413 protein-coding genes, 1 tRNA gene, 23 pseudogenes and 1 riboswitch (2 of these 438 cut by a window edge) are annotated in these 455,451 nt (G+C 70.5%); of the genes and pseudogenes, 232 read left to right on the top strand and 205 right to left on the bottom strand.

Annotated elements, in window-relative coordinates:
- From OHT74_RS02785 to OHT74_RS02765, 5 genes are all read right to left on the bottom strand, one after another.
- On the bottom strand, positions 1-983 hold the 5' portion of the coding sequence (locus OHT74_RS02785; protein WP_328619183.1) for a glycoside hydrolase family 18 protein. The gene continues 514 nt to the left of window position 1, outside the view; the window shows 983 of its 1,497 coding nt (coding positions 1-983); it begins with the start codon at positions 981-983; its stop codon lies off the left edge, out of view.
- 147 nt (positions 984-1,130) lie between these two features.
- On the bottom strand, positions 1,131-1,775 hold the full coding sequence (locus OHT74_RS02780) for a response regulator transcription factor (protein WP_328619182.1): 645 nt from the start codon (positions 1,773-1,775) through the stop codon (positions 1,131-1,133).
- Positions 1,739-3,010 carry a sensor histidine kinase gene (locus OHT74_RS02775; protein WP_328619181.1) on the bottom strand — a complete coding sequence of 424 codons (1,272 nt, stop codon included), beginning with the start codon at positions 3,008-3,010 and terminating at the stop codon, positions 1,739-1,741. The genes OHT74_RS02780 and OHT74_RS02775 overlap by 37 nt, the downstream gene beginning before the upstream one ends.
- A gap of 11 nt (positions 3,011-3,021) precedes the next feature.
- Positions 3,022-3,846 carry a CPBP family intramembrane glutamic endopeptidase gene (locus OHT74_RS02770; protein ID WP_328619180.1) on the bottom strand — a complete coding sequence of 275 codons (825 nt, stop codon included), beginning with the start codon at positions 3,844-3,846 and terminating at the stop codon, positions 3,022-3,024.
- 138 nt (positions 3,847-3,984) lie between these two features.
- The gene (locus OHT74_RS02765) at positions 3,985-4,527 is read right to left on the bottom strand and encodes a hypothetical protein (RefSeq protein WP_266999105.1); all 543 of its coding nucleotides are present in this window, start codon (positions 4,525-4,527) and stop codon (positions 3,985-3,987) included.
- A gap of 220 nt (positions 4,528-4,747) precedes the next feature.
- Here OHT74_RS02765 and OHT74_RS02760 point away from each other — a divergent pair, with 220 nt between their 5' ends.
- On the top strand, positions 4,748-5,341 hold the full coding sequence (locus OHT74_RS02760; protein WP_328619179.1) for a DM13 domain-containing protein: 594 nt from the start codon (positions 4,748-4,750) through the stop codon (positions 5,339-5,341).
- Between the two features lie 24 nt (positions 5,342-5,365).
- Here OHT74_RS02760 and OHT74_RS02755 read toward each other — a convergent pair whose 3' ends face one another.
- The 3 genes and pseudogenes from OHT74_RS02755 to OHT74_RS02745 all read right to left on the bottom strand — a co-directional run.
- Positions 5,366-6,139, bottom strand: coding sequence for an MBL fold metallo-hydrolase (locus tag OHT74_RS02755; RefSeq protein ID WP_266999107.1), 774 nt, complete (start codon positions 6,137-6,139; stop codon positions 5,366-5,368).
- Positions 6,140-6,226: 87 nt separating this feature from the next.
- The gene (locus OHT74_RS02750; protein ID WP_328619178.1) at positions 6,227-7,264 is read right to left on the bottom strand and encodes a GlxA family transcriptional regulator; all 1,038 of its coding nucleotides are present in this window, start codon (positions 7,262-7,264) and stop codon (positions 6,227-6,229) included.
- Positions 7,265-7,327: 63 nt separating this feature from the next.
- Positions 7,328-7,735 (bottom strand): annotated as a pseudogene (locus OHT74_RS02745) (SRPBCC family protein); the annotation flags it as partial.
- 38 nt (positions 7,736-7,773) lie between these two features.
- On the opposite strand from OHT74_RS02745, the gene OHT74_RS02740 reads away from it, so the two are divergent.
- The 4 genes from OHT74_RS02740 to OHT74_RS02725 all read left to right on the top strand — a co-directional run bounded on the left by OHT74_RS02740 (position 7,774) and on the right by OHT74_RS02725 (position 9,918).
- Positions 7,774-7,950, top strand: a complete 177-nt coding sequence (locus OHT74_RS02740) for a hypothetical protein (protein WP_328619177.1) — start codon at positions 7,774-7,776, stop codon at positions 7,948-7,950.
- Positions 7,947-8,441: an SRPBCC family protein gene (locus OHT74_RS02735; RefSeq protein WP_328619176.1), complete on the top strand. Its 495-nt coding sequence runs from the start codon at positions 7,947-7,949 to the stop codon at positions 8,439-8,441. The genes OHT74_RS02740 and OHT74_RS02735 overlap by 4 nt, the downstream gene beginning before the upstream one ends.
- A gap of 85 nt (positions 8,442-8,526) precedes the next feature.
- The gene (locus OHT74_RS02730) at positions 8,527-9,213 is read left to right on the top strand and encodes a DUF6882 domain-containing protein (protein WP_328623241.1); all 687 of its coding nucleotides are present in this window, start codon (positions 8,527-8,529) and stop codon (positions 9,211-9,213) included.
- A gap of 417 nt (positions 9,214-9,630) precedes the next feature.
- Positions 9,631-9,918 (top strand): hypothetical protein, encoded by a 288-nt coding sequence (locus tag OHT74_RS02725; RefSeq protein WP_328619175.1) that lies wholly within the window; start codon positions 9,631-9,633, stop codon positions 9,916-9,918.
- A gap of 53 nt (positions 9,919-9,971) precedes the next feature.
- Here OHT74_RS02725 and OHT74_RS02720 read toward each other — a convergent pair whose 3' ends face one another.
- Complete coding sequence (locus tag OHT74_RS02720; protein ID WP_328619174.1) at positions 9,972-10,550, bottom strand: hypothetical protein; 579 nt, start codon at positions 10,548-10,550, stop codon at positions 9,972-9,974.
- 59 nt (positions 10,551-10,609) lie between these two features.
- On the opposite strand from OHT74_RS02720, the gene OHT74_RS02715 reads away from it, so the two are divergent.
- Positions 10,610-11,071, top strand: coding sequence for a hypothetical protein (locus OHT74_RS02715; protein ID WP_266660231.1), 462 nt, complete (start codon positions 10,610-10,612; stop codon positions 11,069-11,071).
- A gap of 33 nt (positions 11,072-11,104) precedes the next feature.
- Here the strand turns inward: OHT74_RS02715 and OHT74_RS02710 are convergent, their stop codons facing one another.
- On the bottom strand, positions 11,105-11,638 hold the full coding sequence (locus OHT74_RS02710) for a DoxX family protein (RefSeq protein WP_328619173.1): 534 nt from the start codon (positions 11,636-11,638) through the stop codon (positions 11,105-11,107).
- A 151-nt stretch (positions 11,639-11,789) separates the two neighbouring features.
- On the opposite strand from OHT74_RS02710, the gene OHT74_RS02705 reads away from it, so the two are divergent.
- The gene (locus tag OHT74_RS02705; RefSeq protein ID WP_266660227.1) at positions 11,790-12,257 is read left to right on the top strand and encodes a Rieske (2Fe-2S) protein; all 468 of its coding nucleotides are present in this window, start codon (positions 11,790-11,792) and stop codon (positions 12,255-12,257) included.
- A gap of 75 nt (positions 12,258-12,332) precedes the next feature.
- Here OHT74_RS02705 and OHT74_RS02700 read toward each other — a convergent pair whose 3' ends face one another.
- Together OHT74_RS02700 and OHT74_RS02695 are read right to left on the bottom strand one after the other, a co-directional pair.
- Positions 12,333-12,953, bottom strand: a complete 621-nt coding sequence (locus tag OHT74_RS02700; protein WP_328619172.1) for a putative glycolipid-binding domain-containing protein — start codon at positions 12,951-12,953, stop codon at positions 12,333-12,335.
- Between the two features lie 75 nt (positions 12,954-13,028).
- Positions 13,029-13,502 carry a response regulator transcription factor gene (locus OHT74_RS02695; RefSeq protein WP_328619171.1) on the bottom strand — a complete coding sequence of 158 codons (474 nt, stop codon included), beginning with the start codon at positions 13,500-13,502 and terminating at the stop codon, positions 13,029-13,031.
- A gap of 213 nt (positions 13,503-13,715) precedes the next feature.
- On the opposite strand from OHT74_RS02695, the gene OHT74_RS02690 reads away from it, so the two are divergent.
- From OHT74_RS02690 to OHT74_RS02675, 4 genes are all read left to right on the top strand, one after another.
- Positions 13,716-14,372 (top strand): LysE family transporter, encoded by a 657-nt coding sequence (locus OHT74_RS02690; RefSeq protein WP_328619170.1) that lies wholly within the window; start codon positions 13,716-13,718, stop codon positions 14,370-14,372.
- A gap of 96 nt (positions 14,373-14,468) precedes the next feature.
- A complete protein-coding gene (locus OHT74_RS02685) occupies positions 14,469-15,929 on the top strand; it encodes a DUF7824 domain-containing protein (protein WP_328619169.1) in 1,461 nt (486 codons plus the stop codon).
- Between the two features lie 35 nt (positions 15,930-15,964).
- Positions 15,965-16,855 (top strand): hypothetical protein, encoded by an 891-nt coding sequence (locus OHT74_RS02680; protein WP_328619168.1) that lies wholly within the window; start codon positions 15,965-15,967, stop codon positions 16,853-16,855.
- A gap of 109 nt (positions 16,856-16,964) precedes the next feature.
- Positions 16,965-17,345, top strand: a complete 381-nt coding sequence (locus tag OHT74_RS02675) for a VOC family protein (protein ID WP_266660217.1) — start codon at positions 16,965-16,967, stop codon at positions 17,343-17,345.
- An 11-nt stretch (positions 17,346-17,356) separates the two neighbouring features.
- Here the strand turns inward: OHT74_RS02675 and OHT74_RS02670 are convergent, their stop codons facing one another.
- Complete coding sequence (locus tag OHT74_RS02670; protein ID WP_266660215.1) at positions 17,357-17,785, bottom strand: universal stress protein; 429 nt, start codon at positions 17,783-17,785, stop codon at positions 17,357-17,359.
- A 33-nt stretch (positions 17,786-17,818) separates the two neighbouring features.
- Entirely contained in the window at positions 17,819-19,327 is a 1,509-nt protein-coding gene (locus OHT74_RS02665) for an APC family permease (RefSeq protein WP_328619167.1), read from the bottom strand.
- Positions 19,328-19,650: 323 nt separating this feature from the next.
- On the opposite strand from OHT74_RS02665, the gene OHT74_RS02660 reads away from it, so the two are divergent.
- Entirely contained in the window at positions 19,651-20,928 is a 1,278-nt protein-coding gene (locus tag OHT74_RS02660; protein ID WP_266660211.1) for an Nramp family divalent metal transporter, read from the top strand.
- Positions 20,929-20,961: 33 nt separating this feature from the next.
- Here the strand turns inward: OHT74_RS02660 and OHT74_RS02655 are convergent, their stop codons facing one another.
- Positions 20,962-21,945 carry an ArsR/SmtB family transcription factor gene (locus tag OHT74_RS02655; RefSeq protein ID WP_266999125.1) on the bottom strand — a complete coding sequence of 328 codons (984 nt, stop codon included), beginning with the start codon at positions 21,943-21,945 and terminating at the stop codon, positions 20,962-20,964.
- Between the two features lie 129 nt (positions 21,946-22,074).
- Between OHT74_RS02655 and OHT74_RS02650 the strand changes: the two genes are divergently transcribed.
- The 6 genes from OHT74_RS02650 to OHT74_RS02620 all read left to right on the top strand — a co-directional run bounded on the left by OHT74_RS02650 (position 22,075) and on the right by OHT74_RS02620 (position 29,245).
- Complete coding sequence (locus tag OHT74_RS02650) at positions 22,075-23,346, top strand: MFS transporter (protein WP_328619166.1); 1,272 nt, start codon at positions 22,075-22,077, stop codon at positions 23,344-23,346.
- A 421-nt stretch (positions 23,347-23,767) separates the two neighbouring features.
- Positions 23,768-24,562: a hypothetical protein gene (locus OHT74_RS02640; RefSeq protein WP_328619165.1), complete on the top strand. Its 795-nt coding sequence runs from the start codon at positions 23,768-23,770 to the stop codon at positions 24,560-24,562.
- Positions 24,559-25,455, top strand: a complete 897-nt coding sequence (locus OHT74_RS02635) for a homocysteine S-methyltransferase family protein (protein WP_328619164.1) — start codon at positions 24,559-24,561, stop codon at positions 25,453-25,455. The genes OHT74_RS02640 and OHT74_RS02635 overlap by 4 nt, the downstream gene beginning before the upstream one ends.
- A gap of 124 nt (positions 25,456-25,579) precedes the next feature.
- Positions 25,580-26,722, top strand: coding sequence for a peptidogalycan biosysnthesis protein (locus OHT74_RS02630; RefSeq protein WP_328619163.1), 1,143 nt, complete (start codon positions 25,580-25,582; stop codon positions 26,720-26,722).
- 58 nt (positions 26,723-26,780) lie between these two features.
- Positions 26,781-28,010: an ATP-grasp domain-containing protein gene (locus tag OHT74_RS02625; protein WP_328619162.1), complete on the top strand. Its 1,230-nt coding sequence runs from the start codon at positions 26,781-26,783 to the stop codon at positions 28,008-28,010.
- On the top strand, positions 28,007-29,245 hold the full coding sequence (locus OHT74_RS02620) for an MFS transporter (RefSeq protein ID WP_328619161.1): 1,239 nt from the start codon (positions 28,007-28,009) through the stop codon (positions 29,243-29,245). The genes OHT74_RS02625 and OHT74_RS02620 overlap by 4 nt, the downstream gene beginning before the upstream one ends.
- A 112-nt stretch (positions 29,246-29,357) precedes the next feature.
- Here OHT74_RS02620 and OHT74_RS02615 read toward each other — a convergent pair whose 3' ends face one another.
- Together OHT74_RS02615 and katG are read right to left on the bottom strand one after the other, a co-directional pair.
- Positions 29,358-30,992, bottom strand: a complete 1,635-nt coding sequence (locus OHT74_RS02615) for a hypothetical protein (RefSeq protein WP_328619160.1) — start codon at positions 30,990-30,992, stop codon at positions 29,358-29,360.
- 53 nt (positions 30,993-31,045) lie between these two features.
- Positions 31,046-33,250 (bottom strand): catalase/peroxidase HPI, encoded by a 2,205-nt coding sequence (gene katG, locus OHT74_RS02610; protein WP_328619159.1) that lies wholly within the window; start codon positions 33,248-33,250, stop codon positions 31,046-31,048.
- A gap of 217 nt (positions 33,251-33,467) precedes the next feature.
- Here katG and OHT74_RS02605 point away from each other — a divergent pair, with 217 nt between their 5' ends.
- Positions 33,468-33,878, top strand: a complete 411-nt coding sequence (locus OHT74_RS02605) for a Fur family transcriptional regulator (RefSeq protein WP_133895739.1) — start codon at positions 33,468-33,470, stop codon at positions 33,876-33,878.
- 146 nt (positions 33,879-34,024) lie between these two features.
- On the opposite strand, the gene OHT74_RS02600 is transcribed toward OHT74_RS02605, so the two are convergent.
- On the bottom strand, positions 34,025-34,681 hold the full coding sequence (locus tag OHT74_RS02600) for a class I SAM-dependent methyltransferase (RefSeq protein ID WP_328619158.1): 657 nt from the start codon (positions 34,679-34,681) through the stop codon (positions 34,025-34,027).
- 88 nt (positions 34,682-34,769) lie between these two features.
- On the opposite strand from OHT74_RS02600, the gene OHT74_RS02595 reads away from it, so the two are divergent.
- Positions 34,770-35,678 (top strand): aminoglycoside phosphotransferase family protein, encoded by a 909-nt coding sequence (locus OHT74_RS02595; RefSeq protein ID WP_328619157.1) that lies wholly within the window; start codon positions 34,770-34,772, stop codon positions 35,676-35,678.
- Positions 35,679-35,694: 16 nt separating this feature from the next.
- Here the strand turns inward: OHT74_RS02595 and OHT74_RS02590 are convergent, their stop codons facing one another.
- The 3 genes from OHT74_RS02590 to OHT74_RS02580 are packed head-to-tail and all read right to left on the bottom strand — an operon-like array spanning position 35,695 to position 39,321.
- Complete coding sequence (locus tag OHT74_RS02590) at positions 35,695-37,161, bottom strand: pyridine nucleotide-disulfide oxidoreductase (protein ID WP_328619156.1); 1,467 nt, start codon at positions 37,159-37,161, stop codon at positions 35,695-35,697.
- The gene (locus tag OHT74_RS02585) at positions 37,158-38,366 is read right to left on the bottom strand and encodes an MAB_1171c family putative transporter (protein ID WP_328619155.1); all 1,209 of its coding nucleotides are present in this window, start codon (positions 38,364-38,366) and stop codon (positions 37,158-37,160) included. The genes OHT74_RS02590 and OHT74_RS02585 overlap by 4 nt, the downstream gene beginning before the upstream one ends.
- 10 nt (positions 38,367-38,376) lie before the next feature.
- Entirely contained in the window at positions 38,377-39,321 is a 945-nt protein-coding gene (locus OHT74_RS02580; protein WP_328619154.1) for a GDSL-type esterase/lipase family protein, read from the bottom strand.
- Between the two features lie 163 nt (positions 39,322-39,484).
- On the opposite strand from OHT74_RS02580, the gene OHT74_RS02575 reads away from it, so the two are divergent.
- A complete protein-coding gene (locus OHT74_RS02575) occupies positions 39,485-39,850 on the top strand; it encodes a hypothetical protein (RefSeq protein WP_266660168.1) in 366 nt (121 codons plus the stop codon).
- A 7-nt stretch (positions 39,851-39,857) separates the two neighbouring features.
- On the opposite strand, the gene OHT74_RS02570 is transcribed toward OHT74_RS02575, so the two are convergent.
- A complete protein-coding gene (locus OHT74_RS02570; RefSeq protein WP_328619153.1) occupies positions 39,858-40,220 on the bottom strand; it encodes a hypothetical protein in 363 nt (120 codons plus the stop codon).
- Between the two features lie 170 nt (positions 40,221-40,390).
- Between OHT74_RS02570 and OHT74_RS02565 the strand changes: the two genes are divergently transcribed.
- A complete protein-coding gene (locus tag OHT74_RS02565) occupies positions 40,391-42,130 on the top strand; it encodes a serine/threonine-protein kinase (RefSeq protein WP_328619152.1) in 1,740 nt (579 codons plus the stop codon).
- A 226-nt stretch (positions 42,131-42,356) separates the two neighbouring features.
- Positions 42,357-42,893, top strand: coding sequence for a CAP domain-containing protein (locus tag OHT74_RS02560; protein ID WP_328619151.1), 537 nt, complete (start codon positions 42,357-42,359; stop codon positions 42,891-42,893).
- Between the two features lies 1 nt (position 42,894).
- Here the strand turns inward: OHT74_RS02560 and OHT74_RS02555 are convergent, their stop codons facing one another.
- Both OHT74_RS02555 and OHT74_RS02550 read right to left on the bottom strand, forming a co-directional pair.
- On the bottom strand, positions 42,895-44,508 hold the full coding sequence (locus OHT74_RS02555) for an FAD-dependent monooxygenase (RefSeq protein ID WP_328619150.1): 1,614 nt from the start codon (positions 44,506-44,508) through the stop codon (positions 42,895-42,897).
- 49 nt (positions 44,509-44,557) lie between these two features.
- Positions 44,558-44,992, bottom strand: a complete 435-nt coding sequence (locus OHT74_RS02550; RefSeq protein WP_443047252.1) for a DUF7144 family membrane protein — start codon at positions 44,990-44,992, stop codon at positions 44,558-44,560.
- A 256-nt stretch (positions 44,993-45,248) separates the two neighbouring features.
- On the opposite strand from OHT74_RS02550, the gene OHT74_RS02545 reads away from it, so the two are divergent.
- The 4 genes from OHT74_RS02545 (at position 45,249) to OHT74_RS02530 (ending at position 48,016) form a co-directional block, all read left to right on the top strand.
- Positions 45,249-45,677 carry a hypothetical protein gene (locus tag OHT74_RS02545; RefSeq protein ID WP_328619149.1) on the top strand — a complete coding sequence of 143 codons (429 nt, stop codon included), beginning with the start codon at positions 45,249-45,251 and terminating at the stop codon, positions 45,675-45,677.
- Positions 45,671-45,925 (top strand): helix-turn-helix transcriptional regulator, encoded by a 255-nt coding sequence (locus tag OHT74_RS02540; RefSeq protein ID WP_399249126.1) that lies wholly within the window; start codon positions 45,671-45,673, stop codon positions 45,923-45,925. The genes OHT74_RS02545 and OHT74_RS02540 overlap by 7 nt, the downstream gene beginning before the upstream one ends.
- A complete protein-coding gene (locus tag OHT74_RS02535) occupies positions 45,922-46,977 on the top strand; it encodes an NAD(P)-dependent alcohol dehydrogenase (RefSeq protein ID WP_328619148.1) in 1,056 nt (351 codons plus the stop codon). Before OHT74_RS02540 ends, OHT74_RS02535 begins: the two co-directional genes overlap by 4 nt.
- 196 nt (positions 46,978-47,173) lie before the next feature.
- On the top strand, positions 47,174-48,016 hold the full coding sequence (locus OHT74_RS02530) for a helix-turn-helix transcriptional regulator (protein WP_328619147.1): 843 nt from the start codon (positions 47,174-47,176) through the stop codon (positions 48,014-48,016).
- Here the strand turns inward: OHT74_RS02530 and OHT74_RS02525 are convergent.
- On the bottom strand, positions 47,999-48,589 hold the full coding sequence (locus tag OHT74_RS02525) for a TetR/AcrR family transcriptional regulator (protein ID WP_328619146.1): 591 nt from the start codon (positions 48,587-48,589) through the stop codon (positions 47,999-48,001). The two genes, OHT74_RS02530 and OHT74_RS02525, sit on opposite strands and share 18 nt — an antisense overlap.
- Before the next feature lie 297 nt (positions 48,590-48,886).
- Here OHT74_RS02525 and OHT74_RS02520 point away from each other — a divergent pair, with 297 nt between their 5' ends.
- The 7 genes from OHT74_RS02520 to OHT74_RS02490 all read left to right on the top strand — a co-directional run bounded on the left by OHT74_RS02520 (position 48,887) and on the right by OHT74_RS02490 (position 55,808).
- Positions 48,887-50,278: an amidohydrolase family protein gene (locus OHT74_RS02520; RefSeq protein WP_328619145.1), complete on the top strand. Its 1,392-nt coding sequence runs from the start codon at positions 48,887-48,889 to the stop codon at positions 50,276-50,278.
- A gap of 148 nt (positions 50,279-50,426) precedes the next feature.
- Positions 50,427-51,689 (top strand): NAD(P)/FAD-dependent oxidoreductase, encoded by a 1,263-nt coding sequence (locus tag OHT74_RS02515; protein WP_328619144.1) that lies wholly within the window; start codon positions 50,427-50,429, stop codon positions 51,687-51,689.
- Entirely contained in the window at positions 51,625-52,047 is a 423-nt protein-coding gene (locus tag OHT74_RS02510; RefSeq protein ID WP_328619143.1) for an NAD(P)/FAD-dependent oxidoreductase, read from the top strand. Before OHT74_RS02515 ends, OHT74_RS02510 begins: the two co-directional genes overlap by 65 nt.
- A 133-nt stretch (positions 52,048-52,180) precedes the next feature.
- A complete protein-coding gene (locus tag OHT74_RS02505; RefSeq protein WP_328619142.1) occupies positions 52,181-53,044 on the top strand; it encodes a peptidoglycan DD-metalloendopeptidase family protein in 864 nt (287 codons plus the stop codon).
- A gap of 76 nt (positions 53,045-53,120) precedes the next feature.
- A complete protein-coding gene (locus OHT74_RS02500; RefSeq protein WP_266660147.1) occupies positions 53,121-53,867 on the top strand; it encodes an FHA domain-containing protein in 747 nt (248 codons plus the stop codon).
- Positions 53,864-55,234, top strand: coding sequence for a serine/threonine-protein kinase (locus OHT74_RS02495; RefSeq protein WP_328623240.1), 1,371 nt, complete (start codon positions 53,864-53,866; stop codon positions 55,232-55,234). The genes OHT74_RS02500 and OHT74_RS02495 overlap by 4 nt, the downstream gene beginning before the upstream one ends.
- An 82-nt stretch (positions 55,235-55,316) precedes the next feature.
- Positions 55,317-55,808, top strand: coding sequence for a hypothetical protein (locus OHT74_RS02490; protein ID WP_328619141.1), 492 nt, complete (start codon positions 55,317-55,319; stop codon positions 55,806-55,808).
- 73 nt (positions 55,809-55,881) lie between these two features.
- Here the strand turns inward: OHT74_RS02490 and OHT74_RS02485 are convergent, their stop codons facing one another.
- The 5 genes from OHT74_RS02485 to OHT74_RS02465 form a co-directional block, all read right to left on the bottom strand.
- Entirely contained in the window at positions 55,882-56,238 is a 357-nt protein-coding gene (locus OHT74_RS02485) for a hypothetical protein (RefSeq protein WP_266660143.1), read from the bottom strand.
- 139 nt (positions 56,239-56,377) lie between these two features.
- On the bottom strand, positions 56,378-56,983 hold the full coding sequence (locus OHT74_RS02480) for a GPP34 family phosphoprotein (protein WP_328619140.1): 606 nt from the start codon (positions 56,981-56,983) through the stop codon (positions 56,378-56,380).
- A 170-nt stretch (positions 56,984-57,153) separates the two neighbouring features.
- The gene (locus OHT74_RS02475; RefSeq protein WP_266660139.1) at positions 57,154-57,396 is read right to left on the bottom strand and encodes a type B 50S ribosomal protein L31; all 243 of its coding nucleotides are present in this window, start codon (positions 57,394-57,396) and stop codon (positions 57,154-57,156) included.
- Between the two features lie 65 nt (positions 57,397-57,461).
- Positions 57,462-57,626 (bottom strand): 50S ribosomal protein L33, encoded by a 165-nt coding sequence (gene rpmG, locus OHT74_RS02470; protein ID WP_266999161.1) that lies wholly within the window; start codon positions 57,624-57,626, stop codon positions 57,462-57,464.
- A gap of 151 nt (positions 57,627-57,777) precedes the next feature.
- Entirely contained in the window at positions 57,778-58,278 is a 501-nt protein-coding gene (locus OHT74_RS02465) for a pyridoxamine 5'-phosphate oxidase family protein (protein ID WP_266660135.1), read from the bottom strand.
- 235 nt (positions 58,279-58,513) lie between these two features.
- Here OHT74_RS02465 and OHT74_RS02460 point away from each other — a divergent pair, with 235 nt between their 5' ends.
- Both OHT74_RS02460 and OHT74_RS02455 read left to right on the top strand, forming a co-directional pair.
- Complete coding sequence (locus OHT74_RS02460; protein ID WP_328619139.1) at positions 58,514-59,587, top strand: DUF5954 family protein; 1,074 nt, start codon at positions 58,514-58,516, stop codon at positions 59,585-59,587.
- 141 nt (positions 59,588-59,728) lie between these two features.
- Positions 59,729-60,964 carry a serine hydrolase domain-containing protein gene (locus tag OHT74_RS02455; RefSeq protein WP_328619138.1) on the top strand — a complete coding sequence of 412 codons (1,236 nt, stop codon included), beginning with the start codon at positions 59,729-59,731 and terminating at the stop codon, positions 60,962-60,964.
- Positions 60,965-60,998: 34 nt separating this feature from the next.
- On the opposite strand, the gene OHT74_RS02450 is transcribed toward OHT74_RS02455, so the two are convergent.
- A complete protein-coding gene (locus OHT74_RS02450) occupies positions 60,999-61,406 on the bottom strand; it encodes a RidA family protein (protein WP_266999165.1) in 408 nt (135 codons plus the stop codon).
- 114 nt (positions 61,407-61,520) lie between these two features.
- On the opposite strand from OHT74_RS02450, the gene OHT74_RS02445 reads away from it, so the two are divergent.
- Positions 61,521-61,901: a winged helix-turn-helix transcriptional regulator gene (locus OHT74_RS02445; RefSeq protein WP_266660127.1), complete on the top strand. Its 381-nt coding sequence runs from the start codon at positions 61,521-61,523 to the stop codon at positions 61,899-61,901.
- Here the strand turns inward: OHT74_RS02445 and OHT74_RS02440 are convergent.
- The 6 genes and pseudogenes from OHT74_RS02440 to OHT74_RS02415 all read right to left on the bottom strand — a co-directional run.
- Positions 61,885-62,131, bottom strand: a pseudogene (locus OHT74_RS02440) (DUF6596 domain-containing protein); the annotation flags it as partial. The gene OHT74_RS02445 and the pseudogene OHT74_RS02440 sit on opposite strands and share 17 nt — an antisense overlap.
- 122 nt (positions 62,132-62,253) lie before the next feature.
- A complete protein-coding gene (locus OHT74_RS02435) occupies positions 62,254-62,652 on the bottom strand; it encodes a nuclear transport factor 2 family protein (RefSeq protein WP_328619137.1) in 399 nt (132 codons plus the stop codon).
- An 18-nt stretch (positions 62,653-62,670) separates the two neighbouring features.
- Positions 62,671-64,173, bottom strand: a complete 1,503-nt coding sequence (locus tag OHT74_RS02430) for a SulP family inorganic anion transporter (RefSeq protein WP_328619136.1) — start codon at positions 64,171-64,173, stop codon at positions 62,671-62,673.
- A 179-nt stretch (positions 64,174-64,352) separates the two neighbouring features.
- Positions 64,353-65,579, bottom strand: coding sequence for a hypothetical protein (locus OHT74_RS02425; protein ID WP_328619135.1), 1,227 nt, complete (start codon positions 65,577-65,579; stop codon positions 64,353-64,355).
- Entirely contained in the window at positions 65,576-65,863 is a 288-nt protein-coding gene (locus OHT74_RS02420) for a hypothetical protein (protein WP_328619134.1), read from the bottom strand. Before OHT74_RS02420 ends, OHT74_RS02425 begins: the two co-directional genes overlap by 4 nt.
- Positions 65,864-65,892: 29 nt before the next feature.
- Positions 65,893-67,257 carry a pyridoxal phosphate-dependent decarboxylase family protein gene (locus tag OHT74_RS02415; protein WP_328619133.1) on the bottom strand — a complete coding sequence of 455 codons (1,365 nt, stop codon included), beginning with the start codon at positions 67,255-67,257 and terminating at the stop codon, positions 65,893-65,895.
- Between the two features lie 160 nt (positions 67,258-67,417).
- Here OHT74_RS02415 and OHT74_RS02410 point away from each other — a divergent pair, with 160 nt between their 5' ends.
- Entirely contained in the window at positions 67,418-69,022 is a 1,605-nt protein-coding gene (locus tag OHT74_RS02410) for a phospholipase D family protein (RefSeq protein ID WP_328619132.1), read from the top strand.
- Between the two features lie 24 nt (positions 69,023-69,046).
- Here OHT74_RS02410 and OHT74_RS02405 read toward each other — a convergent pair whose 3' ends face one another.
- From OHT74_RS02405 to OHT74_RS02385, 5 genes are all read right to left on the bottom strand, one after another.
- Entirely contained in the window at positions 69,047-70,087 is a 1,041-nt protein-coding gene (locus tag OHT74_RS02405; RefSeq protein ID WP_328619131.1) for an AraC family transcriptional regulator ligand-binding domain-containing protein, read from the bottom strand.
- Positions 70,088-70,374: 287 nt separating this feature from the next.
- Positions 70,375-70,716: a hypothetical protein gene (locus tag OHT74_RS02400; protein ID WP_328619130.1), complete on the bottom strand. Its 342-nt coding sequence runs from the start codon at positions 70,714-70,716 to the stop codon at positions 70,375-70,377.
- 124 nt (positions 70,717-70,840) lie between these two features.
- Positions 70,841-71,695, bottom strand: a complete 855-nt coding sequence (locus OHT74_RS02395) for a DUF5995 family protein (protein WP_328619129.1) — start codon at positions 71,693-71,695, stop codon at positions 70,841-70,843.
- Positions 71,692-72,267 carry a hypothetical protein gene (locus OHT74_RS02390; protein WP_328619128.1) on the bottom strand — a complete coding sequence of 192 codons (576 nt, stop codon included), beginning with the start codon at positions 72,265-72,267 and terminating at the stop codon, positions 71,692-71,694. The genes OHT74_RS02395 and OHT74_RS02390 overlap by 4 nt, the downstream gene beginning before the upstream one ends.
- A gap of 62 nt (positions 72,268-72,329) precedes the next feature.
- Positions 72,330-73,319: a GlxA family transcriptional regulator gene (locus tag OHT74_RS02385; RefSeq protein ID WP_266660105.1), complete on the bottom strand. Its 990-nt coding sequence runs from the start codon at positions 73,317-73,319 to the stop codon at positions 72,330-72,332.
- A gap of 84 nt (positions 73,320-73,403) precedes the next feature.
- Between OHT74_RS02385 and OHT74_RS02380 the strand changes: the two genes are divergently transcribed.
- Complete coding sequence (locus OHT74_RS02380; protein ID WP_328619127.1) at positions 73,404-74,255, top strand: dienelactone hydrolase family protein; 852 nt, start codon at positions 73,404-73,406, stop codon at positions 74,253-74,255.
- 97 nt (positions 74,256-74,352) lie between these two features.
- On the opposite strand, the gene OHT74_RS02375 is transcribed toward OHT74_RS02380, so the two are convergent.
- Positions 74,353-75,114 (bottom strand): maleylpyruvate isomerase family mycothiol-dependent enzyme, encoded by a 762-nt coding sequence (locus OHT74_RS02375; protein WP_328619126.1) that lies wholly within the window; start codon positions 75,112-75,114, stop codon positions 74,353-74,355.
- A gap of 146 nt (positions 75,115-75,260) precedes the next feature.
- On the opposite strand from OHT74_RS02375, the gene OHT74_RS02370 reads away from it, so the two are divergent.
- Positions 75,261-75,653, top strand: a complete 393-nt coding sequence (locus OHT74_RS02370; RefSeq protein ID WP_328619125.1) for a hypothetical protein — start codon at positions 75,261-75,263, stop codon at positions 75,651-75,653.
- Between the two features lie 85 nt (positions 75,654-75,738).
- Positions 75,739-75,963 (top strand): hypothetical protein, encoded by a 225-nt coding sequence (locus OHT74_RS02365; protein WP_266660097.1) that lies wholly within the window; start codon positions 75,739-75,741, stop codon positions 75,961-75,963.
- A gap of 35 nt (positions 75,964-75,998) precedes the next feature.
- On the opposite strand, the gene OHT74_RS02360 is transcribed toward OHT74_RS02365, so the two are convergent.
- Entirely contained in the window at positions 75,999-76,943 is a 945-nt protein-coding gene (locus tag OHT74_RS02360; protein ID WP_328619124.1) for a nucleoside hydrolase, read from the bottom strand.
- A 179-nt stretch (positions 76,944-77,122) separates the two neighbouring features.
- Here OHT74_RS02360 and OHT74_RS02355 point away from each other — a divergent pair, with 179 nt between their 5' ends.
- The 3 genes from OHT74_RS02355 to OHT74_RS02345 all read left to right on the top strand — a co-directional run bounded on the left by OHT74_RS02355 (position 77,123) and on the right by OHT74_RS02345 (position 79,725).
- Entirely contained in the window at positions 77,123-77,824 is a 702-nt protein-coding gene (locus OHT74_RS02355; protein ID WP_328619123.1) for a ribonuclease H family protein, read from the top strand.
- Positions 77,825-78,053: 229 nt separating this feature from the next.
- Complete coding sequence (locus tag OHT74_RS02350; protein ID WP_328619122.1) at positions 78,054-79,427, top strand: ferredoxin reductase family protein; 1,374 nt, start codon at positions 78,054-78,056, stop codon at positions 79,425-79,427.
- 67 nt (positions 79,428-79,494) lie between these two features.
- Positions 79,495-79,725 (top strand): hypothetical protein, encoded by a 231-nt coding sequence (locus OHT74_RS02345; RefSeq protein ID WP_328619121.1) that lies wholly within the window; start codon positions 79,495-79,497, stop codon positions 79,723-79,725.
- 22 nt (positions 79,726-79,747) lie between these two features.
- Here the strand turns inward: OHT74_RS02345 and OHT74_RS02340 are convergent, their stop codons facing one another.
- Complete coding sequence (locus tag OHT74_RS02340) at positions 79,748-80,869, bottom strand: PI-PLC domain-containing protein (protein ID WP_328619120.1); 1,122 nt, start codon at positions 80,867-80,869, stop codon at positions 79,748-79,750.
- 208 nt (positions 80,870-81,077) lie between these two features.
- Here OHT74_RS02340 and OHT74_RS02335 point away from each other — a divergent pair, with 208 nt between their 5' ends.
- Both OHT74_RS02335 and OHT74_RS02330 read left to right on the top strand, forming a co-directional pair.
- Positions 81,078-82,319 carry an MFS transporter gene (locus tag OHT74_RS02335; RefSeq protein ID WP_328619119.1) on the top strand — a complete coding sequence of 414 codons (1,242 nt, stop codon included), beginning with the start codon at positions 81,078-81,080 and terminating at the stop codon, positions 82,317-82,319.
- 77 nt (positions 82,320-82,396) lie between these two features.
- Positions 82,397-82,951 carry a hemerythrin domain-containing protein gene (locus OHT74_RS02330; protein WP_266660083.1) on the top strand — a complete coding sequence of 185 codons (555 nt, stop codon included), beginning with the start codon at positions 82,397-82,399 and terminating at the stop codon, positions 82,949-82,951.
- 57 nt (positions 82,952-83,008) lie between these two features.
- On the opposite strand, the gene OHT74_RS02325 is transcribed toward OHT74_RS02330, so the two are convergent.
- Positions 83,009-84,568, bottom strand: a complete 1,560-nt coding sequence (locus OHT74_RS02325) for a DUF4139 domain-containing protein (protein WP_328619118.1) — start codon at positions 84,566-84,568, stop codon at positions 83,009-83,011.
- A gap of 6 nt (positions 84,569-84,574) precedes the next feature.
- A complete protein-coding gene (locus OHT74_RS02320) occupies positions 84,575-86,716 on the bottom strand; it encodes a DUF4139 domain-containing protein (protein WP_328619117.1) in 2,142 nt (713 codons plus the stop codon).
- A 469-nt stretch (positions 86,717-87,185) separates the two neighbouring features.
- Between OHT74_RS02320 and OHT74_RS02315 the strand changes: the two genes are divergently transcribed.
- Entirely contained in the window at positions 87,186-87,866 is a 681-nt protein-coding gene (locus OHT74_RS02315; protein WP_328619116.1) for a hypothetical protein, read from the top strand.
- Positions 87,867-88,034: 168 nt separating this feature from the next.
- Here OHT74_RS02315 and OHT74_RS02310 read toward each other — a convergent pair whose 3' ends face one another.
- Positions 88,035-88,703: a DNA alkylation repair protein gene (locus OHT74_RS02310; protein ID WP_328623239.1), complete on the bottom strand. Its 669-nt coding sequence runs from the start codon at positions 88,701-88,703 to the stop codon at positions 88,035-88,037.
- Positions 88,704-88,980: 277 nt separating this feature from the next.
- Positions 88,981-89,886 (bottom strand): hypothetical protein, encoded by a 906-nt coding sequence (locus OHT74_RS02305; protein ID WP_328619115.1) that lies wholly within the window; start codon positions 89,884-89,886, stop codon positions 88,981-88,983.
- A gap of 350 nt (positions 89,887-90,236) precedes the next feature.
- Between OHT74_RS02305 and OHT74_RS02300 the strand changes: the two genes are divergently transcribed.
- A complete protein-coding gene (locus tag OHT74_RS02300) occupies positions 90,237-91,163 on the top strand; it encodes a hypothetical protein (protein WP_328619114.1) in 927 nt (308 codons plus the stop codon).
- 87 nt (positions 91,164-91,250) lie between these two features.
- Here OHT74_RS02300 and OHT74_RS02295 read toward each other — a convergent pair whose 3' ends face one another.
- On the bottom strand, positions 91,251-93,131 hold the full coding sequence (locus tag OHT74_RS02295) for an ABC transporter ATP-binding protein (protein WP_328619113.1): 1,881 nt from the start codon (positions 93,129-93,131) through the stop codon (positions 91,251-91,253).
- Positions 93,132-93,486: 355 nt separating this feature from the next.
- Complete coding sequence (locus tag OHT74_RS02290) at positions 93,487-94,242, bottom strand: SDR family oxidoreductase (protein WP_328619112.1); 756 nt, start codon at positions 94,240-94,242, stop codon at positions 93,487-93,489.
- Between the two features lie 113 nt (positions 94,243-94,355).
- On the opposite strand from OHT74_RS02290, the gene OHT74_RS02285 reads away from it, so the two are divergent.
- From OHT74_RS02285 to OHT74_RS02270, 4 genes are all read left to right on the top strand, one after another.
- A complete protein-coding gene (locus tag OHT74_RS02285) occupies positions 94,356-94,850 on the top strand; it encodes an RrF2 family transcriptional regulator (protein ID WP_328619111.1) in 495 nt (164 codons plus the stop codon).
- Between the two features lie 51 nt (positions 94,851-94,901).
- A complete protein-coding gene (locus OHT74_RS02280; protein WP_266660065.1) occupies positions 94,902-95,195 on the top strand; it encodes an ArsR/SmtB family transcription factor in 294 nt (97 codons plus the stop codon).
- A complete protein-coding gene (locus tag OHT74_RS02275) occupies positions 95,192-95,578 on the top strand; it encodes a VOC family protein (RefSeq protein ID WP_266660063.1) in 387 nt (128 codons plus the stop codon). The genes OHT74_RS02280 and OHT74_RS02275 overlap by 4 nt, the downstream gene beginning before the upstream one ends.
- Positions 95,579-95,740: 162 nt before the next feature.
- Positions 95,741-96,517, top strand: a complete 777-nt coding sequence (locus OHT74_RS02270) for a polysaccharide deacetylase family protein (protein WP_328619110.1) — start codon at positions 95,741-95,743, stop codon at positions 96,515-96,517.
- Positions 96,518-96,569: 52 nt separating this feature from the next.
- Here OHT74_RS02270 and OHT74_RS02265 read toward each other — a convergent pair whose 3' ends face one another.
- Positions 96,570-97,193 carry a TetR/AcrR family transcriptional regulator gene (locus tag OHT74_RS02265; protein ID WP_266660059.1) on the bottom strand — a complete coding sequence of 208 codons (624 nt, stop codon included), beginning with the start codon at positions 97,191-97,193 and terminating at the stop codon, positions 96,570-96,572.
- A 100-nt stretch (positions 97,194-97,293) separates the two neighbouring features.
- Here OHT74_RS02265 and OHT74_RS02260 point away from each other — a divergent pair, with 100 nt between their 5' ends.
- Positions 97,294-98,355, top strand: a complete 1,062-nt coding sequence (locus OHT74_RS02260) for an aldo/keto reductase (protein WP_328619109.1) — start codon at positions 97,294-97,296, stop codon at positions 98,353-98,355.
- Here the strand turns inward: OHT74_RS02260 and OHT74_RS02255 are convergent.
- Together OHT74_RS02255 and OHT74_RS02250 are read right to left on the bottom strand one after the other, a co-directional pair.
- Positions 98,348-98,725 carry a hypothetical protein gene (locus tag OHT74_RS02255; RefSeq protein WP_328619108.1) on the bottom strand — a complete coding sequence of 126 codons (378 nt, stop codon included), beginning with the start codon at positions 98,723-98,725 and terminating at the stop codon, positions 98,348-98,350. The genes OHT74_RS02260 and OHT74_RS02255 overlap by 8 nt on opposite strands.
- 437 nt (positions 98,726-99,162) lie before the next feature.
- A complete protein-coding gene (locus tag OHT74_RS02250) occupies positions 99,163-100,431 on the bottom strand; it encodes a YhgE/Pip domain-containing protein (RefSeq protein ID WP_266660053.1) in 1,269 nt (422 codons plus the stop codon).
- 254 nt (positions 100,432-100,685) lie between these two features.
- Here OHT74_RS02250 and OHT74_RS02245 point away from each other — a divergent pair, with 254 nt between their 5' ends.
- Both OHT74_RS02245 and OHT74_RS02240 read left to right on the top strand, forming a co-directional pair.
- Entirely contained in the window at positions 100,686-101,303 is a 618-nt protein-coding gene (locus tag OHT74_RS02245; protein ID WP_328619107.1) for a TOPRIM nucleotidyl transferase/hydrolase domain-containing protein, read from the top strand.
- Positions 101,304-101,522: 219 nt separating this feature from the next.
- The gene (locus OHT74_RS02240) at positions 101,523-102,308 is read left to right on the top strand and encodes a DUF4190 domain-containing protein (RefSeq protein ID WP_266660049.1); all 786 of its coding nucleotides are present in this window, start codon (positions 101,523-101,525) and stop codon (positions 102,306-102,308) included.
- A gap of 20 nt (positions 102,309-102,328) precedes the next feature.
- Here the strand turns inward: OHT74_RS02240 and OHT74_RS02235 are convergent, their stop codons facing one another.
- From OHT74_RS02235 to OHT74_RS02220, 4 genes are all read right to left on the bottom strand, one after another.
- Entirely contained in the window at positions 102,329-103,843 is a 1,515-nt protein-coding gene (locus OHT74_RS02235) for a class I adenylate-forming enzyme family protein (protein WP_328619106.1), read from the bottom strand.
- Positions 103,844-103,932: 89 nt separating this feature from the next.
- Positions 103,933-104,568 (bottom strand): alpha/beta hydrolase, encoded by a 636-nt coding sequence (locus OHT74_RS02230; RefSeq protein ID WP_328619105.1) that lies wholly within the window; start codon positions 104,566-104,568, stop codon positions 103,933-103,935.
- Positions 104,569-104,677: 109 nt separating this feature from the next.
- Positions 104,678-105,310 (bottom strand): hypothetical protein, encoded by a 633-nt coding sequence (locus OHT74_RS02225; protein WP_328619104.1) that lies wholly within the window; start codon positions 105,308-105,310, stop codon positions 104,678-104,680.
- Between the two features lie 112 nt (positions 105,311-105,422).
- Positions 105,423-105,995: a TetR/AcrR family transcriptional regulator gene (locus OHT74_RS02220; protein WP_266660047.1), complete on the bottom strand. Its 573-nt coding sequence runs from the start codon at positions 105,993-105,995 to the stop codon at positions 105,423-105,425.
- 123 nt (positions 105,996-106,118) lie between these two features.
- Between OHT74_RS02220 and OHT74_RS02215 the strand changes: the two genes are divergently transcribed.
- Positions 106,119-106,568, top strand: coding sequence for a nuclear transport factor 2 family protein (locus tag OHT74_RS02215; protein ID WP_328619103.1), 450 nt, complete (start codon positions 106,119-106,121; stop codon positions 106,566-106,568).
- A 143-nt stretch (positions 106,569-106,711) separates the two neighbouring features.
- Complete coding sequence (locus OHT74_RS02210) at positions 106,712-107,548, top strand: hypothetical protein (protein WP_328619102.1); 837 nt, start codon at positions 106,712-106,714, stop codon at positions 107,546-107,548.
- Positions 107,549-107,754: 206 nt separating this feature from the next.
- Here OHT74_RS02210 and OHT74_RS02205 read toward each other — a convergent pair whose 3' ends face one another.
- Positions 107,755-109,386, bottom strand: a complete 1,632-nt coding sequence (locus tag OHT74_RS02205) for a carboxylesterase/lipase family protein (protein ID WP_328619101.1) — start codon at positions 109,384-109,386, stop codon at positions 107,755-107,757.
- A gap of 240 nt (positions 109,387-109,626) precedes the next feature.
- Here OHT74_RS02205 and OHT74_RS02200 point away from each other — a divergent pair, with 240 nt between their 5' ends.
- From OHT74_RS02200 to OHT74_RS02180, 5 genes are read left to right on the top strand one after another with little or no spacing between them, the layout of a single operon-like run.
- Positions 109,627-110,802, top strand: coding sequence for an ABC transporter substrate-binding protein (locus OHT74_RS02200; protein WP_266660043.1), 1,176 nt, complete (start codon positions 109,627-109,629; stop codon positions 110,800-110,802).
- 1 nt (position 110,803) lies between these two features.
- Positions 110,804-111,682 (top strand): branched-chain amino acid ABC transporter permease, encoded by an 879-nt coding sequence (locus tag OHT74_RS02195; RefSeq protein ID WP_328619100.1) that lies wholly within the window; start codon positions 110,804-110,806, stop codon positions 111,680-111,682.
- Positions 111,679-112,656 carry a branched-chain amino acid ABC transporter permease gene (locus OHT74_RS02190; protein ID WP_328619099.1) on the top strand — a complete coding sequence of 326 codons (978 nt, stop codon included), beginning with the start codon at positions 111,679-111,681 and terminating at the stop codon, positions 112,654-112,656. The genes OHT74_RS02195 and OHT74_RS02190 overlap by 4 nt, the downstream gene beginning before the upstream one ends.
- Positions 112,653-113,426, top strand: coding sequence for an ABC transporter ATP-binding protein (locus tag OHT74_RS02185; RefSeq protein ID WP_266660040.1), 774 nt, complete (start codon positions 112,653-112,655; stop codon positions 113,424-113,426). Before OHT74_RS02190 ends, OHT74_RS02185 begins: the two co-directional genes overlap by 4 nt.
- Positions 113,423-114,130 (top strand): ABC transporter ATP-binding protein, encoded by a 708-nt coding sequence (locus OHT74_RS02180; RefSeq protein ID WP_328619098.1) that lies wholly within the window; start codon positions 113,423-113,425, stop codon positions 114,128-114,130. Before OHT74_RS02185 ends, OHT74_RS02180 begins: the two co-directional genes overlap by 4 nt.
- Before the next feature lie 93 nt (positions 114,131-114,223).
- On the opposite strand, the gene OHT74_RS02175 is transcribed toward OHT74_RS02180, so the two are convergent.
- Positions 114,224-114,742, bottom strand: a complete 519-nt coding sequence (locus OHT74_RS02175) for a GNAT family N-acetyltransferase (protein WP_328619097.1) — start codon at positions 114,740-114,742, stop codon at positions 114,224-114,226.
- Here OHT74_RS02175 and OHT74_RS02170 point away from each other — a divergent pair.
- Positions 114,741-115,334 carry a helix-turn-helix domain-containing protein gene (locus OHT74_RS02170; RefSeq protein WP_328619096.1) on the top strand — a complete coding sequence of 198 codons (594 nt, stop codon included), beginning with the start codon at positions 114,741-114,743 and terminating at the stop codon, positions 115,332-115,334. The two genes, OHT74_RS02175 and OHT74_RS02170, sit on opposite strands and share 2 nt — an antisense overlap.
- A gap of 138 nt (positions 115,335-115,472) precedes the next feature.
- Here the strand turns inward: OHT74_RS02170 and OHT74_RS02165 are convergent, their stop codons facing one another.
- On the bottom strand, positions 115,473-115,862 hold the full coding sequence (locus OHT74_RS02165) for a hypothetical protein (RefSeq protein ID WP_328619095.1): 390 nt from the start codon (positions 115,860-115,862) through the stop codon (positions 115,473-115,475).
- A gap of 35 nt (positions 115,863-115,897) precedes the next feature.
- Here OHT74_RS02165 and OHT74_RS02160 point away from each other — a divergent pair, with 35 nt between their 5' ends.
- From OHT74_RS02160 to OHT74_RS02150, 3 genes are all read left to right on the top strand, one after another.
- Entirely contained in the window at positions 115,898-116,620 is a 723-nt protein-coding gene (locus OHT74_RS02160) for a PP2C family protein-serine/threonine phosphatase (RefSeq protein ID WP_328619094.1), read from the top strand.
- A gap of 201 nt (positions 116,621-116,821) precedes the next feature.
- The gene (locus OHT74_RS02155; protein WP_266999212.1) at positions 116,822-117,652 is read left to right on the top strand and encodes a helix-turn-helix domain-containing protein; all 831 of its coding nucleotides are present in this window, start codon (positions 116,822-116,824) and stop codon (positions 117,650-117,652) included.
- Positions 117,653-118,054: 402 nt separating this feature from the next.
- A complete protein-coding gene (locus OHT74_RS02150) occupies positions 118,055-119,026 on the top strand; it encodes an RICIN domain-containing protein (protein ID WP_328619093.1) in 972 nt (323 codons plus the stop codon).
- A 122-nt stretch (positions 119,027-119,148) separates the two neighbouring features.
- Here OHT74_RS02150 and OHT74_RS02145 read toward each other — a convergent pair whose 3' ends face one another.
- Positions 119,149-119,727 (bottom strand): CHAP domain-containing protein, encoded by a 579-nt coding sequence (locus tag OHT74_RS02145; protein WP_328619092.1) that lies wholly within the window; start codon positions 119,725-119,727, stop codon positions 119,149-119,151.
- Positions 119,728-119,964: 237 nt separating this feature from the next.
- Here OHT74_RS02145 and OHT74_RS02140 point away from each other — a divergent pair, with 237 nt between their 5' ends.
- Positions 119,965-120,345: a VOC family protein gene (locus tag OHT74_RS02140; RefSeq protein WP_266660027.1), complete on the top strand. Its 381-nt coding sequence runs from the start codon at positions 119,965-119,967 to the stop codon at positions 120,343-120,345.
- A gap of 35 nt (positions 120,346-120,380) precedes the next feature.
- On the opposite strand, the pseudogene OHT74_RS02135 reads toward OHT74_RS02140, so the two are convergent.
- Positions 120,381-120,835 (bottom strand): annotated as a pseudogene (locus tag OHT74_RS02135) (maleylpyruvate isomerase N-terminal domain-containing protein); the annotation flags it as partial.
- A 77-nt stretch (positions 120,836-120,912) separates the two neighbouring features.
- Positions 120,913-122,121, bottom strand: a complete 1,209-nt coding sequence (locus OHT74_RS02130; protein WP_266660025.1) for an MFS transporter — start codon at positions 122,119-122,121, stop codon at positions 120,913-120,915.
- 340 nt (positions 122,122-122,461) lie between these two features.
- Between OHT74_RS02130 and OHT74_RS02125 the strand changes: the two genes are divergently transcribed.
- Together OHT74_RS02125 and OHT74_RS02120 are read left to right on the top strand one after the other, a co-directional pair.
- Positions 122,462-123,604 (top strand): serine hydrolase domain-containing protein, encoded by a 1,143-nt coding sequence (locus OHT74_RS02125; RefSeq protein ID WP_328619091.1) that lies wholly within the window; start codon positions 122,462-122,464, stop codon positions 123,602-123,604.
- A gap of 181 nt (positions 123,605-123,785) precedes the next feature.
- Positions 123,786-125,105 carry an NAD(P)/FAD-dependent oxidoreductase gene (locus tag OHT74_RS02120; RefSeq protein WP_443047248.1) on the top strand — a complete coding sequence of 440 codons (1,320 nt, stop codon included), beginning with the start codon at positions 123,786-123,788 and terminating at the stop codon, positions 125,103-125,105.
- Positions 125,106-125,287: 182 nt separating this feature from the next.
- On the opposite strand, the gene OHT74_RS02115 is transcribed toward OHT74_RS02120, so the two are convergent.
- The gene (locus tag OHT74_RS02115) at positions 125,288-126,130 is read right to left on the bottom strand and encodes a class I SAM-dependent methyltransferase (RefSeq protein WP_328619089.1); all 843 of its coding nucleotides are present in this window, start codon (positions 126,128-126,130) and stop codon (positions 125,288-125,290) included.
- Between the two features lie 452 nt (positions 126,131-126,582).
- On the opposite strand from OHT74_RS02115, the gene OHT74_RS02110 reads away from it, so the two are divergent.
- The 8 genes and pseudogenes from OHT74_RS02110 (at position 126,583) to OHT74_RS02085 (ending at position 133,209) form a co-directional block, all read left to right on the top strand.
- A complete protein-coding gene (locus OHT74_RS02110) occupies positions 126,583-127,251 on the top strand; it encodes a HEAT repeat domain-containing protein (protein WP_328619088.1) in 669 nt (222 codons plus the stop codon).
- A gap of 3 nt (positions 127,252-127,254) precedes the next feature.
- Complete coding sequence (locus tag OHT74_RS02105; protein ID WP_328619087.1) at positions 127,255-128,259, top strand: HEAT repeat domain-containing protein; 1,005 nt, start codon at positions 127,255-127,257, stop codon at positions 128,257-128,259.
- 244 nt (positions 128,260-128,503) lie between these two features.
- Positions 128,504-129,892, top strand: coding sequence for a hypothetical protein (locus tag OHT74_RS02100; RefSeq protein WP_328619086.1), 1,389 nt, complete (start codon positions 128,504-128,506; stop codon positions 129,890-129,892).
- Between the two features lie 25 nt (positions 129,893-129,917).
- The gene (locus OHT74_RS02095; protein ID WP_266660011.1) at positions 129,918-130,142 is read left to right on the top strand and encodes a hypothetical protein; all 225 of its coding nucleotides are present in this window, start codon (positions 129,918-129,920) and stop codon (positions 130,140-130,142) included.
- A 316-nt stretch (positions 130,143-130,458) separates the two neighbouring features.
- Positions 130,459-130,716, top strand: a pseudogene (locus OHT74_RS42065) (hypothetical protein); the annotation flags it as partial.
- 6 nt (positions 130,717-130,722) lie between these two features.
- Positions 130,723-131,043, top strand: a pseudogene (locus OHT74_RS42060) (hypothetical protein); the annotation flags it as partial.
- Complete coding sequence (locus tag OHT74_RS02090) at positions 131,017-131,703, top strand: hypothetical protein (protein ID WP_443047683.1); 687 nt, start codon at positions 131,017-131,019, stop codon at positions 131,701-131,703. The pseudogene OHT74_RS42060 and the gene OHT74_RS02090, both read left to right, overlap by 27 nt.
- 222 nt (positions 131,704-131,925) lie before the next feature.
- Positions 131,926-133,209 (top strand): NAD(P)/FAD-dependent oxidoreductase, encoded by a 1,284-nt coding sequence (locus OHT74_RS02085; protein ID WP_328619085.1) that lies wholly within the window; start codon positions 131,926-131,928, stop codon positions 133,207-133,209.
- Here OHT74_RS02085 and OHT74_RS02080 read toward each other — a convergent pair.
- From OHT74_RS02080 to OHT74_RS02055, 6 genes are all read right to left on the bottom strand, one after another.
- A complete protein-coding gene (locus OHT74_RS02080; protein ID WP_328619084.1) occupies positions 133,204-134,973 on the bottom strand; it encodes a thiopeptide-type bacteriocin biosynthesis protein in 1,770 nt (589 codons plus the stop codon). The two genes, OHT74_RS02085 and OHT74_RS02080, sit on opposite strands and share 6 nt — an antisense overlap.
- 10 nt (positions 134,974-134,983) lie before the next feature.
- Complete coding sequence (locus tag OHT74_RS02075; protein WP_328619083.1) at positions 134,984-136,921, bottom strand: TOMM precursor leader peptide-binding protein; 1,938 nt, start codon at positions 136,919-136,921, stop codon at positions 134,984-134,986.
- Positions 136,918-138,711, bottom strand: coding sequence for a hypothetical protein (locus OHT74_RS02070; RefSeq protein WP_328619082.1), 1,794 nt, complete (start codon positions 138,709-138,711; stop codon positions 136,918-136,920). Before OHT74_RS02070 ends, OHT74_RS02075 begins: the two co-directional genes overlap by 4 nt.
- Complete coding sequence (locus OHT74_RS02065) at positions 138,708-139,883, bottom strand: lantibiotic dehydratase C-terminal domain-containing protein (RefSeq protein WP_328619081.1); 1,176 nt, start codon at positions 139,881-139,883, stop codon at positions 138,708-138,710. Before OHT74_RS02065 ends, OHT74_RS02070 begins: the two co-directional genes overlap by 4 nt.
- Positions 139,884-139,970: 87 nt before the next feature.
- Entirely contained in the window at positions 139,971-142,640 is a 2,670-nt protein-coding gene (locus OHT74_RS02060; protein ID WP_328619080.1) for a lantibiotic dehydratase, read from the bottom strand.
- A gap of 157 nt (positions 142,641-142,797) precedes the next feature.
- Positions 142,798-142,989, bottom strand: a complete 192-nt coding sequence (locus OHT74_RS02055; RefSeq protein ID WP_266659992.1) for a thiazolylpeptide-type bacteriocin — start codon at positions 142,987-142,989, stop codon at positions 142,798-142,800.
- Positions 142,990-143,261: 272 nt separating this feature from the next.
- On the opposite strand from OHT74_RS02055, the gene OHT74_RS02050 reads away from it, so the two are divergent.
- From OHT74_RS02050 to OHT74_RS02040, 3 genes are all read left to right on the top strand, one after another.
- Entirely contained in the window at positions 143,262-143,816 is a 555-nt protein-coding gene (locus OHT74_RS02050; protein WP_328619079.1) for a YbaK/EbsC family protein, read from the top strand.
- 165 nt (positions 143,817-143,981) lie between these two features.
- The gene (locus tag OHT74_RS02045) at positions 143,982-144,920 is read left to right on the top strand and encodes an ion transporter (protein WP_266659988.1); all 939 of its coding nucleotides are present in this window, start codon (positions 143,982-143,984) and stop codon (positions 144,918-144,920) included.
- 260 nt (positions 144,921-145,180) lie between these two features.
- Positions 145,181-145,918, top strand: a complete 738-nt coding sequence (locus OHT74_RS02040; RefSeq protein WP_328619078.1) for an MIP/aquaporin family protein — start codon at positions 145,181-145,183, stop codon at positions 145,916-145,918.
- A 318-nt stretch (positions 145,919-146,236) separates the two neighbouring features.
- Here the strand turns inward: OHT74_RS02040 and OHT74_RS02035 are convergent, their stop codons facing one another.
- Positions 146,237-146,593 (bottom strand): carboxymuconolactone decarboxylase, encoded by a 357-nt coding sequence (locus OHT74_RS02035; protein WP_266659984.1) that lies wholly within the window; start codon positions 146,591-146,593, stop codon positions 146,237-146,239.
- 571 nt (positions 146,594-147,164) lie between these two features.
- On the opposite strand from OHT74_RS02035, the gene OHT74_RS02030 reads away from it, so the two are divergent.
- The 7 genes from OHT74_RS02030 (at position 147,165) to OHT74_RS02000 (ending at position 152,656) form a co-directional block, all read left to right on the top strand.
- Positions 147,165-147,641 carry an SHOCT domain-containing protein gene (locus tag OHT74_RS02030; protein WP_266659982.1) on the top strand — a complete coding sequence of 159 codons (477 nt, stop codon included), beginning with the start codon at positions 147,165-147,167 and terminating at the stop codon, positions 147,639-147,641.
- A gap of 22 nt (positions 147,642-147,663) precedes the next feature.
- Positions 147,664-148,308 carry a dihydrofolate reductase family protein gene (locus OHT74_RS02025; protein ID WP_328623237.1) on the top strand — a complete coding sequence of 215 codons (645 nt, stop codon included), beginning with the start codon at positions 147,664-147,666 and terminating at the stop codon, positions 148,306-148,308.
- 905 nt (positions 148,309-149,213) lie between these two features.
- The gene (locus tag OHT74_RS02020) at positions 149,214-149,657 is read left to right on the top strand and encodes a transglycosylase SLT domain-containing protein (RefSeq protein WP_328619077.1); all 444 of its coding nucleotides are present in this window, start codon (positions 149,214-149,216) and stop codon (positions 149,655-149,657) included.
- A gap of 293 nt (positions 149,658-149,950) precedes the next feature.
- The gene (locus OHT74_RS02015) at positions 149,951-150,250 is read left to right on the top strand and encodes a hypothetical protein (protein WP_328619076.1); all 300 of its coding nucleotides are present in this window, start codon (positions 149,951-149,953) and stop codon (positions 150,248-150,250) included.
- Between the two features lie 36 nt (positions 150,251-150,286).
- Positions 150,287-150,508 (top strand): hypothetical protein, encoded by a 222-nt coding sequence (locus OHT74_RS02010; RefSeq protein ID WP_328619075.1) that lies wholly within the window; start codon positions 150,287-150,289, stop codon positions 150,506-150,508.
- A complete protein-coding gene (locus OHT74_RS02005; protein WP_328619074.1) occupies positions 150,505-152,079 on the top strand; it encodes a hypothetical protein in 1,575 nt (524 codons plus the stop codon). The genes OHT74_RS02010 and OHT74_RS02005 overlap by 4 nt, the downstream gene beginning before the upstream one ends.
- 142 nt (positions 152,080-152,221) lie before the next feature.
- The gene (locus tag OHT74_RS02000) at positions 152,222-152,656 is read left to right on the top strand and encodes a hypothetical protein (RefSeq protein WP_328619073.1); all 435 of its coding nucleotides are present in this window, start codon (positions 152,222-152,224) and stop codon (positions 152,654-152,656) included.
- A gap of 67 nt (positions 152,657-152,723) precedes the next feature.
- Here the strand turns inward: OHT74_RS02000 and OHT74_RS01995 are convergent, their stop codons facing one another.
- The 6 genes from OHT74_RS01995 to OHT74_RS01970 form a co-directional block, all read right to left on the bottom strand.
- Positions 152,724-153,983, bottom strand: a complete 1,260-nt coding sequence (locus OHT74_RS01995; protein WP_328619072.1) for an MFS transporter — start codon at positions 153,981-153,983, stop codon at positions 152,724-152,726.
- Between the two features lie 50 nt (positions 153,984-154,033).
- Positions 154,034-154,792, bottom strand: coding sequence for a GntR family transcriptional regulator (locus OHT74_RS01990; protein ID WP_328619071.1), 759 nt, complete (start codon positions 154,790-154,792; stop codon positions 154,034-154,036).
- A 314-nt stretch (positions 154,793-155,106) separates the two neighbouring features.
- Complete coding sequence (locus OHT74_RS01985; RefSeq protein ID WP_328619070.1) at positions 155,107-155,367, bottom strand: DUF6191 domain-containing protein; 261 nt, start codon at positions 155,365-155,367, stop codon at positions 155,107-155,109.
- Between the two features lie 97 nt (positions 155,368-155,464).
- Positions 155,465-155,917: a hypothetical protein gene (locus OHT74_RS01980; protein ID WP_266999237.1), complete on the bottom strand. Its 453-nt coding sequence runs from the start codon at positions 155,915-155,917 to the stop codon at positions 155,465-155,467.
- Complete coding sequence (locus OHT74_RS01975) at positions 155,910-156,356, bottom strand: Ohr family peroxiredoxin (RefSeq protein ID WP_266659945.1); 447 nt, start codon at positions 156,354-156,356, stop codon at positions 155,910-155,912. Before OHT74_RS01975 ends, OHT74_RS01980 begins: the two co-directional genes overlap by 8 nt.
- An 80-nt stretch (positions 156,357-156,436) precedes the next feature.
- Positions 156,437-156,499, bottom strand: a riboswitch (guanidine-III (ykkC-III) riboswitch).
- Between the two features lie 74 nt (positions 156,500-156,573).
- A complete protein-coding gene (locus OHT74_RS01970; protein ID WP_328619069.1) occupies positions 156,574-158,103 on the bottom strand; it encodes a serine/threonine-protein kinase in 1,530 nt (509 codons plus the stop codon).
- A gap of 92 nt (positions 158,104-158,195) precedes the next feature.
- Here OHT74_RS01970 and OHT74_RS01965 point away from each other — a divergent pair, with 92 nt between their 5' ends.
- From OHT74_RS01965 to OHT74_RS01955, 3 genes are all read left to right on the top strand, one after another.
- Positions 158,196-158,378: a hypothetical protein gene (locus tag OHT74_RS01965; protein WP_328619068.1), complete on the top strand. Its 183-nt coding sequence runs from the start codon at positions 158,196-158,198 to the stop codon at positions 158,376-158,378.
- A 152-nt stretch (positions 158,379-158,530) separates the two neighbouring features.
- Entirely contained in the window at positions 158,531-159,067 is a 537-nt protein-coding gene (locus tag OHT74_RS01960; RefSeq protein ID WP_328619067.1) for a hypothetical protein, read from the top strand.
- A gap of 31 nt (positions 159,068-159,098) precedes the next feature.
- Positions 159,099-159,266, top strand: a complete 168-nt coding sequence (locus OHT74_RS01955) for a hypothetical protein (RefSeq protein ID WP_328619066.1) — start codon at positions 159,099-159,101, stop codon at positions 159,264-159,266.
- 174 nt (positions 159,267-159,440) lie between these two features.
- Here the strand turns inward: OHT74_RS01955 and OHT74_RS01950 are convergent, their stop codons facing one another.
- Both OHT74_RS01950 and OHT74_RS01945 read right to left on the bottom strand, forming a co-directional pair.
- Entirely contained in the window at positions 159,441-160,916 is a 1,476-nt protein-coding gene (locus OHT74_RS01950; RefSeq protein WP_328619065.1) for an RNB domain-containing ribonuclease, read from the bottom strand.
- Positions 160,917-161,154: 238 nt separating this feature from the next.
- Positions 161,155-164,463 (bottom strand): S8 family peptidase, encoded by a 3,309-nt coding sequence (locus OHT74_RS01945; protein WP_328623236.1) that lies wholly within the window; start codon positions 164,461-164,463, stop codon positions 161,155-161,157.
- 630 nt (positions 164,464-165,093) lie between these two features.
- Here OHT74_RS01945 and OHT74_RS01940 point away from each other — a divergent pair.
- Complete coding sequence (locus OHT74_RS01940; RefSeq protein ID WP_328619064.1) at positions 165,094-166,449, top strand: lipase family protein; 1,356 nt, start codon at positions 165,094-165,096, stop codon at positions 166,447-166,449.
- Between the two features lie 134 nt (positions 166,450-166,583).
- Here the strand turns inward: OHT74_RS01940 and OHT74_RS01935 are convergent, their stop codons facing one another.
- From OHT74_RS01935 to OHT74_RS01925, 3 genes are all read right to left on the bottom strand, one after another.
- Positions 166,584-166,889, bottom strand: coding sequence for a protealysin inhibitor emfourin (locus OHT74_RS01935; RefSeq protein ID WP_328619063.1), 306 nt, complete (start codon positions 166,887-166,889; stop codon positions 166,584-166,586).
- Positions 166,890-166,905: 16 nt separating this feature from the next.
- Positions 166,906-168,120, bottom strand: coding sequence for a M4 family metallopeptidase (locus OHT74_RS01930; RefSeq protein ID WP_328619062.1), 1,215 nt, complete (start codon positions 168,118-168,120; stop codon positions 166,906-166,908).
- Between the two features lie 582 nt (positions 168,121-168,702).
- Positions 168,703-169,203 carry a VOC family protein gene (locus OHT74_RS01925; RefSeq protein ID WP_328619061.1) on the bottom strand — a complete coding sequence of 167 codons (501 nt, stop codon included), beginning with the start codon at positions 169,201-169,203 and terminating at the stop codon, positions 168,703-168,705.
- Between the two features lie 449 nt (positions 169,204-169,652).
- On the opposite strand from OHT74_RS01925, the gene OHT74_RS01920 reads away from it, so the two are divergent.
- Positions 169,653-170,507, top strand: a complete 855-nt coding sequence (locus OHT74_RS01920) for an alpha/beta fold hydrolase (protein WP_328619060.1) — start codon at positions 169,653-169,655, stop codon at positions 170,505-170,507.
- Positions 170,508-170,771: 264 nt separating this feature from the next.
- On the opposite strand, the gene OHT74_RS01915 is transcribed toward OHT74_RS01920, so the two are convergent.
- Positions 170,772-171,767 (bottom strand): glycerophosphodiester phosphodiesterase family protein, encoded by a 996-nt coding sequence (locus tag OHT74_RS01915; protein WP_328619059.1) that lies wholly within the window; start codon positions 171,765-171,767, stop codon positions 170,772-170,774.
- Positions 171,768-172,051: 284 nt separating this feature from the next.
- Between OHT74_RS01915 and lanKC the strand changes: the two genes are divergently transcribed.
- The 4 genes from lanKC (at position 172,052) to OHT74_RS01895 (ending at position 178,495) form a co-directional block, all read left to right on the top strand.
- A complete protein-coding gene (lanKC, locus tag OHT74_RS01910) occupies positions 172,052-174,685 on the top strand; it encodes a class III lanthionine synthetase LanKC (RefSeq protein WP_328619058.1) in 2,634 nt (877 codons plus the stop codon).
- Positions 174,682-174,828, top strand: a complete 147-nt coding sequence (locus OHT74_RS01905; RefSeq protein WP_266659907.1) for a SapB/AmfS family lanthipeptide — start codon at positions 174,682-174,684, stop codon at positions 174,826-174,828. The genes lanKC and OHT74_RS01905 overlap by 4 nt, the downstream gene beginning before the upstream one ends.
- A 68-nt stretch (positions 174,829-174,896) precedes the next feature.
- A complete protein-coding gene (locus OHT74_RS01900; RefSeq protein WP_328619057.1) occupies positions 174,897-176,708 on the top strand; it encodes an ABC transporter ATP-binding protein in 1,812 nt (603 codons plus the stop codon).
- Positions 176,705-178,495: an ABC transporter ATP-binding protein gene (locus OHT74_RS01895; RefSeq protein ID WP_328619056.1), complete on the top strand. Its 1,791-nt coding sequence runs from the start codon at positions 176,705-176,707 to the stop codon at positions 178,493-178,495. Before OHT74_RS01900 ends, OHT74_RS01895 begins: the two co-directional genes overlap by 4 nt.
- Before the next feature lie 34 nt (positions 178,496-178,529).
- On the opposite strand, the gene OHT74_RS01890 is transcribed toward OHT74_RS01895, so the two are convergent.
- Positions 178,530-179,138 carry a response regulator transcription factor gene (locus tag OHT74_RS01890; RefSeq protein ID WP_266659901.1) on the bottom strand — a complete coding sequence of 203 codons (609 nt, stop codon included), beginning with the start codon at positions 179,136-179,138 and terminating at the stop codon, positions 178,530-178,532.
- Positions 179,139-179,429: 291 nt separating this feature from the next.
- On the opposite strand from OHT74_RS01890, the gene OHT74_RS01885 reads away from it, so the two are divergent.
- Positions 179,430-180,263: a class I SAM-dependent methyltransferase gene (locus OHT74_RS01885; protein ID WP_266659899.1), complete on the top strand. Its 834-nt coding sequence runs from the start codon at positions 179,430-179,432 to the stop codon at positions 180,261-180,263.
- Positions 180,264-180,322: 59 nt separating this feature from the next.
- On the opposite strand, the gene OHT74_RS01880 is transcribed toward OHT74_RS01885, so the two are convergent.
- Complete coding sequence (locus tag OHT74_RS01880) at positions 180,323-181,003, bottom strand: TetR/AcrR family transcriptional regulator (RefSeq protein ID WP_266659896.1); 681 nt, start codon at positions 181,001-181,003, stop codon at positions 180,323-180,325.
- 61 nt (positions 181,004-181,064) lie between these two features.
- Here OHT74_RS01880 and OHT74_RS01875 point away from each other — a divergent pair, with 61 nt between their 5' ends.
- On the top strand, positions 181,065-182,705 hold the full coding sequence (locus tag OHT74_RS01875; protein ID WP_328619055.1) for an FAD-binding oxidoreductase: 1,641 nt from the start codon (positions 181,065-181,067) through the stop codon (positions 182,703-182,705).
- Positions 182,706-182,860: 155 nt separating this feature from the next.
- On the opposite strand, the gene OHT74_RS01870 is transcribed toward OHT74_RS01875, so the two are convergent.
- Both OHT74_RS01870 and OHT74_RS01865 read right to left on the bottom strand, forming a co-directional pair.
- The gene (locus OHT74_RS01870; RefSeq protein ID WP_422071005.1) at positions 182,861-183,340 is read right to left on the bottom strand and encodes a hypothetical protein; all 480 of its coding nucleotides are present in this window, start codon (positions 183,338-183,340) and stop codon (positions 182,861-182,863) included.
- Positions 183,341-183,650: 310 nt separating this feature from the next.
- The gene (locus tag OHT74_RS01865; RefSeq protein WP_328619054.1) at positions 183,651-184,745 is read right to left on the bottom strand and encodes an alpha/beta hydrolase; all 1,095 of its coding nucleotides are present in this window, start codon (positions 184,743-184,745) and stop codon (positions 183,651-183,653) included.
- Between the two features lie 419 nt (positions 184,746-185,164).
- Here OHT74_RS01865 and OHT74_RS01860 point away from each other — a divergent pair, with 419 nt between their 5' ends.
- The 8 genes from OHT74_RS01860 to OHT74_RS01825 all read left to right on the top strand — a co-directional run bounded on the left by OHT74_RS01860 (position 185,165) and on the right by OHT74_RS01825 (position 196,623).
- The gene (locus OHT74_RS01860; protein ID WP_328619053.1) at positions 185,165-186,232 is read left to right on the top strand and encodes a 3-oxoacyl-ACP synthase III family protein; all 1,068 of its coding nucleotides are present in this window, start codon (positions 185,165-185,167) and stop codon (positions 186,230-186,232) included.
- A 3-nt stretch (positions 186,233-186,235) separates the two neighbouring features.
- Positions 186,236-187,120, top strand: coding sequence for a hypothetical protein (locus OHT74_RS01855; protein WP_328619052.1), 885 nt, complete (start codon positions 186,236-186,238; stop codon positions 187,118-187,120).
- Between the two features lie 9 nt (positions 187,121-187,129).
- On the top strand, positions 187,130-189,088 hold the full coding sequence (locus OHT74_RS01850; protein WP_328619051.1) for a fatty acid CoA ligase family protein: 1,959 nt from the start codon (positions 187,130-187,132) through the stop codon (positions 189,086-189,088).
- On the top strand, positions 189,085-190,185 hold the full coding sequence (locus OHT74_RS01845) for an NAD-dependent epimerase/dehydratase family protein (RefSeq protein WP_328619050.1): 1,101 nt from the start codon (positions 189,085-189,087) through the stop codon (positions 190,183-190,185). Before OHT74_RS01850 ends, OHT74_RS01845 begins: the two co-directional genes overlap by 4 nt.
- The gene (locus OHT74_RS01840) at positions 190,182-193,364 is read left to right on the top strand and encodes a non-ribosomal peptide synthetase (RefSeq protein ID WP_328619049.1); all 3,183 of its coding nucleotides are present in this window, start codon (positions 190,182-190,184) and stop codon (positions 193,362-193,364) included. Before OHT74_RS01845 ends, OHT74_RS01840 begins: the two co-directional genes overlap by 4 nt.
- A complete protein-coding gene (locus tag OHT74_RS01835; RefSeq protein ID WP_328619048.1) occupies positions 193,361-194,053 on the top strand; it encodes a formyltransferase family protein in 693 nt (230 codons plus the stop codon). The genes OHT74_RS01840 and OHT74_RS01835 overlap by 4 nt, the downstream gene beginning before the upstream one ends.
- 263 nt (positions 194,054-194,316) lie before the next feature.
- Positions 194,317-194,856: an EF-hand domain-containing protein gene (locus OHT74_RS01830; RefSeq protein WP_266659879.1), complete on the top strand. Its 540-nt coding sequence runs from the start codon at positions 194,317-194,319 to the stop codon at positions 194,854-194,856.
- Positions 194,857-195,018: 162 nt separating this feature from the next.
- A complete protein-coding gene (locus tag OHT74_RS01825) occupies positions 195,019-196,623 on the top strand; it encodes an NAD(P)/FAD-dependent oxidoreductase (RefSeq protein ID WP_328619047.1) in 1,605 nt (534 codons plus the stop codon).
- Between the two features lie 123 nt (positions 196,624-196,746).
- Here OHT74_RS01825 and OHT74_RS01820 read toward each other — a convergent pair whose 3' ends face one another.
- From OHT74_RS01820 to OHT74_RS01805, 4 genes are all read right to left on the bottom strand, one after another.
- Positions 196,747-196,971: a hypothetical protein gene (locus OHT74_RS01820; RefSeq protein WP_266659875.1), complete on the bottom strand. Its 225-nt coding sequence runs from the start codon at positions 196,969-196,971 to the stop codon at positions 196,747-196,749.
- Between the two features lie 337 nt (positions 196,972-197,308).
- Positions 197,309-197,530 carry a helix-turn-helix domain-containing protein gene (locus OHT74_RS01815; protein WP_266999265.1) on the bottom strand — a complete coding sequence of 74 codons (222 nt, stop codon included), beginning with the start codon at positions 197,528-197,530 and terminating at the stop codon, positions 197,309-197,311.
- On the bottom strand, positions 197,530-198,021 hold the full coding sequence (locus tag OHT74_RS01810; RefSeq protein ID WP_328619046.1) for a DUF2975 domain-containing protein: 492 nt from the start codon (positions 198,019-198,021) through the stop codon (positions 197,530-197,532). The genes OHT74_RS01815 and OHT74_RS01810 overlap by 1 nt, the downstream gene beginning before the upstream one ends.
- A 112-nt stretch (positions 198,022-198,133) precedes the next feature.
- Positions 198,134-199,252, bottom strand: coding sequence for a serine hydrolase domain-containing protein (locus tag OHT74_RS01805; RefSeq protein WP_328619045.1), 1,119 nt, complete (start codon positions 199,250-199,252; stop codon positions 198,134-198,136).
- 182 nt (positions 199,253-199,434) lie between these two features.
- On the opposite strand from OHT74_RS01805, the gene OHT74_RS01800 reads away from it, so the two are divergent.
- On the top strand, positions 199,435-200,094 hold the full coding sequence (locus tag OHT74_RS01800) for a TetR/AcrR family transcriptional regulator (RefSeq protein WP_266659867.1): 660 nt from the start codon (positions 199,435-199,437) through the stop codon (positions 200,092-200,094).
- Between the two features lie 89 nt (positions 200,095-200,183).
- Positions 200,184-200,344 (top strand): annotated as a pseudogene (locus tag OHT74_RS42055) (IS30 family transposase); the annotation flags it as partial.
- A gap of 118 nt (positions 200,345-200,462) precedes the next feature.
- On the opposite strand, the gene OHT74_RS01795 reads toward OHT74_RS42055, so the two are convergent.
- Together OHT74_RS01795 and OHT74_RS01790 are read right to left on the bottom strand one after the other, a co-directional pair.
- Complete coding sequence (locus OHT74_RS01795; RefSeq protein ID WP_328619044.1) at positions 200,463-200,702, bottom strand: hypothetical protein; 240 nt, start codon at positions 200,700-200,702, stop codon at positions 200,463-200,465.
- 193 nt (positions 200,703-200,895) lie between these two features.
- Entirely contained in the window at positions 200,896-201,120 is a 225-nt protein-coding gene (locus OHT74_RS01790; protein ID WP_328619043.1) for a hypothetical protein, read from the bottom strand.
- Positions 201,121-201,350: 230 nt separating this feature from the next.
- On the opposite strand from OHT74_RS01790, the gene OHT74_RS01785 reads away from it, so the two are divergent.
- Both OHT74_RS01785 and OHT74_RS01780 read left to right on the top strand, forming a co-directional pair.
- On the top strand, positions 201,351-202,823 hold the full coding sequence (locus tag OHT74_RS01785; RefSeq protein WP_328619042.1) for a sialidase family protein: 1,473 nt from the start codon (positions 201,351-201,353) through the stop codon (positions 202,821-202,823).
- A gap of 419 nt (positions 202,824-203,242) precedes the next feature.
- The gene (locus OHT74_RS01780) at positions 203,243-203,746 is read left to right on the top strand and encodes a hypothetical protein (protein ID WP_328619041.1); all 504 of its coding nucleotides are present in this window, start codon (positions 203,243-203,245) and stop codon (positions 203,744-203,746) included.
- A 30-nt stretch (positions 203,747-203,776) separates the two neighbouring features.
- Here the strand turns inward: OHT74_RS01780 and OHT74_RS42050 are convergent.
- From OHT74_RS42050 to OHT74_RS01745, 6 genes and pseudogenes are all read right to left on the bottom strand, one after another.
- Positions 203,777-204,213 (bottom strand): annotated as a pseudogene (locus OHT74_RS42050) (IS701 family transposase); the annotation flags it as partial.
- 32 nt (positions 204,214-204,245) lie between these two features.
- Complete coding sequence (locus OHT74_RS01765) at positions 204,246-205,460, bottom strand: hypothetical protein (RefSeq protein WP_328619040.1); 1,215 nt, start codon at positions 205,458-205,460, stop codon at positions 204,246-204,248.
- Between the two features lie 188 nt (positions 205,461-205,648).
- Positions 205,649-206,248, bottom strand: a complete 600-nt coding sequence (locus tag OHT74_RS01760; RefSeq protein WP_328619039.1) for a GTP-binding protein — start codon at positions 206,246-206,248, stop codon at positions 205,649-205,651.
- A complete protein-coding gene (locus tag OHT74_RS01755) occupies positions 206,235-206,609 on the bottom strand; it encodes a DUF742 domain-containing protein (RefSeq protein ID WP_266672409.1) in 375 nt (124 codons plus the stop codon). Before OHT74_RS01755 ends, OHT74_RS01760 begins: the two co-directional genes overlap by 14 nt.
- Complete coding sequence (locus OHT74_RS01750) at positions 206,609-207,031, bottom strand: roadblock/LC7 domain-containing protein (protein WP_030303364.1); 423 nt, start codon at positions 207,029-207,031, stop codon at positions 206,609-206,611. Before OHT74_RS01750 ends, OHT74_RS01755 begins: the two co-directional genes overlap by 1 nt.
- Positions 207,028-209,298: a nitrate- and nitrite sensing domain-containing protein gene (locus OHT74_RS01745; protein ID WP_328619038.1), complete on the bottom strand. Its 2,271-nt coding sequence runs from the start codon at positions 209,296-209,298 to the stop codon at positions 207,028-207,030. The genes OHT74_RS01750 and OHT74_RS01745 overlap by 4 nt, the downstream gene beginning before the upstream one ends.
- 679 nt (positions 209,299-209,977) lie before the next feature.
- Here OHT74_RS01745 and OHT74_RS01735 point away from each other — a divergent pair.
- Positions 209,978-210,361 carry a hypothetical protein gene (locus OHT74_RS01735; protein ID WP_328619037.1) on the top strand — a complete coding sequence of 128 codons (384 nt, stop codon included), beginning with the start codon at positions 209,978-209,980 and terminating at the stop codon, positions 210,359-210,361.
- A 75-nt stretch (positions 210,362-210,436) separates the two neighbouring features.
- On the opposite strand, the gene OHT74_RS01730 is transcribed toward OHT74_RS01735, so the two are convergent.
- Positions 210,437-210,910, bottom strand: coding sequence for a CAP domain-containing protein (locus OHT74_RS01730; protein WP_266659852.1), 474 nt, complete (start codon positions 210,908-210,910; stop codon positions 210,437-210,439).
- A 547-nt stretch (positions 210,911-211,457) separates the two neighbouring features.
- Between OHT74_RS01730 and OHT74_RS01725 the strand changes: the two genes are divergently transcribed.
- Both OHT74_RS01725 and OHT74_RS01720 read left to right on the top strand, forming a co-directional pair.
- Positions 211,458-212,147 carry a M4 family metallopeptidase gene (locus OHT74_RS01725; protein ID WP_328619036.1) on the top strand — a complete coding sequence of 230 codons (690 nt, stop codon included), beginning with the start codon at positions 211,458-211,460 and terminating at the stop codon, positions 212,145-212,147.
- 217 nt (positions 212,148-212,364) lie between these two features.
- Positions 212,365-213,831 (top strand): multicopper oxidase family protein, encoded by a 1,467-nt coding sequence (locus OHT74_RS01720; protein ID WP_328619035.1) that lies wholly within the window; start codon positions 212,365-212,367, stop codon positions 213,829-213,831.
- Positions 213,832-213,861: 30 nt separating this feature from the next.
- Here the strand turns inward: OHT74_RS01720 and OHT74_RS01715 are convergent, their stop codons facing one another.
- Positions 213,862-214,404: an EF-hand domain-containing protein gene (locus OHT74_RS01715; RefSeq protein ID WP_328619034.1), complete on the bottom strand. Its 543-nt coding sequence runs from the start codon at positions 214,402-214,404 to the stop codon at positions 213,862-213,864.
- A gap of 282 nt (positions 214,405-214,686) precedes the next feature.
- Here OHT74_RS01715 and OHT74_RS01710 point away from each other — a divergent pair, with 282 nt between their 5' ends.
- The 4 genes from OHT74_RS01710 (at position 214,687) to OHT74_RS01695 (ending at position 221,574) form a co-directional block, all read left to right on the top strand.
- Positions 214,687-216,573, top strand: coding sequence for a hypothetical protein (locus OHT74_RS01710; RefSeq protein WP_328619033.1), 1,887 nt, complete (start codon positions 214,687-214,689; stop codon positions 216,571-216,573).
- A gap of 547 nt (positions 216,574-217,120) precedes the next feature.
- Positions 217,121-217,438 (top strand): hypothetical protein, encoded by a 318-nt coding sequence (locus tag OHT74_RS01705; protein WP_328619032.1) that lies wholly within the window; start codon positions 217,121-217,123, stop codon positions 217,436-217,438.
- Positions 217,439-217,443: 5 nt separating this feature from the next.
- Complete coding sequence (locus OHT74_RS01700) at positions 217,444-218,928, top strand: PrsW family glutamic-type intramembrane protease (RefSeq protein ID WP_328623235.1); 1,485 nt, start codon at positions 217,444-217,446, stop codon at positions 218,926-218,928.
- Positions 218,929-219,525: 597 nt separating this feature from the next.
- Entirely contained in the window at positions 219,526-221,574 is a 2,049-nt protein-coding gene (locus tag OHT74_RS01695; protein ID WP_328619031.1) for a hypothetical protein, read from the top strand.
- Positions 221,575-221,764: 190 nt separating this feature from the next.
- Here OHT74_RS01695 and OHT74_RS01690 read toward each other — a convergent pair whose 3' ends face one another.
- Both OHT74_RS01690 and OHT74_RS01685 read right to left on the bottom strand, forming a co-directional pair.
- Complete coding sequence (locus OHT74_RS01690; RefSeq protein WP_328619030.1) at positions 221,765-223,396, bottom strand: sigma-70 family RNA polymerase sigma factor; 1,632 nt, start codon at positions 223,394-223,396, stop codon at positions 221,765-221,767.
- A gap of 616 nt (positions 223,397-224,012) precedes the next feature.
- On the bottom strand, positions 224,013-224,951 hold the full coding sequence (locus OHT74_RS01685) for a hypothetical protein (protein WP_328619029.1): 939 nt from the start codon (positions 224,949-224,951) through the stop codon (positions 224,013-224,015).
- A gap of 465 nt (positions 224,952-225,416) precedes the next feature.
- Between OHT74_RS01685 and OHT74_RS01680 the strand changes: the two genes are divergently transcribed.
- From OHT74_RS01680 to OHT74_RS01665, 4 genes are all read left to right on the top strand, one after another.
- Positions 225,417-226,766: a discoidin domain-containing protein gene (locus OHT74_RS01680; RefSeq protein WP_328619028.1), complete on the top strand. Its 1,350-nt coding sequence runs from the start codon at positions 225,417-225,419 to the stop codon at positions 226,764-226,766.
- A complete protein-coding gene (locus tag OHT74_RS01675) occupies positions 226,766-228,010 on the top strand; it encodes an MFS transporter (protein WP_328619027.1) in 1,245 nt (414 codons plus the stop codon). Before OHT74_RS01680 ends, OHT74_RS01675 begins: the two co-directional genes overlap by 1 nt.
- Positions 228,007-228,993, top strand: a complete 987-nt coding sequence (locus OHT74_RS01670; protein WP_328619026.1) for a TolB family protein — start codon at positions 228,007-228,009, stop codon at positions 228,991-228,993. The genes OHT74_RS01675 and OHT74_RS01670 overlap by 4 nt, the downstream gene beginning before the upstream one ends.
- A gap of 570 nt (positions 228,994-229,563) precedes the next feature.
- Complete coding sequence (locus OHT74_RS01665) at positions 229,564-230,175, top strand: ricin-type beta-trefoil lectin domain protein (RefSeq protein WP_328619025.1); 612 nt, start codon at positions 229,564-229,566, stop codon at positions 230,173-230,175.
- Between the two features lie 70 nt (positions 230,176-230,245).
- Here the strand turns inward: OHT74_RS01665 and OHT74_RS01660 are convergent, their stop codons facing one another.
- Both OHT74_RS01660 and OHT74_RS01655 read right to left on the bottom strand, forming a co-directional pair.
- Positions 230,246-231,151: a hypothetical protein gene (locus OHT74_RS01660; RefSeq protein WP_328619024.1), complete on the bottom strand. Its 906-nt coding sequence runs from the start codon at positions 231,149-231,151 to the stop codon at positions 230,246-230,248.
- 336 nt (positions 231,152-231,487) lie between these two features.
- A complete protein-coding gene (locus tag OHT74_RS01655; RefSeq protein WP_328619023.1) occupies positions 231,488-232,786 on the bottom strand; it encodes a DUF2079 domain-containing protein in 1,299 nt (432 codons plus the stop codon).
- Between the two features lie 1,122 nt (positions 232,787-233,908).
- On the opposite strand from OHT74_RS01655, the gene OHT74_RS01650 reads away from it, so the two are divergent.
- Positions 233,909-234,964, top strand: coding sequence for a hypothetical protein (locus tag OHT74_RS01650; protein ID WP_328619022.1), 1,056 nt, complete (start codon positions 233,909-233,911; stop codon positions 234,962-234,964).
- A gap of 180 nt (positions 234,965-235,144) precedes the next feature.
- On the opposite strand, the gene OHT74_RS01645 is transcribed toward OHT74_RS01650, so the two are convergent.
- The gene (locus tag OHT74_RS01645) at positions 235,145-238,405 is read right to left on the bottom strand and encodes a cytochrome P450 (RefSeq protein ID WP_328619021.1); all 3,261 of its coding nucleotides are present in this window, start codon (positions 238,403-238,405) and stop codon (positions 235,145-235,147) included.
- Between the two features lie 186 nt (positions 238,406-238,591).
- Between OHT74_RS01645 and OHT74_RS01640 the strand changes: the two genes are divergently transcribed.
- On the top strand, positions 238,592-239,263 hold the full coding sequence (locus tag OHT74_RS01640; RefSeq protein ID WP_266659818.1) for a PAS domain-containing protein: 672 nt from the start codon (positions 238,592-238,594) through the stop codon (positions 239,261-239,263).
- A gap of 29 nt (positions 239,264-239,292) precedes the next feature.
- Here the strand turns inward: OHT74_RS01640 and OHT74_RS01635 are convergent, their stop codons facing one another.
- From OHT74_RS01635 to OHT74_RS01615, 5 genes are all read right to left on the bottom strand, one after another.
- The gene (locus OHT74_RS01635; RefSeq protein WP_328619020.1) at positions 239,293-241,695 is read right to left on the bottom strand and encodes a glycoside hydrolase family 65 protein; all 2,403 of its coding nucleotides are present in this window, start codon (positions 241,693-241,695) and stop codon (positions 239,293-239,295) included.
- Positions 241,692-242,435 carry a beta-phosphoglucomutase family hydrolase gene (locus OHT74_RS01630; protein WP_328619019.1) on the bottom strand — a complete coding sequence of 248 codons (744 nt, stop codon included), beginning with the start codon at positions 242,433-242,435 and terminating at the stop codon, positions 241,692-241,694. The genes OHT74_RS01635 and OHT74_RS01630 overlap by 4 nt, the downstream gene beginning before the upstream one ends.
- Before the next feature lie 8 nt (positions 242,436-242,443).
- A complete protein-coding gene (zwf, locus tag OHT74_RS01625; protein ID WP_328619018.1) occupies positions 242,444-243,916 on the bottom strand; it encodes a glucose-6-phosphate dehydrogenase in 1,473 nt (490 codons plus the stop codon).
- An 11-nt stretch (positions 243,917-243,927) separates the two neighbouring features.
- Positions 243,928-244,971, bottom strand: coding sequence for a phosphogluconate dehydrogenase (NAD(+)-dependent, decarboxylating) (gene gnd, locus OHT74_RS01620; RefSeq protein WP_443047245.1), 1,044 nt, complete (start codon positions 244,969-244,971; stop codon positions 243,928-243,930).
- A gap of 208 nt (positions 244,972-245,179) precedes the next feature.
- Positions 245,180-246,409 (bottom strand): cytochrome P450, encoded by a 1,230-nt coding sequence (locus OHT74_RS01615; protein WP_328619017.1) that lies wholly within the window; start codon positions 246,407-246,409, stop codon positions 245,180-245,182.
- Between the two features lie 649 nt (positions 246,410-247,058).
- On the opposite strand from OHT74_RS01615, the gene OHT74_RS01610 reads away from it, so the two are divergent.
- From OHT74_RS01610 to OHT74_RS01600, 3 genes are all read left to right on the top strand, one after another.
- The gene (locus OHT74_RS01610) at positions 247,059-248,846 is read left to right on the top strand and encodes an N-acetylglutaminylglutamine amidotransferase (RefSeq protein ID WP_328619016.1); all 1,788 of its coding nucleotides are present in this window, start codon (positions 247,059-247,061) and stop codon (positions 248,844-248,846) included.
- Positions 248,847-248,908: 62 nt separating this feature from the next.
- On the top strand, positions 248,909-251,092 hold the full coding sequence (locus OHT74_RS01605) for a prolyl oligopeptidase family serine peptidase (protein ID WP_328619015.1): 2,184 nt from the start codon (positions 248,909-248,911) through the stop codon (positions 251,090-251,092).
- A gap of 229 nt (positions 251,093-251,321) precedes the next feature.
- Positions 251,322-252,662 carry an SMI1/KNR4 family protein gene (locus OHT74_RS01600; protein WP_443047244.1) on the top strand — a complete coding sequence of 447 codons (1,341 nt, stop codon included), beginning with the start codon at positions 251,322-251,324 and terminating at the stop codon, positions 252,660-252,662.
- Between the two features lie 275 nt (positions 252,663-252,937).
- Here the strand turns inward: OHT74_RS01600 and OHT74_RS42045 are convergent, their stop codons facing one another.
- Positions 252,938-253,441, bottom strand: coding sequence for a DUF6193 family natural product biosynthesis protein (locus OHT74_RS42045; RefSeq protein WP_422071004.1), 504 nt, complete (start codon positions 253,439-253,441; stop codon positions 252,938-252,940).
- Between the two features lie 196 nt (positions 253,442-253,637).
- On the opposite strand from OHT74_RS42045, the gene OHT74_RS01595 reads away from it, so the two are divergent.
- Together OHT74_RS01595 and OHT74_RS01590 are read left to right on the top strand one after the other, a co-directional pair.
- Positions 253,638-254,165 carry an HIT family protein gene (locus OHT74_RS01595; protein ID WP_328623233.1) on the top strand — a complete coding sequence of 176 codons (528 nt, stop codon included), beginning with the start codon at positions 253,638-253,640 and terminating at the stop codon, positions 254,163-254,165.
- A 480-nt stretch (positions 254,166-254,645) separates the two neighbouring features.
- Positions 254,646-255,251 carry a hypothetical protein gene (locus OHT74_RS01590; protein ID WP_328619013.1) on the top strand — a complete coding sequence of 202 codons (606 nt, stop codon included), beginning with the start codon at positions 254,646-254,648 and terminating at the stop codon, positions 255,249-255,251.
- Between the two features lie 74 nt (positions 255,252-255,325).
- Here OHT74_RS01590 and OHT74_RS01585 read toward each other — a convergent pair whose 3' ends face one another.
- Both OHT74_RS01585 and OHT74_RS01580 read right to left on the bottom strand, forming a co-directional pair.
- The gene (locus OHT74_RS01585) at positions 255,326-255,553 is read right to left on the bottom strand and encodes a hypothetical protein (RefSeq protein WP_328619012.1); all 228 of its coding nucleotides are present in this window, start codon (positions 255,551-255,553) and stop codon (positions 255,326-255,328) included.
- Positions 255,554-255,815: 262 nt separating this feature from the next.
- A complete protein-coding gene (locus OHT74_RS01580; RefSeq protein ID WP_328619011.1) occupies positions 255,816-255,995 on the bottom strand; it encodes a hypothetical protein in 180 nt (59 codons plus the stop codon).
- Between OHT74_RS01580 and OHT74_RS01575 the strand changes: the two genes are divergently transcribed.
- The gene (locus OHT74_RS01575; protein WP_328619010.1) at positions 255,994-256,797 is read left to right on the top strand and encodes a hypothetical protein; all 804 of its coding nucleotides are present in this window, start codon (positions 255,994-255,996) and stop codon (positions 256,795-256,797) included. The genes OHT74_RS01580 and OHT74_RS01575 overlap by 2 nt on opposite strands.
- Positions 256,798-257,415: 618 nt before the next feature.
- Here OHT74_RS01575 and OHT74_RS01570 read toward each other — a convergent pair.
- Positions 257,416-258,678 (bottom strand): ricin-type beta-trefoil lectin domain protein, encoded by a 1,263-nt coding sequence (locus tag OHT74_RS01570; RefSeq protein WP_328619009.1) that lies wholly within the window; start codon positions 258,676-258,678, stop codon positions 257,416-257,418.
- A gap of 782 nt (positions 258,679-259,460) precedes the next feature.
- Here OHT74_RS01570 and OHT74_RS01565 point away from each other — a divergent pair.
- Positions 259,461-259,883 carry a hypothetical protein gene (locus OHT74_RS01565; RefSeq protein WP_328619008.1) on the top strand — a complete coding sequence of 141 codons (423 nt, stop codon included), beginning with the start codon at positions 259,461-259,463 and terminating at the stop codon, positions 259,881-259,883.
- 109 nt (positions 259,884-259,992) lie between these two features.
- On the opposite strand, the gene OHT74_RS01560 is transcribed toward OHT74_RS01565, so the two are convergent.
- Complete coding sequence (locus OHT74_RS01560) at positions 259,993-260,268, bottom strand: hypothetical protein (protein ID WP_328619007.1); 276 nt, start codon at positions 260,266-260,268, stop codon at positions 259,993-259,995.
- A gap of 359 nt (positions 260,269-260,627) precedes the next feature.
- Positions 260,628-260,933, bottom strand: coding sequence for a hypothetical protein (locus tag OHT74_RS01555; RefSeq protein WP_266659791.1), 306 nt, complete (start codon positions 260,931-260,933; stop codon positions 260,628-260,630).
- A 310-nt stretch (positions 260,934-261,243) separates the two neighbouring features.
- Here OHT74_RS01555 and OHT74_RS01550 point away from each other — a divergent pair, with 310 nt between their 5' ends.
- Together OHT74_RS01550 and OHT74_RS01545 are read left to right on the top strand one after the other, a co-directional pair.
- The gene (locus OHT74_RS01550) at positions 261,244-261,462 is read left to right on the top strand and encodes a hypothetical protein (RefSeq protein WP_266659789.1); all 219 of its coding nucleotides are present in this window, start codon (positions 261,244-261,246) and stop codon (positions 261,460-261,462) included.
- 32 nt (positions 261,463-261,494) lie between these two features.
- A complete protein-coding gene (locus OHT74_RS01545) occupies positions 261,495-263,570 on the top strand; it encodes an HAD-IIB family hydrolase (protein ID WP_328619006.1) in 2,076 nt (691 codons plus the stop codon).
- A gap of 288 nt (positions 263,571-263,858) precedes the next feature.
- Here OHT74_RS01545 and OHT74_RS01540 read toward each other — a convergent pair whose 3' ends face one another.
- On the bottom strand, positions 263,859-264,125 hold the full coding sequence (locus OHT74_RS01540; RefSeq protein WP_328619005.1) for a hypothetical protein: 267 nt from the start codon (positions 264,123-264,125) through the stop codon (positions 263,859-263,861).
- 774 nt (positions 264,126-264,899) lie between these two features.
- On the opposite strand from OHT74_RS01540, the gene OHT74_RS01535 reads away from it, so the two are divergent.
- On the top strand, positions 264,900-265,127 hold the full coding sequence (locus OHT74_RS01535; RefSeq protein WP_328619004.1) for a hypothetical protein: 228 nt from the start codon (positions 264,900-264,902) through the stop codon (positions 265,125-265,127).
- Between the two features lie 558 nt (positions 265,128-265,685).
- Here the strand turns inward: OHT74_RS01535 and OHT74_RS01530 are convergent.
- Both OHT74_RS01530 and OHT74_RS01525 read right to left on the bottom strand, forming a co-directional pair.
- Complete coding sequence (locus OHT74_RS01530) at positions 265,686-267,446, bottom strand: SMI1/KNR4 family protein (protein ID WP_328619003.1); 1,761 nt, start codon at positions 267,444-267,446, stop codon at positions 265,686-265,688.
- A gap of 140 nt (positions 267,447-267,586) precedes the next feature.
- On the bottom strand, positions 267,587-269,164 hold the full coding sequence (locus OHT74_RS01525) for a hypothetical protein (RefSeq protein ID WP_328619002.1): 1,578 nt from the start codon (positions 269,162-269,164) through the stop codon (positions 267,587-267,589).
- 296 nt (positions 269,165-269,460) lie between these two features.
- On the opposite strand from OHT74_RS01525, the gene OHT74_RS01520 reads away from it, so the two are divergent.
- Positions 269,461-269,835 carry a hypothetical protein gene (locus OHT74_RS01520; protein ID WP_328619001.1) on the top strand — a complete coding sequence of 125 codons (375 nt, stop codon included), beginning with the start codon at positions 269,461-269,463 and terminating at the stop codon, positions 269,833-269,835.
- Positions 269,832-270,365: a YrhB domain-containing protein gene (locus OHT74_RS01515; protein WP_328619000.1), complete on the top strand. Its 534-nt coding sequence runs from the start codon at positions 269,832-269,834 to the stop codon at positions 270,363-270,365. The genes OHT74_RS01520 and OHT74_RS01515 overlap by 4 nt, the downstream gene beginning before the upstream one ends.
- A 257-nt stretch (positions 270,366-270,622) precedes the next feature.
- On the opposite strand, the gene OHT74_RS01510 is transcribed toward OHT74_RS01515, so the two are convergent.
- Positions 270,623-271,156, bottom strand: a complete 534-nt coding sequence (locus tag OHT74_RS01510; protein WP_328618999.1) for a GNAT family N-acetyltransferase — start codon at positions 271,154-271,156, stop codon at positions 270,623-270,625.
- 61 nt (positions 271,157-271,217) lie between these two features.
- On the opposite strand from OHT74_RS01510, the gene OHT74_RS01505 reads away from it, so the two are divergent.
- Positions 271,218-271,481 (top strand): hypothetical protein, encoded by a 264-nt coding sequence (locus tag OHT74_RS01505; RefSeq protein WP_328618998.1) that lies wholly within the window; start codon positions 271,218-271,220, stop codon positions 271,479-271,481.
- Positions 271,482-271,696: 215 nt separating this feature from the next.
- Here OHT74_RS01505 and OHT74_RS01500 read toward each other — a convergent pair whose 3' ends face one another.
- Positions 271,697-272,095, bottom strand: a complete 399-nt coding sequence (locus OHT74_RS01500) for a VOC family protein (RefSeq protein WP_328618997.1) — start codon at positions 272,093-272,095, stop codon at positions 271,697-271,699.
- Between the two features lie 93 nt (positions 272,096-272,188).
- Between OHT74_RS01500 and OHT74_RS01495 the strand changes: the two genes are divergently transcribed.
- The 5 genes from OHT74_RS01495 to OHT74_RS01475 all read left to right on the top strand — a co-directional run bounded on the left by OHT74_RS01495 (position 272,189) and on the right by OHT74_RS01475 (position 277,685).
- The gene (locus tag OHT74_RS01495) at positions 272,189-273,190 is read left to right on the top strand and encodes a helix-turn-helix transcriptional regulator (protein ID WP_328618996.1); all 1,002 of its coding nucleotides are present in this window, start codon (positions 272,189-272,191) and stop codon (positions 273,188-273,190) included.
- Between the two features lie 603 nt (positions 273,191-273,793).
- Positions 273,794-274,438 carry a helix-turn-helix transcriptional regulator gene (locus tag OHT74_RS01490; RefSeq protein WP_328618995.1) on the top strand — a complete coding sequence of 215 codons (645 nt, stop codon included), beginning with the start codon at positions 273,794-273,796 and terminating at the stop codon, positions 274,436-274,438.
- A 2-nt stretch (positions 274,439-274,440) separates the two neighbouring features.
- Complete coding sequence (locus OHT74_RS01485; protein WP_328618994.1) at positions 274,441-275,574, top strand: pyridoxal phosphate-dependent aminotransferase; 1,134 nt, start codon at positions 274,441-274,443, stop codon at positions 275,572-275,574.
- A complete protein-coding gene (locus OHT74_RS01480) occupies positions 275,571-276,521 on the top strand; it encodes an ornithine cyclodeaminase family protein (RefSeq protein ID WP_328618993.1) in 951 nt (316 codons plus the stop codon). The genes OHT74_RS01485 and OHT74_RS01480 overlap by 4 nt, the downstream gene beginning before the upstream one ends.
- Before the next feature lie 720 nt (positions 276,522-277,241).
- Positions 277,242-277,685, top strand: a complete 444-nt coding sequence (locus OHT74_RS01475; protein WP_266659762.1) for an RICIN domain-containing protein — start codon at positions 277,242-277,244, stop codon at positions 277,683-277,685.
- A gap of 107 nt (positions 277,686-277,792) precedes the next feature.
- Here OHT74_RS01475 and OHT74_RS01470 read toward each other — a convergent pair whose 3' ends face one another.
- A complete protein-coding gene (locus OHT74_RS01470; protein ID WP_328618992.1) occupies positions 277,793-278,281 on the bottom strand; it encodes a LodA/GoxA family CTQ-dependent oxidase in 489 nt (162 codons plus the stop codon).
- A gap of 677 nt (positions 278,282-278,958) precedes the next feature.
- On the opposite strand from OHT74_RS01470, the gene OHT74_RS01465 reads away from it, so the two are divergent.
- Positions 278,959-279,174: a hypothetical protein gene (locus OHT74_RS01465; protein WP_328618991.1), complete on the top strand. Its 216-nt coding sequence runs from the start codon at positions 278,959-278,961 to the stop codon at positions 279,172-279,174.
- A gap of 77 nt (positions 279,175-279,251) precedes the next feature.
- On the opposite strand, the gene OHT74_RS01460 is transcribed toward OHT74_RS01465, so the two are convergent.
- Entirely contained in the window at positions 279,252-279,659 is a 408-nt protein-coding gene (locus OHT74_RS01460) for an STAS domain-containing protein (protein ID WP_266659758.1), read from the bottom strand.
- Positions 279,660-280,745: 1,086 nt separating this feature from the next.
- Between OHT74_RS01460 and OHT74_RS01455 the strand changes: the two genes are divergently transcribed.
- Together OHT74_RS01455 and OHT74_RS01450 are read left to right on the top strand one after the other, a co-directional pair.
- Complete coding sequence (locus OHT74_RS01455) at positions 280,746-281,576, top strand: hypothetical protein (RefSeq protein WP_328618990.1); 831 nt, start codon at positions 280,746-280,748, stop codon at positions 281,574-281,576.
- Positions 281,573-282,175 carry a SixA phosphatase family protein gene (locus OHT74_RS01450; protein ID WP_328618989.1) on the top strand — a complete coding sequence of 201 codons (603 nt, stop codon included), beginning with the start codon at positions 281,573-281,575 and terminating at the stop codon, positions 282,173-282,175. The genes OHT74_RS01455 and OHT74_RS01450 overlap by 4 nt, the downstream gene beginning before the upstream one ends.
- A gap of 264 nt (positions 282,176-282,439) precedes the next feature.
- Here OHT74_RS01450 and OHT74_RS01445 read toward each other — a convergent pair whose 3' ends face one another.
- On the bottom strand, positions 282,440-282,655 hold the full coding sequence (locus OHT74_RS01445) for a DUF6243 family protein (RefSeq protein WP_266659753.1): 216 nt from the start codon (positions 282,653-282,655) through the stop codon (positions 282,440-282,442).
- 368 nt (positions 282,656-283,023) lie between these two features.
- On the opposite strand from OHT74_RS01445, the pseudogene OHT74_RS01440 reads away from it, so the two are divergent.
- A pseudogene (locus tag OHT74_RS01440) lies at positions 283,024-283,268 on the top strand (IS5 family transposase); the annotation flags it as partial.
- A gap of 21 nt (positions 283,269-283,289) precedes the next feature.
- Here the strand turns inward: OHT74_RS01440 and OHT74_RS01435 are convergent.
- The 3 genes from OHT74_RS01435 to OHT74_RS01425 are packed head-to-tail and all read right to left on the bottom strand — an operon-like array spanning position 283,290 to position 284,981.
- Positions 283,290-283,715 (bottom strand): hypothetical protein, encoded by a 426-nt coding sequence (locus OHT74_RS01435; protein ID WP_328618988.1) that lies wholly within the window; start codon positions 283,713-283,715, stop codon positions 283,290-283,292.
- A gap of 55 nt (positions 283,716-283,770) precedes the next feature.
- On the bottom strand, positions 283,771-284,646 hold the full coding sequence (locus OHT74_RS01430) for a hypothetical protein (protein ID WP_328618987.1): 876 nt from the start codon (positions 284,644-284,646) through the stop codon (positions 283,771-283,773).
- Complete coding sequence (locus OHT74_RS01425; RefSeq protein WP_266999334.1) at positions 284,643-284,981, bottom strand: PadR family transcriptional regulator; 339 nt, start codon at positions 284,979-284,981, stop codon at positions 284,643-284,645. Before OHT74_RS01425 ends, OHT74_RS01430 begins: the two co-directional genes overlap by 4 nt.
- Before the next feature lie 576 nt (positions 284,982-285,557).
- Between OHT74_RS01425 and OHT74_RS01420 the strand changes: the two genes are divergently transcribed.
- The gene (locus tag OHT74_RS01420) at positions 285,558-285,761 is read left to right on the top strand and encodes a hypothetical protein (RefSeq protein ID WP_266659747.1); all 204 of its coding nucleotides are present in this window, start codon (positions 285,558-285,560) and stop codon (positions 285,759-285,761) included.
- Positions 285,762-285,945: 184 nt separating this feature from the next.
- Here OHT74_RS01420 and OHT74_RS01415 read toward each other — a convergent pair whose 3' ends face one another.
- A complete protein-coding gene (locus OHT74_RS01415; protein ID WP_328618986.1) occupies positions 285,946-286,308 on the bottom strand; it encodes a hypothetical protein in 363 nt (120 codons plus the stop codon).
- 659 nt (positions 286,309-286,967) lie between these two features.
- Between OHT74_RS01415 and OHT74_RS01410 the strand changes: the two genes are divergently transcribed.
- From OHT74_RS01410 to OHT74_RS01385, 6 genes and pseudogenes are all read left to right on the top strand, one after another.
- The gene (locus OHT74_RS01410) at positions 286,968-288,203 is read left to right on the top strand and encodes an aminotransferase class I/II-fold pyridoxal phosphate-dependent enzyme (RefSeq protein ID WP_266659743.1); all 1,236 of its coding nucleotides are present in this window, start codon (positions 286,968-286,970) and stop codon (positions 288,201-288,203) included.
- A gap of 17 nt (positions 288,204-288,220) precedes the next feature.
- Positions 288,221-289,333: a GNAT family N-acetyltransferase gene (locus OHT74_RS01405; protein ID WP_328618985.1), complete on the top strand. Its 1,113-nt coding sequence runs from the start codon at positions 288,221-288,223 to the stop codon at positions 289,331-289,333.
- A complete protein-coding gene (locus OHT74_RS01400; RefSeq protein WP_328618984.1) occupies positions 289,330-290,250 on the top strand; it encodes an NAD-dependent epimerase/dehydratase family protein in 921 nt (306 codons plus the stop codon). Before OHT74_RS01405 ends, OHT74_RS01400 begins: the two co-directional genes overlap by 4 nt.
- Positions 290,247-291,494 carry a condensation domain-containing protein gene (locus OHT74_RS01395; RefSeq protein WP_328618983.1) on the top strand — a complete coding sequence of 416 codons (1,248 nt, stop codon included), beginning with the start codon at positions 290,247-290,249 and terminating at the stop codon, positions 291,492-291,494. Before OHT74_RS01400 ends, OHT74_RS01395 begins: the two co-directional genes overlap by 4 nt.
- 369 nt (positions 291,495-291,863) lie before the next feature.
- A pseudogene (locus OHT74_RS01390) lies at positions 291,864-292,847 on the top strand (IS110 family transposase); the annotation flags it as partial.
- A 1,062-nt stretch (positions 292,848-293,909) separates the two neighbouring features.
- The gene (locus OHT74_RS01385; RefSeq protein WP_328618982.1) at positions 293,910-295,001 is read left to right on the top strand and encodes a hypothetical protein; all 1,092 of its coding nucleotides are present in this window, start codon (positions 293,910-293,912) and stop codon (positions 294,999-295,001) included.
- A 515-nt stretch (positions 295,002-295,516) separates the two neighbouring features.
- On the opposite strand, the gene OHT74_RS01380 is transcribed toward OHT74_RS01385, so the two are convergent.
- The gene (locus OHT74_RS01380; protein ID WP_328618981.1) at positions 295,517-296,455 is read right to left on the bottom strand and encodes an NADP-dependent oxidoreductase; all 939 of its coding nucleotides are present in this window, start codon (positions 296,453-296,455) and stop codon (positions 295,517-295,519) included.
- A 100-nt stretch (positions 296,456-296,555) separates the two neighbouring features.
- On the opposite strand from OHT74_RS01380, the pseudogene OHT74_RS42040 reads away from it, so the two are divergent.
- Positions 296,556-296,678 (top strand): annotated as a pseudogene (locus OHT74_RS42040) (transposase); the annotation flags it as partial.
- 79 nt (positions 296,679-296,757) lie between these two features.
- Here OHT74_RS42040 and OHT74_RS01370 read toward each other — a convergent pair.
- The 3 genes from OHT74_RS01370 to OHT74_RS01360 form a co-directional block, all read right to left on the bottom strand.
- Positions 296,758-297,027 carry a hypothetical protein gene (locus OHT74_RS01370; RefSeq protein ID WP_328618979.1) on the bottom strand — a complete coding sequence of 90 codons (270 nt, stop codon included), beginning with the start codon at positions 297,025-297,027 and terminating at the stop codon, positions 296,758-296,760.
- On the bottom strand, positions 297,024-297,305 hold the full coding sequence (locus OHT74_RS01365) for a hypothetical protein (protein WP_328618978.1): 282 nt from the start codon (positions 297,303-297,305) through the stop codon (positions 297,024-297,026). The genes OHT74_RS01370 and OHT74_RS01365 overlap by 4 nt, the downstream gene beginning before the upstream one ends.
- Positions 297,306-297,420: 115 nt before the next feature.
- Positions 297,421-298,281: an MBL fold metallo-hydrolase gene (locus OHT74_RS01360; RefSeq protein WP_328618977.1), complete on the bottom strand. Its 861-nt coding sequence runs from the start codon at positions 298,279-298,281 to the stop codon at positions 297,421-297,423.
- A 324-nt stretch (positions 298,282-298,605) separates the two neighbouring features.
- Here OHT74_RS01360 and OHT74_RS01355 point away from each other — a divergent pair, with 324 nt between their 5' ends.
- From OHT74_RS01355 to OHT74_RS01345, 3 genes are all read left to right on the top strand, one after another.
- Positions 298,606-300,051 carry an alpha/beta hydrolase gene (locus tag OHT74_RS01355; RefSeq protein ID WP_328618976.1) on the top strand — a complete coding sequence of 482 codons (1,446 nt, stop codon included), beginning with the start codon at positions 298,606-298,608 and terminating at the stop codon, positions 300,049-300,051.
- Between the two features lie 485 nt (positions 300,052-300,536).
- Positions 300,537-301,427, top strand: a complete 891-nt coding sequence (locus OHT74_RS01350; RefSeq protein WP_328618975.1) for a thermonuclease family protein — start codon at positions 300,537-300,539, stop codon at positions 301,425-301,427.
- Positions 301,428-301,444: 17 nt separating this feature from the next.
- Entirely contained in the window at positions 301,445-301,591 is a 147-nt protein-coding gene (locus OHT74_RS01345) for a hypothetical protein (protein ID WP_266659720.1), read from the top strand.
- A gap of 144 nt (positions 301,592-301,735) precedes the next feature.
- On the opposite strand, the gene OHT74_RS01340 is transcribed toward OHT74_RS01345, so the two are convergent.
- Entirely contained in the window at positions 301,736-303,037 is a 1,302-nt protein-coding gene (locus OHT74_RS01340; RefSeq protein WP_328618974.1) for an MFS transporter, read from the bottom strand.
- Entirely contained in the window at positions 303,034-304,173 is a 1,140-nt protein-coding gene (locus tag OHT74_RS01335) for a PLP-dependent cysteine synthase family protein (protein WP_328618973.1), read from the bottom strand. The genes OHT74_RS01340 and OHT74_RS01335 overlap by 4 nt, the downstream gene beginning before the upstream one ends.
- Before the next feature lie 2,095 nt (positions 304,174-306,268).
- Between OHT74_RS01335 and OHT74_RS01330 the strand changes: the two genes are divergently transcribed.
- Positions 306,269-306,394 carry a hypothetical protein gene (locus tag OHT74_RS01330; RefSeq protein ID WP_328618972.1) on the top strand — a complete coding sequence of 42 codons (126 nt, stop codon included), beginning with the start codon at positions 306,269-306,271 and terminating at the stop codon, positions 306,392-306,394.
- A 354-nt stretch (positions 306,395-306,748) separates the two neighbouring features.
- Here the strand turns inward: OHT74_RS01330 and OHT74_RS01325 are convergent, their stop codons facing one another.
- The 3 genes from OHT74_RS01325 to OHT74_RS01315 are packed head-to-tail and all read right to left on the bottom strand — an operon-like array spanning position 306,749 to position 307,538.
- Entirely contained in the window at positions 306,749-306,985 is a 237-nt protein-coding gene (locus OHT74_RS01325) for a hypothetical protein (protein ID WP_266659712.1), read from the bottom strand.
- Positions 306,986-307,029: 44 nt separating this feature from the next.
- Positions 307,030-307,239, bottom strand: coding sequence for a hypothetical protein (locus tag OHT74_RS01320; protein ID WP_266659710.1), 210 nt, complete (start codon positions 307,237-307,239; stop codon positions 307,030-307,032).
- Positions 307,240-307,262: 23 nt separating this feature from the next.
- The gene (locus OHT74_RS01315; protein WP_266659709.1) at positions 307,263-307,538 is read right to left on the bottom strand and encodes a DUF6233 domain-containing protein; all 276 of its coding nucleotides are present in this window, start codon (positions 307,536-307,538) and stop codon (positions 307,263-307,265) included.
- 416 nt (positions 307,539-307,954) lie between these two features.
- On the opposite strand from OHT74_RS01315, the gene OHT74_RS01310 reads away from it, so the two are divergent.
- The gene (locus tag OHT74_RS01310) at positions 307,955-308,218 is read left to right on the top strand and encodes a hypothetical protein (RefSeq protein WP_328618971.1); all 264 of its coding nucleotides are present in this window, start codon (positions 307,955-307,957) and stop codon (positions 308,216-308,218) included.
- Positions 308,219-309,088: 870 nt separating this feature from the next.
- Here the strand turns inward: OHT74_RS01310 and OHT74_RS01305 are convergent.
- Positions 309,089-309,430: a HopJ type III effector protein gene (locus tag OHT74_RS01305; RefSeq protein ID WP_328618970.1), complete on the bottom strand. Its 342-nt coding sequence runs from the start codon at positions 309,428-309,430 to the stop codon at positions 309,089-309,091.
- A 305-nt stretch (positions 309,431-309,735) separates the two neighbouring features.
- Between OHT74_RS01305 and ligA the strand changes: the two genes are divergently transcribed.
- From ligA to OHT74_RS01285, 4 genes are all read left to right on the top strand, one after another.
- Entirely contained in the window at positions 309,736-311,775 is a 2,040-nt protein-coding gene (ligA, locus tag OHT74_RS01300) for an NAD-dependent DNA ligase LigA (RefSeq protein WP_328618969.1), read from the top strand.
- A gap of 128 nt (positions 311,776-311,903) precedes the next feature.
- Positions 311,904-312,104, top strand: a complete 201-nt coding sequence (locus OHT74_RS01295; protein WP_328618968.1) for a hypothetical protein — start codon at positions 311,904-311,906, stop codon at positions 312,102-312,104.
- The gene (locus tag OHT74_RS01290) at positions 312,080-312,235 is read left to right on the top strand and encodes a hypothetical protein (protein WP_328618967.1); all 156 of its coding nucleotides are present in this window, start codon (positions 312,080-312,082) and stop codon (positions 312,233-312,235) included. Before OHT74_RS01295 ends, OHT74_RS01290 begins: the two co-directional genes overlap by 25 nt.
- A 272-nt stretch (positions 312,236-312,507) precedes the next feature.
- Positions 312,508-313,830 carry a cation:proton antiporter domain-containing protein gene (locus tag OHT74_RS01285; RefSeq protein WP_328618966.1) on the top strand — a complete coding sequence of 441 codons (1,323 nt, stop codon included), beginning with the start codon at positions 312,508-312,510 and terminating at the stop codon, positions 313,828-313,830.
- A 55-nt stretch (positions 313,831-313,885) separates the two neighbouring features.
- Here the strand turns inward: OHT74_RS01285 and OHT74_RS01280 are convergent, their stop codons facing one another.
- The 3 genes from OHT74_RS01280 to OHT74_RS01270 all read right to left on the bottom strand — a co-directional run bounded on the left by OHT74_RS01280 (position 313,886) and on the right by OHT74_RS01270 (position 316,089).
- Positions 313,886-314,206, bottom strand: a complete 321-nt coding sequence (locus tag OHT74_RS01280; RefSeq protein WP_443047241.1) for an alpha/beta fold hydrolase — start codon at positions 314,204-314,206, stop codon at positions 313,886-313,888.
- 76 nt (positions 314,207-314,282) lie between these two features.
- On the bottom strand, positions 314,283-315,713 hold the full coding sequence (locus OHT74_RS01275; RefSeq protein WP_266659702.1) for a DUF2252 domain-containing protein: 1,431 nt from the start codon (positions 315,711-315,713) through the stop codon (positions 314,283-314,285).
- A gap of 88 nt (positions 315,714-315,801) precedes the next feature.
- On the bottom strand, positions 315,802-316,089 hold the full coding sequence (locus tag OHT74_RS01270; RefSeq protein WP_328618965.1) for a carboxymuconolactone decarboxylase: 288 nt from the start codon (positions 316,087-316,089) through the stop codon (positions 315,802-315,804).
- 467 nt (positions 316,090-316,556) lie between these two features.
- Here OHT74_RS01270 and OHT74_RS01265 point away from each other — a divergent pair, with 467 nt between their 5' ends.
- The 3 genes from OHT74_RS01265 (at position 316,557) to OHT74_RS01250 (ending at position 319,012) form a co-directional block, all read left to right on the top strand.
- Positions 316,557-316,853 (top strand): amphi-Trp domain-containing protein, encoded by a 297-nt coding sequence (locus OHT74_RS01265; protein ID WP_266999361.1) that lies wholly within the window; start codon positions 316,557-316,559, stop codon positions 316,851-316,853.
- 25 nt (positions 316,854-316,878) lie between these two features.
- Complete coding sequence (locus OHT74_RS01260; RefSeq protein WP_328618964.1) at positions 316,879-317,427, top strand: hypothetical protein; 549 nt, start codon at positions 316,879-316,881, stop codon at positions 317,425-317,427.
- 922 nt (positions 317,428-318,349) lie between these two features.
- On the top strand, positions 318,350-319,012 hold the full coding sequence (locus OHT74_RS01250; RefSeq protein WP_328618963.1) for a transposase family protein: 663 nt from the start codon (positions 318,350-318,352) through the stop codon (positions 319,010-319,012).
- Between the two features lie 47 nt (positions 319,013-319,059).
- Here the strand turns inward: OHT74_RS01250 and OHT74_RS01245 are convergent, their stop codons facing one another.
- Complete coding sequence (locus OHT74_RS01245; RefSeq protein WP_328618962.1) at positions 319,060-320,007, bottom strand: AraC family transcriptional regulator; 948 nt, start codon at positions 320,005-320,007, stop codon at positions 319,060-319,062.
- A gap of 96 nt (positions 320,008-320,103) precedes the next feature.
- Between OHT74_RS01245 and OHT74_RS01240 the strand changes: the two genes are divergently transcribed.
- On the top strand, positions 320,104-320,826 hold the full coding sequence (locus OHT74_RS01240) for an SDR family oxidoreductase (protein ID WP_328618961.1): 723 nt from the start codon (positions 320,104-320,106) through the stop codon (positions 320,824-320,826).
- Between the two features lie 416 nt (positions 320,827-321,242).
- Here OHT74_RS01240 and OHT74_RS01235 read toward each other — a convergent pair whose 3' ends face one another.
- Positions 321,243-321,605 (bottom strand): hypothetical protein, encoded by a 363-nt coding sequence (locus OHT74_RS01235; protein ID WP_328618960.1) that lies wholly within the window; start codon positions 321,603-321,605, stop codon positions 321,243-321,245.
- Positions 321,606-321,802: 197 nt separating this feature from the next.
- Complete coding sequence (locus tag OHT74_RS01230; protein ID WP_328618959.1) at positions 321,803-322,015, bottom strand: hypothetical protein; 213 nt, start codon at positions 322,013-322,015, stop codon at positions 321,803-321,805.
- Between the two features lie 19 nt (positions 322,016-322,034).
- Between OHT74_RS01230 and OHT74_RS01225 the strand changes: the two genes are divergently transcribed.
- From OHT74_RS01225 to OHT74_RS01205, 5 genes are all read left to right on the top strand, one after another.
- Entirely contained in the window at positions 322,035-322,265 is a 231-nt protein-coding gene (locus tag OHT74_RS01225) for a hypothetical protein (protein ID WP_328618958.1), read from the top strand.
- Entirely contained in the window at positions 322,265-322,522 is a 258-nt protein-coding gene (locus OHT74_RS01220) for a hypothetical protein (protein WP_328618957.1), read from the top strand. The genes OHT74_RS01225 and OHT74_RS01220 overlap by 1 nt, the downstream gene beginning before the upstream one ends.
- Before the next feature lie 268 nt (positions 322,523-322,790).
- A complete protein-coding gene (locus tag OHT74_RS01215) occupies positions 322,791-322,988 on the top strand; it encodes a DUF1918 domain-containing protein (RefSeq protein WP_266659691.1) in 198 nt (65 codons plus the stop codon).
- A 389-nt stretch (positions 322,989-323,377) separates the two neighbouring features.
- A complete protein-coding gene (locus OHT74_RS01210; protein ID WP_328618956.1) occupies positions 323,378-324,619 on the top strand; it encodes a PP2C family protein-serine/threonine phosphatase in 1,242 nt (413 codons plus the stop codon).
- A gap of 262 nt (positions 324,620-324,881) precedes the next feature.
- On the top strand, positions 324,882-325,031 hold the full coding sequence (locus tag OHT74_RS01205) for a hypothetical protein (RefSeq protein WP_328618955.1): 150 nt from the start codon (positions 324,882-324,884) through the stop codon (positions 325,029-325,031).
- A gap of 367 nt (positions 325,032-325,398) precedes the next feature.
- Here OHT74_RS01205 and OHT74_RS01200 read toward each other — a convergent pair whose 3' ends face one another.
- On the bottom strand, positions 325,399-325,836 hold the full coding sequence (locus tag OHT74_RS01200; protein ID WP_328618954.1) for a hypothetical protein: 438 nt from the start codon (positions 325,834-325,836) through the stop codon (positions 325,399-325,401).
- A gap of 491 nt (positions 325,837-326,327) precedes the next feature.
- Between OHT74_RS01200 and OHT74_RS01195 the strand changes: the two genes are divergently transcribed.
- Entirely contained in the window at positions 326,328-326,603 is a 276-nt protein-coding gene (locus tag OHT74_RS01195; protein WP_328618953.1) for an isoamylase early set domain-containing protein, read from the top strand.
- Between the two features lie 191 nt (positions 326,604-326,794).
- Here the strand turns inward: OHT74_RS01195 and OHT74_RS01190 are convergent, their stop codons facing one another.
- Positions 326,795-327,469: a hypothetical protein gene (locus OHT74_RS01190; protein ID WP_328618952.1), complete on the bottom strand. Its 675-nt coding sequence runs from the start codon at positions 327,467-327,469 to the stop codon at positions 326,795-326,797.
- 612 nt (positions 327,470-328,081) lie between these two features.
- On the opposite strand from OHT74_RS01190, the pseudogene OHT74_RS01185 reads away from it, so the two are divergent.
- The 4 genes and pseudogenes from OHT74_RS01185 to OHT74_RS01170 all read left to right on the top strand — a co-directional run.
- Positions 328,082-328,207, top strand: a pseudogene (locus OHT74_RS01185) (excalibur calcium-binding domain-containing protein); the annotation flags it as partial.
- 198 nt (positions 328,208-328,405) lie between these two features.
- Positions 328,406-328,603 carry a hypothetical protein gene (locus OHT74_RS01180; RefSeq protein WP_328618951.1) on the top strand — a complete coding sequence of 66 codons (198 nt, stop codon included), beginning with the start codon at positions 328,406-328,408 and terminating at the stop codon, positions 328,601-328,603.
- Between the two features lie 762 nt (positions 328,604-329,365).
- Positions 329,366-329,878 (top strand): hypothetical protein, encoded by a 513-nt coding sequence (locus OHT74_RS01175; protein WP_266659677.1) that lies wholly within the window; start codon positions 329,366-329,368, stop codon positions 329,876-329,878.
- Between the two features lie 340 nt (positions 329,879-330,218).
- Positions 330,219-330,584: a hypothetical protein gene (locus OHT74_RS01170; RefSeq protein WP_328618950.1), complete on the top strand. Its 366-nt coding sequence runs from the start codon at positions 330,219-330,221 to the stop codon at positions 330,582-330,584.
- A 210-nt stretch (positions 330,585-330,794) separates the two neighbouring features.
- Here the strand turns inward: OHT74_RS01170 and OHT74_RS01165 are convergent, their stop codons facing one another.
- Complete coding sequence (locus OHT74_RS01165) at positions 330,795-331,898, bottom strand: right-handed parallel beta-helix repeat-containing protein (protein ID WP_328618949.1); 1,104 nt, start codon at positions 331,896-331,898, stop codon at positions 330,795-330,797.
- A 750-nt stretch (positions 331,899-332,648) separates the two neighbouring features.
- On the opposite strand from OHT74_RS01165, the gene OHT74_RS01160 reads away from it, so the two are divergent.
- Complete coding sequence (locus OHT74_RS01160; RefSeq protein WP_266659669.1) at positions 332,649-332,852, top strand: cold-shock protein; 204 nt, start codon at positions 332,649-332,651, stop codon at positions 332,850-332,852.
- Between the two features lie 196 nt (positions 332,853-333,048).
- Positions 333,049-333,213 carry a hypothetical protein gene (locus OHT74_RS01155; RefSeq protein ID WP_328618948.1) on the top strand — a complete coding sequence of 55 codons (165 nt, stop codon included), beginning with the start codon at positions 333,049-333,051 and terminating at the stop codon, positions 333,211-333,213.
- Between the two features lie 1,208 nt (positions 333,214-334,421).
- Here OHT74_RS01155 and OHT74_RS01150 read toward each other — a convergent pair.
- Together OHT74_RS01150 and OHT74_RS01145 are read right to left on the bottom strand one after the other, a co-directional pair.
- A complete protein-coding gene (locus OHT74_RS01150) occupies positions 334,422-334,922 on the bottom strand; it encodes a hypothetical protein (protein ID WP_328618947.1) in 501 nt (166 codons plus the stop codon).
- Between the two features lie 60 nt (positions 334,923-334,982).
- Positions 334,983-336,084 (bottom strand): annotated as a pseudogene (locus OHT74_RS01145) (IS256 family transposase).
- 159 nt (positions 336,085-336,243) lie between these two features.
- On the opposite strand from OHT74_RS01145, the gene OHT74_RS01140 reads away from it, so the two are divergent.
- Both OHT74_RS01140 and OHT74_RS01135 read left to right on the top strand, forming a co-directional pair.
- Positions 336,244-336,807: an EF-hand domain-containing protein gene (locus tag OHT74_RS01140; RefSeq protein ID WP_328618946.1), complete on the top strand. Its 564-nt coding sequence runs from the start codon at positions 336,244-336,246 to the stop codon at positions 336,805-336,807.
- A gap of 473 nt (positions 336,808-337,280) precedes the next feature.
- Entirely contained in the window at positions 337,281-337,874 is a 594-nt protein-coding gene (locus OHT74_RS01135) for an isochorismatase family protein (RefSeq protein WP_328618945.1), read from the top strand.
- A gap of 171 nt (positions 337,875-338,045) precedes the next feature.
- Here the strand turns inward: OHT74_RS01135 and OHT74_RS01130 are convergent, their stop codons facing one another.
- A complete protein-coding gene (locus tag OHT74_RS01130; protein ID WP_328618944.1) occupies positions 338,046-338,360 on the bottom strand; it encodes a hypothetical protein in 315 nt (104 codons plus the stop codon).
- A 656-nt stretch (positions 338,361-339,016) separates the two neighbouring features.
- On the opposite strand from OHT74_RS01130, the gene OHT74_RS01125 reads away from it, so the two are divergent.
- The 4 genes and pseudogenes from OHT74_RS01125 (at position 339,017) to OHT74_RS01110 (ending at position 341,444) form a co-directional block, all read left to right on the top strand.
- Complete coding sequence (locus tag OHT74_RS01125) at positions 339,017-340,210, top strand: IS110 family transposase (RefSeq protein ID WP_328618943.1); 1,194 nt, start codon at positions 339,017-339,019, stop codon at positions 340,208-340,210.
- Between the two features lie 64 nt (positions 340,211-340,274).
- Positions 340,275-340,628 carry a ferrous iron transport protein A gene (locus OHT74_RS01120; protein ID WP_266659653.1) on the top strand — a complete coding sequence of 118 codons (354 nt, stop codon included), beginning with the start codon at positions 340,275-340,277 and terminating at the stop codon, positions 340,626-340,628.
- Between the two features lie 110 nt (positions 340,629-340,738).
- Positions 340,739-341,053 (top strand): annotated as a pseudogene (locus OHT74_RS01115) (transposase); the annotation flags it as partial.
- Positions 341,054-341,183: 130 nt separating this feature from the next.
- Complete coding sequence (locus tag OHT74_RS01110) at positions 341,184-341,444, top strand: hypothetical protein (RefSeq protein ID WP_328623500.1); 261 nt, start codon at positions 341,184-341,186, stop codon at positions 341,442-341,444.
- 568 nt (positions 341,445-342,012) lie between these two features.
- Here the strand turns inward: OHT74_RS01110 and OHT74_RS01105 are convergent.
- The 3 genes from OHT74_RS01105 to OHT74_RS01095 form a co-directional block, all read right to left on the bottom strand.
- Positions 342,013-342,141 (bottom strand): hypothetical protein, encoded by a 129-nt coding sequence (locus OHT74_RS01105; protein ID WP_328618942.1) that lies wholly within the window; start codon positions 342,139-342,141, stop codon positions 342,013-342,015.
- Between the two features lie 446 nt (positions 342,142-342,587).
- Positions 342,588-343,658: an NAD-dependent epimerase/dehydratase family protein gene (locus OHT74_RS01100; protein WP_328618941.1), complete on the bottom strand. Its 1,071-nt coding sequence runs from the start codon at positions 343,656-343,658 to the stop codon at positions 342,588-342,590.
- Between the two features lie 781 nt (positions 343,659-344,439).
- On the bottom strand, positions 344,440-344,880 hold the full coding sequence (locus OHT74_RS01095) for a hypothetical protein (RefSeq protein ID WP_266659640.1): 441 nt from the start codon (positions 344,878-344,880) through the stop codon (positions 344,440-344,442).
- 565 nt (positions 344,881-345,445) lie between these two features.
- Here OHT74_RS01095 and OHT74_RS01090 point away from each other — a divergent pair.
- The 3 genes from OHT74_RS01090 to OHT74_RS01080 all read left to right on the top strand — a co-directional run bounded on the left by OHT74_RS01090 (position 345,446) and on the right by OHT74_RS01080 (position 348,470).
- Complete coding sequence (locus tag OHT74_RS01090) at positions 345,446-346,351, top strand: hypothetical protein (protein ID WP_328618940.1); 906 nt, start codon at positions 345,446-345,448, stop codon at positions 346,349-346,351.
- 62 nt (positions 346,352-346,413) lie between these two features.
- Positions 346,414-348,129, top strand: a complete 1,716-nt coding sequence (locus OHT74_RS01085; protein ID WP_328618939.1) for a transposase — start codon at positions 346,414-346,416, stop codon at positions 348,127-348,129.
- Positions 348,126-348,470 carry a hypothetical protein gene (locus OHT74_RS01080; RefSeq protein WP_328618938.1) on the top strand — a complete coding sequence of 115 codons (345 nt, stop codon included), beginning with the start codon at positions 348,126-348,128 and terminating at the stop codon, positions 348,468-348,470. The genes OHT74_RS01085 and OHT74_RS01080 overlap by 4 nt, the downstream gene beginning before the upstream one ends.
- 11 nt (positions 348,471-348,481) lie before the next feature.
- Here OHT74_RS01080 and OHT74_RS01075 read toward each other — a convergent pair whose 3' ends face one another.
- Entirely contained in the window at positions 348,482-349,384 is a 903-nt protein-coding gene (locus OHT74_RS01075) for a LysR family transcriptional regulator (RefSeq protein ID WP_328618937.1), read from the bottom strand.
- 206 nt (positions 349,385-349,590) lie between these two features.
- Here OHT74_RS01075 and OHT74_RS01070 point away from each other — a divergent pair, with 206 nt between their 5' ends.
- Together OHT74_RS01070 and OHT74_RS01065 are read left to right on the top strand one after the other, a co-directional pair.
- On the top strand, positions 349,591-349,737 hold the full coding sequence (locus tag OHT74_RS01070; RefSeq protein WP_327286445.1) for a hypothetical protein: 147 nt from the start codon (positions 349,591-349,593) through the stop codon (positions 349,735-349,737).
- Between the two features lie 78 nt (positions 349,738-349,815).
- Entirely contained in the window at positions 349,816-350,127 is a 312-nt protein-coding gene (locus tag OHT74_RS01065) for an EthD family reductase (protein ID WP_060905596.1), read from the top strand.
- An 89-nt stretch (positions 350,128-350,216) separates the two neighbouring features.
- Here OHT74_RS01065 and OHT74_RS01060 read toward each other — a convergent pair whose 3' ends face one another.
- The 3 genes from OHT74_RS01060 to OHT74_RS01050 all read right to left on the bottom strand — a co-directional run bounded on the left by OHT74_RS01060 (position 350,217) and on the right by OHT74_RS01050 (position 351,894).
- On the bottom strand, positions 350,217-350,390 hold the full coding sequence (locus OHT74_RS01060; RefSeq protein WP_328618936.1) for a hypothetical protein: 174 nt from the start codon (positions 350,388-350,390) through the stop codon (positions 350,217-350,219).
- A gap of 185 nt (positions 350,391-350,575) precedes the next feature.
- Complete coding sequence (locus OHT74_RS01055; RefSeq protein WP_328618935.1) at positions 350,576-351,487, bottom strand: ADP-ribosylglycohydrolase family protein; 912 nt, start codon at positions 351,485-351,487, stop codon at positions 350,576-350,578.
- Positions 351,488-351,681: 194 nt separating this feature from the next.
- Positions 351,682-351,894, bottom strand: a complete 213-nt coding sequence (locus OHT74_RS01050; protein WP_266659624.1) for a hypothetical protein — start codon at positions 351,892-351,894, stop codon at positions 351,682-351,684.
- A gap of 1,081 nt (positions 351,895-352,975) precedes the next feature.
- On the opposite strand from OHT74_RS01050, the gene OHT74_RS01045 reads away from it, so the two are divergent.
- Positions 352,976-353,269, top strand: a complete 294-nt coding sequence (locus OHT74_RS01045; RefSeq protein WP_266659622.1) for a hypothetical protein — start codon at positions 352,976-352,978, stop codon at positions 353,267-353,269.
- Between the two features lie 129 nt (positions 353,270-353,398).
- Here the strand turns inward: OHT74_RS01045 and OHT74_RS01040 are convergent, their stop codons facing one another.
- The 4 genes from OHT74_RS01040 to OHT74_RS42035 form a co-directional block, all read right to left on the bottom strand.
- On the bottom strand, positions 353,399-353,773 hold the full coding sequence (locus tag OHT74_RS01040) for a hypothetical protein (RefSeq protein ID WP_266659620.1): 375 nt from the start codon (positions 353,771-353,773) through the stop codon (positions 353,399-353,401).
- A gap of 493 nt (positions 353,774-354,266) precedes the next feature.
- Positions 354,267-354,340 (bottom strand) — tRNA-Met (locus OHT74_RS01035).
- A 692-nt stretch (positions 354,341-355,032) separates the two neighbouring features.
- Positions 355,033-355,173 (bottom strand): hypothetical protein, encoded by a 141-nt coding sequence (locus OHT74_RS01030; RefSeq protein ID WP_328618934.1) that lies wholly within the window; start codon positions 355,171-355,173, stop codon positions 355,033-355,035.
- Positions 355,174-356,169: 996 nt separating this feature from the next.
- Complete coding sequence (locus OHT74_RS42035) at positions 356,170-357,207, bottom strand: serine/threonine-protein kinase (protein WP_443047240.1); 1,038 nt, start codon at positions 357,205-357,207, stop codon at positions 356,170-356,172.
- 1,014 nt (positions 357,208-358,221) lie between these two features.
- Here OHT74_RS42035 and OHT74_RS01025 point away from each other — a divergent pair.
- A complete protein-coding gene (locus tag OHT74_RS01025; protein ID WP_266659616.1) occupies positions 358,222-358,788 on the top strand; it encodes a dihydrofolate reductase family protein in 567 nt (188 codons plus the stop codon).
- Positions 358,789-358,804: 16 nt separating this feature from the next.
- Here the strand turns inward: OHT74_RS01025 and OHT74_RS01020 are convergent, their stop codons facing one another.
- From OHT74_RS01020 to OHT74_RS01000, 5 genes and pseudogenes are all read right to left on the bottom strand, one after another.
- Positions 358,805-359,035 (bottom strand): LysR family transcriptional regulator, encoded by a 231-nt coding sequence (locus OHT74_RS01020; protein ID WP_443047682.1) that lies wholly within the window; start codon positions 359,033-359,035, stop codon positions 358,805-358,807.
- Between the two features lie 365 nt (positions 359,036-359,400).
- A complete protein-coding gene (locus tag OHT74_RS01015) occupies positions 359,401-359,793 on the bottom strand; it encodes a hypothetical protein (protein ID WP_328618933.1) in 393 nt (130 codons plus the stop codon).
- Between the two features lie 39 nt (positions 359,794-359,832).
- Positions 359,833-360,135: pseudogene (locus OHT74_RS01010) on the bottom strand (hypothetical protein).
- A 39-nt stretch (positions 360,136-360,174) separates the two neighbouring features.
- Positions 360,175-360,798, bottom strand: a complete 624-nt coding sequence (locus OHT74_RS01005; protein WP_328618932.1) for a hypothetical protein — start codon at positions 360,796-360,798, stop codon at positions 360,175-360,177.
- Positions 360,799-361,261: 463 nt separating this feature from the next.
- Positions 361,262-361,858, bottom strand: a complete 597-nt coding sequence (locus OHT74_RS01000) for a hypothetical protein (RefSeq protein WP_328618931.1) — start codon at positions 361,856-361,858, stop codon at positions 361,262-361,264.
- 264 nt (positions 361,859-362,122) lie between these two features.
- On the opposite strand from OHT74_RS01000, the gene OHT74_RS00995 reads away from it, so the two are divergent.
- From OHT74_RS00995 to OHT74_RS00980, 4 genes are all read left to right on the top strand, one after another.
- Entirely contained in the window at positions 362,123-363,661 is a 1,539-nt protein-coding gene (locus tag OHT74_RS00995) for a flavin-containing monooxygenase (RefSeq protein WP_328618930.1), read from the top strand.
- A 325-nt stretch (positions 363,662-363,986) separates the two neighbouring features.
- Entirely contained in the window at positions 363,987-364,196 is a 210-nt protein-coding gene (locus OHT74_RS00990; protein ID WP_328618929.1) for a hypothetical protein, read from the top strand.
- Complete coding sequence (locus tag OHT74_RS00985) at positions 364,190-364,699, top strand: hypothetical protein (protein ID WP_328618928.1); 510 nt, start codon at positions 364,190-364,192, stop codon at positions 364,697-364,699. Before OHT74_RS00990 ends, OHT74_RS00985 begins: the two co-directional genes overlap by 7 nt.
- A 333-nt stretch (positions 364,700-365,032) precedes the next feature.
- Positions 365,033-365,473: a hypothetical protein gene (locus tag OHT74_RS00980; RefSeq protein ID WP_051762938.1), complete on the top strand. Its 441-nt coding sequence runs from the start codon at positions 365,033-365,035 to the stop codon at positions 365,471-365,473.
- A 618-nt stretch (positions 365,474-366,091) separates the two neighbouring features.
- Here OHT74_RS00980 and OHT74_RS00975 read toward each other — a convergent pair.
- The 3 genes and pseudogenes from OHT74_RS00975 to OHT74_RS00960 all read right to left on the bottom strand — a co-directional run.
- Positions 366,092-366,376, bottom strand: a pseudogene (locus tag OHT74_RS00975) (transposase); the annotation flags it as partial.
- A gap of 17 nt (positions 366,377-366,393) precedes the next feature.
- Positions 366,394-367,470: an IS110 family transposase gene (locus OHT74_RS00970; protein ID WP_443047681.1), complete on the bottom strand. Its 1,077-nt coding sequence runs from the start codon at positions 367,468-367,470 to the stop codon at positions 366,394-366,396.
- A 229-nt stretch (positions 367,471-367,699) separates the two neighbouring features.
- Positions 367,700-368,511: pseudogene (locus OHT74_RS00960) on the bottom strand (winged helix-turn-helix domain-containing protein); the annotation flags it as partial.
- Positions 368,512-368,691: 180 nt separating this feature from the next.
- On the opposite strand from OHT74_RS00960, the gene OHT74_RS00955 reads away from it, so the two are divergent.
- Complete coding sequence (locus OHT74_RS00955; RefSeq protein ID WP_328618926.1) at positions 368,692-369,096, top strand: hypothetical protein; 405 nt, start codon at positions 368,692-368,694, stop codon at positions 369,094-369,096.
- Between the two features lie 180 nt (positions 369,097-369,276).
- Here OHT74_RS00955 and OHT74_RS00950 read toward each other — a convergent pair whose 3' ends face one another.
- Positions 369,277-371,643: a non-reducing end alpha-L-arabinofuranosidase family hydrolase gene (locus tag OHT74_RS00950; RefSeq protein ID WP_328618925.1), complete on the bottom strand. Its 2,367-nt coding sequence runs from the start codon at positions 371,641-371,643 to the stop codon at positions 369,277-369,279.
- A gap of 512 nt (positions 371,644-372,155) precedes the next feature.
- Here OHT74_RS00950 and OHT74_RS00945 point away from each other — a divergent pair.
- A pseudogene (locus OHT74_RS00945) lies at positions 372,156-372,909 on the top strand (transposase family protein).
- A 73-nt stretch (positions 372,910-372,982) separates the two neighbouring features.
- On the opposite strand, the gene OHT74_RS00940 reads toward OHT74_RS00945, so the two are convergent.
- Positions 372,983-374,128: an SMI1/KNR4 family protein gene (locus tag OHT74_RS00940; protein WP_328618924.1), complete on the bottom strand. Its 1,146-nt coding sequence runs from the start codon at positions 374,126-374,128 to the stop codon at positions 372,983-372,985.
- A 402-nt stretch (positions 374,129-374,530) separates the two neighbouring features.
- The gene (locus OHT74_RS00935; RefSeq protein WP_266659602.1) at positions 374,531-376,090 is read right to left on the bottom strand and encodes a sigma-70 family RNA polymerase sigma factor; all 1,560 of its coding nucleotides are present in this window, start codon (positions 376,088-376,090) and stop codon (positions 374,531-374,533) included.
- Between the two features lie 615 nt (positions 376,091-376,705).
- Between OHT74_RS00935 and OHT74_RS00930 the strand changes: the two genes are divergently transcribed.
- Complete coding sequence (locus OHT74_RS00930; protein ID WP_328623231.1) at positions 376,706-379,252, top strand: RICIN domain-containing protein; 2,547 nt, start codon at positions 376,706-376,708, stop codon at positions 379,250-379,252.
- Positions 379,253-379,367: 115 nt separating this feature from the next.
- On the opposite strand, the gene OHT74_RS00925 is transcribed toward OHT74_RS00930, so the two are convergent.
- The 3 genes from OHT74_RS00925 to OHT74_RS00915 all read right to left on the bottom strand — a co-directional run bounded on the left by OHT74_RS00925 (position 379,368) and on the right by OHT74_RS00915 (position 381,749).
- Positions 379,368-380,192 carry a hypothetical protein gene (locus OHT74_RS00925; protein ID WP_328618923.1) on the bottom strand — a complete coding sequence of 275 codons (825 nt, stop codon included), beginning with the start codon at positions 380,190-380,192 and terminating at the stop codon, positions 379,368-379,370.
- Entirely contained in the window at positions 380,189-380,722 is a 534-nt protein-coding gene (locus OHT74_RS00920) for a SigE family RNA polymerase sigma factor (protein ID WP_328618922.1), read from the bottom strand. Before OHT74_RS00920 ends, OHT74_RS00925 begins: the two co-directional genes overlap by 4 nt.
- A 124-nt stretch (positions 380,723-380,846) precedes the next feature.
- A complete protein-coding gene (locus tag OHT74_RS00915) occupies positions 380,847-381,749 on the bottom strand; it encodes an expansin EXLX1 family cellulose-binding protein (RefSeq protein ID WP_328618921.1) in 903 nt (300 codons plus the stop codon).
- 963 nt (positions 381,750-382,712) lie between these two features.
- Here OHT74_RS00915 and OHT74_RS00910 point away from each other — a divergent pair.
- Positions 382,713-382,934 (top strand): annotated as a pseudogene (locus OHT74_RS00910) (hypothetical protein); the annotation flags it as partial.
- 49 nt (positions 382,935-382,983) lie between these two features.
- Here the strand turns inward: OHT74_RS00910 and mmsB are convergent.
- The 3 genes from mmsB to chvE all read right to left on the bottom strand — a co-directional run bounded on the left by mmsB (position 382,984) and on the right by chvE (position 386,985).
- Positions 382,984-384,219, bottom strand: a complete 1,236-nt coding sequence (gene mmsB / locus OHT74_RS00905; protein ID WP_328618920.1) for a multiple monosaccharide ABC transporter permease — start codon at positions 384,217-384,219, stop codon at positions 382,984-382,986.
- 3 nt (positions 384,220-384,222) lie between these two features.
- Positions 384,223-385,788, bottom strand: coding sequence for a multiple monosaccharide ABC transporter ATP-binding protein (mmsA, locus tag OHT74_RS00900; RefSeq protein ID WP_328618919.1), 1,566 nt, complete (start codon positions 385,786-385,788; stop codon positions 384,223-384,225).
- Between the two features lie 102 nt (positions 385,789-385,890).
- Positions 385,891-386,985, bottom strand: coding sequence for a multiple monosaccharide ABC transporter substrate-binding protein (gene chvE, locus OHT74_RS00895; RefSeq protein ID WP_328618918.1), 1,095 nt, complete (start codon positions 386,983-386,985; stop codon positions 385,891-385,893).
- Positions 386,986-387,244: 259 nt separating this feature from the next.
- Between chvE and OHT74_RS00890 the strand changes: the two genes are divergently transcribed.
- Complete coding sequence (locus OHT74_RS00890) at positions 387,245-387,481, top strand: substrate-binding domain-containing protein (protein ID WP_328618917.1); 237 nt, start codon at positions 387,245-387,247, stop codon at positions 387,479-387,481.
- 655 nt (positions 387,482-388,136) lie between these two features.
- On the opposite strand, the gene xylA is transcribed toward OHT74_RS00890, so the two are convergent.
- Entirely contained in the window at positions 388,137-389,309 is a 1,173-nt protein-coding gene (gene xylA / locus OHT74_RS00885) for a xylose isomerase (protein ID WP_328618916.1), read from the bottom strand.
- A gap of 92 nt (positions 389,310-389,401) precedes the next feature.
- Here xylA and xylB point away from each other — a divergent pair, with 92 nt between their 5' ends.
- On the top strand, positions 389,402-390,832 hold the full coding sequence (gene xylB / locus OHT74_RS00880) for a xylulokinase (protein ID WP_328618915.1): 1,431 nt from the start codon (positions 389,402-389,404) through the stop codon (positions 390,830-390,832).
- Positions 390,833-390,845: 13 nt separating this feature from the next.
- A complete protein-coding gene (locus tag OHT74_RS00875; RefSeq protein ID WP_328618914.1) occupies positions 390,846-392,057 on the top strand; it encodes an ROK family protein in 1,212 nt (403 codons plus the stop codon).
- 39 nt (positions 392,058-392,096) lie between these two features.
- On the opposite strand, the gene OHT74_RS00870 is transcribed toward OHT74_RS00875, so the two are convergent.
- A complete protein-coding gene (locus OHT74_RS00870) occupies positions 392,097-392,588 on the bottom strand; it encodes a FadR/GntR family transcriptional regulator (protein ID WP_328618913.1) in 492 nt (163 codons plus the stop codon).
- On the opposite strand from OHT74_RS00870, the pseudogene OHT74_RS00865 reads away from it, so the two are divergent.
- Both OHT74_RS00865 and OHT74_RS00860 read left to right on the top strand, forming a co-directional pair.
- Positions 392,544-392,918 (top strand): annotated as a pseudogene (locus OHT74_RS00865) (GH12 family glycosyl hydrolase domain-containing protein); the annotation flags it as partial. The gene OHT74_RS00870 and the pseudogene OHT74_RS00865 overlap by 45 nt on opposite strands.
- 68 nt (positions 392,919-392,986) lie before the next feature.
- On the top strand, positions 392,987-393,253 hold the full coding sequence (locus OHT74_RS00860; RefSeq protein WP_328618912.1) for a beta-galactosidase trimerization domain-containing protein: 267 nt from the start codon (positions 392,987-392,989) through the stop codon (positions 393,251-393,253).
- A 31-nt stretch (positions 393,254-393,284) separates the two neighbouring features.
- On the opposite strand, the pseudogene OHT74_RS00855 reads toward OHT74_RS00860, so the two are convergent.
- The 5 genes and pseudogenes from OHT74_RS00855 to OHT74_RS00835 all read right to left on the bottom strand — a co-directional run.
- Positions 393,285-393,494, bottom strand: a pseudogene (locus tag OHT74_RS00855) (beta-galactosidase trimerization domain-containing protein); the annotation flags it as partial.
- Between the two features lie 62 nt (positions 393,495-393,556).
- A complete protein-coding gene (locus OHT74_RS00850; RefSeq protein ID WP_267002816.1) occupies positions 393,557-394,999 on the bottom strand; it encodes a GH1 family beta-glucosidase in 1,443 nt (480 codons plus the stop codon).
- 138 nt (positions 395,000-395,137) lie between these two features.
- On the bottom strand, positions 395,138-396,034 hold the full coding sequence (locus tag OHT74_RS00845) for a carbohydrate ABC transporter permease (protein ID WP_328618911.1): 897 nt from the start codon (positions 396,032-396,034) through the stop codon (positions 395,138-395,140).
- Positions 396,035-396,038: 4 nt separating this feature from the next.
- Positions 396,039-397,097, bottom strand: coding sequence for a carbohydrate ABC transporter permease (locus OHT74_RS00840; protein WP_327364237.1), 1,059 nt, complete (start codon positions 397,095-397,097; stop codon positions 396,039-396,041).
- 129 nt (positions 397,098-397,226) lie between these two features.
- Entirely contained in the window at positions 397,227-398,588 is a 1,362-nt protein-coding gene (locus OHT74_RS00835; protein ID WP_328618910.1) for an ABC transporter substrate-binding protein, read from the bottom strand.
- 402 nt (positions 398,589-398,990) lie between these two features.
- On the opposite strand from OHT74_RS00835, the gene OHT74_RS00830 reads away from it, so the two are divergent.
- Positions 398,991-400,088, top strand: coding sequence for a LacI family DNA-binding transcriptional regulator (locus OHT74_RS00830; RefSeq protein ID WP_443047239.1), 1,098 nt, complete (start codon positions 398,991-398,993; stop codon positions 400,086-400,088).
- Positions 400,089-400,193: 105 nt separating this feature from the next.
- Here the strand turns inward: OHT74_RS00830 and OHT74_RS00825 are convergent, their stop codons facing one another.
- Complete coding sequence (locus OHT74_RS00825; protein ID WP_328618908.1) at positions 400,194-401,939, bottom strand: glycoside hydrolase family 6 protein; 1,746 nt, start codon at positions 401,937-401,939, stop codon at positions 400,194-400,196.
- A gap of 675 nt (positions 401,940-402,614) precedes the next feature.
- Here OHT74_RS00825 and OHT74_RS00820 point away from each other — a divergent pair.
- On the top strand, positions 402,615-405,539 hold the full coding sequence (locus OHT74_RS00820; protein WP_328618907.1) for a glycoside hydrolase family 48 protein: 2,925 nt from the start codon (positions 402,615-402,617) through the stop codon (positions 405,537-405,539).
- 104 nt (positions 405,540-405,643) lie between these two features.
- On the opposite strand, the gene araA is transcribed toward OHT74_RS00820, so the two are convergent.
- Together araA and araB are read right to left on the bottom strand one after the other, a co-directional pair.
- A complete protein-coding gene (araA, locus tag OHT74_RS00815) occupies positions 405,644-407,155 on the bottom strand; it encodes an L-arabinose isomerase (RefSeq protein WP_328618906.1) in 1,512 nt (503 codons plus the stop codon).
- Between the two features lie 127 nt (positions 407,156-407,282).
- The gene (araB, locus tag OHT74_RS00810) at positions 407,283-408,977 is read right to left on the bottom strand and encodes a ribulokinase (protein WP_328618905.1); all 1,695 of its coding nucleotides are present in this window, start codon (positions 408,975-408,977) and stop codon (positions 407,283-407,285) included.
- Positions 408,978-409,497: 520 nt separating this feature from the next.
- On the opposite strand from araB, the gene OHT74_RS00805 reads away from it, so the two are divergent.
- The 5 genes from OHT74_RS00805 (at position 409,498) to OHT74_RS00785 (ending at position 415,551) form a co-directional block, all read left to right on the top strand.
- The gene (locus OHT74_RS00805; protein ID WP_266659540.1) at positions 409,498-410,493 is read left to right on the top strand and encodes an ABC transporter substrate-binding protein; all 996 of its coding nucleotides are present in this window, start codon (positions 409,498-409,500) and stop codon (positions 410,491-410,493) included.
- A gap of 161 nt (positions 410,494-410,654) precedes the next feature.
- A complete protein-coding gene (locus OHT74_RS00800) occupies positions 410,655-412,217 on the top strand; it encodes a sugar ABC transporter ATP-binding protein (protein ID WP_328618904.1) in 1,563 nt (520 codons plus the stop codon).
- Positions 412,214-413,314, top strand: a complete 1,101-nt coding sequence (locus OHT74_RS00795; protein ID WP_328618903.1) for an ABC transporter permease — start codon at positions 412,214-412,216, stop codon at positions 413,312-413,314. Before OHT74_RS00800 ends, OHT74_RS00795 begins: the two co-directional genes overlap by 4 nt.
- A complete protein-coding gene (gene yjfF / locus OHT74_RS00790) occupies positions 413,311-414,333 on the top strand; it encodes a galactofuranose ABC transporter, permease protein YjfF (RefSeq protein ID WP_328618902.1) in 1,023 nt (340 codons plus the stop codon). The genes OHT74_RS00795 and yjfF overlap by 4 nt, the downstream gene beginning before the upstream one ends.
- A 93-nt stretch (positions 414,334-414,426) precedes the next feature.
- Complete coding sequence (locus OHT74_RS00785) at positions 414,427-415,551, top strand: aldose epimerase family protein (protein WP_328618901.1); 1,125 nt, start codon at positions 414,427-414,429, stop codon at positions 415,549-415,551.
- 162 nt (positions 415,552-415,713) lie between these two features.
- On the opposite strand, the gene OHT74_RS00780 is transcribed toward OHT74_RS00785, so the two are convergent.
- Positions 415,714-416,790: a LacI family DNA-binding transcriptional regulator gene (locus OHT74_RS00780; RefSeq protein WP_331746741.1), complete on the bottom strand. Its 1,077-nt coding sequence runs from the start codon at positions 416,788-416,790 to the stop codon at positions 415,714-415,716.
- A gap of 334 nt (positions 416,791-417,124) precedes the next feature.
- Between OHT74_RS00780 and araD the strand changes: the two genes are divergently transcribed.
- On the top strand, positions 417,125-417,862 hold the full coding sequence (gene araD / locus OHT74_RS00775) for an L-ribulose-5-phosphate 4-epimerase AraD (protein ID WP_266659528.1): 738 nt from the start codon (positions 417,125-417,127) through the stop codon (positions 417,860-417,862).
- A gap of 1,077 nt (positions 417,863-418,939) precedes the next feature.
- Entirely contained in the window at positions 418,940-421,411 is a 2,472-nt protein-coding gene (locus OHT74_RS00770) for a glycoside hydrolase family 9 protein (RefSeq protein ID WP_328618900.1), read from the top strand.
- Between the two features lie 380 nt (positions 421,412-421,791).
- Here OHT74_RS00770 and OHT74_RS00765 read toward each other — a convergent pair whose 3' ends face one another.
- The 4 genes from OHT74_RS00765 to OHT74_RS00750 all read right to left on the bottom strand — a co-directional run bounded on the left by OHT74_RS00765 (position 421,792) and on the right by OHT74_RS00750 (position 427,403).
- Positions 421,792-423,084, bottom strand: coding sequence for an RICIN domain-containing protein (locus OHT74_RS00765; RefSeq protein ID WP_328623230.1), 1,293 nt, complete (start codon positions 423,082-423,084; stop codon positions 421,792-421,794).
- Between the two features lie 106 nt (positions 423,085-423,190).
- Complete coding sequence (locus tag OHT74_RS00760; protein ID WP_328618899.1) at positions 423,191-424,633, bottom strand: endo-1,4-beta-xylanase; 1,443 nt, start codon at positions 424,631-424,633, stop codon at positions 423,191-423,193.
- A gap of 408 nt (positions 424,634-425,041) precedes the next feature.
- The gene (locus OHT74_RS00755) at positions 425,042-426,322 is read right to left on the bottom strand and encodes a glycoside hydrolase family 6 protein (RefSeq protein WP_328618898.1); all 1,281 of its coding nucleotides are present in this window, start codon (positions 426,320-426,322) and stop codon (positions 425,042-425,044) included.
- A gap of 109 nt (positions 426,323-426,431) precedes the next feature.
- Positions 426,432-427,403 (bottom strand): glycoside hydrolase family 6 protein, encoded by a 972-nt coding sequence (locus tag OHT74_RS00750; protein WP_328618897.1) that lies wholly within the window; start codon positions 427,401-427,403, stop codon positions 426,432-426,434.
- 283 nt (positions 427,404-427,686) lie between these two features.
- Between OHT74_RS00750 and OHT74_RS00745 the strand changes: the two genes are divergently transcribed.
- Positions 427,687-428,718, top strand: a complete 1,032-nt coding sequence (locus OHT74_RS00745; RefSeq protein ID WP_266659518.1) for a LacI family DNA-binding transcriptional regulator — start codon at positions 427,687-427,689, stop codon at positions 428,716-428,718.
- A 124-nt stretch (positions 428,719-428,842) separates the two neighbouring features.
- On the opposite strand, the gene OHT74_RS00740 is transcribed toward OHT74_RS00745, so the two are convergent.
- The 4 genes from OHT74_RS00740 to OHT74_RS00725 form a co-directional block, all read right to left on the bottom strand.
- Complete coding sequence (locus OHT74_RS00740) at positions 428,843-431,569, bottom strand: beta-L-arabinofuranosidase domain-containing protein (protein ID WP_331746728.1); 2,727 nt, start codon at positions 431,567-431,569, stop codon at positions 428,843-428,845.
- Between the two features lie 324 nt (positions 431,570-431,893).
- Complete coding sequence (locus OHT74_RS00735; RefSeq protein WP_328618895.1) at positions 431,894-433,411, bottom strand: glycoside hydrolase family 43 protein; 1,518 nt, start codon at positions 433,409-433,411, stop codon at positions 431,894-431,896.
- A complete protein-coding gene (locus OHT74_RS00730) occupies positions 433,408-435,627 on the bottom strand; it encodes a beta-glucosidase (protein ID WP_443047237.1) in 2,220 nt (739 codons plus the stop codon). The genes OHT74_RS00735 and OHT74_RS00730 overlap by 4 nt, the downstream gene beginning before the upstream one ends.
- Positions 435,628-435,670: 43 nt before the next feature.
- Positions 435,671-436,684, bottom strand: a complete 1,014-nt coding sequence (locus OHT74_RS00725; RefSeq protein WP_266659515.1) for a LacI family DNA-binding transcriptional regulator — start codon at positions 436,682-436,684, stop codon at positions 435,671-435,673.
- A gap of 229 nt (positions 436,685-436,913) precedes the next feature.
- Here OHT74_RS00725 and OHT74_RS00720 point away from each other — a divergent pair, with 229 nt between their 5' ends.
- The 9 genes from OHT74_RS00720 (at position 436,914) to OHT74_RS00680 (ending at position 446,658) form a co-directional block, all read left to right on the top strand.
- Positions 436,914-438,206: an extracellular solute-binding protein gene (locus OHT74_RS00720; protein ID WP_266659513.1), complete on the top strand. Its 1,293-nt coding sequence runs from the start codon at positions 436,914-436,916 to the stop codon at positions 438,204-438,206.
- Between the two features lie 4 nt (positions 438,207-438,210).
- Entirely contained in the window at positions 438,211-439,191 is a 981-nt protein-coding gene (locus tag OHT74_RS00715; protein ID WP_405705747.1) for a carbohydrate ABC transporter permease, read from the top strand.
- The gene (locus OHT74_RS00710; protein WP_267002855.1) at positions 439,188-440,018 is read left to right on the top strand and encodes a carbohydrate ABC transporter permease; all 831 of its coding nucleotides are present in this window, start codon (positions 439,188-439,190) and stop codon (positions 440,016-440,018) included. Before OHT74_RS00715 ends, OHT74_RS00710 begins: the two co-directional genes overlap by 4 nt.
- Positions 440,019-440,207: 189 nt before the next feature.
- Positions 440,208-441,455, top strand: coding sequence for a glycoside hydrolase family 30 protein (locus tag OHT74_RS00705; protein ID WP_443047236.1), 1,248 nt, complete (start codon positions 440,208-440,210; stop codon positions 441,453-441,455).
- 29 nt (positions 441,456-441,484) lie between these two features.
- Complete coding sequence (locus OHT74_RS00700; protein WP_266659507.1) at positions 441,485-442,543, top strand: endo-1,4-beta-xylanase; 1,059 nt, start codon at positions 441,485-441,487, stop codon at positions 442,541-442,543.
- Entirely contained in the window at positions 442,540-443,586 is a 1,047-nt protein-coding gene (locus OHT74_RS00695; RefSeq protein WP_328618892.1) for a Gfo/Idh/MocA family protein, read from the top strand. The genes OHT74_RS00700 and OHT74_RS00695 overlap by 4 nt, the downstream gene beginning before the upstream one ends.
- Complete coding sequence (locus OHT74_RS00690) at positions 443,583-444,443, top strand: PmoA family protein (protein WP_328618891.1); 861 nt, start codon at positions 443,583-443,585, stop codon at positions 444,441-444,443. The genes OHT74_RS00695 and OHT74_RS00690 overlap by 4 nt, the downstream gene beginning before the upstream one ends.
- Positions 444,440-445,183, top strand: a complete 744-nt coding sequence (locus OHT74_RS00685; RefSeq protein WP_328623229.1) for a cupin domain-containing protein — start codon at positions 444,440-444,442, stop codon at positions 445,181-445,183. Before OHT74_RS00690 ends, OHT74_RS00685 begins: the two co-directional genes overlap by 4 nt.
- Positions 445,183-446,658 carry a non-reducing end alpha-L-arabinofuranosidase family hydrolase gene (locus tag OHT74_RS00680; protein ID WP_266659501.1) on the top strand — a complete coding sequence of 492 codons (1,476 nt, stop codon included), beginning with the start codon at positions 445,183-445,185 and terminating at the stop codon, positions 446,656-446,658. Before OHT74_RS00685 ends, OHT74_RS00680 begins: the two co-directional genes overlap by 1 nt.
- Positions 446,659-447,615: 957 nt before the next feature.
- Here OHT74_RS00680 and OHT74_RS00670 read toward each other — a convergent pair.
- Positions 447,616-448,284, bottom strand: coding sequence for a hypothetical protein (locus OHT74_RS00670; RefSeq protein ID WP_328618890.1), 669 nt, complete (start codon positions 448,282-448,284; stop codon positions 447,616-447,618).
- A gap of 601 nt (positions 448,285-448,885) precedes the next feature.
- Between OHT74_RS00670 and OHT74_RS00665 the strand changes: the two genes are divergently transcribed.
- The 3 genes and pseudogenes from OHT74_RS00665 (at position 448,886) to OHT74_RS00655 (ending at position 450,501) form a co-directional block, all read left to right on the top strand.
- A complete protein-coding gene (locus OHT74_RS00665; RefSeq protein ID WP_266659492.1) occupies positions 448,886-449,143 on the top strand; it encodes a hypothetical protein in 258 nt (85 codons plus the stop codon).
- 437 nt (positions 449,144-449,580) lie between these two features.
- Positions 449,581-449,721: pseudogene (locus tag OHT74_RS00660) on the top strand (beta-N-acetylglucosaminidase); the annotation flags it as partial.
- A gap of 165 nt (positions 449,722-449,886) precedes the next feature.
- Positions 449,887-450,501, top strand: coding sequence for a hypothetical protein (locus OHT74_RS00655; protein WP_266659490.1), 615 nt, complete (start codon positions 449,887-449,889; stop codon positions 450,499-450,501).
- A 22-nt stretch (positions 450,502-450,523) separates the two neighbouring features.
- Here OHT74_RS00655 and OHT74_RS00650 read toward each other — a convergent pair.
- Positions 450,524-450,953: pseudogene (locus tag OHT74_RS00650) on the bottom strand (endonuclease I family protein); the annotation flags it as partial.
- 168 nt (positions 450,954-451,121) lie between these two features.
- On the opposite strand from OHT74_RS00650, the gene OHT74_RS00645 reads away from it, so the two are divergent.
- Both OHT74_RS00645 and OHT74_RS00640 read left to right on the top strand, forming a co-directional pair.
- Positions 451,122-451,637, top strand: a complete 516-nt coding sequence (locus OHT74_RS00645; protein WP_328618889.1) for a hypothetical protein — start codon at positions 451,122-451,124, stop codon at positions 451,635-451,637.
- Entirely contained in the window at positions 451,634-451,831 is a 198-nt protein-coding gene (locus OHT74_RS00640; RefSeq protein ID WP_328623499.1) for a hypothetical protein, read from the top strand. The genes OHT74_RS00645 and OHT74_RS00640 overlap by 4 nt, the downstream gene beginning before the upstream one ends.
- 33 nt (positions 451,832-451,864) lie before the next feature.
- Here OHT74_RS00640 and OHT74_RS00635 read toward each other — a convergent pair whose 3' ends face one another.
- The 3 genes from OHT74_RS00635 to OHT74_RS00625 form a co-directional block, all read right to left on the bottom strand.
- Positions 451,865-452,035 (bottom strand): hypothetical protein, encoded by a 171-nt coding sequence (locus tag OHT74_RS00635; protein ID WP_266659486.1) that lies wholly within the window; start codon positions 452,033-452,035, stop codon positions 451,865-451,867.
- A 37-nt stretch (positions 452,036-452,072) separates the two neighbouring features.
- Positions 452,073-452,429, bottom strand: a complete 357-nt coding sequence (locus OHT74_RS00630; protein ID WP_266659484.1) for a PRC-barrel domain-containing protein — start codon at positions 452,427-452,429, stop codon at positions 452,073-452,075.
- A gap of 182 nt (positions 452,430-452,611) precedes the next feature.
- Positions 452,612-452,926 (bottom strand): hypothetical protein, encoded by a 315-nt coding sequence (locus tag OHT74_RS00625; RefSeq protein ID WP_266659482.1) that lies wholly within the window; start codon positions 452,924-452,926, stop codon positions 452,612-452,614.
- Between the two features lie 69 nt (positions 452,927-452,995).
- Between OHT74_RS00625 and OHT74_RS00620 the strand changes: the two are divergent.
- The 3 genes and pseudogenes from OHT74_RS00620 to OHT74_RS00610 form a co-directional block, all read left to right on the top strand.
- A pseudogene (locus OHT74_RS00620) lies at positions 452,996-453,103 on the top strand (HAD family phosphatase); the annotation flags it as partial.
- Positions 453,104-454,014: 911 nt separating this feature from the next.
- On the top strand, positions 454,015-454,353 hold the full coding sequence (locus tag OHT74_RS00615; RefSeq protein WP_266659480.1) for a MerR family transcriptional regulator: 339 nt from the start codon (positions 454,015-454,017) through the stop codon (positions 454,351-454,353).
- A gap of 237 nt (positions 454,354-454,590) precedes the next feature.
- The gene (locus OHT74_RS00610; protein ID WP_030303412.1) at positions 454,591-454,794 is read left to right on the top strand and encodes a cold-shock protein; all 204 of its coding nucleotides are present in this window, start codon (positions 454,591-454,593) and stop codon (positions 454,792-454,794) included.
- Between the two features lie 224 nt (positions 454,795-455,018).
- On the opposite strand, the gene OHT74_RS00605 is transcribed toward OHT74_RS00610, so the two are convergent.
- Positions 455,019-455,222 (bottom strand): hypothetical protein, encoded by a 204-nt coding sequence (locus OHT74_RS00605; RefSeq protein WP_328618888.1) that lies wholly within the window; start codon positions 455,220-455,222, stop codon positions 455,019-455,021.
- Positions 455,223-455,266: 44 nt separating this feature from the next.
- Between OHT74_RS00605 and OHT74_RS00600 the strand changes: the two genes are divergently transcribed.
- Positions 455,267-455,451, top strand: partial view of a hypothetical protein gene (locus OHT74_RS00600; protein WP_328618887.1) — the 5' portion only. 169 nt of this gene lie beyond the right edge of the window; 185 of the gene's 354 nt are visible here — the first part of the coding sequence; it begins with the start codon at positions 455,267-455,269; its stop codon lies beyond the right edge, outside the window.

The raw sequence follows: 455,451 nt of genomic DNA, 5'->3' as shown, positions 1-455,451 counted from the left end.
CGCCGGGTGTTCGCCGCCGTGTCGGGCAGGGCCGCGCCCTCGATGTCGAAGTCCACCTTGGTCAGCTTGTAGGTGTCCACCACCTTGCCGTACGCGGCGGCGAGGTCGCCGGGGGAGGTGCACACCAGGCCCAGCTCGGAGCCGGCCGCACCGCCGAACGACACCCGGACGTCCCCGCCCTTGGCACGCAGCGCGGCGATCTGCGAGGCGACCCGGTCGTCTCCGAGAGCCGTGACACCGCCCCAGAGCGGGGAGCAGCCGCCGCCGGAGGTGATGAAGGCGAGGTTGAACTCCTTCACTCCGGTCTTGGCCGCCGTGTCCAGGAGGTCGAAGGCCGGGTAGAGCGAGGTGTCCACGTACGGTGCGAACCCGGCCGACGTGGTGCCGCCTCCCGGGGGCACGGTCGGGGTCGGCTTGGCAGTGGCCGTCGCCGTCGCCGTGGCCGTGGCCGTCGCGGTGGGAGCGGTCGTCGGCTTGGAGCTGGGCGAGGCGGAGGCCGTCGGCGCGGTGGTGGGGCGGCCGCTGGGGCTGGGCGTCGGCCCGGTGGCCGGGGAGCACTTCTCCTTGTTGATCAGGCACCCCGTCGGGCTGCCCGGGTTCCCGCCCGCGCTGGTCACGAACCCGACGGTGACCGAGCCGCCGGCGGTGAGACCGGCCGTGTCCCACCGGGGCGGCTTGACCGTCACATGCTGCCCGTTGACGGTGTGTTCACCGTTCCAGAGGGAGGAGAGTGCCGTGCCGGCCGGCAGGTCGAACTCGAGGGTCCAGTCCTTGAGCGTCCCGCCGCTGCGGTTGGTGATGACGTACTGGCCGGTGTAGCCGGTGTTCCAGCTGCTCGCCTTGGTGAAGGTCGCGCCGACCGACGCTGCCTGTGCGGTTCCGGTCAGCACCAGGGCGGTGCCCCCGACGGCCGCCGCGACGGCGACTGCCGCGGCCGCCTTCGCCTTGGCGCTCGTCGTACGGCGATGGGATGTGCCAGCCATGAGGACCTGCCTCTGTGTGGGGATGAGGTTCGAGCAGCACGCTAGCGACCGGAAAACGGACAAACGTGCGGTTCGGGCCCCACTCCCGTGTTCTTGAGGCCGGCTTAAGGAACGGATCGGGGAGGGTTAATGACCGCCTCGCCGTGCTCAGCGTTTCAGGTGGGCCAGCACGGCCAGCACCCGGCGGTTGTCGTCGGGCGACGGCGGGATGCGGAGCTTCGCGAAGATGCCGGCCGTGTGCTTGGCCACGGCGCTCTCGCTGATGTGCAGCCCGCCGGCTATCGCCGCGTTCGACCGGCCCTCGGCCATCAGCTCCAGGACGGCGTGCTCCCGCGCCGTCAGCCCGTCCGTCAGCCCGCGGGCGTCACTGCGTGCGAGCAGCTTCGCGATGACCTGCGGGTCCATGGCCGTACCGCCGGCGGCGACGCGGCGGACCGCGTCGACGAACTGTCCGGTGTCGGTCACCCGGTCCTTCAGCAGATAGCCGATGCCCCCGGCGCCGTCCGCCAGCAGCTCGTTGGCGTAGAGCTGCTCGACGTACTGGGACAGCACGAGGACGGGCAGGCCCGGGCGCCGCCGCCGCGCTTCCAGTGCAGCTTGCAGACCCTCGTCGGTGAACGTCGGTGGCAGCCGTACGTCGACCACCGCGACGTCCGGCGCCTCGGCCAGCAATGCCCGCAGCAGGGCAGGGCCGTTGTCCACCGCCGCCACCACCTCGCAACCGTGGTCCTGGAGCGTGCGTACCAGCCCGTCCCTCAGCAGGAAGAGGTCTTCGGCGAGGACAACACGCATGGAATCTCCATCGTCACGGTGGTCGGGCCGCCCTGCGGGCTGTGCAGGACGAGGATGCCGTCGAACGTACCCAACCGGCGGCGGACACCGCGCAGTCCGGTGCCACCGGCGCGGTCGTCCGCGCCGCCACGGCCGTCGTCGACGACCGCAATGCGCAGCAGTGCATCCTCGTGGTGCTCCAGGAGCACGCTGACGCGCCGGGCGCCGGAGTGCTTCGCCGCGTTGGCCAGCAGCTCGTTCACCGCGAAGTACGCGGCGGACTCGACCGGCGCCGGCGGTCGGCCCGGCAGCCGGTTGTCCACGTGCACGTCGAGGAAGCTGTCGAGCGCCAGCGACCGCACGGCGTCACCGAGACCGCGGTCGGCCAGCACCGGCGGATGGATGCCGCGCACCAGCTCCCGCAGATCCTGCAGGGCCCTGGCGGAGGTCTCCCGGCCGTCCGTCAACAGGCGGCGGGCGGCGGCCGGATCGGTGTCGATGAGCTGGGCAGCCCGGTCCAGTGCCATACCCAGCGCGACGAGGCGGGCCTGGGCGCCGTCGTGCAGGTCTCGCTCGATGCGCCGCAGCTCCGCCGCCTGGATGTCCAGTGCCTCCGTACGCGTATCGGTCAACTGCTCGACCCGCCGCGTGAGTTCGGTCGTACGTGGTGCGGACAGCTGCAACCGGCTCCAGCGCGCGTGGAGCCGGAGCACCGCGGGTGCGCACAACACGCCGGCGGCGATGAACGCGAGGCCGAGCACCAGCGCGGCGAGCATCGTCGGGGTGCTGTGCACCGGAATGAACGCATACCAGTTGCCGTCACCGAGCCGTCGCCACACCAGCGGCTGCACCAGCGCGCCGAACGCCCCGTACTCGACGAGCGCGAGGGGAACGGCCACGAGCAGCCCGCCGACCAGCGGCTCCAGCCAGGCCCAGGCGAGGTCGCGCCAGAACCCCTCGTTCCCGAGGACCGCCGCGACCCTCGCACGGTGGGACGCGGTGCGGTCCGCGGTCAACGGCTCGGGCGGGCTGATCCGGATGCCGCTCCACCCGGTGGCCCACCGGCGGGAGCGGTCCGAGAGGGCGCGCAGTGCCTTCGCGGCGGGCGGCAGCAGCGGGAATCCGGCTCCGACCGGCAGGAGCAGCAGGGCGACCACCGCGAGCCCGCCGGCGCAGGACACGGCGAGGGCGAGCAGGCTCAGCAGCTGGCAGCGCACGACGGCGGCCCAGGGCCGTGTGCCGGGCCGCGCCCTCACCGTGTCCTGTGTCAACGCGCCGGGCCCGCAGCTCGCTTGGCCCCCAGGGCCCATATGACGGCCGGCGTCAGACAGGCCAGAGCAAACAGCACCATCGGGAGAACAGCTCCTGATTCCTCGTCCATGAACAGCAACAGGCCCAAGTTGATCAGCATATGAAATCCTCCGGCGAGCAGCAGCCGCGACCCGCGCACCCGCTCCAGGGCCGACCCCAGCACCACCGACAGGGACACGGTCGCGAGGAGGAACGCCCCCGTGTACGCCGGGTCCTGCGCGAAGACCTGAACGTGCCAGACGCCCCACAGCAGACCCACCGTGACCGACGACGCGAGCGGACCGCAGCGCGTACGGAGCAGAGGCTGGAGCAGACAGCGCCAGCCGAGCTCCTCGCCGCACGCACCGATGAACTGCGCCACCACGATCACGACGAGCGGGTTGCCCAGCGAGCTCGGGCCCGTGAACCGGACGTCCCCGGTGACGACGCCGTACCCCGTCGCACAGAGGGCGACGATCAGGGGCGCAGTGGCGAGCAGCAGGACGCCGCGACTGCCGAAGCGTGCGCCGCCGCGCAGTGCCCCGGCGAGCAGGCTCCGGATCTCGCCCCGCCAGAGCAGGGCAACCACCGCGACGCCGAGAGCCGGTCCGAACTGCGTCAGCTGGACGACCTCGGTGGGGATCGGCGTACCCGCCTGAGCGGCGCCGAGCGCTCCGGCCGCCAGGAAGGCGACGGCGAGGAACACCGCCGCCTTTGCCGTGACGCGGCCGCCCGGCCCGGCGACGCGTGGCGCTCCTTCCGCGTCCGGTCTCGCGAGGGTCTGTCCATCGGCGTTCCCCATGTCCTCAGCCTCCGTCAGGGGTCGAACTGGTACGCCGTCGACGATGCCGTCTGCCGAGGCCGCAGCCACTGCACCTGGTTGCCGGGTGGGGTGTACCCAGGTACACCCCACCCGGCGGGGCAAGGGGGAGGAGGGAGGCTACTGCTTGTTCTTGGCGAGGTCTTCCTGGAAGGCCTTCGCGCACGTCGGACCGTTGTCCGTGGCGATGAACGAGACGACCAGCAGGGCGCCCGCCTTGCCCTGGTGGCTCGCCTTCACGCTCCAGCCGCTCTTGTCCAGCGCCTTGATGACCGCGGCCGGCTGATCGACGGTCCGGGTCTCCTTCCAGCCGCCCTTGGCCAGGGTCGCGACCGTGGCGTCGTAGGACTTCCTGGAGTCCGAAACCTTCTTGCTGTCCGCGGTCCAGGAGACCATGCAGGACTTCAGGTTCGCCGGTACGTCGTCACCGGGCTTCTCGGCGAAACCGGCCGCCGTGGCCGCGGACTCGATCTCCTTCTTCACCGCGGCGGCGTCCAGGGCGCCGGAACCGCCCGAACCCGCCCCCGCGCCGGCCGCCGGGGCCGAGGAACCGGACGCGGGCGCCTCGCCGCCCTTGCCCTTGTCCGTACCGCCCTCGCTGCCGCAACCGGCGACCAACAGCACCACACCAGCAGCCGCGGCCGCCCACTTCGCCTTGCGCACTACTCTTCCAATTCACCGTGCGCGGGCGCCCGGTGCCCCCGCGATCAAGGAAGCAGTCTGTCATGCGGCGCACCGGGCGCCCGGATCGACGGACATCGGATCGCCTTTGAGCCGCCCGGCCTGCGGCGGACGTAAGACTTTCGTCATCAGGAGATCCTGGCGCCCGGATCTCCCGCCCGCGTTGAATGACGAAGGAACGCATCGACGAAGAGGGGCTGTCATGACGAGGACGGGTGCCGGGACCGCAACGGGGACGGTGACGGTGACGGGGACGCGCCGGCGGCGCGGCCGGCTGCTGGCCTGGGTGCTGGTCGCGGCCACGCTGGTGCTGGGCGCCGGGCTGTACTGGGCCCAGCCGTGGAAGCTCTGGCAGAACTCCACGGTCAACGAGGCGCTGCCCACTGCCTCCACCGCCCCGGGGCCCGGCTCTTCACGGCCGAGGGCCGCCCCGGCGCCGGGTCCGCAGACCGTTGCCCAGGGTTCCCTGATCAGCCACGAGCACAGCACCACCGGCACGGTGAAGCTCATCAAGCTGCCCGACGGCTCGCGTACGCTCCGGCTCGAGAACCTCGACACCAGCAGCGGCCCCGACCTGCGCGTGTGGCTGACCGACGCGCCGGTGAAGGAGGGATCGGACGGCTGGTTCGTCTTCGACGACGGCAAGTACGTGAGCCTGGGCAAGCTCAAGGGCAACAAGGGCGATCAGAACTACGAGATCCCGGCCGATGTGAACCTCGCCGACTACTCGAGCGTCACCATCTGGTGCGACCGTTTCAACGTGTCCTTCGGCGCCGCGGCCCTCCAGGCCGCCTGAACCGGCCGGCCTCCTGCGCCCGCCTCAGCCGAGGGTTTCCCGAGCGCCGGGCGTGAGCCAGCGGAGGCGGTCACCGACGTCGGCCGCGGCGAAGGCGGCGGTGATCCCGGCGCGGTCCTCGCTGAAGTGCTCCCACGACGCGTAGTGCACGGGGACGGCCGTACGGGCGCCCAGCGAGCGGGTCAGGGCCGCGCCCTGGGCGGCGTCCATGGTGATGAGCCGGCCGTCACCGAAGGCGGCGATCCGGGCCGCGCCGAGGTGGAGGAAGGCGGTGCCGATGCTGAACCGGTCGGCGATCCGGTCGAGTTCGTCGATGTAGACGGTGTCGCCGGAGAGGTACACGGCCTCGCCCTCGCCGTGGCCCTCCTCGTCACCCTCGGCCGCCTCGATGACGAAGCCGATGACGTCGCCGACCGGCCCGTGGACGCCGGGGGTGGCGGTGATGCGCAGGGTCGTGCCGCGCACGGTGAGCTCGTACGTGGCCCATGGCGCCAGGCCGACGGCCTGGTCGCCGAGGCGGCCCGCGCCGCTCTGCGTGGTCAGGACGGGCCGTCCGGCGAGCAGGGTGCGGCCGGCGGCGTCCAGGTTGTCGGGGTGGTCGTCGTGGCTGAGGAGCACGGCGTCGATCGGCGGCAGGTCCGCGAGGGCGACCGCCGGGCCGGCCGTGCTGCGCAGGACGACCGGATCGTGGCGGTACTCGGCGGGCGCGGGGTCGAACACCGGGTCGGTCAGCAGGCGCAGACCTGCGATCTCCAGCAGGACCGTGGCGGTGCCGATGTGGGTGGCGGAGAACTTCACGGTGGTGGCTCCAAGGTGGGTGAGGGCGTGCGGGATCGCCGCCACACCCGGTATGCCCGGGCGCGGCGTGGTTTCGGGGTCGGGGGTTCAGGCGGCGGTGCGGAACCGGCTGCGGTACTCGCCGGGAGAGGTGTCCAGCCGGTCCCGGAAGACCCGGTGCAGGGATTCGACCGAGCCGAAGCCGCAGGCGCGGGCGATGTCCGGCGCGAGCCGTGAGGTGCGTTCCAGGAGCCGGCGGGCCGCCTCCAGCCGCATCCTCTCGACGTAGGCGCCGGGCGTGCTCCCGGTCTCGGCCCGGAAGACCCGGGCGAAATGCCGCTCGCTCATGGACATCCGCGCGGCGAGCGCGGGCACCGACAGGTCGGCGTCCAGGTGCTCGCCGATCCACCGCCGCAGCTCGCGCAGATCGTCGCGGCTGCCGGCCGGGTGGGCCAGGGGCACGCTGAACTGGCTCTGGCCGCCCGGCCGCTGGAGGTACATGACCATGATGCGGGCGACTTCGAGGGCGACTTCGTCACCGTGGTCCTCGGCCACCAGGGCCAGGGCGAGATCCATGGACGAGGTGATGCCGGCGCTGGTCCACATCCGGCCGGAGCGGACGAAGATGGGATCGGGGTCGACCTTGACGGCGGGGTGGTCCGCGGCGAACCGTTCGGCGGTGGCCCAGTGGGTGGTCGCCCGGTGGCCGTCGAGCAGACCGGCGGCGGCGGTCACCTGCGCGCCCACGCACACCGAAGCGACCCGGCCGGCGGCCGGTCCGGCCTCGCGGAGCCAGGCCACCACGGCGGGATCGACATGCGGCTCGGGGCCGTCGGCGCCAATCCGGATCCGGCCCGGCACCACCAGCGTGTCGATCGTTCCCTGCTCGGAGAACAGTTCCTCCACGTGCAGGCGTACTCCGGCGGAGGTCTCCACCGGGCCGAGCTGCTCACCAGCCAGGTGCACCTCGTAGCCGCTGCCCCGGCCGCCGCCGTGGCCCGGGTGCCCGGTCTCGGCCCCCAGCACGAGGTTCGTCATGGCGAAGACCTCGGCCGGCCCCGTCACGTCGAGCGCGTCGATCCCGGGGAACATCGCGAACACGACCACGTGGGGGCCGGAGAGGGGGGAGTGCGAGCGGGAGTTCATGACCCCCAATATCCGGCCCCGGCCCATGCGTCTGCAATGACGGGCATCTGCAGGATCCGGACATCACTCCGAGGTGGCGGCCTGCCGCTCGAGGAGGGTCTTGAGCCGCGCCAGGTCCTTTCCCTGAGCGCGGCGCATGGCAGCCGCCGGCACGCGCCCGGCGACGGACGCGAAGCCGCTCGGCTCGCCCCGGTTGCGCAGGGTCATACGGGTGTGGTCGCCGACTTCCCCGTACAGCGCCCAGGTGTACGTGGTCTCCATGGGGAAGGGGCCCTCGCTCGTCCGCATCACCAGCAGGCGCCCGGGCACGTACGCGGTGATCTCGTACGTGCAGGACAGGCGCCGGCCGAGGAAGCGGGCGGTGAAAGCGATCCGGGAGCCGACCGCGGCGGGCGGTGGGGTCTGCCAGGCGACGGACACGATGTTCTCGTACCACTCCGGCGCGTGCGAGGGGTCGGCCGCATAGGCGGCGACCCGGTCGCGCGGGGGCCGTCTCCCAGCACCTCAAGGTGCTGCGGGACACCGGGCTGGTCACGCTGCGCAAGGACGGGACCAAGCGGTCCTACCGGGCCGACCGGGAGGCGCTGGGCCCGCTCGCCGACTACCTCCAGGCCATGTGGGCCACGAAGCTCGACACCCTGGCCCGGCTCGCCGAAGAGGTTGAACGGAACGGGAATCCCTCATGACGACGCCCTCGACGCCCTCGATGCCCTCGTCGCCCACGGACACGGTCACCCTCGAACGGCACATCGCGGCCCGCCCCGAGACCGTCTTCGGATTCTTTACGGAACGCGAGAAATGGCTGTCCTGGATGGGCGCCGACGGGGTGTTCTCGTTCGAGCCCGGCGGCTCGTACCGCACCCGCGTGACCGGCGAGAACGTCGCCTCCGGCCGGTTCCTCACCATCGACCCGCCCAAGAGGCTCGTCTTCACCTGGGGCTGGGAGGAGGGCGGCATGCCGGTGCCTGCCGGCTCGAGCACCGTGGAGATCACGCTCGAGGCCGCCCCGGACGGCACCCTGCTGCGGCTGGTGCACGGCGGACTGCCCTACGCCGAGGCCTGCGCCGCGCACGAGGAGGGCTGGCAGCACTACGTCGGACGGCTCGCGGTCCGCGCCGAAGGCGGCGACCCGGGGCCGGACGCCTGGATGCAGCAGGCCGAGGCGCCGGAGGCCTGACCTCCGGCATCGGGTCGGCGCCGGCGTCGGCTCCGGCGGCGACCCTCGCGGTGGTTCGGGGGAGGGGCATCGTATTGTCGTGATCATGGTGAATGGATTCAGTGATGCGTTCCTGCTGGAGGCCGAGCGGCACGCGGCGTGGGGCGCCGCTCAGCTCGAGACCCTGACGGCTTTCCTCCCCGAGGGTCCCTGGACTGCGGATCTGCCGTCCTGTGTGTACCGGCAGGGTGGGCTCGAGCTGCGGGTCGCCGTGCTCGGGACCTACGACATGGACGAGCAGTCCTGGATGTGGGGGTGGGCCAACCCGGGCCTGCGCGGTACCGAGGTGGTGGCGCTCACCGGCGCGATCGAGGGGTACGGCAGGGCCCACGGCATCACCGAGTTCACCGAAGAGGCCCTCGACCTGTCCGGCTTCGCCGATCCCCGGCATGCGGCGGAGATGCTGGCCTTCGCCGGGATGGGCGTGGCCGAAGCCCCCGGATACATCGGTGTCCCCGCCGGCCCCGGCACCCAGGTGTATTTCCTGCCCGACGACCCGCAGGTGCCCCGCGCGGCCCTCGACCCCGTGGCCCTGCCGCGGACCCTGGTCACCGGCGCCGGACTGATCGGCCGTTCGGCCCGGCATGTCGTCACCGGGTACTTCGACCACCACGGAGTGCCCCGGCGCGAGGACGGGGACCGGATCACCGCCGATCTCCCGGACGGCAGCCCGGCCGAGATCGACTTCGACTCGGCCGGACGCATCTCCGGTATTCGGCTGACGGCCGGCTGATCCGGCGTCACGCCCCGCGGGCGAAGCGGGTCAGGGCTGTGGCGTACTCCTGGGGATGCGTCATCCTGCATGTCCTTCGGCGGTTTGTCCCGCATGCCGGGCCCCGGCGCAACCTCCTCCACGAACAGCCGGGCCCCCGGCCCGTCCTCTCGCCACCACGTCGAAGCTCGCCTTCAGGTCCGCCTCGATCGCGTCGCACCGTCGGCCCGCACCTGTGCCACGTCGTGACTCCTCGGAGCGTCATTTCCCGTCATGGGGTGTCCTGGCAGGGGCAGGTGCCGCTCCTGCCGCTGCCGCGCCGGACGGCGGTCCGGCGCCGGGGCGGAAGTGACGATCCGGTCTCGGATGCGGTGATCGCCGTTGCTTCCGCGGCAGGCGGTCCGTTTGGCGGTCATGGAAGCTTCTACGCGTCCAGTCGTGTCCCCCGATGTTTCTTTCGCAGAGCTCAACGGCGCGTACTGGATCGACTCCGACTCGTCCCTCCACGGTACGGAGGAGTGCAGCCAGTGCGCCCTCCTACGCGAAGCCGACGCCACCGTGCGCCCGGCGGCGGGTGCTGACGGCCCGGCCTTACCGGAGGACCCGGCATCGGACACCGCCGGATGCCGCGGTATCGGGTGGGTGCTGACCACCGGGCGGCCGTTACTGCTGACCTGCGCGGCGATCACCGTCACCGCGGCGCTGGTCGCCGTGACGCTGGGCTGAGCAGCCGGCCGGCCCGTGCGCGTGGTCGCCCGGCAGTGCCCGCCCCATCGGCGTCAGTGCCTGGCGGACACCGGCCCCGCCCCGCTCCGTCGTGAGCAGGCCCGCGGTGCGCAGGACCGTGGCGTGGTGGCTCGCCGTGGCGGCGAGGTCCGCGTACGGCGCGCCAGTTCGGCCGTGCCGGCCGGGCTCGCGGCGGCGTACAGGGTGTGTGCGCGGGTGGCGCCCAGCAGTGCGGCGAGGGCGCCGTCCGGCTCGGCCGGAGCGGTCGCCGACCAGACGGCCCGGCAGGCGGCCAGGTCGTGGGCGATGGGATAGCGCAGGACGAGTGGCCGTTCGGGTTCCGCGTTGTCGCACAGCACAAGGGGGCCGGGCCAGAAGAAAGTCGGGACGAGCACCACCTCACGGCCCTCCAGCTTCAGGTCCGTGGTGGCGGCGCAGGGCACGGTCAGCACCGGCGCCTCCCAGCGGATCTCCGGGTGCAGCGAGCCGAGCAGCCTGCCGACCCCGGTGTCGGCGGCGGCCAGCGCCCGCCGGGTGCGGTCGGTGTGCGCGGAGGGGAGGGTGGCCGTGGCGGCGTGCATGAACGCTTCCGGTACGTACTCCCCGGCGCCGCCCGGCGCGCCGCCGTCCACCAACCCCTCCGGCCCTGCGGGCCTTTCGGAGAGTCCGTCCGTGCGCGTAGCGTGTTCGCATGACTACGACACCGGCTGAGGCGGGCGGGTCGAACGTGCCGCCGGACCGAGCCCGCCCGCGGATGGAGATCCGCAACCGGCAGACCGCCGGGCTGACGTTCCGCGCGGACCCGTGGGCCGCGAGGAAAGCCGGTGCCCAGGCGACTGCCACGGTCAGGGCCTGGGGATACGCGCACCTCGACGAGCCGGACCTCGAAACCGCCGTACGGCGTCTCGTCGACGCGGCGGTCGCCGACGGCGGCAAACGGATCAGCGTCCACCTCGCCGACCAGGACCACCGCATCCTCGCCGTCGCCCTCAGCCACGTCGCCGGTGCCGCGCCCGACGAGGGCGCCGTCCTCACCGAACTCGCAGCCCTGCGCACCGTGGTCAGCTGCGGCAGTGACGTCGGGCCCGACGGGCGCCGCGTGTGGGCCCTGCTCGACGCCGCGCCGCCGCGCCGCCACGGACAAGGGACCTGACGCAGTCTCACCTGCCTCATGATCCCCGGCGGTTCAGGACGGGACGGCGGTGGCTGCCGGGTTCGGCCCGGACCTCGCGTGCGCCGACGCCGGCCGGCGCCGGCGGCGGTGCAGCAGCGCGTCGAGCGAGAGCGCAGGGGCACCCGCGAGGACCAGCGGGATCCAGGCCATCAGGTACACCAGGTCGTTGCCGTAGTAGTACGGGGTCGTCGGCCAGCTGATGGTCAGCCACAGGCTCAGCGAGATCAGGGCGCCGCCGAGGGCCGCGAGCCGGGTCAGCAGCCCCACCAGGGCGCCCAGCCCGACGGCCAGTTCACCGAGGGCCATCGCGATGCCGAAGCCCACCGGGTTCTGCGAGGAGAGTTCGATCAGCCCGGGGAGGGCGGCCGAGTCCCGTACGGCTTCCATCTGCTGTCCGATCGAGCCGTCACCGCCCGCGGACAGGAATGCCGCGTCGGTCAGCTTGTCCAGGCCGGCGTAGACGAAGGTGATGCCGAGGAAGAGGCGCAGCGGCAGGAGTGCGTACTCGGCCGCTCGGGTGCGCAGGTCGGGGGATGTCGTAGTCACACCCTGGACACGCAGGAACCCGCGCTCCGGTTCGGCCGAAATTCCGCGAAGGACGCGTTGAACCGCCCGCCGCTTCCCTGCGTGTTCCTGCTGAGGCTGGAGTGGCAAGGGATGCTCCGGTCCGCTTCCGGTACGAGAAGGAGATACGGCCATGGGTGACACCACGCGTCGGCGCACGGTTCTCGCGGCGGGCGCCGCCACGCTGGCAGGCACCGTCCTGAGCGGCTGCGGCAGCGACGGCGGGTCGGACGCGGCAGCCGACAACGCGCCTGCCGCGCCCTCGGCGGGCGGTGGCAGTGGCAGTGGCGGTTCCGGCGGCGGCGCCGGTGGCGGGCAGGCGCTCGCGCAGACGTCGGAGATCCCGGTCGGTGGCGGCAAGGTGTTCAAGGACCAGAAGGTGGTGGTCACCCAGCCGATGGCGGGGCAGTTCAAGGCCTTCTCGGCGACGTGTACGCATCAGGGCTGCTCGGTCGCGACGGTGAAGGACGGGAACATCGTCTGCCCCTGCCACCAGAGCCTCTTCAAGATCGCGGACGGTACGGTCGCCGGAGGCCCCGCCACCCGTCCGCTGGCTGCGGCGAAGATAGCCGTGGAGGGCGACAAGATCACCCTCGCCTGAACCCGTCCGCCGCCGGACTTGCCGAGCCCGCCTGACTGGGCCGGGCCCGGCGGCGGACGCCCGCACCGCTCGGCGTCAGCTGTCGCTGTCGTCGTAAGCGCTGCCGTTGCCGTAAGCGGTGTCGTCGCCCAGGTGGGTGGTGGCCAGCCCCGGGTAGTCGAGGACGAGTCCGGTGCTGTCGAACTCCACGTCACTGCGGAAGCCGTCGGAGGAGTACCGCACCCGGTGGCCGCCGAGCGGGGTGTACGTCTGCGCGGACGGTGTCACGGTCAGTTCCGGTACGGCCACCCAGGCCATCAGGAACTGCTGCTCGGGGCCCTGTTCGCGGGCGAGGTGGAGCCCGTGGCGGCGTACGGGCATGGTGTTGGTCAGCGGGCAGAGCCCGAGGTCGCAGTCGAGGGCGCCGTCGAACTCGGCACGCGCCTGCCCGTCGACCGTCCACCGCCCGTCGTCGCCGCGGCACAGCGCGAGTTCGCGCCTCGCGTGGCCCGGCCCCTCCACGCTGACGTGCAGCGAACGGGTGACGAAGCGCGGCCCGGTCTCGAGCCGGTAGGCGACCCAGTACGGGCCATCCTCGAGGGCGAGTGCCCGGCCCCGCGCGTGGAGCCGGTCTCCCTCGAACTCCCCCCATGCGGTGTCGTATCCCTTGCCGGCCGAGACGTGCCAAGTGCGGGTGAAGCGTACGAAATCGTCCATGAAACGATCTTCGCGCACGATGACGGCGGCGGGGGCTCGGAGGGGGCTCGGCGGGGCGCCGGACCGCGGGGTACGTCAGCCGGCGATGCGGTATCCCACCCCCGGTGTCGTCGTGATGACCTGTGGACACCCGAGGTTGCGGCGCAGACGGCTGATCGTCACCGCCACGGTGTTGGTGAAGGGGTCGGCGTGTTCGTCCCACACCCGTTCCAGCAGGTCCTCCGCGCTCAGGAAGGCCGGGCCGGCGTCCGGCAGCGCCTCGAGCAGGGAGAACTCCCTGGCCGACAGGTCTACGGGCAGGCCCTCGCGGGTGACCGTGCGCCGTACCGGGTCGAGTTCGACGCCGGCTGCCTGCAAGGTGCGGGGGCGGGCCTGCGGCCGGCGGCGGGCCAGTGCGCGGACGCGCAGCACGAGTTCGGGACTCGCGTCGAGTTCGGCCGCGGCCTCCAGCCCGTCGAAAGCGATGTCCACCGCCATGCCCTGATCGCGCAGGCCTTCCGCCACGACCTCGGCCAGGGCCCGCGCATCTTCGACCACCAGCACCCTCATGCCTCGGCGTCCTCGCGGGATGGCCGGCGGCGGCCCTGCTCGCCGGCGGTGTGCTGCTGCACCGGCGCGACGCATGACCGACGACGAGGCACTGCCGTGGCGGGGTCACTCGTCCGTGTGGTCCCGAGCAGGCCCTCGCCCGGATCCACCGGGCGTTGGGGTTGTCGGCCGCCGTCGGCGTACCCGTCCCGCGGGCATCATCACCGTCAATCGATGGTGGATGAGGGGCGGGTGGGGAGCGTGGGAGAGCTGGCGCTGGGCCTGGCCCTGGGGTTCAGCGCCGGGGTCAGCCCGGGGCCGCTGCTCGCCCTGGTGCTGTCCGGGACCCTGCGCGGCGGGCTCGGGGCCGGCCTGCGGATCGCAGCCGTCCCCCTGATGACCGACCTGCCGGTCATCCTGCTGTCGGTGGCGGTCCTGAGCGTGCTGCCCTCGCGGTTCGTTGCCGCCGGGGGCGTCGTGGGCGGGGCGTTCCTGCTGTGGCTGGCCGTCTCCACGCTGCGTGAGGCCCGTACCGCGACGCCGCCCACCGCGGCCGATCCCGTTACGGCACGGGCGCAGGGCCGGCGGGTGCTGCGCCAAGGGGCCGTGGCCAATCTGCTCAGCCCGCATCCGTGGACGTTCTGGCTGACCACCGGAGCCCCGGTCCTGGTGGCGGCCTGGCGGCACGGACCGCCTGCCGCAGGCGGGTTCCTGCTCGGCTTCTACACCCTGCTCGTCGGCAGCAAGGCGGTGCTCGCCCTCGCAGTGGCCCGGGCCCGGCACCGCATCGGGACGCGCGCGTACCGCCTCCTGCTGGCCGCCACCGGCCTCCTGCTGCTGGTCGCGTCCGCGCTGCTGTTCACCGAGTTCGGCACGGCCCTGCTCAACTGATCCACCACCGGCCTGCCGCCGGGCAACCGGACGCGGTGAGCGCTTGTTATCCTCGCGCGCCGCCCGAGTACCGGGCGGACAGGGGAGGGGGAACAGATGGGGCACGTGGCCGAGGAAGCCGTACCCGCGCCGCTCGCCGTGGTGGCGCGAACGGCCGCGGAGCTGATCGACGCGGACGGCGGAAGCGTGACGGCGTACGAAGCGCTGCTCGACGCCGTGGTCCGGTGGGCCGGACGGGATCGAGAGGCGCTCGCCGAGGCGCTGCGCCCGGTCGCGGAGCGCTGGGGCGGTGTCCACCAGCCGCGGGTGCTCGCCGCCGCGCGGCTGCTGGCCGTCGTACGGTGCGCCGCAGGGCCGGTCGAGGAGGGGGCGGAAGCGGACCGGGGCGAGGCCCGCCCGTGGCTCGAGACCTGCCGGCACGCGGCGGTCCAGTACGTGATCGGCGCACGGATCGCGGAGATCTGCGGCCGGCTGCGGTACGGGGAGAGGGTGCCGATGCTGCTGGCCACGCCGAGCCGGGCCGACGGCACCGTGGACCCGTTCGACCTGGTCATGCGGCTCACCGAGTACGAGCAGGCAGGCGCCCGGCCCGGACCCGCCGACCTGGGGCAGGCGTTGCTGCGCTGCGGCGGCGGACCCGCCGACGAGGACGTCGTACGCGCGGCGGCCGAGCTGGCGCTGCCCGAGGGCCCGCGCATCGCCGCATGGCTGCGCCGGGGCGGTCTGCCGCAGCCGCGTGCGGCCGTGGTGCGGGAGCCCGGGGAGCCGGAGCGGCCGAGCCGTCGGTACGGGGCCCGGGTGGGGCGCCGGGTCCTCGTCGGTACCGAACCCCTGGACGGGCGAGGTGACTTCCCCCGGCCCTTCTGGTCGCTGTTCCGCGCTTTCGAGCCGCTGATCGGCTGCAATCACCTGCTGCTGGGGCACCGGGAGCGGCATGCCGTCGTCGCGCTGCCGTGGCACCCCGAGATCGTGGCTGCCCTGCTGCTGACGGAGGTCGCGGCCACGGCCGACCAGGACGGGGCGGGCAGCCCCGGGTTCCTGCCCGCGCTGGCGCAGAGCCCGGGCCCGGCCGGGCCGGCCGTGCATCTGGCCCTGGCGTACGGGCTCGGTGCCCGCCCGGACACCGACCGGGAGGCGGCCGTCGAGGCCTTGCTGATCCTGGCCGCGCAGGGCCGCCTGCACGGTGCGCTGCTGGGCGGTGAGCTGGCCCGGCTGGTGCTGCTGGGAACCCTGCGGCTGCCGGTGGTGACGGAGTCGCTGGGCCGGGCCGCCGGTGCCGGTGCCGGTGCCGGTGAGGGCGCCCGTACGGCCGGCGGCGCCGGCGCGGTGTGGCCGGTACTGGCCGCGATGCTGCCCGGTCTGCTGGCGGCGGTGCAATCGGGAGCCGTGTCCAGGCCGCACGTGCCGCTGCTGACGTTGGCCGCTGACTGCGCGCAGGGCTGCGACGCGCGCGGCACCGTCACCGAGGTCGATGCCCTTGCGGCGCGGCCGGGCTCGGCGCAGTCGGTACGGGAGGCCCGCCGGCTGCGCGACGTGCTGGCAGGGCGGCGCCCGTAACGCCGCAGGACCTGGTGTGCGTCATGGTGGATGTCGTGGACGTCGATGCTGATGTGGATGCGGTTGCCGACGAGCTGTACGGACTGGTCCCGGGCCGGTTCACCGCGGCCCGGGACGAGCGGGCGGCCAGGGCCCGGAAGGCCGGACAGGCGCAGGCGGCCAGGGCCATCGCAGGACTGCGGCGCCCCACACGGGCGGCGTTCGCTTCGAACCTGCTGGTGCGGCGGCGCCCGAAGGAGGTCGCCGCCTTCCTCGAACTCGGCGAAGCGCTGCGCCAAGCCCACCGGTCACTGGACGGCGCCCAGCTGAAAGACCTGTCCCACCAACGGCATGTGGTGGTCGCCGCACTGGCGCGTACCGCCCGGCAACTGGCCGAGGAAGAGGGCCAGGCGGTCAGCGAGAGCGTCGCGCACGAGGTGGAGCAGACCCTCCACGCCGCCCTCGCCCACCCGGAGGCCGCCGAGCAGTGGTCGAGCGGACGCCTGACCACAGCGCTCACCCCGCCGGTCGGTTTCACGGGCCTCCCCGACACCGCTCCCGTACGCCCGCAGCCCGCTGTCACCCGGGCCGACGCCCCGGCGAAGCCGAAGCCGTCTCGCAAGGCGGAGCAGCGCCGAGCCCGGCACGAACAGGCGCGCCGCACGGCCGAGGAGACCGGCGTCGAGGCCACGGCACGGGAGGCGGAACGGCGCGAGGCCAAGCAGGAGCAACGCGACCACGACCAGGCGCTGGCCGAAGCCGATGCGCGTGTCGCCGAGGTGGAGCGGCAGCTGCGCGAGGCGCAGACCGGGCAGGTCGAAGCGCGGCGCGCCCTGGCCGAAGCCACCGGCCGGGTCCGGGACGCCGCCCGCGCGGCGGGTGCGGCGCGCCGCAAGGCCGATGCGGCCGCCGACCGGCTGGCGGAGCTGACGGGGGCGGAGGAGTAAGCGGAGCGGCCCCTGTCGCCCGGCTGCCGGGCGACAGGGGGCGATCGGAGGGACACTGAAGCCAGGGGGCCGATGCCGGATGAGCTGCGGCGAACGGAGGGCAACCACCATGCTGGGAGACAGCAAGGGATTCAGCGGCTACTCGGTGGACAACATCGAGGGCGCCAAGGGTTTCTACGGCGAGACGCTCGGACTGCGGGTGTCCGAGGAGAACGGTCTCCTGACCCTGCACCTTGCGGGGAACACCGACGTCATGCTGTACCCGAAGGAGAATCACGAGGCCGCGACCTTCACCGTTCTGAACTTCCCCGTGGACGACATCGACCGGGCCGTCGACGAACTGGCCGCACGCGGCGTGGCGTTCGAGCGGTATGAGGCATTCGACCAGGACGCGAAGGGAATTGCCCGGGAGACGCCCGGCCCCGCGATCGCATGGTTCAAGGACCCGGCCGGGAACATCCTCTCCGTGCTCCAGCCGAACGGGATGTAGGTCGGATGTACCTACTCCGCGGTGTCGCCCCGCGTCGGGACGCACAGCACCGGGACCGGCGACAGGTGCAGCAGTTTGTGCGGGGTGGAGCCCAGCAGGGCGCCGCGGATCGGGCTGTCCCCCCAGCTGCCGACGATGATGACCCGGGCCCGGTGCCGTTCCGCGGCGTCGAGCAGGGCCTGGGCCGGTTTCTCGTCGACCACCTCGACGGTCGACGGGACGCCCGCCTCGTCGGCGGCCTCGACGGCCCGCGCGAGGGCGCTGCGTCCCGCCTGCCGCACGGCTTCCCGGTGCGCCACGTACTCCTCCCCGGCAGCGCCGGGCGCGGCGGCACCGTAGACGAGGACGAGCGGTTCGCCGAAGGCGGTGGCGACCTCGAGCGCCACTTGCAGGGCCCGTTCCGCGCCGGGTGACTCGTCGTACCCGAGGACCACAGACATCAGGGACTCCTTCCGGACGCCGGGCTCGCCGGGCTACCGCTTCCTGCCGTGGACGAGCTCCGGATCGACGACGCCCCGCCGCTCCCGCCAGAACCTGCCGTCCCGTACCCGCCAGAAGCACATGATCAGTACGCCGACCACGGTGATCCCGATCCCGATCACCAGCGGTGGGCCGAGACCGAACCACGAGACCCCGCTGGCCGAGTTCTCCGGATTCGACATGTCGTTGACCGACTCCTCCAGCAGCCAGGCCAGCAGGCCCGCGCCGATGAGCGGCCCGAGGCCGATGAGCAGGAAGTTGTGCAGGTTCTCCAGCAGGTGGCGGCGGTAGTAGACGGCACAGGCGACTCCGGTCAGCGCGTAGTAGAAGGCGATGAGCAGGGAGAGCGCCGTCAGCGAGTCAAGGAGGGCGTTCTCGCTGATCTGGTTGACGATGAGGTACCAGGCGATGGCGATGGCGGCGACCCACCACGTGCTCACGTCCGGGGTCCGGAACCGCGGGTGGATGTGCGCCAGCGGATGCGGCAGCGCGTGCCGCCGGGCCATCGACAGGGCCGTCCGGGAGGCCGGGATGATCGTGGTCTGGGTGGAGGCGAGCGCGGAGGTGCAGACGGCCAGGAGCACCACCCAGTCCCAGCCGCCCATCACCTCGTGCGCGAGCACGGCGAAGATGGCCTCCTCCTCGCCCGCGTTCTCGGCGAGGAAGGCGGTTCCGGCGTAGCCGACGATGGCGAAGCCCACGGACAGGTACGTCACCAGCAGCACCACGGTCGACCAGATCCCGGCCTTGCCGGGCGCCGTGGCGGAGTTCTCCACCTCCTCGGTGAGGTTCACCGCGGACTCCCAGCCCCAGTAGATGAACACGCCGAGCAGCAGCCCGCCCGTGAGGGCGGCGCCGCCCGCGCCGAAGGGGTTGAGCCAGGTGAGGGACGGCTCGATGGAGTCGAGGGTGCTGGTGCCGGCGTAGATCCGGTAGATGGCGACCACCGCGAAGGCCAGGAGGCAGAAGACCTGGGCGAGGATCAGGATGTCCTGGAGGTGGGCCGACAGCTCGGTGCCGATGACGCAGATGGCGGTCATGGCGAGGATCACCACGACGGCGAGGGTCTGCCGGATCACCGGGTTCGCGGCCCAGCTGTCGAGGCCGACGGCGAGCAGGCCGAAGTTGACGGCGACGTCGGCCAGCGAGCCGATGACCAGGACGCCGGTCATCGTGATCGCCCAGCCGCCGAGCCAGCCCGCCCAAGGGCCCATGGCCCGCGTCACCCAGGAGAACGTGGTCCCGCAGTCCTGGTCGACCATGTTGAGGTAGTAGAAGGCGGCGGCGATCAGCAGCATCGGAACGAACGACGCCAGCATCACGCCCGGCGCGTAGATCCCGGCCAGCGCCACGATCGGCCCGATGACGGCGGCCAGTGAGTAGGCGGGCGAGGTGGAGTTCAGGCCGATGACGAGCGCGTCGAGGAAGCCGATCGCGTTGTGTTTGAGCTCCGCGTCCGGGATCTCTGCACCCGCTGCGCCGCCGGCACTGTCCTGGGCCATACCGGCATCGTCACGCACCCGGCGGCACTGCGCGAGGCGCGTGCGCTGTCCGGGGGTCCGCGGCCGGGCGACGCAGGGCGAGCATGCCTCCGATGCCCGGGACCAGCGCGATGCGCGGCCCCGACCTCGCGCTCCAGCAGGTACTGGGCGCGGTCGAGACCGTTTCCGGCGGATTACCGGCATCAGCCCCCACGCCTGCCGTCGCGCCTTCCGGGGCCAGGCCGCCGCCGTGCAGTGACCAGGGAGGGCCTCTTGCGCGTCCGCCGCGGAGCCGGTTTGGTGACCGGGTCCACCGCAGCTGAGAACGGGAAGGCGGCAGACGCATGGCGGAGACCCTCCAGGCCGGCACGGGGGAGAGCGAGAACAGCGCCCCGCGCAAGGCAAGTTGGCGCTACATCGGCCCCGGCATCGTCGTCGCCGCGACCGGCGTGGGTGCCGGCGACCTCGTGGCCACACTCATCGCGGGCAGCAAGTTCGGCTACACGCTGCTGTGGGCGGCGGTGATCGGCTGCCTGGTCAAGATCTCCCTCGCGGAGGCCGCCGGCCGCTGGCATCTCGCCACCGGCCGCACGCTGTTCGACGGCTGGCGCAGCCTCGGATCCTGGACCACGGTGTACTTCGCCGGGTACGTCGTCGTCTGGGGCTTCGTCTACGGTGCCGCGGCGATGTCCTCCAGCGCCCTCCCGCTCGCCGCGCTCTTCCCGGACACCATGGACCTGAAGGCCTGGGCCGTCCTGTGCGGCCTGGTGGGCCTGGTGTTCGTCTGGTTCAACCGGTACGCCGTCTTCGAGAAGGTCATGACGGTGCTGGTCGGCGTCATGTTCCTCGTCACCGTATATCTCGCGATCCGTGTCACGCCGCACCTCGGCGCCGCTTTCGCCGGCCTCGCGCCCGTCCTTCCGGACGGTTCGCTGATCTACACGCTCGGCCTCATCGGCGGTGTCGGCGGCACGATCACCCTGGCCGCGTACGGCTACTGGGTCAACGCCAAGGGCTGGACCAACGCGGGCTGGATGAAGGTGATGCGCCTGGACAACCGGGTCGCCTACGTCACCACCGGCATCTTCGTCGTGGCCATGCTCTTCGTCGGTGCCGAGCTCCTGCACTCCTCCGGTGTGGCGATCGCGAAGGGTGACCGGGGGCTGCTCGACCTCACCGACATCCTCGCGGACCGCTACGGAACACCGACCGCCAAGCTCTTCCTGGTCGGCTTCTTCGCGACGTCCTTCACCTCGCTGATCGGCGTGTGGCACGGCGTGAGCCTGATGTTCGCCGACTTCGTGACGAAGTACCGCCCGTCCCTCGTCCCGGACGGGACGAGTCGCGAGAAGTCCCTGCCGTTCCGGGCCTACCTGTTCTGGCTGACCTTCCCGCCCATCAGCCTGCTCTTCCTCGACCAGCCGTTCGGGCTCGTCATCGTGTACGGGGTCATCGGCGCGTTCTTCATGCCGTTCCTGGCCCTCACCCTGCTGTGGCTGCTCAACAGCTCACGCACACCGGCCGGTTGGCGCAACGGCCTGCTGAGCAACGTGATGCTGGCGGCCGCCGGCCTGCTGTTCGTGCTGCTGTGCGTACAGCAGGTACGGGAACTGCCCTGGTAGCGGCCGCCGCGGGGGCGGAGCCTGCAGGCGCGATCAGGAATGCGGGCCGGCCAACTGGTCGCCCAGCGGGCTGCGCCGGTACAGCACCTGCCGTCCGTCACGGGCCCGGGAGACCAGGCCCGTGGCGTGCAGGACGCGCAGGTGCTGGGACACGGCGCTCGGGGTGACCCGGAAACGGCGCGCGATCTCGATCGTCGGCAGCGGCTCGGTGAGGAGGCCGAGCAGCCGGGCTCTGGGCGCGCCCAGCAGCGCCACGACAGCAGACGCGTCGGCCGTCGGCGCCGGGGCCCACATCGTCGCGACCCCACGGCTCGGGTACATCAGCAGCGGTGGCTCCTCGGGGCTGACCGGGGGTGCGGGCTTGTGGGCGAACACGGACGGCACGAGCAGCAGCCCCCGACCCGATGCGGCGACCCGGTGCGCGCTGATCATCTTGTCGATGTGCAGCACGCCGTCCTGCCAGCGCAGGTTCGGATGCATTCCGGCGAACAGCAGGCGGGCGCCGCCCATGGCCAACTGCCGGGCCCGGTAGGTCATGTCGGCCTCGAGCAGCAGCCGCATCTGCGGCCACATCGGCTTGACGGCGACCTCCCAGTACCGCTGCAGGAGGTCACAGATCGCATCGCGGAGTCCGAGGACCGGCGCATCGTCCGTCGCGGCGGCATCGCGCAGGGCCTCGGGCAGCGGATCCGGTGCGTGGGCGGCCGACAGGTCGCGGCGCACCAGGTCCGGGGAGGCCTCGCGGACGACGGCCAGTTCCTCTTCGAAGGCGGGGGAGAAGCTCGTCGGCCGCGGCGTCAGGAAGTCGGGAAGGGTGAGCCGCTGCGCCACCAGGGACATCAGCAGGTCGGTGTCGAGCGCGTCGAGCCGGCCGAGGACGGACCTGCGCCACGGGAGGTGCACCGCGGACAAGCCCGGGTCGCGCAGCACCCGCAGGCTGAAGACGGTTTCGCTCAGGGGCGAGACCGCGAACCGGGTGTCCGCGAGGTCCTCGACGCCGAGCACGAAGCTGATCATTAAGCGCTACGCTACATCAATTGGCAGCGGGACGCGGGTGCCGTGGACTTCCGCACATGACACACACAACTCCTGCGCGGTGCACAGCCACGCCCGACGACGGGCCGGTGGACTGACATGAGCCGCCGGATGGTTCTGATCCTTTCCGTGACCTGCGCCGTCGCCGTCGGCAACCTCTACTTCCCGCAGGCGATCGTCCCGCTGATCGGCGCAGGACTGCACACCTCTCCCGACGCCGCCTCCATGGTGGTCACCGCCACTCAAGTCGGCTACACGGCAGGGATCTTCCTGCTGGTTCCGCTGGCCGACCGGCTCGCGCACCGCCCGTTCCTCGTCACCCTGCTCGTCCTCACCGGCCTGGGTCTTCTCGCCGCGGGTTGCGCACCGACCCTGACGCTCCTCGTCGTCGCCAGTGGTCTCATCGGGGTCACCACCGTGGCCGCGCAGATCATCGCCCCGCTGGCAGCCGGGCTCGTGGCCGCGGACCGCCGCGGCGCGGTGATGGGCACGTTGCTGAGCGGGTCCATCGGCGGAATGCTGCTGGCCCGCACGTTCAGCGGGACACTCGGCGAATGGCTGGGGTGGCGGGTCCCCTACCTGGTGGCCGGCATGGTCGTCCTGCTCCTGGCGACCGTCCTGAGCTGCACGGTGCCGGCCACGGCCGGGCCCTCGCGCGAGCCGTACCGGACACTGCTGAGCGAGCCGCTGCGCCTGCTGCGCGCCGAGCCGGAGCTGCGCCGCTCCTGCATCTACCAGGCTTCGGTCTTCGCCGGGTTCTCCGCCGTGTGGACCTGCCTGGCGCTCCTTCTCACCGGCCCGGCCTACGGCTTGGGCAGCCCGGCGGTCGGGATGCTCGCCCTGGTCGGCGCGGCCACCATGCTCTGCACCCCGCTCGCCGGACGCCTGGTGGACCGCAGGGGGTCCGACGTGGTGAACCTCGTCTGCCTGCTCGGGGTGCTCCTCTCCGCCGTGGTGCTGGCCGCCGGTGCCTCGGGCGGCGTGGCGGGGCTGACCGCCCTGACGATCGGCACGCTCCTGCTCGACCTTGCGATGCAGTCCGGCATGGTCGCCAATCAGGCACGGGTCTTCGCCGTGCGCTCCGATGCCCGCGGCAGGCTGAACACCGCCTACATGACCTGTGTCTACCTGGGCGGCAGCGCGGGTTCCTGGCTCGGAGTACACCTCTACGGCCGGGCCGGGTGGTGGGGCGTGTGCGTGCTCGTGGCCCTGCTCGCCGTACTGGCCCTGGCCCGCCACCTCGCGGCGCTCCGCGCGCCGGGGGGCATCAGCACCGCGAAGGTCGCCGCCGGCAGCCGCCGCAGGGCCGGCAGCTCCAGTGCGTACGGCAGCCCCGAGAACAGCACCGCGATAGCCGGTCCCAGCGCCGGTACGTCCGGCTGAAGCAGCGCGCCACCCACCACCTGGAGCTGACGCCGGAGGGCTCGGGACGACCACGCCGGACCTGTGGCCTGCAGATGCCCGCCCGACGGCGACGATCGAGGCCGCGAACACCGACGAGTGGCTGACGGCCCGGAGCGGGCCGAGGGCGCGGGCCCGCCGGGCGCTCGCGCCGCGCGGATCCGGTACCGACCCTGCCGGTCAGGCGATCCGTTTGTGAAAGAAGCGTGAATCGCTTCTGGCTTCAATGATTCAGAGGTCCGGTAGCGCAATCCGTGCATACTGTCGACCAATTTTTTGATCCCCCTATATCTGCGATGCCCTATTTGTTCGACTTGTAGAATCGGGCGCCGACGATCATGATGAGTTCTGTAACGGATCTATGAATGGAATGTTTCCGGACGGGCGCCCTCGGGGGGTTTGTATGGTCGTCGATGTTCGTGAAGTGGCGCGCGCCTACCTGCGCAGCGCCGATATGGAGAGCGGGCGATTACATTCCGGATTCGAGGGTTCCGGTATTCCCGAGGACCTGGTCCGGAAGATAGCCAACCGTTTCCACGAACAGCCGCACCGTCCCAACGATCCCGAGGTGCGCGCCCAGTACCTGCGGATGGCGGACGAGGCGAAGGCTCAGCTCGCCTGCATGGCCGAATGGGGAGTGAAGGTCCGCATGTACCGGCGCCCCGGGCAGCCGTACGGTACGTCCCAGGAGCTCTGCGAAGCCCTGGATGCGGGCGGGGACCTGTACGTCTACCCCACCGAGCACGGGCACGGGCCGGAGGGGTACAAGGACCCGGACAACCCGCTCCTGCTCCGGTCGGAGGTCGAGATCGACGGCGCCCGGGCCTTCCACAACGACGTCCTGCGGGCCACCCACGACTACTTCGGGCACTATCAGGTCCGCGCGCCGTTCAATCTCCGGGGCGAGCTCTCCGTGGCCTATGCGCACCTGAGGATGTTTTCCCCGGAAGTTCACGGAGCGGTCCTCAACGAGTTCGTCGGCCAGATTTCCTGGTTCTACTACGGGCCGCACATTCTCCGGCCGGACGGTTCCGTTCCGCTCCGTGGTGACGACGACTGGATCTGCCCGTCGGAGCGTCCTTTCGCTGATCAGAAGGTCAATCTGATGCCTTCCGCGTGGGTCGAGGAATTTTTTGAGTGGGGCCGCGCGCAGAGCGTCGCGCATCACACGGTGGAACATCGCAAGGAGTTGGTATGAGCCCGCGTCCGAGAATCCTCGACGGCGGTACGGCAACCGGTCTGCAAGCGGCCGGAATACCCATCGTCGAACCCTGGCTCACCAGCGCGGCACTGCGTGACGCCGCCGGTATGGACGCGCTGGAGGGCGTCCACGCCGAGTTCCTGCGTACCGGCAGCGACATCCTCACCGCCAACACCTTCCGCACCAACACCCGGGCGCTGTCCCGTATGGGCGTGGCCGAGCGGGAGCAGGCCGACTACGTCCACCGGGCCGTGGCCTGCGCTGTACGGGCCCGCCGGGCCGCCGGTGCACCGCACGCCCTCGTGGCCGCCTCGGTCGCCCCCGTGGAGGACTGCTACACCCCGGCCCTCACCCCGGACCAGGACTCCCTGCGCCGCGAACACCGGTGGATGGCCGCAGTCCTGGCGGACTCGGAGGCCGATCTCGTCCTGGTCGAGACCCAGTGCACGCGCCGTGAGGCGGTGATCGCGGTCGAGGCCGCCGTCGAACGAGGGTTGACCGCATGGGTCAGCTTCGTCGTCACCGAGGACGCGACACTCCCCGACGGCGACGCGCTCCGGGACGCGGCACGGGCCTGCGTCGAGGCCGGCGCGAGCGCCGTATCCGCCAACTGTCTGCCGCACGCAGCCGTTCCGCGCGCCCTGGAACTGCTCTCCGGCCTCGGCGCGTCCGTGGGCGTCTACCCGAACCTGGAGGACCGCGCAGCGCTCGACGAGTGGGAGCACAGCGCGCATTCCCTGCCGCCGGCCCTGTCGCCCGCCGCGTTCGCCGACCTGACGTACGGCTGGGCCACGGAGTTCGGGCTGAGTTTCGTCGGCGGCTGCTGCGGAACCGCACCCGAGCACATCAGCGCGCTGGCCGCCAAGCGCCTTGCGGGGGCGGCCTCGTGACGTTCCTCGTGACGTTCCTCGCGTGGGGCCCGCAGGATCGCCTCGACTACGCTTCCCCAGGTGGGGAGGCCCCTGCCCGCGGGGCGCGGTGGGGCCAAGTGCGCGAGGAAATGGGAGGGACGGCGTGGTGACGCTCAGGGAGTACGCCACCGTGGACGGCTTGTCCGCCGGTTACTGGAGCACCGATCCGGCGGACCCGAGAGCCTCGACCGCATGGCTCACCGCGAACCGGTGGCCCGAGGACGGCGTGCGCTTCCTGGCGGACACGGGAGCCGGTGCGGCCTGTGCGGTGCGCACCCAGGACGATCACATCGGCTTCCCCCGGATGAACTGCACCGACATCGCTGCCGGTACGGGCCGTGACGTGACCCAGCCCGAGGCGGACCTGAAGGAGGCCCGGGCCGAGGGGCTGCGTCAGCTGAACGTCTGCGCCCTCGGTTACGGACCGTCCGTATTCCCCGCGAGCCTCCCCAACGGCGCGGGCCGCGACGGCGCCGAGGGCTCACGTTCCGCCGGCCTCGCCTTCGACGCGGACGCCTTGGTGGCATCGCTCGGGGAACACGCAGGCAGCCAGGGCCGGCTGCTCACCTTCCTCCACCTGGAAGAGACCAACCCGGTGCTGCCGGTCCTGCGGGAGCGCGGCTGGCACGTGGGCGTCACCGACCGGTACTTCCTGATCGAGGACATCGGAGCGGACGAAGCCGGCTACCTCGCCCGCTTCCCGGCGGACCGCCGCCGCCAGTTGCGGCGCGAGCTCGCGTCCCTGGACTCCGCCGGCGCGACCGCCGAGATCCACCGGGGCGACACGGTGACCGAAACGATCCAGCAGGAGGTCGCGTGGCTGGAGGCGTGCGCGGACGAGAAGCACGGCATCCCCGGCGACCCGGCCCGCCTGCTGCGCGTGAACGAGCGGCTGCGCACAGCGTTCGGCCCCCGTTACGCCGTGGCGCTGGTCCGCGACCGTGATGGCCGCGCCGTCGCGAGCGCCACCCTGGTGCTCGGCACCCGTGACGTCCTCCTGCGCATGGTCGGGCTCGGGCCCGGCAGCGAGGAGATCGGCGCGTACTTCCACGTCGCCTACCACCTGCCCATGCGGCTGGCCCGCAGTACGGGATGCTCCCGGGTGCTGCTCGGCACCGGTACCGGCACCCCCAAACTCCGCCGGGGGGCCGTCGCGCAGCGGCTGCTGAGCGCCGTACCGCCTGCCGCCACCGCGCACGGCGCACTGCTGCGTCGTACGGACGCGGCCCTCACCGCGTGCCCGTGACCGCCCGGGCCGTCCGCTTTCTCTCCCCGCTCGCCCACTCCGAAGGATTCAGGTCGCCTTGAACACACGTCCCACCGTCCTCGTCATCGGCATCGGACCGCTGCGTGAACGATTCTTCGCAGCGGCGGAGCGCAGGGGTGTCGACACGATCCTCGTGGACGAGACCGCCTACTCCCGCTACGACCGGCTGGCCACCGAGAACTACGCCTGGCGTCTGACGGACCACCAGGACCCGGGTCCCGACCTGCATCTGCTGGATTCGCTCGCAAGCCGGGTGGACGGCGTGCTGGCCCTGACCGACTGGGGAACCCGGGTCGCCGCCCGGCTCGCGAAGGAGTGGGGCCTGCCCGGCGCCGGCGTGGCCGTGGCCGAGGACCTGGCCCACAAGGGCGACGTACGCCGCCGGCTCGCCGGCACCGGGGTGGAGCTGCCCTTCGTCCTGACGTCGGGCGCCGACGAGGCCGCGCAACTCCTTCGTTCGGCGCCGTCCGGCGAGGTCATCGTCAAACCCGTCGACGGCGCGGCCAGCCTCGGCATCCGCCGCGTGTCCGACCCTGCGGACCTCGCCGACGCGATCTCGGCCGTCATGAACACGACCGGTCAGCCGCAGGCCCTCGTCGAGCACTTCGTCCCGGGGCCCGAAGTGTCCCTGGAAGCCGTCGTGTCGGGCGGGCGCACCCTGTTCGTGGGCGTCACCGAGAAGACCTGCACCGCGCCGCCTTCGTTCGTCGAGACCCGGCACGTGATCGACCCCGCCGTCCAGGCCGAACTCGGCCCCTCCGCAACCCGTTTCGTCGAGAACGTGGCGGCGGCGCTGGACGTCGACAACGCCGTGCTGCACCTGGAGGCCAAGTACGACGGAGACCGCTGGCACCTGATCGAGGCGGCCTTCCGCCCGGCCGGCGGACTGATCAGCGACGTACTGCTGCGCGCCACCGGGCTGGACCTGTACGACGCCGCGCTCTCGGTCGCCCTCGGCGCGGAGGACCCCGCACGCCCCCGTGCGGCCCGCACCCCGCAGGTGGCGGCGGTCGAGTTCGTGGCGGCCACCGGCACCGTCGCGGACGCCCCCACGATGGCGGGCGTCCGCGACGGGCTGCCGCTCGTCTCGCACGCAGAGCGCCTGCTGCCGCCCGGTACGACCCTGGGCAGCGTGGACGCCAACTGGTGGCGGTCCGGCTACGTCCTGGGCAGCGGCCCGGACCGCGGCGACCTGCTCGCACAGCTCTCCGAGGCGAACTCCCGACTGCTCGACGTCCTCGGCCTGACGCGGATGCCGGACGCGTGAGCGGGCCGGGGGAGGGGCCGCTGCCCCGGCTCTTCGTATCGGCGATGATCGTCGACGCGGTGGGCTCGGGGATGTTCATGCCGTTCGCGCTGCTGTACTTCGTACGGGTGCAGGACCTGGGCGTCGGGACGGTCGGCACCGCGCTCACGGTGGCGAACCTCGCGCTGATCGCGGCCAGCGCGCCCCTGGGGCGCCTGGTGCAGACGTACGGCTCGATGCGCTCGCTCATCGCCGGCAACGCCGTGCGCGCCCCGCTGTTCGTCCTCTACGCGGTGGCCCTGCCCGCCCCCGTGGCCGTGGGCGCGCTGGTCCTGTCCGCCGTACTGGACAAGGCGGTGTGGGTCTCGCTCGGCGCCACGATCGCCGGGCTGGCACGCGGCCCCCGGGCGCGGCGGGCGTTCAGCACCGTCGGCTGGGCCCGGAACATCGGGCTGTGTCTGGGGTCCCTGGTCGGCGGCGTCCTGGCGTCGGCGCAGAGCGCGACCGGCCTTCGGGTGATCGTGCTGGTCAACGCTGCCAGCTTCGCCGTCACCACGGTGGTGCTGCTGCGGCTGCGCGGACAGTCGGGCGCTGCGGCCCCGGCCGCGCGGAAGGACGCGCAGCGGGATACGGCCGGCGGCGGAGCCCTGCGGGTGCTGCGCCTGCCGGGCTTCGCGCTGCTGAGCGCCGCCAAGACCTGTTTCACGGTGTGCGCCACCGTCGTGTCGATGTTCACCGGCCTGTACCTCGTGGACCACGCGGGGCTGGACGGCTGGGCGGCGGGTACCGTGCTGGCCGTGAACGGCGGCCTCGTCGTGCTGTTCCAGCAGTCGCTGGTCAAGCGCACCGCGGACCGCCCCGCCCCGCGGATGATGCTCTTCGGCGGCGCCCTGTACGCCGCGTCCGGCCTCGGCTTCGCGCTGATCGCCCCGTTGCAGGACGCGGTGCTGCCGGCGGTCACCGTCGCCGTCGCCCTGGTCGCGATGACGGTCTACACGCTCGGCGAGATCGTGATCGCCCCGGCCAGTGACGGCTACGCCGCGGACCTCGCGGAACCCGGTACGGAGGCCACCTGCATGTCGGTCTACCAGTCGTCCTGGTCCCTGGCCTCGGTGGTCGTCCCGGTCGCCGGATCCTGGCTGCTCGTCGCCTCGGCCTCCGCGTTCTGGATCGCCTTCGCGGCCGTGGCCCTGCTGGGCACCCTCCTCAGCGCCCTCCTCGCCCGCACCCGAGCCCCGGTGACGGCGCCGGCCTGACCGGCCGGGGAGGGGGGAACACGTGCAGCGCCCCGGGAGGCGGCCGCAAAGGCCGTCCCGGGGCGCTGTCGTTCACACCTGCCGGCGGATCGTTTCGCCTGGGTCAGTCGGGTCAGTTCGTCTGGTAGACACCGAAGATGTCGACCACGAGGTCGATGTTGTCCCAGCCGCGGTTCCAGAAGTCCACGATGCCGTTGTTGCCCATGCCCGCCTGGACCAGGTTCGGGACGGTGTTGCCCTTCTTCCAGTTCAGGTTGGAGGAGTTGGGCGGCGTCGGCCAGATCTCCCAGCCGTTGTCGTAGTCGTACAGGCTGTTCGGGTCCGGGGACACCGTGAGGTAACCGTCGCCCCGGGGGTTGGTGACCGTGGTGTTCAGCACGTACGCCGTGTTGCTCGGGCGCGTGGTGGACAGCGGCATGTAGATGTAGCCCTGGCCCTCCAGCTGGCCGTACGGCCAGTCCGCGGGGTCACGGGTGTCGAGCAGTCGCTCCGGCAGGAACGGCAGGTAGGCGCCCTGGCTGTCCTGGCTGTAGTAGCCGACCACGTCGACGATGACGTCGGTGCCCTTCCAGGCGCCGTTGCGGACCTTGATCGAGCCGTCGGGACCCACCGGCACGATGACCGAGTTGGCGACGGTCTGGCCACCGCGGAAGTTCAGGTTGGACGTGCTCGGGACCGACCCGCCGCTCGGGAAGACCGTCAGGTGGCCGTCCTCGCGCGGGTTGGTGACGGTCACGTTCAGCGCGACGGCCGTGGCGCCGGACGGGATGCCGCCCTTGCCGGTGATCTGGACGCCGATGGTGCCCTGGCCGGCGACCTGCCCGAGGCCCTCGCGGGTGTCGAGGAACCGCGAGGGGGCCAGCGGGGTGTAGCCGCTGGACGAGGTACGGGTGAAGTAGCCGGTGATGTCGGCGATCAGGTCGACCGACTCCCAGCCGCCGTTGTACAGGTCGACGTAGCCGTTCTTGTTGACCGGCACGATCACCAGGTTCGGGACGGTCTGACCGGCCGAGAAGTTGACGTTCGACGTGGTCGGACGGTCGCTGCCCTCGGGGTAGACCGTGACGTGGCCGCCGCTGGTGGTGTTGGTGGCGGTGACGTTCAGCACCACGGCCGTCACACCCGCGGGGATCGCGCCGTTGCCGGAGATCTTGACCCGGGTGGTGCCGTACGCGGGGACCTTGCCCTGCTCCGTACCGATGCCGCTGCGGGTGTCCAGCAGACGGGTGGGTGCGTACGGGGTGAAGTCGGAGCCGGGCGTCACGACCTGCAGCTGGTTGACGGCCCGCTCGCCCGAACCGTCCGACAGGGTGACCTTGATGGTGTACGAGCCGATCTCCGGGTAGGAGTGCGTCTCCGTCGAGTTGGTCGGCCCGTTGGCGCCGAACGTCACGCTGGTGCCGTCACCCCAGGCGACGTTGACCGAGAGCGCGGTGCCCGGGTCGCTCGCGACGGCGACGTCCAGGCTGATCCCGCGCGCGCTGATGCCCTTGGCGGTCATGGCGACGGTCGGCTCCGACGCAGCGGTGCCCTCCGCCTGCGGGGAGGCAGCGCCCTTGCCGTTGGCCTTGGCGGCGGACGAGGTCTGGACCGTCTGCTCGGCAGGGCTCTTGAAGGTGGTGAAGTTCGACGCCGCGGCCTTGTTCAGGTCCACGTCGGGCACGGTCACCCCGTGCGTGCCCGCGGTGCCCGGCGTGGCCGGCCCGGCCTGGGCCACCCCCGGTATGAGACCCACACTCGCTGCCACGACGGCAGCGGACATTACGAGTCGGCGATTGCGCACCGGCCCCCCATTTCCGTTTACGCTTGAACAGGTTCGAAAGCTCGCTCAGAGTACACAGCCACAGAGCCTTGATCACGGGGGTGGCCCTGATTGACCGCAGCGAATCCACGAGGCCCGTCGGGGCCCGGTGGACAATCGGGGCGAGGCGGTACCAGGCGGGCGGGCGAGCGGGAAGCCCCCTCGAACGTGTTCGCGTCCTGGGACGTCGCGGTCCACGTGGTGCCCAGGTCGAGCAGGTTGGCGAAGAAGTCGTTGGTCAGCGACTCGGGGGTCGTGGTGAGCACGCCGAGCGACGACTGCTGGTGGTTCGCGCCCAGGACGCGGAGCCCACCGACGAGGACCGTCATCTCGGGGGCGCTCAGCGTCAGCAGGTTCGCCCGGTCGATCAGCAGGTACTCGGCCGGCAGCCGGCTGCCCTTCCCCAGGTAGTTGCGGAAGCCGTCGGCGACCGGCTCGAGCGCCGCGAACGACTCCACGTCGGTCTGCTCCTGCACGGCGTCCGCGCGACCCGGGGTGAAGGGGACCTCCACGTCGAAGCCGGCGTTCTTCGCGGCCTGCTCGACGCCCGCACCACCGGCGAGCACGATCAGGTCGGCGAGCGAGACCTGCTTGTCGCCGGCCTGGGCCGAGTTGAAGGACTGCCGGACGCCCTCCAGGGTGCGCAGCACCGTCGTCAGCCGGTCGGGCTCGTTGACCTCCCACCCGCTCTGCGGCTGGAGGCGGATGCGTGCGCCGTTGGCGCCGCCGCGCTTGTCGCTGCCGCGGAAGGACGAGGCCGACGCCCACGCAGTGGAGACGAGCTGCGACACCGACAGGTCCGAGGCGAGGATCTTGCTCTTGAGGGAGGCGATGTCCTCGGCGTCGACGGGCGCGTGCGTCACGGCCGGGAGGGGGTCCTGCCACAGCAGCGTCTCGGACGGGACCTCCGGGCCGAGGTAGCGCACGATCGGGCCCATGTCGCGGTGGGTCAGCTTGAACCACGCACGGGCGAAGGCGTCCGCGAACTCCGCGGGGTTCTCCAGGAAGCGCCGGGAGATCGGCTCGTACGCCGGGTCGAGGCGGAGGGAGAGGTCCGTCGTCAGCATCGTCGGGGCGTGGCTCTTCGACGCGTCGTGGGCGTCGGGGACGGTGCCCGCTCCGGCACCCGCCTTCGGCCGCCACTGGTTGGCACCGGCGGGGCTCTGGAACAGCTCCCACTCGTAGCCGAAGAGGATCTCGAAGAAGCTGTTGTCCCAGGTCACCGGGGTGTTGGTCCAGATGCCCTCGAGGCCGCTGGTGATCGCGTCCGCGCCCTTGCCGGTGCCGAAGCTGTTGCTCCAGCCAAGGCCCTGCTGCTCGATCGCAGCGCCCTCGGGGTCGGCGCCGACGTTGTCCGCGGGGCCCGCGCCGTGGGTCTTGCCGAAGGTGTGGCCGCCCGCGATCAGGGCGACCGTCTCCTCGTCGTTCATCGCCATCCGGCGGAACGTCTCGCGGATGTCGCGGGCCGCGGCGAGCGGGTCGGGGTTGCCGTTCGGGCCCTCCGGGTTGACGTATATGAGGCCCATCTGGACCGCGCCGAGGGGGTTCTCCAGCTCACGGTCGCCGGTGTAGCGCTCGTCGCCGAGCCAGGTGGTCTCGGGACCCCAGTACACGTCCTCGTCGGGCTCCCAGACGTCCGCGCGGCCGCCGGCGAAGCCGAAGGTCTCGAAGCCCATCTGCTCCAGGGCCACGTTGCCGGTGAGGATCATGAGGTCGGCCCAGGAGAGGCTCTGGCCGTACTTCTTCTTGACGGGCCACAGCAGGCGACGGGCCTTGTCGAGGTTGCCGTTGTCCGGCCAGCTGTTGAGGGGGGCGAAGCGCTGCTGTCCCGCCCCGGCGCCGCCGCGGCCGTCGCTGATCCGGTAGGTGCCGGCGCTGTGCCAGGCCATCCGGATCATGAACGGGCCGTAGTGGCCGAAGTCGGCGGGCCACCAGTCCTGCGATGTGGTCAGCACCTGCGCGATGTCCTGCTTCACCGCGGGGAGGTCGAGGGTCTTGAACGCTTCGGCGTAGTCGAACTCCTCGCCGAGGGGGTTGGCCACGACGGGGTTCTTGGCGAGGATCTTGAGGTTGAGCCGCTCGGGCCACCACTGGCGGTTTCCACCGCCCTGCGTCGGGTGTGCGGCGCGCTCGTGCGCGACAGGGCACCCGCCTCCACCCTCCGTCTTCGCGTCTACGGCGTTTGCATCATGGTTCTCAGACATGGGAATCCTTCCAAACCGGGCGGATCGCGCTGCTAAGGAAGTGCGGGTGGCGGAAGCGTCGTACGGGCGCGGCTGTCGTGAGGGTTGGCTGCCGACCGAACCGATCCTACGATGGACACAATCCAAGTCAAGAAGTACACCAAACCCATAACCAATAGGGATCCGGACCGTTCTCCAAACTCCGAGTGCCCCACCGAACCTGAATGGGTGAACCGACATGAGTGACCTGCTGGAACGACTGCGTGGGCGTGGCTGGCGGATGACTTCCCAGCGGCGTGTCGTTGCGGAGGTACTCGACGGGGACCACGTGCACCTGACGGCCGACGAGGTGCACGCCCGCGCGGTGGAGCGGCTGCCGGAGATCTCGCGCGCCACCGTCTACAACGCGCTGGGCGAGCTGGTCGCCCTCGGTGAGGTGGTGGAGCTGTCCACGGACGGCCGCGCGAAGCGCTACGACCCCAACGCGCACCACCCGCACCACCACCTGGTGTGCTCCCGCTGCGGCACCATCCGCGACGTCCACCCCACGGGCGATCCCCTGGCAGGCCTCCCGCCAGAGGAACGCTTCGGCTTCACGGTGTCCAAGGCCGAGGTCACCTACCGCGGCCTGTGCCCCTCTTGCGCCTAGGTCGTGTCGTCAAAGTCCCTCCCCCAGCTACCGCTGGGAGGTGCCCCCACCGCGTCGATTCCCTCCTCCGCCTTGCGATCGCACGCACCAGGCTCCGCCAGCCCCGCCCTTCGGGCGGCCGACGCCACTTTGACGACACTCCCTAGTCAGACGCGGGCGATCAGCGCGTACCTCTCGTCGGTGACGGGTCCGCCCCACAGCTCGGGGTCCCCGCTGAGCGGTTCGATGCGCAGGTCCGACACGAGGGGACGGACGGCGGCGGCCAGGTCCTCGGCGGTGGTACCGCCGTGCCAGGGCAGTGACTCGGCTCCGGCCACATACGGCACGCCGCTCTGGCCCGCTTCGCGCCACCGCCCCTCGACCAGCACCAGCCGGCCTCCCGGGCCGAGGCGCGCGACCCACTCCCGGAGCGCGGACTCGGGCTCGGGCAGGGTCCACAGCAGGTGCCGTGAAAGAACGACGTCGTACCGCTCCTGCCCGGTCGGCGGAACGGCGGCGTCGCCGACGAGGAACCGGCCCGCAAAGCCGGCGGCCGTGAGCTTGGCCACGGCCTGCTCCACCATCAGGGGCGCCAGGTCCACACCGGTGACCCGGTGCCCGGCCTCGGCCAGCAGCAGGGACAACGACCCGGTACCGCAACCGACATCGAGAACATCGGCCGGCCCGACGGGGAGCCAGGATTTCAAGAGCCGGGCCCACGCGGCGCGGGTGTGCTCCTGACGCAGGCCGTGATCCGGCTCGTCGTCGAACGCCGCCGCGGCAGCGTCCCAGTACTCGGCAATGGAACGGGTGGGATCAGACATGGCAGGGATCATGCCAGCCGCCACTGACAACGCACCGCGGAACGAAAACCACTGGCCCGCCGTCCCATCCGGCAGAGAAGCTGCGCACATGACGCTTCACCACGATGAGGTCCCGATCGACCAGGCGCTCGTCAGGTCACTGCTGGAGGCCCAGCGCCCGGAGTGGGCCGGCCTGCCGCTGTCGCCCGCGGGTGCGGGTACGGACAACGTCATGTACCGGCTCGGCGACGACCTGGTCGTGAGACTTCCCCGAACCGCCGACAACGCCCGGTCGGTGCACAAGGAGCAGGAGTGGCTCCCGCGCCTGGCACCCCGCCTCGCGTGTCCCATCCCCGAGCCCGTCCACGCCGGGACGCCCACCGACGCCTTCCCGCTCGTCTGGTCGGTCTACCGCTGGTTCGACGGCGACGAAGCAGGCCCGGACACCGTCCGGGACTGGGCCGCCTTCGGAGCCGACCTGGCGGCGGTCGTACGGGAGCTCCACGGCACCGGCCTCATGGGAGCGACTCGCTCGGATGACCTCAGCTGGTACCGCGGGGGCAGCCTGCAGGCCTGCGACGAGTGGTTCGGCAAGTGCCTTGACGACTGCCGCACCACCGTGGGTTCGGAGCTCGACGTCGAGGCATTGGGACAGCTGTGGCGCGCCGCGCTCGTGCTGCCCGAGCCTTCCGGGCCTCACGTGTGGCTGCACGGGGACCTCAAGCCCACCAACCTCCTGGTTCGGGAGGGCAAGCTCCACGCGGTCATCGACTTCGGAGCCCTGTCCGTCGGCTTTCCCGACGCCGAGCACGCCACGGTCTGGGACCTGCCGCCCCGAGCACGGCAGGCCTACTGGAACAGCCTCGGCCTCGACGAACCGACCTGGACCCGCGCCCGAGCCTGGGCGATCGCGGTCGCCGTGAGCGGGATCTCGTACTACTGGCACACCTACCCCGCCTTCGTCGCCGAATGCCGCGCACGCCTCGAGGCGATTCTCGCCGACGCCGCTGCACGGTGAGCGGTGAGCGGTGGGACTACCGGGGGTCGGTGGCGCTGGAGGTCTCCGCTGAGCGCAGTGGGGGCCGGGCCAGGACTTCCTGCTCCCGTGCCGTCAGTTCAGGGCCGTCGAGCCGGGGCTTGCGGGGGCCGAGTGCTGCCGCCAGGAGAACTGCCGGGCCGGCGAGGATGCCGGCCGGCTTCCGCAGGGTGACGACGTCGGTGACCCGTTTGACGACCATGCCGTTGCCGGTGGCCGTGTGGACGAGGCGGTGGACGTACTGCGAGCTCAGCCGGTCCGCGAGGTTCGGCTTCCTGCCGATCGCGCCGGGGTAGAAGCGGTCCTGGCCGACCGCCAGCAGCCATGCCGCAGCCGTCGGCCGCGCCATCGCGCGCTGCGCCCGTGAGGTGAATCCCGCGGCGGCGACCGGCGTCCGTGCGGCCTGGCCGCGCAGAGCGAGGGCGCCGAGGGCCGCGGCGGACATGCCGTGTCCGTAGACGGGGTTGAGGCTGGTGGTGGCATCCCCGACGACGAGGAATCCTTCGGGGAGCCCGGCCCGCTCGAACTGGCGGCGGTGGTTGGCGGTGCGCGCGTACACGCTGACGTCGCTGATCGGCTCCGCGCGGGCGAGGAGATCGGCCACGAGGGGATGCCGGACCCCGCGGGCGAACTCCTCGAAGAGCTCCTCGCGCGAGGCGGGCTCGCCGCCGCGCGTGCCCGAGAGGCTGACGTGCCACTGGCCGTCCTCGATGGGGATGATGGTGGCGAAGAGCCCGGGCCGGGCCTGTCGGGGATCGGCCGGAATGTGCACCACCGGCCAGTCGGTCTCCGCTCCTTCCGGCGCGCGGTACCGCCGGCTGGCGTAGCGGACACCGGCGTCGACCACCGTCTCCCGCACCTCGGGGCCGCCGATGTCGAGGAGCCACCGGGTGCTCTTCGAGCCGCGGCCGGTTGCGTCGACGACGAGGTCGGCCTCGACCAGGCTCGGACCCCCGGGCGCTTCCTGCCCGTCGTGCGCGGCCTGTTCGACGTACACGCCGCGCACCCGCGCGCCGTCTCCTGCCAGCCCGGTGATCTTCGTACGCGTCCGGAGTCCGACGTTGGGCATCCCCAGGACGCGCCTGCGTACGGCCCAGTCGATCAGGTCGCGGCCGGCGCCGATCACGTAGTGGGTCGGATCCCATGAGCGGCGGTACCAGCCGGCCGGCGAGAACGAGACCATTCCGTTGGGGATCGGGATGCGGTGGGCGCCGGCCGCGAGCCAGTCGGTCGTGACCCCCGGAAGGAGTTCCTCCATGGCATCGGCCCCGCCGGCCCACAGCGTGTGGGCGTGCGCGGCCTGGGGGAGCCTCGCCCGCGGCGCGGGTGTCTGCGGCAGCGCGCTGTCGCGCTCCACGATCAGGATCTCGCCGACGTGGGGGGCGAGGGCCGCCGCGGCAAGAGTGCCGGCGAGGCCTCCGCCGAGAACGACCACGCGGGGTAACGCGGAAGGGTGCGATGTCATGGTGTGCTGCTCTCCGGGGCGGCGCTTCGCCGGCAGGAACGGACGGTGGCCGACCGGGTCAGTGCCTGGGACATCCGGACCAGGCCCAGGGGGCTGCTCGGCGAGGCGAGGACCGGGCCCGCGTCCCGTGCCCCGGGCTCCTCTTCCGGCGCGTTCTGCGCACGGCCCCACAGGACGACGGCATTCGCCAGGGCGGCGGCGTCGGCCACGGCCGCAGCCTCATCAGCCGGACGGCCGGCTTCCAGCTCCTCCCGGAGCGCCTGTTCCCGTACGCCGGCGTGCAGGTAGGGACTGACCGCGAGGATCCCGTCGTGGATGTCCGACTCGCGCTGGGTCAACCGGATCTCCATGGACGTCCAGGGCCCGTTGGCCAGCTCGATGCTGCGCCGTGTCGCCGCTTTCAGTTCCTGGGACAGCGGGCGGAGCTGACGGTACCGGCGCCACATCCGCCATTGGCCCGTCACGTGCTGGGAGATGAGCGGCAGGACGAACCCGGTCGCGATCAGGAGCGCGGACACGGAGGCGAGGGCCGGTGCGATCTCGGAGCTGAGGACGTCCCAGTCGCTGCTGCCCGCCCAGCGGGCCCCGATCGCGGTGAACTTGGCGATGTCGTACAAGAGGTTGAGCACGTACCCGACGGCGATCAGCCCGAGCCCCGAGCGGAGCGCGCCCTGCACCTCGCGCGCCCACCTCCAGCACAGAAGCGTCATGGTGACGGCTGCCGTGGTGTGAGCCCCGAGGTAGAGGAGGATCATCTCCCTGATGTACGCCGTGGACGCGTAATAGGTGTCCAGATCGCGCACGCGCTCGACGGGGGCGTCACCGAGCGCGAAGAGCACGTTGATGGCGGCGATCACCACGAGGGTGACCACGTTGCACAGGCGGGAGCGCCGGCGTGTCCGCTCGGCGTCCTCCGGGCCGCTGCTCCAGCGGAAGATGAGCACGATGTTGGCCCCGGAGAAGGCCGTGAGCAGCGAGAACACGAGCGGTGCGGCGGCGTTCGGGACTCCCGTGATCCGGTTGACCGCGACGACGGTGGGAATCGCGGTGAACCCGAACACGGCGGTCGCCAGCGCGAGGAGGATGCAGACGGACCGCAGGAGTTCGTCGCGGGGGTTGCGCCAGAGGGCGGGGAGCTTGAGGCCCGCAGCCACCAGCAGCAGGACTCCTGGTACGTAGAAGCCCAGTCCGTTCGAATCGTTCACGCCGTGTTCCTCAGCGACTGAGGGCGTCGAGATGCCGATAGACCGCCTCGTGCCCTTCGGGGGTGGGGTGCAGGCCGTCGACGAGCAGTTCGCTCTTCTCGCGCAGCGGCTCCCACATGTCGAGGAAGTCGACGTGGTTCCCAGTGCACCAGGCCCGCAGGGATGCGCGCAGGTCCAGCGCTCGTGCCCGGGTGAATCGCAGGCCCTCGTAGTCGCGGGTGCGTGCTTCGTCGATCCATGTCGGTCCCGCGACGACGAGTCGCGCATTGTGGCCGAGGGCCGTGGCGGCCAGCGAGCCGAGACGGTCCGCGAGGTGCGCCGGCGCCGGCCCGTCGACGTGGGTCTCCGCGACGGCGAGCGGCAGGGCGGAGTCGTTGATACCGGCGGCGACGAGGAGGGTGTCCGGCAGGCGCGGGCCCAGCAGTGCGGGTGCCTGCTCACTGACATCGGCCAGGGTGCTGCCGGGTATGGCCAGGTTGAAGACCCGGTGTTCAGCCTCGTTCCCCGCGATGTGGGCAGCCGCCAGGTGGCCTGCCCACCCTCCCCGCGGATCACAGCGCCCGTACGCGATGCTGTCGCCCACGATCACGATGCGCTGTGCGGAGCGCAGCGGTTTCGCTTCCAGGTAGGCCCAGGTGCTCTCCCCGGAGGTGAGCACCACCCGTCGGCGGGCGTAGTCGTCGACTTCGTAGGCGTCGGCCGCGGCGAGGTCCTGATCGGTGAGGTGCAGTACGGCGCCCTCGACCGCGGCGCCGATCTTGCGCTCCAGGATCAGGTGTACGTCGAGGCCGCTGGCGGCGATCACGGCCGGGTCGGTGATCGGCAGGGGCCGGGTGGTGTAGCCGGCCAGCGACGCCGGAGCAGTGGGCACAGCTCGGCCGAAGAGAGCGGTCTGCACCCTTTCGTCCATCAGCGTGCCGAAGGAGAACAGGGTGTGGGGGCGTGATTCGGTCACTGTGAGCCGCGTGGCCTTTCTTGAAGAAACGATCAACTCACCCTAACGGCCGCCCCGGGCCACCGAACGAGGCCTCCCCCGGTCATCACGCGGCTGCCACCGGGGAAGCAGGAGATCCGGGAACGTGAGCCCGGCCCGAGCGCACTGGGGCTACGCTCCGAAGATGGAACGTGCAGAGGTTCTCAAGCGAGTCATCGGCATCCTCACCGAGGCCCAGGAGATCCGCCGGGCAGCCGAAGCCGGCGAGCACGACGACGGTCCCGAGACGGAAGCAGGCGTCGTCACCCAGCTGCTGAACGAGATGCTGCCCTCGATCAGCGTGCCGGCCGACTCGTCCCCGCAGCAGGTGGCCCGCCTCGTCGCGGAGGCACTGGGGCCGGCTCTGCACACGATGGTCGCCGGATTCAGCCTGGCGTTCACCAGCCTCGCCATGGCGCACGACGGCGGCCGCACGGACATCTCGTCGATCGAGGTACTCCAGCAGCTCGCCCTCGAGGTGGAGGCGGGAACGTACGACGAAGGCCCCTGACCGGAGGCTATCCGCGGAACGGCTCCCAGGCCTTCTCCGACGGCGACCGCGGGTCGTCCCAGTGCAAGGACTGGTGCACGACACCCGGCACGTCGGTGTCGGTGCCGACGCCCCGCCCGTCGTGCAACGCGTCGGCCACGGCGGTCAGGTACGCGGCGAACGACGGCCAGGTCCGCGGCGTCGGTACGTCGGCCTCGGCGTAACGGCCGAGGCCGCCGTACCCCTCCCCGGGAGTGCAATCGGCGAACAGCCCGTAGAAACCGTCCGGGTCCGACGCGACGAAAGCCAGGTACCGCTGCTGCGGCTCTTCGCCTCGCAGGCCGACGGTGGCAGACGCCGCTGGCTCCGCGGCGCGTACTCCTCGAGCCACGTCTCGATCCTGCGCCAGGCCGTGAGGGTCTGCTCGACCCGTATCCGTTCATCAGTCATGGCCGGCACCCCAGCGGGCGCTCGACACGCCGGGCTCGGTCGCGTGATGGCCCGAATGTGCGTGCCATTACGCTGGGCCTGCTCAGTACGGGAGTTGACCAACGGTGATGGATGGAGCGTGTGGTGACGGCGGGGGAGGCGAACGGCTCGGAGCTGGTCGGCAAGGTGCTCGGCGGGCGGTACCGGGTGACCGCGGTCATCGGACGCGGCGGCATGGGTGTGGTGGCCCGCGGCGTGGACGAACTGCTCGGCCGGGAAGTCGCCGTCAAGGTCATGCGAGCCTACACCGACGCCTCCGGGGTCGAACTGGCCGATCTGCGGACCCGGATGCAGCGGGAGGCGCAGGCCGCCGCCCGTATCCGGCACGGCGGTGTGGTCACCGTGCACGATGTCACCGAGGAACAGGGCCTGCCGGTCATCGTGATGGAACTCGTCGACGGGCCCTCGCTCGACGACGTACTGACGAAGCGTGGCCCGCTCGAGCCGCGCGAGGCGGCGGCGATCGGCGCCAAGCTGATGGACGCACTCGACGCCGCGCACCGGGCCGGGGTCCTGCACCGCGACGTCAAGCCGGCCAACGTGCTGCTGGAGCGCGACGGCCGGGTCGTGCTCACCGACTTCGGCATCGCCACCTTGGACGCCTCGGGCGACGAGGCCATGGCCAAGCTGACCCGCAGCGGCGACATCATCGGCTCGCTCGACTACCTCCCGCCGGAGCGGGCGCAGGGTACGGAGCCCGGTCCCGCGTCGGACATCTGGTCACTCGGCATGACGCTGTACGCCGCCGTGGAGGGCACGTCACCGTTCCGCCGCACGTCCGCGTGGTCCACCTTGTCGGCGATCGTCACCGAGCCGCTGCCGGAGGCGCGTCGAGCCGGAGCGCTCGCGCCCGTGCTCCAGGCGCTCATGGCGAAGGATCCGGCGAACCGGCCGACCGCCGGGCAGGCGCGCGAGATGCTGGAGGCGGTGGCCCAGGGCCGGAGTCGGGACCGAGCCGCCCCGGTGACTGCCCCGGTGACCGCCCCTCCGACCGGCCCTGCTGCCACCCCTGTAGCTGCCCCTGTGGCTGCCCCGCCCGCGACGGGGGGCACCGCTTCGGTCGCACCCCCCGTCGTCCCGGTGCCTCCGCCCGGCTACGGCCCGGCTCCGGTGGCGTACCCCCAGCCCTCTCCCCAGCCTTCCGCGCAGCCGCCCTACGCCGGCTACCCGGCCCCCGGCGGGCCGGGCACGTTCGGGCAGACCGGCACACCGACCGCCGCCCAGGCTCCCGGCGCCGCAAGAGCGGCCCGCACACGCATCGTCATCGCCGCGGCGGTCGCCGTCGTACTCGCCGGGGGCGGCATCACGTACGCCGTGGTGGGACGGCCGGGCGGCAAGAGCGGTCGGCAGCAGGCACAAGCGGCGTCGCCTCAGGGCGCCCGCAGCCCCTCCGTCCCCGCGTCCGACGACTCGCGGCTTCCGGAGCCGATGAAGACCGGCGGCAAGGCCGGCAAGTCGCCCACACCGACGCCGACGACGAGCGGCAAGGGCGGCTCGGCCCCGAAGGCGTCGGCCTCTCCGCCGGCTGAGCCCAGCCCCGTATCCACGAGCTGCACCGGTTGGAACCATCAGGAGCGGGACCCGGGTACATACGGCTACATGACCGGCAACTACCACATCGTGACCGGGCCCTACCAAACGTGTTCCTCCGTGGCGACGGCCAAGTCCGGCACGAAACTCCTGCTCCACTGCTACATCGTCAACGCGTACGGCAACAAGTGGACCTTCGTCCGCGCCGCCGACTCGAGCGCATCCGGCTGGATGTCCAACGACAACCTCACCCGCCAGAGCGGCCCGTCGACCCGCTGCTGACACCTTCCTGCCGGTCATTCCGTTCGCCGCGCGGCCGCCCGGGTCCTAGGCTTGTCCTACGGAGGGCGGCCGTGTGCGGCCGCCGACCAGACCACTTCGTCGCCGATGGCCTCTCGGCCATTGCACAGCCGGCCGTGCGGCCCGCTACCGACGGCCGTGACCCGCGCCGGCACGTCCCAGCAGGCTGTGTTTCTGCTGCTGTTTTCTGTGCGACCAGGGAGTCGCAATGGAGACTCTTTCCCGGATACACCATCGGGCCTCGGCCCTCTTCGCGGCGGCGCTGATGACCGGAGGCATGGTGCTGGCGACGGGTGCGACCGCGACCGTCTCCCACTCGGCGGTGCCCGCCGAGCTCAGTCCCGCCGAGCAACAGGCCATCGTCACCGAGACGAACACCGTGCGCCAACAGGCCGACCAGCAGCCTTTGGTCTGGGATGCCGCGCTCGCCGCCGAGGCCCAGGCCTGGGCCGACGACCCGGCGTCCACGGCGGGCGGCCGGCTGAACCACGCCCCGATCAACAACGCCGCCGAGAACATGTCGGGCTATCCGCCGGGTCAGGCCACGGGGTCATGGGCCGCAGAGAAGAGCGACTACGACGCCGATCCCGACCATGACTACGTCAGCAACCCCGCCGGCTACCGGACGTGGGGCCACTACTACAACATGATCGACAGCAAGTACCAGAAGATCGGTTGCGGTGCGAAGAGCGGCGTTCCCATTCCCGGTGGCGGGTGGGTCGTCGTGTGCCGGTACGCAAGCTGACTCACCGGCCGGCGCCGGGGGCTGTCGGGCGCGTGGTCGTGGTCACGGCGTTGCGGAGGACCGAGTCGCTCGGCGGGCGGTCGTGCCAGCGGGCGGCGAGGTGGCCGTCGGGTCGGACGAGGAGTGCCCCATGGGGCCGGAGACCGCAGCGTTCGAGGTGCTCCTCGGGAAGGAGCTCGACGCGAAGCGGCCACGGTGTGCTGGACTGCTGCTCCCACCGGGCGGGGTCCGGGGTGAGCAGTGTGAACCATTCGCCGAAGGCGTCGAGCGTGGAGCGGCTGTGGGCCAGCCAGAGGTGCGGCATCCGGTGGCCCGGCCTCGTGGTGGGGACGTAGTCCGTTCCGCTGTCGGAGGGCTCGGGTGGGGTGCCGTCGTCGTCGCCGAGTACGGCGGCAGAGTGGTAGCCGACGCCGAGCACGAGGCCGAGTTGGGCAAAGTACCTCTCCGACCAGGGGAGTTCGACCTGGGCCGAGGCTCCTTCGCCCGCTTGGAGCTGGTCGCGGCGCCGGTTCAGTACCTGGACCATGAGCTGGGTGTTGGCCACCGACTGGCGCAGAGTCCGTTGGGCGACGGGGTGTCGCTCCGTCCCGTACGTTTCCAACAGGCCTGGGTGGGCCCACCCGTGGAGGACGCCCGCCAGTTTCCAGCACAGGTTGTGCACATCGGCGACGCCGGTGTTCATGCCCAGGCCGCCGATCGGGGGGATGGCGTGCGCGGCATCGCCCGCGAGCAGGATCCGGCCGTGGTGGAAGCGTTCCGCGACGAAGGCGTTCATCATCCACTGCTGGACCCGCAGCACATCGGCTCGTACGCCGGCGCCGGGGCCGAGGGCGCGTGAGACCAGGGCGGGCCAGTCGACGTGCGCAGCGTCCTCGGGCGTCGGTCCGAACCAGGCCCAGCCCCCTTCGGGGTAGAGCGGTCCGAACGATCCGTGCGCGGTGAAGTAGACCCCGGCGGGCTGGTGGGCGCGCCAGCGGTCGAGGTCGGCGTCGAACAGCACGGTGGTGAAGCTCCCCAGCGCTCCGGGGCCGGCGGTGTCGATGGCCAGCCGCTGCCGGACGCCGGAGTTCGCGCCGTCGGCGGCGACCACGTAACGGGCCCGGACGCGAGTCTCCCGACCGCGGCCCTGCCGGTGGTCGACGAGTACGGCCACGACGCTCTCGGTCTCCTCGACCAGGTCGATGAGCTCGACCCCGAACCGCACGGGGGAGTCTGCTGCGGCGAGCAGGGTGGGTTCCAGCCGGTCCTGCGACGTGACCACGCCGATGGCAGGACTTTCGGGCACCGGCGCGTGGACACCGATCATCGCCGCCGTGGCGAAGTCGTCGCCGTGCAGGGTGTCGCGGAAGCGGACGCGGCCGTACTCGGGTGCGAACGCGTTGGCCGTGATCTCGGCAGCGAGACCGAGCTGGCGGTAGATCTCCATCGTGCGCACGTTGACCAGCCGGGACCGGGGGAAGGGCGACAGTTCGACGTGCTTCTCGACCAGCAGGGCCCGCACGCCCCAGCGTTCCAGCAGCGCTCGCGCAGTGAGTCCGACGGGCCCACCCCCGACGATCAGGACGGCCACCTCGGCGTCTACCTCGGAGGCCATCCCGGTGTCCGCTTCGGGCATGTCGAACTCCTCCTGCTCGTCCTGGGGTTGACGAGGCAACCGGCGACCGTCAGCCGGCGGCCTCCTGGTGCATGCCATGGCACAGCGCCCAGATGATGAAGAGGTTGACGGCGACCAGAATCGTGGCCCACAGGGGGTAGTACGGGATCCACAGGAAGTTGGCGACCGCGCCCAGCCCCCCGACGAATACGCCGAAGTAGCGCGCCCACAGGGCTCCGCTGAGCACGGCGCAGCCGGCCAGGACGAGAACGATGCCCACGATGAGATGGACCCAGCCCCAGCCCGCCAGGCTGAACTCGAACACGTAGTGGCGTGTGGCGATGAACAGGGGGTCCTTGACGACGGCCGAGATCCCCTCGAAGATCGCCATCGCCCCACCGAAGATCATCAACGCTCCGGCGAGGACGGTGGTTCCGGACGTGTGCCCGTGCCACGGGCGCGGGTTGGCGTCGGCCGCTCTGGGTTGGGTGGAGTCACTGGCCATGTCGGCCTCCTTGCTTGGCAGCGCCGTCCGGTCAGCCGTGCATGCCGGAGCCGGCGCGATTCCCCGTCTCAGCGTGGCATGGGGCCACCCCGTCGGCATTCCGAAGCCGTGGCGCCGCTGTGACCACCGGAAATGCGTATGCCCCGGGGACCTTGGGGGTCGCTGCCCCGGTGGGGCCGTGGTCAAGAATGCTTGACATCGTGTCGCGGCTGATTGACACTCCCCATGTCTGGTTTTCTTGACATGGGGAGCGGCAGTGGCAGTCGAGGAGAAACGTGCCTGGAGCATGTTGGTGGTCGCGGTCGGGTCCTATGCGGTGTACCTGTGGGTCGTACTGGGGCGCCCGGCAGGAGTGCCGTTGACCCGCGCGCCGTACGCGGGAGCCCTGCTGTGGACGGTCGGCCTGTCGATCGCCGCGTCCATCGCCACCCACATCGCGATCGCCGCCCTCTCGCCGAAGGAGGCGAACGTCAAGGACCAGCGCGACCGCGAGATCCACCGCTTCGGCGAGTACGTCGGGCAGTCCTTCGTCGTGATCGGCGGCGTGGCCGGCCTGCTCCTGGCGATGGCCGAGGCCGCTCCGTTCTGGATCGCCAACGCCATCTACCTGGCCTTCGTCCTGTCGTCGGTGCTCAGCTCGGTGGTCAAGGTCATTTCGTACCGGTTCGGATTCCACCCGTGGTGAAGGCGACGCGGGTCACCAACACCATCCGGGCCCGGCGTTTCGCCCACGGCGAGATGACCCAGGCCGAGCTCGCCCGCCGCATCGGCGTCAGCCGCCAGACGGTCATCGCCATCGAGCAGGGCCGCTACTCGCCCTCGCTCGAGATGGCCTTCCAGATCGCCCGGGTGTTCGGGGTCCCCCTGGACAGCGTCTTCCAGTACTCGGACCCCACCAGCGGAAGCACAGGCAACGAGGGAGACAGCCGATGAGAGCCATCGTCCAGGACGTGTACGGACCGCCCGACGTCCTGCGCCTCGAAGAGACCGAACAGCCCGTCCCCGGGCCGGGCGAAGTCCTCCTGCGCGTGCAGGCGGCCGGCCTCGACCAGGGGGTCTGGCACCTCATGACGGGCACGCCCTACGCGCTCCGCGCAGCGGGCTTCGGCCTGCGGGCACCCAAACAGCGGGTCCGCGGTCTGGACGTCGCAGGCCGCGTCGAGGCCGTCGGGCCGGGCGTCAGCCGCTTCCGTCCGGGCGACCAGGTGTACGGCACGTGCACCGGCTCCTTCGCGGAGTACGCCTGTGCCAAGGAGGACGAGTTGGCGCCGCGGCCGGCCCGGCTCACGCCCGAGGAGGCGGCGGTCGTCACGATCTCGGCGACCACGGCCCTCCAGGCCCTGCGCACCGGCCGCCTGAAGCCCGGCCAGCGGGTCCTGGTGATCGGCGCCGCAGGCGGGGTCGGGACCTACGCCGTGCAACTGGCCAAGGCGCTCGGGGCCGCACACGTCACCGCGGTGTGCAGCGCCCCCAAGGCGGACCTGGTCCGCTCCCTCGGCGCCGATCGGGCCGTGGACTACACCCGTGAGGACCCCACCGACGGGGTCCACCGCTACGACCTCGTCCTCGACATCGCCGGCAACCGTCCCCTCCACCGGCTGCGCCGGGCCCTGACCCCTCGGGGGACGCTGGTCATCGTCGGCGGCGAGACCGACGGCCGCTGGATCGGCGGCCACGACCGGCAGCTGCGAGCCCTGCTGCTGTCGCCGTTCACACCCCACCGCCTGCGCGGCCTCGCCGCCACGCCCCGCCCCGAGGACCTGCGCGTCCTGGGGGAGCTCGTGGAGTCCGGCGCGCTCACCCCCGTGGTGGACCGTACGTACCCGCTGGCCGAAGTCCCGGACGCGATACGCCGCCTGCGGGAGGGACACGTACGCGGCAAGATCGCGATCCGCGTCCAGGGCGATGGCCCGGGCCCGCCTTCCGCGTCCGCGGCGCACCCCGTTCGGGCGAAGAACTCGTGGACGACTCATCGTGGAGGGTGAGCCACCCGACAACTGACGGCGACAGCCCCGAGATCCGTCCCGCCCTCAGGAGCCGCGATGACCGACGCAGCCATCTTCTCCGCCGGCTTCCAGGACCATCGGCCGACGTCACCGTGCCGGACGCCGCCACCGCGCAGTCCGCCCGGCCGCCCGCCCACCACGTCGGCCGGTATTTCCTGTCCAGTACGTTGACTTCATGCGCGACAGCAGTCCCATGGGAGAGTTCCTCAGAGCGCGGCGCGAAGCCCTCAAGCCGCAGGACATAGGCCTGCCCGCGCACGGCCGCAGGCGGGTACCGGGGCTGCGCCGCGAGGAGGTCGCCCTGCTCGCGGGTGTGAGCCCCGACTACTACATGCGCCTGGAACAGGGCCGGGAGACCGGCCCGTCGCCCCAGGTCGTCGCCGCGATCGCCGCTGCCCTGCACCTCGACGACGAGGCACTCGACCACCTGCGCAGACTCACCCGGGCGCCGCACGGGCGCCGTGGGATTCCCGCCGCTCGTTCCCGGGTCGGCCCCCAGCTCCTGCAGTTGCTCGACAGCTGGCCCGACACCCCCGCCTTCGTCCTGGGACCGGCCCTGGACGTCCTGGCGTACAACACCCTCGCCGCGGCCCTGCACAGCGGATTCCAGCAGTTCGACAACCTGGCCCGTATGGTCTTCCTGGACCCGGCCGGACGCGGATTCCACCAGGACTGGGAGAAGGCCGCGAACTCCTGCGTCGCCGAAATCCGTGCCGCGTACGGATGCGACCCCGAGTCCCCGCGGATCACCGAGGTCGTCGACACGCTGTGCGCGAAGAGCCCGGAATTCGCCGCACGGTGGGCGCGGCACGAGGTGCGGGGCAAGACGCGGCAGCCCAAGCACCTCGTACACCCCGGGGTCGGCGCTCTGGAGATCCAGTTCTCGGCCTTCACCGTCAACGATGCCCCGCACCAGCAGCTGGTCGTCTACCAGGCCGAGCCCGCCAGTGCCACCATGGCCGCCTTCGCAGAACTCCGTTCCCTGGGACCCGCGCCGCACTCAGCAGGGTTGGCGTAGTCCTGCGACGAGGAGTGCGACCAGTCGGCGGGCGTCGTAGCGGGGGTCGCTCTCGGCGCCGATGCAGAGGTTGCCGATGCCGCGCATGAGGGGGTACGCGGTGAGGTCGGAGCGGATCTCGCCCGCGGCGGCGGCAGCGTCGAGGAGCTGGGTGCACACCGGCACCAGGCGGTCGAGGAAGTAGGCGTGCAGCGCCTCGAAGCCGGAATTGTCGGCCTGCATCGCGGCCGCGAGGCCGTGTTTGGTGACGAGGAAGTCGACGAAGAGGTCGACCCACCGTTCGAGGGCGGCGTGCGGTGTCGGGCTTGACGCCAGCAGGGCCGGGCCGGCTTCGGCGCAGGCGTCGACCTGGTGGCGGTAGACGGCGATGACGAGGTCCGCCCGGGTGGGGAAGTGGCGGTAGATCGTGCCCATGCCGACGCCGGCCGCAGCCGCGATGTCCCGCACCGGCGCTTCCACGCCCGAGGCGACGAACACCGCAGCGGCTGCCTCCAGCAGGGTCTGCTGATTGCGCCGGGCGTCCCTGCGCTTGGACCCGGCTGAGCTTCCCGCGCCCTGTCCGCCGTCGTTCACCGCGACGCTCCTTCAGTGAGTCCTGCGAAGCGGAACGATGCTCCGTATCGTGGTCTCGGAGCAAGGTTCCGTTTCGCCCATGATGGCAGACCGGGGGACCGGCGACCAAGCGGCGGGAACGGCCGTGGCCGCTGCGCGTGACGACACGTCCGCATCCTGGGTGCGCGACACCAGGGAACGTGGCGGCCTGGTTGCCGCAGACAGCGCGACCGAGGCTGATGGCAGAGCCGTTCCGGTCGCCGCTCGGCAGCCGCAGCGCACCATCTCCCTCTTCGGTGTACGGAAAGAAGTCCTGTCATGAACGTCCAAGCCAACGCCTTCGATGCCGCCCTCACGCGGATCCGGCGCCGGCCCGCCGGTCAGCGGCGCATCCTCTTCACTGGCGCGACGATCGTCACCATGGACCCCGGCCTCGGCGTCATCGACCGCGGCGATCTCCTCGTCGAGGGCGACACGATCACCGCGGTCGGCGGCGACCTCGGCGGGGGCGACGCCGTTGTCGTCGACGCCACCGGCGCGATCCTCACCCCCGGCTTCGTCGACACCCACCGGCACGCCTGGCAGTCCCAGCTGCGCCGGATCATGCCGGACGTCGACGACCTGGCCGGCTACGTCATGACCACCCTGGCCGGCTACGCCACCGTCTACCGGCCGGAGGACATGTACATCGGCACCAGGCTGGCCGCCCTGACGGCGATCGACAGCGGTATCACGACGATGCTCGACTTCTCCCACAACTCCCGCACCCGCGAGCACTCCGACGCCGCGATCCAGGCCCTCATCGGCACCGGAATCCGCGGAGTGCACGCCTCCATGGGTCCGCACTTCGGTGACTGGGACCGGCAGTGGCCCGGCGATCTCAGCCGCATCAAGGACCGGTACTTCAGCAGCGACGACCAGCTGCTGACCCTGCGGCTGGCGGCCCTGGCCACCGACGAGATCGCCGGACCCGGACTCGCCTACGGACCCGAACTCGCCCATGCAGCCAAAGAATTGGGCATCGGCGTGAGTGTGGACGCCGTCTTCGGAACGGCGTCCTCCGAGGCGGTGCTGCGCTGGGCCGAGGACGACATCCTCGGTCCCGACGTCACCCTCATCCACTCCACCGGACTCACCTCCGACGCATGGAGGGCCATGGGGGATACCGGCACCACCGTGTCGCTCGCCCCCACCTCCGACACCCAGATCGGCCTGGAGACCGCGATTCCCGCCGTCGACGAGGCACTGTCCGCCGGCATCCGCCCCGGCCTCAGCATCGACGTCGAAGTCGCCCTGGCCAGCGACATGTTCACCCAGATGCGGACCCTGCACGCCCTCCAGCGCATGCGCGCGGTCAACGCCGCCTACGGCACCGACGGGCAGCCTTCCCGGATCACCACCCACGACGTCCTGGACTTCGCCACCCTCCAGGGCGCCCGGACCAACGGACTCGCAGGCGTCACCGGCTCGCTCACACCGGGCAAGAAGGCCGACCTTCTGGTCATCCAGGCCGAGGACCTCAACAACATGCCGCTCAACGATCCCATCGGCACCATCGTCCTGGGCTCCGACCCGCGCAACATCAGCACGGTCCTGATCAACGGCGAACCCCGGAAGTGGAACGGACAGGTCCTTGACGTGGACCTCCCCGCACTGCGCAGTGCCGTACACGCCTCGCGCACGTACGTGCTGAACACCCCGGCCGCCTGACCACCCCCGCCCGCGCCCCGGCCCCGGATACCCGGGATCAGGCGCACCCGCGACAGGCGTGGGGCGAGGAGTACGCGGCCCTGTCCGGGCAGACCTGCACCGCCCGCTCGACGCCGAGGGCCTCGAACGGCTCGCTCTCGCCGCGCACATGACCGGCCGGGACCGTGAGAGCGCCGACGCCTGGACGCGGGCGCACCACGCCTGGCTGAGCGCGGGCGAGATCCCGCGGGCCGTCCGGTGCGCGTTCCGCCTGGGCCTCGATCTGGTGCTGAGCGGTGAGCAGGCGCGGGCCACCGGCTGGATGGCCCGGGGACAGCGGCTCCTCGACACCGCCGGGGCGCCCTGCGTCGAGGAGGGGTACCTGCCGGCACTGGAGGGGCTGCGGAGCTATTCCGCCGGCGATTTCGTCCTCTCCCGGGCGGTCTCCGAGCAGGCACTGACCATCGCGACCCGGTACGCGGACGCCGACCTGCAGAACTTCTCCATGGTCTCCATCGGCGAATGCTCATCGAGCTCCGGGAGGAGCGGGCCGGGATCCGCCTCCTCGACGAGGCCATGGTCGCGGTCACCGCGGGCGAGGTGTCCCCGATCGTGTCGGGGCTGGCGTACTGCGCGGTCATCACCGCCTGCCACGAGGTGTTCGACCTCCGCCGGGCCCGCGAGTGGACCGCCGAGATGTCCCGGTGGTGCGCGAACCTGCACGATCAGATGCCCTACCGGGGTGTCTGCCTCGTCCACCGGGTCGAGGTCATGCGTCTGCACGGAGACTGGGCGGACGCCATGGAGGAGGCGGACCGTGCGTGCCGGTGCCTGGCCTCCGTGTCGCATCCGGTGTCGGCCGACGCCGCCTACTACCAGCTCGGTGAGCTGTACCGGCTGCGCGGAGAGCACGACCAGGCGGAACGGGCCTACCGCGACGCCTGCCGGTTCGGCCACTCCGGCCGGCCGGGACTGGCCCTGTCCCTGCCGGCGGCCGGGGAGGCGGGCGCCGCCGAGCGCGCGATCCGAACGCGCTCGTGGTCGGCGCCCGCTGCGCCGGACCGTCCTGGACGAGATCCTCGTCGAGGCGGCCGAAGCGTCGGGTGCCGAGGTACGCCAGGGCTTCACGGTGGAGGACCTGGTCATCGAGGGCGACACCGTGACGGGCATCAGGGGTCACGGTGCGGCCGGGAGCGGCGCCACGGAGTACGCCCGCGTCGTCATCGGCGCGGACGGGATCCACTCGCTCGTCGCGAAGGCCGTCGGCGCGGCCGCGTACGCCGAGAAGCCGAAGCTGCAGTGCAGCCCTGGCGCTGGTGCCGTCGTTCGCGGTGCGGGCACGGTCAGCGGCCCGGGTGGAACGGCTCGTGGGCACGGCGGTGCCGAACCGCTTCCGCAGGCCGTACGGACCCGGTTGGGCGCTCGTCGGTGACTCCGGGTACCTGAAGGACTTCGTCACCGCCCAGGGCATCCAGGACGCCTTCCGCGACGCGGAACTCTGCGCACACGCGCTCGACCTGACGTTCACGGGCCACCGGGCCTTCGACGACGCGATGCGCGAGTACCAGGAGACCAGGGACACGAAGGTCATGCCGATGTACGAGTCCACCGCCGAACTCGCCACCCTGGATCCGCCGACGCCGGAGATGGCATGGCTGCTGGAGGCCGTGTCCCACAGCGTACCGGCCATGGACGGCTTCGCCCGAGTGGCCGCGGGCGTCACCTCGCCCGCGGAGTTCTTCTCGCCCGAGTACCTCGGGCAGGTCCTGGTACCCGCCACCGCGGACTGAACGCGAACGCCTGCAGGCCACCAGGCCGCGGGCACCCTCGTACCTGCGAGGTGTCGTGATCGTCCCCCGCCCCCGACCATGGTGCGCGGCAACGCCTGGCAGGGCGCCGTCCACAGGGCCGCGAGGGGGAGACATGAAGCGGTACGTGCGCATGCTGCGTGCGCTGGTGCTGATGTCCGTGGCGGGACTCGTCCTGGCGGCCGTGCCCGCCTCGGCCGCGCCCCCGAGGGCGGCGGCCGGGGCGAAGCCGCTGTTCCAGTTGCCGTTCCCGTGCGGCACGACCTGGGAGATGCACACCTGGAGCCACGACCCCGCGCTGGACATGGTGGTGGAGGGCAACACCGGATCCGACGGGCTGCCCGTCCTGGCGTCCGCCGCCGGTACGGTGTCCGCCACGTACTGGAACAACGGCTCGGGCAACACGATCCAGATCAGCCACGGCAACGGCTGGTTCACGGCGTACTACCACCTGAAGGACGACCCGGCGGCCTACGTCAAGAAGGGCGACGCCGTCGAGCCGTCCACACGCATCGGCCGGATCGGCACCTCGGGCGCCTCCGACTGGGCCCACCTGCACTACGAGCAGCGCTTCCTGGCCTCCGGCGACTTCACCGACGAGAGGCAACGGGTTCCGGCCTACTTCGACGGTGTCGCGTACACGGGCGCAGGCAAGGACTGGCCGAGCGTGACGAGCCGCAACTGCACCGGCGCGCCGGCAGCTTGGCAGGACTGCCCGTCCGGCCACGTCTGCTTCTACTCGGGAGCCGACGGCACCGGCACGGTCTGCCGCTCCGCCGCCGACGAGCCCGAAAGCCGCTGCGGCCTGCGCAGGTCCTTCTTCAACAACGGTATGCCGCAGCCGGGTTACGACCACGTGCAGGTGTACTTCAGGGAAGGCGGCGGCGCCTGCCTGCACTACGGCTGGGACGAGGGGCGCGGAAACCTTCCCGCCGGCGGCCGGACCATCGAGCGCTTCGAGTGGCGCGGCGAGTGTTGAGTTCCGGCCAACCTTTACAGAAACGATTGATTCCGCTGGCTAACCTGCCCCCGGCACTTTGGGGGATGGGAGCAGCGTGTACAGCATCGTCGTGGTTCCGGGACCCACCATGGCCCCGGCCGCACAGATCCGCCTGGCACCGGGGCAGACCCTCCGGTTCGGCCGCGACAGCGCGGGCGACGGCCGCCTGCACGTCCCGCACGCCGGCGTCTCGCGCTCCGCGGGGGAGATCACCGCCACCGGCACGTACTGGTCGCTCAGCAACCTGAGCCGTGCGTCGACGTACGTGGTCGAGAACCCGGAAGGCGCCGGCGAGCACATCAAGATCGCGCCCGGTCGGCTGGGCGCACCCGTCCCGTTCGAGTTCGCCCGCCTCGTCCTGCCGGCCGGCTCCGAACTGCTCACCCTGGACGTCTGGGCGCCGCGCCACGACTACGCCGACCAGGACGAACCCGGCGAGCCCGGCGGGGAACCGACGGCGCTCGCCTTCCCGCTCGACCGCTCCAGCCGGTACTTCCTGGTCCTCACCGCGCTCTGCGAGCCGCGGCTGCGCGGTGAACCGCACGCTCCGCTGCCCACCGTCGAGCAGGTCGTCGAACGGCTGAGGCCGTCGTGGCCGGCCGCGAACCGGGCCGCCGTGCAGTGGAGCATCGACTACCTCGCGGTCAAGCTCCGCCTCAAGCCCGGCCCCGACACGGCGGATCCGGGACCGCGGCTGGTCGGCAAGAAGGACACCCTCGTGTCGCTGGCCCTGCGCTTCGACCTGGTCCGCGAGCACGACCTGGCGGCCCTGCCGGCCGCCCCGACCGGTACCGCCCCCTGACCGGGCGGGCCGGGCAGCGGGGCACCCTCGCGGTCCCGCCGGGCTACCGGATCGGCCCCTGGGTCGTCGGCCACCTGCTCGGAGCCGGCGCCTTCGGCACCGTGTACGCGGCTCGCCGCGCCGTCCCCGAGCCGGGCCTGCCCGGCCGGGCCGCGCTCAAGCTCCTCCCGACCGGCACCCGTACCCCGCGCCAGCTGCGGCACCTGAGCGAACTCGCCGACCGCGAGACCGAGGTGCTGCGCCGGGTGTGCACGCCCCGGCTGATCCGGATGTACGAGGTGCTCACGCTCGACGACCCCGGCCGCCCCGAACTCGACGGCGCCACCGTACTCGTCCTGGAGGAGGCGAAGGGGTCCCTGGACGCCCTGCTGGCCGACGGCGTGCCGCCGACGGGGCCCACCCTCCTCGCCCAGGTCTGCGAGGGGCTCGACCAACTGCACAGGGCGGGCTGGGTACACGGCGACCTCAAGCCCGGCAACGTCCTGCTGATGCCCGACGGTACGGCGCGCCTGGGCGACTTCAACACGGCGGCGGAGCTGGAGGGCACGCACGCGTACGCGCCGGCGTTCGCGACGCCCGACTACACACCGCCGGACCTCCTCTGGTCGGAGATCGGTGAACGCGGGACGAAGATCCGTCCCACCGCCGACATATGGGCCTTCGGCGTACTGGCCCACGTCGTCCTGACCGGCTCGCTGCCGCTGCCCGGCGGCACGTCCGCCGCCCGCCGGGACGCGGCGCTGCGCTACGCCAGGGGCGAGGAGGAGCTGCGCCTGTCGCCGGAACTGCCGGAGCCCTGGCGCGACATCGTCCGCGACTGCCTGGCCCGCAGCCACGAGGACCGCTCCCGGCACACTGCGGCGTCACTGCTGAGCCGGGTCGAGGCGGCGGCCGCGGGCAGGGCCGCGCCGAGGCGCGCACCGAAGGGCTCGCGCGCCCTCGGTCCGCGGCGGCGGGGCCGCGTGGTGATCACGGCCGGGACGGCGGCGCTCGCCGTCCTGGGGGTCGTCTGGGGCACGGGGCTGCTCCCGCTGAGGGGCGCAGCCGATGCGGGGTACGACCGGTGCCGGCGCGGTGCCGTCTGCTTCTTCGCGGAGGAGGACGGCCGGGGCGAGATCTGCTCCTGGGTCGACGGCGACACCGACTGGAGCGACGGCCAGGCCCCCTGCCCGTGGGCGGCCCACAGCGGGCCCCGCTCGGTCTACAACAACGGCTTCGACCTCGCCGAGGGGGCGACCCAGGTCGACGTCCTCTACTACGCGCAGCCCGACCGGCGGGAGCTGCTGGGCTGCGTGAAGGTGCGCACCAGGACCAACCTCGCCGGTTCGGACCGGCCGCGCTCCCACGCCTGGGTCCCGGACTGCTGACCCTCGCAGGTGCGAGGTACTGCCGGGACGGCTCCTGGACGAGTCTCGAGGCACGTCACACCGCTCTGACAAGGAGTCCACGATGCGCGTCAAGCGTTCCGTTCTCGGCATGGCCGGCGTCGCCACGATGCTGCTCACGGCGGCCTTCACCACCGGGTCGGCCGAGGCGGCCACGCCCTCGGACCAGGGCGCGAGCTCGCGCGTCCTGGTCGCGCCGGCCGCGCCCGCAAACGCCCGGCCGGCGTCCCTCGCAGCTGCCTCGTCCCCGGGCATCTCGCCCGGCGTCCGCACCTCTCACGTGCCGGCGAGTGGCAGCTACGGCTGCGACAGCGGGAACCTCTGCACGCTTGTCTGGGATCCGACGACGTCGGACTGGAAGATCTTCTACCTCTACAACTGCAACCGGTACTCGGTGTACAACTGGAACGGCAACGGGTGGTACTTCGACAACCAGACCGGCAACCCCACGTCGTACCTGTACAACCAGGGCGGCGGGGTCGTGAAGTCCTTCACGCCCGGTGGCGGCCAGCAAGGCCAGGACTGGACGCCGGTCTACTCCATCCGCAACTGCTGATCGACCGTCACGCATGCCCGCCCCCGGTCGCTTCCGGCCGGGGGCGGGGCGTCGACCTGGTGCCGCGCGCGTCTCAGGGGCTGTCTTCGGTGAGGGGCCCGTAGTGGTACGTGAGCTCCTGCCAGGTCAGCGCGCCGCCGGGCTGCTCCTCCTGTTCGGGACGGTTGAACCGCGCCATCCGCCAGGCGCCGCGATTCGGGCCGTCGCCGAGGCGTGTCCACGCGTCGAGGTCGGCGTCGAGAACACGTGTGGGCCCGTCGTCTCCGGGATCGGCGTTGTCCACGGGGGACCAGTGGCGCAGGTCGGGGCGCTGTGCCATCCGTTCTTCGTAGGCGGCGGCCCGGGCCATGAAGTCGCGCCCGCCGGCCGGGGCACGCTTGACGCGCTCCAGTTCGTAGGCACTGGCGAGGCTGGTGAGCGTGTGGCGCATGTGACCAGCCTAGAAGCTTGCGCCCCGGTCCGGGAGCCGGTTCGGCGACCTGCTGCATTTCGGCCGTCTTCAGCCGAGGTCGTCGAGCCGACAGCACCGGGGCCGGGACCGGTCGGACGCAGGCCACGTCACCTGCCGGTCACGGACCGCGCCAGACGTTGGCGAACGCCGCCTTCTCGATGGACCGCCTCTGGCGTACGGCCTCCAGCTCCATCACCGCGTCGTTGACGAAGGCCAGCACGGTCGTCACCGCTTCGTCGTCGAGGCTCGGCTGCTCGTCGGACGGCCCGCCAGGAATCCCCACGACGGCCGCGAGGGCGGCGAGGACGGGCTCGTCCGCCTCCCGGCGGCCGAGGGCCTGGCGGCGAGCGGGTGAATCGACCACTTCCAGGCGCTCGGCCCCGAAGAGGGACCGGCCGCCTCGCCCCCGAGCCAGTTGACCGTCCGCCTCGAGGGCGGCCTGGTACGCCGCGGCGAGGTCGCGGCCCCTGCGCCACAGCCAGTCCTCGACCTGCTCGTACGGCACCTGCCGAACCAGCGCCGCCGACGCCTCGCCCAGCTGGCGATCATCCAGCGCAGGCTGCTGACCCGGCACGATGCTGTCCCCGTCCAAGGCGACCGCCTGCGCGGCGATGAGATCGATCAGCTCGGCTCCCGCGAGTGCGAGAGAAAGGTCCCCCTGCCCCACGGAACGGTCCGGCTGCGGGTCCATGGCGATGATGAACAGGTCTTTCGCCGTGGTCATGAACGGCTCCCCTCGGAGTCATCGGAACTGCTGCGTCCCCACCGGCCGGCCCGCCGCCCGACAGGCGTGCAGTCCGGCCGAAGCAGCCTGCCGTACGTGGAATTCCAGTATCGCGTCCCGCTTCGCGGAACACGCCGTGCCGGGCCGAGCGGTCGGATGTGGGACCGCGCTCAGCGCCCGTAGCGGCGGTTGAAGCGCTCCACGCGGCCCTCGGTGTCCACGATCCGTGAGGTCCCCGTGTACAGCGGGTGGCTCGCCGACGAGATCTCGACGTCGACCAGCGGGTAGGTCTTGCCGTCCTCCCACTCGATCGTTCCCGACGCGTGCGCGGTCGACCGGGTCAGGAACGCCATGTCGGCTGCGCGGTCGCGGAAGACGACGGAGCGGGATTCGGGGTGGATACGGGGCTTCATGCGGTTTCCTTCCTGGTGCGCGTGTACCGAGTGCGTGCGGGCGCGCCCGGCGCGTCCGGTAGGCCTCAGCGTTCCTCTCGGAACGCGACGTGCCTCCCCGCCAGCGGGTCGTACTTCCGCAGGACGAGCCGGTCGGGGCTGTTCCGGGTGTTCTTCCGCGTCGTATAGGTGGTGCCGGTCCCGGCCGTCGACTTCAGTCGGACGACGGGGCGCGTAACGGTGCGTGCCACGTGGTGCTCCTTTCAGCGACACTGGCGCGATATTTGACTCGCGCATGCCAGCTGCCTGCTGTAACAGAAGCCCCGGTCCGGGCATTCCCGCCCCGCCGCGGCCCGGCTCACTGCGCATCGAGGCAACGGCCCGCCGTAGGGATCATGCAGGTCAGCCGCGTTCGCGCTCGCTCCGCTGCCGGGCCAGTTCCTCCACCGCGCTCGGCAGGGTCGTCTCGAAGTCGATCAGCTTCGCCCAGGTCGGGGTCACGACGATCCGGACCATGCCGTTGTACAGCGATCGGACCTCGGCTTCCCACTCGACCCGCTGCTCGGGTGTCATCGCCTCGGCGCCGTTCGATCGAAGGAACTCGTCCGGGATGCCTTCGACCACGTCCAGCTCGGCCCGACCGCGGAGCAGCAGGATCTTCGGCGGGTGCACCTTCTCGGTGTCCATCGTCAAGGCGACGGCCGGGTTGTGGCGCAGAGCCGGGAGCTTCGGGGCGTTCGTCGGTGTGCACATGACGATTTCCGAGCCGCTCCAGACGAAGGCGATCGGAACGACCCGGGGCGTGCCGTCTTTGGCCACGTAGGCCAGGCGGGTCAGGTCGCGGGCCAGGAGTTCCTGGCTGACCGGACGATTGAGGACCTCGGTGATCTCGCTCGGCTGCACGGTCGGACCCGCCTTCCAACGGTCGTTCGTCAGGAGTGCCCAGCTTAGGAGATTTCGGGAACTGAGCCCGAAAACGCGCGCGGGCACCACCTGCAGTCGCCGAGGATCGGCCCGGTCCACGCGGCAACGTACTCGCGGCCGGGATGTCCGGACAAAACCACCTGCGGCTCCCCCGATGGGTGAGGAAACGGTGAATCGGGCGGCGGTGTCGTGCGGTGCTCGGCAGGATGACGGCATGGACCGTGGGGACGTGGGACCGGGCGGGTCGCGGCCGGTGGTGGTACGGGTGCCGGTGGAGCCGGTGGAAGCCGCAGCGGAAGCCGATGCGGTCGATGCCGTGGCACGTGCAGGCGATGTGGTCGTGCGGGGACCGCTGTTCGGGGTGGCGGCGCAGGCTGCCGGAGACGGACCGCGGTGGCGTGTGGTGATCGCGGTGACGGCCGGCTGCCCGCAGCAGGCCCGCGACAGCCTCAACAGCAAGCTGTGGTTCCGGGCGAAGGACGAGGCGCACGACAGGGCGGATCGGTGCGCACTGCTCGCGGCGGTCGCCCGGCTCGAGAGCGAACGGGTCGACGCACTCGAAGTGTCCGGGACCCGGTACCGGATCGTGCGCGCCGAGGAGTACGCCGTCGCGGGCCCGCGCGGCATCGAGGAGCCGCGCCCGACCGATCCGGAACCCCCGGTCCCCGACTGGACCCGCGGGGCCAAGGGGCCGGAGATCGACGACGGCCTGGTCCTGGACCCGGACGCCCCGGTCACCCCGGCCCAGGCGCTCGAACAGGTGGCGCTACGCAGCCTGTGCTACACCGGTGGCCGCTTCCCCGCCGACGTGCGCTCCGATGCGCGGCAGGCGCTGGACAGCCACCCCGATGTCCTGCTGCTGCCACCGACGTTCACGGTCGTGGAGCAGTCCGCGAGCAGCTGGAGGCCGCTCAGCGGCCCGCACGCGAGCGCACACGATGCCCGCAAGTCACTGGACTTCGCCCTGACCTGGATGTGGCCGCGCATGCACGGCCACATCCCCGAAGACGCCGACCTCCACGCCGACGCCCGCACCCTGACCGCCGACGGCACACCGGCGGCGCCGGGACTGGCCGCGTACGCCACCGCCGCCGACACACTCCGCGCCGGACGCGTCAACCGCCTCGAATTCCAGGGCTCCCTCTACCGGATCGCCCGCACCCGCCGCCTGCTGCGCTGGGGCCCCGACGGACCCGAAAGCCCCCGCCCGTCCGACACCAACACCCAGGACCCCGCACAACTCCACCCCGCCCTCGATGAAGACGGCCGCGTCCTCCCCGAAGACTGAGCCGTACCCGGGTCCGGATCCACCACCGGATCGCTCGCCACGGCCACTCCCAGCTGCACCGGACGGCTCACCTCGCGACCGGGGTGGCGCAAGCCTAGGCTTGTCGTGTTGCTGGGTCCTCGGACGGCAGGAGAGCATGCCGTGAAGCCAACCCACGTCCGGCTGCGCCGGGCCTGCGCGGCTGCTGCCGTCGCAGGCGTGCTCATCGCCCCGGCGGTCGCGGGCTCCGCATCCGGGGCGACTGCCTCGGCGCCCGCCGTCCCCGTCTCCGCCACCCCCTCCCCGGACTCCGACACGCCCTTCCCACAGCTCACGCCGGCCGTTGCAGCGCGGCTGGACGCGGCCATCCGTCAGGTCATGCGGCAGACGAAGGTGCCGGGCGTGACCGTGGGCCTGTGGGCCCCCGGCAAGGGGAGTTACGTGAAGACCTTCGGTGTGGCGGACAAGGCGACCGGCGCGCCCATGACCACCGGTCTCCACGTACGCATCGGCAGTGAGACCAAGACCTTCACGGTCACCGCCCTCCTCCAGCTGGTGGACCAGCGCAAGGTGGGCCTGGACGACCCCATCGGCACCTACATCAAGGGTGTTCCGAACGGGAACCGCATCACCCTGCGCGAACTGGCAGGCATGCGCAGCGGGCTCTTCAACTACACCTTGGACGAGAACTTCATCAAGAAGTTCCAAGCCGATCCCGAACAGTCCTTCACAACACAGCAGTTGCTCGACTACGCCTTCAAACACCCCGTGCAGTTCGCACCGGGCGCGAAGTTCGACTACTCCAACACCAACCTCATCCTGCTCGGGCTGGTGGTGGAGAAGGTCACCGGTCGGCCGCTCCGCGAAGTCATCGCAAAGGACGTCCTGGCACCGGCCGGGCTCCGCAGTACGGTCTTCCCCACGAGTGCGGCCATGCCGGATCCGTACGCGCACGGGTACACCGACCAGACGGCCTCGGGCAAGATCGAGGACGCGACCGGCTGGAACCCCTCCTGGGCCTGGGCTGCCGGAGCGATGGTCTCCGACCTGGAGGACCTGCGCAGCTGGGCCCGTACCCTCGCCACCGGCACGCTGCTCACCCCTGCGACCCAGACCGAGCGCTTGAAGACCACCCCGATGAACCTCCAGGGTGACGGCTACGGGCTGGGCATCTTCAACGTCCAGGGCTGGATCGGTCACAACGGCTCGATCCCCGGATACGAGGTCCTGCCCGTCTACCTGCCGCAGGCCCAGGCGACCATGGTCATCCTCCTCAACACCGATGTCAGTTACAAGGGCCAGGAGCCGAGCACGCTGTTCGGCGAGGCAGTCACCGGCATCGTGACCCCCGATCACGTGTACCCCGGCCACAAGCCGTATGTGCCCGGACGCAGTTGACGGACGCCCGGCAGCCGCGGAGGACGTCATCCGGTCAGTCGATCACCGCCGTGGCTTCGATCTCGACCAGGTGCTCGGGTACGTCCAGTGCCGCAACGCCCAGCAGGGTGGCCGGCGGTGCCGCGGTGACGCCCAGCTTCGTGGCCGCCCGGGTGATCCCCTCCATGAGCAGGGGCATCTTGTCGGGGGTCCAGTCGACGACGTAGACGGTCAGCTTCGCCACGTCGTCGAAGCCGGCACCGGCCTCGGCCAGGGCGGTGCCGACGTTGAGATAGCACTGGGCGACCTGAGCGGCGAGGTCGCCTTCGCCGACCGTGACCCCGTCGGCGTCCCAGGCGACCTGCCCGGCCGTGAAGACCAGCTTCGACCCGGTTGCGATCGACACCTGCCGGTAGGCGCCGATCTCGGGCAGTCCGCCGGGGTTCACCAGTGTGATGGCCATGCTGTCCGCCTCCTTGCGGACCGAGAGGTTCTCGGTCTCTTGTGGTTACTCAGGAACCGTAGGAGAGTGGCTGCTGACATGGAAGAACGCACTTTTCAGTAACTGGGGAACCTCATGGTGACCAAGCAGTTCGGGGACTCGACCGACGAAGCCGATCTGAGGCGCGCGGACTCGCTGGGGCGGGAGATATTCTCCGACGTCGCCAACAAATGGGCGCTCCTCATCATCGAAGCCCTCGGCGAGCGCACCCTGCGCTTCAGCAAGCTGCGGGACGAGGTCGACGGCATCAGCCACAAGATGCTCACCCAGAACCTGCGCATGCTGGAGCGCTACGGCCTGCTCGAGCGGACCGTGCACCCCACCGTGCCGCCGCGGGTCGAGTACACCCTCACCGAACCGGGACAGGCCCTGCGCGTGACGATCGACGGCCTGTGCGACTGGACCCACCGCTACTTCGGCCACATTGAGTCCTCCCGCCGCCGCTTCGATTCCTGACGGCCGACGCCCCGCATGCCGTGGCGGCGCGGTCCCACCGGCTCCGGTCCTGCTCGGCGAGCGGGATCAGGCTGCCGTCGGGCCCGGTACGGGCCGCGCGGCGGGCGTCGGTGAGCAGCAGGAGGGCGAGCAGGCCGGTCACTTCGCCGTCCGCCGGCAGCAGCGCGGGTGAGGCGGATCGCCTCCGCGGACAGTTCCACCCGCATCAGGTCGGGCCCCGATGTCGCCGTTGGGGACGGCCGGATCGCCGGCCGTGTCCGTCATGGCCGTCACGCTTCGATCGTCGGGCCCTCGTCGACCGGCCGGAGCCCTTCGTCCATTCTCGACACCTCCCGGAAGGCAACGTCGAGCCTCACTCGGTCATGGTGTCTGCGTGGCGATGGGCCACCCTCCACTCGCCGTCCTCGCGGCGGTACACCTGGGTGGCCCGCAGCGTGTAGGTCCGAGGCTGGCCGTCGACGGAGGCGGAGGTGTGTTCGAGGCCGGCCGTGTACGCCATGTCGCCCACGACGTCGTACGCCTGTAGTTCGAACGCGTACGACGTGCAGTCGGAGAAGCTCTCCCCGAGGGCGCTGAAGAGCGTGTCGAGCTCCTGCCGGCCGTTGGCGTTGCGCCATGCCCCCAGGACGCTCACGGGCTCGCACTGTGACCAGAGTGCCCGGCGGGGAGCCGGGTCGCCGTTGTGCAGCGCACGCTCCGCCTCGTACAGGGCGGTCCTGACCCACGTGAAGAACTCGGCACGGTCACTCATGCCGTTCATCATCCTCGGTCAGCCGGCGGAAGCGAGCTCGCCGCTCAGGGTCCTGTGCAGGCGGGCGCTGGGCTCGTTCAGTCCCGTGATCTCGACGCTCTTGCCGCGCTGCGCGTACCGGTGCTCGATCGCGTCCAGTGCGGCAACCGATGAGGCGTCCCAGATGTGCGCTGCGGACAGGTCGATGACGACCTTGTCGGGATCGCCGGCGTAGTCGAAGCGGCCCACGAGCTCGTTGGAGGAGGCGAAGAACAGCTCGCCGGTGACGGCGTAGACGACCTGCCCGCCGTCGGGGTCCGTGACCGCAGTGACGTCGGCGAGCCTGGCGACACGCTTGGCGAAGATGACCATGGCGGTGACGGATCCTGCAACGACGCCGACGGCGAGGTTGTGGGTGGCGACGACGCAGGCCACGGTGACGGCCATGACGGTGATCTCGCCCGCGGGCAGCCGCTTGAGCGTCTTCGGCGCTATCGAGTGCCAGTCGAAGGTCGCGAAGCAGACCATGATCATGACGGCGACCAGGGCAGCCATCGGGATGTCGGACACGACCGGCCCGAAGACGATGCACAGCACCATCAGGAACGCGCCCGCCAGGAAGGTGGAGAGCCGGGTGCGGGCGCCGGAGACCTTCACATTGATCATGGTCTGGCCGATCATCGCGCAGCCGCCCATGCCGCCGAGGAAGCCGGTGACGATGTTCGCGATGCCCTGCCCGACGGACTCCCGGGTCTTCGACGAGGGGGTGTCGGTGATCTCGTCGACCAGCTTCGCCGTCATCAGGGACTCCATCAGCCCGACGAGTGCCATGGCGAAGGCGTAGGGAGCGATGGTGGTGAGGGTGTCGAGGGTGAACGGTACGTCGGGCAGCCCGGGCACCGGCAGCGAGGACGGCAGCGCGCCCTTGTCGCCGACGGTCGGAACGGCGATGCCGGCGGCCACGGTGATCACCGTCAGGATCACGATCGAGACCAGCGGGGCGGGGACGGCGGTGGTGATCCTCGGGAACAGCACCATGAGCGCCAGACCGGCCGCGAGCAGCGGGTACACGGCCCATGGCACGTCCCGCAGCTCCTTGACCTGGGCCATGAAGACCAGGATGGCGAGCGAGTTGACGAAGCCGACCATCACCGAGCGCGGGATGAACCGCAGCAGCTTCCCCACCCCCAGCGCGCCGAGGACGATCTGGAACACCCCGGCCAGGATGACCGCGGCGACCAGGTACCCGAACCCGTGCTCCCGGTTCAGCGGTGCGATGACCAGGGCCACCGCCCCGGTGGCGGCGGAGATCATCGCGGGCCGGCCGCCGACGACGGCGATGGTCACGGCCATGGTGAAGGAGGCGAACAGGCCGATCGCCGGATCCACCCCGGCGATGATCGAGAACGAGATCGCCTCCGGGATCAGCGCCAGCGCGACCACGAGCCCGGCCAGTACCTCGGTGCGCAGCACCTTGGGCGACAGCCAGGACGGCCGGACGCCACGCAGCCGCGCGGGTATGGAGACAGCAGAGTGAGGCAAGGGGAGCAGACCTGTCAGGCGGGCACACCGCCAACCGGCAGGCGGACGTACGGAGGGACGGAACGACCCTCCAAGGTACCGTGCGTCCTCACGGCGCCGAGCACAGGAAGACCGCCTCCGGCGCTCACGAAAAGTCTGGCACCGACGCCAGGTTACGGCCCTGGCTGTGCGCGGAGCAGTTACACCAGCACCCCGGCGAAGAACATCGCCCCCAAAACGGCGTACTGGATCGAGCAAAAGGCCAACAGCGGTACCTGGACCCATCGGGACATGTGCTTGACCAAGATGAGCCCGACAAACATTTGCGCATGGTTGCGATACCACGACATTTCCGCGCCGGCGAAGAACGGCAGCAGGAAGATGGCCACCGTCAGAATCAAGGCGGCCCACTCCTCGGCGCCGAGCCGGCGGTTCCGGATGAGCCGAACCATGGCCGTCGCCACTACGAGCAGCAAGAAGGCCGCATTCAGCCAGAGCTGCGTCCTGTGCGCGGTGAGGCTGTGCTCCACCAGCCATGGCAGGTGCCCCTCGGGCCGGTACCAGTCGCTGAACGGGAAACCGTACGCCTTCCTCATCTCGTCGAAGGGCTGACGTAGGACACCTTGCCGGTAACTGGACTTCTGGATGGTCTCGTACGCGTCCCAGCGGCCCGTCGCCTGCCACATCAGCCATTTGGCCCACAGGACGCCGCAGCCGGCGACGGCCGCTGACGCCCCGGCCTTCGCGAGCCGTACGGGCCACGTGTCTCGCTGCCATGCGAAGAACGCGCTCAACAGCAGCATGCCGACGGCGACCGCACCGACCAGATGGCAGGAGGCCGCCACGAAACCACCGGCAGCGGCAATGCCCCAGGAGCCGCGCTTCACTCCGGCGACACAGACGAGCAGCGCCAACGTTCCGGTGGCGATCGGGAACATCGCATGGAAATAGATACCGCCGGGGAAAACCACGCCAATGGCCAGGGTGAGGCCGGTGGCCCAGGTGAGCCGGGCGCCGAGCAGCCACCACAACACCGCGAACATGCCGAACAGGGACGCTTCGGTGACGACAACGGCGGATATCTCGTAGGACAGACCGGTGGCAGAAACCGCCCGGACCGACATCGGATAACCGGGAAACCAGGCGACATTTCCGCACATGACATCGGGAAAGTTCGCGTAGCGATCCCGGCACGGAAACATCTCGTAGCCGGTCTTGGCGATGGACAGATAGTGTTCGGAATCCCAGCGGCGGCGACCGTCTGTGGACCAGTACGCCACTTTGGATCCATCGCCGGAAACAGAGGCTTTCGCGATCAGCCAGGTGATGAGGTCGGTCATCAGCCATGCGGCGACCGGAGGCAGCAGACTGTGCAGGCGATCGCGGCGCGATCGCCGGACCCGCGCGGCCAGGGGGAAACCGCTCATCTCCAGCTCCGCGCTCGCGCCCCGCATTCGTGTACCGCGGTCAGCAGCGCTGCCGTCGATGCCATGCGGGTCGGCGGTTCCCAGCCTGCCGCGGCTCGGAGCCCGACCCCGGGGCCGGGCCCGACGACCAGGACGACGTCCTGTTCGGCCGGCGCGGCGAGGGCGACGACATGCAGCTCGGTTGCGGCGTTGCCGTGGGCCATGAGCCGGCCACCCAGCCGGCCGAGCAGCCCGCTGGGCCGGCCGAACCCTCTGGTCAGGAGGCGCTGAGTGATGCTCTCCACGCCGCCATGGAACCATGGGCGGAGCCCGGTCACCTGACGGCTGCCCGCCGGATGGCGTCGAGGGTGCGCGTCACATCGTCGTCGGTCGTCGACCAGTTGCTCACCGAGATCCGCATGACGCGACGGCCGTGCCAGGTGGAGCCACTGATCCACGCCGTACCGTCGTCGAGCAGCCGAGTGAGCACCCGCTCCGTGCGTTCGTCGCCGCCGAACTCGGCGCAGACCTGAGTGAACACCACGTCGTTGAGGACGGTCGCTCCGTCCATCTCGGCGATGCCGGCGGCGAAAGCGGAGGCGTGTCGGCACAGCCGCTCCACGAGGTCGGCCACACCCGATCGGCCGAGGGACCTGAGCGCGGCCCACACCGTGAAGGCCCTGCCGCGCCGGGAGAGCTCGGGCACCTTGTCGATGGGGTCGCCTTGCTCGTCCTGGATGAGGTAATCGCCGCGCAGGCCCATGGCTGCCCGGAGCGCGGACGGGTCGCGCACGACGGCGAGCCCGCAGTCGTAGGGGACGTTCAGGGTCTTGTGGGCGTCCGTTGCCCACGAGTCGGCGTATGCGCAGCCCGCGGTCAGGTGCGCGTACGTCGGAGAGGCGGCTGCCCACAGTCCGAAGGCGCCGTCGATGTGCACCCATGCGTCCGCCTCGCGAGCGGCACGGATCGTTTCGACGAAGGGGTCGAAGGCGCCGGAGTGGATGTCTCCGGCCTGGAGGATGACGATCGTGGGGCTCTGCCCGCCGCCCGCCAGGGTGCGCCGCAGGGCCTCGGGCTCGATGCGTCCCTGATCGTCCGCCTTCACCAGTTCCGGACTGCCGAGCCCGAGATAGCGCAGCGCCAGGTCTACGGCCATGTGCCGGTCCTCGCCGGCGATCGCGCGTACGGGCGGCCCACCTGCGAGCCCGTCGCGGGCGATGTTCCAGCCGGCGCGGCGCAGTACCGCGTCGCGCCCGGCGGCGAGACAGGTGAAGTTCGCCATCGTGGCACCCGTGGTGAAGCCGACGGCGCTGCCGCTCGGCAGGCCGAGCAGATCGAGCAACCACCGGTCGGCCACGTCCTCCACCGCCGCGTACGCGGGCGAGGCGGCGCGCATCACGCAGTTCTGGTCCCAGGCACTGACCAGCCAGTCTGCGGCCAGCGCAGCCGGTTCGGTGCCCCCGACCACGAACCCGTAGAAGCGACCACTGGGGAACGCGGTGAGCCCCGGCTCACAGGCCGTGGCCAGCAGGTCGACGACGTCGGTCGGCACGCTCGGCCCGTCGGGCAGCTCGGCACCGAGCGCACGCACGATCTCGTCGACCGAAGCGCGGGCGGGGACCCGGCGGTCGGCCAGGCTCGCCAACCAGCGGGCGGCATGGCCGTACGCTCCTCGGAGCGCCCTCTCGCGCGCATCCATACCTCGGACTATGGGACCGCCGCCGCGGCCCCGCAAGCCACGCCCCACTCGGCCGGCACACCTGCACCATCGCCCCGTACGGCCTCGGACCAGGTCGTCTCACATGGCTGTGCGGGTGGACGGGCCGGCAGTGGGTAGGCGGGTGCGTGGAGGTCGCGCCATGTTCCCCTCGGACTGGCTGCTGGAACCCGGAGAACGCGGAAACCCCGCCACCCGGCTGGAAGAGCGCCGGGCGGACGGTATCGGCTGGTCCGAGGGCAACGACGCCCGGCCCCTGGTCCACGGAGCGGCGTACTTCGCCGAGCTCCTCAAGCGGATCCGGGGGATGCGTGCGGGCGATCTGCTCCTGTTCACCGACTGGCGCGGCGATCCCGATGAGCGGCTGGCCGGAGCCGGCACGGAGATCGGGGTCGTACTCAGCGGCGCGGCGGAGCGCGGTGTCATCGTCAAGGGACTGCTGTGGCGCTCCCACCTGGACGGATTCCGATTCAGCGAGGAGGAGAACCGCTCCCTCGGCGAGCAGGTCGAGGCGGCGGGCGGCGAATGCCTGCTCGACCTGCGCGTGCGGCCCGGCGGCTCGCACCACCAGAAGACGGTGGTGCTGCGCCACCCCGGCCGTCCGGAGCGGGATGTCGCGTACGTCGGCGGGATCGACCTGTGTCACAACCGCAACGACGATGCCGGCCACCGGGGCGACCGCCAGTCGCTGCCCATGGCACCGGCCTACGGTCCGCACCCCCCGTGGCACGACGTCCAGCTCGCGGTGAGCGGGCCGGCCGTCGGCGACGTCGAAGCCGTCTTCCGCGAACGCTGGGAGGATCCGGCGCCGCTCAGCCGCAGCCCCCTGATCCGCCTGCGCGAGCTGTGGGACCGGGAGGACACCAGCGCCGACGAGCTGCCGCCGCAGGGCGCCGATCCTCCGCCGTGCGGTACGCACGCCGTTCAGGTGTTGCGCACCTACCCGAACCGGCTGCTGCGCGGATACCCCTTCGCCCCGGACGGCGAGCGCAGCATCGCCCGCGGCTATCTGAAGGCGCTGCGGCGGGCCCGGACGCTGATCTACCTGGAGGACCAGTACCTGTGGTCCCCGCGCGTGGTGGACTGCTTCGCCCGGGCGTTGCGCGCGCACCCTCGGCTGCGACTGATCGCCGTCATCCCCTCCGTTCCGGAGCAGGACGGCCGGCTCACCCGGCCCGTGAACCTGATCGGACGGATCACCGCCCTGGAGGAGCTGCGCCGCGCGGGCGGGGACCGGGTCGCGGTGTACGGCCTGGAGAACCACGCCGGAACCCCGGTGTACGTGCACGCCAAGGTGTGCGTGATCGACGACATATGGGCTGCGGTCGGGTCCGACAACGTCAACCTGCGTTCGTGGACGCACGACTCCGAGCTGAGCTGCGCCGTCCTCGACCGGAGCCGTGATCCGCGGCCGCCGCACGATCCGGGCGGACTCGGGGACGGCGCCCGGCGCTTCGCCCGGGACCTGCGGCTGGAGCTGATGCGCGAACACCTCGACGCGCAGGACGGGGCGGAGCCGGGGCTGTGCGATCCGGGGACTGCATTCGATGCGTTCAGGGGGGCCGCCGCGGCACTGGACGCGTGGCACGCGGGCGGCCGTCGTGGGCCGCGCCCCATGGGCAGACTGCGCCGCTATGTTCCGCCGGACCTGCCGACCGCCCGGCGCCTCCTTGTGACGCCACTGCACCGTGCCCTGATCGACCCGGACGGACGCCCCCTCAGGATGCGCCGCCGCAACAGCTTCTGACGGGGGAGGGGCGGAGGGAGGCCTTCAGAGCGAGCGCCCGTCGCGGCGCAGCCTGGCGGGCGTGGTGCCGTACCAGCGTTGGACCGCCCGCCGCAGGGCGCGGGCGTCGGCGTAGCCGCTCCGGGCGGCTATCGCGTCGATGCCGAGGTCGGTGTCGTGGAGCAGGCGCGTGATGTGGGCCCGCCGAACGGCCTCGACCTCGTTGCTCCAGGTGGTGCCGTGTTCGTCGAGGCGGCGCTGGAGGGTTCTCGTACTGACGGCCATGCGGCGTGCCACCGCGGGCAGCGTCGCAGTGGTGGCCTCGTCGTGGACGGAGGCCAGGGCGGTGCGGAAGAGGTCCAGCCAGTTGTGCAGCGGGATCGCGCCGGCGAGGGTCTGCTCGGCGTGTCTTCGAAGCACGGTCGACAGGCCGGGCTGGGCGTGTGGCGTCGGCGCACTCAAGTCGGAGGCGAGGAAGGTGATCGAGCTGACCGGCGCCTCGAACTCGATGGCGCGGGTACCGTACAGCCCGGTCAGGGGCTCGTGCCGACGGGGCGCTTCGGCGGCCAGGGTGACACGGAGGGGAACGAGGCGGCGCTGTGCGGCTTCGCTCAGACGCCGTTGGTACAGGCCGAGGGCGTAGGCGCGGATGGCGCAGGCCGCCTCGTACGTCAGATCGGCCTCGTTGACGTGGCTGATGGTGACCAGCTCGCCGTCCTCGACGATCCGCAGGTTGTCCGTTGCGGTGTCGGCGACGGTGGCGAAGTACGCCGAGGCGTCTCGGATCCCTTCGAGCGGTGTGGGCGCGGAGGTGATCAGGTAGTCCCAGACCCCGAGGGCGCCGATGGCCGACTGCTCGGCCAGTACCAAGGCCAACTCGGTCCAGGAAGCGTGGACGGTCGTCAGTTCCGCGATACGGATGCTCGTGGCCGCGGGGGTTCGGCACAGGTCGTCGTTGAGGTGCTCAGGCGCCACGCCCAGCAGGTGCGCGTACCCGTCCCGGGGTATGCCGAGCCGACGAGCGGCGTTGACGCTCAGACGGGTGAGGGCCGAGGAGGTCGTCCCCTGGTGCGCATGCAAGATCACAGCGGATGAGCATAGACCAGCAGAAATTACCAGGTCATAGCCGTGGCACGGCGCCTGATGTCCCCATCACGGCGTGGAGAGTCCCCCCTTGGCGCGCACGGTCCCCTCGGTGGCGTGCGCTGCCCTGTGCCGGGCAGAGTCCGCCGCCATAGCGTGGTGATCGTTCTCGGGAGGCGGAGGGACGAGATCGGCGTGACGCCGGATGGCCCCTCTTGGCGCACTGCCCCGTACGGGGGTCGGGTCAGTGCGCCATCTGTCGATCACCTCGCGGCGCTCTGCCGCCCGGCTCAGGGGCGCGCAGTGGGGCGGGTGACCGGGCCGCCGTCGACGCCCAGGTCGGCGCGCATCACGGCGCGGAGGTCCTGCCCGCGGCTCCAGAGTTCCTGCAGCTCGTCGTGTATCTCCTGGAAGGAGCCGCCCGGCACCGGGTGGCCCTCCTCCAGCCGCATCGTCCGTCCGTACAGTTCGGACAGTGCCGTGGTCATGACATCCAGCTCGTCCATCACCGCGGTGGAGGCGATCATCTGCGCCTCGGCGAAGGCGGCGTGGTGGGCATGCCGGGCGGCCTCCATCGCCTGCCGGCCCTCCGGGGTGACCTCCCCCTTCTGCACCAGCCACAGGAAGTTCATCAGCTCGACCCGGTGGCGACCACGCCGACGGTGGCGGCGGCCAATGCGACCAGAGCTGTGCCCACCATGCCTCCACGTGATCCCGGACGGTTCCCCACGACCCTAATGGCCCGTGGACCGGAGCTCAGACGGACCGCAGGGCCGCCTCTACGGGAGTGCCCGGTGGCGGCCACTGCCGCCGGGAGGGGACCACGGCCCGCAGGACTCGGAAGGCGTGGCGGCGCAGAAAGTCGTCCGGCGAGCGGAACTCGGCGATGAACGCGGCAGTCGACCTGCTGATGGAGCCCTTCGCCTCGGCGGTCGCCCGAGGATCCAGGAGCCTGTCGCAGTTGAACCAGGCCATGCCCCGCGCGACCCGGATCCCGTAACTCGTGAACAGCTCGTCGTCGCCGGTGAACAAGCGGTCCAGCGAGTGCAGTCGACGGCAGTACCGGGCGGAGATCTCGTCCTGGACCACGTCGACGGAGGAGGCCAGGAGGTCGTTCATCCGGTGGAAGTCTGCGATGTGGTCGCGGAGTTCCCCGCGGCCCGCCCGGGCCAGGGCCTGGAGCGCCAGCGGCAGGTCGTACGACATGTGCGCCATCATCGAGAACAGCACCTCCTCCAGGACGTAGGAGTGCCGTACGGTCGAGGCGGCGTACACGTCCCGCCAGGGTTTCGGGATGCTCTCCGGCATGTCGGCGCAGCGGACTTCCCCGCGGGGGCGGGAGCCGGGGCCCAGCCAGGTGTCGATGGCGTCCATCGCCGTGAAGTAGGCCGCGGCGAGGGAGACGGAGAGCTCGGCGACCCACTCCGGCGCCGTGAACGCCGGCACGTCGGTCCGCAGGCTCGCGGCGAGGTCGGAGGACAGGCGGAAGTACGTGTACGCGAACACCGCGCGGGCATCCCGCGCGGCGTCGTACCGCATGACGCGGGCGGTCAGTTCTCCGGCGACCCCGAGAACCTTGTCGGCGGCAACAGCAGTGGCGTCCTCCGTCATGAGATCCGGCGGGCGCTCTCCGTCGCCTTCGCCCAGTCGCACACGAGCTCGCCCGCGAGGCTCTGCCGGTCGGCTCCCACCTCGTACGTCGCGGTCCAGGGGCTCCCCAGCAGCGGCATGTGGTAGGTGGAACCCAGGCCCGAAGGCCGGATCTCCGCGGGGTAGGTGAATTTCCGCGTCAGGATGGCCGGGACCGGACTGAACTGCTCGTTCGCCTCGACGGTGACACCCCTGCCGTCAGGGGCGAGAACGTACCGCTCCTTCAACAGGTACAGCGTCACGCCGAACTTGGAGACCCTGACCACGTTGTCGGCGACGCCGAACGTGCCCGCGGACGGGCTCGCCACGATGGTCGAATCCAGCCGGGACGGCCCGGTCAGCCGCTGCGTGAGGTCCATGGCGACGACGAGCACCCGGTTCAGCAGCCCGACCCCGCGGTCCTGTCGGAGGCGTCTCCAGGACGTGACCCGGAAGGTGAACAGCCCCTGCCAGTCGCCGGTCCCCACGTCGAAGTAGTAGACGTGACTGGGGGCGTCTGAGCGGGACGGTGAACCGTCCACATGGTTCGTCACGTTGTGTAGCGTACCGGCCGATACGTGCACGTAGTGTGAGCGGAGGGCGTGTCTTTCCTGGTTCAGCCGCGGTGGTCATCGTGCCGACGGAACATCGCGCGGTACTCCCTCGGCCGCCGGCCGGTGTGTCTGGCGAAGATTCCGCTGAAGGTACCGGGGTCGCGGTACCCGACGTCGGCGGCGATGACCGCGACGCTCCGGTCGGTCGTCTCCAGCAGGTGCCGAGCCCGACGCACCCGGGCCGCTTGCAGGTACGCGAGGGGCGTCCGGCCGGCTTCGTCGCCGAAGCGGCGGAGCATGGTCCTCGTGCTCACGCCGAAGGCCCGGGCGAGGGCAGGCAGGTCGTAGCGGGCTTGGAGGTTCTGCTCGAGCCACCGCTTGACGCCGGCCGAGAAGCCGCTGCCCGGGGCGGGCAGGAGCCCCTGGTCGACGTACGGAGCCTGCGTGGACCGTGCGTCATCGACGAGGGCGATGCGCGCCGTGCTGCGGGCGATGTGGGGGCCGTCGTGCTCGCGGATGAGGTGCAGCGCGAAGTCGTACATCGCGGTGAAGGCCGCTGTCGTCGTCACACCACGGTCCGTCACGACCAACTGCTCCGCTCGGACGCGCACGTCGGCGTACCGGCGGGCGAACCGGTCGGCGAACAACCAGGACGTCGTCGCTTCGCGCCCATGGAGCAGGCCGGCTTCGGCGACGAGGAAGGCGCCGACGCAGATCGATACGACGGCGGTCCCGGAAGCCGCCTGCGACCGGATCGCCGCGGTTTCCGGCTTCAGGTTCGCGAGCGTCGCATCGAGATCGAGCGTGGGCGGCGCCTCGAAGCCCGGAACGATCAGAACGTCCGCGGGGCGCACCGCCGAGACGTCGATGGCCGACCCACCGGACGCGATCACCCGCCGCCTGGGCGAGACGACCGACGTCTCGTACGACGGCTGCGCCGTGCCCTGTGCTGCGGCGACATGGGTGGCCATGGCCAACAGGTCGGGGACCCCGAACACCTCCGACGCGAAGCAGCCCGGGTAGGCCAGCACACTGACGCGCAGCGGGCTCATGCGGCTCCTCCAGCACCCGACGGATGGCGGTATCACCGTGATACATGGCGATACCGCCGCTTCTCAGGGGGACAGCCTCTCGTCATGATCTCGGTCATGACAACCATGCGAGGGCAGAGCGACCCCTTGGACGACTTCTCGCGGAGAGCCGTCGGCGTCGACGACGTCAGCAAGACCGTGTACGTCGCCGGGTCGGGACCGGCAGTCATCCTCATGCCCGAGATGCCGGGCATCAGTCCCGACGTCGCGCGGCTGGCACGTTGGGTACGCGATGCCGGGTTCTCCGTGTACATGCCTTCTCTCTTCGGCGTGGACGGTGCCTATCCGCTCGCCGAGGCTGCCCAGACCGTTGTCCGGCGCGCCTGTGTCAGCGCCGAGTTCCGAGCGTTCGCCGGTGGCGGCACCAGTCCGGTCGTGTCGTGGCTACGAGGCCTCGCCCGCATCGCGCACGCCGAGCGAGGCGGACCCGGCGTCGGCGCCGTGGGCCTGTGCTTCACGGGCAATTTCGCGTTGACCATGGCGCTCGAACCCGCCGTCATCGCACCCGTGGTCAACCACCCGTCGCTTCCCCTCGACGACGCAGGCGGTCTGGAGATCGGCGACGATGACGCCGCTGCCCTGGCGGAACGCATCGGGCGAGACGGATTGAAGGTTCTCGCCTACCGCTTCGAGAACGACAAGTGGTGCACCGGTCAGCGGTTCGCGGCCTACCGAGCGCTGCTCGGCGATGCATTCGACGGCCGCGTCCTGGCGGCCGACGCGGCGAACACGAACCCTCCGCCGTTCTTCCGTGACGTCGTCGGCTGCGCCCACAGCGTCGTCACGGCACATCTCGTCGACCAGGACGGTCACCCGACCGTGCAGGCCCGCGACGAGATCCTCGCCTTCCTGGCCGACCGGCTCGGCCGAACCCCGGCTGGCCGATCGTTTCCATGATCGCGGTAGGCCGGGCGGCCGACGCCCCCCCCGTGGTGCGGGAGCGACGCAGCACTGCCGACCTCCGCGCCGCGCCCTGGCGGCCCGTAGGCGATGTCTAGAAGGCCGAGTGGGCGAACCAGTGGGTGAGCAGGTCCGGGTCGCCGAGCTCGTGGAAGGCGTCGCTCCGGCGGTCCAGGCGGCCGTAGAGGAGCAGGAGCAGGTCCGCAGCCGAACCCCGCACGGTGGCGTCCGCGGCACGGGGCCCGGCGTTGTCGGCCACGAGTGCGAAGCCGTCGGCGCGCAGGCCGACGAGCCAGTCGCCTTCGCCGTCCGTGCAGCTGAAGCGAATGGTCCGGTCCGGGGCGCGCAGTTGGCCGGTCAGCGGCGCGAAGGAGGAGGCGAACGGCAGGTTGGTGAGGAACTCGTCGATGCCGTCGACCGCCAGTACGGGGTCGATGTGCGGGGAGGTGCCGAGTGCGAGTTCCGCGTCGGCGCGGTGGACGAGGGTCTCGAAGAGCATGCGCCGGACCCAGAACCGGGCATGCTGGTCGACTCCCCAGGCCCACATCGGTGCGTCCAGGTCGGTGGCGGCGAACACCTCCGCCGCCTCCGCGGCGCTCGCGGCCAGCCAGTCCGGGAGCCCCTCGGGGTGTTCCGGCAGGCGCAGGTCCACGTCACGGCTGGTCGGCGGCTGCTGGATGCGCCGGCGAAGCAGCTCGGTGAACCAGCGGTGCACGCTGCCGACGTGCTGCGTGAGGTCGGCGAGAGTCCAGCCGGGGCAGGTCGGCACCGGGGTGGAGAGGTCGGCCGCCTTGACCGCGGCGACGAAGCGGGCGGTCTCGGCTGCGACGGCCGTTCCGTGCTGGGCGGGGTTCATGTCTGGCCTTCCTCTGATGGTGCGCCCCGGGTGGCGAGAATGCTTAAGGAACTAGATGATTGATACCCTTAACTAATGGTGAAGGTATTTCGCAAGCGCTGAGGATGTCAACTTCGGCCTGCACCGATCTGAGAGACGAAGAATCAATGACGCTGAAAGAAGGCCAGCGGGTGAAGCTGGCCGCGGACACCAGGCTGACCGATTGGGTTGCGATGACGGGGGAGTCCGCGACGTCATCGGAGGCCGTCGTCGGGTCCGTGTATCTGGCAGCAGGCACCGAGGGCACCGTCGAGCGGGTGGTCGAGCACCACCATCAGAGTCACGAGGCTCGCGAGTACGAGCGGCTCAAGTCGCTTCTCGACACCTTCGGCCACGAAATGCCCACGGAAAGCAGGCGGCAGCTCGAAGAGCAGGTCGGCGCCCTGGAACCTGCGTGGATCGCCTACGAGGAGCAGCGGCACCGCGTGACCGTCCGCGTCCGCCTCGACCTCGGGTTCATCCTCGACGACACCCGCGAGGACGTCTTCACGCCCGCCTGACCAACCCCGCCCGCATCGCACCGCCGTGGGCGTCCCCTTCACGCAACCCGTGTCGATGCCGGAGCAGTTGTGAGACGCTCGCAGGGTGAGTGATGTCAGGTGCACGTACTGTGGGACCGTCGGCCTCGAGCCCGGATTCGTCGAGGACTCCGGCGAAGGGTCGCGAGGCTACGCCCGTTGGATCGTAGGGCCGTTGGAGCGTGGCCTGTTCGGCGGCGCGAAGCGGTTGGGGCGGCCCCGCCGCCAGATCGATGCCTACCGCTGCCCGAAGTGCGGCCACCTGGAGCTCTTCGCCACCGAGCCCGTCTGACGGCCGAGCCCATGTCGTGACGACTTCCGGACCGGTCAGGCCGTACGGTCGCCGAGAGCCGTCACGGCGGCGACCATCCGGTCCCAGAACAGGCCGGTTTCCAGGGTGAGCGCCACCTGCGCGTTCACCGGTCGGTCCATGTACCGGTGCAGATCCACGACGGTGGCGCCCCGTGTGTACCGGCCCTGCAGCTCGACGACGACGTTCGCATCCACGCAGTGCACGATGCCCGGATCGATCACCCGGGCGACCGCGACCGGATCGTGCAACGGCGGGTCCTGGAACCCCCACAGCGTGCGGTAGGTGGACGCGAAGAACGTCAGCAGCTCGGCGCAGACCTGCCCCAGGTCGGTGCCCAGGCGCTCGAAGCGGGCGACGATCTCGGGCGTGGCGAGCGCTTGGTGCGTGACGTTCAGGCCGCACATGGTGAGCGGAACACCGCTGCGGAAGACGATGTCCGCGGCTTCCGGGTCTGCCTGGATGTTGAACTCGGCGGCCGGGGTCCGGTTGCCCCGCTCCGTCGAGCCGCCCATGAGGACGATCTCCCGGATGCGGGAGGCGGCATCGGGATGACGGGTCAGCAGCAGGGCGATGTTGGTCAACGGCGCCGTCGGGACGAGGGTGACCGGCTCCGGGTGCCGGGTCAGGATCCGGTACACGAGGTCCACCGCGTGCTCGGCGACCACGTCCACGGTGGGTTCGGGGAAGCTCGGCCCGTCGAGACCGGACACGCCGTGCACGTCGTCCGCCACCTTCAGCGCCTGGACCAGCGGCCGGGCGCAGCCGGCTGCGATGGGCACATCGGTGATGCCCGCGACCGTGCAGACCCGGCGCGCGTTCAGTGTGGTTTTCGCGAGCGTCTGATTGCCTGCGACCGTGGTGATGGCCAGCAGGTCGACTGCGGGGTCACCCGCCGCAAGCATGATCGCGAGGGCGTCGTCGTGTCCGGGGTCGCAGTCGATGATGATCGGTACGGGCACACGCTCTCCTGCCGGGCGGCGCTGACCCGGCCCATTGTGCCGCTCCGGCACCCCCGTGGCCAGGAGGCTTTCGGACCGGCTGCGGGGAATTCCTCGTCGACGCATCCGGTCGGCACGCTCACCGTGCCGTCCCTACGAGCCGAATTCGCGGCGGGGCGGCGGTGGTGCATGATCGGGGGATGTCTGATCGCATCATTGCCGCCTGTGACGGCGCGGCCAAGGGAAACCCCGGACCGGCCGGCTGGGCGTGGGTCGTCGCCGACACACAGGGCCGACCGGAACGCTGGGAGGCCGGCCCGCTGGGCCGGGCCACCAACAACGTGGGCGAGCTCACCGCCCTCCAGCGGCTGCTGGAGTCCCTGGCCCCGGGGACCGCAGTCGAGGTCCGTATGGACTCCCAGTACGCCATGAAGGCGGTCACCCAATGGCTCCCGGCCTGGAAGCGCAACGGGTGGAAGACCGCGGCGGGCAAACCCGTGGCCAACCGGGAGCTCGTCGAGCAGATCGACGCGCTGCTGGCCGAGCGGGATGTGGAATTCCGCTATGTTCCGGCCCACCGTGAGGACGGCGACCACTTGAATGCGATCGCCGACCAGGCCGCCAGCGACGCCGCCGTCACCCAGCAGGCGGCCGGCACGGCACTCGGCAGCGCGTCGATGCCGGTGCCCGCTCCCGCCCGCACGTCCACGTCGCGCTCAAAGCCTGCAGCCGGAGCCGCAGCCGGAGCCGGAGCCAAGAAGCCCACCCGCAGCCGGGGCTCCATCAAGGCGAAGTTCCCCGGCAGCTGCCCCTGCGGAACGTCGTACGCGGTCGGCGACATGATCACCAAGCTCGACAGCCGCTGGGGGCACCCGGGCTGCGCCAGTGCCGTACAAGCGTAAAAAATTGCCCAAAACGCGCGTCCGCGTGTGGTAGGCAGGCACTCTCCACGCGTCTGTACTGCAGGAATGCAAAGCCGAAACGGCGAGTGCGAAAAGCTGTCGGCGAGTCGACCGGGGACATCCATATCCCTCAGGAGCGGACATATCGCTCCTATCGTCGTCCGTGACGGAAGTCATCACCGTTGCTTGACGCGAGCGAGTTTGCACATAGTTGCCGAGTGAAACGGACTTGGCATGGCTCTCCCGCGCGCCCTCCCGGCCCCTCGGCCGCCGCCGGCCCCGGCGCGGGCCGGCGCAGATGAAGACCGCGCCCGAGCGGCTGCGCGCCGGCCTGGCCGGAGGGGCGGCCGCCGTCACCCTGCTGTGGGCCGTGCAGGTGCATCCGTCCGCCCGCCCCGACGAACTCATCGGGGCGGCCGCACACCTCACCGGTCTCCTCGCGGGTTACGGGATCCTCGCCATGCTCTTCCTGATGGCACGCGTGCCCGCGGTCGAGCACGGGGTGGGCGCCGACCGCCTCGCCCGCTGGCACGCCTTCGGTGGCCGGTGGGTTCTGGTCCTGTGCGGCGCCCACGGGCTGTTCGCCCTCGTCGTGTACGCCCTGCGCACCGGGACCGACCTGCTGACCGCCACCGGGGCCCTGTTCCGGTATCCGGCCGTCGCCGCCGCGTTCGCGGGAGCCGCCTTGCTGGCAGGTGTGGGCCTGTGCTCTGCCCGGGCTGTCCGCCGCCGGGTCTCGCACGAGGCCTGGCGCGGCATCCACCTCCTCACCTACCTCGCCGCCGCGCTCGGCTTCGTCCACCAGCTCGCCGGCCCCGACGTCGCCGTCACCGCCCTCACCGCCTGGTTCTGGGCCCTGCTGCACACCGTCGTCGGCGTAGTGCTCGCCTGGTACCGCGGAATCGTCCCGGTCCGTCAGGCCCTGCGGCACGGGCTGCGCGTCGCCACCGTCGAAGGGGAAGGCCCCGGCGTGGTCTCCGTCACCGTCCGAGGAGGCCGGCTCCGCGAACTCCGGGCCGAGCCCGGTCAGTTCTTCCGCTGGCGGTTCCTGACCGGTGGCCTGTGGCACACCGCCCTGCCGTTCTCGCTCTCCGCGCCCGCCCGCGACGACCGCCTCCGCATCACCGTGAAGGCGCTCGGCGGGCACTCACGGCGCGTGCGCGGGCTCCGGCCCGGCACCAGAGTCCTTGCGACCGGCCCGTTCGGTGCGCTCACCGAGCGGCGGCGCACCCGCCCCAAGGTGTTGCTGATCGCCGGCGGCATCGGGATCACTCCGATGCGCGCCCTCTTCGAGTCCCTGCCCGCGGGCCCCGGCGACCTGACTCTGCTCTACCGGGCGGGTGACGCCGACCAGCTGGTCCTGCGCGATGAGCTGGAGGCCATCGCCGCCGACCGGCAGGCCGCACTGCACTACCTGGTGGGCCGCTCCGACGCCGCGTACGACCCGCTCGCGCCCCAGGCGCTGCGTGCGCTCGTTCCCGACCTGTCCGACCGTGACGTCTACCTCTGCGGGCCTCCCGGCATGGCCGATGCGACCACTGCGGCACTGATCAGGGCAGGCGTCCCCGCCGCGCGCATCCACACGGAGTGCTTCACCTACTGAGCCCACTGCATCCGCTGAACCACTGCATCCACTGAACCCACTGGACCTACCGAGGACCCGATCCGCGATGAACCGGTACCCCGCACTCCAGGAGCCCCTCCAGCAGGGCGACACCGCCCCGCATCCGCGGGCCCGCCGGGCGACCGCCCGGCACCGGAAGAGCCCGCGCTCCAGGTGGCTCGTCGCCGGGCTCGCCCTGGCCAGCGTGCTGACCGCCACGGTCATCACGGCGACCGTCGACCCGGCCGCGCCGGCCCCGGCACCGGGCGGAAAGCCGAGCCTGCAGTCCGAGCACTGACCGTCTGCTCCATCACCGGTGCTCAGGGGCTCCCGTTGAGCTCCGCCACGATCGAGGCGGGTGTGTGACCGCTGCCGTCCGACAGCCGGTGGAAGTCGACCGAGACGTAGTTCGGGCTGCGGCCCCCGGTCGCGGTCCGGCACTGCTCGGCGATGCGGCTGCGCAGCTTGGCGCCGTTGTCCAGAGCCGCCGTGAGGACGGTGGGCACGTTGCGGTGGTGGCTCATCGTGAACAGCCGCCGGAATCCGGGCTCCTGGCGGTCCAGGGGCACATCGGGCCAGCGGGTGACGCACGCGAGGTCGTTGCCCATGTCCCCGAGGCTCCAGTAGTTGCTCACCGTCCAGGACTTGTCGTACATGACGCCCAGATGCTCACGGTCGGACCGGTCGGAGAAGATCAGCAGGCGCTTGCCCGCGGTGACGAGGTCCGCCACCTTCGGCCATCCGTTCTGCCGTACGCCCCAGTCGTCGGGCCGGAACAGCAGCTCGGGCAGCCCCCTGACCCGGCCGAGGGACTGCCCCAGCTGGTCGGCGCCGACGTAGTCCTCGAGGAAGACGGTCACGACCTCCTGCGGATGGGAGGCGAGGAAGTCCACCACGGTCTGCATCGTGCCCTGGAAGGACTGCCGCGGCAGGGCGTACGTGGCGCCGGCGAAGGTCTTGCAGTCGCCGTGGCACAGGTAGACGTCGCTGGGGTAGCAGTCGCTGCCGAAGCTGATGACGCACAGCCAGGTGCTGCGCTCGTACCAGTGCGTGTCCAGGCTCAGGCCGCGGACGCCGTTGTCGAGCTGGGCGCGCACCGACTCGGCCTGGTTCACCGAACTCCAGCGGGAGTCGTCGTAGTTGGTGAAGGCGTTGTGGGTGGTCAGGAAGGCGGCCTCGTCGAGGCGGCGGTCGCCCCAGCGGGCGGCCGCCGCCTCGGCCGCACGCGTACCGGGGGAGACCGAGAGGGCGGAGGAGGTTCCGGCCGGGGCCGAGGCGGACGCTGCGGTTGCCGCGCCCAGGAGGGCCAGCAGGAGGAGGCAGACGAAGCTGCGTCGGCCGGTCCTTCTCGCGAGCGCGGCGGGGGCGGTCCGCGAGCCGGGCGCCGGTGCGCTGCGAAGGCGCCCGTGGGACCACATTCGGAGCGTGTCCATGTCAACCATGCGCAGGAGGGTAGCGCGCGGGCCGTCGATCCGCTGCCCCGCGGACGCCGACCCGCCCGTACATCGTCCACCGCTCCCGCGGGATCCGGCCGCACAGCACTCAACGGGGGCAATAGCCTCCCTGGTGGCAGAGCCGGGCCGACTGCTAGAATGATCGCGTTGGCCTTCGGCGCCGCACCCGACGGGTGTGTGTCCGGAGGCTTTTTTCATGCCTTCTGACCTTTCCAAGCCCGCCGCCCCTCCCGCCACCGGCTACCTCGCCCTCCTCCGCAACAGAGAGTTCGCCGGCCTGTATGCGAGCTTCACCCTGACCGTCGCCGCGAACACCTTGTCGGGCTTTGCGCTCGGCACGCTGGTCCATCACCGCACCGGATCGCCGTTCCTGACAGCCGTGAGCATGTACGGCGCCACATTCGCGACGGTGCTCGGCGCCCTGACGCTCATGTCGGTCGCCGACGGAAGCCGACCTCGCCGGACCCTCGTCACGCTCCAGTGCGCCGCGCTGGTGGGCGTTGCCGCGCAGGCGGTGCCAGGGCTGCCGCTGGCCGCCCGGTTCGGCCTACTCCTGGTCCTGGGGTTCTTCCAATCCCTGGGGACCGGAACGCGGATGGGACTGCTCGCCGAAGCCGTGCCGACCGCCACGTATGCGCTGGCACGTTCCCTGATGAACATCACCTCCGGCGGCATGGCCGTCCTCGGCTACGCCGTCGGGGCCGTACTGCTGCGCTACCTGAGCCCGCAACAGGTCTTCGTCATCGCCGCCGTCCTGACCGGACTCGGCCTGGGCGTCGTGGCCACGACCGTCAGGGAACGCTCGATCCGGCTGACCCGACGACCCGGACTGCGCCAGACCTGGGCGACGAACACCGCGCTCTTCTCGGACACGGGCCGGCGAGCACTCCTGGTGAACCTGTGGGTCCCGAACGGCCTGATCGTCGGCTGCGAGGCCCTGTTCATCTCGTACGCACCGGATCACGCGGGTGCCTTCCTGGCCGCCGGATCAGCCGGCATGCTCCTCGGAGACCTGGCTGTCGGGCGACTGCTGACCACCGACCGGCGACGCCGCTACGCCTTCGCCCTGAGACTGCTGCTCGCCGCTCCGTTCGTACTGTTCGCCGTCCACCCGCCCGTGCCGGTGTTGATGGCCGCGGTGTTCCTTTCCAGTGCGGGGTTCGCCGCCACCCTGCCGCTCCAGGAGCAGCTTCTCGCCTTGACCCCGGACGCGGTCCGCGGCCAGGTTCAGGGCGTCGAGTCCGCCGGCCGGATGACGTGGCAGGGCATCGGAGCCGCGATCGCCGGCGGGCTCGCCCAGCACTTCACCCCCGGTACGGTGATCGCTGCTCTGGCTGCGGTCTCCGTTGCCGTCACCGTCTCTTCCCGGCCCTGCCTGGCGCGTGCCCGCGCTGTCCGCGTCGGCCCGGCAGACCGATCGGCTCCGCCGTCCCGTTAGGGCTGCGTCTTCCCGGGTACGCGCGCAGCGACCGGCGCGCACCGCCTGGTCGAGGCCGATCGGGAAGGAACCACGGTATGCGACACGCACTGGACATCATCGCCGAACTGACCGTCGACCACCGCGAGGTGGACGGGCTGTTCGTCAGGATCGAGCACACGACCCCGGCGGGCGAGCGGCAGAAGGCGGCCGAACTGCTGACCATCGAACTGGTCCGGCACCAGGTGGCGGAGGAGGAACACCTCTACCCGGCGGTCCGGGAGCATTTCCCGGACGGCGACCTCATCGCGGACAAGGAACTGGCCGACCATGCCCGTGTCGAGAAGCTGCTGAAGGACCTCGAGGGACTGGACGCGGCGGGACCGGAGTTCGACCGGGTGCTCGCCGTGCTGAAGGCGGAGGTCATCGCCCATGTGCACGACGAGGAGGACAACCTGTTTCCCCGGCTCCGCCATGCATGCTCCCCGGACGCCCTGGACAAGTTGGGCGACAAGGTGCGGCGGGCCAAGAGGTTCGCGCCGACCCGGCCCCACCCCGGCGCCCTCGCCTCGAGGCCGCACAGCCGGCTGCTGTCCGCCGGCACCGGACTGGTCGACCGGGCACGGGACTTCGCCACCGGGCGCGGCGAATAGGCCCCGGATCGCAGCCGCCGGCCGTCGAGGTTCAGCGGCGCAGACCCCCCTCGGTCCTCAGATCCCGGCGACCTTGGCGCTCGCCGACAGCTCGTAGACCAGGGTGACCGTGCGACGGCCGCCGGGTGGGAGCGCGACGTCCCAGCGGACGATGCCTTCGGCGTCGACCACGTCGGGCGCCGGCGAGCAGGCCTCCTTGCGCAGGCGTACCTCCACCGCCGAGACCTCGGAAACCGGGATCCGCTCCCGGAGGGCGACCACCCGTTCGCCCTGCTCCCCGGGAGCGGAGAACCGGGACAGGTGCAGCTGAACCGTGCGCGTGACCACGGTCCGCTGCGTGATTGCGGCGGTGGCGCGGGACTCCTCGGCATGCCGGACCACCCTGTGGTCGTCGCAGCTGCCGAAGGCGAGCTCGACCGGGGCACCGGGAGCGGTGAAGTCCAGCGTGCCGCGGCCGCTGAACCCACTGCTGCGGACCAGGTCCACGGGACCGGCGAGCAGCGCATGGCCGGACCGGTTGGCGAACCGCGCCACCTGGGTGACCAGCGGGGACAGTTCGGCTGAGCAGGCGTACTCGCTGCTCGCGGCCGTGGTGAAGGCAGACACCGGCACACGGTGCGCGCGGCCGTCCCCGGGCACGGAGACCGGTGCGGGGACGCTCAGCACCCGCGCTTCGCCGCCGTCGTCCACCCCCGGCAGGCCGAGCACCGGCGCCGGACCGAGATCCCCGATCTCCTCCTCGCGCAGCTCGACGTCGACCGTGCGGCGCTCCGCGGCGGAGCGGTCCTTGAGTGTCAGCCGGTCCTCGCCCAGCCGCGGTGGATCGGTCGCCGACGCCGACCGGGCCGTCGACAACGTCAGCCGTACGTCCGACCAGTCCTCGCCGGTGCGCTGCCAGACCATCGCGTCGGTCTCCAGCGCCAGGGAGTCCCCTTCGAGCACGGCCCGGTAGGCGGGCCGCCACAGCGCACACGGGGTGAGGTGGCTCAGGAGCAGCCCGACCGGCCCGGCGGCCGCGGCCTCCACGGTCAGCTCGACATGGCCGACCAGCTCGGCGGGCTCCTCCCCGGCGAGGGCCATGGCCCGCTGGACCGCCCCGAGTTCGGCATCGAGCGTGCCCAGCCGCGCCTGCGCGGCACGGAGTTGCTCACCGCACGCGTCGCGCTCGGCGTCCACCCGGTCCAGTTCCCCGGCCCAGCGCGGCCCCTCGGTCTGTCCGGAGCCGGCGCCTTCGCCGATCTCCCGCAGGAGATCGGCGGCGAGACGGCCGAGCACGTCGAGGCGGGAATGCAGCCGATCGCGGCGCTGCTCCAGGACGAGCCGCTCCTCTTCGAGGGTGTGCACGCTCTGGCTCAGGGCGGAGTCGTCGGTGGACGGCAGCGGCCCGCGCGGTGTCCAGGTGCGGACGATCCGTACGTCGAGCACGGTCGCGGGGTGATCGGCGGTCAGCTCGGCGTGGAGGGTACGGTCGACTGCCAGCGCAGTGACCGGCCCGAGGCGCAGCCGCTGGACGCCGGCCTGAAGGTCGAGCACGATGGCACGCTCGATGTGGGCGCGGTCCTCCAGGCAGGTGACGGCGGTGACGGGAAGGGCGATCGGCTTCGGGGCCGTGGACATGGTGTGTCAGCTCCTGCGGTTGCCGTCAACCAGGGCCTTGCCGGCCGGGATGCGGATCTCGTAGCCCCCGTCGAGGGCGGCGGTGGCACCGACGGGCAGGTCCACCCGCCAGACGCGGGTGCCCGGGGCGTGGTGCTCCGGCCCTGCACCGGCCTCGGGTGTCGTCCAGTCGGCCCGCTCCTCGATCCGGACGTCCGGTTCCGTGGTGACGGGCACCCGTTCGCGGACCTCGACGGTGACGGGCCGCGCGAGCCGGTTGGCCAGCTCCACGTGGACGCGGTGGTTGAGCACGGTGGTGTTGTTGCGCAGGCCCGACGTCGACTCGTGCAGGTTCGTACGACGGGTGACCCGGATGCCCTCGGCCGGCCCGAGCCCCACCCGGCGGACACCACCGGGGGCGAGCGTGGGCAGTGCGGCGGTCAGCAGGAATTCGCCGTCGACGGTGACCTCCACCGGGCCGGCCAGCAGGGCCTGGTCGGTGGCATTGGAGAGCAGCAGTGTCGCGTACACGGTCGGCTCGACGGACGGAACGCAGAGGTACTCGGTACGCAGCCCGACCGGGATCTCACCGACGGTGACGGTGTGCCAGGTGCCGTCCGACGGGATGTCGGCGCGGGCGGCGGCATCGAAGCGGTGGTCGAAGGAACCTGCCGATCTGCGGGGACGCACGGCGTGCCCGGGCAGCGGCAGCCCGGCCACCGCTTCGGCGCGGCGGCGGTACTCGGCCGCCTCCGGGTCGAAGGGAGAGCCGGGGAACAGCCTCCCTCGGCGACCGCCCTGCTCGTCGGGGCCGCACAGGACGAGGGCGGCGTAGTCGAGTTCGGCACCGCTCGGCTGCGGCGGACCGGCCGGCGGCGGAGGCTGCGGTGGCGGGGCCCCTCCGGGAGCCGCGGGAGCCGGCGGAGCCATGGCGGCGGGGGCCGCGCCGAAGCCGCCGCCGGCCGGCCTGCCGGCCGTACGGGAGCGGCCCGGCTGCGCGGGGGCGGGCATGGCGGCGCCGAAAACCGCCGGCGCTGCGCCGTCCACACCGCCAGGGACCGGGAGCGCGCCGGCCGCCGCGCCGTAGCCCTGCGGCGCCTGGGGCATCGGCACCGACGGCGGTGGGGGCGGTGGTGGTACGGGACCGGATGCGGAACCGACCCGGACAGCCGCGGGTGCCGGGCGCGGGGCCGCCGGGGCCGGGCGCGGGCCGGCCGCCTCGTACCCGGCGAACAGGTCGGCGAGCCCCGCCGGAGGCTCGCGCCAGCCGGACGGTGCGGGGGCGGGCTGACGGCGTCCGATCCGCATCGAGCGGAGCCTCGGCAGGTCGGTGCGGCGCTGTAGGTCGGCGGTGGCCAGGGCGATGCGTACGCCGGTCCAGTCCTCGCCGGTGCGCTGGGCGACCGAGGCGCGCAGGACCAGGCGGCCGGTGCCATCACCCTGACGGTGGGTGAGACGGTAGGCGGGCACCCAGACGGCGCCGGGCACGGCGTATTCGAGCTCCAGCTCCAGCTTCAGCTCCGCGTCCGTGTCCGTGTCCGCGTCCGTCTCGGACTCCGCGCCTCCGATGGTGTCGAGGGTCAGGACCGCGGAGACCGTGGTCTCCACGTGCGCTGACGGTGCGTCGGTGGAGGCGCGGGCGAATGTGTCCGCGGCGACGGCGAGCTCGTGCTCGACGCGGCGCAGTGCTTCCTCCAGCTCGACGAGGCGGGCGTGCAGTTGTGTCAGCCGCTCCTCGACGAAATCGGCGAGCCCCAGCCACGCGTCGACGGGCGTGCGGCGGTGCGGGTCATCGCGCCTGCGGGGCGGCGGAACCGGGTGCAGAGCCCTGACCTCCTCGATCAGGCCCAGTTGCCGGTCCCGGCGTCCCTGCGCGGCCGCCCGGTCGTCCCGCAACCGCACGACCTCGCGGCGCAACGCGTCGGGTGCACCGGTGCCGAGCGGCCCGGCCTCGACCTCCACCCGGGCCTCGGTGACGCGCACCCCGGAGGCGCCCAGGACCCGGACGCGCAGCGAACCCGGGTCCAGCGAGCGGGGCAGCCCCGTCACCCGCAGCCGGCCGTTCGCGGGCACGCTGCCCCGGACCAGTCGGCGGCAGACCGCGCCCTGCGCGTACACCACGACCGAATCGAGGGTCGAACTCCATGTCTGTGGTGTCTCAGCCGTCATGTACTCCGCCCCCTTGCTGCGCCCGTGCTGAGCGAAGCCTACGCCCGCCCGGTCCGCCCATCGTGTCGAGGCCCGATGCCGGGGACCGTCGTACGGTCAGGCCACACGTGGAACAGACCCACAAGACCCCTCCCCGAACCGGACGGTGTCCACGGCCTCGTGGTTCCCCACCACGGCAGCCACCTCCATCACCCGCGTGCACCCCACCTCCACCGCGGCACGCGAGCGAAGCACCGCACGATGAGTTGCACACACACGCCACGAACCCCGCACGAGCGAACACCCGAACTGACCTGCGGGAACTGGACGCTCGTCAACCGCGCCGAGGGACGGACACCTGCTTCCCCTGACGCCCTGCTCCACCGCGCCTCGTCCCCAACAGGTGAGTATCCGGTATCGCTCAAACCCACACACCTCACAGGTGACCTGGGTAGAGTCCGCAGGCAACACCTTCTATCGAGGAGCCCCCATGACCGCGCAGGAGCCCACTCTCAAGTCCCAGTACGCCGAAAAGGTCACCGCCGACCTCGCGCTGAACACCGCCGAGCAGGAGCGGATCCGCAAGGAGATCGCGTCCCTGCAGGAGAACCTGACCGGTCTGGAGCAGGACCACGAACTCCTCGTCGGGATGCGGGCGGCCATCGGCGACACCCCGACTGCGGTGCCCGCCCCGCGCACCGGCAAGAAGACCGCGACGTCGGCGAGGAAGCCGGCGGCGGCGAAGAGCGCAACCACCGCCGACACGAAGAAGGCCACCGCCAAGAAGGCGACGGCCGTGAAGGCTGTGGCGAAGAAGCCTGCGGCGAAGAAGCCTGCGGCGAAGAAGCCCGTGGCGGAGAAGGCGGCTGCGGCCAAGGAGAAGCCGGTCCCGCTGACGGAGCTCATCCACCAGCACCTGAGCGGTCAGGCTGAGCCGAAGACGGCCCGCGAGATCGCCCAGGCCCTGACCACCGCGCACCCGGACCGCAACCTCAGCGACAACCTCGTGCGCACGACCACCGAGCGTCTGGTGGCCCGCAGCATGGCGGAGCGCGCCAAGCAGGGCTCCACCGTCTACTACACGGCGATCCAGCACAACACCCCGGCCGCCGAGGCCCCGGCCGCCGTACCGGCCCAGACCGAGAACGCACCGGTGGCAACCACCGCCTGACCGGTCCCTGGGTGGCCCGTGCTGCACACACCACCACTCGGGCAACAGAATGCGTCAGTGTGGCGTCTGGCCGTCTGTGTCGCCCCCGCATGCCGTGGCGCCGGCCGCCACCGTGAGGTGACGGCCGGCGCGGGTCTGTGGTGTGCCGGGGTGTCGGGCCCCTACCCATCAAGCCTGCGTCTTGTCCTGCTGTCGGCGCACGAGCTCGGTGATCCAGATGGGTGCGAACGGAGACGTGCAGCCAGGGGAGGTCGGGTAGTCCTTGAGCACCTCCAGGCGCTCACCGATGTCGATCGCCCGGGCGCGGTGCTCGGCGTGGTCGATCCCGATCTCGGACAGGCAGTGGTTCATCGCCCACTGCAGGCGATCCGGGGCGTCCTTCATCTCCGCCTCGATGACGTCGAGCAGTCCTGTGAGGTCGAGGCCCTCGGGCTTCTTCGCCACACGTTCGGTGGTCAGGGCCCAGCCGGCACTGGCGACCACTGGATCCAGATCGGCGAACCAGGCTACGCGCAGCTCTTCGGAGTGCGGGTTCTTCTTCACCACGTAGTTCACGAGCCAGTCGTGCACCTTGGGTGTGCGCGCCTGGCGCACCATGGTGTCCAACTCGTCCCGCTCGAACGCCTTCGGGCGGCAGATCAGGATGGCCAGCAGTTTCGCCGCGGTGTCATCCGTCTCCCAGAGCCCGCACGCGAGTTCTTGCTGCGTCTTCAGCCGCTTCGCGAGCGCGCGCAGCTTGCCGAGGTTCACACCGTGATCGTCACCGTGTTTCTCGTTCACCTCGCGCGCCTTCGGGTCCTCGAGCGCGGCCAGCTCGGCCAACACCTCGGCCACCATCGTCTCGGCCACCCCAGCGCCTCCTGTCCATCACGTGCGAGATTCAGCCTACGACGGAAGCCCGGCGGCAGCCACGGACACGGATTCCCGCCACGTCGGCGATGGTGCGGCCGGTCGCCGGGAGCGACTCAGCCCACAGCAGGCACCTGACGGGTATCGGCGTCCGGCCACCAGCCGGGCGCCGGTACCACCGTCCCGATTCACCTTTTGGCGCCGCGGGTCCGAGGCCTGACGAATTCCCGGCGTTCGGAAGCCGCGTTGTCGAGGGCGACCAGGGTCAGACCCCGCAGAAGGGCATGCTCCGGACGTATCCGCCGAGGTTCTCGTCATCGGTACCGAGGAGCGCGTCGGTGGATCCCGGCAGGCACTCCAGGCCCTCGATCTTGTACTGCGGGAACGTCCCGAGCAGGGTCGGGGACGCCGCGAGCGTGACCCGTACCCGGCCGGTCGGCGATACCGTCACCCGGCCCGCCTCGCTCACCGCCGAGTCGAACGGGCCGTCGTCACTGGCGTCCGCCGCCGAACTCACGATGATCCGCCCGGAGTCGGTCACCGAGATGTCGGAGATGTGTCGCGTCTCGTCGTCGGTCGGATACGTGGCCCGGTAGGCCCGGCGGGTCACGCTGCCGAACTGCGGCTGCCCCCACGGGGCGAACGAGAGGGACGCCGAGTACAGCGTTGCGGGACGCGCCGCACCCGCTCCGCGGTCAGCCCACAGGGCTGCGAGCTTCCCGTTCTGGGCCACGAGCGCCAAGCTCTCGAAGTCGTCGCCCTCCCCGATCACCGGCAGAGGCGCGTAGTCGACGACCGTCGCCGTACCGCCGACGACCTTCAGGCGGTACACGATGCCGCGACCGGCGAGCGCCACGTACTCCTCGGGCATCTGGGGGATGGCTTCGATGGCCTCCAGGCCGACGGGCTCGGGCCCGTCCCACGTGATGGGGGAGATGCCGTCGGAGCCCTCCCAGTGTGTGATCCGGGAGAGGCGCTTGTGGCCGGTCCCCTTGTTGTCGTGCACGACCAGTACGTGCACCCCGGCTCCGTCCGCGGTACGGCTCTCGAACGCGATGCCGCTGACACCGCTACGGGCGTCGCCGCCCACCTTCTGCCACGGGTCGGCCGCACCGGCCGGGGTGGTGCCGAGCAGTGTCAGCAGCGCGGTCGCCGCGGTGAGCCGGGCCATGCGCTGAAACATCGGGAGTTTCACTGGGGGTCGCTCGCCTTCCCTCCGACAGACGCGAGATCACGCGTCGGTCGGCAGGGTATTGATCATGGTCGGTGCGGCTCAATGACGCTTGCGCCAAGTGGGGGAGCGCACGGGAGCGAGGGTCTCACCGGCACAAACGGGCCTGGGGGACCCGCCGTCGGCATCGTCGACGCGGTGGGCGTGGCGGTCATTGCGGCCGATGTCTGTGTCGAATACGTCAGTTCGAGCGTCGATGCCGTTGATCGAACCCGTAGCGTGCGTGGCTGACGCCGCCCGGGCTCCGAAGGTGCCGCCCTGTCCGGGGGCCATTCCACGACAGGAGACCCATGCGTAGCGCACTGCTCAAGCACGGGGTGCGAGCGACGGCCGCAGCCGCGCTCGTCCTCGCCACCTCCCTCGGCGGTCCGGCCGTCGCCGACACTGCAGAGCACGGCGACCCCCAGGGCCAGGCCGGTCTCGGCCTGCGTGCGCCGAGGCCGGTCGACGTGCGGATCACGGCGTCGGGTATCGAGTCGCCGGAGTCCGCGCAGGCGGGCCTCGTGTCCTTCCGCGTCAGGACCGACGACCCGAACGGCCACTTCCTGCAGGCCTTCCGGCCGCACCCCGGTGTGACGGTGGACCAGGTGCTGGCCGACCTCGCCAAGGCCGTCAGCCACCAGCCCGTCCCCACCGCCGAGGGCATATCCGCGGTGCGCGACGAGGCGGAGCTGTTCGGCGGGGCACAGGTCACCCCTTCGGTCTCGGAGACCTTCACCGCTCCGATCACCGCGGGCGAGCTCGTCCTGCTGGACTTCGGCGCCTTCCTCGCAGACCCGGCCCACCCGGTCACTCGCACGCTTCAGCTCCAAGGCCACAGGACATCCGGGAACCCGACCGACTTCGCCGACAGCCTGGTGATCGAACGGGACACCGCGGACGGCCCCCGGTTCGACGTCCACGGCCTGGACCGGGCCGCGGACAGCCTCCTGGTGCACAACTCCTCGGGCGAACTGCACGAGATGGCGGTGCAGCCCGTCGCGCCCGGCACCACCGACGCCCAGATCCAGGCCGTCTTCGACCGCACCGCACCCGGTCCGCTGCCCTTCACCGGGCGGCCCGTCGGCCTCGGCATCCTCTCGCCCGGCCGCTCCGTGCTGCTGGAGACCCGGAACCTGCCCCCGGGCACGTACGTGCTCCTCTGCTTCGTCCCGGACGACAAGACCGGGCTGCCGCATGCGGTCAAGGGCATGCACAAAGTCGTCGTCCTGACCTGACCTGACGCCCGCCCCGCCGGCCCGCCGCCACCCGGACAGCGGCGCCGGCGAGGAAGGCTATGCCCGCGCCCCCCCGCGAGAGGCCGGCTACCGGTCCTGGGAGAGCCGCACGAGCTCGGCGAAGGAGCCCTCCAGCCGCACCAGTTCCTCGTACGTGCCCTGCTCCGTGATCCTGCCGGCGTCGAGGACGATGATCCGGTCGGCGAGACGGCAGTTTTCCATCCGGTGTGTGACGATCACCGTGATCCGGTCGTCCTTCATGTCCCGGAGCCCGGAGAACACCATGTGCTCCCCGCGCGGGTCCATCGCCGACGTGGGCTCGTCCATGACGAGGAGTGCCGGCCGCCTGTGGAAGGCCCTGCCGCATGCGAGGCGCTGCCACTGGCCGCCCGAGGGCTCGTGGCCACCCCACAGGGACCGCGCAAGCAGTGTGTCCAGGCCGTGCGGGAACTCCTGGACGGCCTCCTTCATGCCGACGGCGGCCAGGGCTTCCCAGACAGCGTCTTCACCGCGGGCATCGGGCTGGCCGAGGGTGATGTTCTCGCGGGTCGAGAAGGGCCAGTTCCCGTACGACTGGGTGACGAGCCCGACGTGGGTCCACGCGGAACGCTGGTCGGCATCCGCGGTCGGCACGCCGTCCCACGACACGCTGCCGGCCGTCGGGGTCGTCAGCGCCGTCAGGAGCCGGATGAACGTGGACTTGCCGGCGCCGTTTTCCCCGATGAGGGCGACGACCTCCCCGCGGTTCAGGGTGAGGTCGACCGGCCCGAGCGCCGGGGCGTCCTTGCCCGGATACGTGTACGAGGCCCCCTCCATCCGAATCTTCTGCGGCGCGTCGAGCACCTGCGCCCCACGCGGTACGGACTGCTCGGCCGAGTGCGCGATGAAGGCGGCGTAGTCGCCGAGGTAAAGGGCGTGCTGGAACATCGCGGCGCCGTACACGACGAGTTGCGACAGGGCCGCGGTGGACGTCCGCATGGCGACGATGGCGGTGCCGGCCGCGCCCACGGCCATGTAGCCGCCGATGACCAAGGCGCCGAGGGACACCCAGGTCAGGACGATGAACAGACCGGACACGGCGGCCGCGGTCAGGTACACGGCCAGGTAGCGCGGGGCGGAGCTGACCATTTTGGAGTCGATGCGCGCGCAGACGGCCGCGTACCAGTGGTGCGCGTACGTCCGCATGCTGTTGCCGCGGAGCTCGTCGGCAAGCTTGGGGGTCGTGAGATGCCAGCGCATCATGTGGCGGATGTTGCGGGAGGCGACCGTCTCGTTGTGGAGGCGGTAGTCGAGGCGTGCGGCGAAGACCGAGCCGAGGCCCCGGGGGATCACCGACAGCAGCAGGAGCGGCAGGAGCAGCGGGTGTACCAGGGACAGCACCGACGCCACGGCGAGCATGTCGATCAGCCCGCCGGTGAAGCCGAGCGCGTCCTGCAGCAGCATGGCGGAGCGGGCGGATCCCGTTTCCGCCGCCTCGGAGCGCTCGGTGAAGTCGGGGGCGTCGTAGGCGGCCAGCTCGACGTCCATGTGCGCGTCGACCATGGCCAGGTCGGCGATGGTGGACATGCCGGGGTTCAGGCGCCGGGCGGCGCTGCCGGAGGCGATGGAAGCCAGCGCCCCCAGGGCGGTCATGGCCGCTGCGGCGACCAGGGGCCACATGGCGGCAGTGATGCGCTGCTCGGCGGTGCCGCCGGCGAGCAGCGGACCCATGGCCTTCGAGACCGCGGCGAGTGAGGCGGCCGTGCACACCCCGCCGAGCAGCTGGGCGCACAGGAGCCAGAGGAACGCGGTGCGGTTCACCGCCCAGGCCAGCTTCGCGGTCTGCGCGAGGGCGGAGGGCACGCGGCGGGCCATCTGGGCGAGCGACAGCCGTTCCATCGTTTCGTTGTGCTGGCCCCAGGTGAACTTGAACTCCGGTGGCGCGGGCGGTGCGGTGTCCTTCGGCTTCTCGGCCTTCTGCTGCGTCATTCTGCGGCTCCTCCAACTCGACTGTGAGGGAACCCGGTTCACCCGGCGCAAGGCATGGCGGCGCAGCCCGCCGCCCGTGGTCGGGGGAGGCGCCGCTGAGCTGTCCGGGGAACTGGAGGGAGTGAGTACACCGCAGCGCGAAGGCCGGAGCAGCCGGATCTGGCCGACCTGCCGACGCAGTCGGCTCGGCCCTGTTGGCTGATCGTTTCCGGCACTGGCCGGGTTCCGGGGGTTCCTGGAGGGGAGGTTTGGCTGGAACCGGCGGGTGGGAAAGGGGGGGCAGCGGAAATCGTTTGCCTGCCCCCTGATGCTGTGACCGGGCGCGTTCGCCCGGTCGTTGCTGACCTTCAGGCCTTCAGGCCTTTGGACCCTGGCGGCGGCTGTCGAGCCAGTCCTTGTAGTGGGTGGGGGCCAGGCGTGCGTCGGGGCCTGCGATGAGGACGTCGCCGGAGACCGCCGCGAACATGCCCGCCTCCGCGTCGGTGACAACGGTGCGCTGCTCCTGCCGGTCGGACAGGGTGAGGCGGCCGAGCTCGTCCAGCGTGAAGACGTCGGGGCCCGCGACGTCGAGCGTGCCGTCCAGCGGCTCGGCGGTGGCGACGTCGGCCAGCGCCTCGACCACGTCGGCCGTCGCGATGGGCTGGATGGGCGTGGCGGGCAGCCGGACGGTGTGGTCGTCGGCGGTCCAGGACATGACCGCGTCCATGAACTCGAAGAACTGGGTGACGCGCACGATCGAGTACGGGGTGGGCCCGGTGCGCAGCAGGTCCTCCTGGAGCGTCTTCGCGCGGTAGTAGTCCAGCTGCGGCACCCGGTCGACTCCGACGATGGAGAGGACGACCTGATGGCGGACACCCGCGCGTTCGCCCGCCGTCAGCAGGTTCCCCATGGTGGTACGGAAGAAGTCCGGGGAGGCATCGTCGAACGTGGGGGAGTTCGTCACGTTGACGACCGTGTCCGCGCCTTCCAGTGCCTGGTCGAGTCCCGCGCCGGTGAGCAGGTCGAGCCCGCTCGACAGGGATGCGGCGACCACGTCGTGTCCGGCCTCGCGGAGCCTGGAGACGAGCTGGGAACCGATCAGTCCGGTGCCGCCGATGACCGTGATCTTCATGGCCGTGCCCTTTCCTTGAGCCGAGTGCCGCGGCCTGGCGCGGAGAAAACTCGGATAAGTCTTGTCCGAGATGATACTCGGATATTCTGGGTCCGAGTCAAACGGGAGGGTGAATGAAGCTGTCCGGTGGCGTGGAGTGGGCGCTGCACTGCTGTGTGGTGCTGACCGCGGCGACCGAGCCGGTGCCGGCGGCCCGGCTGGCGCGGCTGCACGACGTGTCGCCCAGCTACCTCGCCAAGCAGATGCAGGCCCTGTCCCGGGCGGGCCTCGTGACGTCCGTCCAGGGCAAGACGGGCGGGTACGCCTTGACCAGGGCCGCCTCCGAGATCACGGTGCTGGACGTGGTGCACGCGGTCGACGGGGCGAGCCCGGCGTTCGTGTGCACCGAGATCCGCCAGCGGGGCCCGCTCGGGACCCCGCCCCAGGACTGCACGAAGCCGTGCGCCATCGCCCGTGTGATGACCGCCGCCGATGCCGCCTGGCGGGCGTCGCTGCAACAGGTGTCCATCGCCGACCTGGTGGGCTCGGTGGAGCAGGACAGCGGCCCGGAAGCGCTGCCGGCCATCGGGGCCTGGCTGAACCCGTCGAACCCTGCCGACGGCACCTGACGCCGCAGCGGCACTTGATAGGCAAGCCGACGCTTGCCTATGGTGGCGGTCATGGCGGAGGACGTCTTCAAGGCGCTGGCCGACCCCACCCGTCGGCGCATCCTCGATGAGCTGGTGCAACGGGACGGCCAGACCCTGTTCGAAATATGCGCACGGCTGGTGACCAGGCACGGCCTGGGGCTGTCCCGCCAGGCGATCAGCCAGCACCTGGCCGTACTGGAGTCTGCGGGTCTGGTGGTCTCACGGCGCCAGGGCCGCTACAAGTTCCACGATCTGAACACCGAACCTCTTGAGCGCATCGCGACCCGGTGGCTCAGGCCCCACACCCCGGAGGGCACCCCATGAAGATCCACCGGACCAGCGTCTTCGTCGACGACCAGGAAAAGGCCCTGCGCTTCTACACGGAGGTGCTCGGCTTCGTGAAGAAGCACGACGTCCCGCTGGGTGAGCACCGTTGGCTGACCGTGGTCTCGCCGGAGGCTCCCGACGGGACCGAGCTGCTGTTGGAGCCCTCTGGTCATCCCGTGGTGAAGGCGTACAGGGACGGGCTGGCCAAGGACGGCATCCCGCTCGCGGCCTTCGCCGTGGACGACGTACCCGCGGAGTTCGATCGGCTGCGCGGGCTCGGCGTGCAGTTCACCCAGGAGCCGCTCGAGATGGGCGCGGTCACCACTGCGGTTCTGGACGACACCTGCGGCAACCTGATCCAGATCCTGCACAGCAAGTAAGGCGCCCCGGACGGCAGGCGCCCCGGGCGCGATCTGTCGGCCGTGTGTCGCCGTTCCCGCGCCGTATCGGCCGATCGGAGGAAAAAGGCCCCCGAACGCGTGACCTACCCTGGACCGGCAACGTGAGATCCGGGGGCCGAGCGCAAAAGGAAGAGCGCGTCCATGGGCATCATCATCAGTTCCGTACGTCGTCGGCGGGCAGGATTCGCCGTGACGGGGGCCGTCCTCGGCCTTCTGGCAGCAGCCGGCACGCCGGCGCTCGCCGCTACGGACGGCTCGGCGGGCCGGTCGTCGGCAGCCTCCGGGTCCGCCCAGGGCGCCACCCCGATCCCGGTGGGGATCTCCCGGCTGGCCCAGGGCCCGGGCCACAACGTCGCCATCACGATCGACGACGGTCCGGACCCCCGCTGGACCCCGCAGGTCCTCAAGGTGCTGAGGCAGAACCACGTCAAGGCCACCTTCTGCATGGTCGGAACCCGGGCGCAGAAGTACCCCGCTCTGGTACGCGAGATTGCCGCCGACGGTCACCAGCTGTGCGACCACTCCGTCGACCACGACGTGACGATGGACCACAAGCCCGTCGCCTACCAGCGGCAGCAGATCCTGGACGGCAAGGCCATGATCGAGAAGGCCGTGCCGGGTGTCGCCGTGAACTACTACCGTGCGCCGGGCGGCGCCTTCACCCCCGACAGCCGTGCGATAGCCAGCGCGAGCGGGATGCGGCCTCTGGGCTGGAGCGTGGACCCCAAGGACTGGAGCCGCCCGGGTCTGCCCGCGATCTTCGCGGCGCTGGAGGGCAAGCTGCCCCAGCAGCCGACCGTCCTGTTCCACGACGGCGGCGGCGACCGCAGCGAGACGGTCGCTGCGCTCAAGCAGTACCTGCCCTGGCTCACCGCACGGGGCTACACCTTCACCTTCCCGGCCCGTACCACCCCGTAAGGCATCCCCTCGGGCCTCAGCGTCCGGGACCCCGTCCGCGGCGACGGTACCGCTACGCCTCCCGTACGTACGCCCCCGCACGCGCGGCCACCGCCGCGGCCGTCGCGCAGCGATCGGCGGCGGCCTCGTCGAGCGGGAGGGCGGTGGTGAGGAGGCGGTAGTAGAGCGGGGCGGACGCCGCGCGGATCACCTCGTGCGGGTCGGTGCCCTCGGGCACCTCACCGCGGGCGGCGGCCTGTTCGACACACGGCGCCCATTCCTCGACGCGGGCGGTGTAGAAGCCGTACAGGGCCTCCGCCGCCTTCGGGTCGCAGGTGCCGGCCGCGATCACCGCCTTGAACAGGGCTCCCTGCCGGGGATCGGCCAGCGTCTGCTGCACCAGACGGGTGTTGGCCCTCAGGTCCCCGAGCAGTGAGCCCGTCTCCGTACGCGGCACGGACTGCTGCGCCATGTCCAGCAGCAGATCGGTCACGAGGCCGGTGACCGTGCCCCAGCGGCGGTAGACGGTCGTCTTCCCGACCTCCGCGCGGCGCGCGATGTCGGTGAGGTCCAGATGTGCGAAGCCCTGCTCGGCCAGGACGTCTTCGGTGGCGCGCAGCACCGCCGCCCGCACCCGCGCCGTACGTCCTCCGGGCCGGGTGGCCCCCGGGTCGGACTCGGCTTCCGCGAACTCCATAACGGGACTCCTGTTCCATTAAGCGTTGAGCCTTGTTACGCTGAGGGCATCTTAACGGAACCGCAGCCCCATTAGCTGGGTGCGTGAGAGGGGATTCGTCATGGAGTACAGGCGACTGGGTACGTCCGGGCTTCAGGTGCCCGCGCTCAGCTTCGGCGCCGGAACCTTCGGCGGACAGGGGCCGCTCTTCGGTGCCTGGGGCAACACGGGTGCCGAAGAGGCGCGCCGCCTCGTGGACATCTGCATCGACGCCGGGATCACCATGTTCGACACCGCCGACGTCTACTCCGACGGCGCGTCCGAGGAGGTGCTGGGGGCAGCCCTCAAGGGGCGCCGGGACCAGGTGCTCATCTCCACCAAGGCCGGCCTGCCCACGGGCGACGGGCCCGGCGACGCGGGCACCTCGCGATCCCGCCTGATCACTTCGGTCGATACCGCCCTGCGCCGCCTCGGTACCGACTACATCGACCTCTTCCAGCTGCACGCCTACGACGCCGGCACCCCCGTGGAGGAGGTGCTCTCCACCCTGGACGACCTGGTCCGGGCCGGGAAGATCCGTCATCTCGGCGTCTCCAACTTCTCCGGCTGGCAGGCCATGAAATCCCTGGCCACCGCCGACCGCCGCGGCCGCGAGCGCTACGTCGCACACCAGGTCCACTACTCCCTCGTCGGCCGCGACTACGAATGGGAGCTGATGCCGCTCGGGCTCGACCAAGGGCTGGGCGCGATCGTCTGGAGCCCCCTCGGCTGGGGCCGGCTCACCGGCAAGATCCGCCGGGGCCGGCCGCTGCCCGCCGGCAGCAGGCTGCACGACACCGCCGACTACGGCCCGCCGGTGGAGGACGAGTACCTCTACCGCGTGGTCGACGCCCTGGACGAGATCGCGGAGGAAACGGGGAAGGCGATCCCGCAGATCGCCCTGCGGTGGCTGTTGCAGCGGCCGACCGTCTCCTCCGTCATCGTGGGTGCCCGCAACGAGGAACAGCTGCGCCAGAACCTCGGTGCCGTGGGCTGGACGCTCACCGCCGAGCAGATGGCCAGGCTCGACGCGGCGAGCAGCCGAACGGCCCCGTACCCCTACTTCCCGTACCACCGGCAGGAGGGCTTCGCCCGTCTCAACCCGCCGGTGGTCCAGGCCGGTCCCTTCGGGCGATTCAGTTGACGATGGGGCCGGACCGGGGATCCAGGCCGACCCAGACGCCGTAGTCGAAGTCGTCACGGAGGTCACCGGAGGTGCCGGTGTCGCCGCCCGTGGCCGCCCCGGTGCCGCCGCCCTTGGGAGGCTCGGTGTCGCCGCCCCTCGCGCCGCCACCAGCAGGGGCTTTCGTCAGGACGCCGCCGGCCTTGGAGATCTTTGCGAGCTTGGAGTACGTGAGGAGCTTCAGCGGGCCGGGGTCGTCGTCGGTAGTGATGTTCGAGGGTGCGGCGCTGGGGGCGGCGAATGCGGTGGTGCTCAGCGAGACACCTCCGGTGGCCACAGCGGTGGCGATCATGAGGGCGGGAACGATGCGTCGGGTCTTGGTGAGGGCCATGGGAGAGGGTCCTAACGGGGGTCGAGGGGGGCCGGGCTCCGGACGAGGCGGGGGTGCTGTCTGCATCTGCGTGCCGTCGTCCGTGGTTCCATTGCGCCCCAGGCGGGCGCCCCGGTCACGCCACGCAAGGTCGGGACTTGACAATCCGCCCGCCCATCCGCAGCGCTGTGCTCGGACGTCTTGGGGCAGGGGGAGTCTGCGCGCGTGCGCCCGGCGCAACCGGTCCATCATGGAAGAGGCAGGCCGGAGCGTTGTGCGGCCACTCCGTGTGCGTGGGACGCGCACGTCAGGCGGGAGGTGATCCCATGGACATGAACATGGACGAATCGCGCAGGGCTTGGGCCATGATGATCGGCATCCTCGCCGTCATCCTCGCCAACCTCGCGGCGATCGTCCTGATGAACACCGTCGGAAAGTGAACCGCCGGTTTCACGGGGTCAGGCGGGCTGCGGGGTAAGGCGCTTGTGCCCCTTGCGGTCGTAGTACATGGTCATGGCGAAGCCGAAGAGCAGGGCGAGTACGACGCCGACCGCGATCATGATCCAGGAGCGGGTGAGACCCGCATCGCCGCGGGCGTCGAAGTAGAGGATGGCGCGCACCCCGTCGCTGAGCTGCCGCATGGGCTCGAAGTGGGAAAGGAAGCGGTAGAAGCCGGGGACGGCCTGGAGCGGCACGGTGGCGCCCGACGAGGGCAGGCCCAGGACGATGAACACGAACATCGACACCAGTTGGCCGATCCCGCCGAACGCGGCATTGATGGCCTGCACGCCCAGTCCGACGGCGAGGGCCGCGCAGTACGAGTAGATCCACAGCAGGGGCAGGTGGGACGCGTCCATCCCGAGGATGCCGACGCAAGCGATGAGGACCAGCGAGGCGCTGACGAGCGTGATGCCCGCGGTCATCACCATCTTCAGCAGCAGCGTCTGCGTGCGGCTGATCGGCACGGTGGGTCGGCGCGTGTGCCAGGGGCCGATCTCGTTGTCCGCGTAGCCGAGGGCGGTGTCGACGCCGTTGCTGATCACGTTGCCGCCCATGAACCCGGCCAGCACGAGCAACAGGGTGTAGTAGAAGGCGGTCAGGCCGAGGCCGCTGTGAATGCCGATCGGGTGCCCGACCTGCGTGACGACGTTCACCGGGTCGGTGAGCAGCAGCTTCGCGGTGGGGCTCGCCTGTGTGCCGGCCGCTGCCGCGAGCTGTCTGCCGATGGTCTGGGACGCCTGGTGCGCGGCCTTGGTCGTGATCTGACTGGCGAGGGAGGAGCCGAGACTGCCCTTGCCGGGGTTGGTGAGCACGGTGATCGTCGGTGCCCGGGTGGCTCCCAGGGTGGTGAGGGCGGTGACGTCGTCGGTGAAGCCGGCCGGAACGATCAGGGCGCCGTAGACCTTGCCGGAGTCGAGCTGATCCTGGGCCTCGGCACGGGTGAGCCTGCGCCACTCGGCCTTGCCGCCCCCGGTGTCGGCTGCGATGGCGGTCGTGACCTGTGTGCCAAGGTTCTCCTTCTGCCCGGGCGGCGGCTTGCCGATGTCGTCGTTGACGAGGGCGATGGGCAGGTCGCGCAGGTCCCGGTTGGGGTTGACGATGCCGCCCATGTACAGCAGGGACAGCAGCAGGGCGAGTAGCCCGGTGAGGACCGTGGGCACCAGCCACAACTGCGGGCGGCGCAGCAGCTTCGCGGCAGTGGCCTGAGGGGCGGCGGGCTCGGCCATGGTTCTCCGTGGGTTCGGGCGGCGCGAAGGACGCAGTGCGGGTGAGATGGGCCGAACGGGTGATGCCGGGGCGACCGTACGAGAGGCCAGCATGCGGCCCGCACCCGCGCAGGCCGTCGTACGCCTCGCGTTCCTCCCCCCGTTGCAGTACGCGTACTCGTACGGCCAACGGCCGCTCGGTGCGGCCTGCCCTCGGGTCGACGGCCGGCCGATATTCCGTGCCGTGCCGGTCGGTGGGCGTGCAGACTTGCCCCATGGTGGACATATGGGCGTTCCGGGACGCAGTCGGCCGTTGGGCGGCCGGCGGTCCCGGCGGACCGGCGAGTGATCTGGCCGTGCAACTGGGGCTGCGGACGGCGGTTCTGCTGGAAGGGCTGAGCGACCTTGCGGCCGTCGAGGCGCTGTCCGGACGGCGCAGCCGGGACCTCGCCGCCGAAGGGGTGTGTGTCGTGTCGATGGGCGGGGCGATGAACGTGGGGCGCTACGCCGGACTTCTCGGGCCGCCCGGTCTTGGCCTGCGCCTGACAGGACTGTGCGACGAGCGCGAGCAGGGCTACTACGACCGGGCCCTGAAGCAGACCCAGGCGCCGGGCCCGGGCTTCTTCGTGTGCGTGGCGGACCTGGAGGACGAGCTCATCCGCGCGCTGGGTACGGCGAGGATCGAGGAGATCATCGAGGCCGAGGGCGACCTGCGGGCCTGGCAGACGTTCCTGCGCCAGCCCTCACACCACGGCCGGCCCCGGCAGCAGCAGTTGCGGCGCTTCCTCGGCACGAAGAAGGGCCGCAAGATCCGCTACGGCCGTCTCCTGGTGGAGGCCCTCCACCCCGGACAGGTACCGGCCCCGCTCGATGACCTCTTCAGGAGCCTGTGACCGGCGCGCGAACCTGGTGGGGGCGGGGGCCGCGCCCGAGCCCCCGCAGCGTCCAGCTCTTCGCCGTCACGTCGCGGTAGCGGTAGCGGCAGCGGCTGCGCAGCCTCCCTGCGTCGATCCGGTCCGAGCGCCGTGCCCCCATCGGACCCCCAACCCGGCTTTGTCATGCCCTGGCTGTAGGTTGCTCCTTCACCCTCTGTGCAAGGAGCACCCACACGCATGTCCATACCGCCGCAGCCACCGTCGTCCCCTGAGCCCTACCCCCAGTCGGGAGCGTACGGACAGCCGGGGCAGCCCGGGCCGTACGGCGGCCAGCAGGGCTGGTACGCGCCGCCCCCGATGTCGCAGAAGACCAACACGCTGGCCATCGTGGCGTTCGTCATGTCGATCGTCTGCGGGCTGCCGCTGGTCCCGCTGATCCTCGGCATCGTCGCCCTCTCCCAGATCCGCGACCGCGGCGAGAAGGGCAAGGGCTTCGCCATTGCGGCCATCGTCATCCACAGCCTGGCCATCGCGTTCTACGCGATCGTGCTGGTCCTCGGATTCTCCGGAGCCCTGGACGACGGCCCCCGGCCGAAGCGCGACACCAACGGTCAGGCCACCGCCCCGGGTTCCGTCCGCGTGGAGGACATCCGCAAGGGGGACTGCTTCAACACGGGCGGCAAACTGGCGGAGTACGACGACGAGGAGGGTGGTGACGCCGGCTTCAGGGTGAAGATCGTGCCTTGCGGCGAAGCTCACGAGGGGGAGGCCTACAGCGTCTTCAACCTGGACGGCGGGGCGTACCCGGGCAAGGACAAGGTCATCTCGATCGCCGAGGAGAAGTGCGCGGGCTCGGCGCTCACCGGCTACGTCGGCGCCGACGCGAAGGTCGCGGATACGCTCGAGGTGTACTACTACTACCCGCAGCCCACCACTTGGATCCGCGGCGACCGAGAGGTCACCTGCTTCATCGGCGACAGCAGCGGCTCCAGCACCGGCTCGCTCCGCGCCGCCGGTTCCTGAGCCGCAGTCGTCGGTCGGGGCTACGGGGTGGTGGGTGCAGGACTCGATCCGGCAGCCCGCTTCCGCAGCAGCCGCTTGTCCGGCTTGCCCCGGTCGGTGAGGGGAAGGGCCGGCTCCCAGAAGACGGTGGTCGGCCGGTGGGCCGGTGACAGTGCCTCGGCCGTCAGGAGGCATGCCTCGGCGGCCACCGCGCTCGTGGGAGGGTGACCCGGTGCCGGCACGAGGAAGGCGCACACCTCCTCACCGGTGAGGTCGCTGGCCCGGCCCACCACCGCGGCCTCGGATACGGCGGGGTGCCGGGTCAGGGACGTCTCGATGGGACCGCAGTAGATGTTCACACCGTCCACGATGACGACGTCGTTGACCCGGTCGTCGAGGTAGAGGTACCCGTCGGCGTCGAAGTGGCCGAGGTCCCCGGTCCTGAGCCATCCGTCCCGCATCACCTGGGCCGTCAGGCCGGGCTGATTCCAGTAGCCGGCCATCACCATCTCGGACCGCACCCATACCTCTCCGGTACGTCCTTGCTCCGACTCCGCCCCGTCCTGGTCCCGCACCCGCACGTCCACGCCGGGTGCGGGACGGCCGGCGGATCCCAGGAGGTACGGCCGGTCGGTCACCCCCGCGTCGTGATCGGCCGCCGACAGCCTGCAGATCACCCCGGCCTCGTTCATCCCGTAGCCCTGCCGCCACCTCGGCCGGGCACCCCAGCGCGTGAGCGCCTGCCGCAGCCGCTCCGGGTGGATGGGAGAGTTGCCGTACGACACCTGGACGAGCCCCGGCACGCCGTCGGCGGTTGTCGGGTCGTCCAGCAGCCTGTACACCATCGAGGGCGTCAGGTACGTGGACACGGGCGCCAGGCGCCGGCAGGCGGCGGCGAACTCCCTCGTGTCGAAGATTCCGAGGATCTCCACCCGGCCTCCCTCGCGCAGGTGTTCCAGGCACCGGCCCCCGGAACGCTGCGCGAGTGACGTGACCGAGAGGTGGACCGACTCCGCCGGTCCGCCGCCCTTGCCGCGCGTACCGGTCCGGTCCGCCATCGCGGCGAAAGTGGAGGCCACCCCCTTGGGCCTGCCCGTGGTGCCGCCGGTGTACGTCACACGCGCCACGTCGTCCTCACGAGCCTGCAGGGGAACCGGCCGGACTTCCCGGGCGCGGGCCAGCCGCATCAACACCTCCAGCCCGATGCGCGGAACCCCTGTGTCGGGCACCGGGGCGTCGTTCACCACCACGACCGGCTCGCAGTCCCGCAGCAAGAAGTCCAGGCCATGGGTGGCGGGACCGACGATCACCTGGGTCAGCCGCGCGCCCATCACGTGCGCGGCCAACCGGACCAGCAGCACCTCGGGCCGGTTGCCGCTCACACAGGCCAGCCCGGCCCCGCGCCGCACTCCCAGCTCTCCGAGGAGGCTCGCCAGCCGGTACGTATCGGCCAGCACCTCGGAGAATCCCGCGACCACGGGACCGGCCCCGATCGCGGGGCGTCCCGCGTTCCGTTCCAACGCACCGATCAGGTCCGCGACATACCGCGCAGCCATCACCACCGCCACCGCCTCTACGCCCGTCCCGACCAGTCTCCCGCCCGGCCGTAGCCCCTGTCGACGGCTCGCCGGTCGGGGCAGTGTGCTCAGCGGAGGACGGGGATCACATCGCGCGTTTCGTCGACCTCGATGCCGGTGGTGCGGCGGGCGAGCGGTTCCGGGGGCGTTTCGTCCGCACAGACGGTGCCCCGGGCCGGCAGCGCCTTGGTGGCGAGGTAGTCCGTGACCAGTGCGCTGACGCACGCGCTCCGGTTGTAGGCGGTGTGTCCTTCAGCAGCGAAGGTCAGCAGCCGTCCGTTGTCCAGCGTGCCGGCGAGGGCCACGGCGTCCTGGTACGGGGTGTCAGGGTCCCCGGTCGTACCGAGGACCAGGATCGGGGCGGAACCGGCCGCCCGGTAGGAGCCCGCGTAGCGGCTCGGGCGCCCGGCCGGCCACTGGGCGCAGGTGGGCGCGTGGTTGTGGTCGTAGGTGGGCGGCCCGAGGCCGATGGGGGGTCCCAGCAGCGGAGCGGCGGCGACGTGGGCGCTGACCAGCGTGCCCAGGAGCAGGCGGCTGGTCGGGTAGACGCGGTCGGCGCACTCGACGGCCATGTTGACGTTGAGGAAGTCGAAGGACGCGGGGGAGGGCGGCGACAGCAGGAACGAACCCTGGTGTGCCTGGGCCGCCCGCAGGGCCTGACCCAGGTAGGGCCAGATCTCCTTGCCCGAGTTGATGTTGAACATCAGGCGGTAGGCGAGGACGTAGCCGGTGGCCGGGCATCCGCTCGCGGTGATGACGGGATCGGCGTCCAGCGACCGCTTGAGTTCCTCGAAGGCCTGCCGCGGCCGGCCTTCACCGAATCCGCAGGCGGTTGCGTTCTGCGAGGGCCTGCCGCAGCAGGTCGATGTCCTTGGCGTTCGACCCGGTACCGACGAACGGCACGAGCTCCCCGGACCGTTCCCGACAGGCGGTGGCGAAGTCCAGGCCCTGCCGGACGGCAGTTTGCAGCGCTCCCGGGCCGGGTACACCGCGCGCGGCGTCGACGGCGGCGGAATACTCCTTGTCGTTCCAGCACTCCACCTGCCCGCTGCGCGCCACGCCGCGCATGTCGTACCCGACGACGCCGAAGGCGTCGCGGAGAGAGGCGGGGAGTGCGTCGTAGCTGTTACGGGCGAAGTCCACGCCGGAGTTGCCGGGTCCGCCGGGATGCAGCAGCAGGACACCGGTGCGGTGAGCCGGGTCGGCGGCGAGCCGCCGGGTGACCGCGAGCGGGATCGTACGCCCGGTGGGCCGGCGGTAGTCCAGGGGTACCCGGGCGGTCGCGCACTCGAAGCCGTCCCCGGGATCGTCGGCGTCCGCTGCGTCGCAGGGGCCCCAGGACAGGACGGGAACGGGCGCGGCGGCGAGGGTCGTCGCCGTGGCGGCCCCGGGCCCGCCCCCGAGGAGCGCGGTGACCGCGAAGGAGGTGACCCCTACTCCCCCCAAGGGAAGCGTTCCGCCTGCAACCAGGGTTGTACGCACCCGGAAAGGGCCCGGGCCGGCACCCCGACTCGGGCCGGGCCGCGGTCCGTTCTCCCACGCCCGGCGACGTCGCCGGTCAGCGTGGCCGCAGGCCGTCGAAGACCACCTCGAAGATCCGCTCCCGGGCCGCCGGGTCCGCGCCGAGCTGTTCCAGCATTGCCCCGGTACCGACCAGCAGGGCAAGCAGCTCGGGCAGGCGCAGCTCCGGGCGGACCACCCCGGCCTGCTGCGCCTCGGACAGCAGGCCGGCCAGCCGGGTCTGGATCTCCTTGGTCGGCTCGTGCAGCGATGCGTGCACGTCCACACCGGCCGCGGCGAGTGCCTGGGCGAACTCGTTCTTGCCCGCCGACTGTTCCACCACCAGACGGAAGCAGGCGAAGAACGCCTCGGCCGGATCGTCCTGAGCTGCCAGCTGCGCGGTCATGGCGGCGATCGCCTCCAGCCTGCGCACCATCACCGCTTCCAACAGCGCCTCCTTGGTGGGGAAGTGCCGGAAGAGCGTGCCGACCCCCACCCCGGCGGCCCGGGCGATCTCCTCGGTCGGCACGCCGACGCCGCGGGTGGTGAACACCTCCGTGGCGACATCGAGCACCCTGGCCCGGTTGCGGGCGGCGTCCGCCCGCAGCGGGCGCTCCTGAGCGCCAGTCATCCCTTTTCTGCCTTCCTCTGCATGCGGCGAAAGAACCTCTGGACAACCGGAGTTGCCAGTCCGTATCGTTGAAAACGGAGCCGCTAGTCCGATTCTAGTGGCTGATCCCGCCGGAGGTTGATCATGCCCAAAACGCTGTCACCGCGAGAGGTCTTCCACAAGCTGCTGGAGCGCATCGGTGAGGGGCGGTTCTCGGAGCTGGCCGAACTCTATGCAGAGGACGCTGTCGTGGAGACCGTCTTCGAGCCGGTCGGGCCGCGCAGGTTCGAGGGTCGTGCCGTGCTGGAAGCGCGGTTCGCGCAAGTCTCCGCGAGCATGCCCGTGGAGCTGACCCCGGTGAATGTGGTCGTCCGGGAGACCGATGACCCGGAGGTGGCCGTTGCCGAGTGGGACTACCGGGTTCACCACCGCGCGACCGGGCGGACCTTCGAAACCGCGAACATCCAGGTGCTGCGGGTCCGCGACGGCCTGATCGTCGGCAGCCGGGACTTCCACGACCACCTGGCCCTCGTCGTGGCCGGTGGTCACCTGCCGCAGCTGGTGAAGGCGTTGGAGGGTGAGCAGCCCGAGTAGGGCCGCCGAGTATCTGCGTGAGCCCCTTCGCGGCACCCCGAACCCGCAGGCCGCGAAGCAGTACGTGACGTGCGTTCGACCAACGCGGTGAGACGGCAGGGTCACGCCGGGAACCGGGGGACGTCGGAGGCTAAGGTCGGCGGGTGAGCCAAATCCAAGGGCGCTCCGGGGGAGCCGGACCTTTCACAACCCGGCTGACCTGGCACCCCTTGGAGGGGGGCACGGCGATCTGGGAGTCCCGCCTGGCACGCAAGCGCGGCCTGATCACCGTAAGCGCTGCGGGCGAGCCCGAACCGCGTCGCCGAATCGCTGACGGCGTGTCGGTCGCCCGCCTTCGCAGGCTGAACGCCGTCGCCGCGCTGGCGTTCACCGTCGGCGGGGCCCTCTTCGCCCTCGGGGCCTGGGTCGCCCAGTTCGGCGCGAGTGGTGCAACAGGCGCCTGGATCTACTTCGCCGGCGGCCTGTTCTTCAACACCGGCGGCTACACCTCACTGCTCCAGGCGATCAACGCTCCCCGCCCGGAGCCCGGAGGAGGCTCGCCGGCCGCACGAGCCTGGGCCTGGTGGAGCTACGAGCCCTACCGGATCGACTGGCTGAGTACCTTCGTGCTGTTCGTCGGCACTCTTGTGTTCGGCATCAACCTGCTGAGCTCCCTGCTGCAGGGGCTCTCGCTCCAGCAGGTGAACAGGCTGATCTGGGCCCCCGACATGGTCGGGTGCATCCTGTTCCTGATCTCGGGGCACCTCGCACTGCTCGAGGTCTGCCATGGCCGGCCGGCCGTGCGCACCCACGACCTCGGGTGGTGGATCGTCGCGATCAATCAGCTCGGCTCCGTCCTCTTCCTCATCTCGGCTCTGGCGGCCTTCACCCGCCCCGCGACCGGCAGTCCGGTGAACGAGGACATCGCCAACTGGGGCACTCTGACGGGGGCGCTCTGCTTCTCTGCCGGGGGAATCCTCCAGCTCTTCGAGCGCCCCTGACAGGTGGTGCAGAACGCTCGGTCCGGGGTGGGACGGACACGTGCATGCTCCGGAGTGCTGGGGGATATTGCTACGGCCCGGCCCCGTCGGGGCCGGGCCGAACGGCTGGGTCGTCTCTTTTCGGATCTTGCCGGGTAAGCCCGAGTCGTCCGGTGCCGTGCATCGCAAGGCGGAGAGGCTCCCGAGTACTGGACGGACTCGGGTGCCTAGGACGCCGTCGGCCGGTGGAGGCGCCGCCAGTATCCGGCGAGGTCGTTCGTGGCGGCGGTGACCGTGTCCAGGCTCATCGTGGTGCGGGAGTCCCGTTCGTAGCGCTGCCAGTTCGGCATGGCCTGGTGGTTGGGGTCGCCGTTGCGGATGAACGAGATCCATGCCGCGTGCATGGTCGAGGCCAGACCTTCACGGATCCGCGGGTCGAGCCCCGTCAGGAAGGGCGCCCCCGACCACTTGTCGAAGTTGTCGAAGACGAAGGGCAGTTCCAGGCAGTGCGCCGCCGCCAGCCGGCCGCCGTGCGCTGGCGTCGGCAAGTCGAACTGGTAGGCCCATACCGGGTGCTTACGGGCCGCCGCCCGCCGTTCGGCGAGTGCCAGGCCCGGCATGCGGAACAGGTCGTCGCTGATCAGGTCCATGAGTACGTCCACCGGCCGGGCGCCCGGCCGGGCTTCCTCGTACGCACTGTATGCCTCGGCGGCCCGGTTCCCGAAGGTGTCCCGTGCCCGGGCGAGCACCTGGTCCTTGGTCGCGGCGGCGTACGTCGGGTCGAGGGCGAAGGCGAAGTTGGCTTCCTCCCTGGTGCAGCCGATCAGGATGTCGATGTCCGCCCCCGGACCGCTGAGCAGCAGGTCGGAGGGGTGGCGGTCCAGCGTCACCTCGTCGAGCACGGGCAGGAACGGTGTCGACCAGTACCCCCACCGTCCGGTGCGCTTGAACATCTCGATGGTGGCGCCCATCAGCTGCTGCCAGGGCAGGGTCCGCAGCTGCGCCAGGTCCTTGGCCCCGAGGATCTCGAGGAACGTGGCGCTGCGCTGCAGCGACTCCGTACGCGTGGGGACCTGCAGCCCGAGCGGCGGGCTCTGGAGGATGGCGCGCCGGAACAGCGGGCGGCCCTGGGGCCGGGCTCCGGCCAGGGCCGCGACCGAGAACGCGCCGCCGGACTGGCCGGCGAGGGTGATGTTGTCCGGGTCCCCGCCGAACGCGGCGACGTTGTCCCGTACCCAGCGCAGTGCGGCGAGCTGGTCGGTGAGCCAGAAGTTCCCCCCGGCGCCGTCCTCGCCGAAGTAGAGGTATCCCAGCGGCCCGAGCCGGTAGTTGATGGTCACCACGACAAGGTCGCCGTCGCGCGCGAAGGTCTCGCCGGAGTAGATGGGCAGTGAGCCGGACCCGGAGATGAAACCGCCGCCGTGGATCCAGACCATCACCGGCCGCTTGGTGCTGTCGGCCTGCGGGGTCCAGACGTTGAGCGTGAGGCAGTCCTCGTCGAAGGGGGGCGAGCCGTGCGTTCCGAGTACCTGGTCGCCCCCTTCCCGGTAGAGCTGCGGCGCGCTGGGGCCGAACGCGCCGGCGTCGCGCGTTCCCGACCAGCCGGGATGGGGCTGGGCCGGCCGCCAGCGCAGGGCGCCGACCGGCGGCGCCGCGTAGGGCACGCCCTTGAAGACGGTGAGACCTCCCTCGACGACCCCGCGCAGCCGGCCCGCGGGCGCGTCCACGACGGGCGAGGGATCGTCCGCTCGAGGGGCGGCCTGCGCCGCGTGCCCGGCCGGAACCCCGGAGAGCAGCGCGGCACCGGCCAACACAGTGCTGTTCTTGAGGACTTTGCGTCGTGATGGATCGTCGGTCACGGTGCTTCACTCCCTGACTGATCACGGTCCGCCGCCGAATCGATATGGCGGAGATTTGACGACCGCAAGTGTTACGCCATGTCCGTGAGTGGGGTCAAGGGGTGCGAGCGTCTTGCCGCTCGATATCTCGCGAACTATTGACGGCCGTCTCAATTACGCGATAGACACGTGTCACCCTCCACGGCACCCCATCGGCAACACCCGGTCCACCAGGGCCGGCTCACCACGTACGGAGTCTCCATGGCAGGTCGGTTTCGTCCCGTTGGTCTGATCGCCGTCACGACGGGCCTCTTGCTGACCACCGCATGCGGTGGCGCCAGTCTCGGGACCGGCGACGGCGACAAGCAGGGCGGGCCCGTGAAGATCGGGCTCCTCGTCCCGCAGTCCGGGACCTACAAGGCGCTCGGCGACGACATGAAGCAGGGCTTCGAGCTCTACATCAAGCAGCACGGCGGCAAACTCGGCGGCCGAGAAGTGCAGACAGTGATCGCCGACGAGGGGGAGACGGCCGACTCCGGCAAGGCTGCGGCGGAGAAGCTCGTCAAGCAGGACCGGGTGCTGGCGGTGAGCGGCGTGGTCAGCTCGGCCACCATCAACGGGGTCAAGGACCTCTTCGAGACCAGCAAGATCCCGCTCGTCGGCTCGAACGCCTCGCCGACGACACTGACCGGGACCAAGTACATCTGGCGCACGTCGTACGTCAACGACGAGCCGGGCAAGGCGCTGGGCAAGTACGTCGCAGAGAAGGCCGGCGGTCCGGTCTTCCTGATCGCCGCGGGCTACCAGGCGGGCAAGGACGAGGTGGAGGGATTCAAGTCCACCTTCCTCCCTGCCGGCGGCAAGCTCGCGGGGGAGGAGGTCTACACCCCGTTCCCGGGGACGAAGAACTTCCAGCCGTACCTCGCGCAGATCGAGAACTCCGGCGCGAAGGCGGTCTTCTGCTTCTACGCGGGCGGTGCGGCCGTCGACTTCGTCAAGCAGTACCGGGACTTCGGCCTGGCCGGCAAGATCCCGCTCTACGCGCCCGGCTTCCTCACCGAGGGCGGCGTGCTGAAGGGACAGGGAGAGGCGGCCGACGGCATCCTCACCGCGCTCAACTACAGCGCGGACCTGGACAACACGGCCAACAAGCAGTTCGCGCCCGCCTACCGGTCCGCCTACGGGGCTCCTGCGACCACCTACGCGATGGCGTCGTGGGACGCGGCGCAGGTGCTCGACAAAGCGATCAAGGCGGCCGGTGGCACCGTGACCCCGGAATCGGTCAATGCCGCCATCGCCAAGGTGGGGGACATCGACAGCCCGCGCGGCACCTGGAAGTTCAACAGCGGCGGCACGCCCGTCCAGCCGTGGTACCTGCGCGAGGTCAAGCAGGGGGCCAACACCGCCACCTCCGAGCTCGGCCGGCTGGGCGGCTGACATGACCGGATGGTTGAACGGCAACCTCGTCAGCGTCGTCGACGGGGTTGCCTTCGGTCTGCTGCTGTTCACGATCGCGGTCGGACTCTCCCTGGTCTTCGGCATGATGGACGTGCTGAACCTGGCCCACGGCACGCTCTACCTCGCCGGGGCGTACGTCGCCTACGCGCTGTCCGACGGGAGCCTGTGGGGTCTGGTCCTCGCGCTGGCGGCCGGCGCCGTGGTGGGCGGCATGGGCGGGGCCGCGCTGACGTTCCTCACCCGGCCGCTGGCCCGGCGCGGGCACCTGGACCAGGCCGTGCTGACGCTCGGCATCACCTTCATCGTCGCCGACCTCCTTGCCGCGGCCTTCGGCGGCGAGGTGCTGCCCACGGACCCGCCGACGGCCCTGCGCGGGACGGTGGCCCTCGTCGGCCACGCCTACCCGGTCTACCGGCTGGTGTTCATCGGCGTCGCGGCAGCCCTCGCACTCCTTGTCCACCTCGTCTTCGAACGCAGCTCGCTCGGAGCGCTCGTCCGAGCCGCCGTCGCGGACCGGGACATGGTGCGCGCGCTGGGGGTCGACGTCCGCAAGGTGCTGTACGGGGTCTTCGCCTCCGGCGCAGCCCTGGCGGTGGTCGGCGGTGTCCTAGGGGCGCCGATTCTGGGCCCCGGGCCGGGCGTCGACGAGACCGTGCTCGTCCTCTCGCTCGTCGTCGTGGTCGTGGGCGGCCTCGGATCCGTGCGCGGCGCGCTCGCCGGGGCGCTCCTCATCGGACAGGTGCAGACCCTCGGGGTGGCGCTGCTCCCCGAGTACGCTCCCTTCCTCCTCTTCGGCACGATGCTGCTCGTGCTCGTCGTCCGCCCGAACGGCCTGGTCCCGGCGGCGGTGCGCGCATGAGCCCGCACAGAGCTGCCTCGACCGGCGCGCGGCGGCTGTCCGTGACCGCCGTGGTCGTCGGACTCGCCCTGGCCCCCTTCGTCCTCGGCCCGTACGCCGTCGGCACCCTGTCGCGGATCCTGGTGTTCGGGCTCCTCGCCATCAGCGTGAACCTGCTCACCGGCCTGACCGGACTGCCGACCCTCGGCCAGTCGGCGTACTTCGGAGTCGGTGCCTACACGGCCGCGATCGTGGCGACGCGACTCACCGACATCGGAATCCTCCAGCTCCTCATCGCCGCGGGCGTCTCCGCGCTGGTGGCGGTGCCGACCGGGTGGCTGGCAGTGCGGGCCCGGGGCGTGGTCTTCCTGATGCTGACGCTGGCCATCGGCGAGATCGCGTACAGCGCCGCCGTCAACTGGAAGTCGCTGACGAACGGCACCGACGGAGTGTCGGGCATCCCGCCCGTCGTACCGCTGCCCGGCATGCCCGCGCTGGCGCTGGACGGGCTCGTCTACTTCTACGTACTGGCCGTGTTCCTGCTGCTCTTCGCGGCCGTCTCCCGCCTGGGATCGACACCGTTCGCCCTCGCCCTGCGCGGCATCCGCGACAACGAGCCGCGGATGCGGGCGATCGGCTACCCGACGCAGCGCTACGCCCTGACCGTCTACTGCGGCGCCGGGGCGCTGGCCGGCGCCGCCGGAGCCCTGTGGGTCTCGGTAGAGCGGTTCGTCTCGCCCGGCGACGCCGGATTCGAGATCGCGGCCCTGGCGCTGCTGGCCGTCGTCATCGGCGGCTCCGGCTCGATGTGGGGAGCCTGCGCCGGCGCCGCACTGGTCTGGCTCACCCGCGACTACCTCGGAAACCTCGAAGCCGTTGCCGGGCGCGGGCCGTTGCTGCTCGGGGTGCTCTTCGTCGTCGCCGTCTACACGCTGCCCCGCGGGCTGGCCGGCGTACGGCTGCCTCTCAAGCCGACCCGGAAGAGAACGACGTGACAGACCACGACCACAACCACTCCCTACTGGAACTACGGCAGGTGTCACGGCACTTCGGGTCCTTCAGGGCCCTGGACGAGGTCTCCCTCACCGTGAGGGCGGGGGCCCGGCACGCGATCATCGGCCCGAACGGTGCGGGCAAGTCGACCCTGTTCGGCCTGATCTCCGGGACGCTGCCCGTCACCGGCGGATCCATCCTCGTCGACGGGAAGGACGTGACCCGGCTGCCTGTGCACCGCCGGGTCGGGCTCGGCGTTGCAGCGACGTTTCAGCACTCCAGTCTCTTCATGCGCGAGTCCGTGCTGGAGAACGTCCTGCTCGCCGTGTTGCGCCGGGCCGGGGGAGGCCTCGGGGGCCGGCGGAAGGTCGGCGCCCGGCCGAAGGAGCTCGCACGGGCGCACGCGCTGCTCGAGCGGGTGGGCCTGCCCACCCGGCACGAGGTCGCGGCGGCCGAGCTCTCGCACGGCGAGCGGCGGCAGCTGGAGGTCGCCGTCGCGCTGGCCACCGACCCCCGGCTGCTGCTCCTGGACGAGCCGGCCGCCGGCATGTCTCCCGCGGAGACCGCCCGGCTCACCGAGCTGATCGCCGCCCTGCCGGGCGAGGTGACCGTACTGCTCATCGAACACGACCTCGACATGGTCTTCGAGCTCGCCGACACGGTCACCGTCATGCACCTCGGCAGACATCTGATGACCGGTTCCCCGGACGGGGTACGGGCCTCCGCCGAAGTCCAGACCGCCTACCTCGGCACCGTGGAGGTCTCCTCGTGAAGCCGTTCTTCAGCGTGCGCGAGCTGAGCTCCGGTTATGCCGGGGGCGTCGTCCTCGGCGGTGTCGACCTGGATCTCGATGCGGGCGGGATCGTCGCCGTCCTCGGGCGCAACGGGGTCGGGAAGACCACCCTGATCTCGACCGTCATGGGGCTCGTCCGGCCGTACGGAGGCAGCGTCACCCTCGACGGCCGGGAGATCGCCGGAGCCCGCGTCGACGTGATCGCCCGAGCCGGGGTCGGCGTCGTCCCGCAGGGGCGCCGGGTGTTCGCGCCGCTGACCGTGGCCGAGCACCTGACGGTCGCCTCGCGGCGTCCGGCGACGGGCCCGTGGACGAGGGCCCGCGTCCTCGACCTGCTGCCGCGGCTGGGTGAGCGGCTCGGGCACCGCGGGGACGAGCTCTCCGGCGGGGAACAGCAGATGCTCGCGATCGCCAGGGCCCTGCTGGGCAATCCGCGCCTGCTGCTGCTCGACGAGCCGTCCGACGGCCTCGCTCCCGCGATCGTCGCCCAGGTCGGTGAGGTGATCCGAGAGGTGGGCGCACAGGGAATGTCGGTCGTCCTCGTCGAGCAGAACCTGGCGCTTGCGTTCTCCGTCGCCCAGGACGTCGCAGTCATGCAGAAGGGGCGCATCGTCCACCGAGCGGCCTGTGCGGAATTCGCATCCCGCCCCGACGATCGGCGGCGCCTGCTCGGCGTCGACTGAGCGGGACCGTCACCTTCGCGGACCCCTACGGCAACGTCATCGTCGCGGCGCAACTGCCCGTCCCCTGACGGTGTCCACCCTTTCGCCGGCTGCTCAGGTCAGGGGCAGCTGCATGAGGGTCAGGTCGAGCCATCGGCCGAACTTGGTGCCGACCTCCGGCACCGTGCCGGCATGGCGGAACCCGAACCTTTCGTGCAGCCGGATGGATGCGGTGTTCTCGGCTTCGATGCCGGCGACCACGACGTGGTGGCCGGCATCGCGCGCCGAGGCGATGAGGACGGCCAGCAGCGCGGATCCGATGCCGAGCCCGTGCATGCCCTCGCGGACGTAGACCGAGTCCTCCACGGTGTGGCGGTACCCGTCCTTCTCCCGCCACGGACCGTAGACCGCGAAGCCGGCCGTCTCGCCCTCCACCTCGGCCACGAACGCCGAGCCGCGCGCCAGGTGGGCGGCGAGCCAGGCCGCCCCCTCGGCCGGGGACTGCAGGGCGTCCGTCCACAGGGCCGTCGAATGCTCGATCGCGTGGTTGCGGATCGCGCGGACGGCCTCCGCGTCGCCGGGGAGTGCCCGGCGTACCGTCACGGCTCGACGCCTCTCGTATATTGGATTCATGTCCAACATAGTAGATCCCCTGGTGGCCCGGATCGCAGCCCGCGTCCGCACCGAACGGGAACGCCGCCGCTGGACCCTGGCCCGGCTCGCGGACGCCTCGGGCGTCTCCCAGGCCATGATCAGCCGGATCGAGCGTGGCGAGAGCAGCCCCACCGCCGTGGTCCTGGGCAAGCTGTCCGCCGCCTTCCAGCTCAGCATCGCCTCCTTGCTCGCCCTCGCCGAAGGAGCGCAGGACGACGACGCGGCACGAACCGCCGGAGTGCACCGCGAGGCCGACGCGGCCGAGTGGCGCGACCCCGCCACCGGCTACCGGCGCCGCCAGATCACCGGCCCGCAGTTCCCCGCGGAGATCGCCGAGATCCACCTGCCCCCGGGAGCCCGCGTACCCTATCCGGCCGCAGCCTTCGCCTTCGTACGACAGGTCGTCTGGGTCCTCGACGGCCACCTGACCTTCCACGACGGGGACACGGTCCACGAACTCGACGGGGGCGACACCATCGAACTCGGCGAGCCCATCCCGCGCGTCTTCGCCAACACCACCGACACTGAGTGCCGCTACGCCGTCATCCTCGCCCGCGGCACACGGCCATGACCCGCCCCTTCCCCGAGGTGCCACGTTTCTGCTCGCCGCCGTAGCCGGAACGGCGATCGCGAAGCCATTCGGAACGAGCCGGTGCTCCGGGTGCCGGGCCGGGGCCGCGCTGCGTGGCCCCGGCCCGGCGGGCTGCCGCTATTCCGGCTGCGTCACCGTCAGCGACCAGCGAGTGGTCTGCGCCGACGCGTCGACGCCGATCGTGAAGCTGCCCGGGCGCACGACGCCCGCGTCCATGCGGACCGAGCCGACTCCGGCGCTGCCGACCGGGCACTCCACGTCGAACGCGGCCACGGTCCCCACCCCGTTCGATTCCATCGTCACCCGCACGTTGCCGCCTCCCTCGCAGGCCACCGTGAGGATGGTCGGCAGGCTCTCCCAGGCACCGCCCGAGGCGACGCCGCCGTCGCCCCGGAACTCCTCCACCCACACCAGCCCTTCGGGCCCGGGGTGCGGGAGCATCCCCCCGTCCGCCGCGGACGCGGGCAGGGCGCCCCCCAGGCCGACCGCCCCGAGCGCCGCCAGCATCGTGCGTCCACGCCAACTCGGTCGCCGAGGCCCTGATGCGGGCCCTGCTTCGCCCGGTGCCGCACCAGGTCGGGCACGTGCTGGCGGCCAGCCTGTACCGGCCGAGCGAGGCCGGGACCATGGTGGGCGGCGACCTCTTCGACATCCGCGCCACCCGGGCCGGGGAGCGTGCCATCGTCGGCGACGTACGCGGCAAGGGTCTCCCGGCGGTCCGTACGGTCGCGGCGATCCTCGGCAGCTTCCGTGAGGCCGCGTACGAGGCGGAGGACCTGCCGGCCGTCGCCGCCCGGCTGGAGCGGCGGCTGGCCCGGGAGGCCGAGGAGATCCCGGACGAGGAGCTGTTCGCCACTGCCGTGCTCATCGAGTACGACAGCCTGGCGCACCGGGTGACGGTGACCAACCACGGGCACGTGGAGCCGGTGCTGATCTCCTGCGGCGAGGTGCGCATGCTGGAAGGCCCGCCGGCACTGCCGCTCGGCCTGGGCGGCCTGGCTGCGGCGGACGGGCCGGTGGCGTGGAGCCACCGGCTCACCCGCGGCGACGTATTGCTACTGGTCACGGACGGGCTGGTGGAGGCCCGCGACACCAGCGGCGTCTTCTATCCGCTCGTGGACCGGCTCCGCCACCGTTTCGAGGGCCGAGCGGCTCCCGGACCCGCCGACGTCGTCAACTTCCTGAACACTGACCTTCCCCGGCATACCCGCAACCTTCACGACGACATCGCGATGCTCGCGATCGCCCCGCACAGCCACACCTGAGCGGTTCACGTCGGAGTCGAAGCCGGCTCGGGAGCCCGCCCGTACGCTCTGGGATGCTGGGTGCTTGATCAGGGAGTGGTGCAGGGCCGAGGCGTACCCACCCGTCAGGGGGCTCGGCCGGCGCCGGGCGCTCGTCGCCACTGGAGGGGGAAGGACGTGCAGGTGGCCGGAAGCGCAGTCACAGCCGGTCGGGGAGTCGCGATGACCCGGGTGGGCGGCCGGTGGCGGGTGACCCGCCCGTGGCCTGCACAGTTGCGCCCGTTCGTGCACAGCTACGCCGGCTACTGGGAGGCAGCGGGCGCCGTACCCTATCGGGTGCGGTTGGTTCCCACGGGTCGGGCGGTCGTGGTGATCAGCCTGGGGGAGCCGTTCACCCAGGTCCATCGGCTGGGGGACTCGAGTCCGGACAGCCAGGTGACCGGCTCGCTGGTTGCGGGGCTGGAGGACGGGCCCCGGGTGTGTGACCACCCGGGTGGCCAGGAGGCGATCCGGCTCGAGTTGACCCCACTGGGCGCCTACCGGCTGTTCGCCATGCCGATGAGCGAGTTGACCAACCGGGTGATCGGGCTCTGCGACGTCCTTGGCCCCGAGGCCGGAGTGCTGGCGGAGCAACTGGCAGCCACCGGCGACTGGGGAGCCCGGTTCGACCTGCTCGACGTCGCGTTGGCGGCCCGCATCGAACGTGGCCCGCATCCCGCGCCCGAGGTGAGCCATGCCTGGCGACTGCTGTCCCACGCCGGCGGGGCGATCCAGATCGGCCGGATCGCGGCCGAAGTGGGCTGGAGCCAGGGCTACCTGGTCCGCCGCTTCACCGAACAGATAGGCCTGACGCCCAAGATGTCCGCCCGAGTGCTGCGCTTCCACCGGGCCGTGAGGCTGCTCTCTCGCGAGGGCGCGCATCTCACCGAAGTGACGGCCGCCTGCGGCTTCTACGACCAGGCCCACCTCAACCGCGAGTTCCGCGCCCTGGCCGAGACCACCCCCGGCCAGGTGGCTGCCGCCCGAGTGACGGAGGGAGCCCTCGCCCTGTGAGGGCGAGGTCAAATTTGTCCAAGCCAGGCCGGCTGCACGCCGATAGTGTCCCCGTTCGTAGTTGATCAGGCACCTGAGCACTTGGTGAACCTGGCCCAGAAGGGGGAGTACTCCATGGAAGATTTTTTGCGCATCCTCGTGTCCGGCGCGCTCACAGGCGGCTTGATCGGTTTGGCGGGAGCCCTCGGCCGACGCCGCCGCAGGCGTCGGGAGGGCGGTGGAGGCGACGGCCACTGACGGCCGGCGGGCGGGCGTCGTACATGCGTCCACGTAGGGGACACCGCCGGTGTACGGGGGTCACCGGCGGGTGGAACGACACCGCGGCGCGAAGACTCCAGGCTTTCGTCCGGTCGGCCGAGGAACCCGTTGCCTGCCGTCGTCCTGTGCACTACTCCTGGTCGGATGGATGAGATCGAGTTACAGCCTGCCGACATACGCAGCGTCGAAGCGTTCACAGCCGCGTTGCGGGGGCTCAAGGCCCGGTCCGGCCTGACCCTGCGGCAGCTGGAGAGCCGGGCGGTGGCGCGGGGCGACATCCTGCCGCGAAGCACCGTCGCCGACCTCCTGCGCAAGCGCACCTTGCCCCGCCGCGAGACGGTTGCCGCGTTCGTCCGCGCCTGCGGTGAAGAGGACAAGTCGGCGCAGTGGCTGGGGGCCTGGGAGCGCCTGGCGAGCGGGGACGCTCTTGCGGACGCCGGTGGCGGCCGCGACACCGAGGAACAGTCGCCGCCAACGGGAACAACCGGACACCGGAGGCGGCCCGTGACCGTGGTGGCCGCCGTGACGCTGGTGGGAGCTCTCGCGGCCGGTGTTCTGCTGAGCTTCGATCTCATGACCTCGGGCTCACGCATGACGGGTGCCCCGGCCAACCGCCGTCCTGCGCTCCTCGCCGTCGTCTCCGCCGGGAGCTGGGCCCGCATCCGCCCCGCGCAGACACCGGAGTTGTGCCTCACGGCGGGGAAGGAACGCTCCGGGCGGTACCGGTCCGAGGTAGCGGTCCAGCGCCCCTGCGCAGACCCCGGCCCGCGCTCGTTCTTGCAGCCCAACGGCGACGACCTGGCCAACATCAAGTGGGAGCATCCGACGAGCAAGGGAATGGGCTGTCTGACCATCCTCGACAGCGGCCCCGCCAAAGGCCTGGTGGAGCCGCAGGGCAACTGCCTCGCAGACAAGGATGCACAGTTCTTCCGGATCGAGCGCTTCAGCAATACGGCGGAGGGCTACCGCCTTCGGCGCGCACACACCGAGCTCTGCCTGGGAATCCTTGACGGCGAGACGACCGCCGGGGCCGAGGCGGTCCAACAACCCTGCGGCGACCAACCCGCCCAGCGCTTCCTCGTCGACCTGCTTCCTCAGGCGGCCGTCCCGAGCTGACGGCAGGTCCGCGACCCCGGCTGCCGCCTGCCGCCTGCCGGCTCAAGGTACGCGGATCCGCGGGCCCGGTGTGAGCAGGCGACCCGCCGCCCCGGGGAGGGCGGCGGGCCACCTGCGTGAGGTCAGCCGGCCACCGGGGTGACGTATCCGCTGATCCACTGAGTGTCGTTGACCCGGGTACCGACCTTGTACGAGGTCCAGGTGTGGGAGCTCACACTGCCGGGTCGGCCCTGATTTCCGCCCACCACGGTGATCCTTGAGCCGGATATGGCCACCACGATGGCCACGTGGTCGTCTCCGACGTCCGAGGTGTGCTGGTTGTAGAGGATCGCGTCGCCGACCTTCGGGGTCGAGTGCATCGGACCGTAGCCGGTGAAGCTGGAGGCGAGGTCGCCGAGCCTGCTCATCCTGCCGCCCACGTTGTTCTTCCACCACACCCAGCCGACGAAGTCGGCGCACCAGGGGTGCGCTTCGGTGTGGTCGGGGCCGCAGCTGCCGGTCTGGGCGGTGCCCCGGCCCCAGTAGCTGCCCTTGTTGTTCAGGCCGCACGGGCCCGCACCGATCTGTCCCTTGGCGGTGGTGGCGATGTTCGCTCCCAACGAGGCCGGCTGGGCGTTGGCGGTGCCGGTGGCGGCCAACGCGGTACCGGCGAGGAGGGTGATCACGGCGCCCCTGGCCGCGAGTGAAGTGAACTTGCGCATGGCTGACTCCATCGGTCGAGAGCCGTGGTTCGCACGGCTGTTCGCTGGGATGGCAGAACTCTCGACGGGGCGGCGCGGCGCGGCCAAGCGAACCCGCTGTCCGGGACTGTCCGGACCTGTCCGGCCCGCTGTCCGTGCAGCTCAGCGAGTGCTGTTTGCCGTCTGGGATCAGCTCGGAGGCGAGCGCCGCTCGGTGCGCTAGGCGGTCTCGCGGGTTGGCTACGTACACTGACGGGCATGGCATGCCGCATCAGCGAGTTGGTCATCGACGCCGCCGACCCTGAGCGGCTCGCCGCGTTCTGGAGCAAGGTCCTCGGCTACGTCGAACTCGGCCGGGAGGACGACGGAAGCATCGAGATCGGGCCGCCCGACGCCGGTTTCGGCGGCCCGCAGCCCACCCTTGTCCTCAGCCCCAGCAGCGACCCGCGGCCCGGGAAGCTCCGACTGCACATCGACGTCAGCGCCACCGACCGTGACCAGGACGCCGAGCTGGAGCGGCTGCTCGCTCTCGGCGCCAGGCCCGCCGACGTCGGTCAGACCGGTACCGAGAGCTGGCACGTCCTGGCCGACCCGGAAGGCAACGAATTCTGCCTCCTGCGCACGCGGCTCCAGCCCTGACGGCGCGGGCGGGCGAGGTGGCGCATCGCCAGGTACTACTCCTCCGGCTCCCAGGCGCGGAGCAGGTCGATCAGACCTGCGTCTCCGTCGTTCTGCAGGGAGTCCGCCGGGATGCGGTCGTACATGAAGAGGACCAGCTCACTGGCCGTGCCGCGGACGGAGGTGCCGGCCGCGTCCGGGTCCTCGTCGGCAGCGGGCGTCGTGCCGGGTGCGGGGAGACGGGTGAAGCGGGCGCCGTCGCCGTCGACCGTGAGGCGCCAGGAGTGGCCCTCGGTCGCGTGGAAGCGGCACCGCAGGTCTGCGGTGACTGCGACGCACCCCACCACGTCCGGCAACCGCGATCCGGGCCGGCCTCCCGCAGTGCGTCCAGCAGCTCCTGCGTCGATGCGGCCAACCAGGCCTGCAGGGCCTCGCGCTCCCGAGGTACTGCCGGGACGCCTTCCGGTGCGGACTTGGCCGCGGAGGCAGTCCATGCGGCGATGGTGGCGGCCCTGACTGTCTATCACCGTGCTGCGCCCGACGGACAGTGATTTCCGCAGCTGACGCGGCGGGCGCGCGGCGAACGGGTCATGGCCGGACCGCCTGCCCGGACGGCCGGCCCGGTCGCCAACGGGCGACCAGGAACGCCGCTACGGCCGCGGCGGCGCCGATGTACAGGAACGCCGGGTAACCGAGCGAGTGCACGGCCTGCCCCCCGACGGCGCCCGCCAGGGACAGGCCGACGAACAGCGCGCTGTTGTTCCACGACAGAATGCCGGTCGCCCGGTCGGGAAACATGTCCACCAGGTGGCGCTGCTGGGCGGGGAAGAACGCATACCCCGCCAGCGCGAAGAGTCCGAGACCACAGGCCAGGCCCCAGGTGACCGGATAGACGAGGGCCACGACGGCCTCCAGTACGGCCGTCAGGGCCAATGCCGCCCTGGTGACGCGTACGGCGCCGGCCCGGTCGGCGAACCGGCCGCCCACCTGCCCGCCGATGACGGCTCCGACCCCGTAGACAACGAGCAGCCACGTCACCTCGGTCGCCCTGCCGTCGGCGTGCAGCGCAACGGCCAGGAAGGTGTAGAGGCTGTAGACGGAGAAGGCCCACAGGGTGGTGACCGCGACGCCGGACATCGCGATGCCCGTACCGGTCCGCCCGTCTGCCTCCACCGGCTCCTTCGGTGTGCCGCTCGCCGAACCTGGCCCGTTACGCCAGGCGAACGCATTGGGCAGGGCCAGCAGGAACGTGCCGGCGGCGAGGATGACGAAGGTGGCCTCCCATCCCACGTGCTGGCTCAGCAGCGACCCCGCCGGGGCGCCCACCCACAGGGCAGTCAGCAGACCCGATCCCACGACGGCCAGCACCTGGGCCCGTGCCTGGGGCCGCGCTCGGGTGCTGACCAGGGAGTACACGGTGGGGCCGGTGGCCGCGGCTGCGACGCCGGCCACCACGCGGGTCACCAGCAGCAGGCCGAAGTTCGGCGCCAGGGCGGTACCGATGTTGGCCACCGAGAACAGCAGCAGGGCCCACACCAGGATCGTGGCGCGGTCCTTTCGGTCGGAGAGCCAGCCGGCGAAGGGCGAAGCCACCACGTAAGCGATGGAGAAGACCGTGATCACCAGACCGGTACTGGCAGGCGACACATCGAGTGACGCGGCGATGGCGGGAAGGAGCGGCGCCACCACGAAGAGGTCGGTCCCCACCAGAAACTGCGTCAGCCACGCCAGGACAACGAGTCTGGCCCCGAGGCCGGCCGTTGTCTCGGTAGCCCGGTCGCCACTCGTCGACTCCATGAACTGAAGTTAGACGCGTGACCACCCAGCCACCACCCGACGCTGTTCCGACCCCCCGTCCGGTGTCGCGCGACCACCCGGCCTTACCAGTCGTACGACTTCCAGCCCGCAGCCGGAGCCTCCCGTTGAGCGGCCACGTGGTCGGGACGGCTGGTCCATGCCGGGGAGGCTTGCGATCGGTGTCGGTCAGTCCATGGTCGCGACAGGGGTTGACCTTGACCTTGGGGCAGGGTGCACGCTCGTCGCATGGCCGCCTCGACGACGCAACGGGAGCCGCCAGGACCACCGTTGCACTCTCGAGCCGTGCCGAACACCTACCGTCGCGAGCTGAGGAACGACCATGGATGAGTCCCTCCACACCACCACGAACACCGCTACCGGGCCGGATCGCCCGGAGCTGCAGAACGCCATCCAGGAGATCGTCGATTCCGGCTTCGCCGGGGTGCAGCTGCGCGTCCACGATGAGCGGGGCCAGTGGGTCGGCAACGCCGGGGTGCGCAAGCTGGGCGAGACGGCCAAGCCGCTGGCCAACGGGCACTTCCGCGTCGGCAGCATCACCAAGACCTTCACCGCGACCCTGGTGCTGCAACTGGTGGCCGAGGGCAAGGTCGGGCTGGACACCCCGGCGGACGACTACCTGACCGAGTTCGGGCTGGACCGACAGATCACGGTGCGGATGCTGCTCCAGCACACCAGCGGTCTGTTCAGCTTCACCGGCGAGATCTACGACGACGGGACGGTCGTGCCCGGTGGAGTCCCCGGGATGGGCAAGGAGTGGATGGACAACCAGTTCCGCACCTACCAGCCGGAGGAGCTGGTGCGGATGGCGTTGTCCAAGCCCGCGCGGTTCGAGCCGGGGACGGACTGGAGCTACTCCAACACCAACTACGTGCTGGCCAGGCTGCTGATCGAGAAGGCCACCGGCCGCTCCTACGCCGAGGAGATGCAGCGGCTGATCCTGGGTCCGCTGGGCCTGACCGGCACGGTGGTGCCGGACGCCTCGCCGGAGATCCCCGAGCCGCACGCCCACGGCTACTACACGTACGAGGACGCCGGCCAGTGGAAGGTGGCCGACACCACCCGGTTCAACCCCTCCTGGATCTCCGCCGCCGGTGACATGATCTCGACCAGCCAGGACCTCCACACCTTCTTCTCCGCGCTGATGAGCGGGAAGCTCCTGCCGGCCCCACTGCTGGCCGAGATGCGCAGGCCGCACCCCAAGATGGGTTACGGACTGGGGGTGTTCGTGGAGGAGGCGGAAGACGGTGGCACCATCCTCCAGCACAACGGCGGCTTCTGGGGCTGGGCGGCGCTGATGTACAGCACACCCGAGGGCAGCAGGACCCTGACCGGCTCGCTGACCATGGGGGACGCCGAGCTCGACTTGGCCGCCATAGCCGGGGTGTTCGAGAACGTGAAGCAGAAGCTCGTGCAGGAGGTGTTCTGCGGCGGGCAGACCGAGCCGGCTCAGCCGACGGGCTGAGCACCTCGGATCCGCGCCCTGCTTTCGTGCCCCGTCCCCCGCACCGCGACGAACGACGACCCGGTTCCCGCTCGGAGATCACCAAGCAGTAGGCTCGTGCCGCAACACGACGCGAAGGGGAGCTTCAGTGGCGCGGGTTGCGGTGATCGGTGGGGGTATCAGCGGGCTGGGGACGGCGCTCATGCTGGGCCGACGGGGCCACACGGTCACGTTGTTCGAGCAGGACGCGCGACAGGCCGGAGAGGACCTGAACCGGGACTTCTTCCACTGGGACAGGCCCCGAATACCGCAGGCCGTCCAACCCCACTCGCTCCTCGCGCCCGTGCGCACCGTGTTGCGCACCGAGACCCCTGATGTCTACGCGGACCTGCTGGCACGCGGAGCCCGGGAGTACCACGAGTTCGACTGGTTCGGTGAGCATCCGCCGCGTCGGGCCGGCGATGAGGACCTGGTGACCCTGCGCACCCGCCGCATCGTGCTGGAGGCCGCCTTGACCGCGGCCGTGCGGCGGGAACGCACCGTTGATGTGCGACGAGGCTGCCGCGTGCGAGCCCTCACCGTCGAGGAGGGCCGCCCTGCCCGGGTCACCGGCGTGCAGGTGGGCGCGGACATGCACGAGGCGGACCTCGTCGTCGATGCGGCCGGCCGTCGCTCGCCGGTGCCCGCATGGCTGGTCGCGGCCGGCTGCCGTCCGCCCGTGGTCGACAGCCACCGCACCGGGATCGCCTATCTGTGCCGCTGGTACCGCTTGCGTGCCGACGGCCCGCGTAACCCCGGGCGGGTGAAACCCGGCTCGGCCGCACCGTTCGCGTTCGCCGGCGTCTTCCCTTCCGACAACGACACCTTCGCGGTCAACCTGGTGCTCTCCACGGGTGATCCGACCCGCGGCGCGCTCACCGACCCGGCTGTGTTCGAGGCCGCAGCCCGCCGCTTCCCCGCCACGGCCGCCTGGCTCGACCTGGCTCCCGAACCGCTGTCAGCGGTCCTGCCGATGGCCGGCCTGGACAACCGATGGACCGCCCTCGCCGACGACGACGGACCTGTCGTCACCGGCCTGGTCAACGCCGGGGACAGCCTCATCCACACCAACCCCACCTCGGGCCACGGAGTGTCCCTCGGCCTGCGCGTCGCCCAGCACATCGCCACCCATGTCGACCAGATCGCCGCAGACCCCATCGGCTACCACACCTGGACGGTGCAGGCCCTCCGCCCTTGGTTCGACGCACAGGTGACGGCCGACCGCGCCACCGAGCAACGCCTCGCCGAGAGCTCAACACCGTCAGATCGACGGGCTGCGGCACTGGGCGCCTGCGCCTTTGACGACCCCGTCGTCATGAGAGCTCGAGCGCAGGTACGCCATCTCGTGCGACCGGCCGACGAGGCCTACGGCACGGACGAAGTCGACCGACACGTCACCGCCTGGCTGGCTGCCCACCCGGACTTCTCGCCCGAGCACGACGGCCCGACCCGAGACCAGTGGGATGCACTCATCCCAGGCTGAGCGCAGGCCCGGCACCTCACCCGGGCTGGACGCCGGGGACCGGGAAGAAGACCTGAAACGAGACAGGGCGGACTGCGCCGTCGTGACCGGACCCGGCAAGGTGGCCACGGCCGTACCGGGTGACACCTGTGGGGAACCTGATTCAGACCGCCCGGATGCACCGGCATACGGCCCGGTGGGCCTCAGGCAGGTGCATCGCCGCTTCGGCGCGCCGTGACCAGGAGGTACTCCCACTCCATCACCCCGTCCCGGAGCGCGCCGCCCGCCAGTTCGTCGAGGGCCCGGTCCAGGGCAGCGGTCTTCTCCGGGTCGTCGGCGATGTTCCGGTAGACCGCGATCGTCGGTCCGTAGGTGGCCTTGAAGAACTGGCGGAAGCTCTCGGGCTTCTCGAAGAGGTCCACGCGGATGGTCTGCCGACGCGCCTCGACCCCGGTGACGCGGTCGCCGAGGAGCGTACGGACGTGCTCCTCCCGCCCCCACAGGGGCGGCGGCTGCGCCCCGGGGGGCGGAGGCGGCGCGTACGGCTTCATGGTGGCGAACATCTGCCCGATGAACCCCTCCGGGGTCCAGTTGATCAGCCCGATCGTGCCGCCCGGCCGGCAGACCCGCACCAGTTCGTCGGCGCATTCCTGGTGGTGCGGGGCGAACATGACCCCGACGCAGGACATGACCGTGTCGAACGCCCCGTAGGCGTAGGGCAGCGCCTCGGCGTCGGCCTCCTGCCAGCGCAGCTCGGCGCCGCGCGCCGCGGCCTCCCGCCGCCCTACGTCCAGAAGCTCGGGCGTCAGGTCGGACGCGATCACGTTGCCGCCGGCCAGCGCGGCCGGAATGGCGGCGTTCCCCGATCCGGCGGCGATGTCGAGCACCCGGTCGCCGTGTTTCACCCCGCAGGCCTCCACCAGTACGGGTCCGAGCGCCGAGACGACCCGTGTGGCGACGGCCGGGTAGTCGCCGAGCGCCCACATCGTCCGGTGCTTCGCCTTGAGCGCACGGTCCGCCTCGCGCGCGTCCGCCGAATCGGTCATGCCGTCCGCCTCCATCACCTGACGCTGTGTCACGACCTTTCTAGCAGAGGAATCCGACCTGGCCCGGCCGACGGGCGCCGGACGGGTGAGGAGCGCCCGGGAAGGCGGTACGGACCAAGGAGGGCGAGAGCCGGTCCGGCTGCGCCGGAGGGCGCTGCGGCGACCCAGGGTGTGCAGTGCGACGGCGGGGACGATCTTTGGGGGGACCAGTGGGCCGCAGCAGCATGCCGGTGGAGAACGGGGGCGACATCGACCTCTGCCTGTTCGCCGAACCGCTCTGTGACGACTGCTGGATGAAGCCGGGGGAGTCGCTGACGATCCGTTCCGAGGCGGATCGGCTGACGCCGGCCGGCCTGCAGAAACGCCCGCCGCGTGGCACTCGGCCTCGGCATGGCCGTTCTTGACCTTGACACGATGACAAGGTCTTCACTGCGGTCAAGGAGGTGGTTCCGATGACCACGGTGGAACAGGACACGAACACGGCGCGAGCCCTCCAGGGGCTGGAAGACAGCCGCTCGTCGGTGCGACTGCGGGCAGCCCTTGCGATCGGCTCGATCCCGGAAGCGCGGTCCGTCGAGAAGCTCATCGAGCGGTGCGCGATCGAGCCCGAGTTCTACGTACGCGAGATGCTTACGTGGGCGCTCACCCGTCACACGGCATCCATGACGGTCCCACGGCTCGTCGTTGAGCTCCGTTCCGAGCGGGCGCAGGCACGAAGCCAGGCATTGCACACGTTGTCCAAGATCGGGGACCGGCAGGCGTGGCCGGCGATCACACGGGCGCTCCTGTCCGACGGGGACGAGGAGGTGGCGCGGAGTGCCTGGCGGGCAGCGGCTGTGCTCGTGCCCGAGGGTGAGCAGTCCGAGCTGGCCGGAGCGCTGGCGGCACAGCTGGGGCGAGGCGGGCGTGAGACGCAGTTGAGCCTCAGCCGGGCGATGATCGCCCTCGGTGATGCCGTTCTGCCGGTCCTGCATGCTGCGATGAGGGATCTCGACCCTCGCGTCCGTCACCATGCGGTCGCCACGGAACGGCTGCTGCGCGACCCGGATGCCGGATTCGAGTCCGCGATCGAGGAGGCGAAGCGCGTTGCGGCCCTGCAGGACCAGCCAGGAGGAGCGTAGGCAGTGTTGATCGGTGATGTGGCAAGGCGGTCCGGGGTCAGCGCCCGCATGCTCAGGCACTACGACTCGCTCGGCCTGGTGCGGCCGACGGGACGTACCGTGTCCGGGTATCGGGAGTACTCCGGCGAGGACATCCGGCGGATCTTCCACGTGGAGAGCCTGCGGTCATTGGGTCTGTCGCTGCGTGAAGTCGCGCGCGCCCTGGACGACCGCGGCTTCAGGCCCTCGGAACTCGTCGACGACCTGATCCGCCAGACGCAGGAACGCATCGCCGTCGAGACGGCGCTGCTCACGCGACTGCGCCGGATCGATGCTGCGGAGCCGGCCGACTGGGAGGACGTTCTCCAGATCGTTGCACTCCTGCATGCGCTGGGCTCGGAAAGCGCCGGGAAACGCCAGCGCGCGGCGTTGTCCTCGGTCGAAGAGGTGCCCGTGCCAGTGGAAGCGCTTGTCGAGGCAGTGCTGAGCGAGACGGATCTGAACGTTGCCGGAGCCCTTCGGTGGGCTGTGGCGCAATCAGGCGACGGCGCATTGGAACTGTTGGCGCAGGGCCTGGCCTCACCGGTGGCCGAGGTACGGGAACGGGCCGTCCAGTCCATCGCCGAATTTCCGGACGAGCAGGCGATCGCCCTGCTGCACGGCTCCCTCGCGAGCTCCGACACCGCGGTCCGCAGGCGTGCAGCTCTGGCGCTCGGAGCGCGTGGAGTGGCCGACGCGGTGCCGACGCTCATCGACATGATCGTCGAGGGGACGAACGACGTCGATGCAGCCGATGCACTGAGTGCGTTGGCGGGCCGTCCCGCGTTGGCCGAGCAGATCGCCACAGCGCTCGTCGGCCGCCTCCCGCACGGCCCCCTTGCATCGGCCACACGTCGACGGCTGACGCAGGCACTCGCGGACATCCCGGGAATCACGGCCTCGCGTGCCCTCACGGATCTGTCGCATGACGAGGATCCTGCCGTTGCGCTCACCGCGGCGTACATCCTCACGCTGCGCAACGCACGTTGACGGATGTTCCGGATGGTGCTCGGATGCCGGCGGTCTGGCGCGGTGACCGGCTGGTGCAGGCGTCGATCGCGTACTCGATTGACCGTTCGGCCGAGCAGGGTGATGCCCCGTGCTCCATCCGGGCTGTCCGTCCGCCCGTACGGATCACTCCGGGAAGCCGCCGGCGGTTGCGCGTGGTCGGCTGGGCTCGGCCGGCCGCAGTCCCCTGACGGCCGGCAGTGCACAGCAGAAGGAGGAGTCCCCGATGTCTCGTCGGCATGTCCCGGCCGTCCTCGGCCTCGTGGCGGGCACGCTGGTGGCGTTCCCCGCCCCGGCTGCTCACGCCGCCACGGTCCAGGTTCGCTGCTCGGTCCCGGGCCTCGTCGCGGCGATCAATGCGGCGAACAGCTCACCGGGACCGGACACGCTCCAGCTGGCGCACAAGTGCACGTACAAGCTGACATCTCCTGACCCCGTGAGCCCCGGCAACGGGCTGCCGGTGATCACCAGTGAGATCACCATCGACGGGCGCGGGGCCACGATCAGGCGGGACGAGCGCGGGAACAAGGTGCCGAAGTTCCGGATCCTCTTCGTCGGTCCGACGGGAAACCTCACGCTCACGCGCACGACGATCAGCGGCGGCTTCGCCATGGACTGCCCGGCCTTCCCCGACCCCCCGGGCCTGGCCTGCGGCGGCGGCATCTCCAACGCCGGAACGATGAGGGTGAGCCGCAGCAGGTTCACCGGCAACACGTCCCAGTCCGAGCTGTACGCACAGGGCGGCGCCATCGACAACCCCGGCACCGGCAGCGTGAGCGAGACCGAGGTGACCGGGAACCGTGTGATCTACAGCGGGAGCGCTGTCGGCGGCATCGCCTCGGGCGCCGCCATCGCGAACGACGGACCGCTCACGGTCACCGGCTCCCGGCTCACCGGGAACACCGCGACCGTCACGCCGGACACCCAGAGCATTGCCTTCGGGGCCGGCATCATCAGCTTCGCCGAGACCACCATCGAGAACACGGTCATCAGCAGGAACCGCTCCTCCGCCCCAGGTGGAATCGCGCGTGCCACCGTCTCCAACGGCATTCCGGAGCCCGGCAGACTGACCGTGACCGGCGGCGCCATCAGCGACAACACATCGGACGCTCCGCATGGTGTCGCCCAGGGCGGCGGCATCGCGAACAACGCACTGATGACCGTGAGCAGGGTGAAGATCAGCGGCAACCGGGTAGTCGCCAAAGACGGCACTGCGCGCGGTGCCGGCATCCGCCTGGGCCCCTTCGGCACACTCCAGCTGACCGACAGTCACATCACGGGTAACACTGCCGACGCACCCAACGGTACGGCTCAGGGCGGGGGGCTCGACAACCCCGACGGCGGCACCCTGACAGCCAGGCGCAACAAAGTCCTCCGCAACACGGTCACCGCGAAGAACGGCACCTCTCAGGGCGGCGGCCTCTACCACGGCGGGGGAACCACGGGGCTGGGCACCACCACGCTGGAGGAGAACATCATCACCCACAACCGGGCGGGCGACGGTGGCGGCATCTTCAAGGCGTCCGGCATTCTCACGCTGAACGGCGATGTCATCCGCGAAAATCAGCCGAACAACTGCAGCCCGGCCGGCTCGGTCCCAGGCTGCTCCGGCTGACGGCCCCCGGAGGCAGTCCAGCCTGTTGGGCAGCTGGCTCGAGGACCAGCCGTTCCCCGGTCACCACACCCTGGGCAGCCCGGCCCTGGCCGTCTTCCGTGACGCGCTCCACCTCGCCTACGCCGACGCCGTCCAGCGGATCACGGTCACCGCCAGCCGGGGCGGCCGGGCACGCTTAAGGGCAGATCAACTGAACCTTAAGGGTGCCTGTGGTCTCCTCGCCCTGCGTCGGTCCAGCCGGTCGGTGTGAGCGCCGCACATATATCGACCCCGTCGACATGGGGGTTGTGACCTGCTTCTTTGGCGTAGTCCATGATCCATGAGCCCGGCGGTATGCCCCCACGCAGCGCCCCGAAACCTCCTCACCGCTCGATTTATCAGGCAGCGACAGGAATGAACTCGCCTGGGACCTCGCCCCGTATGCAGGACGTGGGGTGGGACAGCGTCCATCGGATCGAGGAGTGCCAATGTCCAGAAAACGGACTATGAGTCTCAAGAAGAAGCTCGTGCTCTCTGTCGTCGCGGGAACCCTCGCGACCGGAGGGATCGTCGTCACGATGGCGACCGGCAATGCCGCCGTCCCCGACGTCGTGTGTCCGGGCTCGACGGTGACGTTGTCGGGTGAGGGGGGTGCGCCGGCGGCGAGCAGTGGGACGTTCCCGGTGGGGACGAAGCTGAAGGTGACCAATCTGGACAACGGCAAGGCGACGACGGTGACGGTGAACGGTCCGTCCGGCAGTTGTGTCTTGCTGAACAATGCGGCGTTCGACACGGTGAGGGAGCCGGGCAAGAACCTGATCCGGCGCGCGCGTATCGAGCGGGTGGCTGGTGGCGATGCCGCAGCGGCGGGTGCGGCGGGTGCGGCGGGTGCGTCCGGCGCGGCGGGTGTGCAAGTGCCGCCGGCCAGCGGGGAGGTGGTGTGTCCGGGCTCGACCGTGACGTTGTCGGGTGAGGGGGGTGCGCCGGCGGCGAGCAGTGGGACGTTTCCGGTGGGGACGAAGCTGAAGGTGACCAATCTGGACAACGGCAAGGCGACGACGGTGACGGTGAACGGTCCGTCCGGCAGTTGTGTCCTGCTGAACAATGCGGCGTTCGACACGGTGAGGGAGCCGGGCAAGAACCTGATCCGGCGCGCGCGTATCGAGCGGGTGGCTGGTGGCGATGCCGCAGCGACGGGTGCGGCGGGTGCGGCGGGTGCGGCGGGTGCGGCGGGTGTGCAAGTACCGCCGGCCAGCGGGGAGGTGGTGTGTCCGGGGTCGACGGTGACGTTGTCGGGTGAGGGGGGTGCGCCGGCGGCGAGCAGTGGGACGTTCCCGGTGGGGACGAAGCTGAAGGTGACCAATCTGGACAACGGCAAGGCGACGACGGTGACGGTGAACGGTCCGTCCGGCAGTTGTGTCTTGCTGAACAATGCGGCGTTCGACACGGTGAGGGAGCCGGGCAAGAACCTGATCCGGCGCGCGCGTATCGAGCGGGTGGCTGGTGGCGATGCCGCAGCGACGGGTGCGGCGGGTGCGGCGGGTGCGGCGGGTGCGGCGGGTGTGCAAGTACCGCCGGCCAGCGGGGAGGTGGTGTGTCCGGGGTCGACGGTGACGTTGTCGGGTGAGGGGGGTGCGCCGGCGGCGAGCAGTGGGACGTTCCCGGTGGGGACGAAGCTGAAGGTGACCAATCTGGACAACGGCAAGGCGACGACGGTGACGGTGAACGGTCCGTCCGGCAGTTGTGTCTTGCTGAACAATGCGGCGTTCGACACGGTGAGGGAGCCGGGCAAGAACCTGATCCGGCGCGCACGCATCGAACGCGTGAGCTGAGCGACCGGAGCCGATTCGAGGCCACCGAGCCACGGCGGGGGCACGGGGCACCCCGTCCCCGCCGTGCTTCGGTTCCCTCCGAGCTGCGTCCCGGGCTGGGCTTGTAGGCGAGCCAACCCCCGTGCCCACGTCGAGAACTCTACAATTCGTCATGTGCCTGACAGCAGCGGCACCGCACCACTCCGACGAACGGCACCACACCTCGAAGGGGGCGATCAGCGCATGACCAAGCCTGAGAGCGCGGGACACGACTACGACGTCGTCATCAGCGGAGCCAGCCTGGCCGGCAGCGCCGCGGCGATCCTGCTGGCTCGACGCGGTGTCCGCGTCGCGCTGCTGGAGCGCCGCTCGGACCCTGAGGCGTACAAGGTGCTGTGCACGCACTCCATCACGGCCAACGCTTACCCGGTGCTGGACGAACTCGGGCTCGTGCCCGCCCTGGAGAAGGCGGGAGCCGTCCGCAACGAGGCCCGCTGGTATACCCGTTGGGGGTGGATCGAGCCGAGGGCCGCGCCGGCGGGCCCCGAGCTGCCGTACGCGTACAACATCCGTCGCAGCACCCTCGACCCGTTGATCAGGTCCCGTGCGGCGGAGACCCCTGGCGTCGATCTGCTCCTCGGTCACCATGTGACCGGGCTGGTCCGGGAAGCCGGGCGAACGGTGGGGGTGCGCGCGTCGACACCAGAGGGCGAGCGTGAGATACGGGCCCGCCTGGTGGTCGGCGCCGATGGCAAGGACTCGGCCGTGGCGAAGTTCGCCGGGGTCCCTGCCACGCAGTACGAGAACGCGCGGTTCGGCTACCTCGCGCACTTCCGCAACCTTCCGCTGCACGGCGGTATCGGTCAAACCTGGTTCCTCGACCCCGACATGGCGTACGCGTTCCCGAACGACGACGGGGTGACGGTCCTCGCGGTGCTCCCGCACAAGAAGCGGCTGCCGGCCTTCCGGGAAGACCTGGAGGGCAGCTTCCTCGAGTTCGTCCGAGGGCTCCCCGAGGCGCCGCCCATCGACTCCGCCGAGCGCATCACGAAGATCATCGGCACGGTCAACTACCCGCTTCACAGCCGCAAGCCGACCGCACCGGGCGTCGCGCTCATCGGCGACGCCGCCCTGACCGGCGATCCCCTGTGGGGGGTGGGATGCGGGTGGGCTCTGCAGTCCGCGCAATGGCTGGCAGAGGCGGTCGCCTCGGCCGCAACCGGTCGGGGCGACCTCGACAGGCCGCTCGCGGCGTACGCACGCACACACCGGCGCCGGCTGAGCGGACACCAGCGCCTGGCTGCCGACTTCGCCACGGCCCGCCCGTTCAATCCGGTGGAGCGCCTGGTGTTCTCGGCGGCAGCGCGCGATGAATCGGTGGCGCGACACATGCACCTGTTCGGATCCCGCCTGATCGGTCCGCTGCGCTTCCTGAACCCCTTGGCGCTGGCCAAGGCTTCGGCCGTCAACATCAAGCACCGCGCGGCGGCTGCGCCGCCCACGCACCCGTCACACACAGGGTCATGACCGGCCGGCCTCCAGGCGCCCGAGCGGCAGCAGGTACTGGATCGGCTCGTCGAGATCGTCCAGGCCCAGCAGCTCGTGCGCCAGGTCGTCGTGCAGGCCACCCAGCGGAATCGTGGCCAGCCCGAACGCGCCGGCCGTGAGCTGGAGGGTCTGGGCCAGGTGCCCGGCCTCCAGCAGGCCCAGCCGCAGCGCCCGCAGCCCGTAGCGGCGGCGCAGCAGCCCGAGGTCCAGGTGGACCGCCAGCACGGCCGGTGCCTCGTCGATCCCGACGGAGTCCGGGTCCTCGGCCGGGCGCGAGAGGTACGAGGACAACGCCTTGAGCCCGTCGAGGTCCGGCGCAGGTCCGAGGGCGGCCAGCGACCGCCGGTCGGGCATGCAGTGGTAGGTGCCGGGGGCCAGTCCCGCCACGGAGAGGGCCAGAAGCCGTACCCGGACGCTGTAGAGGGCGCCCGCGCTCGGGTACGGGCGGTGGTGCACGGTGCGCTCCGTGCCGTCGGCCAGAGCCTGCCGGGTCACATGGCTCGGCGCGTGCGCGTGCCACAGCACACCGCCCAGCTCCTCCGCGGTGAGCGGCCCCCGCAGCGTCCCGCGCGCCGAGCTGCGGCTGCGCAGCGCCTCGGCGAGGGACAGCTCCGGCAACGAGGCCGCGGGGAGTGCCCGTTCGGCCTCGGGCCGGTACTCGGACGGTACGCCGGGCCGCGGGATGCTCCGTACCGCGGTGTCCTGTGCCCGACCGATCTGGAACTTGCTCTGTTCCAAGTACTGGTAGTCGGCCGCGCGCGGGCCGGCACCGAAGAAGCCGTCCTCGTCCCCCGTCTCCAGCAGGGCGCGGCCCGCGAGCCGGCAGACGGCCCGCTCCTCATCGGGGGTGACCCCCAACCGGTTGAACAGCATGTGGAGCTGTGAGGCCCAGACCCACAGCCGGCGGTGCGTCCGCACCGGCGCGTCCGGCCGGTCCGCGCCGGGTGCGGCGGTACGCAACCGGGCGTCGGCCGCTCGTACCTGCCGGGTCCACTCCGCGAGCCGGGGATCGGCGGAGCCGGCGTCCAGCCCGGCGCGCAGTGCCCGGGCCCGCCGCCCCAGGTTCGTACGCTGGGCCGCGAACACCGTGTTGACCCGGGTGTGGACGGCGGCTCCGGGCAGCGGCCGCACCTCGGCGGCCCAGCGCCAGGAGGCGGCGTGCCGACGCAGCCAGCCCGCCGAGGCCAGTTCGTCCAGGCCCAGGGCGTACGCCGTGGCATGGGCGAGGTCCAGGGCGAGCTGCAGCCGGTCGGCCCGCCCGGGCACGGCGCGCAGGGCGTCGACGGCCGCGCGCGTCGAGTGCACGAACACCTCCTCGGCCACCGGGAGCGCGGCCGGGCCGCCGTAGCGCTCGGTCTCGGGCTCGTACGGCACCGCGCGCACCTCCCCGTGCCGGCCGGTCCAGGGGCCGGTGACGGGGGTGGTGCCGCCGGCCAGCAGGGACAGTTCCGCGGCGAGTTCGGCCGCGTCGTCGGGGGATGCCGCGCTGCGGAACCTGATCCGGAGGTGGGGTCCGCCCTCGTTGTACCGGATGAAGAACCAGGCGCCGCCGTTCGGGCCGTACCGGCCGTCCATCAGCGGGGCGAGCGCCCCGGTGACGAAGGCGTCGGTGTCCGCTCCGTCGGTGTGCAGGGTCAGGTGCAGGCTCTGCCAGCCTCCCACCGGAGCCGGTGCGAGGGCTGCTGTCGTAGCGGCGGGCGCTCCTCCCGCGCTCACAGGAGTCGCGTACGGGCGTTCGGTCATCGGATCGTCCTCACGGGAACGGGTGCGGGTACAGGGGGAGTTCGTCGTGGCGCAGTGGACGGGCGGTACGCCCCAGCCGGTGGGGCACCTCCAGCAGCCGGGGCAGCCCGAGGGTGCGGCGGTTGACATGGCCGAACGTCATCGGGAGGGTGCCGGGCACGATCACCTTGGCGCAGTGCAGCCCCAGCCGGTCCCGGATCCCGGGCTCGTCCTGCGTCACGACGACCACCTCCAGCCCCTCGGCGGCCAGTCGCGCGACCGTCTCCGTCAGCAGCTGCGTGAGGTCGGCCACGGGCGTCGGAGCGCCCGGCCACCGTTCCTGCCAGGGGACCTCCCGGATGCCGGCGAACAGGAACTCCAGCCGGGGCTGTGACTCCGGCAGGGTGTTGAGGCCCACGTGGTCGTCGAGGTCGACGACCAGCTCGGGCCGCCGAAGCATGGGGCGAAGCCGCTCCGGGTCGCGCGGCCCGCCCGGGCCGGCCGGCCGGTGCACGGCGTCCTGGACGTTGGTGACGACCTCCGCCACCGCCGAGCGGATCGCGGCCCGTGGATCGTGGTGGGCTCCGGCGGCCAGGAAGGCGCGGGGAGCGTCGGGGTGGCTCCCCTCGTAGCGGCAGAGCGAGACCACCGCCGGGATGCCGAGGTCGTTGGTGGCGTCCAGCAGGCTCAGCCGGTACCCCATCAGTGCGGCGCGCGAGGCCAGGGCGGTCACCAGCGGGTCGTCGGCGGGCAATGCAATGCCGGGCAGCGGCGTGCGCGCGTACCAGGCCATCAGGAAGGCGTCCCGTTCCGCCACCTCGAACAGGCCGTAGAGCGCGGCCTCCTGGGGACTGTTTCCGAGTCCGCAGCCGTTCGAGGACTCGTAGACCACGCGTGCCCGGCCGGGGTCCTGCGCGAGGTCCCAGTACGCCACGTGCTCGGGCACCGCCCGGGCCCGGCCCTCGGTCAGCGACCAGCCGTACACCCAGTCCAGCTCCAGGTCCGCGTCGTACGGGACGCTCCGGGTGGCAGGGTGCCCTCGGTGGGCCGGGTCGGGCAGACCGAGCCGGGCGGGGTTTACGGCAGCCTCCGGGCCCAGCTCGGCGAAGGACGTACGCAGGACGGTACGGCGGTCCAGCGGCCGCATGCCGGCCAGCCGCTCCACGGCCTCGAACAGCGCCACCCGCTCGCTGGAGCGGAAATCGGCGGAGCGCCCGTAGCCGCCGTCGTCGAGCAGACGGCCGTCCGTCACCCAGGCGGTGGTGAGGGCGAAGGCGGAGTCCTCGGTGCGGAACAGACGGCGCACCGGGCCGAACCGTTCGTCGTGCAGCTCGGCCCGCAACCGGTCCGCTCCCGTACGGTCGTTGGGGCCGCGCAGCACTGCGGGGTCGGGCAGTGGCTGCGGCGTGTCCGGGAACCGGGCCGCGGCGGGGGAGTCGGCCGGCAGCGGGCGGCACACCGGGCAGCCGCCGACCGGGCGGACGTGATGGGTGGACCAGGTGGCCCGGTGCCCCTGGACGATGTGGACGGTGGGCGGCGGCGCCCCCGCCTCCGCGGCGGGCCCGGGCTCCAGAAGGGCGGCGGCGAGCAGCCGGGCCGCCTCCGCCATGGCCGGGGTGCCGGTGCCGCCGAGCGCCAGCCGGGGACTCTGCCAGGGCACCCTGCCGCCCGCCGTGGCCAGTCGCCGGTACTCGACACACGACAGGCACGCCCGCGCCGCGGGCTCCAGCACGGGGCCGATCACGGTCAGCGCACCGTCCTCACGCACCGGCACCAGGCGCACGGGATGGGCCATCGCGTGGCGGCTGAGCCGCTCCGCCAGCTCCAGCGTCCAGGAGGTGAGGTGGACGATGGCGGCGCCGCCGGTGGTCTTCAGCGCCGCAGCCGGACCCAGGACGGGTACGGCGCCGGCGACGGCGGCCACCGCCTTCGCGTCGGCAGCCGTCGCGTTCGTCGTGATCCCGCTCATCGTGCTCCTCCCCACCCGGCCAGAACGGTGAATCCGCATGCGTGCAGGGCAGCCAGGACCGGCCCGGCGGATCCGGCCGCCCCGCTGCCGGCGAGGTCCGCCCCACCCGGCTGCCAGGGATCCGGGCGCAGTCCGGTCAGCCGGGTCAGCACCGCGCACAGTTCCGGCTCCCGGCGTGCGATCCCGGCCAGCCAGCGGTCGGTCCATCCCTCGTCCGTCCAGGCCGCCGGCTCGACTCCCGCAACGGCGAGCGGTGCCTCGGCCCCGCTGAACGCGGTGTGCACGGCCCCGGCCGGGCCGTGCACGGCGGCCATGGCCCGGGTCACCGCGCCGAGCGCGGCCAGGGCCGCAGCGTCGGCAGGAGTCGCCTCCACCGCACGGGCGGCCACTCCTGCGGTCCCGGCCCGGCCGGCGGGGTCCCGTACCACGGCCAAGTAGGCCTGCTCCGCGGTGAACCGGTGAACCGTCATCTCCATCGGAAGCCCCAGATGCCCCGTCAGCACGGTCCACCAGTGCCGGGCCTGTGGATGCTCGCGCCATTCCTCCTCGCTCAGAGCGCGGTCGGGGCAGGAGGAACTCGCGGCGGCGATGGCGGCCCGGCGCAGGGCGCGTCCCAGGGCGTGCCCGGGTCCGGCCCCGACCGCCACCGGGCCCGGCATCCCTTCACCCAGGTGCAGTTCGGCCGCACGGCATGCTGCGGACAGCCGGGCCAGGTCCGTCCGGGGAGCCCCGGCCACCAGGGGACCGGCCACCGAGCCGCAGGCGGCGAGCCCGGCGGGCAACTGGGGCAGATCGCCCGGCCGCGGCGCGTCGAGCACGCCCAGGTACGGGTCGCCCAGTGCCCCGACACCACGCAGTGCCTCGGCCAGGCTGGCGACAGGGGCGGGGGAGAGGGAAGTGTGGTCGGCCGGCCCGGTGACCCAAGGACGGTAGGACGCGTGCGGCGGCCGGGCCACGGCGACCAGTACGGCGGGACGGTCCGCAAGCAGCTGCGTGTCCTCCTCCCGCCCGGCCGGATCGGGCAGACCGGCTGCGGCACACAGCAGCCGCTGCGCTGCGGCACCGGCCAGCAGGGACGTCAGCGCAGCCGGTGACCCGGCTGGCGCCCCGGCGGGTGTGGAGCCGGTGTCCGCAGAGCCGGTGTCGGGGCGCAGGCGTGCGGCGATCGACTCGGCGTCCGCACGCGCCCGTTCCGGTTCGGCCGGGGCCGTGACGAAGCCGCCGTCGGCGGTACGGGCCACGGCCACGGCCACCGGCGAAGTGCCCGCGACCGCCACCACGCGGTCGGCCGGAAGGCCCGTGTCGCGGTACACCTCCGGCGGGGCGCCCGCGCGGCTCAGGACGCTGATCAGCGCCGTGGCGAGCGGCCCGTCGGGATCGGCCGCTGCGACCACCGGCCGTGCAGCGGCCAGGGCGGCGGCCGCGAGCCCGGGCCGCTGCACGGAGGCCCCCAGCCAGGCGGCCGGTTCGGCCGCTCCTGCCGGATACTCGGCGAGCAGATCGTGTGTGTGCAGCTGCTCGGTCAGCGCGTGCAGCGCGGCCTCGACCCGGGGATCGGCCGGATCGAGGCGGGGCCGGCCGACCTCCTCGCCCCGGTACCCCTCCTGGCCCAGGACGTCCTCGCGCCCATGGCCGAGCTGCTCGGACAGCAGCTCCCACAGGGCGGGCAGAGCCTTGCTTCCTTCGAGCGTCACGCTCCCGTCCCGGCCGCGCAGGTGCAGACCGTTCCGCAGCGGGGTGACCGCCACCCCGGGCCGCAGCCGCAGGCGCGGCGGTTCGGCGGCGGTCACGGCGTCCGCTCCACCGCGGCGATGACCTCGTCGATGCGCGTCTGCCACCGGTGCCCGGTGAGTTCCGGCACGCTCCGCACCACGAGGTGGGCGGCGAGGTAGCGCTCCACGGGCCGGACATCGCAGATGGTGAGGAGCCGGTACAGCCCGTTCGTACAGGCCCGGTAGACCAGGTAGTCGGGGCGGCTCCACATCGTGCCCTGCGGGTCCGAGCGGTGCAGCTGCCGGTGGAAGTCGCTGTACCTGGTGCGTACCTCCCGGTCCCAGCGTTCGACGGTGGCCCGGTCGCCCAGCGCCGCGGCCCGGTCCCGGTACTCCGCAGGTACCCCGGTGAAGTCCGCGCCCGCCCTGAACCGTTCCTCCGCGATCCGCCAGGCCCGGGCGGACCAGTCGGCCCAGGCCCGCTCCCAGCCGGCCGCCCCGCCGCCCGCGATCCGGCCCACCAGCGCGGAGATCCGCCCGCCCACGGCGTCCCAGCGGCGGTCGAAGGCCGCCCGCAGCCGCCCGTCGCGGTCCTCCTGGACGAGGAAGTCCTCCAGGTGGGAGACGTACGAGTAGTGAGCGCCGACCAGTCCTTCGGGGTGCGCGGCGGCATGGGCCGCGAGGGCCGCCACCACGAGTTCGACCCGGGCGGCGGACGTGTCCGCGCGCTCGCCGAGGAACTCGGTGCCCGCCTGGAGGGCGGGCAGGCCCAGGACCAGCAGGTCCTCGCGCAGCCGTACCCCGTCCGGGCCGATCAGCGCCTCCAGGGAGGACAGGTCCACCGGCTCCACCCGCACGGTGTTGTCGGATACCAGCGGACCGTACGGGGGCGGGATCAGCTCCGCCCGCCCTGCTGCCTCGGCCTGCGCCAGCAGGCGCTGCGCGTCGGCGGCGGCTCGCGACGGGTGCGAGGCCGCGCGGGCGCGCAGCTCGGCGGCGGTGCGCTCGGCCGTGGCGGCCACCGCCCCGGGGAGGCCGCGCAGGCGCAGCCGCAGGTGCGGGCCGTGCAGCCAGTGGCGTTCGACATGAGCGGTCAACCCGTCCGCGGCGGCCCGGCGGGCGAGGGGCAGCACGGCTTCGCGCAAGAGAGGTGCCTTGACCGGCTCGTAGTGGTAGACGACCACGTCAAGGGCCGTGGCAGCACTCGAGGCGGGCCGGGCGGTGTCCGGGCCGGTGGCCGGGGCGTTCATGGGGTGCCTCCTCGGCGGATGACGGGCGGGGCGGCGGTGGGGCCCGCCGGGGCAGGCGGCCGGAACGGCGCGGGTGGCACGGGGGGTTCAGCCCGACCGGGCGGCGCGTGCAGGCCGGTAGGTCTCGGCGACGAGCTCCACGGCATGCGCGGGGCGGCTCCGGCCGCCGAAGACGGGCAGCGACTCCTCCAGCACCACGCCGCGCGGATGGCGGGCCAGCCAGCCGGAGAGGCAGCGCAGGTGCAGGGCGCTGCCCAGGTCGAGGGCCTGCGGCTTCGGCGCGCGCAGACTTCGTACGAAGTCCTCGGCGGGCCGCCCGGCAGGGGGCTCCGGAACCGGGTGCAGGAACAACTGCTCGGGCAGGCCCAGCAGGGCCCGCCAACGGGCCGCCGCGGCGGCCGGGATCACGCCGGGGTCGGCCGCGAGGTCGGCGCGGAGCGCGGCCAGTACCCCTTCGGGCAGGTGCCAGCGCCGCCGGGCGAGCACCGCATGCGCGTGGCGCAGCCGCGGGGTTCGATGCACCTCGCCGCCGGGCACGGCCAGGGTGCGGCGGGGGAGGAGCCGCCGGAAGTCCACGACGCCGCCCGGGTGGTCGCAGAGGAACGGCGCGAGGCGCTGCGGCAGCATGACCGGGGCGAGGAAGCCGAGGTAGAGGACGTCGAGAGGTTCGCCGGTGGCCTGCACCCGAAGCCTGAGCTGGTCGGAAGGCAGGTCGTGGACCAACTCCACATCGGCCTCGGCGAGCGCGCTCCGGTACCGGTCGGGGCCGATCTCATCGCCGACCAGCAGCGGATGGAGATTGGCGTTGAAGCCGCCCACCGGCCGGATCTGGGCGGCCCGGGCGCCGTCACCGAGACCGTGGCGGATCTCGCGCGTCACGTCCAGAGCCGCGCCGTGGGGCAGGTCGTCCAGGAAGCGGCTGGTGAAGCGGCCCCAGCCGCCGTAGACGTGGTTGACGCAGAGCAGGCCGTCGGCACCCTGGGCGGCGCGTTGGACGAACCACGAGTAGCTGAGCGGGCGGGCGGCGGTCCAGCCGGGCAGCCGGGCGGCGAGCCCGCGGACCTCCTCGGCGGGCAGGACGACCTCCTCGGCCCAGCCGCCGGGGGCGGCCGCTGTCGCGGTCCGTAGCCGCTGGGTGAACTCCTCTCGCAGCTCGGCCAGTTCGGCCAGCTCGCGCGAGAGCCCCGGATCGCCGGACGGCCGGACGGCGAGGCGTGCGGCCTCCTCCCACGCGGCGGCGGTGTCGGCGCCGAACTCCCAGGGGGCCGGGCAGGTTCCACCGCGCCCGTACCGGGAGACGAAGCGCTCCAGTGCGGCCCGTCGCATGAGGTGCCCGAGGTCGAACAGCTCGGCCAGGGCGGTCAGTTCACCGAGCACGGCCCGGTCCGGGGCGGTCAGCCGGCCGGTGCGGACGGGGCCGGCGGCCCCCGCGGTGTCGGTGGCCGCGTGTTCGGCGCCGAGCACGTCGTTGGCGATTACGTCCTCGGAGAGCACGTTCAGCGGGGCGGCATCGGCCGGCACGGGTCGCCCGGCGTCGGCCAGAAGGCGGCGCCAGCGGTCCGCCAGGTCGGCGAGCAGGGCGGGCCGCTCCTCGGCCCGGGCGTGCGCGAACCCGGCGGTGTCGGCAGCGATCCGGTCGATCCGGTCACTCAGCGCCGCGTCCTCGGGCCACTGGCGCAACCAGCCGGCCAGCGCACGCAACGGGTGCGGGTGCTGAGGGTCGACGGGCTGAACCGGCACCAGCAGGCCGCCCTCGGTGAGTTGACCGAGAAAGCGGCCGACGGCGGGGTCCGTACGGGGGCGGCCGAGGGCCGGACCGAGCCGGGCCGCCAGCTCGTCGAGGGTCGCAGGCGTGGCCGCGAGGGTGTCGAGCGCGGTCAGGGCGGGGCGGGGTGCGAGCTCGATCGTCTCTTCGTGGGTGACGAGGTACCGGCCGCCCGCGAAGAGCGTGCGGTCCCGCGTGTACAGGGCCCGGCCGTCGGCGGTGGGCCGCGCACTGCTGGTCATGCGATGGGCGAGTACGCCCCGGCGGCGAGGCTCGTCCAACAGCGCGGCGACAAGAGCCTCGACGAGTGTCCGGTGCTCCCGCACCACGGACCGCAGGAGCGGCTGCGTCCGTGCGGGCTCACCGCCGGACCACCCCACGGCGGTGAACCATGACAGCGGACTGGTCTTCGTACTGGCACGCAGGGCGTGCCGCAGTACCGAGGGCTCCTCCTTGCGGGCCTTGCGCCCGCCTTCGTCCCGGGCGGCCCGGGACACTGCGCGCAGCAGGTCGGCACTGGTGAGCGCAACGGCCCGGGTGAAGCCGGGGGAGCGGCACAGCTCCGCGAGGGCGGAGCGCTCGGCGGTCAGGGCGTCGGGGACGGCCGCCGCCAGATCTGTGAGGAGTGCGTCGCGGAGCTCGCGCAGGTTCAGCCAGCTGCCGAGCCGGGGTACCCGTGCGGGCAGATCGTCGAGGCGGGTCAGCAGGGCGGGGCGGGGGGCGCGGCCGTTGTGCAGCGCCCGGCGCAGCGGGAGCACCACTTGGCGGTGGAACTCCTCGTCGTGTCCTGGCAGGGAGGCGAAGAGGTCGTCGCACAGGGCCGGATGCAGTGCGTCCTCCTGTGCCGCGAGGGCGGTGAGCCGGTCGAGCAGGGTCCGTACCCGCGCGGCTTCCTCCGGCTGTGCAGGGTGCGCCGTCACCGTGGTGCGGACCAGCGCGTACGGGGCGGTCCCGGCGGGCGGCCCCGCCGGCGGGCGGGCGGTCCCCGACACGGGCGCGACGTGTCGCTGTGCGGCTGGCTGGGCGGCGTGCGGCAAGGCGGGCTCCCGTGGTGCGGTCTGGGCCTGTGAGCTGTCCTCCGGCTCGGGCCGCAGCCCGTGCGGCCGGCCCGGGTGGGCCGGACGCACGGGAGCGGCCGTTTCACAGCCGTCAGACGACGGGCGTCTCCACCTGCGGCTGGGCGCAGGAGGACGAGCCCTGGCAGGAGCAGGAGCCCCATGAGGCGCCGTTCTCGGGCAGTGCGGCGGTGTCGCTCAGCGCGGTGACGGTGAGCTCGCTGAGGTCGAGGTCCAGGTCCAGATCGAGGTGGTTGTACCCGGTGGTGGCAGAGGTTTCGGACATGCGGATTTCCTCTCGTTTCTGAGGGGTTGCGGAACCGCGAAGACGGCGTCGGCTGGCCGGCGCCCGCGGCCGACGGGCGGAGTGCCCCGGGGAACAGACGGTTCGTGGTCGGGGACATCCGTAGGAGCGTCGTGGTGCAGCACGAGTCTCTGCGCGTCACGGGCCGACGGCAACTGCACATGTCATGTCGGCCTGTTGTCCCGCGCTGGTCCGGTGCTGCCGCTCCGGCCCGTCACCGTCGGCCCGAGGGCCGGCCGTGCACAATGGCACGCATGCGCGCACCCATCGGTTCCTTCGACAACGCCCGCCGGGCGCCTGACTGCCTGGCCGAACTCACCGGACCGGTGGCCGAGGCGGTCCGCGCCTGGCACGGCACCGTCCCGGCCGAGGAGATCGTGTACGTCGACACCGACCCGGCCATCGCGGACACCGCCGCCTTCGTCGAGCACTACGGGCAGGAGCTCCTCGCCCAGTCGGCGAACTGCGTGATCGTCTCCGCCAAGCGCGGCGGCGAGTCCATGCTGGCCGCGTGCCTGGTCCCCTCCGGAGCCCGTGCCGACGTCAACGGCGTGGTGCGCCGTCGCCTCTCCGCCCGCAAGGTGTCCTTCGCGCCGATGGACACCGCGGTGCAGCTCAGTGGCATGGAGTACGGCGGCATCACCCCCATCGGCCTGCCGTCGGACTGGCCGTTGCTCGTGGACTCCGTCTTGGTCGGGCTGCCGTACGTACTGGTCGGCAGCGGCCGCCGCCGCGGCAAGCTCATCGTTCCCGGGAAGCTGTTCGCGGAACTCCCGGGCGCTGACGTGATCGAAGCCCTCGCTGCCTGACCGGTCGATGCGGCTCCCCGATCGGGCGATGTGTCGGGCCGGGGCGTCTCGAATCCGGCCGTGCGGCGTTACACGACGCGGAGCTTGATCCAAGTCTCGGCGTCCGCCGGGGCGGGCAGCGATACGACGTGCGACCGGGGCGCCGGTGGCCGGCAAGGGAGCAAGATGCGAGACCTCATCGAGGCGTACGGCGGTCGCCGAAGGCTTGCCGCGGGCTGCCGTCACGTATGCGAGAAGCCCGCGTTCTCGCTCGGCGTCATCTCGGTGATCCTCCTCAACGCCGTGCTGCTGGGCGTCGAGACGTACAGCGGACTGTCGGTCGAGTACGGCGTCCTTCTCCATTCGGCCGAACGGTTCTGCGTCGCCGCGTTCAGCCTCGAGATGCTGATCCGACTGGGCGCGCACATCGACCGGCCGAAAGCTTTCTTCCGTGACCCGTGGAACGTGTTCGACCTGCTGGTGGTCTCTTCGGCCTTCGTTCCCTTCCTGCGGGAAAACACCACCCTCTTGCGCCTGTTGCGGCTGGCGCGCGTGCTGCGTACCGCGCAGTTCATGCCGCAGCTGCGGGTCCTGCTCGTCGCTGTCGGCCGTAGCCTGCCCGGAACGGTCAGCTTCCTGTTCGTGGGCGCCCTGATCCTCTACGTCTACGCGATGATCGGCTGGATCTGCTTCGCCGGGCATGACCCGGAGCACTACGGTTCCCTCGGGCGGGCCGGGCTGACGCTGTTCCTGCTGATGACGCTGGAGGGCCTGGGCGATGCCGTTCATGCCGGACTGGCGGTCTCCCCGTTCAGCATCATCTACTACGCCTCGTACGTGCTCCTTGCCTCCTTCGTCCTGGTCAACGTACTGATCGGTGTCGTCCTCAACGCCCTGGAAGAGGCGCGCGAGATGGAAGAGGAGGCGAACCGGACCGAGCAGGTCACCGCCTGGCAGTCGGCGGGGCGGGCGGTCCCGGAGGGCGCCGATGAACTCCGCCTGCGGATTGCGGCGGTCCGCAGCGCCCTCGACGACATGGAGGCCCAGCTCGACCCCTCGAGCGGAGCCGCGCCCGCCCTGACCGCGTCCCCCTCCCCGGCGCGGGCTTCGGTCGGCGCGCGGTAGCCGAGCGCCGGAAGGCGGGGGCGCACCGGTCCCCGAGGAGCATCCGGGCCGATCCGTCCGCGCCCCGGCTCTGTCCGTCGGCGTGTACGCGCACATTGCGGCTCTGGAGTGCCGCACGCTTCCTGGACGCACTCATGTCCGCGCACCCGAGCACCGAAGTCGCCCGATCGAAGGGAGAACCCATGAGCGGAAGCGAGACGTCGAGGTCCGGTTCCCCGGCCGCTGCACCCGGAACCAACACGGGTTTCGGCCAGGCGCCCGTGCAAACCGAGTCTGAACGCCGCGGTTACCCCTACCCCCTGTACGAGTTCGCCCTGACCGCGATGCTGATGTTCACCGTGGTCACGGTCATCCGCTGGGTACTCGATCCGGCCTCCCCACTCGCCCTTGCGAACGTCCACCTGGCCCTCCTCCTGGTGGGTGCGCTGGCCGGGGCGCTCGTCTTCGGGCTGCTCCGCTCCCCATGGGGGCGGCGTTCGGGTGCGCACATGAATCCCGCGATCACGCTCGCGCTGTGGCTGCTGAGGGCCTTCCCCGGCCGGGGCGTCGCGGTGTACGTCGTCGCGCAGCTGGGCGGGTCGGTCGCCGGGACGGCTTTGGCCCGCCTGGCCTGGGGGCCGGCGGTCGCGCGGGTCGGCTACGGCGCAGCGGCCGCGGCGCCGTCGTGGAACGGCTGGACCGTCTTCGCGGCCGAGGCCGGCTGCCTGGTCGTGGTCACCGTGATGATCGGCTTCTTCCTCGCGCACCCGGCCCGCGAACGATGGTTCCCCTGGGTCCTGGCGGTCCTCATCTGCGCGATCATTGCCGTTCTGGGCCCCCTCAGCGGCGGCTCCGCCAACCCCGCCCGCCAGTTCGGACCCGCGCTGATGTCCGGAACCACCGCCGGCCTGTGGATCTACCTCGTGGCACCCGCCCTCGGCGCCGTCCTGGGCGCTGCCGCCCACCACCTGATCCTGCGGGGCCCCCGTCGCGACCCGACCGCCTCGCACCCGGCCTGAAACGGGACCGGCGCACCACCCCTCGTCTCCAGGCTGGTGGCGGGCGCGGTGGCGGACCGGCTCTGGGCTCGCCCCGCCGTGGCAGGCGACCCGGGTACGGCCATCCGGGGGAACACGACCGGAGCGCAGTGACGCACCGGCGCGTCACTGCGCTCCTGCCCCGCCTGCCTGCCGCCCGGTGTGCCCGCCGGCGCGTGACTCCGGCCGTGTTGCGTCGGATGTGTTCCGCACGCCATGCCGTACAAGAGGGGCTCGCTCGGTGCCGGGCTCGGAACCCAACGCTGCGCGGGCAGGCGCGCATGTCCGTTCGGGAAGAGATCAGGACTTGCCGCGGCTCTCGGCCTCGGCGTTGGCTATGGCTTCCGCTTCGGATTCGGCCATTGCAATGGCGACGCCGAATGCCTGAGCGATGTGGCCCGCGGCCGACATGACGCGTGCAGTGCCCACGACGGGGGCGATCGCGACGAGCACGTCCTGCAGCTGTTCGACGGTGAAGTCGGCCTTGACGGCGGGGTTGATGTGGGCCAGGTAGGAGATGGCCGGTGCGTCCATGGCCACGAGGGCGGCGATGCGGGTGGTGATGAGCGTCTTCTCGTCCATGTTGCAGTGCTCCATGGAGTCGACGGTCATCGCGGCGAGCGTTTCGAGAACGGGAGCGTCAGACCTGGTGGCCATATCGGAACCGCCTTTCGCTGCTGAACTGAGCCGGACGCGCCGCACGCTGACCGCAGGATTTGGAGCGTGTCGGCGGGTTGCCGTATCAGGGTAGGCGTCCCTCGAGGCCTGCGCCCGTCGGGTTGTGCGGGCGACCGGCGGCTGTCAGGGCGCTTCCACGACAAGCGTGTCCCCAGCCCCTTGTGCGCGCCCATGCGCGGGCTCTGATCCGATTATGTACAGAGCGTTGGCTACGGTGTGTAGCTGCACCTTGGAGTTGTGGCCGGATGCCGACCGGAGCCAGCGGAGGCACCATTGTCGGAACGGGAGGGCGCACGCCCCTTCGATCGGCAGATGAGGAAGGTGTCGAGCGGGTCGCCGAGAGGCTCGGGATCGCCTGTTACCGTCGGCGAACCGCTGATCAGGTGGATGCCGCAGGTGGATGCTGCAGTCGTGCGGCGCTGGATCACTTCAAGGACCGCAGAGTCCGCGAACTCGTGCCCGTGCCCGTGCCCGTCGAGCGCCGCGCCCGCGCCGCCCTCGATGCGGCGGACCGGCCGGGTGACGGGTGCCCGCCCACGTGGAGGGGCGAATGACCACTCAGGTGTACCTCGCGTACGACTTCCCGCTGCTGAGCGTCTTCTGGACCATGCTGGGGCTGGCCCTCTGGATCTTGTGGTTCTTCCTGCTCTTCAGGATCATCTTCGACATCTTCCGCGATGACGACTTGGGCGGTTGGGCCAAGGCCGGCTGGCTGGCCTTCGTCATCCTGCTGCCGTTCCTCGGCGTCTTCGTCTACCTCATCGCCCGGGGCAAGAGCATGGGCCACCGGGAACTGACGCAGGCACGCACCCAGCAAAAGGAGTTCGACACCTACATCCGTGAGACCGCCGGCGCAGCCCGGCCCAGCAGCACTGAGGAACTGGCCAAGCTGTCCGACATGCGGGCGCGCGGCGACATCACGGACGAGGAATTCCGCCGGGCAAAGGCGCTGGTCCTGACCGACTACGGCCCAGAAGACCGAGCCACCCCCATGGCCCGCCCATCCGGTGATGACGAGCAGCGCTGAACGTGCTTCAGAGGAGGAACACGTGGCTCAGCTACTGAGAGTCCAGAACTTCAGCGTCTCGAGTGACGGCATCGGTGCCGGTGAGGACCAGAGCCTTGAACGTCCGTTCGGCCATGTCGATCCCGAGAGGCTGTTCGCCTGGGCCGGTGCCACGGCGAGCTGGCCCATGCGCACGGATCCCGGGGGAAGCCGGGGCCTCGACGACTACTTCACGCGGGACTACGCCCGCAACATCGGTGCCGAGATCATGGGCCGCAACAAGTTCGGTCCCCAGCGCGGGCCTTGGCACGACCATGAGTGGCGCGGCTGGTGGGGCGATGAGCCCCCGTTCCGTACCCCGGTGTTCGTCATGACCCACCACAAGCGTCCTTCGTTCACGCTTTCCGACACCACGTTCCATTTCGTCGACGACGACCCGGCCACCATCCTCGAACGGGCATGTGAGGCCGCGCAGGGCAAAGACGTGCGACTCGGCGGCGGGGTTACCACCATCCGGGAGTTCCTTGACGCGGACCTCGTCGACACCATGCACGTGGCAGTCTCGCCGGTGAAGCTCGGGTCCGGGGTACGGCTCTGGGAGTCCCCCGATGAGCTGCTCGACCGGTTCCACCTGGAGCGCGTGCCCAGCCCGAGCGGCGTGACGCACCACCTGTTCTGGCGAAAGTGACCGGCCCTCAGGGCAGCCCGGCGTCGACATGAGCGTGCTCCTGCGGCAGGCCTGGTCGGACATGGCCGACGCGATGGGCCGCGTCTCGACGCGGGCGGGGTCGACGTCGCCGCGTTCCTGACCACCGCACAGGGCCAGGGTGTGGGCTTTGACCTGGCGATGGCCACCCTCCTCCACCAGCAGCCCGCCCCGGAGACCGGGCCCGCCCCGGCCGACCGGGCGGAGGCCCTGGGCGGCTCGGCATCGGCGAGGCGGTCGCGTCTCCGCTCCGGCTGAGACCGCGGCCGACGCCCTCGCCACCGAGCCCCGCCCGGCACCGTCCGCCGCAGGGCTCACCCCGGGCGCCGCTGCACCCGCCGAGGACTCCCGGCCGGTTCCGCCGTGGGGTCCGGTCCGGCCGAGCAGCCGGGGGCCCGGCGGTGGTGCGGTACTCCCTGGGGTCGCCGCCCCCGGGGCCGCCAACGTCGGGGAGCCGGGGCCATGGGGCCTGGGCGCCATGCTGTGGCGAGCGCGGTATGCAGCCTTCGACCCGCCTGTCTCCTTCGATCCTGGGGTGGTTTCGGTATCCGGCTGGGTCTCTCGAAGGGGTACAGGCGGTGACATTCGGTGAGGTTCGGGTGTTCCGGGGGTGAGCCGCCCCATAGGACCCACGTCACACACGAACCGGGATAGTAGCTCCGATAAGGCTCGATATCGCTACTGCGTACCGGCTCCCACCTGTACGGATCTCTGCGGTGTCGCCGGGGGTGGGGGGTCCTTGGCTGCGAGGGCTGCTAGTAGGTGGGGTCGTTGCCAGGGGGTGGGGGTGTGGGTAGAACTGGATGTGTCGCCGGGCGGCCCGGGTGTTTCACCCGCCGCTGACGATCCTCTCTCTTTCGTGTGAGTGGCTCTCGCATGTCTTCGGCATGCCGCGACCGTCCTTGTTCCCGTCGGAAGGTTCGTCCGTGTCCCACGCTGTCATCCGCCGCATCGCCGCTTCGAAGAAGACCCTCGTGGGTGCCGTCGTCGCCGTGGGTGTCGCCGGTTCGATGCTTGCCACGGTGCCCGCTCAGGCGGCTCCGGCGAGTGCCAAGGCGATCGCCCAGCAGATGATCAAGGACCCGGCGCAGTTTGCGGCGTTCAACAACATCGTTTCCCGTGAGAGCGGCTGGAACCACACCGCCACGAACGCCTCCTCGGGTGCCTATGGCCTGGTCCAGGCCCTGCCGGCCTCGAAGATGGCTTCCGCGGGTGCGGACTGGAAGACCAACCCGGCCACCCAGATCAAGTGGGGCCTGGACTACATGAACGACCGCTATGGCAGCCCCGTCGGCGCCTGGAACTTCTGGCAGACCCACCACTGGTACTGAGTCGCCAGTAGGTAAAGCAGACACGCGAAGACGCCCGGCCGGGACCTCCCGGCCGGGCGTCTTCGCGTGAAAAACCGCAGGGCCTGCCCCCCGTCTCTCACGCCCTGCCGCAAGGCCTGCACGTCGGAGCACGCCGGCCCGGAGGGGAGGCCCGCGCACATCCACGGCGTTCTCCAGACATCGAGGGGTGTCTCATCTGGGTGACATCTTGTACGCCCCGTAGCCGTCGGCAGCGATCTTCCGTTGGCGTGACTGCGTACGTGAACGTGCTCAGGTCGGTACGGGAGGGGTCGGTGCGGCTGTACTTCGCCAACCACCGGGCAGTGTGGCGTGTGGGTGATGTCGCGGGGATCGATCGGTCCCTGTTGGCGGGGGCTCTTGAGCGGTATCGCCTGCCGACGGGTACGCCGGTCCTCCTGGACGAAGCGATGCGGCCGGTGGAGCCGGTCTCCTCGTGGTTTCGCAGTCTGGCGCTGGCCCGGCGGGACGCGAAGTCGATGCGGGCCTACGCCTACACGGTGCTGATGCTGCTCAGGTTCCTGCAGGCTCGCGGGACGGACCTGTGCTCGGCCACCGAAATGGACATCCTGTAGCTCCGTCAGTGGCGGCGTGAAGACGCCGAAGGCACGGTGGGGGGAACCACCTGGGGCCGGGACGCTGCCGCGATCGTCAGCCTCTACAAGCATCTGGTCCGCGTCGGCTACGTGCGGGCCAGTCCGTGGCGGTCGTCGCAGGGGGAGTCGCTCAAGGCCCGCACGGACGCCGAGATCACCGCGGCCCGCCGGCAGATCGTCGAGGACGGGTTGCCCCTGCAGCTTCCCCTCGCCGCGCACGTGGAGTTCGAGTCATGATCAGGCAACTTCCCCTCCCGATGAGGTCTTCGGTCTTCCGCGACGACGAGCCCGTGCTGCAGTCCCACCCGCTGCTGCCCGGCGCCAAGCCGCCCGTCTTCTCGGAGCGGGAGTGCTGGGATCTCAATGGAGTGCTGCGCAAACCGGTCAACCAGCACCCCTCACATATGCGCGTGCCCTTTCCCGGCCTTGCACCGGCGATGAACCTGCTGGCCCGAGAGCTGGCCATGATCTGGTTCAACCCGCGCCACCCGGCGCTGCCGGCCCGCGGCATCCACCTCGCGGACGAACCTCGTGTCGCCAACACCGTCCGCCAGCGGACCACGTGTCTGCGGGAACTCGCCGCCTTCGGAGCCGACCAGCATCTGCCCGAGCTGGTCAGCCGGTGGACGACGGAGGACTTCCACCGCTTCCTCGCTCATCACAGCAACTCGGACCCGGAGCCCCGCCTCGTCGATCACATCGTGGTCATCAAGGCCCTGCACCGGTTCGGCCGGGCCCTGGCCGACGGCGGCCTGGAGGAGGACCCCTGGCCGGGCATGTCCGCCGTCGCGGTCCTCAAGCTGCCGGTCAACGGCCCGCTCAAGACGCCGGTGGTCAAGCCGGAGACCTGGTTCCCGCTGGTCCGGGCCGCCTGGACCTACATCACTGTCTTCGCCCCGGACATCCTGCGGGCCCTCGATCGCTGGCAGGCGATCGAGGCACGCGTGGAAGACATCAAGCTGCCGGAAGCGGACCGCTGGCTCACCGCCTGGCTCACCGACCCGGCGAGCCGTGTCCCGGCCCGACCGCCCGGTGCCCAGACCGGACGGGAAGGCCCGGTCCACTGGGACCTGCTGGCCCGGATGGTCGGACTCGACTCAGACCGCAGGAACCTGTTCTCCACCACTAGCAGCACCGGCCGCGCACGCCGGGCCGCCGTCGAACGGCTCGTCGCGGCCGGCCGCGTCCAGTACGGGCTGCTGCCCGAACTGTTGGAGGTCGACCGCCCCGACGGAAGCCGCGGACCCTGGCACGACGCGTGCTGGTGGATTATCGAACCGGTCGCCCGGGCCATCGAGCTCGCCGAACGGCTCTCCCAGCACCCCGAGTTGGCGTTCGCGTCCGTCCCAGGCCGCAATCCGGAAGCCTTGTTCACCAGCAAGGACGTGATCGAGGACTTCGTCGACCACGTCAACCGACGCCGGAACATCACCGGCCTGGACGAGATCCCGCCCCAGCACATCACACCGCACATGTTCCGCAGAACCATGGCGATGCTCACCCGGGACTTCCCCGGCTCGGAGATCGCGGTCGGCATGCAGCTCAAGCACGCCGCTACCCGAGCCCTGGCCAACCGGACCACAGGCGGATACATGGAGCCCGCCTCGTCCTGGGCCCGCCATCTCGACAACGCCATCGCCGAGCGGAAGTTTCAGCGCGTCACGGAACTCTTCGCGGCCGACAGCCGCGGCGAGACCATCGGCTTCGGCCCCGGCGCCGACCGCATGCGCGAGGCCTTCGCCGCAGTACGAGAAGGCCGCCGAACTGCGGGCCATCGGCAAAGCTCAGCGCGGCGATCTCCGGGTTGAACGTGACCTGCTACAGCGCACCCGGTTCTGAACGCAGCTCCCTAAACCGGCTGCGAGCCGATCCCAAGCTCCCCGCCAACCGCCGAGCTCTGCTCGATGCCCAACTGAACGAGGTGGCCCTGATGCTCAAGAAGGCCGGCCAGTGACCGTCTCCACCAAGACGGAACAGGCCCTGCGCGATGCCATGGAACGGCTTCTGTCCGGCCAGTCCCAGCACACCGACGGCAAACTCACCAAGAACAACCTCTGCCGCGAGGCCGAGGTCAGCCGGGCCACGATGAACCGAGCCACCGAGATCCTCACCGAATGGGACGCCCGGACCGCCACCAGCCCGGCTGGCATCCTGCAGCACCGATACACCGCGGAACTCGCCGAGCTCCGCGGCGAGCTGCGCAGAAGCCGCAAGAAGTGTCACGCCCTTCAGGAACAGGTCGAGACACGTCCAAGTCTGCAGAGACGACCTTTCACCGGCCGACCGACCTGTACCGACGGCAAGCTGGCAAAGAACAACCTTTGGCGGGAGGCAGACGTCAGCCGAGGCACCATGAATCGCCCCACCGACGTGCTTGCCGATTGAGACGCCGCATCGGCCAGAGCCCTACAGGTCATACGTACGCACTTGTTTGTCAGCCATCTGCGACGCCTCAAAGCGCGTACTCGGGGGCCTTCTCCGTGGGCAACGTGCGCATTTTTCGAAGCGGTGAAAGGAAGTTGGGAAGGACACTCAGCGTCATACCGGCTGCACCAATCCACAAAGTGCCTGCCGCTCCGAACACAGAGCCCGAGGCTCCACCCAAAAGCCCACCAAGAGGAATGCCACCCCAGGAAACAAAGCGGGCTGTTGCGCTCATCCGGCCCAGAAGCCGATCCGGCGTCAGGGCCTGTTGGAAGCTTGACTGAGTCACCACACGGACGACTCCACCCAGTGAAAGAGCCGCGAGTCCGATCGCAGCCACGTACACGCTCCAACCCGTTCGCGCCAAAGGCATGAGCACAGTCAACGGACAGGTAACCAGCGACGCGAGCCAGATGACCGGACCTTGCCCGACCCGCTTGGAGACCCTGGTTGCCAACAGTGCACCCAGCAAGGCACCACAACCCATTCCCGACAAAATGAGGCCGACACCAAAGGACTGGAGACCTATCTCCCGCTCCAAAAAGACCAGCAACATGGTCTGGTACATAACCAGGAAGAGGTTGAATATCGCATCCCCCAGCATGATCGCACGGAGGGTAGGGGACTTGATGACGAACTTCAGCCCCTCCTTTATCTCTCGGCCCAATTGAGGGTGAACACTCGCCTCAGGCTTCTTTTCGCGTTTCCGGATGGTGATCGCGAGCAGTCCCGACATAACCATCCCGGCCGAACTCGCCAAAAGCGTTGCAGGAGCTCCAACCAGACCGACCAGCGGCCCTGCCACCGCCGGCCCGCTGATACTGGTCACCGAGCGTATGGCCGACAGTTTTGAGTTTCCTTCCACGAGATTGCTACGTCCCACCAAGTGCGGGAGATAGCTGACGTATGCAACATCGAAGAAGACAGTCAACACTCCATGAACCAAGGCGACTGCATAGACCCACCAGATGGTGAGAAGGCCCGCCCACCACGCCACCGGAACCGTCAAGAGGAACAGCGCGCGAGCGAGATCAGTGCTGATCATCACCGATCGCTTCCGCATGCGGTCCACCCACGCGCCTGCCGGCAGTCCGACCAGGAGCGATCCTGCCGAAGCCATCGCAGTCAGTAAGCCCACCTGGAACTCGTCGGCATGCAATGCCGCGATGGCAACCAGAGGCAAGGCCAGAAAGATGATGCGGTCGCCCAACTGGCCGAGCGCAGTGGCAGCAAACAACCGCCCGAAGTCCCGATTACCTAAGAGGCCGAGTCGGGATGATTTTGCCATGGAATGCCCTACTGTCGAATTTGCGATGTCTCTCTAAATGACTTCAACGACTACAGTCGGCCGACTCCGAACTCGTAGACCACTTCCCGACGCACGTCCGGAATGACCATGTCGGCCGTTTCCACCGGACGTCCTTCCATGTCGAAGAGGGTCCGCTCGATCTGAAGCACGAGATCCCCCGTGCTGATCCCCAGAAGGTTCGCCTGCACCTGAGTGGCACGAGCCGGGCGCGGCACCTCGACCACTGTCGAGATGACCACGCCAATGGAACGCATGCGCTCGACCACCCCTTTTCCCGCCAGGGGACCCATCTCGGGCAGCACAATCGGCGTTCCATCCGTGATAGCCATGGGCTCCCAGGATTCGGAAAGCTGGACAGGTTGCCCGTCCGCGAGGAACTCGTAATGCGTATTGACACAGAGGTCCCCGGAGCTGATGGCGAGCCGCTCGGCGATTGGCTCAGGTGCGGGGACGCGCACCTGACTGTGTGAGTCCCAGGCGTCGGCCCTGCCCCGCTCCCTCCTGTCGTGCCAGGGAGGAGAGCCATCCCGGCGTTCGCGGTGCCGCGAGCGGACCAGCCGCAGGCGCTCTCGCGGCATGCGGACGTAGGTGCCCGAGCCGGCGCGTCCTTCGAGGAGACCGTCGATGATCAAACGGTCCATGGCCCTCTGCATGACGTTGCGTCCGACCCCGTACTCCACGGCGAGCCGTGCCCGGGACGGCAGGCACTCCCCGATCTCCCACTCTCCCGCGAGAATCCGTGCGCGCAGCACGTCGGCTACTGCGAGGTACGGCGCCTCTCGGGGCATGGATGATCCTCCGGTTGTCCTACTCTGCGGCAGCTGGTCATTCCCAGGGGGCGTTGGCAAGTTACTGCACCAGGAAAAAGCTGCTGGAGTAGAAATACGCTCCGAGCTCATGCGCCTACGGAGTTGGTCGGCAGGCAGACCAACTCGACCTGCTGATCGGCTGTCGGCCGCCAAGGCGTGGACCCGGCGTGCTGGTGCGGGGAAAACAGTCCGGCAGGACGACCAGCTTCTGCCGGCTCAGCGGATGCACGGGGCTGGAGGAAACCGAGAACTTCTGGCAGTCGTGCACGGGCGGATGGTGATGTAACGAACCGCTACAGCGCGTCGTACCTGCTCGTGGCGCTCTGCACGGGGCGGATAACCGCCTTGCCGGAGTCGAGGTCAACAGAGCTGGGGGGTGCACCGGATTCGGCGTCGTCCCTGAGGACAAGTTGGCGTTCCCGCTCCTGTTGCACGTGTCGCTGTGACGGATGGAAGAGCTCGCCCCATGCCCCGGCAGTGGATGCTCCGCCGCCGCCGCCATGCCTGCGCCGCCGCCAGCCGACCCACGTAAAGAGGAACAGCCACAGGAACATGACGACACTGCCAGTTGCAAGGAGCTCATGAGACACCTCGCAGTCTGGAGAAAGTTTGCCTCACACTCCCGTCGGCCTCGGTCGAAGCCGTGGCCGGTCACGTCCGCCAGTACGTACCCGCACGGGAATCGACGTGTACGAGGTGTCGGCCGACGCGCACCACGTGGTAGCCGGTACCGGCCCAGGAGCCGGTGTCGCCGTCGTCGGCGGGCAGTGGGGTCCAGACCTCCAGGAACGTACTGCCGTCCGTGTTGGTGCCCCACTCGATGAGGTTCGCACCCTCCCACCGGAAGGTGCCCGTGTCCTCGCCGGGCTCGCCCTCCAGGTGGTGGAAATGCACGCGGGAGCCGTCGAAGGACGTGACGCCGGCGAAGCCCCGGCTGTCGGCGAAGTACGGGCCGGCCTGCAGCCACACCACCTCGCGGTCTTCCACCAGGGGACCGCCGTTCCGGCTGATGCCGCGCCGCAGCCACGCACCCCGCTCGGGCACCGGGATGCCCGGCCCGCCCGCTGCCGGAGGGGTTCCGAGGCCGCCTGCCGGCTCAGGCATCGGCGGCGGTGTCGTCCACGGCCAGCAGCGAGAGCTCGATGTTCCCGCGGACCGCCTGGGAGTAGGGGCAGACCGCGTCCGCCCGGTGGAGCAGGGGCAGCAGGTCAGCCGCCTTCCACCCCGGCAGGGAGACCGTGAGGCCGACCGCGAGACCGTAGCCGGCGGGCGTGTCCGTGGTACCGAGCTGTACCTCGCACGCCACGCGCGCGGCCGAGGCATCCGCCCCGAATTCGGCTGCGACCTCGGCCAGCGCAGACGTGAAACAGGCGGCGAACCCGGCCGCGAACAACTGCTCGGGGTTGGTGGTACCGGGCACCTTCTTGCGCGGCGGGGCCAGACGGACGTCGAGGCGCCCGTCGTCGGTGACCACCGATCCGGTACGGCCCCCGCTGGCGTGTGCGGTCGTCCGGTAGAGGGTGCGGGTCAGCGGCACGGTCATGTGGTCAGCCCATCTGTGCGACGAGGGAACGCCGCCCGGGGCCGGACAGCGCTTCGGCGCCTGCCGGTGGGACGGCGCCTGGCGCGTCGTCGTGCATAACCGGGTACGGCGCATCTCGTCCGGGGCCTCGGGACCGGGCCGCCGAACAATCTAGCAACGGGAGCAGGCCCGCCGGGACATTCACCTGTAGTGACCCGCCTCACCCGCCCCCACCGAGTCAATGACTGCGGATGACGGCGAGAAGTCCACCGTCGTACGAGTAGCGCTTACCAGCACGGTGCAGCAGCGCCTCGTGCAGCCTTCGGATCTCCGCCCGTGCCAGTGCTGTGTTGCGGAAACGGATGGTGGTGACTGCCGCCCTGGGGCCGGCACCGGCAGGCTGGAAGCGTTCCCATACGACATTCTTCGTCGCCGCCGGCGCTAGTTCGCCAACCACGACGAACTCCTGAAGCAGACCCCAGCGCGTGGACCGCAGAGTTACCTGTGCCAGCTCTTCCCAGGTCGCGCTCCATTCGTGACCTTCACGCAGGAAGTAGAGCCCGTCACCCGCCACCCGTACACACGCCGCGTCCCCGCGTGCCATGGCCAGGCCTCCCAGGCTGAACAGGACAAGCGCGACGATGCTTGCCAATGCGGCGGAGAGGGGATGGTCCACGAAGGAGAACACGGCCACGCCGAGCGGAACGGTCCCGGCGAGCGTGGCCGCGAAGGCGACGCGCATGTGCCCCATCGAGTACCGCACCTCGATGGGCGTCCCCGAGGCCCGCTCAACGACTGCCCGGACTGGGACTGCATCCATGACCGTCTCCTCCGCCGGCAAGGCCGGCGGCCCGGGTGCGCCAAGCGGCGGAGGTGGCGGGGAAGTAGGCGCCAGGTCCGGCAGAGCCACAGGCGAACCCACACCTATGTCGGCACCCATCACCGGACGCGTCACAGTCTCCGCACCACCCCCGCTCAGTGCGGACAACACCTCCTCCGCAGACGGCCGCCTCTCCGCTCGCTTTTCCAGGCACTCTCCCAGCACCGTCCGGAGTCCCTCCGGCAGGCGTTCCAGGTTCGGCATCTCGTGCACGACCCGGTAGAGCAGCCCCGCAGCACTGCCCTCCCCGAACGGCATGCGCCCAGTGGCCGCGAAGCACAGGACCGTACCGAGCGAGAAGATGTCGCTGGCCGTGCCGACACTGCCGCCCTGGGCCTGCTCGGGCGACATGAATCCGGCGGTGCCGATCGCCACGCCCGTCCGGGTGAGCATGGTCGCACCGTTCAGCGCCTTGGCGATCCCGAAGTCGATGAGCCGCGGCCCGTTCTCCGTGAGCAGGACGTTCGCGGGCTTGAGATCCCGGTGGACGAGCCCCGCCCGGTGCACGGAGTGCAGCGCCTCTGCCAGGCCCGCCCCGAGCCGCCATACCGCGTCCTCCGTCAACGGCCCGTTCTCCCGGACCCGTTCGGCAAGATTGGGTGCCGGAATGTAGTCGCTGGCCACCCAGGGCGTCTCCGCCTCCGGATCCGCATCGACCACGGTCGCCGTCCAGAAGCCTCCGACCGCCTTCGCCGCCTCCACCTCGCGCCGAAACCGCGCCCGGAAACCGGGGTCCGAGGCGATCTCCGGCCGGACGACCTTCACCGCCACCCGCCGACCACTGCGCGATTCTCCGAGGTAGACCTGCCCCATGCCGCCCGCGCCGAGCCGCGCCGTAATCCGGTACGGGCCGACGGCCGCCGGGTCACCGGCCTTCAACTGCTCCACAATTCCCCCGAGTGCAATCGCCTACAAGAGAACTTAGAGCCGGCCCGCGCCCGGTGTCAGCTGGAAGGACGAGGGCGAGCAGCGGGTGCGCGGTGCTGCTCGTCGCGGCACTCACTCAGGGCAGCGAAGTCGCCCCCGAGGCCGGGGACTTCCTGTGCGCCAGGAGCACAGACGGGCTGCTGCTGTGGTCCCTGCTCAAGGATGCAATTCGCCCGCAGGGCATGGTGTCGAACTCCGTGCGCATGGCGCAGATGCCGCAGAAGTTGGCAGCCTGAGTTCCCGGTTGTGATCAGTATGTCGTGATCGTGTCACGATCATGTGGGCCCGTCCGGATGGGCGCGACCGGGCGACATAAAGACGGTATTAAGGTGACGTGCGCCTGCCAAGGTGCCCTACTTGCTCATCACTCTTTGCAACGGGATTGAATGTGAAGCTTCGTCATGTCCGGGCAATAGCCGTCTTCGGTGTCGCCGTCGTCGCGCTGACGGGAGCCCGTGGCTCCCACGGCGCCAGCTGCGGTGGCAGCCACGGCTCCAGCTCCTCGCACTCCAGCAGCTCGGGCAGCTCCAGCAGTGGTACCACCGGCAGCACCACTGGCGGCAGCGACAGCAGCAGCGGTACCTCGTCCGGCAACTCCTCCGTTACGGGCGGTTCGAGCAGCGCCAACAAGGCCGAGCGTGACATCAAGATCGACAAGTGCCGCCTGGACGAGTCGGGCAAGAACCTCGTCGCCCGGCTCACCGTCACCAACAGCGGCTCGTTGAGCTACACCTACAACATCACCATGAAGTTCGAAGGCGCGCCCGGCTCGAGCGCCCTCGCCGCCACGGCCAGGGTCACCAACCTGACGGTCAAGGCCGGCGGATCCCAGCAGGCCGAGGCCACAACGCCGTACACCGGCAAGGGCGACGGAGGCGAATACAAGGAGTGCGTCGTCTCCAGCGCGACCAAGAGCGTCTCCTGACACACCGTTTCGTCTGGCCGGGCCGAGCGGCGTGCTGGGTCAGGACCCCGCGCACGGCGTTGGCCACCGGCATCGGGCGGGCTGCCGGGGCGAGGTCCTCCAGCATCCGCTGCGGTTCGAGCGGCTGTGCCTGGACGTGGTGTGGCGGGGCATGAAGATCCCCGCGTTCAGCCAGGTACCGGCCGCGGCGGCCGGCTGACCGCCGATGCCGAGGGCCGGCAGCGCCCGAGCCCCCGCCCCGGCCCGCCCTTGTTTCTCATCACGGTCGCCGCATGGGCTGCCTGGCTGGGCTGGGACCAGCGCCGCGACGTGCACCCCGACGGTTCGGTGACGCCATTTCCGACTCCGCAGAAGTGCGGATCCCTGACTCAGGTCACCAGTCCTGCACCAAGCTGAAGAGGATCTTCTTGTTCCTGTCAGAGAACGCGGGGTCGGCCCGCTCGAGCCTGACCCGGACGCTTGCGCCCAGCTTGAGGTCGACGTCCGCCGAGGTGACTCTGCCCACCACGGCGGGCTCCGCCATCTGGACCTGTCCCTCCCGCCGGTTCGGCGGGACCTCTTCCTCGTCGGTGTCGATCACCGTGGCGTCGAAGATGCCGCCCACCCGGTCCATGAGCACTGCCGCCTCCACCAGGTCCACGGACTGCCGGTCCGCCGCACTCCCCTTCGCCTTCGCCATCGTGATCGGCAGGCCGTCCAGGGCGGCGAGCACCCAGTCCGGCGGGGCCTGGCCAGCGCAGGAAGCCACGCACAGCTCACCGGCGTACCGGTCGACCAGACGCCGCAGCGGGGCCGTGCAGTGCGTGTACGGGGCCGCGATCGCCGCGTGGCTCGTCTGCTCGGGGATGTGGTCGTGGTCGCGGAAGGACTTGTAGACCGATTTCAGCAGCAGGGCGCCGGCCGCCTCGTGGAGGAAGGCCGCGTGCTTCTGGTCGTGCGGATCGAGCGAGCGGATCAGCTCGGCGTACGAGACGTGGTGCGGCCAGTCGATGCCCAGGCCCTGGGCGATGCGGTGCAGTCGTGTGACCTCGTGGGTCGGGGCCATGTCCTGGGTCCGCAGGATGCCCGGACCGCTGTCCAGCATCATCCGGGCCGCGGCCATCCCGGTCATGAGGGAGATCTGCTCGTTCCAGCCGTCCACGGGCAACGGCGCCCGGTAGCTCAGCCGGAACGATCCGTCCTCGAACGTGACCTCCTGCTCCGGGAGGGTGAGCGAGATGCCGCCCCGCGCGGCCTCGACGGCCTCGCGCAGGGTGCCGATGTCGCGCAGCAGGGCCACGGACTCCTCCGCGGTGCCGGAGTCGATGGAGTGCTGGACGCCCGCGTAGTCGAGTTTGGCCTTACTGCGGACCAGGGCGCGGCTCACGTACGACGTGGTCACCTCGCCGTGGGCGTCGAGGTCGTGCTGCCACAGCAGGGCGGGGACGGTCTGGTCCGGCAGCAGGCTGGCCGCGCCCTCGGAGAGCGCGGGCGGGTACAGGGCCACCTTGCCGTCGGGGAAGTACAGCGTCACGATCCGCTTCTGGGCCTCGGCGTCCAGCGCGCCGCCGGGCACGACGAAGGCGGCCACGTCGGCGATGGCGTAGTACACGCGGAACCCGCCGCCGGGGCGCCGCTCCAGGTACATGGCCTGGTCGAGGTCCTTCGACGTCGGCGGATCGATCGTGAAGAGCGGCAGATGGGTGGCGTCCTTGTCGGGCAGCCGGGGCGAGTGCGCGGCGGCGTCGGCCGCTTCGAGCACGGGTGCGGGAAAGGCCGCGGGGGCATGCAGGTCGGTCCGCAGCTTCTGCAAGGCGGTGCGCAGCGCGGCCTTGGCCGCGTCGGACATGTGCATCGGGCGCCGTGGCATGCCCCGAGCATAGGGCGGCCAGCACGCACCGGCACGGCGGGGCGATCCGTCCGGAGGACCTCCGGAGGACCTGACCGGGTGGAGGCTCGATTCCCCCGACGATCAGGCACACGTCCGTCAGGCACACATCCGTCAGGTACACGTCCGTCATGTACACGTCCGCGACGGAACGTGCTGGAAGGGTTCTTGAACGCTTCCAGCACGTCGTCGTCACGCGGTGTGCGTCACCGGGGCAACGTCACTTGCCGTAGTACGCGTTGTGGATGGTCAGCGACGACTTGTTGCCCTGCTTGTCCGTGACATCGGCGAAGAACGAGATGGCCTTGTCCTTCGCCGGGTTCTTCACGGAAATCTTGCCGTTCGCAACCTTCACGGGCTGCCAGGTCTTCCCGTCGTCATAGCTCACGGACACGGCGAGCGACTTGAGGTTCCTCCCGGCCGCCGAGCCTTGCACGGTCACCGGGACCTGGACCGACTTGCCCCCAGGGGCGCGCGAGGCGAGGTCGACGGGGGCCGCGAAGCGGACCGTGGACACCGGCAGCGCCGTGGTGGCCGCGACCTGCTTCGAACGGAACGTGAAGCCGGCGTCGATGCGGGTGGAGGCTGCGGCGACCTTCGCCGGGCGCTCCACGGAGGTCACCAGCCGGTACTCGGCATCGGCGGCGTCGACCTTGAAGGGCTGCGTGCCGCTCAGCGGGTCGTCGTTCTCGCCGACCTTGACGCCGTTGCGGTACAGCGCCGACGTGGCCGAGGTGTACGTCGTCAGACCCGCGTGGCCCTTTCCGTCGGCGAACAGCGGCACGGCGCCGACGAGCTGCTGCTCGCCCGTGGCCGCGTCGGGTGCGGTGCGGAAGACGCCCATTTTCTCGCCCAGGAGCGGGCCGAAGACGCCGGTGTTGAACGTCTCCCGGTATGTCCTGCCGGCTTCGTAGTGCTTTGGTTCGGTCATCTCGTAGGCGCCGTCGAAGGCCGGGTGACCCCACTTGTCGGGCTCGCCGAACTGCTCCGACTTGGTCAGCCACTTGACGCCGTCGGCGGTGGAGACGTAGAAGGTGCGCGTGCCGGGCGTGGCCTGCGGCGCCGAGAACCCGTTGCCTTCCGGCGCACCCGGCAGATGGGCGAACGGAGAGGTGAGAGTGGTCTTCCCGGGAGCGGAGGCACCGACGTCCACCTTGAGCGTCGCCAGTTCGTTCGCCTTCACGTGCTTGGTGTAGCCGGTCGCGACCTTCTGCGTCTTGCCGCCGAAGGCCACCGAGTACTGAGCGGTGGCGTCCTTGAGCAGGTGCGCGTCCCAGGTCTGGAGGAGCGAACCGTCGCTGACGCCCGGACCCATGTGCGCGGTGCGGAAGTTGGTGAAACCCCTCAGGACCCAGCCGTTGCCGACGCGGCCGATGTCGGTCGCGACCTCGTAGTACGTCCCCCCGTAGTCCACCTTGTCGACTCCGGGCACGGTGATGTCCACCGGCCTGGTGGTGCGCGCGTCGGCCGTGACCGTGGTGTCGCCGGAGACGTCCAGCTTCGGCTGGGCGATCCAGTCGGTGCCCTTGGTGAGGTCCGACGGGTCCTGGTACACGGCCGCGTTGAACGTGTACGAGCCCTTGGGCACACGGATCTTGTGTGTGCCCGGCTCGTTGTCGATCCGGGCCTGGAAGCCCTTGCCGGAGCCGGCGACGCCGATCAGGGTGCTGGAGAAGTTCACGGCGTCGGCGCCGTCGCGGTCGATGGTCCTGAGCGTCAGGTCGTAGGACTCCGCCTCGCGGACGGCCACCGCGGCCGTGCGGACGGACTGGCCCGCGCCGGTGGCGGTGACGTAACCGGAGTAGGTGCCGTCGGCGTCGCCGATCCTGGTGTCGGCGGTCAGGTCGACTTCGGCCGTGCCCCCGGCGGGCACGGTCACCTTGGTGGCGCCGAGCGCGAAGAACCCGGCCGGGGCCGGCCTGCCCGCCGGATCCAGCGCGGACACCGACAGGTCAAGGGTGACGTCGCTGGTCCCGAGGTTGCGGTAGCCGACCTTCTTGGTGAGGGGCTGGTCGTCGGGATGCGGCCACTGTGCAACGCCGAAGGTCAGCGAGACCGGATCGGCGATCACGCTCTGGGCCAGCGCCTTGTCCACCTGGATGCGGCCCGAGCCCTGCTGGAAGGGGGTGTAGTCGCCGCCCTTGGCGGAGGCGGTCAGCGCGCCCTTGAGCTCGGCGGACTTCCAGCCCGGATGCTGCTGTTTCAGGATCGCCGCCGCGCCCGCTACGTGGGGCGTGGCCATGGAGGTGCCGTCGATCTGCAGGTAGCCGGGGGCCGGGTGCGGTGTGCCGGGGCGGGTGTCGAGCGCGCTGCCGGGGGCGGCGGCCGCAGTGATGGCAACGCCGGGCGCGGTCACGTCCGGCTTGACGGCTCCGTCGCCGGTGCGCGGACCGATGCTGGAGAAGGGCGCCGGCTTGTCGTCCTTGTCGACGGCGCCGACGGTCAGCGCGGCGTCCGCGCTGCCGGGCGAGCCCACCGTCGAGTCACCGCCCTCGCCTTCGTTGCCCGCCGCGATGGCGAACAGGATCCCCTTCTCGGCGGACAGCTTGTTGACCGCCGCCTCCATCGGGTCGACGCCGGGGGAGTCCGGGCCGCCGAGACTGAGGTTGACGACGTCCGCGCCCTCGGCGGCGGCCCACTCCATGCCCGCGATGATGCCGGAGTCGTCCCCGACTCCCTCATCGTTCAGTACTTTCCCGCTGATGACCTTGGCACCGGAGGCGACACCCTTGTACCTGCCGCCCGACATGGCGCCGGTACCGGCGGCGATCGAGGCGACGTGCGTGCCGTGTCCGACGCGGTCTGCGGTGTCGGGTGAGGTGGAGAAGTTCTTCTCGCCGACGACCTGGGTCTTCAGGTCGTCGTGGGCCTTGTCGACTCCCGTGTCGAGGACGGCGATCTTCACGCCCTTGCCGTCGTACCCGGCCGCCCACGCCTTGTCGGCGCCGATCTGCTCGACACTGCGGTCCAGGCTCGCTCTGCGCACCCCGTCCAGCCACACCTTGCCGATGCCGGAGGCGGTGGCGCGCACGCCGCCCTTGCCCTGGTCGGTCAGCGCCTCCCACACCTTGGCCACATCGTCCTGCGACGTACGGAGGGCGTCGGCATTGATGGTCGGGAACGTGCGCCGCACCTGGGTGTCACCTGCCGAACGCACCTCGGCCCGTGCGGCACTGGTGCCCCCGTCGTACTGCACGATCAGCTTGAGCCCGTCGCGGTGGCTCTTGCGCAGCAGCGGGTCGGTGAGCTCGTCGACGTCGAAGAGCCGCTGGTCCAGCTTGCCCGTGGCGATCAGGCGCTGCGCGTCGCTGGGCACCACCAGCGTGTGGTTCTTGGTGCGCTGCACCTGTACGGGTATGCGCTCACGGCCCTTGGCGGACTCGAAGCCCACCACCCGGCCCTTGTCGCCGACCACCACGCGGTCGCCCGTGATGAGTTGGATCCGGCGGTTGCTGTCCAAGCGTGTGGTGTTCGGTGTGTTCGGTGTGGTGGTCGTGGACGTGGTGATGGCCGCCGCGGGGCCGGTCATGCCTGCCACGAGGGCCACCGAAGTGGCCGCTGTGACGGTGAAGGCGCGTGCTCTCTGCACATGTGCGCGCAAGTCTCCCCCAGGAGCTTGGGATGAGGTCGATGGGTCATTCCGGCCAGGGGCGCAACGGCGCTCGACGGGCCGGTCAGCGCAGTATGTGAGGTGAGAGAGACGTGATCAACGGCGTGACGGCGGCGGGGGATTGAGTTCCGTGACTTCAAGCCATCCAGATGCCGACGAGTTCGATGGGGTGACGACGGTGGTGTGACGACCGTGTGATCGCCGAGCGATGCTTGTGCGACACCGGTGCACAGCAGGTCCTCCGGATCGCGGAGAAGGGCAGGCCCGCGCGCTCTTCGAGGACCGGTGCCCCCACGGCCGGCGCGTGCCCCTCCGATTGGCCGTATCCGTATCCTGAACAGCCGCCCTGCCGGAGGGGGCGGGGCTCCGCCCGGGCCCCCGGGTTCCGCCCCACCGTCCCTCTGACGAAGCCCTCGACGGGGCCCCGGTCCACCGTGACCGGCTCAGAGCCTCGTGGAAAACCCTGGCGACGCTTCTATGTGTAACGGCGTTACCTCCAGTAAGTTACCGCCAGGTAAAGCCGCTGCAGGCTAGACGTACGGGGGAGTAATGAACCGGAGAACTTCTGCTCTGTTGTCCACCGCCATCGTGACGGGCGTCGTCGTCGGCACGGCGCCGACGGCGACGGCCGCACCGACTGCGGTGACACAGGGGACGACCACGACCACGGCGACGGCGCCCGACCCGTTCTACCGTTACGACGGCAGCAAGCCGCTGTCCGCATACCAGCCGGGCGACGTTCTGAAGAAACGTACGCTGAACTACCACGTCTTCGGCATCCCGACGCCGTTGAAGGCGATCCAGCTGCTCTACCGCACGACCGACGCCCAGGGCAGGCCCTCGGCCAACGTGACCACCGTGGTCCGCAGCCAGTACGGCGACGGCAGTAAGGCGGTGTCGTACCAGTCGTTCTACGACTCCCTCAGCCCGGAGGACGGTCCCTCCCGGGCCATCGCCGGTGACGTCTCTCTCGGTGGCGCCATCGCCAACGCCGAATCCCTCATCGTGGCGCCGCTTCTGCTCAAGGGCTACGACGTGGTCATCCCGGACACCGAGGGACAGAACGCCGACTTCGCGGCCGGCCCGGAGTACGGAACGAACACTCTGGACTCGATCCGCGCCGCCATCCGCACCGGGGAGACGGGTCTGCATGCCGGTACGAGGTTCGGCCTGTTCGGCTACTCCGGCGGGTCCATCGCCACCAACTGGGCGTCGGTCCTGGCCCCCGCGTACGCGCCCGAGGTGAACAAGCAGCTGGTCGGCTTCGCCGAGGGCGGGCTGCTCGTCGCCCCTGCGCACAACCTCAGGTACGTCGACGGCGCGCTGGCGTGGAACGGGGTGATCCCGATGGCCCTCATAGGCGTCTCACGCTCGTACGACATCGACCTCACCCCCTACCTGAGCGCGAAGGGCCTCGCGGTCGTCAAGGAGCTCGAACACGGCTCGATCGTCGATGCGCTGGCCCACCACCCGGGGATGACATGGAAGGACATGGCGAAACCGGAGTACAAGGACCCGAACTCCATTCCGGCCTTCGTCGCAGCGGTCAACAAGATCAATCTGGGCCGGGCCGCCACCCCGACCGTCCCGGGGTTCATCGGGCAGGGGAACGCGGGCTGGCTCGAGGGAACGTTCAGCAGGCCGCCGGGCATCGGCACGGGTGACGGCGTCATGGTCGCCGGGGACGTGCGGACGCTGGCCCGGCAGTACTGCGCCACCGGCAACAGCTCGATCAAGTACGAGCAGTACGACCTGCTCAGCCACGTCGGCGCCATGCCGTACTGGGCGCCGCGCGCGATGGCCTGGCTGGACGACCGCTTCGCGGGCAAGACCGCCCCCACCAGTTGCGGCAGGATCCCTGCGGGCAACTCCCTGGAGCTGGAGAAGCCGACCGTCACGCCGTGACCGCTCCGGACCATAGCAGTGCAGCCCCGCCGCGCGCGGGGCTGCACTGCTGCTCCAGGTGACGGGCAGGGGAGTGAGGCAGGGGCCGGACGGTGAGGAATCGCCGTCGGGGGTGCAGTACGAGAAGAAACCGCCTAGGGCCGGTCCTGCTGCGCGAGGTGTTTCTTGAGCCAGGCGAGCAAGGCCGCGAACGCCGGGGACATGGCGGCGTCCGACTGTTCGAGCGCCGTCGCGTGGCCGTCGTCCTCCATCGTGATCGTGTAGGTCATCGCGTCCCTGGCACGGTCGGCCTGGTCCGCCACGGGCATCGCGACGGCCGCCGCCACCAGCTGGGTCAGCTCCGCTGCGGCGTTCTCGGGTAGCGCCGCTGTGTCCAGCACCTCGGGCCGGCGGCGGATTGCCGCCGCCAGCCCGCCGTATGACTCCAGAGTCACCTTCATCGCGCGCGACCGGTGGTCACTTGGCCCCCTTCAGTGCGGCCATTTCCTTGGCCAGCCCGCTCACCTTGGCGCTCAGTTCCCCGATCTGTCTGGTCAGGGCCGCCAAGCCGTCCTGCCGGCCCAGGCCGCCGTTCCCGTTGACCGGCAAGCTCCGTGCCCGGGCGAGCCCCGCCGGGACCCCGCTGATCTGGATCTCCACTCCCTGCCACGCCGCCAGTACGGCCGACTGCTCGGGGCTTCCGATGCCGAACAGTTCTCCGGCCTTCTGGAAGGTGGTGTCCGCGAAATCCTGGAAAGTGGCATCCCTGCTGGAGGCTTTGAGCGATTCGTACCAGATGTTCCCGGCAGCCTCCCATGCGAACCCGCCGATGCCCATGGCAGCCAGGAAGAACGCCTTGTTCGGAATGCCGGAGTTGTAGTGCACCCCGCCGAAGTCCCCTCTACGGGTGTTGGGCAGGTGGACGAATTTGCTCATACGGTCGGGCTGGGGGTCTTTTCCGAACTGCGGATTGTCGTATGCCTGCCCCGGCGCCTTCATCGACCGCAGGGCGTCACCGCCGATTCCCGGGGTCCACACGTCAGCCCCGATCAGCCAGTCCGCATCCTCGGCCTTCTGCTTCTGTGACCATTGCTTGACCAGCGACCCGAAGACGTCCGACATCGACTCGTTCAGGGCCCCGGACTGATTGTGGTACTCGAACTCCGAGGTGTTCTCGGTGACCCCGTGCGTCAACTCGTGAGCGATGACGTCCAGCGATCCCGTGAGGTTGCTGAACTGCTTGCCGTCCCCGTCACCGAAGACCATCTGGCGTCCGTCCCAGAACGCGTTGTTGAATTGGACGTCGAAGTGGACGTATCCGTCCAGCCGCATCCCCCGGTCATCGATCGAATTGCGCTGGAACACCTCCTTGTAGAAGTCGCGCGTCAGGCCGAGTCCGTCGAAAGCCTGGTTGAGGGCCGGGTCCGCGGATTCCGGTCCGTCTTCAGGCCTGACCAGGACAGCGTTGGGGAGGGAAACTCCCTGCTCGCAGTCGAAGATGGTGCGCCGGCCGTTACCGGCGGTGGCGGCCGCACCGGCGAGGGACGCCCGGACCGCTCGCTCGCCCCGCAGGCGCGCGGTGGTCAGAAGCGTGTCCAAGGCGGCCTCGCGTACCTCACGGTCTTCGCTTTCGAGGAGCTTGTCGAGAATGTACGGGGGAATGATGCAGTTGACTGGGCGGGTCCTGCTCATGGGGCACCTCCTGGGCGAGAGGACCAACGGTTGACAATTCATCAATTGACGCTTGGATGTTCTCGGATCACTCCTGCGTTCCCGGCCATGGAAAGGGTCGAGGAAACAGCAGGGGTCCGCTGATCTGACAGCAGCGGGAGAAGCGTTCGGCGCCAAGCAGCCCGGATTCCAGCGGCGGGGCCACGCTGATATCACCAGTCTCCTGCCGTCCGCAGCGACGGGCAAACGCAACGAAAGTGCGCGGAGATCCACCCCGGACGTCCGCCGGACAGGCCGGCACGAACCGGTCCGCGGCCGTTCCCGCAGACTCCTGGCCGCGACTGCCGGTTTTCTCCAAAGCGCACTTGTTCCGGCGAACCCGTGCCAGGTACGGCCGAAACTTCACCCCACTTGCCGCGGTATGCGCTCGCGCCGTACTCACTCACGGCCTCGTCGAAGCAACGGATCACTGCTCGGGCAACGGCGCCGATGTTCTGCTGCGGGCCACGGCCTGCCGGCCGAGCCGGAACGCAGCGGTGGCGGCCACCGCCTCCACGGCGAGGAGGCGGTGACCGCGCTGCGGGTGATCAAGGTCCGTGTTCCTCAGGTGGCGGAGCCTGCCGCCGAACCCGTCGCGAGGTCCGCGCCCCAGCGTGCGATCGCGGCCGGCAGGTCGAGCGGGCCCGGGCGCTGGTCGGCGTCTTCGGCGGGCCAGTCCTTGCGGGGGACGCGCCACATCACCTCGAACTCGTTGCCGTCCGGGTCCTTGGCGTAGAAGGACTTGGAGACCAGGTGGTCGCTCGCGCCGACCAGTGCACCGCGTTCGGTGAGCTTGTGTCCGAGTTCCGCCAGCTCGCCGAGGGTCCCGACCTCCCAGGCCAGGTGGTAGAGGCCGACCCGGCCCTGCTCGGGGCCGGGCGCGTCGGCGCCGATCGCGAACAGCCCGAGGTCGTGGTCGTTGAGGCTGTCGGGGGCGCTCAGGAAGGCGGCGCGACCGGCGGTCAGGTGGTCGACCTGGAATCCGAAGACGTCGGTGTAGAACGCCACGGAGCGCTCGACGTCGCGGATCCAGAGCACGGCGTGGTTCAGGCGGCGGACGGACATGCGGCAGCGCTCCCGGTGGCTCGAATGGTCTGGCTCGATGTGGGCGACTCCAGCATAACGTTCAAATTCGAACTACCTGCCTACCTGCCTCCCGGCTGGCCGGGCCGGGGCGCCGTATCGGCCGATCGCTACAGGGCGGCTCGGCGGCCCGGTCCTGTGTCATCGGACCTTGATCATTGCCAAAGGGCCCCGATGATCATTAGGTTTGTGCCATCGAAGTTTGAGTGGCACGGGGTGCCCGTGTGTCGGGGGTAGCCGTAAAGGAGCCGGCGGGTGCGTATCCGGATCCGGCTGTGGGGGCGTTTGGCCTTGGCTCCTTTGCAAGCGGCGTCCGGTGGCGACGCCCGATCGGTCCTGCTACGAGGGCCGGTCCGAGCCGATGGCTGCCGGCCGGTACCAGCGACGCGCGTGCCGCCGATGCCACGGGACGCCAGAAAGCGAGTAGACAGATGCAACCGACGTTCGTACTGGTTCACGGAGCCTTTTCGAACTCCTTCTCATTCGCACCGCTCCAGGCCGAACTCGGTCTCCTGGGGCACCGTTCAGTCGCCGTCGACCTGCCCGGTCATGGTTTCCAGGCGACCTACACGCGCGCCTACCAGGCGCCACAAGATCTCGAAGAGCTCACCACGGCACCCGGCTCGATCAAGGGCGTCACGCTCGCCGACAATGCCGCGCACCTGATCGGGATCCTCGAAAGGGCCAAGCGGAACGGGCCGGTGATCCTGGTCTCCCACAGCCGTGGCGGCGTCACGGCCACCGCCGCAGCCAACGCACGGCCGGACCTGATCGACCGCGTGGTCTACGTCTCGGCTTGGTGCCCTGTCGATCTCGACGTCGGCGACTACTACGCCGAGCCGGAGATGGCCACGGTCGACGCCGCTGCCCTGGGCCTGGCGCTGGCCGGGAACCCGGCCGAACTCGGCCTGCTCCGCGTCAACTTCCGCACCGCGAATCCGGACGCGCTCGCGGCCTTCAAGGCGGCCTTCCTCGCTGACGGCACCGACGAGGAGTTCCTGACGTTCCTGAACACCTTCCAGCCCGACGAGAACCTGGACGTCGGCACCTCCACCGACCGGGCACAGGCCGAGACCTGGGGTCGCATCCCGAAGACCTACGTCCGCCTGGCCGACGACACGAGCCTGCCGCTCGCCATACAGGACCGGCTGATCCGCGAAGGCGACGCGCTGACGCCGGACAACCCGTACGACGTCCGCACCCTTGCGGGCAGCCACCTGAAGTGGCTGGTCGACCCGGCACCAGCGGCCCGAGTCCTGGGTGAACTCGCAGCACTCGCCGTATAGCTGGGGGCGCCGTGCCCGGTGCGCGAGGACGACCACCGGGCGCACCGTCCCGAGAACCGCGGCCCGCATCGTTGAGAGAACCGCGATGCCGCGCATCTGGTGCAGCCGGTGCACACCGAGGATGTCGTGCATCCCACCGCGATGTCGTGCACTCGCGCGGGGAGTGCACGACATCGTGAGGGACAGCCAGTGACATCGCCGGTGACAGTGCCGTAGATCCACCCCGGTGCGCCGTGCACCGCTGCAACTGGCGATGCCTGTGCTCTACCTGAACAGACGGTCACCAGGGGTCGCCATGCGATGGGTGCCGCTGTGGCGGTTCACCCAGTCACGGACGAGGCTGATGGAGTTGGCGCACTGCCAGCTGTCGTCGTATTCGCGCACTCCGGTGAAGGCCCCGTAGCCCGCGATGATGCCGTCCACACGCCCGTCGCCCAGCAGTTTGTCGACGTACCACGGATCGTTGTAAGTCGTAGTCCAGGACAGTGTGGCCGCGAGCTGTCCGGAGTCACGGTCCCCGGCGCCCTTCTTCAGCTCCGCGCACGTGTAGTGAGTGGCTTCCGTGCAGTTGCCGAACCCCTTGGTGATGTCGCTGTCACCGTAATCCATCACCCGGCGGCCGGCCGGGAATCCGGAACCGGACCGGTTGAAGGCCCCCCGGACCTGGTCGCGGGTTCCTGTCGTCGTGATGCCCTCCAGGCTGCCGAGCCTGCCTTCCAGGCTCTTCCAGCCCCTGCCGCCGACGTCCGGGGTGCCGCCGCCGTGGTACTCGTAGAACCCGTAGAGCACCTGGATCCCGGCAGCCGTCAGCCGCTGCGCCTTGTCGCGCAGTCCGGCGACGCTGCACCCGCGGTTCTCCTGCTCTCCGCAGTAGTTCGGGTCCTTGATGTCCAGCCAGACCAGCGACAGTCGGCGTCCTGAGTCGGCGTGGGAAAGAATGCGGTCGATCATGCTGTCGAAGCTGGGACCCAGCCGGTTGTCACCGGCCGAGGAACAGTCGTGATAGGCCCGCCATTCGTTCGGGTTCCACCAGGCACAGACGTCTATCTCGATGCCGTTGGCGCCGTGCTTGAGCGCGGCGTCCACGCCGTCCAGGGTGTCGACGCGGTGCGCGATGGCGTAGATGGGGTGACGCTGCTCGGCTGCTGCCGCCGGGGCCGTGCCGAGCGCGGTGGTACCGATGATTCCGCACAGGGCCGCGATCAGCGCCAAGAGCATCCGTGGGCCGGCAGCGCGCCTGAGGTAAGTGGTCAAGAACATACTCCGTCATGTCGGTGTCCGAAGCGGACGATTGATCTCACCCCTCACATGCTGACATTCGATAAATGCATGATGAATGAAATTTGGTGAGGGGCGGCCCTCGAGTGGCGAGAAACCGCTTCCGCTCCCTCCGCCATGTGACGAGGAAACGACCGGAGAACGTCATCCGGGACACCTGACTCGTGACTCGTGAGTACTGCACACCCCATCGGTGACAGGCGTGACTGTCGTCGTATCCGCCGGGCGTGACACGGTCGGTTCTGCCGCCGACCGAGGGAGCAGGTGTGAACAACGGGTACGCCGCGTTCTGCGACGCCGACCGCTGGTTCTACGACGCGCCGTACCGGCGCGCCGGTGAGAGTTACCCGGCCGCACTCGCCCCCGTCCCGTCGGGGTGGCGCTCGCACCGCAGCGGCGACTGGCTCGCACTGCGCCCCGCCGATGCCGAACTGCCCGCGCAGGGCTGGAAGATCCACGTCTCGGCCACGCTCGACAACGCCGAATCGCTGCTGACGACGGTGTACGAGTACTGCACCGCCCGAGGCATCGCCTTCAAGTTCATACCGAGCCGGTACCTGCTGCACCTGCGCAACGCCAAGTACGCCGACCGCGCGGCGAGCGGCAAGTTCATCACCGTGTACCCGGCCGACGAGCAGCAGTGCCGCCGGATCGCGGAGGACCTCGACGCCGCGCTGGCCGGGGCGGCCGGCCCGTACATCCTCAGCGATCTGCGCTGGGGCGCCGGCCCGGTCCACCTGCGCTACGGCAGTTTCACCCTGCGGCACTGCTACGACGAGCACGGCGAGCTGGTCCCGGCGATCGAGACCCCTGACGGGCGGCTCGTACCGGACCCGCGCGGACCGGTGTTCCAGCCACCCGAGTGGCTCCAGCTGCCCGCCTTCCTGGAGCCGCACCTTGCAGCGCGCTCCGCGATCACCCTGACCGGCATCCCCTTCACGGTGGAGCGGGCGCTGCACTTCTCCAACGGCGGCGGCGTCTACCTGGGCAAGGACAGCCGCACCGGCGAGAGCGTGGTCCTCAAGGAGGCCCGCCCGTACGCCGGGCTCGCCGCCGACGGCGCCGACGCCGTGACCCGGCTGCACCGCGAACAGGCCGCACTGGAAAGGCTGTCGGGCCTGGGCTGCGTGCCCGCGGTGCGTGGCACGTTCACGGTCGGCGACCACCACTTCCTGGTGCTGCAACACCTCGCCGGCAAACCGCTCAACACCTACTTCGCCCGCCGCCACCCGCTGATCGAGGCGGACCCCGACCCGGCGGAGCTCGCTTCGTACACCGAGTGGGCCCTGACGATCCACCGCCGCGTCACCGAGGCCGTCGAAGCCGTGCACGCCCGCGGCGTGGTCTTCAACGACCTTCACCTCTTCAACATCATGGTCGCGGAGGACGAGAGCGGCGAACCGTCCGTCGCCCTGCTGGACTTCGAAGCCGCCGCGCACGTCGATGAGGGACTGCGGCAGACCGTGGCCAACCCCGCCTTCGTCGCCCCCGCCGAGCGGCGCGGGTTCTCCGTCGACCGCTACGCCCTCGCCTGTCTGCGGCTCGCCCTGTTCCTCCCCCTGACCAGCCTGCTCGTCCTGGACCGGGCCAAGGCCGCCCACCTGGCCGCCGTCGCCGCCGCCCAGTTCCCCGTACCACGTCAGTTCCTCGACGAGGCCGTCGAAGAGATCCTGTCCGGCGCCCCGCAGGGTGCACCCGGCGGCCGCCTGCACGCGCCGCCCGGCCCGTACCTGCCCGTCGAGCCGGGGGACTGGCCGGCCGCCCGTACGTCGATGAACGCGGCGATACGCGCGAGCGCCACCCCGGACCGCGAGGACCGCTTCGTGCCGGGCGACATCGCCCAGTTCGCGACCGCCGGCGCAGGCATCGGCTTCGGCTACGGGATCGCCGGAGTGCTCCACGCCCTCGCCGAGACCGGCGCCGGACCCTGGCCCGAAGCCGAGGAATGGCTGCTGGCACGGACGGAGGATCCGGCCTCCGGTACTCCGCTCGGCTTCTACGACGGCCTCGCCGGCACGGCGTGGACCCTGCACCGGCTCGGACACCCGCGCCGCGCCCTCGCCCTCACCGAACGGCTGCTGCACCAGTCCTGGCAGAGCGCGGGCCCCGACCTGCACAGCGGACTCGCCGGCATAGGCCTGGCCCTGGACGCGCTCGGCACCGCGAGCGGCGAGAGCGAGCTGCACACCGCGGCCCTGCGCTGCGCCGAACTGCTCGCCCGCCCGGAGCAGCGGCCCGCCCGCGCCGGACTGATGTACGGGAACACCGGCCCCGCCCTCCTCTTCCTGCGCCTGTACGAACGCACCGGCGACAAGGAACTGCTGCTCCAGTCCGCCCGGTCGCTCCACCGCGACCTCGACCGCTGCGTCACCAGCGCGTACGGCACCCTCCAGGTGAACGAGGGCTGGCGCACCATGCCGTACCTCGGCGAGGGCAGCGTCGGTATCGGCATGGTCCTCGACGACTGGCTGGAGCACGCTCCCGACGAGCGCTTCGAACAGGCCCGGCGCGAGATCGTACGGGCGGCGCAGGCGACCTTCTACGCCCAGCCCGGGCTGCTGCGCGGCGCCGCCGGGATGATCCTCCACCTGGCCCGGACCACCACCCCGGGCCCGGGCACGGGACCCGACGACATCGCCCGCCAGATCGACGCGCTGGCCCGGCACGCCGTGCCGTACCAGGGACATCTCGCCTTCCCCGGCGAGCAGATGATGCGCCTGTCCATGGACCTCGCCACGGGCACCGCCGGCGCTCTCCTCGCCCTCGGCGGCGCCGCGCCCGGCGGGCGCGCGCACCTGCCGTTCCTCCCGCCGCTGCGACGCACCGCGGCGGCCCCAGAGCCGGTCCCGCCCGGGGCCGTGACCCATCGCACCACTCGACAGAAGAGGAATCTGACATGACACTTCTCGACCTGCAGTCGATGGAGACCCCCAAGGAAGAGGTCACCGAGGGCGCGCTGCACGGCGGCGGTGGCGGTGGTGGCAGCCGGGCCAGCCTGCTGCTCTGCGGCGACAGCAGCCTGAGCATCACGACCTGTAACTGACATAGGTCACCTCGGGCCCGGGCGGTTCGCCGCCCGGGCCCGCACCACATCACTGGAGGCATCCGCCGATGAGCCCTCCCGACACGGCGGTCGACGGCACGGCGGCCGGCACGGCACAGGCGGCCGCCGTGGCACGCACCACCGACCGGGCTCTCGTGGCAGCGGCCCGGCACAGCGCCGGGCGCACCGCCGGCGTCCTCGGATGCACGCTGAGCGCCGCCGCGGCGGCGCTCGCCGAGCCGGCCGTCCTCGGCCACACCCTCGACCTGCTGCTCCGCGGCGCCCCGTCGGGCCCCGCCTGGACACTGCTGTGCGCCGCGGTCATCGCGGCCGAAGTGGCGCTGGACGCGGCCGCCGCCCGGCTGACCGGCGAGGTCGACGGCCGCTCCACCGCGAGCCTGCGCAGGCTCGCACTCGCCCGGCTGCTGCGGACGGCCCCGCACCACGGCGCCCGCCGTGCACCCGGCGAAACCGCCGCGCGGCTGACCGCGCACGCCACCGAGGCAGGGAAGGTCCCGGCCGCCGTCGCGCACGCCGTCGCCGCACTGCTGCCGCCGCTCGGCGCGATGGCCGCCCTCTTCCTCATCGACCTGTGGACGGCACTCGCCTTCCTCGTCGGCGTTCCGTTCCTGGTGCTCCTGCTGCGGGCCTTCGCCCGCGACACCCACACCAGCGTCGCCCGCTACCAGCAGGTCCAGCTCGAGACCGCCGGCCGCCTGACCGAGGCTCTGGCCGGGGCGCGTACGATCGCCGCCGCCGGCACCGCGGAGCGCGAACGCGCGCGGATCCTGGCCCGGTTGCCCGAGCTGGGCACCGAGGGCAGGCGGATGTGGCAGGTCTACGGCGGCGCCACGGCCCGGTCCGCGGCCCTCATGCCGATGCTCCTGTACGCGGTCCTGGCCGTCGGCGGCATCCGCCTGGCGGCCGGGGCCATCGGGGTCGGCGAACTCCTCGCCGCCGTACGGTACGCCGGCCTCGCGGCCGGCATCGGCGCCGTGACCGGCGCACTCGCAGCCGTGGTCCGCGGCCGGTCCGCGGCCCGGCGGACCGCCGCCCTCCTGACCCTGCCCGTACTCGGCCACGGCCGGGCGGAACTGCCGGAGGGCGGCCCCGGCACCCTGGAACTGCAGGGCGTCCGGGTCGTGCGCGATGGTGCGACGGTCCTGCACGACATCAGCCTGGTGATCCCCGGAGGCGCCACGGTGGCCGTGGTGGGCCGCTCGGGCGCGGGCAAAACGCTGTTCGCCGCCGTGGCCGGCCGGCTCACCGACCCCGACGCGGGCCGGGTCCTGCTGGACGGGGTGTCCCTGCGGGAGGTGACCGCCGAAGCACTGCGCCGCGAAGTCGGGTACGCCTTCGACCGGCCCGTGCTGCTCGGGGACACGGTCGGCGATGCGATCGCCTTCGGCTCGGGTCCGGACCCCGGCCCGGAAACGGTGAGCGCCGCGGCCCGTGCTGCGGGCGCCGACCTGTTCGTACGGCGCCTGCCCCACGCGTACGGCACGCGCCTCGCCGATGCCCCGATGTCCGGCGGAGAGGTCCAACGCCTCGGCCTGGCACGGGCGTTCGCCCATGCGGGACGGCTCCTCGTACTGGATGATGCCACCTCCAGCCTCGACACCGTCACGGCCCGCGAGGTGGAGCGGGCCCTCGCCCGCGAGATCCGGCCCGGCACCCGGATCGTGGTCGCGCACCGCCTCTCGTCCGCCGTCCGCGCCGACCTCGTCGTATGGCTGGAGGACGGGCGGGTACGGGCGACCGGAACCCACGGCTTGCTGTGGCAACACGACCCCGCCTACCGGGCGGTGTTCGCCGCCGACACGGAAAAGGACATGGAAAAGTACCCGGGAAAGGACACGGCGCGGGAGGCGGCGCGGTGACCGGGGGAGGGGCCTGGGGCCGGGTGGCACCCGAGGGCCGACGGTTCCTGCGCGGGCACAGAAAGGCCGTCGGCCGGCTGGCCGCATGGTCGCTCCTGGAGTCCGCGCACACCTTCCTGGGCGGCTACGGTGTGGCCCGCGCCCTCGACGACGGCTTCCTCGCCGGCCGCACCGCCACCGGTCTCGGCTGGCTGGCCGCGGCCGGAGCCGGGGCGCTGCTCGGCGGGTTCGCGCTGCGCGGTGTGTTCGCCGGGCTCGCGGACCTCGTGGAGCCGCTGCGCGACGGCCTGGTCCGGCGGGCGGTGCGGCAGGCACTGGACCGGGCGGTCGCCGACCCGGCCGGCGCTGCCGACACGGGCGCCGTGTCCCGGCTGACCCAGCAGGCCGAAATGGCCCGGGACTCCTTCGCGGGGCTGGTCCTTACGGCACGTTCGTTCGTGTTCACCGCCGTGGGCGCCTTCGTCGGTATGGCCGCGCTGGCGCCCGTGCTGCTGCTGGTCGTGCTGCCGCCCCTGCTGCTGGGCATGGCCGCCTTCCTGGCCACGCTGCGCCCCCTGGCCTCCGTACAGCGCAGGTCCCTGGACACCGACGAGGCGCTGGCCGACCGGGCGGGGAGGCTGGCCGAGGGCCTGCGCGACATCGTGGCCTGCGGGGGGCAGACCGCTGCGGAAGCCCGGGTGGAGCCCCTGATCGCCGCCCAGGAACGGCTGGCGTGCACCCTCGCGGGCTGGGCGGCCCTGCGCACCCTGGCCCTGGGCACGGCGGGCCGGCTTCCGGTGATCGCACTCCTCGCGGCGACGCCCTGGCTGCTGGGCCGCGGGATCACCGCCGGCACGCTGGCCGGCGGCCTCACGTACCTGGTACAGGCCCTGCTGCCGGCTCTCAACTCCCTGATGGCCGCGCTGGGTTCCGCCGGGACCCGACTGCTCGTGGTCCTCGAGCGCTTCAGCGGACCGGTGCCGCCGGACCCGGCGGGCCACCGCCCCGTGAAGCCGCAGCCGCAGCCGCAGCCGCAGCCGCCCAGGCCGGCCCGCACGCGGACCGATGCCGCGGCCGAGCTCCGGGGCGTCACCTTCGCCTACGGCCCCGGCGCGGCGCCCGTACTCGACGACCTCGACCTGATGGTGCGCCCGGGGGAGCACCTCGCGGTGGTCGGACCGAGCGGAATCGGCAAGTCCACGCTCACCGCCCTGCTCGCCGGAATGCTCTCACCCGACGCGGGATCGGTCCTCGTCGCCGGCGCGACCGCCCGCCGGGAACCCGGGGCCGAGGACGGACCGGATCCACGGCGGACCCTGCTGCCGCAGCAGGCCTACGTGTTCACCGGCACCGTACGGGAGAACCTGACCCACCTCGCCGCGGCCCCGGGCACCCCCGGGCCCGGCGACGCCCGAGTGCAGCGCGCCGTCCGCGCCCTCGGGCTGGACGAGCTGGTGGCACGGCTCGGCGGCCTGGACGCCGAGGTGACCCCCCGGCTGCTGTCCCGGGGCGAGAGCCAGCAGCTCGCGCTCGCCGCCGCCTACCTCTCGCCCGCTCCGCTGCTGCTGCTCGACGAGGCCACCTGCCACCTGGACCCGGCTGCCGAGGAGCGGGCCGAACGGGCTCTGGCGGAGCGTCCCGGCACCCTCGTCGTCGTGGCCCACCGCGTCTCGTCCGCGGCCCGCGCCGACCGGGTCCTCGTCCTCGACGGGACCCGCGCCGTCTGCGGCACACATGAAGAACTCCCCGCCAGGTCACCCCTGTACCGCGATCTGGTGGGGAGGTGGAACCAGGCCGCGGACGAGTGACACGGCCGTCGTGCCCGTCCGCGGCGCCTGCGGATCAGACCCAGCCGGCCCGCCGGGATATCCGGATCGCGTCGATCAGATTGCGCGCCCCGGTCTTACGGGTCGCCGCGGCCATGTAGTTGCGTACCGTCCCGCTCGCCAGGTGCAGCGTGCAGGCGATCTCGGCGATCGAATCGCCCTCCGCGGCCCGGGTCAGCACGCTCAGCTCCCGCGGGCTCAGCGGCACGGGGTCGGCCTCCATGAACGCGGAAGCCAGCGAGGCGTCAATGAAGCGTTCCCCCGCGGCGACCTTCCGGACCGCCCGTACGAGCCGCCCCGGGGAGCCGTCCTTGTCGACATAGCCGCGCGCCTCGGCGCGGAAGGCGCGGTGCAGCAGCCCGGGCGCGCCGGTCGACGCGAGCACGAGGACGGGGGACGGGGGCGCGAGGACCTGGTGGTCGGCGCGCCCGTCATCGGAGAGGACGGCCGTCGTCCCCGGACAGTCGAGGTCGACGACCGTCACATCTGGTCGTAACGACTCGGCCTGGCGTGCCGCGGCCCGCCAGCCCGCCGACGTGACCTCGAAGGGCCCTTCGGATCTCAGGAGGGCGGCCAGTGCCGACCTGACCAGGCTGACGCTGTGCAGGACGAGTACCTTCGTCATCGTGTGCGCTCCTCGGTAGACGTACCAACGGCACCACGGGTGCCCCCATACAGGGCCGATGGAACGTCACTGCGGGGGGCGTGCAGGGGCGTACGGACAAGTTGGCCAGATACCCACGGATTCCGTTTCCCCTTCGGCGGGTAACCCCCTTGAGGGTCGGACCGGTCCTACCCGCCCGCCGTCCACGGCAGCCCGTCCCGGACCCGGCGGGTCCTCTGTCGCGACCGGGAGCCACGCGCCACACTGGAGACTCCGGGGCGGAACGCCCCCTCACGAGGAGGTGGAGGCGTGGTGGCGGGGACCCCTGCAGAGCAGCCCGCTCCGGTCGTGCGGCCCGAGGTGTGGGAGACGTACGGTCCGGCCGATCTCAGCGCCGTGCCGGTGTTCGCCGGAGGGTTCATCAACTTCGGCTACTGGCAGGCGGTCGATCTCGAACAGCCGCTGTCCCAGGGTGACCGGATCCGCAGCGAGCAGGACCTGTACCGGCACGTACTCGACGCGGTCGGTCCCGCGGGCGGTCGGGCCGTGGAGGTCGGCTGCGGTCTCGGCCTCGGGTGTGCCCTCGCCCTGGAGGAATACGGGCCCACGGAGATGACCGGGGTGGACATCCACCCCCAGCAGCTCCGGCGTGCCCGCGAAGCGAACTCCCTTCTCCTCGAAGCCCGGCCGCCCCGGCTGCGCTTCGTGCTCGGGGCGGCGGAGAGCCTGCCGCTCGGCGACGCCGAGTTCGACTGCCTGTACAGCGTCGAGGCGGCCCAGCACTTCCCGGACCTGCCCGCGTTCGCCCGCGAGGCGGCGCGGGTCCTGCGCCCCGGCGGGCGGGTGGCGGTCACCAGCTTCTTCAGCGTCGAGGGTGCGCCCGCGCCGGCGGAGCGGCTCGCGGGGCTGCTCGACTCGTTCGCCAGCGGCCTGGACATCGCCCGGCCGGTCTCCCGGCTCGACGAAGCCCTGGCGGACGCCGGTTTCGCCGACGTACGGATCACCTCGATCGGTCCCCAGGTCTGGCCCGGCTGGGACCGCTGGCTCGCGCGCCTCTGGGCGCCGGGCACCTGGCCCCGGAACTTCCTGGCCGCCTGGGAGCAGCAGATCCTGGACTATTACCTGGTCACCGCCACCCGCCCGTAGCCGGCCGGGCTTCGCCCGCCCCACCGATGATCCAGCCGCATCGATCACGGCGTCGGGGGTCAGGCGGAGCGGATGGCCGTGAGCAGGCGGGCGCAGCGGGTGCTCATGTCCTGGGCGGACTGCTCGGGGTGGGCGATCCACCAGCCCATCAGGGCGCTGACGGTGCCCGTCCACACGTGCTTGAGGGCGTCGGCGTCGAGGGGGTCCTCATTGCCGTGGCCGCTCAGCAGTGCCGCGGTGCCGGTCGCGGCGAGCCCGTCGATGGCCTCGCGGTGCCGCTGGGCGGCGAGGCGCAGTTCGGATCCCGGCGGCAAGGTCCTGTCGTAGAGGACGAACCATGCGTGACGCCGTTCTTCGAGGGCCGTGAAGAGCCCGGTGAGGACGGTGTGGGGGAGCTGCTCCTCGGCAGTGGCGGCCGGCCCGCCGGACATCGCCTCGTCGATCGCCGCGATGACGCGGGCGGCGATGTGTTCGAGGCAGGCGAGGTAGAGCCCGTCCTTCGAGTCGAAGTAGGCGTAGAGCATCGGCTTCGTCACGCCCACCCGCCCGGCGATCGCGGCCATCGACGCGGACGCGTGTCCGTGCCGGCCGAACTCCTCCGTCGCGGCGGCGAGGATCTGCTCCTCGCGCTCGGCGCGCGGTACGCCCTTCGTCCCCGCTGGTCTGCCTCGGCGCCTGCCCGGGGGCGGCGAGGTGGTCGGTGGTGTGCCCGGTGCGGTGCCGGCGCTTGTGGAGTCCATGAGATGAACTATACGGTGGAGTAAATTACCAAGCGGTAAATTACCGAAGGGTTATATCGCCATGGCCGAGACCGTGCCCGCCGCCCCTCTCGCCTCGCCCCGACGCCGCCGCTCCTGGTGGGGCTGGGGCACCGATGACAAGGCCTTGCCCGACAGCGAGTGCGCCGCCCTCGGCGCACTGGTCCCCGGTGCGGCCGCCACCCCGCTGCCGGTGCCCGACGTCCGCTGCGTCGATCTGCCGAAGGCCCGGGTCACCCCGCCGTCGTCCCTCGCCCACTTGATGTCCGAGACTCCGCCGGACCGGGCCTCCCACACCTACGGCAAGGCCTACCGCGACGTCGTACGGGCCCTGCGCGGCGAACTCGGGGCGGCTCCGGACCAGGTCGCCTTCCCCCGCTGCGAGCAGGACGTCGTGGACGTACTGGACTGGGCCGAAAGCGCGGACGTGGTCGTCGTGCCCTACGGAGCGGGCAGTTCGGTGGTCGGGGGAGTGGAGTACCGGGGAGACCGGCGTCGCGGCGTGGTCTCACTCGACCTCGCCGCCCTCGACCGCGTACTCGACATCGACACCGCCAGCAGGGCGGCGCGGATCCAGGCGGGCGTGCTCGGGCCCGAACTCGAAGCCCAGCTGCGACCGCACGGGCTGACCCTGCGCCACTTTCCGCAGAGCTTCGAGTTCTCCACCCTCGGCGGCTGGCTGGCGACCCGGGCCGGCGGCCACTACGCCACGCTCCTCACCCACATCGACGATCTGACCGAGTCCATGCGCGTGATCACCCCGGTCGGCGTCAACGAGTCGCTGCGCGTGCCCGGTTCGGGCGCGGGCCCGTCCCCCGACCGGCTGTTCCTGGGATCGGAGGGCACGCTCGGCGTGATCACCGAGGCATGGATGCGGCTGCAGGACCGGCCCTGCCACAAGGCGTCCGCCTCGGTCCTGTTCGACGACTTCCAGGCCGCGGCCGACGCGGTCCGCGCCATCGCGCAGTCTGGCCTGCACCCGGCCAACTGCCGGCTGCTCGATCCGGGCGAGGCCGCGCTCGCGGGCGTGGCCGGGGGCGGCCGGAGCGTACTCGTCCTCGGGGTGGAGTCCGCGCACTTCCCCGTCGCCGACCGGCTCGCCGAACTGGTCACCCTGGCGCAGGACCACGGTGGTTCGCCGGCGGGGACCCCGCCCGCGGCCGGTGGCCCCACCGGTGGCCCCGCCGATGACTCCGCGGCCGGCGCGTGGCGCTCCGCGTTCCTGCGCATGCCCTACCTGCGCGACGGACTCGCGCGGATGAGCGTGATCAGCGAGACCTTCGAAACGGCCTGCACCTGGGACCGTGCCGACGCCCTGTACGAGGCCGTGCACCGGGACCTGGCCGCAGTCGTACGCAAGGTCACCGGCGCCGAGGGGCTGATCAACTGCCGTTTCACCCACGCCTACCCCGACGGCCCCGCCCCCTACTTCACCGTCATCGCCCCGGCGAGGCGCGGCTCGGAAGTCGCGATGTGGGACGAGATCAAATCCGCCGCGATGGACGTTCTCGGCGCACACGGGGCGACCGTCACCCACCACCACGCCGTCGGCCGCGACCACCGTCCCGGATACGACCGGCAGCGCCCGGAGCCGTTCGCCCGGGCGCTGCGGGCGGCGAAACAGGCGCTCGACCCGGCAGGAATCCTCAACCCCGGAGTGCTCTTCGACGGGGAGCGGCGCTGATCGGACGGCGCACCCGCGTCGGCGCGGTCGTGTCGTAGGCCACGACACCGGCGATGGACTCGGCCGGCCGGCACAGATCTCCCCGCGGTCGCGCTCCCGTACGTGAAACGCGGTCCAGGCCAGGCACCCCGCGTGCGCCCCCGATGCCTCCGCGATCAGTCCTGGTTGGCACTGGACAGGGCTTCGGCGATCAGGCGGGTGGCGAAGTCGTGGTCGTCAGTGAGCCGGTTGATGTGCTCCGCGAGCAGCAGGGCCGTGGCTTCCAGGGCATTCATCTCGTCCGCGGTCCAATCTCCGTACTGTTTGCGCCACAGGTTGGGGCTCAGGCCGGTGCCGGCCGCGATGATCAGGCCGGCCATGGTGGGGATGACTTCGGGGCGGATGCTCTTGGGCATCATGCGCATCGAGGCCACGAAGCTGGGCACCACGTATTCGATGACGTCCCTGTCGTGGTCCTCATAGGCCATCCGCAGCCACTGCATGAACATGTAGATGATCGTGCACGCGCCGTCCACCAGGTCATCGGCTTCCTCGGGGCCCAGCGAGGCGGTGAATTGGTCCACCAACTGCTGGTGTTCGGGGCCGGTCCCGGCCTTGCCGTCGTAGACGGTTTTGAGCCGAGAGTCGATCAGCATGAGTGCTGCACCCACATTGCCGGCGGGAGCGTACTGCGAGTCGCAGGGCGATGGCACGGGTTTCCTCCTCGGGTGACCGTGGGCAACACAGCGTGTCCGTACAGTAGCCCGCTGGTGAGAGGAGGGTCTGCCGAATCCCGATGGCCGCCTTCTCGCCGCAGGCAATCGACCGACGGTGCAAGGACCCGCGCCAAGCCGGAACGGTTGCCGAGGTGGGTCGAGCGCCGGTGGGGGGCGGCCGTCCGTTCACCCGCTCCCGGCCTCGGGGGCCCCCGGAGGACGGGTCCGCCGAGGCCTTCCGTACCTGCCCTTACTGCGGCTTCGGGCCCTTCATCAGCTTGCTGAGCTCTTCCAGCTGGCCTTCCTTCATGCCCCGGACGTAGTCCCAGCCGTTGTGGTCGCCGCCCTGGATCTCGTGGATCGTGACCTTGACCGGGCCCTTGCCGAACTGCTGCTGGAACTTCTCCATCCGGTCGCGGCCGCCCTCCTTGGTGCCGTACTGGAAGAGGACGTTCACCTCGGGGCCCTTGTTGGCGATCAGCTTCGGGGCGAGCTTCTCGGGGTTGTTCGCGTCCATTTCCGCCTGGTGGCCCTTCCAGAGCGGGGAGTCGGGGACGATCTCGCCGCCGTTGGCGATGACGGCCCGGAAGCGGTCCGGCTTCTGCAGGAGCTGCTTGAGGCCGACGAAGGCGCCGGAGGAGTTGCCCATGAAGGCCCAGCCGTCGCGGGACTTGTAGGTACGGAAGTTGGCCCGGGCGAGATCGGGTACGTCCTCGCCGATCCAGGTGCCCATCTTGGCCTGGCCGGGGATGTCGGAGCCGTCGTAGTAATACTTGTTGTCCGGGTTGAGGATCGGCATGACCAGAATGAACGGGAGGCTCTTGCCGGACGCGGCGCCCTCGGCGAGGGCCTTCTGGAGGCCCAGCTGCGGCATGGTCGCCCAGTAGTTGTCGGCGTTGCCGTTGCCTCCGGGCAGCGCGATCATGACCGGGAAGGCACTCTTCGCGTACTCCGGGCGGTCGTACTCCTTGGGCGTCCACACCCAGACGCTGCCCTCGAAGCCGGACTTGGGGCCCTTCACCCGGGCCTTGGATATGCGGGTGCCGTCTTCCAGTTTGACCGTCTGCTTGAAGTCGGTGAACGGGCCGGCGGGGAGGGACACGTCCGGGTCCGCGCTCGGCGCGGCGGCCTGCTTCCCGCCGCCGGTCTCCTTGCCCTTGTCCGCTCCGGTGGGGGGCTTCGCGTAGCTGACGGGCTCCCCGTTCCCGTCGAACCAGTCCGTCTTCCAGTAGATCAACCCGGCGCCGGCGCCGGCGAGCAGGGCCACGGCCACCGCGGAGCCGATCCACGCCTTCTTGCGGGATCGCCTGGGCTGCTGGGGCTGCGGCTGCGGGTACACGTGCACGAACTTCGCTCCGAACAGTGCGGCTGCCCTCGGGCGGGCAGAACGGGTGGGTCCTCCTCTTTGGATGCGTTTCTCGACCCCAAGGTTGCAAAAATATGCAGTAAATGTCGTTTAGGTTTCAAATGAGTATGTCCGCGCCGCTGCCCAGGTCGCGGTGTCGAACCGGGCCCGGGTGCCCGAGTCGGGCGGACCGAGTAGTTCCGGACAGGTTTTGCGCACCGTGCGTGATGTTCCGGCCGACGATCGGAGTGGCAGGAGGTGTCAGCGCGGGGTGTTGGCGAAATGCGGTCCATGGGATGCCTGGCTGGTAATCGACCCATCTGCACCCTTCAACTCCTTTTGCGGGACAGGCGGGCTGATCCCTACGCTACGGTAACTTCGCTGTCTGTAACGGGGATGTCCCATGGAGAACACGAAGTATGAACACCAGCACACTGAATCGCCACAGCCGGTTAGAGGCTCTGGGGGCCCACGTACCCAAGACCGTGGTGACCACCCGGGAGCTGACCGAGGGGATATCCGCCGTCCGTGACGCGGACCTCCAACGGATTACCGGAGTCGCCGAGCGCCGGGTGTACGACCCGGATCCGGCAGCCGCCGAGAACTCCTTCTCGATGGCCCTGTCCGCCGCGCGGGACTGCCTTGCCGCCTCCCGCTACGAGGCCGCCGACCTCGACGTCGTCATATCGGCCTCGATCACCCGGTTCACGGACGGTGGCCGCTTCACCTTCGAACCTTCCTTCGCCGCGCTGCTCGCCCGCGAGCTCGGCGCACGATCGGCCGTCCACTTCGACGTGTCCAACGCCTGCGCCGGCATGATGACCGGCGTCTACCTGCTCGACCGCATGATCCGCTCCGGTGCGGTACGCAACGGCCTGGTCGTCAGCGGTGAGCAGGCCACCGCCGTCGCCGAGACGGCGGCTCGCGAGGTCACCGACTCCTACGACCCGCAGTTCGCCTCGCTCTCCGTCGGTGACTCGGCGGCCGCCGTCGTCCTGGACGCCTCCACCGACGAGGCCGACCGGATCCACTACGTGGATCTGATGACCTGCTCCGAGTACTCGCACCTGTGCATGGGAATGCCGAGCGACCGCAGCCAGGGCATCGCCCTCTACACGGACAACAAGAAGATGCACAACCGCGACCGGCTCAAACTGTGGCCGCGGTTCCACCGGGACCTCTTGGCCAAGCAGGGCCGGGAATTCACCGACGAGGCATTCGACTACGTCATCCAGCACCAGGTCGGCACCCGGTTCATCGACTACGTGAACCAGACCGCCGAGGCCGAGTTCGAGGCCCCCATGCCCACCTCCCTCGCGGTCGTCGAGAAGTACGGCAACACCGCCACCACCTCCCACTTCCTGACGCTGCGTGAGCACCTGCGGGCCGGCACCGCCCGCCCCGGATCCCGTTTCCTCATGGTCCCCGCCGCCTCCGGCGTGGTGACCGGCGCCCTGTCGGCCACGATCACGAACATGGGGGTCTGAGCCATGGGAATGGTCATCGCCGCAGCCCACACCGCCACGCACCACGGCACCGGACCCGCCTCCGCCGTCGAACTCGCGAGCCGCGCCGCCCGCGCCTGCCTGTCGCAGGCGCAGGTCTCCCCGTCATCCGTCGGGGTCCTCATCAACGTCGGCGTCTACCGGGAGTCCAACACCTTCGAACCGGCCCTCGCGGCCCTGGTCCAGAAGGAGGTCGGCATCAACCTGGACTACATCGCCGACCCGGCCCCCGCCGCAGGCTTCTCCTTCGACCTCATGAACGGCGCCTGCGGTGTCCTCAACGCCGTACAGCTCGCCCAGAGCCTCCTCGGCACCGGCAGCGCCGAACGCGTCCTGATCACCGCCGCCGACGTGCACCCCGGCGGCGACGCCCGCCGCGACCCCGACTACCCGTACGCGGACCTGGCCGGCGCCTTCCTCCTCCAGCGCAGCGCCGACCCCGACGCCGGGTTCGGCCCCGTGTCCGTGTACTCGGGCGACGGGCCCGGCGACACCGAGGGGTACCTCGACACCGCCGCCATGGGCAGCGACGGCCGCTCCCGGATCACGGTCCGCCGCACGGAGGGACACGGGGAGCGGCGCAGCGCACTCGCCACCGCCTGTGCCGTCGGGTACGCCCGCGAGCACGGCATCGACCTGGACCGCACCCTCGTGGTCGGCCCGCGTACCGGGGAGGACCCGCGCCCCGGGGAGGACCCGAGCGCCGGTCAGGACATCGGCGCCGGCGAGCCGCACACCGCGGCGCCGATCCTCGGCTACCTCCAGGCCCTGGCCGCCCCGCGCCCCGAGGACTGCGACCGGCTCCTCATGGTCGCCGCCGGCGCCGGCCCCAGCGCCGCCTGCGTCGCCTACCGGCCCGAAGGCTGGTGACGCGACGCCATGAGCACCGTTCCCCATTCCGCAACCACCGCGGGCCTGGCCGACTGCCTGGAGCGCAACGCCGCCGCCTTCCCGCACAAACCGGCCGTCATCCACCCCGACGGCCGCGAGCCCGGCGGCCGCCCGCGCTACCGCGAAGTCACGTACGGGGAGTTGCAGGACACGGTCGAGGAGATCGCCCACGGGCTCGCCCGCGCCGGAATCACCCGCGGGACCAAGACCGTACTGATGGCACCGCCCGGCCCGGAGCTCTTCGCCCTCGCCTTCGCGCTCTTCCGGCTCGGCGCCGTCCCCGTCGTCGTCGACCCGGGCATGGGCGTGCGCCGGATGCTCCACTGCTACCGAGCCGTCGGCGCCGAGGCGTTCATCGGGCCACCGCTCGCCCACCTCGTACGGGTCCTCGGCCGGCGCACCTTCGGCCGCGTACGCATCCCCGTCACGCTGGGCCGCCACCGGTTGTGGGGCGGCCACACCCTCGCCGCGCTGCGGACCGCCGGTGGGCCGAGGACCCCCGCCGCCGACGCAGGAGGCGACGACCTCCTGATGATCGGGTTCACCACCGGAAGCACAGGCCCGGCCAAGGGAGTCGAGTACACCCACCGCATGGCGCTCTCCATCGCCCGCCAGATCGAGGCCGCCCACGGCCGCACCCGCGACGACACGTCACTGGTGACCCTGCCCTTCTACGGCATCCTCGACCTCGTCTACGGCTCCACCACCGTCCTGGCCCCCCTTGCACCCGCCAAGGTCGCCCAGGCCGACCCCGCCCTGCTCGTGGACGCGCTGGAACGATTCGGCGCGACCACCATGTTCGCCTCGCCCGCCCTGCTGCGGAACCTCGCCGACCACCTCACCGCCCTGGGCCGCCCCCCGCGGGACCTGCGCTGCATCGTCTCCGGCGGCGCGCCCGTCCCCGACTCCGTCGTCGCCGCCCTGCGCACCGTCCTCGACGAGAAGGCGTCCATCCACGTCACGTACGGGGCCACCGAGGTCCTGCCGATCACCTCGATCGAATCCGAGGAGATCCTCGGCGAGACATCCGCCGGCAGTGCCCGCGGAGCCGGCACCTGCATCGGCCGGCCCGTCCCCGGCACCCGCGTCCGCATCACCCCCGTCAGCGACGGCCCGCACGCCCGCCTGTACCCGGGGACCGCCCTGCCCGCCGACACCGTCGGCGAGATACTCGTCGAGGGCGAGTCCGTCAGCCCCCGCTACCACGACGCGCCCGGGTCCGACGCCCTGCACAAGGTGCACGAGACCCGGCCCGACGGCACAGCGCTCACCTGGCACCGCACCGGCGACCTCGGCTACCTCGACGACCGCGGCCGGCTCTGGTTCTGCGGCCGCACTTCCCAACGGGTGCGCGCCGCCGGCCGGGACCTGTACACCGTGCGCTGCGAGGGCGTCTTCAACGCCCATCCACTGGTGCGCCGCAGCGCCCTGGTCGGCATCGGCCCGGCCGGCGCCCAGCGCCCCGTCGTCTGCGTGGAGAGCGACGTCCCGGCCGGCAGCGCCGCCTGGCGGGACCTGGTGGCCGAACTGCGCGGCCTGGCCGGCGACCACGTCCCCACCCGAGGGCTGGAGGAGTTCCTGCACCACCCCGCCTTCCCGGTCGACATCCGCCACAACGCCAAGATCGGCCGCGAGCAGCTGGCCCGATGGGCGCAGCGGCGCCTCGCCCCGCCCCCGCCCCCGTTCTCCCGGATCCGCGCGGCCCGCCTCGTACCGCTCGCCGGCTGGGCGTACCTCCTCGGCGGCGCGATCTGGGCGGCCGTCGCGGACGTCCCGGACGTACCCGTGCTGCGCTGGCTCTGGTGGGCCGACGCCTTCCTCAGCATCCCGGTGCACGCCGCGCAGATCCCCCTCGCACTGCCACGGGGCAGGGCCGCGGGCCACGGCAGCGCGGCCACCGCCGCACTGACCATGCTGTACGGCGCGACCTGGTGGCGGGCCCTGTGAACATCCTGATCACCGGGGCCACCGGCTTCCTCGGCGGCCACCTCGCCGACGCCTGCCTGCGCGACGGCCACCGGGTCCGCGCCCTGGTCCGGCCGGGCAGCGACACCGCCCGCCTGAGCGCCCTCGGTCCGGGACTCGAGCTCGTGCCCGGGGACCTCGCCGACACCGCCTCGCTGGCCCGCGCGGCCATCGGCTGCGACATCGTGCTCCACAGCGCCGCCCGCGTCGTCGACCACGGCAGCCGCGCCCAGTTCGAGGAGGCCAACGTCACCGGAACGCAGCGGCTGCTGACCGCGGCCCGCGCGGCGGGCGCCACGCGCTTCGTCTTCGTCGGCAGCCCGAGCGCTCTGATGCACCTGCGCGAGGGCGACCGGCTCCGGATCGACGAGAGCACCCCGTACCCCACCCGGTTCTTCAACCACTACTGCGCGACGAAGGCCGCCGCCGAGCAGTACGTACTGGCCGCGAACACACCGGACTTCACGACCTGCGCGCTACGCCCGCGCGGCATCTGGGGCCCGCGTGACCACGCAGGCTTCCTGCCCCGCATGATCGCCTCGATGCGGGCGGGCCGGCTGCCCGACCTGTCCGGCGGCAAACGGGTACGGGTCTCGCTGTGCCACGTCGACAACGCCGTCGACGCCTGTCTGCGCGCGACCGCCGTGCCCGCCGAACGCATCGGCGGCAAGGCGTACTTCGTGGCCGACCGCGAGGAGACCGACCTGTGGGCCTTCCTCACCCGCGTCGGCGCCCGCCTCGGCTGCCCGCCGCCGCACCCCCGCGTCCCCGTCGCGGCCACCCGCATCCTCGCCGAGGCCGTCGAGGCGGCGTGGCGCCTGCGCCCGTCGGCCGGTACGGGCCCGCCGCTGAGCCGCTACATGACGGCCCTCCTCACCCGCTCCACCACGTACGACACCGGCGCCGCCCGCCGCGACCTCGGCTACGACCCGCCGCGCACCCAGGAGGACGGCGTGAGCGGGCTGCTCGGCTGGATCCACGGCATCGGCGGCGTCGAAGCCTGGGCGCGATCGGAGAACCCTCAGGGCAGGAAGCCGACCGCGTCCACCCGTACCGACCAAGGAAGCACCCCGCGATGACACCCCCTCACACCATGTACCGGCGGCCGGTGTCGGCCACCGAGCACCTCTACCTCTCCGCGGGGCACGCGCGCGGGGCCATGGCCCTGCGCATCGTCGTGGAAGGGCACACCGCCCCCGAACCGGCAGCCCTCCGGGCGGCGGTCGCCCGGGCCGCCGAGACCTGCCCCGGCTCCCGCCTGGTACGACGCGGGCCCGTCTGGACCGCCGAGGGCCCGCTGCCCGCGGTCCGGTACGCCGCTCCCGCCGCCGGCGGCATCGACGTGTCGGACCCGGCCACGGCGGCGCTCCTCACCGGCCGCTCGCGCCGGAACGACCCGCCGGGGTGCGAGGTCCTGGTCGTCCCCGACGCCGCTGCCGACACGGACACGGACACGGACACGGCCACGCTCGTGTTCAGCGCCTCGCACGCCTTGATGGACGGTCACGGAGCCCTGACCTGGGTACGGGAGGTCTTCCGCGCCCTGCGCGGGGAGCCCGGACGACCGGCCCTCGCCCCGGACACCGACCGCGGCCTGCTGCGCCGGCTCGGCGCCTCCGCCCGGCGCCCGGCACTCGTCCCCGACCGCCCGTCGCCCCTGGGCCGCCCGGGCACGGGCCCCGAGCAGACCCTGTGGCTCCGCCGAACCCTCCCGGGCCACCATCGGGCGCTCACGGCCAGGCTGGCCCAGGCCCTGACGGACAGCGCTGCCACGGGCAGCGCCCGCTCCGGCAGCGCGGGCCGTGGCGGCACCCGGGTCATGGTCCCGGTCGACCTGCGACGCCACCGCCCCGGCATCGCCGCGACGGGCAACCTCACCCTCCCGCTGTTCCTGGACCTGAGCCCCGGACAGGAGTGGCCGAAGGCACAGGTCACCCTGCTCCGGGCGCTCGCCGAGAACCAGGAGCTCGCCGAGGGCTTCGAGTCGGCCCTCCTCCCACTGCCGCCGGCGGCCGGTCGCCTCCTGCTGCGGGCCGCCCAGGCCGGCGCCGTACGGGCCGACCGCCACCTCGCCTCAGCCGTCGTCTCCCATCTGGGACGTCTGGACCCGGCCGAGTTCTCCGGCGGGGGCTTCACCGCTACGACCCTGTACGCACTGCCCGTCCACGCCCCCCTGGTCCCCGTCTCGATGGCCGCCACCGAGACGGACACCGCCACGGAGCTCACGGTGGGCGTCCGCGGCGGCCCCGGTCTGGCCGAACGCGCCACCCGCCTCCTGGACGAACTCCTGACCCGCCTGCCGACGACCTCCGCCGCACCGGTACCACCGGCGGCGCCCGCATCCGCTGCGGTGCCCGGCCCCGTACCGCACCCCGCCGAGGAACCGGAGCCCGCGCCCCCCGCCACCGTCGTGGAGCTGTTCCGCGCGCAGGCCGCCCGTACGCCCGGAGCGCCCGCGCTCGACGGGCCCGGCGGGGTGGTCACGTACGCCGAACTGGACCGGCGTTCCGACGCCGTGGCCGCCGGGCTGCTGCGCCGGGGGATCGGCAGGGAAGACCTCGTAGGTCTGGTCGTCGACCGTACCCCGGCCGGGGTCTGCGCCCTGTGGGGGATCCTCAAGGCCGGTGCCGCCTACGTGCCGCTGGACCCCGCCCACCCCGCCGCGCGGACCGCGGAGATTCTGCGCGCCTGCGGCGCCCGGCTCTGCCTGACCCAGCGTCACCTCGCCGAACCCCTCGGCGCGCTCACGCCCTGCCCGCTCCTCCTCGCCGAGGACCTCGTCACCGGCCCGCCGCTCGCCCGGCCGGTCCCCCCGGCCCCTGCGCTCGAGGACCTCGCGTACGTCATCCACACCTCCGGCTCCACCGGGCGCCCCAAGGGCGTGCAGATCGAACACCGCGCCCTCGCCGGCTTCGTCCGCTGGATGACGCAGGTCTGCCGCGTGGACGCCCGGACCCGCTTCGGCTTCGCGTCTTCCTACGGCTTCGACATCTCCTGCTTCCCCCTCTTCCTGCCCCTCCTGGTCGGCGGCACCGTCGTCCTCGCGCCCGACGCGCCCTCGCGCGCCACCCTGCGCCGGCTGGTCACCGACCACCGGGCCGACACCCTTGCCCTCACCCCCTCCCACCTGCCCCTGCTGTCCGACGCCGGCGCAGGCGCAGGCGACGTACGCACCCTGCTGCTCGGCGGCGAGCCGCTGACCCCGGCCGCCGTACGCACCGCCCGTACCGCCTTCGGTCCCGACTGCCGCATCATCAACGGCTACGGCCCCACCGAGGCCACCGTCGTCTGCCTCGCCCACGTCGTGGACGATGCGCGGCCGACGACCGCCGCCACCCTCCCCATCGGCACCCCCGGCCCCTACGCCCGGGTCGACCTGGTCACCGAGGACGGCGAACGCATCGGCACCGGGGCCGAGGACACCGGCCGCACGGGGGAGATCGTCGTCAGCGGCGCTCAGGTGGCCCGCGGCTACCTCGGCCCGCCGGACGGCGGCCCGTCCCCGTTCACCGAGGACGAGGAAGGCAGCCGCACCTACCGCACGGGCGACCTCGGCCGGCGACTGCCCGGCGGGGCGGTCGAGTTCGCCGGGCGCATCGACGGCCAGCTCAAGATCGCCGGGCACCGCATCGAGCCCGCGGAGATCGTCGCCGTGCTCGAGGCCCGGCCCGAGGTGAGCCGCGCCGTCGTGGCCGTCCGCCGCCGCCCGCACACCACCACGCCGGTCCTGTGCGCGTACGTCGTCCCGCGCGCCGACAGCTCGTACGGCCCGGGCCCGAACGGTTCGGGCGGCCAAGGCGCTCCGCACGGCGCCCCCGACCTCCCCGCCACCCTGCGCGCCGCGCTCACCGCCCTGCTGCCCGCCGCGATGGTCCCGGCCCACGTCATCACCGTGGACGCCATCCCCAGCACGGTCGGCGGCAAGGCCGACTTCGACGCCCTGCCCGACCCCTTCACCTCCGCCCCCGTCGTCGCCCACGACACGGCGGGGCCCGCCACCCTCCAGGCACGGGTGGCCGCCCACTGGGCCGCGATCCTCGCCGTGGACACCGCCCGGCTGTCCGCGGAATCCGACTTCCAGACCCTGGGCGGCGACTCCCTCGCCCTGGTGGAAATGCTCACGGCCGTCTCCGACGACCTGCTGGAACCCGCCCAGGCCCGCCGCTTCATGGCCGGCCTCGACTGCCTGGTACGGAACCTGACGCTCACACAGGTCTGCGCCCACCTCGCGGCCGCCCGAGAGGAACTCCCCGCATGATCTTCGTCGGAGACGGCGCACTGCTGCGCCGGGCCGTCGCACACGCCGCCGCGCAGGGCCACCCCGTAGACCTCGTCTGCTCCGACGATCCGCAGGACGCGGCAGGGGCCCGGCACCTGCACGTCCCCGCCCCCGACGACATCAACGCCCACGCCGACGCCCTCGCGCACGCCTGCACCGACGGCGTCGTCTGGTCCCTCAACAACCGCCGGATCTTCCGCGCACCGCTCCTCTCCCGGGGCCTGCGCATCCTCAACATCCACAACGGCCTGCTGCCCCGCCATCGCGGACTGCCCTCCGTGGCCGTCCTCTTCGCCCTGCTGAACGGCGAGCACGAGTACGGCGCCACCCTCCACGAGGTCGACGCGGGCATCGACACCGGCCGCGTCCTGGCCGAGCACCGCTTCCCGATCGCCCCCGACGCCCGCCACTTCCAGGTCATGCTCCGCGGCGTGCGCGCCTGCCAGGCCCTGTTCGAGGAAACCCTGCCGGCGGTCGCCGCGGGCGCGGCCCTCCCGCCCTCTCCCGCCCCCGCGGGGCCGTCGGCGTACTACGGGACCCGCGCCCTGGCCCGGCTGGCGGACCACCGCAGCCACCCGGCCTACGCCGCCGCCACGGACCTCGGCCCCTTCGCCGCGCACGCTCCCGAACTGGCCGCCGTGATCGGGACGGCGGTGCCCGCCGGCTGAACGGTGCCTGCCACATGGCCTGCTGGGCGACCCGCCGACGCCTCCGCCGGAATCCCTGCGCCCCCATCCTCCGCACCGCCCGCGACGGCAGCGCCGCATCCGGGTCATCCACAGCGTCCTGGTCGAAGAGATGACTTTTCGGACCGCGTCACCCGGAATGGTCAGGCATCCGCTCCTTCCGTGCGTAGGGGACGTGACCTGTGGTTTCCTGGGCCCGCCTCGTGTGTAGCGAGGCGACTACGTGGAGTGAAGGGGATGTTGTCGTGAGCGTTCTGGACATCAAGCTGGACCGGTCGTTCGATGTCTTCGACTCGGACCGCGACGGGCGGCTCGAGAAGTCGGACGTCATCGTCCTCTCGGACAGGCTCGCCGAGTCACTCGGTGTTGCTCCGACGGTCGTGGCCGGCCTTCGGGGCTCGTTGGAGGACCTCTGGGACGCCGTCTTCCAGAGGATGGACAAGAACGACGACGGAGTGGTCGACCGACAGGAGTTCCGGGCGGCGTTCCGGGCGCGGATCGTCACGGATCAGAACAGGATCTGGGAAAGGATCCGGAACATGAGCAATGCCTGGACGGAGCTCGGCGACCGCGACGGCGACGGCATGCTGAGCCGGGACGAGTACACCTCGCTGCTCCACGGCATGTTCCGTTTGCCCCGCGAGACCTTCGACGAGGCGTTCAATCAGTTGGACGTCGACGGTGACGGGCAGCTGAGCCGTGACGAGATCAGCTCCGCAATGAAGGAGTACTACACCAGCGACAACTACTCGGCCCGCGGGAATCAGTTCTTCGGCCGCCTCTGAGGGCTGTCCGAGGCGGCCCGGGAGAAGGAGGGGGGTACGCCGTCTTTGCCCTCTGCGGCCCCCGCCTTCGTGCAGTGGCTTCTCCAGACCGGTTCGTATGGCGTCCCCGCTCGTTGACCGGGAGAGGAAGCCGATCACTCAAAACCTGCTGGAGGACCTCTGATGGCCGATGCCGCACTGCCGGTGATTGTTCTCTCCGACTCCGACCCGCTGCGCCGGCATGAAACCGCTGAGCTGGTGCAAAGCTGGTACCGGACGTCCTTCCGCGTGCTGCAGGTCGGAGGGCAGGCGGAGGTGATCCGCGCGCTGCGCGCGCTGGCCGACCGGAAGGTACCGGTGGCAGCCGTGCTCGCCGACGAAGCACCGGACCCGGGTGCCGCGCAGCACCCGGGCGTGCGCTGGCTGTCGCTGCCGGCCGCGCGCGGCAATGCGGAGTCCGACACCCTTGTCGGGGCGGCCGGGGACAATGGCAACCCGGCCGAGCACCTTCGTGGCACGCTCGACGATTCCCTGTGCACGTGGAACGCCGACTGCGACGGTGGTCTGCCGACCGCCGAGGTGCGCGGGAGCCGCTTCTCACCCGCGGCCTACGCGGTGCGCGACTTCCTCGGCCGCAGCGGCGTGATCTTCCGCTGGCTCCCCGAGGAGGACGTACGGGACGCCCCGGTGACCGTCTGCCTCGGGGACGGCACCGAGATCGTGGATCCTTCGATCAGTGACCTGGCCGAGCGGCTCGGTCTCATCCGGCCGGCCGAACAGGATCACTACGACGTCGCGGTGATCGGCGGTGGCCCCGGAGGTCTCTCCGCGGCCGTGTACGCCGCTGCCGAGGGCATGAGCGTGGTCGTGATCGAGGACGACGCGCCCGGCGGGCAGGCGGGATCGACGTCGCGGATCGAGAACTACCTCGGATTCCCCGTAGGCCTCACGGGTGGCGATCTCGCCCAGCGTGCCTTGCAACAGGCCCTTCGTGCCCGCGTCGAGTGGCAGCCCACCCGAGTGGCCAGTCGGGTGACCCCGACGGACACCGGTGACCACACAGTCGAGTTCGTCAAGGCGGGTAGGGATGAGACGGCCTCGGTGACAGCGGCCGCGGTGGTGGTCGCCACGGGCGTGGACTGGAACCGCCTGACGGCTCCCGGCGTCGAGCGCCTGCTCAACTCCGGTGTGTACTACGGCGCATGCCTGTCCGATGCCCCCTCGGCTGCCGGGGAGGACGTGTACATGGTGGGCGCGGGCAACTCCGCCGGACAGGCCGCCCTTTACTTCGCGCGCTACGCCCGCACCGTCACCTTGCTGGTGCGGGGCACCGACCTCGGCGCTTCCATGTCGAGCTACCTGGTGCAGCGCATCGAGCGGACGCCGGGCCTGCAGGTCCTCCTGGGGACCGAGGTGGCCGAGTGCCACGGCGGGACGACTCTCACCGGTCTCACTCTGCGCGATCGCGAAGGCGGCGAGCGAACGGTCCCTGCGCACTGCCTCTACGTGTTGATCGGCGGCCACCCGTCGACCGACTGGCTCGGAGGCAAGCTGAAGCTCGACGGCCGCGGATACGTCCTGACCGGAATCGGCGGAGCCGGCCCGGGCGTGCTGCCGATGGAGACCAGCGTGCCCGGCGTGTTCGCCGTGGGCGATGTGCGCTCCGGATCCGTCAAGCGGGTCGGCGCCGCCGTGGGTGAAGGAGCCGCAGTCGCCCAGTGCCTGGTCGAGTACCGCCGGCGGCATCCCGAGCGCTTCCGGGATGCGCGAGCGGCCTGCGGCTTCTGACGGACACCGCCCGGCAGAGCGGCTCGCCGCGGACGCCGCCCCTCCCGCCGGAGCGGGCCGCCGAGACCCTGGCAGGCGTATCCGTCCTCCCGCCCCGGTGTGCCCCATCGCGCCGGGGCGGAATCAGCCGCCGCCTCTGTGGAGGAAGAGGAGAAGGCTGCTCGCTTGGGCGGGGGTCAGGTCTACGGGAACGTCCCGGGCAGCCGGTTTCCCATCGGCAATGGCGAGGAGGCGGGCCTCGGCTTGTTCGGGTGGGACGCTGTCGAGGATTTCATTGATCAGTTTCATCATCTCTTCGTCCGAGAGTGCTTCCGGATCGACGAGGTTCTTCGGCTTCTTCTTGTCCATTTCCGGCCTCACCGCGTAGTCATGTGCTCGAACTGGACCCGACACTGCCCGTGTCCGTCCGCCTGCGGGCAGGGTCGGATCCGTCCTGTCACCAGCCCGGACGAGCCCCACACCTGGGTCCGACCCGGCGCACGAGTGGCGGGGCCGCGTGGCTCAGGCACCGGCTTCGGCCCTGTGGGAGGACACGTCTCAGGGCCGACGACGCCCTCCTGCTCAGCATGGGCGATGCGCGGGAGGCCCGCGAGGCGAGCTGGGCAGCGCAATCCGCGTTCACACGGTCCACGTGCCGTGTCACGGGCGGGTGGTGCCAGGCGTCTTCACGCCCGCGCTGGGCACGTCAGCCGCCCGCGGCGTCCTCGGCCTCCCAGCGCAGCAGGTCTCCCGGCTGGCACCTGAGCACTTCGCAGAGCGCGGCGAGCGTCGTGAAGCGGACCGCCTTGGCCCGGCCGTTCTTGAGTACCGCCAGGTTGGCGGGCGTGATCCCTACGCGCTCCGCGAGCTCGCCGACGGACATCTTCCGCCTGGCCAGCATCACGTCGATGTCGACGGTGATCGGCATCAGATCACCTCGTCCAACTCGGCCTGCATGTGGGCGGCTTCGACGTCGCGCGCGACGGCCTGGGCGAGCAGCATCCGCAGCACGAGCACGATGAGCGCGACCCCCAGGATGGCCAGGCCGACCCCGCCCATGATGACGGTGACGCCCGGGTCGTCCCGCTGGCCCGGCGCATTGACGGCCGTGACCGCGAACCACAGGACGGCAGCCGCCACGATCGCGCCGATCACGGCGTCCACGTACCGGAAGGCGGCGTGGGAGAACACGGTTCCGCGTCGCACCATCGTCACCAGCCGCCAAACACTGACCAGGGCGACCTGGGCCGACAGCATGCCCAAGACCGTGATCACGCGCAGCGGGGTCAGCGGGAGCGCCCCGTCCTCCGGGTCGCTCCCGCTGACCAACACCCACACCATCAATACCTGCACGAACACGGTGCCGGCGAGTACCAGCGCGAGCACGGCGCGCAATGCACGCACGGTCAGCTTTCCCATCGCCCATCCTTCCATCGAGTTGCGATGTGAATCTATCGAAATTCGATAGGCGAGACAAGGGTCGGGACGAGGGAGTGGGCGGCGGTTCCGCACCGTGGCGACACGCCGCCGCTCAGCCGTACATCGCCACGCGGTACAGGGCCGCGAGCGCGCCGTCGATGGGATGCGGCTGCGGCCTGCCCGAGGAGTCGAGCCTGTTCCACCTCTGCGTGTTCACCGCGACCGCCATCTGCCGTGTGCCGTCGGCGCGGGTCATGGCCAGCGCTCCACCACCCCAGACCGTGCCGCCATGACCCCAGAAGGTGTCCTGCCCCGGCTCCTCCACGGGGTGCAGCCCGAGGCCGTACTCGATCGTCTTTCCCTCCTGGGAGACGACTTGGACCGTGCGTTGCATCTGCGCCAGCGACGACGGGCTGACGATCTCACCGGCCAGCAGCATGGCGTAGAAGCGGTTGAGATCCGTGACGGTTGATATCAGCGAGGCCGAAGGGCCCACCCATGACATGTCGTAGACGCTGTAGTCGCGCGGCGGGTCGATCATGCCGAACCACGCCTCGTAGAGCTGCGAGTGCGGCCCGTTGATGTACGGCCCGCTGGGGATCTCGGTGTCCTGGAGCCCGGCGCGCTCGATGATGTTCTCGGTGATGTACCGCTCGGCCGTGGTGTCGGTCGCCTGTTCCAGGAGTTCGACGAGGAGCAGGTAGTTGGTGTTGGAGTACACCCCCAACGCACCACCCGGGGCGCCGACAGCAGGTGCGGCGACCCCCAGCTCGATCAGCTCGACGGGGTCGAACCGCGTGAACCGGTGGTCGTCCAGGCTCTGGGGGCTGGTGTTCGCGAGGTCGGGGAACGCCTTGAGCGAGGGGTAGGCGTACGGGAGGTACTCGGCGAGGCCGCTGGTGTGGTTGAGCAGCATCCGGACCGTGATCGCGGCACCGCGTTCTCCGGGAACCAGCTTCGGAAGGTACCGGCCGATCGGAGAGTCGAGACCGATCCGACCGCTCTCGACCTGCTGCAGAACCGCAGCGGCGGTGAAGGTCTTGGTGATGCTGCCGACGCGGTGCCGCATGTCGGCGGTGACAGGGCGACCGGTAGCGACATCGGCGACCCCGGCGGCGCCGTGCCAGACCTGGTCGCCGTCACGCACCTCGGCGAACAGCCCCGGCACCCCGGCGCGGTGGACGTTTTCAATGGCGGCGTTCAGCTCCGCGGGATTCAGTGGGTTCCTCACAACATGCGTCCTTTCGCCTTCCCCGGGTCGAGCTCCACGTCGGTCGCCCGGCCCAGGTAACAGGGCACGAGTGGCATGCCGGCCCGCCTGCTGCCGGGCCGGCACGCTCATGCCCCATTATGCACGCAGTGCGTGCAACACCGAGTGCATAGGTTAGACTGAGACCCGGCGAGAGGACTGAGATGACGCGGCGAAGGCGCTGGTCGACCGAGGAGATCCTGGATGCGGCGGCGGAGCTGCTACGCACGAGCGACGCCGATTCGTTCAGTGTGCGCAAGCTCGCCGCTGCCCTCGGAACCGATTCCTCCAGCCTTTACCGGCACTTCCGCAGCAAGACCGAACTGCTGCGCGCGGTCGCCGACCGGATCCTCGCGGCCGCTATGGACGGCTACCGCCCCGAGGGCGACTGGAAGCAGCGCATCACTACCCTTGCCCTGCGCGTGAGAGAGGCCTTCGGTCAGCAACCCCAACTCGCCGCGGTCTGGGGACGCTATGCGTCAGGCGGCACCGGTTCCCGGCTGGTCATGGAAGAACTGCTTCAGGCCCTGCGAGCGTCGGGACTGCCCGACGAGGAGATCCCGGCGCGCTACCACCGGATCGCGGTCCTCATCGCCTCGCTGATCGCCTCCGAGGCCGGGGTCAGCACCATCACCGCCGAAGAGTACGAACAGGGCATGGAGCTGTTCCGTGTCGCGGTACTGGGCGCCAACCCCGAACGCTTCCCCGCCCTGGCCCACTTCGCGCGCGACGTCCGCCCCCTCGGGGCAGACCGCCGCGCCGCGTTCGAAGAGATCCTCGCCGCCCAGCTCGCCCACATCGAGGCCGCAATCTGCCCGAGCTAGCCGACCGGCTCGGGAGCGTCGGCACACGATGGCGAGCCCAAGTGATCAACGCACCGCCCGCGGATGATCATGTGATCGTGGAGGCACAGGTGCGTGACTACGGCTTTCGCCGGCTCAGCAGGATGAGATCTGGCGGCGCCGGCGCGAGGGGCAGTCGTTCAGCTTGATCGGGCGGGCACTCGGGGCACCGATGCAGCACGCCCGTCGGTTCCTGTACCAGAGCGGCGGCGTCCGTCTCACGCCTCAGACCATCGCCGCCCTGGCCCGCGAGCACGGCGTCAGCCGCGGCGCCATCCGCACCGCCGTCGCCGACCTCATGCCCGAGCACGTCGCAGCCGACGAAGGCACCCCGGTCCCGGAACTGCCCGTCACCTCGACATGGCCGGCAAAGTCGCCGACTTCTGGGCCGCGCCACCGGCCTGGACGACGCCGAGCGGGCCGCGCTCGACCACGGCGTGACCGTACGGATTCGCGCCGTGCCGTCTCTCCTTGAGCGCCTCGCACAAGCCCGCCCCGCCATGGACCTCGGCACCCCTGTCGTCGAACAACTGGCCACGGCCGTCCTCCTGAACGAGCGCCAGACGGAGCGGTCCGATGCGCTCCGGCAACTGCGATCGCAACGTGACGCACTGAGGCGAGCACTCACCCAGTACCTGCCCGACGTCCAAGCAGCCCTGCCGGCAGGAGGTGTGACGCTGTGGAACAGAGTTCCCCGAGTCCATCAGCTCACGGCTGGCGGCGATCGCGCCGGACTACGGGGTGACCATCGCGGCCGGACCACGATTCGGAGCCGGCGGGGCATTAGTGTGAGCGCCGGCAACGCCGACCGAGTCCGCCCGGCCTGCGGACGTTGGCGAGATACTGCCCGATCGCGACGTCGAGGATCGCGGCTCCCCGCGGAGCTGCGAGGGTGCCGTCGAGTGCCTGGTAGGCCTGCGCGGCCGCGAGGTTCTCCGCGAACGCGGCGTCTGCGGTGTTCCACACGATCCTGAGCTCTGCCAGCTCGGCCGCCCGCTCCCTGGACATGCTCCCGGCCCGGCAGGCCCGGCAGGCCCGGCGCCCGGTCGGCCCCGCCGTGCTCCTCGGCGACGCGGGGGTGGACTCAGTCGTCCGGCCCATCAAGGGCACCGGCCACGACGCCGAAAAGGATCAAGCGGAGTCGTCCCACCCTCGCGTTCCGGTATGCCTCCGCGCCCCACGCCGCCCTGATGACGGCGGTCCCGCACCCGGCCGCCGAGGCCCGGAGGAGATCCCGCATGCGCGTCGTCCTGCCCTTGACCGCTGTTGCCACCGCCGCGCTCCTGCTCACCACGGTCACCGTCGCGACTCCCGCCGCGGCAGGCCCGAGCCCCGACGGCGCACCGCTGGTCAAGGTGTCCCACGGCGACCCGTACGCGAACTGCACCATCGGCGCGATTTCTCCCGACAGCGTCGTCTATCCGGGCACTGAGGTCGAGCCGTACCTGTCCGTCGATCCGCGCGACTCGAAGCGCGTGGTCACCGTGTTCCAGCAGGACCGCTGGAACGACGGCGGCGCCCGAGGCCTGGTGGCCAGTTGGACCACGGACGGCCACACCTTCCACCGGAGCACGCTGCCGTTCAGCCTGTGCGCCCCGGGCGGCGCGGACTTCGAACGGGCCACCGACCCCTGGGTGAGCACCGGACCGGACGGCACCGTCTACGCGAGCGGCGAGGGCGTCGACTTCACCAAGAGCACACGCACCGCCCTCCTGGCCGCAACGTCCCGCGACGGTGGCCGCACCTGGCGCAACCTCACCACCACGCACGTCGACGAGCAGCCGTTCTTCAACGACAAGCCCTCGCTCACCGCCGACCCGATCCGCAAGGGCACCGCCTACCAGGTCTGGGACCGCCTCGACAACCACCCGCCCGGCCCCAGCTCCCTCGACGGTCCGGGCTACATCTCCCTCACCCGCGACGGCGGCCGCACCTGGAGCGAGGCCCGGCTGTTCGTCGACACCAGCACCGTGCCCAACACGCAGACCATCGGCCATCTGATCGTCGTCGACCGCCGCACCGGCACCCTGTACGACTTCTTCGACCAGATCACCTACTCCGACGACTTGAGCAACGTCACCGAAGCCCACTACGCGGTGGTCACCTCGACCGACGCCGGCGAGACCTGGAGCGCCCCGGTCACCGTGGCCAAGGACACCTCCGTACCGGAGGTCGACCCGAACGACCCCACCAAGCTGCTGCGCGCCGCGTCCACCCTGCCCAGCCCGGCCGTCGACCCGAAGACGGGCACGCTCTACATGGCCTACGAGGGCGCGGACTTCTCCGACGGCAAGTTCGACTCCGTCCAGCTGGTGCGCTCCACCGACGGCGGGCGCACCTGGGGGGCCCCGGAGCTGATCAGCCCGGAGGGCGTGCCGGCCTTTTCCCCGTCGATCGCGGTCGACGAGCGGGGCACGGTCGCGCTCACCTACTACGACCTGCGCTTCCTCAAGCCGGGCGACACCACCACCCTGCCCACCGCCTACCAGCTGGCCACGCTGCCGCACGGAGACCCGAAGCTCCGGACCGAGCGACGGATCTCGCGGGTCTTCGACTGGCTGCAGGCCCCGTTCGCCGGGGGCTACTTCCTCGGCGACTACCAAGGCCTGGTGGCAGACGGCAAGGGAGTACGGGCGGTGCTGACCGAGACCCACTCCGGCGCACCACAGAACCGTACGGACGTGTACAGCGGCAGTCTCCGCACCCGGTGACCGCCCCGGGCGCCGTCGGCCGACCCGAAGTGTGAACCGAGCGTCCCTCGTCGGGGGCGGTTTCGGGATGGGGTACGACGGGCGAGGCCGAGCACCGGCACGCGGGCGCGTTCGGATCCGACACACAGCCGCCGCCAACTCCGCCGCGTACCTCTACCCGTACGGCCAGGTAGAGCTGCGCCTCGATCACGAGGCAGTCACCGGTGAGGAGGTTCACCGAACCGGGGCTGATGTCCTGCGACGCGGCTCCGTCGGCGTTGCGGTCGACGACCACCCTGATCGGGTCGGAGGATGCGGCGCCGCCGGGGCCGGTGAGGTCCGCGCGTACCTGGACGGTGCCATCGGGGTTGACCTACGAGGTGCTCCTGCGGCGGGAGCGGGGGTTGCAGGAGCCGGATAGGGTGCCCCGAGGTTCAGGCATGAGGGGGATCGCGGTGGAGCGACGGAAGCTGATCGGGGTCGGGGTCGGGGTCGGGGTCGGGGTTGGGGCGGGGCTGGCGGTCCTACCCGCGTGGTGGGCCCTGCATCAGGTCGCGAACGGGGCCAAGGGGGACTGGCACACCGACACCGCACCGCTGGAGCAGGCGTTCCCGTTGCTGGGCCCGCTCACCGACGCCAAGTGGGTGAGCAGCCGGGACAACGACCGGGACCTGCCGTCACCGGAGCTGGTGATCTCGGGCCTCGCCCGGCTGAAACCGGGGAAACTTGCCGAGCTGACTGCGGCCCACGCCTTCGTCTCCGAGGGGCCGGCCGATGACTTCTCCTCGTGGTTCGAGAAGCCGCTCAAGGGCGAGGGGCCGCAGAACCCGCAGTGGATCCGGTCGCAGGAGTTCGACCGCGACGGCAGCGGCCACTCCACCCATTTGTGGTTCGATCGCCGCAGCGGCACCGTCCGCTTTCGGGCACTCAACCCGTACGGCTAGTAGCGCGACTTCGCCAGCCTGACCAGGTCTCTCCAGTGCGAGCTGCCATTTCGGCTGTCGGTGCTCGTCTTCGGGGATCCGGCAGGCCTTCCGGCGCCTGGCGGCGTTCGGGCCGTCCCAGGAGGCGGGCAGGAACAAACGCCAGGCCAGCGGGCACGAGGCGGTGTCGGAGGCGGCGTGGACACTGACACCGATCTGCCAATTGCAGACCCTCCCCAAAGTCCCGGAGTACTGCCGGGCCACCCCGCGGACGCATTCCCGTCCTTGGGGAAACCGGTGTCGTCCACCACCCACACCTGCGGCCGCACGGCCCGCACCGCCCGCACGGCCCGCCGGGCGAGGCGGGCCCGCACCTCCAGCACAGCCCAGGTCGAGGACGTCGTGAACTGCTGCAACTGCTGATGGTCGATCCCAAGACGTTCGGCCATCGGCTGCATCGACTTGCGCCGGCCGTGCAGCAACAGCCCTGCAGATACAGGCCGGGCGGGGCTTCGCTCCGCTACGTCACCGTGTGCGGCACCCAGACGGCGGCATGGAAGGGGCCGTTGACAGTGAACGGGTCAGCGGACGGAAGCGCTGCGCTGCCTGCGACGACGCCGCGTCCGTTGACCTGCATCGCGGAGGAGTTGAGGCCGCCGAGGGAGGCCAGGTAGGTGAAGTCGCCGTTGTCGGCGCGGGAGACGAAGGCGAAGGAGTTGGGGGCGAAGTTGTCACCGACCATGACGTTCCCGGCGATCTGCTTGACCTCGGTGACACCACGCCCGGATCCGATCACGGCACTCGTGTGCGTCGTGAGGTCGAACGAGCTGGAGAGCAAGCCGTCGCCGCCGACCACAGTGCTCCCGCTGATCAGCTGCGCGGTCAGGAAGTGGGACCCCAGGTCCGTGCGGATGCCGGTGCGGAGGTCGTAGGCGTATCCGGTAAGTCCGTTGCCGGCCGTTCGAGACTGACCGACCACGGTCGAACCGTTGATGTCGTTGGCTGTGCTGGAGCTCCCGCCGAGGGTGCCGAGATCGGTCATGGTCCGGGTGCGCAGGTTGTACGCGAACCCGTGCTTTGTGAGGGCAGGCGTGTTCGGCAGGGACGAGCTGCCCACGACGATCACACCGTTGACGGCCGCCGCTGTGCTGTTGCCCGACGGGCCGGCGAGGCTGCCGAGATCGGTCATGGTCCGGGCGCGCAGGCTGTACGCGAACGCATGGGTGACCACGTCGCCGGGCAGTGACGACGTCCCCACCACGGTGTCACCCTTGAGGCCGGTGATGTGGGTGGTGCTGCCGCCGAGAGTGCCGATGTCGACGAGCCCGCGGCTCCGGACGTTGTGGGCGAATCCATGAGTCGGGCCGTCGGCGGAGAGGTTTGACTCCCCGACGATGTAGTCCCCCTCCACGTCGGTCGCCCGGCTGGAGTCCCCGAGCGTTCCGAGATCGGTCATGGTGTGCCTGCGCAGGTCGTATGCGAAGGCGTGTTCGATGGCGTCGCCGCTCGTCAGTGAGCTCCCGACGACCGTGTTGCCGTCGATGGCGGTCGCCTTGCTACGGGTACCACCCAGGGTGCCGAGATCCTGCACGGTGTACTGCACGGACCCCGCCGCCGACCCCGCCGCCGACTCGGCCGACTCGGCCGACGAAGTGTCAGCCCCGTAGGCCGGACCGGCGCCCACGGCGAGCAGGCCCGCGCCCACCAGAATCCAGGCACGAAAACGCATGCGCATGATGCCCCCCTGAAATGATCGGTCGAAACGAGCACGGTTCGGCAGACCGCTGCGCCTTCCCCGAGCACGGGCCGGCCGGATGTTGCACGGCCTTCACTTGTACGTCAGTTCCGATCGGCCGAACAGCGGGCGGTCAGCCACAAACAAGACGTTACGGGAAGGGCCGAGCCGCCCCTCCTGGTACCCGATCAGGCGCTCGCCGCGGTCCGTGCCTCGGCGATGACCGCGTCGAGCAGGGTCAGCAGGGCGTCGCGGGAGTCCGTACGGGAGCGGGCGTCGAGCAGGAGGACGGGCGTGGCCGGGTCGCGCAGGTGCAGTGCGGCGGCGATCTCCCCGGCAGTGTACGGCTGCTCGCCGTGGAAGCAGTTCGCGGCGACCACGAACGGCAGTCCCCGGCTCTCGAAGAAGTCGATGGCCGGGAAGCCGCGGTCCAGGCGCCGCGTGTCGACGAGTACGAGTGCCCCCAGGGCCCCGTTCAGCAGGTCGTCCCACATGAACCAGAACCGCTCCTGGCCGGGGGTGCCGAACAGGTAGAGGACGACTCCGGCGTCGGCGAGGGTGATCCGGCCGAAGTCCATCGCGACGGTGGTCAACGTCTTGGACTCGATGCCGTCGAGGTCGTCGACACCGACTCCCGCGCTCGTGAGGCGCTCCTCCGTACGCAGCGGCTCGATCTCGGAGACCGCCTCGACCAGAGTCGTCTTGCCGACTCCGAATCCACCGGCAATGAGGATTTTGACAGGGGACGCTTCCTGAACGGGAGCATCTGAGGTGTCATATCCGGGCAAGGTTGTCCCTGATTTTCATGAGCAGGTGGACATTGGTGGTCTCGGCGCCCTCCAGGGGCGGCCGATGGCGGATGAGCCCGCGGTCCGCGAGTTCGCCGAGGAGCAGCGTCATCGGAGTGAGGCGCATGTGCATCCGCGCGGCGATCTCGGCGACCGCCAGTCCGCCCGACGGCGCGCACATGGCAAGGATGGCACGCCATTCGGTGGGCAGGCCGCTGAGGGCGTCGTCCCCGGTGACCGCCGCCACGATCGTGGTGTCCATGGTGAGGACGGTCTGCGGAGCGGCGGCTGTGCGTCCGTCGGTCAACGCGTACAGCCGGGTCCGGCGGAGGCTTCGGCGACGCTGCGGCTCGTCCGGCATTACGACGTCGACGCCGGTGTTGACGTCGGCAGCGGGGTGCGCTCGGGGGTGCCCAGCCACTCGCCGAGCGCCTGGGCAGTTCGTACGGCCTCGCCTCCCAGCTCCCCGAGCCGTGCCTTGCGGGACGTCACCACGATGAGCGTGCTGCCCTCCCCGCACCCGACGATGCAGAGATAGCGGTCGTTCATCTCCACCAGCTGGCGGATGACCCCGCCGCCGCCGACCTCCCTCGATATCGCCTTCATCGTGGCGGCGATCCCGGAGGACGCGGCCGCGATGCGCTCCGCCTGGTCCCGCTCGAGCAGGTAGGCGCTGAGCTTGATCCCGTCGTTGGACAGGAGCACGGCTCCCTGGATGCCGGCGATCCTGCTCAGGTTGTTGTCCAGGACGCTGTAGATCATGTCGTTGGCTGTCGTCGTCATGGCTGATCCTGTCTGAGCTCTGCTTCCACTTTCTGGGTCCCCTCTTCGTAGTCCGCCCAGGCGTCGGCCACCTCTTCGGGTGTCGCCGCGTCCCGGCCGGCGTCCGGCTCCGGGGCGCGGGGCCCGCGGAGTTGCCGGGTGAGGTGGGTCTGCGGGACGCGCTCGGGCAGGGCCGGCCGCGCGCCGTCGCCGGATCCGGAGCGAGCGCTCGGCGCCCGCTCGGTTCGCAGCCGTACGGGCATGGGGGCGGGGGCCGGCCGGACCTCGGGGGCGGGGGCCCGTACGGGGGTGAGTGCGGTGGCGGGCTCCGGATTCCGGTCGGGTGCCGGCCCGGGCTCCGCCGCAGGCACCGGTTCCCGCTCGCCCTTCCGCTCGGTCGGCACGAGCAGTTCGCCCGGCAGGATCACCACGGCCGCCGTTCCCCCGTACACCGAGCGCCGCAGCGTGACCCGGGCCTGGAGCTGGTCGGCCAGGTGGCCCACCACGAAGAGGCCCAGCCGGTGCGCGTTCTCTGCGAGCACGGAGTACGGCGGCGCCGTGTGCAGTCGCCGGTTCATCTCCTCGTACCCGGCAGCCGCCACGCGCGGTCCGCGGTCCTCGATCTCGATCGACAGCCCGTCCGCCGCCAGTTCGGCGCGCACGACCACCTTCGAGCGTGGGGGCGAGAACCGGGTCGCATTGTCCAGCAGCTCGGCGAGCAGGTGGCTGATCTGACTGATCACGTGCGGCTGCACGCTTGCCTCGTCCAGTGCGTGGCGCTCGATCCGCCGGAAGTCCTCGACCTCCGCGGCGGCTTCTCGCAGCAGGTCGGCCAGGCGCATGGGCTCGCTGTGCGGGTCCGGGATCTCGCCACCGGCGAGGATGAGGAGGTTCTCGATCTGGCGCCGCATTCCCACCGTCAACTGATCGGACCGCATCAACTGGGCCAGGAGCGTCTCGTCGTGGCCGAACGCGTCCTGGAGGTCCTCGGTCAGGCTGAGCTGGCGGCTGACGAGGTTTCCGGTGCGTGAGGCGATGCCCGAGGCGAACAGGCCGAACCCGTGCCGCTCGGCCGCGAGCTCCCGGTGCCCCTCGACGGACACGGCGACGACCCGGGCGAAGGCGTCGCTGATCCGCCCGACCTCGTCCTGGTGACCGCCCACGGCCGGCAACGCCTCGGCGTCGACGGCCTGCCCACGCTGGAGCCGGGCCACCACCTCGGGCAGTGTCTGCTCGGCGATGGCGACCGTACGGGTGTGCAGGCGGTTCAGCCTGCGCAGCACGGACCGCGTGGTGAGGACGACGACACCGGTGACCAGCAGGAGGGTGCCGCCGCTGCCCCCGACCAGCCAGTACACCTCGGTCTCCAGCTCGGAGGCCTTCGCATCGGCGTGCGCGAGCACGCTCCGCGACCGGTCCGCGTTGAGCGCGGCCAACTGCGGCGCGAACGCGTCGTGCGCGGCACGCCAGCCGGCGACATCGGCCGGCAGCTTCACTCCGGACGGGGTGTCCTGGTGGTTGCTGACGACCGCATTCTCGATGCGGATCTTGGTGCGCCAGGCGTCCGAGGCGGTGAGCTTGTCGTACGAAGCCTGTTCCGCGGGCGACAGGTACGGCACGATCCAGGTGTCGTACAGGTACCGGTGGGTGCCGAGAGCATCGAGCAACTCGGCGAAGCCGGTGGACGCCAGGTCCTTGGACGGCCCGGCCAGAGCGAGGAGAGTGTCCTCACGCGCGACCATCTCTGCCGCGGAGAACAGGGCGACGGCGGGCCTGCTCTCCTGGGAGAGTTCCGCGTCCTGCGCGTGGCTGAATTCATCCTGGTAGGCGCGGATGCTGTCGTCGATCACGCCGGTGTAGTAGTCGACCACTTGTTCGGCGCTACCGCTGTGGGCATCCGCGCGCTTGCGGAACGCAGTCAACTGGTCAAGCCGGGCGCCCACCTCGTCGAGGTGACCGCCGCTCTGCCCGGAAGGCTCCGCAGTGCCGCTGCTGCTGCCGGAGACCTGTCGGATCTCCGCCACCGCACGGTCCGTTGCGGCCCGCTTCTCGCGGAGGTCGTCGTCGGCGACGGAGGTGCCCGCCCACCGCGCCGCCGTCATCACCCGCTCTGCCTGCAACTGGGTCATGAGCCCGACCAGCGGTACACCGATGCGCTCGCCGGCTTCCACATCGGTGCGCAGGTGTTCGGACTGGGCCAGCAACCGCTGGGCGGTCACGGTCACCTGGGCAGCCATCGCCACGGTCGGGACGACGGCCAGGCAGACCAGCATCGTACGCAGGCGCACGGTGCGGCGGCGCCGAAGGGGAGGCGGGCTTGGTGGACCTTCGGGTTCCATCGGAGACATCGGTCCTCGGGAGGGGTGGAACAGGGAGGGGTCCACGGACGGTCGAACACACTCCTCGAGAGAGGGCATGGGGGAACTGCCGACGCGGCCCCGTGGGGTGAGGGTGCAGATCGATCATATCCAGCCAGTCCGAATAAACGGAGAGCTTACTTACGTGCTCATGCGTGGTATGGGTGCCGATACGTCACCGGCCCGAATCCGTCTCGTCGCTCCATCGCTCCGGCCAACCCCCACAGATGCTGCCGACACCACGCTCAACTGTGGAGCCCCTGAACGAATCTCATTCTGAACGAGCGGAACCGGTGCAGGTGGGCGAAGGCGCGCTCGACAAACCAGCGTTGGGAGCCGAGTCCGGAGCCGTGTTCGGTGCCGCGTCGCGCGATCAGTGGCTGCACGCGGAGCGCGCGGACGAGGAGGTCACCGACGCCACCGGCATTGGCGGACGGGAGTCGGTGCCATCAACAGTGCCGAGTAGCCTCCGGCCAAGAAGAGCCTCGTCCCGTGCCAACTCGAGGCATCTGCGCAGAGTGGACGCGCCGCCGGGTGGGGATTGCCAGTCGTAGGGCGGGCCATGGCTAGCTAGGGGGGGTTCCGTGGTTGATCAGCTATCCAGGCGATCATGGACTGCGTCGTTGTCTACCAGCGGCTCGCCGCTCACCAGGGTTTGACCGTAGACCCGAGTCCCGTCGAGACGACGGACGACGCCCTGGAAGAGGCTGCCAAGGCAGAGTTGCGACGCGCCGCCATGACCGAACCCTTACGGCTGCTTGCCGATCCGGACACAGCCGCAGCGGTCCGTAAGTTGAACGATGCAGTTTGGCATCTCGAATGGCTGGCACGGGGCCGGCTCGCAGGAGAGGCCGCTGCCTGGGACGAGGCGTACAACGCATACAGAACATCTCGTCGGGCTTTCTACGAAAAGGCCCGGGCGAGCCTGCAAGTACCGGGTGCGGTCATCGCGGAACGTGCCAGTTGGCCGCCCTCCTGGCGGGCGAGCGGCTGACCGGGAGCCGCTCAACCGCCGCATGACGGGGAAAACGATCAAGCGGTCTGGGTCCGGTCGGTCCGGTCGGTCCGGTCAGGCGTAGCGGCAGACTGTGACGCCGGTTGCAGCACCGCACCCCATCTTCGTGTAATTCTTCTGGACCATGTTCCAGTAGTGGCCCCAGTTCCTGTAGCTGGGGTCATTCGTGTTCCAGTTCGGGCCGGCCGCGTCGTAGGCGGCCTTCTCTCCGGCCCACTGCGACACGGCCTGGGATGGCCCGGCACTCGACATGTTCTCGGCGCCGTTGGTGAAGCTGTTGTCGTGCGCGAGCCCACCGGCGTGGGAAGCGGGGTTGTCGGCCCATGCCTGCGAGCCTGAGGCGAGAGCCGCGTCCCAGGCGATGGGCGGCGCGCCTTCGGTCTGACGTATCGCATTGGTGTCCGTCAGGATGGCCGCCTGGTCGGCGGGGCTGACCTCGGCGGGAAGGCCGGCCGAGACGGCGGCGGACGCCGTTGCGCCCGCCCCCAAGACCATTCCTCCGGCCATCAGCGTTGCCGCAATGGCCATGGCTTGACGGCGTGCACGAGAAAGTCTTGTCATTGCGACTCCCGGGTCGCGCGGAAACAGCGGAGAGTGCCGGCGCGGTTCGCAACCGTCAACCGTCATCGGAGGGGGCAACACGGCCGGCAAGCACGATGGTGACTGAGCCATCGGCGACGCGGTGTTCTTGTAAGGGCGGCTCAGGGCCGCTTCCCCTACGGCCAGCGTATGTCCGGGTGACGGGGGTGGCGACCGGGGCGGCGGGACGGATGCCGGGCAGAGACGAACGCGAGGGCAGCGCCCGGCGCATCGCTCGTGCAGATCTTCGGCATCCGCGACGGGAAGATCGTCCGACTCCGTGACCACTTCGCGCCGGACCTGATGAGTTGACGACGTCGACTTGACGGATCGAGCAGGTGATGGCGCCGCCACGGCCGGGTCCCGTGTCAGCATGCCGATCATGACTGAGAGTGCATCTGTACGTCCGGTTCGCAGGATATTGGACGGCCGGAACGATCCCGACAGCCCGGTGTCGGCGCGCGAGGAGGGAGGAGCCCCGAGCGGCGACGCATTGGTGGACGGTGCCTTTGACGCCCTCGGCGTCACCTGGGACTTCTTCCGCACGGTGTACGGCCGCAACTCGATCGACGGCAGGGGCGGTCCCGTGGAGGCGGTCGTCCGCACCGGGGAGCCGGGCGTGGCCTGGCAGCGGTCGCGCATCCTCCTCGGTGACGGCGGGGTCCCGGCTGTGGAGGCGCTCGCCGAGCAGTTCACGGCCGGCATCATCCAGCACACCGCCGAGCTGGAGTCGTACGGTGAGCCCGGCGCGCTCGCCGTCTCACTCGGGAACGTCTTCGGTGTCCTGGCCAAGCAGTACGGCCTGCAGCACACGGTGCAGGAAGCGGACTGGCTGTTCGGCCAGGGCATCCCGTCCTCCGACGGAGCCGGCGGCTCCCTCAAGGATCCCGCCCGGTTCCACCAGGCGGCCCACATGGCCGAGTACGACGACACCTCCGGCGACGACGGGGGCATCCACGCCAACGCGGGGATCCCGAGCCGCGCGTTCTACCTCGTCGCGACCGAGCTGGGCGGCCACGCCTGGGACCGGGCCGGGCGCATCTGGTACAAGGCGCTGATGGAGTACGCCGCCAGGACCACCAACTTCTCCGCATTCCGCTACGCGACCATCGGTGCCGCCCGGGACCTCGACTGGTCGACGGACGCGGTGGCCAAGGCGTGGAGCGCGGTCGGCGTGGAGCGCTGACCGCACTCCACGGGCTCGGGCCCCGGCAGCCGCGTACGGCTGCCGGGGCCCGCGTCGTGTCGCCGAGGTGCCGCTCAGCCACCCGATCCGTGGCGTGATACCTGACATTCTCCCGCTTTGGGCAGAGGCCACCGTGCGTGCGGTCAGGATCATGAGGGAGGGCGTTCGGCATGCGAACGCCGGTGCGTACTCCCATCGTTCGCAGGAGGACATTCACATGGTCACCAGACGTCGCGTGCTCGTCGGCACGCTGGCCACGACGGGCGCGGGCCTGATCACCGGTGCCGGCCTGCTGCCCGTACTGCGCACCGCCACCGCGCAGGCCGCCGACGACGCGGGCCCGGCGGTCGCGCCGGCGCCGTTCACGGTGAAGTTGCCGCAGCTGCCCGTGCTCACCCCGTACTCCACCGAGGGCGGGCAGGACGCGTACCGCGTCACCGTCAAGGAGGTCTCGCGGGAGATCCTGCCCGGGGTGCAGACCAAGGTGCTGACCTACGACGGCCACTTCCCGGGGCCGGTGCTGCGGGCGCGCAGCGGCCGACCGGTGTCCATCCGGCACCGGAACACCCTGGAGATGCCGATCGCCGTGCACCTGCACGGCGCGAGCGTTTCCCCGGAGAACGACGGCTCCCCGATGGACACCGTCGCCCCGGGCACGGCACGCACGTACACCTACCCGAACCAGCAGCCCAACGCCACGCTGTGGTTCCACGACCACGCCCACCACATGGAGGCCGAGCACGTCTACCGGGGGCTTTCGGCGACGTACATCCTCACCGACGACACGGAGCGGGCCCTGCCGCTGCCCTCAGGCAGGTACGAGATACCGATCGCGCTGCGCGACGCCCGTTTCGACGAGAACGGGCAGCTGGTCTACGCGATGGACGACTTCCGGGGCCGCACCACGCTGCTCGCCAACGGCCGCCCGAGCCCGTACCTGGAGGTCGCGGCCCGCAAGTACCGCTTCCGCCTGCTCAACACCTCCAACCTGCGCTTCTTCAAGCTGCGTCTCGCCGATGGCGGGCAGCTCGTACAGATCGGCTCCGACGGCGGCCTGCTGGAGCGCCCCTTCACCACCGACACCGTCTCGCTGTCCCCGGCGGAACGGGCCGACGTGGTCATCGACTTCTCCCGCTACCCGGTCGGCACGAAGATCGTCCTGGAGACCACACTGGGCGGGGGAGCACCCGGTCAGGTGGGCAACGTGCTCCGGTTCGACGTGGTCCGCACCGCCCCCGACCCGAGCCGGGTCCCGGACGTGCTGCGAACCCTGCCGCCGGTGGACGCGCTGCCAAAGCCCGCCGTCGAGCGGCGCATCGTCTTCAGCATGGACGAGGACGGCCGCACCGAGCCGCGCGGGTTGATCGACGGGCTGCAGTGGGACCCGGACCGGATCGACCAGACGGTCACGTTCGGGACCTCGGAGATCTGGACGGTGACCAACGCCAACAAGCTCATCCCGCACAACTTCCACATGCACCTGGTCCAGTTCCGGGTCCTGGAGCGGGGCGGCGTCCCCGTGGGACCGGCCGAGGCGGGCCTGAAGGACACGGTCCAGCTCCTTCCCGGCGAGACGGTGAAGCTGCATGCCACCTTCGACGCGTACCGGGGCACGTACGTCTACCACTGCCACCTTCTGGACCACTCGGCGATGGGCATGATGGCCAACTTCCGCGTGCGGTAGCCGGATCCGGGCCGGACCGCGCCTGCTCCACTATTGCGGTCCGGGCCCGTACAGCAGGGCCGCCAGCCCGTGGGCACTGCCCGCGCCGCTGAAGTCCTCCCAGCTGATCGCACCGTCCCCGTCGGCGTCGATCAGGTCGAACGCCGCCGCCGCGCTCTGCGACGGCACGCCTTTGATGGCCCTCCACAGCGTGAACTCGTGGAGGTCCATCGCCCCGTCACCGTCCCGGTCGGCCACGTTGAACTGCGCGTGGAGCACCGCCATCACCTCCGGTGAACCTGACAGCGCGCCTGAGCCGGCTTCCGAGGCCGGCAGGGACGCGAACCACTCGCGGTACTCCTCCCGACTGATCTTCCCGTCCCGGTCGCGGTCGACCAGCTCGGCCTGGCGTTCCCACAGGGCCTGATTCGCCTCGATGAGGGCGCGTCCCTTCGGCGAGTTCGGCCCCGCGCCGTAAGACTGGAGCAACTGCTCCGCACTGGCCCGGTAGTCGTCCGCGGCCAGCACTCCGTCACCGTTCGTGTCCAGCCGATCGAAGATGTCGTCGGCCACTGCCACCTGCTCGGCACCCATGCCGTGAGCGTACGCGGCTCTGCTGCCGCCCCTGCCGATTGCAGCCCCCGGGGGCGTGTCCCGGGGTTCAGCTTCCGATCGGCATGTGTCGGCGTACTCGGAGCAGCCGCTCGCTTCCGCTGTTTATGTCACACGATCGGATGTCGGAACGCCTCGATCCGGTGGGACACGTCCCGACCTCGCCTTCCCCCGGGTCTGCGACCTGCATGGTGGGTCCAGCTGTCGGCGCCGTGGCACACCCCGCCCCGCGCGCCTGCCAAGACACGGGAGGGCCTGTACCCCATGGTATTCGCGAGGACTCTGCTGCCCGGTCTGCTCTCCTTGACGCTCACGGGCGTTCCCGCCGCGTTCCCGGACACCACAACCGCCGTGCCCTACGAAGGGCAGGTCCGTCACGAGACGGCGCTGTTCAGCGTGAAGGCCACCAACAACGCGGCGGCCCAGGCGTTCACCGTGAATGGCTCCCGGCTGACTCGACTCAGCGTCTACCTGAGCAGCGGGGCCGCGACCGGGACCGTAACCGCCCAGGTCCGCCGGGTTCGCGACGACGCGAGGTCGGTGGTCGCCTCGAAGACCCTGAACCTGGACGCCCTGGGCGGCGCCGGCGCCGGCTGGCTCGAATTCCCCGTCAGCGCCGACGTCACCGCGGGTGCCACCTACTACCTGTTCGTCCAGGCGACCACGGCAGAGAGCAGGCCGATCGCCTGGTACGGCACGCTCCGGTCCGTGCCCGGCTCGCTGACCAGCTGGAACTACGACCGGCCGTACTGGGGAGGCTGGCATGCGTACGACTCCCGGCTCGCCTTCCACGTCAACCCCACCGGCAGCGAGCGGTGTGGGGAGACGGAGCCCTGCTACGTGCCCGCCTCGGCGCTCGCAGCCCGCACGGCGGGGCTGCTGACGAACGGAGTGGACACCGAGGCCGTCCTGCCCTCCTTCGCCGTCGGCGCCTCCTACGTCGACGGGAGCAACGTGCTGCGGCTGCCCTCCGGCCGGTGGCGGTACCTTCCCGCCGGTGGCTCCGCATCCAGCGTGGTCGCGGCCGACGACCCGGAGGCCCTGGCGCAGATCGACGAGAACCGCGCCTGGCTGGCCGCGGGCCGGGTGCCGGGGACCACCACCGTGCAGCGGGCCGCGGTGCAGCGCGCCCTGCTGTCCATGCGGGCACTGCTCAAGCCCAACGGCGCGTTCGCCGCAGGGTGGTCGTCGGCGTGGGAGTACTCCTGGCCCAGGGACGGCGCTTTCGCCGCGGCCGCGTTCGCCGCCACCGGGCACGACGAGGAGGCGTACCGGATCCTGGGCTACGACGCGCGGACCCAGCGGGCCGACGGTACCTGGGAAGCGCGTACGAAGCTGGACGGCAGTGGACCGCCGGACGCACGCAAGTGGCAGCTGGACGGCAACGGCTGGGTCCCCTGGGCCACCTGGCAGTGGTACGGAGCGGCGCCGGCCGGCGACCGGGACGAGCGGCTGCGCACGCTCTACCCGATGGTGCGAAAGGCGGCCGACTACGCCGCGAGGTCCCTGGGGCCGGACGGGCTTCCGCCGGCGTCCCCGGACTACTGGGAACTGGACACGGCGACCACCAACATCGGTACGGCCGCTCCCCTCCTCGCCGGACTCAACGCTTCGGCCGACCTGGCCGCCCGGCTGGGCATGGGCGAAGACGCAGAGCGCTGGTGGGACGCAGCCCGGCGCCTCTCCGCCGGCATCGCCGCCTTCGCCCCGCTGGGGTACCCGCGGACCGCTGACGGCAAGCACGGCCGGGACAGCGCCGTGGCGTTCATGGCACCCCCGTTCAACACTGCCCCGCCCGGTCTGAGCGCAGCGCTGGACTCCACCCACCGGGCGCTGCTGCTGCCCAACGGTGGCGTCTCGCCCGGCAACGACCCCGACTTCAGCTGGGGATCGTACGCCTGGACGGCCAGCACCTCCTTCTTCGCCCTCGCCTGGTCGGGAACCGGCGAGCAGACGAGGGCGAGGGAGACTCTGGACTGGGTGCTGTCCAAGAGGAACGGGCTGGGGGAGCTGCCCGAAACCGTGAACGGGGCCGGGCTGCCGTCCTCGGTCGCGCCCCTGGGCTGGACGGACTCGCTCGTCGTCCTCACCGCGCTGGCCCTGCAGGGCTCCCCCCAGCCCACCCCGCCGACGCAGCCGAACGCGACCTGAGCCGTAGCGCCGCCCCGGGGCAGCAGCACCGCCGGCTCCGGCAGCCGGGGAGGTGCGCACGACGTCGACGGGGCGTCCGTTGCGTATCCGCGCTCGGCGCGACCGAGCGGATGGCAATGGTCGGGGCGGTCGCTTGGCGACAGTGGAGATCCGGTCTCTTTGCGGCGGCGCCACCGTCGGTTCCTGGCCGAACCGAGTCGGCCGGCCATGCAGGCCCTGCCCCAGATCCCTCCCGGCACACAGCCGGTGCGTGCCGGTCGCGAGAGGCGGCCCGGCCCGGTTGGCCTGTACCGGAGCGCCTCGCCGAGCTGGAATGCGGAGGCGTAAGTCCGGCGTCGGGCGGGTCTCGGGACACAGGGAGTGCTCAAGGTTTCCGCCAACCTTGCGCTGACCCGATGTGTGCCTGTGTTCGTCGTCCACCCGCGGATAGCCTGCGTCCCGCCGTGCAACGTGATGGGGCCGGTCACCCATCCGCCCCCGCATCCGCGTCATTCGACGAAAAGGTACCGATGAAGTCGCCCTTCCAGGTGAGAGCAGAGATGATCCCGTGACCGACGTGGCACAGAACGCACCGCGTTCGGAGGTGCGTCTGGTGGTGATCGGCTCGGTGATCGGTGCAGTGCTGCTCGCGGTGTCGCTCGTGGTCGGTCTCGGCGGCCACAACGATCCTGAGATGCCGAAGATGCCCACCCTGCCGGGGCTGACCGCACCTCCGTCGCTCCCGTCCGGCCTGCCGACCGGACTTCCCTCGGGGTTCCCGTCGCACTTTCCCACCGGGTTCCCGACAGGGTTCCCGACCGACCTGCCCTCTGAGTTCCCGACCGGCATGCCCGGCATACCTGCTCTCCCGGGCGGTACGCCGTGACGGACATGTCCCCGGCCACGCCCGGGCGCCTGCGCGATGACGCGGTGGCGGGAGGGCGGGCCCTTCTGGTCGCCAGGCTCCTGATCGGGCTGTACATCGCGGAGCTGCTGCTCAACGTCGCCCGGCCCCATGTACTGCCCGACGAGCCGACGGTTTCCATCTTCTACGAGCTCCCGAAGTCGATCGCCCAGCACATGCAGGAAGGGCCGTTCGCATCCTTCGACAAGCTGCTCTCCGTGCCGCGGGCCGTCTTCTGGGCTGTGATGGCGGGCATTGTGGTGGGCGTGCTGCTCCAGGTAGCCGCGGCGATCAGGCGCCCTCAGGGCCGCCGGGCCACGGTGCTCACCTGGGCGACCCTGGCCGCACTGCTGGGCCCGTTCTCGCTGATGGCCCTCACCATCGTCGCCACATATCCCCTGACCGCGCTCGCCTGCGTTCCCGGTACCGCCTTCGTCCTGTGGCTGTTGCACCACGGGCAGCGACACCCCCGAGCACCGCTGTCGGCCCTTCTCACCGCCTTCGGCTGGGGCGCGTTCATCGTGTTCGGAATGGGCCGTGCGTACACCGGACTCGCGTACGGGACCATTTACGGGTACTCGGTCAAGGGCTCGCGCTCGCTCCTCGAGGCCACCTCGCCCAAGTCCCTGTACCGCGTGATCGACCTCCTGGTGCTGCACCTGAGCGTCGTGAACGCGCTGCTCGTCGGGGCGGGCGTCGTGGTCATTCTGCTCCTGTTCCGGCACCTGGTCGTCGATACCGTGACCGGCCTCGCTCTCGGAGCCGCCGTCGGACTCGGGTACGCCTTCGTGGAGAGCATCCTGTTCATCAGGCTGTACGGGGCACTGAGCTCGATCACCGGCTCGACAGGCGGCTTCGAGTACTGGATCCGGCAATCGATCGGCCTCCTCGGCGGGCCGGTGGCGTGCGGTGCACTGCTCGGAGCCGGGCTCGGCCTGGCAGCCCGGAGGAAGCAGCGCCGGGAGCGCGGGCTCATCGCGGGCGCCGCCTTCGTGGCTGCGGTCGGTGGCGCGGTCGCCACCGAAACGCTGTCGGCGTGGCTCTCTCACCTGGTCGGTGACCACATGGAGGCCGGGTCGGCATTCGACACCCTCGTCGTCTCGCCGCTCCTCTGGCTGCTGCCCCAGGCGCCGTTCATCGTCCTGGCCGTACTGCTTCTGCTGGCCGGGAGGCGCGCTCGGGCCTCGGCGGCGCGGGACGCGCTGTCGGCCGAAGTGGCGGGGGGAGTGGCCATCACGCCCGGTGAGGAGACCGTCCTGGCGGATCCCAGGCTGCGGTTCTGGGCGCTGGCGAGCACCTGGCGTCGGTACGGGCCTTCCGCGGCTCTGACGTTGCACCGCCTGCACTCCGCTCAACTGGACCTGGCCGACCGGCGACTGCACCCGCAGGCGGATTCCGAGAGGGCTGACCGATTGCATACGAAGGTCTTGCGTTTGAAGACGAAGGTTCGCGACGCGGCGGTGACGTCATGAGGCGCCGCCGACTCGGGGTGCTGATGTCGCGGGGAGCCTGCCTCATCGCGGGAGCAGTGCCGCTCGCATTCCTCGTGCTGCTCCTCGCGCCGCAACAGGCCTCAGCATGCTCGGTCAGCTATGGCTACAAGCCACAGCTGAAGATCAGTGGCAAGGACTTTCGCCTGAACGGAGGCCGTGTGTGTGCGAATGGCACGTCGCTCGCCGGTTCCACGGCCGTGGCGCTCCTGGTCGCCGGAGCGCTGGCCACCGCCGGCACACGGGCCTTCAGGCGAGGTGCGGCATGGGCCGGATCGTCCACACCGGGGGAAGCGTTGACCGATTACCTGCAGGCCGCGGGAACGGTGGGGGCGGCGCCCCTTCCCGGTGGCAACGAGCCTGGAGACGACGGTGCGCGTCCTCACTCGTAGTCCGCTGAAGGGGCGTTGGGCCGCTGCGTGCGCGTCTCAACGCCGCCGCCGCAAGGTCGCACTGCTCGCGGCGGCGGCCATTGCACTCGTGCCCGGGGCCTCGACGGCGCTCGCAGACTCCACGCCCCCGCCCCCGACTCCGCTCTTCACGGATTCGAACGGCGTACGTCTCATCGTCCCTCCGGGGATGAACCTGGGAACCGACCAGGAACTGGAGGCGGCGTCCGGGCAACTGCTCCGGAATCCGCTGGGGCGAAGGCTCGTCGCGGCACGCACGAGGTTCGGACCGTCTCCCGGGAACGTATCGGTGGAGTGGTTCGACTTCTCCCGGATGCAGGGTGGTGAGGTTCCGTCCTGGTTCCGGGCGGACAAGTTCCGCGACGACATGCTCAGAGCACTCAATGCGTCAAATTCGAACTTCGACATCAAGAACGACTACAGCATTGCCGCCAAGGCGGTTGACCACACCAGCGACAAGGGCCTCTACGGGGAGCTCGAGGCGAAACCTGAGAGCGGCCTGCTGGAAGTCGCGACAAGCAACGTCTATCAAGATGCCCATTCCGAACAGATACCCTTGGCCCGTATCCGTTCGGCCGGTCCGCTGAGCATCAAGACGATGTCGAATGGCGTGAGCGACGAGGAAGCCAGGGAACTCACGGAAAAGATCCTGGCGAGGTCTTCACTGGGGCTGGCGAGCGAGAACAGCCCCTGCCTCGACAAGTGCGAGAAGGAGACCCGCGACTTCCGTTACAAACTTGCGATCGCCCACTATGGACTCATGGGAAGTCTCGAATCCAAGGCGTCCGTGGGAATCTCGCAGAGCGTCATGGGCAAGGCCGCGGCCGAACTGCGCAGGGAACGGAGCCGTGCGGCGGAACGCGAACGCGCCGCTGCCTTGGGTCTGCGACCAGACTGCGCCACCGGGACGGCGTACCCGCCGGTCGCGACGCCCCGAGGCGGTGGCCGGGGGGTGGTGGCGATGGCTGCTGCGCTTCCCGCAGCCGCCCCTTGCCCCCCGGCGGATGAACCCTCGTCGGGCGGGCTCGCCGAGGCGCTCGGCTCGAAGGACAACGGCGGCGTCGACTTCTCCACGCTCGAAATGCGCTACTTCTCCGATGCCCCGGGCTCGGACGGCGTGCAGTACTCGTACACGGCGCAGCCGGCTGCGCCCGGTCTGCAACAGGACATGGACTCCGGTCTCGATGCCCTCACCAACAGCGTTGCGGACCTGAGGGCCTGGCTCGTACTGGACCCGTCGAAGTTCTGGGTCAATCTCAATCCGACCGAGCCGGACAGGATCATGGACAGCGATCTGGGCCGGACGAATGCCGGCCGGGCGCTGCTCGAGGCAGACCTGGAGATGAAGCGCACCGAGGGTCGGCTCCTCGATCCGCACACCGAATTCGGCGCCCGCTACTGGAAGGAACTGACCGGCTCCTCGGGGAATTCATGCTATTCCTCCAGGCTGTGGATCGTACCGGGTGACGTGCAGGTACGCGAAGACGGCGCGTCTCTCTACATCCTCAAATCCTCGCTTGCGGTGAATGCCAAATCGCAGCACATTGAGGGATTGCCCCAGTCATGCAATCCCGATCCGCAGAGTGATGCGCGCAGCGAGCAGCTGGAACAGACGATGGTGGTGCCCAAGATCGCAGAAGCGGTCAACACGGCGCCGGAGTACGCGCCGCTGCGGCGGGCCTTCCTCGCCCGTATCGTGGCCCAGTGGATACGCAAGCGCCACCAGGAGGGCCACAGCACCTCCTTCGACAAGCTGATCGACTCAGGGGACCTCGGATCGGCCAAACTCCAAAGCGCGTGGCGGCCGCGCCAGGTATTCGACAGCTACGTCCACTCGATCGAGAGTGGGGAGTTCACGTACGACCAGACCACCCAAGACGGCAATACCACGGTCACGTCCACCATGGTGTTCGGCGGGGTCGACTTCAGCAAGCTTGACGTCAAGCGGCTCAGCGCCGCGCAGATGGACGAGGTGTACCCCCGACTGCCCCAGATCGTGAAGGCGTCGAAGGAACGGCCTGCCTCCGCCGCGAACGGATCGATCTGGCTGGGCGAGTCGACGGCAGCCCCGAGCAGCAGCCTCTGGTCCAAGTCGACGGACGCGGTACGTGACTTCGCGGCCAGTCGTTCCGGCATCGTCGTCATGCTGCTGGGCGCGCTGGTGCTGGTCACCTTCGGAATCCGGAGCGGCTCCGGCGGGAGACGAACAAGATCGTGACCGGGGGCAGTGTGACCCAGCAGGCCCCGGCCTCCTGGGTACAGAGACCGGGGCCTGCTGTGATGACGTCGGCGGCGTACGGCGCCGAGGCCCTCTGCCGGCACCGCTCGGCCGTCGGCTCCTTCGGCGCATGGGCGTCCCTGGACGACGCCGCCCAGCCGACGACCATGTACGACGGCCGCCGGCGCGCTCATCCCAGGGTGAAGAGGAAATTGACGGAGTTGTAGTAGTTGGGCAGCTGTACCAGGGACGAACCTTGGCGCGGAGGATCGGCCTTCGGCCAGTTCCGCGGGCCCAGCAGGTGGTCGGCGTAGTCGCTCTTCGCGACCGGTGGCACGAACCAGAGCCGGAAGGCGCCGGATCGTCCGACCGCCTCGGACCGCCAGAGCTGCGTCTCACGGCCGGTGCCGGAGCGGCAGGTGCGAAGGGTGACGTCGACGACGTTTCCACCGGCGGTGGTTCCGTCGAGGCAGGTACCGGTGCCCGTGTTCCGGAACTGGTACGTGCCCTGGCCGGCCGGCAGGCGCTGCCAGCCCTGGGATGCGTTGCCGGTGCACTGCTGGAGCTGCAATGGTCCTTCGGAACCGCTGCCGGCGAAGCCGACGCACAGCCCCGAGCCGGTGTTGACCAACGGCAGACCGGTGGGGGCGGGGGTCGGCGCGGGGGACGCGGAGGACGGCGTGGGAGTGACGGGGGCAGATGTGGCGGCGGCGGTGGCCGACATGGGGGCGCCGATGGACACGATCGGTGGCGCCGAGTCCGTCGGGGACGGCAGCAGGTACGGGTTCGGCTCCTGGCCCGGGTTCGGGCTCGCGACCGTGGGCGTCGGTGCGGCTCGCTCGGCCCGGTCCTCGGCCGGCAGCAGGACGAACGCGGTCATCGTCGTACCCGCGACGGCCGCCGCCGCGGTCCACTTGGCCGCGCCGAACCGCGCCGCGGCCACCTTGAGCCCCACCACCTTGCCCGCTGCCAGGTGTTGGGCGCCGTGCACGCCGGCGGACAGCGCGGAGGATCCGGGGTGCCACAGCAGGATTCCGGCCGGCAGCATCGCGCCCAGCCGACTGTTGACGGCGCGCAGATCACGCTCGGCCCGTCCGCAGTCGTCGCACGCCTGCAGATGCCGTCCCAGGTCCTGGGTGACGCGCTTGCCCGGTCGGCGGAGCGCAGCGGCGAGCAGGCCGCCGTAGTGCCGGCACTCGTCGCTCGCGCTCTGGTCCAGGTGGGCGCGCAGGTACGCCTCGCGCAGGCCCTCACGGGCGCGCGCCGCCAGAGAACCGACGCCCCCCGCCGAAATTCCGAGGCGCCGGGCGGTGTCGGCCGCGGGCTCGCTTTCGACGACCGCGTGCCACAGCACGGCCTGCCAGCGCTCCGGCAGCGACCGGTACGCTCGCAGGACCAGCGAGCCCTCCTCCTCCAGCAGGACGGCGCCCTCGACGTCCTGGTCGTCGGACAGGCCACCGGCCCACGTGTCGAAGTCGGCCGACAGCTGTGTGCGGGCACCGCGGCGTGCCCATTCGGTTGCCACCCGGCGCACGCAGGTCAGCAGGTACGGCCGCCAGGCGTACTCGGGGCCGGCACCCCAGGCGACCGCCCGATAGGTGCGGGCGAAGGCCTCGGCCGCGAGGTCACCGGCGGTGGCCAGGTCCCGGCAGCAGGTACGGGCGTAGGCGAGTACGGCATCGTGGTGACGGGCGAACACCTCGCCCATCACGTCGCTGAGATCGGCACCTGGCGCCGAGTCCCGCTCGCGGAGCAGCGCGCAGAGCTGTGCGTCGCTGAGGTCGTGGAGGTCCTGCTGGCGGGCAGTTCCCGATGTGCTCAACCTTGCTCCCGTTGACTTGCTGATGGCCGGCATGGCGAAATGCCAGGCAGGTGGGCAGTGGGGTGCGACGCTGCGCCCGGCCGGAATTCGCGCAAGTGTGCACGCTCTCAGGGCCTGTGAGCAAACAGACGCCTCGGCACTGTCCGGCCTGACACGAGTTCAGTAAAGGCCTGGCAAAGTCGCGGGACTGTGCCGCGGCCACGCCGTCTCTCACGGGCCGGTTCTCGTGCCCGTGGATGCCAGAGCATAGGCAGGGTCGCATCATCCATCCGCGTGTCCCGACGCGCGTACGGACTTCGCTGTCGCCGGGGAAGCCGCCTTCCTCAGCGGCACGAAGGCTCCGTTCTTGGTGCGCCGTGCGCCCGTCGCTCATGGGCGCCTTGTGGCGGCCCTCGTCCTCGTCCTCGGCATCGACGCCTGGTACCTCACCGCCGTCGAACGCCGCACCGACGAGCGCCGGATCCCGCACCCACGGCCGGCACGCTCGCACGGGCGACTCTCGCCCTGCTCGCGGAGGATCCCACCTCCTGCGACGCCGTGCTGTGGGCCGTCGAGGAGGCGCGAGCCGAGCAGGCCGAACGCGACGGGCTGACCGTGGTCGTCGGGGCCCTCGTGGTCATCGCGCTGCGCACAGCGTCCGTACGTCGCCCCCGAGGGTGTCGATCTCGCGTGCGACGTGCGCCAGTTCCTCCTGTGGAACGGGCACCCCGACGGCCGGGACCCGGCCGAATGCCGGACCGCCCGCCTCCCGGCTGCGCAGCAGCGCGCGGACGGTCGCCGTGTACGAGGACACCGCGTGGTCCACGGCGCACGCGTGGAACGGCGGCAGCGTGGCCAGCCCGGTCGGCAGCCACCACAGCCGGGGCAACTCCCCGTCCCGCGGCGGATCCTGCTCCGGACGAGCCAGTACGCGCTCCACCACGGCCTCTTGGAGGAAGGCGAGGGCGGCGCTGAGCCACTCATTGCGCACCGAGACGGGCGCATAGGCCGTCAGCGCCTCGACGTGGTCCGCCACCTGGGCGGCGAGGGAGGCGGGCAGGGGCACCACCTCGTTGTCGGCGCCCGGCCGTACGAGGAGGGCGTCGCTGCGCAGTGGGCTCACGTTGACCATGACGAGGGGCCCGCCGTCGGCCGCGGCCCGGATCTCCGTCACGTTCAGGGGCCGCAGGAACGCCTTCAGCCCCGGAACGGCCCGGATCCTGCCGAGGAGTTCCTCCCACCCCGCCGCCCAACGGTGCCGCTGGTCGACGGCCTGCGCGCCCGGATCGCCGACGGGTGCCCGCGGCCCCGAGTCCAGCGCCCGGCACAGCCGCTCGAACTCCGCGGCGAGCTTCTCGTCCTGCTCGCGGAGCTCGGTGACATCGCTGCGCGTGTCCATGGTGCGGGAGAGCGGGATCCCGCGGCCCTGCTCGAGCAGGACGGCCGCGGTGCCCGCCTGCCCGGCCTGCAGGGCCACCGCCGCCGCGGTGGCCGCGAGCCCCGACTGGGCCGCCGGCTGCGCCTCCCGGTCCTCGCGCAGCAGGGCGATGCCGGCGAGCCGGGGGAGGAGCTCCACGGCCGTGGTGGAACCCTGACCCTGTCGACCCGGAGGGGGCGGACTGCTGCCGATGTCTGCTCTACGCACACAAGCTGAGCTGGATCGACGCCCAGCCGTAGCCCGGGATACGGCCCGGCCCGCCACGGCCGGCCCGGTCCCGGCCGCAGGCGGCTGCAAGCATGGCGGGAGCCCGCGACCGAAACGCCGACCGGATCACGGCGCGGATGGAACGCCGTGGCTGTGCCGTGGCCCCCGTCCGCCCCTGCCGACAGTCGTGTCGGACTACTGGTAGGAAACTTTCCTATCCGCTACGCTCCCCGACGGCGGCTTGGCGCGGTGTCAGATGTCATGGGCATGACGCGCTCAGCGAGAGCTCTGACCCGGCCGCCGTGACGCTGTCCCTGCTCGCCTCCGTGGTCCGGGGGGTGGCGTTCTCCGCACCGGTGTCCAGCTCTCGCCGTTCCCACGCCAAGGAGTCCAGGCATGCACCTGTACGCCTTCACCCCACCACCCACATCGGGCAGTCGACTTCGGCCCGCCCTCCTCGTCGTGACCGCCGTGCTCGCACTCGTCGCCGGGCTCCTCCTCGCCTGGCCCGGCCGGGCCGGGGCCGCCGCCGACCCGCTCATCTCGCGCGGCAAGCCCGCCACCGCCTCCTCCACGGAGAGCTCCTCCCTCGGTGCCGCCAACGCCTTCGACGGCGCCGCCTCGACCCGCTGGGCCAGCGTCGAGGGCAAGGACCCGCAGTGGATCCGCGTCGACCTCGGGGCCGGCGCCACTGTCTCCCGGGTCAAGCTGACCTGGGAGTCCGCCTACGCCAAGGCCTACCGCGTCGAGGTCTCCGCCGACGGCGCGACCTGGACCGGGATCGCCGAGGAGAAGGCCGGCAACGGCGGCACCGACGACCTCGCCGGCCTCTCCGGCAAGGGCAGGTACCTGCGCGTGTACGGCACCGCGCGCGGCACGGCGTACGGCTACTCCCTCTTCGAGGCCGAGGTGTACGGCACCGTGGACGGCGGCCCGCCCCCCGGCGGCGGCGCCTTCACGGTCGTCGCGGCCGGTGACATCGCCGCCCAGTGCACGGCCTCCGACAGCGGCTGCGCGCACCCGAAGACCGCCGCCCTGGCCCGGCAGATCGACCCGAAGTTCTACCTGACGATGGGCGACAACCAGTACGACGACGCCCGGATCGCCGACTTCCGCGCCTACTACGACAAGAGCTGGGGCGCCTTCAAGGCCAAGACCCACCCCGTACCCGGCAACCACGAGACGTACGACCCGGCCGGCTCCCTCGCCGGATACAAGGCGTACTTCGGGAACATCGCCTACCCGCAGGGCAAGAGCTACTACAGCTTCGACGAGGGCAACTGGCACTTCATCGCCCTCGACTCCAACGCCTTCGACCAGGCCGCCCAGATCGACTGGCTCAAGGCCGACCTCGCCGCCAACGGCAAGCAGTGCATCGCCGCCTACTGGCACCACCCGCTGTACTCCTCGGGCGGACACGGCAACGACCCCGTCTCCAAGCCCGTCTGGAAGATCCTCTACGGCGCCAAGGCCGACCTGGTCCTGAACGGACACGACCACCACTACGAGCGGTTCGCCCCGCAGAACCCCGACGGCAAGGCGGCCGCCGACGGGATCGTGGAGATCGTCGGCGGCATGGGCGGAGCCGAGCCCTACCCGATCGAGCAGGTGCAGCCCAACAGCCAGAAGCGCATCAGCGGCCAGTACGGGGTCCTGAAGCTCGACTTCACGGACTCGGGCTACAGCTGGACCTACGTCGCCGCCGACGGGGTCAAGGACACCGGCCCGAAGTACAGCTGCCACTGATGTACCTGGCCAACACCGGCCGCCCGGACGCGCCGCCCCGCCCCTTCGGGGCCCGGCGGCGCGTCCCCGCCACCGTCATCGCGCTGGGCGCGGTCAGCCTCGTCACCGACGTCTCCGCCGAGATGGTCACGGCCGTGCTGCCGCTCTACCTCGTCCTGGGCCTCGGCCTCTCGCCGCTCCAATTCGGTTTCCTGGACGGTATGTTCAACGGAGCCACCGCGCTCGTGCGGCTCCTCGGCGGCCGACTCGCCGACCGCGGCGGCCGCCACAAGAAGGTCGCCGGTGCGGGCTACCTGCTCTCCGCCCTCTCCCGGCTCGGGCTGCTCCTCGCCGACGGCGCCACCGCGGGGATCGCCGCCTCGCTCGCCGCCGACCGGCTCGGCAAGGGCGTGCGTACCGCCCCGCGCGACGCGCTGATCTCCCTCAGCGGCCCGCCGGAGACACTGGGCCGGGCGTTCGGCGTGCACCGCGCCATGGACACCACCGGCGCGCTGCTGGGCCCGCTCGCAGCCTTCGCCGTGCTGTGGGCGACCGCCGACGCCTACGATGCGGTGTTCGCCGTCAGCTTCTGCACGGGCCTGCTCGGCGTGCTCCTGCTCGTGCTGTACGTCCCCTCCGCCGCCCCCGCGCCGCCGGTCCGGCCAACACCCCTACAGCGCCGAGTACTTCGGGACCCCGCCTACCGTCGGATCCTCTGCGCCACCTCCCTGCTCGGAGCCGCCACCATCGGCGATTCCTTCCTCTACCTGCTCCTGCAGCGCGGCCTCGACCTGCCGCCCGCCCTGTTCCCGCTGCTGCCGCTCGGCGCCGCCGCCGGATACCTGCTGCTCGCCGTCCCGGCCGGCCGGATCGCCGACCGCGTCGGGCGCCGGCTGCCGTTCCTGGCCGGACACGCTGCGCTGCTCGGGGGGTACGCCGTCCTGTTGCTTCCCGTGGCCTGGCCGACCGTGGCCGCGGTGCTGGCACTCCTCGCTGTCTTCTACGCCTCCACCGACGGGGTTCTGATGGCGCTGGCAGGCCCCGTACTGCCTGCGCACCGCCGCGCCGGCGGGCTCGCGGTGCTCCAGACCGGCCAGGCGCTGGCCCGGCTGCTGGGCGCTGCGGGCTTCGGGGCCGCCTGGACGTTCTGGGGGCAGGGGCCCGCCCTGTGGACGGCGGCGCTCACCCTGGCGGGGGCGCTCGCGGCCGCCTGGCGCATTCTGCCCGCCCCCACGCCCGCCCTCGACGCCCCGGAGGCACTGTGAACCCCCGAGCGCCACAGCTCCGCCGACTCGCTCTCGTCGTGCTCGCCGTCCTGCTGCTCGGGGGCGGCTCCCTGGGCTACGTACTGCACGCCAGGCACCGCGATCTGCCGGCTGCCGCCGGAGACGGATCGTTCAGCCTGGCCGAACCCGGGCTCTACTACCGGGACTCGGCCACCGGACAGGTCGCCCGCCAGAGCGGCACCGGCGGGCCGCCCGCCACGGGAGGCCCCGCCTGCGAGCGCTTCTACGCCGCGGGGGAGCGCGCCCTGTGCCTGCGCAAGCTGCCCGGCATCCCGGCCCGCACCCAGGCCCTCGTACTGGACCGGCAGCTGCGCGAGGTCAAGCGCGTAACCGTACCCGGCATCCCCAACCGGGCCCGCGTCTCGGCCTCGGGCAACGTGCTGTCCTGGACGGCCTTCGCGATCGGCGACTCGTACGCCACGACCGGCTTCTCCACCCGGACCTCCATCCTCGACCTGCGCACCGGCTACCTGATCAAATCGATGGAGGAGATCCCGCTGACCATCGACGGGACCCGCTACCACGCGCCCGACGTCAACTACTGGGGAGTGACCTTCGCCCGGGACGACAACCGCTTCTACGCCACGGTGTCGACCAAGGGCCGTACCCACCTGGTCGAGGGGGACCTGCACGACTGGTCGGCGAAGGCTCTGCGCGAGAACGTCGAATGCCCGTCCCTGTCCCCGGACAACACCCGCATCGCCTTCAAGAAGAAGGTCTCCGACGACCCCGCCGCACCCTGGAGGCTGTACGTCCTGGACCTGGCGGACATGCGCGAACACCCGCTCGCGGAGAAGCACAGCGTCGACGACCAGGCAGCCTGGCTGGACGACAAGACCGTCGGCTATGCCCTCCTGGGAGGCGTAGGACGCGCCGGCGGCATCTGGTCGGTCCCGGCGGACGGCACGGGCGAACCCCGCCCCCTGGTCCCCGGCGGCTCCTCCCCGGCCGCCGCGAGCTGAAAGGAGGGCGGCGACGGCGAGGCCGCCGTGTGCCCACCGGGTCACGGCGGCAGGTTCGCACCCCACAGCCATGCAGCCCTCCCCAGCGGCCCCTGCCGCCCCCCCGCGGCACTTGCCGCCCGTGGGCCGCTCGGTCCGATCGAGCCCTGGCGGGTCGTGCTGAACCCCCGGGAGGAACCGGCCCGGTTCGACGCGGTCGCCTGCGCATCCGATGCCCTGGGCAGGCTGAACATCGACGGCGGCGACTCGGGCGAGCCCCTGGTGAAGCCCTTCTACCAACCTTCTCGACCGCTGGGAGCGCCTATTCACGATCTCCAGCGGCTCGGGCCTCGCGATCCGGTGCAGCTCCCGACCCGGCTGCGGGCAGGCCCGCCGTCCCCGGCGGTCATGCCGATCAGGTCGAGGCGGGCGGTGCGCATGCCCGGTGGCCGGATCGGCACTCTGACGCGACCGCGCCGGGCTGTGTTCAGCTACGTCACGGCACGGCCACGCACCGGCACGCACTTCACCGGGGCGTCTTCGGTGTGCCGCCGCACGGCCCTTGCACGCCCCGATGAGGTAGGAGAGGCCATGCCCCGCATCGCACGATGGACGGCGGTCACCGCCGTCGCCTTCGCCACCGTACTGGCCGCGACGCCCGGTGCCGGCGCGGCCGAAGGATCTGCCGCCGAGGCCAAGGATGCGCCCCGCCCGGTGTACTGGACCGCGCAGCCGCACGGTGTGACGCCGGCGGCGCCGCGGCGATTGCTGAACCAGGCCGTCCGGATCACCAACGACTTCGCCAAACGTCCCACCACCCAGTGCCTGGACGTCGACGCCAACGGCGGCGGCAACGGCACGGTCGTCCAGGTCTGGCAGTGCAACGGCACCACCCAGCAGCGTTGGTACCTTTGGAACAACGGTGCGCTCGAGAGCTATCGCTTCCCCGGCAAGTGTCTGGACGCGGATCTCAACGGGGGTGGCAACAACGGCACCAAGGTGCAGATCTGGGACTGCAACAACAGCCCGCAGCAGAGCTGGTCCCACCCCTCGGGCGACCGCGCCATCTACAACGCCCGCTTCTACGGCGGCGGCAACATCGTCACGGACCGCGACGCGAACGTCCTGGGGAACGGCGCCCGCATCCAGTTGTGGCAGAAGAACTTCCAGTCACAGCAGTGGTGGGACGTGTGGACCGACTGACCCGGTAGTGGGGCAGCCCTGCACGGCGTCCGGACGTACGGCGCGGCGGGGCGTCTCGGCCGGCCGGCGGTCATGGGCTCGGTGTACCGGGCCGTCGGCGGTGGGGGAGCGTGCGGGTGTAGCGGCGGTGCAGTGCCTCGCGCGCGGCCTCGAAAGCGGTTTCGCCGCAGGAGGCCGGTTTTGCGGCGACGTCGGAGAGGGCATGGAGCCGGGTGCGCTGCTCGGCGGCCATGGTTTCGCAGGCCCGCAGTATGTCCAGGGTCGGGGCTCCCGCGTTGACCACGAGGACGGGCGCGTCCGGCGCGGCGGGCATCTTGAGGGGGAAGGTGACCAGCGACAGGACGGCGAGGCGGTCGCGGCTTTCGGCCCGGGCCCTGACCGTGCCCGTGGTGGCGGCCAGGTGCCCGCCGGCTGCCGTCACGTCGTGGAGCAGCCGCAGTGGGCCGGTCTCGGCCGACCGGCGGGAGCGCCGGGGCGTCACGAGCGGATCCCGGGTGGCGATTTCGTTGCAGGCGAGCTCCAGGCGGCGGGCCACGCGTCGATCACGGAGGCCGGAGGCGAGGGCGAGGGCGTACGGGGCCAGGCGTCCGTCGATCAGGTCGTCGAGCGGCAGCAGCTTGAGGGTGCGGGCCCGCAGCAGCCAGGCCACCTCCACCCGGTAGCGGCCGTTGGGGTCGACGGCCTCCAGCTCGAGGCCGCTGTGCCAGCTGACGATGACCCGGTCATGGCGGTCACCCGTGGGAGCAACCTCGACGTGCACGTCCGCCACGGACCAGCGGCGGTTCCCGTACTCGGCGAGCGGCAGGCACAACTCCCCACCGGGGGCCAGGGCGCCGGACCGTGCCAGGCCGCTCAGGGTGGTGGTACCGGAGGGACGTGAGTGCAGCACGGCGCCGTCGAGGCGAACCGGCAGGAGGCCGCCGGCGAACGTCAGCACCGCCGCCCCGGGGCAACCCGGATCCGCCTCGGCCGTCATCGGGCTTCCCGAGGTGCGGGGGTACCGGTACCGGCGCGGTGGATGGTCTCGGTGTCCGACTCGGCCCGGGCCATCAGGTTCGTGAGATCCATGACGGACCGATACCAGGGCCGAGGCGCTCGCGCAGGACGCCGCGCCGGTGACGGGTCAGCCGGCGCCGGGCCCGTCGAAGGGATTTCGAGGCCGCAACACGGAGACCAGCTGCCCCGCACCGCGTACGAGCCGCTCGACAGCGACGCCCGGCGCGTGCACTGTGCTGGTGGGCTGCGATGAGGAGTTCCCGGGCCTCGACGAGATCGGATGGGAGGGATTCCCCGTACGAGGTCGGCGGTGGTATCAGGTGCGGCGGAGAAGAACGATTCCGTCCCGGTGAGCGATGGTGCGGTACCCGTGGCCGAGGGCGTCGTTGAGTTGCTTTACCTCGTCGGTGGCGGTGGCGAAGGGCCAGTCCCAGATGGCCGTGTCCGCCACGATGTACTCGGGATTGGGGCGGCTGTCGGGGAAGCCGAAGACGGTGACATCAGCCCGGTCGGTCAATTGTGGGGCGAGGTGGTTGGTGGCAGCCACGGTGGCCCCGCTTGGGATCTTGTCCAGGATCGACTGGGTCGTAGCGACACGCGGGTCGTTGCGCCATGTAGCGGGCTGGACCAGCTGATAGAGCGGCGCCTGGAAGAACATGAAGGCTGTGACCACGCCGGAGACGGTGAGGGCATGACGGACCTGAGTGGTGGGCCACCGGGTGAGGGCGTCGATGAAAGCCGCGAAGACGATCGGCATGAGCACTGCGCTGTAGTGGAAGCCTGTGCCCCAGTACTGGGGGTTGTCGGAGAAGAAGCGCCAGGCCAGTGTGGGTAGCGCAACCAGTATCAGCGGTGAGCGCAGCGCGAGGAAGGCCGTGGGGGCGAGCAGGGCCAGAAGCGTCATGACCTTCACATCCGGCGTGATCATCCCGACCGTCCCCTGGTACAGCAGATGCACCAGCCCCGAATCGGAACCCGCGCTGGGCAGCTTGTCCCAGTACGCATAGCTGCCGGCGAGGCTGAATGCCGGGATGATCACCAGCACCTCAAGCACTGTTCCCAGCAATCCGGCGGCGGCCGTGATCAGGCCCAGCCGCCAGGCCCCCTTCCAGGCGACCAGGCCGCCGATGACCGCCACCGTGAGCCCGAAGTCCTCCTTGACCAGTAGCAGAGGCAGGGCCCAGGCAACCGCCGCCCCAAGGCGGCCGCCGCCGAGAGCGGCGAGGGAGAATGCCAGCAGCGGGACCGCGAAGCACACCTCGTGGAAATCGAAGCCGACTGCCTGTGCGATACCCCAGGAGGCACCGTATCCGGCCGCGACCACCACGGCCGCCGTGCGACCGAGGGCCCGCTCGGCCCACCGAGCCAGCGGCACGACAGCGATGGCGAACAGCGCGGCCTGCGCAATCAGCAAAGTAAGCGGAGAGGGCCACAGACGGTAGAACGGCGCCAGTGTGGCCAGCACGGGCGAGAAGTGGTCTCCCATCAGCGGGAAGCCCGGCCCCTTAAGCTCCGACACCGGCAGGTACAGGTGCGCGTAGGAGTGGACCGCCTGCTCGAAGATACCCAGGTCGTAACCGGTGGTCTGCAGCCGCTGATGAAGCCGGACCGACACGCATGCGTACGCCCCGAACAGAAGCGCCGCCGTACTCCAGAACCCGGATGGCCTCTTCCTGAAATGGGCGTGGCGCCGGACGGGATGGAACACCGGTCTGGTCGCCGATGTGATGGATCCATGACGGAACAGAACCCGTCGGCCCATGTACGGCAAGTAACTTCCCTTTCCGTAATGGTTGTCTGCTTTCAGATGAAAGTTTCCGCTCTTGGGTTGGAGTCAGCGAGTCGAAATGACTCCGTCAGCGGTCGGCCAGGTCGCGATAAATGCCGGATTTACTGCAGCAGTGGGCCGGATGGCGGGCGGGCATGACGATCGAACCAGTGACCGAACTCGGGGCAGAGGGCACGTTTCGGGTGCCGCGCGCCCGGGTGGTGCCCCTGCCTGGCCCGCCCGCGTCGTGCACCGGGGTTCCGCTCGGTGTCGCGCAGACGCGGGCGGGCGTGTCGGAGTTCGCATCTGACGCCGTGTTGACGGCGGGCGGGTACGTAAGGTTCCGGCAGGGCTGCGGCGCGGGGGACGCCCCGATGCCCGGCCAGAGAGTCTGCCCTGCCGACGGGCCCGCGGTCGACCGGCCGGTCCAGATCGTCGGGCGGGCGTTCCGCGAGGGCCTGTGCCTGGCCGTGGCGCGCCCGGACGGTGGAGGACCGGCTCGGCGTGCTGTCCCCGCCCGACCCGCGCGGAGGGGACGTCCCCCGTTCGGCCCTATGCCGTCGGTCGGCGTGTCGAGCCGTGCCTGCCCCTGTGCCGATACCGGGTCCTGCCAGCGCACGGGGCGTTCGACGGCACCGGGTCCGAGCGCGGACACCTCTCGGGTTCGCCCCGGCCGCCCTACCGGAAGTTGCCGTCGAGGTGTGCACGCCCCACGCTCGGGGACGCGAGGCTGCGGCTTCCCGAACCCGCGGGCCGCCGGTCGAAGGACGAAGAGCCTCCGGCCTCGCCATGCGCTGCCGGGACGCAGCAGTCACCACATCCCCGCCGCCGGCATCGAGCACCGGCAAGCGCAGTCGGACAGTCCGACAGTCAATCGGCAGGCTTCCATCACACCTCCGCGCAGAGCCGCCAGTCGGCCATCGCCGCTTCCGGGCGGGCAGCGCGCTGGAAGAAGGGTCAGGGAGTGCCATGACGATCACGAAGCCACTTCCGCTTGATCTGCAGCAATGCTTCCTTTCCTGGGTCGGTGTCAATGCGGACGGCCGCCTGGAGGTCTTCACCCGCGGGACGGACGGCGCCCTCCGGCACAACTACCAGACCGACGCCACCGAACCGAACCAGTGGTCGGGTTGGAACTCGCTCGGCGGCCACCTGGCAGGCAACCCCGTGGTCGCCAGCACCGACTGCCTGGAGGTCTTCGCCCGCGGCACCGACGGCGGCCTCCAGCACATCCGGCAGGACGGCTCCGGTCACGGAGGGTGGTCGGACTGGAGCGTGCTGGGTCTCGGCCCGGGCGGTGGCATGGGCCCGGCAGGCGCCCCCGTGGCCGTCACGAACAGCGACGGCCGCCTGGAGGTCTTCTTCCACAGCGACATCGACGGCACGGTCCAGCACATCTGGCAGACCAGCCCAGGCAGCACATCGTGGCAGTGGGGGCCGATCGGCGGCAGCATGCTGGGCGACCCCGCGGTCGCCCTGAACCTGGACGGGTACCTGGAGGCCTTCGCCTGTAGCCGGATCGACGGCGCACTCGCGCACATCTTGCAGAGCAACACATGGTCGGACTGGTTGTCACTTGGCGGCAGTCTGGCAGGCACCCCCGCAGTCGGCCGCAACTACGACGGCTACCTGGAGGTGCTCGCCCGCGGCACCGACGGAACCCTCAAGAACATCCGCCAGGACCCCGACTCGGGCACCGGCACCGGATGGTCGGCGTGGCAGACGCTCGACGACAGCGTGGTGATGGCCGGTGATCCCGCCATGGCCGTCAACCCGAGTGGCGGGTGGCTGGAGGCATTCGCCACCGGTTCCGACGGCACCCTCTACCACATCTGCCAAAACCCCGACACCAGGACACCCCTGGGCGGCGAACCGACACCCGCCACCCCGGCGGTCGTCGGCCACCCGGTGGGCGTGCAGGGGTTGGACGTCTTCGCGCGCGGCGCCAACGGCACTGTGCACCACCGCTGGCAGACCAACCCCCTCGACCCGTACGAATGGTCGGACTGGCACGCACTGGACTGAGCAGGCCCAACCGGGGACCGAACGCGGCTCCCTTACCGGCCGCCCGCGTGCAGCAGCCGGTCGGGGGTCCGCGGCGGGACCCCCGGCAGGGCGTCTGGTGATGCCCGTTCGGCAATCCAGGGGGGCGGCCCGAAGGAGAACCGCGACGCCCCCGCCCGGCGCCCGGTGGACGCCGCCCCGTCAGCCGCCCACGTAGACGTCCTCCACGTAGCGGCCGTCCGCCACCAGCCCCCGGAGCCACTCCGAGGCCGTCGATCCGTCCTTCCCGCTGTACCGGACGTACAGCTGCCGGAAGGCGTCGCGGACGCCCGGGGCCATGCGGGAGCCGTCCCCGCAGACGTGGATGCGGGCGCCCGCCTCGGTCAGCCGCCAGACCTCCTCACCCTCCGCCTCGATCCGGTGCTGTACGAAGCGGACCTCGGCTTCGGGTGCCAGCGAGAAGGCGGGGCGCATGGACACGGCGCCCTCGCGTTCGGCCTCCTCCAGCTCCGCTCGGTGGAGGTAGTCCACGGCCGGGTGGTCGCAGCCGAAGTAGCACAGCGCGGGGGCCAGTTCGGCCCCCGACGCACGCAGCGCGCGACGGTCGGCGATCGCCCCCCGGAAGGGCGCGAGGCCGGTACCCGCGCCGATCATGATGACCGGCGTCCGCTCGTCATGCGGAATGCGGAACGCCTCCCGGCACGGCTGTACCCGGGCGAGGATCGTGTCGCCGGGACGTACCCGGTGCAGGTACGAAGAGCCCACTCCGCGGAACACGCCGTCCCGGCCGGAGCGGTGGGGGGCCTCCAAGAGCGAGATCATCAGGTCTGCCTGCTCCGGACCTGCCGACGGGGACGAGGAGATGGAGTAGTGGCGGGGCCGCAAGGGCTCCAGCAGTTCCAGCAGTACGGGCCACGGCAGACGGCCCTGGAGTGCGGGGTGCTCCTCGACGAGGTCCACGAGGCTGCCCGGGCGGGCTCCGCCGGCTGCCGCGGCCTCTGCCGCGATCCGTTCCAGCGCGGCCTTCTCCGGCGGGCACGGGTTGTGCGCCGCGAGGACGGCCGCCTGCTCGGCCGTCACCGGGGCCTGGAGCTCGATGTACCGGCCGAGCAGTTCGCGTACGGCGACGGGGCGGTCGAGCGGCAGGGTGGTCCGGCCGGGGCGGTGGGTCCGGACGTTCAGGACCGAGCCCAGGTCGGCACCCAGGACCCGGGCTGCCCGCTCCACCTGGTCGGGGTCGTTGGCCGGGAGGACGGCGAGGTGGTCGGCGGTGCGGTAGCGGACCCCTTCGGGAAGGCTGACGCGCAGGAAGCGCTTCGGCCTGCCCGCCGGGTGGCCGAGGTCGGCGAGGTCTCCGGTGTGCGTCACCGTCATCGGCTGAAGGTCGTGTCGCCGGGCCAGTGCGTCGAGCGGCTCACCCGTGATCTCGACGACGTCGTACGCCGGGCCGGGTGATTCCTCCGCCCGGGAGGGGGCCACGGACGCCGGGTCGCCGTAGTGCTCCAGCAGCGTACGGCGCAGGGCGGCGGTGAAGCCGCGTACCGCTCCCGCGAGGTCCCCGGAGGCGTCGGCCTCGGCACGGTCCATCAGCCGCGCCGCACCCGCCGAGGCGAGGCGGCCGTCGATGAGCGCGGGTACCTGCTGGTAGGTGGCGGCCCAGTTGCGGTCCCCGACGCCCAGGACGGCGTAGTGCACGCCTTCCGCGGCACCGGGGCCCGCCTGCGTCAGCCAGGAGACGAATCCGGCCGCGTCGTCGGTGGGCCGTCCGTTGTACGACGCGGCGACGACGACCAGTGGCCCGTCCGTCGGCAGCCCGCCGTCACGGTGGTCGTCGAGTGGCGCGACACGCGTCCCGAAGCCCAGTTCCGCTGCCGTTTCGGCCAGTTCTTCCGCGTACGTGCGGCAGGTGCCGAAGTTGGATCCGTGCAGCAGCGTCAGCGTCGTACCGGGAACGGCCCGGGTGGGGGAGGCCCCCGTGGCCGGCGCCTCGGCGTCTTCCCCGTGGCCGGCCGGGAGGACCGCCCCGAGGGCCGCACGGTTGCGGGAGCGGTCGGCCGGGGTGCGCCGGCGCAGGGCCAGCGTGAACCCGTCGGGCTTGAGCGTGAGGGTCTCCTTGATGCGCAACTCGTACCGCCCGTGGTCGATGAAGCGGTACCGGTGCACCAGCATGCCGAGCAGCATCGTTGCCTCGTGGAGGGCGAACTGCCGTCCGATGCAGGCACGTTCCCCGGTCCCGAACGGCTTGTACGCGTGCGGGGAACGGGCCGCCTCCGCCTCGGCGGCGAACCGGTCCGGGTCGAACTCCTCCGCGTTGTCGCCCCACACCGGGTCGCGGTGCAGCATCGGGGTCAGCACCAGCATCCGCTGGCCCGCCTTGACCGGGTAGCGGCCGCCGATCACGGTGTCGGTGCGCGCCTCGCGTGCGAACGCGGCGGCGGTGGGCCACAGCCGCAGCGTCTCGCCCAGGACCTGGCGTACGTAGCGCAGCCTGCCGATGTCCTCGAAGGCGGGCTCGGGGTCCGGGTCGTCGCCCCACAGCGCGTCGGTCTCGGCCTGGGCCAGGTGCAGCACCGCCGGGTTCTTCATGAGGTGGTACAGCGCGAACGAAAGGGCGCCCGAGGTCGTCTCGTGGCCCGCGATCAGGAACGTGATCACCTGGTTCCTGATGTTCTCCTCGTCGAGCACCTCGCCGGACCGGGGGTGCGGGGAGCCCAGCATCAGGCCCAACAGGTCGTCGGTCGAGGTGTCCCCCGAGGCCTTGCGCTGCTCGATCACCTCGTCGACGACCCGGGCCAGGTAGGCGGCGTCCGCGGCGAACGCCACGTCCTCGGCGGTGTGGTCCGCGCCGGGCACCCGGCCGAGTTTGGCCTGGCTGTGGGCGAGGGCCCGGACGAGTGCCTGGACGAACGGGTGCGCCTGCTCACGCTCGAAGGACGCGAAGTCGTAGCCGAAGCCGGACAGGCCGATGGTGTCCAGGGTCATCCGGGTCATGTCCTCGGCGACGTCGACCGGGGCCGACACGCCGGCGCCCGCGGTGAACCGCGCGTCCCAGGAGCCGATGAGCCGCTTGGCGACCCGCAGCATGTGCGGGTGGTAGGTGCGCATCGAGGTGAGGGCGAAGGCCGGGAGCAGGATGTCGTGCGCCTTGGCCCAGTTGGGCTCGTCGTTGTACGCGGTGAACAGTCCGTCGGCGGCGACCTCGCGTACGTTCTCCAGCGCCGGACCGATGCCCTTGACGAAGCGCTGCTCGTCCGAGAGTTCCTCCACCAGCGCCGCCGCACTCACGAACACGGTCTCCCGGTCGTGGAAGCGCTGGACGAAGACCGGACCGAGCCGGCGGGCGTGCCCCATGGCCGTCTGCACCGGGGTGCTCGTCATCCCCGAGTCGCTCACGTCGACGACCGGCAGGTGCGCAGCGTCGTCGTCGAGGGGTCCGGTGCCGGTGGTGTGCGATTCACTCATGGCGTCTGCCTCTTCTGGTCACGTCATTGCCTGGACCGTGCACCCGTCCACTGACCGGATGCCGTGTCGTGTCCACGGTGACGCGGCCGCCGGGGCGATCGCGTACGACGACTACCTATTCTTGTAGTGGTGTTTTCCGTTCCGAGGCTTGATCGGGGGCAGTTGGCCGTGGCAGAGGGAGAGCGCGTGACACAGCCGTCACGGCATGCGTTGGGCGAGGCGGCGGCGGCCTGGCGGTCACGTTTCGTCAGCCTGTTCGACAGGGCGCCCGTGGCACTGGCGATCAGCGACGCGTACGGCCTGATCCTCGGCGCGAACCCCGCGTTCGCCTCCGCATGGCAGCTCCAACCGGGAAAACTGGAAGGCCGCCGACTCCTCGACATCCTCACTCCGACCAACGACCGGCAGCTGCGCAGACTGGACGAGGCCCTGCGCTCGCGCCGCAGGTCCCGCTACCCGGTCGAGGTGAGCTGGCAGGTCCGGGGAACGGACCGCCACGGCCGGGTCACCGTCGAACCGGTCTCCGACCCGCAGGACGACATCCCCCGCCTGCTGGTCTCGCTGACCGAGGAGACGGGCGGAGGCCGCCCCGAGCTGCCACCGGAGGACCCGGCCAACGGCCTGAGCCCCCAGGAGGCGCGCATCCTGCCGCTCGTCGCGGCGGGGGCGTCGGGATCGGCCATCGCCCGCGAGGTGGGCCTCACCGTCGACGGGGTCAACTACCACGTGACCCGCCTCTGCCGACGGCTCGACGTACCCAACCGCCCCGCTCTGATCGCCCGCGCCTACGTCCTGGGGCTGCTGGACCCCGCGGCGTGGCCCCCGCGTGTGCCGTCGGCCGGTCCGGAGCGTCCCTGAGGCGGCATCTCCGTGTCCTGCCGCGCGCCTCAGGTTCCGGGGGCGCGGCCCTTGGGCTGGCGGGGTTCGGGGGAGTCGGGCGCGGGTGGGACGGGGAGGTCCGTCGGCGTGTCCACGGTGAGTGCGACCCGGGTGCCGTGATGCGTCACGGTGAGGGGCCCTCCGGACAGGAGCGTGTAGCGGGCCGTCGACTGGCCGATGTCGATGCGGATCAGCCGCCCCTGGACACGGACGTTGAAGGCCAGCCGGGTCAGCGAAGACGGCAGACGCGGGGCGAAGCGCAGGGGGGCCGGCGGTTCCTCGGACCGTGGGGTCCCGGACGGCTGGTCCTGCGGGTGTACGGCCGGCGCCTGATGGATGCGGCGCAGCCCGCCCAGGCCCTGGACCAGGGCGATCCAGGTGCCGGCGAGCGAGGCCATGTGGAGGCCGTCCCGCGTGTTGTGTTCGAGGTCGTCCAGGTCCATCAGCGCGGCCTCGCGGGTGTAGGCCCAGGCGAGGCGCAGGTGGCCGGTCTCGGCGGCGAGCACGGCCTGGCAGCAGGCGGAGAGGGAGGAGTCCCTGACCGTCAGCTGCTCGTAGTAGGCGAAGTTGCGGACCTTCTCCTCGGCGGTGAACTCGTCCGGGCAGGTGAACATGGCCAGGACCAGATCCGCCTGCTTGACGACCTGCTTGCGGTACAGGTCGAAGTACGGGAAGTGCAGCAGCAGCGGGTACTGGTCCTCGGAGGTGCCGTCGAAGTCCCAGGGTTCCTGGTCGGTGAAGCCGTCGGACTGCTCGTGCACCTGGAGCCGCCGGTTGTAGGGGATGGCCGTCCGCGCGGCGGTGTTGCGCCAGTCCGCGATCTCCTCGGCGCTGACGCCGAGGTCCGGTGCCCGGTCCGGGTGGCGCGCGACGGCGTCCGCCGCGGCGAGGAGGTTCCGCCGGGCCATGGCGTTGGTGTAGAGGTTGTCCCGCGCGATTGCGCTGTACTCGTCGGGACCGGTGACCCCGTCGATGTGGAAGACGCCGTCGGCATCGAAGTGGCCGAGCGAGCGCCAGAGCCGGGCGGTGTGCACCAGCAGGTCGAGTCCGGGACCGCGGTAGAACTCCCGGTCACCGGTGGAGAACACGTACCGCTCGACGGCCGCGGCGATGTCGGCGTTCACGTGGAAGGCAACGGTTCCGGCGGGCCAGTAGGCGGAGCACTCGGCGCCGTTGATCGTGCGCCAGGGGAAGGCCGCCCCGTCCAGACCGAGTTGACGGGCCCGCTCCAGCGCGCGGGGAAGCGTGGAATGCCGCCAGGCGAGTGCGGAGGCGACGGTGTACGGCGCGGTGTGCGTGAGGACGGGCAGGACGAAGGACTCGGTGTCCCAGAAGGCGTGGCCGTCATAGCCGGTGCCCGTGAGGCCCTTGGCCGGGATGGGGCGCCGCTCGCCGCGCGCGGAGGCCTGGTAGAGGTGGAAGAGGCCGAACCGGACGGCCTGCTGGACCTCTTCGTCGCCCTCCACCTCGACGTCCGCAGAGGACCAGAACTCGTCCAGGCAGGCCCGCTGCGCGTCGAGCAGCCCCTGCCACCCGGTGGTGCGGGCCCCTGCCAGCCCGCCCTCCACCTGGTCGCGTACGGCGGGCAGGGAGCGCTGTGCCGACCAGCCGTAGGCCACGAACTTGACGAGTTCGAGCCGTTGCCCGGGTCCGAGGGTGGCGGTCACGGTCAGGCGGGCGACGTCCGGTTCGCTCTCGGCGGCCCACGCGGTGCCGGCGGGGCCTTGCACGATGTGGTCGGCCGCCACCGCGACGCGCTGCCCGCTGGTGGCCGTGCAGTGGACGAGGCGCAGCCGGGTGTCGTGCGCGTAGTGCTCCTCGGGGAGCAGCGGGCGGTCGATGGCGGCGGCCATGCGCGGGTCGCCGGAGGCGGTGGGCAACTGCTCGTTGGCGACGAGCTCGGACTGCACGGCGATGGTGGCCGGACCGTTGACGGTCTCGACGCTGTACGAGATCGCCGCGACGGCCCGCTGCGCGAGGGAGACCATGCGGTGCGAGGTCAGGCGTACCGTCCGGCCGGAGGGCGTGGTCCACTCCACGGACCGGCTCAGGACGCCGCTGCGGAAGTCCAGGACGCGTTCGTGCGAGAGGAGTTCGCCGTAGCGCAGGTCGAAGGGGTGGTCGTCGACGAGCAGCCGGATGACCTTGCCGTCGGTGACGTTGACGGCCGTCTGCCCGGACTCCGGATACCCGTACCCGGCCTCGGCGTAGGGGAGTGGGTGGCTCGCGTAGACGCTGTTGAGGTAGGAGCCCGGCAGGCCGTGGGGCTCGCCCTCGTCGAGGTTGCCGCGCCAGCCGAGGTGGCCGTTGGACTGGGCGAACACGGATTCGCTCTGCGCGAGGACGTCGAGGTCGAGGGTCGTCTCCCGCAGCTGCCAGGGTTCGGTCGCGAAGTTCTCGTGAGTGATCATCCGCGGTCCAGCAGCTCGGAGAGGTCGGTGACGACGACATCGGCCCCGTGCGCGCGCAGTTCGGCGGCCTGGCCGGTGCGGTCGATGCCGACGACGAAACCGAAGCCGCCCGCCTTGCCGGCGGCCACCCCGGCCAGCGCGTCCTCGAACACGGCGGCATCGCGCGGGTCGGCGGCGAAGAGGCGGGCGGCCGCCAGGTAGCTGTCCGGGGAGGGCTTGCCGCGCAATCCCTGCTCGGCGATGGTGATGCCGTCGACACGGTCTTCGAAGAGGTCCTCGATGCCGGCCGCCACCAGCACGTCGCGGCAGTTGGCGCTCGAGGAGACGACGGCGCGGCGCAGGCCCGCGTCGCGTACGGCGCGCACGTAGGCCACGGAGCCCTCGTAGGGCTCCACCCCCTGCTCGCGGATCGCACGGAGCACCAGGTCGTTCTTGCGGGTGCCCAGGCCGTGGACCGTCTCCTGGTCGGGGCCGTCACTCCCCGTGCCCTCGGGCAGCGTGACGTCACGGGAGGCGAGGAAGGTGCGTACGCCGTCCTCGCGGGGGCGGCCGTCCACGTACTCGTCGTAGTCGTGCACGGCGTCGAAGGGCACGAAGGGCGAACCGTCGCGGTCGGCCCGCTGACGCAGGTAGTCGTCGAACATCTCTTTCCAGGCGGCCGCGTGGACCTTCGCGGTCCGGGTGAGCACGCCGTCGAGGTCGAAGAGGCAGGCGCTGACGTGGTCGGGGAGTCCCAGCATGCCGTTCCTCACCGCCCGCCGGGCCGGTGTCGTTCGGGCAGGTGCCACCGGTAGGGGGCGACGAGGGGGGTGATGGCCCCGGGCCCCCAGGATCCGGGGGCGTACGGGACGACGGGTGGAGGCGCGTCCAGCAGCGGCGCGGAGACCTCCCACAGGCGTTCGATGCCGTCGGAGCGGGTGAAGAGGGACTGGTCGCCGAGCAGGGCCTGGAGGATGAGGTGCTCGTACGCCTCCAGGGCGTTCTCGGTGGTGAAGGAGCTCTGGTAGCCGAAGACCATGTCGGCTTCCGCGAGCTGCATGGTGGGGCCGGGTTCCTTGGCGAGGAAGCGGGCGGTGATGGAGCCGGGGTCGGCGAAGTCGATGACGAGTTCGTTGGCGCGGCCGTCCGCCGCCTCCCGGGCGTCCAGGGGGAACATGGCCAGCACGGGCTCGCGCAGGCCGAGGGTGACGACGTGCCGGCCCTCGGCCAGCGCCTTGCCCGAGCGCAGGTGGAAGGGCACGCCGGCCCAGCGCCAGTTGTCGATGTCGACGCGCAGCGCGACGAAGGTCTCGGTGTCCGAGGCCGGATCGACCCCCGGCTCGGCGCGGTAGCCGGTGTACTGGCCGCGTACGACGTGGGCGGGGTCCAGGGGCCGCATGCTGCGGAAGACCTTGGCCTGCTCGTCCCGGAGCGACTGCGCCTCGAGGGCGACGGGCGGTTCCATGGCCACGAATCCGAGCAGCTGGAACAGGTGCGTGACGACCATGTCGCGGAAGGTTCCGGTGCCCTCGAAGAAGTGGGCGCGGCCCTGGATGTCGATCTGCTCGGGCACGTCGATCTGCACGTGGCTGATGTGCTCACGGTTCCAGAGCGGTTCGACGAGACCGTTGGCGAACCGCAGGGCGAGGATGTTGTCCACCGCCTCCTTGCCGAGGAAGTGGTCGATGCGGAACACCCGGGACTCGTCGAATACGGCGTGGATGGCCGCGTTGAGCGCGCGTGCGGACGCGAGGTCCGTCCCGAAGGGCTTCTCGACGATGACACGCGCGTCCTGGGCCAGCCCCGTGGCCCCGAGCAGCTCGATGACGGAAGTGAACGCCACGGGCGGGACGGCGAGGTGGAACAACCGCCGCGGAGCGCCGCCCACGGCCCGCTCGGCCTCGCCCACCGCCGTCACCAGCGGCTCGGTCGCGTCCGTGTCGGCCGCGCCGAAGGACAGGGCGGCCTCGAACTCCTGCCACGCGGGGCCCTCGGGGCGCGAGCGGCCGAACTCCGCCACGGCCTGGCGTGCGTGGGCGCGGAACTGCTCGTCGCTCAGGGCCTCGGCTGCCGGGGCCGAGCCGACGATGCGGTAGCGCTGCGGCAGGAGCCCCGCCTTGGCGAGGTGGAAAAGGCCCGGCAGCAGTTTGCGCCTGGCCAGGTCACCCGTGGCGCCGAAGAGTACGACGACGTGGTCCGCGGGGCGCGGCTGGAGCTGGGAAGCGTCGGAACCCCTGTCCATGGCGGCCCCCCTCACGCGTCCGCGCCGGGGCGCTTCTCGGCATGGCCGCCGAACTCGCTGCGCATGGCGGACAGCACCTTCGCCGTGAACTCGCCGAGCCCCCTGGACTCGTAGCGCTGGTAGAGGGCGGCGCTGATCACCGGGGCGGGCACGCTCTCCTCGATGGCCGCAAGCACGGTCCAGCGCCCTTCGCCGGAGTCGGACACGCGGCCCGTGAAGGCGTCGAGCCGAGGGGAGCGGGCCAGGGCGTCGGCGGTGAGGTCGACCAGCCACGAGCCGACGACCGACCCGCGGCGCCACACCTCGGCGACTTCGGCCACGTCGATCTCGTACCGGTAGGCCTCGGGATCGGACAGGGGAGCGGTCTCGGCGTCGGCGGTACGCGAGCGCAAGCCGGCGTCGGCGTGCTTGATGATGGCGAGGCCCTCGGCGATGGCGGCCATCATCCCGTACTCCACGCCGTTGTGGACCATCTTCACGAAGTGGCCGGCGCCGTTGGGCCCGCAGTGGAGGTAGCCGTGCGACGCGGTGCCCTCGGTCCGGGTGCGGCTGGGGGTGGGCTCGGCGCTGCCGGTGCCGGGCGCAATGGTGCGGAAGAGGGGGGCGAGCCGTTCCACGGGACCCCGCTCGCCGCCGATCATGAGGCAGTAGCCGCGTTCCAGGCCCCAGACACCGCCCGAGGTGCCGCAGTCCACGTAGTGGATGCCGTGCTCGGCCAGGGCCCCGGCCCGGGCGATGTCGTCCCGGTAGTAGGAGTTACCGCCGTCGATGACCGTATCGTCGGGCTCCAGCAGCCCGACCAGCCGGTCCAGGGTCTCCTGGACCACGCCCGCCGGCACCATGAGCCACACGGCGCGGGGCCGTTCCAGCCGCTCGACGAACTCCTCCAGCGAGAAGGCCGGCGTCGCGCCCTCCCCCTCCAGCGCCCGTACGGCGTCGGGGCTGACGTCGTTGACGACGCACCGGTGGCCGTCCCGCACGAGCCGGCGCACCAGATTGGCACCCATCCGGCCGAGTCCGACCATTCCGAGCTGCATGGGTGCGTCCGATGTCATCGCCGTGCTCCCGTTCTCCCGTTCCTGGCAGCGAGCCCGCATCACGCAGCACGCGCCGTCCCGCGTGAACGGCACCGCCCGCGCCACCTGCCCCCTCCGCGCCCACTGTGCCCGCCCACCATGACCCCGGCACCCGGAACTCCGCCACTCGGCCCTGTCGGTGGTCTCGGGGCACGGTCTGCGTCGGGCCGGGCGGCGCGGCGCCGGGTCACCAGGTGACGTACAGGGCCTGCGGTGAGCGGTGGATCAGCGTGGGCTGCATCTGAGGCCGTGGACGGCCCTGGTCCAGTCGCAGTTCCGGCATGCGGCGGAGGAACAGCTCGAGTGTCAGGCGGAGCTGTTCGCGCGCCAGTTGGGAGCCGGGACAGCCGTGGGGCCCGTACCCGAAGGCGAGGTGCTGCCGGTTCTCGGGCCGGGTGATGTCGAACTCCCCTGCCCGCTCGTATCGTTCCTCGTCGCGATTGGCCGAGCCGTACGCCACCATTACGGTGGCCCCCGCGGGCAGTTCCGTCCCGGCGAGGGATACCGGCCGGGTGGTGGTCCGCCGGAATGCCTGGATGGCGGTGTCGTGGCGGGCGGCCTCCTCCACTGCCGCGGGGACCAGAGTCGGATCGGCGCGGAGCATCCGCCACTGCCGCCGGTCGTCGCCGAGCAGGTGCAGCAGCGTCGTGCCGATGAGGGCGCTCGTGGTGAGGAATCCGGCGATGAGCAGGTTCTGCAGGCTCGTCACCAGTTCGTGGCGCTGCTCGAGGGTGAGCTCGGCGTCACCGGGGGCCAGGGCGGCCACCATGGCCGAGCACATGTCGTCCCGGGGCCGGGCGCGGCGGTCGCGGACGTATCCGTCCAGCAGATGCTGGAGCGCGACCACGTCCTCGGCGGCGGCCGCCTGCCCCTCGGGCGGCAGCGGGCGGAACAGTAGTTCCTCGGCCCGGTAGCCGCCGTGCACGGCGGCGGGTACGTCGGCGGGGTCCAGCCCGATCAGCCGTCCGACCACCATCCCGGGCAACCGCCGGGCGTACGCCTCCACCAGATCGGCGGCCCCGTCCGCCGCGAAGCCCTCCGCCAACTCCTCTGCGCACGCGCGGGCGTACGGCAGCAGCGCCGCCACCCGGGCGGCGGACAACCCCCGGTTCAACGGGGCTCGGAGCCGCCTGTGGGCCTCGGCGTCGCTCGACACGACGGTGGGGCGGGGCCCGAACCCCCGGGGCAGGACGCCGAGCGCCGCTTCCGAGAGTGGGATGTCCGGCAGCAGGGCGTTGGCCGAGGAGAAGTCCTCCACGCGCAGCAGCACTTCCCGTACGTCCCGGTCGCGCGCCACCAGCCACGCGTCGAACTCGGGTACGTACAGCAGCCCCTCGGACCGGCGGGCGCGGTCGTAGAGCGGATAGGGGTCACGGTACAGCTCGTCACGCCGCGCCTGGTCGTCGTGCCATGCCACTGGGACCTCCGGATCACGGTCGGGACCGGGCTGGGGTCACGGCCGCGGGTGACCTCCGGTGCGCCGGGTCATCCTGCCCGAAACCCGCCCGGTCCGGTAGGGCGCCTGCCAGGAGGGTCGGGGACCGGGAGTCGATTCACCCGGATGGGTCGGAGCGTGGAGACACCGATGCCCAGGGAGAACGGGGCGGCTCAGGTTCCCGGCCGGCGGGCAGGGGCTTCGCACCGGGGCCGTGGGCATTCCGCTCGCGGCCCGTCCTCCTGGGAGCACGTATGACCTGGTCCTCCGACGCGCCCGGGGTACCGTACGCGGACGTGAGCGCCGGCTCGGGTGCGCCGGTCGGGTGGTCCATCGGAAGCCGTGTGGATCCGTGAGCAGGCGGGGCATAAGTGGGGGTGTCGTGGCGGACAGGGCTGTTGGCGTGTCGGCCGCCGGGTGCGGGCCTCGCGGCCCGCGTACACCGGTCCGCGCCATCGGGGACGCGGACCCTGGGCTTTGGGGAGCGGACGGTCGGGCAGACGCGATGAGCCCGCACGTGCGGGCTGAACGGCACAGGAGCGAAGGAACATATGGCGGACGTGGCCGAGCCCTCGGGAACGAGAGCAGTACGGGGAACGCTTCTGCGTGGCGACGGATCGGCAGGCGCCCCATGTGCGGCTTGAGTGGGGAGGTGCGCTTCGACGGCGGCCGTCCCGACCTCGCCGCCGTCGAGCGCATGGCCGATACGCTGGAATCGCGAGGGCCCGACGGCCGAGGCGCCTGGTCGCAGGGCGCTGTCGCCCTGGAGCACCGGCGGTTGAAGATCATCGACCTCTCGGAGCGGGGTGCCCAGCCCATGACCGACGCCCGGCTGGGTCTGACGGTGGTCTTCAACGGCTGCATCTACAACCACCGCGAGGTGCGCGGCCGGCTCGAAGACATCGGACACCGGTTCATCTCCGACTCCGACACCGAGGTGCTCGTCAAGGCGTACGCACAGTGGGGCCCGGACTGTGTGGACCTCCTCGTCGGCATGTTCGCCTTCGCCGTCGTGGAGCACCACGCGGGCCGCGTCGTGCTCGGCCGTGACCGCCTGGGCATCAAGCCCCTGTACGTCACCCAGGACGCCCACCGGCTCCGCTTCGCCTCCACCCTGCCGGCCCTGCTGGCGGGCGGGGGAGTCGACACCTCCCTCGACCCGGTGGCGCTCCACCAGTACCTGAGCTGGCACGGCACGGTACCGGCGCCCAGGACCGTACTGGCCGGAGTGCGCAAGATTCCGCCGGCCACCGTCCGCGTCGTCGAGCGGGACGGCACCCACCACGACCACTGCTACTGGCAGCCCTCCTACACCCGGCACTCCGCATTGGGCGCGGACCCGGCGCTGTGGCGCGATGCGGTGCACGACGCGCTGCGCACGGCGGTGCGGCGGCGCATGGTCGCCGACGTCCCCGTCGGCGTGCTGCTCTCGGGAGGCCTGGACTCCAGCCTGATCGTGGCCCTGCTGGCGGAGGAGGGGCTGGGGGGTTTCGACCTCCCCACGTTCGCGATGGGATTCGAAGCGGAGAACGGGGAGGACGGCGACGAATTCCGGTTCTCCGACCTCATCGCCCGCACGTTCTCGACCGACCACCACAAGTTCATGATCCCCACCGGCCGGCTCCCCGCCGCGCTGGAAGGCGCGATCGGAGCCATGAGCGAGCCGATGGTCAGCCATGACGCCGTGGCGTTCCACCTGCTGTCCGAGCAGGTGGCCAAGGACGTCAAGGTGGTGCTCTGCGGCCAGGGAGCGGACGAGGTGTTCGCCGGCTACCACTGGTACCCGCCGATCGCCTCGGCCGGCAGGGAGGGCGCGCCCGCCGCGTACGCCGACGCGTACTTCGACCGGACGCACGACGAGGTCACCGCCATGCTGCACCCGGACGTGGCCGCGGCCCACGACGCCTCCATGGAGTTCGTCCGTGCCCACATGGCCGCCCCCGGCGCCGAAACCTCCCTCGACGCGGCCCTGCGGATGGACGTCCACGCGCTCATGCCAGACGACCCGGTCAAACGGGTCGACAACATGACGATGGCCTGGGGCCTGGAGGCACGTGTGCCGTTCCTGGACCACGAGCTCGTCGAACTCGCCGCCGCCTGCCCCCCCGAGCTCAAACTGGACCAGGGCGGCAAGGCCGTGCTCAAGGACATCGGGCGCAAGGTCCTGCCCCCGGAGATCGTGGACCGCCCCAAGGGCTACTTCCCCGTGCCGGGGGTCCGGCAGATGGCCGGGCCGGTGCTGGCCCGCGTACGGGACGCCCTGACCGCACCGGAGGCGCGCCGGCGCGGGATCTTCGACCAGCGGCACGTGGCCGCACTGCTGGCGGAACCCGACCGCCACCGTGCCAAGCGGGGAGCCGGCACGCTGTGGCAGGTGGCTTCGCTGGAGATCTGGTTGCAGGTGCACGGCATTCACTGATCCGCGACGGCCCGCCGGAGGCGCAGCCCCGGCGCAGCGGAGAGAGGCGGAGAGAGGCGGCCATGCCCCTGGATCGTACGAAGCCGACGGCCCCGACTTCCGGCGCGTCGGAAGTCCCCGTACCGGCGCCCTCGCCCGTACACGTGCCGGACGACCACCACGGCGATCCGCCGGCCCTCCTCACCGCCCACGGATGCTGGTATCCCGCGGCCGACCCCACCGGCGAGAACGTGGCGTTCATCTGCGACCGGGCAGGGGTCCCGCAACTGTGGAGCGGGCCGGCCCGGAGCGCCGAGGCCCACGTCCTCGACGCCGACCCCGACCCGGTGACCGAGGTGTCGTGGTCCCCCGACGGGCGCTGGATCGCGTACACCTCGGCCCCGGGCGGCGGCGAGCACACCCGGGTCCTGGTGGTGCGCCCCGATGGGACCGGCCGCCGCGTGCTCGCCGGCGCCGAGGCGGGCGGCACCGCGCACCTCGGATCCTGGACCCGCGACGGTTCCGCCCTCGCCGTCACGATCGCCTGGTCGTCGGAGGCGGTCACCGAGCACAGCGGGCCCGGGCACCTGTCGCAGGACGCATCCGCACAGCTCGCGACGTCCGAGGCCACGGCCCCGGTGGGAGGCCCCGGGGCGGCCTGGACCGAACGCGGCGGATCCGCGACCCTCCTCGGCGGCGGCGCCGCACCCCGGTCCGGCCGACCGGCATCCGCCCCCCGTACGGGGCCCCTGCCCCCGGGCGCGGGCAGCCGAGCGGATGCCGGACCGGCGCCGGGCGGCGGGCTGGCCGCCTACCTCATCGACCCGGACGGCGCGAACGCCCCGGTCCTGCTGTTCAGCGAACCGGGGGCCGCCTCCCTGCGCGTCTGCGACTTGAGCGCGGACGGCCGGTTCGCGCTGCTGCGCCGAGGCCCGCGCGGCCACCGCGAGGGCCTCGTACTGGACACCGCGTCGGGCCGCACCACTTGCGCCCTGCGGGTCGCCGACGGGGACCCGTGGATCGGCCGGTTCTCTCCCGACGCGCGCACTCTGTGGCTGCGCAGCGACTGGGAACGGGAGTACGCGGCCCTCCTGTGGGTCCGGCTGGACGAGGACGGCGCCTCCGAAGGCACCTTCGTCGCGGCCGAGCGTGAAGGGTCCGCCCTCGACCTGCTGACCGTCCCCGACCACGGGCGGTGGGGCCTGGTCGCCTGGAACGTCCACGGCGCCAGCGAACTGCAGAGCATCGCCCTGCCCGCCGCGGACGCGGACGGCGAGGGCGACTCCGGGCCGCACCACCGCCCGGACCTGCCCCACGAGGTGGTGACCCGCATGGCCGTGGGCCGCGGCGCGGTGTTCGCGGCCCTGTCGGGCTCGCTCCGGAGGCCCGGCATCTGGGAACTGGACGGTGGCGGCACCCTCGTACGCGCCCCCTGGGTGGCGCGCGACGAGGAGGCGGCCCCGCCCGGCCGGCCCCCGGTACGCCCGGTGCCGCTGCGCTGCCGGGCCCGGGACGGGCTGACGCTGGGCGGCTGGTACTACCGGACGCCGGACCGGGATTCGGGCCGTCCGGCCCCGTGCGTGATCCACCTCCACGGCGGTCCGGAGGAACAGGAGCGGCCGGTGTTCAACCCGCTCTACCACGAACTCCTCAGCCGTGGTCTGGACGTCTTCGCCCCCGACGTCCGAGGCTCGTCCGGCTGGGGACGGTCCTTCGTCGACGCCGACCTCGGCGCCGGCCGGTTCGCGGCGATCGACGACGTCGCCGACTGCGCTGCCCACGTGGTGTCCCTCGGGTACGCCGACCCCTTGCGGCTGGGGGTCATGGGGCGCTCGTACGGCGGCTACCTGACGATGGCCTCGCTGGTCTGGCATCCGGAGCTGTTCCGCACTGGAGTGGCCGTTTGCGGGATGTCGGACTTCGACACGTTCTTCGCCGGCACGGAACCGTGGATCGCACAGTCTGCGGCCGCCAAGTACGGGCACCCCGAACGCGACCGGGAGCTGCTGCGCGCCCTGTCCCCGATGAGCCGCGTCCACGAGTTGCGTGTTCCCGTACTGGCGGTCCACGGCGAGCACGACACCAACGTCCCGCCGACCGAATCGGAGCAGTTCGTCGGCGCCGCCCGCGACCGCGGGCTGCCCGCGGAACTGCTGGTGCTCCGCAACGAAGGCCACGAATTCCTCCGGGCGGACAACCGCCGCATCTACCGACGCGCCGCCGCCCGCTGGCTGGAGCGCCATCTCGGGGCGAGCCCGACGTCGTGAGGTCCGGGGGAGCGCTGCGCCGGTCCGCTACCGGTCGGCCGGTGGCGTGCGCAGGCGTGCGCAGGTGTGCGCAGCTCAAGGCCACCTGATGCAGCCATGAATCGCCGGACAGAACCTGGTTGGCTCGCAGTAGGACGACGTCGTCGTCTGCCTGCGGTGTGCTCAGGGCCTGGCGGCAGCCACTGTCACTGCCTGCGCGTAGGGTCTGCGCATGGTTGATCAAGGACATTTGTCTTCGGTAGAGGATTTCGCGGCCTGGGAGCCTGTGCTGCGGCTCATGCTGGGCGGCGACGCGGAGAGGCGCGTCGCCCGGCCCGCCCGTGTGGCGGGACGCATCAGCCGAAGCGGCTCCAGCTTGGCCCATCCGGGACGCATGTCGTCGGCACAGCAGACCGCGGTGGAGAACATACGGAGGGCGCTGTCTCGCGACCGAGTCGAGGAGGTCGCATTCAGGGCGGAGGTCCAGCCGGACGGAAGGACCATGCTCGGTCTGGTGTGGCCCAGCCCGGTCGTGGAACCGGCCATCGGCTACCCGGACCTGGGGGTGCTCGTTCTGGTCGAAGGCGCCCGGGCCGAGCCCTGGCGGCAGCTCCCCGACCCGTTGCCCGGGGTGGCGCCGGCCCCTTCGGCGGACCTCGAGCTGCTGGAGCGGACGCTCCGCGAGCGGCTGCCCGACACCGTCGGTGCGACGGAGGTGGAGATCGCCGCCGCCGAAGCGCGCCTGGGCGTCACGTTCTCCGACGAGATGAAGGTGCTCTACCGGGTGACCCCGCGGTGGGAGCACTGGAGCGACGACTATGCGGCAATGGAGCGTGTCAACACGGCGGTCGGCTGCGAGTTCACGGTGTTGGAACACCTGTACAGCGTCGACGCGGCAATCCGCCACCCCGGCTGGGACCTCGGCGCGACGGACACGATCAGCACCCCGCCCGACGCCGCGGTGCAGGGCCTGGCCGGCTCACCGGGCTGGATCGGTTTCGGATCCAACGGCGGCGACGAGTTCGCGGTCGACCTGACTCCCGGCCCGGGCGGATACTTCGGGCAGGTCATCCTGATCGATCACGAGCAGAGCCTGGGTGCCGAGCTCGTGGCCGATTCCCTCACCGACTTCGTCCTGGGCCGGATGAGCGAGGAACGGCGGGAACGCCGCGGTGACCAGCTCCCGGCCGTGGCCAGGGTCGGCAACGGACACCTTGAGACCGTCCGGGCCGCGGCCCACCCCGCCCTGGAAGTCCTGTCCATCGAGGCCTGGATCGGCGAGCCGATCAGCCTCGCACCTGTCGCCGACCTGCCCCGCCTGCGCACGCTCACCGCCTTCCCCGGCACGCTGGCCGACCCCCTGGAAGTCGCCGGGCTCACCGGACTGGAGTTCCTGGAACTCGGCGCGGAGGAATGGCGCGTCCTCCTGGACGCCCGAGCCGTTCCCCGCACTTTGAAGGCCGCAGCCGTCAAGGTGCGAGACCAGGACCACCTGCCCGTCGTGGCCATCGCCAACGAGGTCCTCGCCCTCTGGGACCGGCCCCAGATCGTACAAACGCTCCTCGAAGGAGACCTCGGCCCCGCAGCATGACCGGCGGGCCCGCACAAGGAGTGCAATCCACACTCTGCCGGGGCTGAGCGCTGTAGCGGGCAGGATGGGCCGACTGCGAAGCGCGGCCGGTGGGCAGCGCGGTAGCCACCACGTGCCCTCAAGCTGCCGGTCTGGAAGGTCGGGGGAACGTACCGGACGGCAAGGAGTCTCCATGGCCGAGTCAAGCGGCCGAAGCATGAGTGCGTGGGGCGCGCGCCGCACGCATCACGCTGCCTGCAGCCGGCGTTCCTCTGGCCTTCGGAGTTACTCCCGCCTCACCGACCTACAGACCCACCGTCAGGGTGACCTACACATGATGGGTCGCCCGTTGTCACCGGGTGACCGTTGGCCGGTCTCGCACCCCCACAGACAGCCCAGCCGCGATCCGGCCCGTACGCCTGGAGATACTCCTGGAGCGCCGTTACAGCCGTTGCCACGGCCTCATCAGCGCTGGTCGTTTCGAGCAGCAGATCGGCCGGGTCGTATTTGTGCGCCACCGAGTAGCTGCCCCCGGGAAGAAGAGCGATGCACACGGGGAGAACGTCGCCCTCTCCCAGCCAATGCCGCCGACCAGTGCTGAAACAGAGCCTGGCGTGGCTGGTGAAGGGGTAGAACTGGCCGAGCGCGCTGTTCCGCGCCGCGTCAACGAGGGCTCCCATGATCGGCGGTACCCATGTCGTAGCGGAGCCTCGGGAACGGTCGTCCCATTGCGTTGCGGCACGCGCCTGAAATCCCCACTCTGCCTCGACCGAATCGCGGGATTCGCGTTCTGGGTCCATGGTCCGATTCCCCCTCCGAGACACTTGCGGCACGGTACCCCGTCCGGGTGGTGGGGTCTCAATGGCCAAGTCAGGCTGATTGGCGGCTTCGAGCATCGTGTCGATCCAGGGATGCTGGACGGCACTGTCCCCCGCGGGGCAGGTTCGAGCTGCTACGGCAGACTGAGGCACCCCGACCCGAGGAGTACAGGTGTCGATGGACCGGCAGGCCATGAATCTTGAGGCGTACGTGGACCGCACGCGACGCGGCCCGTGCTTTGTCTGCGCGTTCTTGGCCGGGCATCCGGACTACCCGCACGAGACGGTTTTCGAGGACGACGATCACGTGGCGTTCCTCGACAGGTGGCCGACCGTGCCGGGGAAGGTCCTTGTCGCACCGAAGACGCACATCGAGCACGTCGTCCGCGACCTGCAGGAGGCGGCCTACGCCAGGCTCATGCTGGTCGTGCGGGAGGTCGCCCTGGCCGTCGAGGCCGTATGCGAATCCGAGCGGACATACCTGTATTCCCTCGGCAGCCAGCAGGGCAACGCGCACCTGCATTGGCACATCGCCGGCCTGCCGTCCGGTGTCCCCTATCAGCAACAGCAGTTCCACGCCCTGATGACCGAGCACGGCGTACTGTCCGTGCCGCCAAAGGAGGCAGCCGATGTGGCTGCACGCCTTCGCGAAGCCATTGCCGCCCGGGGAGTCCTTCGCAAGCCGGACGCGACTCGCAGTACGTGATCCTGCTCGTTGGGACAGGCCCACCAACAAGTGCGACAACCGTTGATCATCGGCATGTGAAGACGAACGATCGCGCTGTGACCGCAGGCGCAGCGTAGACCCTGAGCCTGCCAGGCTCCGACGCCCACGGTGGTCTCGTCCCATCGCTGGTCGGTGAACTTGGACGTAGAACGCGGCGACGGACTCGCTGTCCGGGTCCTACGGGTCGGACAACCGCGATCGGCTCCACCACACGGCTGCCGGATCCTGGCGGGCACCGACCCGCTCCCGGAGGCCGCGGGCGTTGACCTCAGACCCCTCCGTCCTGGGCGCGGTGCCCAGGACGGAGGGGAGCTCGGCGCGGGGGTGCGGCTCGCTCCGCGGACTCGGCCTCCATCAGCCGGCCTTCGGCGAGTACGGCGTAGGGTCGACGGACCGGCCAGGCCTCACCCGGCGGGGGCCGGACCGCCTCGCCGCCACGACCCGAACGGGAGTCTTCCGATGCGCATGTACGCCCAGACCCCAGCACGTCGGAACCGCCAGGTACTCGCGGACCTGATCGCCGCGGTCCTGGTCGCCGCCGCGGTGTGGTTCGCCCTCGCCGTCCACGAAACGATCATGTTGCTGGCCGAGCCGGGGCGGAAGGTCGAGAGCTCGGGCGACAGCCTCGCCACGGAACTCGGCAACGCCGGCGACGCGGCGTCGAACGTGCCGCTCGTCGGCGACCTCCTGAAGAAGCCGCTCCAGTCCGCGGCCGACGCCAGTACAGGGTTCGCCGACGCCGGAGCGTCGCTCCAGCACACCGTCAGCCAGGTGGCCGACCTGACTGCACTGGCTCTGATCGTCATCCCGGTGGCCTTCGTACTGCTCCTGTGGCTCCCCCCACGCCTGCGCTGGATCCGGCGCAGCGCCACCCTGCGGCGCCTCCTCGACGCACCGGGAGGCGCCGACCTGCTCGCCCTGCGCGCTCTCGCCGGCCCGCTGAGCGACCTCGAGGCGCTTGCGGCCCCTCCTGGCGGGCTCGCCGACGCCTGGCGCCGCGGGGACCAGCAGGTCATCGCCGACTTGTCCGGGGTCGCACTCCGGAGGGCCGGCCTGCGGCCCTGAGGGGCGAAGACGAACCGTCCACGGCGACCAGGAGCGGGGCTTGGACGTGGTCCGTCTCCTGGGCGATGGCGATGTCATGTCATGCCGGACTCGGCTGTGTCCGGGGACCAGAGCACCGGCCAGAGAACCGATGCCAGGACGACCGTGACGATGTACAGGGTCCACGCCATCACCAGGGACAGGCCGTAGTCCCACGACAGGAGGGTGCCGTTGCTCACGACGACCGGGCGCAGCAGGAAGTACTGCCCGTGGAAGAAGTCCAGGTTCACCATCAGGATCCACGGGCCGATGCCGCCGGCCACTCCCAGGGCCAGCTCTCCCGCGACCGCACCTTGGACAGTCCGGGGCGACGCAGCCGGGTCCGCCGACGCTCGCCTCCGCACGGCCCGCTGAGCACGCATCAGCAGGGGCACCGTTGCCGCTCGCAGTATCAGTGCCGGCCCGACCACGGCCAGGACGCCCATCGCCGGCGACGCCTGCGCAACTCCCGCGATGCTTCCCCGTGTTTCCTTGGCCGGCCCACCGGTAGAGCACAGGGAGTATAGAGCGGCGGGCCGAATCCCCCTACCAGCGCCCGGACTTGGGTCGGTCCCACCGCCTCAGCCAGTTCTTCTTCATCGCCACAACCGAGGGCAGCGAAGTCCGTTCGGCTTCCATCCGGCCCACTGTGTCCAGGACGCGCGGCGCGAGCACGTCCGCGGCCGCGGCCCCGTTGTCAGTGCGGTGCGCTTCACTGTCCGACATGGAGCTCACGCAAGCGACCGTCAACGACCTGCTGGCCCAACTCGGGCCGGGGGCGAACTACATGTACCTGCCCAGCGACCTGGACCCGCAGGACCTGGCCGAACTGCTCGACGGCAGGTACGGCGCCCCACGCACCCTCGTCCTCGACGGCTTCACCGATCCGACGGTCGACGAGTCCAGGGGCGCGGCTCTCCTGGTCCCCTTCGAGGACCGGGCCGTGAAAATACGGGCGTGGGCGTACGGGGACCAGTGGGTCGGCACGGGTACGGCGCGAGACACCGAGGGGGCCGAGCGGCCAGTGTTGGTGGTCGCTCACAGGGAGGTGCCAGCACCCTTGGCGGTCGCTCCGGATGAGGTCGACGACGTCGACTGGATGGAGCGGCTCAGACGGATCACCGGCTGGACACAGCCCGCCCGGCGGCCGGACGTGGACTGGGCTGAGGTGGAGTCACGTGTGGGCACCGCGCTGCCGAGCGATTACAGGTGCATGGTCGAAACGTTTGGCGAGGGCGCCTTCGATGGATTCCTGGACCTGAACCAGGAGCCGTGGACGCATCTCAGGGAGGACGGCCTGCTGATCTGGGCGAGCACTGAGCACGAGAACGTGTACTGCTGGAGGGCCGACGGCGACGACCCCGACCGTTGGCCCGTCGTGGTCCGGTCCTTCGACGGCCAGGACGTCCCCTTCGACTGCCAGGCCGCGGAGTTCGTCTGCCGCATCCTCATCGACCCGAACCACCCGTTCACCATGGCCCGCTTTTTCGACACCCACTGGTTCATGAACTATCGGGAGGACGACTGACCGGACCCCGCCGCGACCGGCATCCGCAACCCAGTTGGCGGCGCCTTCGGGGAACAGCGCAGAAACACTCGTCTGCCACCGCGTACTCGCCCATTGCAATGAGGTCTAAGTCCGGTACGAGCAGGGCATCCATGGGCTCGACCGAGAACGCCCCGGCTCCCGTGGCGAGCCGTCGGGGGAGCGGGGGAGGGATCACACGGCAGGTACCGATCTGACGGCCGTCGTGGTGGCCGCGGTCGGTGTGACCGGGACGATGGTGGCACCGCTGCTCGCCCAGTGGGCGCGGCGTCAGGAACTGGCGGAGGCGGCCGAGCGCGCGGAGCTCCGGCTCCGGCAGGACCGTGACGAGGGCGACTTGCAGCGCAGGCGCGACCTGTACGCGGTGCTCAACTCCGCGGCCCGCGCCTACCGTACGGCCGGCTACGACCTCGTCCTCGCCCTCAAACGTGGCGAGAGCGTCGACGGATCGGCCCTGGAGGTGGCACGCAGCTTCTACCGCGACCAGTACGCCCAGGCCCAGATGGTGCTGCCGGGCCGCGCTTTGAACATTGCCTCGGAAGTCAACCGCTGCCTGAGCCTGGGCTACAGGCTGGTCAGGATGCTTCCGGCCCACGCCGGTCACCAGGAGGCGTGGAGCCGGACGGAGACGTGGTTCCGGACTCCACTGCGTCGAAGTCGCCGGCTGTCCGGGGGTGGGCCGGCCGTGGGCCACCACAGCCACCGCACCTGGGGCCGGTAAGGGCCGCACGCCTGTACGGAGAGATGGGGATCGAACTCGGCCAGGTCGTCCTGGTGCAGGCACTGTGCACCCGATCCGATCCTGCCATCGGCATCGCGCCACCATGTCTGGTCGTCCGATCCGTCGCAGGACGCCAGTCCGAACCTTGGAGCGGCGGTCAGGCAGGCATTGACTCCGGCGGCCCTGATGGTGCCGCCATCGAAAGTCCAGCGTTGGTCGCGGCTGCCGTCGCAGTCTGCCGTCGTCACGGTGTCCTCAGTGGCCTGCCCGACGCTGCGCGTGAGGCAGCGCTCGACGGCTGTCCGCGCAGTGGTACGGCCGATGGCCGACATGATCTCCCCGGGACGGGGCTGCCGGTGCACCCTGCGGTGCTCCCTCTCCATCCACAGACGAAAGCTCCGGCTGAGGATGACCCGGGAGGAGCAGGGCAGCGTGACACACCCCGCGTATACCGCATAGGCGTAATAGGCGGCCTTCTTGTCGCGTTGCTGGCGCGCTGTAAGGTTCGGCGGCAGGAGCGGCAGACCGTAGCCGACGTACGGTGTCACGGTAGGGCGGGCGGGGGAACCGAACGCAGCCCTCCTGAATATCCGCCCGGCCATCTCGTGATCGCTGTGATCGGCCGGGTGAGGCGGGCCGACCCCGAACGTGGCGCTGTCGTAGTCCAGTGTCAGAACGCGTTCCGCGTTGTGCAGCGTGAGCACCTCGGACAGCACCGAGGTCAGCTCCGCCTCCGTGTAGGACCTTGTGCCGTCCACCGGCCTCATCGTGGCGATCTGCCCGCGGAACAGCTTCAGCAGGCTCTGCTGCGAGTACTGCGGACTGCCGACACCTTTCGGGAATCCGTCGGGCAGCCGGAGGAAGACGAGCCGTACGCCGGGGCGGCCGTTCAGGACGAAGGACACGAGGCCGCGGCCCCGCACCGTAAGATCGGCCCGGCGCCAGCGGTTCGGGACTCCCGCCATCCGCGCGTAGGCCGCACGCAGACCCTGTTCTCGCCGGAGTATGTAGGAGTCGTCGCCGGTGAACGGGCGCCCGGCGTCACCGGCCGTCAGGTAAACGGTGCCGGCAAAACACCGGGCCCGTACCAGTCGCTGCACCTCGTGACCGATGAACAGCAGGTCGTCGTCCTGGTGTGCCACGCCCACCAGCGTGGGCCGGCACTGCGTGTCCGGCTCCACGCCCCGGCGGGCCCCCATGCCGTGCGCATGCCCGGTCCCGGCCGGCAGGAAGGAACCGATCGTGCCAAGCAGCAGGCCCAGAGCCACCGGAAGTACCGGCGACTGGCGCCGTCGCACGCCACGTGGCGCGGGGTTCGGGGTGCCTCCCGGACCCGCATACGTGCTTCCGTTCAGCGGCTCGGACCTCACCAAGGACCCCTTCGGCGGACTCACTCGTCGCTTCCATACCGCGAGCGGCGCCATGCGTACCCTGCATGCTGTGCACGATGCTATGAGTGAGCCCGTCGGGTTTGCGACACGGGCGGGCCGATCGGTGGACGAGGGCGAGCGCGGACCGTCCCGCAGCGCCGGGGCGGCGAGTGGGCAGCGGGGGCGCCCTGCTGGGCGCGCAGCGCCATGAACCGGCCGCAAGCGCTGGACCGGCCGCCGGTGTCGCCGCTCATGAAGCTGCGCGGTCGAGGTGCTTCTGACGCGCAGACAGCAGCAGGTCAGCGGCCTGAGTGAACACTGTCGCCGCTCCAGCCTCGGCTTGAAGGAGTGGCTCCACGCAATCGCGGTGGATCTCGGCGGCCGCCCCGGCGAACGGCTGTGCCGGAAGATGCCTCGCTGCGGGCCGCAGCCGGCTGCTGGAACTGCCGATGTCTCCGCCGATGCCGGAGCGGGCACCGCGCCTGCCGGCGCAAACGCGCCGATGATGAGACCGCCGGCATCCCTGCGGCGCCACCGCTGATGGGCCTTCCGCTGTGTCAACGGCCCAGGACGCAGATCATCGAGCGGACCGCCACCGGCACGCGGACGTCCAGTGGATCGTGGCCGCGGGCTGGACGACCAGCGCCATCGCCCGCCGTCTCGACGTCTACCGCAAGACCGTGCGCCACTTCCGCGACCCCGACCTCGACCAGCTTCTGGCCTCCGCTCGCGAGCGCCGCCCGGCCGGAGTGCTCGAGCCGCTCAAGCCGTACCTCAACACCCGATTCACTAAGAGCCAGGGCCAGATCAGCGGCAGCCGCCTCCCGACGCCCCGAAATCGGGGAGCGGGTTTGCCGGCCTCCTCTGCCAGGACCTCGACGCCGTCAGCGCTGGAACCAGGTGTGAGCATCTGCCCGAGCGAGATCAGCACGCCCAACTGTGGTATCCGGGCGGGAGCTCACCACGAAGAAGGCTGATGAAGGCGCGACCACAAGCCAGCAGGGGGTCGGTGGGCTGATCCATGAAGAACGGCTCATCGCCGGCCGTGCCGAAGGAGTTCACGAGATCCTTCGGGATGGCCGGGGCTCATGCGAGCAGTCGCTGCAGGGCGCGCTCCGAGAGGTGGAGCGTGAGCGCGACGCGATCGGGGTCCGTTCCAAGGTGCTCGTCCAGACATGACGAGACGCATCCCACGAAGCCGGTCGTGGCCTGCATCTCCCAGTCGTCGCAGGCGCAGGCCAACCACGCCGGAGCGTCAGCGACCGCCCTTGCCTCCTGCGCCAAGAGGTACAGCCATATTTCGGCTTGGAAGTCGCGGACCCAGAACCCGGAGCCGCGGTAGTGCATGTTCGAGGTGGCCACGCCGCGAGTAGACCACCTAGGCGCCGGGGGCCACCACGGAATTCCGGGCAGAGCCATTCGGGTCCTGACCGCACTTCCTGGCGGCTACGCCCGGCTGAAGAGTCTGGCTCAACGGGTGGAACGTACCGGAAGCCGTGCGGATGTCCTGCCGGCCTGAAGGTTCACCCGGCGAGACCGAACGTGCGGGTTCGGCTGGTGGGACGCCGGTGATCCACCACCTCCGGCGCCCGCGACATCGCCCTCCCGCGGGCCCCTCGGCTCCCTCCCGCCGCTCGGCGAAGACCGCCTCGGGCGACCTCCGCGTCCATGCGCGGAGCTGACGCGGCCCCCTGGAATGGAACCGGAATGGAAGGCGTACGTCAGGAGCCGCCGCCGCTGACGCCAGGGGCGACGAAGCGCCGGTGCAGGGGGTGGAACTTCGGCTCGGGGTCGCTCTGTACGCCCAGTTCGCCCTTGAGCACGGGGGCGATCCTGGCCTCGATGAACCGAGTGAAGTGGCCCTCCGACTCCCAGATGTCCAGCACGTTGAGGCCACCGTCGACGAACCAGGCGGAGTGCAGCACGCACCCGTCCGGTGCGTCCTCCTCCCAGCGCACCTTCTGGCGCACCGCGTCGTACACCTCGGGTGTGATCTCGGGCCAGGAAAAGGTCATCACGACTGCCATGGAGTGTCCTCTCGACCGCCTGGACGCGTCGCGGCCGGACGGCACGCGGCATCGCACTGCGAAGCTAAGCCGCCGGCATCGCCGGTGCACTCCAGGGCGTCCATCCGAGAAGGGCCGGGCGTCCGTGTGCAGAACGGGCCACCTCTCGGCCAAGCCGGCCGTCCAGTTCCTCCTGGGGCGGCCGGACGCGCCCCGGTGAGCAGGAACTGTGTATATGGTCAGAAAGGGATGTACAGGGCGCCTGATGGGCGTCTCCTGTGTCCCGCCGCCCGAGAGGCCGACCCTGCTGCCCCGTTCTGTAGGAGGTGCTGTGTCCCAGACCGGTCCTGTCATCGATGAGTTGGTGGCTTCCGCACTGAAGGCGCCCGGGGAATTGGTGACCCGGCTCCTGGGCAGCACGGACGTACGTACGGCGCGGCTCGGTCAGGCGATCCGGGACCTGCAGGACGCCCCGCCGGAGCCGCCGGATGCCGATGCCTGTGACGGGACGCGTGTGATCGACCCGGTGACCCACGACCCCGCGTGGTGAGTGTCCGCAGGGCATCGTCAGGCGCAGTCAAGGTGCTGGCGGCCGACCTGGACGGCACCCTGCTGGGCGGGAGCCCCCACGACCGGCGGCGGCTCTTCGACGCCCTGAACGAGGACCCGGACATCACGGTCGTCTTCGCGACCGGCCGCGGCCTGCCATCGGTCCGGGCCCTCCTGCGCGACGACCCCCTGCTGCCGCCCCCGCACTGGATCATTGCCGACGTCGGGTCCACCATCGTCGACGCCACCCGCATGGCGCACGCCCGACCCCTGGAGGCACGGCTGCGCGCCGGATGGCCGGGCGCAGGACGGGTCCGGGCGGCGCTGGAGGCGTTCCCGCACCTGGTGTACCAGGAGCGGGTACCCCAGGAAGGCCGCTGCTCCTTCCATCTTGCCCCCGCGGCCCTGTCCGACGAGCTGATCCGTGCGGTGGAGGCGCTGGGATGCTCCTGGTCGTACGCTTCGGGCCGGTACTTCGACGTCCTGCCGCCCAGAGCCGGCAAGGGCCGTGCGCTGGAGCTCCTCGCCCAGACGCTCGGGTGGCCCCGGCGGGCGATGCTGGTGGCCGGGGACTCCCTCAACGACCTTTCGTTGTTCCGCCTGGGCACGCCCGCCGTTGTGGTCGCCAACGCGGAACCCGCGCTGACCGCGCGGGTCCCTGCCAGTGACCGCGTCCACCACTCGGCCCTCGACGGAGCGGCCGCCGTGCTGCAGGGGATCGAACGCCTGGGCCGGCCGCCGAAGCGCTCGGTGGTGGTCGGCTACCACCGCCCGCCCGTGTGCTGGCTCGACGGAGCATGGCGGCCGCCCTCCAGCCCCAACGGCATCCTGCCTACCCTGCAGGCCGCCCTGGCCGACGAGCACCTGGACGCCGTATGGGCCGCCGCCCACGTCGGCGAAGCACCTGCGCCCGCACCGCCCCGGGCTGACGGCGTCCCGACGCTGTCCCTCCTGCCGCTGCCCCCCGACCGGTGGGCCGGCTACTTCCACCGCACGTGCAAGGAGACCCTCTGGCCGGCCCTGATGTCCCAGCCCGAGCTCATCCGGCAACGGCCCGCGCACTGGGCCGACTACGAAGCCGTCAACACCGCCTTCGCCCGGCACATCGCCTCCCTCGCCGAACAGGGCGCGACGGTCTGGCTCCACGACTACAACCTCTGGCTCGTACCCGCCGCTCTCAAGGCCGACCGCCCCGACCTGACCATCGGCCTGTTCCACCACACCCCCTTCCCCCACCCCGACGTCTTCCGCCGCATCCCGGCAGCCGACCAGCTGCGCGACTCACTCGCCCGCCTGGACTGGGCCGGCTTCCACACCCCCGACTGCGCCGACAACTTCCACCGGCTCCTCGCCGGCACCGCGCTGCCCGCCCCGCACATCGGCGTGCACCCCCTCGGCATCGACCGCCCCGCCGTCACCCAACTCGCCCGCTCCCGCTCCCGGGCCGGGTCCCGGCCGCACCACAAGAACGACGGCATCCAGCTGGTGCTGTCGGTGGAACGCCTCGACTACGCCAAAGCCCCCGTCCACAAGATCCGCGCACTGGACACCCTCCTCGCCGAAGAGCCCACACTCCGGCAACAGGTCCGCTACCGCCTGATCTGCCCACCACCCGAGCCCGGCATCCACGCCTACGACACGACCCGCACCGCACTCGAGAACGCCATCACCTGCATCAACCAGCGGTGGAGCACTGCCGGCTGGCAGCCCGTCGAGTACATCCCCCACACCCTCGACTTCACCGAAGTCGTCGACCAGTACCTCGAGGCCGACGTCTTCTGGGTGACCTCGCTCGCCGACGGAATGAACCTCACCGCCCAGGAGTACATCACCGCACACCACGCCGCCCACCGCCCGGGCGTCCTGATCCTCTCCCGCCACGCGGGAGTCGCCCAGCACCTGGGCACCGCGGCCGTACTGACCGACCCACTGCTTCCGCATGACCTGGTGGACACCCTGCGAGCCGCGCTGGCCATGCCGGTGGACGAACGCGCTACCCATATCGCCCGTCTGGCGGCCCTGCTGGACACCCCGGACCCCGCCGACTGGGCGCGCACGGTCATCTCCGCCATCCGCGCCAGCGCTGCCCCGCAGACGGGGACGCGCTGAAGGAGCCCCCTCGGACTTCGCCGGCTGGAAGGACGCCCACGCGGTGAGCGCGGCAGAGGACCAGTCGCTTCGTGGTGGCAGTCCCGCCTGCCACCACGCCAACGGGTGGGATGACGATGCGGCCGCCGACGTCCAGGAGCCCGAGGGCAGCTCCCGCTTGCCCGCCGCGAACCAGGCCGCCGCGTCGGAGTCGTTGGCCCGCACCGCCTGGACGTGGCTGAAAACGGCCACTGCCGAGCGACCCCGGAGGGCTTGTGTCCGAGACGCGATCGGCCGCTGAGCCGGTGCTCAGGCCATTTCGTCACGGATCTCGTTGCGGTGCTGCTCGTAAGCGAGTCGCGCGTCGTCGTTCGGGAGCGCTGGGGTCATGAGGCCGCAGGCACAGGTCACCACCGTGAGGTCGGACAGGGCGCGCAGGGTGTGCCCCTCGGGGCTGGTCCGGGACGCCTCCGTCGGCTTCTTGTATCGGAGGTTGTGCAGGTAGTGGGGCGGGCGGACAGCGGCCGGGCCGATGGTGGCGCCGGTGTTGTCGAGGGTGAAGCGGTGCTGGCTCATGGGTCCAGTGTCGTATGCCGGACGCGAGTAACCTGCGCCCGCGCGGCAGAACGCGACGCGAGCATCACCGAGCTGGCCGCGGGGGCAGTGGTGACCCTTCGCCCGGTCCTTCGGGCGGCGGCCTCTGGGGCTGCGGCCGCACTCGCGACCTGGTAGCCACTGGGCGGTGGAGCCGGCGCCGCGGCGCCCGCAGCCACTCTCCCGCCCGCCCGGACCGCTGAATCCCCCGCCCCGTGAGCCGCGCCCCCCACCCCGGCGGCCCCTGCCCCGGCACCTGCTCCGGCCGTCCCGGTACCTGCTCCGGCCGCCGCTCCGGCGCTGGAGGTGGTGGGCCTGAGTGCGTCCTGCGAGCCGTGGTCCGCCAGCGCCAGGGCTTCCACCGGCCCTTCGATGCCGGCGTGCAGCCGTACTCATATTCCGGCATGTACACCGAGACCGAACTCATCGCTCGGGCCGATCACGAGCGAGTAGGGGAGAGCGGTGCGTTGTGACCCGGCACCGAAGGGACATTGCCCCTGGGCGTGGATCGTTGAGGCCCCGCCGCTGCCCTCTCGTCCGACGGCAGCGGTGACATCGTTGTCGGCGGAGTTCGCCACTATGGGCGCTGCGGGCCGCCGAACTCGTCCTCGCGGACGGCCCGCCCGCCCCCGGCCGGGAAGCAGGGGTGCGTCTGGGTGCGACCGTGCCCGGTTGCCAGATGCATTGGCCAAGGGTGTCCGGCCCGGCATCGTCGTCTGCATACGGGTTCGAGCAGACGGGCGGGGTGGTCTGGGAATGTCGCTCGTGCTGGGTGTCGCGCTCGACGGCACGGGCGGTACGTACCGATTGCTCCTCGCGGGCGGCTTCCATGCCCTCGTCGACCTCGGTCTGCTGCTCTTCATGGACGTGGAGTTCGGGGCCGTGCTTCCCATGGTCTCCTGCGGGCTCGCCTGCCTGCTCGCAGGCCTGGTATGGGCCGGAAGGCATGCGTCGGCGCCGCGAGCACCGATTCCGGGCTGGTAGTGGTGGGCGTCGAGGGAAGTTTCGAGGTCGGTGATCACGTCGGTGAACGGTTGCTGATTGCCGAGGCGGGCTGGGAGGGGCCTCCAGTCGATGAGTGACGCGCGTCCTGCTGGCGTGGTGGTCTTTCCCGCGGCGGCGGGGCCGGTGCCGATGAGCGAGGATCGGGCGGTGGTTTGTCCTGGCCTCGGCCCGCAAAAGTCGTGCGCACCGCATCCTCCAGCGCCTGATCGTCCAGCATGGTGGCCACCCTGTCCTTGACGGTGCCGCTCTGGCCCTGGCCGCCACCGTCCAGACCTGGGCCAAACGCATCGGCACCTCCGCCACGGAGATCGCCGACACCGCCATTGGCTGACCGGCAGGGGCCGCCACCGGCCGTTGTCCGGAACTCTTGCATCCGGTCGGATCACCTGCCGGTGGTCCCGCCACCGGCCACAACGCCTGTTGCTGACCGGCAGGAACGGCCGCAACCGCTCCCACTCGGCACCCCTCAGATTGCCACGCGCCATGTCCACATCAGCGACCGTGGTGGAGACGGTCATATGTCCGGCCGGACAAGTCCTAGCCGGCCAGGTCCGCCGCGAGGTCGTCGCGCCAGCGTACGGACAGGCGCCGGCTGAGGACCGTCGCTGCCGCGGCTGGCAGGGGCAGCAGCAGGAACTCGCGCAGCGCCCCGGCCGCGGAGTCCCGTGCGGCCCACGCGGCGAGGTCGGCCGCGGTGACGGGGGCCGGGTCCGGTCGGTGCCGGGCGGCGTCAAGCAGTCCCCGTGCTGCCCGGGCCTCCGCCGAGAGAGTCCTCATCCGCAGGTCGAGGGCCCCGTCAGCGGGGAGGTCGACCGGATCGTTCCGGCGGATCCGTTCCAGCGCCTGCGCGATCTCCGGGTAGGTGTCGATGCCGGTCTCGGACGCCAGCCGGGCGAGCTGGGCCGCCATAGCCGAGCGCATCCGCTCCGGCGGCGTCCGGTCGACGAGGCTGCCGAGGTCGAAGTCCCGTACCGAGCACACCGGGTACCGCGATGGTGGCACGTTGTCGAGGACCGGCAGCAGCAGCGCGCTCGCCAGCGGCTCGTCGCCGTCGCCTTCCGGATCCCAGGTGATGCCGTACTCGGTCGACAGGCCGGCCAGCAACCGGGTGTAGGCGGCCGTCGAGCCGGGCCAGGGATCGACGCCGATGCGCTGCCACTGCTGCCCGTCGGGTCCGGTCACGTAGTCCTCGCGGGGTGAATCGACCCGGCGGGCAGCCTCGGGCCGCTCCGCGCCGTCCTCGATGACGGTGACGTGCACTTCGGGCCCTTGCTTCGCCAGTCTCACGACCCGGGTCCCGCGGGACAGGCAGCGCAGTACCTCCGGACGGCCGAACTGGGCGTCACCGCCCTCCTGGGTGGCGTACGACCAGCCGTTTCCGCACGACGCGGCCCGGACCATCGGGCGGTATGCCGCCCAGGGCGCGGCGGCGGACAGCTGCGCCTGTTCCCGGCTGCGCGGCGCGGCTGTCGCGGGCACGGAGCCCAGCTTGTCCAGCAGTTCCTCCGGCGGGATGCCCGCTACGAACACGACGTCCGGCTGCACGGGCGGTGCCTGCTCGGCCGGGGCTCCGAAGGTGAGGACGGCGTACGGCTGGTCGTGCTGCGGGACGGCCGGGACCGGCTCGGCCGCAGGCGACACCAGCGGCTCCTGGGCCTCGGCGGCGAGGCCGAGGGGGGAGAGCGGATGAGAAATGATCGTCTTGTCGTCGTCCCAGATCAGCCGGCCTTCGAAGGCGAGCGGCGTCCGCCCGTTGAAGGGTGTGGCGTTCTCCAGAGCCGTGGCGAAGTCGGCGAGGACGTGCCGCAGTCCCGGCCACGGGGTGAAGGACGGGATGTCCTCGTCGAAGTACCGGCCGACACGCCCGTGGTGCCGTCCGGGGCGGGACACCAGGAAGAGTCCGTCGGAGGACTGCCAGCCGATGCCCAGGGTGATCAGCAGCCGTTCGTGCGGCCAGTACGCGTACTGGTCGCGGTCCTCCTCGTCGAGATCGGCCTCGTGCTCGGCAACGTCCTCGCCGACGTCCCGCAGGAACCCGGTGCTCCGGATGATGTCCTCGACGCCGGACAGCGGTCCGTAGTAGCCCAGCGTCAGTGTTCCGTCCTGCAGCTGTACGCCGTCGTGACGCAGCAGCGACTCCCTCAGGTCGGGCGGGAACGTCACCCCGAGACGGAGTTCGGCCGCCGCGATGTCCCCCGGGAGGGCCGGCGGTCGGAGCAGCCCATGGCTGACGGCAGCGTGCTGTGCGAGCCAGGTCTCGATGCGGGCCCATGACTGTTCGACGGTGAGCGGGGTCATGTCGGCACTCTAGGCGCGGGCACTGACAGTCCCGCCACCCGCGACAGCGCCTGTTGCTGACCGGCAGTGGAACGACATCGGCTCCCGCCACGCGTGATCAGCGCAGCCGGAGCCGATGTCGGTGGTGGGTCGGAGCCGGACTACGGGGCGTCCAACTGAGCCTTGCTGTGGGCGTAGAGAACACGCTCGCACACGAGGCCCAGGCACTTGGCCGACTCGCCGTCTTCGAGGGCCTCGGCGTTCACCGCCGGACCGTAATGCTCGGAGACCGACCACAGACGCTGCGCGCCGCGTTCGTAGTAGAGGTCTTCGGCACCCGTGGCGGTCTTGATCGCGCTGCCGTTGGACACCAGCTCACCGTTGCTCCACTTGTAACGCAAGAGGTTGCCCGGGTCGTTGTGACCGGCACTCTGGTTGACGTACAGCTTCTCGCCCATCGCCAGTGCACCCTGGGCGCCGCCGTTCGTCATCGGCAGATAGTTGGCCCAGCCTTCGGCCGCCACCTCGCCGGAACGGTTCTCCAGATTCTTGACGGGGAACGAGGCGATCCGGCCGGGCGACGGGTAGCCGCTCTCCGGACGGCAGTACTCGCCCATGACCAGCCGGTCCGGGGTCGTGCTGCGGTCGAGCGACAGGTAGGACGCCTTCGGGGCGCCCGTGCTGACGCACTTGAACGAACCCGAGGGATTGGACTGCGTGGCCTTGAACTTCCAGGCTGCCACCTGCGGCATCACGTAGCGGTAGCCGAAGCTGTACCAGACATTGTTCTGGCGGCCGATCTTGGTCTTGTCCTCGACGTCGGACGTGGTCTTCACCCCGTCGGTGTCCGCGCCCATCTCGTCACCGGCCTTGCCGTCCCCGTTGGGATCCAGGTCCATGATCTTCTCCATGTCGAAGATCCGGATGCCGTTCCGGGTGTCGGCGACGTAGAGGTAGTGGCCGTACCAGACCATGCCGCCTGCGTGCAGGCCGTTCTGCATGTCCACGTCCGGGTTCGGAACCGTCGAGCCCTCGGCGGAGTGCACTCCGTCGAAGGAGACGTGGTCGGAGTTGTTCATGTACGCCCAGCCCAGCAGCACATGCCGGTACTTCACTGTGCCGTCTGCGCGGCGCTGCACGAAGGAGATCCGCACGCCCTTCTGGTTGCAGGCGTCGTTCGCCTTCAACTCGTCGGGGTTGCAGTCGCCGACCTCGTTCCCGTTGCTGTCGCGGCCGGGGTCCCAGTTGTCGTAGGACGCGTAGAGCTGGATGTTCGTGTCGTTGCCGACGCCGTACTGCTCATTGTCCGCGGCGTCCGAGACGCCGGTCATGGCCTGCGGGATCCACTCGCGCGAGGTCGAGTCGTCGTTCTCCAGGCACCACTTGAGGGCCGGGGTGGGCGCCGTACCGAACGGGTCGCGGGTGCACGACGTGGTGTTGACGGTGCGGTTGGCGTCGGCAAGGAGCTTCGATACGCCCGACTTGGGCAGTACACCGTCGAGGCGGGCGACGCGTTCGGCGGTCGTCCCGTTCATCGCGCCGGCTTGCAGGGTGAAGTCCGAGGGGTCAGCCACCCCGCCGGGGCTGGTCCACGCCATGGTGCCCACGCGTGTCGCATCGCTCACCGGTGCCTGCGGATCCTGGCGCCACGATTCGGGCAGCGGCGGAGGAGTCTCCTCGGCATGGGCTGGGGCCGACAGGCCGGTCAGTGCCAGCGTGACGGTGGTGGTGGCCGTCAACCACGCCCGGAGTATTCGGCTTTGGGACGTGCGCGAGGACCTGCGTGGGGACATGCGTGGGGACATGCGTATTGCCTCCGTTGTTGCTGCTGCGACAGCTGAATCGAACGAAGGCTTTCAGGACGCTCGTACGGAAAGCAAGGGTGATCGATGGGTCAACCACCCACACCCGAACGGGATGTGGGGTGTTGCCCCGGAACCTCCGATTCCGGGGCAAGCTCCAGGCCATGTGGTGATGGGTGGCCGGCCGCCGCGTCCGCAGTGGCTGCGGAGAACCCTGCGGCAACCGCCCGGCGTTGGACGCCGACACGTCGGAGCACTGCCTGCGCCTCGCGGCACTGGTCTCCAAGGTCGTTATGTCCAAAGTCGGGTTCGGCGACATTCTGATGCGCAGCATCTGCACACAGCCCATGACCCTCCAGGCCGAAATGGCCTGGGTGTTCATGCCGCCGCAGACGATCGGCACGCGCAGTGTCACCTCCAGCGCGGTGCTGGAGCCCGCCTACGAGATGGGCGGCGACGCGTTCGATCACAGCTTCACCGCTCGTACCCTGCACGTGACCACGAGGATCCAACCGTCCTGGTTCGCTGACCGGCTTGGCTTGTCCCGTGGAGCAGTTGGGGACCCGTGCCGTATCTGGTTGCCCCGGGGTGGAGGATGGGGAGCGTGATCTCCAAGGAACGAGCGGTCGAGCTGGTTGAGTCCCTGCTGGCGCGAGAGCGGCCGACGTGGGCATGGGCGCGGTTGGTCCCGGACCTGGCCGTCTACCACGTCGAGGAGCGGTCGGTCGGGTGGCTCGCCTACTGGAGCTCGGCGGAGTACGCCCGCAACCCTGATCGGCGCTCGAATCTCCTCGGCGGCCCCTACCTCGTCGACCGGGAGGACGGGAGTATTCACTTCGTTCCCGGCACCGCCTGGACCGAGGACTGGGAAGAGCTCTACCTCTGGCAGGTCAAGGGCATCAGAGCACCCGACCCGCTCGCCGCGGCCGTCCGCCACCTCGCGGACTGCGTCGGGACCGCTGCCGCCATGCAGCACCTGCGCAAGCAGGCCCCGCGGATGAGCCTGCAGGAGGCGAAGGCATACGTGAAGATCGTCAGGGACGGGATTGAACCACCCGAGGAGCTGGCGAGCCTCACCCGCGAGCCCGATCCCTGGCATCCGGGCACGATCGAGACACTGGCCGGCCCGGTTCAGTAGCCTTCCGACTGCACGGCCGGACGGCTACCGAACCTGTCAGAGGCAGTACCCGCGCCGCACCTCAGGCAGACGTGCCCCGGGGCCTTCGTTCTGCGCCACGACCGACAGCCTACCCAGGCATCCAAATGAGATGACTTCTCAAGATCTGGTGCGCGATTGAGGTTGGCCCGGTACCTAGCTCGGACGCCAGAGAGCAAGTACCCCGGCGGGGTTGCGTTTTGGAGGTTCACTGGCCGCGGCGTGCGGCGGGGTCACGCTCAGCGGCGTGCCGGCGACCGCGTCGGCGCTCGGACAGTGGCGGGCCAGGTGTACTCGAACTCGGGAAGCTCGAATCCCTGGTTGAAGCGGCAGATGCGGGACGCTGTACGGCGGCCTCCGTGGCGTTCGTAGAACGCGACTGCGCGCGCGTTGCCTTGCAGGACCTCCAGGTAGACGTCTTTGCCGGGGTGCGCCGTGGACGACCAGGCCAGGGCATGCTCGAGAAGCCGACTGCCCAGCCCGCGCCCGGTGTCGCCGGGACGGGCATGGAGGTTGTCGAGCAAGACCCGGCCGTCCGGCTGCGGTTCCAGGTAGATGAAGCCGAGCACCACGTTGGTTTCCACGGCCAGGAACAGTGCCGCGCCCGGGACAGGATCGGCCAGCCGCGCCCGCCACACCTGTTGGCGTTCGGCGAGCAGCGGGCCGTCCAGATACTGCGCAGGGAACAGTGTCGCGTAGGCCCTTCGCCAGCTGGCCGTGTGCAGCTCGGCGACGGCATAGGCATCGGTCGCGGCGGCGGTTGTGATCTCCACGGACGCATTCTCGCGGCCGACGCGGCCGACGTCTATGAACTGAGGCACACACTCTCCACACTTGCTCCCGGCCGACCCAGTCTTCTTCCGCTTCGGCCGCGACCACATGCAGCCTCTCCGGAACGCGATCGGCAACCTGCCCCGTGACGCAGCCATCGCAGGCGAGGAGGGGCAGATGAAGGTCCGGCAGGAGGAGCAACAGGAGCAGCTGCGGCGCGCGACCGAGCAGAAGAAGGCAGAGCCCGAGGCCATCCGCCCCGTCTGCGTCAACGGCGGGACGAGGTTCGACAACGACCCATGGCGAACACCAACCGCGAGCCCGTAGCCGGGCAACCGGTGGCACCCGACGCTGTGCGAGCCGTGCGAGGAGAAGACTGTCGGCCGCGAACCAGGCTGAGCGCAGCGATCCGACACCTCCTGAACCGTCTGGCCGCTGGTGCGGATCTCGCTGGGCTCCTGCTGTCCGGTGACAGCGAACCCGGACCGTTTGTCAACGAAGTTGGACCGGTGTCGAAGTAGTGCCCGGCGGCCGTGCTGTCCTCAGCGAGCAAATTTCTCGATGGCGGCCGGCGTGACTGGGGTGAAGAAGTTGACGAGGTTGCCGTCGGGGTCACGGAACAGGAGCGCGCGGTTGCCCCACGGCAAAGTGGTGGGCTCGTTGACGAAATCTTCCACGAAGCCGTTCAGGTTCTTGTACACGCTGTCCACGTCGTCGACGAGGAATTCGAGGATGACGCTGTGGTTGTCGGCCGGGCCGGCGGAGCCGGGCGCGAACAGGGGGACAGTGCGGGTGCTGCCGATCGCGAGGGTGGCCGAGGTGGTCCTGAGCTCGGCGAAGTCCTCGTTGGCCCAGGTGGCGGTCACCTTGGTGGCGCGCTCGTAGAAGTCGACGAGGCGGGCGACGTCGCCCGTGATGATGCGGATGGAAACGAAGTCCATGGGTCTTCTCCTCTGGCCGGTCGGTGCTCGTGACCGCACGCTACGAGCAATACCGGGCGGAACCCGCCCGGTATGTGCGGGAGACTTCCGGGTATGCCCCGCCCCATCGCTCGCGTTCTCACCCTGCTGGAGCTTCTGCAGTCGGGTGGCATCCGGACCGTGTCGGAACTCGCCGAACGGCTGAACGTCGACGAACGCACCGTACGGCGCTACGCACAGCAGCTCGTGGACCTCGACGTGCCCGTCGAGTCGGTGCGCGGCCGCTACGGTGGCTACCGGCTCGCCCCCGGTTACCGCATGCCTCCGCTCATGCTGAGCGACGACGAAGCACTCGCCGTGCTGCTCGGCTTGGCCGCCGGTCGGCGATCTGGCGTGACGACGACCACGGATACGGCGAGTGAGACGGCGGCGGCCAAGATCCGGCGAGTGCTGCCCGAGCGGCTGCGCCACAGACTCGACGCCGTGCTCGGCTCCCTTGCCTTCACGGATCCGCCCGGCAAGGCGGCCGCCCCGGAACCCGCAGTCCTCCTCCCCATGGCGGATGCAGTGCACCATCACCGGCCGATCTCGATCCGGTACACCGCCGGCGACGGGCGACGCACCGAGCGCACCCTGCACCCGTACGGGGTCGTCGCCCACTCGGGCAGGTGGTACGTAACGGCTGCGGATCTCTCGGCAGGTGAGGACCGGACCTTCCGACTGGATCGCATCACTGGTGTGAGGATCCTGCCCGGTTCGTTCGAACCACCCGTCGGAATCGATCCGGCGAAGCGCGTCCTGACGGGGCTCGCCACGGCTCCCTACCGGCATGAGGTGACCCTGCGAATCCAGGGGACGGCCGAGCAGATCCACACCCGCCTGCCCGCCAGCGTCGCGATCGTGACGGAACTGCCGTCCCCGGGCGGCGCAGATCCGGGGGCCGAGGGCTGGTGCTGTGTCGAGCTGTGTGTGGACCGGCTCGACTGGCTGCCTGCCGCACTCTCCTCGCTGGACCGCCCCTTTGTCATCGAAGGCCCGGATGAGCTCCGCGGCCTCGTCGAAGCTTTCGCCGAACGGCTCGCGAACTTCGCCCGGCGAAGCCCACCTCAGCCTTGAGAGATCGGTAGGCCGGCCCCAACGGCTGGCGCCGCGGATGCCCGAACTCGAAGGAGTCCAGCTCGCAGGCCGGTAACACGGCGTCCCCGTAGACGAGAGCGGTGCCCTCTGGCCTCAGCCCTCTCGGTCCAACATCAACGGCTAGACCCAGTGGTCGTCCAACTTCCCTGGCAACGGTCCAGGTTCAGCGTCGGAGGACAGCTCCACCCACCCGATGATCGCGGACCGGTAGCGCTCCCAGGCGGGGTGTCACACCGCGACCGAATCGAACACCTCCAGCAAATGGCGGCGGGATTCTGTCCGGAGTCCCGCGCCATCTGTGTGAGGAGCCTCGTCATCACGTACACCAGCAGCGCCCGGCAGCCCGGAGAAGGGCCGCACCGGGCCTGGTCAAGGGGTGCTGACAAGCGCCGCCGCCACCGCGAGCCCGCCGGCCGCTGAACGCCACGCGCAACGCCGGGCAAGCCTCCTGTACGAGGGGCTGTGCCCACCCCATCGGCCGGTCGGTGATCGCCGACCTCCGCGCCCCGTACCCGCGCGAGACCGGGGACCGGGCCGTCGTGCGCCTGGACTTTCTGTCCAGTCTGGACTTACAGTCCAGTCATGGGGAAAGTTGAAGACCCGCAAGATGCTCGCGTTCGGCTGTGGGCGCCGGTGGCCCAGGCCGTTGCGCTGCTGCTCGGCCCGTACGCGGAGGTAGTCCTGCATGATCCGGACACCGACCGGGTCCTCGGTATCTGGAACCCGATGACCTCCCGCGGCGTGGGAGACCCCTCGCTGCTGGGGGAACTGGACGATCTCGAGCCGTCGGCGCGGGATGTGTTCGGGCCGTACGAGAAGCTGCTCGTCGACGGCCGCCGGCTGACATCGGTCAGTGCCGTCCTGCGCGATCCGCAAGGCCGGCCGTCGGCGGTGCTGTGCATCAATCTCGACCGCACTCCGCTGGAACAGGCCGCTGCGGTCCTGTCCGCCTTCGGTGCCCCCACGGTGCAGCGCCCGGAGCCGTTGTTCGAGCAGGACTGGTCCGAGCGCATCCAGCACATCATCGGAAGCCACGTCCGCGAGACGGGGCGACCCGTCGAACGCATGACCCGCCAGGACCGCCTGGCCGTTCTCGGCCGGCTGGAGGAGGCCCGGGTGTTCGCGGTCCGCCGCGCCGCTCCCGTCGTCGCCGGCGCCCTGCGGGTGTCCCGTTCCACTGTCTACGGCCTGCTCGCCGAACTCAGATCACCGAACGCGAAGGACTGAACATGACCCGGCTGCCCGACTTCCGTCTGGAAACCTACTTCTCCCGCTGGGAGTTCACCGCCCGCCACCACCTGACCGCCTCCGACGTCCAGACCATGACGCTGGGCGAGCTCCTCTCACTGGCCGACGACAAGGACCGTGAGGCCTTCGAGAACCTGCCCCTGGGATACACCGAGACCTTCGGCGACCCGGCCCTGCGCGAGGTGATCGCCCAGACGTACGAGAACGCGGGCGCGGATGACGTGATCTGCTTCGCGGGAGCCGAGGAGGCCCTCTACCTGGCAATGAACGTACTGCTCGATGCCGGGGACCACGCGGTGGTGGTGACCCCGAACTACCAGGCCGCCGAGACCGTGCCGATGGCGCTGTGCGAGGTCACCGGCGTGGCCCTCGACCCGGACCGGGACTGGGCCCTGGACCTCGACGAAGTGGCGGCCTCGCTCCGGCCGAACACCCGCGTCGTGTCGGTGAACTTCCCCAACAACCCCACCGGCAAGGTCATCGACGCCGACGACTTCACCGCGCTCGCCCGCCTGTGCGACGAGCGCGGCATCCACCTGTTCAGCGACGAGGTCTACCGCGGCCTCGAGCGCGACGCCGCCCGCATCCTGCCGCAGGCCGCCGACCTGTCCGAGCGCGCCCTGTCCCTGAACGTGACGTCCAAGTCCCTGGGGCTGCCCGGGCTCCGCATCGGCTGGATCACCTGCCGCGACCGCGAGCTGCTCTCGCGCCTGGAGCGGGCCAAGCACTACACCACCATCTGCAACTCCGCGCCCAGCGAGGTCCTGGCCCGCATCGCGCTCAAGGCCCGCGAGCCGATCCTCCGCCGCAACCGTGCGCTCATCGCAGCCAACCTGCCGGCGTTCGAGTCGTTCTTCTCCGAGTTCGCGGACGACTTCGACTGGCAGGCCCCGGACGGCGGGTGCGTCGCCTACCCCCGCTACCTCGGCCCCGACGGGGTGGAGGAATTCTGCACCCGCCTGGTGGAGGAAGCCGGCGTCCTGCTGCTGCCCGCCAGCATCTACCACTCCGAACTCACCCCCACCCCGGCCGACCGGTTCCGCATCGGCATCGGCCGCCGCAGCCCCGAAGAAGGCCTGGCAGCCTTCGCGCACTGGATGCGGACACGCCGATGACGACGACCCTGCCCGTCTTCGACACAGGCGCCATCGAGACGGCCGCCACCTCCCGGATGGTCCTGGACACCGTCCGTGAGGCTCTCATCGCCCACGCCGAAGGCCGCACCAGCGTCCCGCCGCCCCTCCACATGGACTTCCCCCAGGCCAACGGGGACTGTCACGTGAAAGCCGGCTGGATCACCGACGCCACCGACTTCACCGTCAAGATAGCGACCGGCTTCTACGGCCGCCCCGGCCTGGGCATGCCGTCCCACCACCACGGCCTGGTCTGCGTCATCAGCGCCGACACCGGGCAGATACGGGCCATCCTCAATGACCGTGGCCTGCTCACCGCCTGGCGCACTGCCGCCGCGGGCGCGCTGGTCACGCATGCCATGGCCCGGCCCGCAGCCCTCACCCTGGGCCTCTTCGGTACTGGCGAACAGGCCCTCCTCCAGGCCGTCTGGCTGGCCAAACTACGCCCCGTCAGCCAGATACTCGTCCACGGCCGCAACCTGCACAACGCCTCGGCCCTGTGCGAGGAACTCCACAAGAACGGCCTGCCGGCCCGGCCTGCTTCCGCACGGCAGGCCGCCGGCGCCGACATGATCATCACCACCACGCCGGCGACAGCACCCGTCCTGAACGCCGCCGACGTGCCCGAGGGCACCCACGTGACCGGCATCGGCACGGACATGCCCCACAAGAACGAACTGCCACCGGCGCTCTTCCACCGCGCACAGCTCATCGCAACCGACGACCGGTCCCAGTGCCTCCACCACGGCGACTTCGGCCACGCCGTCCGTGCCGGCGCCACGGCGCAGGACAGCGACATCGCCGTCGGCCTGCTCCTCAAAACCCCCCGAGACCGGCCGGACACCGCGATCACCGTCGCCGACCTCACCGGCGTCGGAGCACTCGACGCAGCACTCGCCTCAGCCGTTCTCAGCCGCCTCATGCCATGACCAACCGCCACCCCGGCTGTTGCGTGGACCCTGGTGCCAGGTGCGTCCCGCCGCGGAACCGGTCCGTTCCTCCCAGGCCCTGCATCAGGGCCTGGCGCCCGCCGCCGGGAAGCCGGGCCCGCAGGCACCTCCGGTCTCCCGTCCACCGGGTCCGCCCCCAGGGAGGCGGACCACGCACTCGTGGTCTCCGGGTTCCCGCGCCCGCGGTCCCCGAGGGCCACGGAGAAGGTGCCAGTACCTGGCGCGGCAGCACCTGACCCACCCCACCCACCCCGCCGCCAAGGCAATGGCCTCCAGGTTCGTGGGTGAGGTGGGCCGGCATCGGCCGGCCCATCCCCGTATCGGCGCCGGATTCGGCAGTAGTGCAGCGACCTGTCGTCTCCGGCGGGCCGCCCGTCCTGGTTGTGTGGATGCCGCTGCTTGCCGGAGGGTTCGGCGCAGGAGCCCGGTGGGCGCGGTACGAGGGCCCTGGCCGTCGGGCCGGGCGAGGTTGTCGGTGCGGTCCAGGAGCCGCTGGGCCACCGGATACACCACGGAAGGCAGGCACCGGAGGACACCCTCACCGAGCCGGTCGAACACCGGGACGCATCCGCTGTACTCCTGAAGGGTGACGCAGAGCCTTTGCGACCCTCTGTCGCACACTGACGGGGAAGGGATCCGGCGGCCCGAAAGATCAGCGGCGACCCGCACGGACGCCGCACGTCAGAAGTGGAGTCGGCCTTGGCACCTGTACCGAACGGCCTCTACACGATCACCCGCCCTCCCGAGCAACTGCTCACGCTGGAAGGAGGGTCGTCGCAGCCCAAGACACCCGTTTTCCTGCTGCCGCCCACCGGCAACCCCGGCGAGCAGGAATGGCAGCTGGAGGAACTCGGCAACGGCAACTGCACGATCCGTAATCTCAGCAGCGAAACCTATCTCTCCTACGACGGCGACCCGGAGATGAACAAGCCGGTCGTCGGATACCCCGAGCCGCGCGAGTGGGCGCTCTACCAGAGCGCGGAGCCGCGCTCCTTCCACGTCGTCGTCCCTGGAGGCCCCGTCGACGGCGTGGAGCTGGCCCTGGACCTCAGCCTGCTGCGGATCTTCCCTCCCCGTGTCGCCCTGAGGCCACTCGACGTCAGCAACCGACGCCAGGCGTGGACCTTCCAGTTCATGGAGTAGAGGCGTGAACCGGGTGCCCGGGTCGGCATCCGACCCGGGCACCACCCCGAAAACGCGGCCCTGCTCACTACAGCCGCTTGCCGGGTGACAACAAGCCCGCTTCTGTGTCAGCTGTCCTTGTCGTTCTTGATGTCCGCGTTTCGGAGGTTGTTCGGGTTGTCGGCGCCGATCACCGGCGGCTGGGTGCCAACCTCCACGAGCGTCGGCATCGCTGGTGGCACGGGGACGCGGTTCGGCGTCTCGTCGTTGCCGGGCCGTCTCTCGTCTGCCCTGTTCGAAGGGTTGTCCCGGTATCGTCCCAGGAACTTGAACCATGCGCCTTTGGCGTTGGCCAGTTCGGCGGACCAGGTGATCTCGGCCTGGTCCGCCGTCAACTCGCCGAGCACCTTGCCGGCCTCGTCGTATGCGTAGATCCGGAACCGGGCAGCCTGCCGCTTCACCCGGCCCTTCGCATCCTTGAACCTCCCTTCCGGGTCTGATGGTTCGCCGGGCGTCTCGGGACCGATGAAGTATTCGTCAGGGCTGTTCCCCACCCGGGCGATGCCCAGGGTCGGATGGATCTCGCAGCGATGCACGGCCGCCGGATTTACGGACAATCTCTTGCCTCTCGTTTCTGGGAGGAACGCGAGCCGCCGGCTCGCCCAGCGAGCGTGCCGGAGGCCGCACTTGTCCGTCACCACCTGTCACCCGTCTGCGCGTCCGCGTACGGTTCTCCGTCGCCCGAGACCGCGGTGACGGGGGAAGATGATGTCCTCGGCGAGCTCCAGCAACAGGAAGGCCAGGTCTGGGGTTGCCGTCTGCGCGGCCGGCGACGTTGCTCCCGCCTCCCGTGTGCAGGGCGAGGAGATGGTCGAAGGCGTGCTCCACCTGCTCAGGGGTGAGCGGCGTACGGGGCGGGATCAGGTACCGCGTGGAGGTCTCCTCGACAGGTGGACGCGGCGGCCGCGCTTCAGCGGCTGGCGCCGACGCATCAGGCGGACATCGACGGTGGCCGGCTGACCGGCATCCGGGAGGCTCTTCAGCCGGCCAAGACGTCGCCGGGCGAGCAGACCGGCGCCCCCGGCCCACGCCGTCCCCGCGCCCGCCCCGGCAGCACGCCGCCGAGGAGCCGTGGCCCGCCCGCCGTGGGGGCGCTGAAGGCCGGGCAAGCCTCAGGCGAGCCTGGGCAAGCCACCCGTGAACGGCGGCTTGCACACCTTCAGCCGATGGTCGCGTGTCACCTGTTCGGGCGCGGTGAGGCGGCGGTGTGGAGGGCGGGCAAGAGGCTGAGCCCATGTCCGCCAAGCTGATCGTCTACCCGCCCGACGAGCAGGGGTGGCGCCGGGTGCGTTACGACGGCGTCGCCATCGGGGTCGCGCACCGCCCGGCCGACAGCCGTGTCGTCCTCGCCGCCGCCGGGCTGGAGAACGCCGAGGACGTGGACCTCACCGATCCCGACTTCGTGGAACGGCGAGGCGCCGGGCCCGAGGCGTGGGACCCCTCCCCCTGAGGCACTCTCCGCACCCCGGGTAGGGCAGCTGGCGGAAATGATGCTCCGTGCCGAGCCGCAGCTACGCCGGGGCGTAGCTAGATGCGGGGCAGCCAGCCGTCGGCGAAGTCGGAGCGCTCCCGTGCGCGCTGCGCCTTCTCCTCGAGGAGTCGGCGGAAGCCTGCCAGGGCGTAGCGCTCCCCGGTGGTCGCTCTGGGCCCGGGGATGCCGGCCACGGTGGCCATGCACTGCTGGGGCTGGGGCTGCCAGCCGGTGACCAGGACCCGTAGGCGCATGCGTTCTGCGCGCCGGTGCAGGTTCAGGAGGTGGAGCAGGCCGTCGGCGTCCATGGCCGCGACGGCGTGCAGGTCCACCAGGAGGTCCCGCTCGTCCATGGTCACGTGGTCCAGCACGCGCTGGAGCACTTCTCCCGCACCCTCGTCGAGCTCCCCGGTGGCGCTGACCAGAATCGAGCTGCCGCAGTGCTGGACGTCAATGTTGATCAATGTTCTGCTCCCGTCGCCCGAAGGTTCCGGACCCACGGGGCCCCATCCTGGCGCGGCACGGCGTGGGGCTGGTGCGCGGCGCGCTGAAACGCCGGTAGCGGGCCGGGACGGGGGTTGCACCGGAAGAGGGCTGAACCGTGGTCTGGACGGTTGCTTTCAGCGGGGGACCGAGGGCGTGACCGGAGGTGTGAACCCCCGAAACCGCCGATCGGCCGTCGGCGCGCTCGCGGGCCCATGCTTGCGAGAGGTCGCCTTCGCAGTTACGACGGTCCGCCACGACGCCGGGGCCCGGACGGGCTGGTCTCATCCGGCCCCTGCTCCTCGTCCTCGGCCGCTGCGACACCTGGGCTGCTTGCGCGTGGACGGTGTGGGGATGTGCGAGGGGGCGGGCTGCGGTTGGGAGTGGTCGGTGTCAGCGTCGGGCGTCAACCTGTGCCCGCGCATGTCACCCAGGATGCCGAACGCTGTGCTTCTGACGCGGGGCACTGGCCGGCCTTGGCTATGGTCGGGCTCAGTCCGCGTCGACAGGGCGTGCGCGGGCGAGGCCCGGTGACCAGAGCGCTCTGGCGGCAGTAGCACCGGGCCGCCCAACCACCCCAGGGACCGAGGTCCGGCGTCCGAGCACGCGGCTCCTCTCGTGCAGGCCACCCTCCTGTGGAGGTGGTGGCGGGCGTGACGCCCCACGCGGTGGCGACCGTAGCCCCGATCTGCCTGCGACGTGGTGTGCCGGGAAGGCCGACGGTGTGGGCGGCGTCCTATGGTGCGGAGCGAATCGCCGTCACGGAGGCGCATGAGCGGCTGAATCACTGGTGCTCAGGGCGCCAACGTGGCTGCCGACCTGCGTATATGGGCACGCGCCTGCTGGTTTGAGGCGCAGAGCGTTCTGGCCTCGGATGCCACGGGGCGGTGTAGCGTCGGTGCTGCGGCGCTGGGCCTGCTTCGCGTGTGCAAGCAAGGTAGCTGGCTTCCTGCCCGGACTCGAATGGCTCGGACCCCGCGACCGCGCGACACGCGCCATGCCACAACGTCGGCGTCCTGGTCAGGTCCTCCCCCGAAACGGAGGTTCCCACGACTAGCCTCCGCATCATGCTGCGTATCGCCGACACCCGCACCGGCCGCCCCGTGGAGATCCCGTCCGCACACCGCCACCTGCTGCGCATCTGCGTCCATCTGCCGGTCGTCGACAGCGGGATCGGCGCGGTGCACCTGCGGGCGCCCCTGGTCGGCGACGTACTGGCGCGCGCCGTTGAGTTGCACGGCCTGCAGTCCCTCACGGTCCTCACCACGCCGGACCTGCCGCGCGAGCAAGCCGAGGCGCTCGATCGCGCCATGGCCGTGCTCGGCATCCACCCGCCCGCCACCGTCGGTGCGCACCTTCCGACCGAGGCACCCTGCGCCGCTGCCGACGTGCACGTGCTCGCGTACGGCTCCGCCATGCAGGACGCCGTCGGCGGGGTCCGGATCGATGTGGGCCAGGTCAGCGCAGCACCACCGGACGGGGGAGTCCCCGACCGTGTCCCTCTCCTCGCCTCTGGCCCCCTGGACGCATTCGTCCCAGAGGGGACCGATGCGCTGGCTGTGAGGATGCTGTTGCTCGGCCACGCCCACCGCATGCCGGTCACGATCACCAGCGCCGCGCTCGCCGAGGCCTGGCAGGCGCTGCGGCACTGGCGGCAGCAGGTGGCCGACTGGGCGCAGCAGCCGTCCCGGCCGGTCCCTGCCGACGTGCTGAGACAGGGCCATGCCGCGCTGGCCGATGATCTCGGTGTCCCTGCTGTCCTGGACATGCTGGCCCGTGTGGCGGAGCGAGCCGACGTGCCGGCGGGTGCCAAGTTCGAGACGTTCGCCTTTCTCGACCGCATCCTGGGGCTGGACCTCGCGCGCGAGGTGGGCCACCAGCACCACGCGACGTCATGAAGTCGGGCGACCTGCGGCGCCTGGTCGTCCTGCGGCACGCCAAGTCGGCCTGGCCGCCGGACGTGGCCGACTCCGAGCGGCCGCCCGCCCCGCGCGGCCGCCGCGACGCTTCGGCAGTCGGCCGCTGGCTGCGCGAGGCCGGCTGTGTTCCCGACCTCGTCGTGTGTTCCTCCGCCCTGCGCACCCGCCAGACGTGGGGCCTCGTTGCGGCCGAGTTCGCCGCCACCACGGCGGTGATCCAAGAGGCCCGCATCTACCGGGCGGGCGCCGGGGAGTTGCTCTCGCTGCACCCGGCCGGCGTTCGCATCGCGATCGTCTGCGATAACTGCTCCCCACACCTGACGACGAAGCGGTGTCAGCGCGTCGGGACATGGGCGGCGGCAGACAACGTGGAGATCGCCTACACCCCGACCAACAGCTCCTGGCTCAACCGGATCGAGGCCCAGTTCACCGCCCTGCGCTGCTTCGCCCTCGACGGCACCGACCACACCTTCCACAAGGAACAGGGCAGCATGATCCGCCGCTACATCATCTGGCGGAACAAGCACGCAGCCGACGAACGCCTCCGTGAGGTCGTCAAGAGGGCGAACGTTGCCTGATGCGGCATTAGCTGATGTGGCGCCCGGGCTGGGCAGGGGGAGCGCGCCGAGCTGCTGGTGCAGCTCGGGATGGTGGCGGTGACCGGGCTGCCGAATCTGAGGCTGCCCCGGGTGGTCAGCTGAGACGCGGGTGGTCGGCCGAGAGCTGAGCGGGCCCGGCCGCGACCGGTACGGCAGCAGAGCCCCGGTACGGCAGCAGGGCCCGGACCGCGCGTCGCGGTCCGGGCCCTGCCCCGTGCGGTGCCGCCCTGCGGCGGCGGTGCGTCAGCTCTGTGCGGTGTCGTCGCCCGCCTGCCCGGCGTCCTCGGCTGCGCCTGCCTTCTCGCGCATCTTGCGCACCAGCTCCGCCTTCTGGTCGGCCGCACCCTGGCGGTCGAGGTTGCGGTGCGGACCGTTGTTCTGCCGCTCGGCGCGGGACAGCCTCTTGCGCTGGCCGCCACCCATGCCCACGGGGTTGTTGATGTTCTTGCTCACGGTCACGGGTTCTCCCGGTAATGATGTGAAGTGATCTACGGATTCATCGGTGGGGGACGGGCGGCGACGTCGAAGGACGTCAGCAGGGGCCCATCACGCCCCCACTCGTAAAATCGGCCTCTGGAAGAACATGACAAAGACGTTACCCGGTTCCCTCGGCCCCTCACACCACGCTTGTCGCCGCCCCGGCATCGGCCGGGGCCTTCGGCGAACGCCCGGGGTCAGCCGTTTCCATCCGGGAGTCTCAGCACCGCCGGCACCCGCCGACGGTCGCCGCCCGCCCGGGGGCAGGTCCAGATGGGCGTTACTGGGCCGCCGCGGGCGTTGTGAGTGGTCGCGAGCACACGCGCGGCATGAGAGTTCATCTCACTTGCGCCCCGCAGTTCGAGCCCGTCCTGGAAGCGATCCGGGTGCCCCGGCTGGGGCTCGGCAGGCCGCGCAAGCCCCCGGACCGGGTGCGGGCCGACAAGGCGTATGACTCCCGCAGTAACCGGTCTTACCCGCGTCTGCGCAGGTCAACCGCCTCAAGCGCCACCGGGCCGTCGCCACCAGGTACGACAGACTCGCCGTCCGCTACGAAGCGACCGTGCTGGTCGCAGCCATCAACGAATGGCTGTGACCAGCACTTTCACACCAGACCCTAGTCCTCATAGGGGACAAACTTGGCTAGCGAAGTCCAGTCCAGGGGACGCACGATCGTGGCCAGGCGGGCGAAGGGATCCTGCGCAGCCGTTTGGAACCACATCACTGAGAGCACCGTATGCCCAGGCTCTGCAATGTCCTCCGGCTGCCACCATGACGTCAGCCGAGCATGAACCGCCTCTCGCGGCAGCCACTCCTCGACTCGCCCCTCCGTATCGGCTCGGAGCTTGTCGAGATCATGCACATACAAATGCGGCGTCGCTGCCATCGTCTTCTCGATGCCCATCAGACGAAAGCGACGGTGTAGCTGCGGCGTCCCTTCGAGCATACCTTCACGGTCGTCACTTACCGTGATCGCACGAAGCTCGGCGCGTACTGGTCCCACCTGATAGCCACGCAAGTCGCCATTCCTCATCTGGATCATGAGCCAGAGGGTAGGGGTGTCCGACAAGCGGACCAAACGACTTTCGCAACGCGCCCTAGCCGCCCGCAAGCGGGTTCGGCCCACTACGCCGCCGCCGTATGCTCACCACCACCGCTGCGGCCAGCAGCAACCCCAGCGCGCCGGTGAGGACGAGCGTGTCCAGCCCGCCCGGGTTCGCGCCGAAGAACACCAACGGCAGGCCGGCCAGCAGGACGGCCGGTGCGGTGCGCAGTCGCGTGAACGCCTGCCGCCCTGCCAGGAGCAGTCCGTAGGCCATCGGTACGGCGAACTTCAGTTCGGGGAGCGGGTAGGACAGCGGGAGCATCAACAGCGTGCCGGCCACCACCGCCGTCCACGCCAGCGCTGCGACCACCCCGGTCCGCGTACGGGCCCGAGGCGCCGGACGCAGATCGGGCGGGCACAGCAACGCCACCAGCGCCAAGCCCAGTAGCGGACCGCCGAACAGGAATACCGACCCGCCCGGATCGGCACCCAGCCGGCCGACATCGACCGCGATTCCCGCGACGACGCCCGCCAACGCGGTCCACGTACCCACGGCCCATCGCCCGGCAAGAGCGAGGAACGCCCCGAGCACTGCAACGAGGTGGGCCGCCATCAGTTGAGGAAATACGTCGCCGAATCCGAATCCGCCGCTGATCGTGACGACAATCGCCCACATCCTGGCCCAGCTCATCGCGGCCGCACCGACCGCGACGGCGGCAAACGGCGCCAGTGCCGCCAGCAACTGCCCGGCGCGCCCCGCGGAGCCCAGCCCGAGTCGCAGGCGCAGCGCGTGCCCGACGACATCGACGGCCTCAAGCATCCGGGCACGCCGACTCGCCCCCTGCGTGGCCTGGCGATAGGCGTCGGCGACCTCGTCGCCGAACTCCCGCCGGAAGGCTGCCGGATACAGCTTCACCAACGCGCTCACGCGGTCACTGCCCCGTGCCCGAGCCCCAGCCGTCGAGTGGCCTCTTGCGCGGTACGTGCGATCCGGGCCGCCTCAGCCGCCAACACCTCACGCCCGCGTGGCGCGAGCGCATAGCTGCGCCGCATGCGCCCGTCGACCACCTCCTCCTCGTGGACGGCGATGAGCTCCTGCTCCAGGAGCCGTTCCAGTGCCCCGTACAGGGTTCCGGTGCGCATCCTCGTGCGGCCTTGCGAGATCTTCTCGACCTCCTGGGCGATCGCGTATCCGTGCCGTGGGGCGTCGGCGATCGCGGTGAGGATGAGCAGAGTCGGCTCACGCAGAGCTTGATCGTTCATACCCGTCACAATAGCTCGGTAGCCGACATATGTCGATGCACGTCTTGTCTCTCTCGCTACTCGCTGCTCGTTGAACAACGCATCTGGTACTCGGCGCGTGTTCTTCAACGGTTCGTCGCTCCGGTGCGGTGCGTCCAAGGGGCGGCGGCGGACCGGCCGGCCAGATACGCCAAGGCGGAGGTGGCTCCGGTCCCCGGCGTCGAGGGTCACGCGTACTACCGCAACGCCGGTGGCTTGGGCGGCCTCGACCTCACCATGTGCCTGGGCACGGTCATCGCCCAGGTGAGAGTGGGGGACGGGGGAGGCAGCTCCCTGGACCCGGCCACCGTCCGCCCAGGAGGCTGCTGCAGCCTCCTGAACCACGCTGAGGGTGCACGAGAGGATCGGCGTCCGCCGTCACGGGCCGGCGGCGGACACAGACAAGCGGACCTCCTGGAGCGATTTCTGCGTGAGTACGGGGTGGCCGATTTGCGTGGGGGTCAGTCGGCTGGCTGCAGCGCGCTCAGCAAGTACCCGGATGCATTGAGATGACGCTCCGCGACCGCTCCCCAAGATCTGTGCCAGAACCCGGTTCTCGTGAACAAGGCCAGTGGCTACTTCTTCGAGGGCGAGCTCGTCCTCCTCGACCTCGTGTCGGAGGAGCACCGGAACCTCTTCGCGGATGACTGCCGGCGGGAGGCCCGCTGCCGTGGGGTTTTCGTGTGCTCTTTGATCGTGACAGCGAGGGCCACGGTGATGATGACGGCGATTCCGCAGAGGAGGAGCCCGCCGATCAGGTAGGCGAGCATGCGGGCTGCCGACCAGGCCAATTCTTCGTATGTGAACGTCACGGGGCTCCTCCGGAGCGAGGGCGTCTTGCGCTGGGAGAGTCTGCCCGGCGGGGTGTGGTATCTGGCCGGTCGTTACCGAACCGGTCCCGGTACGCCAGCTTCCGCGAGAACCGCTCCGTAGCGGGCATCAGCCGTCAGTCCGGGAATACACCACCGAGCCGGTGGTACTGCAGAGCGTGGTCGAGCGTGCCCGCGGACGGATACCCGGGGGCGTTGCCGTTGGGACTCCACTGCGTGATGGCCGCGTCGTCGATGCGCCGCAGAACGTCGGTGACGTCACCCTCCACCCCGAATTCGCCGCTCACACTCATCGAGCAGGTCATCAGACGAACGGTGGCCTGCTCCTTGAGGCCCCCGTCACTGGGGCCAGTGCACTCGTCCTCGAGCACCGTGAATCCGTGCCGCAACCCCTCGACTTCGTCGAACCGCTGAAGAAGCGCGCGGATACGTGCCTCTTCCGAGTCCCGCTTCAGCCGCGCGCCGTCCGTGGTGGCCATGGCCCGCAGCTCGTCAGTGTCCGGCAACGTCGAGCACCCACTGGTCGAGGCCACCAGCACTGCGCCCGTGACGGCCAGCACACCAGCGGCCAGACCACGCCTCGATCCCATTCCCCACCCCGCCTGTTCGCTCCTTGCCCCCACTCTCGCGGCTCGCCCACGCGGACGCATGAGTACGCGTACTCAAGGCGCCGCACTCCAAGAACTGGCCGTCGATGCACCGCTCGCTCTCCCGGCACCGGGGAGGGGAACGGGGCAGCCTTGGTGCCGGACCCTGGTGCTGGCTGCTGCCTGACCCGCGGTCCGTGTGCTGCCGGGTTCGGTGACCATTCCACCGTCTGGCCGTTAGACGACCGTGCCCATCCGAGTGAACAGACGCTTCGCCACGACAGTGGTCTCCACGGTCGTGATCCCGGCTGGTCTCTCCGCGCGCGTGCACGGGATCCGGTGAAGGCGGTGTCTGAGGGCTTCGTTTTCCGGTGTTCTCGGGGACGGCATCAAGATCATCGGTCTGGCTTGGCAGCTGGCTGCCCGGCGCGTCTTCACGCCCGTTTGACCGCGGGAGACCGGGGCCTGTGGTGAGGCGTGGCCTGGTGAGGGATGAGCCGTCACGCGGAGCGGTGTCGGGTGTGCGGGAAGTAATTTTGAGGAGGGAACCAGTGGCGGACATCTTTGCCAAGCAGTTGTCGTCGGTCATGCAGACGATGACGGGTCCGGGGCCGCGGCCGCTGTACCAGGCCGTGGAGGGCAGGGACGGGGAGGCCTTGATCGACGGGGTACGGGTGGTGATGACGGCGTGCAACGACTACCTGGGGCTGTCGAGTGATCCGCGCGTCTCGGCGGCGGCGGCCCGGGCGGTGGAACGGCACGGTACGTCGTGCTCCGGAAGCCGGCTGATCGGCGGGACGTTGCCGCTGCACGAGGAACTGGAACGTGCAGTGGCGGTGTTCCTCGGTCAGGAGGCGGCGATCGTGACCACGACCGGCTGCCAGGCGAACCTGGCACTGACCCCGCTGTTCGGCAGGGGAGACATCGTCTTCAGCGACATGGCCAACCATGCCTCCCTGGTCGATGCCGTCCAGGCCGGCCGGTCCGAAAGCCGTCGATACCGGCACTCCAGCATGGGACATCTGGAGAGGCAGCTCGCCGCCGCCGACAGTGCCGCCGCGAAGGCGGTCATCACGGACGGGCTGTTCTCCGTTGAGGGCGACCTGTGCCGGCTGCCTGAACTGGCCGGCCTCGCCCGGCGCCACGATGCCCGGCTGGTGGTCGACGGCGCCCATGACATCGGGCTGCTGGGTGCCGGCGGGCGTGGGGTTGCCGAGCATTTCGGCCTGATGGACGAGGTCGACCTCTACACCGGAACCTTCTCCAAGTGCTTCGGGTCGATCGGCGGCTTCCTCGCCGGACCCGCCAAGGTCATCCACTTCCTCCGCTACACGGCCCGGTCGGTGATCTTCACTGCGTCGATGCCGCCCGCGTCCGCGGCGGCCGCACTCGCCGCCCTGGAGATCATCTCGAAGGAGCCCGAACGCCGCACACGCGTGTTCGAGGTGGCGCGGCGGGTGAAGAGCGGGTTGCGGGCGCTGGGCTTCGACACCGGTCACTCGCTCACCCCTATCGTTCCGGTCCACATCGGTGAGACCGGGCTGTGCGGGCGGATGTGGCAGGAGGTCCTGGGAGAGGGGGTGTTCACCAGCGTGGTCGTCGCCCCCGCAGTCGCGGAGGGGCACGCGCTGCTCCGCTTGTCACTGCAGGCTACCCACACCGACGATCACGTCACCCGGATCCTCGACGCTTTCGCGACTGCAGGCCGGCGTCTGGGCGTCATCCCCGCTTCCCCGCCCGCTCTGCCCCGCCAGCTCGCTGCCGCCACCACGGCCGGTGCGCGATGACTGTCACCGTCACGCCCGTGAAAGGTCGCACCGACACCACCGCCTTCATCCGCCTCCCCTACACCATCTACCGCGACGACCCGCTCTGGGTCGCCCCGCTGGAGCGCGAGCAGCGTGCCTTCCTCGACCCGCGCCGCAACCCCTTCCACGCGGTGGGCACGGTCCGCCTCTTCCTCGCCCGCCGGGGCGGCACGGTCATCGGACGGATCGCCGCGATCGTCGACCCCCGCTACCAGGAGCGGCACGATCCGAAGTGCGGCCAGTTCGGCCTCTTCGAATGCACGGACGACACCGAAGCCGCCACCGCTCTCTTCACCGCGGCAGCCGACTGGCTCGGCCACCAGGGCCTGACCCGGATCCTCGGGCCGCTCAGCTTCTCCACGAACCACGAGTGCGGGGTCCTCGTCGACGGCTTCGACCGCCCGCCCACCATGCTCATGCCGCACAACCCCGCCTACTACCCGCAGCTCTTCACCGACTGCGGGTTCACCAAGGCCAAGGACCTGCTGTCCTGGCGGGTGCCCATGCCCGCCGACGGGGAGCCCCCCGCCCTCGTCCGCCGAGCCGCCGAACGTGCCCTGAGCGCACCAGAAGTCCGCATCCGGCCCGTGAACCGCCGACGCTTCGACACCGACATGGCCGCCATCCGGGACATCTACAACGACGCCTGGTCCCAGAACTACGCCTCCGTCCCCATGACCGACCAGGAATTCGCCCACACCATCCGGCAGATGAAGCCCATGCTGCGCCCCGAGTTGGTCCAGATCGCCGAGGTCCACGGTGAGCCCGCTGCCTTCACCCTCGTCCTTCCGGACGCCAACCAGGCTCTGCGTGCCGCCCGCGGCCGCCTGACCACGTACGGCCTGCCCATCGGGCTCATCCGCATCCACCAGGCCACCCGCCGCATCGACCGCGTCCGAGCCATCGCCACCGGGATCAAGAAGGAACACCGGGCCCGCGGCCTCGCCGCCGCCCTCCTCACCCAGGCCCAGCGCACCGCGTTCCGCCTCGGTTACACCGAGACCGAACTCTCCTGGATCCTGGAGGACAACCGCGACGCCAACCGGTCCACCAAGGCACTGGGCGGCATCCACTTCCGCACCCACCGCCTCTACGAGCGCACCTCATGAGGTACCTCGTCACCGGCGCCACCGGCTTCATCGGCGCCCACCTGGTCGCCCGGCTCGCCGAACACGGACATCACGTCACCGCCCTCGTCCGCAACGGCCGGCACGTCCCCCGCGCCCGGACCGTCCAGGGAGACCTTGTCACCGGAGCCGGCCTGGCGGCGGCCGTCGAGGACACCGACCACGTCATCCACCTCGCCGGACTTACCAAAACCCGCACCCCGCAGCACTATGCCGAGGTCAACACCGAGGGAACCCGCCGCCTCTGCACCGCCATCGCCGCCCTGCCGCAGCCTCCGCGCCTGGTCTACTGCTCCTCCCTCGCCGCATCCGGCCCAGGGCGGCTGCGCCACGAAGACGACCCGCCCCACCCCGTCTCCGCGTACGGCCGCAGCAAGCTCGGCGGAGAGCACGCCCTGCATGACGACGCCGACCGGGTTCCAGGCGTGATCGTCCGCCCGCCGATCGTCTACGGTCCGGGCGACCGCGAGTTCCTGCCCCGCCTGGTCAAGGCCGTCCGGGCCGGCCTGCTGCCCGCCGTCGGCGGCCGGGGGCCACGCCACTATTCCCTCATCCACGTCGACGATCTGTGCCAGGCCCTGCTCCTGGCCGCCGACTCCGGCACCCCAGGAGCGACCTACCACGTGAGCGACGGCACTGAACACCTCTGGCAGGACATCGGCGCTGCCGCCGCGGCCATCATCGGCCGACGACCACCCCGCCTCGTCCACATCCCCGCCCCCCTGGCGATGGCCATGGCCCGTGGCCTGGGCCGAACCTCCATTCTCAATCAGGACAAGATCACCGAACTCGTCCACCCCGACTGGACCTGTGCACGAAGCCGGCTCCCGTTCAGCCCGCGCATCCAGCTCCACGAGGGACTGAAGAGCGCCCTGCGGCATCGAAACGGCACACCGTGAGGGAACGAGCGACGCGCCGAAGGCTCTCCGCGTGCGAGCGCTTCGTATGGGCCGCCGGCCAGGCACTGCCCGTCAACATCGCCTTCATCGCCCGAATCCAAGGCCGCGCCGAACCCAGCCGGCTCCGTGAAGCCCTCGCCGCCGCACGGCGGCGCCACCCACTCCTTGCGGCGCGCGTCGCCAGCGCCGGGCGGTGGCGGGCGTGGCTCACCACCGAGGACGTCCCCGACCCGGAACTCCGCCTCGTCAGGGCGACAGCACCCGACAGCTGGGCCCGGGTGGCCGAAGAGGAGCTCCAGCGCCCCTTCGACACCGCCGCCGGCCCCCTGACCCGCTTCGTCCTGGTGGACGCCGGGGACTCCTTCGACCTCATCAGCGTCTACCACCACCTGGCCGCCGACGCGAGCTCGGCGGCCATCGTCATCCACGACATCCTCCGCGGCCCCGCCGAAGGCCCGAGCGAGCCCGCCGTCCTCCCCCCGCCCGCCGACGCACTCCTGCCACGCCCCAGGCCAGACCTCTCAGACCTCCGCAAACTCGCCCGCTCACTCAGCAGTCCCACCCGCCCAGCCCACCACAGCGGCCCCCTCACCTTCACCACCTGGTCCCTGGGCGAAGAAGAGACCTCCATCATCCTTGCCCGCTGCCGCGCAGAAGGCACCACCCTGCAGGCGGCACTCTGCACCGCCTTCGCCCGCGACTTCGGCCGACCCGTACACATCGCCGTGGCGGCAGACCTACGCCGCATCCTCGCTCCAGCCGCCCGCTCGTCCGTCGGCCTCTACGCCACCAGCTTCCTCCAGCCCATCGACACCACCACCCCCGATTTCTGGACCCAGGCCCGCAAGGTCAAAGCCGACATCCACCGCCGCCTGACCCCGGACGAACTCGGCCCGCTCGTCCGCGCCTACCGCCTGCTGCCCTTCATCCCTCACCAGGCGATCGGATCCCTGCTCCACCGCAGCGAGACCCAAGGCGCCCGCTTCGACGTATCGATCAGCAACGCCCGCCTGCCGATCCCCACCGACTACGGCCCCCTGCGCCTGTCCGCGCTGTACGGCGCCGCACACACCAGCCTCTCCGGCGCGCCCCTGGTCCTCGTCATCGGCATCAACGGCCGCCTGTGCCTCAGTGTCACCTCGACCGACGCCACCGGCTCCCAGGCCCTGTGCAAGCGAGCCATGTCCCACCTGACGGCGGCACTCGTGTCATCGAGCCCGGCGTCATCGGCGGTCTCCGATTGAGCACTGGACGGCTCGGCCGGCAAGGTCGGCTCTCCAGGACGCGACGGTGCCAACGACCTCGGTGCTGGTCCTGCGACTCGTTCCGCCGACTGGCGCGAGACCAGCAAGATCGTTCACGGAATCTGTGCCAGAACCCGAACGGGCTCTGGCTCGACTTCTGGTGGTGCCCGCAGCAGACCAACGCGCTGACCTGCCGGTTCTCATCGGTCAGTCCCGTTATGTTCTTCGCGGTCCTGCAAGAGGGCCGCTGGCCTCCGGGCCTGGCATGACTGTGTCCCCCTGTCGAACGGATGACCAGGGGGGTGGTGTCACCGGGCCCGAGGGGTGCCGTCGGAGACGCTGATGAGAGGTCCGACCACCGCCCGGCCGGGCGCAATGCCCGGCCGGGTACGGGCGGCAGGTCTGCATCACGTGGATGCGCGAGAACGGACCCGATCCCCAGGCCAGCACTGCAACGACGCGAAGGACGCGACCGTGATCGCGGACGCCGCCCGCACCGTGCCGCGCACCCTGCGATCCCTGGAGCTGACCGACGAGATCATCGCCGAGCTCACCGTCCTCGTGGGCTTCGACCAGGACCTCGCCGCCGAGGCCACCCGCACCTCCAACCGGATACGGGGCCTGCTCACCCAGTTCCACCCCAGCCTGGAGCGCGTTCTCGCGCCGCGCCTGGACCACCAGGCCGTCACCTGACTGCTTGAACGCTACGGCTCCCCGGCCGCCCTGCGGAAATCCGGCCGCCGCAGACTCGTCGAGCTGATCGGCCCCAGGGCCCCGCACATGGCCGCCCGGCTCATGGACAACGTCTTCGACGCGCTCGACGAACAGACCGTCGTCGTTCCGGGCACCGGCACCCTCGACGTTGTCATCCCGTCCCTGGCCCGCTCGCTCGCGGCCGTCCACGAACAACGCCGGGCCCTGGAAGCCCAGATCAGCGAACCGCTGGAGGCCCACCCTCTTTCCCAGGTCCTGACGTCGCTGCCCGGCGTCGGCGTCAGGACCGCCGCCGTCCTGCTGGTCACCGTCGGCGACGGCACCAGCTTCCCCACCGCCGCCCACCTCGCCTCCTACGCCGGCCTCGCTCCGGCCACGAAACAGTCAGGCACCTCGATCCACGGCGAACACGCACCCCGCGGCGGGAACCGGCAGCTCAAACGCGCCATGTTCCTCTCCGCGTTCGCCGCCCTGCACGACCCCGCCTCCCTCAGCTACTACGACCGGTGCCGAGCCCGTGGCAAGACCCACACCCAGGCCCTTCTCCGCCTGGCCCGGCACCGCATCGGCGTCCTGTTCGCCATGCTCCGCGACGGAACCTTCCTCGAGGCACGCGGCCCCGAAACGGCCCACGCATGACCAGCTCGAGCTTGACGAAGGACATAGAGGCACCCCCCCCGGCTGGTCGGGGCTCTTTCGTACGGAGAGGCGTCTGGGATCGCCTGGCAGGTCACCGAACTCGGCCTCGATGCTTGCCCGCTGCTCCGCATGCCCGGCCCCTACAGTCGGCGCCAGCGCAGCAGCTACGCCGCCCAGTCGAGTCCGAGTTCGGTGACCTGCCCGAGCACGCCCGGATCGCGGCCATGGTCGAGGACGTGCTCGGCGAGCGGGACGCGGGCGCGTTGCTGGGCGCACATCCCTGGCCGCTGCCGTTGGCCGCCGGGGTGACCTGTACAGACGGCCAAGATCACGCTTCGGCCACCTGGTCGAACCAACACACGGCAACCGGGCTCCGCAATGCGATCGCGGTGGGCGGCGGCGCCCCGTCCGACTCTGGTGGGAAGGCCGGACTGTCCAACATCGCGTTCTGGCCGTGCTCCTTCCTGGGTGGGGGAGTTCCGGTTCTTCCCTGACCTCCCTGCCGGCAAGGGATCCACCGGCCAGGCAGGGCCGCGCACAGGTTCTCCCCCTGGAAGGACAGCGTGGAGGCGGCAGTGCGTACAGCGCGGCGATGGCCGCGGCCGGCCGCGCGGTACAGGGCTGTCTGGTGGTCCAGAAGCACGCACACGCGAAGGATCCTGCCCTCGTCGCGGGGCGGCCGCCTCGTCCGCGGAGGCGCGGCCCCGGGGCGCTCCGGCTACTGGCCAGTCACATTCTGCCTATCGGCATCTGCTACCCGAAATCGCGAATTGCCTATGTAGATGCAGCACCAAAGGGCTGCTGGAGTCCGCATGCGCTACTCGGAACAGAGTGGTGAGATGGCCGGTCCGAACCCCTGGTCTGCCCCTGAGCGGCGTACATCCGCGAGGCAGGCAGCCGTTGTGATGCCGTGGCAATTCCGCACCGACGATGCCCGTGCCCGTGCCCGTGCCCGTGCCCGTGCCCCTGCTTCCGGATACCGCTCCGTACCGCGCCATGCCGCCTTGCGGAACCTCTCGCTCACTGCTCGTCGCTTATCGCCCATCAGATGGGGAGATCCATATGAACACAGGACTTCTGCGCCGCTTCGCTGTAGGCAGGACGCTGCTCCTGGGTGCCGTACTGGCCCTGACAGTGCCGGGAACCGCATACGCCAACACCATGAGCGTGACCGTGAAGACCCCCGGCGCCACCAGCGGACCCGCCACCTCCAACTCCGAGATATCGACCCACGCGGACTGTTCCGGCGGCCGCATCTCGGGCGGTGGGATCAACCAGGCCATCGGCACCGGTGGGAGCGTGAACGGCAACCACGTCAACGGCACTTCGCCCAGCTCCGACGGCGCCACCGAATACACCGGCTCGACCGGGGTCGTCGGCACCGACGTGACGCACTGGCTCGGCATCGGCGGAAGCGGGGGCCAGGTCAACGCCTCTTTCTCCAGCACCCCCTACGCGGTGTGCTTCACCAGCAACCTGATCAACCACACCCAGGTGGTCATGAACAAGGCCAATACCCCCACCACCGGGGCCACGGTGGGCCTCGTCGTGGCGACCTGCCCGGCCAACACGCGCCTGATCGGCGGCGGCGCCCGGACCACCCCGGGCAACACGGGCAGCTTCAAAACGATCGCCAGCTTCCCCACCTTCAACGACGCCGAGCACCACTTCGGCTCGATCGCCGCCGGCGACGGCGAGACCGACCCCGACTCCTGGACGGCGGTCGGGGGGATCGGCGGCGGACGCGGCGAGGACAACGTGACCTACGCCTACGCGATCTGCAGCGCGGACGACATCAGCCTCAAGCACGTCGGCTCGACGGTCCACTTCAGTGAGGTCAGCGGCCCGAACACGGCCTCCACGGGACAGACGGCGACGGCCGGCTGCTCCCGCGAGGACGGGCAGTTGGTCAGCGGGGGCGCCGCCATCAGCGGAGGCAACGTGACCACCATCGACTTCACCAAGGCGACTTCCGGCGGCCCCCACCTCAACGGCAGCTTTCCCAGCGACGCCGGCGGCACCCCGGTCAGCGACGGAAGCTCCAATCCGGCGTACTGGACGGCCGCCACCCACAGCGGGGGTTCGCCCTCCCCGAACAGCTACTCCGACGTCTGGGCGCTGTGCCTGGACGTGCAGCAAGGGCACAAGCAGTAGCCCCTGAGCAGCCACCCCGGAGCGGACTCTCCTGCGCCAGGAGGGTCCGCTCGCTGCGTCACGCCCTTGACCCGGGGTTGTGCGGTTGGGCGCGGGCTTGTGGCCGTGTTGGCTTACTGTGCATGGCCAGCCGGCTACTGCGTCCAGCCGTCGATGCGGCCTTGTGAATACCGCCGTGATCCTCGTCCAGTCGGTATGACCTGCGGCCACCGCGGGTCGGGGCCACCCTGGAACCAAGTTACGGAAGGGCGCCGACCTGCCACTGGGGCACCCACTCAAACTGGGCCCGTTGTCGTGAGCCAGCAGGGCGATCTGCGAAGCATCGCTTTCATGGCAGGGCCAAACCAGGCAAAACACCACCTGGTGTCAGCGCCACAACCCCGGACACCACTTCCATGTCAGTCAGCGCACAGCCCCCGCACACTTTTCATCTGCGGAAAGCCGGCTGACCTGACGGAACGTCACTGCCGCACGCCAATGACAGGAAAGCGGTTCATCGCACCAGGACCTCGGGACTACGGCACGAGGACGATCTTGCCCTGGACCCGGCCGGTTTCACTGAGCTCGTGGGCCTTCGCGGCCTCGGTGAGCGGGAGGGTCTCGGAGATCGTGGGGCGTACGCCGTGGGTGTCGACGAGTTCGGCGAAGGCGGTGAGCACGGCGGGGGTGGGTTCCAGGAAGAACTCCACGAATCGGACGCCGAGTTCGGCGGCGCGGGCCGTCACCTCGGTGCGGTCCACGCCGACGCCGACGACGTCGACCAGGATGCCGCCCGGCTTGAGGGTGGGCAGCGAACGCGGGCCGTAGTCGTTGCTGACGGTGTCCAGCACCGCGTCGATGCCGCGCAGGACCGAGAAGTCCTCCACCGTGTAGTCGATCAGCTGGTCGGCGCCGAGCCCGCGCAGGTAGTCGTGCTTGGCGGCGCGGGCCGTGCCGATGACGTACGCGCCCCGGGCCTTGGCGATCTGCACGGCGAGGTGGCCGACGCCGCCGGCCGCGCCGTGGATCAGCACCCGCTGGCCGGACCGTACGTCGGAGAGGGTGACCAGGGCCTGGTAGGCGGTGAAGCCGGAGATCGGCAGCGCGGCGGAGCCGACGTGGTCGAGGGTGCGCGGCTTGGGCGCGATCCGGTCTTCGGTCACCACCACGTGGTCGGCGTGACTGCCCTGCGGCGGGACGGTCCACCCGTAGACCTCCTCGCCCACCGCGAAGCGGGCCACGCCCTCGCCGACGCCTTCCACCGTGCCGCTGAACTCGTGGCCGAGCACGAACGGCGGCGGGCCGAAGAAGTCCACCTTGCCGATGCGGACCTTCCAGTCCGCAGGGTTCATGCCGGTGGCCCGTACTCGCACCAGGACCTCACCGGGGCCTGGCGCGAGGAGGGGTATCTCGGCGAGTTCCAGCACGTCGGAGCCGCCGATGGCCCGCTGCGTGATCACCCGTGTCATCGTCATGCATGGCATTCTGCGCTTGATGATCATGAGAGGAAAACGGTTTCGCCCCCGGCTTGATCCGAAGGACACCGCCCAATAGTGCTCTGTTAGCTGGCCTTGTGAGCAGTTGCAGCAGTTCATGACGTCCTCGACCTGGCCGGTCGGTCAGGTGCGGGCCGAATTGGCATGGCGGGCCGTGCGGGTTGTGCGTCCGCAGGTGTGGGCGGTGGACGACACCGGCTTCGCCTCGTCGACGTGGTGGGCATCGCGACCGACCACTGCGTGCGTGCCACCCCGACACCAAAGCTCTGTGGTTCCTCCGGTCAGGCCTCCCCGCGCAGACGTCGGGCGATGTCGATGTCGTCCTGCAGCGCGCTGAACCGGGGGTACGGCTCGCGGGTGCAGTCCAGGACGCATACGTGCAGCTTGTCGCCCGCGCGGGGTTGTGCCAAGCCCGCGTCCCACCAGGACGGATGCTTCACCTGGTCGATGAATCCGAATACGCCCTCGTACCCGTCCACCAAGACTTTCGCGCCCACAGGTGCGACCGCGACGACTGTCACGTCGAGTTCCTGGTGATCGCGGAATGTCACCTCGGTCCTCCATAGATGTCGATCCAGCTGCGCCGCAGGTTCAGCGCGTTGAACCGGTCGAGCTTCTCCACGGGTATCTCGCCCTCCAGCCGCACGGCACCGCTCGGTCCGTTCCAGTCGTGGACCTTGACGTGGTCGCCGAACTCCTCGAGGAAATTCGGATGCATTTCATACTTGACCATGCCCTTGGCGAAGTTCGCTCCGCTCGGCCCGGCGGAGTCGGCGGCCACCGCCCGTTCGCCGAAGTAGATCTTGCCGTCCGAGAATGTGACCTCCAACCTGCCCGGAAACCTCTCTGTGGGGAACGCTCCGGCGTCTCATCGGCATGAACTCAGTCACCCGGTGAGCACACTCGACGCTTGACGACCATCATGGGGAACCAGTCACAGCCGGTCAGTCCCGGTACACGAGGATGAACTCCCCGTAGGGGTGCGTGCCGTGGCGGTCCGCCGTCTCGTCGAGGGCCCTGCGCAGGTTGCGCAGATGGCCTGCGGTGAGCTGGAGCGGCGGCTCGTCCGGCTGGTACATGGTGCCGCGGGGGTAGTCCTCGCCCGCCGTGGTGGTCATCTCGATGTGGCAGCCGAGGACATGGCGGACCGGCTGGGTGGTGCAGAAGTCCAGCAGCCGGTCGACGGTGGCCGAGTAGGCCGTCCGGTCCTCGATGTAGAGCCGCCCCGGGTAAAGGGAGTCGCCGGTCAGCAGGAGGCCGGTGTGGCGGTCGTGGAAGACCACTGCGGCCCGCTGGTGGCCGGGGCCTGGGATCACATCGAGGATCCGGCCGCCCAGGTCCAGTGCGCCGGTGCGGTGCGGCCAGTCGGCGAGGTCGAACGCGGCCGTGACCTCGTCCAGTCCGGGTCCCACGACCGTGGTGAGGGGCCGGTCCGCGAACTGCGGGTCCGCCGCGATGTGGTCGCCGTGTCCGTGGGTGTGGGCGACCAGCAGCGAGTACGCGGGCCTGGGATGGCGTTTCAGCCAGTCCGTCACGAGCCGGTCGACCGTTTCCCGCAGGGGGAAGTGGGCCGGGTCGGCGGACGCGCCTGTGTCGAGGAGCAGCGCCCGGTCATTGCCGAAGAGGAGGAAGAGGAATGGGGCTTCGTAGTGCACGGATTTGTTCTGGCGCAGGAGCACCGTGTGTTCGGAGTAGGCGTGGACCTGGATCTCCGGGGCCGGGTCGTGCTTCGGGGAGGGCCAGCCCGCGTGCCAGACGACGTCGAGACTGCCTGCGACCGGGGCGCCCCGGAGAAAGTCGATCACGGGTCCAACCTACCCTTGTTGCCGCGCCCGGTCGCGAGCCGTCGGACAAAGCCGCACAGGTCCCGCGCCCGACTCGCGCGCGCCGCCGAATCGCGGTTTCGTGGTGGCATGGGCGTGTGTACCGATGCGGCGGCATCGACCGCCGGACGGAGCCCTCGCCGTGACGGAGGAGGGCGGAACATGTCCGCACCAGAGCCCCCAGCCGGCCGCCGACGCCGTGCGGCAGTCCTCACCGCGGCGCTGGCCTGCTCGGTGCTGCTCACCGGGCCCGGACTAGCCCCCGCACACAGCGCGCCCCCCGCCCCCGCGCCCCCCTCACCTTCGGTGACCGTTCCGAGACTGGACTGGAGTCCGTGCAGGCCTGGCAGCCCGTGGGACTGCGCCACGGCGAAGGTGCCGCTCGACCACGCCGCCCCCGCGGGCCGCACCATCGACCTGGCGGTCGTCCGCCGGCAGGCCACCGGTCCCGGCCGGCGCATCGGCACCCTGTTCGTGAACCCCGGCGGTCCCGGGGGCCCCGGGACCGTGCAGGTGCCGCAGAACTATGACGCCTTCCCGAAGGAACTGCGGGAACGGTTCGACATCGTCAGCTGGGACCCGCGCGGTATCGGCAACAGCACGTCTGTGAACTGCTTCGACACCACCGCGGAGGCCAGGACCTGGGCAGCCCGCCCACCCGGCGGCTTCCCGGTGGGCGCGCAGGAGCGGAAGGTGTGGATCGACGCCTACGAGGACCTCGGCCGGCGCTGCGAGAAGCGCGACCCGGACCTGCTGCGCCATGTGTCGACCGCCGACACCGCCCGGGACCTCGACCTGCTCCGTCGGTCGGTGGGCGACCCGCAGCTGAACTACCTCGGCGTCTCCTACGGCACGATCCTCGGCGCCACCTACGCCAACCTCTTCCCCGGCAGCGTCCGCGCCATGGTCCTCGACAGCAACATCGCCCCCCGGGCCTGGACTGACGGCGCCCCGCGGGGCGAGCCCCGCACCACGACCCTCCTGCGCATGGGCTCGGACCGCACCGCGGCGGCCACCCTGGACCGGTTCCTCGCCCTGTGCGGATCGGCACCCGCGGCCCGCTGCGCCTTCTCGGCGGGCAGTCCCGAGGCCACTCGCGACAAGTTCGACCGGCTGATGCAGCGGCTGCGGGAGCGTCCGATCGGCCCGTGGACGTACGCCAGGACGGTCGCGGACACGGTGAACGGCCTCTATATCGTCGACCCCGGCTGGGCAGCTCTCGCGCGCAGGCTCCAGGAGCTGTCGCAGGGCCGTGCCCCCGAGCCCCCGGTGTACCCGCCGCCGCCCCCGGTTGCCCAGCCGAACCCGTACCTGGGAGACGAGCAGGCGGCTGCCGTGTGGTGCGCCGACAGCCCCAACCCGCGCGACCCCGCCGCGTACCACGCCCTGGAGGAGGAGAGCGCCCGGCGGGCCGGCGACGCGGGACGCTTCTGGACGTGGGCGGCGGAGCCCTGTGCCACCTGGCCTGCCCGGTCCGCCGCCGGGTACGACGGCCCGTGGAACACGCCCACCGCCCGTCCCGTCCTGGTGATCGGGACCCGGTACGACCCCTCCACTCCCTACACGGGCGCCCAGGCCATGGCGGGTGAGCTGGCGGACGCCCGCCTGCTCACGAACGACGGGTACGGCCACACCGCGCTGTTCAACAACGGCAGCAGCTGCATCAGCGCGTACGAGAGCAGCTACTTCGTCGACGGGACGCTTCCGCCCTCCGGCACGGTCTGCCTCCCGGACAAGGTTCCCTTCTCCTGACGGGTGCCTTCTCACCCCGTACGCGGCAAGGACCTGCCGGAGGCGTCCGGCAGGAGCCGGCGCAGTACGACCGTTCCTACGCGACGCCCTGCCTGCGGGCCAGTCGTTCGCACCGCGCTGCCCGACGCTCGCGTACGGGCGGCTGACCGGTGACTGACGAGCCAGGTGCCGCCACGGGAGACCGACCACTACACCCGGCTCCCCGGCACCGCGGTCGTCACGCTTGAGCGTGTCTGAAGGATCGTGTACGTCCGTGACATGACAGCCTGACCGGGGGCTCGGCCTCGGATCATCAACGATGCCCGTCGAACACCAACGACGGGCCACCCGCAAAGACGTGGCGCTGCTGACCTCGTCTCTCGAAGTGCGGTCGCACCCTGCCCGGGGCTATCCGTAGATTCGCCAGATATGCACTATATGTAACCAAATGTGACGTACAGTGGCGAGGCGCGCACCGACCCTGTCCCGATGTCTGTGGGAGTGCCATGTCCGCCACGTCCATGCTGCTGATCAAAGGAACCTTCCGGGCGGCGTTCTCCGCACCGGACGGTGACACCATCCACTTCCTCCCGGACAACGTGGCTGACTGGAAGCTCGTGCCCGGGGTTAACAGGGTCTTGCCGAAGGGCGACGGCCGAGCCCCGATCCGGCTGGAATCCATCGACGCGCTGGAGACCCACTACGGGGACAAGGATTCCCCTTCGGGCGTGCAGCACCAGCCGCTGAACCTGGCGCATCAGGCACGTGACGAGCTACTGGCCTCGCTCGGCTTCACCAACGTTGTCCGCGACGGCGAATTCGTCAAGAGCACCACCCCGGACGCCGTGCCCGGCTTCATCCTCACCCGCGGCGCGGACATCTTCGGCCGGTGCGTGGCCCTGGTCAGCAAGACATTCCCCCCGGTCTTCAACGGCTACGAAACCGAAGTCGACGAGGACCTGTTGAAGAAGACCGCGAACTACCACATGATCGACCTCGGCCTGGCCTACCCGACCTACTACGCCGCCTTCCCCGACCACCTGCGCGCCTCCCTGACCGTCGCCGCCAGGGAGGCTAGGAACGCGAGGAAGGGCGTATGGGCCAAGGACGCGACCACCGAGGGGGCGAAGGTCACCGGGATGGACTCGCTCACGGCCGAAACCGGGGCCGTGATCCTCCCGAAGCTGTTCCGTCGGCTGAAGGACTACCTGGACCTCAACCCGGCGGATCCCTCCCTGGCCTGCTTCCCTGCTTTCCTCGCCGGAAACTCGGACAAGTTCTACATTCAGGGAAATCCCAAGCAGTTCACCGGCATGCACAACATTGTCGAGATCGCCAACGGCCAGACCGTGAAGATGACCCACCAGGCCGAGGAAATCACCTTCGACGAGAAGTGAGCGGGAGCCGACCGAACATGACCCACGCCGCGGACTTCCTCGCCCTGTCCGAACTGCTCACCGCCGAACCCGTCCTGGACCCCGCGATCGCCGACCGGGCGACGGAGCCCGTCTCGGCGGCCGACGGGGCCGAGGGCACTGGTCGGCTCGTAGAGAAGCACTGACAGCGGAAGACATGGTGGTGCGGCCGGCGGAACACCGTCGGCCGCACCACCATGTGCGTGCCAGATCTGCTCGGACTGGGTCAGCGGTGCACGGCGGGGGTCACGGCCTGGCGGGCAGACTTACATCCACCGCTCCAGCGCCGATCAGGCGGCCACGGCCGGGCGTTCTCCTTCCGCAGCGTCGGGTGACAGGCGACCGGTGCGATGGAGCGTGCGAAGCGCGGCTGCGCACGCCAGGCCGAGAAGGAAGAGCGCCACCCAGGGCAGCGCCGGCAACCCGGCCCTGCGGGCTGCGTCCAGCGACATGCCGGTCAGCAGGTTGCCGACCGTGATGCCGATCCCGCAGATGGTGTTGTACAGGCCGTAGTGTGTGGCCAGGAGACGGTTGTCCGCGAGGCGGACGATGATGTCCATCTCGAAGGGGTAGGCGATCATCGTCCCCACCGCCAGCAGGAGCGCCGCCAGGGCAGGGGGAAGCCCGGCCAGGAGCCACAGACCCACCCCTCCGTCCGGCACCGGCACGACCGAGGCCGCGAGGAGCGGGATGAATGCCGCCCCCATGACCAGCAGCCCCCGGGTCAGTGCACCGCCCGGTTCCATCCTGGCCTTGCACCAGGCCGTGGCCCTGGTCTGGAAGGCGATCGTGCTCAGCCCGGAGACAGCGAACAGGATCGCCATCGTCGCTGTGCCGAAGGTTCCTTCTCCGCCCAGGCGCCGGACCTCCAGGGGCAGGGAAAGGTAGACCTGGAAGGACATGACGTACGAGCCGATCATGGCCCCGGAGAACAGCAGGAACGGTCGGTTCGAGAACATCGCCCGCCACTGCCGCAGAATGCCCTCGCCGTCCCCCTCCCCGCTTCCGACGTCGTCGGCACGGCGAGCGGGCAGGGCACGGATCTGGACGATGCTCAGAATCGCGAAGATCGCGGCCGCCGCCAGGCAGGCTACGCTGAAGTCGACCCCCGTAAGGATCATGCCGACCAGAGGGCCGAGCAGGATGCCGGCCTGGTAGAAGACGTTGAACAAGGCGAACGCCTCGACGCGGCGCTCGCCCGCGTCGGCTGCGAGGTAGGCGCGGGAGGCGGGGTTGAACAGGGCACCGGCCAGCCCCGTGGCCGCGGAGGCGGCGAGCAGGGCGGGGACGGACTCCACCAGGCCGAGGGCCGCGAACCCGGCGGTGCGCAGCACGAGCCCAGCGATGATCATCGGCTTGTAGCCGAGCCGGTCGCCCAGTGTGCCGCCGATGAGGAACATGCCCTGCTGGCTGAAGTTGCGTACGCCGAGGATCAGCCCGACCAGCCATCCCGCCAGGCCCAGTGGCCCGGCAAGGTAGGTGGCCAGGTAAGGCATCAGCATGTAGAAGCCCAGGTTGATGGTGAACTGGTTGACCATCAGCAGCCGAACGCTGCCGGGGTACGAGCGGAACTGTTCGACAGTGTTCTTCACCGGGCCTGCTCCTGCGGGACGGTCTCGGCGTTCGCGGAGGACGCGCCGGTCTCGTGTCCTCGCGTGAAGGTGAGCGGATCGACGACGGTGGTGCAACGCGTCCAGCGGGTGACCTCCTTTTCGTCCAGGCGGCCGATGAGGTCCGGCTCAGGGGCGGGCGGAGAGTCGAGCAGGCCGTGGGCGGCGCAGTACCCGTCGTCGTAGACGGTGCCGAGGTACCGCTGCGGGCCGTCGGGGAAGACGGCTGCGATCCGTGCGTCCTTGGGGAGCGACCGGGCGAGCCATCCGGCCACGAGCGCGACCGCCCCGACGCTCCATCCGCCCGTGGCGTAGTGGGAGCCGGCCAGCTGGCGGCAGGTCCACACGGCTTCGGCGGGGGAGACCCAGTGCACCTCGCTGAAGCTGTCGTAGGCGACGTTGCGGGGGTAGATGCTCGACCCCAGTCCGCGCATCAGCCTCGGCCGTGCGGGCTGCCCGAAGATGGTCGAGCCGATGGTGTCGACTCCGACGAACGTCAGGTCCGGGTAGAGCTGCCGCAGCACGCGGGAGATCCCCGCAGAGTGGCCGCCGGTACCGACGCTGCACACCAGGACGTCGATGTGCCGCAGCTCGGTGGCCAGTTCGAGTGCGAGCGGGGTGTAGGCGCTGGTGTTGTCCGGGTTGTTGTACTGGTCGGGACACCAGGAGCCCGCGTGCTGCTCCAGCAGCTTCTGAACCCGGTCCCGGCGCGCCTGCTGCCAGCCCCCGGTGGGGTGCGGGTCGGAGACGGCGTTGACCTGGGCGCCGTACGCGCCCAGCAGCCGGATCATGGACGGCTCCAGGCCAGGGTCGGTGACCAGGGTGACCGGGTGCCCGTGGACCAGGCCGGCCAGTGCGAGGCCCAGGCCCAGGGTGCCACTGGTGGACTCGATGATCCTCGCGCCCGGCTTCAGATCACCGCGTGCGCGGGCTCGCTCGACCATGTGCAGGCCGGGACGGTCCTTGATGCCGCCGGGGTTGAAGCCCTCCAGCTTCGCCCAGAAGCCGCGTCCTGTCGGTGCGAGCGGTTCGGAAATGCGCAGAAGCGGGGTGTTGCCCACCAGCTCCGACAGGGCCGAGCGGCCGCTGGATGACGTGTCGCTGATCGAAGAATGCATGGCTGTGCCTTCGTTTGTGGTGGCGTCGACTACTCGTTCGCTGGCACGCCGCCACCTGCCGGCTGGAGGAGCAGGTCCTTCACCGGATAGATGACGGCATGCGGCAGCCGCGTACGGCTGCGAAGCGAGCGGCCTAGATCCGCCACCGGCAAACGCCGGCCAGAGTGGATCGCCCGGTGCGGGCTATGGACGATCTACCGGTTCCATGCAGTGCGTGGGCACCTGCGTGCTCCGCCGGCAGGGCGCAGGGCTCCACGGAGGGGAGGCCCGCGTTCGCGTCGGCCAGGCGGTGCGCGGCGCCCCAGGCCCAGGTCGTCGGGCACGGCGAAACGCAGGCCGAGCCGTGATCGTGCACCGGGCGTTCCGGCTGCTCCGGCCTGTCGAGGGACTCCTCGTGTCCGGTTGGTGCGGAGAGAGAAACGTGCTGGTGGCCGTCTCCGGCAAGGTACGACGAACAGTGGACGGCAGCCAGGAGCAGCACGCTGAGCACACAGGCGAGCAGTGTGGCCGGCCAGGACGGAGTCCGGCCGGTGAGGCACGGCAGGGGCAGGCGGAGCACGGATCCTCCGAGCGGCAGTCACTCCCTCAGCCGACGGGCGGAGACAGTGACGTGGGCGGGTGCGCGCAGGGAATGGAGCGGGAGTTCGAGCGCCGGATGCCGAGGCGCGTTGAACTATCGCCGTCTTCTGGGCGATCCGTGAATTCCGCAGCGCATGGGGTGTCGTCGGGAAATGCCGACGACTACACCTGGAGGACGGCCTGTGATCTGAAATGTGCCGAAGGGGCGGCGGCGGATCGCGGCAGGTGTTCAGCCGACCGCGCACACCAGAGAATCTGAGCGGCCCGGCCCGCTTCCGGGGCCTGGGCGAATGCGGGCTTGTCCGCGGTGCTCGACGGTGCGCTCGAGCGGCGCGCACCCTCGGCCGAGGAGCGATCCTCCCCTCCGGAACAGCCCCCGCCAGGCACGGACGGCGGACCCGCCGGGTCCGCCGAGGAGGCAAAGGCAACAGCTGCTGCGTCACCTGTGCCGTGCTGCGGCAAGGAGCAGCACACGCCCAATAGGCCGAGAAGCAGCAAGGTCAGCCCGGCAGTGACCAGCCGACGCGCCCGTGAAGGAGTCGACTGGCCGCCGGAACGCGACCAAGCTGTAATCATGCCGTGATCATAGCCAGCACTTGGTGGGTCTCGGCCCCCCTCCCCGGAAGAACGTGTCATTCAACTGCCCATAGGCGCGCGGGCTGGAGGAACATATGAGCCCGGCAGGCGGAGGGTGGCACGGGGCGGTCAGGGAGCGAGGAAGGCTGTGCTGCGCCTGGGGGACCGGCGCTGTCCGTAGCGGGTGAGACCTCGTGGCTTGAACACCGACAGCACCATCGCCGCCCCCAGCGCGAGCACGGTCCCTTCCGAACGGCCGCCAGGGCTGCGGCGCCATGCGAGCTCGTGTGTGCAACGACCGCTGAGGGGGAAGGGCTCACCGTCCTGCAGGTTCACCTTGACGCCTACACCAGCACGGCGCGCACCACCCAACTCGGCGAGCCAGCGGCGCTGGCCGCCGCCGAGGGCGGGAGCGGCCGCTGCTGATCTACGGCGACTTCAGCTCCCGCGGTCCCTCTTGTGCTGCTCGGTTCCGCCGACCTCCCCGACCCGCATGCGTGGGTCGTACGGATGCTCGTGGCCCCGGTAGCGGCAGCACCGTGTTCGAGAACAAGTTCTATGGACATCGAGCGGGCAACGGCCTGGCACGTCCTGAAGTTATGCGCTCTCCGGAATGATTTCCTCCGAAAGGGTTGACGTGGGCGCCTCCCAGGCGGATTGTGATCGCCTCGGCCGCACGATTGCTGGAGGTCTCGTGAGCGAGTTCCATACAAGAGTGATGACGCTGCCCAGTGGCTCAGCCGCGGGTGCGGTTCTGACAGGAGCCGGCGCGGATCTGAGCGACGAGGAGTTCCTCGAGCGGTACCCGCGCGTGGCTGAGATCCTGGCTTGCTGGGAGCGTGAGGACTTGGACTAGGAGGGAGGTTCAATGCCTCGCCGGCCTCCCTCCTTGCCGTCGGCGGCCCTGCCAGGCTGATGCCCTGCTGTCGCAGGAAGAACCGTGCCGCTGCTCGACTGTCCTGCCCTGTCATCCGATGAGGCCCCCGTGTTGTTGGCGGAGATCCACCAGGTACCGCTGCTGCGCGCGGCCACATCGTTGATGCTGCTCGCGGTGCTCGGCCGATGAAGGCGATCGCTGCCTCGGTCGAGGACTTCACGCCCGGGACGGAGCCGCAGGTGGTGCTTGACTGGCGCCGTATCCGGATCGCTCCGACGGCTCCCGCGTGCGCTCAAGGCGTACCTGGGCACGCAGGAGACGTCCCTGGGGGAGCCGCTGCTGCTGGGCCTGCCGACGGTCGGGACGCTGCCTCGCCTGCTGCGGGCTGCTGCCAACCGGTCTGGTGTTGAGGCCGGCGAGCACTCCCTGCGCCGTGTTGCGATCTGGTGGCGGCGTGCCGACCTGAGGGTCTACGGTGCATCCACCGGACCATCTCGGGCCGGCGCCGTTCCGTGTCCTCCCCACAGGAGGGTTGCCGCGTGATTAGGCGTCGTCGCGCTCCTCGTACACATGCGGCTTCCCGCCTTGCCAGGCGATGACCTCGGAGTCGCCGAGTACGAGGTCGTCTGGGCCGGGGACCTCGATGCGTCGCAGGAACTCGATCAGGTCCCGGTCGGAAAAGGCGATGCCGAGGACTGTGTCGACGCCGCGGATTCGGATCACGACCCGTCGGCCGCCGGTCGGGGCGATCCGGTGCACGAGGATCGGCGCATGGTCCATGGCTCCAGCCTGCCGCCGACGTCCCGGCAGGGCATCCGGAGCATTCACTCGCTCCACTCTTCCGGGCCCCCGCCGAGCCAGCGGATCGGGGGCCAGCCGTCCGCCGTCTCCAAGCCGGCCGCGCGGAGCAGCTCGACCACACCGGTGAAGCTGTGCGCTACGCCCAGGGCCCGGTCTTCGGCGTGAACGTGCGCCACGACGGCCCGGCCGTCTCCGGCGAGCGGGTGGACGACGATGTACACGCTGTCGGCCATACCTCCAGGGTGCGGCTACCCGGTCAATCCAGCACGCCAAGTGCGGTGTCCGGTCGGCACTGCGTGCACGCCTCGCGGCCCTCGGCGAGGGCACGCCGGGCCGTGTCCCGGTCGGCGGGCCGGCAGCGAAACCAGGAATCCGAGCAGGTGCCGCCGTGGACGCGGACTGGGGCGCGGCCGATGCCGATGCTGTGCTCGATCAGCCAGTCCGGCGGCGGCGCGGGCGGCCGACGTACGGCCTCGGCGCTGCTCCTCCGCGGCATCCAGCCGCGGGTCCGCTCGAGATCGCAGTCCTGCACCCGATCCAGGGAACTGAGCCGCTCGAGACTGGAGGCGGCACAAGTTCGGTTATCGCGGCGGAGGGCACCGCACTTCGCTCACCAGCCCGGCGCGCCGGAGGGTTGCCCGGCGGGGGAGGAGTCGCCTGATCACCACTACCTGAAGTGGTGTCTGCTGACGGCGGCGCGGGAGGCCGGCGCGGTCACTGAGTCCGAGGTGCCCGGCCTGGGCGGCGTGTGGCGAGCGGACGTGCTGGCGAGCGATGCGGGCGGTGTCGGATCGTGCTGGAGGCGCAGTTGGCCGCGATCACTGCGGACGACATCGGGGCCGGTCGGAGCGGATGCTTGAACACGGGGTGCCGTCGATGTGGTTCTGCTCTCGGCGGGCACCGTGGCTGGGTGTGGTGCCGTCCGTGCGGTTGGGCGAGGTCCACGAGGTGGTCATGGTAACGGAGGGGCTGGACCGGTTCACAGCCGGTGAGTGGGTCAAGGCCGGCCCGATGACCTTGGTCGAGTTCCTGCGCCGCGTCTTCAATGGGCAGATGGTGTCTTACAGCCCGGAGCGCAGGGCTGCAGGCCTTGCGCTGGACGTGCTGTGGGTGGACTCCCGGTGTCTGCGCGGCGGCCGCTACCGGCAGTCGGAGGAGTCGGCGCGGGCTGGGGAGGAAGCGGAGCAGCGCCGGGCGCAGGAGGCGGCGTAGGTGGCCGATGCCCGGCGCTGGCAGGAGGATGCCCTGTTGGATGGCCCGGCTGGATGAGGGGGAGCAGGTGGCCGGGCCGTCGTGGCGGCTCAGTGATGCGGAGGAGCCGCGTCTTCGGCTTCGGCAGATGACCCGTCGTATGGACCGCCGGGTCCTGGCGGTTGTCGAGCGCAAGCGCCGGGCCACCGGGGTTCCGTTGCCCCGCCTTGGGGAGGCGGGCGAGGACACCGCGGGCTGGGCAATGGACGCGCTGCAGCAGAAGGGGTTCCGCGCTGACCGCGTTGCGCGCAGCATCGGCGATGCCCGGTACGCGGGCGGTGTCCCGCTGATGGGCGAGGCTGCCCACCCTGTCGCGGTCATCGACCCCGACCCGGCCCAGGCCGGCTCCCGGGTACGCGCGGCGGTCGGTGCTGGTGTTCACCGACTGGGAGCTGCGGACCCGGTTGCTGGCGCAGGCCCCGCCGCCGCCTCGGGATGTCAGCGACCGGTACGTGACGCTCACTCTCGACTTCAATCCGCCTGCCCCGGCCGCGCCGGTGCCGAGCCTGCCGAACGTGTCGATCCCCCAGCAGCCGACCGCCGGCACCCGCAGGACCGGCCCCGGCCCCGGCCACGGTGTAGCAACGCACTCTCTGCTGGGCTGGCTGACACGACGACGCTGGCTCGGACCGCCTGGGCGAGTGTTCCCACCCCGCACAGGACCCTGACGGTGGTCCCCACGCCGCCGTCATGTCAGCCAACGACCGAGAGGGTGTTGTTGAACTTGTAATCTTGGAGATCGCCGTCTAGTGAGGTGTGAGGCGGCACGAGGCGGCGTCTTCAGGACTGGGTGGTGGTCGTGACCTTTGGTGCTCGCCCGGATTTCGCTGTTCAGCTCTTGCGGGCCAGCGGTTGCCCGGCGAAGCGCACCCCTGCCAGGCCATGGGCCATGAGGTTGCGGATGTTGCTGTGATCAGTGTCGTTCGGCGTCGCCAGCACACTGCGATAGTGCTCACCGAATGCCAGCAGCGCCTCTTGGTCGCTCAGTCCTTCCAGCAGGGCCAGTCCCAGCGTCTTGCAGGAGCCCTCGTTCTCGCCTGCGGCATTTTCCAGTTCTCCGTTGCGGAACGCCTGCGGCTGGTACTCGTAATGCGCGGTGACGAAGGCCAAGGTGTCGGCGAACTCGTGCTCACCTGACGCAAGGCTTGCCCGCAGCGAGTTCAGATCAGTCATGGTGGTTCCCCTGGGTTGAACAGACGATCCGATTGCCGTCCGTGACCGGACGACACTACCGCCCATCTGGCCAGCCGGTAAGAATCGCGCCACATGTCGGAACGACGGCATCTCCGCAGGTCACGGGGTGCGACTGCGCGACCCGCTGGGAGCCGGTTTCGGTCCGGGCGATCGGCCGCGAGGGGGGTGCTGATCAGCAGGCTGTTGCCGTTCCCGCCCTGTGCCGCAGGGCGGCTCGGTTGTGTGCCGTGGCGAGGCGGGGTCGGGCGGTGGCGTTGTCAGTGCGGGGCAGGATGATGACCTTCATGACCGAAAACAGTGCCCTGCTCTCTCCTGCCGCCTACGTGGAGGCCGTGACCACCGCCGTGGCGGCGTCTGCCGCCTATTACGGCGACGGGACCACCCCGCTCGGTGACGACGAGTACGACGGGCTGCTGCGCGCCATCGCGGCCTACGAGGAGGCCCACCCGGACGAGGTGCTTGCCGAGTCGCCGACCGGGAAGGTGGCGGGCGGGGCTGCGCAGGGTGATGTGCCGCACTCGGTGCCGATGCTCTCCCTCGACAACGTCTTCGACGCCGACGAGCTCGCCGAGTGGGCCTCAGGGCTGGAACGGCGTCTCGGGCACCCCGTGGCCGGGTGGTGTGTGGAGCCGAAGCTCGACGGTCTCGCGGTGGCCGCCCGGTACCGGGGTGGTCGGCTCGTTCAGGTCCTCACCCGCGGTGACGGCTTGGCCGGCGAGGACATCACCCACGCCGCCGACGCCGTCCTCGGTCTGCCGCCGGTACTCACCAAACCGATCGACGTCGAATTGCGCGGCGAGGTGCTGCTGACGACCGCGCAGTTCGAGGAGGCCAACCGGATCCGGCTCGCCCACGAGGCCACGCCCTTCGCGCACCCGCGCAGCGGAGCGGCCGGCACCCTGCGGGCCAAGGACCGCCCCTACCGGATCGAGTTGACGTTCTTCGCCTACAGCGCGATCGGCCTGGACGACCTCGGCCACGTCGCTCTGCTGGAGAACCTGGCCGCGCTCGGCGCGAACACGGCCGCCGGCACGGCCGCCGCACCGATGCGATGCGAGACCGTGGAGCAGGTTCAGGAACGCATCGACGTGATCGCCGGCCTGCGCGGAGACCTGCCGTTCGGGATCGACGGTGTCGTCGTCAAGGCCGACACGGCCGAGGACCAGCGGCAGGCCGGCAACGGCTCGCGCGCCCCGAGGTGGGCGGTGGCCCGGAAACTGGCGGCCGAACACAAGGTGACGCGCCTGCTGGCGGTGGAGTGGAACGTCGGCCGGACCGGGATCATCGCCCCGCGCGCTGTCCTGGAACCCGTGGTCATCGACGGGGTGACGGTCACCTACGCCACCCTTCACAATCCCTCCGACATCACCCGTCGCGGGCTCATGATCGGCGACCAGGTGTTCGTGTACCGGGCCGGCGACGTGATCCCCCGGGTCGAGGCACCGCTGGCCGACCAGCGCACCGGCGCCGAGAGCCCGATCGTCTTCCCCGAGGCGTGCCCCCGCTGTGGCGACGCGATCGACACCTCCGAGCAACGGTGGCGGTGCGTGCGCGGCCGGAACTGTCAGGCCGTCGCCTCGGTGATCTACGCGGCCGGCCGGGACCAGCTCGACATCGAAGGTCTCGGCGGCACGCGCGCGATCCAGCTGGTGGAGGCCGGTCTGGTCAAGGACGTCGCCGACCTGTTCACGCTGACCCGCGAGCAGCTCCTCGGTCTGGAGCGGATGGGTGAGACCAGCGCCGCCAACCTCCTGGCTGCGATCGAGACCGCCCGCGGGGCTGCATTGAGCCGAGTGTTCTGCGCCCTCGGTGTCCGCGGCACCGGGCGCACGATGTCCCGCCGGATCGCCGCGTACTTCGGGTCGATGGCCGCGATCCGGGCCGCCGACGCGGACACGCTGGCCGGGGTCGACGGCATCGGCACCGAGAAGGCCCGCGTCATTGCGGCAGAACTCGTCGAACTCGCCCCGCTCCTCGACAAACTCCAGGCCCAGCAGGTCGGCACGCAGGTCACCGAGCCGCAGGAGCCCGCGACCGACAGAGACGACGGCGAGGAGTCGGCGGGCGGCCCGCTGGCCGGACAGGCCGTCGTGGTAACCGGCTCCATGACCGGCCCCCTTGCGGTGTTGTCCCGGAACGAGATGAACGAGCTGATCGAGCGGGCCGGCGGAAAGGCATCGTCGTCGGTGTCCAAGCGCATCACCCTCGTGGTGGCGGGCGAGAAGGCCGGCTCCAAGCGCACCAAGGCCGAAGAACTGGGCATCCGCATCCTCGACCCCGAGGAATTCGCCGTCCTCGTCGCCGGTCTCCTCCCCACCACCTAGCCATCGCCACCCGCCAGCCCTCGGCGCGGGCTCGGTCCTCGCACCACTCAGGTACGAACCGGGCGGCTCCGGCCGTCAACGCCCGCGCCCTGGCCCCAGTCGGCGACACCCCCGGCGCCCGCCGGGCGGTGGCCGACGTCCGCACCCTGGCCGAGCAGTTGGACGGTCCCGAGGCGGCGGACACCTGGTTCGGATACCCGGCCCAGAAGCATCACGTGCACCTCTCCCGGGCGTACACGCTGCTCGGCGACCCCCGCGCCGCGTACCGGGCGCAGGGCGACGCCCCCGAGTTGGCGTGGACGAGGTGGCGTTCCTCGCCGAGGCCCTGATGCGAGCCCTGCTGCGCCCGGTGCCGCATCAGATCGGGCACGTGCTGGCGGCCGACCTGTACCGGCCGAGCGAGGCCGGGACCATGGTGGGCGGAGACATCTTCGACATCCACCCGGGACCTCTTCGCTAGCGCCGCGAGCCGCTGCCGGACCGCTTCGCCGCCGGTGTCGAGCGAGTGGCAGGCGCCGGCCACGGCCGGCGTGCCCGCGGCCACGCGGGGGGCCGGTCTTGGTGGACCGTGGGGGAGGGTCGCTCGGCGCGGAGTCGGCGCAGTGGTGGCCGCGACCTTCCGGCGGTGACCGATCGACGGCTTGCGGCGGGCCTTGCGACGAGTTGCGGCACTGTCGTCGGAAGATGGCAGCGAACGTGTGCGCGCCGTCGTTCGTGTCGGGAGGTGGATCCGTGAGCTCATGGGCATTGGTGGCGGCGGGCGCGGTGATCGTGTGCTATGCAGCGCTGTCCCGCAGGCTGTCCACGACGGTGGTGTCGGGGCCGTTGGTGTTCATGGCTGCCGGGCTGGCCATGGGCCCCCTCGGCCTGGGCCTCGTCGAAGGGGGAGGAGACCCGGAGTCCGTCAGGGCCCTTCTGGAGAGCGCACTGGCGGTGGTGCTGTTCACGGATGCGGCGGCGATCCGGAGAGGCGAACTGCGCAGGGAAGGGTTCGTGCCTCTGCGCCTGCTGGCTCTCGGGCTGCCGCTGACGTTCGCGTTGGGCTGGCTGGTGGCGTGGCCGCTGCTGCCCGGACTCGGGGCATGGGAGCTGGCTCTGGTCGCCGTCATCCTCGGTCCCACCGATGCGGCACTCGGCCAGCAGGCCATCTCGGACCGCAGGGTGCCCGCGCTGGTACGACACGGTTTGGACGTCGAGTCGGGACTGAACGACGGCCTGGCCCTGCCGTTCTTCCTGCTGGCGCTGGCGGCGGCCGGCGGCGGCCACGGTGAGCAGGGCATCGGTGAGACGTTCCTGCGTGCGCTGCTGCTGAGTTCGGCGATCGGCTTCGTCGGGGGCTGGGCCGTCGCACGGCTCCTGAGATGGTCCGCCTCGCGCACCTGGACGGCCCACGGGTGGCACCAGCTGTCATCGCTGGCCGTCCCGATCGTCACCTACCCGCTGGCCGTTGCGGTCGAGGGCAGTGGGTTCATCGCCGTCTGGGTTGCCGGACTGGCCTTCGGGAACGTCCTGCGACCATCGGTCGCCCTCGCCGGCGATGTCGATGCGGACGCCGCGGGCAGCGCGACCGAGTTCGCCGAACGCCTCGGCCTGCTGCTCGCTTCTTTGAGCTTCCTGGCCTTCGGCGCTGCCGTTCTCGGGCCGGTCCTGGAACACCTGACCTGGCAGATGCCGGTCTACGCCGTACTCAGCCTGACCGTGATCCGGATGCTCCCCGTCGCCGCCGCCCTGCTCGGCACCGGCCTGCGCCCCGCGACCGTCGCCTACATCGGCTGGTTCGGACCCCGCGGACTGGCCTCGATCGTGTTCGGCCTGCTCGCCGTGGAAGAGCACCTCCCCGGCACCCGGATCCTCGACGGCGCCGTGGCGGTGACGGTCGCACTGAGCGTCTGCCTGCACGGAGCCACCGCGCCCCTGCTCGGCGGCCGCTACGGTGCCTGGTACGCGAGGGCCCTCGCGGCCGACCCCGGCCTCAAGGAACATGCGGACGTGCCCGCCGAAGGCGTCCGCACGCCGCGGGCCGGCCCGGACGCCGCGCAGCGCCGACGGCGATGACGGACCGGGGATGCGAAGCGGGGATCCGAACCGGGGATCCGAACCGGGGTGTCGGTCAACTGGTCCGGTGGGACATGTTGTTGGTGTTGCGAAGGCAGGCATCGATCAGGGTGAACGCGGCTTCGGGTTGCTCGATGTGCGGGAGATGGCCTGCTTCGGGAATGACGTGGGGGCGGGCATTGCCGAAGGCAGCTGCGCAGGCAGGGGTGACGATCCGGTCGCTGGCGCCCCACAGCAGCAGGGACGGGGTGCGTAACGCGCGAGGCGCGGGGTCGACGAAGTACCGGTCCGAGTCGTGCCAGGCGTGGTCGGCCACACCGCGGGCGTCGAGGGTGAAGAAGTTGCGGTTCGGTTCACCGTCGACGTGCACGCCCACGGCGTCGATCAGGACGAGGCCGGAGATGGGGCCGGGGGCGCGCCCTGTGTGGCCGGGCAGTGGCTACGCCGAGCGGTCAGGCCGTTGGGAGTTCCTGCGCAGGCAGTCGGCCTGCGTGTACGGCGTCGACCAGGGCTTGATGGTCGCGTTCGTTCTGGTCGGCGTAGGCCTCGGCGAATCCGGTGAGCGCCCGGTCGAAGACGTCGCTGCGGCCCAGGTACGCGGCGATCGCGATGCGGTCGCCCGACCGCGCATGCGCACGGGCGAGGGTCATGCCGCACACCTCGCCGAACGTCTCCAGCTGTCCGGGCGACATCGTCTCCGGCATGGCGATCCCCTTCCAGTCGCGCAGCTGGCGGATGTAGAAGTCGCGCTGCTTGCCGTCGATCCCGTCCACCCGCTCCCAGCCGAGGAAGATGTCGCTCGCCGCCTGCATCAACCGCTGTCCCGAGACCACGCGCTCACCCTGGTTGCGGTACCGGCTCGCGCCGACGTGGGCGGCGAGCACGGAGGTATCGGCTTCCTTGGCCTGCAGGAAGAGCGGATCCCGGCCGTCGCGGCCGAGCAGCAGCAGGATCCAGCATCGGGTCCCGACGCTGCCGACGCCGACCACCTTGCGGGCCACGTCCGCCAGCCGGTAGTCCTCCAGCAGTGCCCGCCGGTCGGTTGCCATCGTCAGGCCGTAGCGTTCGACCAGGCCGCGGAACTGGCGCTCGAGCGCGCTGCGCTCGACATCCGGCAGCACGTCCGCGATCGGCACCAGCAACGGGGGATCCGCCGCGATCCTCGGCCGGCCGTCGACCAGCTCCGTGAGCCTTTCGAAGACCTGCAGGGTGTCACGGGTGCGGGCCTTCGCCATGGCACTGGCCAGTTTCTTCCGTCCGCTCTTGTCGAGCCGATCGGTGGTGAGGGCCTCGAGGCGGTCCGCGTCGATCTTTGCGTACCAGACGTCCAGGTTGCCCATGCCGGCGAAGGCGCTCATCGCCTCACGGTACGAGCGCACGGCAGAGCTCACGATGCGTGCGCGCTCGGCCTCGTCGAATCCATTCGCCCGGCCGGCGATCACGAGACTCGTGGACAGTCGTTTGACATCCCATTCCCAGGGACCGGGCAGCGTCTCGTCGAAGTCGTTGATGTCGAACATCAGCCGCCGTTCCGGCGAGGCCAGCAGCCGGAAGTTCAGCAGATGCGCGTCCCCGCACAGCTGGGCCGTGATCCCCGAGTCGGGACTGCCGGCCAGGTCGGACGCCATGATCGCGGCGGCCCCCCGGTAGAACCGGAAGGGCGACTCCGACATCCTGCTGTAGCGGATCGGGACCAACTCGGCTACCCGCGCCGCAGACTGAGCCTCCAGGATCGCCAGTGGGTCCGGCCTGTCCGGAGACGGCCGGTACACGGCCTGCCCCGATCGTGGCGAGCGGCTCCGGGCCTCCTTGCCGTGGGCCGCGCGTTGCTGGGGCGTGGCGTGGGGGACCGCGCGCATCGCGGTGGTCGCGCTCTGAGACATCACTGCGCTCCTGTCTGGACCTGCGCCCTCAGCACTGGAACGGCGCCCTGTCCGCGCGCCGTTCCGTGGTTGCCGTGCGTGGTCCGTGTCAGCCCTGAGCCGGGGCCTCGATCTCGGCCTCGGCGACCGCGATGGCGATACCCAGCGCCGCGGCGATTTTGCCGGCTGCCGCCATGACGCGGGCGGTGCCCACGATGGGAGCGATGGCGACCAGCACGTCCTGCAACTGCTCGGCGGCCAGGCCCGCTTGGAGCACGGGATCGATGTGGGCGGCGTAGGAGATCGGCGGGGCGTCCGATGCCGCGAGGGAAGCGATTCGGGTGAGCAGGAGCATGTCCGGGGCCAAGCCGCACCGCTCGAGCGAGTCGATCGTCATCGCGGCGAGGGTGTCCAGGACAGGGTTTCATATGCAGCGGACATGTCGCACGTCCTCTGGGTGCGGTCCCGCCCGAGCACGGGGGCAAAGAGGGGATGGGGATGGTCGTGATCACTGGTATGACTTCGATTCAACCCTAGAGCCTCACCGCGTACGGCGCATGGGGGCGATGGGGCGCAGCCTCCTGATCCGGATGCGGCGAGCCGAGCCGCGGCGCAGGCTTGAAGCAGGGCGCAGGGCGCAGGGCGAGATCTCCGGGCTGTCACACAGCATTTCCAACCTCGCTGCTCATCGCTCGGCACCATCCTCGTCGCCGGCCTCACCGGCGCAGGCCTACGGCGTCGCGATGATCACACTGGCCGTCCTCGGGCTCGCCGGCCTCGCCGCCGCGGCGTTCCTCCCCCAGGGCCGGGCACCGCTCCTTCTCCGTCGCATGAACCCACGTAGCGCAATGGATGGGAGACATCGTGAAGGACCTCAAGTTTGAGCAGAAGGGCTCCCTGTCACGCCTCGAGGCCGCCGATCAGCTCTCCGCGCTCGCGGAGGCGCTGAGGCAGGGCGGCAACGTCGAACTGGAATTCGGCTCCGGGACGCTGAGCCTCCAGGTCCCCGACGAAGTCAGCACCGAGATCGAGATCGAAGCCGGCGACGGGCAGGTCGAGCTGGAAGTCGAACTCAAATGGCCCACCCTGCAGACCGAGGCCGCACCATCACGGACGAAGCGGCCGGCACGGAGCAGGAGCAAGGCCGCCCGGACGTCGTGACCGCGCCGAGAGGCTTCGGCTTCAGATGACCCCTACGAGGGGAGCTTCGCGTGTCGCACCGCCTGCTGCCCGGCCTGACGCGGACGTCGCGGCCGCCTTCGTGATCGCCCTGGACGCCGCACCGCCCGATCCCGCGCTCGCGTTCACCGGAGACAACCACGAGGACATCACACGGGCGGCCCTGCCCTGGGAGCCGGTCACCCTGTCCGCGATGGCCGACGCCCGCGACGGGGCGGTCAACGCCAACGACCACGGCGGATGCTTCCTCCTCAGCCCCCTGCACTGCGACAACGCCGACTACCTCGCTCCCCGCTACGTCCAGGACTATCCCCGCAGCCGGGACGAGGTCACCACCGAGCTCCTCGCCTGCATCCGTACCTCCGTCGTCCGGAACGCGGTCCGGACGGCCGACGGCCTCGTCGACGCGGACGGCAAGATCCGGGCCGACCAGAGCGACCCGACAACTTCAACCACGCCGTGTCCGGGGCCACCGCCGAGATCACCCGCCAGTGGAACGACTTCAAGGCCGAGCTGCTCACGACCTATCCGGACCACCGGCGCGGCGAGCAGATGATCTGCGCCCTTGTCCACGACGACCCGGAGTCGACCTGCTCCTGAACCCGATCGTGCCCTGGTCGGCCCATCCGAGCGACACTGACGCGAAGAGTGGTAGTTTTTCCATATTGCGCCGAAATGGCCCTTCGCCTGGGTGGTCACGGCGGGTTCGGGGTAGCCACCCAGCCTGATCACACTTGGGGTCGAGGAGGGCTATCTGCTGGTCGACCCGGAGACGCTCCTTCCCGTTCCGCAGGTGCAGGAGGGCAGGTCCAGGCCACGGCCGACCTGGCGGGTGAGATCGACTGGGACATCTCGGTCGGCTCCACCATCGTGCGCGCGCACCAGCACGCGGCGGGGTGTCCGCACCGACCCACCGCCGGCCTCCGCCTCAAAGGGGGCCGAAGGGCCCGAACATCAGGACGCAACCGCGTGGCGGAGCCTGTACGCCGCCTGGTGGAGGTGGTGCGGGAGGTGAGGGCCTGGGCCGCTCGCGCGGCGAGTTCACCACCAAGCTCCACCTGAGTGCGGACGGCAGTTGCCGCCCGCTGCCCCTGGTCGTCACGCCCGGTCAGCGGGCGGACTGCACGCAGTTCAAGCCGGTCCTGGAGAAGATCCGCGTCCCAAAAGCCGGACCGGGAAGGCCCCGTGAGAAGCCCGACAGTCTCGCGGCCGACGAGGCCCACAGCAACGAGCCGTACCGGGAGTAACTGCGGCGTCGGGGCATCCGGCACACGATCCCGGAGAAGACCGACAGCCAGGCCGCCGGACTGCGCAAAGGCCCACGCGGCGGACGGCCACCGGGCTTCGACGAGCGGTACAAGAAGCCCAACACCGTCGAGCGGGCCATCAACCGGCATCTGCTGCGATCGCACCTGAAAGCGATTCGCTCCCCTTTCCGGTCACTGCCGGCGGGCCGCATTGCGGTGCTCGTGCTGGCGATGCTGCGACACGATCAGCGCCTACTGGACCTGGCCCACGGCAACGGGGTCCCCGAGTCCACCCTGCGGCGCTGGCGCGACGTGATGCTCGACCTGCTCGCCGCACGGGCCCCACGCCTGGACCGGCCGCTTCGCCAGATAGCCGCGCGGGGCGGGGAGGTCGTCCTCATCGACGGCACCCTGATCCCCACCCAGCGTCGCACCGGGAAGGCGAACCGCTCCAACTACTCCGGCAAGCACCACCACCACGGCCGGCACTTCCTCGCCCTGACCGATGAGCGAGGCAAGCTGGTCTGGATCTCCGCCGCCTGTCCCGGCCGCACCCACGACGCCACCGCCGCCCGCCGCGACAAAATCCTCGAGCACCTCAAGGCAGCGGGCCTCGGCGCGCTCGCCTACCTCGGCTTCATCGGCGTCGACAAGCCAAAGAACCCTGACGACCAGGTCATCGTCACCGGCTCCAAGGCCGCCCGGGCCCGCAAGCTCACTGCCGGCCACAAGCGGGCCAACCAGATCCTGGCCGCCGCCCGCGCCCCGGTCGAACACGCCTTCGCGAACCTGAAAGCCTGGCGGACCCTTACCAAGCTCCGCACCGAATCCGCCCGCGCCACCGCCCTCCTGCGCGCCCTGCCCGTGCTGACCAGCCTCGAAGTCAACCGCTGACGACACGCTGACGAACGATCAAGAACCCAGACTCCCGCCCAAGAGAATCAAACCGGCGCCGACAGCGAAGCCGACGCCGGCCGCCGCTCCCGCCGATATGCCCCAGGCGGGGCGCCGAAGTGCCGCTTGAAGGCCTTCGCGAACGCGAATTCCGAGGTGTAGCCGGCGTTCTCGGCCACGGTGCTCAGCGAGTCGACCGTCTCGCGCAGCATCCGCGCCGCGATGGCCATCCGCCACGTCGTCAGGTAGCTGAGCGGCGGCTCGCCGACCACCGTGGTGAACCGCCGGGCGAACGCGGCGCGCGACAGCCCGGCCCGGCTCCCCAGCGATTCGACGGTCCACGGATGCGCCGGGTCGTCGTGGATCGCCTTCAGCGCCGGGGCGATCAACGGGTCGTTCAGTGCCGAGGCCCAGCCCTGCGTCTGCTCCCTGGGCAACTCGGCGTACCAGGACCGCAGAATATAGAGAAGCAGCAGATCGACGAGCGTCGTGACCACTGAGTCCGAACCCGGCTGAGGCTGGTGGATCTCGGCGCAGAGCTGGTCGACCGCCGAGCGCAGCGCCGGATGGCGACCGGGGCTGGCCGGGAGGTGGATGACCTCCGGGAGGTCGCCGAGCAGCGGATGCGGCCGGTCGATGTCGAGGTGGTAGGCCCCGCATACCAGCACGCTGCGAGCGCCGTCGCCCTCGATGGTGAAACTCCCGATCGGCGAGGAGGTGTCGACGCGGCCGGGTTCGAAGGCGACCAGCTCGCTGGTGACCGCGTCACAGATGGCGTGATCGGTGCCGCGCCGCAGGAACACGACGTCGCCGGGGCCCAGGGCTACCGGATCGCCGCCGACCGGCAGGAGAAAGCAGTGTCCTTCGACGACGACGTGAAATCCGGCTCCCGCGATGGGCTGGAAGCGCACACCCCACGGCGCCTGCGCATCGGTACGGACAACAGACGGACGCCCGGTGCGCAGGGCCGCAAGCGTGTCGCTGAGTATGTCCATACGCTCACCTTAGCGTGCTGAGATCGAGACGATCAGACAAAGAATCGAGACTTCAGGCCATTCGTTGTCTCGGTCGTGACACGTAGCGTCCTCGCCATGAACAACACAGCAGACACCCAGCGTGTCGTCGTCATAGGTGGTACCTCCGGCATCGGATTCGGCGTTGCGCAGGCCGCAGCGACTCAGGGCTCGAACGTGGTCGTCGCCTCCAGCAGCCAGGGCCGGGTCGACCTGGCGGTGAAGAAGCTCGGTGGCCCGGCCGAAGGCATCTTGCTGGACGTCGCCGACGAGGCCGCGCTCGCCGCCTTCTTCGACCGGATCGGCGAGTTCGACCACCTCGTCTACACGGCGGGCGAGTCCCTGCTGCTGAAGCCGCTCGCCGACCTCACCGCCGAGGAGTCCCGAGCGTTCTTCGAGCGCCGCTTCTGGGGTGCTCTGCTCGCCGCGAAGTACGCGACGCCGAAGCTCCGTCCCGGCGGCTCGATCACCTTCACCTCCGGTGCCTTCGCCACCCGGCCCGCCCCCGGAGCCTCGCTCGGCGCAAGCATCACGGCAGCCGTCGAGGGTCTGACGCGAGCCCTGGCCCTGGAGCTCGCCCCACTGCGGGTCAACGCGGTCCGCCTCGGCGCGATCCGCACCGAGCTTTGGGACAGCACCGTGCCCGAGCCGGAGGCCTTCCTCCAAGCGCAAGGCAGCGGCCTTCCCGTGCAGCGCGTCGGCAGCCCCGAGGAGGCTGCGGCGGCCTACCTCTACCTCCTGAGCAACGGCTACGCGACCGGCACGGTGCTCACCCTCGACGGCGGAGCCGCACTGGCCTGACATCGGCTGCTGTCGGACCGACAAGCCCGGTCCGACAGCCTCGGGCGCCACCCCCCCCGGCATGTTCTGCCGGAGAAGGTCAACGGCGGGCTACGTGCGCCTGGATTGAGTGAAGCGTAGAGAATCCATCGAAAATTTGTCGGTTGGGCCGGTGGGAACCACCCCCTCTGCCAGGAGTCCCGAGCCCGGCTCGAGCCTGGAATCACAGCAGAAGCCGGCCCACTCCGAAGCCTGACGTCCCGGGCCTTCTGGCCGCATCCGGCGAGCAGCGCCGTGCACGGCCGGGACATCGAGGGCGCCGTCAACCGCATCAAGAAGATTAAGCGCCAGCTCTACGGCCGAGCTGGATTCGAACTACTCCGAAAGATGATCCTGCTCCAGTAACGCCGCAACGTGCTGATACGGGCTGGGCGGCCCTACTTAGCCACCGTCGAAGTCTGCCGCGCATAGACGTTCCGGCCGCACTGCCGCGGGCAACTGCAGGCTCCGACTGCCACAAGCTCCGCCCGCAGGGCCTCCGAGGTGTTGGGGTGATGAACGATGCGTTCGCGAAGAATGAACCATCTCGTGCCAGCTTCCTTCGCCTCCAGATCGGCGAGCCAGCGCAGTGCAGTGTCCGGCAGGTTTGGGTTGATCAACGCATTCCACTGAACCGACGAATCCATGTCCCGTGCGAGCTGATCCAACGCATCAGGCGGTGTCAGGGGACTGCGCGCCGTCCACAGCCGCACCGGTCGAATCTCATCGACCGCGAGCGAACGCAGACGCTCAGCGGTCACGTCCGGACTCCTTGCCTCAAGGACGCGGCGGTATCCACCAAGACGTTCGGCCTGGGTTCGCACAACTCGTCCTCGCACGGGCCTGATGATGCCACGGGCCATCAGCCGCAAACGCACGAGATCACCGACCCGGAGAGAACGCCGATATGACGCTCCGCGACCGCTCCCCAAGATCTGTGCCAGAACCCGGATCTCGCCTACGCAGCCACAATGGCCTCGGCGTCGTGGGTGAGGTGGGCCAGCATCAGGTCCAGGGCTGCGTTCTCACCGGCGATCTGCTGCGTACTGATGCCCGCTACAACGACGCGGCCCGGCTCCTGGTGCGAGCGGGGACGGCCGGCGCCCGGGCCGCAGCCGGCGAAGGGGCAGCGCCCCGTACCGGCCCGCCGCTGCGGTGGAGGCGACGCCACACCACCGCCAGGAGACGCCATGAGCGACCACGGCCAGCCGCCGGCCACCGAGCCCCAGGCGGCCCATGAGGGAGCCGATTCCCTCCTCGCGTACGCCGCCCGCACCCGCGCGAAGGCGAACGACATGGCCGCGTTCCACGAAGACGTCGCCGCCAACGGAGCCCCAGGCCCCGAGGAGACCATGCCCTCGGAGACCGTACGGGACCGGCGCCTGGCCGAGCTCGACGCCGAGCGCGGACACGTCGCCTGATGGGCCGACACTCCGGTCGCCGCGCCAGGATCGCCTTCACCGACAGCGCCATAGACCAGAGCAACAAACTCGGCCGCCAGGAGATCCACGCCCTCGACCGCGCCCTGGCCGCCCTCTCCGTCGACCCCTCGATGGGCGGGCCCATCCCCGGCTCCACCCCCGAGCTCCACCGCTACGACGACGGCCTCGACGAGGTCACCGTCATCGACTACGTGACTGTGCTGCGCACCGTCGTCGTGGCGTACGTAGAAGCCTGAACGCCACCGGACAGGGGCGGTCGGCAAGCCCTGCGTCCGGGGTCGTCCTGATGGTGGCACGCAGGTGGGTGGGACGCCGGGTGGGGCTTTCGGCCGACCATTTGGGTGGGTGAGCCGGCCCGGGCAAGCCTGTCCTGCTGGCCTCTCGGACGGAGGGCCTCTGGCGGTCGGTGCGGGGCGTAGGCCGCAAGCCGTGCACGCTGTTGGCTACAGTTAGGTTACCCAGTGTGAACACATGCAGGGTTGTCGAGCAGGGAGGGTCGCACCGGTGCACGCCTCAAAAGGGGACCGCCTCGTAGTGCACGGCCGAGTCGTGGGTGAGCACGACCGAGTTGTCGAGATCGTAGAAGTCCTCGGCCCGGATGGAACACCGCCCTACAAGGTGAGGGCCGCAAACGGTCACGAAAGCATCATGTCGCCCGGGCCAGACAGTCAGGTTCAGCACCTCAAGAGCGACCAGACCTGACAGAACCCCACTTCACCACCCAAGGCCCCGCCGACCGGAAGCCTCTTGCCGGCAGGTTGGCGCCGCCGATACGAAGCGCCCCGGCGTATCACGTCGGGGCGCTTCGTATGGAGCAGTGGCGGTCTCGGGTGGCTCCGGCGGCCTCGATGTTGCCGAGGGCCCACTGACACCTTTCGTGTCGTACGACACCGCGTGGGCGGGACGAAGGCGCGCCGGTACGGGTCGACGGGGAAGACCCGGGCGCAGGTGCTGGAAGCACCCGGCGTGGTCAGTTCGGACTGCGGGCTGCCGTGTGCCGACATGCCGCGCTTGGCGTAATGAGGCACTCGAGCGTGCTTTCAGGGCCACGTTGTGCGAAGGCGTGACCGGGGTGGTGGCAGGAAGGATCGGTGAAGCGGGCTGTGGGTGAGGAGATCGCGGAGGACCGGTCGGAGGGTTTCGGTGAGCGGCTGCTCGGCCTGCTGCTGGATCGGGCGCGGCTGCTGCCGCCGCAGCTGATCGCGCCGTTGATCGCGGAGGAGGTGGGCAGGGTCGGGGGCCGTGATGTCTCCATCCTGCTCCAGGACTACGCGCAGGAGCTGCTGGTGCCGCTCCCGGGCAGGAAACTGCACGTCGGCCAGCCCGAATCGGTGATCGACTCACCCGCCGGCCGGGCCTTTCTGCGTGGTGTGGTCGTCGAGGTGCCGCAGGCCCGCGGGGGCGTCCGGATGTATCTGCCGCTGCTGGACGGCGGTGACACGGTGGGCGTGATGGCCCTCACCGTGGACACCGTCGGCGGCGACGACAGGCGGCTGCTGAGCCGGCTCTCATGCCTGGTGGCCGACCTGCTGGTCACCAAGAACGCCTACACCGACCAGTTCTTCCAGGCCCGGCGCCGGGAGCCGATGAGCGTGTCCGCGGAGATCCAGTGGACCCTGCTGCCGCCGCTGTCGATGGCCGTGCCGCAGGTCGAGGTGGCCGGCATCCTGGAGCCCGCCTACCGCGTCGCCGGCGACAGCTTCGACTACGCCCTCAACGACAACATCCTGCACGCCGCGGTGATCGACGCGATGGGCCACGGCGTGGAAGCCGCCACCATGGCGACCGTGGCCATCGGCGCCTACCGCCACGCCCGGCGCGTGTTCATCAGCCTGGCCGAGAAGTACGCGTTCATGGACGATGCCATCTCCCGGCAGTTCGGCCCCGATCGCTTCGTCACGGCGCAGTTGATGCACATCAACGTGGCCACCGGTGCGATGGAGCTGGTCAACGCGGGCCACCCCGCGCCGCTGCTGATCCGCGAGGGGCGGGTCGTGCGGCAGCTGGAGAGCGCGACGACGCTGCCCGTCGGATTCGGCGGTGAGGAGCCCCGGATCAGAGAGCACACGCTCCAGCAAGGCGACCGCGTGCTGTGCTACACCGACGGCATCATCGAGGAGCACGTCGCCGGCGGGGACCTGTTCGGCGAGGAACGCCTCATCCGCTGCGTCGACCGCCTGGGGGAGGAACCCTCACAAGGGCTGCGGGCGGACCTGCGCCGGCTCTCCCACATGCTGAAGAGCGAACGGGGCGGGCATACCAGCGACGACGCCACCCTTTTCATGATCGAGTGGCGCGGGGGCGCCGCCGACCACCTCGCGGTCCTTGACTGAGCACCCCGCGATGGACCGGCGCCCCGAATGCGGGATCCGTTGTACGGACCTCCTCCGGGGCGCGTATCCCGGGGGCCGTCGTCGTTCGCGGTCGGTGGGTGCTCTTGATGGGGGTCTTCTGCGGGAGAGGGGTGACTTCCGGCTGCCGCGTCCGTTGAACGGGTGGATGCCATCAGAGCTGTCGGGTCCGGCAGGGCCGAGCGGTCGGGACGACCATGGTTGGGCCTCGTCCCGGCCGTCGGCCGTTCCCGACCCAGACGAGATGTTGATCGAGCAGATCGTCCTCGCGGTCAGGAACGGCGACGCCCCAGCGATCCGGCGCCTCCTGACCCGCCTGGCCACCGCCGCGGATCTCGATGTTCTCCTGCGTCTTCGACAGCGCCTGTACGAGGACGGCGGCACCCGTCAGTAGCGCCACCGGGAGGCATCACGCCGTGACGCCTGTCGAACGGGACTGCCTTCGGCGCCATGCTCTTGTCCTGCACCGGGGCGAGCAGTACCGGCTGTCCGGCCGTTTCCGCCGGCCGACCGAAGTGTTGCTGGAGTACCAGTCCCAGCCGCACTCCGGGCACTTGAACTGGGGCCAGGGATGAAGGCGGCCCGTGATCAGGGCGCGCAGTGCCTCGCCGCCGGCGTCGAGCGCCGCACGGCGGGCCCGCAGCTGCCGCCAGGACCTGGTACGGCAGGACGCCGAGCAGAACCGGCGCGACGTCCTGGACTTCACAGGGAGCGGGCTCCCGCACTGGGAACACCGTCGAAGGATCTTCGTGGCCACAACGTCACGGCAGCGCAGCGACCTGTCGTCTCCGGCCGTCCGTGCCGGCGCGGGTCGTGTCTGCGGCGCGTACGGATGCCGCGGCTTGCCGGAGGGGTCGGCGCAGGATCCGGGTGGGCGCGGTACGGCGGCCCTGGCCGTCGGGCAGGGCGAGGTCGTCGGTGCGGTCCAGGAGCTGCTCGGGCTGGGCCTGCCAGTTGTAGGCGAAGAAGGTGATACCGCGGGAGTTTGTGTCGCGGGCGAGGCCGAGCAGGTAGTGGAGGTCGGCGTCGTCGAGGAACGTCAGGCGGCGCATGTCGCACGCCACCACCGCGGCACCGTGGTCGAGGGCCATCCGCACGTCGTTCAGGGCCTGGTCGCAGTCCACGTCCAGCTCTCCGACCGGGGTGACGTGCGGGGTCGCACCGTAGCGTCTGATGTGGATCTCGAAAGTGCTGTGCATGGTGCCTCGTCTCGCCCGACAAACCGGGTGGACCCTTCGATACTCGCCCCGCACACGGCCCGCCCACCACAACCTCCGCCCGGCCCCACAGCCGCCGGTCCGCCCCCGGGTACGGGCCTGCGCTCCGGGAGACCCGGCAGATCCGGGGCGGGACACGTGACAGGACCCGGCCGGGATGACTACGGGCCCCGGCCGGGTCATGCGTGCGTGGGACGTGACGACGTGGACGGGGTCCTGGCCCGGGCAGCGCAGGTGCTCCGGCTCGCTGCCCTTGCCCGGTTCCTGGCGCTTGTCCTGCGTACCGCCCATGACGGCGACTCGCGTGGTCTGTGGATTCCTCCGGCCACGCTGACACGGAACATGACATATTACATCATTTGCCTCACCGGGGGTGTGGTGGGTGGGTGACGCCGGGGCGCGGGTGCGGTCGGTGGGTTCGCCCCGACGATGGGCGGCGTACCCATTCGCTGACGCCGCCAGGAGCCTGCCCCATGCTGGAGCGCACGCTGCGCAAGGACCGCACCGAGGTCACCTTCATCCTCCCCGCGGACATTCCACCCGGTCCGGTCAGCGTGGTGGGTGACTTCAACGACTGGCAGCCCGGCGGCCACACCCTCAAGGCCCGCACGGATGGCAAGCGCGCGGTCACGGTCGCGCTGCCCATGGAGAGCGTCCACTCGTTCCGCTACCTGGCGGCCGGCGGCTACTGGTTCAACGACGAATCCGCCGGTGACCACGAAGGTCCCAACAGCCTCCTGCACACCTGACCGTCAGCGACCAGGGCCCGGCATCTCGGATGCCGGAGCTGGCGGCGTACTGCTGGTACGTCGGTGAGCGGGTGGCGGCCAAGCACCGTTGGGGTCTGGCGGTGGACCAGGCCGAGCGGCCGACACCGGCCGCGGTTTGCGTGGCGCGCCCGCCATGGCGAGCGAGGCCTGCGGCCCGGGCGGTGGGGGCCTCACGCGTCGGGGTTCTTGCCCTCGGCCGTCTTCTTGATCCGGTCGATCTGAAGCTGTGCGAGTCCGTGCAGGTTGTCCGGCTTCCTCTGGTCGTATCCCTTGAGGTAGATGACGACTCCGCCCACGCGCATCATCACCTCGACGCCGTACTCGCCGCTGATGTCTTCGGAGAACGCGTCCGTTTCGTCTGCGCCCGCCGAGATCGTCAGCGGCGCCGGGGTGCTCCCGCCCTTCGACGCCTGCTTGCGCTTGTTGGTCACCAGGCCCTTGAACGCCACGCCCGCGTTCTCGGTGGTGTCGAAGGAGTAGACGTGGAACCAGACGGGTGCCCCCTTGCCCGTCGATTCCGCGTTCTCCTTGGTCGCGACGGACCGGTGGCCGTAGGCCGTGAGCCCGGCGCAGTTCGTCTGGGTGTCGCCTGCGCACTCCTTCGCCGCTTTCGCCCCCTCTTCCGCCTCGGGCTTGGACGACCAGCCGCCACTCACCCAGCCTTCGGGCAGGTGCCCGTTGCTCGGCAGGGCCACACGCACCTGCTCGGCGGACAGGAGAAGCGGCGCCTTGCTCTCGTGCCCCTCCATGGAGTCGCCGTTCGCGCGACTGGCCGGCTCGCCTCCGCATGCGGTCAACACCGCCGCCAGCACCACCAGCGTCATCCCCCGTGTCGCCCTCTTCACCGTCAACTCCTCTGAACCTGTAGATCACTTGGAACGGCTACTCAACAACATTGAAGATCGGAACGCCATACCGTTCGAGCCTGGATCCTGTTTCGGCCCCTCGCGGATGGTGCTGCGCAGGAGTGTCCGCAGAGCATCGGGACCGGCCTCTCCCATCCGGCCCCCAGCTCCTCGTCCTCGGCCGCTTCGACACCGGGGCTGCTGCGCGTGGACGGTGTGGGGATGGGAGAGGGGCACGGCTGCGGTTGGGAGTGGCCGGTGTCAGCGTCGGGCGTCAACCTTTGCCCGCGCATGTCACCCAGGATGCCGAACGCTGTGCTTCTGCTGCGGGGGCGCCGGCTTGCCGTGGCTATGGTCGGGCTCAGTCCGCGTCGATAGGGCGTGCGCGGGCGAGGCCCGGTGACCAGAGCGCTCTGGCGGCAGTAGCACCGGGCCGCCCAACCACCCCACGGACCGAGCTCCGGCGTACGGGCACGCGTCTCCTCTGGTCCGGGCCACCCCGTTCTGCCGAACCTGGGAGCGGGCCCGCATTGATACAGCGCCTGGACGGGCCCTCGGTGTCCCGGTACTGGCAGGCCTGCGGTCCTGCACTCACCGCGCCGGCCGAGTCCAGGCAGCGGTGCCTTCTACAGGAACTGCTCCGCAGCGCGGGCAGCCGGCGCCGCCCCAGTGCACCGCGGAGATCCCGGATACGGCTCACACCTCGACCGCGACGGTAACGGCGTGGCCTGCGAGTAACGCCCCCCAGCCCGCAGTTGGGCGGGTGACACGCTCACACCTGCGGCTGCGTGGTGGCGCGGCCGGCATCGGGTGACCTGAGGATGGGGCCTTCCGTTGTGCCCGTCGTCGAATGGAGCCACTCATGCTGGAGCGCAGGCCGCGCAAGGACGGTACCGAGGTCACGTTCGTACTGCCGGGGAAGATCCGCCGGGGCCGGTGAGTGTGGTGGGGGACTTCAACGACTGGCAGCCCGGCGTCCACACGCTCGAGCCGCGTAAGGACGGCAAGCGGGCGGTCACGGTCGCACTGCCGGGCGCAACGACCCAGTCCTTCCGTTACCTGGCGGCGGGCGACTACTGGTTCAACGACGAGAGCACCGACCACGACGGCGCCAACAGCCGCCTGCACACCTGATCCCCACTCGCAGTACCCCCGAAGCCGCCCGCGCCGCCACGATGCGCCGTGGACGGCGTTCTATGAGCACCTCGCCGCCCATGGCGTGCTCCGCCAAGCGGGCCTCGCCGCCGGGATCCGGCCCGAGGCCGTCTACCGGCGCAGATCCGGCACCGAGTCCGCGAAGCGGACCGATCACCTGCCACCTGCCCCTTCGCGACGAGCCTGCGCCGTACCCGAGCACGGCCAGGCGCCGGGGGAGGGTCAGACGAGGCGCGAGCCGATCCGGAACGGCCGCGGGCGACTACTGGTTCAACGGCGAAACGGCCGGGGACCAGGACGGCCCCAACAGCCACCTGCACACCTGACCGTCAGCGCGGGACCGGTGGATGCTGGCTCCGGCGGAGCCCTGCTGCTACGCCGCCGGCCCCGTTCCTAACGGGGTCACGCACGGTGCGTCCGGCCGGGGGGCGCACGTGCAGGCTGATCGCTGCGCAACGAATAGATCACGCCACTTGACCGAATCATGCCCCCTGTGACTTATTTAGGTCGCCCTTACAAAGGGAAGCCTCACCTAAGACTCGCTTTGTGGACTGGAGCCGCGCCGCTCACAATCAGCCTGCGGGACCAGCCATGGCGCGCCCATCCTCACCGGCTTTAAGGACAACGACAGTGACCGCCTCCGCAACGGTGACGGCCCGCCCCACGCTGGCGCACGACTCTTCGGCGGCTCCGCTGCCTGCTGCGTGGGTGTCGCCCGCCGGCCCACTGATACCCAGAGGCGTGCTGATCTCCGCAGCCGCGGCGGGTCTGTGCGGCGTCTGGGCTGCCGCGGTCTGGACCGCGACCCACCTCCAGGCCGATCCCCGTCTCCACTCCGTTGCGCTCTTCGTGCACCTGGTCTCCCTGGTCGTCGGGTTCGGCGGGGTCCTGACCGTCGACTGGCTGGCCCTGCAGTGGCTGATGGGCCGACGGTCCCTGCCGGAGGTCCTGCGCACGGCCGACGGAGTCCACCTGCCGGTTTGGCTCGGATTGGCCGGCCTCGTCGCCAGCGGCGTCCTGCTCCACCCCGACCCGGCCTCGCCGCTCACCCAGGTCAAACTCGTGCTCGTGCTCGTGGTCGCCCTGAACGGCCTGCACGCCTGGACGCTCCAGCCACGGCTGTCCGCCCTCTGTGCCGCTCCCGGTGCTGCAGCGCCTCGGCTCCTGCTTCTGCGCGCCGTCTCGACTGTCCTGGTCTCGCAGCTCGGCTGGTGGGGCGCGACGGTCATCGGCTTCCTCAACACCCGCCGGTGACCACCGGCGGGGCCGTGTAGGCCGGGCTGCTGTGTCCCGTGGTGCGGGGGCACAGCAGCCTGCGGTGGTTGTAGGGGGCCGGTTTGCCGTCGGACAGGTGTGACAGGAGGCGGCGATGCCGGTTTCGTGCCCTGAGGTGACTGTGCGATGCACGTTCGCCGGCTGCTTCGAGGACGTCTCCTCCGCCAGCGGGCACGGTTGGCCGTGACGGCGCTCTGGCCACGGTGACGGGGGGCTGCCAAGCCACGACATTCAGCGGCATGACGCGACGCGTGTGCCCGGGCGTAATGGAAGAACAGCCACAACGGCCCCCCACCCCCTCTCGTGAGGAGCACCCCCGATGAACGGCATCCGCGCCCGGCGCCTCGTCCTGCTCACCGCGTCGACCGCCCTGGCCGCCGGGGCGCTCTCGCTGTCCTCCAGCGCATTCGCCGCCCCGGCTACATCGCATCCTGCCAGCGCCACCAGCATCACGGCCCCCGCCGACGTCCCCGACCCCGTCGGCAGCAACACAGCCAGGCCGATCAAGTACCTGACGAAGACAAACCCTGCCACTTATACGAAGACGTCCATGACGTTCCTCAACGAAAACGGCGACGACAATCTGACCTCCGGAGTCGCGGTGAGCGGCGACAAGCAACTGCCGAGGACGTACTTGAAAACGTCGAGCCCCGCCCTGTACGTAACCCCGCTCAACTGGCGCTGACCGCCCCTCGATGGCACCCCCGAGCCATGCCAGAGCCATGCCGCCCAGCTGCCCGGAGGCGGCATGGCTCTTGTGGCGTGACCGAGTCGCAGTCGGCCGATCCGGCCACGCAGGCGCTCAGCTGGCGGCCGCCGGAGAGTCGTCCCCTGTGAATGGGTGTGCTGGTGGTCCTGCGACCTGGAACGTTCGCGGGATGTGGCGGGGCATGCGCTACGGCTTGGTGGTCACCGTGGCGGTGAAGCCGCAGCACTCGAACTTCTGGATGGGGTCGCCCGTGGTCTTCTTGATTTCCACGTGGTTCAGCCGCGCCGTGGTGTCGACGGCCGAGGCGACGACCGCGACGCCTCCCACCCCGCCCCGGATCGTGTCCTTGGTGGCCGTGAACGACCCGTCCTGGAGGGCCATCCCGAAGAACCCACTGTCGATGATCTTGTTGTGGCTGATCTCCGCCGTGTCGACCGCGTAGATGCCCAGCTGGTTGCCTGTGAGGCGGTTCTTGGTGATCACTGTCCCGGGGCCGCCCGCCAGGATGCCGGCATGCTGGAACTGGGTGAAGAAGTCGGTCCCGCACTCCGGATCGGGCTGGCGGCACCCGTTGTCGCTGACGACATTCTCTTCGATCCTGCCGATCGCCCCGACGAACTCGATCCCGTCGGTCGACAGTCGCTTCTGCCCCGTCACGACGTTGCGGACCAGGGTGGCACGCGAGCCCTCGTTGAGCACGACGATGCCGGCGCCCTGGTAGTCCGTGATGGTGGAATCGCGGATGTCCGCAGATCCGGTGCCGACCGGCAGGTAGCCGATGAGGATGGAGGTGGCACTGCGGAAGCACGGGGCCATGGGCGTGTCCTGGATGTGTGTCACCCTCGCGTGGCTCAGGTCCAGGTGTGCTCCGCCCAGCACCCGGATGCCCGCTCCGAGCGCGCCTGCGTCGCAGGTGCCGGAACCCGGCCCGCTCACCGCGAGGTGGGAGATGTCCACGGAGGCCGCATTGTCGAGGGTGACGATCGAGTTGACACCGTCCGGGCCGGTCACCAGCTGTTCAGGGGCGAGGATCGTGGTCTTCTTGGCCCCCGCACCGGTGATCGTGAGGTGCTTGCCGATCGTGACCTGCTCCCGGTAGACGCCGGGGCGAACCGCGATGTGGTCCCCCGGGCTCGCGGCGTCGATCGCGGACTGGATGGTCGGGTAGGCCGCCGTAGGGACGACCAGGTCGTGCGGTTTCGCCGCGGCGGATGCCGGTGCGAGGGCGCCGATCGCCAACAGGGGCACCGCCGCCCCGAGCAGCAAGTTCACGATGCGGGCAGATCGCATGATGCTCCTTCAAGCCACTGGATCGGAAGGCGAATCCGGCCAGGGCATCCGCGGTTGCTTCCGCTTCATGCCGTACGCACCCGTGAGGCCCGGGAGATTCGGCCCCATCTTGGGTACCACCTCGATGACGGAATCCTGGACACCACCAGGAGGGCACTCATTGCAGTAACGGACTCACCTCAACGGCCCACTGCGGACCAGGCGGAGAGGTCGTCGAGGATCACGTAGGGCTGGTGCTGTGACCGCATTGGTCCGCCGGGTTGATCAGGGAACCCGCTCTGCCAGGAGTGCCGGGCCCGGCTTGTGGAGTCGCAGCAGAAGCCGGCCCCCCCGGAGCCTGAGGGCCTTCTGGCGATACCCGCGGGCGATGCGTGCCTGGCCGGGGGAGGCTGTCGCGTGCCAGGCCCGGAGCGGCGGTCAAGGAGGCCATCCCCGAGTGGTTCTCACCCCGCCCTTCGAGCCGATGCTCGCCCAGGCCGCCGAGTACGTCCCCGGCTCCGGCGTCCTGGCGAGCGGCTTCGCGGCGGAGCAGAAGGGTGCTGTTGGCGGATTGCCTACGGCTGGCTGGCTGGTCGTGTCTCACCAGGGTGGGCCGTGGCGCGGTGAGGTTCATCCTCATGGGTGAGGTGCGGGGAGTGTGGCGGAGTTTGCCGTGGCGGGAGGAAATGATCAGGTGCCGGAGTCTGCTCGATTGGGCTGCGGCCGGGGCGTCGAGATCGCGCCGTGGTACCGAGTGAAGGACTGGGATCGATGGCATCAGGCACTGTGAAGTGGTTCAACTCTGACAAGGGGTATGGCTACATCAGTCAGGACGATGGCGGCGCGGACGTGTTCGTTCACTTCTCGGCCATCCAGACCAACGGATACAGGAGCTTGGAAGAGAACCAGCGGGTGGAGTTCGAGGTCACCCAGGGGCAGAAGGGCCCGCAAGCGGAAATGGTCCGCCCCTTGTAACCCCTTCCCCGTTCTGCCTGGGCTCTGTTCCACCGATGGCCGGTGGAACAGAGCGCGGTCCCGTTTCACCGAACAGCATCCGCGTGTCCCCGGGGCGTGGCTGTGTCACTTCGCTGACTGCCTGGCGCAGCTGCCGGCCTCCATGGATGTCACGCCTACTGCACGCCCAGCTCAGCGAGCGCGGTGTCGTCGGTCAGTGAAACCCCTCCGTATCCACACCGGCACTGGCCACAACACCCGCACCGACCTGTTCCAGAACCGCCGCGACTACATCTGGGACAACCACGCCGACACCGCGACGCCGCGCGATGACCGCGGCTGCACGGTCGACACCGAGTCCTGGGGCCGACGCCCCCACTGACCGCTGTCAAGGTGTCGGCGGCCGCCGACACCGCACCTGAAGGGGGACCGCCGCAAGCCCCTCGACCCACTCGTGATCCCGTAACCGGTCGCGGAGATCAGCGCCAACACCGCCATCGACCGAGGGGGTCGGCGCCGCCCCGCAACGCTTCGCACTGCTGCGCCTGGACGACACTGTGGCCGACGTGCTGGGTTCGGGGAAGGCGTACAGTCCTCCAGCGGCTGACCTGTGCAGCCTGTGATGGCGCGGGGCTGGTTGGGTGCTGCCGTAACCGTGCGGCTGCTGAATCGTTTATCCGTATCGTCGCGTCAGATGCACAACCGCTCCCCCCTCTTGCGGTGCCGCGACCGGTGGCCCCGGGACGGCCCCCCTGTCCCGGGGTCTTGCCATGTCTGACGGGAAGGTGCAGGTCTGCTGTTGCCGGGCTGGTTTTCCACGGTTTCTCCCTGCATGTCTGTGACTGCTGGGAGCGTCGGTGGGTAATAGGTGAGAGGTCTTGCCCGTGCCGGCACTGCTGGAGCAGACGATGGAACCGACGTCACAAGCCCGCCCTTCGGCGGACCTGTTCCCTTCGAAGGTCGTCTTCTGCGGCTTTTGCCGGGCCACTGCGACCACTGGTGGAGCGCGGACTCTCAGCGCCGAGGGAGAGTTCCTTGCGGTGATGTGGCACACCCTTGCCTGCCCGCACCACGCAGCCGATCTGATCCTCGCCGGGGACGGCTGACGGCACCGCTCCGGCGACCCGCCGCCCCGCGAGGCGCAGCTCTTGCTCCTCGGCCGCCACGACGCGGCGGGCCGGGGAATACCGGGTGGGCGAAACGGGTCACTATAGTGCCGCCCGCCAAGAGGAACCCGCTCATGAGCACCCCCGCCCCCCGCCCCCGGCCCCTCGGTCGCGACCTGGTCTCCTTCCCGGTCCGGACCATGTGCGCTGACGTGTTGACGGCACCTGCTCTGCCGATCTGCGCCGTTCACCTGTTGGGCGTGATTGGCGCTGTGCCTCGGCGGAAAGGGTTCCGGCTGTTAGTAGGCCGATCTTGAAGCGGAGGCAGGAACGCGGTTTGGACGTGGCGAGTGTTGTGGCCGAGGTTCAATCTGGCGCCTCGTACGGGTGCTACCGGCCGTCAGTGGCTTTCGAGTCATTGTCAAGAGTTGTGGACGATGAGAGCCGCTGAGGCGGCGGCCGCAGTTGACGGGGACGTGTTCGGTCAGTGATCAACTCCGAGAAAGAGGACGGTGGCCCAGTCGCTGGTGACCAACAGCAGGCTGCGCGACCATATGGCGCCCATGCCCATGCGCGGGCCGTCGACGTCGCCGGAGCTTCGGACGGGCCCCAGATGGGCTTCGATGAGGTCGGCGATGTCATCAGCGAGTTCGCCTGCCTGCCGGATCTCGGCGGGCGTGCGCAGGCTGGAGTCCGGCCACCTGCTGGCGGGCTGCATGAAGCCGTCGGTCACCTGTCGGCGGAGAATGTCCCGCCAGGCTTGTGGTGACTCGAACGGGTCGACCGACGTCTGGTGTCCACTGGCCCCCGCGTCGTACACGGCTTGTGCGAGATCCTTCATCCAGTCATGACCGGGTGTCGTCCCGGCTACTGGGACTACATGGAGCAGCTCGATGGACGACACATGGTTGCAGTCGTCGAGCAGTTCCTCGAGCAGTTCGGCTGCGGCTGACACCGCGGCTGGAGCGTCGAGTGGGTTCAGCATGGGCGTCTGGGTCCTCTGTGCGGTTCTGCGCTTCGGCCTCAGTGTGTCAGCTGAGCACGTTCATGCTGCGAGGTTTTTGGGGCGTTCGACGAGCTGACCACGTTCGGAGCGGGCCCCGGCGCGGACCAGCGGGACGAGGTGGGCGCCGGTGATCGCGCGCCATCGGGCCTGGGCGGTCTCGACGAGCTTGAACACCATCGCGAGCGCCGCTGCCGGGCTGCCGGCGCCGCGGGTGACCTTGGTGCGGAGTTTGACGGTGGAGAACGTGGACTCGATCGGGTTCGTGGTCCGCAGGTGGATCCAGTGCTCGGCTGGAAAGTCGTAGAACGCCAGCGGTTCCTCCCAGTCCTCGGTGATCTTCGCGACGGCCTTGGGCCACTTCGTGCCATAGGTCTTCGCGAACGCCTCGATCGCCTTCTCGGCGTGGGTGCGGTCCTCCGCGTTGTAGATCTCCTGCATAGCCTTCGTCGCCCCGGGTTGCGCGGACTTCGGCAGGGCGTTGGTGACGTTCCGGGCTTTGTGAACCCAGCACCTTTGATGCCGGGCAGGAGGGAAGACCTCGGCGAGCGACTTCCACAGGCCCATCGCGCCGTCGCCGACCACCAGCGCGGGGTAGCGCATGCCGCGTCGTCGGCAGTCTCGCAGCACGTCGGCCCACGACTCGGTGGACTCCCGCAGCCCCTCCGCCAGCGCGATCAGCTCCTTGGTGCCGTCCAGCCGCACCCCGAGAAGGACCAGCACGCACGAGTGCGCCTGCCCGAGCCGGACCTTCGGATGGACCCCGTCGGCCCACACGTAGACAAAGTCGCGGTCCGACAGGTCCCGGTCCTGGAAGGCGGCGTGGTCGTCCTGCCACTGACGGGTCAGCCGGGTCACCGTCGCGGCCGACAACCCGGCCGTGCCGCCGAGAAACTGCTCCAGGGCGGGCACAAAGTCCCCGGACGACAAGCCGTGCAGATAGAGCAGAGGCAGCACCTCGGAGATCTTCGGCGACTTGCGGCACCACGGCGGAAGGATCTTCGAGGAGAACCGCTGTCGCTATGTACTGGTTGACTTACGCCTCCAGTGCGGCGGCGAGCATCCGTCGGGCGCCCTCGCGGACGATCTCATCGATCAGGGAGCCGGACTCTGTGGAGCCGTCGGCGGTGACTACGCTGAGCACGGGCGTGCCTTCCCGACCCGCGCTGCAACGCGGGCCTACTCGGTGACCATCAACGGATCATTCGGGTCCGCTTGCCCTCCCGGAACCGATCCACAGGTCTTGAGCATTGCTCAGTGGCCGCGCTTTTCGGGCGCTGCTCTGGCAGGCAGGGTGTCGGGCATGGACATCTCGCCGTTCCTGCAGCGCAAGCTCGCCCGCCGCTTCGCCACCTTCGACACCAACCGTGACGGCTATATCGACCGCGCCGACTTTGGAGCGGCCTGCGACCGCCTTGCCGCCGCTTTTCAGCTCTCGCCCCAAGCCCCCGCGCTCAAGCACATGCGGGAGCTGAGCGACGGCCTGTGGCAGCACTTGTCACGGGCCGCGGATGCCGACGTCGATGGACGCATCAGCCTCGCCGAGTACCAGGCGGCGTTCGCCGCCGGGCTGCTGGTCACGCCCGCTTCCTTCGACGCCGGGTACATGCCGTTCCTCGATGCGCTGATGGACATCGCGGACGAGGACGGCGATGGGAAACTGACCCGGGATGAGCAGGTTCGATGGTCCGGCGCCCTGATGGGGCTGCCTGAAGCGGACGCTCGAGAGGTCTTCGGCCGCCTCGACCGGGACGCCGACGGGCTGATCAGCCGGGACGACATGCTCCAGGCAATCCGTGAGTTCTACTTCAACGCGGAGCCCACCTCCACCGGCGTGTGGCTGCTCGGACCACTGGACCCCGCATAGCAAGCAAACCTGTCGCCCAGCCGGACCGGTTTCAATTGAGATGGCTGTTCATGTCCGCTCGAACCGGCCGTACGGGTCACTACCCCCAGCCCGGGCGGCCGGCTGCTCCTGCGGACCCGGCGCGGATCCCTGGTCCAAAACCGATTCCCCGACCTGGTCGCAGCCGCCGGGCAGCTACCGGGGGGACGATCTGATCCACGGCCGCGGTAGGGGCGCGTCGCGCCTCGTCCGCTTTGGGAGGTAGAGGCAGCCGAGGGCTTCCTCCCAGGTGTGGCTGCCGCTACCGGGGCCCGACGGCAGGCCTTGCCCCGACCGCGCACCGCACTTGGCCTCCGACTGCTTCGACAGTGCGAATCGTTCCTGCGGTGAATGTCTGCGGCTGTGTGGGTGAGCGCAGCCCGCCATGTCTCCGGCGGAGGTGAGAAGGCCGGTAGAAGACGGGGGTCGTTCCATCGTCCTGAGGGGTGTTCGTGATGAGCCGAGGCTTGATCGTCGTGGATGTGCAGAAGGACTTCTGTGAAGGAGGCAGTGTTCCCGTCGCGGGAGGCGCGCAGATCGCCACCGCGATCGCCGAGCTGGTGGAGCAGAGCGCGGACGGTGACTACCAGTACGTCGTGGCCACCCGCGACCACCACATCGACCCGGGCAGCCACTTCTCCTCAAGCCCAGACTTCAAGGACAGCTTCCCCGTCCACTGCGTCGCCGGAGACGAAGGCGGAGAATTCCACCCGAACTTCGCCCCCGCCGCCGCCGGCGGCAAGGTCCACGCCGTCTTCTTCAAGGGCGCCCACAGCGCGTCCAAGAGCGGCTTCGAAGGCGCGGACGCCGAAGGAACCTCCCTCGCGGACTGGCTGCGCGCACGAGGGGTGCGGGATGTCGACGTGGTGGGCATCGCGACCGACCACTGCGTGCGCGCCACCGCTCTGGACGCTGCCGCGGCTGGATTCGGAACCCGGGTACGCCTGGACTACACGGTCGGCGTCGCCCCCGACACCATTGCCTCCACTCTGGACGACTTCCGCCAGGCAGGCATCGAGGTGTCCGGCCAGGCACCGGCGCCGAAGTAGCCCAGCTGGCAGGACAACGCCCTCGCCCTGTGGCGGTTCAGACAGATCGGTCAAGAGCCAGGCAGTCCAAATGGGGACTCTATGCAAGCGTTTGGGGAGCGGTCGCCGTGACCGTTCCCCAAACGGAACTGCTGAGGCCGGCGTGACAGGGTCCGGCCGAGTGCGGCGGGGTTAGAGCACGGCGACGGTGAACGGCCTGTCTGCGGAGTTGCCGCTGCTGTCGCTCGTCACGATCGTGATGGTGTCGATGGCGCTGCCGCAGTAGCCATGGGGCCCGCCGATGGCGGTGATTTCGCCCCGGCTGTTGTTGAGCGTCGCGACGATCGCCGCGCTGGCCAGGTCGATGTTGGAGTCCGAGACCTTGACGCAGTACACGCCCGCCTGGTTGGTGCCGGTTCCCCGGGTGACGGCGTCGACGTTCTTGGATCCGAGGAGCGAAGCGGTGCCGCTGACCTTCGCGGCGGCGCGGGCGTACGGGGCGTCCATGCCGGCGGCCGCAGCAGTGCCGGACCAGAACGGCCAGTGACGTCACGGCGCCGAGAGCGAGCGCGACGACTCGGCTGGAACGGGAGGCAGAAATGCGCATGTGTCTGCTTCTTTCTCGGCCACGAGCACACTGTTGCGCCAGCGTCGGCCGGGGAGATCAATGGGGATGTCCGTGCCGCCAGCCGACGGAGAGCAGGGAAACCCCCGACTGGCGTCACCGCACGAAGACAACAAGAAGCTCTGGGTGACGAAACGGTGCTGCTCGCGCTGCTCCACACCAACGCGTGAAGCAGCGCTCCCAAACATCAACAAGCAGCACCAACCGGGCACTTCGTACTACTTGGCGCTCCCCCTGCCCCATCGCGCCTCATATCTACCCGGGCAGCGGTGACGAGAGATGGCAGGGGGATCGGAAGCAGGCACTCAGCTTGTCGTACCTTCCAAGCGTGGTCTGAGCCGGTCATTCGTAGGATCGGCAGGACCCAGGGGTTCGGGGTATGGCTGTGAGCTTGTCGCCGTCTGATGGCTCAAAGAACTTGGCCGCCCCGGACCCCGCGACGACTCGACCGCTAATTGGGATACGCGACTCGATCGCTTCGTAGGACAACGTCGGCGAGGTCGTCTGCGGGACTGTTCTGGACGACGAGCTGACGGAGGTGACCGTGTCCCAGATCTGGGCCGGAGTGGACATCGGCAAGGAACATCACCATTGCGTGGTGATCGACGCCCAGGGCGAACGCCTGCTCTCGCGGCGGGTTCTCAACGACGAGCCGGCCCTGCTGGAACTCATCCGGGATGTGCTCGCGCTGTCCGAGGACGCGCTGTGGGCGGTGGACATCAATCACGGTGGCGCCGCCCTGCTCATTGGGCTCCTGGCCAGCCACGGCCAGCCGATGGTCTATCTCACCGGCCTGGCCGTGCACCAGGCGTCGACCGCCTACCGCGGCCAGGGCAAGACAGATGAGAAAGACACCTTTGTCATCGCGGACCAGGCCCGCATGCGCCGCGATCTCGGCCTGTTGCGGCCCGGCGACGAGAAGGCCGTCGACCTGCGGATCCTGACGACCCGCCGGACGGACCTCGTCATCGACCGCACCCGGCAGATCAACCGGCTCCGAGCCCAGCTCCTCGAAATTTTTCCGGCGCTGGAGCGGGTTCTCGACCTGAGCAACAAGGGGCCCGTGATACTCCTGACCGGCTATCAGAGTCCGGCCGCCATCCGCCGCTCTGGTGCCAGACGCATCGGAGCCTGGCTGAAGAACCGCAAGGTGAAGGGTGCTGATGCCGTCGCCCAGGCGGCAGTCGACGCGGCTCACTCCCAGCACACCGAGCTGCCCGGCGAGGAACTGGCAGCCACAATGGTGGCTCGCCTCGCGAAAGGCGTGATGGTCCTCGACGATGAGATCGCCGAACTCGACGCTCTCATCGAAGTACGGTTTTACGAGCATCCGCACGCTGAGGTGATCCGCAGCCTGCCCGGGATGGGCTCCCTACTGGGCGCCGAGTTCATCGCCGCCACCGGCGGTGACATGGAAGCCTTCGGGACCGCTGACCGCCTCGCCGCCTTCGCTGGCCTGGCCCCCGTTCCCCGCGACTCGGGCCGCGTCAGCGGCAACATGCGCAGACCCCGCCGCTACCACCGCGGCCTCCTGAGGGCCTTCTACCTTTCCTCGATGGCCAGCCTCAGATCATGCCCCGCCTCGAGGCCCTACAGGCGTAAGCGCAACGAAGGAAAGGGACACAAGCAGGCATTGCTGGCCCTCGCTCGCCGCAGAGCCAACGTTCTCTGGGCGATGATCCGCGACGGAGCGTGCTACCAGCTCTCACCATCCGTCACCACAGCCACTTGACATCAGCATTGGGAAGTTCTTTATCTTCTGGCGCCCCTGAAGTGGTGCGGGCAGAGTGGGCGGCATGACAGACAGTTCCGGCCCTGTTCCTGCGGACGTCGACGACCGCCGGGCGATAGAGCACATCCTCGGTCGTCCCTTGAGCCAGTCATGGCCGAGGGGTGCACTGGCACCGGGCAGCCGGGTCACAGTCGTTCGCGACCAGGACTGGGACGGTCCTTGGCAGGTCGAGTTTGCTGGAACGATCGATGCCATGGGTGCACCGGAACCCAACGAACATGCCCAGTCGCTCAGCGGCGAGCTGCTGTATTGGGTGACCTTCGACGCTCCGCAGTACGACTGCGACGGGGCCGGTCCCTATCGCAAGGCCCAGGTCTGGGGTCGGTACCTACGGGCCGGGCCAGAGTCCGAAGCATAGGGATACCTCGCCTCATACCCCGCTCGAATCGTCCGTCGAACTGGGTCGCTCACCTGGGCATTTTCCGGACGTGGGGGCGGCCTTCGTCTGATCATGTGCTCCGACCAAGGATGCGCGTGACCACGACGAAGGCCGTGAGGGTGAGTCTGCTGCCTGATGCTGTCCGGAGGGAAGCGTTCGCGGAAGCGTCACGCTTCCGGGGCGAGTTCTACGAGTGTCTGGCCGCCCGGCGGGATGAGTTGTTCGAGCTCGTGGACGCGGTGCTGTGTGCGGACGGCTCGGTGAAGTCACCGGTGGACCTGACGCTGTTGCCCGAGCACCGTCGTGGGCACGGAGCGATGTACGGCGGCCTGAACCACGGCCGGATCGACGTCGAACGGCTGCGGACGCTGCTGGCAGGGCTGCCCTTTGCGGGCGGCTTCCTGCACGGCGGCGGCGAGGTCTTCGAGGGTCTCGTAGCCGGCCGACCAGCTGGTCGCGGACGACGAACCGGTCACCTTCACCGGGGTCGCCCGCGCCGCGAATGTCTCGCACTGGCTCGTCTACGCCGAGTGCGTGCGCGAGCACATCGAGGCCGCGCGGCGCCGTCAGGGACGCGCCGCAACCAGCGGTGCCCGCGCCGGCGCCAAGGAGCCGGCCGGACGGAAGCTGGAGAAACAGCTGCTCCAGCAGGACAACCGACGCCTGCGCGAAGAAGTCGAACGACTCAAGGGCGCCGTCCGTCGCAGCCTCGGCCAGCAGCTCGACCAGTTCGGCGCCGCCGGCCTCGGCACCCGCGTCGATGAACTCACGGCGGAGAACGAGCGTGCAGGCTGAGCGCGACGATGCCTTGGCCCAGGTCAAGGGACTGAATGACCAGCTCAGCGAGGCCCAAGACGATCTCGCGGGCGCTCGGGAGAGTCTGCGCCGCATGATTCGGACTGAGAACGCTCCCTGACCGCCCGACAGAGGCAGAGGATCGCGCGCGCTGCAGCGGATGGATCGTCCGGGCTCTCACCCTTGAGGCTGATCGGCGTAGGTCCGCGCCTGCGTACGCCACAGCTCCGCGTACTCGCCGTCGTCGGCAAGGAGTTGCTCGTGCGTGCCTTCCTCCAGGAGGCGGCCGCCGTCGAGGACGACGATCCGGTCGGCGGCGCGGGTGGAGCCGAGGCGGTGGGTGATCAGGACGACGATACGACCTTCGCTGAGGGCCCGGTTGCGGTCGTAGACGGCTTCCTCGGCCCGGGGGGTCGAGCGCGGAAGTGGGTTCGTCGCAGATCAGCAGGGGTGCGTCCTTGCGGTGGAAGGCTCCCGCGCTGGCGAGGCGCTCCACTGGCCGCCGGACAGGTCGCGGCCGCCCCACTGGGAGGGTGCCAGGTTCGGTGCGTGAGGTGTTCGACGAGGGTCAGGCGGCGGGCCGGCTGCGGGTGCCGGTCGCGGCGTGGCGGTGGGCGACGGGTTCGGGCCTGGTCCCGGCGCGGACCCACCCGAAGACAGCAGACGGGTCCAGCAGCGCCTCTTCGCCGCTGTCCACCGCATGGGGTGCGAGGTTCTTCGGATCACGACTGCGGCCGGAACATCGCTACCGGCCTGGGACACGGCCACGGACGAAGACGAGGAGTAGCAAGAGAGCCAGCCTGGACGTGGGCCGCCTGTCTGGCGTAGCCATCACGGAGGAGACGCTGTTGGTGATCTTGCCGGGGTCTGTTTCACCGCGCTGCTGTGCCCTGTGCGGCGTACCGGGACGATGACTCGCAGACGTACGCATACGTTGCCCTCGGCCAGCCCCCTGGCTTGCCAGGCAGCGGGCTGGCCCGGGGCTCCTGGTACGTGACCGCGGCGGCGCCGGAGATCACCCACAGCATCCGGAAGCAAGGTCAGAACCACTGGGTTGGCCCGGCTGAGCGTTGATGCTGGCCCGCAGGCCAGCGGTCGGCGTGCTGTCCTGCCCGGGTTGCGGGGCCGGGGGCGCGGTGCGGCTCAGGCCTGTAGTCTGCGGTCGTTCCACGCGGCGAGGACCGCGTCGTGCTTGTCCTTGTCCAAGCCGACGGGAGTCTTCCCCTGAAGGTATTTGGGCCGCGGATACGTGCCCTCGATGAGCACTCGCCAGGTGTCCGCGACGGTCTCGGCGACGGGGCGGCAGCGTAGACCTGCGGCCAGGGCCTTGGCTGAGGAAGCGGTCCAGGTGCCGATCACCTCGGGTATGTCAGGGGCCCACAGTGGGAGTTCGGTCCACGGGGCCACGCCGTGATCCTGGAGGAACTGCTCGTCCACCCATACGAGTTCGGTCTCGGTACCGGTGGCATCGACGCAGGCACTCAGCAGCTCGCCCATGGTGGTGCTCTCGCGGACACCGGTGGTCAGATATCGGCCGGTGCCGCCCTCGGCGAGCCGGTCGAGCATGAAGTTGGCGATGTCACGGGCGTCGATCAGCTGTATCGCGCGGTCCGGGGACCCCGGAGCCAGCACACGGCCGCCACGTGCGATGGCCTCCAGCCACCACGGGAGGCGCCCGACGTTCTCTCCGGGACCAACGATGATGCCGGGATTGACGATCAGGGCGCGTTCGGGGAAGCCCTCCTCGACCGCCCGCTCGCAGCCGGCCTTGAGCGCGTTGTAGGGCACGTCGTCCGGCGAGGCGTCCGGAGCGCAGGCGTGGAGAGGGAAGGACTCGTCCACACCCTTTGCGGGCCAGTCCGAGTAGGCATGGAAAGACGAAACGAAGGCGTAAATCTCTGCGTGCCCGGCCAGTGCCCGGACCGAACGCTGCACGATCTGGGGCTCGAACCCGCAGGTGTCGACTACACAGTCCCAGGTCCGCTCTTCTACCAGCGCACGCAGGGCAGCTTCGTCTTCTCGATCGCCCTGGACCGCTTCCGCACCCGAAGGCGTCGGGCCCGCCTGTCCGCGGTTGAACAACGTCACCTCGTGATCACGTCGCAGCGCCTCGTCGACGAGCGCACGGCCCAGGAAGACGGTTCCACCGATAAAAAGGATCTTCATGGTCGCAAGACTGTCATCATGCAACGAATCCGCCAAGATCGTCTGCACCAGCGTTGAGTAGGTTTCGTACCGGCCAATCCGATCAAACTTCGTCTATCTCGAGGGATCACAGCGGGCCAGTATCCACGCTGAGCCGGCCAACTCAGTGGTTCTGAGCGTGCTTCCGGATGCTGCTGGTGATTTTCGGCGCGAGCGCCGTCGCGTTCCAGTAGTCGCTGGTCATGCGGCGTCCCGACAGGCCGGGGGGCTGGCCGAGGCCAGCGTGTGAGAGCAGGTTCTTCGGCTACAAGTCCGGCACGCCACCCGGGCCGCAACAGTGGAGTGGCAACGGCTCCCGACAAGATCACCAACAGCATCCGGAAGAGGGGTCAGAACCAACTACGGCGCTCACCCACAGTTGTGACTTAGCGTCGTGGTTGGCCAGGTGAGCGTGATGGTTGGCCGTTCTGGCCAATCATCAGCCCTCACTTCCGTCCTGCCCTGGTGCAGTCGCCGAACGTGCACCGCGGCCGGGCGGGGCGGCGTGAGGGCGTGCGTGTTCGTGGGATGCCCACATCGGTGTCACGCTGGAAGGCCCGAGGGTTGGGAGAGATCCGGTGGCTAAAGCCCCGCAGAACATGCTCCGGGAAGGTGACGAAGGGCCCTATTTGCGGACTCTCCGCCGGAAGGCGGCTTTCGCGTTGGTGCCGGGCTGTCTCGGGGCTGTCAGTCGGTCGGTTCGCCCAGGAGGGAAAGCCGATCGACGGCCTTTCGAGCACGGTCCTGGCTGTTCGGCATGAGGTGGGCCTACACCCGGCGGGCAAACCACCGCCGTTGCCCGGGGCCGGGCTCACGGACACCAGGAGCCGCCGCTCTGGCTCGCCCGGGCCTCCACGGTGTAGCCCTGCTCCCCGTCGAATGCCCAGGACACGGCGAGATGGGAGGTGGCGCCGTTGATCTGCTTAGTGAAGCAGAGGCCGATCCGTTCGCCGGTTGGGTCGTGGCGCTGGGCGGGCTCGTCCGGCTCGGGCGGTGCCGGCAGCCAGCCGTTGCGGGCGGCGGCCGCCCGGTAGTAGGCGACGACGTCCGCTCGGCGGGCGGGCTCGGTGTACCCCCGGCCGAAGTACGCGAAGCGGTCGTCGTCGTCGCAGCCGGAGTAAGACCCGTCGTCAGCCTGTGCTCCTTGCGGGGTGCCGAGAGTCCCGACCTGGGCGGCCATCGGGTCCTGCAGTGCCGCGTCCGCGGCGGTGCAGCCGTAGATCCCGCCGTTGAGGGCCCACCAGCCACCCATGACGGTGAGTGTGCCCAAGACCAGTCCGCCCGCAACTACGGACGCTCCCACCCGAAGATCGTTCACGGGCGGGAGCGTACCGGTCGGCAGCGGCGGGGAGAACCCGGGCACCCGCACCATGAGGACAAGGCTGCCCCGGCCACTCAGGCGAAGTTCACGCCCACCAGCGGCGGCATCGTTCCGTCCTCGTGGGGACCCGAACACGCAAGCAGTGCGAGGGCTTGACTGTGCACCGCTCTGCTCGGGGGTGGCCGGGCACCGGCTTCCGTGTCGATCGGCGCCCGGCCTGGGTGGGGTTAGGTGCGGCTCCCTACGGCGGTGGGGAGGTTGAGGTTGATGGGGGTGGAGTAGAGGACGTCGGGGCTGTGGACGAGTGGCGGGTCGAAGGTTCGCAGGGGGAACGGGATCACTTTCGCGTCCTGTTCTCCTTCCTCTTCTGTTTCGTACGGGTCGATGAGCCCGTATCGGCCCCGGAGTCCTAGCCCAGACACCAGGGAGCAAGTAACCCGTCGGTAGGTTCTGGGGCCCGTTTCCCGGTGGTGGGAGGCCTCGTTGGGTTATCCGGGTGAATGCCCGGGAGGCCGACGACAAGGGGCGGGTGTGCGGGAGGAGTGGTCGCCGGAAGAGCTGCTGGCGAGCTGGACCCTGGTGGACGGCGACTGGAAGCTCGTGGCCAACAAGTCCGGGCCGACCGGGCGCGAAGCGGCACCGCAAGCAGATCCGCGAGGCCCTGGGGTTTCCGCCGCCGACGCTCGCCGACGAGGAGTCGCTGACTGCGTGGCTGGCCGCGGAGGTATGCCCGGTCGAACTGGTGGAGGACCGGCAGCGCGAGGCCCTGCTGGTGGAGTGCCGTACGCGGAAGATAGAGCCGCCGGGCCCGACCCGTATTGAGAAGGTCCTGGTCGCGGCGCGGGGCAGGTGGGAGCGGGCGTTCTGTGCCCGGACCATTGAGCGTCTGGGCGCGGTGGGCAGGGCCCGGCTGTTGGCGCTGGTGGCCGAGGGGAACGATGAGGGCATCGCGCTGCTGGCCGCGCTCAAGCGCGACTCGGGAGCTGTCGGTCGGGACGCCCTGTTGATGGAGATCATCAAGCTCACGTCGGTGCGGGAACTCGGGCTTCCGAAGGGGTTGTTCGCGGACTGCTCGGAGAAGCTGGTGGCCGGGTGGAGGGCGCGGGCGATCAAGATGTATCCCTCGGACTTCCGCGACACGGCGGAGGACGAGCGGGTCACGTTGCTCGCGGCGCTGTGTTCGTCGAGGCAGGCGGAGATCACCGATGCCCTGGTCGACCTGCTGATCGCTCTGGTCCACAAGATCAACGCTCGTGCTGAGCGGCGGGTGGAGAAGCAGCTCACGGCGGAGCTGAGGAAGGTCCGGGGCAAGGAGGGGATCCTCTTCAAGCTGGCGGAGGCCGCGGTCGGAAAGCCGGACGAGGTCGTACGGCGGGCGCTGTATCCGGTGGTCGGCTGCTGAAGAAGTACGCCGATGTCGACGGCAAGACCCGCTTCTACGACACCGCCGAGGACGAGCCGCCGATGGACGGCGTGGTGCGCAAGGACTGGCGTGAGGCGGTCGTCGACGACAAGGGCAGGGTCGAGCGCATCCCGTACGAGCTGTGTGTGCTGGTCGCGCTGCGGGATGCGGTGCGCCGCCGGGAGATCTACGTCGAGGGTGCGGCTCGTTGGCGGAATCCGGAGGACGACCTGCCCGGTGATTTTGACGCCACCCGCACCGTGCACTACGCGGCGATCCGCCAGCTGATGAACCCGGGCGCGTTCATCGCCGATCTGAAGAAGCGGATGACGGCGGGCCTGGACGGGCTCACTGCCGCGCTCGCGGACGGCAGCGCGGGCGGGGTGAAGGTCACCACACGTCGAGGCGAGCCGTGGATCACCGTGCCGAAGCTGGAGCCGCTGGCTGAGCCGACCGGTCTGCAGGCGTTGAAGGACGAGGTCGTACGGCGCTGGGGTGTCCTGGACCTGCTGGATGTGCTGAAGAATGCCGACTTCATGACCGGCTTCACCGACGAGTTCTCCTCGGTGGCCGCCTACGAGCGCATCGACCGGGACGTTCTCCAGCGCCGGCTCCTGCTCGCGCTGTTCGCGCTGGGCACGAACATGGGGATCCGCGCGATCGTGGCGACCGGCGAGCACGGCGAGAGCGAGGCGGTACTGCGGCATGTGCGCCGGCACTTCATCACCGTCGACTACCTCCGGGCAGCCGTGACCAGGCTGGTCAACGGGACCTTCGCCGCCCGCGATACCGAGTGGTGGGGCCGCGGTACGGCGTGCGCGTCGGACTCGAAGAAGTTTGGCTTCTGGTCCAGCAACTTCATGACCGAGTACCACGCCCGTTACGGCGGCAACGGCGTGGTGATCTACTGGCACGTGGAGCGGAAGAACGTCTGCATCTACTCCCAGCTGAAGTCGTGTTCGTCGTCCGAGGTCGCGGCGATGATCGAGGGACTGCTGCGGCACTGCACGGACGCCGAGATCGAGGCGAACTACGTCGACACGCACGGCGCCTCCGTGGTCGGCTTCGCGCTCACCGAGCTGCTCAAGTTCCGGCTGCTGCCCCGCTTGAAGAACATCGGCAGCATCCGCCTGTACCGCCCGGATGACACCCCGCCGGGCTGGCCGGCACTCGGCGCCTCGCTGACGCGGCGGATCCGCTGGGAGCTGATCGAGCAGCAGTACGACCAGGTGGTGAAGTACGCGACCGCGCTCCGCCTCGGGACGGCGGAGGCCGAGCAAGTGCTGCGGCGTTTCACCCGCGGAGGCCCCAAGCACCCCACCTATCGGGCACTTGAGGAACTCGGCCGCGCCGTGCGCACGATCTTCGCCTGCGACTACCTCGCCCACCCCGGCCTGCGCCGTGAGATCCACGGCGGGCTCCAGGTCGTGGAGAACTGGAACAGCGCGAACACGGTGCTCCACTACGGCAAGGTCGGCGCCCTGACCGGCCCGGACAAGGAGCACGCCGAGACGTCGATGCTCGCCCTGCACCTGCTCCAGTCCGCGCTCGTGCACGTCAACACCCTGCTGGTGCAGCAGGTCCTGGCCGAGCCGGCGTGGGCGAAGAAGCTCACCGGCGAGGACCGGCGCGGCCTGACCGCCCTGTTCTGGTCCAACGTCAACCCGTACGGAACGTTCCGCCTCGACATGGACAAGCGCCTCGACCTGGGGCTGCCCACTGCCGTGCCCCACCCCCGCACTACCCCCTCCGCTCGATCGACCACGGAGCCACGATGAAGGACTTCGCCGACCGCACCGACCCCCGGATGGACGAGGCCGCGTGGCGCGCCCTCGACCTGACGCGCGCCTACGTCGCACGCGACCGCACCGCGATCGTCGAGCACCTCGCGGACCTGGAGGAGGACCAGCTGACGTTCGCCGGAGGCGTGCTCATCACGATGTACAGCGACACCCGCGAGGTCCTGCGGAACACCGGGCGCCCGCACAATCCGGCGACCGTGGTGCGCGAGGTCGACGCGGTGGCCCGGTTCGCGCCGACCGAACACGAGTTCGCCGTCACCACGGCCGCCCGGCGCAAGGTCTTCGGCCTCGCCACCGCAGACGTCCGTCTCGCTTGACCTCTTGCGCGTCAGTCCGGCAGCCAGTGCAGCTCGTGCGCCAGGGCTTTGGCGACGGCACGGATGCGGCGGTGTAGTGGCGACTGCTCGCGTGGGAGGACCAGGTGGATCGTCAGGCTGGGCGCGCCTCGCAGCGGTCGCCAGGTGAGACCGGCCGGTTGTGCCGTGGCCGCGGCTTCTCCAGCCGGGGCGAGGGTGACCCCGTCGCGCAGGTCGCGCTGAGACATGTCGAAAGAGACTGCGGGCGTGTGGAATCGGGGGTGTGGTCGGGTGTCTCGGAACACTGCGGACAGCTGATCGTGGATCACGGGGTTGGCCGCACGGTCCGGGAGCCGCAGCGGATACGCGGCCGCGTCGGCGATCTCGATCTCCGGGTGTTCGGCCAGCGGATGGTGCTGCGCAAGCTGGACCCCGATGCGCTCACGCCGCAGCAGGAACCGGCGCACGCCACGGCCCGGCTGTTCACCGCGGGTGATCCCGGCATCGATGCGGCCGTCGGCGACCGCGGGGGAGATCTCCGGTGTCGTCATCGGGACCGCGCCGACCTCGAGTCCGTTGTTGCCGCGAATCAGCCTGTCCACCAGGGCCGGTGCCGTCTCGGCCCCGGCGCTGAGGCTGTATCCGATGCGCAGCGTGCCCAGTTCACCGGCCGCCGCGCTCCGGGCGGTGTCCCATGCCCGGTCCAGCGCCGCCAGGGCGGGCGGCGCGGACTCCGCCAAAGCCGCACCGGCCGTGGTCAATACGACGCTACGCGTGTTGCGGACCAGCAGGGCCGTACCGAGTTCCGCCTCCAATCGGCGCATCCGGGCGCTGAGTGCGGGCTGTGCGATACCGATCCGTGCGGCCGCGCGGGTGAAGTTCAACTCCTGCGCCAGCACCAGGAAGTACCGCAGGCTCACCGTATCCGGCGCCACGTGCCCTCCCTGCCGATTGATAACGATCCGTTCTGAGCCTATCCCGTACCGGTCTTTCCCTCGACCGCACATCAAGCCCTAACCTGCGCATATGACGATTCAACTGACCGCAGTACTGGACATCGCACTCACGCACACCGCCGATTTCGAGTCCGCCCTCACGGCTCTCGCGAAGGCCGCGGCCACCGAGCCCGGTGTGCTCGACTATGGATTCTGGCGCGACCCGACCCACCCGGGCCCTCCCCGATGTCGTAGCCTTCGTCGGCGACCTCCCGCTGTGGCTGGCCACCGACTCCCACGCGCTCCTCGAAACCACCTCCGTCCTCACCCAGATCCCGATGCTCCGCACCTAGCGAGGTCGGCGGCAGTTCTTGGCAGGAGCTCCCAGGTCACCCGGAGCGTTACGGTCTCGTCTCTGGACGGAGGTCGTCATGCATAAGTTGGTGGTCCTGTATTCCAAGCCCGCCGACCCTGACCACTTCCGCGACTACTACGTGACCAACCACCTTCCACTGGTCATGAATTGGCCCGGCCTGCTTGCGTGGCGCTACAGCTTCGACGTGGCGGCGACCAAGGGAGAAGCGCCGTATTTCGCGGTCTTCGAAGGCGACTTCGCTGACGCCGCCGCCATGGCCGCGGCGCGGGCGTCGCCGCAAGGCCAGCGGGTGGCCGCCGATGTCGCCAACTACGCCACCGGCGGTGCGGTCATCATCCACTATCCGGTGCAGGACGGCACCGGCTGAGGCAGGCCGGTACGCTCCGGGACGCGTTCGGTCGGCCGTTGCGGCCAGGTCCGGCTATCGGCGGACGCCGTTCGCGGTTGTGGCGGGCGTCAGCGGGAGGCGGTGTCGAGGGCGCGGCTGAGTGTCCATCGGGAGACGCGCAGCTTGGCGGCGACGGCGGTTCGGGTTTGTCCGGCGCCGAGCAGGATGCAGGCGTCGGTGATCTGTTCGGAGGTCAGGTCCGGCCAGGCGTGAGTGACCGTGCCGGGCCTGACTGGCAGCACCGCGGTGGACCTGCGTCCCCGCTTCAGGTGCTGCCTCTGCTGGGCCTCGAATGGGGTGGGGCCCGACACCAAGGGCGCGGACCTGGGGGCGGGCCCGCTCGTTCAACTCCCGGGCCAGAGGGTTCTCCTTGTGCAAGTCCGATTGAATCGGGCGGGGCCGACTGTGGCCGCACCTGTTTGAGGGTCTACTCCGACCGGAACGGGGGCAGCGGTTCGCGGGCTGTGTGCCAGGCGGCCGGGAGAGCGGTGACACCCGTTCGAGCGGCGATGACCCCGCCCGCGATGGCGCAGGTGGTGTCGATGTCGCCGCGCCCGGCGACGGTGAACCACAGGCCCTCGTGCAGGTCGTCGAGATGCCCTGCCGCGCACCACAGGGCGTAGGGGACGGTGTCGGGCCCTGACATTCGGTAGCCGGAGCCCAGGACCTTGGCGGCATGCCGAACCGAGGTGCGTGCCGGCATCCGGGCCGCGACCCCCAGTCCCGACCGGACGTCACTGTCGGGCAGTCGTGCGGCGACCGTCTGGAGGAAGTCCGGACGTGTTGGTGCAGGCCCGCCGCGGCTGCGGGTTGCCAGCGCTGCGCCGAGGGCTACCGCGACCGCCGCGGCGACGGCTTCCGGGTGGTGGTGCGAGACCGCGCTCTGGCTGGCGGCCTGTTCGGCGACGGAGTCGAGGTCGGCGGCGTGCCAGGCGCCGAGCGGGGCGACGCGCATGGCCGCGCCGTTGCCCCAGGAGCCCTGGCCGCCGAACTGTCCGGCCACCACCTCCCGCCAGGGCTCGCCCGCGCCGATCCGGCGGAGTACGTCGTGCATTGAGGCTCCGTAGCCGCGGTGCGTGTCGTCGGCGTAGGTGGCGGCGAGGTGGCGGGCGAGGCGGTCTTGGTCGATGGCGCCGTCGCCATCGGCGAGTTCCCGGACGAGAACGAGCGCCTGGGCGGTGTCGTCGCTCCACTGCCACAGTGGCTCCGGGGGCAAGATCCGTGCTTCCAAGGCTGCGGGGCCTTCGCGGCGCAGGATGCCGAACCAGCGGTCACCGAAGGCATCACCGAAGGCGAGCCCGGACAACGAGTCCAGGGCAGCGGTAGGCATGTTGATCATTGGGCTAGTGTCACAAGGTGGCGCCGCCCTGGCACTCCGATTTCGGTGCGGCCATGCTTCTGGCGCCGCCTGTGCCTTGCTGTGCCAAGCGCCAAGGAGACCTCCTCAAGCGGGGTCTCCGCGGCGAGGACCAGTTGGCAGCAGCCTCTGGTCAGGGTCTCCGCTTTGTTCCGGTTCGGCCAGGGCAGGCCTGCTTAACGCGCGTTGAACGACCAGCAGCCCCCGACCTCGTCCGCGCTCACTGTGATCAGGCCGAGGTCCGTCATGTAGCCGGTGAAGGCGCGGCCGCCGGCGAGTTCGTCGGCCAGGAAGTCTGGCGAGTCGGAGGTCCGGGCCAGGTCGGAAGAGGTCCGGAAGACGGGGTTGGGACCGTACCGGCCGAGCACCGTCCGGGCGTCGGCCAGCACCTCGTCCCGGATTGCTCGAGACCGGACCGGGAGGGCTCGAAGGACCACTCCTGGGCCGGCGAGGCGAGCAGCTCGCCGGCGGTGCGGGATGTGACTGGGTGGGGCCAGGCGCGCACCTCCTCGGCCGTAAGCGGCAGGAACGGGTGGGAGGGATGGCCGTTCTCGCGCCGCCCCTTGTCGATCTGCGACTCCCGCCAGCCCAGGGGGTCGGTGACCGCCCAGTGCATGACGGACAGCGCCATCACAGGCAGGGCACCAAACCCAGACGGACCATGAGGCGAGCGGCAAAGTAGGTACGGCTACTCATGTGCGACTTGTGAGCGTCGCCTACCTTCGCGAGGTGACTACGAATTCGACTGGGCAGTCGCACACGTTCGGCCGGGGACTGTCCTGCTGTCTGCTGTTCACTGTTCTGCCTGTCGTCTGGCTCCTTGCCGCTTCAGTCCTGCCGGAACGGGTCTTTTGGTTTCCGTTCTGGGTGGGGGCCGTGATTTGGAACGGAACGGATGGCCAAGGCGGTATCAGCCACTTGTTCACCTGACAACAGGCAGGGCCGGGTGCCGTGGACACGACGAGGCCAAGGGGCACGATGACGACCCTGAGGGGGTGAATGACAAGCTGACCGGCTCGGGAACAGCCTTCTTCAGCGGTCGGCATCAAGCCCCGGCGTACGCAACAGGCGACTCCGCGTCCTCGGTCCACTGCGACGCTGGGGCTGCTTGCGCGTGGTCGGCGGGGGGATGCGAGAACGGTGAGGGCTTTGGTGGGGGTGGCTGGTGTCGGCGTCGGGCGTCAACCCTTGCCCGCGCATGTCACTCGGGATGCCGAACGCTGTGCTTGTGATGCGGGGTGGTGGTTGGGCGTGGCTACGGTCGGTTCAGTCCGCGTCGATAGGGTGTGCGCGGGCGAGGCCCGGTGACCAGAGCGCTCTGGCGGCAGTAGCACCGGGCCGCCCAAAACGTCGTTGAGACGCAGCGTTTTGGCAGCAGGCCTTGGCGCGCGGCGGGGTACGACACCTTCGGCAAGCTGAGCAGTTTGCCCTCCGGCGGAGCGAGTTCACATCCGCTTGGAAGGAATCCTGATGGCTGCTCACCTGCGACGCGCTACGGCTGTGGCTGCGCTTGTATTGGCCTCACTTGTCGTGGCGCCGGCTGCTGCTCACACGGCCGGTCCGGTGGGCGACGAAACCGCCAGCAAGAGCCTCGACCCCTTCAACAAGCAGAAGATCAAGAAGCCCAAGCGGGCCCTGCAAAAGTGGATCGTGGAAGAAGGTTTGGACGATGGGGACATCCGGGAGTCGCAGGAGCGGGGCGCAGAGTTCACGGACGCCTTGAACAGCCTTCCGTTCTTTCAGCCGCTCGCTCGCACGTTCTGACTCGATGCGGCCCCAGTTGTCAGGGCGGCTTCCCTTCGGTACCCGCGCCCAGCACTGACCGGGGGGTGGCGGTCGCTTCTCCGAGGCCCCCGGTCATCCCCGCCTTCGAGAGAGTTTCTGACTCGGGTGCTATCTGGCGGCCGGATGTCCTTCAACGGGCTCGTCGAATCGGACCGAGCGCACGAGGAGGCGGTCGGAAGCTTGACGGCCGTGGGGCTTGAGCCGCCACTGGTCGCCGTCGCAGTTGGTGTCCGTGTAGACGGTCACCCAGGCGTCGGTCTCGTTGTGCGGGGCGTAGCCGGGCGGGTACTTGTAGGAGTCGACGGCGTAGAGGTTGATGCACTCGCCGCTGCGCGGGTCGGGCAGGGTGACGCTCAGTTCGTCGCCGGCAGCGTCGCTGAACTTGTAGTGGAACTCGCCGGTGGCGGCCAGCGCCGATCCGGACATCGACAGGGTGAGCGCGAGGGCGCCGAGGGCGGCGGCGACGGCGTTGCGGAGCTTCATGCGGGGTGGATCCCTTCTGGAGATGATCAAGGGGTCACTGCGGGGCTGACCCTATGAGGGCTGCGCCCGGCGAATCGATCCGCCGCGAGCCGCCGACGCGGCGCGTCTCCCATCACCACTCGTTCGGGTCAGGTCCACCGGCGGCACGGTGCCACCGGCCGGGCCGCGCCGATAGTGCTGGAACTCGCGCTGATGGCCGCCGACCGGGCGCGCTCGGCGAGCGGCGGAGGGCGCCGTGCGGGCCTGGTGGGGCCGGGGCCGGCCGGAGCACCGCCATGCTGGGTGGTGGAGCGGCCCGCCCCGATCCGGCAGCGCGAAACCCGGCGAAGGAGACAGCGACCATCGCGTACGACAACATCACCACCGACTGATTGGCTAGCCAACCCGGGCCCGATCAGACGGACCGGCCAAAAACCTGGCCCCACACCCCGAAGCACCCCTGCACGCACGGAAGGGCCCGGATCCATTGAAGATCCGGGCCCTTCCGGTGTAGTAGCGGGGACAGGATTTGAACCTGCGACCTCTGGGTTATGAGCCCAGCGAGCTACCGAGCTGCTCCACCCCGCGTCGGTGAAACCCACTCTACGGCACCTCTTGGCCGGTGTTTGACCGGCTTTCGCGCAGGGTGCCGTCCACAGGCTCTTTGGGGCGACGCAGTGTCTTTGAGCGGCGGTCCGCGTCTGAGGCGGTACTCGGTTTCGGGTGTTCTCCGCTCGGCCAGTTGCGGGTTTGGGCATGCTGGCCGGGGGCGTGGTGATGCGTGCGATCGTGTCTGCGGCTGTCACTGCCGCGCGGCCACCGGTGCCGGCCGCGCCAGCCCCGCGCGCCGCGCGGGGCGCCGCCCCTCCCGCTTCACACCAGAACGCCGCCGCCAGTTCCTCGAGTATCACAGTGCCGGTATGGCGAAGAGTAAGGGTGCCGGCGGAAGCCAGCATCACGACCGCGGCTGTCTATCCAGCGTCGCCGCCCCGATGCCGGCTTCGCCGCTGCCACGGGCCACCGCCACCCGCGTCACCCCGGAGCCGGCCGGTGCGGTCACTGGCGTGCAGCGGACGGCTTTCTACGACTACCTCGCCGCCCATGGCGTGCTCCGGCGGCCGCTCTTTTCGCAGGTATCCGGCCCGGGGCCGTCTACGACCGGCGCAGATCAGACACCGACTTCGGGAAGCGGACCGACCGACTGCGTATGCGTCTCTTGTGAGGAACGGATCTTCGGGTCGAGTTGGCGCTGTAGTCGCACACGGCTTGGCGCCAGGGGGTCAGGGGAGGTGGGAGCCGAGACGGAACCACATCTCACCTACGGCCCGGTGGACGTCCTTGCTCTGCTCGGTGTCATCGAGCAGTGCCAAGGAGCACCACGGCACCGCCAGTCCGTTCGTGCTGAAAATCTGACGCTTCACCTCTGGCGACGCCCAAGTGGGTGGTCCCTGTGAGGCCCGACAGCTACTGGAACCCTCTCAGCCAAGACGGACGACGGATACGACTATGCCACGGAGAAGCTTTCGCCCATCTTTCGGCTCCTGCTCGAGCATCACGCACGAGGGAGGCGTCAGACCCGAGCACCTCCTCCAATTCGGCTCGCACATCCCACATCAAGTCGCGCGCCTTGCCTGCGTTCCCTAGCAAGCCAGCGCACTCGGCAAGCAGACCCTTCAGGGCGAGTGTGGTCGTCGACTTCGCGCCCAGTGCTACTGAACTGCTGGCAATGAGGGACCCCCAACTGATCCAATGCAGCTGTCTGACCTTCGGTCGCCGTAGCCACTGCTATTAGTCCCCGCGTCACGAACGTAGGGGCTGCATGGTCGCCGTAGTTGCGGATCACGCCTGGCAGGAGTAGCTCCAGCTCGTACTTCAAACGGGCTGGCGACATGCTGTCCGTACTCTTCGTAAGCCACCCGAGCTGTGCCGTAAGAACCAGGCTCGAGTCCTCACCGAGGCGGGCCACACCACTGGAGAGGGCTGGTGTGTAAAAGACCGCTGCTGCAGCCGTCCCGCTTGTGTCGATCATGCACAACGCGTGCTGAAGGCGTGCAGTCAGCGTCAACGAATGAACCTGGCCGAGTGCTCGCTCACAGTCGCGCATCAACTGGCTGTTGAGCCTGAGTGCTTCAGCGTGGTCTCCAGCAGAATCCACAGCATCTGCCTGCCATACACGGGCCTCGAGAGTTTCGACTGCCTCCGCTCCCAGATGTGCAGTGCAGTCATCAATGACGGATGCGAGTAGAATCCGCGCCCGATCAGGGTCGGCAAGGGTAGCCGTCAAATGTCCGTGCACCGAGCGGCATCGCAGCGTGAGCGGATGTGGAGTCCCAAGTGCCTGCTCGCAGTCGGCTAGAAGGTCGGCAGCCATCGCCCGACCGCGATCCCAGTCGAGCTCGCCCTGCAGGCATACCCATTCAAGCCGAGCCAGAAGTGTGCACGGATGGGCGGCGCCGTACAGCTGAATGCTTTCCCGGCTGATGTCCTGCAGGAGGTTGCGGGCCAGCAATACCTGACCAGCGTCGCCTGCCTGTACGGCCCTTTGTACCCGCTGCTGGACAGCCTGTTCCCTCATGTTCATGGGCTGCGGCATTGCGAGCGAGCTGGCAGCGGTCTGTGGAACGGACGCCAGAGCCGAGAGACGTGCACGCACCTCCGAGGCCTTCGACGGGCGTGCGGCCGGATCTTTCGAGAGCATTTCGAGGACGAGCCTGTCCAGATCCTCGGGGGAGTTCCCTACGGGTATGACTGGGCGGGGGAGGGGTTACCCGCATGTGGCAGTGCAGGATCGCTGCCGGCGTCGCATCCGGATCGTAGAACGGCGGATGTCCCGTCAGGAGCTCATACAGAAGGCACCCCAGGGAATACAGGTCCGAACGCTCGTCGACAGTCGCGTGCAGGTCTGCACGTTCAGGAGCCATGTACAGCCAAGAGCCGATCACCTCCCTCGTCTCGGTCAAGTTCAGCGGCAACGAAGCACTCTTCGCAATTCCGAAGTCCACAACCTTCAGGCGTGATGTGTCTTCATTCACGATGACGTTCTGCGGCTTGATATCCCGGTGAATCACACCCGCTCGATGTGCCGCCTCGAGCGCTCTGCAGATCTGACCCGCCCACGAAAGAGCCTGATTGATCGGAATCACTCCACAGGCCACTATCTGAGACAGAGGTCGTCCCTCGAGCAGCTCCATCACCAGGAAGTCGCGCGGTCCGTCAGAATGACTCACCCGTCCGAAGTCGTGCACGACGACGATGTGGTCGCTAGACAGGCCACCGGCCGTGATTGCTTCCTGCCAGAACCGAGCTGCCGCCTTGCTCCACCCTGACTCCGTAGCGCTGCGGTACAGAATCTTGACTGCAACCTGCCGTTGAAGACGTTCGTCGAACGCCTTCCAGACCGTCCCGAATCCACCCCGTCCCAGTTCACCATGCAACCGGTACCGGTCGACGAGCACTTCTCCTGGCTTCACAGGACCCCCGTGCAGACAATCGTCATGAGACGGCCCGAGCGGCAACACTCGGTCAGGAATACTCCCCGCCACCTAGCACGCCGAATCACCCGACGTGGTTGCACGCCGATCCTGATGCACGAGCCCGGTGCTTCGCCAGGCCGCCGCCGCGCTGCGCAGCCATGCTCAGCACGGCTCTGGCAGTCACGATGACCACCGCGACCAGTACGAGCCCGACCCGGAACCGACTGTCCACGAGCAGGAGCTGGAGTGCTTACGACGCCAGATCAAGATGCAGTGGGTCGCCTGGGGTCGCGGTCGTCGTGGCGGTGCTCTTCGCCGCACGGCTGTTCCCGGGCGCCTGGGCAGACGCCATCAGCGCCGCCTGCGGCGCAGCCGGGGATCTTTCGGGTGCGGCGGCTCTGTGCGGCGTCTTCCGCGACAGGCACGCGGATCCGTGCCCGAGCCACGCGGCGGGCGACCGTCGCCCGGGTCTGCCTGCGACATGGTGTGTCGGGAGGCGGACGGTGGGGGCGCAGTCCTACGGTGCGCTCATGCCCGACAAGCTCCCGGCCCGTATCCGGTCTGCTGTGCTGGCCCGGCTGCGCACGCGCGAGCTGGTTTAGGTGGTGGCGGAGGATCTGAGAATGAGCGAACCGGCCGACCGGCCGGTCTCAGTTCATGGCCAATCGGCCACCGCTTGGCCATCTGCCGTGAGATTCGGCCACGAAATTTGAGACCCTACAGCTGGTGTGGGGTCTCGCCGCTCGTGACATGTCGATCTTGCGTGACCTGGGCGTCCTTGGCTGTCTCACGGCCTTGTCACCCATGATCAGTCTCAAATCCGTGGCATTTCCTCGCGTGGGCGAGGTCGAGATCGGGCGGCTTGCACGTGTCGGCCGAGTACACCACGCTGAGCCCCGAGCACGAGGACTACCGGCGAGCCCAGATCGCGCACCGATGAGTTTCCCGCTCCGCGCTGGTCTACACGCCGGACACCCACTGACGGAAGGCTGGGCCATGCGGAAACTGATCTACGGCATGAACCTGACCCTGGACGGCTACATCGCCGCGGCCGGCGACGACATCGGCTGGAGCGGACCGCCGAGCCACGAGCTGTTCCAGTGGTGGCTCGACCACGAGCAGGCGAGTGGCCTGTCGCTGTATGGGCGCAAGCTATGGGAGACGATGAGCTCCTACTGGCCGACCGGCGACCAGCAGCCCAACGCCACCCCGGCGGAGATCGAGTTCGCGCGCAACTGGCGGGACACGCCGAAGGTGGTGTTCTCCTCGACGATCGACAAGGTCGACTGGAACACCCGCCTGGTCACCGGCGACGCGATCGCCGAGATCACCCGGCTCAAGGCCGAGGACGGCGGCCCAATGAACATCGGCGGCGCAACGCTCGCCGGGGCGGCCATGCGCGCCGGGCTGATCGACGAGTACGCGATCGCCGCCCATCCGGTCCTGGTGGGCGGCGGCACGCCGTTCTTCACCGCGCTGGACAGCTGGGTGAACCTGAGCCTGGTGGAGACGCGGACGTTTCCCGGCGGCGTGGTCCTGACCAGGTACGAGACCAGGCGCTGAGCAGCTTCCCACTGTCTCACGGCTTGGATGGGTGTTTCCTCTCACCGTCGTGGCATTTCCTCACCGGGATCTTCTGGGCGGCTGCGGCGACTCGTTTCCCGAATGGGGTCAGTTTCATGGCCGTACCACGTTCGGCTCGTTCGAAGAGGGGGTGTCCGAGGTCCGCTTCGAGTCGGTTGAGCTGGATCGCCAGGGTCGAGTGGTGGATGCCGAGGTCTTGGGCTGCTTCGGTGAGGGTGGGTGGGATTGGGCTGCCAGGCAGCGCGAGAGCCGCTGTCGTGCGTATGGGCCGGTGAAGGCTTTGCGGAGGATGGAGGGAAGAGCCTCGGCTTCGTCACCGGCGCGTAGGGCGGCCTGGTGGCTGGCTCCGCCGCGTGGCCGGAGGGGGATGTTGAGGACGGCATATGTGCCGCCTATGTGCCATCGGAGATGAGATTGTGACGCGAGATTTGAGATCCTACAGCTGGTGTAGGTGCCTTCTTTTCGGTGTCATGCGCCGACGCTGTGACCTGGACGTTCCCCTTTAGTCTCATGACGTGTCGGGCGGCGGCTGTCTCAGATCGGTGTCATCCCCTCCGACTGTCCGGCAGGCTGCACCGCTGCCCGGGGGCGTCATGAACCTGCATCGGCAGCCCGTTCCACCCACTCGCGCACGGTCACTGCTTGCTCGATGCGGCTGACGATGTCCTTCTTGGACGGCGTGTCCAAGGTTTCCGGGATCTTGTCGAACGTGCTGGGAAGGATGTCGAGCAGACCCCAGATCTGTTCGCCGGTGCTGATGGTCAGAAGCTGCTGGCACCTCCACTGCAGCGGCATCTCGGGACGGTGCGTGAGCCGCTCTACGAGGGTAGGGAACAGGTAGTGCGTCGTCTCTGCGGCGAGGTGCTCTTGGAGCCAGTCGACCGGGAGCCGCTGGCTGAAGCCGTGCCTGGCGGCCTCTTGGGCCAGGTCCAGGAGCTGAGCGGTGTTGACTGCTCGGACAGTGCGAGGAAGGGGCGGGGTCATGTCGTGATGATGCCAAGAAGCCTCCTCGGGGCCGAGAGGTCAGCTGGGACGGGATGTGATCTGCCGACGGGCAGGACCCCAGACTTCCTCGAAGTCCTCGGAGGTAAGTTGCTCGGGGTCGTGGCCTTCCCATTCCGAGACGGGCAGCTCGGCTGTGATCCCGAACCTGCTGTCGTACTCATCGAGGCAACCTGCGTCGTCGGCCCGCTGCCACTCGGCGACGGAGACAGCTGCGATCGGGGTCAGCTCAGGCCCTTCGAGTTCGACCTGCCGGATCACCCAGCCTTCGGCATCAACCTCGAAGTAGAACCAGACGTTTTCCTCGTCCCATTAGCAGCGCATCCATGTCGTCACCAGCCCATGATGCGCCTGCCGTAGGGGTCACTTTCTCCTTGGGCGGCCCGGGTAGGACCCGGCGGGGCGTAGGTGGATGCCGTTCCTGAGGAGCGCGAGTCGGATGGTGGCGAGGCTGGTCCGTTCCCAGTCGGCGATGGCTTGCAAGGACAGGTGGTCCTGCTCGTACCAGATGCGCCACTGCCCGAGGCGGGTCGCGTTGTGCTGGGTACGGCGGAATCGAGGCGGGCTCCAGTCGGCGGGATGCTGGGACAGCAGATAGATGACGTGGTCGGTGGTGGTGTTCAGAGTGAGTGTGAGCCGGGCGATGGAGAAGTCGCTGCCGGGCACGGCCTGATGGAGCTGGGTGACGGTGATACTGCCGGGGTCAGGCCCGGGAAGTGAGAGGCGGCGCAGTACGCGGGAGGGGAGCTGGGGCGTCCACCGGAGTGGTTCGTCGATACTGTGCTCGTCCAGGAGGGCTTGTGCGGTGTGGGTGAGGAGCTTGGCTTCGGCGGGCAGGATCCGCCAGCGCAAGCGCTGGTACTGCCGGCGCTGAGCCTGGGTGCCGGCTGCGAGCTCGGGGTGTGCGAGGTGCGGGGGCGAGCCGGTCAGGGTGTGGAAGATCCAGCGTTGGGCGTGCCTGGCATCGGGGCGGAGGTTCGAGCGCAAGTGGCGCTGCAGATCGAGCCAGGCTCGTGGGTCGATGAGGCGGGGGCGGCTGGTGAACAGGGTGCGGCGGCGCGCGTAGTCGATGGGAGCGCCGTGGTGGTCTAGGTGGTCGGCCAGGAGGATTAGTGCGTGCAGGACGTCGGTGCAGGACGTCGGTGCAGTCGCTGCGGCGGGTGAGGTCGGCGAGGAGCGTGGAGACGTTATGGCTGGTGGCGGTGGTGCCGGTCATACGGGTCGCGGCCTGGATCGAGGTGATGTTGCCGACGAGCAGGCAGGCGACGGACAGGAGTTCATCAGTACGTTGGGCCAGAGCCCTGCCGCTGGGGTGGCGTGGGGCCAGGCGCAGTGCCCACTCGGGCCACAGGGCGGTGGGCAGCATGGCGGCCCGTGCGTCGTGGTTGGCCGGGGGCCGGGGGCCGGGTGGAGTAGACGGCTGTGCGGTGGCGCAGGCGGGCCACCGGCATCATCTGCGACTCCCGGCTGCAGCGCAGGCCGCTTCGAGGACGGGCGAGAGCGTGCCGCCGACCGAGACGACGCCGGCGGGGTAGAGGGCGCGGCCGGAGGCAGCCACGCGCTCGGTCAGCCACCGCGCCGCCCGGGCGGCTGCCGGGACGTTCGCGGCACGCAGGATCCGAAGAGCCGCCGTGATCGCCACGGCGGTGGCCGCGGCGTCGTCGGGCGCGTAGTAGCTGTGGACGTCACTGCGCCGGGTGTGCGGATCGCGTTGCGAACGCGGGGACAGAGGGTTGGCCCGGTAGCGCTCGAGGCGTTCGAGGGCCTCGTCCGGAGCCACAGGGTGGAGGTCACCGGGCGTCGCATGGTTGAGGACCAGGGCCCCCAGACTCTTCACGTCCCGCAGCGCCGCCCGCAAGGGCACCCCACCCGGTCCGTACAGCGGCCAGAGAACCACCCGATCCGGGGCTGCGAGGGCTGCGTTGATCAGGTACTGGGCTTCCTCCAAGGCCTCGCCGGGCGCGAGAGCGGTGACCGGTCTCGGCCAGGGGGTGGTGACAGCGTCGTGGACGAGGCCCGCCGCTGCGCCGCGGCAGAGGCGGGCCACGGAATCCGTTGGGCGGCCTGGAGCGGGCGTGACCACCCCACTGGTCCACGTCGGCGGTTCTCCCCGGTCTCCGCAATGGCGGGGACCGGGGAGAGCGCCCGCCCGCCCCCTGCGGCCGAGGTCTGCAAGATCACTCATATGAGCGATGCGCACGCCGCACATCCCTGCACGATGACGCGAACGCTTACGATCGGTCGCTCTGGGTGACTGTGGAGAGGGGTCCGGCACTGGCCGGGATGCTCCCGACGCAGGGAGGGAGCAAGCGTGACCCGTGAAAGTTCCGGCAGCTGCCGTCAGGCGGAGGTCGTCGTCATCGGGGCCGGCCTTTCGGGTGTGGCCGCCGTGATCGCACTGCGCCGGGCCGGGATCGACGACGTCGTGGTGCTGGAGAAGTCCGACCGTCTCGGCGGGACCTGGCGCGACAACACCTACCCCGGATGCGGGTGCGACGTGCCCGCGATGCTGTACGAGTACTCCTTCGCCCCCCATCCTTGGAGCCGGTGCTTCGCCGACCGGTCCGAAATCCTCAACTACCTCCGGACCACCGCGTCGACCCACCGGGTGGACGAGGCGATCCGCTACGGCACGGAGGTGCTGGAGGCGCGATGGCAGCCGGACGCCAGCCGCTGGAACGTGGAGACCACGGCGGGTGCCTACACGGCCCGCGCCGTCATCGTCGCCACCGGCCCATGGCACCGCCCCCGCCACCCCGACATCCCCGGCCTCGACACCTTCCCCGGCCCGGCCTTCCACTCCGCCCGCTGGAACCACGACGCCGACCTCACCGGTCGCCGCATCGCGGTAGTGGGCACCGGAGCGTCCGCCGTGCAGTTCCTGCCCGAGATCCAGCCCCAGGCCGCGCACGTCGATGTCTTCCAGAGCACTCCGCACTGGGTGCTCCCGAAACCCGACTACCCGCTCCCCGCCCGCCTGCACCGCTTCCTCGGACTCCACCCGACAGTCCGCCGCGCTCTGCGCGGCCTGCACCACTGGACCCAGGAAGCCGTCGGCCTGCCCCTGCGCCACCCCCGCCTGCTGCGGCCCCTGGAAGCCGTGGCCCGGTTCCACCTGTGCACTTCCGTACCGGACCGGGCCCTGCGCCAGGCACTCACCCCCGACTACCGCCTCGGGGCCCGCCGCCTGATCACGTCCGACACCTACTACCCCGCCCTCGTCCGGCCCAACGTCCGGCTTCACCCCACCCGGGCAGCTGCCGTGGAGGGCTCCCACGTCATCGGCGCCGACGGCACCCGTACCCGGGCCGACGTCATCATCCTGGCCACCGGCTACCACGTGGGCGACATCCCACTGGCCAGCCGGCTGTACGGCACCGGCGGCACCACGCTCGCCAGGACCTGGGCCGACAACCGCCGTGCCTATCTGGGCACCAGCGTCAGCGGCTACCCCAACCTCTTCCTCCTCGTCGGCCCGAACCTGCTCACCGGCACCACCGCAGTACCCACCGTCCTCGAAGCCCAGCTCTGCTACACCGCGGCTGCCCTCACCCACTTGCGCACCAACGGGTACGCCGCGCTCGACGTCATTCCCGAAGCCGAGGAAGCCCATCAGCAGGCCCTGCACGAGGCGCTGCGCACCACCGTCTACGGCCCCGCGAACGGATCCGGGTACTACTTCGGCCTTCCGGGCGTCAACACCTTCTGCTGGCCCTGGTCGACCGCCAGGCTCGTCAAGCGTCTGCGCGCCTTCTCCCCGGACGTCTACACCTGGACCCTGCCGGGGGTGCTGCCGCCACCCCGCGCCGCGCAGGACGGCCTGCCGACGGCCCCGTTGGGCAGGCCGTAGTACCGCGCAGGTCGGCTCAGAGCCGTGGATCAGCGCGCCTTGGGGAGGTCTTGGCGAAGGCGGCGCGCACTGATGGAGACCGACCCCGACCGGGCCAGAGCGCTGATGCGGGACGCACGGACCGGCGCCACCGCCTCGCCGTCTTCGGCGGCACCCTGGAGATCACCAGCCTGCGGGTGGCCGGACCGCGGCCAAGGCGGCCGCGCAAGCCGCCGTCGACGCACCCGGCGGTGTCGGCACGGTCGCCTCGTACGCGACCGAGGTCCCGCTGCCCGCCACCGGCACCTGGGGCGCGCCGGGCAAGGGCGGCGCCCAAGCCGACATCGTGCTCGCCCCGCAGGACCGGATCCCACTGTTGTTCATCGAGGTCGACAACTGCCACGAGAGTGCCGAGGAGATCGCGGCGAAGCTGGCGAAGTACCACCGGTTCTTCAAGCGGAAGTTCAAGGACACCGACGGCAAGGACAAGCCGATGTGGCGCACCCACTGGCTCGCCCGCGTCGACTACGGGGAGGCCCGCACCCGCCCGTGCTGATCGTCTTCAACCACATCGGCGCCCGCGACCCCAACCGGACCGTCCTGCGGCTGCAAGAGCTGACCCGGCCGCTGTGGGCGGGCGGGCCGGCCGAAGACGGGTACAGCAGTTATGACAGGAAGATCCCGGTCATCGCGACCGGCCTGCGCAACCTGCGCGAGCACGGCCCGGACGGGCCGGTCCTCCTCCGCTTCGGCCGCACCCGCATGCAGCCGCTGCGTGACGCGATTGGCAACCCCCGCCGGAATACCGCCCTCGCCCGAGAGGCGGAGCGGATGAAGGCGCAACAGGCGGAGTACCAGGAGCAGTTGCGCCGCGCGGCCGAGCTGAAGAGAGCCGAGCACGAGGCCGGCCGCCCCGTCTGCCGGCTGCGGGACGAAGTTCGACAACGACCGATGGAAGAACACCCGGCTTTCCCCGAAGCCAGGCCACCGGTGACACCCGACCCTGTGCGAGCCGCGCGAGGACAAGACGGTCGCGGCGGCGGACAAAGCCGAGCGTGACCGCGTGGAGGCGGAGGCCGCCGCGACCGCTGAGAAGGCCCGCGGCTGGCGCTCCCCCTTCCGCCCCGGGCAAGCCTCCTGACCGCCGGGCAAGCCTTCGTGATCGTGGGCAAGCCTCCCTCGAACTGGGCTTGCCCGGGGCCGCTGCAGCGCGCCGGGCTGGAACTGCGCCACGGCGATCTCCCGCACCGCGGCCGCGGTGGGTGCCGGCCTGGCCAGCGCCTGTGCCTTGGCACGCGCAGGCCGGGCGTTGCAACGTTGTTGGCCGGTGTTGAGACGTTGCCGGGGCCGCCCTGGTGCAAGGGGTGGCGGCCGGGCAGGTAGGTTGCTCGGATGAGTCTCCTTGATGATGTGGCCGAGCGTGACGGCTGGCGGTGCTGGGTGTGTGACGAACCGGTCGATCCCGACGAGTCGGTGAACGATCCGCGGGGGCCCAGTGTCGACAGCCGTACCGCTGACCGGAAGGCCAAGGTCGCCGAGCGGCTCGCGCACCGCGGGTGCAATACCCGCAAGGGCGCGGTCAAGGTGGTCATCGCCTGGCCGGAGCGCCTGTACGTAGTCGAACCCGCGCCGCTGATCACCGTTGCCGAAAGGCTGGAGCGCAAGGGCGGCCGCGAGATGGTGGGCCGGTGTCCGACCAGGAAGGACGCCCAAGAGGCGGCGGATTGGCTGGTGGACCGGTTCTCCCGACTGGTACCGGGGCTGCCGGTGACCGCCGACATCCAGGCGGGCGGCGGCCAGTTCCTCGTCATCCTGGCCACCGGCCGCCGCTGACCGGGGAACACCTGCGCACACTCGCGTCGAGGTGGCGGAAGGCACAGCGCCTCCCGCATCCCGCGGCGGTCGCGGGGAGGGTAGCACCGGAGGGCGGCTGAACTGTTGCCTGGACGGTTGCCTCCAGCGGGGGACCGCAGGTGTGACCGGAGGTGTGCACCCCCCAAACCGGCGACTGTCCCTTTGCCCAGGTCAGCCCCGATGGGCAAGCCCCTTCCGAAAACGACACCTCTCATTCGATAGCAATGAGAGGTTCTGGATCTCTGGTGGGCCCGGGGCGGCGTTGTTCAGCCCGGGGCAGGATGTGTGTGGTCCGGTCGGTGCCGTGGTGACCTCTACGACACCTCTGACCGTGCGAGGTCTTTGAAATGACCGGTGGCGCCGGGTGCCGGCCGGTCCTCGCACGTTCTGCCCTCACGGGGCCGTCGGGTTCGGGATCCTCGGTGTCGGCGCGTGCCATCGAGCAATGGCTCACCGGGGCTCTTGCCCGAGGCGTCGAGATCGCCTGACCCGATTGTCCAGGGAGGCACGGACGTCCGTGCCTCCCTGGAAAGAAGGGAGCCAATCCGCCATGGTCGTCCTTGTGACTGCCCCGCCCCGAAGTCTGACCCTGCGCCGTTACTGAGCTTGTAGCTGTGGTGTCGTCAGTTTGAGTCCGGTTTCGGTGAGACAGCCGTCGATGGTGTCGCTGCGGTACTGGATCTGGCGGAGTCCGTGTCGTAGAGCGCGGATGAGGTGGTCGGGGTCGGTGAAGGCGGTGTTGGCCTGGCTGCTGCGGCGGAGCAGGGACCAGATGCCCTCGACGGGGTTGAGGTCGGGTGCGTAGGGCGGCAGGTGGTAGGCGGTGATCCAGTCCTGAGTATCGATGAAGGCCCGCATGCGGTGGTCTTTGTGGACGTTCAGGATGCCCCTATGTTGCGTCAAGCGGCAGAAGACGAGGCAGCAAGGGCCGACGCCGGCTGGATCTGACGGTAGATCTCGCGAGCGACGTAGCGTTTGAGGCAGCGGATGATCTCGCGCTTCGACATGCCCTGTTTCGTGCGTCGTTCGAGGTAGAGACGGGTGCGGGCATCACGGCGGATGCGTGTCACGACGATGCGGTAGAGGGCGGCGTTGGCTTGCCGGTTGCCCCCGCGGTTGAGCCTCCGGCGCTGGGTCTTTCCGGAAGACTGCTCGACGGGGCTGACGCCGCACAGAGCTGCGAATGATGCCTCGCTGGCCAGCCGTTCCGGGTTGTCGCCGGCGGCGATCAGCAGGGCAGCGGCGCTGTCGGGCCCGACGCCGATGATGTCCAGGAGCTGCGGATGGCAGCGATGGACGGCTTTGCTGACCCGGCGGGTGAGTTCCTTCACCTCGGCGGTGAGCTGCTGGATGCGCCGGGCCAGCAGCCGGAGCGTGAAGACGGCAGCGTCGTCGGCGTCGGCAAGGTCGGCGCACCTGGCGATCAGGGCCGTGTTACTGAGCGTGGACAGTGCCTCGCGCAGCGCGGGATCGACACCAAGCAGCACGGCCTTGAGCTGGTTCTTTGCCTGCGTGCGGGCTTTGACGGCCGACTCCTTCGCCAGTCGCAGCACGCGCATGTCGGCCGCCGGGCCCTCGCCGCTCTTGGGTGTGACGTCAGCCCGTCCGGACAGGACCGCGCGGGCGGCGGCCTCCGCATCGACGGCGTCGGTCTTGCCACGCTTGCGGCGCAGGGCGCGGTCGGGCTGATTGACCTCGATGACCTGGACATTCTCCCGGCTCAGGAAGCGTGTCAGGGCAGCTCCGTAGGATCCCGTGCACTCCACACCGGCTCGGCGCAGAGCGCCGAAAGAGCGTGCCCAGGCCAGGAGTTGGTGGTATCCCGCGGCGGTGGCCGGGAACTGCTGGTGGGCCAGGAGTGCTCCGAGCACGGTGATCACTGCGGCGACGTGCACGTCCTTGTGGGTGTCCACCCCCAGGATCACGTCCTCTGCCAGCGGTTCTTCTGGCTGTGCGGGCAGGGTCGGCTGGGGCATGCTGGTGATGGTCACGCGGCTCCTTCATCGGCTGGGGCTGATGGCCGACACCGGGCCGGGTGGGCGGTCAGAACTGTGATGGTGCCTTGTGCGGCAAGGCCCTTATCGGGACACGCCCGCCGGTCCGGCGGCAGCAAGCACCGCCCGGGACCACGGGCCGACAGATCCTGAACAAGGCAGCCTGGGCCAGTTGTCCCACGGGTCAGACCCTGGCCCCGGACGGCGCCCCATGAGTCTCACAGTTGTCCCAGATGAGGACGATGGAGCCGCCGAGCTGCTGGTGGGCGGCGATGAGGAGGTCGCGGTAATCGGTCCAGGCGAAACTGCGACGGCCGCCTTGCTTGTGGTCGGTGTGCCGTTTGGGCCGGTAGATCAGGCGGGAGCGTTCGCCCGCTTTGTGGCAGGTCAGGGCCGCGATGGGGTAGCGGCGTTGGGAGCGTCCGCGGCCCCGGATGACGGGTGTGTGGCCGCGTTTGGCCCAGGTCCGTGAGGTCGGCGGCGTCATCGAGAATCCTGCTTCGTCTTCGAAGACGATCCAGGCGTCGAGCGCCGCCGCGGTGCTTCCACCAGCGGCCACGTGTCCTTCACCCAGCCGGCCACCGCTTCCTCGTCCCGCTCGAGCGCACGGCGGGCGGGGACCTGGTGACTCCAGCCGTGCCGCCTGAGCATCTGGGAGATCCCGGACAAGGTCATGCTCTTGTGGAACCTTCGCCCGATGAGCGTTTTGATCCGGGCCAGGGTCCATCTCTGGTCCGGCCACCCGTGAGCGACCGGCCCCTTGGCCAGCTCCTCCTCGAGGACCGCGAACAAGGTCTTACTCAGCTTCGGACGACAGGCCGGTCCTTGTGAACGCAGAGCAGGCTGACCGCTCTCCTGCCAGGCCTGCCGCCACCGCTGAACCGACCGGACGCTGACGCGTAACTCCTTCGCGACCACGCCATTGCTGAGACCGCCGGCGAACATGCCGGCCGCTTCCATCCGGATCCGTTCACGGAAAGCTTGTCTCTCCGCGGTCAGACCCCCACCCTGCGGATACCTCATACAACCGGCATACCGCGACGATCACCAACTGTCAGCCCCCACGACCCCACGCCTACAAGCTCAGTAATCAACGCGCGACCCTCGGGTACTTCTGTGCGTGGAGCACGGCGACGCGGTGGGGGGGCCTCCCACACCGTCTCGCGGATCGATCGAGCGTGACCTGTCTGCGTTGGGCATGGGATGGAGATGGTGGAGCGGCTGCCGTTCGGGATGCGGACCCCGGTCGCGGTGACGTACGTCCGGTGCGCGCAGTGCGGAGCGATGGGTGAACTCGTCCTCGAGGACGGGCGGCTGGCCCTGGCGATGGCCCGGGCCGGGACGCATGTCCGCGAGATGCACCCGGGCGCGAACGTCCCCGAGGCGATCCGGCTCGTGTCCGACGTCGTCTTCCCGCCCGCGGATTGTGCCGACGTCGCCGAGTGGGTCGCGCAGTACAACGCCCGGAACGGGATGGGATGGAGACCCGCGGCCGTGATAGCGCCGGAGCTGCGTCGCGTCCGGGCGAGGGGACGATGGGGCGCTCCCGGTGCTCGCCGTCGTAGCCGGCCGGGGCGCCGGTCGGATCACCCGCCGTTCCCCCGTTGAGGGCTGTGATCAGCTCCAGCACGATGAAGTCCACACAAGAGAGGAACCCCAGACGACGCACGGCTGGGGTTCCTCGAGGCGGTGGGGTATAGGTCAGCAGAAGGAGTTGCCCGGGCCGTGTACCGCTCGTCTGCGGGTCGGCAGGCCGCCCCGAATCGCGATCACCGTGGATCGGGCGGGTTAGCGCTGCAGGGTGAGGACACCCGGCCGGTAGGGCAGTTGGTCGTAGGGGCCGCCCGCGGTGGGGGACTTGCCTTGGTAGAGAAACTGCAGGTTGCAGGGGTCGATGGTCATGGTCTGGTCGGGGTTGTTGCGGACCAGGTCACCGTGGCTGATGTCGTTGGTCCAGGTGGCACCGCTGTTGGCCTTGCCCGCGAAGGGGTTGCTTTCGCTGCCGGCCTGCGCGGTCCACGAACCGCTCAGGCTGGAGGCCGTGAACGAGCGGAAGTAGCGCCCATTCGCACCCCTCGCCTCGACGATCACGAGGTACTGGTTCTGGCCCTGAACCTTGTAGACCTGCGGGGCCTCGAACAGGTTGTCCGTCGAGTCGCTCATGATCGTCGTGTACGACGAGCCGAAGTTGCCCGGGAAGTTCCCGATCGGCATGCTCGCCCGGTAGATCTTGCCGTTGTCACCGGCGAAGAACAGGTACATGTTCTGGCCGTCAGCGATCAGGGTCTGGTCGATCGGGCCGGTGGGGGAGTTGGGGATGCTGCCGGTGAACAGTGGCTGCGGCGAGGACCAGCCGTTGGGGTTGGTGGGGTCGCTCGACGTGCGGTAGATGAAGGGCCACGAACCCCACTGGTACGCCAGCACCCAGATGTTCTTGGGTGCGAAGTAGAACAGCGTGGGTGCCACCGCGGCCTGGCTCATCCCGGTCTGGCCGGCCGACGCCATGTCCGGCCAGTTCGTGAAGGGATTGAACATCATCGAGCCGTACGACGACCCCGACGTGTTCGACGCGTAGACCAGGTGCTTGCCGTTGTACACCACGTCGGTGAAGTCCTTCACCGAGCCCCACCCGTTCGCCGGCTGCGCCAGCGCACCCGTCGACGTCCACCGGTACGTCGACGGAAGAGCACACGTGCCGCCCGTCGGCGCGGGCGTCGTCGGGGTCGACGTACCGGACATGCCGGTCCACTTTTGGTTGGTGCCGGACCAGCAGGAGTACAGCTGGATCTTGGTGCGGTTGGCGGTGGCCGCGCCGACGGCGTCGAGGCACAGCCCGGACTGGACGCCGGCGATCGTGCCGTTGGTGTTGATGTTCCACTGCTGGCTGGCGCTGCCGTCGCAGTCCCCGATGACCACGGCGGTGCCGTTGCTGGTGCCCTTGGACATGCCCTCCAGGCACTTGTTGCCGTAGATCATCAGCTGCTTGCTGGAGGTGTGGGTCCAGCGCTGGTTGGTCTGTCCGTTGCAGTCCCACAGTTGCGCCTGGGTGCCGTTGACGGTGGTGGAGCCGTTGATGTCCATACAACGACCGGAGGGGACGCCCTTGATTGCTCCGGTACCGGTCCCGCCGGTGGTACCGGCTGCGGCCTTGAGGGCGTTTACGACGGCGGTGTAGGCGGCCTTCGGTTTGCCGTTGTTGTCGAACAGCAGGGGGCTGTCGCCGCTGCGCCAGGAGTCGCTGTCACGGATGCCCCATACCGTGATGCCGGTGCACCGGGCCACGGACAGGCAGGCTTTGACCGTGTTGGCGTAGTGGGTGGACGACGCCCGGGCGATGTCCAGCTCGGTGATCTGGACGTCAACGCCCAGGGCGGCGAAGTTGGACAAGGTGGTCTGGAAGCTGGATGGCGGGCCGTCGGCGCCGAAGTGGCTCTGGAACCCGACGCAGTCGATCGGCACGCCGCGGGACTTGAAGTCCTTGACCATGCTGTAGACGCCCTGGGTCTTGGCGTCCGACCAGTTCTCGATGTTGTAGTCGTTGTAGCAGAGCTTGGCCGAGGAGTCGGCCGCCCGGGCGGTGCGGAACGCTTCCTCGATGAAGCCGTTGCCCAGCACGTTCTGGAACACCGAGCTGCGGTGCTGGGTGGAGCCGTCGGCGAACGCCTCGTTGACCACGTCCCAGGCGTAGATCTTGCCCTTGTAGTGGTTCATCTCGGTGGTGATGTGGTTGTTCATTACGCTGCGCAGCGTGTTCGCGTCGCCGATGGAGCTGACCCAGGCCGGGAGCTGTGAGTGCCAGACCGTGGTGTGGCCGCGCATGCGCTGGCCGTGTGCCAGGGCACGGTTGACGATCTGGTCGGCGGGGCCGAAGTTGAAATTGCCGCGGGACGGTTCGATGGCGTCCCACTTCATCTCGTTCTCCGGGGTGATCATGTTGAACTCCCGGTCCGAGATCGCGGCATACGTCGGGTCGCCGAGCCTGCCGGCGGCCACAGCGGTGCCGAAGTACCTGCCCGAGGGGGCCGCCTGCGTACCCAGGTTGGCAGCTCCGGCGGAGCTGGGGAGGAGCGTCACGGCACCGGCCACCAGCGCCGCGGCCGACAGTCCTATCGTCCATGTCCGGCGACGCCGGCTGAGCCGGTGCAGGCCTTTCATGATTCTCCTCGGGGGGCGCGGGTCACCCTGGGTGCCGTGATCGTGCGCGCATCGGCCGGTACGGCCTGATCCGCCGCGGGGTGGGTGCGGTGCAGGACGTGGGACCGTTCCTGCGTACCGGTCGCCCGGGGTTCGTGGGTGTGTCGCGTCATGGGAGCGGCTTTCTTCAGGAGATACGTCAACGGCAGAGTCGGGGAACCTGCCACGCCGGCACGCATGGTGAGCGGCGGGAAAGGAACCCCACGATATGGAGGCCTCCGAACTCGCGGTCTCGTAACGAAAAAGGCGCACCGTCCGGCCGATTGCTCGGTGATGCATCTCGCAGGCAAAAAGTGTTATGCCAAGCCCCGCGGTCCGGTCGTCCCTGGGGAAAGGGCGCGCCGTCCATATCAACCGTGAGCTTCTTCGAGTTGGCCACCGATCGGGTGATGGGCCGTGAAGCGCAACGAACGAGGCCCCCGAGCTGTTGATCGAGATGTCTGACGTCTCAATCACGTTGCTCGGGAGCCTCGTTGGTCATCCATCCTGCAGCACTCGACCTGCCGCATGCGCTCGTGGAGTGGGTCACCATGCTGGTTGTCACCCGTGAGGGCGACCGGCGCTGCAAGCTCCGTCCGTCTCAGCGGGCGATGGTGGCACTGGTGTACCTACGAGAGCACACACACCACTCTGGCGAAGATCGCCGCCGGGTTCGGCATCAGCGAGTCCACCGCCCACGCCTACACCCGCGCGATCGTCGACCTGCTTGCCGAACGAGCACCGGGTCTGCTCAAGACGCTGCGCGAGCACGATCCCGACTTCATCCTGCTCGACGGCACCCTCGCCGAGTGCGACCGGGTCGGCGACGGCCGGGCCGACTACTCCCACAAACACCGGCGCCACGGCGTGAACGTGCAGGTCGTCACCGACCCCTGCGGCCGGCTGCTGTGGCTCTCGCCCGCCCTGCCGGGCCGCACACACGACCTGACCGCCGCCCGCACCCACCGGATCATCCGGATCTGCGAGCGCCAGGGCGTTCCCATTCTGGCCGACCTCGCCTACCAAGGTGGCGGGCCGTGGCTGACGACCGGCATCAAACGCAAGCCACTCCAGGAACTCACTCCCACCGAAAAGACCCTCAACCGGGCGCTGGCCGCAGCACGAGCGCCCGTTGAACGCGGTGTCGCGATCCTGAAGTCCTGGCGGATCTTCCGCAGGTCCCGGTGCAGCCCCAACCGCATGACGTCAATCGTCAAGGCCATCCTCACGTTGGAGCGGCAGCGCTGAAGAAGCTCAGTGAGCGCTTCGTCTGGCGATAACCGCCGCATGAAGCGCTCACGCGGAACCGAAGCCCCTGGGGTCAGTCCTGATCTTGGGTGTACTGAGCGGCGTACCAACTGGAGTCGATGGCGGGGTTGCGCAGCGCCCCCCAAAATCGGTCGTCAGGTATCGGTGGCAGTGGCGGATTGCCCAGGTCCGCATGCAGATCCGCACGCCAGTCGAGAGTGAAGTGACTCCGGGTCTCCGCGCTCTCGCACACGGATCTGTAGGGGGAGCCCCAGAGCCCGAGGGCTATCTTCTCGGCGGCCCACCTGCGAGTGACGTCTCGGCCGGTGTCGGCCTGTGCGAGCACCGCGCGGAGTCGCAAGGCGAGCGGGCCGGTTTGGTCCGGCCTCGGTAGGGCCACACCACGCTCCCACGCGTCCAGGGCTGCCTTGACCTCCGGGTAGTTGTTCAGCCCCGTTTCGACCGCCAGTCTGCGCAGCTGCTTCCGCGCGGCCTCAACCACCTGCTCATACGGCAGGACTCCGATCAGTGCACCGAGTTCCTCATGTCCGTCCAGGTGGCTCACGTGGAGGAGGTCGGTGGGACTGTGGGACAGGTCCAGCTCTGGCAGCTGCTCATCCGGTGCGGGAAGGGGCTCGTCGGCACTGCACTCCGGCCTGGCAGGCAGAGGCGCCTCCCAGAACAGTCGGCCGTTGAAGGTGACGACACCAGCCTCCTGGCCGCGCTCAAGCGTGTCGGCCAGTTCGGCCAGATACCCACCCAGCGAGTCGGCCTGCCCAAATCTGGTGCCGGTCTCGTCGAAGAACCGTCCGATCGCACCGAAGGAGTCCCGCTCAGTACGGCAATCCATCAGAAGACCGTCCGACGTCACGTCGTAAGAACCGAACTTCACGTAGTCGTGAAGCCAGTAGCCCTCGGTCTCCCCGTCGAGGCCCTGGTCGATGCCGCGCATGAAGCCGGTGTCCCCAAGGATTCCGCTCACTCCGAGCAGCCGGTCGCCCGTACTGAACCGGAAAGCCTCAGGTACCTCCAGCGCCCCGTTGTGCCGTTGGAGTGAAGCGACCAGGTCCGGAGGAAAGGAGACCCCCAGTTCCTGTTGCGCTGCTGCGATCTCCTCGTCTCCTGCGGGCGGCCGAAGCGTGGCAAAAGTGCGGGGCGCATGCTCGCGCAGCCACGCGTCGATGCGAGTCCATGAGTCCTGGACCAGGTCTGATGTCATAGGGCCGACCTTAGAGCCAGCGGCTGACAACAGCTTGATCGTCGCTCACCGGCCTTGCCGCCGGGTCGGCGTTCAGGCCGGCAAGCTCGAGTGGACCCTTGTCCCGGCTCACCAAGCTGCTGGCACCGGACGCTGCAGCCGCCCACTCGACACTGAAGCGCTCAGTCGCATTCACCCGATCGGTGGCCACCTCGAAGAAGCTCAGTGAAGGTTTGTGGAGTGGTACCGGTCAGCGGGTCTGGTGATCAGCCTTCAGGCCGTCACGGCGAGGCAGCCGTCGATGAATGCGGATCGGAGCTGGATTCGGCGCAGCACTCGGCTCACTGCCGGGCTGAGAACGGCGTGGTGCAGGACCATGGTGCAGGATCACCAGCCGTCACTGCGCGACTCGGTCCAACATGCTCAAGGAGCGGTAGCCCAGGCCCTGCGCATGATGAAGGAAGCCTGGCCGGCGAAGGCCCGAGTGCCGTCGGATCCATCGAGCCAGATGCCACCGTCGCGGTGGCGGAGGACCGATCCGGGATAGTTCTGCGCGTGCAGGGTCACCGACCCGGCGACCGCCCCGGGGCTCGGACAGAAGGTGGCGTCTTCGCGGAACAGTTCGCTGCCGTCGTTGGTGCTCAGCTGTAGCCGCAGGTCACGATGGCGCAGATAGCGGCCGTCGGCGGAGCGGAAGGTGACGCACCGTGTATCGGCCAGCCCCCCGATGACCGTGAAGGTGGCCCGCTGCCGTGTCTGCGCGCTGCTGGACGCGGAGACTCGGCCGAGCGTCGCGAAGTCGACGGCATAGGTGAGGTACAGGGCGGGGTCGTCCACGAACTCCAGTGACTGTGCGCCCAGCGGAACAGTGCCTGCGACGGCGGACGGACTCACTGGGGACGGTCCGGCCGACGTGGTGGTCGGCAACGGGCTCGGCGTGGAATTGCCGACCGTGGGAGCGGCGATGACGCCGGGCACCCGATGCGCCGGTTCGGGCCAGGTCGCGTAGGTGGCGGTCCCGGCGATGAGCACCGCGCCGGTGGCGAGGCCCATCAGCTGATGAGCGGTCACCGCGTGGAGTTTGCCGATCAGCGAGCTGTGCATACCGCTTCCCCCCGTCGCCGTGCCGACGGCGACGTGTGCCGTGGCCGGCCCGGCGGCGCTCGCGGCCGTGCCCGACAGCAGGCCCTTGGCGGCCAGCGCGCCGATGAGTCCGGCCGGGACGGCCAGCGGCGCGAGGCTGAGGAGCAGTAGTTCGGCCGGAACCCGTTCTGTCGTCGTCGCCGTGCAGACCGTGCAGCCGCGGGTGTGCCGCGCGATCCGCTTGCGCCACACCGATGCAGGGAGACCGTCCCAGCCGACGACGGTCTCGTTCAACTGCGGACAGCGCGGGTCGGCCTCCAGCGCGGCGACGATCGCCCGGCTCAGTTCCAGCTGCTCGCGCATGCGTTGCAGACGTACTCCGACGTGGGCGACCGTGAGCCCCATCGCGGCGGCGATGTCGTCACGGCTCAGCGAGCCGGCGCATTCCTGCCACCACAGCGACAGCAGCACCCGATGGTCCGGGTCGAGCCACCGGCGGGCTTCGACAACCTGACGGCGCTCGTCCGACACGTGCAGACGCAGGATCGTCGCGTCCTCAGGTTCGGCGCCGGCGTCCGGTATCCGGAGTGCCTCGTCGATGACCGTGGTCCGGTTGACGAAGGCGCGTTGCCGCTGCCAGTGGGCATTGATCTGGCGGAGCGTGATCGAAACCAGCCAGGACCGGAAGCTCTCCGGGGAACGCAGGGCAGGCAGGTCGCGCACCACGCGCAGCAGGGTTTCCTGGACGACGTCGTCGACGTCGGCATGTCCGCTCAGCGCTCGCCCGACGATGTTGTAGAGCAACGGCAGGTACGCGGCGATCAGCTTCTCGCGCGCCCGATCGTCACCGGCCTGCGCCGCGACAACCAGCCCCGCGTGGTCCGTATCCATGAGCCCCATTCCCACCTCCCTCAGGGGAGCGATCCGCCGAGTACGGCGCCATACCTTGGCCTCGGGTATTCAACCGGGCTGGGTGATCTGACGACAAGTGAGGAGAAGGTACTCCTGAGCTGCGAGGATTCGAGTGTCTAGGCCGGATCCGCGCAAGAACAGGTGCACCTTCTCGGTGAGCGAGCGTACAGGGCGGAACCAGCGGCTGTCCGTCGCCGCTGACGGGAAGGGGCAGATCCGGCACGCCGGAGCGGTGCTGCTCGGTGCGCCGGCGTGCCGCGGTGACACCCGTGTGGTACCAGCCTCGTGCTTACGCCAGCACCATCTGCGGGCGCTGAGCCAGGCCGTCAGTGTTCCGAGGAAGACTTCGGCGGTCGGCAACCTTTTGCGGAGCTGTGGCGACTGACGGGCGACCCGAAGACGATCACACCCACGGATCGTCCGATCACGGCGCCGCATGCCGCTGCGCACCGCTGACCTGAGCGGTGGGCGAGGCAGGCCCGGAGCAAGGAGCAACCCCCCATGAACGAGACGGATCCCACCGCCCACGGTCGCGATCGGCGCACGCACGCGGCCGGTGGCGAGCGACGTACGCGTGGCCGACACCGCCGGCGCTGGACGACGATGGGTCTGGCGCTGGGTGTGCCCGGTGTGCTAGGCCCCTACCTGCTGTTCGTGCAGGCCGACTCGGAGGCCGCGACATTGGATGCCGACGCCTACTACGAAGTGGTGTCCGTGCGCAGCGACAAGGTGCTGGACGTGCCCGGCGCGGACACCTCGGACGGCGCCTGGACACGGCAGCAGAGCCGCGTGGCTGGTGCCGCGAGTCAGCAATGGCGGCTGAGGCCGACGCGGGACGGCTACTACGAGCTGGAGAACCGCAGCAGCAAGAAGGTCCTCGGTGTGCGGGGTGCCTCCAGAGAGTCGGCGGCAGCCGTCGAGCAGCAGTCCGACCACGGTGCCGCCGCGCAGCAGTGGAAGATCGAGGACGTCGGCGGCGCGGCGGTGAAGATCGTCTCCCGGAGCAGCGGCATGGTGCTGGACGTGTGGGGTGGTTCCCGCGGCGACGGCGTGCCGCTCATCCAGTACGCGGACCAGGGCAGCAGCAATCAGCGGTGGAAGCTGGTGAGGGTGGGCGGCCCGGCCGGGTACACCTGGCACAACGCGCAGATCGTCGGTGGCGGGTTCGTCACCGGGCTGGTCTTCAACCCCGCCCGCAAGGACCTGCTGTACGCGCGGACCGACATCGGCGGCGCCTACCGTTGGGACACGACCGCCGCACGCTGGACCCCCTTGACCGACTGGATCGGCGGAGCCGACTGGAACCTGCTGGGGATCGAGAGCCTGGCGACCGACCCGGTCGACCCGAACCGCCTGTACCTCGCGAGCGGCACCTACACCAACGACTGGGCCGGCAACGGCGCGATCCTGCGCTCCTCCGACCAGGGCAGGACGTTCCAGCGCACCGACCTGCCGTTCAAACTGGGCGGCAACGAGGACGGCCGGTCCATGGGCGAGCGGCTGGTGGTGGACCCGTCCGACCACCGCACGCTCTATCTGGGTACCCGCAAGAACGGGCTCTGGCGCAGCACCGATTACGGCGTGACGTGGAGCCAGGTCGCCGGCTTCCCCGTGAAGGACGGTGCGAGCAGCGGAGTCGGTCTCTCCTTCGTGACCTTCGGCCCGTCCGGCAGCCGGACGATCTACGTCGGGGTGGCCGACAAGACCACCTCGCTGTACCGCTCCACCGACGGCGGCAGCACCTGGCAGGCCGTGCCCGGCCAGCCGAAGGGGCAGCTGCCGCAGCACGGAGTGCTGTCCGGTGACGGCTCGCTGTACCTGACCTACACCAACGCGCCGGGCCCGAACGGCGTGACGGCTGGTTCGGTGTGGAAGTACACGCCGTCCACCGGGGGCTGGCAGAACATCTCGCCGTCCAGCGGCGGTTACGGCTTCGCGGGCCTGGCGGTCGATCCGCAGCACCCGTCCACGGTCATGGTCACCACGCTGGACCGCTGGTGGCCCTCGGACGAGATCTACCGGTCGGCCGACGGCGGCGCCTCCTGGAAGGCGCTCGGCGCGACCTCGGTGCGGGACAGCTCTGCGGCGCCCTACGTGGGCACCGGCATCGGTCACTGGATGGGCGCCCTGGCCATCGACCCCTTCGATTCCGGGCACGTGCTGTACGGCACCGGATCGGGGATATGGGGCAGCAACGACGTGACCGCGGCGGACACCGGGCGGGCGACGCACTGGACCATCCCGGCCAGGGGCCTGGAGGAGACCGCGACGCTCGGACTGGTCAAGCCCCCTGGTCTTCCCCTGATCAGTGCCCTCGGCGATGTCAGCGGGTTCCGGCACGAGGACCTCACCAAGGTGCCCGCCAAGGCGCTCTCCGGACCGCAGTTCACCAACACCACCGGTATCGACTTCGCCCAGTCGATGCCGCAGTTCGTGGTGCGGGTCGGTCTCGGCGGCGCGCAGCACGGCGCCTATTCGACCGACGGCGGAGCCGACTGGGCACCGTTCGCCGCGGCGCCGGTGCCCGACGCGGGCGGCGGTTCCGTGGCCGTCTCGGCGGACGGCGCCACCGTGGTGTGGACCCCCGCGGGCCAGGTTCCGTTCTACTCGACCAACCGTGGCTCGACCTGGGCGGCGGCCTCCGGTCTGCGCAACGACGCGGCCGTGGTGGCCGACCGTTCGGCGGCGAACACCTTCTACGCCCTCAGCGGCGGCACCTTGTATGTCTCCACCGACGGCGGGAAGCACTTCACCGCCCGGGCCACCGGCCTGGGCGCCGGGGAGCTCAAGGCGGTTCCCGGCATCGCCGGTGACCTGTGGATCGCCGGCGCGGGCAGCGGACTGCTGCACTCCACCGACGGAGGGAAGAGCTTCGGCAAGCTGGGCGGCGTGGAGCAGGCGACCGCCGTCGGCTTCGGCAAGCCGGCCCCGGGCGCCGGGTACCAGGCGCTCTACCTCAGTGGGAAGGTGAAGGGCGTCGCAGGGCTGTTCCGTTCCACCGACGGCGGCTCGGCCTGGGTCCGGATCAACGACGACCAGCACCAGTTCGGTGGCAGCGCCATCAGCGTCATCAGCGGCGACCCCGACGTGTACGGCCGGGTCTACCTGGGCGGCTACGGCCGTGGCGTGGTGTACGGCGACCTGTCCTGATCGCCTTGGCCCGTGGGTGGGCGGCGGATGGGAGCCGCCCCCCACGGGCCACTGGCGGTACGTCCGCACATCGCCGGGGCCGCGCCCGCTCAGCCCGATGGCTGCGGGCACGGCCTCATCGTGCCGGGGAGAAGCCGCCCCAGACCGAGAGGGCGCCGCGGGGACCGTTTGCGTCGACGCGGTAACCGTCGAGTCCGGCCTCGCGCTCGCCGGCGGCGTGGTTGTACTGGCCGGCGAAGACGTGCTGCCCGGTCGGGACCGTACGGCCCGGCTTGAGGATCCAGCGGTAGACCACGGCTGCACCCTCGTCCCGGACGGTGACGGTGAAGTCGTCCGCGGGCAGCGTCCGCCAGCCGCCGGTGCTCTGCACTCCGCCGGTCTGCGTGATGCGCAGCTCCACGGTGAGCGCGGTGAGCGGCTCGGTGGTCTTGAGAGTGATGTCGCTCTGCGCCCAGTAGGGGTTGCTGTTCGCGGCCAAGGAGCCGGCCGACCGCAACGGCCCGTCCTGGACGCGCGCGCCGCCGGGCCCGGCCGGGCCGGCGCCGCCTGACGCCGCGGGGCCGGGGCTCGTCGGGGACGAGTGGTCCGGCGCGGTCGAGCCGCCGGTGGTGGGCGCCAACGGGGTCGAGCGGGGGGCCCCGGACGCGGACGGCGCGGAGGGCGCGGGGGAGGCGGACGGCGCGGCGGGGGTGGCCGGGACGTCCGGCCGGGCCGGCGGTGACTGGACGATGGCGGCGACGGCGAAGCCGCCGACCGCCAGGACGCCGGCCGTGGCGAGGGAGGCGAGGGCGACCCCGCGCCAGGGCCGCGCGCCCGGCGCTTGGCGTCGACGGGCGGGGGCGCCGGACATGCCGCGTTCCACACGGGCCAGGATCCGGGCGCGGTCGGGCTGATGGGCCTCGGCGGCCGTGCGCAGCCGCCGGGCGAGTTCCTCGTTCAACGGCTCCTCCTCCCCGTCAAAAGTTCCCCGGGCGCTCCTGTGCTGCCCAGCATCCGTTCCAGTTCGGCCATCCCCTTCGAGGTCTGGCTCTTCACCGTACCGACGGATATGCCGAGCGCCAGCGCGGTGTCCTTCTCCGACAGGTCGAAGGCGTGCCGCAGGACCACACATGCCCGCTTCCGGAACGGCAACCGGGCGAGAGCGGTACGGATGTCCACCACGGAGGCCACGTCCGGACCGTCCGACGGCTCCGCACCGCGGGACCAGAACAGGGCGATCCGGCGGCGCTCGCGCACCGCGCTGCGGATCTGTGACCGGGCCAGGTTGGCGACGACGCCACGGGCGTAGGCGAGCGGGTACTCGGCCTGGCGCAGCCGGTCCCAGCGCTGCCACAGGGCGATCAGGGCGTCCGCGGCCAGATCGTCGCCGCCGTCCGACTCGCCCGTCAGGAGATGGGCGAACCGGGCGAGTCCGGCGTAGTGGCGTTCGAAGAAGTCGTGGAACTCCGCGGACGCGTCATCGGGGACCATGTCCGTCGGTCGCCCCCTCCGAAAATGTGTGCGTTAACATTCGGGCGGCAGCGTACCAGGGCCCGGTCGATCAAGGGGCACTCCCGTGCGCCACCGTGGATCCGCCGTCCGCGGCGGCGCGGTTTCAGTGCGGGGCGAACTGGACCCGGGTCGGTTGTGCGACGTTCGGCAGCAGCGCGGTCCCCTCTACCGTCAGCTGCTCTCCGTAGATGTCGGTGATCCTCATCGCGCCGCCGCACCCGCTGCCGTCGGCGGAGAGGAAGTAGTTGTAGTCGGTACGAGGAAGTCTCCGCCAGCCCTTGGTGGTGCGCACTTCCAGCCGTACGACCGGATTCCGGTGGCCGATCACCTGGATGCCGCACCAGTAGGGGCTGGACCCCGTCTTGTACCGGATGGACATCGTGCCGGGGGCCGAGGGGCTCAGCAGGCTCCAGGTGATCGGGATACGGCCGAGTTTGGGATCGGCCAGTTTCGCGAAGGCCTGTTCGCTGAGGTCCAGTTGTCCGGGTGCGCAGGGCAGCGGGCATTCGTTGGTGATCCGGACCGTGATCGAGGCGCCGCTCGCCGTGCGGACGCGCACGTAAGCGCCGCACGCCCTGGACGACTCGTAGTCGGTGGTGTTCATGGCCGCGATCATGAGGTCGTCGCTCGGGCCGAACAGGCAGGCGCCGTTGCCGTCGGCGGCGGCGTAGGCGGTGGCGACGCCCCTGTAGGTGGTATCCGGCTGGATGCGTCCGGCCGATGGCGCCGTGGTCGACGCCGGCTCCGGGGGCGCTTCCGCCGAAGGCGGTGGCCCCGCGGCGGTCGTCCCCGTGGCCGCGGTCGGGGCGGGCGCCGCTCGCGAACTGTCCGTCGAGGGCGCGGGGCTCGTCGGCGCCTGGGGCGTGGCTCCCGCCCCGGTGGCGGCGGTGGCCGCCACGTCGGCCCTGACCTCGGCCGCGGCCTCGGACTTGGGGCCTGGGCGCATGGTCGTCACCAGGCAGACGAGGACCCCCACGACGGTCAGCAGCACCGTCGCGTACCCCATCAGTCTCTGTCTCTGCCTGCGCTGCCGCGCGGCCTGCCGTGCAGTCTGCATGTCCGTCCGTTCGAAGATCCGAGTCGAGGTGCGCTGCTGGGTTGCCGCAGGATGCGGAAAGGTTGCCGACGGGGAGGAAGCGGGGGCGGCGGGTCCTGCGGGGCGGGCCGGCAGCCGCGTCCCGTGCCGGTCGGGTCACGGGGCGGGGGAGTGCGGGGAACCGGACTGGGCGGCGCGGATGCCGCGCGGAGAAGCTCCGAGCGCGCGGCGACAAGCCTTGTTGAACGCCTGGAGGTCGGGAATGCCGACCGATGCGGCGACGGCGGGGACGGAGAGGGTGGTGGCCTGCAGGAAGTGGGCGCGCCCGTTCCATCCGCGGGCCCGCCGCCACCGCGATGTCCGGCACCGTCAGAGGCTGCCCCAGCCGCGCCTCGATCAGGGCCACGGCGGCCGTGACCGCCGGATGAGCGGACTGTGTGTTCCGCTCCCTCGCGGGTGCGAGCTGGGCGACCCGCCACAGGGCGGCCCCCACTTCGGCCGCGGGCCCGTGCCGGGGTGTTTGGCCAGGCGGCCAGTGCCTGCCGCAACTGGGCGGTCAACCCGCGAGTCGAAGCCGGCGTGCTGGATTGCCGGAATGCTGTGGGGAGTTCCACCTGAGCCCAGGCGGAAGTGGACGTAGCGGTGTGGGGACCACCGGCCCCGGTAGCGATAGCGGACCTCGGCGCCGGGCGGTACCAGGCTGCCCCGGCCGGGGCGGATCGCGTACTCCGTGCCGTCCACCGTCAAGCCCGGCCTCGTAGTCGTACAGATGGAGCTGCCTGAGGTCCGGAAGGCAAAACACGTCCACGTGGCCGGCCGGGCCGTGCACGCCGATGCCGATGCCGATGCCGACGGCGGCGAGCGCGGGCGGCTCGTCCAGGAGAAGTTCCACTGCGTCGCCTGCGGCCACACCGCGCACGCAGACATGGTGACGACGGCACGGGATGCACCTCGCCAACCACGGGCGACAGCGACGAGCCGCCGTACGGGTCGGGGGTGGCCGCGCTCCGCGCGGGCCGGCGGCTGATCCAGGCCGCTCAGCTGCTCCCTCCATACCCGGGTCACGAGTACGACGTCTCCTGCCTCAAGCACGAGTTCTTCTTCGAGCGGATGGTCGAAGCGCGGGCGGAGCCGCAGGAGCTGAAGTCACCGTAGGGGCCCCTCCCGCGGGCGGACGGTGTCACCGACCCGGAGAGGGGCGAGGTCAGGCTCCGACCTTGCGCTTGTTGTAGACGTCGAAGCCGACGGCCGCCAGCAGGACCAGGCCCTTGATCACCTGCTGGTAGTCGGTCCCCACGCCGACCAGCGACATGCCGTTGTTCAGCACGCCCAGCACCAGACCGCCGGTGAGCGCACCGAGGACGGTACCCACACCGCCGCTCGCGGAGGCGCCGCCGATGAAGGCGGCGGCGATCGCCTCCAACTCGAAGTTGATGCCGGCCTGCGGCGTACCGGCGTTGAGCCGCGCGGCGAAGACCATCCCGGCCAGGGCCGCGAGGACGCCCATGTTCACGAAGGCGAGGAAGACGACCCGCTTGCTCTTCACCCCGGACAGCCTCGCCGCGGCCTCGTTGCCGCCGATGGCGTAGGTGTGCCGGCCGAGGATCGAGTTGCGCATCACGTATCCGAAGCCGACCAGCAGGACGCCGAGGATCAGCAGGACGATCGGCACTCCGTGGTAGCTGGCCAGCAGCAGCGTGAAGGCCACCACGGCCACGGTGATCGCGCCGAGCTTCACCAGGAACAGCCCGGCCGGGAGCGGCTCCAGCCCGTACGACGCGGCCCGCCGCCGTCCGCGCACCTCCTGCAGGATCGCGACGGCCAAGACCACGAGGCCCAGCAGCAGGGTGAGGTTGTGGTAGTCGGTGTGGGGGCCGACGGCGGGGAGGAAGCCGCTGCTGATGTTCTGGAAGCCCTTGGGGAACGGCGCCACCGACTGGCCCTGCAGGAGGATCTGGGTCCCACCGCGGAACAGCAGCATGCCGGCCAGCGTGACGATGAAGGAGGGGATCCCGAGATAGGCGATCCAGAACCCCTGCCAGGCTCCGGCGAGAGCCCCGATCAGCAGCGCGGCCACCAGCGCCACGGGCCACGGCGCGTGGTGTTTGACCATCATCACCGCGGCGGCGGCCCCGACGAAGGCGGCGAGCGAACCGACCGACAGGTCGATGTGCCCGGCGATGATGACGATCATCATGCCGATGGCCAGGATGAGGATGTAGCTGTTCTGCTGGATCAGATTGGTGATGTTGAGAGGCTGGAGCAGAATGCCGTCAGTCCAGAACTGGAACAGCAGCACGATCAGCGCCAGCGCGAGCAGCATCCCGTACTGGCGCAGATTGCCGCGCAGCGCTCGGGCCAGTACGGCACCGGCCGACACACGCCGGTCGGTCTGCGGTGTGCTGGGCGTGGTCTGTGGGTTGGTCTTGGTCTGGGCCATGCCTCACACCTGCTTGTCGGGGTATGCGGGGCTCATGGTCATGAGCCGCATGAGGGATTCCTGGGTGGCGTCCGCGCGGGTCACCTCACCGGTGATCCGGCCTTCGGCCATGGTGTAGATCCGGTCGCACAGGCCCAGGAGCTCGGGGAGTTCGGAGGAGATGACGAGTACCGTCTTGCCTTGGGCGGCGAGTTCGGCGATGACGGTGTAGATCTCCGCCTTGGCGCCGATGTCGATGCCCCGGGTGGGTTCGTCGAGGATCAGCACCTCCGGCTCGGCGAAGATCCACTTGCTGAGGACGACCTTCTGCTGGTTGCCGCCGCTGAGCTTGCCGGTCTCCGCGAACACCGAGGGGGCCTTGATGTTCATGGTCCGCCGGAACGATTCGGCGATCCGCGCCTCCGTAGGCCGGTCGACCCAGCCCCGCCGGGCGACCTTGCCGAGGGCGCTCAGCGAGATGTTCCGGCTGATGTCGTCGTTGAGGTTGAGGCCGAGCTGCTTGCGGTCCTCGGTCACGTACGCGATGCCGTGCCCGATCGCCTCCGGCACCGTCCGGGTACGGACCTCCCGGCCGTGCAGCCGCACCCGGCCGCCGGTCCACCGTCCGTACGAGCGGCCGAAGACGCTCATGGCCAGTTCGGTGCGGCCGGCGCCCATGAGGCCGGCGATGCCGACGATCTCGCCTCGACGGACGTTCAGCGAGACGCCGTCGACCACCTTGCGCCGGTGGTCGATCGGGTGTTGGACGCTCCAGTCCTCGATCTCGAAGGCGACCTCGCCGATCTCCGCCCCTGGTGCCGAGTAGGGCTGCCGCTCGGGGTAACGGTGGTCCAGGTCGCGGCCGACCATGCCACGGATGATCCGCTCCTCGGAGATGCCCTCGGGACCGATCGCGATGGTCTCGATGGTCTGCCCGTCGCGCAGGATGGTGACGGCGTCGGCGACCCGGGCGATCTCGTTCAGTTTGTGCGAGATGAGGATGCAGGAGATGCCCTGGGCTTTGAGTCCGAGGATCAGGTCGAGCAGCTTGCGGCTGTCCTCGTCGTTCAGGGCGGCCGTCGGCTCGTCCAGGATGAGCAGCTTGACCCTCTTGGCGAGCGCCTTGGCGATCTCGACCAACTGCTGTTTCCCTACGCCGAGATCGGCGATCCTGGTGTGCGGGCTCTCGTCGAGCCCGACCTGCCGGATCAGTGCGGCGGCGTGGGTCAGCGTCTTGTGCCAGCTGATGACGCCCCGGGTGGCGTGCTCGTTGCCGAGGAAGATGTTCTCGGCGATGGACAGGTAGGGCACCAGCGCGAGTTCCTGGTGGATGATCACGATGCCGCGCTGCTCGCTGGCCCGGATGTCCCGGAATCGGCAGGGATCGCCCTCGAAGTAGATCTCGCCCTGATAGCTGCCGTGAGGGTGGACCCCGCTGAGTACCTTCATCAGCGTGGACTTGCCGGCGCCGTTCTCGCCGCAGACGGCGTGCACCTCACCGGCGGCGACGGTCAGGTTGACCTCGTAGAGAGCTTTGACACCGGGAAACGTCTTGCTGATCGAACGCATCTCGAGAACGGGTCGGGCCATGGTTGTGCATCCGTATCGTCGGGGCGGTGCGGTGCCGGGCGGTCTCCCGGGCGCCGCACCGCCGGTTCGGCGTCGTCGGCCCCTTCGCTCTGGCCCCGTGGGCTACTTGAGCTGGTCCGTGGTGTACTGGCCGCTGTCCACCAGGACCTTCTGGTAGTTCTCCTTGTCGACGCTGACAGGCTGGAGCAGCTGCGCCGGTACGGTCTTGACGCCGTTGTCGTACTGGCTGGTGTCATTGACCTCGGGCTTGCCGCCGGTCAGCAGGGCGTCGCCCATCTGGACTGCGACCTTGGCCAGTTGGCGGGTGTCCTTGTAGACGGTCTGGGTCTGCTCGCCGGCGATGATCGACTTCACCGAGGCCAGCTCGCCGTCCTGGCCCGTAACGACGGGCAGCGGCTGGCCGGCGCCGTAGCCGACGCCCTTGAGCGAGGAGATGATGCCGATCGAGATGCCGTCGTACGGCGAGAGCACGGCGTCGACGCGGGCGGCGGTGTACGACTTGCTCAGCAGGTTGTCCATCCGGGACTGGGCGAGACCGCCGTCCCAGCGCAGGGTGGCGACCTGGTTGAGGGAGGTCTGGCCGCTCTGCACGACCAGCTTCTTGTCGTCGATGTACGGCTTGAGGGCGCTCATTGCGCCGTTGTAGAAGAACGTCGAGTTGTTGTCGTCCGGTGAGCCGGCGAACAGCTCGATGTTGAAGGGCCCCTTTCCGTCCTTGAGGCCGAGCTTGTCGACGATGTAACTGCCCTGGAGGACACCGACCTTGTAGTTGTCGAAGGTCGCGTAGTAGTCGACGTTCCCGGTGCCGCGGATCAGCCGGTCGTAGGAGATGACGGGGATGTGGGCGTCGGCGGCCTTCTGTAGCACGTTGGTGAGCGAGGAACCGTCGATGGCGGCGATCACCAGCAGCTTGGCTCCCTTGGTGATCATGTTCTCCACCTGGGCGACCTGGTTCTCCACGACGTTGTCGCCGTACTGGAGGTCGGTCTTGTAACCCTTGGCCTGGAACTCGTGGACCATGTTGTTGCCGTCGTTGATCCAGCGTTCCGACGACTTGGTCGGCATCGCGATGCCGATGAGGCCGCCTTTGGCATCCCCGCCGCCCCCGCCCTCGCCTGCTCCGTTGGCGCTCTGACCGCAGGCTGCCAGCGACAGCGTCAGGCCGAGGGTGACAAGGCTCGCTGAGAGCTTCCGCACAGTTCCTCCAGTGATGTTCCGCGACCGGCACAGTGCGACCCGGCTGGGAGAACCGGAAGCGGTCGAGCGGGGGCCGGCCGTGAGTCGTTTCCTCGCGCTGTGCGAAGTCCGGTTTTGCAGCGGCTCCGGCCTGGCGATACCTGAGTGTTAACGCTCACAAGAGTGCCGTCAAGGGTCTGTTCGGATCACCGTTGGGCCAACAACGCCGCAGGCGTTCAGCTGCCTCGGCGGGGCACCTCTGCATCGGGTGCGTCCGGGCATGATGACCGCAAACGGCTTCTGGGGCTTCTGGGGTTTCTGCGGCTTTGTCGAGCGCGGCGACTGGAGTGCGCGGGCCGGCTACCAGTCGGGCTTCCGGACCGTCGAACTGGGCGACGTCACCGCCGTCTTCTGCGCCAACGACCGCATGGCGCTCTGCCTGCTGCGCGCCCTGCACGAGTCCGGTCGCTCGATCCGGGGCGACATCAGCGTCGTCGGGTTTCGACGACATTCCTGAGGCCGCCTACTTCGCCCCGCTCCTGGCCGCCATGCGCCAAGCTTCGGCGAGCTCGACCGCCCGGCCCCGGAACTGCTCGTCGAGGCGTTGGAGGGCGGCGCACACCCGCACCCGCGTGCTGATGCCGCCCGAGAGGGTGCTGCGTCGCAGCGCGGGCCCCGTCGGCCGTCCTGAGCCGGCACCATCGGACCCGGCGCTGACGCCGCATCGGCCCAGGCTCTCCGTCGCGCCGGTCGCACTCTGTCGATGCCTCCAGGGGTTCCTTGACAGGAAGAATGTGAGCGCTAACATTTTGCCTCATCGAGGAGGTGCCCCGTTTCAACTCGGGGGAGTTCCCGGCGAGGTACCCGCCCCGGGGCGCCCCGCACGCGGCGAGCCCTCCGCTCGCAAAGGTCATGCGGTTCCTTTCGGTTCTCAGGGTGGAGGGGCCCTTTCCCCGTCGACGTGTCGAAGAGCTTGGCGCCGCGGCGCGGCCAGCGGCGTGTTACGACGGGCCGGCCGGAGCCGTGCACGCCCAGCCCGCCGGCACCCCGGAGGCCGGCCTCGCCCACCCGGCCTGAGCCGGGCGGCCTGATCCGAACGACAGGCTCGGCGGTCACCTCGTGGCGGAGCCGGGCCGCGGAACGCCACGGCCCGGGCTCATGGGCACACCGGCTCAGCGGGCGCCGAGGAGGTGTTCGAGGGCGAGCTGGTCCAGTTGCTCGAAGGCCATGCCGCGGCGGGCGGCGGCGTCGACGTCGAACTCGTCGAAGGCGGACCGGTCGGCCAGCAGCCCGGCCAGGCCGTCCTCGGCGGTGGGCAGGGCGAGCTCGGGCAGTCGGGAGGCGGCGAGCGCGGCCAGGACCTCCGGATCGGACCGGAAGGCGCGGGAACGCTCCGCCAGGAGCAGGTAGTTGCGCATGCAGGAGGCCGCCGAGGCCCAGACGCCGGCGGAGTCCTCGGTGCGCGGCGGTTTGAAGTCGAAGTGACGGGGGCCGTCGTAGCCGGCCGACTCCAGCAGGTCGACCAGCCAGAAGGCCTGGCGCAGGTCGCCCGCACCGAAGCGCAGGTCCTGGTCGTACTTGATGCCGGTCTGGCCGTTGAGGTCGATGTGGAACAGCTTGCCGTGCCATAGGGCCTGGGCGATGCCGTGCGGGAAGTTCAGTCCCGCCATCTGCTCGTGGCCGACCTCCGGGTTGAGGCCGACCCGCTCGGGCCGGTCCAACTCGTTGATGAACGCCAGGGCGTGGCCGATGGTGGGCAGCAGGATGTCGCCGCGCGGCTCGTTGGGCTTGGGTTCGATCGCGAAGCGCAGGTCATAACCCTGGTTCTCGACGTACTGCCCCAGCAGGTCGAAGGCCTCCTTCAGCCGGTCGAGGGCCGTGCGCACGTCCTTGGCCGCGCCAGACTCCGCGCCCTCGCGGCCGCCCCAGGCGACGTAGACCGAGGCGCCGAGCTCGACGGCCAGGTCGATGTTGCGGATCGTTTTGCGCAGCGCGTACCGGCGCACGTCCCGGTCGTTGGCGGTGAAGGCGCCGTCCTTGAAGACCGGGTGGGTGAAGAGGTTGGTGGTGGCCATCGGCACCTTCAGCCCGGCCGTGTCGAGTGCGGTGCGGAAGCGCTTGACCGCCTGCTCGCGGGCGGCCTCGCCGGCGGCGAAGGGGATCAGGTCGTCGTCGTGGAACGTGACGCCGTAGGCGCCGAGTTCGGCCAGCCGCTGCACTGTCTCGACGGGGTCGAGGACGGGCCGGGTGGCGTCACCGAAGGGGTCCCGGCCCTGCCAGCCGACGGTCCACAGGCCGAAGGTGAACCTGTGCGCGGGGGTGGGGGCGAGCGGGTCGCTGGTCATGAGGCGCTCCGGATCAGGCCGAGGTCTATTTGTAATGACGAAAAACAAATTAGTATGCCGAGACGCCAGAAGGAACCCCACCGGAGGAACGCATGGCTGCTCAGCGTGTCGTGATCGGTGTCGACAGCTCGACCCAGTCCACCAAGGCCCTCGCCGTCGATCTGGAAACCGGCGCCGTCCTGGGCGAGGGCCGCGCCTCGCACGCCGTCAGCGCGGGCGCCGGACGCGAGAGTGACCCCGAGCAGTGGTGGCGGGCGCTCGGCGAGGCCATGGCGCGCACCGGCTGGGCGGATCGCGCCGCCGCATGCTCGATCGCCGGCCAGCAGCACGGCCTGGTCACCCTCGACCCGGCCGGCCGGCCGGTGCGCCCGGCGCTGCTGTGGAACGACGTCCGCTCCGCTCCACAGGCCGCCGAACTCGGAGCCGCGTTCGGCCCGGCAGAGCTCGCCCGTCGCACCGGCAGCGTCCCGACGGCCGCCTTCACGTCCGCCAAGTGGGCCTGGCTGCACGCGAACGAGCGCGCCGCCGCCGACCGCGTCGCGGCTGTCCGCCTTCCCCACGACTTTCTGACGGAGCGGCTGACCGGCGAGGCGGTGACGGACCGCGGTGACGCGTCGGGAACCGGTTGGTGGGGCCCGGACGGCTACGACCAGGACGTCCTCGGCCGGATCCGCCTCGACCCCGGGCTGCTGCCACAGGTCCTCCCGCCGGGCGCCCTGGCGGGCGCCGTCCGGGCCGGGATGCCACTGCGCGAGGGCGCGCTGGTGGCCACCGGGACCGGTGACAACATGGCCGCCGCCCTCGGGCTGGGCCTGACCCCCGGACGCCCGGTGCTGAGCCTCGGTACCTCCGGCACCGTCTACGCCGTCGGCCGGACCCGGCCCGCCGACCCGAGCGGAACCGTCGCCGGCTTCGCCGATGCCCTCGGCGCCTGGCTGCCGCTGGCCTGCACGCTCAACTGCACCCTCGCCGTCGACCGCTTCGCCGCCCTCGTCGGACGCGACCGCGAGGACGTCGAGGCAGGCGGCACGGCGGTGGTCCTTCCCTATCTGGACGGCGAGCGCACTCCGGACCTCCCGGGCGCTTCCGGCCTGATCCACGGCCTGCGCCACGACACCACGCCGGGCCAGCTGCTCCAGGCCGCCTACGACGGCGCCACCCACGCCCTGCTTGCGGCCCTGGACGACGTGCTGCGCGCCGGAGGCGAGAACCCCGCCCCCGACGAACCACTGCTGCTGATCGGTGGCGGAGCCCGCGGGAGGGCCTGGCAGCGGACTGTCCTGCGGCTGTCCGGCCGAGCGGTCCGGGTGCCCGAGGTCCGGGAACCGGTCGCGCTAGGGGCCGCGGCCCAGGCCGCTGCACTGCTCACGGGTGAGCCCGCCGACGCCGTCGCCCGGCGTTGGGGGACCGCCGCGGGCCGGGTGCTGGAACCCGTGACCCGTGACGACGACACGCTCGAACGGATCACCAGTACGCTGCGGCGGGCGCGGGCCTTGCAGGAGGTCGCGCCGGTAGAACGATAGGAGGGTCGGCTCAATGGCGGGGATAGGCAGGGCGAGCGGGGGCGCGGAGGCCGCGCCCGCCTCGCAGCAGGGGATGCGCCGGCGGAATCTCGCGGTGGTGATCGGCGCGGTCGCCGCACACGGCCCGCTCTCCCGCGCGGACGTCGCCGGCCACACGGGCCTGACCAGGCCGGCCGTCTCCTCCCTGGTCGACGAGCTCATCGGTCGCGGAGCGCTGACCGAGACGGAGACCGCGCCCAGCGGACGGGTCGGCCGCCCCGGACGGGCACTGCAGCTGAGCGATCGGGGTCCCGCGGGCCTCGGCCTGGAGATCGGCGTCACCCATCTCGCCGCGTGCGTCGTGGACCTGCGCGGTGAACCCCGGGTGTGGCGCCGGGTGGAACGGGCGAACGCCGGCCGGCCGGCCGGGCAGGTGCTGGCGGAGGCCGCCGCGCTGGGCGCCGAGGCGGAGTCCGAGGCCGCCGCCCTCGGCCTGCGCGTCGCGGGCCGGGTCCTGGCCGTGCCGGGGGTGGTGCCGAACGAGCCGAGCGGGCTGGTCGGACACGCCCCCAACCTCGGCTGGCGAGCCGTCCGCCCCGCCGACCACTGGCCCGACCCCGACACCGTGCCCGAGCCGGAGAACGAGGCAAACCTCGGGGCGCTGGCCGAGCAGTGGCACCAGGGACACCCCGCCGAGACCTTCGTACACGTCTCCGCCGAGGCCGGAATCGGTGCCGCACTGGTCGTCGGCGGGCAGCTGTTCCGCGGCGCCCGCGGCTTCGCCGGCGAACTCGGCCACTTGCCGGTCCACCCAGAGGGCGCCCGCTGCGCCTGCGGGGCACGCGGCTGCCTGGAGCAGTACGCGGGCGAAGCGGCCGTGCTGCGCGAGGCCGGGCTCGCGCACGTCGGCGACCCGGTGGCCCTGCTGGCCGAGCGGGCAGGCGCCGGGGACGCGGCGACCCTGCGCGCCCTGGACCGAGCAGGACGGGCCCTGGGCCTCGCCCTCACCTCGGCGGTGAACCTGATCGACCCGGACGCCCTCGTGCTGGGCGGCGCCTACGCCGAACTCGCCGACTGGCTCCTCCCGTCCATCCGCGCCGAACTCGCCGCCCGGATCACCGTCCGGCCCTGGACCCCGGAGGCGGTACGCCCCTCCGCCCTGGGCCGGCGCGGACCGGTGCTGGGCGCGGCATGGTCGACCGTCCGACAGATCATCGCCGACCCGGGCCGCCTGCCGGCCCGATAGGGGGCGTCTGGTGGAGCAGGGTCGGATGGGCCGGCGCGGTCAGCCGTCGATCGCCCGCAGTGCGTCGTCGCTCAGACTGGCGGCCAGCCACTGCTCCATGGCCGTGATGTGGACCGTCGCCGCGGCGGCGGTCGGCAGGGCGTCGCGGGACTGCAGCGCGCCGAGGATCTGCTCGTGGTCCCGGTGGGCGCTGTCCAAGGCGTCACGGGTCCGGCTGCCGCGGACGATGCGGACGCGCGGGGTACGTGTGGAGAGGACCCGCAGGAGCATCGAGAGCACCGGGTTGTCGACGGCTTCGACGATCCTGAGGTGGAAGGCGATGTCGTGGGCGACGAACTCCTCCACGGTGGTGGCGGCCTGGGACCTGTCGAGGATGTCGCGCAGTTCCTGGAGGTCCTGCGGCGTCAGCAGGGCAGCGGCAAGCCCCGGTCGCCCGCGGTTCCAGCAGCCGGCGCACCTGGAACAGTTGCAGCGCGCAACCCGCGTATCTGGGCCAATTCCGGCATCAGCTGGGGTGTTTGGGCGAACCACCCAACATCGGCGGCATCAAGTCCTACCCCCAACTCGACGAAGACGATCAACAAGACGATCGACTCCCTCGGCTGGCGCGCCAGCAGCTGCAACGTCATCGTCCCGTCGTCCGGTGCGTACAACACCTCGTACGACATCTGGGACACCGACCACCCGTACGAGATCATGCTCTGGGTCAACTGCAACGGTGCCGTCGGCCCGATCGGCACCTGGCAGGCCACCGTCTCGCTCGGCGGCCACAACTGGAACGTCTACAAGGGCACCAACGGGTCGAACCAGGTGTTCTCGTTCCTTCGGACGTCCGACTCCCACTCCGGAACCGCGGACGTCAAGGGGCGATGAGGACGACTTCATCGGTTCCGCGGCCGTCGCGCTTGGCGGTCAGACGGGTCGACCGCGTGCCGGCCCATCTGGACGAACGCATCACCCTGTCGGACGGGTCGCACGGCTCGGTCTGGAGCGAGTCCCTGCGCACGGAGGGCGCACAGACGCTCGCCACCTGCACCCACAGCATGCTGGCGGGCAGCCCGGTCCTGACTCGGCACCGCTCCGGCGCTGGCCAGGGCTGGTACCTCTCCACCCGCTTGGACGACGCCGACTACGCCGCCCTGGTCGGCCGACTGCTGAAGGAGGCGTCCGCAGCGGCCGGTGCTCCTCGACGCTGATGCCCAGCGCCTCGCGCAGCGGGGCCGCGGGATAGCCGCCCAGCCTGGCGTGCTTGCGTTCATCGACGAATCCGCTCGGGTGCTGGACGAGGAGCGTGCCGCCGCCCTCGACGTAACGGCGCAGGGTATCGGCTCCCTTGTCGGACAGCAGGAACAAGGACGGGGCGATGATCAGCCGGTAGCCGTTCAACTCGTGCTCTGGATGGGCGAAGTCGGCCGTGACGCCCGCGTCCCACAGCACTAGGGCCTGCCGTCAAAGTCGCGTCGTCGCCCGCGGGGCAGACGGGACTTTGACGACAGGCCCTACGCCTCGCCGGGAGCGCGCAGCTCTCCCGTCCGGGCCACGCGGGAGTACCAGTGCGCGCTCGACTTGGGTGTGCGCTCCAGGGTGTCGTAGTCGACGTGGATGGCGCCGAACCGCTTGGCGTACCCGTAGGCCCACTCGAAGTTGTCCAGCAGCGACCAGAGGAAGTAGCCGCGCACGTCCGCCCCGTCCGTGATCGCCCGGTGCACCGCGTCGAGGTGGGCGTGGACGTAGGCGGCGCGCTCCGGGTCGTGGACCGTGCCGTCGGGGCCGACCTCGTCCTCGTACGCCGCGCCGTTCTCGCTGACCGCGAGCGGAAGCCCGGGGTACCGGGCGGCGGTCCGGGTCAGCAGGTCGTACAGGGCGCCCGCGTCGATCGGCCAGTCCATCGCTGTACGCTCACCCGGCGCCCGGTGGAAGGCCACGCCCTCCGCTCCGGGCCACGGCGAGTGCTCGCTGTTGCCGTGCCCGTCGTCCTGCGGCACCGCCGTGCCCTGCGCCGCGTGCGAGACGACCGTCGGGGTGTAGTAGTTCACGGCGAGCAGGTCCAGGGGCTGGTGCACGGTGGCGGTGTCGCCGTCCCGGACGAAGGACCAGTCGGTCAGGTGCGCGGTGTCCGCGAGGAGGTCCTCGGGGTAGGCGCCCTCCAGCATCGGTCCGAGCCAGATCCGGTTGCCGACGGCGTCGATGCGCCGGGCCGCCTCCCGGTCGTCGGCCGAGGAGGTCAGCGGGCGAACCTCGTGGAGGTTGAGGGAGACCGCGACCTGGCCGTCCCCGGGCAGCGCCGCCCGCAGGGCCTGGACGGCGAGGCCGTGACCGAGGTTGAGGTGATGGGCGGCGCGCAGGGCGGCGACCGGGTCCGTACGGCCGGGGGCGTGGACGCCGGAGCCGTAGCCGAGGAACGCGCTGCACCAGGGCTCGTTGAGGGTGATCCAGTGCTTCACCCGGTCTCCGAGGGCGTCGGCCACCAGGCCGGTGTACTCGGCGAACCGCTCCGCGGTCGAGCGCTCGGGCCAGCCGCCCGCGTCCTCCAGGTACTGGGGGAGGTCCCAGTGGTAGAGGGTGAGGGCGGGTGTGACGCCGGCGGCGAGCAGTTCGTCGACGAGCCGGCGGTAGAAGTCCAGCCCCTTCTGGACGGCGGGGCCCCGGCCGGTCGGCTGAACGCGTGACCAGGAGACGGAGAACCGGTAGGCGCCCAGGCCGAGTTCCGACATGAGACGGACGTCCTCGGGGTACCGGTGGTAGTGGTCCACGGCCACGTCACCGGTGTGGCCTTCGAAGACCTTGCCGGGGGTGTGGGAGAAGGTGTCCCAGATGGACGGGGTCCGGCCGTCCTCTCGGGCGGCGCCCTCGATCTGGTACGCGGCGGTGGCCGTGCCCCACAGGAAGTCGGGCGGGAAGGTGCGGGTGGCCGTGAGTGGCCGGGTCTCGGACGCGGTCATAGGAGAGCGCTCCCAACGCGGGTTTGGATGAAGCGGTGCCGGGTGAAGTGGTGCCGGATGAAGCCATGCCGGATGAAGCGGTGGCGGAAGGCAGGGTGTGCGAACGGACCGACGGGTCGGCCGTCTCGACGGACGCCTTCAGTTCTTGACGGCGCCTGCGGTGATGCCGCCCACGATGTGCTTGCCGAGGACCGCGAAGACCAGCAGCAGCGGCAGGGTGGATATGAGCGCCCCCGTCAGGACGACGGCCTGGTCGACGGTGTGGTTCCCCGCGCCGAGGCCGGCGAGGGCCACCTGCAGGGTGGGGTTCCCGTCGGGGGTCAGTGCGATGAACGGCCAGAAGAAGTCGTTCCATGCCTGCACGAAGACGAGCATTCCAAGGACTGCCATCGCTGGCCGGGCGACCGGGAACACCACGTGCCAGATGATGCGCAGGCTGTGCGCACCGTCCATCCGCGCCGCCTCCACCAGCTCCACGGGCAGGGCCTCGATGAGGTACTGGCGCATGAAGAACACGCCGAAGGCGGCGACCAGCGAGGGCAGGACGACCGACTGGAGCTGGTCGACCCAGCCGAGGTCGGTGATGATCTGGTAGAGCGGGATCACGCTGAGCTGCGGCGGGATCGTCATAGTGGCCACGACGAGCGCCAGCAGCGCCCCCTTGCCCCTGAAGGCCAGTTTGGCGAAGGCGAAGCCGGCAAGGGTGGAGAACAGGACGGTGGACAGGGCCACGAGCCCGGCCACGATCGTCGTGTTGACCAGTGCCTCGCCCATGTCGACCTGGTTCCAGGCGAAGGAGAGGTTGTCGAACAGCCGGGGGCCGGGCAGGAGCGGGGCCGGAGCCTTGACCACGCGCTCGCCCGTGTGGGAGGCGGCGACCAGGTTCCAGTACAGGGGGAAGAGGGAGACCAGGGCGGCGAGGCCGAGCAGGACGTAGGTCAGCGGTCCGGCGTGGTGCTGGCGGCCGGCCGACGGGCGAAGGCGCCTGGCGCGCGGCGCCCGGGCGGCTGCGGTCGTGTCGAGTGTGCGGCCCATGGGTTCAGCTCCCCGCCTTCGTGCTGATGCGGCCGGCGCGGTTGCGGTCGCGGCTGCGGCTGCGGCTGCGGTTCGAGCGGGAGACCAGCGCCTCGAGGCCGCCGATGAGCAGCAGGAGCAGGAGCATGACCCAGGCGATGGCGGAGGCCTGGCCCAGCGCGCCGGTCACCCAGCCCTTCTCGTACATGAGCAGGCTCAGCGTCTGGAACTGGTTGCCGCTGCCGCCGCTGATGCCGACGCTGCCGCCGTAGAGCATCGGCTCGCCGAAGAGCTGGGTGGCCCCGATGGTCGAGACGATGACGGTGAACAGGATCGTCGGCCGGATCGAGGGGATGGTCACGCTGAGGAACTGGCGCCAGCGCGAAGCCCCGTCCAACGCGGCCGCCTCGTAGAGGTCCTGGGGTACGGCCTGCATCGCGGCCAGGTAGATGAGGGCGTTGTAGCCGGTCCAGCGCCACGTCACGATCACCGAAATTGCGATCTGAGCAGGCCACTTGGAGGATTCCCAGGCGACCGGCTCGAAGCCGGCCCAGCCCAGCGCCGTGTTGATCAGCCCGTAGTCGGTGTTGAACAGCTGCGCGAAGACGAGGGTGGCCGCCGCGATCGAGGTGGCGTACGGGGCGAGCACCGCCACGCGGAAGAAACCGCGGCCACGGAGTTTGTAGTTGAGCAGGTGGGCCAAGCCGAGGGCCATCAGCAGCTGGGGAACGGTGGAGATCACACCGATGGTGAAGGTGTTGGCGAGGGCGTTCCAGAAGAACTCGCTGCCCGCCAGGGAGGTGTAGTTCTCCAGCCCCTTCCACTGCGCGCTGCCGCCGAGTTCCACCCGGTGGAGCGAGAGCCAGCCCGTGTAGATCAGGGGGAAGAGTCCGAAGGCCGCGAAGGTGAGGAAGAAGGGGGCGAGGAAGACGTAGGGGACCGCCTTCAGGTCCAGGCGGTAGAGCGTGCTGCGCAGTCCGCCCCGGCCGGAGGGCCACTGCTTGCGGGAGCCGGTGCTGGGGGCCGGGGGATGTGCGGCGGGCGGCGGGGAGCCGCCGCTGGTCGCCCGTACGGAGGTGGCCACGGGGGCGTCCTTCCAGGTCGATGCGTGCGGTGCTGCTGTGCTGCTGTGCTGCGGTTCTGCGGACGGCGGCGGCCCGCCGCCACCCGTCACCCGCGGGGAGGCGGTGGGGGCGGGCCGCCGCGTGCCCCGCTACTTGTCGATCTTGTCAGCGACCAGCTTCTTGACGTTCTCCCACGCCTTCGCCGGATCGGTGCCGCGCTGCTCGATGTCGAGGATGCCGTTGTCGGTGAGGAAGGTCTTCACCTGTCCGTCCCAGCGGCTGATCGGGGCGGGCGTGATGCCGGCCGCGGCTTCCGAGTAGATCTTGCCGACCGGAGTGTCACCGAAGTACGGCAGCTTCGCGCCCTGCACCGCCGGAGAGCTGAGGGTGTCCTTGGAGGAGGGGATGTTGCCGTTCACGCCGAAGACCTTGGCGTGCTGGGCCGGAGCGGTGAGCCAGGCGGCGAGTTCGGCCGCCTCCTTGGTGTGCTTGCCCGACTTCGGGACGGCGAGGAAGGAGCCGCCCCAGTTCCCGGCCACGGGAGGTGCGGCGATGTCCCACTTGCCCTGGTTCTCCGGGCCCGCCTGGTCCTTGATGATGCCCGTCATCCAGCTTGGGCAGGCCACGGTGGCGAACTTCGAGTTCTTGATGGCCGCGTTCCACGTGCCCTTCTCGTCGAACTGGCGCAGCTTCGCGGTCATTTCGCCCTTGGCCGCCGCCACGGCGGTGTCCCAGGCCTTCTTCACGCCCGGACTGTTCTCGTAGTCCAGCTCGCCCTTGGCGTTGGCGTACTGCACGGGCTCGCTGGAGATCACGGCGTTGAACAGGCCGCTCGCGGAGTCGTGGAAGGAGGTCCCCTCGGGGGCGCTCTTCTTGTACGCCTCGCCGGTCTGGATGAACTTCGCCCAGTCGCCCGCCCAGAGCCCCGCGACTTCGGCGCGATCGGTCGGCAGGCCGGCCTTGGCGAAGAGGTCCTTGTTGTAGCAGATGGCCATCGGGCCGATGTCCGTGCCGAGGCCGATCACCTTGCCGTCGCCCGTCGTGGCCTGCTTGACCTTCCAGTCGAGGAAGGCGCCGACGTCCGCGCCGCCCGTCTTGCCGAGGTCGGTCCACTTGTCGGCCATGGCGGGTCCGGTCGCCTCCGCGATGTAGCCGACCTCCAGGGCCTGGATGTCCGCGAGGCCGCTGTCGCGGGAGAGGCGCAGCTTGAGGGTGTCCCAGTACTTCTGGCCGTCCGCGACGTTCGACTCTTCTATCTTGATGTTCGGGTGCGCCTTCGTGTACTCGGAGTAGAGCTTGGCCCCGGTCGCGTCGTCGTAGCCGAAGGAACCGAAGGTACCGATCCGCAGCGTGATCTGCTCGCCGCCGGCCGCGCCGTCGCTCTTGCCCTTGTCGCTGTCACCGCCGCAGCCGGTGAGCAGGGCCGTACCGGTCGCTACGACGGCGACCGCGGCGACCGCGTTGATCACGGTGCGGCGTCCGCGTCCGTGTCTGCTGCTGGAAGTACGCATTCCACTCTCCTCGTCCAAGGTGCTGCCCGTTGTGCGCCATGGGGTCCGGCGGGTTGTTCGCGGCTCGGCCAGGGGCCCGCCCGGACCTGATGTGAAAGCCGCTGTCGCACCCCTGGATGGGAGCGCTCCCACATCGTTGCCGGAAGGTTGCTGCCTGGCGGGTGCGGGTGTCAAGAGATGAACGCGAATTCATTACAGAGGAGCCTCAGGCGCGGGCTCTTGCTTCTCCGGCGGGCTGCCCCGTGTCAGGTTGTGAACGCGACCGTGGTGGCAGGAGGGGATCGAGAGTATTGTGGGAGCGCTCCCACTCCGAGTCGGCGTAACGTGTCCACGGCTGCGGGGCGGTTGCACCGGCCTGCTTACCTGATCAGCAGGCCGGGCCCGCGCCCGGTGCGGAGTGCGATGGCACGCGAGTTCGGTGGCATACGAGGGGAGTTCAAGAGCGTGAGCGGACGGCAAAGCGGCGGCAGGCCCACTCTGGAAGAGGTCGCGGCCCTGGCCGGTGTCGGCCGGGGCACGGTCTCCCGGGTCATCAACGGTTCGCCGCGGGTGAGCGAGCGGGCCAAGGACGCCGTGGCCCGGGCTGTCGCAGAGCTGGGGTACGTACCCAATCAGGCGGCCAGGGCGCTGGCCGGCAGTCGGACCGACGCGGTGGCCCTGGTCATTCCGGAGACCGAGGCCCGGCTGTTCTCGGAGCCGTACTTCCTCGACCTGATCCGCGGGGTCAGCGCCGAGCTGGCCGAGGCGGACAAGCAGCTGCTGCTCACCCTCGTCCGGACCGAAGCCGAGCGGCAGCGGTTCGAGCACTACCTGGCGGCCCAGCGGGTCGACGGCGTGCTGCTGGCATCGGTCCACGGGAACGACCCGCTGCCCGACCGGATCACGCGGCTGGGCCTGCCGGTCGTCATGAACGGGCGGCGTTCGGAGGCCGAGCCGGTGGCCTATGTGGACTCCGACAACATCGGTGCGGGACGGGCGGCCGTCGCCCACCTCGCGGGGCGCGGCCGGTCCAGGATCGCGACCATCAGCGGGCCGCTGGACATGTACGTGGCCCGCGCCCGCCTGGGCGGCTACCGCGCGGGCCTGGCCGAGGCCGGAATCCAGCCCGACGAGTCGCTCGTGGCGCCCGCGGACTTCACCGAGGAGGGCGGCCGGCTGGCGATGCGCGAGCTCCTGGAACGCGCACCCGGCCTGGACGCCGTCTTCGCCGCCTCCGACGTGATGGCGGCCGGGGCGCGCGGCGTGCTGCGCGAGGCCGGCCGACGGGTCCCCGAGGACGTCGCCCTCGTAGGGGTCGACGACTCCACAGTGGCCCGCCTGATGGACCCGCCCCTGACCAGCGTGCGCCAGCCCATCGAGGAGATGGGCCGCACGATGACCCGGCTCCTGCTCCAGAAGATCGCCCAGGAGCCCGGAGTCGGCGCCGCCCCGAGGCAGGGCATGGGCGAGGAGCCGCGCCGGGTGCTCCCGACTGAACTGGTCGTGCGGGACTCCTCCTGAGCCGCCCCGGAAGCCTGTCGGCCGCCAGCCCCGAGCGTGCCGAGGCCCGGAGCCCCGCGGAAGGGAATGCTTCCGTAAGGCTCCGGGCTCGTCACCTGCCCTGCGTCACAGCGCCGGGTAGGCGTTCTTCATGAGCTCCTGGAACTGGGCGGAGAACCACTGGCCGGCGAGCGGTGCGTCCGGGAGGGCCCCCGACATGCTGTTGCCGTTGCGTACGTTGCCTGTGTAGGTGGGGTCGCACATTCGGTCGAATCCCTTGCCCTCGTTGTTCGGGATCTCCTTGCTGGCCCCGTCGGACTCGCCCGGGGGCTTGATCCACACGTAGGCGTCGATGCCGGCGGCCGGGGCTGCTTTCGGTCGTTCGCCGAGTCCGGCGCCGGACTGGTTGCACCAGTTGCCGAGGTGGATGCGCCGGTCGTAGCGGCCGCCGTTGACGTAGGTGTCCACGCTCGTCAGCGCGCCGGGTCCGGTCGGGCGGGCGGTGCCGCCCCAGCCGTTGCGGGAGGTGTCGATGAGCATGCCGATGTTGGTGTCGAAGCCCAGGGAGACCAGCTTGGCCCGCATGGCTTGGGCGTAGGACAGTTCGTCGGTGTAGCGGTTCCAGTCGACCCACTTCGACTGGCGCACGGAGGTGCCGTTGACGGAGTCGTCGATCTTGAAGTTGTCCTCCTTCAGCGCGCTGTAGTTGGCGGTGTTGACGATGAAGCCGTGCACGTTGGAGAGCGTGGAGCCCTCGGCGGTCGCGGCCTGCTTGAACATGTCGGCGGAGGCACCGAAGTTGTCGTCCCAGCCGAGCCAGCCGTGGTGGCCGGCGTCGACGTAGTTGTAGAGGTTGGCGATCGAGCCGAGCTTGTTCAGGGCGTAGCCGACGCCCTTGACGTAGTTGCCGTTGGTCTTCATCACGTCGCAGTTGGCGGTTGCGGTGGGGCGGCCCGAGACGTTGGTGACCAGGTTCGGCAGTGAGTCGATCTCGACGGTGGTGACGATCCGCAGCCCCGCGTACTTGGGGTCGGCGAGGATCGCGGCGATCGGGTCGATGTACTGCGTCTTGTACTTGTCGATCTCGGTGGGGCCCAGTTCGCCGTTGGAGGCGAGCGCGGAGCAGTCCCGTCCGGGCAGGTTGTAGATCACCAGCTGGACGACGAGTTCGCCGCTGCCCTTCTGTGTCAGAGCCGCGTTCAGGTGGTCGCGCAGGCCCATCGTGCCGCTGGTGCCCGTGACGAGGGCGATGCGGTCCAGCCATACGGCGGTGGGCTGGTTGGCCACCCTGCTGCCGCCCGGTTCGGCGGCGGCATGGGCGGACCACTCGGGGTTCACGTACATCTTGGCGCCGGCGTAGGGGTTGTCGACCTTGCCGCCGGTGGGCGGAGGCGTGGTCGGCGGCGTAGTGGGCGGGGTAGTCGGGGGTGTGGTGGGGGGCTGGGTTGGGGTGGCGCCGTTGCAGGTGACGCCGTTGAGCTTGAAGGTCGCGGGGACGGCATTGGTACCGCTGTACGAACCGTTGAACCCGAAGGAGGTCGAACCGCCCGTGGCCAGCGACCCGTTGTAGGACATGCTCTTCGCGGTCACCGCCGCCCCGGACTGGGTGATGGTGGCGTTCCAGCCCTGGGTGACCTGCTCGCCGTTGGCGTAGGACCACTCCACGGTCCAGGAGGCCACCGGGTCACCGGTGTTGGTGACGATCACGTTGGCACCGAAGCCGGTGTTCCACTGGTTCGAGATCTGGTACTCGACCTTGCAGCCGGCGGTGGCGGCGCCGGCGCTGGTACCGAACGCCGTGGCGGTGGCGCCGGCGGCGGTGACGAGACTGAGGGCCGCCAGTAGGGCGGTGCGGGGGATGGTGCGGCTCATTTCGCGGGGTGCCTTTCAGTTCAAGGTGCGCAGGCGGTCGCGCACCCGGTGCCGAATGGGGGGAGTGCCGTGGTGCGAGGAGTGCCGTTGAGCGAAGGGGTGCCGTGGTGCGAAGGGGTGCCGTCGTACGGAGCGGACGCGGTCCTTGGAACCGGGCCGTGGCGCGGTCGGTGAACGCGTGTCCGCGGATGTGCCCGCCGCTCTCGCCCGAGACCGAGGCCGGTCAGCGACCGAGGCGAGGGTGGGGAAGGGGTGAGCCACTGGCTCGGGTCGTTGTATGCGATCCCGGGGACCGGCAGGAAACTGCGGGCCCCGGTCGCAAGCACGGCCTGCACCAGGTCCTGTGTACCGCCGTCGCACGAGGTCAACGCTGCTCCGCCGAGCAGTGCCGACAGGCGCGGGGGTGTCGATGAGCGGGTCCTTGCAGCAAGTCGCGCCCTGACGGCGCGCCGACCGATGGAACCGCTCCCACTGGTTGGGGCCAGACCGTAGCGCCAAGTATCACCAAGCAAAAGAGGAGTTGAGTAAATTCGTCGCAGATTGCTTTCGACTCTTCACACGTCTTGACGCCGTCCCGACACGTCTGCACAGTGGGAGCGCTCCCACTAGTTCAGAGCTTGTGCGCTGCCGCTCCTCCCATCCCGTCTCCCCCGAGCCGCGAGGAGAACCGTCCGCATGTCGTCACACCCCCCACCCAGATTCCACGGACGACGCAAACTGCTCACCGCGTCCGCCACGGCCGTGGCCCTCTCCCTCCCCCTGGGCCTCACGGCCGTCGGCGCCACCACCGCCGCGGCCGCAGCGGTGCAGTGCAGCGTCGACTACAAGACCAACGACTGGGGTTCGGGCTTCACCGCCGAACTGACCCTCACCAACCGGTCCGCGACCGCTCTCGACGGTTGGAACCTCACCTACGACTACTCCGGCAACCAGCAGCTGACCAACGGCTGGAACGGCGTTTGGACCCAGTCCGGCAAGAGCGTCCGCGTCTCGGCCCCGGACTGGAACAAGACCGTCGCCGCGGGCGCGGCCGTCACCACCGGCGCCCAGTTCAGCTACAGCGGGACCAACGCCGCCCCCACTTCCTTCGCCGTCAACGGCACCCCGTGCACCGGAGCCCACCAGCCCCCGGTCGCCGTCCTGACCAGCCCCACCGCGGGCGCCGTCTACACGGCGGGCACCCCCGTCCCGCTAGCCGCCACCGCCGCCGCGGCCGACGGCGCCACCGTGGGCAAGGTCGAGTTCTACAGCGACACCACGCTCCTGGGCACGGACACCACGGCGCCCTTCACCCTGGATGCCACCGGCCTCGCAGCCGGTTCCCACTCCCTCTACGCCAAGGCCTACGACAGCCTCGGGGCCTCCGCCGAGTCGGCCCCCGTCGGCATCACCGTCGCTGCGGGCCCCGCGCTCGTCGCCACCCCCGCGCAGCTCTCCGTGCGCCGCGGGGAGACGGGCACCTTCGACCTGAAGCTCTCCAAGCAGCCGGCCGCGAACGTCACGGTGGGCGTGGCCCGTACCTCGGGCAACACCGACCTCACCGCGGCACCCGCCGCGCTCACCTTCACCCCGGCGAACTGGAACACCGCCCAGAAGGTGACGGTCACCGCCGGTACCACCGGCAGCGGCTCCGCCGTCTTCACCGTGACCGCCCCCGGTCACGCCAAGGCCGAGGTGACGGTCGCCGAGCTGGCCGCCGACTCCACGTACGACGCCCACTTCCTCGACCTCTACGGGAAGATCACCAACCCGGCCAACGGCTACTTCTCGCCCGAGGGCATCCCGTACCACTCCGTCGAGACGCTGATCGTCGAGGCCCCGGACCAGGGCCACGAGACGACCTCCGAGGCCTACAGCTACCTGATCTGGCTGCAGGCGATGTACGGGAAGATCACCGGGGACTGGACCAAGTTCAACGGTGCGTGGGAGACCATGGAGAAGTTCATGATCCCCACCCATGCCGATCAGCCGACGACGGGCACCTACAACGCCTCCAAGCCCGCCACCTACGCGCCCGAGCAGGACCTCCCCTCGCAGTACCCGGCCAAGCTCGACGGAGGAGTCTCCGCCGGTGCGGACCCGATCGCCGGTGAGCTGAAGAGCGCGTACGGCACGGACGACATCTACGGCATGCACTGGCTCCAGGACGTCGACAACGTCTACGGCTACGGCAACGAGCCCGGAAAGTGCTCCGCCGGACCCACCGCGACTGGACCCTCGTACATCAACACCTTCCAGCGCGGCCCCGAGGAATCGGTCTGGGAGACCGTGCCGCACCCCACCTGCGACAACTTCACCTACGGCGGCAAGAACGGCTACCTCGACCTCTTCACCGGGGACGCCTCCTACGCCAAGCAGTGGAAGTTCACCGATGCCCCGGACGCCGACGCGCGTGCCATCCAGGCCGCCTACTGGGCGGATGTCTGGGCCAAGGAGCAGGGCAACGGGACCCAGGTCACCGCGACCGTCTCCAAGGCGGCGAAGATGGGCGACTACCTGCGGTACTCCATGTTCGACAAGTACTTCAAGAAGGCCGGCAACTGCGTGGGCCCGACCGTCTGCCCCGCGGGCACCGGCAAAAACAGCGCGCACTACCTGATGTCCTGGTACTACGCCTGGGGCGGCGCCACCGACACCGCGGCCGGCTGGTCCTGGCGGATCGGCTCCAGCCACGCGCACAGCGGATACCAGAACCCCCTCGCCGCTTACGCGCTCAGCGAGTACGCCCCGCTGAAGCCCAAGTCGCCGACCGGGGCCACGGACTGGGCGACCAGCCTCGACCGGCAGCTGGAGTTCTACCGCTGGCTCCAGTCCGACGAGGGCGCCATCGCGGGCGGCGCCACCAACAGCTGGCAGGGGCGCTACGCACAGCCCCCGGCCGGGACCGCCACCTTTCACGGCCTCTTCTACGACGAGAAGCCGGTCTACCAGGACCCGCCGTCCAACCAGTGGTTCGGCTTCCAGGCCTGGTCCATGGAGCGGGTCGCCGAGCTCTACGAGCAGACGGGCGACGCGGGCGCCAAGGCCCTGCTCGACAAGTGGGTCGGCTGGGCCCTGTCGAAGACCACGATCAACCCCGACGGCACCTACCGGATCCCCTCCACCCTCAAGTGGTCCGGCGCCCCGGACACCTGGAACGCGTCGGCTCCCGGCGCCAACGCGGGCCTGCACGTCACCGTCGCCGACTACACCGATGACGTGGGCGTGGCCGCTGCATACGCCAAGACCCTGACCTACTACGCCGCGAAGTCCGGGAACGCCGAGGCCAAGAGGGTCGCCAAGGCCCTGCTCGACGGCATGTGGGCCCACCACCAGGACCCGCTGGGCCTCTCCGTCCAGGAGACCCGGACCGACTACAAGCGCTTCAACGACCCGGTGTACGTGCCCAGCACCTGGACCGGAAAGATGCCGAACGGCGACGCGGTGAACTCCTCGTCCACCTTCGCCTCGATCCGTGGCTTCTACAAGAACGACCCGGCCTGGCCGAAGGTCGAGGCCTACCTCGCGGGCGGCGCCGCGCCCGTCTTCACCTACCACCGGTTCTGGGCCCAGGCGGACATCGCCCTGGCCATGGGCTCGTACGCGGAGCTGCTCGAATAACAGAGCGCCCCGCCCGGAGACGGCTCCGCGTACGACGAGGCCGGGCAGGCCCTCAGGGACTGCCCGGCCTCTACGCGTCCCCCGTCACACGCTCTCCGGGCGGTTCACAATCCCAGTGCGAGCCGGTGGTAGGTCTGGTTCCAGCGGAGATCGCGCCGGAACTGCTTCGAGGTGGTGGTCTCGTCGATGAGCGCGAGTTCCATGCGGAGCATCTCGGCCAGGTCGTCGAGGTGGTCGGAGGTGAGGGCGGTGCTGAGGACGGTGTGGTGCGGCCCTCCGGCCGTCAGCCAGGATTCGGTGGAGGTCCGCAGGCCGGGGCGGGGCCGCCAGACCGCGCGGGCGACGGGCAGGGCGGGCAGCGGGTGCGGGGGTGCCACCACGTCGATGTCATTGGCGACCAGGCGGAAGCGGTCGCCGAGGTCGGCGAGCCCGACCACCACGGCCGGCCCGGGGGCCGCGTCGAACACCAGGCGCACCGGGTCCTCCCGCCCGCCGATGCCGAGGGGGTGGATCTGACAGCTGGGCCTGGCGGTCGCGATGGTGGGGCAGACCTCCAGCATGTGTGCGCCCAGGATGAGCTCGTTGCCGGGCGTCATGTCGTAGGTGTAGTCCTCCATGAAGGAGGTGCCGCCCGGGAGACCGGTGGCGGCCGCCTTGAGGGCGCGCAGCAGGGTGGCGGTCTTCCAGTCGCCCTCACCTCCGAAGCCGTAGCCCTGGGCCATGAGCCGCTGGACCGCGAGGCCGGGCAGCTGGCGCAGTCCGCCGAGGTCCTCGAAGTTGGTGGTGAAGGCCCCGAAGCCGCCCGCTTCGAGGAAGGCGCGCAGGCCGGCTTCGATGCGGGCCGCGTAACGCAGCGAGTCGTGCCGTTCGCCGCCCGGCCGCAGTTCCGGCGCCAGGTGGTACAGGTCCGCGTACTCCTCGACGAGGGAGGCCACCTCGCTCTCGTCCGCGCTGTCGACGACCTCCACCAGGTCGTTGACGCCGTAGGTGTTGACGGAGACGCCGAAGCGCAACTGGGCCTCGACCTTGTCGCCCTCGGTGACGGCCACGTCGCGCATGTTGTCGCCGAAGCGGGCGACCTTGAGGGTGGCCAGTTCGGATCGCGCGGCGGCCGCCCGTGCCCAGACCGCGACGCGTGCGGTGGTGACCGGATCGGAGACGTGGCCGGCCACGGTCTTGCGGGGGACGCCGAGACGGGCCTGGATGTGCCCGAACTCGCGGTCTCCGTGAGCGGCTTGGTTGAGGTTCATGAAGTCCATGTCGATGGTGTCCCAGGGCAGGGCCACGTTCGACTGGGTGTGGAGGTGCAGCAACGGCTTGCGCAGCGCGTCCAGTCCGGCGATCCACATCTTGGCCGGCGAGAAGGTGTGCATCCAGGCGATGAGCCCGATGCACCGGTCGTCGGCGTTGGCGTCGAGGCATGTCCGGCGGATGGCGTCGGCGTCGGTCAGTACCGGCTTCCACACGACACGTGCGGGAATGCCGGAGACGTCGGCCAGGGTGGTGGCGATCTGCAGGGACTGTTCGGCGACCTGCTTCAGGGTCTCCTCCCCGTACAGGCCTTGGCTGCCCGTGAGGAACCAGATTTCCTGGGCGGGAGATGTCGGGCTGGGCACATGGACTCCTGAAGGTGACGTCCCGCAACGGGGGTGAGGGCGGCGGGCGGGTGGGGAAGTGGTTTACGAACAGCGGGGCGGGGTCAGGTGGTGTCCGGCGGATCGGGGACGGTCCCGCCGGATACCCCTAGCCCCCGGTGTGGGCCGTGTCGCGGATGTTCCTCAGGCGGTGCAGCAGGCCGCCGGCGGCGAAGTGGTCGTGCAGGAGCCGGTACTCGGCGAAGAGCGCGTCGTAGGCGTCGGCCCGGGAGGCGTCGGGTGTGTAGACGGAGGGCCGTCGGCGGCCCATGGCGGCGGTGGCCGTTCGTACGTCGCTGTGCGCGCCGGCGGCCACGGCGGCGTGGATGGCCGACCCGAGGGCGGGGCCCTGATCGGACGCGGCCAGGAAGACAGGGCGGCGCAGCACGTCGGAGTAGATCTGCATCAGCAGTTCGTTCTTGGCCAGTCCGCCGGCGACGATGAACTCGCGCACCGGTATGCCGCCTGCCTCCAGGGCCTCCACGATGACGCGGGTGCCGAACGCGGTGGCTTCGAGCAGCGCGCGGTAGACGTCCTCGGGGCGGGTCGCGAGGGTGAGACCCACGATGACTCCGGACAGGTGGTGGTCGACGAGGACCGAACGGTTGCCGTTCAGCCAGTCGAGGGCGACCAGTCCGTGGCCGCCGACTGGCTGGCCTGCGGCTTTCCGGGTCAGCAGGGTGTGCAGGTCCTCGCCGCGGTCGGCGGCCTCGGCGAGGTAGTCCGACGGGACGCCCTGCTCCAGTACCCAGGCGAAGATGTCGCCGACCGCGCTCTGGCCGGCCTCGTAGCCGTAGGTTCCCTCGACGATCCCACCGCCCACGACACCGCAGATGCCGGGGACGTCGGCGAGTACGGGGGCGTTCACGACGTGGCAGGTGGAGGTCCCCATGATGGCGAGCAGTTGACCGTCCTCGACGGCCTGGGCCGCTGCCGCGGTGACATGGGCGTCGACGTTGCCCGCTGCCACGGCGATGCCGGGGCGCAGCCCTGTCCAAGCTGCTGCCTCGGTGCTGAGCGAGCCCACGCGTGAGCCCAGCGGGGCGAGGGGGAATTCGAGGCGGGTACGTGCGAAGTCGGCGAACCGGGGGTTCAGCGCGGCCAGGTACTCCTCGCTCGGGTAGGCGCCGTCCTGGTGGATTCCCTTGTATCCCGCAGTGCAGGCGTTGCGGGACTCGGTTCCGGTGAGCTGCCACACGATCCAGTCGGCGGCCTCGATCCACCGCGCGCAGGCTCCGTAGACGAGCGGATCCTCCTCCAGGACCTGGAGGGCCTTCGCGAACTGCCACTCGGCCGAGATCCGGCCGCCGTAGCGGGCGATCCATTTCTCCCCGCGGGCGTGGGCGAGTTCGTTGATGCGGTCGGCATGCGACTGGGCCGCGTGGTGCTTCCACAGCTTGGGCCACGAGTGAGGCCGTCCGGCGAGCTCCGTCTCGGAGAGCGGCGTCCCGTCGGCCAGCGTGGGCAGGACGGTGCACGCGGTGAAGTCGGTGGCGATGCCGATCACCGCGGCGGGGTCGATCCCGGCCGCGGCCACGGCCTGCGGGACGGCATGGCGCAGTACGTCCCGCCAGTCCTGAGGGTGTTGCAGGGCCCAGTCCGGAGGCAGTGGCGCACCGCCGTGCGGCAGGTAGCGGTCGATGACGCCGTGCCGGTAGACGTGGACCGCCGCGGCCAGCTCCTGACCGTCGCGAACCCGCACCACCACGGCGCGGCCCGACAGCGTGCCGAAGTCGACGCCGACCGTGTACCGCTCCGATTCCTCGGAAAACGGGGTGGGCGCGAGGGGACTGGGTGAGGTCAACGGAGTGCCTTTCGAAGGAGCCGCGGGGCGGCAGGCGGCGGCCCGGCAGGCGGCGATGCCGCCCGCGATCGTGGCGGTCGGCCGGGTGGTCCAATGCAATGCATTGTGAGCGCTAACAATGTCGAGAGGCAAGGGGTCTGCATGGATCACGTGTGAGCGCCATCGGCGCAGTGGCCTCCGTATACGACCCGCCGGGAGTGATCCGTCGTCGATGTGGAGCGGGTTGCGCCCTCAATCCGGGTGGTGAAGCCGATGGCCTGGCGAGCGGATCGAGGCTCGCCTCGTCGGCCCGCTCGAGGCGGTAACGGGGAGGTAACGTGCGCAAGGGGGTTGAGAACCTGGCTTGTTAGCGCTCACAATGCCACGGTGCCCCCCTCCCAAGGGGGTCCCTCTCCTGCGGATCCGGACGCCGGCCACCCAAGGTCGTCGGGCCCCGCGGCACTCCTGGGACTCCTGGTGGGCAAAGCCCGGCCCCGGCCGTGCGGCGCCTCTTCCTGTACACCCTGAAAGGAATCCCGACATGGCTCGCAGAGCAGTTCTCGTCCTCACCGCCGCCCTCCTCACCTCCTCGCTGACCGCCTGCTCGACCAGCAGCCCCGCCTCCAGCTCCCCCTCGGAGGCCAAGGCGGGATCCGGCAAGACGATCACGCTCGGCTTCGCCCAGGTCGGCGCCGAGAGCGGTTGGCGCACTGCCAACACCAAGTCCGTCCAGGAGGCGGCGAAGAAGGCCGGGATCACCCTCAAGTTCTCCGACGCGCAGCAGAAGCAGGAGAACCAGATCAAGGCGATCCGCAACTTCATCCAGCAGAAGGTCGACGTCATCGCCTTCTCGCCGGTCGTGGAGTCCGGCTGGGACACGGTGCTGAAGGAGGCCAAGGACGCGGGCATCCCGGTCATCCTCACCGACCGCGCCGTGGACACCAAGGACACCTCCCTCTACAAGACCTTCCTGGGCTCGGACTTCGTCAAGGAGGGCAAGTCCGCGGGCGAGTGGCTGACCGCCGCCTATGCGAACGAGCAGGGCCCGGTCAACATCGTCGAGCTCCAGGGCACCACGGGCTCCGCACCCGCCAACGACCGCAAGGCCGGCTTCGCCGACGCCATCCACGCCGACGGCAAGTTCAAGATCGTCGCCTCGCAGACCGGCGACTTCACCCGCGCCAAGGGCAAGGAGGTCATGCAGGCGTTCCTGAAGTCCCAGAAGGACATCGACGTCCTCTACGCCCACAACGACGACATGGCCCTCGGCGCCATCCAGGCCATCGAGGAGTCCGGCAAGAAGCCCGGTACGGACATCAAGGTGATCTCGGTGGACGGGATCAAGGACGCCTTTGTCGCGATGACCGAGGGCAAGATCAACGTCGTGGTGGAGTGCAACCCGATGCTCGGTGACCAGCTGATGGAGCTGACCAAGAAGGTCGCGGCGGGGGAGAGCGTGCCGCCTCGCATCGAGACCCAGGAGGGTGTCTTCCCGCAGGACAAGGCCGCGGCCGCGCTGCCGTCCCGGAGCTACTGACGCGGCAGCTTCCAGTGCGGGAGGAGGCCCGTCCCAGGCCGTCTCTTTCGGCTCGGCCGACCAGGCCGGAACTCGGTCGACAAGACCGGAAAGAGACGACCCAGGTGCTTCCTCCAGTGTCGGCAGCCCGCTCCACCACCCCACCCATGAGAGGAGGGCGGATGGCATCCCCGTCCACCACCCCGCGGCCCACGGCCACGGGCGCCCCGCGACCCGTCCTGGAAGCCCAGGGCATCCGCAAGCAGTTCCCGGGCGTGCTCGCCCTCGACGGAGTCGCCCTGCGGCTCTTCCCCGGTGAGGTGCACGCCCTGATGGGCGAGAACGGCGCCGGGAAGTCCACCTTGATCAAGGTGCTCACCGGTGTCCACCCCGCCGACGGCGGCACCCTCGTGGTCGACGGCCGGCCCCACGCGTTCGCGGACCCCCTCCAGGCGCAGCAGGCCGGCATCAGCACCGTCTACCAGGAGGTGAACCTCTGCCCGAACATCTCGGTCGCCGAGAACATCCTCATCGGGCGCGAACCGCGCCGGTGCGGTCTCATCCACTGGTCCGCGATGCGGCAGCGGGCGGCCGAGCTGCTGACGGAACTGGACCTCGACCTCGACGTCACCAGTCTGCTCGACTCGCATTCGCTGGCGGTACAGCAACTGGTAGCCATCGTCAGGGCGGTGGACGTCTCGGCGAAGGTGCTCGTACTGGACGAACCCACCTCCAGCCTGGACCGCGAGGAGGTCGCCCAGCTCTTCACCCTGGTGCGGCGCCTGCGGGACCGCGGTGTGGCCATCCTCTTCGTCACGCACTTCCTCGACCAGGTCTTCGACCTCTGCGACCGCGTCACCATCCTGCGCAACGGCCAACTGGAAGGCGAGTACCCCATCGGGGAACTGACGCCGGTGACGCTGGTACAGCGCATGATCGGCGGAGAACTGGCCACCCTCGACCAGCTGTCCGGCCGGGCCCGCGAGGAAGCGGCCGTACGCGCGGCCGACGTGCCGTTCCTCCGGGCGCGACAACTGACCCGCATGGGCTCGATCGAACCGTACGACCTCGACATCCACGCCGGCGAGGTCATCGGGCTGGCGGGGCTTCTGGGTTCGGGCCGCACCGAGGTGGCGCGCCTCCTGTTCGGCGCCGACAGCGCGGACGCCGGAGAGGTGAGCATCGAGGGCGAGAAGGTGGCCCTGCGCACCCCCCGCCACGCCATCGCCCGGGGCATCGCGTTCTGCTCCGAGAACCGCAAGTCCGAGGGGCTGGTGGGCGAGCTCACGGTCCGCGAGAACATCATCCTCGCCCTGCAGGCCGCCCGCGGCTGGACCAGGCCGCTGGCCCGGGCGAAGCAGGACGAACTGGCGCGGCACTGGATCGAAGCCCTGGACATCCGGCCCGGCGACCCCGAAGCGCAGGTACGCCACCTCAGCGGAGGCAACCAGCAGAAGGTGCTGCTCGCGCGCTGGCTGCTGACCGACCCCCGGCTCCTGATCCTCGACGAACCCACCCGGGGCATCGACATCGGGGCCAAGGCGGAGATCCAGAAGCTGGTGGCCCGCCTGGCGGGCGAAGGCACCTCCGTGCTGTTCATCTCGGCGGAACTCGAAGAGGTCCTGCGCCTGAGCCACCGCATCGCCGTGCTCCGCGACCACCGCATGGTGGCCACCCTCGCGAACGACGACACCGTCACGCCCGAACGCCTCCTCACGACCATCGCCACCGGAACGGACTCATGACCACACAGCCCGCCCAGTCCGAGGCGGCCGGCGGAATCGGGAGACGACTGGCCGGCCACCGCCTGCTGTGGCCCGCGCTCATCCTGCTCGCCCTGCTCCTCGGCAACCTCGCGTTCCACCACGACTTCTTCTCCGTCCGCATACGCGACGGCCACCTCTACGGCAGCCTCATCGACATCCTGCAGTTCGGCGCACCCCTCGTCCTGGTGGCGCTCGGCATGACCCTGGTCATCGCCACCCGCGGGATCGACCTCTCGGTGGGTTCCACCGTCGCCATCGCCGGCGCCCTCGCCTGCGGGCACATCTCCACGGCCGCGGATCCCGGCAGTGTCGCCACCATGCTCACGGCCGCCGCCCTCGCGCTCGGCGTCGCCCTCGTACTGGGCCTCGCCAACGGCTTCCTGGTGTCCGGGCTGGGGGTGCAGCCCATCGTGGCCACCTTGATCCTCATGGTTGCGGGCCGCGGCGTCGCCCAGCTGATCACCGACGGCCAGATCATCACGGTGACCAGCGCCCCCTACAAGATGATCGGAGGCGGCTACTGGCTGACGTTTCCGTTCGCCGTCCTCCTGGCAGCCGCCCTCGTCGCGCTCACCGCCTTCGTCACCCGTCGCAGCGCGCTCGGCATGCTGATCGAGTCCGTCGGCGGCAACCCCGCCGCCAGCCGCCTGGTCGGCATCCGGGCCGGCGGTCTGCTCGCCCTGGTCTATGTCTTCAGCGCGCTGTGCGCCGCCGTCGCCGGGCTGATGATCAGCTCCAACGTCTCCAGCGCCGACGGCAACAACGCCGGCCTGTGGATCGAACTCGATGCGATCCTCGCCGTCGTCGTCGGTGGTACCGCCCTGACGGGAGGACGCTTCTCCCTCGGCGGCACCGTCCTGGGCGCCCTGATCATCCAGACCCTGTCCACCACCGTCTACACCCTCGGTGTCCCACCCGAGACCACCCTCGTCTTCAAGGCCTTCGTCGTCATCGTCGTCTGCCTCGTGCAGTCCCCGGTCTTCCGGGCCAAGGTCCTGCGCCGCCGCAGGACGACCACTCCCCGATCCCACACCACGGCGGGCGCCGCCCCGCAGCAGCAGGAGGTACGCGCATGAGTACCGGCATCGCGGGCGCCGCCGCTGGGCTCACCCGCCCCTTCGCGACCGTGTCGCCGCGCACCCGCACCCGTGTCCCACTGATCGTCACGGCCGTCCTGCTGGTCGTCATGTTCAGCGTCGGATCGGTGCGCTACGAGGGATTCCTCTCCGCGCAAGTCGTGCTGAACCTGCTGATCGACAACGGATTCCTCCTGGTCGTCGCGGTCGGGGCGACCTTCGTCATCCTCACCGGCGGCATCGATCTGTCCGTCGGCTCCATGGTGGCCCTGTCGACCATGCTCACCGCCTGGCTGGTCGAGTCGCACGGCTGGCCACTGGCCGCCGTCATCCCCCTCGTCCTGCTGGTCGGCGCCGCGAGCGGGACGCTCATGGGCTGGATCATCCATACCTTCGAGATCCAGCCGTTCATCGTCACCCTGGCGGGCATGTTCCTCGCCCGCGGGCTCTGCTACACGATCAGCACCGAATCCATCACGATCAGCGACCCCACCACGTCCGGAATCGCGCAGACCCGGCTGTACGGTCCGGGGGGCCTGTTCGTCTCGATCCCGGTGGTCATCGCCCTGGCCGTGCTGGTGATCGCCTTCGTCGTACTGCACCACACGCGCTTCGGCCGCAACGTCTACGCGCTGGGCGGCAACGAGTCCTCCGCACGCCTGATGGGTCTTCCGGCGGGCTCCACCAAGATCGCCGTGTACGCCGTCAGCGGCCTGTGCTCCGCACTCGGCGGCGTGCTGCTGACCTTCTACATGCTCTCCGGCTACGCCCTCCACGCCATGGGCATGGAACTCGACGCGATCGCCGCCACCGTGATCGGTGGCACGCTGCTGACCGGGGGTTCCGGCTTCGTCCTGGGCACCGCCCTCGGCGTGCTCGTCCTCGGCATGATCCAGACGGTCGTCAACTTCCAGGGCACGCTCAGCTCCTGGTGGACCCGGATCGTCATCGGCGCCCTGCTGCTCGTGTTCATCGTGCTGCAACGTCTGATGAGCGGCCGCCGCCCCGCCACCGACTGACTCCATCAGCCCGTGCCACCGCGGTCGCGCGCCGCGGTCGCAGCTCGCTTCCCGGCGCGCCCTGCGGTGGACCGACTTCCAGGGAATACCGCCATGGAACACGCATACGAATCCGTCGACCAGGCCGCCGAGCCCAGGCGGACCGCCGCCGGTCCGCGGACGGTCCGCCCCCTGCGCCTGGACGATGAAGGACCGGGGGAGAGGTGGCGGTTCGGCTTCCCCGGACGGGCCTGCGCGGAGGTCCACACGCGCGGCGCCCGCCTCCATTCCCTGATCCTGCCGGACCGCTGGGGCCACACCGCCGACGTGGTGCTCGCCGCCCGCGACCCCGCAGCCTGCGAGGACTCCGCACGTTACTTCGGCGCTACGGTGGGCCGTTACGCCAACCGGATCGCGCGCGGCCGGCTCGTCGTCGACGGCGTCACCCACCGGATCGCCACCCAGGAGACCGGGCACGCGCTGCACGGCGGTCCCGACGGGTTCGACCAGCGCGTGTGGCGGTGCGAACCCTTCCACTCCATGCACCGCACCGGTGTCCGTCTGTTCCTGCACAGCCCCGACGGCGACCAGGGATTCCCCGGCGCCCTCAACGTCCGCGTCACTTACACGCTGGACCGGGACGACAACCTGACCATGTCGTACCAGGCGGTCGCCGACGCGCCGACGATCGTCAACCTCACCAACCACGCCTACTGGAACCTCGAAGGGGAGGGGCGCGGCAACGTGCTGGCCCACCATCTCCAGGTCGAGGCCCCCCTCTACACCCCCGTCGACAGAGAGCTGATCCCCGAGGGTCCCCACCGCTCGGTCAGCGGTACCCCGTTCGACCTTCGCCGGCCCCGGCGGCTCTCCGACGCACTGACCCATACGGATGCGCAACTGGCCCTGGCCGGTGGCGGCTTCGACCACAACTGGGTCCTCGACAACGCCCGGCGAGGCCGTCCCCACAAGGCCGCCGTGCTGTACGCCCCCGCATCCGGCCGCCGGATGGACGTGCTCACCACGGAACCGGGCATCCAGGTCTACACCGCCCAAGGCCTGACCGGCGACATCACGGGCAAGGGAGGCAGGCCCTACCAGGCCTACGCGGGGGTCGCGCTGGAAACCCAGCACTTCCCGGACTCGCCGAACCGCCCCGACTACCCGACGGTCCTGCTGCGCCCGGGCGAGCTGTACCGGTCCACCACGATTCACAGTTTCACCACGGTCGACGCCTGAGAGGGGCGGCGTCGGCCGGTGCCGCCGTCCGGTGCCGCGAGGGCGCCGGGCGGTGGTTCGTGGCCGCGGCGCCCTTCCCCGTACGAGGTGACCCCGGGACCCGGGTTCCCGTAGAAGGGGCCGACGGACGGCACACAGGGGTCGGTCGGGGGCAGTCGGGGGTCATTTGCCGGGGGGAGTGATCCTGCGGGCCGTGCTGGCGCGCACGATGAGCTCGGGCGCCACCACCAGGTGCGTCGACTCGTCGGTCCGGCCTTCGATGTGGTCCAGGAGCAGCCCGATGCTGTCGCGGCCGATCGAGGCGAAGTCCTGACGGATCGTCGTGAGCGGGGGCGGGAAGAACTCGGCCTCGGGGATGTCGTCGAAGCCGGCGACCGCCACGTCCTCCGGCGTGCGCAGGCCCGCCTCGCGCAGGGCCCGTAGGACGCCGAGGGCCATCTGGTCGTTGGCGACGAACACGGCGGTGAGGCCCGCACCCTGCCCGCGTGACGCCAGGAACCGGCCCGCGAGCTGCTGGCCGGCCTGGTATCCCGACAGCGGACTCCAGTCGCCGCGCAGCAAGGGCGGCACCTCGGCGCCGGCGTCTCGGAGCGCGTCCTCCCATCCCTGGGTGCGGGCCTCGCTCTCGAGCCAGTCGGGAGGGCCCGCGACATGCCACACGGTGGCGTGGCCCGACGCGAGGAGATGTTCCGTGATCATGCGAGCGCCGAGGCTCTGGTCCAGCGACACCCCCGGCAGGTCGAGGGTGTGGCCGCCTTCCACGGTGACCACCGGGCACGGTGCTTCCAATGCCGCCAGGGCCCTTACCGCGGCGCGTTGGGGGGTGACGGCGACGATCCCCTCCACGCCCCACGCGGCGAGGTGCTGCATGGCTTCGGCGAGGGCCGTCTGCGTGGCGGTCCGAAGCGTGACGGCGGACGTCAGATAGCCGCGGTCCCGAGCCGCCTCCTGGACTCCCGCCACGGTGCTGGCGGGCCCGTGCAGAGTGGTGTTCACCGCGATGACGCCCAGCGTGTGGGTCCGGCGAGTGGCCAGGGCCCGGGCCGCCGAGTTGCGGCGGTACCCCAGCTGCTCGATGACCTGCGTCACGGCGGCCCGGGTCTTGGCGCTGACGTTCGGATGGTCGCTGAGCACCCGCGAAACGGTCTGATGGGACACGCCGGCGACACGTGCGACGTCCGTCATGGTGGGCGCTCGCGAGACGTCTGGGAGCTGGGTCAACTCTCTTCCTTTCCTCATCGAGCGGCCTTCCCTCAAGGTACCGAACCGGCCGCGGCGCGCACATATCCCGGACCGGCCGGGAGTTCGTCGATCAGGATCGATGTGGGCGTTCACATTATGCAGCGTGGGTTGCATGGTGTGGGCATGAATCTTCTCCTACCTCTTGAGATTACTGCTTGTTAGCGTTAACAATTCGATCGGGGTAGCCGGGTGGGTGGGATAGCTGCGACAGCGCAGCCGCGACGCCGGGCGCGGCCCCGATCAGTCCAGCCCGCTCATGCGCGACCGCGGGGCCGGCGGGACGCCGGTCCGGAGAAACCGCCGCGCATGTCAGACAGACGGTGAGAGCGTAGTGAGCGAGACCATTCTCAAGGACCTTCGTCGCGAGGTCCTCGCGGCCAACCTGCGCATCCCGGAGGCCGGTCTGGCCACCCTCACCTGGGGAAACGTCAGTGGAGTGGATCGAGACGCCGGCGTCTTCGTCATCAAGCCGTCCGGGGTCTCCTACGCCGACCTCACCGAGGACGACCTGGTGGTGGTGGCGCTGGAGGACGGGCGGGTCGTCGACGGACACCTCCGGCCGTCCACCGACACCGAAACCCATCGGTGCCTCTACCGGGCCTTCCCCTCCATCGGCGGCGTCACCCACACGCACTCGACGCACGCCGTCGCCTTCGCCCAGGCGCGCCGCCCGATCCCCGTGCTCGGCACGACACACGCCGACACCTTCAACGGGCCCGTCCCCGTGACGGCGGACCTCACCGCCGAGCAGTGCGCGCAGGACTACGAGTACAACACCGGACAGGTGATCGTCGCCCATCTCGACGGCGACCCCCGCCGGGCCGACGAGGTCCCCGGCGCGCTCGTCTCACGGCACGGCCCCTTCACCTGGGGAGCCACCGCGAAGGCCGCGCTGGAGAACGCCATCGTCTGCGAGGCCGTGGCGGAGATGGCGCTGCACACGCTGGCCCTGGGCTCCCGCCTCGGAGACACCTCCGAACCGCCGAGGCATCTTCTGGAACGCCACTTCACCCGCAAGCACGGACCGGACGCCTACTACGGCAACGCCCCGCACGCCCCGGGCGTCTGAGGCCGCCTACCACCTCGCGGTGCGGCGACCTGCAGCAGGCGGACGCCGATCCGCGGCTCCGCCGACGGGTGAGGGGTGTCGGGCGGTCGGGAAGTTCGTCGCCCGCACCGCGTGACCTCGTCCCGGTGGGTGGACGCCTCGCGGTTGCCGAGGGCTCGGTGGCGGCCGAGTGCGGCCACCTGCACATCGGTCGCCGGGCCGCCCTCGTCTCCCGTCGCGGGTGCGCGGGCCGGATCGCCTGGGTCGGCCCGGTGCCGGGGCGCGACCTTGCCCGGTCACTGGCCGACTGGCCGACGTTGACCGGCTGGCGCCGACGCCCGGCGGCGGCAGGCGCGACCTGTCCGTGTCCGTCGCCGCCGCGACCGGCACCTTCCCGGACGGGCGCCGACTCCACGTGGTGCACGACTGGCCAGCCGTCCGTCGATGCCCAGGCATGCGCGTGGCCGACCGATGCGCTGGACGGACGGCCTAGTGCTGTGACCGGAAGGGTTCACCGGGGCGCGGCGCCCGGCTCGGGACCTCGCCGCGTTGTCGGACTGCGCAAGTACGTCCAGTACGAGACGTGGTCCTCCGCCTTGCGATGCACCGCACCGGAAGCCGCGACCCGGCAAGCCTTTCCGGCCACAGTATTGGGGAGTGTCTGGTGGATCAGGGTCGGCTGGTGCCGCGCCGCGCCTTGCCGCGCCTTGCCTCGCCTTGCCGGGTTGTCGTCGGTCGCGACGCTCCGCGTCGTCTCCCTCCTCCGTCCGCCTTGCAATCCACGACACCAGCCGGCCCGGCCTATCCGACCCTGATCGACCGGCACCCCCTGATCCCGGCCGGCGGTGCGCGTGGCTTGGGGGTCGGGGGTTGGGGGTTGGGGCGGACGAGTCTGCTCCGCGGGGCCGACGTCGCCCCTGGTCGTCGGTTTCGGGCCACCCGTTCACGTGCGCCGGAGCTGTGGTGGCAGTCGGCCCGGTCTCGGGTGCGGTTCGCTCGACTACCGGTTCGTACCGGTGGCTTGACGGGTCCGTCAGGGGCCTGGCTTGATTGGGAGCGCTCCCACTCTGCCCCTCATCCACCGAGGAAGGCTTCACCGTGCCTCCTGTCACCTCCGCCCGCGGCGTGCCATGTCGCGCGGTCGCCGTGCTCGCCGGCTTCGCGCTGGCGGTCGGCGGCCTGTCCGCGACCGCCCTGACCGTTCCGGTCGCGGCTGCCGCCACCGTGGCCGCCGTTGCCGACTCGCCCGTCCGGGTCAACCAGCTCGGCTACCTGCCCGACGGCCCCAAGCGGGCCACCGTGGCCAGCTCCGCGACCGCCCCGCTCGCCTGGCAGTTGCGCGACGCCTCCGGCGCCGTGGCCGCTTCGGGCGCCACCGCGGTGCGCGGCGCCGACCAGGCGTCCGGCCAGTCCACGCACCTGGTTGACTTCGGCGCGTACACCGGCACCGGCACCGGCTTCACCCTGGTTGTCGACGGCCGGACCAGCCACCCCTTCGACATCTCCGCCTCGCTGTACGACGGACTGCGCGCCGACAGCATGTCGTTCTTCTACCAGCAGCGCAGCGGCATCGCGATCGACGCCGCCCTGGTGGGCGGCAGCGCGTACGCCCGCCCCGCCGGGCACCTGGGCGTCGCCCCGAACAAGGGCGACATCGCCGTCCCCTGCCAAGCCGGGGTGTGCGACTACCAACTGGACGTGCGCGGCGGCTGGTACGACGCGGGCGACCAGGGCAAGTACGTGGTCAACGGTGGCATCTCGGTCTGGGAGATGGTCAACTCCTACGAGCGGGCCCGCCGTTCGGGCGGCGATGCGGCCCTCGGCGATGCGACGCTGCGGGTGCCGGAGCGCGGAAACGGGACGCCGGACGTGCTGGACGAGGCCCGTTGGGAGTTGGAGTTCCTGCTGCGGATGCAGGTCCCGGCCGGGAAGCCGATGGCCGGGATGGCCTTCCACAAGATGCACGATGCCAAGTGGACTGCCTTGCCGACCCGGCCGGAACTAGACACCGAACAGCGGGAGTTGCACAAGCCGTCGACTGCCGCGACGCTGAACCTGGCGGCCTCGGCCGCGCAGTGTGCCCGGGTGTACGCGCCGTACGACGCCGCGTTCTCCGCGCGTTGCCTGGACGCGGCCCGCCGGGCCTGGACGGCCGCCAAGGCCAATCCGAACGTGCTCGCCCTGGTGAGCGACAGCACCGGCGGCGGTGCGTACGAGGACGCCGACGTCTCCGACGAGTTCTACTGGGCGGCGGCGGAACTCCTGACCACCACCGGCGAGTCCCAGTACCGGGACGCCGTCACCTCCTCCCCGCACCACGCCAAGCCCGTCGACGCGTTCTGGTGGGGCGGCACCGCGACGCTCGGCCGCATCACCCTCGCCACCGTGCCCGGCGTGGGCCTGCCCGCCGACGACGTGACGCGGCTGCGCGGCCTGCTGACCACGGCCGCCGACGGCCACCTTTCCACGATGTCGGGACAGGGCTACGCGGTGCCGCTCGCCGCCACCGGGTACGTGTGGGGCTCCAGCAGTGCCGTCACCAACAACGCGATGGTGCTGGCCGTCGCGTATGAGATCACCGGCCAACAGCGTTACCGCGCAGGAGCGTTGGAGTCGTTGGACTACCTGCTCGGCCGTAACGCGCTCGACCTCTCCTACGTCACCGGCTACGGCGACCGCTACTCCGAGAACCAGCACCACCGGTTCTGGGCGCATCAGAACGACGCCTCGCTGCCGCACCCGCCGGCCGGTTCCTTCGCGGGAGGGCCGAACGCCGGTCTGGAGGACCCGGTGGCCAAGGAGAAGCTGGCGGGCTGCGCACCGGCGGCGTGCTACGTGGACGACATCGGCTCGTACTCCACCAACGAGGTGGCCATCAACTGGAACGCCTCGCTGGCCTGGCTGGCGGCCTTCGCGGCCGAGCGGCGCGGCGCCCCGGCGGCGCCCGTGGTCCAGGTGGCGCCTGCGGCCGTGACGGTCCCGGAGGGCAGCTCGGCGACGGTGGGCGTGCGGCTCTCGGCCGCGCCCGCGCAGAACGTGACGGTGACGGTGGCCCGGAGCTCCGGCGACGAGGACCTGTCGGCAGCCGCGACCCTGGTGTTCAGCCCGGCCAACTGGGCGACGGCGCAGCAGGTTTCGCTCCTCGCCGCGCAGGACTCCGACGCATCTTCGGGCAGCGCGACATTCACGGTCGGGGGCCCTGGCGTGCAGTCGGCGACGTTCACGGCGACGGAGGCGGACGACGACGCGTCGGCGGCCGCCTGCACGGTGGCGTACCGGATCGACAACTCCTGGGGCAACGGTTTCACGGCGACGGTGACCGTGAAGAACACCGGCACCTCGAGGATCTCCGGCTGGACCCTCGGCTGGAGCTTCGCGGGTGATCAGCGGATCAGCAACGGCTGGAACGCCACGGTTACCCAGTCGGGCAGTACGGTCACCGCCCGGGACGCCGGGTGGAACGGCACGCTGGAGCCCGGCGGCAGCGTGGGCTTCGGCTTCCAGGCGACGTATTCGGGCACCAATGCGATCCCGGCGCGCTACACGCTCAATGGTGCGCTCTGCTCCTGAACGCTCACCACGCCCTGCTGCCGGCCCGCCGCACCGGAAACCCTGGTGCGGCGGGCTGCTCCCGGTGTCCTGGGGGCGCACATAGGGCGTCTAGGTCCAGCCGGGGCAGCGGCAGCCGGCCGTGCTGACCGGGCGCGAGCTGCGGTGCGGGCAGCACGCCCCGGGCCAGCTCGAGGTGGCGCCGAGCTGCCGCGGCCGGGCGCGTAGTCCTCGAAACAGCGTGCGGACATGCGGAATCCTCCGGCGGTCGTAGGTGGTGCGCGCGACCGTACTATCGAAGGTGTCTTGCGGGAAGCGCTGCCACGGTGGACACGACGGAGTGGAGCCAGGATGATCCTGGCTCCACTCCGTGGTGCGGGCGTGTCGCTGGAACTGTGTCGCTAGAACTGTGCGAAGAACCTCCAGATCTCTCCCTTGGTCCAGGTGGTGACGCCGCTCTCGTTGGAGGAGCCGTCGACCGGACCGGGCAAGTGGCCTCCGTCGAACGCGGCCCATTGGACCGGGTACCCGGCACGGCAGCCCGAGTAGGTGGTGGTGATGTGCGTACGGCTGCCCGGCGCGGGCTCGCGCGGGCTCTGTGCGGTGCAGCCGTTGTTGCTGACGAACTTGTCGCGCAGGGACCTTCCTTGCGCGATGTTGAGGACGGAGTCGCTGACGCCGTGGATTCCGAAGTAGGCGATGGGCTGGGTGCCGCCGCTGCACCCGCTGATCTCGGCGCCGGACATGACCGCGACGGCTCTGAAGACGTTCGCCCGGCTACATGCGAGTGCGTAGCTCATTCCGCCGCCCCAGCTGAAACCGGTGGCGAAACGCTGCGCCGGGTTGACGCAGAGGCCGCCCTCGATCCGCCGGATCATGTCGTCGACGAAGGTGACGTCCTCACCGCCCGGATTGGCCCAGCCGTTGTCGAGGCCCTGGGGGGCGACGAGGATCGCGCTGTTGTTGGATTGCTCCTGTTGCCCGTAGTAGGACCAGGCGCTCCCGCTCGTTCCGCCCGAGGCGACGTCGCCGGCGGTTCCGCCCCGCCAGTGGAACGCGAAGATCAGCCGGTAGGGATGGCTGTTGGAGTAGTTGTCGGGAACCCTGAGGATGAAGCTGCGGCTCTTGCCGCCGCTCTGGATCGTGTGCGTACCGCTCGCCAGCGTCGGGGCGCCGCCGCATCCGCCGCCGGACGACAGCTTGACCAGCTGCCATTGCTGGTTGGCGCCGCCCCAGTCGCCGTACTGGACGACGTTGCCGCCGTCGGCGGTGGAAGCGCCCTGCACCTCGACGGCCTTGCCGCTGTTGCGGTTGATCAGCCGGACGTGGCCCGCGTCGGAGTCGGCCAGTCGGAACTGCTGGTTGGCCGCGTTGCCGTCGGTCCGCTGCGTGATCGCGGCGCCGTCGGCGGTCGAGGCGCCGGCCACGTCGAGGACCTTGCCTGAATGCCGGGCCTTGAGCCGGTAGAAGCCGCCGCCGGAATCCACGAACTGCCACTGCTGGTTGGCTCCGTCGTTGCGCGTCCACTGACTGACCCGCGCGCCGTCGGCGGCGGACGCGCCATAGACGTCCAACGCCTTGCCGCTGTTGCGATTGATCAGGACGTACCAGGCATTGCCGTCCACCGTCGCCGCCTCGGCGGGCGCCGGCTTCACCGCGAAGAGCATGCCGGTCGCGAGCGTCGCCGCCACCACGGCAGCCAACCGGGACCACCAGGGATGCCTTCGTGGAGGGGCGGGGGAGGCCGCACCGTAGGTCTTCATCGGTTCCATCGGTTCACCCTTTCGCCGTGACGGTTCGTCAGGTGCGGGTCCAGCGCTGGTTGCTGCCGCCCGAGCAGGAGTAGAGCTGGATCAGGGTGCCGTTGGCGGTGCCGGTGCCGGCGGCGTCCAGGCAGAGGCCGGACTGGACCCCGACGATGGATCCGTCGGAGTTGAGGCGCCACTTCTGGTTGTCGCCGCCCCAGCAGCTGTAGATCTGGACCTTGGTGCCGTTACCGGTGCCGGCGGCGTCCAGGCACTTGTCGCCGTAGACCCTGAGCTCGCCCGCGGCGGTGTAGGACCACTGCTGGTTGGTGCGGTTGTTGCAGTCCCACAGGTTGAGCTGGGTGCCGTCGGTGGTGCTGGCACCGGGCACGTCCAGGCAGCGGCCCGAACCGACGCCCTTGGCCTGTCCGGAACCGGGCGTGGGGGTTGGAGTGGGGGTGGAGGAACCGGCGTTGAGCGCGCCCAGCACGGAGGTGTAGGCGGGCTTCTTGTTGCCGCTGCCGTCGAACAGCAGTGGCGACTGCTCCGACCGCCAGGAGTCGGTGTCGCGCACACCCCAGACGGTGATGCCCATGCAGCGCGGGACGGCCAGGCAGTCGTTGGTCACGTTGGCGTAGGTCGTGGCCGACGCGCCCTGGATGTCGAGTTCGGTGACGGCCACGTCGACGCCGAGGGCGGCGAAACTCTGCAGGGTGGTGCGGAAGTTGCTGTTGTACGGGCTGTCGTTGTTGAAGTGGGACTGGAAGCCGACGCAGTCGATCGGCACTCCGCGCTGCTTGAAGTCCCGGACCATGGCGTACATGGCCAGTGTCTTCGCCCAGGTCCAGTTCTCGACGTTGTAGTCGTTGTAGCAGAGCTTGGCGGACGGGTCGGCGGCGCGCGCGGTTCGGAAGGCGACCTCGATCCAGTCGTTGCCGGATCGCTGCAGGTTGGAGTCGCGCCGGGCCCCCGAACTTCCGTCGGCGAAGGCCTCGTTCACGACGTCCCACTGGACGAGCTTGCCCTTGTAGTGGGCCATCACGCCGTTGATGTGGTTGGTCATCGCCTGGCGCAACGCGCTGCCGCTGAGGTTCTGCATCCAGCCGGGCTGCTGCGAGTGCCAGGCCAGGGTGTGGCCGCGTACCTGCTTGCCGTTCTGCACCGCCCAGTTGTAGACGCGGTCACCTGCGGCGAAGTTGAACTGGCCCTGCTGGGGTTCGGTGGCGTCGATCTTCATCTCGTTCTCGGGGGTCACCATGTTGAACTCGCGGCCCGCGATCGTCGTGTACGCCGAGTCGCCCAGCCTGCCCGAGGCGACGGCGGTGCCGAAGTAGCGGCCGCTCTGCGCCGCGGCGCCACCGAGCGTGTTCTCGGCGGCGTGTGAGGCCAGCGGAGCCACCAGGATGGCGGCCGAAGCGAGGGCGCCGGCGACCAGCGCCGTACGAAGAACGCCGATCTTCCGGCGGACGGTGGATGGGGGAATGGCATTTGAGCCCATGAAAGAGCCTCCAGGACAGAAATCACGGAAGAGATTGGAGCGCGGCAGGGACAATCCGCGCGAACGACCCCGCGTCCATTGGCAAAGGACGCTCACAGCCGGGGCGTAAAGATCCAAGGCCGGAACCCGGCACCCGGACACAGGCGGGGGGTATCGCCTCGGGCTTCAGTCTGGAAACACGACAGAAACATGTCAAGACTTTCGAAAGGCTTTCGAGAATTCGGTCCCTCTGAATAGCCCAATAGCCGCTTTTCATAGAGCGATCCTCATCGAAAATATTTCGATGAGGATCGCTCGACTGGGCTGCTGTCGAAGCTCAGGCGAAATCAGAACGGCGGCCCCTGAGGCGAGATCCCGCCATGCGGGATTCCGCCATGAACGGGCAATTCCTTCAGTTCGCGTCTCCGGTCAGCGCAGGGCCGTGTTGAACTCCAGTGCGGGGGCGGCGTTGCGAGCGAGGGACTTGGCCTGCTCCGGCCACCACACACCGGCCGCGGGATCGACGACGCCGTACTCCGGGTCGATGGTGCCGCCCGGGATGCTGCGGTTGCACTCGCCGTCGGACTGGCCGACGGTCTTGATCCACAGGTAGGCGTCCACGAGCGGGACACGGGTGTCCGCGGTCGGCCGGGCCCCGATGCCGCGACCGGGAGCGTTGCACCAGGTCTGCGGATCGCCGCTGTACTTGCCCGCGGGCGGGGTCCAGGCGCCCCGGCCGTCGCGGCCGGTGTCCACGACGAGATGGGTGAGCTCCTGGGCGGGTGGGGCGGCGACGTTCTGCTGGAACCACAGGTCGGTCCAGTGCCACGTGGACGGGTCGTCCACGTTCACGGCGTTCCCCGGCTGCCCGTCGTTCGGCGCCGCGGGGGAGTAGTACTGGCTCGCGCACCAATCGGGGTGCCCCTTGGCCCAGTCCGGGCCCTTGGTGGCGAACCACAGGCAGTGGGAGACCCAGGTGCCGAAGTGGGTGGACAGATCGGTGGCCAGATAGTTGGAGACGTTCAGGGAGAAGCCCTGGGTACGGGTGACACCTGCCTGGAGGAGGCGTTGTGCGACGTCGCCGACGCTGCGCCAGTGGCTGTTGCCGGCGTCCAGGTAGACCACGCTGTTCGGCTGCCGCTCCAGGGCGTCGATCGCGTGGTTGAGGTCGGCGTAGCGTCCGGTGGTGATCGCGCCGGTGGGGTCGCTGTCGGGCCCGCAGTCGGAGGGGAGGTTGGCCAGCCCGTCCGGTTCGAGGATGACGACGGCCTTGCTGCGGCCGATCCCCCGGGCGAAGGCGCTGATCCAGGCCTGGTACTCGGCGTCTGACCGCGCACCGCCGGAGGAGTACTGGGAGCAGTCGCGCAGCGGGATGTCGTAGGCCACCAGAACGGGAACGGTCCGGGTCCGCTCGGCCCGGCGCACCAGGTCGCGTACGCGGGATTCGACCTGCTCCGGGGTGCCGTCGGTGAACCAGGCGGCCTCCGGCCAACTGGCCAGCTTCGCCATCGACTTGGCGCCCTCGAAGTCCCGGTGGATGAGGTCGGTGACGGCTTGGTGGGCCGCGTCGCTGTCGGGATCGACGTAGAAGCGGGTGTTGGCGGGAAGCGTGTGGGAGCCCGCCTCGGCGGCGGAGGCCGGGGTGACGGCGCCGAGGAGCAGCGTGAGCGCGCTCGCTGCCAGGACTGATCGGTGCAGGGGGATGCGCACGGGGTTCCTTCGGTAGGGGTGCTCGGGCGCCGGGCCCTGGCGTCGGACCGCGGGGCTCGCCCTGGCGCCGGGGCCCGGTCTTCGGGGAGCGGAGGGGGGTGGGGGCGGGTCAGTAGCCATAGATCATCTTGTAGGCGACCTCCGGCAGGAACTGTCCGGCCGAGGAGTCGGCTCCGACACCGCAGTTGCCGTCGGACTCGCCGGGGACCTTGACCCACAGCAGCATCTCGGCGCCGCCGCCGCGCTGGGTGGGAGTGCCGATCCGGCGGCCGGCGGGGTTGCACCACTGGCCATTGGAGCCGTTGCCGTTGCGGCTGGTGTCGACGACGAACGGCTTGGTGTAGCCGTAGGAGGCCAGGGCGGAGTTGACCGCGTTGCCGTAGGAGGTGTTCTGGTCGGTGGTGAAGTAGTTGGAGACGTTCAGCACGAAGCCCCGCGCCCCGCTGACCCCGGCGGTGGCGAGCTGCTGCGCCATGGTCGAGGCGCCGACCCAGCCGGGGTTCCCGGCGTCGAGGTAGACCCAGGTGTTGGGTGCCTTGGCGTTGAACTGGGCGATCGCGTTCTTCAACATGGCGTTGCGCTCAGCGATCTGAGTGGCCGTCATGCAGCTCTCGTGGCCGAGCGCGTCGGGTTCGAGGACCACGACGGCCGGGCGGCTGCCGATGCCACTGGCGAAGGCGGTGATCCAGGCGTCGTACGCGGCGCGGCTCCCGGCGCCGCCGCCGGACTGACCGGCGCAGATGTCCCGGTTGGGGATGTTGTACGCGACCAGGACAGGCAACTTGTCGTAGGAGTCCGCGCGGCCGACGTAGGCGCCGGTGGCGGCGCCGATGTCGCCGCTCCAGTTGCCGAACCAGCGGGCCGCCGGGGTGTTGGCGATGGACGTCCGGATCGCCGCCGCCCGCCCGTCTCCGGGGTTCGCGTTGGTCCACCGCAGGGCGGAGTTGTCGGGGTCGGTGTAGAAGCCGCTGGTCATGGTGGTCGGGTCGGCGGCGTAGGCCGGGCCGGCGTTGAGCAGGGAGAGACCGGCGGTGAGGGCACCGGCCAGCAGGGCGGATGCGGCTCGGACGGACTTGCGCATGGTTCTTCCTCCGGTGGGGGTGGGGAAGTGGAAGCGCTTCCAGTTTTGGTGTGGGGTCGGATCGCGCTGATGGGATGATTGGGGCCGTTACCGGGGTGTGTCAAGTGGTTGAACACAGAATTACCGGCGTGGCCGGTATGGCGTCATTGGTTGGAAGCGCTACCAGATCGAGACCGAGGACGACGTCCGAGTGCAGGTCCGAAGCCGGGCGGTGCATGGAATCATGGCCGCTGTTCGCCGTTCGCCGTCCGCCGTCCGCGTGAGCCCGAGGAGCAGTTCTTCCATGGAGCCGTCACCCAAGCGCATGCCGACCCTCGACGAGGTGGCCGCACGCGCCGGTGTGTCGCGCACCGCGGCCTCCCGGGTGATCAACAACGCCCCGCACGTCAGCCGCGCCAAGCGTGAGGCGGTCCAACGGGCGGTGCGCGAGCTGGACTTCGTGCCCAATCCGTCCGCGCAGGCGCTCGCGACCCGCAAGGTCGGAGCGGTGGTGCTGGCGCTCTCCAGCGACGAACCGGGGCTGTTCGCGGACCCGTTCTTCGCGGAGGTCATCGTCGGCGTCAGCGCGGCGCTGGAGCAGACCGAGCTGGAACTGATCCTGCTGCTGGCCAACACCCCGCGCGGCCGGGAGAGGTTCGAGCGGCTGTTGCGCTCCCGCCGGGCCGACGGCGTCATGCTGATGGCGCTGCGGGGCGACGATCCGCTGGGCCGCTTGGGCGAGGAGGTCGATCTGCCCGTCGTCTTCGGCGGGCTCCCGCTCATCGGGGAGCCCACGTGGTACGTGGACGCCGACAACCGGGGCGGTGCCCGCCTGGCCGCCGAGCACTTCGCGCGTACGGGCCGCCGACGGCCCGTCATGATCACCGGGCAGGTGGACGCCAGGGCCGCGGTCGCGCGGGAGCAGGGGTTCACCGACGGTCTGACCTTGTCCGGCCTGCCCCTGCTCGGGGTCGAGCCCGGGCAGTTCACCGAGGAGGGCGGCGCCGAGGCGATGGAGCGGCTGCTCCGGGCGCACCCCGATCCCGACGCGGTGTTCGCGGCCTCCGACGCGATGGCCATCGGCGCGCTGCGCACCTTGCGGGAACGGGGGCTCCGGGTGCCCGAGGACGTCGCGGTGATCGGCTTCAACGACCTGGCGAGCGCCCGTCACACCAGCCCGCCGCTGACCACGGTCCATCAGCCGGTACGGGCGCTGGGGCAGGAGATGGCCAGGATGCTGGTCAGTGCCATCGAAGGACACCGCCCCAGCCCATTGATCCTCCCGACCCGCCTGACTGTGCGCGAGTCCGCCCCCGATCTGCCCGCGTCCGCCTGACCGGTGGGCGCTTCCGGCAGAATCGGCCCATGCTGACCCGAGCGCCTCCCATCCGAGTTCCCTTCGCCGCGAGCGGCCTGTGGCGGTCGGGGGACTCGGCGCGAGGTCAGCGGGGTCAACGGGGTCAGATGAATCGCCACAGGTGGTCGTTGGTGCCGTTGTCGTCCCAGAGGACGGCCTGTGCTCCCTGGCCGGTGGAGGCGCCCAAGACGCCGAGGACGCGGCCGCTGTTGGCGCACTGGATCTTGAAGGTGTCGCCGCCGCCGTGGCGCAGGCGCCACCGGTGGTCGGCGGTGCCGTTGTCCGCCCACTGGACGATCCGGGCGCCGTTGGCGGTGCCGCCGTTCTCCACGGCGAGGACCTTGCCGCTGTGGGAGTTGCGCAGGCGCAGGTGGCCGCCAGTGTCGACGACGGCCGTCCAGAGGTGGTCGGCGGTGCCGTTGTCGTCCCACTGGACGGCGAGGCCGCCGTCGGCGGTGGACATGTCCCGCACACCGAGTACCCGCCCGCTGGCGACGCTCTGGATGCGCCTGGCGCCGTCGGGGACGAACTGCCACTGGCTGGCGGAGGCTCCGGTGTCGGGCACCTGTACGGCCGCGGCGCCGTTGGCGGTGGCGCCGCCTTCGATGCCGAGCAGCTTGCCGGTGTGCACGTTTTGAAGCTTGTGGTAGCCGTTGCCGGCGTCGACGACGGTCCACCGGTGGTCGGGGGTGCCGGTGTCGGCCCATTGGAGGATCGGGGCGTTGTCGGCGGTGGACATGTCCTTCACGCCGAGGACCTTGCCGCTGTTGAGGTTGCGCAGCCGCAGTGCGGCGCCATCGACGAGAAGGAGCCAATTGTGGTCGGCGGTGCCGGAGTCGGCCCACTGCAGGGCGAGGCCCCCGTCGGCGGTGGACATGTCACGGATGCCGAGGACGAGTCCGCTGGCCGCGTTGACGAGACGGAAGCCGGGAGTGTCCGTCCGCCAGTAGACGGTGTAGTTGAAACCCTGGGCGTCGTGGAAGGGGGCGAGGCCGACCTTCGTCCCGTCGGCGGTGGCCGTGAAGGCGAGGGAGGTGCTGCTGGTTCGGGTGATCGAGGAGGCGTCCAGGGCCGGGAGGGAAGACAGTTTGGTGCTGCCGTAGTTGCCGGCGAGGACGGCGGGGCCGTAGGTGATCGCCGCGACACTGGGGCTGTCATTGGCGGCCTGGAGGGCCACGCGCATGGGCAGCTTCACGGTGACCGTATCGCCGGAGGCCCAGGACCGGGTGAGCGTGGCGTAGGTGCCCGGACTGGCCGTGACGCTCTGGGCGACGCCGTTGACGCTGAGGGTGGCGCCCGAAGTCCATCCGGGGATGCGGACGCGCATCGACCAGGTCCCGCCGACGCCGCCGGTGACCTTGAGCGTCGTGGTGTCGTCGGCCGGATAGGAGGTGGTCTGCGTGACGGTGATGCCTCGCTGGGTCCAGTCCAGGACGGAGGGAAGGAACAGGTTCACCGTGAGGGTGGTGCCGCCGTCGTGGAAGTAGACGGAGTCCATCAGCTTCGTGTTGGACTCGATGCCCGTTCCCTGGCAGCACCAGAACGTGTCGTAGTCGGTGCTCCAGGTGCCGCCGCCCCACGCCGGGCCCTTGCCGCGGCGGCCGCCCGGGTTGAGGGGGGTGAAGTAGGTGACGTGCCCGTGTGGGTCGGCCGGGTTCTGGGCGCCGATGACGTGGTTGAGCAGGGCCTTCTCGTAGAAGTCGAAGTACGACGCCCGGCCGGGGTCCAGCTGCCACAGTTCTCGGGTCAGCTTGAGCATGTTGTACGAGTTGCAGAGCTCGCAGGTGTCGGCGACGAGGAAGCCGGAGATGGCGTTCGGGGCCCGGAAGTGTTCCGCCTGGCTGTTGCCGCCGATGGCGTAGGTGTGCGAGGTGGTGCAGATCGTCCACGCGTTGGCGGCGATGTCGCGGTAGCGGGTCGTCCCGGTGGCCTTGTACTCGCGGACGGCTCCGATCCACTTGGGCACCTGCGTATTGGCGTGCAGACCGCCCAGTTGGTCCAGGTTCGCGGCGAGGGGGTCGAAGACCGCCGCGTGGTCGAACCGCTGGGCGGTGGTCAACCAGCGTGCGTCGCCGGTCTGTTGGTAGAGGTCGGCCAGTACCTCGTTCATGCCGCCGAACTCGACGCCCATCAACGACTGCATCGTGCTCCGGCTGAGCGCGGCGGTGCGCCGGTCGACCCAGTCGGCGAGCGCGAGGAGCACGTCACGAGCCTGCGTGTTGCCGATGAGGCGCCACACGTCGAGCAGACCGGCCATGGTCTTGTGGACGCAGTAGTACGGGACGTTCCCGTTCTTCAGCGTGCCTGCTTCGAGGTTGGTGAAGTCGGCCTCGGGGAAGCCCGACAGGTAGCCGGCGGAGAAGCCCGCCGTGGAGTTGTTGGCCTGGCACTTGGCGAGCTCGGCCACCATGCGGTCGGCCTTGTCGCGGCAGGTGGTGTCCCCGACCGCGGCGTAGGCCTGGGCCCATGCCGTGAGGAAGTGGCCCTGCACATGGGTGCGGAAGGGGAACGCCGGGTCGTCCCATCCTCCGGTGGGGGCCGCGGCGTTGGTGGAGAGCCGGTGGTTGGAGCGGAAGTTGTACAGCAGGCGGTCGACGTCGATGAAGCGGAGATAGGCCAGGGTGCGGTTCTGATTGTCGAGCCAGCGGCTGCTGGTGAGCCGGACCTGACCCAGGTCGAACGGGAACGCCGACACTCCGATGTCGGACCTGACCGGGGGTGTCTGCGCCGCCGCGGAGACGGTGTTCAGTACGGGGCCGACAGCTGCGGCTACGACCGCGACACCGGTCGCCTTGATCATGGAGCGGCGGCTGAAGGGCGGAACCGGCATGGCGAACTCCATGGTCCGTGGGGGATGAGGGTGCCGCGCACAAGGGCTGTCGGGCGTCGACAGGCGGCAGCGAGGTCAGTGCGGCAGCCGCCTGCTGCGCACGAGTGTTAACGCTCACAATTGACGTGTCAATACTTTCGACGGGCGGCGGCGACAAGGCCGTCCCGCACTCCGCACGCTGCTGGTCCGGGCAGTCGATCCGCTCCGGCGAGGTGCATCGCGGCCACGTACCCCGAGGTCAACGGGGTCGGCTGGGCGGGAGGTGGGGGTGCGAACGGGCAGGTGGCGGAGGCTGATTGCCACCTGCCCGCGGCATCGGCGGTGTCAGCGCCTGCCCGGCGGTTCCTGTGGGCTCGGGTAAGTGATGTCGAAACGTTTGAAGTGGGCTTGGTTGGTGGAGGGACGGCCGTTGGAGGTGGCGTAGAGGCCGAGCTGGACGCTGGTGAACAGCGGGGTGAGGAAAGTGGCTTCGACGGTGGTCAGGTCCTGCCAGGCTCCGCCGGGTGCCGCGTGGGCGAAGGTGTGGCTGAAACCGCGGATTCGGACCCCCAGGCGAATGGGGCCCGCAGGGACGCGAACGCCGGCCAGGACCTCGGCCCCGCGGCGGAGGCTGAGTCCTTCCGCGGTGCGGAGGAAGAGGAGATGGGTGTCGTCGTCCAAGACCACCGCGAAGCCGGCCTGTTCCTCCGGTGCGGTGGGGGTGAAGTGCAGCTCGGTGGAGACGTCGCAGTCGGGCTGCTCCTGGGGGCGGGCCAGGAGGGACGGGGTGGTGCGTTCGCCGAGGCGGTCGGGGCGGAGCTGGAGACGGAGCCCGTCGCCGGTGGTCCAGAACCGCTCCCGCGGCGTGCGCAGGATGCTCCAGTCCGCGCTGAGGGTGGCGAAGTCGTCGTGGACGGGGAGGCGGAGGTCCGTGTGGTCGACGGGGGAGAAGACCGGCCAGCCCGCGTCCCAGGTGATCCGGCTGAGGAAGGTCTCGCGGCCGAGGGCGGAGCCGGGGCGGACGCCCAGGAGGACGGCGCGCCAGTCGCCGTTCGGGGTCTGGACGAGGTCGGCGTGCCCGGTGCAGGTGACCGGACCTTTGGCGGGCGGTAGTACCGGATTGCCGGGGGCGCCCTTGTAGGGGCCGGTCACGCGGGCGGCGCGGGCGGCCACCACACGGTGCTCCACATCGGTGCCCCCCTCGGCGGTGACCAGGAGATAGGTGCCGCCGGTCTTGTAGAGGTGCGGGGCTTCCGACCATCGGGCGCCGGGGTGGCTCCCCGACCACAGGACGTGCTCGGGTCCCGTCAGCCGTCGTTCCCGGGGAAGGTACTCGCGCATCCAGATCTCGGTGCGGCCCGCGGCTTCGTCCACGACTCGTGCGGCCGTGAACCAGGCCCGGCCGTCGCCGTCGCCGTCGCCGCCCTCGTCCCTCTCGCCCTCCCCGTCCCCGTCGCCCTCGCCGTCGTCCGGCCCGTCGTCGAAGAACAGCGACGGGTCGAAGCCCTCGCCCTCCAACCAGTGGGGCTCCGACCACGGCCCCGCCGGGTCGGTCGCGGTGACGACGAAATGGCCCGGGCCGTCCATCAGCGTGCAGACGAGGTGGAAGACCCCGTCATGGTGCCGGATCGTCGGTGCGAACAGACCCCGGGAGGGCTCGCACCCGTCGAGGTCGAGCTGGGACGCCCGGTCGAGCGCGGAGCCGATGCGCCGCCAGTTCACGAGGTCGCGGCTGTGGAACACGGGAAGGCCCGGGAACCATTCGAAGCTGGACGTCACCAGGTAGTAGTCCGCTCCCACCCGGCAGACGGACGGGTCGGGCCGGAACCCGGGCAGCACGGGATCACCGAAGTATCCGGTCATGGAGCCGGGACGATCTCGACCGGCACGGACAGCACCCGGTCGTCCGCGGGGTGGCGTACGGGGCCCTCCAGAGTGAAGGAGCCGTGGAGCGGAAGATCGCCGCTGGACCGTCCGACGGCCACGCCGATCTCCCCGGGCTCCACCCTTCTGCGCAGGTCGAGCCCGGTGAAGGAGGTCCGGTCGGCATGGACCGAGAAGGTGATCCGCAAGGCGGCGCCCGGCCCCAGTTCGACCCTGGCGAATCCGGCGAGCCACCGCTGCGGCCGGACGACGGACGCCACGGGGTCGGAGAGGTACAGCTGGACCACTTCGGTCCCGGCCACCTCGCCGACGTTGCGTACGGTGAACGAAACGGCGACGGTCCCGTCCGTCGCGGCGACGGGATCCACGGAGAGCTCCGAGCAGGTGAAGCTGGTCCAGCTCAGCCCGTGGCCGAACGGGAACAGCGGGGTCGGGTCCACCGAGCTCCAGTCGGTGTGCCCGCCGAGCCTGGCGTGCAGGTAGGTGCCGGGCTGGCCGCCGACCTGGCGGGGGATGGAGACGGGCAGCCGCCCGGACGGTTCCGCGGCGCCGCTGATGATCCGGGCCAGTGCCGTCCCGCCCTCCTCGCCGGGGAAGAAGGCCTGTACCACGGCCGATGCGCGTTCGGCGAGCGTGCCGAGCGCGTAGGGCCGTCCGGAGACGAGGACCATGACGGTCGGCACCTGCGAGTCCAGCACGGCGGAGGCGAGTGCGGCCTGGTCGCCGGGCAGCTCGAGGGTCTCGGCGTCGCAGCCCTCTCCGGAGGTGCCCCGGCCGAACATGCCGGCCCGGTCCCCGAGCACGAGCAGGTTCACGTCCGGCTCCTCGTCGGTGACCGTGAACCCGGCAGCGGTGAGCGCCTCGCCGAGCGTCGGGATCTCCAGCCCGAGGTCGCCGGGGAGCGCGACGTGGTTGGGGAACGAATAGCAGCCGAGGAAGGACTGGGGGTCGTCGGCGTACGGCCCGCTGATCGCGACCCGGCACGGCCGCAGCGGCAGGATGCCGTCGTTGGCGAGCAGCACGGTGGACCGTTCGGCCAGGAGCCTGGCCAGTGCCCGGTTCTCCGGCGGGTCGAGGTCGATCGGCTCGGGCTTGACGGGTTCCCAGTCGGGGTCGAGCAGGCCGAGCTCGGCCTTCTGGAGCAGGACCCGTTCCGCGGCCCGGTCGATGAGCTCCTCGGGCACGCTTCCCGCCCGTACGAGTTCGGTCAGCGGCTCGCCGTAGCACCGGGCGGTGGGCAGCTCGACGTCGATTCCGGCGGTCAGCGCCAGCGCGCCGGCCGCGCCCCGCGATCCGGTGACGCCGTGCCGGGTCTCCAGGAAGGAGACGGCGTAGTAGTCGGCGACGACCACACCGCCGAACCCCAGCTCGCCCCTGAGCAGTTCGGTCAGCAGCTGTTCGTCGCCGGCCACCGGAACGCCGTCCACGTCGGTGTAACTGTTCATCACCGACCGGGCGCCCCCTTCGCGCAGTGCCCGTACGAAGGGCTCGACCAGTACGTCGGCGAACTCGCGCGGTCCCGAGGCGACGGGGGCCATGTTCCGGCCGCCGCGCGAGGCCGAGTACCCGGCGAAGTGCTTGAGCGTCGCCACGACCCCGGCGCCCTCCAGGCCCTGTACGTAGGCGGTGCCGATGGCTCCGACAAGATAGGGGTCCTCGCCGATGCACTCCTCGGTCCTGCCCCACCGGTAGTCGCGGACCACGTCGAGCACGGGAGCCAGCCCCTGGTGGACGCCGACCCGCCGCATCCCGGCGCCGATGGCGGCGGCCATCCGGCGCACGAGTCCGGGATCGAAGGAGGCGCCCCAGGCCAGTGGCCCGGGGAAGACCGTCGCTCCGAACGTCATGAACCCGGTCAGGCACTCCTCGTGAGCGACCGCCGGAATCCCGAACCGGCCGGCTTCGGTCACCTGCCGCTGGAGCGAGGCGAGCCGCTCCATCCCGGCTTCCGCGGTGATCGGCGCGGTTCCGAACACCCGGGTGAGCTGGCCGAGGCCGTGGGCGACGATGTCGTCGAGGCCGGGCGCCGACTCGCCGGAATCGTCCTCCATCGGCGCGACGGGTGCGCCCGGATCCGAGGGCAGCGCCCAGAAGCCGGCGAGCTGACCCGCCTTCTCCTCCAGCGTCATCCGTTTCAACAGATCGGCGACTCGTATGGAAACGGGCATGAGGGGGTCACGCCAGGGCTCGGGCAAGGAGTTCTCCTAGGGGGTGTCTTGTCGGTCAGGCCGGATCCGCCTAGGAACGGGGCGGGGCGGTGGAGAGCCGGACCTTGAGCTCGGTCGAGAGCTCCATCCGGGGGCTGACCAGGGGCTGGCCGTCCAGGAGCTGGAAGAGTGTGCGGGCGGCGAGCCGACCCATCTCCTCCAGCGGCTGACGCACCGTCGTCAGCGGCGGGGACAGCCATTCGCACATCGGCAGGTCGTCGAAGCCGACCACGCTGAGGTCCTGCGGGATGCTCAGTCCGACCTGCCGGGCGGCTTCGTAGACGCCCATCGCCTGCTGGTCGCTGCCGGCGAAGACGGCGGTCGGCGGCTCGGGGAGGGCGAGCAGTTCCCGGGCGCGCTGGAACCCGCCCTCGTGCCCGAAGTCGCCGAACCGGATCAGGTCGCGGTCGACCTCGATCCCGGCCCGCTCCAGCGCGGCGCGGTACCCGTCGATGCGGGCCTGGCTGCAGAGCATCTCCTTGCGCCCGCCGATCGCGGCGATCCGGCGGTGCCCCAGCTCCAGCAGGTGTTCCGTGGCGGCGAGGCCGCCCGCCCAGTTGGTCGCGCCGATGCTCGGGACACCGTTGCCCGGCAGGTCGATCGGGTCGATGACGACGAGTGCCACCCCGGCCTGTTCGACCTGGGCGCGCTGGGCCTGGGTGACCGAGGCGGTGACGAGGATGACGCCGTCGCTGTGGTGCAGGACCGGCAGTGCGGCCCAACTCGAAGGCGTGGCCTCGCCCGGCGGGACGAGCGATACGACGGTGCCGACGCTGCGCTGGGCGCACTCGGCTTCGACGCCGCGCAGTATCTCCACTGCCCACGCGCTGTCCAGGCCGCCGATGATCAGGTCGACCAGGCCGGACCTGCGGGCCCTGGCCTGCGCGCCGGGGTGGAGGTAGTTGTGGGAGCGCAGCAGGCTCTCGATCCGTTCGCGTGTCGCGGGTGCGACGTCGGAGCGGCCGTTGACCACCTTGGACACGGTGGCCTGGGAGACCCCCGCCTCAGCGGCGATGACGGCCAGGGTCGGGCGCTGCTCGCTCAATTCTCTCCTCCGCGCTGACGCCTTATGTGAGCGACATGTATCGCAAACTTTCGAAGAGTTTCCGGTCGGCGCGACCTGGTTGTCAAGCCATAAGTCGGCTGCTGCGGAAGGAAATTCGGTAAGAAGGCTTGACCGGGTGGCTTCGCGTTCCTAGTTTGTGGCAGCAGCAATTCGAGAATGTTACGAAACATTTTCGAAGCGAACCGGCATTCACCACCCCGGAGGTCCCATGGCCAGCACCACCCCGAGTCGACGAAGCTTCCTCGCGCTCTCGGGCCTGACCGCTCTGTCCGTCTCGCTCACCGCGGCCTGCGGCGGCGGTGGCTCCGGCTCGGGGTCGGCGGCCGACGGCAAGGTGACCTTCGCGTGGTGGAACATCGCCACGACGGAACCGGGCAAGTCCCTGTTCCCACAGATCTCCTCGGCGTTCACCGCCGCTCACCCGAACATCACCATCAAGACGACCTCGTTGGAGAACGAGGCGTTCAAGTCCAAGCTCACGGCCAACACTTCATCGGGCAAGCTCCCCGACGTCTTCCAGACCTGGGGCGGCGGCGTCCTGCGGCAGCAGATCGACGCGGGGCTGGTCGAGGACCTCACCGAGGCGCTCGGCTGGTCCTCCGAACTCACCCCGGTCTCGCTGCAGGCCTACCAGTTCGAGGGCCGGACCTACGGGGTGCCCTACGACGTCGGCATGGTCGGCTTCTGGTACAACAAGAAGCTCTTCGCCCAGGCCGGGATCACCGCTTCGCCGGCCACCTGGGCCGAGTTCCTCGAAGACGTCAAGAAGCTCAAGGCGGCGGGCGTCACTCCGATCGCCCTCGCGGGCAAGGAGAAGTGGCCGGGCCACTATTACTGGGCCTACCTCGCGATGCGCGTCGCGGGCCTCCCCGCGCTGCAGCAGGCCGCGACCACCAAGGACTTCACCGGCGCCGGCTTCGTCCAGGCGGGCACCCACCTCAAGGAACTGGTCGACCTCCAGCCTTTCCAGACGGGCTTCCTCGGCGCCGGGTACTCCACCCCCGGCGGCCAGGCCGCAACCATGGGCAACGGCAAGGCCGCCATGGAGCTGATGGGGCAGTGGGCGCCGTCGGTACAGAAGGACGCGGGCGCGGACCTCGGAGCGGACCTGGGCTTCTTCCCCTTCCCGACGGTCGACGGCGGCGTCGGCCAGGCCGCCGAGGTGTTCGGCGGTGGCAGCGGCTTCGCGTTGCGCAAGGGCGCCCCGAAGGAGGCGCTGGACTTCCTGAAGTTCTTCGTACTGGAGAACGAGTCCAAGCTGCTGGCCTCCAACGGCTACCTGCCGGTGGTCAAGGGCGCGGAGAGCCGGCTCACCGAGCCCAACAGAAAGGTGGTGGCCGACAGCCTGGTCAAGGCAACGGGCTTCCAGCTCTTCCTCGACCAGGCCTACCCGCCCGCGGTGGGTCAGGAGGTCAACGACAGCGTCGCCGACCTCATCGCGGGCAAGAAGACGCCCGAGCAGGTGACGAAGTCGATCACCGAGGCTGCGAAGGGTGCCTAGCTCCGTGTCCACCCTGACCGAGGAGCGGACGAAGGAAGCCGTGCCGGCGCACCCGCACGCCCGGCCGGCGCGCTCGCTCCTGCGCGGGTTGGGAAGCTGGGCGTCGGTCGCCTGGTTCCTCGTCCCGGCTCTGGTCCTCTTCCTCGTCTTCGTCCTTGCACCGATCGTCGTCGCCGTCTACACGGGCTTCTTCAAGTGGGGCGGGATCGGCCCCCTGGACGACTTCATCAGCCTCGAGAACTACGCCACGCTCTTCCGCGATCAGGTCTTCCTCGGCGATCTGAGGCGCGGGCTGTACCTGATCGCCCTTTCGATCACGGTGCAGTTGCCGTTCGCGCTGTTCACCGCGGTCCTGCTCAACCAACGGCTGCGCGGCCGGGCCGTCTACCGGATGCTGTTCTTCGCGCCGTACATCCTGTCCGAGGTGGTCACGGCGGTCCTCTTCACCATGATCTTCCTTCCCGGTGCCGGCATGGCCGACCATCTCGCAGGCGCCCTCGGCCTGGAGGGGCTGCAGGGGAAGTGGCTCGCGGATCCCTCGACGGTCATGCCGACCCTGTTCGTGGTCATGACCTGGAAGTACTTCGGCTTCCACATGATGCTTTTCCTCGCCGGCCTGCAGAGCATCCCGAACGAGGTCCTGGAGGCCGCCTCCATCGACGGCGCGGGCGCATGGCAGCGCTTCCGGCACGTGACGCTGCCGCTGCTCGGCCCGACGATCCGGATCAGCGCCTTCCTTTCGATCATCGGCGCCATCCAACTCTTCGACCTGGTGTGGGTCATGACGGCGGGCGGGCCCAACCACTCGTCCGAGACCATGGCGATCTCGATGTTCCAGTTCGGGTTCAAGCGCTACCAGGTCGGCTATGCCAGTGCGATCAGCGTGGTCCTGTTCGTGATCAGCCTGGTCTTCTCCCTCTTCTACCAGCGCTACGTGCTCCGCCGTGACCTGAGCGGGGCCGTCACCTCGGGAGGTGGCCGATGAACGCACGCAAGACGGCTCGAGGCCTGTCGCTGCACGCCGTGGTCTGGCTGATCGGCGCCTTCGTCGTCGTGCCGCTGGTCTACGCGGTGCTCTCCGGGTTCAAGAGCACCGGCGAGCTGACGACCAACCCGTTCGGGCTGCCCGAACACTGGAAGGCCGGCAACTACACAGGCATTCTCGGCGACGGAATGTTCTGGCGGCAGATCGCCAACAGTGCGGGCATCGCGATCGGCACGACCTTCTGCACGGTGGCGGCCTCCGCGATGGCGGCGTTCGTGCTGGCCCGCTACGCCTTCCGGGGCAGGGAGCTGTTCTACACGCTGTTCACGATCGGGCTCATGTTCCCGTTCGCCGTGGCCGTCCTGCCGTTGTTCCTGCTGCTGCGCAATTTCGACCTGCTCGACAACCCGCTCGGCGTGATCCTCCCGCAGGCGGCCTTCGGGCTCCCCATGACCATCATCATCCTGCGCAGCTTCTTCCGGACCATCCCAGCGGAGGTCGAGGAGGCGGCCATCATGGACGGCTGCGGCAAGTTCCGCTTCTTCTGGAAGATCCTGCTGCCGATGGCGCGTCCGGCGCTCGGCACGGTGTCGGTGCTGGCGATCGTAGCGAGCTGGAACAACTTCTTCCTGCCGCTGCTGGTGTTCAACGACCCGAAATGGCAGACCATCCCGGTCGGCGTCCAGCAGTTCCAGGGCCAGTACTCGACCGACTACGCGCTCGTCCTCGCCTACATCGTGCTCGCCATGGTCCCCGCCCTCGCGTTCTACGCCGTCGCCGAGCGGCAGTTGATCGGCGGCCTCACGGCGGGCGCCACCAAGGGCTGACCCGTCCCGCGCGACCTCCACCCCCGAGGAGACATTGTGAAACGTTTGATCGCACTGGCAGTCCCATTTTTGTTAGCGCTAACATCGCAGGCCGCGGCCGCCCCCGCCCCCTCGCCCGCGCCCGCCCCCGCGCGAACCGGCATCGACTTCCGCACAGCGCTCCAGCCCATCGACGGATTCGGCTTCTCGATGGCCTTCCAGAGGGCCGACCTGCTGCACGGCGCGCGCGGCCTCAGCCCGGCCAAGCAGCGCGAAGTGCTCGACCTGCTGCTCAGCAAGGACAAGGGCGCGGGCCTCTCGATCCTGCGCCTGGGCATCGGGTCGTCGACCGACAGGGTCTACGACCACATGCCGACGATCCTGCCGACCGATCCCGGCGGGCCGGACGCCACACCGAAGTACGTCTGGGACGGCCAGGACGGCGGCCAGGTCTGGCTCGCCAAGGAGGCCAAGGCCTACGGCGTCAAACGGTTCTACGCCGACGCCTGGAGCGCCCCGGCCTTCATGAAGACCAACAGCAGCGAGAACAACGGCGGTGAGCTGCTGCCCGAATGGCGCCAGGCCTACGCGAACTACCTCGTGCAGTACGCGAAGTTCTACCGTCAGGAAGGCATCGGGATCACCGACCTGGGGTTCACCAACGAGCCCGACTGGACGGCGACCTACGCCTCGATGCGGTTCACCCCGCAGCAGGCCGTCGACTTCCTCAAGGTGCTCGGGCCGACCGTCCGCGCGTCCGGACTGAAGACCGGGCTGGTCTGCTGCGACGCCGCGGGCTGGGACCGGCAGGTCGCCTACACCGAGGCCATCGAGGCTGACCCCGCCGCCGGCAAGTCCGTACGGACCGTCACCGGCCACCGCTACAGCGGTCCGACCGCGGTCCCGCAGCCGACCGACAAGCCCGTGTGGATGTCGGAATGGTCCCCGGACGGCGCCACCTGGAACGAGAACTGGGACGACGGCAGCGGCTACGACGGTCTCGCTGTCGGCGCCGACATCCAGAACACCCTGACCACCGGCAACGCCAGTGCCTACGTCTACTGGACCGGCGCGTCCCTCGGCGCGACCCGGGGGCTCATCCAGCTCGCCAACCCCGGTGACGACTACCGGGTGTCCAAGCGGTACTGGGCCCTGGCCGCCTTCAGCCGCTTCATCCGACCCGGCGCCGTCCGCGTACCAGTCACGAAGGCCGACCCGGCACTGCAGATCACGGCCTTCCGCAACGCCGACGGCAGCCGCGTGATCGAAATCCTCAACACCGCGACCACCGAAAGCTCCACCGAGTTCTCCCTTCGCGGCGGGCACGACCGGCACCCCGACGGCTACGTCACCGACGGGACCCGCTCGATCACCCCGGCCGACATCGTCTCCACGCACGGCACGACCCTCACGGCGAAGCTCGCTCCGCGCGCGCTGACCACGATCGTCCTCGACTGAACTGCACGCACCCCGAGGAGCAACCCGCCATGTCCGTACACATGCCCGTTCCCATGTCCCGGATCCTCACCGCCCTGTCCGCCGCCATCTGTCTGTCGGCCGGTCTCGCCGCGGCGCCCGCAGCCGCCGAGCCCCGTCCCAGGACGCTTGGCGAACTGGCCGCGAAGCACCACAAGTACTTCGGCTCCGCCACCGACAACCCGGAGTTCACTGACGCCGCCTACCTCAAGCTCCTCGGCAGCGAATTCGGCCAGACCACCCCCGGCAACGCCATGAAGTGGTACGCCACCGAGCCCGAGCGCGGCGTCTTCGACTTCACCGAAGCCGACAAGGTCGTCGCCTTCGCCAAGTCCCACCACCAGAAGGTCCGCGGCCACACCCTCATCTGGCACAACCAGCTCCCCGCATGGCTCACCGAGGGCACCTGGAGCGCCGACGAGCTGCGTGCCATCCTCAAGAACCACATCCAGACGGAGGTCCGGCACTTCAAGGGCCAGGTGATCCACTGGGACGTGGTCAACGAGGCCTTCAACGAGGACGGCACCTACCGCGAATCGCTCTTCTACAAGACGCTCGGCCCCGGCTACATCGCCGACGCCCTGCGCTGGGCCCACGAGGCCGACCGGCACGCCAAGTTGTACCTCAACGACTACAACGTCGACGGCATAGGCCCCAAGAGCGACGGCTACTACACCCTGATCAAGCAGTTGAAGGCCGACGGGGTCCCGGTGGAGGGCTTCGGCATCCAGGGCCACCTGGCGCTCCAGTACGGCTTCCCCGGCGACGTCCAGCAGAACATGCAGCGCTTCGCCGACCTCGGCGTCGACGTCGCGGTCACCGAGCTCGACATCCGGATGGCCCTCCCCGCGACCCCGGAAAAGCTCGCCACCCAGGCCACCTGGTACGCCGACTACGTCAAGGCCTGCCTGGCGGTCAAGAAGTGCGTCGGAGTCACCATCTGGGACTACACGGACAAGTACTCGTGGATCCCCTCCGTCTTCCCCGGCGAGGGCGCGGCGCTGCCCTACGACGAGAACCTGCTGCCCAAGCCCGCCTACTACTCCATCAAGGAGGTGCTTGGCGGATGATCAGGACGGCGATCGTCGGAACGGGCGGGATCGCGGGCATCTGCCACGTCCCTGCCCTCCGCGCGCAGGCGCACCGGGCCCGGATCGTGGCAGCCGTCGACGTGGACGCCGCGCGCGCCGAGCAGTTCGCGGCCGAACACGGCATCCCCGCGGTCTACACCGACCTGCACACCATGCTCAAGGAGCAGAGCCCGGACCTCGTGCACCTGTGCACGCCTCCGTTCCTGCACGCCGAACAGGCCGTGGCCTGCCTGGAGGCGCAGGCGTGGGTGTGGTGCGAGAAGCCGGTGGCCCTGTCGCTGGCCGAGCTCGACCGGATCCGCGCCGCCGAAGGGCCCGCCCACGCGGGCGCGGTGTTCCAGCACAGGTACGGCTCGGGGTCCCGGTACCTGCGCGACCGGATCACGGCCGGGACGCTGGGCCGACCGCTCGTCGCGCAGTGCGTCACGGCGTGGCACCGCGACGACGCCTACTACGACGTGCCCTGGCGCGGAACCTGGGAGAGCGAGGGAGGTGGCCCGACCCTGGGCCACGGCATCCACCAGATGGACCTCATGCTCGCGGTGCTCGGCGAATGGACCGAGGTGCGCGCGATGGCCTGCCGCCTCGCACGCGAAGTCCAGACCGAGGACGTGTCCGCAGCCCTGGTCCGGTTCGACAACGGGGCCGTCGCGACGGTCGTCAACAGCGTCCTCTCCCCCCGGGAGGAGAGCTACCTGCGCTTCGACCTCACCGACGCCACGGTCGAGCTGCGGCACCTGTACGGCTACTCCAACGCGGACTGGACCTTCACCACGAGGTCGCCGAGCGTGAAGTGGGAGCTGCCGGACGACGTGCCCAGCTCGCACACCGCCCAGCTCGCGGCCTTCCTGGACGACTACGAGGCGGGGACCCGGCCCGATCTCGGCAGGCCCACCATGGAACTGGTCACCGGCTTGTACAAGGCCGCGATCACCGGCCTGCCGGTCCGGCGCGGGGAGATCGACGCGGCCGACCCGTACTACGTCTCGCTCAACGGCGGGCGCCCGGGGGTGTTCCGGTGACGTTCGAACTCCTCCAGAACGAGGACTCCCTGACCGTCCGGGCACGCGACGTTGACCTCTTCCGGTACGTACACCGATCGGTCATGGACCCCTTCGAGGCGCCGAAGCCCTACCTGCATCCGGTGCGCACGCTCGCCGGCGACGTGGTCACCGGCTACCGGCCGCACGACCACCGCTGGCACAAGGGCATCCAGATCACGGCGTCGTGGGTGTCGGGGCAGAACTTCTGGGGCGGCGGCACCTACCTGCGCGGCCAGGGCTACGTGGACCTGCCGAACCTCGGCACGATGCACAGCCTCGCCGTGTCCGCCGAAACGGGCCCCGGCCGCGCCGTGATCACCGAAGCCCTGGCCTGGATCACGATGGCGGGGGAGCACTGGATCGACGAGCGCCGCACGCTGACCGCACACGATGTAGGGGCCGACTTCTGGACCCTGGACGTCACCACCTCGCTGACCAACGTCCGCGACAGCGATTTGGTGTTCGGCAGCCCCGGCACGCAGGGCAGAGAGCTCGCCGGATACTCCGGCCTGTTCTGGCGCGGCCCGCGCGAGTTCACCGGCGGCGAAGTGATCGGCCCCGCGATGGGCGAGCAGGGCGACTGGCTGGCCTTCATCGGCGCGCACGACGAGGTCGACCGCTCCTCCGCGCTCCTGTTCCTGGACGACCCCGACGCCCCCTGCCACTGGTTCGTCCGCAGTAAACCCATCCCCGCCGTCAACCCGTCCCTGGCGTTCGACAAGGAACTGCCACTGGCCCCCGGCGACACCCTCTCGCGCCGCTACCGGATCGTCGTGGCCGACGGCGCGTGGACCGCCGGGCGCCTGTCCCGCCACATCGCGGAACACCCGTGGTGACCCCGCTCCCCGGCGGCGTGGGGATCTCCGGGTTGGCCGTCTACGACTGGGAGGCCGCCGACGGGCTGTGCGGCGGCACGCCGCACATGCACCTCGTCTGCTCCGAGGCCTACGTCGTCATCGACGGCGCGGGCAGCGTACAGACCCTCACCACCTCCGGTTTCGACGAGACCCCACTGCTCCCCGGCGACGTCGTCTGGTTCACCCCCGGCACGATCCACCGCCTCGTCAACGACGGAGGCCTGCGCCTCGTGGTGCTCATGCAGAACGGAGGACTCCCCGAGGCGGGCGACGCCGTCTTCACCTTCCCGGCGCCCGTGCTGGCCGATCCCCAGGCCTACGGCAGGGCGGCCGGCCTGAGCGGCGACCGTTCCGCGGCCGCCCGCCGCCGCCGCGACCTGGCACTGGAGGGTTTCCTCGCCTTGCGCGAAGGGGGGCTGCGGGAGTTCCACATCGCGGCCAAACGCCTGAAGAGCGACCTCCTGGACGCCTGGCGGATCCGCTGGCGTGACGGCGCCCTCGCCGCAGCCGTCACGACCGGCCGTCAGCTGGAACGGCTGAAGGCTGGAGACCTCTCCCACCTTGACCACGGCGCAGTGTCACGGCTGGAGTGCCCAGAGCACCAACGCTTCGGCATGTGCGGCCTCCTCCACACCTATCCCGTCCCCGACTCCTCGACGCGTCCGCCCCGCGGTCCGTCGGGGTCACCCCGCCCCCATTCCCCGAAGGAGCCCCTCTGATGAGGTCTCGCCCTCCATCCCCGGCCCACCTGAGACGACGCCTGCTCGCCGTCCTTATGCCCTTGCTGCTCCTGGTCGCCTTCCTCGGTGTGCAGCCCGCCGGCGCGGCGACGGCAGTCGACCCCAACGCCTCGTACGTGCTGGTCAACCGCAATAGCGGCAAGGCCCTGGACGTCTACAACCTGGCGACCAACGACGGGGCCCGCATCACGCAGTGGACCCGTAACGATCAGAACCAGCAGCAGTGGCAGTTCGTCGACTCCGGCGGCGGTTACTACCGCATCAAGTCCCGCCTCTCCGGCAAGGTGCTGGACGTCCAGAACGGGTCCACCGCGAACGGCGCCGCGATCGTCCAGTGGGCCGACGTGAACGGCACCAACCAGCAGTGGCGGCTGGCCGACAGCTCGGACGGCTACGTGAGGCTCATCGCGCGCCACAGCAGCAAGGCCCTCGAAGTACAAGGCGGCTCCACCGCTGACAACGCGAACATCGTCCAGTACGACGACTGGGGCGGCACCAACCAGCAGTGGCAGCTCGTCCGGGTCGGCGCCGGCACTCCCGGCTCGTGTGCTCTTCCGTCGTCCTACCGTTGGACCTCGACGGGCGCGCTGGCGCAGCCCAAGCCCGGGTGGGCCTCGCTCAAGGACTTCACCGTCGTCCCCTACAACGGCAGGCAACTCGTCTACGCCACGACCCACGACACGGGGAACAACTGGGGCTCGATGAACTTCAGCCCGTTCACCAACTGGTCGGAGATGGCCTCCGCCAGCCAGAACACGATGTCGACCGGCACCGTCGCGCCGACGCTGTTCTACTTCGCGCCGAAGAACATCTGGGTGCTCACCTACCAGTGGGGTGCGACCGCGTTCTCTTACCGGACGTCGAGCGACCCCACCAACCCGAACGGCTGGTCGTCACCGCAGGAGCTCTTCTCCGGAAGCATCGGCGCCGGAGCGGCACCCATCGACCAGACGATCATCGGTGACGACCAGAACATGTACCTGTTCTTCGCCGGTGACAACGGCAAGATCTACCGGGCGAGCATGCCGATCGGGAACTTCCCGGGCAGCTTCGGCTCCTCGTACACGACGGTCATGAGCGACACGGTGAAGAACCTGTTCGAGGCGCCGCAGGTCTACAAGGTCAAGGGCCAGAACCAGTACCTCATGATCGTCGAGGCTCGGGGTGCGAACGAGCAGCGCTACTTCCGCTCGTTCACGGCCTCCAGCCTGAACGGTTCGTGGACCCCGCAGGCCGCCACCGAGAGCAACCCCTTCGCCGGCAAGGCCAACAGCGGCGCCACCTGGACCAACGACATCAGCCACGGCGAACTGATCCGCACCAGCGCCGATCAGACCATGACCGTCGATCCCTGCAACCTGCAGTTGCTCTACCAGGGACGCAGTCCCAGCTCCGACGGCATCGACTACGGCCTCCTGCCCTACCGGCCGGGTCTGCTGACACTGCAGCGCTGACGGCGTGACACGGGTGCGGCTCCGTAGTGGAGCCGGAGTGGCGGGCTCGGCGCAAGGCCGAGCCCGCCCGTGCACGACGTCGGTCGCCTCGTCCAGGAGTTTGCGGGCGCGCCGTCAGGGCAGACGCCGGGGCGACAAGGCCCGTGCGCCGTGGACGCGGTTCCCTCGTGTCCCGCGGTCCGCCCGGTGGAAAGGCGAAGCGTCATGACCGCTCTCAACCGAAACTCTTCCTCGTCGTGGGAGCGGTCGCCCGTCGGACCATCGCCTTGGCGATGACCACTTTCGTCTCGAAGTTAGAGCCGATGGCGGGTGTCGGGTAGCAGCCGTCCGTGTCGTAGTCGTAGGCGGCCTGGAACGTCGACTCCAGTGCGGATGCGTTGCCGGGCAGGCCCGGGGGCGGGGCCGCGAAGGCCGCCTGGGGGACGGCGATGACCAGGGCGAGGCGGCTGCGACGGCGGCCGCCGATCTCCGTACGCGATGACCCGTTCGCATGCGAGGTTTCCTCAGGGGCGTGGGGGAGGAGCGGAGCGGCGGTCTGCCGGTGCGCGCCCGCAGCATCATTGGCGAGCCGTGACGAGGCGGCAAGGGGCGGGCACCACTGGTTCCGCCGTCTACGCGTGTAACCAACTCCATTTTGTCCGAAGGGAATTGATCGTGAGACCCATGCGGTGCCCGATTCACCCCCGCCCCCAGGGGACACCGGTCTACTGCTGCGACACCGCATACGCCGCCTTGCCACCTGCTACGACTTAGACGGCGACCGTCTACCGGGCGCCCTTCACCTCGCGGCTCTGCACATCTGGGCCGCGAGGTGGTCCCCAAGAAACGGCCCAGTCCTGCAACCCATCGATGGGCTGCGAACGCGAGACGGGTCTTGAGGCGGTAACCGACCGCTGGGGCACGGCCCCGCTGCCGGCCGCCAGGATGCTGTGGTTCGAGGGCGACGGGTCGGGGCGCCTACGGGAGCTGTCCCGCGAGGGCCTTGGCCAGGGCGGTGGTGCGCTGCCCGTCCCGGGCAGGCGAACCGGTTTCGGGGGCCCCGATGCCGACGAGCAGGTACGCGTCCCCGTCGCCGTCGAGCTCGAGGTGGACCGAGGAGGCGTTGCCGTTCACGGTGGTGACCGGCGCTCCGCCGGGCTTCGTGCTGGTGGCTTGGTGCATGTAGTTCCCGAGCGGGCCCACTTCCACGGCCGCGTACCGTTGCACGACGGGCGTGACGGGCGAGAGGGCCAGCGGCTTCCCGGTCGCCACGGTGTGCACCTCCACGTCCTCCTCGCCGATGTGGAACAGGCAGGTCACCAGCGCGCCGGGGTTCCGCCCGAACGGCGAGTCGGGCTTGGTCCGCTTGCCGCCCTCCCCGGTCGCGACGGCGGGCCCGTCGGCCGCCTTCGCCCGTCCGGGGCCGGCCTCCCCGTTCAAGCCTGCGGCCTTCGCGGCCTTGGCGATGTCGTAGGGCAGCGGGCAGGTGTCCTGGCCCGCGTCCGGTATCCCGTCTGCGGTCTCCGTCAGCCCGCTCAGGCTCAGCGGCTTCGACCCGGAGTCGCCGCCGCAGGCGGTGAGCAGGGCGGCCCCCGCCGCGGCCGCCACTGCGATCGCCAGTCCGTATCGCACATCCGCACTCTTCACGTGTGAACCCCCTGTTGGCGGCGGTGGGTGTCCCCGCCGGCATCAGACGATCCTATCCGTGCACGCACCGGGAGGGCCCCGCAATGGCCTCGTACCAGGTACGGGGACCAGACCGCCGCCGTCACCCCGGACGTCCTCCTGCCGCACCGCATTCGGACCGTGTCGCGTTCGTCCTACCGTCTCGTCCGTACGGACGACAGGGGACTGGCGGCCCGTTGCTGGAATGAACGGGTCGAGTACGGACGGACATCCCGCCCGTGAACCGCGAAGGAAAAGGAAGAAGGACCGCCATGACCGTTATGACGGGCCATTGAAGTAGTGCCTGGGCTGGTCCTTTGATCTGGGTGTGTTCAGGTTGGTTGGCTGGTGTGGGCTGCTGGTTGTCTGCTGTGTTGGTCGGGGCTGCCCCGTGGGGGACTGCCGGCTGACGGGCAGGGGTGGTGGCCTGGTGTTCTCTCAGGTTGACCGAGTTTTTCAGGTGTGTGCGGGTGCCCTGATTCTTTTGGGTAGGTGTAACGGTCGGTCTAAACCCCCCTCGTAGCGTCGAAGACGAGGGTCCGGACCGCGGACCGCGGACCGCTGAGGGCGTGAGGAGCAGGCCATGGGCGAGATCAGAGTCGATAGGCAGCACCTTGATCGGCTGCTGGCCGACGGCGCCAGCATGTACGGAGCCCCCTGCCAGCAGGCCTGCGCCGAGCTCGCCGAAGCGCATCGCGGCCGTCCCGTCGCCGAGATCCTCCCGCTCCTCCGCCGGGCCGCTGACGAGGCGCTGCTCGGCTTCATGGACGCGGACCTGCGCGAGCAGGCGAATGCGATCAGCGCGGGGGAGCCGTACGTCCTGCGCGTCACGGTGGCCTGACCGAGCGGCGCCGCACAGGAGGTGGGGCGGGAGCGATAACTCGCCCTTGAGAGCGACCGTGGGGTGCAACGAGTCGGGTAGCGAAGGCCCCTGACCGTGAGGATCGGGCCATCCCAAGTCTGCGGTTTGCGCGTTCTGTCTGGTTGTGGCGTGGTTGCGGTGGGAAGCTCTCTTGCTGATCTTGTTAGTCGTCGCAGGGGAGTAGCCCATCATGTCCGATCATGCAGCCGTGTACCGGCTTCACGTACCGGGTCCTGCTTGCAGGGCGGGGGTTGCGTCGTGACCACCACGGTTGTCCTTGACACCGGTTCCGGCACCGTCAAAGCGGGCCTGGCCGGGGAGGACGCGCCAAGGCGTTGTGTTCCCGGTGGTGGTCGGGCGGCCCCGGAAGGGCGGGGAAGGCCAGGTCATCGTAGGTAAGGAGGCGGCTGACCTGGCCGCCCTCCCAGACCTCGGCCCAGGTGGCCGCCGGCATCCGGATGCCGCTGGCCGCGCTCTCCCAGAAGCTCTGGGACCCCTGCCCGCAGCAGGCCGCCTGGCCGCAGTTCCAGGCCCTCGCCGGCCGCCTGGCTGCCTGACCCCGACCGGTGGGCGGTCACGGGCGTCCGCGGGGTGGGGGCGGAGGTCCGCACTCCGCAACAACGGGATCCCGGCCCGGTGACGAACCGCGTCCGGCCGTCGCGCGGGCTGGATCCCGGGGGTTACGGTGCGGCGACGCCGGAATCCGGGAGAGGGAGAAGACCATGAGAGCGGTTCGGAGGCAGGCGGCCATGGCCGCCCTGGCGGTGTGCGGCGTGCTGGCGCTCACCGCCTGTCAGAACGGCGACGACCTGGCCGCGCCGGACGCGAAGACCACCGCGGCCACACCGGCCCCGCCCACCGCCACGGCCCCGCCCACCGCCAGCGCCACGGCCGCCGTGCCGGCCCCCTCGAAGACCGGCGCGGCGCCCAAGCCCTCGGCGACCGCCACCCCGGCGGGGAAGAATCCACCCGCCCCGGCCCCGCCCTCCGCGCCGGCCTGCGGCGCCGACCACAGGATGCCGGTCTCGCCCGACACGATCGCCGTGCACCGCTACACGCCCGAGGGCGGTATGACCAGTCTCATCGTCCAGCACGGCACGTACGGTTGCCCCGGGCGCTTCGAACCGTCGGGCGCGTGGACGTACATCCCGATCTCGGAGAAGGCCAAGATCACCGCGACGGCGCCGATCCTCCCCTCGGAGGTGATGGGCAAGCCCATCTCCACCAGCGAGCTGACCTCCTGGCTGGACACCCACCCGGACAAGGGCCTCCCCTTCCGCTACCACCTGAACGCAGCGGGGGTCATCGACACCCTCGACGAGATCTACGTCAAGTAGCACGCCGAGCGCACCCGGGCTGCTACCAGATGGAGTCGACCCACTCCGGGTGGTCGATGAAAGGGTTGCGGTTGTGCTGGTAGGTGTCGAATATGACCTGGTTGGGCGCTGCTCGAAGGCATCCGGCGGGTCCATCTGGTTTCACTGCTTCAGCAGGCTGATCCGGCCGAAGAGGAGGGCGGTGCCGTTGTTGACCTTGTCGTTCATCTCCAGGTCCGGGAAGCCGTCACCGCCGTCGTAGCGCACGGCCATGTAGAGCAGCATCCGCGCGACGTCGCCCTTGACCGCGTCGCGCGGCTCGAAGGAGTCGGCGTCGGTGTAGCTGCCGGAGGCCTAGGCGACCGGGCTCCCGCCCATGGCGAAGTCCTTTTGTCGCGCTTGCTGTTGAACGTGACGTCCTCGGGACGCAGGTGCTGAGCAGTTGCGACACCGCGGGTGATTGTCGCTGAGTCGCAGCAGTAGTTGTCATCGCAGGTCGTCGTTGTTTCCTGGGCCCGCCCCCTGCTGAGAAGCCGTTGTCTTTCCGAGCGTGATGGGTGTGTTTGCGCTGGTCAGGCGTGTGGCTGGTCTTTCGGTGGGAGGGACGAGGTGTTGTGTCGTCTCTTCGGTGGAGGTGCTGGATGCCGTCGGTGATGGGGCTGCTGGAGGAGCGTGAACGAGCCGCTCGGCAGCGGGTGGACGTTCTGCAGGCCGAGCTGCGGGAGGCGGAGGCCGCGTGGGAGCGGTTCGTGATCGCCCGGGAGACGGTGGCCGAGGTCCTGGCGGAACCGTGCGGAGGCAAGGAGGTGCCACCGGTCGTGGTGGCCGGCGGGCGGCCGGCGCGGGTTGTGGGTGCGGTGGCCGGCTCGGTGGTGCCGGTGTGGCGAGAAGGCCTCGGCGCTGCGGTGCTGGCGCCGGATTACCAGCAGCTCGTGGACGTTCTGGCTGGTGGGAGCGGGTCGGGTGTCGGGGCGATGGACTGTCGGCAACTCGCGGTGGCGGTCGGGCTGGAGCCGGTGCCTGCGAAGGTGGAGGGAGTGCGGTCGAAGGTGGAGGGAGTGCGGTCGAAGGTGAAGCGCCTGGCCGCGCGGGGATGGCTGGCAGAGGAACGCCCGGGGATGTTCAGTGCCGTCGCCGGGCGAGGCGACGGCTCATGAGCATGCTCATCGACCACAGGATCACCCGCGGTCACAACGACCACTTCGTGCTTCTGGTGGTTCCTCCCGGCACCGCAACCGGTGCCGCCCGCGAGGCCATGGCCCAGGCGGTCCGTGCGGACAACATCACCCGTGCCTCCCAGATCCTCATCGCCCCGGCCTCCGCCACCGATGCCCCCGGTCGGAGCGACTGACCTGTTGCTGCGGACGCCGCGCTTGCCCGGTGGTCATCGGAGGTGGTGGCGACGCGATGACCGGGAAAGTCGCAGGACGATGTAGACCACGTCGGCCACGGCGATCGCGATGGCGATGACGAGGAGATAGAACAGGCCGTCCACCACCGCGCCGATGAGGCCCAGGACGAAGGCCACGAGCAGCAGCAACAAGAAGATCACCATGCGCCGGACACCTCCTCTGACGCCGGGCTCGGGGCGCTCAGCGGCGCGCCAGTCGGCGTTCGCCGCCGGCGCCGGGCTGGTAGGGCATCCCGTAGTGCTGGAAGATCGCTTCTTCCTGCTCGGCGGGCAGGACGTCGTCGGTGCCGATGGCAGGAGCCTTTTTCACCACTGCCTTGGCGTGGGCGACCTTGACGTAGCGGGGTCCCAGGATCGCCTCGTCGAGAGGAACGAAGACCAGGCGGTGGCGGGTGGGCAATCCGGTGCGGAGGGTGGCCATGGCCGGTTCGTCGGTGGCGGTGTCTACATAGACCGCTTCCAGAGCGCCGATGCGGTGCCCTTTCGCGTCGAGGACGTCACAGTCGCGCCACTCGCGTACATCGGCTGAATGGATCATGCCTCGCCCCCTGCGGCGTGACGACGGTGACACAACGACCCCGGCACATTCACACGCCGGGGCCGCCCTTCCGGACGCCACACGTGAGAGTGCGACGACCTATATATCAGGATATGCCCCCCGCTAACAATCTGGCAGCAGAGATTTGTCCCGCCGAAACGGGCCAGCCGGTCGACACGGATTCAGCGCACCTCGATCGACAGGATCGCGACGACGATCGTGGCCAAGGCAAGAGCGACCATCGCGGCTCGGGCGCGCGTCTTCGTAAGCAGCCCGGCAGCGTAGCGCCACGAGGAGTCGCCCGCGGTGAAGCCTTCCTCCGCGTGGTCGGCACAGGGGTGCGGGCCCGCTGTCGGGGCTCCGCCGTCATCCCCTCGCGTCCGGGCCCATGCCACGCAGTCGTCGTCTGCTTCGCGATGCCGGAGGCCGAACGAGGAGGCGTCCTTCAACCGGGCGCCAGGGCGCGGGGTGGAGGCGGAGCGGGCAGAGACATCCATGCCGGTCCAACGATGCTGCTCCGCCGCCGCCCCGCCTGACGCCGGGTCGTCGTCCGACGGCCGCGTTCGCACGTGGACACGGCAAACCTGACGTATCGGGCCTGGACCGGGGTGCCCCTGGCCCGTCGCATGGCTGCACTCGCCCGCGCCGCCCGAGCCGCAGGTCATCGGCTCGCCTGCTGTCCAACAGCCGGCCTGACCGGCACGGCGGCCGTCCCGGAAGACCTGCCCAACGCCCCGCGCGTCCTGCGTCTCTTCGGATCCTGAGCCGCGCCCGCGGGACGATTACCTCACCGGCAAACACGCGAAAATCTATGTTGGCCAGAGTAGACATTAGGTGATGGCGTAGTTATGGTTTCTCTCGTAGCCCAGGGAGACAGTAGGGCTCGGCAGAGACGAACTGCCGGGCAGCGGTACAGGTAGTTGCAGTTCAGCAAGGCGGTGCGGTGGTGGAGTGTCGAAGCCAGAGCGGTTGCAGGACGGCGACGGGACTGGCGACCGGACCGGGCGGGCCCGCAGTGATCAGGGGCTGCCGTGAGCAGGACCGCAGTTAACGCAGTGGCAGTACCCGTAAGTGCAGTTCGCAGTACCCAGCAGTGAAGTCAGTGAGCTGTACCTCGGTGAAGGCGTCGGCTGCGGGCGCGCGCACCGGGAGGTTCGGCAGTGGGGTTCTAAGCCAGAGCAGACGCAGGATGGGCGACGGGGCTGGCTGCCGGAGCGTGGCGCTTGGTCGGACCACGAGCAGTAAAAGAAGTACGCAGTACCAAGTGGAGCAGTACACGCAGTTCGCAGTTCCCCACTTGGTAAGCAGTTGATCATCCGAGGGATGAACGGAGGAATTGGGCGCCATCAGGATCGCCCGGGCGGAAGTCTGAGCCCGGGTACCGCAGGACATCGATAGTGAGGTGGTCTCCGGTCAAGCAACCGCGATCCCCGCAGCCCCGACAGCGTTCCGGTCGGGTCCGCGGACACAGAAGGCCGGCGCAGTGTCAGGGCCGGCAGATGGTGTAGTAGTTCCTTCGGGGCCCTGGTGCCGTACGGCACCAGGGCCCCTCCACGCGTTCCCAACGTTTCACAGAGAGGTGCAAATGACAGCAGATGACTCGTTCGGCCGTCTCGACGACGACGACTACCCCGCCTACACCATGGGCCGGGCCGCCGAAATGCTCGGCACCACCCAGGGCTTCCTGCGCGCCATCGGAGAGGCCCGCCTGATCACCCCGCTGCGCTCCGCCGGCGGGCACCGCCGCTACTCCCGCTACCAGCTGCGCATCGCGGCCCGCGCCCGGGAGCTCGTCGACCAGGGCACCCCGATCGAGGCGGCCTGCCGCATCGTCATCCTGGAAGACCAGCTCGAGGAAGCCCAGCGCATCAACGCCGAGTACCGCCGCGCCGCCGGTTCGGCGAACCCGGCGGCCGCGGCCTGAGACCGCACCCACGCCCGCCGGACTCCGGCGGGCCCCGCGCCCCGGTGTGCCGAGTCGTTTCCTCTGGTGACAGGGTGTGCGGGCGTGTAGCGTTTGGGTCAGCTGTCGTGGTTCGGAAGTTCCCTTTGCCCCCGCCTTCGGCGTGGGTGTTTTGCTGTGCTGTGCCGCAGGGACCAGGGCGATCACCTCCGCCTTTCGCACGTCGTGGGAGGCGTTCATCGACTGGAAGGCATGGATATGGCTACGGGAACTGTGAAGTGGTTCAACGCGGAGAAGGGCTTCGGCTTCATCGCCCAGGACGGCGGCGGCCCGGATGTCTTCGCCCACTACTCGGCGATCAACTCCTCGGGCTTCCGCGAGCTCCAGGAGGGCCAGGTCGTGACGTTCGACGTCACCCAGGGCCAGAAGGGCCCCCAGGCCGAGAACATCACCCCGGCCTAACCCTCCCCACCTCCGCCTGCGGGCACCGAGATCGGCCCGGCTTCCCAACCGCCCGGTAGCGGGTGACCCGAACGACGGAACCCAGGCCGGCGTCCCAGAGGCAATGGACACACACCGGACGAGGGCTGCGCGACTGCGCGCGGTCCTCGTCCGTGGTGCATCGCCACCTCCCGCGCGGTCGCCCCATCGAGCAGGGGACCGGGTACCGCGCCGTGCAGAGGCGCTCAGCCTGCCTGACTGCTCGGTCGCTTGGGCAGGAAGCACATCAGGGCCCACATCAGGGCGAGGGTGCCGCTGATCCACCAGAGGGTGCGGTGGGCAGTCAGCGCGGTGCCCAGGGCGATGCCCAGGCTGGTCTGTAACCGGCGTTCCTGAGTTTGCCTGACCTCGGGGGAGCGCAGGATCGAGCCATGATTGAGGAGCGCCAACTCGTGGTCGCAATCATGCGTGCCGGTTCGTCGGGACCTTGCCCGTGTGTGACGAGGTGACGGTGCCGTCCGCAGGGGCCCGCCCCGGTTTCGGCGGGCACGCAGCCGGTCCTGCGCGACTGTCTCCCGCGGTACGGGAGACGGTCGAGGCGATCGTGCGGGCGGTGGGAGCCGGCGACGACATCCTGATCGACCGCCTGCTGACCCGGTTCACGCACCTCGCGGACTT

It is taken from the genome of Streptomyces sp. NBC_00354, assembly GCF_036106915.1.
In the GTDB taxonomy this organism is placed as follows: Bacteria; Actinomycetota; Actinomycetes; order Streptomycetales; family Streptomycetaceae; genus Streptomyces.
The sequence above is the reverse complement of the archived record's forward strand: the minus strand, read 5'-3'. Positions and strand labels throughout refer to the sequence as shown.

Bases quoted from the DNA above. Each gene is read 5' to 3' on its own strand.
- OHT74_RS02780 (WP_328619182.1), bottom strand. From the start codon at position 1,775: ATGCGTGTTGTCCTCGCCGAAGACCTCTTCCTGCTGAGGGACGGGCTG.
- OHT74_RS02770 (WP_328619180.1), bottom strand. From the start codon at position 3,846: ATGGGGAACGCCGATGGACAGACCCTCGCGAGACCGGACGCGGAAGGA.
- OHT74_RS02760 (WP_328619179.1), top strand. From the start codon at position 4,748: ATGACGAGGACGGGTGCCGGGACCGCAACGGGGACGGTGACGGTGACG.
- OHT74_RS02750 (WP_328619178.1), bottom strand. From the start codon at position 7,264: ATGAACTCCCGCTCGCACTCCCCCCTCTCCGGCCCCCACGTGGTCGTG.
- OHT74_RS02735 (WP_328619176.1), top strand. From the start codon at position 7,947: ATGACGACGCCCTCGACGCCCTCGATGCCCTCGTCGCCCACGGACACG.
- OHT74_RS02730 (WP_328623241.1), top strand. From the start codon at position 8,527: ATGGTGAATGGATTCAGTGATGCGTTCCTGCTGGAGGCCGAGCGGCAC.
- OHT74_RS02715 (WP_266660231.1), top strand. From the start codon at position 10,610: ATGACTACGACACCGGCTGAGGCGGGCGGGTCGAACGTGCCGCCGGAC.
- OHT74_RS02705 (WP_266660227.1), top strand. From the start codon at position 11,790: ATGGGTGACACCACGCGTCGGCGCACGGTTCTCGCGGCGGGCGCCGCC.
- OHT74_RS02700 (WP_328619172.1), bottom strand. From the start codon at position 12,953: ATGGACGATTTCGTACGCTTCACCCGCACTTGGCACGTCTCGGCCGGC.
- OHT74_RS02695 (WP_328619171.1), bottom strand. From the start codon at position 13,502: ATGAGGGTGCTGGTGGTCGAAGATGCGCGGGCCCTGGCCGAGGTCGTG.
- OHT74_RS02690 (WP_328619170.1), top strand. From the start codon at position 13,716: ATGGTGGATGAGGGGCGGGTGGGGAGCGTGGGAGAGCTGGCGCTGGGC.
- OHT74_RS02685 (WP_328619169.1), top strand. From the start codon at position 14,469: ATGGGGCACGTGGCCGAGGAAGCCGTACCCGCGCCGCTCGCCGTGGTG.
- OHT74_RS02675 (WP_266660217.1), top strand. From the start codon at position 16,965: ATGCTGGGAGACAGCAAGGGATTCAGCGGCTACTCGGTGGACAACATC.
- OHT74_RS02670 (WP_266660215.1), bottom strand. From the start codon at position 17,785: ATGTCTGTGGTCCTCGGGTACGACGAGTCACCCGGCGCGGAACGGGCC.
- OHT74_RS02665 (WP_328619167.1), bottom strand. From the start codon at position 19,327: ATGGCCCAGGACAGTGCCGGCGGCGCAGCGGGTGCAGAGATCCCGGAC.
- OHT74_RS02660 (WP_266660211.1), top strand. From the start codon at position 19,651: ATGGCGGAGACCCTCCAGGCCGGCACGGGGGAGAGCGAGAACAGCGCC.
- OHT74_RS02655 (WP_266999125.1), bottom strand. From the start codon at position 21,945: ATGATCAGCTTCGTGCTCGGCGTCGAGGACCTCGCGGACACCCGGTTC.
- OHT74_RS02650 (WP_328619166.1), top strand. From the start codon at position 22,075: ATGGTTCTGATCCTTTCCGTGACCTGCGCCGTCGCCGTCGGCAACCTC.
- OHT74_RS02640 (WP_328619165.1), top strand. From the start codon at position 23,768: ATGGTCGTCGATGTTCGTGAAGTGGCGCGCGCCTACCTGCGCAGCGCC.
- OHT74_RS02635 (WP_328619164.1), top strand. From the start codon at position 24,559: ATGAGCCCGCGTCCGAGAATCCTCGACGGCGGTACGGCAACCGGTCTG.
- katG (WP_328619159.1), bottom strand. From the start codon at position 33,250: ATGTCTGAGAACCATGATGCAAACGCCGTAGACGCGAAGACGGAGGGT.
- OHT74_RS02605 (WP_133895739.1), top strand. From the start codon at position 33,468: ATGAGTGACCTGCTGGAACGACTGCGTGGGCGTGGCTGGCGGATGACT.
- OHT74_RS02600 (WP_328619158.1), bottom strand. From the start codon at position 34,681: ATGTCTGATCCCACCCGTTCCATTGCCGAGTACTGGGACGCTGCCGCG.
- OHT74_RS02595 (WP_328619157.1), top strand. From the start codon at position 34,770: ATGACGCTTCACCACGATGAGGTCCCGATCGACCAGGCGCTCGTCAGG.
- OHT74_RS02590 (WP_328619156.1), bottom strand. From the start codon at position 37,161: ATGACATCGCACCCTTCCGCGTTACCCCGCGTGGTCGTTCTCGGCGGA.
- OHT74_RS02575 (WP_266660168.1), top strand. From the start codon at position 39,485: ATGGAACGTGCAGAGGTTCTCAAGCGAGTCATCGGCATCCTCACCGAG.
- OHT74_RS02565 (WP_328619152.1), top strand. From the start codon at position 40,391: ATGGAGCGTGTGGTGACGGCGGGGGAGGCGAACGGCTCGGAGCTGGTC.
- OHT74_RS02560 (WP_328619151.1), top strand. From the start codon at position 42,357: ATGGAGACTCTTTCCCGGATACACCATCGGGCCTCGGCCCTCTTCGCG.
- OHT74_RS02555 (WP_328619150.1), bottom strand. From the start codon at position 44,508: ATGCCCGAAGCGGACACCGGGATGGCCTCCGAGGTAGACGCCGAGGTG.
- OHT74_RS02550 (WP_443047252.1), bottom strand. From the start codon at position 44,992: ATGGCCAGTGACTCCACCCAACCCAGAGCGGCCGACGCCAACCCGCGC.
- OHT74_RS02535 (WP_328619148.1), top strand. From the start codon at position 45,922: ATGAGAGCCATCGTCCAGGACGTGTACGGACCGCCCGACGTCCTGCGC.
- OHT74_RS02530 (WP_328619147.1), top strand. From the start codon at position 47,174: ATGCGCGACAGCAGTCCCATGGGAGAGTTCCTCAGAGCGCGGCGCGAA.
- OHT74_RS02520 (WP_328619145.1), top strand. From the start codon at position 48,887: ATGAACGTCCAAGCCAACGCCTTCGATGCCGCCCTCACGCGGATCCGG.
- OHT74_RS02515 (WP_328619144.1), top strand. From the start codon at position 50,427: ATGACCGGCCGGGACCGTGAGAGCGCCGACGCCTGGACGCGGGCGCAC.
- OHT74_RS02505 (WP_328619142.1), top strand. From the start codon at position 52,181: ATGAAGCGGTACGTGCGCATGCTGCGTGCGCTGGTGCTGATGTCCGTG.
- OHT74_RS02490 (WP_328619141.1), top strand. From the start codon at position 55,317: ATGCGCGTCAAGCGTTCCGTTCTCGGCATGGCCGGCGTCGCCACGATG.
- OHT74_RS02485 (WP_266660143.1), bottom strand. From the start codon at position 56,238: ATGCGCCACACGCTCACCAGCCTCGCCAGTGCCTACGAACTGGAGCGC.
- OHT74_RS02480 (WP_328619140.1), bottom strand. From the start codon at position 56,983: ATGACCACGGCGAAAGACCTGTTCATCATCGCCATGGACCCGCAGCCG.
- OHT74_RS02475 (WP_266660139.1), bottom strand. From the start codon at position 57,396: ATGAAGCCCCGTATCCACCCCGAATCCCGCTCCGTCGTCTTCCGCGAC.
- OHT74_RS02460 (WP_328619139.1), top strand. From the start codon at position 58,514: ATGGACCGTGGGGACGTGGGACCGGGCGGGTCGCGGCCGGTGGTGGTA.
- OHT74_RS02450 (WP_266999165.1), bottom strand. From the start codon at position 61,406: ATGGCCATCACACTGGTGAACCCCGGCGGACTGCCCGAGATCGGCGCC.
- OHT74_RS02445 (WP_266660127.1), top strand. From the start codon at position 61,521: ATGGTGACCAAGCAGTTCGGGGACTCGACCGACGAAGCCGATCTGAGG.
- OHT74_RS02435 (WP_328619137.1), bottom strand. From the start codon at position 62,652: ATGAGTGACCGTGCCGAGTTCTTCACGTGGGTCAGGACCGCCCTGTAC.
- OHT74_RS02425 (WP_328619135.1), bottom strand. From the start codon at position 65,579: ATGAGCGGTTTCCCCCTGGCCGCGCGGGTCCGGCGATCGCGCCGCGAT.
- OHT74_RS02415 (WP_328619133.1), bottom strand. From the start codon at position 67,257: ATGGATGCGCGCGAGAGGGCGCTCCGAGGAGCGTACGGCCATGCCGCC.
- OHT74_RS02410 (WP_328619132.1), top strand. From the start codon at position 67,418: ATGTTCCCCTCGGACTGGCTGCTGGAACCCGGAGAACGCGGAAACCCC.
- OHT74_RS02400 (WP_328619130.1), bottom strand. From the start codon at position 70,716: ATGAACTTCCTGTGGCTGGTGCAGAAGGGGGAGGTCACCCCGGAGGGC.
- OHT74_RS02395 (WP_328619129.1), bottom strand. From the start codon at position 71,695: ATGACGGAGGACGCCACTGCTGTTGCCGCCGACAAGGTTCTCGGGGTC.
- OHT74_RS02385 (WP_266660105.1), bottom strand. From the start codon at position 73,319: ATGAGCCCGCTGCGCGTCAGTGTGCTGGCCTACCCGGGCTGCTTCGCG.
- OHT74_RS02380 (WP_328619127.1), top strand. From the start codon at position 73,404: ATGATCTCGGTCATGACAACCATGCGAGGGCAGAGCGACCCCTTGGAC.
- OHT74_RS02375 (WP_328619126.1), bottom strand. From the start codon at position 75,114: ATGAACCCCGCCCAGCACGGAACGGCCGTCGCAGCCGAGACCGCCCGC.
- OHT74_RS02370 (WP_328619125.1), top strand. From the start codon at position 75,261: ATGACGCTGAAAGAAGGCCAGCGGGTGAAGCTGGCCGCGGACACCAGG.
- OHT74_RS02355 (WP_328619123.1), top strand. From the start codon at position 77,123: ATGTCTGATCGCATCATTGCCGCCTGTGACGGCGCGGCCAAGGGAAAC.
- OHT74_RS02345 (WP_328619121.1), top strand. From the start codon at position 79,495: ATGAACCGGTACCCCGCACTCCAGGAGCCCCTCCAGCAGGGCGACACC.
- OHT74_RS02340 (WP_328619120.1), bottom strand. From the start codon at position 80,869: ATGGTTGACATGGACACGCTCCGAATGTGGTCCCACGGGCGCCTTCGC.
- OHT74_RS02335 (WP_328619119.1), top strand. From the start codon at position 81,078: ATGCCTTCTGACCTTTCCAAGCCCGCCGCCCCTCCCGCCACCGGCTAC.
- OHT74_RS02330 (WP_266660083.1), top strand. From the start codon at position 82,397: ATGCGACACGCACTGGACATCATCGCCGAACTGACCGTCGACCACCGC.
- OHT74_RS02325 (WP_328619118.1), bottom strand. From the start codon at position 84,568: ATGTCCACGGCCCCGAAGCCGATCGCCCTTCCCGTCACCGCCGTCACC.
- OHT74_RS02320 (WP_328619117.1), bottom strand. From the start codon at position 86,716: ATGACGGCTGAGACACCACAGACATGGAGTTCGACCCTCGATTCGGTC.
- OHT74_RS02315 (WP_328619116.1), top strand. From the start codon at position 87,186: ATGACCGCGCAGGAGCCCACTCTCAAGTCCCAGTACGCCGAAAAGGTC.
- OHT74_RS02310 (WP_328623239.1), bottom strand. From the start codon at position 88,703: ATGGTGGCCGAGGTGTTGGCCGAGCTGGCCGCGCTCGAGGACCCGAAG.
- OHT74_RS02305 (WP_328619115.1), bottom strand. From the start codon at position 89,886: ATGGCCCGGCTCACCGCGGCGACCGCGCTGCTGACACTGCTCGGCACC.
- OHT74_RS02300 (WP_328619114.1), top strand. From the start codon at position 90,237: ATGCGTAGCGCACTGCTCAAGCACGGGGTGCGAGCGACGGCCGCAGCC.
- OHT74_RS02295 (WP_328619113.1), bottom strand. From the start codon at position 93,131: ATGACGCAGCAGAAGGCCGAGAAGCCGAAGGACACCGCACCGCCCGCG.
- OHT74_RS02290 (WP_328619112.1), bottom strand. From the start codon at position 94,242: ATGAAGATCACGGTCATCGGCGGCACCGGACTGATCGGTTCCCAGCTC.
- OHT74_RS02285 (WP_328619111.1), top strand. From the start codon at position 94,356: ATGAAGCTGTCCGGTGGCGTGGAGTGGGCGCTGCACTGCTGTGTGGTG.
- OHT74_RS02280 (WP_266660065.1), top strand. From the start codon at position 94,902: ATGGCGGAGGACGTCTTCAAGGCGCTGGCCGACCCCACCCGTCGGCGC.
- OHT74_RS02275 (WP_266660063.1), top strand. From the start codon at position 95,192: ATGAAGATCCACCGGACCAGCGTCTTCGTCGACGACCAGGAAAAGGCC.
- OHT74_RS02270 (WP_328619110.1), top strand. From the start codon at position 95,741: ATGGGCATCATCATCAGTTCCGTACGTCGTCGGCGGGCAGGATTCGCC.
- OHT74_RS02265 (WP_266660059.1), bottom strand. From the start codon at position 97,193: ATGGAGTTCGCGGAAGCCGAGTCCGACCCGGGGGCCACCCGGCCCGGA.
- OHT74_RS02260 (WP_328619109.1), top strand. From the start codon at position 97,294: ATGGAGTACAGGCGACTGGGTACGTCCGGGCTTCAGGTGCCCGCGCTC.
- OHT74_RS02255 (WP_328619108.1), bottom strand. From the start codon at position 98,725: ATGGCCCTCACCAAGACCCGACGCATCGTTCCCGCCCTCATGATCGCC.
- OHT74_RS02250 (WP_266660053.1), bottom strand. From the start codon at position 100,431: ATGGCCGAGCCCGCCGCCCCTCAGGCCACTGCCGCGAAGCTGCTGCGC.
- OHT74_RS02245 (WP_328619107.1), top strand. From the start codon at position 100,686: ATGGTGGACATATGGGCGTTCCGGGACGCAGTCGGCCGTTGGGCGGCC.
- OHT74_RS02240 (WP_266660049.1), top strand. From the start codon at position 101,523: ATGTCCATACCGCCGCAGCCACCGTCGTCCCCTGAGCCCTACCCCCAG.
- OHT74_RS02235 (WP_328619106.1), bottom strand. From the start codon at position 103,843: ATGGCTGCGCGGTATGTCGCGGACCTGATCGGTGCGTTGGAACGGAAC.
- OHT74_RS02230 (WP_328619105.1), bottom strand. From the start codon at position 104,568: ATGTTCAACATCAACTCGGGCAAGGAGATCTGGCCCTACCTGGGTCAG.
- OHT74_RS02220 (WP_266660047.1), bottom strand. From the start codon at position 105,995: ATGACTGGCGCTCAGGAGCGCCCGCTGCGGGCGGACGCCGCCCGCAAC.
- OHT74_RS02215 (WP_328619103.1), top strand. From the start codon at position 106,119: ATGCCCAAAACGCTGTCACCGCGAGAGGTCTTCCACAAGCTGCTGGAG.
- OHT74_RS02200 (WP_266660043.1), top strand. From the start codon at position 109,627: ATGGCAGGTCGGTTTCGTCCCGTTGGTCTGATCGCCGTCACGACGGGC.
- OHT74_RS02195 (WP_328619100.1), top strand. From the start codon at position 110,804: ATGACCGGATGGTTGAACGGCAACCTCGTCAGCGTCGTCGACGGGGTT.
- OHT74_RS02190 (WP_328619099.1), top strand. From the start codon at position 111,679: ATGAGCCCGCACAGAGCTGCCTCGACCGGCGCGCGGCGGCTGTCCGTG.
- OHT74_RS02170 (WP_328619096.1), top strand. From the start codon at position 114,741: ATGTCCAACATAGTAGATCCCCTGGTGGCCCGGATCGCAGCCCGCGTC.
- OHT74_RS02175 (WP_328619097.1), bottom strand. From the start codon at position 114,742: ATGAATCCAATATACGAGAGGCGTCGAGCCGTGACGGTACGCCGGGCA.
- OHT74_RS02165 (WP_328619095.1), bottom strand. From the start codon at position 115,862: ATGCTGGCGGCGCTCGGGGCGGTCGGCCTGGGGGGCGCCCTGCCCGCG.
- OHT74_RS02160 (WP_328619094.1), top strand. From the start codon at position 115,898: ATGCGGGCCCTGCTTCGCCCGGTGCCGCACCAGGTCGGGCACGTGCTG.
- OHT74_RS02155 (WP_266999212.1), top strand. From the start codon at position 116,822: ATGACCCGGGTGGGCGGCCGGTGGCGGGTGACCCGCCCGTGGCCTGCA.
- OHT74_RS02150 (WP_328619093.1), top strand. From the start codon at position 118,055: ATGGATGAGATCGAGTTACAGCCTGCCGACATACGCAGCGTCGAAGCG.
- OHT74_RS02145 (WP_328619092.1), bottom strand. From the start codon at position 119,727: ATGCGCAAGTTCACTTCACTCGCGGCCAGGGGCGCCGTGATCACCCTC.
- OHT74_RS02140 (WP_266660027.1), top strand. From the start codon at position 119,965: ATGGCATGCCGCATCAGCGAGTTGGTCATCGACGCCGCCGACCCTGAG.
- OHT74_RS02130 (WP_266660025.1), bottom strand. From the start codon at position 122,121: ATGGAGTCGACGAGTGGCGACCGGGCTACCGAGACAACGGCCGGCCTC.
- OHT74_RS02125 (WP_328619091.1), top strand. From the start codon at position 122,462: ATGGATGAGTCCCTCCACACCACCACGAACACCGCTACCGGGCCGGAT.
- OHT74_RS02120 (WP_443047248.1), top strand. From the start codon at position 123,786: ATGCTGGGCCGACGGGGCCACACGGTCACGTTGTTCGAGCAGGACGCG.
- OHT74_RS02115 (WP_328619089.1), bottom strand. From the start codon at position 126,130: ATGACCGATTCGGCGGACGCGCGCGAGGCGGACCGTGCGCTCAAGGCG.
- OHT74_RS02110 (WP_328619088.1), top strand. From the start codon at position 126,583: ATGACCACGGTGGAACAGGACACGAACACGGCGCGAGCCCTCCAGGGG.
- OHT74_RS02100 (WP_328619086.1), top strand. From the start codon at position 128,504: ATGTCTCGTCGGCATGTCCCGGCCGTCCTCGGCCTCGTGGCGGGCACG.
- OHT74_RS02085 (WP_328619085.1), top strand. From the start codon at position 131,926: ATGACCAAGCCTGAGAGCGCGGGACACGACTACGACGTCGTCATCAGC.
- OHT74_RS02080 (WP_328619084.1), bottom strand. From the start codon at position 134,973: ATGACCGAACGCCCGTACGCGACTCCTGTGAGCGCGGGAGGAGCGCCC.
- OHT74_RS02075 (WP_328619083.1), bottom strand. From the start codon at position 136,921: ATGAGCGGGATCACGACGAACGCGACGGCTGCCGACGCGAAGGCGGTG.
- OHT74_RS02065 (WP_328619081.1), bottom strand. From the start codon at position 139,883: ATGAACGCCCCGGCCACCGGCCCGGACACCGCCCGGCCCGCCTCGAGT.
- OHT74_RS02055 (WP_266659992.1), bottom strand. From the start codon at position 142,989: ATGTCCGAAACCTCTGCCACCACCGGGTACAACCACCTCGATCTGGAC.
- OHT74_RS02050 (WP_328619079.1), top strand. From the start codon at position 143,262: ATGCGCGCACCCATCGGTTCCTTCGACAACGCCCGCCGGGCGCCTGAC.
- OHT74_RS02045 (WP_266659988.1), top strand. From the start codon at position 143,982: ATGCGAGACCTCATCGAGGCGTACGGCGGTCGCCGAAGGCTTGCCGCG.
- OHT74_RS02035 (WP_266659984.1), bottom strand. From the start codon at position 146,593: ATGGCCACCAGGTCTGACGCTCCCGTTCTCGAAACGCTCGCCGCGATG.
- OHT74_RS02030 (WP_266659982.1), top strand. From the start codon at position 147,165: ATGACCACTCAGGTGTACCTCGCGTACGACTTCCCGCTGCTGAGCGTC.
- OHT74_RS02020 (WP_328619077.1), top strand. From the start codon at position 149,214: ATGCCGCGACCGTCCTTGTTCCCGTCGGAAGGTTCGTCCGTGTCCCAC.
- OHT74_RS02005 (WP_328619074.1), top strand. From the start codon at position 150,505: ATGATCAGGCAACTTCCCCTCCCGATGAGGTCTTCGGTCTTCCGCGAC.
- OHT74_RS01995 (WP_328619072.1), bottom strand. From the start codon at position 153,983: ATGGCAAAATCATCCCGACTCGGCCTCTTAGGTAATCGGGACTTCGGG.
- OHT74_RS01990 (WP_328619071.1), bottom strand. From the start codon at position 154,792: ATGCCCCGAGAGGCGCCGTACCTCGCAGTAGCCGACGTGCTGCGCGCA.
- OHT74_RS01985 (WP_328619070.1), bottom strand. From the start codon at position 155,367: ATGTTCCTGTGGCTGTTCCTCTTTACGTGGGTCGGCTGGCGGCGGCGC.
- OHT74_RS01980 (WP_266999237.1), bottom strand. From the start codon at position 155,917: ATGCCTGAGCCGGCAGGCGGCCTCGGAACCCCTCCGGCAGCGGGCGGG.
- OHT74_RS01975 (WP_266659945.1), bottom strand. From the start codon at position 156,356: ATGACCGTGCCGCTGACCCGCACCCTCTACCGGACGACCGCACACGCC.
- OHT74_RS01950 (WP_328619065.1), bottom strand. From the start codon at position 160,916: ATGCCACGGCGCCCGATGCACATGTCCGACGCGGCCAAGGCCGCGCTG.
- OHT74_RS01945 (WP_328623236.1), bottom strand. From the start codon at position 164,463: ATGACCGGCCCCGCGGCGGCCATCACCACGTCCACGACCACCACACCG.
- OHT74_RS01940 (WP_328619064.1), top strand. From the start codon at position 165,094: ATGAACCGGAGAACTTCTGCTCTGTTGTCCACCGCCATCGTGACGGGC.
- OHT74_RS01935 (WP_328619063.1), bottom strand. From the start codon at position 166,889: ATGAAGGTGACTCTGGAGTCATACGGCGGGCTGGCGGCGGCAATCCGC.
- OHT74_RS01930 (WP_328619062.1), bottom strand. From the start codon at position 168,120: ATGAGCAGGACCCGCCCAGTCAACTGCATCATTCCCCCGTACATTCTC.
- OHT74_RS01925 (WP_328619061.1), bottom strand. From the start codon at position 169,203: ATGTCCGTCCGCCGCCTGAACCACGCCGTGCTCTGGATCCGCGACGTC.
- OHT74_RS01920 (WP_328619060.1), top strand. From the start codon at position 169,653: ATGCAACCGACGTTCGTACTGGTTCACGGAGCCTTTTCGAACTCCTTC.
- OHT74_RS01915 (WP_328619059.1), bottom strand. From the start codon at position 171,767: ATGTTCTTGACCACTTACCTCAGGCGCGCTGCCGGCCCACGGATGCTC.
- OHT74_RS01905 (WP_266659907.1), top strand. From the start codon at position 174,682: ATGACACTTCTCGACCTGCAGTCGATGGAGACCCCCAAGGAAGAGGTC.
- OHT74_RS01900 (WP_328619057.1), top strand. From the start codon at position 174,897: ATGAGCCCTCCCGACACGGCGGTCGACGGCACGGCGGCCGGCACGGCA.
- OHT74_RS01890 (WP_266659901.1), bottom strand. From the start codon at position 179,138: ATGACGAAGGTACTCGTCCTGCACAGCGTCAGCCTGGTCAGGTCGGCA.
- OHT74_RS01880 (WP_266659896.1), bottom strand. From the start codon at position 181,003: ATGGACTCCACAAGCGCCGGCACCGCACCGGGCACACCACCGACCACC.
- OHT74_RS01875 (WP_328619055.1), top strand. From the start codon at position 181,065: ATGGCCGAGACCGTGCCCGCCGCCCCTCTCGCCTCGCCCCGACGCCGC.
- OHT74_RS01870 (WP_422071005.1), bottom strand. From the start codon at position 183,340: ATGCTGATCGACTCTCGGCTCAAAACCGTCTACGACGGCAAGGCCGGG.
- OHT74_RS01860 (WP_328619053.1), top strand. From the start codon at position 185,165: ATGAACACCAGCACACTGAATCGCCACAGCCGGTTAGAGGCTCTGGGG.
- OHT74_RS01855 (WP_328619052.1), top strand. From the start codon at position 186,236: ATGGGAATGGTCATCGCCGCAGCCCACACCGCCACGCACCACGGCACC.
- OHT74_RS01850 (WP_328619051.1), top strand. From the start codon at position 187,130: ATGAGCACCGTTCCCCATTCCGCAACCACCGCGGGCCTGGCCGACTGC.
- OHT74_RS01840 (WP_328619049.1), top strand. From the start codon at position 190,182: ATGACACCCCCTCACACCATGTACCGGCGGCCGGTGTCGGCCACCGAG.
- OHT74_RS01835 (WP_328619048.1), top strand. From the start codon at position 193,361: ATGATCTTCGTCGGAGACGGCGCACTGCTGCGCCGGGCCGTCGCACAC.
- OHT74_RS01825 (WP_328619047.1), top strand. From the start codon at position 195,019: ATGGCCGATGCCGCACTGCCGGTGATTGTTCTCTCCGACTCCGACCCG.
- OHT74_RS01820 (WP_266659875.1), bottom strand. From the start codon at position 196,971: ATGGACAAGAAGAAGCCGAAGAACCTCGTCGATCCGGAAGCACTCTCG.
- OHT74_RS01815 (WP_266999265.1), bottom strand. From the start codon at position 197,530: ATGCCGATCACCGTCGACATCGACGTGATGCTGGCCAGGCGGAAGATG.
- OHT74_RS01810 (WP_328619046.1), bottom strand. From the start codon at position 198,021: ATGGGAAAGCTGACCGTGCGTGCATTGCGCGCCGTGCTCGCGCTGGTA.
- OHT74_RS01800 (WP_266659867.1), top strand. From the start codon at position 199,435: ATGACGCGGCGAAGGCGCTGGTCGACCGAGGAGATCCTGGATGCGGCG.
- OHT74_RS01790 (WP_328619043.1), bottom strand. From the start codon at position 201,120: ATGTCCAGGGAGCGGGCGGCCGAGCTGGCAGAGCTCAGGATCGTGTGG.
- OHT74_RS01785 (WP_328619042.1), top strand. From the start codon at position 201,351: ATGCGCGTCGTCCTGCCCTTGACCGCTGTTGCCACCGCCGCGCTCCTG.
- OHT74_RS01780 (WP_328619041.1), top strand. From the start codon at position 203,243: ATGAGGGGGATCGCGGTGGAGCGACGGAAGCTGATCGGGGTCGGGGTC.
- OHT74_RS01765 (WP_328619040.1), bottom strand. From the start codon at position 205,460: ATGCGCATGCGTTTTCGTGCCTGGATTCTGGTGGGCGCGGGCCTGCTC.
- OHT74_RS01755 (WP_266672409.1), bottom strand. From the start codon at position 206,609: ATGCCGGACGAGCCGCAGCGTCGCCGAAGCCTCCGCCGGACCCGGCTG.
- OHT74_RS01750 (WP_030303364.1), bottom strand. From the start codon at position 207,031: ATGACGACGACAGCCAACGACATGATCTACAGCGTCCTGGACAACAAC.
- OHT74_RS01735 (WP_328619037.1), top strand. From the start codon at position 209,978: ATGGACTGCGTCGTTGTCTACCAGCGGCTCGCCGCTCACCAGGGTTTG.
- OHT74_RS01730 (WP_266659852.1), bottom strand. From the start codon at position 210,910: ATGGCCATTGCGGCAACGCTGATGGCCGGAGGAATGGTCTTGGGGGCG.
- OHT74_RS01720 (WP_328619035.1), top strand. From the start codon at position 212,365: ATGGTCACCAGACGTCGCGTGCTCGTCGGCACGCTGGCCACGACGGGC.
- OHT74_RS01715 (WP_328619034.1), bottom strand. From the start codon at position 214,404: ATGGGTGCCGAGCAGGTGGCAGTGGCCGACGACATCTTCGATCGGCTG.
- OHT74_RS01710 (WP_328619033.1), top strand. From the start codon at position 214,687: ATGGTATTCGCGAGGACTCTGCTGCCCGGTCTGCTCTCCTTGACGCTC.
- OHT74_RS01700 (WP_328623235.1), top strand. From the start codon at position 217,444: ATGTCCCCGGCCACGCCCGGGCGCCTGCGCGATGACGCGGTGGCGGGA.
- OHT74_RS01695 (WP_328619031.1), top strand. From the start codon at position 219,526: ATGAACCTGGGAACCGACCAGGAACTGGAGGCGGCGTCCGGGCAACTG.
- OHT74_RS01680 (WP_328619028.1), top strand. From the start codon at position 225,417: ATGCACCTGTACGCCTTCACCCCACCACCCACATCGGGCAGTCGACTT.
- OHT74_RS01675 (WP_328619027.1), top strand. From the start codon at position 226,766: ATGTACCTGGCCAACACCGGCCGCCCGGACGCGCCGCCCCGCCCCTTC.
- OHT74_RS01665 (WP_328619025.1), top strand. From the start codon at position 229,564: ATGCCCCGCATCGCACGATGGACGGCGGTCACCGCCGTCGCCTTCGCC.
- OHT74_RS01660 (WP_328619024.1), bottom strand. From the start codon at position 231,151: ATGACGGCCGAGGCGGATCCGGGTTGCCCCGGGGCGGCGGTGCTGACG.
- OHT74_RS01650 (WP_328619022.1), top strand. From the start codon at position 233,909: ATGACGATCACGAAGCCACTTCCGCTTGATCTGCAGCAATGCTTCCTT.
- OHT74_RS01645 (WP_328619021.1), bottom strand. From the start codon at position 238,405: ATGAGTGAATCGCACACCACCGGCACCGGACCCCTCGACGACGACGCT.
- OHT74_RS01635 (WP_328619020.1), bottom strand. From the start codon at position 241,695: ATGATCACTCACGAGAACTTCGCGACCGAACCCTGGCAGCTGCGGGAG.
- OHT74_RS01630 (WP_328619019.1), bottom strand. From the start codon at position 242,435: ATGCTGGGACTCCCCGACCACGTCAGCGCCTGCCTCTTCGACCTCGAC.
- zwf (WP_328619018.1), bottom strand. From the start codon at position 243,916: ATGGACAGGGGTTCCGACGCTTCCCAGCTCCAGCCGCGCCCCGCGGAC.
- gnd (WP_443047245.1), bottom strand. From the start codon at position 244,971: ATGACATCGGACGCACCCATGCAGCTCGGAATGGTCGGACTCGGCCGG.
- OHT74_RS01610 (WP_328619016.1), top strand. From the start codon at position 247,059: ATGTGCGGCTTGAGTGGGGAGGTGCGCTTCGACGGCGGCCGTCCCGAC.
- OHT74_RS01605 (WP_328619015.1), top strand. From the start codon at position 248,909: ATGCCCCTGGATCGTACGAAGCCGACGGCCCCGACTTCCGGCGCGTCG.
- OHT74_RS42045 (WP_422071004.1), bottom strand. From the start codon at position 253,441: ATGGACCCAGAACGCGAATCCCGCGATTCGGTCGAGGCAGAGTGGGGA.
- OHT74_RS01595 (WP_328623233.1), top strand. From the start codon at position 253,638: ATGGACCGGCAGGCCATGAATCTTGAGGCGTACGTGGACCGCACGCGA.
- OHT74_RS01590 (WP_328619013.1), top strand. From the start codon at position 254,646: ATGCGCATGTACGCCCAGACCCCAGCACGTCGGAACCGCCAGGTACTC.
- OHT74_RS01575 (WP_328619010.1), top strand. From the start codon at position 255,994: ATGGAGCTCACGCAAGCGACCGTCAACGACCTGCTGGCCCAACTCGGG.
- OHT74_RS01580 (WP_328619011.1), bottom strand. From the start codon at position 255,995: ATGTCGGACAGTGAAGCGCACCGCACTGACAACGGGGCCGCGGCCGCG.
- OHT74_RS01555 (WP_266659791.1), bottom strand. From the start codon at position 260,933: ATGGCAGTCGTGATGACCTTTTCCTGGCCCGAGATCACACCCGAGGTG.
- OHT74_RS01540 (WP_328619005.1), bottom strand. From the start codon at position 264,125: ATGAGCCAGCACCGCTTCACCCTCGACAACACCGGCGCCACCATCGGC.
- OHT74_RS01535 (WP_328619004.1), top strand. From the start codon at position 264,900: ATGTCGCTCGTGCTGGGTGTCGCGCTCGACGGCACGGGCGGTACGTAC.
- OHT74_RS01530 (WP_328619003.1), bottom strand. From the start codon at position 267,446: ATGACCCCGCTCACCGTCGAACAGTCATGGGCCCGCATCGAGACCTGG.
- OHT74_RS01500 (WP_328618997.1), bottom strand. From the start codon at position 272,095: ATGGACTTCGTTTCCATCCGCATCATCACGGGCGACGTCGCCCGCCTC.
- OHT74_RS01495 (WP_328618996.1), top strand. From the start codon at position 272,189: ATGCCCCGCCCCATCGCTCGCGTTCTCACCCTGCTGGAGCTTCTGCAG.
- OHT74_RS01490 (WP_328618995.1), top strand. From the start codon at position 273,794: ATGGGGAAAGTTGAAGACCCGCAAGATGCTCGCGTTCGGCTGTGGGCG.
- OHT74_RS01485 (WP_328618994.1), top strand. From the start codon at position 274,441: ATGACCCGGCTGCCCGACTTCCGTCTGGAAACCTACTTCTCCCGCTGG.
- OHT74_RS01480 (WP_328618993.1), top strand. From the start codon at position 275,571: ATGACGACGACCCTGCCCGTCTTCGACACAGGCGCCATCGAGACGGCC.
- OHT74_RS01465 (WP_328618991.1), top strand. From the start codon at position 278,959: ATGTCCGCCAAGCTGATCGTCTACCCGCCCGACGAGCAGGGGTGGCGC.
- OHT74_RS01455 (WP_328618990.1), top strand. From the start codon at position 280,746: ATGCTGCGTATCGCCGACACCCGCACCGGCCGCCCCGTGGAGATCCCG.
- OHT74_RS01450 (WP_328618989.1), top strand. From the start codon at position 281,573: ATGAAGTCGGGCGACCTGCGGCGCCTGGTCGTCCTGCGGCACGCCAAG.
- OHT74_RS01435 (WP_328618988.1), bottom strand. From the start codon at position 283,715: ATGATCCAGATGAGGAATGGCGACTTGCGTGGCTATCAGGTGGGACCA.
- OHT74_RS01425 (WP_266999334.1), bottom strand. From the start codon at position 284,981: ATGAACGATCAAGCTCTGCGTGAGCCGACTCTGCTCATCCTCACCGCG.
- OHT74_RS01415 (WP_328618986.1), bottom strand. From the start codon at position 286,308: ATGGCCACCACGGACGGCGCGCGGCTGAAGCGGGACTCGGAAGAGGCA.
- OHT74_RS01400 (WP_328618984.1), top strand. From the start codon at position 289,330: ATGAGGTACCTCGTCACCGGCGCCACCGGCTTCATCGGCGCCCACCTG.
- OHT74_RS01385 (WP_328618982.1), top strand. From the start codon at position 293,910: ATGAACACAGGACTTCTGCGCCGCTTCGCTGTAGGCAGGACGCTGCTC.
- OHT74_RS01380 (WP_328618981.1), bottom strand. From the start codon at position 296,455: ATGACGATGACACGGGTGATCACGCAGCGGGCCATCGGCGGCTCCGAC.
- OHT74_RS01350 (WP_328618975.1), top strand. From the start codon at position 300,537: ATGTCCGCCACGTCCATGCTGCTGATCAAAGGAACCTTCCGGGCGGCG.
- OHT74_RS01345 (WP_266659720.1), top strand. From the start codon at position 301,445: ATGACCCACGCCGCGGACTTCCTCGCCCTGTCCGAACTGCTCACCGCC.
- OHT74_RS01335 (WP_328618973.1), bottom strand. From the start codon at position 304,173: ATGCATTCTTCGATCAGCGACACGTCATCCAGCGGCCGCTCGGCCCTG.
- OHT74_RS01325 (WP_266659712.1), bottom strand. From the start codon at position 306,985: ATGGACCATGCGCCGATCCTCGTGCACCGGATCGCCCCGACCGGCGGC.
- OHT74_RS01320 (WP_266659710.1), bottom strand. From the start codon at position 307,239: ATGGCCGACAGCGTGTACATCGTCGTCCACCCGCTCGCCGGAGACGGC.
- OHT74_RS01305 (WP_328618970.1), bottom strand. From the start codon at position 309,430: ATGACTGATCTGAACTCGCTGCGGGCAAGCCTTGCGTCAGGTGAGCAC.
- ligA (WP_328618969.1), top strand. From the start codon at position 309,736: ATGACCGAAAACAGTGCCCTGCTCTCTCCTGCCGCCTACGTGGAGGCC.
- OHT74_RS01275 (WP_266659702.1), bottom strand. From the start codon at position 315,713: ATGTCTCAGAGCGCGACCACCGCGATGCGCGCGGTCCCCCACGCCACG.
- OHT74_RS01270 (WP_328618965.1), bottom strand. From the start codon at position 316,089: ATGACGATCGACTCGCTCGAGCGGTGCGGCTTGGCCCCGGACATGCTC.
- OHT74_RS01260 (WP_328618964.1), top strand. From the start codon at position 316,879: ATGACCCCTACGAGGGGAGCTTCGCGTGTCGCACCGCCTGCTGCCCGG.
- OHT74_RS01250 (WP_328618963.1), top strand. From the start codon at position 318,350: ATGCTGCGACACGATCAGCGCCTACTGGACCTGGCCCACGGCAACGGG.
- OHT74_RS01245 (WP_328618962.1), bottom strand. From the start codon at position 320,007: ATGGACATACTCAGCGACACGCTTGCGGCCCTGCGCACCGGGCGTCCG.
- OHT74_RS01240 (WP_328618961.1), top strand. From the start codon at position 320,104: ATGAACAACACAGCAGACACCCAGCGTGTCGTCGTCATAGGTGGTACC.
- OHT74_RS01225 (WP_328618958.1), top strand. From the start codon at position 322,035: ATGAGCGACCACGGCCAGCCGCCGGCCACCGAGCCCCAGGCGGCCCAT.
- OHT74_RS01220 (WP_328618957.1), top strand. From the start codon at position 322,265: ATGGGCCGACACTCCGGTCGCCGCGCCAGGATCGCCTTCACCGACAGC.
- OHT74_RS01205 (WP_328618955.1), top strand. From the start codon at position 324,882: ATGTTGATCGAGCAGATCGTCCTCGCGGTCAGGAACGGCGACGCCCCA.
- OHT74_RS01200 (WP_328618954.1), bottom strand. From the start codon at position 325,836: ATGCACAGCACTTTCGAGATCCACATCAGACGCTACGGTGCGACCCCG.
- OHT74_RS01195 (WP_328618953.1), top strand. From the start codon at position 326,328: ATGCTGGAGCGCACGCTGCGCAAGGACCGCACCGAGGTCACCTTCATC.
- OHT74_RS01170 (WP_328618950.1), top strand. From the start codon at position 330,219: ATGAACGGCATCCGCGCCCGGCGCCTCGTCCTGCTCACCGCGTCGACC.
- OHT74_RS01165 (WP_328618949.1), bottom strand. From the start codon at position 331,898: ATGCGATCTGCCCGCATCGTGAACTTGCTGCTCGGGGCGGCGGTGCCC.
- OHT74_RS01160 (WP_266659669.1), top strand. From the start codon at position 332,649: ATGGCATCAGGCACTGTGAAGTGGTTCAACTCTGACAAGGGGTATGGC.
- OHT74_RS01150 (WP_328618947.1), bottom strand. From the start codon at position 334,922: ATGCTGAACCCACTCGACGCTCCAGCCGCGGTGTCAGCCGCAGCCGAA.
- OHT74_RS01140 (WP_328618946.1), top strand. From the start codon at position 336,244: ATGGACATCTCGCCGTTCCTGCAGCGCAAGCTCGCCCGCCGCTTCGCC.
- OHT74_RS01135 (WP_328618945.1), top strand. From the start codon at position 337,281: ATGAGCCGAGGCTTGATCGTCGTGGATGTGCAGAAGGACTTCTGTGAA.
- OHT74_RS01130 (WP_328618944.1), bottom strand. From the start codon at position 338,360: ATGGACGCCCCGTACGCCCGCGCCGCCGCGAAGGTCAGCGGCACCGCT.
- OHT74_RS01120 (WP_266659653.1), top strand. From the start codon at position 340,275: ATGACAGACAGTTCCGGCCCTGTTCCTGCGGACGTCGACGACCGCCGG.
- OHT74_RS01095 (WP_266659640.1), bottom strand. From the start codon at position 344,880: ATGGGTGGCTGGTGGGCCCTCAACGGCGGGATCTACGGCTGCACCGCC.
- OHT74_RS01085 (WP_328618939.1), top strand. From the start codon at position 346,414: ATGGACGGCGTGGTGCGCAAGGACTGGCGTGAGGCGGTCGTCGACGAC.
- OHT74_RS01080 (WP_328618938.1), top strand. From the start codon at position 348,126: ATGAAGGACTTCGCCGACCGCACCGACCCCCGGATGGACGAGGCCGCG.
- OHT74_RS01070 (WP_327286445.1), top strand. From the start codon at position 349,591: ATGGATTCTGGCGCGACCCGACCCACCCGGGCCCTCCCCGATGTCGTA.
- OHT74_RS01065 (WP_060905596.1), top strand. From the start codon at position 349,816: ATGCATAAGTTGGTGGTCCTGTATTCCAAGCCCGCCGACCCTGACCAC.
- OHT74_RS01055 (WP_328618935.1), bottom strand. From the start codon at position 351,487: ATGATCAACATGCCTACCGCTGCCCTGGACTCGTTGTCCGGGCTCGCC.
- OHT74_RS01045 (WP_266659622.1), top strand. From the start codon at position 352,976: ATGGCTGCTCACCTGCGACGCGCTACGGCTGTGGCTGCGCTTGTATTG.
- OHT74_RS01040 (WP_266659620.1), bottom strand. From the start codon at position 353,773: ATGAAGCTCCGCAACGCCGTCGCCGCCGCCCTCGGCGCCCTCGCGCTC.
- OHT74_RS01025 (WP_266659616.1), top strand. From the start codon at position 358,222: ATGCGGAAACTGATCTACGGCATGAACCTGACCCTGGACGGCTACATC.
- OHT74_RS01015 (WP_328618933.1), bottom strand. From the start codon at position 359,793: ATGACCCCGCCCCTTCCTCGCACTGTCCGAGCAGTCAACACCGCTCAG.
- OHT74_RS00980 (WP_051762938.1), top strand. From the start codon at position 365,033: ATGAGTCTCCTTGATGATGTGGCCGAGCGTGACGGCTGGCGGTGCTGG.
- OHT74_RS00970 (WP_443047681.1), bottom strand. From the start codon at position 367,470: ATGCCCCAGCCGACCCTGCCCGCACAGCCAGAAGAACCGCTGGCAGAG.
- OHT74_RS00955 (WP_328618926.1), top strand. From the start codon at position 368,692: ATGGAGATGGTGGAGCGGCTGCCGTTCGGGATGCGGACCCCGGTCGCG.
- OHT74_RS00950 (WP_328618925.1), bottom strand. From the start codon at position 371,643: ATGAAAGGCCTGCACCGGCTCAGCCGGCGTCGCCGGACATGGACGATA.
- OHT74_RS00940 (WP_328618924.1), bottom strand. From the start codon at position 374,128: ATGACATCAGACCTGGTCCAGGACTCATGGACTCGCATCGACGCGTGG.
- OHT74_RS00935 (WP_266659602.1), bottom strand. From the start codon at position 376,090: ATGGGGCTCATGGATACGGACCACGCGGGGCTGGTTGTCGCGGCGCAG.
- OHT74_RS00930 (WP_328623231.1), top strand. From the start codon at position 376,706: ATGGGTCTGGCGCTGGGTGTGCCCGGTGTGCTAGGCCCCTACCTGCTG.
- OHT74_RS00920 (WP_328618922.1), bottom strand. From the start codon at position 380,722: ATGGTCCCCGATGACGCGTCCGCGGAGTTCCACGACTTCTTCGAACGC.
- OHT74_RS00915 (WP_328618921.1), bottom strand. From the start codon at position 381,749: ATGGGGTACGCGACGGTGCTGCTGACCGTCGTGGGGGTCCTCGTCTGC.
- mmsB (WP_328618920.1), bottom strand. From the start codon at position 384,219: ATGGCCCAGACCAAGACCAACCCACAGACCACGCCCAGCACACCGCAG.
- mmsA (WP_328618919.1), bottom strand. From the start codon at position 385,788: ATGGCCCGACCCGTTCTCGAGATGCGTTCGATCAGCAAGACGTTTCCC.
- OHT74_RS00890 (WP_328618917.1), top strand. From the start codon at position 387,245: ATGATGACCGCAAACGGCTTCTGGGGCTTCTGGGGTTTCTGCGGCTTT.
- xylA (WP_328618916.1), bottom strand. From the start codon at position 389,309: ATGACCAGCGACCCGCTCGCCCCCACCCCCGCGCACAGGTTCACCTTC.
- xylB (WP_328618915.1), top strand. From the start codon at position 389,402: ATGGCTGCTCAGCGTGTCGTGATCGGTGTCGACAGCTCGACCCAGTCC.
- OHT74_RS00875 (WP_328618914.1), top strand. From the start codon at position 390,846: ATGGCGGGGATAGGCAGGGCGAGCGGGGGCGCGGAGGCCGCGCCCGCC.
- OHT74_RS00850 (WP_267002816.1), bottom strand. From the start codon at position 394,999: ATGACCGCGTCCGAGACCCGGCCACTCACGGCCACCCGCACCTTCCCG.
- OHT74_RS00845 (WP_328618911.1), bottom strand. From the start codon at position 396,034: ATGGGCCGCACACTCGACACGACCGCAGCCGCCCGGGCGCCGCGCGCC.
- OHT74_RS00835 (WP_328618910.1), bottom strand. From the start codon at position 398,588: ATGCGTACTTCCAGCAGCAGACACGGACGCGGACGCCGCACCGTGATC.
- OHT74_RS00830 (WP_443047239.1), top strand. From the start codon at position 398,991: ATGGCACGCGAGTTCGGTGGCATACGAGGGGAGTTCAAGAGCGTGAGC.
- OHT74_RS00825 (WP_328618908.1), bottom strand. From the start codon at position 401,939: ATGAGCCGCACCATCCCCCGCACCGCCCTACTGGCGGCCCTCAGTCTC.
- OHT74_RS00820 (WP_328618907.1), top strand. From the start codon at position 402,615: ATGTCGTCACACCCCCCACCCAGATTCCACGGACGACGCAAACTGCTC.
- OHT74_RS00805 (WP_266659540.1), top strand. From the start codon at position 409,498: ATGGCTCGCAGAGCAGTTCTCGTCCTCACCGCCGCCCTCCTCACCTCC.
- OHT74_RS00800 (WP_328618904.1), top strand. From the start codon at position 410,655: ATGGCATCCCCGTCCACCACCCCGCGGCCCACGGCCACGGGCGCCCCG.
- OHT74_RS00795 (WP_328618903.1), top strand. From the start codon at position 412,214: ATGACCACACAGCCCGCCCAGTCCGAGGCGGCCGGCGGAATCGGGAGA.
- yjfF (WP_328618902.1), top strand. From the start codon at position 413,311: ATGAGTACCGGCATCGCGGGCGCCGCCGCTGGGCTCACCCGCCCCTTC.
- OHT74_RS00785 (WP_328618901.1), top strand. From the start codon at position 414,427: ATGGAACACGCATACGAATCCGTCGACCAGGCCGCCGAGCCCAGGCGG.
- OHT74_RS00780 (WP_331746741.1), bottom strand. From the start codon at position 416,790: ATGAGGAAAGGAAGAGAGTTGACCCAGCTCCCAGACGTCTCGCGAGCG.
- OHT74_RS00760 (WP_328618899.1), bottom strand. From the start codon at position 424,633: ATGGGCTCAAATGCCATTCCCCCATCCACCGTCCGCCGGAAGATCGGC.
- OHT74_RS00750 (WP_328618897.1), bottom strand. From the start codon at position 427,403: ATGCGCAAGTCCGTCCGAGCCGCATCCGCCCTGCTGGCCGGTGCCCTC.
- OHT74_RS00745 (WP_266659518.1), top strand. From the start codon at position 427,687: ATGGAGCCGTCACCCAAGCGCATGCCGACCCTCGACGAGGTGGCCGCA.
- OHT74_RS00740 (WP_331746728.1), bottom strand. From the start codon at position 431,569: ATGCCGGTTCCGCCCTTCAGCCGCCGCTCCATGATCAAGGCGACCGGT.
- OHT74_RS00735 (WP_328618895.1), bottom strand. From the start codon at position 433,411: ATGACCGGATACTTCGGTGATCCCGTGCTGCCCGGGTTCCGGCCCGAC.
- OHT74_RS00720 (WP_266659513.1), top strand. From the start codon at position 436,914: ATGGCCAGCACCACCCCGAGTCGACGAAGCTTCCTCGCGCTCTCGGGC.
- OHT74_RS00710 (WP_267002855.1), top strand. From the start codon at position 439,188: ATGAACGCACGCAAGACGGCTCGAGGCCTGTCGCTGCACGCCGTGGTC.
- OHT74_RS00705 (WP_443047236.1), top strand. From the start codon at position 440,208: ATGGCCTTCCAGAGGGCCGACCTGCTGCACGGCGCGCGCGGCCTCAGC.
- OHT74_RS00700 (WP_266659507.1), top strand. From the start codon at position 441,485: ATGTCCGTACACATGCCCGTTCCCATGTCCCGGATCCTCACCGCCCTG.
- OHT74_RS00695 (WP_328618892.1), top strand. From the start codon at position 442,540: ATGATCAGGACGGCGATCGTCGGAACGGGCGGGATCGCGGGCATCTGC.
- OHT74_RS00680 (WP_266659501.1), top strand. From the start codon at position 445,183: ATGAGGTCTCGCCCTCCATCCCCGGCCCACCTGAGACGACGCCTGCTC.
- OHT74_RS00665 (WP_266659492.1), top strand. From the start codon at position 448,886: ATGGGCGAGATCAGAGTCGATAGGCAGCACCTTGATCGGCTGCTGGCC.
- OHT74_RS00655 (WP_266659490.1), top strand. From the start codon at position 449,887: ATGAGAGCGGTTCGGAGGCAGGCGGCCATGGCCGCCCTGGCGGTGTGC.
- OHT74_RS00645 (WP_328618889.1), top strand. From the start codon at position 451,122: ATGCCGTCGGTGATGGGGCTGCTGGAGGAGCGTGAACGAGCCGCTCGG.
- OHT74_RS00640 (WP_328623499.1), top strand. From the start codon at position 451,634: ATGAGCATGCTCATCGACCACAGGATCACCCGCGGTCACAACGACCAC.
- OHT74_RS00635 (WP_266659486.1), bottom strand. From the start codon at position 452,035: ATGGTGATCTTCTTGTTGCTGCTGCTCGTGGCCTTCGTCCTGGGCCTC.
- OHT74_RS00630 (WP_266659484.1), bottom strand. From the start codon at position 452,429: ATGATCCATTCAGCCGATGTACGCGAGTGGCGCGACTGTGACGTCCTC.
- OHT74_RS00625 (WP_266659482.1), bottom strand. From the start codon at position 452,926: ATGGATGTCTCTGCCCGCTCCGCCTCCACCCCGCGCCCTGGCGCCCGG.
- OHT74_RS00615 (WP_266659480.1), top strand. From the start codon at position 454,015: ATGACAGCAGATGACTCGTTCGGCCGTCTCGACGACGACGACTACCCC.
- OHT74_RS00610 (WP_030303412.1), top strand. From the start codon at position 454,591: ATGGCTACGGGAACTGTGAAGTGGTTCAACGCGGAGAAGGGCTTCGGC.